This is a genomic window from Brachyspira intermedia PWS/A (assembly GCF_000223215.1).
Classification (GTDB): domain Bacteria; phylum Spirochaetota; class Brachyspiria; order Brachyspirales; family Brachyspiraceae; genus Brachyspira; species Brachyspira intermedia.
This window is the reverse complement of record NC_017243.1, coordinates 403,700-865,072: the sequence shown is the minus strand read 5'-3', so window position 1 is coordinate 865,072 and position 461,373 is coordinate 403,700. Positions and strand designations below refer to the sequence as shown.

Sequence of the window (461,373 nt, the reverse complement as noted above, 5' to 3'; positions counted from 1 at the left end):
CAGAATATTTTTTTATGCTTTCAAAAATTTTAGATAGAATATCCAATTTACTAAAAAAAGATATATCAAAACATGAAAAAGAATATAATAGTGTAATGTGTGCTATAAATTATTTCAATGATAATTATTCTTTAAGCAATGAAAAAAGTAATTATGAATGGATATATACTATATCAAAATTGAAAAATATATTACACAATATGTTTGAAAATAAAAAAGATGAATTTGAAATAACAAGATTATTCAATTTAAAATTCATAAGATTGAAAAAAGAATTTAATATAAATAAATGCCATTTCAGATTCTCGCTAAAAATGGGAATCATAATGTGTATATCATTTACCATAAGATATTTTTTACCTGATGAAATAGCAATAAGAGGTTACTGGCTTCCTATTCTTTCTTATATAATGCTGTATCCATTCTATGAAGAACAAAAACATAATTTAAAAATAAATGTTTTAGGTAATTTTATAGGAGTATTTATATTTTCGGTTTTCTTTAGGTATATACCTTATGATATGATTATTCCTGCCATAGGAGTATGCTTTTTATTATCACTTTCATCTGTTAATGACTTTTTGAAAAAAATATATGGTACAATTTCTGCATTAATATCTTCATTTCCATATATGCCTAAATTAATGTCAGCTTCATCAAGAGTTGGATTTATAATAATGGCGCTTTCTATTGTTTGGGTATTTGACCATTTTATAATAAGAACTGAAAGCCATAAGGGTATGGTTGATAAGATAAGCGAACTTATAGAAATAGATACTATAATAATAAATCAAATGAGAAAAGCTATAAATAATGAAAATACATCTCAATATCTGTATGAAATACTATTAAAAGCATATATGATAAAAAACAACATCATAGTACATGAAAAAAATCAAACAAGATATAAAGGTACTCCTATAACAGACTCTTTAATAGAAAGCAATAGAAAATTTATAGTTGAAGCAGAACAATTAATACATCTTATGAAAAAATATAATAGACCGGAAGATAAACAAAATATATTAATCTTCATAGAAAATATATCAAACACATTAGAAAACACTGCTAAATTATTCAAAAATGAAATTAATGATTATAACAGCGAAGAAAAAAAGAGAAATATTATAAAAACAGATTCATATATATTTTACAGATTGGAAAACTGTTTTGACAGCATAAATTCTATAAATAATTCAATAAAAAATAATATAGATAATATATTATGACAATTATACAAATTTATATTCATTAGAAAAATTAAAAGCAACAGAAACAAATATATCATTCATTTTTATATTATTATCATTTTGCATAGCTTCATATATTATATGATAAGAATTACTGATATGAACTAATTCATTAAAAGTTTCTTTTTTAAAAATCTTATTTGAAAAACCATCTATCAGAGAATCTTCTATATATTTGTAGCTTGTAAATTGTGTTTTCAATATATTATAATGATTATTTCCTACATTGACATCTACCCTATCATTAAAAACAGCATCTTTAAAAGCATATTCAGCACATATTTCAGGAATAAAATTCATAATTTCTTCTCTTATACTATCATCAGATATTACATTCTTTATATTCTTAATAAAGTAATCATAATTAAAACCGCATTTCTCAAATTCAAGTACATACTCCATAACAAAATACTCAATTTCTTCTTTTGTATAAGGATATTTAATATATGTAGTATCAGACTGCAGTATAAAGAAAAATTGCTTTATAGAAAAAAACTCTCCGTTATTATCCCATTTAATAATTTCATTTTGAACGCAGTTTTCTAATGTTTTATTCTGAATATTATTTATAGTACATTCCACTATAATATCATCATTAGGCATTTTTGCAGCATAAGTCTTTATAAAACTTACTCTATTATTAGCAAGTAGAAAAGGAACTTCTTTATATATAGCATTCCATAAAAAACTAGAATATCCATTTTTTTCATCGAATTCAATATAATCATTATAAAAATCTTCTTTATTATCTATGCTATTTTCTATATTTCCAAGACCTAATATAGGACTTTCACATACAGTGAAAACTTTTTTATTTCCTAATATTGAAGTCTCTATTTCATGATGATGCATGCCTGAAAGAAAATCTAATATACCTTGCAAAGCACAATATACAAAATTATCAGATGAAAGTTCTATAGCCTTATATTCATCTGAAGCTATACTCGATGAAGATTCAAAAAAAACATTATCAAAAAGAGGAGCTTTAACATAGAAATATACTGTGCATAATATACTTTTTTTCTTTTCAAGCTGAATTATTTTAGGCTCTATAGTAATATCATAACTTAAAAATTTAATACACTCATTTTCTATTTCATTTTCATGATTTATAGTAGTATGAAGTCTCTTTAATAGTATATCTTTATAATTATTCATTTAGCACCATTTCTAATATTTCATTAATAGACAATGGGCTAAAATTATGAATATCACATGCAACATTAAATGCTAAATGATGATACTTTTTATCTTTATGCCAGTGTCCATGTATAAGCATAGTATTATTATAATAGCCTTCCCATTCCAATATAGGATAATGAAATAAAACTATTTTTTTTATTATATTACCATAGTCTTTTATATCCAAAACATAATAATCTTTAACAAATTTAAATAGTTTCCTATCAAATTTATCATTATCTAAAAATTTATCATTATTTCCTTTTATAAGGTATTTATTTCCATTCAATGATTTTAATAATTCAGTAGTTTTTAAATATCCTTTATCATTAGAAAAATCACCAACTATATATACATCATCTTCTTTATTTATTTTGTTATTCCAATTATTTACTAAACAATCATGCATAGATTCATAATCATTAAATAACTTCTTCCTATTTGCCGGCATATAAAAAAAATGTGTATCGGAAATAAAATATATCATATATTAATTATCAGCAACACCTAATGAAAAGTATTTAATACCTCTTTCTTTCATTCTGTTCTTATCATATTGATTTCTGCCGTCAAATATAACAGGCTCTTTTAATAATTCCTTTATTTTATCAAAACTAGGTCTTCTAAACTCATTCCATTCTGTAACTAAAATCAAAGCATCAGCATTTTTCAAAGCATCATAAGAGTTTTCAGCATAATATATTTTATCACCAAATATATACTTGGCATTATCAAAAGCTTTAGGATCATATGCCCTAATTTTAGCACCAGCCTCCAAAAGCATATTTATAATAGTGATGGCAGGAGCTTCTCTCATATCATTAGTTCTAGGCTTGAACGCTAATCCCCATAATGCGAAAGTTTTATCCTTGATATCATTATTATAATATTTTAATATCTTTTCAACAAAAATTTTTCTTTGATTAACATTAACTTGATGAGTAGCTTTAAGTAAATCAGAATCTATACCATAATCAGATGCAGTTTTTATCAAAGCCTGTACATCTTTTGGAAAACAGCTTCCTCCATATCCTAAACCATGGAATAAAAATTGATTTCCTATTCTCCTATCACTAGACATACCGATTCTTACTAAATCAGCATTAGCACCTACTTTTTCACATATATTAGCAATTTCATTAGCAAAAGATATTTTAGTAGCAAGAAAAGCATTAGCTGCATATTTAGTCATTTCGGCAGAACGTACATCCATTATAATTATAGGATTTCCTGTTCTAGTAAAAGGATTATAAATATCTCTCATTATATCTATAGCTTTTTCAGAGTTAGAACCTATAACTACTCTGTCAGGCTTTAAAAAATCATCAACAGCAGCACCTTGTTTTAAAAACTCAGGATTAGAAACAACATCAAATTCACCGCTATAATGTTTTTTTATTTCATCTTCTACTAATTTATGAGTTCCAACAGGTACAGTTGATTTGTCTACTATAACTTTATATCCATTCATAGATTTTCCAATATCATTAGCTACAGAAAGTACAAAACTTAAATCGCAGCTTCCATCATCACCTGAAGGAGTTCCTACAGCAATAAAACATGCAATAGACTCTTTTACAGCATAAGACAAATCATCTGTAAATTCCAATCTTCCTTCAGAAACATTGGCAACTATAAGTTCTTCCAAACCAGGTTCATATAATGGTGTAATACCATTTTTAAGTTTTTTTAATTTTCCTTCATCATTATCAACACATATTACATAGTTACCCATCTCAGCTAAACAAGCACCTGTAATAAGTCCTACATAACCTGTACCTATTATACATATTTTCATTTTTGCACCCCTTTAAAATAAAAAAGTAGACATTTAACTATTTTTATCATATAATAAAATAGTATATTTTCAAGCAAAATATTATTTGCTATAGATATTTTTAGGTTTTTACGATAATATATAATAAGATTTTCAATTTTATGGGGCGTGTAAATGGATGATTATATAAAAAGTCTGCTTAAAGATTTCTTTGAAGAAGCATTTGAAATGCTAGATAGACTTGAACAAAATATTCTTATTTTGGATAATGAAAGAAACAATGTTGATGCAATACAGGAAATATTTAGGGCCGTTCATACTTTAAAAGGAAGTGCCGGTGCTGTAGAACTCGTTGAAACACAAAAATACGCCCACAGATTTGAAGACTTATTAGATTTAATAAGAAATAATAAAATAGAAGTAGATGATGCTACTATAGATGTACTTTTAAAAGGTATAGATATATTAAAAGACCTTATTAATACTGCAAGCGAAGAAAGCGAATATTCAGGAGATATAGAAGCGGAAATAAAAAAATTAGAAGATTTCAAAAACATGAAATTAGGACAAGGTCCTGCCCCTTCTTCTGGAGATGCTCCTGCTGCAGCTCCATCTGGAAATGCTCCTGCTGCCCCTGAAGCTGAAAAAAAGATAAATAAATATGAACTTCTTCCAAATGACAGCGATTTATTAGGAATAATAAGGGATAATGTAGAAGAAAATGTTAAAACAAAATTGGTTCATGTAAGTTTTGATCCTGAAAGCCCTATGAGAACTGTAGGTGGGGTTCAAGTATTCGTTGCATTAAAAGATGTAGGCGAAATAATGGGAAGTATACCTCCTCTTGAAGCCTTGGAAGGTGATGAATTCTATGAACATGTAACTTATATACTAGCCGCTATTAAAGAAGATCAAACAATAATAGATGCTATTACCTTACCTGATGTTACTAAAGAAATATCAATAGAAGAAATAATACTTGAAGAATATGAAAAATTCCTTCAAGAGAAAAAACAAAAAGAAGAAGCTCAAAAAGCAAAAGAATCTTCTGCTTCTTCAAATGCTGCTAAAAAACCTGATGCTGCTAAAGGCGGTAAAGATCATAAAGTAGAAAGACAAAGTTCATTCTTAAGGGTAGAAAGTGATAGAATTGATGCTATGATGAACCAAGTTGGAGAGCTTGTAACAAATAAAAGTTCTTATGTACAGTATGATGATGATCTTACTTCATATCAAAAAATTATAGGTACTGGCATCAATGAAGTAAAAAGATATTATAGAGATAGTATTGTTCAGATACTTAGAAAATTTGAAGAGCATTTACAGAAAAAAGAAGCTAAAGAAATCAGAAACACATATATTGACGGATTCAATAATAAATTAAACGAATTTGTAAAAATGGAAGAAGAGTTTAAAAATACTTTGGACAGATTCAGAAACTCTTATCAGCTTCTTACAAGGGTAACAAATGAACTTCAGGAAACTGTAATGAAAATTAGGATGCTTCCTATAGCTCAAACTTTTAACAGATTCCCTCGCCTTATAAGAGATTTATCAAGAGATTTAGGTAAAGAAGTAAAATTAGAAATGTACGGAGAGGAAACTGAATTAGATAAATCCGTTATTGAAGTTTTAGTTGACCCATTAGTTCACATCATAAGAAATGCTATGGACCATGGTATAGAACTTCCTGAAGATAGGGAAAAAGCTGGAAAGCCTAGAACAGGTACTGTTGTTTTGAGTGCTTCGCATGAGGGTAACTTGATCATCATAAAAATATCAGATGATGGTAAAGGAATGATACCTCAAAAAATATTTGAAAGTGCCGTTAAAAAAGGACTTGTATCTGCTGATGCTAAACTTTCAGAAAGACAAATGCTTGAATATATATTTGCTCCTGGTTTCTCTACTGCTGCTAAAATTACCAATGTATCCGGAAGGGGTGTTGGTATGGATGTTGTTAAGAAAAGTTTGGAGAAAATAAATGGTACTGTAGGTATAGAAACAGAATGGGGAAAAGGTTCTACTTTCTTCCTAAGAATTCCTCTTACTGTTGCTATTATTCAGGCTCTTATAGTTGATGCTGAAAAAGAATATTATGCAGTTCCTATTAACAGTATATTAGAAACTGTAAAAATAGATGTTAAAGATATTCAAGAATTGGAAGGAATAGAAGTTATCAAAGTTAGAGATGATGTTATCAATGTACTAAGTATTAAAGAATTATTCAGACTTCCTTCAAGATACAATAATATAAAATCTTACTATGCTGTTATACTTTCTTCTGAAGGTAAAAAAGTAGCATTACTTGTTAATAACTTAATAGGTGAACAAGATATAGTTATTAAAACTCTTAAAGATAATATTACAAAATCAGAAGGTTTAGCAGGGGCCACTGTTTTGGGTGATGGTACTGTAAGCTTCATTTTGGATATACAAACAATAGTAAGTCTTGGTACTAAGAGAATCATTGAAAGAGGAAAAGTCAATAATAATAAAGGCAATAAAAACGATTTAAGAAGCTTTATTGAAAAATTAAAAAATAATGAAATACCTGAAATACAGCAATAAATTTGCTTAAAATATAATAGACTTATTAAAAAACTAATTAACATAATCAACTATTAGTTTTTAATAAGTCTATTTTTTATAAATGATATTTATTTAATAATATTATATATATCATCTATTTTTACTATATTATCTTTATTTTCTATATCATAAACATCTGTAGCAACTAATAATGTACGAAGATAAGGTATTTTTACAATATCAGTATCTCTATCGCCTATCATAAAAGAATTAAATAAATCTATATTATATTTTTTTGAAGCAAGCAAATGCATTCCGCATTCAGGTTTTCTTAACATAGAAACTATATTATAAGGCTCTACATGCCCTTTAATATGATAAGGACAATAATAAAAATCATCTATAATTGCACCTTTATTTTTATATTCATCGTATATGTATTTATGAACATTATTCACATCTTCATTAGTATAATAATTGTATGATACGCCTGCCTGATTTGTTGTTACTATTGTAATATATCCTTTATCATTTGCATGTTTAACTATATCAATAAAATCTGAATTTATTTTTACTCTATCAGTAGTTCCTATATATCCAACATCTTCAATTAAAACACCGTCCCTATCTAAAAATAAAGCCTTATTAATTTTTTTAGTATCATCTGCAAAATATGAAGGTATACCATACAATATATTTTTATCAAATGCTTCATTTATCAATTTATTTATATACTCTTTATTGTCATATATTTCTGATTTATTATACAATTTTCCATTATGAACTAATAAATTATCATTAAATAAATATCCAGATAAAATATTTGTTATATCATTTTTTATTACTTTATAACTTTTATCTATAGTATATAATTTAGAATTCTCTGATGATGTATTATCCATATTAAAATCTAATGCCATTAATACAGAATCTTTCTCCAATTTTTTATAAAACTCATAAAAATAATTTTCTATATTATTATACATATTTCAAATCCCAATATTTTTGATATGATTTATAATTATTCAAGTTTAATATAAAAAAAGAGTTTTTTCAATAAAAAGCATTCTATTATTTACATTGATTTTTTTGGTTTATGATATATATTATTAGTCAAATTACGGAGTTTATGAAATGAATAATAATTTAACTAATCCAAATAATACAAAAAATAAGAATTATTTAAAAACATTACTATATTTATTAATAGCAACAATATCAACTATTCCTACATGTATTTATATAATTACATTAACGAATATAGATGAAAACTATATACTTCCAATATTTTTAAATATGCATTTCTTTATTAGTTTTTATCTATTTTGTTTTACTATAATTTTTCATTTAAATAATTTAAATAAAAACTTATTTTAATTACATTTTTATCATTTCTATTTATATCTTTGATTGCAAGTTTTTCTAATATATTTTTTAACTATGTTTATATGCCTCCTCTCGATACTCCAGACTTTCAAATATTAGCAAATAGAATTATATTTTTAATATTATATTTTTCGTAATAATGATGCTTTCATACAATTCATTTAATGTAATGGATACTGATTCTATATCTGACTTTTTTACTTCATTCGGAGATACTTTTATGTGGTTCTTAATACTTAATACAGGAAGCAGTACCATTTTAGGTATATTATTTTATGGACTTTTCATAGTTGGATTTTCTATAGCGGCATTATTTTCATCATCAACAGATATTGGATTTACAATAGCAAAAATTATTATATGTCTTATAATATTTTTGTATGGATTCGTACCGTTTATAGCATACAAAATATATAATAGTACCAAATCTATAATATCAATGTATATTTCAAGATTCCTTTTAGTGATTAACCTATTTACTATATTTATAATGATGTTTCTTATGATTCCTTATGAATCAAGACCATATGATAATAGATTCGTATATATATTATATAATATAATTCTATCATTAACTATAATCAATTTAATGTTTACAAGAATGGAGAAGAAATCAAATATATTCATAAAAGCAATGTATCTGATAGTTCCAATATTTGCATTACTTTTCGACATATTAACTATCACAGCAACTATATATAGAATAGTAAATTACGGACTCACTCCTAATAAATTAACATTAATCATTTTGAATATTATATTTTTAATACATTTAATATTGATTTCTATAAATACTATTAAATCTTTTATAAGTTCATTTCAAAACAGAGAGGATAATAATACATTAAATATAGTCATAGATAATAATCCTATAATGTTTGTATATGTATATTTAGTATTTTCTGTATTTGTATGCTTTGTTATGCCAATAATGTATATAAATTAAATTAATAAATAATTTCCGAATATATTTTTAGCATTAATTTTATTATAGGAATCGCCTCCTCTCCAATTCATTAGCTTTTCTGATAATTCAGTATCTCTGTACTCTCTTTCTTCTTTGGCTTCTAAAATATCTAAATATGCAAGTATTTCCAAAAAAATAATCCTTTCAGCTTTTGATGATTTTAATATATCTTTTAATACTGCCTGCATTTTATTTGCGGAATCATTTTTTATATTATAAGAATCTATTCTTTCTAATATAGCATTAAAAATATTTATATCTTCTTTTGTAGGATTGAACTCAAAATCAATTTTACTAAACTCTCTTAAATCAAAATAAATATACGATAAATGTTCAAGTCTCACTCCGCCCCATTTATATTTCTCAAAATTATAAACATTCTGATATTCTAAATGAAAATCATCTATCATAATATTGTATTTATTATAAAATTCTTTTTCTATATTTTCAGTGTTTGAAAAATCATAAGACATCATTTTTTTAGATAAATAATAACTAGATATGAAACTTCTTAAATGAACTGCCCTAGATGATAAACTGCATAAAAAGGCTTTGACTGTATTATTAAAATCAATTTCTTTTATTAGAATATATATATTTTTTATAAGATCATTATATTTAATAATTTCTTTTGAAAAGTCAAACATCAAGCCTTTTTCTTTTGCATATAAAAAATCTTCTTCATTTATATGCATTTTATTATCATCTATCCAGCCGTTTTTCCAGAAATAATTGAATAATATTTTTTTGCTTTTTTATCAACTTCAATAGAATGCATAACTTTATTTGTATTTACCTCATATAAAGCTAGTTAAAAGTATTATCTCTATCTTGTATATTACTAAGAAGTTTTTGTATTATAAAAACTAAAGTTTCTTTTTCTTCATCAGACATATTTGAAAACATAACTTCATTATTTTTTCTTATATCTTCAAATACAATTTCTTTCAATTTTTTACTTTTTTGAGTAAGATAAATTTCCTTATACCTCTTATCTTCCAAGCTTACTTTTCTTTTTATAAAACCCTTTTTTCAAGACGATATAAAGTACCCGCTATTGTAGGATTACTTAAGCCCAAAAAATTTTCTATATCCCTTTGATTTATGACTTTTTCTTCATTACGATAAAGAAACATCAGTATATCCATCTGTGAAGATGTTAGTTTATGTTTATCCAAAAATCTATTAAATCTATTATCTAAAGTTGTATGCAGTTCTTTAATTAATTTTCCTATAAAAATGTCTTCCATAATAAATTGTTCCCCAGTAATCAAATTTCCACATATACTACATGATATACATTTTTTGGCATAAATCAATATTTATTTTTCTAAATAAGAATATGAAAATTTATACTGAGCAAAAGGTATATAAAATACATCTTTCAAATTCGGACTTTTTAATACAGCAGGTTCAAAATATGCTATAGGTATTATAACCGCCTCATCTTCTATCAATATTTTTTCAGCTTTATGCAATTCTCTCATTCTAATATTCTGATCTATAGTTCTTGAAGCTGTAATTATTGCATCATCAAATGCTTTATTCGTAAATAAAGAATGGTTTTTATATGAATAGCTTACAAACATACCCAAGAAAGTAGTAGGATCATTATAACTTCCTGTCCAGCTTGCTGCAGCCATAGTATAATTTCTTTCTGTTCTGAATGCATGTATAAATGGAGCAAATTCCATTTGAGTAAGTTTAACATCTATTCCAAGATTAACTTTCCACATATTCTGAACAGCTTCAAACATAGGTATATCATTACTAAAAGTAAGGAAAAATTCTAATACAGGAAAACCTTCCCCATTAGGATAACCTGCTTCAGCCATTAATCTCTGAGCTTCTTCTACATTCTTTTTATAATCTTCTTTATTGGTGCTTATATATTCTCCAGCATTATCTCTGAAATATCCCTCAACATCTGTAACTCCCCAAGGAACTAATGATCCTGCAGGCTTACCAGACTTTAAAACATTTTCAACTATATAGTTTCTATCTATTGCAAGAGATAATGCCTTTCTTACTCTTTTATCTTTTAAAGTTTCATTAGTTGTATTCAAAGCATAATACTGAGTACCTATTCTTGTTGCAGTATCAATATAGCCTTCCTCTCTCAAAGTATCTATATCTTGATAAGGGAATTGATCTGAAAAATGTAAAGAACCCTCTTTCACTCCTGCCACTGCAGAATTAGGATTATCCATAAGAACAAATTTAATTTTTTCAGCAACTATAGTGTCAGCTCCCCAATAATTAGTATTTTTTATAACTGTAATACTTTGATCAGGTTTTCTTTCATATAAAGCAAAAGCTCCATTACCTATACAAGTTTTAGGGTTTCTAGTCCAATTATCAGGATCTTTTTCTACCATATCCTTTCTTACTGGTGAAAATACCGGCAAGTTAACAAGCTCCAAAAAATAAGCTGTAGGATATTCCAATTTCACTTCTAAAGTATAATCATCTATAGCTTTTATACCAAATTCATCAACAGGCATATATCCGCCATTAACATTAGAAAAATTAAGTATAGGTTCAAATAAATAACTAGGTTCGCTTGCAGTATCAGGATCAACTACCCTTTTCCAAGAATATTCAAAATCATGGGCAGTTAAAGGCTTTCCATCAGACCATTTTCCATTAGTTCTTAAATGAAATATATATGTAAGTCCGTCTTCAGATATATCCCAACTCTCTGCTGCTCCAGGCTGAATGGCAATATCTTTATACTTAGTAGTTAAACATTCAAATAAATGTGTTACATAAGTAGATCCTTGCAATGTTATATTCAAAGCAGGATCTATAGTTTTAGGTTCAGCACCTAAATTTACATATACTGTATTATCTTCGATATTAGATTTGTTTGAACATGAAAATATAAAAACAGAAATAATAAAAACTAAATAAAAATACTTTTTCATTGTACCTAACCTTAGTATGTTATTTATTGGAATTATATTTCATAATAAAGTATTGTCAAGAAAAAATTAATAATATAAATTATTTTAGACTATAATATTTATATAAAATAGAGTTTTTTAGAAAAAATATATAGTTTGCATTAATATAGTGCTTTTCAATATATCTGTAAACTCTTAATTTGTCATCACCTGCAATCATTTCTGCATTATTAGGCAAATTATTTAATATATCATCATAATATTTTGCTTTACCTGTAGTTTTTAGTTTTACATTCTCAACTTCATAATATATAAAAATATGTCAACTTTACATTATCATCTATGTTCCAATATAAATTTGGAAAATAAGCCATCTACATACTATCAAAATAATCTTCTTCATAAGGCACTATTATAAATGGTTTTCCTTCAGCATATTTTTATATCGCAGTTAATATATTTATAAATTTATTCTCTGTATATGGAGATTAAAATAACTTATTTTTATATATAATTTATGTCAAAAATATATAAATTATAAATATTATGTTATTAAACCAGATGGCAAGCACAGTAATGACCTGTTTCAACCTCTCTAAACTCCGGAACTTTCTCTGCACAAATAGCTTCTGCTTTAGGACATCTAGTTCTAAATTTACATCCTGAAGGAGGATTTATTGGAGAAGGTATTTCACCTGAAAGTATTATACGCTGTTTAGTTTTTGCAATTGACGGCTCTGATATAGGTATTGCAGAAATCAAAGACTGAGTATAAGGATGAAGCGATTTTGTATATAATGATTCGCTGTCAGTAAGCTCAACAATATTACCCAAATACATAACACCTATTCTTTTTGATATTTGACGAACTACAGCCAAATCATGCGCAATGAAAAGATAAGTAAGTCCCATATCCTGCTGCATATCATAAAGCATATTTATAATTTGAGCCTGAATAGAAACGTCTAATGCCGATACCGGCTCATCGCATACTATAAACTCTGGATTAACTGCCAAAGCTCTGGCTATACCTATACGCTGTCTTTGTCCGCCTGAAAATTCATGAGGATATCTCTGTGCCTGTTCAGCATTAAGTCCTACAAGTTTAAGAAGATTTATTATTTTTTCTCTTCTCTCATCTTTTGTAGAATAAAGTTTATGAACATCTAATGCCTCGCCTATTATATCTTCTACTGTCATACGCGGATTAAGTGAAGCATAAGGGTCTTGGAAAATTATCTGCATTTTCTTAGCATAATTTCTATAATTTTCTTTATTAACTTCTTCACCATTAAAGAATATTTTTCCGCTGGTAGGTTTATATAAATGAAGCAAAGTTCTTCCTAATGTAGTTTTACCGCTTCCAGATTCTCCAACAAGCCCGAAAGTTTCTCCTTTATTTATGGTAAAAGTTACTCCGTCAACAGCTTTTACAGTCTGTATATTTCTTCCGAAGAATCCGCCTTTTATCTTAAAATGTTGTTTCAAATCTTGTATTTCTATTAAAGGTGCCATAAAAACTCTCTTTATACAACGCTATTTTTTTATTTCTTCTTATTAATTAAGTAAAGTATTAAAATTAATTAGGCATTTGATGAAGCCAGCAAGCTGAAAAATGCCCTTTCTCAAATTCTGTTATAGGCGGCTTATTATCAATACATACCTTCATACATTCTTCGCATCTTGTACTAAAAGGACATCCTGCCTTCATATTAAGCAAGTCTATTGGTGTTCCTTCTATAGGAATGAGTCTGTCCTGTTTTATATCAATACGAGGAAGTGATTTCAAAAGCCCTAAAGTATAAGGATGTTTAGGACGTTCAAATATATCGAATACTGTTCCTCTCTCAACAATACCTCCGCCGTACATAACTATAATATCATCAGCCATATCGGCTACTATACCAAAGTCATGCGTAATAAGTATAACAGCCATATTTATTTTTTTCTGTATATCTTTTATAAGCTCAAGTATCTGTGCCTGTATAGTAACATCTAATGCAGTTGTAGGCTCATCAGCTATAAGTATTTTAGGATCTCCTGCAAGTGCCATAGCTATCATTATACGCTGACGCATACCGCCTGAAAGCTCATGAGGATACTGTTTTATTCTTCTTCTAGGCTCATTAATACCTACTAAAGTTAAAAGCTCAACTATTCTCTCTATAGCATCGGTTTTGCTTATTTTTTGATGCGTAGTCAATGCTTCCATTAACTGATTGCCTATTGTGTATACAGGATTAAGACAAGTCATAGGGTCTTGGAATATCATTGATATTGAATCGCCTCTGATTTTCTTTTTTTCATGCTCTGAAAGTTTAATTAAATCAGTGCCTTCAAAAAGTATTTCTCCATTCATAATCTTTCCGGGTTCTTCAATAAGTCCCATAATAGAGTATGCAGATACACTTTTACCGCTTCCGGATTCTCCTACTATACCCAATACTTTTGATTTATCTAATTTATATGAAATATTATTAACTGCTTTAACTTCTCCAAGAGGCGTAAAGAAAGATACGCTTAAATTTTTTACTTCTAACAAATGACCATTTTCCATTTACATACCCCTTTATCTATTCTTCATTCTTGGGTCTAATGCATCCCTTAAACCATCACCCACCAAATTAAAGCAAAGTATTATAATACTTATCAAAGCAGCAGGAAAAAGCAGCTGATAAGGATAAGAATAAACTCCGCTTACAGCATTTGAAGTCAAAGAACCAAGCGAAACCATAGGAGCACTAACTCCCAATCCCAAGAAACTCAAAAATGCCTCAACGAATATAGCATTAGGTATTTGAACCATTGCTGATACTATTATTGCCCCCATGGCATTAGGTATTAAATGTTTAAAAATTATTCTGCTATGAGGAGTACCCAAAGCTCTAGCTGCAGTTACAAATTCCTGTCCTTTTAATGCTAAAATCTGTCCTCTTGTCATTCTTGCCATATTAGTCCAATAAAGTAAAGATATAACTATAAATATACTGAAAAGTCCGGGCCCTAAAAGTCCTATACCTCTCAATGACTCATTCTGTAAAAATAACTTATCCATAGGAGCTTTAAGAACAACTGATAATAATACAACTACCAAAAGTGTAGGTACTGCACTTATTATATCAACGATACGCATCATAATACTGTCAGTAAGTCCTCCGAAATATCCTGATATAGAACCATAAACTATACCTATTATTACAACTAAAGTAGCAGATACAATACCAATTAAAAGCGATATTCTAGCACCTATCATACATCTTACAAGCAAATCTCTACCCAAAGTATCTGTTCCGAATGGATGTTCTAATGTAGGAAGACTGTTTTCAACTCCTCTATTTATTTGAGCATATCCATACTCAGAAATCATAGGTATTATAATAGAAAGAATGGCTATAATAGCTATAACTATAATAGAAACTAAAGCAACTCTATTTTTTTTGAATCTTCTATATGCATCCTGCCAATAGGTGACACTTTCTCTTTTTACTTCAGCTGAAGCTTTTTCTTCATCCGTTGCTTTTACAAATAATGATTTATCTAAACTATTTTCCATTAGTTAATTTCCGCCTTTATAAAAAATTATAAAAATTATTCCTGTATTTTTATTCTAGGGTCTATTATACCATAGGATAAGTCAACCAAGAAATTCATAGCTATCAAAAAAGCTCCGTAGAATATTGTAACTCCTAATATTGTAGGATAATCTCTTTGAGTGATGCTTTCAACGAAATATCTTCCAAGTCCCGGTATATTGAATATTTTCTCTACAACGAATGAACCTGTAAGAATACCTGCAGCAAGAGGTCCTATATATGTAACTATTGGTATTATAGCATTTCTTAAAGCATGCTTAAATATGATTATGCTTCTTGATATACCTTTTGCTCTGGCTGTTTTTATATAATCTTGGTGTATAACATCAAGCATTGAACTTCTCATAAGTCTTGCCATAAAACTTAAAGAACTAAAAGATAAGGCAAATCCCGGCATTATATATTGAGCAAAAGAATCGAATCCATAAGCAGGAAGCAGTTTTAATTTTACAGAAAATATAATAATAGAAACAGTAGCAACAACGAAACTAGGTACTGCTATACCTAAAGTAGCCGCCACCATAACAGCCCTATCTACAAACTTACCATGCCTTAATGCCGCAACTATTCCAAATAAAACTCCTATAGTAGTAGAAATAAACATACTGAATATTCCAAGTCTGAAAGATACAGGGAATGCCCTTACTATTGTACCGGAAACTGATTGTCCTATTTTAGTAAGAGAAGTACCCAAATCTCCTCTAATAGCATTATTTAAATAATTACCATACTGAACTATTAATGGCTTATCAAGTCCGTATTTTCTATTTAAGTTTTCCAATGCTACTTTACTAAGCGGTTTTTCACCTACAAAAGGCCCGCCCGGTACTGTATGCATTAAAAAGAATGTTATTGTTACTATAACAAAAAGGGTTAAAAGTGAGACTAATAATCTTTTAACAACATAAGAAAACATACACAATACCTTTAATTAATTTTTTGACAAATTTTTATTGACATTATATTATCTAATAAAAATTAACTTTTGTCAAACTTTAAATAAACCAAATTTAATATCAAAATTATAAACTAAACTATTTATAATGAAAAATTACATATTAATAGTAAGAGCATATACAGAAATAATAAAAAGAAATCTGTATATGCTTCATTATTAATATATACTGAAATTTTTTAACTTTGTCATTTTTTTAGTCAACTTTTTCCCGCCACATACGCTCTGCGGACTTCGTCAAAGTTGCTGCCGTAGGCACGCTTCGCGAAAATGCAAGGTATAAAATTAGTACTAAATCATACTAAAATTGTCTTATTGTAAAATAATTTATTACATTTAAGTTCAAATATAGCCTTTCGTGAAGTGTATCCGAACTTGTCGAGGATATAGCTTCTCGCCTGCCGACACCACAGGTGGACTTCGTCGGCACGCACAGCTGGGGCAAAGCCCCATATATTAAAAAGAAACTATAGTTTTATTTTTGACAAAATATAGTTGTTTAAGTATATTATAATAATTCACCAAATTTTCTAATATATACTTTCTTTAATAATGTAACTAATAGTATATAAGCAAATATACAAGGAACTAAAAATATAAAATAAGTTTTAGGCAATGATACAAAACCTAAATGATGTCCTAAATTTGTAAAAGGCACTATAGACAAAATTATAATGCTTGAAAAAGTTAATAAAAATACTTGTTTTGATGGTCTGCTTTCTATAAAAGGAATTTTAGCAGTTCTTATCATATATATAACCAAAACTTGTGTGCATATAGATTCTATAAACCAGCCTGATTGGAACATAGAAGTATACATTGTTTTTATATTAGCTAAATCGGCACCATTATAATAATTGCCTAATTTATTATATAATATTCCATTAGAAACGAATAATGGACAGAAAATAAAATACATTATTAAATAAGTACTCCAATCAAATATGGAACTTACAGGTCCCATCCAGCACATAAAGTTTCCTATACTTGAAGCGTCCCATTTTCTTGGAAGTTTTAAAAATTCTTTATCAACATTATCCCAAGGTATTGAAGTGCAGCTTAAATCATATATTAAATTTAGTATGATCAAATGCACACTTTGCATTGGTATGAATGGCAATAGTATAGAAGCCATTAATACAGAAAACATATTTCCAAAATTTGATGAAGCAGTTATTTTTATATACTTTATCATATTGGCATAAGTTTTTCTTCCTTCTATTATGCCTTTTTCTAATACAGTTAAATCTTTTTCTAATAGTATTATATCAGCAGCTTCTTTAGCTATATCAAAAGCGCTGTCAACTGAAATAGATATATCAGCCATTTTCATAGCAAGCACATCATTAATACCATCACCCATAAATCCAACAGTATTATCATCATCTTTTAATACAGATACTATTCTTGATTTTTGATGAGGATAAAGTTTAGCAAATATATTAGCTTTTTTTGCTTTTATTTTTAATTCATCATCATTTAATTTATCAATTTCATTTCCAAGCAAAATGCCGTTTATATTTATTCCTAATTTATTGCATACATTAATAGTTGTTTTTTCATTATCTCCAGTAAGTATTTTTACATCAACACCATATTCATTTAATTTTTTTATAGCCTCGTAAGATGATTCTTTTGGAGGATCCAAGAATGCTAAATATCCAACTAACACCATTTCATTTTCTAATTTTTTAATTTCTTCTAAATCTTGTAATTGATTTTCATCATTTATTTTTATGTCTTTTACAGCTAATGCTATAACTCTCATTCCTCTATCATTTAAAGAGTTAATTTTTTTATTTAATTCTTCTCTTTGTAATTCTGTTATTTTTGATACTTTTTCATCATCATAAACATAAGAGCAAATTGAAATCATTTCTTCAAAAGCTCCTTTAGTTATCATTTTTATATTATTATTTTCTTTTAATAATATGCTTAATCTTCTTCTTATAAAATCAAAAGGAATTTCATTTATTTTAATATAATTTTCTAATTCTTTATTATTAAAATTTTTTTCATTATGTTCTACATATTCAATAATGGCATTATCCAAAACATTTCTATAACCATTTTGAAAATAGCTATTTAAATAAGCCAAATCCAAAACATTTTTATTTTCATTTCCATTGATATCAAAATAATGTTTCAATGAAATTTTATCCATAGTTAAAGTGCCTGTTTTATCAGTGCATAATATATTCATAGCACCGAAACTTTGTATAGAGTTAAGATTCTTTATTATAGTTTTTTGTTTTGACATAGATACTGCCCCTTTTGCTAAGCATGCACTTACAATCATAGGGAGCATTTCTGGTGTCAAACCTACTGCAATTGATATAGCAAATAATAATGCTTCTATCCAATTTCCTTTTGTGAATCCATTAATAAAAAATACAACAGGAGTCATTATAGACATAAATCTTATCAATAGCCAAGATACAGAATTTATTCCTTTAGTGAAGCTTGTATCTATTTCATTAATATTTGAAAGTTCATTTGCTATATCTCCTAAAAATGCATCTTTTCCAATATTGATTACTATGCCTTTAGCATCTCCGCTTATTACATTAGAACCCATAAATACAATATTTGAATAATCTGTTACTGATTCTAATTCCTCATTACATACAGAATTATTTTTTTCTAAAGGCTCGCTTTCTCCTGTTAATACTGATTGAGAAACTGTCAAGTTATTTGATTCTATTATTCTTATATCAGCAGGTATTATATTACCGGCATTAATAAAAACTATATCGCCTACTGTTAGATTTTCACTGTTTATTTCTTTTTTGATATTTTCTCTCAAAACTATGCTTGAAGATTTTATCATATTAAGAAGTTTTTCTGATGCATTATCTGATTTATATTCCTGAATGAATCTTATTAATCCTGATACAGTTATCATTGTAGAAATGATTATTACTGTCAAAAAAGAAATTTCTTCATTCTTGAAAAAAGGTATTAATATATCTGTAAAAATGGAAATAATAGCTAATGCAAATAATATTAAAGTGAATGGATTTATGAAACCTTCGGCTATTCTTTTCAAAATAGTTTTTTTATTTTTATGGGGTATTTTATTTAATCCGTATTCTTTTAATCTTTTATCTGCTTCTTTTTCTGATATGCCTTCTAATGATGAATTAAATACTTCTAGTACTTTATCAGTATTATTTAATGCTGATAAAATTAATTTGTTTTTATTTTCTAGTATTTTTTTCATAATATCAACTCCAATAAATAATATTTTCAAAACGATTTTTTATTATTTTTTATTATTGTTATGCTCGTCTACGCCTATAATAAGCTAGTGAGTAAACTCACTAGCTGGCTACGACTCGCTTTTATATTTCAATTCTAATATCTAAAAATTATTATTTTTTATAATAAATTTATTCTAATACTGTTATTTACAAAAGCTAAAATAACAAATATAAAAAACCAAAAACGGTTTTATAATTTTTAGTGTATGGATTTAATTATAGAAAATGTATTAATTGAAGTTACATATCAGGTAGACGATTCTTTTGAAGCTGAGTAGTGAGCGAGAATAGAAGTTTTTGTTTAGCATAGCACCGCCTCCTTATAATGATATAGATTTTTAATTTTTGCGAATATAGCATAATATAAAAAAATTGTCAACACAAAAAATATAATTAGTTTAATTTTTTTATTTTTAATCTCATCCATCACACGCAGAATAAAATTAAAAATATTAATTTATTTATAATTCAAATTTTATTTATATTATAAATTTAGTTTACCGTGCGTTAAATATATTTTAAAGTTAATTTAAACTTGGGTGGGCGTTAAAAATTCTAATTAAGCTATAAAGTTAATTGAGTTAACATTCAAAATGAAATTTCAAATTTTAAAGGGCGGGCATGTAATTAATGTCTTTATTTATTTTTATAAACTTTTCCCAAGCACACCTGCCATAGGCACGCTTCGCGAGGCGGACAGCGTCAAAGAACCTTATATCCTCGATAAACTCGGATACGCTTCGCGAAAGTGCAAGGATAGAATTAGTACTAAATCATACTAAAATCGTATCACATGTAAGATAATTTATTAAATTAAATCCCAAATGTAACCTTTTTGCTTCTCGCCTGCCGACACCACAGGTGGACTTCGTCGGTACGCATAGCGAGGCGGGCTTCGCCTGTGGCAATACCATACCTAAAGGTACTCCTTTCAGTCGCAGTACTTCCTTCGGTCGCAAAAGAAGTGGGGGTGTGGGGGCTAGTCCCCACAAATAATAAAAATAATAAAATAATTTTTGACAAAATATAGTCGTTTGGTTATATTACAACCTTATTTCAAACCATATTCTTCTTTAGTACGTTTTACGTTTTCTCTGGCACATTCACTGCTTGGATCTAATTTTAAAGCCTTCTTATAATCTTTTAATGCCTCTTCATAAAGACCTAAATTTTCCTTAGTAAGGCCTCTGTTATTATAAGCATCTGCATAATCAGGTTTTAATTTTATAGCCTTATCAAAATCTTCTATAGCTTCTTCATAAAGACCTAAATTATCTTTGGCATTTCCCCTATTATTATAGGCAAAAGCATAATTAGGATCTAATTTTATAGCTTTATCATAATCTTTAATAGCTTCTTCATAAAGCTCTAAATTATATTTTGTATTACCTCTGTTATTATAAGCATCTGTATTATCAGGTTTTAATTTTATAGCCTTATTAAAATCTTCTATAGCTTCTTCATAAAGTCCTAAATTATCTTTGGCATTTCCCCTACTATTATATGCAAGAGCATAATTAGGATTTAATTTTATAGCTTTATCATAATCTTTAATAGCTTCTTCATAAAGTCCTAAATTATCTTTGGCAATTCCCCTATTATTATATGCAAGAGCATAATTAGGATTTAATTTTATAGCTTTGCTAAAATCTTTTATAGCTTCTTTAGAAAATCCCAACTCATCTTCTAATAATCCTTTATTATTATAAGCATCAAATAAATTAGGATCTATTGATAAAGCTTTATCAAAATCTTTTATAGCTTCTTCTAAAAGTCCTAAATCACTTTTAAGAAGTCCTCTGTTATAATAAGCATATGTATAATCAGCTCTTAACTCTATAGCCTTATCATATTCTTCTATAGCTTCTTTTAAAAGTCCAAGTTTAGTTTTGGCAATAGCTTTGTTATAATAAGCATCTGCCATATTAGGGTTTAACTTTATAGCCTCATCATAATATTTTATAGCTTCTGCATATTCTCCATTAGCACTTTTATAAATACCTTTAGAATTATAATCATGATAATCAGTAAGATTGTTTAAACGATCAATATCAACTTCTTTCTTATTGTCAACTATATTTGTAAAACTGACTATAAAATTTTGTTTATCTGACATTATTTTATTTAATTCTTCATTAAAAGCTTTTGCTCTGTCATTAAAATCATCAAAATCAGAATAGTTTTCTGCATCAATATTATTTAAAAAATCATTAAATTCTTCTACACATTTATTTAATTCTTTTTGCAAATTCTCTAATTTATTTTTAGATTCTTTTAAATGTTGACTGAATAGAAAATTAGTCATTGTTGCCATTTTTAACTCCTATAACTATTTATTATTAATATACAAGTTACAATTTCGTATATGAGACAATTATACCATAGTATATACCTAAACAACTATACTTTGTCAAAAATAAATTTATATTTTTGTTTTATATCTGGGGCTTTGCCCCCGCTGTGCGTGCCTACGGCAACCCCACTTCTTTTGTTGCCACATACGCAGTACGCCTTCGGCGAGAAGCAAAAAGGCTATATTTGAACTTAAATGTAATAAATTATTTTACATATAAGACAATTTTAGTATGATTTAGTACTAATTTTATACTTGCACTTTCGCGAAGCGTGCCTGTGGCAGCAACTTTTTGCGGCGGGAAAAAGTTGAATAAAAAAAATGACAAAGTTAAAAATTTTCAGTATATACCTAAACAACTATATTTTGTCAATTTTCACCTTTTTATCAAATAAAAGATTATCTAATATTTAAGAAATATGTTTTTACATGTAATATAGATTTATTGATTTTGTATAATAATAAGTTATCAGCCGCACGTATAAAGGACATTCATTAAGAATAAACGATACCGTGCGGGTTGCCACTACGGCTAGTAGTTGACAAAATTAAAACAAAAAATAAAACAGCTGCTAATATTATAATTTATAAAGTAATATTATTATCTTTACAAAATTCAGCTGCTAAATCTATATTGGTAAATTCATCTTTTATAATATCTTTAAATACCATAAGATAAAATTCATCTTCTAAAGCTAACTTATAAGATTTTTCTAAATCATTCAATGCTGACTTTTCTAAATCCGTATAATTTTTTGATGAAGCAATTTTTGATATAATTTTATTAAAAAATGATTTCTTATCATTTGTTTTATTTTCTGAATTGGTTTCCTTTGATAAAAGAAATTTCTCTTTAGCTCTTAAAATATATAAAAACCAATCATCATCTTTTAATTCAATAGCTTTATCATAATTTTCAATACTTTCTCTATATTTATTTAAATAATCATAACAAGAAGCCCTCTCACTGTAAAAATCAGAATTATTCGCATTATATTCTATGGCTTTATCAAAATCCTTTATAGCCTCATCATAATTCTTTAAATATTTTTTTGAACAGCCTCTATAATAATAAGCATTATAATGTTTGGAATTCACATTTATAATAATATCAAAATCTCTTATAGCCTCCTCATACTTCGATGCTCTGTATTTAGTGTATCCTCTTTCATAATAAACATCAAAATTACCGGGATACATTCTTATAACTTTATCATATATTTCTAAAGTTTCTTCATATTTATCCATATTAGATAAACAAAAAGCAATATTATAATAGGCATTAACTTTATTAGGATTTATTTCCAACACTTTATTATAATACTCTATAGCTTTATCATATATAGCCTGTCTTGAATATATAAGTCCTATGTTAATATAAATCTCTGCTTCATCATAGCCTAATTCTAATGCTTTATTAAAATCTTCCAAAGAATTTTTATAATCTTCTAAACTCATTTCAGCAAGTGCAATATTATAATAAGCCAAACTATAATCAGGATTTATTTCTAATGCTTTTTTATAATAGTCAATGGCTTCTTTATAGTTTCCTAAATTATGTTTAATAAGTCCTAAATTAATATAGGCAGATGCATACTGAGGATTTATCTCCAATGCCTTATTATAATATTGAATTGAGTTTTCATAATCATGCATTTCATAATATGCCAAACCAATATTATAATAAGCACTAGCCATAGAAGTATTTAACTCTATAGCCTTATTAAAATTTTTAATAGCTTCTTCATAATCTTTTTTATAATAATATACCAAGCCAATACTATTATATATTTCAGCATTATTAGTATCTATATCCAAAGCCTTATTTAAATATGATAAAGCTTCATCATATAATTCTAATTCTACTTTTATCAAAGCTATTTCATTATAAATAACAACATCAGTATTATCTATTTCAAGTATTTTATTTAAACAAGATAAAGCTCCTTCATAATCTCTTAAAGCTCTTTTTACTAAAAACATTTTAAAATAAGTATCTGCACTATTAGGATAAATTTGAAGTGCTTTTTCTAAATATTCCAGAGCCTCATTATTTAAATCTAATTTATGCAAAGCAAAAGCAATATCATAATATGCATCAATAAAATTAGGATTTATTTCTAATGCTTTTTTTAAATATTCTAAAGATTCCTCCATATATCCTGCATCAATTTTTATATTTCCTATTCTGTCATAAACATAAAGGTCATCAGGATACATTTCTAAAATTTTATTTAAATATTCATTGGCTTCATCATATAATTCTAAATCTAATTTTATAGAATAAATTTTTAAATATGTTTCAAGATTACCAGGATCTATTTCTAAAGCCTTATTTAAATATGATAAAGCCTCATCATCAAATTCACCAGAATGTTTTATTAAAGCAATATTATGATAAGCATTAATGAGATTAGGATTTATCTCTATAGCCTTCTCATAATATTTTAAAGCTTCAGTAATTTCATCTAAATGATATTTACACAAACCAATATAGTTATATGCCATACTTGCTGTAGAATTTTTATCTAATTCTATAACTTTATTAAAATCATTTATAGCTTCTTCAAATTGAGATAAATAAAACTTGCATAATCCTCTATTATTATAAGAATTAATATTATCAGGAAAATCAGCTATTACTTCATCATAGATATTTATAGCTTCTTTATAGTTTTTCATGTAAAGATAACATAATCCTACATTAACGCGGGAATCAATATCATTATTATTTATTTGCAAAACTCTATTAAAATCTTCTATAGCTTCTCCATAAAAAGATAAATATAATTTTGCTAAGCCTCTATCATAATATACAGTTTCGCCGTCATCACCCAATTCGATAGCTCTCTCAAAATCTTTTATAGCTTCTTCATATAAACCCAAATTTAATTTTGATAATCCTTTATTATGATAAAGATCATAAGAATCACCATTATAAAATATGACCTTATCAATATATTCAATAGATTTTTCATACTCTCTATTTTCAAATGCTTCTTTAGCTTTATCCAGCAATTCTTTAATATTGTCATTCATAATACAATTTCCTATAAAACTAATTTTATTTCAAGCCATGTTCTTTTTTAAGATTTTCAATATTACTCATTGCATATTTATTATTAGGATCTAATTCTAAAGCCTTCTTATAATCTTTCAAAGCTTCTTTATATAGTCCCGCATTTTTCTTAACCCAGCCTCTATCATTATATAAATAAGCTGTATTTGGTTCTAATTCTATAGCTTTATCATAATCCTTTATAGCTTCTTTATACTGTCCTAATTCATCTTTAGCACTTCCTCTATTACCGTAAGCATTTGTATAATTAGGAGTCAATTCTATAGCCTTAGTATAATCTTTGATAGCTTCTTTATATAAACCTAAAGTATATTTAGTAAGTCCTCTATTATTATAAGTATTGCTGTCATTTGGGTTTAACTCTATAGATTTATCATAATCTTTGATAGCTTCTTTATAAAGTCCCAAATCATTTTTAGAAAGTCCTCTGTTATTATATGCTTCACTGTAAGTTGGTCTTAATTCTATAGCCTTATCATAATATTTAATTGATTCTTTTAAAAGATCCAAATCATATTTAGCACTTCCTATATTATAATAGGCTTCTGGATTATCCGCACATAAATCTATAGATTCTTCATAATCTTTTATAGCTTCTTCATACATTCCTAAATCGCTTTTAGCAAGTCCTCTATTATTATATGCATCACTATAATTAGGATTTAAATATATAGCTTTATCATAATCTTTTATAGATTCCTTATATAAACCTAGCTCTCTTTTTGCATTTGCCCTGTTATAATAAGCATCTACATAATTATGATCCAATTTTATAATTTTGTCATAATCTTTTATAGCTTCTTCATATAATTCTAAATCATATTTAACATTTCCTCTATTCATATAGGAATTTATATCGTTAGGTTTCCATTTTATAGCATTATTATAATCTTCAATAGCTTCTTTAAATAAACCTAACTCTTTTTTTGAATTTCCTCTATTATAATAAGCATCTGCAAAATTAGGATTAATCTTTAAAGCTTTGTTATAATCTTCAATAGCTTCTTTATAAAGTCCCAAATCATTTTTAGAATTGCCTCTGTTGCTATAAGCACAATAATTATTAGGCTCTAATTCTAAAATTTTATTAAAATCTTTCATAGCCTCATCAAAAAGCTGTAAATAATTTTTGGAAGCTCCTCTATTATTATATGCATCTATATTTTTATTGTCTAACTCTATAACCTTATTATAATCTTCAATAGCTTCCTTGTGTAAGCCAGCATGATTTTTAGCGACTCCTCTATTATAATAAGCATCTTTATAATTTTTACTTAATTCTATAGCTTTGTCATAATCTTTTATAGCTTTCTTAAAAAATCCTAAATTATTTCTAGCAAGTCCTCTGTTATAATAAGCTAATGCATAATAATCAATCAAGTCTATAGCTTCACTGTATTTATCTATAGCATATTGATATGATCCCATATTGTTTAAAGCAACTCCATTAGTGTTACAATCGAAATATTCATCTAAAGTATGTAAATCATTAATATCAATTTCATCATTTTCATCATTAAACATAGTTTTATCATAATGAAAATACTCAATAAACCTGTTATAAGTATAAAGTTCATCAGGCTCTTTTATATAAAATGTTTCAAGTATTCTGTTTAATTCATCATTAAATTTTTCTGCCTTTCTGTTAAAATCATCAAAATCAGAATAATTGAATGGATCAATGCTATTTAAAAAATTATTTGCCTCACATATAACTTTTTCTGCTTCTTTTTTAAAATCATCTTTTAAATCTGGAATTTCTCTTTCTTCAAAAGCTTCTAATGATATTTTGCATTTTTCTATATGTTTACTAAGAAGATAATTAGATATTTTTGACATTTTTAATTCCTATCATAGTTTATTAATTTTACATAAATTATTATAATACAAAAATAATTTAACACCATATAAAATTATTATTATTAATAATCTGCTTGTTTTATTTTTAATATTTAGTATTATTATTGCGTTGAATTATTATCAGTTTAATTATTATCGGAGGAATTTTATGACTTATAAAGAAATTATAGAAGTTGCCAAAGACTGTATGGGATTTTGTAAGGCATGTCCAATATGTAATGGTAAAGTATGTAAAAATAGTATGCCCGGACCTGGAGCTAAAGGAATAGGAGATGTTGCCATTAGAAATTATGATAAATGGAGAGAAATAAGACTCAATATGGACACAATATGTTCTAATGAAGATGTTGACACTTCTTTTGAACTATTCGGAAAAAAATTTAAATACCCTATATTTGCCGGCCCTGTAGGTGCAGTTCAGCTTCATTACGGCAATAAATATACAGAAGAAGAATACAATGATATATTAGTAAAATCTTGTGCAGAGGCAGGAATTGCAGCTTTCACTGGTGACGGTACTAATCCTAATGTAATGATTGCAGCAACTACTATGATAAAAAAACAAAACGGCATAGGAGTGCCGACAGTTAAGCCTTGGAATATAGATGTTATAAAAGAAAAAATGAAATTAGTTGCAGATTCAAATGCTTTTGCTGTTGCTATGGATGTTGATGCGGCAGGACTTCCTTTCTTAAAAAATCTTACTCCAAAAGCAGGAAGCAAAACTGTAGATGAATTAAAACAAATAAAAGAAATTGCTCAAAGACCATTCATAATAAAAGGAATAATGACTGTAAAAGGGGCTAAAAAAGCTGTTGAAGCTGGAGCCGATGCAATAATAGTATCAAATCATGGCGGACGCGTACTTGATCAATGTCCTTCTACTGCTGAAGTTTTGCCTGAAATCGCTGATGCTGTTAAAGGCAAAATCAAAATATTAGTAGACGGCGGTATTAGAAATGGTACTGATATATTAAAGGCTATTGCTTTAGGTGCTGACGGTGTTGTTATTGCAAGAACATTTGTAATAGCTGCTTACGGTGGAGGAGAAGAAGGAGTTAAATCTTATGCAGCTCAATTAGGTGCAGAACTTGAAGATGCTATGACTATGTGTGGTGTTCACAGCTTAAAAGAAATAACTAGAGATGTAGTAAGACTTTAATTTTCTTTACTATAACTTTTTATAATTAAAAAACTCAATATACAAGATTGACTTTCTTTATATTGAGTTTATTTATTTTGTATAATACCAAACATATATAAAACACTGCAATATATGTTTGATATTATACAGTTTTTAATAATTAGTAATCTATATTATTAAATTATAACTTTTTTGTTACTGTAGTAAAATTACCGCCTAAAAAAGTTTTCCAAGCTTCATCTTTATCATTTTCAGCATTAGGTACTATTAAAGTTGTAAGTTTAGTACTACCTAAAAATACGTCCCCTTTATGATTTATATTATTAGGGTTTGTACCTAAATAAGTGAGAGTAGTCAATTGCTGAGAAAGTGCAAATGCCTGCATTCCTATTGATTTTACAGAGTCTGGTATTATTATTTCTTTCAAGTTATCAACACCCATAAATGCTCGTTCCCCTATTTCTTGTAAACCATTTCCTAATGTTACTATTTCTATACTTGGAGAATACATAAATGCACTTTCTTTTATTGTAATTACAGAATCAGGAAGTGTTATTTCTCTTGTATTATATAGTCCAAAAAAAGAGCTCTTTTCTATAGTCTTTATTTTATTTTCTGGAAATGCAAAACTTATAACTATATTTTTATATTTATCATCAAAGCTAGAAAACATAAAAGCTTTTATAGAGCCATCTTGAAAATTAATATTTTTTAAATCCAGCTCTATATTCATAGTAATATTAAGTTTTGATGCTGCTTCTAAAGTTAAAATATATAAAGATTTATTACCGCTTTGTTGATCACCATAATCTTTAGGAGTTCCAGTAAATATTACTCTATATGAACCTTTTTCCTGAAAATAAGCCTTTAAATTTTGTTCTAATTGCTTGCTTATTTCAATATCATTCTGACTTATATCTATACCGTATTTTTTTATTAATAATTCTTCTTCGGTTGGATCTGTAACTCCTGAATTATCACCGTTATTACTGCTATCAGGCGATGTAGTATTATTTGAACATGAAACAAATACCAACACTAATACAAATACTAATAAAATTTTTTAATCATAAATATTTACTCCATAAAATACTAAATCTATTTATAATAGTAGATAATAAATCAAAAAAAGTAAAGTTATTTGTAATATTTTTTAATTTTATCGCAAAATAATATGGCAAATATAATAAATACATATAAAAATATCATTGTTTTCTTATATCAGTGAATGAACCGCCTAAAAAAGTTTCCCATTTAGGATCTTTATCATTTTCAGCATTAGGAATTATTAAAGTACTAAGACTAAAGCAGCCTTCAAATACATTACCTGTATAATTTATAATATTAGGAGAATCACCATAATAAATAACTCTTTTTAATGCTGTAAATGAATATGCAAACGCTTGATTTCCTATTGTTTTTACTGAAGCAGGTATTATCAATTCTTCAATTTCCAAATTCATAAAAGCATCTGAACCTATTGTTTCTAATGAAGAAGATAATTGTAATTTTTGTATTGTATCATTAGCAAATGCTTGATCTCCTATTGTTTTTACTGAATCTGGTATTATTACTTCTGATAAAAATGGAACTTGTAAAAATGCCATATTATCTATTACTTCCAAACCATTTTTTAAATTTAATTTTACTAAATTATCACAATTTCGAAATGCTTCTACTCCAATTTTTGTTACCGAAGCAGGTATTGTTATTTCTTTTAGATTAGATAAAAAAGAAAAAGCCTTGTCTCCTATAGTTTTAATTTTATTTTCTGGAAATATAAAATTAAAAGTTATATTACCATTATCTGTTGGACCTGAAAACATATCCCCACTTATAGTGTCGCCTTGAAAATTAATATACCTTATATCTATATCTATGTTATCAATATTCTGAAAACCACTTGCTACTTTTGCTATTAAACTAGAAAGAGATTCCTTATAACTTCTAGGAGTACCTGTTAATATTACTCTATATGAATTCTTTTCAGCAAAATAAGCTCTTAGATTTTCTTCTATTTTTTGGCTTATTACTGCATCTTCCTGACTTATGTCTATACCGTATTTTTTTATTAATTCTTGCTCTTCATTATCTATAGGAGGTGTAACTCCTGAATTATCACCGTTATTACTGCTATCAGGCGATGTAGTATTATTTGAACATGAAACAAATACCAAAACTGATACCAATACTAATAAAATTTTTTTAATCATCACTCTTTCCATACTTAAACATTCCATCCTTAAATATAAATATTGCTTTAAACATAAGAAAAATTTTTAAAAAGTAAAATATTAAAAATTATTTAGCTTACTATATACTTTTTGATAAAAATCACTGTTTTTTTACAGTGGTAAATTTATGTCCCAAAAAAGTTTTCCAGCCCTCATCTTTCTCATTTTCAGCATTAGGTACTATTAAAGTTGTAAGACTAACACAATCTTCAAATACATCTCCATTATTGCTTATGGTATTAGGCTTAGTTCCTAAATAAGTAACAGTAGTTAGAGACTCTCCAAATGGTTTTCTGCCTAAAGAAGTAACAGATGCTGGTATTACTATTTCTTTTACTTTTGAATAGGAAAAAGCTAATTCCCCTATATATTCAAGTTTGCTGTTTTCACTAATTGTTATTTTCTCAAGAGAACTATCTTTCTGAAAAGCAGCAGCTTTAATACCAATAACAGAATCTGGTATTGCTATCTCTTTAAAATGTTTACTAAAAAGTGAAAAAGCATTACCCTCTATAACTCTTATACTGTTTTCTGGAAATTTAAAAGTTATTGTACAATCTGCAAAACTAGGAAATCCTTTAAACATTGAAGATTTTACTTTTCTCTCATTGAAATAAATCTTACTAATATCTATTTCTATATTTTTATAATAAATACCTAAATCATTCGCAGCATCTAATACAAACTTTGCAAGAGAACTTTGCTGAGAATATTCAGCTTTTGGTGTTCCTGTAAATATTATTTTATATTCACGGCCTTCTTTCTTGCATTCTTCTAATCTAGTTTTTATTTGCTCTTTTATTAGATTATCTTCTTGAGAAATATCTATACCATATTTAATCGCTTCTGCATCTAAAATAGGATAAGGAGGCATTAAAGGAGGTTCTATTTCAGTCCAAGGTATATCTGTACCGCCGCCATCTCCACCACTTCCACCATCACCGCCTTCTTCTGTACCGTTGCCAGAATTATTGCCATTATTACTTGGTGATATAACTGATGCCGAACATGATACTAATATCAATGCTGATATAAATATTAATAAAAATTTTTTAATCATCTCTATTTCAATCCTTAAATATAAGTATTATTTTAAACATAAGAAAAAAATAAAAAAAGTAAATAATGCGATAAAACATATCATAACTTTTACTGTTTTCTTACATCTGTAAAATTATGTCCTAAAAATGTATCCCAAGCAGAATCATTTATATTTTCAGCATTAGGTACTATTAAAGTTGTAAGTTTTGTGCTTGTAAAAATATCTTTTCCGAAATTTATACTATTTGGAGAAGTTCCTAAATAAATAACTTTACTCAAATTAGGACTGCTTCCAAATGCATGATCCTGTATTGTTTTTACAGAAGCAGGTATAGTTAATTCAGTTAATGCTGTAGAATATAAGAAAGCATCTTCTTCTATTGTCTGAACATTATTTCCTAATGTCAATTTCTCTAATACATAATTCAATTGAAAAGATCTGTCTCCTATAGTAATCACAGAATCTGGTATTGTTAATTCTTTCAAATTATTATGAAGTCCATGAAAAGCAAAAGTTTTTATAGTTTTTATTTTATTTTCAGGAAATACAAAATTTAATATTGTTATTTTATTGTCAGGATTACCTGTAAACATAGATGCTGGTATAGCTTCATTTTGAAAATTAACATCGCTTATATCTACTATAATATTTTCAGCTGAAATTTTACTAGCTTCATTAAGTACCATACCTGATATAGAAGTTGCTTGAGAATAACGCGATTTTGGAATTCCTATGAATACCAGTTTATAATACCCATTATCTTTATAAGATTGTTCTAAATGTTCTTTTATTTGTGCTATTATAGCAGAATCTTCCTGTCCTACATCTATACCGTATTTTTTTATTTCTTCACTAATACTTGGAGAAATAATTGATGCTGAACATGATACAAGTAAAAATAATGGTATAAAAAATAATAAAATTTTTTATGCATATATCTGCCTTAAATTAATAATCTCTTTCTATTACTTCGCTTATAGCATCATTAGTATAAGGCAAATCAAAAAAATCAACAACTTCAGAAGTTATATTATCATATACTATTATGTTAACTCCATTTGTAGTCTTCCTTAAATTACTTCTGCTTATCAATATTCTGTTTCCGCTGTCAATTACTAAATCATTATATTTATTAAGCTCTTTATGATAAAGATAATTAGTTGCCCCCATTGAAGAAAATACTAATTTATTTTTATCTATAACATAAGAAACATTATTAGTATACATTTCATTTGTTATATTAAAATTAGAATATAATCCTTTTACAATATTATCATTTGTAGAATATTCTCCAAGCATATTAATCACTATAGTATAATCATTAAGATTAGTTATTTTTGTCATATAATCATTAATATTTTCTATATCTCTTAATCCCATATCATAAACTTTATTATATTCATATAAAGCATTTTTCTCCCAAGTGTCATAATTTGTATCGCCTCTTCTATCCGGCAAAACAAAATTATCTTTTAAATATTTACCTAAAAAAGAAGTATATTTCTGAACGCCTTTATAATTTAAATGTCCTGCATCATTATAGTCTGTCCAAAAATCCAAATCATAATCATCATAATAATGATTGAAATTCATAAAAGGAACATCATATTCTTTTGCTATCTCCCCTACTCTATTAAAATGTCTTGCCTCATCATCAGTCATAGGAAAAGGCGAAGCTATTACAACAATAGGTATATTATTTGTTTTTGCTAATTCTAATATTTTTCTATAATAAGTTTCCTGCTCTTCAAGTAAAGGCAAAGTATCTTTAATATTTTCTATATCAGGTCTTTGTACTGGGAATGTTTTATTATGAAAAGAATAGCCCTTAAAATATTTATAATGATTATAATTATTGGCATAAGGGATAAAATCTTCATCTTTTAAATCTTTGTATCTGTTATGATATCTGTACATAGGATTTATAAACTCATCAAATCTCTCTGCCGCTGTTACTTTTAAAGATTCAACTCTATTCTTTGACCATTTTAATGCATAAGTGGCTGCTACAATTTGATAATCCACAACATTAGTTCTGCTTGCTGCAACAATATAAGACTCTAAAGCAATTAATTTAGGCTTCTGATATTTTAATACTTCTACTAAATAATGATAAGTACTCCAAATAGGCTGGCTTCCTGAAGTAAAATTATAAGCAGCAATTCCGTATTCATTATAGAGTATAGCAGGATTAACATTATAATGAACATGACTGCTTCCCATAAACATAACATCTATACTGTTAGTTCTCTGTTCATAAAAACTGTCGCCCTGATATATACCATTATCATTTTTGAATCTTAAAACTCTGCTTGAGAACCAGAGCAATGTAATAAATATAGCTATAAAGCAAATAATTTTTATTGTGTTTCTTATCATATTCTAAAAGCCTATTATTTTTATATAAAATTATGTAAACTAAAAATTTAACTTTTTTCTTAACTCTTTTTAATTAAAATACTCATTTTTTAATATAGAGTAAATTGCAGCATCAGCAAGTCCTGTATTATCTTTATAAATGCTTCTTAATACTCCTTCTTTTTTCAATCCACATTTAAGCATTACTTTTCCGGAATTAGGATTATTAATATTATGTTTGGCTTCTATTCTATTAACTTCTACCTCTTCAAAAAAGAATTTTATTAATATTGATAAAGCCTCCGATGTAATGCCTTTATGCCAATATTTTTTCGATATGCAGTAACCAATACTAATCATATCTATACTATCATTCATATCAACGACGGCTATGCTTCCTGTTAAAAAATTATTTTCTTTTAATACAATAGCCCACTGATAAAAATCTTTATAACAATATTGATTAGTCCATTCAGTCAAAATGAGCTTTGTTTTATCAATACTGTCATGAGTCTGCCATATTAAATACTTTGTAACTTCATCATCACTAGCCCAATTATTATACATGTCTTTTGCATCTTCTGTTTTAAATCTTCTTAATAATAATCTTTCGCTTTCTAATTGTATTGTTCCTTTATGCTTCATAATTTTCTTCACAAAAAATATTTATTTATAAAATAATCAACCATATTATACATTATAATAATTATAAAAAACTACATTCAAATAAAAACATATCACATTGATCATTAACTGCAATTTCCTTTTCAAAAGAAGAAAAAGTTTTAACTTGAGTAAATCCAACTTCTTTTAAATACTGCTCCATTTCACCATATTTATAAAGGTGCGTCTGAAAATCCATAAACTCACTTTGAATCAATTCAGTATTATTATACATTTCATAAATTGATGGCGAAAACTGAGTTTGAGTTTTTTCTTCATAATAATTTTTTGATTTAAGTACTATTTCAAAATTTTCTTTTGTTTTGACAGATACAGCAATATTATAATCATTATCATCTATACATCTATTTTTTATTGTATCAACTGCAAAAACAAATTTACCTGTTTTTAAAAGCCATTTTTTTATTCTTATTAGAATTTGTTTGCAAATATCAATATTTGTAAACAATGATACTGAACCTGAACTAATAAATATATAATCAAATTTTTCTTTCGGATCATATTTCATAATATCAGTATGAATTGTTTTTGCATCAGGAAATTTTAATTTTAGTTTTTTAAGCATTTCATTAGACATATCTATTCCTGTTATGTCAAACCCTCTTTCTATAAATGGAATTAGAAATCTTCCGCTTCCGCATAAAGGTTCTAAAATCTTTTTACCTTTTTCAGCATAAGATAGATAAAAGTTTAATTCATCTTCAGGTGCTTTTTCATGCAGTATCTCATACATTTCAGTACAAAGACTGCCATAATAATTTTTTCTAACTTCACTCATTTTTATAACTCCTAAAATTGGAAATATATAAATTGTTTAGGGTCAAAACCTGCACCGTATTTTCCATATATTATAATGAAGAATAATAAGAAAAATATTACAGCCCATCTGAAATACAAACATTGATTTTTTAAAAATTCATATATAGTTTCTTTCTTTATATATTTTATCAAATCAACTAAAAAAAGCACTATCAAAGATATTATAAGTATATTCATTTCAAAATTGTCCAATCCTAATTTGTACAATGAACCGTCAAATAAACGCCATAAATCTATTTTAGTGAACATTCTCTGTATATAGTAAAAAGCGTCATGTATAGTTTCTGCTCTGAAAAATATCCAAGCTAAATCTACTATTATAAATGTAATAATCACTTCAAGAAATTTAAAACTAAAACTTTGTACTTTTACACCCAATTTATTTAAAACATTATTTCTGAATTTTGATGTAATATCTTCTATTAAATAGCATATCCCATGAATAGCACCCCAAGCTATAAAAGTAAAATTAGCTCCATGCCAAAGTCCACTTACTAAAAATGTTACTAATATATTAAAACTTCTTCTTATTTTTGAGCATCTATTTCCGCCCAAAGGTATATAAAGATAATCTCTAAACCAAGTTGATAAAGATATATGCCATCTGCCCCAAAACTCCTTTATGCTTCTTGCAAAATATGGAGTATTAAAGTTCTCCATTAAATCTATACCCATAACTTTGGCAGTTCCTATTGCTATAAGAGAATAGCTTGCAAAATCACAGTATATCTGCACAGCAAAAAGAATAGCTGACAATGCTAATTCTGTAGTATTATAAATATAATATCTATTAAATACAGTATCTACCAATATAGAAGCTCTATCCGCTATTACCATTTTCTGAAAATAACCGAAAAGCATTAAAATAAGCCCTTCTGTTATTCTATGATAATCGAATCTTTTTATCTTATCCATGTTCTGTATTTGACCTAGCAAATGTTTTGAACGTTCTATTGGGCCTGCAACTAACTGAGGAAAGAATGATACAAACAAGGCATATTTAATAATATTTTTTTCTGACTTTATTTCACCTCTGTAAACATCTATAGTATAACTTAATGCCTGAAATGTATAAAATGATATTCCTACAGGCAAAATAATATCAAAAGGCTTCTCTATTAATTGTATATTTAATGCTGATAAAAGCATATTTATATTTAATAGAAGAAAATCAAAATATTTAAAGAATACAAGTATAGCAATATTGATTATAAAACTAAATGCCACTACTATTCTTTTATATTTTAATTTTTCTATTAATATACCGCTTAAAAAAGTTACAATAGTAGAAGTACCCATTAACAATGCATACTTAGGATTCCAAAACATATAAAATATATAACTTGCTATAAAAAGACAAATATATCTTAATTTTTTTGGAAATATCCAATATAAAATCAATGTTATAGGAAAAAATATTAAAAAATCTCTGGAATTAAATAGCATTTAACATAACTCATAATAAAATATACATTTATAACTTATAAAACTACTAATTGTAATATGAATTATATAAAAAAGCTAGTATAAAAATGTGATATAATATAAAAATATTATGTTAATCAAAAATTCAGCTTAAAAAAATTATATATATTTTCTTTTGCAGTATTCTCTAAATCATCATCATTACCATTGATAATTACATCCACTTCATCCCCTACTTTCAATTTTAACTGTATAAGCCCTATAATCTTTTTCAAGTCTTTCAAATTTTCACCTTTTTTTACTGACACTTCACAATTACTGTCTTTAGCTATTTTTGCAAGTTCGCTTAAAGGTCTGGCATGTATATTACTTATATTATTAATAGTATATTTAAACTCTGTCATAAAAACCTCGTTTTATTCTGAATTACTTTTAATAAGGAAAATTAGATTCTCAAAAGTTTTATTCTCTATTAACTTTTTCACACTATTTTCATTGAGAAGAAAATTAATAGTGTATTCATAAAAATTTTTCAAATCATCATTGTTATTCGATACAGAAATTAAAAATACTACCTGAACATTATTCTTCTGCCATAATATAGGCTTATCTAATACCGCAACATAAACAAATGTATCTTTTGTAACAACCTCTATAGGGTGAGGTATTGCTACTAAATTACCAATATCAGTTTCTGCTAATTGTTCCCTTTTCATAACCAATTCATAAAAATTATCAGGTATACTTTTATATTTTTTTATCTCTTCACATATATTTTTTATTATTTCTTCTTTAGTATCTCCTTTTATATCAGTTGTAAACATTTCTTCTTTATAATAGTCTAAAATAATATTTCTATTTAAAGATTCAAATGTATTTTTAACATTAATAATATCATCGCTTTTTAAAAAATTACTTATATAAACTATTGGAACAGGAAGTTTCAAATTAATAGGAACAGTAGAAAAAACATAATCCACTTTAGAAAAATCAAACTCCTTTAATCCTATTAAATCCGCCGCATAGATATTTTCTATATAATCATTAAATTCTTTTCTGTATTTTGTAACAAGTAAATTTGAAGTTGTTTTACCACTTCCGCATACTATTAATATATTCATTTTATTTATGCTTTCTACCGTTTCTTCTAATCCTATTTGAAACAATAATGCTAAATATCCTATTTCATCTTCTGATATATCTTTATTATAATAATCTTTCAATATTGCAGCACTTTCTGAAGCTAATAAAAATGAAAGACTATAATTATTTTTTATATCATTAAGCATAGGATTTTTTTGAAATATATTATACCTTATCCTTATATCCAAAGGTATCATATGCTGATTTAAAAGAAGTATCAAATTGAAATTATTCCTTAAATCTATTTTTAAATTCTTATAAACCATATCAAGCATTTTATCAATTATATCTGAAAATTTATCCTGTATCACAGAATTATAATTTTCATTAATAGAAAATAAATTCTTCGAAGCTATATGTATGGCTATAAATAGAATTTCAGTATCATTAAACTCTATATCAATTTCATTTTGTATCTGATTTATTAATTCTTCTGATAATCTTATTTCTTCAGCTATATCTTTAACAATATCATTTTCACAATCACATATAAATTTATTATTCTTTATTCTATTTATTGAAACATTGATGTACTGAATAAAATTTTCTAAATTAATTTCTGAAAATTTTATTTCATATTTATTAAGGAAATTTATAATTATTCCTATTAATTTTTCATTCATATTATTTTCATATAAGAAATCATTTAAATAATTGCATATTATAAAATTTCTTATATCAAATTCATTACCTATCAATTTAATTCCGTAATTAGGTCTTCTTTCAAGTTTAAGATTATGATATTTTAAATTATACTCCATAATCTTTAATATATTTGTTAAAGTAGTTTTAGATATATCCAAAGAATCGCATATATCATCAGATTTTATATATTCGCTATCTAATTCTATTAAATATTTGAAAATTATCTTAATTCTATAATCCATATCATTATTAATATTTGATATTAAATCTATAGATTTAAAATTATCATAGTTATCGCATATCAATTTATATCCATATCTTGGTTTAGATTCTATCTTTATATTAAGTTTCTGCAATTCATAATTAATTTCTTTAACTTTTGTTCTAATTGTTTTTTCGCTGACATTTAATTGTTTTGATAAGGCTTCAGCAGTTATATATGAATCGGCCGACAACGATGATAATATTTCTTTTATATACTTAACATTCATAAATATAACTTTTATTTGTCATTTTTGTTTTTATTATATACTTTTTAATAAAAAGAAAAAGCTAATAAATTACCATATTAATACTGCAATTTTATTGTTTGAGTTATTTTTTAAAAACATTATCTTTAACATAAAAATAGAAAAGGAGTAAAAAATGAAAAAGATTTTACTTTTATGTTCTGCTGGAATGTCTACCAGTATGATAGTCAAAAAGATGCAGGATAAAGCTAAAGCCGACAATATTGATGCTGAAATAGAAGCTGCAAGCGTTTCAAGATTTGAAGAATTAGCAGACAGTTATGATATATTTTTATTAGGTCCTCAAGTTAAATACCTAAAAGATGAATTGGTTAAAAAAGCTAATGCTAAAGGAAAACCTTTAGATGTTATAGATTTTAAAGATTATGGAAAAATGGATGGAGCTAAAATATTAGACTTTGCTTTAAACTTGACATTATAATTTTCAAATACACAATTACATATTAAGAATATATTATGAATGATAGAATTATTAATTATATAGAAAATAAAATAACTCCAATTGCAGCTAAATTATCCAATAACAGATATCTTAAATCTATAAAAGATTCATTTGATTATGTTACACCATTTTTAATAGTAGGATCTTTCATACTTTTAATATTTAACTTACCTCTTAAAAATGAAAATAGCTTTATATATATGTCTTGGTATGATAATTTCAGTACTACATTTTCAGGGCATTTCATTCAAATATTCAATGTAAGTATGGGATTATTATCATTGTTTGTAGCTTATGGTATTGGATATTCTTTGGCGGGATCTTACAGTTTAAGCAGTGTTACAGGAGGTTTCTTATCTTTATTTGCTTTTTTACTTATATCAGTTAAAGCTAATACATTATCTGTTGCTGGAGATTTTACTAATATATTTTTAGCAGAAGCAGGAAGCAATATAAATGTACTAGATGCAAGATTTTTAGATGCTAAGGGAATATTCTCGGCAATAATAGGTGGAATAATATCAATAGAAATTTATAGATTCTTAGTAAGTAAAAAAATAACTATAAAACTTCCTGATTCTGTACCTCCTGCAATAGCAAAATCATTTGAAATAATAATACCTATAGCTGTTGTGGGAATATTATTCCAAATCATAAATATAATAATACAGAAAAATATGACTATGTTAACTTCTAATTTGATAGATAATATAATGTCTCCTTTATTATCAAAATCAGATAGTTTAGTGTTGGTAATAATACTTCTTTTAATTATACATATATTATGGTTTGTAGGTATACATGGTGCTAATGTGATCAATGCTATAATCAGTATAGTAACATTATCAAATTTAGCTTTGAACCAGGCGGCTTTACAGGCAGGAGAGGCTTTACCTAAAATAGTAGCAGGTGAATTCTTTAATGTTTATGTATATATAGGAGGAGCAGGTGCTACATTAGGTTTGGCAATATCTATGGCATTAAGTAAAAATGAACATTTGAAATCTATAGGAAAAATTTCCATAATACCAGGATTATTCAATATAAATGAACCTATTATGTTTGGCACACCTATTATTATGAATCCTATACTTTTTATCCCTTTTATATGTGTGCCAATAATCAATGCTATAATAGCTTATACGGTTTTAAAAGTGGGTATTGTAGGAAAAATTATAGCTCTTATTCCATGGACAACACCAGGACCATTAGGTGCTTTGATAGCTTCAAATTTCAATATTCCTGCTATGATTTTAAGTTTATGTTTAGTATTCTTATCATACTTAATATACACTCCTTTTATAAATGCTTATGCTAAAACTTTACAAGATAATAAATAATAAAAAAATAATATAAAAGATACAACAGGAGAAATATTATAGATGAAAGAGTTAGGAATATCTATTTACCCTTTTCACTCAAAAATGGAAGATAATAAATCTTATATAGATTTAGCTTCTAAATATGGATTTACTAGATGTTTTATGTGCCTACTTTCAGTAGACAGATCTAAAGATGAAATAATAAATGAATTTTCAGATATTATAAATTATGCCAAAGAAAAGGGTATAAAAACTACTTTAGATATATCTCCGGCTGTATTCAAACATTTAGATATAGATTATAAAAATCTTGACTTTTTTCATAAATTGGGAGCTTGGGCTGTAAGATTAGATTTAGGCTTTACAGGTAATGAAGAAAGTTTAATGACATACAATGAATACGATTTAAAAATAGAATTAAATATGAGCAATGATACAAATTATCTTGACAACATAATGAAATATTATCCTAATACAGATAATTTGATAGGCTGTTATAATTTCTATCCTCATGCATATACAGGACTAGACAGAACACTTTTTAAAAGCAGTATGAAACGTTTTAAAAAATATTCTATAAGTTCATCGGCATTTGTTAATGCAAAAGAAGCTACTTTTGGACCTTGGCCTGTAAGTGATGGTATTTGCACATTAGAAGAACATAGAAATATGCCTATAGATGTGCAGGCTATGGAATTATTTGCTCTTGGTGTTGATTGTGTATTCATTGCTAACTGTTATGCAGATGAAAATACTTTAAAAACATTATATAATATGGATAAAAGATTAATAACTTTTAAAGCAGAATTAGTTAACTCGATTCCCAAAGAAGAAAAAAGTATAGTATTGGATATGCTTCATCAAAACAGATTAGATGCTTCTGCTGATGTTATAAGATCTTCAGATACAAGGGCAAAATATAAGGGACATAATTTCAAACTATTTAATGCTGTTTCAGATATAAAAAGAGGCGATATATTAATAGACTCATCAGAATATGGAAGTTATACTGGAGAAATGCAGATAGCTTTGAAAGATTTAAAAAATACCGGAAGAACTAATATAGTAGGCAGAATTAAAGATGAATATTTATTTCTGCTAGACTATATAAGTCCGGCTAAAAGATTTATTATAAGAGAATAATTTTACGGAGTTTATTACTTATGACACAAGATTATGAAACATTTATGGAAGAAAATGTATTTCCTATTATAGCATTAGCTGGAGAAAGTAAGAGTTTAGCTTATGAGGCTTTAAGACTTGCTAAAGAAAATAAATTTGAAGAATCTGATAAAAAAATGCAGGAAGCTGATAAATTATTACTAGAGTCTCATCAATACCAAACTGATTTAATATCAAAAGAAGCTAATGGTGAAAGTTTTGTAATAAACTTACTTTTTATACATGCTCAGGATCATTTAATGACTGCAATAAGTGAAAAAAACTTAATAAAAGAACTTATTGACATATTAAAAATTAACCATAAATAAATTTTTATTCTCAAACTAATTAAAAATGGGTATTATTTATTTAATACCCATTTGCTTATTTCTATCATTATATTTTCTACAATTAAAAAACATTTAAATTTACATATTAATATAATTACAATAATATCATTTTTTTTAAAATTGCATAATTGAGTTCTTGATATAAAAATAAAAATATTATATCATTTCTCACAATCGGGGAGCTTGAAAAGGCTGAGAGGAAGTTTACATAATTTCATAAATTATTAAAACTTCGACCCTTATAACCTGTTTGGGTAATGCCAGCGTAGGGAATTATCTCTTTTATTATTTTCTTTATACATTTAATAAAATGAGACCTTTTCTAAAGTTGGTCTTGTTTTATTAAATTATATTATCTACAATAAACAAGACTAAAATAAAATTCAATAAAACAAGACAAACGGCGTTATAAAAATCTCGCTTTTATATTTTAATTTAAGGAGCTTTTTATGACTTCAAAACAAAAATTTATTATTCTATTAATTTTATTTGTATTTTTTATATCATGTAAAAAACAAATAAAAAATATCAAAGATGAAATCACTGTGAATTTGGGCTATGAACTTAATACTATAGACCCCGCTTTGAATGATGAAACATACGGATATATTTATATTAATCATGCATTCGAGGGACTACTCAATAAAGATTTAAATGGAAACATTGTAGGAGGTGTTGCAGATAAATGGGAAATAAGCGATGACAGTCTTACATACACATTTCATTTAAGAGATAATGCAAAATGGAGCGATGGAAAAAAAGTTACAGCTGATGATTTTGTATATTCTTATAGAAGAGCCGTTGATCCAAAAACGGCATCACCTTTAAGCTATTTAATGGAATATATAAAAAATGCAAAAGATATAATAAGAGGCAAACAGCCAATAGAAAATCTCGGAGTAAATGCTATAGATGAAAATACTCTCACAATAGAACTTGAAGCACCTACCCTATACTTTACTGATATATTAGCTTCCGGAGGAGTTTATATGCCAGTAAGAAAGGATATAATAGAAAAATACGGTGATGATTGGACTTGGAATCCTGAAACTTATATTGGAAATGGTGCATACAAAATGGTAGAAAGGAAGCCTGATGAATTGCTTGCTTTTGAAATAAATACTAATTATTGGAATTATACTAATCAAGTAGCTAAAAGAATTAATTTTGTTTTAATAGCTGATGAATATATATCACTTAATGCTGTAAGAACTGGAGATGTTGATTTCTCAATAAATGCACCTCCTATTGGAGAGATAGAAAATTTGATAAAAGAAAACTTAATGGCTGTAAGCGATATTATAGGAGTTTATTATTTGGATTTAAACAATAAAGATAAAGCATTATCAGATAAAAGAGTAAGAAAAGCATTATCTCTTGCAATAGACAGAAACTATATAGTATCAAATATAGGATATGGTAAATTAATACCTGCAGAGGCATTTGTTCCTCCTGTGGTAAAAGGACTTGAAAAATCCTTTAGAGATGAAAGCAGTAACTATATAATAGCTAATAATTATAGTAATAATGTAGAAGAAGCAAAAAAATTATTAGTCGAAGCAGGATATCCTAATGGTGAAAATTTTCCTATGCTTGAAGTAAAAGTTTCATCTGGTTTTTATACTACAGTTTTGGAAGCTATTCAACAGATGTGGAAAAACACTCTCAATATAGATGTAATAGTGAGAACAGAGGAATCAAAAATTACTTTGCCTTTCAGAGAATCCGGAAATTATCAAATGGCTAGAACAAGCTGGACAGGTGATTATAATGACCCACTTACAATGCTTCAAATTATGACTAGCTACAGCGATATAAATTACGGAGAATTTTCAAATGCCAGATATGATTCTTTAATAGAGTTTGCTACTACTGCCACAAATGCACAAAAAAGAATGGAAGCTTTGAAAGAAGCTGAATCAATACTATTTGATGAAGTTCCTATTATACCATTTATATATAGAACAGATTTTTTAATAGTTAATCCTAAATTAAAAAATTATGTTGATGAGCCTTTGGGAAGATATAAATTTAATTATGCTTATTTAGAAGAATGATATTTAAAAAATAATATTTAAATGATAAAATAGTAACATTTAATAATAATGATAGGAGAAATAAAATGAAATTTTCAGAAATGGTGTGGAAAAGAAATCAAGATCTATACAATAAAATAATAAATACAAATTTTAATAAAGAACTTATGGATGGAAGTTTAGACAAGAAAAAATTTGCATACTATATAGAACAAGATAGTTTATATTTGAAATATTATTCTAAAGCTTTAGCTATAATTTCTTCAAAAATACACAATGTTGATTATGCATTAGTTTTTTTGAAATCATCTATAAACTCTTATATAGTAGAAGAAGAAATTGTACATAAATATTTCAGAGATACTTTCAAATTTGAAAATACAAATAAAATCACAACTGCTAATTTAGGATATACAAGTTTTCTTATTAATACTGCTCATACTGAAGCCTTTGAAACTGCTGCATCATCTATACTTCCTTGTTTTTGGATATATAACGAATTGGGTAAATACATAAAAGCAAATGCAGAAGTTGAAAATAATCCATATAAAAAATGGATTGATACTTATGCAGACGAAGAGTTCTCTAAAGCAACCGAATATATGATTAAAATCCTTGATAATTTATATGATAATGCCTCTGATGTTGTAAAAGAAAAAATGATAGCTGTTTTTGATATAGCTTTTATATGGGAATATAGATTTTGGAATGATGCTTATAATTTAGATGATTTCCATAATGTATAAAATTTATTTCTATAAGTTTAAATAAATTAATTGCAATTTACTTCTCTGTATGCTATAATATTTATTATACATACAGGGGGTATTTATAAAATGAATAATACTTTAACTTTAATAATAGGTCTTATATTAACATTTATAATATTAAGTGCCGTGAGAAAAATAATATTCAATATAAGAAGCAAAGGTAAATTTAAAAACATAAATGTAAATGATGCTGTTTCAATCTATAAGAATAATAAAAATATAGGTTTAATAGATGTAAGAAGTTATATGGAAGTTCAGCAAAGCGGATACATAAAAAACAGTGTCAATATTCCTTTAGATGATTCTAAATTCAATGAGAAAATGTCAAAATTAGATAAAAACAAAGAGTATATAGTTTATTGTGCAAGCGGAAGCCGTTCTGGTACAGCTTGTATGCGTATGTATAAATTGGGATTTACAAATATTAATAATCTTACTCATGCAGGATATTTTCAGCTTTCATCGTATTTAAAATAAGTAAAAAACATCTTTTTACCTTTATTAAAAATTTTAATATATAAAAAAGTGAAGCTAATGAAAATTAGCTTCACTTTTATTTTATTATCAATTATAAAAATAATTAATGTTTAAAATGTCTTATACCAGTAAATACCATAGCAATACCATGTTCATTACAAGCATCTATTGATTCCTGATCTCTCATAGAACCACCAGGCTGAATTATAGCTTTAATATTGTATTTAGCACAAGCATCAACAACATCTCTGAATGGGAAGAAAGCATCAGATGCCATAACTACCCCATCGCCTGCTCTCTCTAAAGCATCTTCGCAAGCCCAAATTCTGTTGGTCTGTCCGCTTCCTATACCTTTAGCCATAAAGTCTTTTATTACTACTATAGCATTTGATTTAGCATATTTTACAACCTTCATTCCGAATATTAAATTCTTCATTTCTTCTTCAGTAGGTTTTTTCTCTGTTACAACTTTATAATCTTCTATTAAAGTATTGTCTTCATCTTGTACAAGTAATCCGCCGTCAACTTTAACAAGATTAATTTTATCATTAGTATTAGTTTTATATTTTATAACTCTTAAATTCTTTTTGCTTTTTAATACTTCTAAAGCTTCAGGAGTAAAGTCTTTAGCAATAACAATTTCCAAGAATATTTTTATGAGTTCTTTTGCAGTTGCCTCATCTACTGTGCTATTGAAAGCTACTATTCCGCCGAATATAGAAGTAGGATCGCATTCATAAGTTCTATTATAAGCTTCTAATACACTGCTTCCTAAAGCAGCACCGCAAGGAGTAGAATGTTTTATAGCAGAACAAGCATATTCTTTTTTAGCTTCATCAAATTCTAATACTATTTTCAAAGCTATATCCATATCTCTGATATTATTAAATGAAAGCTCTTTTCCATTTAATTGTTCAAAATCTTTCATAGATCCTTTATCTGTAGTAGAAATATAATAGCTTGCTCCCTGATGAGGATTTTCTCCGTATCTTAATTCTTCCTGTAATGCATAAGACATATTCAAATAATTAAGTTTTTTGCCTTCCTTACTTTCTAATGAATTAAACATAAATTCAGAAACAGCAGCATCATAAGCAGAAGTTAAATTGAATACTTTAGAAGCTAAATATTTTTTTGTTTCAAAGCTAACTTCGCCTTTTTCCATTTCGCTTTTTACTAAATCATAATCTTTAACATCGCTTATAACCACAACATCTTTGAAAGACTTAGCAGCAGAACGAAGCATAGTAGGACCGCCTATATCAATAAACTCAATCTTTTCTTCAAATTTCAAATTATCATCTTGTACTTTTTCAAAGAAAGGATAAAGATTAACTATTACCATATCTATAGGAGTTATTCCTCTCTCTTTAATAGTTTCCATATGAACAGGATTATCTCTTATAGCTAGAATTGCACCATGTATTTTTGGATCTAAAGTTTTTACTCTTCCATCAAGCATTTCTTTAGCCCCTGTAACTTCAGCAACCTCTATCACAGGTATATTATTTTCTTTTAAATATTTATAAGTTCCGCCTGTAGAAACTATTTCCACATTCTTTGAAGTTAAAAACTTGGCAAAGTCTAATATTCCATCTTTATAGAATACAGATATTAATGCTCTTTTAATCATTATAAAGCTCCCATTAATAAAAATAATGAATTAATTATAATATAAAACTTGTTATTGTAAAGAGTAATTATTATTTATGATTGTTTTTTGTTAATTTTATGATAAAATGTAATAAAAATTAATAAAATAAAGGTTAAAATACAATGTTTACTTATGTAAAACTTAAAAATTATAAATCATTGGTTGATTTTGAGGTAGATTTAACATCATCAAAAAATAATCCCAAAAAAATGATTATAATTTATGGAGAAAATGGAGCTGGTAAAAGTAATTTCATAGACTCTTTCTTTACTTTATTTGACACTTTAAATACTAAAATATATAAAACAGCCGTAGATGAATTTATGTCAGAAACTTCTGATGATAAAAAGGAATTAGAATTCTTTTTTAATAAGGTATTAAAAGATAATTTTAAAAATTTAGACACTATAATAGAAAAAAGTAAAACAATAGGTTCTAAAGATAATATGGTTTTAGAATTTGGTTTTAAATTAAATGGTAAAAATGGAGTATATTATATTGAAACTGATAATGAGAGTATTGTAAAAGAAAAATTAGAATATGTTTTAGATAAAAATAAAACAAAATATTTTGAATTATCAAATAAAGATAATTACATAAATACATCATTATTTAAATCTGATAAATATTTAAATGAAATAAAAGATTTAGTAGATAAATTTTGGGGCAAGCATTCTTTTTTATCTATTCTTTTATTTGAACAGGAAGATAAATCAAAAAAATACATATCAAAAAATATAAATAATAACATATTTGAAGTAATTAAATATTTTTCATCTATGTCTATACATATAAAAAATGGAAGTAATATAGAAAAAGGAAAAATAAGTATAGATAAAAAATTTATTTCTATTATGGATAATAGTTCTATAAAAATAAATGAAAAAGAAAAACTTAATCATACAGAAAAAATATTAAATAACTTTTTTACATCCATATATAGTGATATAAAAAAAGTATATTATAGAACAGAAGAAAAAGATGATAAACTTCATTATAATTTATTTATAAAAAAACAAATATATGGAAAAATCATAGATATAGACTTTAAATTAGAATCAACAGGTACACAAAAATTGCTCAGATTATTTCCATTAATAATATCATCTATGAAAAAAAATAATGTAGTAGCAATAGATGAATTAGACAGCGGTATACATGATATTTTAACAGCATCAATACTAAAATCATTATTTGTTGATATTAAAGGACAATTTATATTAACAACTCATAATACAACTATTTTAGAGTCAGATATAAAAAAAGAATGTATATATATATTCAATATAGACAGTGAAGGAAAAAAAATACTAGTTCCTATAACAGATTATGAAAAGGAACATCCAAATATAAACTTTAGAAAAAGATATATGAAAGGAATATATTATGGTATTCCAATTGTTTCTAATATAAATTTTAAAGATATATTGGAGGAATAACTATATGTCATACATAGGAAATTATCTTAAAGCTATAGTTATTGTTCATGGAAAATCAGAATTACAAATGTGTAATTTTATAAAAAATAAATTAAGATTAAATAATATTGACATAATATCCAAAAATAATGGAAAACATTCTATACAAATATCTAGTGTAATGAAAAGATTAAACGGTAAAGATATTAATACATTGGATAATTTTAAGAATACATATAATGACTATTTAGAAATAAAAAATCATAAAACAATAATAGACAAAGATTTTAAAATTTTTATAATAATGGATACAGATGACTGTAATAATGATGAAGAAAAAGATAACTTTATAAATAAAAATATGTTTAAAAATTATTGGGCTTATGATTATATACTACCAATATATAATATTACAAATTTAGAAGATGTATTGATTAAGGCTGAAATTATTGATAAAAATGCTATAAAAAACAAAAAAGATAAAAAAAATTATATAAAAATATTTCCAATTACTAAACAAGATATAGAAAGTGATATTAAGCAAATAGAAGAATTTTATAAAAAACTTTTAAAAGTAAAAAATATTTCAAATATGCATAAATTTATTAAATTTTGTTTAGATAACAGACATATTCATAAAAAAACTAATAATAAGTAACCTTTTCTTCATAAGCATTAACACTAATCCCAGCCACCCCAAATCTTTTCTGCATAAGCAATTTGTATATAGTTATCATAATTGTAATTTTATGTTAACTATGTTATAATGAACTTTCATATTATATAATTCAGAAAAATATAATATTTCATTAAAAATAAGGGTTAGTTATGAAACATTTCTTTTCTTTTTGTTTTATCTTTATAGTATTTATATCAAATATATATGCTGATGTAAAAGTAGATTTCAGATTATTTACAAGTTCTTATGCATATAATGGAGAAAATACTTTATGGCCGGATACAAGGACTACATTGACATACTTTGAAAATTTTACCGAAGGAGCTTTTGATATAAAATTCAATGATCTTATCACTTTGAGAGTAGGAGCTTCAGTATTTTTTCCATTCACATTTGAATTTCCTCAAGGTATAAGAGTATTCCCTGTAGTTACAACACAATTATCAAATGAATATATTTCTCTTAGAATAGGTACTATGACAGGCGGACATAATTTACCTTCACCTATAAGAGATCCTTTAATGGATATGACTCCAGTTGTAAGATCTACACCAGATAATACATTAATAGCAAAAGGTCCAGAAGAATATAAATATAATGAACCTTTCACACATGGTTATTATGAATATGGAGCTTCTTTTGAATGGTTTAAAGGCGGAAAAGGAGAAGTATATATGAACTGGCAAATACAACATAATGCTAAACATAGAGAAAGATTTGATGTTGGTATTACTTATGCCATGGATTTTGCCCATGATATAGCAACCCCATATGCTGCTATACACTATTGGCATAATGGTGGACATGAATATGCTTTTGTTCCTGGAAGTCCTGCAATTACAGAAAACTATGTCGGAGCTATAGGTATTAATAGTTATTATTTATCTATACTTTATATGGCTTCTTATAACTTAGCTGATAGAGATAATGAGCCTGGAGTATTCGGTCATGGACTTTTCTTAAGAGGTACAATACCTGTTATGACTTGGTTTGAAATAGAGCCTATCATATTTGTTTCAGGCTGGTATATAGACAAAAAGCATAAGTTTATAAGCGTTGAAGGAGACCCTTTCTATAGAGTGCCTTTCTATTTCGGACTTAATTTAAAGAAAGACTTCGTATTTGATAATGGTATAGTATTAGGGCTTTCTTTAGTTAATGGATTATTCTTAAATGAAAAAAATGAAATAGGAATAAGATACGATCAAAGTTTGCAGTTTGACTTTACATACTTAGTTCCAGTAAAACAGTAATTAATTATTTTTTATTATTAATAGCGATAAAATAGATTATACTCTATATTATCGCTATTATTTTATCATTTTTAATTTTTAATGTTTAATAGTATTAAAAGATATAAACTTATATAATAATAAATTGCTTTTATTAAAAAATATAGTAATATTTATCTTTATAGGAGTTTTTAAAATATGAAAGATAAAAAAGAAGTTAATCCAAATACTAATCATAAAATAGTAAATCATGATGAGGCTAATTTCTCACATGTATATTTTTACAAACTTTTATTTGAAGAAAAACCAGAGCTGCCTAATATAGAATTAATTAAACAGAAAATAAGAAAATATTATAATGATATAGAAATTATATCATCAGATAATGGCATTTACAGCATAGCTATAAATGATTTAAAAGTAAAATATAAAGATGAAAAGGAAGTACCAGCACAAATTTTGATGCCTAGTGCTATGGAATTCGATTATACTTCAATAAGCGATTATTATTATAGTCAAATGTGGGATATAAAAGAAGCTAAAGAAGTTATAAAAAACTGTAATTATGAAATAATGCTTAGTGATTTTCTAGCAGCTGGACTTGATTATAAAGATAGAACAACTCTGCTTAATAATTGGCTTTATACAGCATTACAGCTTTTTGATAATTGTATAGCAGTATATAATGAACAAAGCGGTAAACTCCTTTTACCAGAGCAAATACTAAATAATACTTACCCTAAAGATTTCAGATTCATGCTTTCAGGAGTAAATATAAGACTTTTCAATGTTCAGGATTCTAATGATATTATAGTAGACACTTTAGGAATGTATGCCATAGGATTACCTGATATACAATACCATTTCCATGGTTTAAATGCTAATGATGTTATATCTCATGCTTTGAATATAGCAGCCTATATATTTGATAAAGGCGATATTATAAAAAGCGGCGATACTATACAGAGCATATTTGAAAATGTACAATGGAAATGTCAGTATGAAAAATCTCTTCTAAAACCTCACAGAGAAATTTTGGATATTAATATGCTTGAATACGCATCAGGAAAAAGACAAAATTAATAAAAATACTTAAAAAACTGAATACTTATTGCTCTAAATAAGAACAAATTTACAATACTTAAATTATATAAAATACCCGATAATAGTATTATACAACAAATCCATCAAAAATATGTATATAAAAACATACATAAATATGATATTTTTGTTGAATTCAAATATATTTTTCCTATACTATAATAAGTGTAATTTTAATTTTATTGTATCAATGGAGGTATATAATGAGTGAAGATGTTTCTCTATTAACACAGGAGGAGATTGCTGATGAAATTAAATCACTAGTTGAAGAGTGGAAAGATTCAGAAGGAAATCTTATTATGATTTGTCATGGAATTCAAAAACATTACGGTTATGTTCCTAGAAATGTTGCAAAATACGTATCAGAAGAGATAAATATACCGCTTGCTAGAATTTATGAAATTCTTACATTTTATAATTATTTCACATTAGAACCGCCTGCTGAAAATAATATAGGTGTTTGTATGGGTACTGCTTGCTATTTAAAAGGTGGCGGACAGTTAGTAGAAGAAATAAAAAGAAAATTAAATTTAAAAGGCGATCAAAAATATTCAGCTGATAGAAAATACAAGTTGGAAGAAGTAAGATGTATAGGCTGCTGCGGATTAGCACCTGTAATAACTTTTAATGATGAAGTTTCAGGAAGAGTAGTAGTTGATGATATATCAAAATTTATCAAAGATGAAGAAGCTAAATAAAGACTAATGGAGTATAAAAATGGCAGAAAAATTAGATAGGAAAAAACTAGAAGAATATAGAATTAATAAAGAAAGGGAGATAGGTTTAAGGAAGGGCAGAGAATCATCTACAGCTCATAAATTTCATATACTTGTATGCGGAGGAACAGCTTGTGAATCAGGTAAAAGTGATGAGATTGTAAGATTATTAAGAGAATATGCAGAAAAAAATGGTATTTCTGATGATGTATTAGTAGTAAAGACAGGTTGTTTTGGTTTCTGTAGTCAGGGTCCTGTTGTTAAGATTATGCCCGGAAGAGTTTTTTATACTCATGTTGGACCTGAACATGCCCAGGATATCATAGAAAAACATATAATGAAAGGCGAATTATTATTAAAAATACTATATAAAGAACAAAGAGAACATAGAGATTTCTCTAAAGAAATTAACTTCTATCAAAAGCAAAGAAGAATAGTATTAAAAAACTGCGGAATTATAGATCCTGAAAATATAGACGAATATATAGGAAATGACGGTTATAAAGCTTTATCTAAAGTATTATTTGAAATGACTCCTGATGATGTTATAAAGGAAATGCAGACTTCAGAACTTAGAGGTCGAGGAGGTGCCGGTTTCCCTACTTGGAAGAAATGGAGCTTCACAAAATCAGTAAAAGATGATCAAAAATACATAGTATGTAATGCTGATGAAGGAGATCCTGGAGCTTATATGGACAGAAGTATACTTGAAGGAGATCCTCATTCTGTAATAGAAGCTATGACTATAGCAGGATATACTGTAGGAGCAAATAAAGGATATCTATATATAAGAGCCGAATACGGACTTGCTGTTAATAGGGTTAAAATAGCTTTGAAACAGGCCTATGAATGCGGACTATTAGGAAAGAACATATTAGGGAGTGATTTCTCATTTGATTTAGATATAAGACTTGGTGCTGGTGCTTTTGTATGCGGTGAGGAAACTGCCCTTCTAGCTTCAATAGAAGGAAACAGAGGAACTCCAAGGCCTAGACCTCCTTTCCCTGCAATAAAAGGTTTATTTGAACATCCTACAGTTATTAATAATGTAGAAACATTTGCAAATGTAACTGCTATCATAAATAATGGAGGCGATTGGTTTGCTTCTATAGGTACAGAAAATTCAAAAGGTACTAAAGTATTCGCTTTGACAGGTAATGTAAATGTATCAGGACTTGTGGAAGTACCTATGGGAACAACAATAAGAGAAATAGTATTTGATATTGGAGGCGGAATACCTAATGATAAATTTGCAAAAGGCGTTCAGACAGGCGGACCTTCAGGAGGTATATTACCGGAATCTCTATTTGGTACTCATATAGATTTTGATAATTTGGTTGAATTAGGTTCTATGATGGGTTCTGGCGGTATGATTGTTATTGATGAAGACAGCAATATGGTTGATTTTGCTAAATTCTATCTTGGATTCTGTGTTGATGAAAGTTGTGGTAAATGCGTGCCTTGCAGAGTCGGCGGAATGCAAATGCTCAAAATATTAGAAAAATTTACTAAGAGAAGAGCTAAAGAAGATGATATACAAAAATTAAAAGATATTGCTCTAACTATGAAAAATGCTTCATTATGTGCTTTAGGTTCTACAGCTGCTAACCCTGTAATGTCTACATTAAAGCATTTTGAGGAAGAGTACAAAGCTGGAATATTTACTCCTCCTGTTCCAAAGAAAAATTAAAAGGAGTATAGATAATGGTTAAAATAAAAATAAATGGTAAACAAATTGAAGTTGAAGAGGGTCTTACAATTTTAAAAGCCACTAAAAAATTAGGAATAAAAATTCCATCTTTATGCTATCACCCTGATATACCGCCTACTTCAGCATGCGGAATATGTGTAGTAAAGTTGGCTAATCAAGGAAATAAATATGTAAGATCATGTTCTATGATTGTTGAAGAAGGAATGGATATTATCACTCATGATTCTGAGATTAACACAGTAAGAAAAGGAGTTTTGGAATTAGTATTATCCGCACATCCAAATGATTGTTTGAACTGTATAAGAAACGGAGAATGCGAACTTCAAACAGCTGCTGCTGATTTCGGTGTTAGAAACTCAAAATATGACAATATAAAACAAAATCACCCTAGAGATGAATCTGCCGGAAGTATAGTTCTTAATCCTGAAAAATGTATAAAATGCGGAAGATGCGTTGTTGTTTGTCAGGAAATGCAGAAAGTACATGCTTTAGGTTTTGTTAATAGAGGATTCGATACTTATTTTGCCCCAGGTGCTGTTTCATTAAAGGATTCTCCTTGTGTAGACTGCGGACAATGTGCTGCTCACTGCCCAGTTGCAGCTATATATGAAAAAGACCAAACTAGAGAAGTTGAAGATGCTATAGATGATTCTGATACTTATGTTGCTGTTCAAATGGCACCTGCTGTAAGGGTTGCTTTAGGAGAATATTTTGGACTTAAGCCAGGAGATAATATTACAGGTAAGATTTATGCTGCTATGCGTTTGATGGGATTCAATGCTATATTTGATACAAATTTCGGTGCAGATTTAACTATTATGGAAGAGGCAAATGAATTTGTTAAAAGATTTACTGAAAGCAATGGAACTGCTGTTATGACTACATCATGCTGTCCTGCTTGGGTAAAATATGCAGAAGAATATTATCCTGATTTACTTGATAATATATCAACTTCTAAATCTCCTCATATGATGTTAGCTCCTATGGCTAAAACTTATTATTCTGACAAAGCTCATGTTGATCCTTTTAATATATTCAATGTATCTATAATGCCTTGTACTGCTAAGAAAAACGAAATTAGAAAAAATGAAACTATGTATTCAAGCGGATATAAAGATGTTGATGTTGTACTTACTACAAGAGAGTTTGCTAGAATGATTAAGCACTATGGTATAGATGTTGCAGGAATAGAACCTGAAGAAGCAGACAGTATATTAGGAGAATATTCCGGAGCTGGTACTATATTTGGTGCTACTGGCGGTGTTATGGAAGCTGCTTTAAGAACTGCTTATAATATAATAGCTGGATCTAATATGAGTAATCTTGATTTTGAAGATGTAAGAGGATTAGATGGAGTAAAAAGAGCAACAATAAAAATATTAGATAAAGAAGTAAGAGTGGCAGTTGTGAACGGACTTCATAATGTTGATCCTGTAATGCAGGAGATAAGAGCTGCTAAAGAAAAAGGAGAAAATCCTCCTTATCACTTTGTAGAAGTTATGGCTTGTCCTGGTGGATGTGTAGGAGGAGGTGGTCAGCCTTATGGTCCTACTAATGAAGTGAGAATTGAAAGAGCAGGCGGTTTATATAATGAAGATAAAAACACTGTAAAACATAGATGCTCTCATGAAAATGAAAATATTAAAAAGCTTTATGATGAATTCTTGGGAAAACCTCTTGGAGAAAGAGCACATCATTTCTTGCATACTAGCTATAAAGCTGATGAAAAATATAATAAATAATTATTAAATATTTAAAAATATTAAGCACTATGATTATTAATTTTAATCATAGTGCTGTTTTTATTTAAAGAAAAAGTTTCATTAACGGCTATTTTATAGTATCAAATTTCATTTCTCTGAATCTTTTATATTCTTCTTCTATTTCAGATTTTCTTGACATAAAATTATCCCTTGTATGTATTATCTCCTGCAAATGTACTGCTCTTGCTTCATTTATATTTCTATCTCTTATAAGTCCATTTTCTGCAAGAACGAATTTATATTTTCCATTTTCATCTTTAACTAAATCTCCGCCTGCACCGCAAACAGCACATTCAAAATTAAACTTCACTCCGTCCCAATGTTCTTCACCCGGATATATTAAAGAGGAATGACATCTAGGGCATAATCCCAAATTAGGATCTCCAAGCCATTTTCTCTCTTCAACAGGTGTATTTATTGCTTCAACTATATTGTTGCCCATTTGATAAGCTCTGTCCAAATAATCTTTATGTATAAGAACATTTCCAGGTCTTCCAACACTTTCAGCTAAATACATATCAACAACAGTCATAGATTGAGTAAACATTGTAGCAGCAAGTCCTTCCAAACTCATAGTCTGCCAATCATGTTTAGAACCGCCTACTCCTATAAGTCCGGCTACAGTGTGTGGATCTTCTTTAACCTGCCCTATTTGTATTCTAAATGATAATTCATAAGCTAAAAATCTCTGAGCAAATGATAAATATAAAGAAGAAGGAAGTAAATCATAAGTAGGACATCCAACTATTATTCCCTGACATTGATTCATTACATTTACTATCTTATCCATGTCATCTTTTTCTTTGTAAATGCATCCCTTATACTCTCCGCCTTCTTTAAATATCTTTCCCATAGCTATAGTACAAGATTCACATCCGGAACAAGGCTTTATATTATAATCAAATAGATTGATAAGTATAGCCTCTCCTCCTGCATCTTTTACTGCTGTTAAAGCTTGCTTCACTAAAATTTCGCTGTTTCCATTATGTCTTCCAGCAACTATTCCCATAACTTTCATAGAATATAATTCCCCTTTTATTGAAATATAATTACTGGATAGGCTGCCAGTCTTCGTATTTATTAATATATATTATCGAAGTTTATCGGAAATCTAATATCAGCGAACTGATACAAGCCCTACCTTATTTTTAATATATAGCATACAATATATTTTAATTATTGTCAATATCAATTTAACATATAAAAAAGACTGACACTTAAAATAAGCATCAGTCTTTAATATTTCAATTATTGATTATTAATCATTAACCTTTATAAGGAACTTTAACTATAGCTTTTTTAACATGATTTTTACCTGATTTTGGAGGAAGTCCTACTCTATGAGCATCATAAGGAAGAAGTATTAAAATTTCTCCTTGTGATAAAGTTAAGCGAACAGTTCCTTCTCCTTCCCAATCATGATAATCACTTGCTTCATCATAACTTTTAGGTTTCAATGTAGAAGTATTTGCTATTATAAAATCTTCAGATCCTTCAAATATTATCTGAACATCAACATATTTTAAATGTGATTCCCAAGGCGGATTATCTTTATTATCATATTCTGTAACATTGATAAAAGCACCTTCGCAAATTTCTTTGTCTAGTAAATGCTTACCATTAGGAAGTTTTTTTAATTCATCATAATGATCCCTTATATAATTTTTTGCTTTCCAAATAGAATCATGAAAATCCTGATTGAATTCGCTTTTTATTGGTTTTAATATCATAATAACTCCTCCGTTTTTTAATATATAATTAAGTGCTATTATGCACTCGAGAACAAATGTAAAAATTAAAGTATTTAATAATTACTGATTACATATATTGTATAAAGTATGTATAATTTTTGCAATATCAATACTTATTATTTTTTAAAAATATTTGCAAACTATAATCTTTATTGTTATAATCTATATAATAAGTAGCTATTTTTATACAAAACAAACAATTAATATGAAAAATGAACGTGTTTTAATGCTTTTTAAATTTATTTCTATGGTATTTCTCATACTATTTTTACTACTCAATATAGCATGCATATCATATTATGAAAATAAATTTACTTTTATACTTTTATTTGTACTATTTATATTATTCTTTATACCAGGCATTATTTTATATAAGAACCTAATAAACCTATATATTATTAAAGATTATAAACAGGTAGAAGAAAAAACATCTGACGGAAAAATATATAGATTCTCAAAGATTAACAGCACTATAATAAATGATTATCAAATAGCAATAAAAGATTTGAAAGAAAAAAACAGTTATATATTGGGCAGATATGATGTTTTAGATGATATAAAAAAGCAATATAAAAAAGATATGAAAAAGGCAAGAAAACTTCAGGAAAATATGATGCCCAAAAAAATGCCTAATAATGATAGAGTAAATTCAGCATCATTATATAAACCTCTTGAAACTATAGGTGGAGATTTTTTTGATTATATATATCTTGATGATGACAGAATACTTTTTATAATTTCGGATATTAGCGGACATGGAGTTGAGGCTGCTATTATAACAGCTATGTTTAAAACTGTTTTTAGGAACTTTGCAGCATCATTCAAATCCCCAGCTTCTTTTATATATGATATTAATAATTATATAATTAAAATATTGCCTATAAACTATTATCTTACTATGACAGTGGCAGAAATAGATTTAAAAAATAAAGTAGTAAAATATTCTAATGCCTCACATACCCCTATGCTTGTATTAGAAAATTCTCAAATAAAAGAATACAATAAAGGCGGTACTATAATAGGGCTTTTCCCTCAGGCATATTATGAAGAAGAAAGTATAAATATAAAAAAAGATGATATATTGATATTTTATACTGACGGAGTAACAGAAGCATCAAGATCAAAAAATAAATATGATTTTTATGGTATAGAGAGATTTAAAAAGGTTTTATTTAATAATAGGAATAATAAAGCTGAAAATATTATAAGTAATATAGAAAAAGATTTTTATGATTATCTTTCATATATGTCGCCTGATGATGATTTTACTATTGCAGCATTTAAGATAAAATAAAAAATTTAAATATTATTTTACTTCTTTGTATAAAATAACATCTTTATCGCCTGAAGTTAATTCTCCCAATTTAGGAACTATTGCTTTGAAATGTTCTGAATTATTATGACTTTCTATAGCTTTTTCATCTTTCCATTCTTCTATAAAAGTAAGATATTTTCCGTCTACACTTTCATATAAATTATAAGAAATACAACCTTTTTCTTTTCTGCTTTTTTCAATAAGTTCTTTAGCTGTTTCAATGAATTTTGATTTATTTTCGCTGCTTACAGGATTTCTAGCTACTATTTTAATCATATTTTTATTACCTTTACTTTTATCAGAATTTTCTTTACCTATTTTTTTATTGTATTTATTTTGAGCTATTACAGGAGATTCAAATAAAGATATTTTAACAGCATCTATTATATCATTTGCTATTACAGTATCTAAATCTTCTCTTTCTTTCTTACTGAAATTGGAAAGCACATAATCATTGACTTTTTTACCGGCACTAGGTCTTCCTATACCTATTCTAATTCTTGTAAAATCATCGCTTTGTAAATGAGAAATAAGGCTTTTTATACCATTATGTCCGCCTGAACTTCCGCCTTTTTTGATTTTAAAAGTACCAAAAGGTATATCCATATCATCATATATAACTATTATATCTTCTGGTTTTATATTAAAGAATTTTGATATAAAAATTGCAGATTCGCCGGAAAGATTCATGAAAGTCTGAGGCTTGAGAAGTATATATTCTATATCCTTCTCTTTTGCTCTTGCATATAATGATTTCTTTTTATTATTATCAAAATTGATATTAAAATTTTCGGCTATTTTATCAATGAGTATAAAACCTACATTATGTCTATTGTTTTTATACTCATCTCCGGGATTTCCTAGTCCAATAATTAATTTAGTTATCATGGATATTTCTTTTTAGCAGCCTGAGGAGATTCAAATAAAGCAATACAAGCAGCATCTACAACATCATCAGATATATCTCTGATTTTTTTTCTTTCATCTTTTGAAAAAGGAGCTAAAAGAAAATCAGCTTTCTCTTCATCTTCAGGACATGCTCCTATACCAACACCTATTTTAGTAAAATTATAGCTTTTTAAAGAATCTTTTATGCTTTTTATACCATTATGATCTATTTCAACATCATCAACTTCGGCTTCAGAATCATCATTTTTTGAAGGGATAACTCTAAATTCACCTATAGGTATATCCATATCATCATATATAACTATAATGTTTTCAACAGTGATTTTCATAAAACTTGCCATATAAAGAGCAGCTTCACCAGAAAGATTCATAAAAGTCTGCGGCTTAAGAAGTAAATACTCTAATTTACCAGACTTACCTTTTCCAAAAACTGTCTTTTTCTTTTTAATGTCAAGTTCTACATTAAGTTTCTTAGCAACTCTGTCTAAAATCATATATCCGACATTATGTCTATGATTTTTATATTGTTCTCCTGGGTTGCCTAGTCCCATTACTAATTTCATCATATAGTAGTAATCCTAGAACTATATTTTATGCTTCTGCTGCACCTTTGTTAGCGTCATCATCTTGAGTAGTAACAACAGTAACAATAGCTTTAGATGCATCACCAACAGGATCAACACCTTCTGGGAATTTTATATCGCTAATATGCAAACTATCACCTACTTTTAATTCGCTAACATCAACAACTAATTCTCTAGGTATAGAACCTGGGAAAGCTTTGATATTCAAACCGTATTCAACCTGCTCTAAAGTACCTCCGCCTAAGCGAACACCTTCAGGAGTACCTTCAATGTGAATAGGAACATAAGTTTTGATTTTTTTATTTCTATCTATTTCGTAAAAATCTATATGTCTTATACTTCTTTTGATACCGTCTATTTGATAATCTTTAACCAATACTTCTCTTGTTTTATCATTTTGTATATCTAAAGTGATTATATCATGCTGACCTGCTAAAGAAAAAACTTTAACAAATTCTTTCAACTCTACAGCAATAGAGTATTGATTTTCTCTACCATAAAGAGTAGCTAAAGCGTAACCTTCATTTCTTAATTTACGACCAACACTTTTAAATTTAGTATCTCTTTGCAAAGCTTTAATAGTATAATTCTCACTCATTTTTCTTTCCTTTAATTTTACTTATCAAATAGAACACTTATAGAAAGCTCCATATGTATATGTCTGATAGCATCAGCAATAACAGGAGCAACTGAAAGAACCTCTATTTTACTGCCTAATCTATCTTTCATCACTTTTAAGCTATCTGTTATATAAAGCTTTTCTATATCACTGGCATTAATTCTCTCATAAACATCGCCAGAACATACTGCATGAGTTATGAACACATATATTCTTCTCATACCAGCTTTTTTCAAAGCCTGCATACTTTTTATAAGAGTACCGCCTGTATCTATTATATCGTCTATAATAATAGCATCTTTGCCATTAACATCGCCTATAATATTCATTACTTCACATTCATTAGCTCTGTCTCTTCTTTTATCTATTATAGCTATATCAAGATTTAATTGTTTAGCTATCGCTCTAGCTCTGCCAACTCCTCCTATATCAGGAGAAACAATAATAGAGTTAGACATATCAAGATCTTTTCTGATTTTATCCAAGAAAACATTTTTTGAAAGCATATGATCCACAGGAATATCAAAAAAACCTTGTATCTGAGCTGCATGCAAATCTAAAGCTAAAACTCTATGAGCTCCAGCTTCTGATAAAAGATTAGCAACTAATTTAGCTGTTATAGGCACTCTAGGTTCATTCTTTCTATCTTGTCTAGAATAACCATAATATGGAATAACTGCTGTAATTCTTTTAGCACTAGCTCTTTTCAAAGCATCTATAATGCAGTAAAGCTCCATCCAACTTTCACTGCTGGAAGGACGTCCTGTAGGCTGTATTACATAAGTATCTTTGTTTCTAACAGTTTCCTCTACCTGAACAAAAGTCTCTCCATCAGCAAACTTACGTATTTCCATATTACCCAATTTGAGTCCAAGATTTTTAACAACATCTTCTGACAATTGGGGATTTGCTGTACCACTTAATATTAATATTTCGTCTGTTATTCCCATTTAAGTACCATATAAGAGAAAAGTTGGGGTGGAAGGATTCGAACCCTCGAATAATTGGACCAAAACCAATTGTCTTACCGCTTGACGACACCCCAGTATCAATAAATGAACTTTAAGTTCTATGAGTTTCATATTCTACTATATAAATAAATTTTGTCAATACCCTAAAATGATTTTTTAAATTTATTTTGTATTATAAATAAAAAAAATTAATTTAATAGTTTAAAATTATTGATAAAAATAAAAAAGGTATATCATTATTAATACAATATCAGTTTAATTTTAAAGGCTGAATATGGATATTGATTTAGATAAATATACATCGATAGATTTAAATTTTATAAAAGACAATATAGATATCATTAAATTTAATTCTCCGGAAATTATATGCACAAGCAATGATAACTTATATTTGTCAATACCTAACTATAAAATAGATATTCTTTTTGATAAAAATTCTATAAACAGTGACATTTTTGATAATTTCTATATAGCAAAGAATTCAAAATCAATTGTAGATTTAGTTATTGAAAAAAATGATAATGATCAGTATAAACAAATTGATAGTATAAATCAGTTTCTTAAAGTATATAAAGACTGTATGCCTGATTCTGAAAATACAAAAGTATTTGAATATAAAATACTTGAAATAATTCTAGAAGAAACACCTAAAGAAAGATTTATATCTATAAAAAACTATATTGATATATTAAATCAATATTATAATAAACAATTATATGCCGAAGCTATTCAGTATATATTAGATATAATAACTCAATTAGCTTTTATAGAAAGAATCAATTTAATTCATTTGGTAAATGCATCGAAAGATCAAATGAATCAAATGTATTTTGATAATTTAGAATATTACGATACTCAAATAGTAGCAAATGATTTAATATTATCAATTACTAAATTAGTAGAAAAAATATATCCTAATATAAGTTTATTTTACGGATTCGATAATTTTGGATGTAGAAATGTCATAGGACATGGAAACAGAGTTTTTATAATATTCATAGAATTTATGCTTTATTATAATGAACAGATAGATAATCATTTAAATTTAAAAACTATTATTAATTTCAATAAAAAATATAAATTTTTTTATGAAAAAGTTTTTGAAAAATATAAATTAAATAAAACCAATATAAAATTTAATGACATATTTAAAAACGGACTGAAAAAAATATCAATAGAAAATATAGCCTCTTTTGCTGCAGGAGCATTTTGGCATGATGTTGTTAAAATAAAAGAATTAGACTATCTTAATATTAATAAATCAAAAGAGTATGCTAAAAGATCAACATCTCATGCTATTAAAGGATATCAATTTTTAAAACTTTTCAGAAACTATAATGATAATATATCATTAATTGTAGGAATGCACCATGAATATTATGGTTATGGAAATGGTGTAATAGAAATAATAAACAAACAATTTAATGAAAATAGATCATTAAATCCTTCATCTCTTATATCAGATAGCTCTGACGATGTTCAAACACTTCAAAGTTTAGCATTTTTTCCTGCTAAAGTATTAGAAATAATAGATTTATTTGATACTACTGTAATGCCGCAAAAAAGCTATAATAGAAAAGATATGAATACAGAAGATGCTATAAAACTGATATATGATAATTATATAGTTAAAGAAACTCAATTAGATCCAATACTATTTGAATTATTTGTAGACTTTTTAATAGATATAAAAAAGGAAAATATACAAAATCCATTAAGAGATTAATTAATATTCTCCTTCATCATTTCCTATATAATATTTAAATACATCATAAGGTGAATAAATACCTAAATCTGTTACAACTGCACTAACCAAATGAGGAGGCGTATAATCAAATGCAGGATAAAAACCTTTTACGCCTTCCTTAGATGTTTTTACCCCCATAGCTTCAGTAACAAGTTTTTCATCCCTGAATTCAAAATGAACATCTTCAAGACCATGATAACCTTTATCTGGTGCTCCCGTTACAAAATATGGTATTCCTAAATATTTTGCCACTATTGCTATTTGAAAAGTACCTATTTTGTTAACTACAGCCCCATTTAAGCATATTAAATCTGCAGCAGAGGTGAATACATCTATTTTCTTCTCCTGCATAGTATATGCCACCATATTATCAGTAATAACTGTAACATCTGCTCCCTGATCATAAGCAACTGTTGCTGTAAGCCTTGCTCCTTGAAAATAAGGTCTAGTTTCAGCACATACCACTTTTATATCTTTATTCTTTTTTTGAAATTCCTGTATCATAAATCCTACTATAGACTCACCAAAACATTGAGTAAGTATAGTTCCTTTATCAGGATACATAGATACTAGATTTTCTGCTATTTTTTTTATTTTTGAATATCTTTTAGTGGAAAGCTCTATACCTCTATTGAACATAGCTTCTATAGGGTCTTTATTAGATTTTATAGCCTCTGTACCAGCCTCCAAACAGGATTTAGTTATTAACATCATTCTTCCGCTTGTAGTAGGTCTTGAATTTGCCAATGTATTACATGCATGGGTTAAATAATCTATTCTATCATTTCCTTCCAAATGCCTTGATTCATATCCGGCTAATGCCATACCCATAGCAACTGCCAAATAAGGTCCGGCACTTTGAGTCACCATATCTGCTATAGCTTTTGAAACTTCTTTATGAGTTTTGCATTCTACAAAATTCACTTTATTAGGGTAAACTCTCCTATCCAATATTTTAACACATCCGTCATCATACCAAGCTATATTTTCAAATTGAAGCATAAAAGCCAATTCTTTATCTACCCTATTAATCATAAAAAACTCCAAAATATTTATTTTTTATCTTGACAGCAATGAACTAAATCATAAGTCTATATTATCAATTATATTATCTACAAATTTCATAAACTTTTCTTCTTCAGAAAGTCTGTCTCTATATGATAAACATTCAATACCTATATTCAAAAGTGTGAATTCTATATTTCTTCTTATATCCGGATCGGTAACAGATTCTATCTCTTTTACTCTAGCACAGCCTGTAGTTCTTCTTAACAATTCAAGTCCGCATATACCAAAGCCTGTTTTTAATACTTCAAGCAAATAATATTCTATAAAATAATCATTTTGTGCTGATATATCATTACTTTCATGCAGAAACTTAGTAATAAATTTATTTTTAAAAAGCCTTAAAATATCATCAATAACCTTGAAAAGGAATGAAGTATAATTTCTGTCTTTAGTAACATACAAATGATACACATAAGAAAATATAAAATTTGCCATAATAGTGCCTAAATCATAGCCTATAGGGCCGTAAAAGGCAAATTCACAGTCCATAACCTTTATATAATCATCATCAACAAATATAGAACCTGTATGTAAATCACCATGTATTAAAGCCTGAGGATTATTCATAAATTCATACTTTAATTTTGCAGCCTCTAATTGAATCTGTTTATTATTATAAAGGTTATCCTCAACAAATTTATTTAATGATTCTGAAAATACATTCTCTTTAAGTACATTAAAAAATGGTTCTCTAAATACAAGCTCTTCGCTTATCTTACAAAGCTCTTTATTTGTGTATTTAATAACATTTTCTTTCTTAGTAAACGGATCCATAAAAAAATCTGCTGTAGACAATGTAGTTTCAACTAAAAAGTCTGTTATTTGTTCCTGCAAATGATGATATATTTGTCCCTTCATAAGAGCATCTCTTAGTATAAGAAAAGACTTTAAATCTTCCATTACAAATAAATTCATAACTTTATCTATATAAATGATTTTCGGTGCTAAATCTGGTAGTATACTTCCATAAAATGATAAAATCTCTGCCTCCCTTGCATTTCTGTTAATATCAAGTATTCTTCCTGATGAATTACTTCGAGTATGGACTCCTGCCTGTTTCAGTATTATTGAATCCTTACCATTACTTATTCTATATACATAATTAATATTGCCATCGCCTATCTCTTTGCAAGTGATATTATCATTTTGAGAAAAATATTTTAATTTATTTTTTACATAAAGTAGCACATCTTTCTCTTCCATTAAAAAATATTCATTAAAATTTGTCATAATCAAAACCCATAATAAATTTCAATTTTTTAATAATATAGCATAAAAAGTATAAATATCAATACATTATACCTATAATATTTTTATTATATAATATAACAATATCACATAATATTATACATATAAATACTACTATTCATATAGCCATAAAAGAATATTAAAACTATATTTTATAAACATAAATGCTAATATTATATAATATAAATATTTTTTGTAAAATTTATATACATTTAATACTTTTTATTATCATAATTTATTCTAATTAGTGAAAACATTATATAAAAAACATACAAAAGATATTAAAATTCCTAAGATACATATAATATAACTTGACTAAGTATTTTTTTTGTACTATAATAAACAGCAATTTTAAATTGAATTTTTTAATAAGGGGTTAAATTATTATGAAAGTGATTGTAATAGGCTGTAACCATGCTGGTACATGGGCAGTAAAAACTTTGAAAGCTACAGATCCTAATTGTCAGGTAGTTACTTATGATAGAAACGATAATATATCTTTCCTAGCTTGCGGTATCGCACTTTGGGTTGGAGGAGTAGTTAAAGATCCTAAAGGTTTATTTTATGCTAGTCCTGAAAGCTTAAAAAGCGAAGGCGTAGAAGTTCATATGGGACATGATGTTACTAAAATAGACTGGGCTAACAAAAAATTATATGTAAAAGAACTAAAAACAGGAAAAGAGTTTGAAGACACTTATGACAAACTTATTCTTGCTACTGGTTCTTGGCCTGTAACTCCTCCTATAGAAGGATTAAAACAGGAAGGAACTACTTATGGCCTTAAAAAAGGTATTTTCTTCTCTAAACTTTATCAGCAAGGTCAAGAAATTATCGAAGAATTAAAAAAACCTGAAGTAAAAAAAGTTATGGTAGTTGGTGCTGGTTATATAGGTGTTGAACTTATAGAAGCATTCAAAAATCATGGTAAAGAAGTTATATTGATGGAAGCTTTGCCTAGAGTTATGGGTAATTACTTCGATAAAGAAATCACTGATGAAGCTGAAAAAAGAATCAAAGAAGCTGGTATAGAAATGCATTTAGGTGAAACTGTTAAGAAATTTGAAGGTGATGACAGAGTTAAAAAAGTTGTTACTGACAAAGGTTCTTATGAAGTAGATATGGTAGTTATGTCTGTTGGTTTCAAACCTAATAGCGACCTTTATAAAGACTATTTAGAAACTCTTCCTAATGGTGCTATTGTAGTAGATACTACTATGAAAACTAGCAAAGATCCTGATGTTTATGCTATAGGTGACTGTGCTAGCGTATATTCAAGAGCTTCTGAAAAGCAAGAATATATTGCTTTAGCTACTAATGCTGTAAGAATGGGTATTGTTGCTGCTAACAATGCTTTAGGCAAACATGTTGAATACTGCGGAACTCAAGGTTCTAATGCTATATGCGTATTTGGATATAATATGGCTTCTACTGGTTGGTCTGAAGAGACTGCTAAGAAAAAAGGATTAAAAGCAAAATCTAATTTCTTCAAAGATTCTGAAAGACCAGAATTTATGCCTACTCATGAAGAAGTATTAGTAAAAATAGTTTATGAAGAAGATACTGGACGTTTATTAGGTGCTCAAATTGCTTCTAAAAACAACCATGCTGAAGCTATACATGCATTCTCTATTGCTATACAAAGAGGTATGACTGTTCAGGAATTTGCTTTATCAGACTTCTTCTTCCTACCTCATTATAATAAACCATTATCTTGGATGACTATGGTTGCTTATACTGCTAAATAATCATAAAAAATATAATTAGTATTAATAATACATTCCCTCTAATAAATAATTTTATTAGAGGTTTTTTTATAAATATTTTCACTCATATATATAAATTTATAAATTTTAAAAACGAAAATTATAGCGTAAAGAAAACATATTGGATTTTTTTATGAAAAATAAGATTATATATGATATCACTATAATGATAATTAGTATTTTAGCAAATATTATAATGGGGCATTTGGTAATAATATTAAAAATACCATTTTTATTTATGGATTCTGCTGGTACTATATTAACCGCTGTTACACTTGGACCTATATATAGTGCTGTTGTAGGTATTGCTACAAATTTTATCATATCTATGACAGTAGACTATGTTAATTTACATTTTGCAATAGTAAATGTAGTTATAGGATTAACTGCTGGAGTAATAGCAAGGAAATATGATTTTTCAAAAATAAAAGTTTCAATCATATCAGGTATAATAATAGGATTAATTTCTACTATTGTATCATTACCCATAGTGATAATTGCAGCTAAGGGAGTTACTAATAAACCAATAGATAATTTTATCCAGCTTATTCAAAATAGCGGAAAAAGTTTTATTATATCTGTAACTATAACTACAATATCAAGTGCTATAATAGATAAGTTATTGTCTTCAATATTGGTAACCTTAGCTATTAAACATATACTTTTTTTAAAAAGGGAAAACAATCACCATTATAAATAAAAAATACTAATTGAATTAACAAAATAAATTATTATAATTAAAATAAATATATTGAAAAATAAAGTTTATCATTGTATATTTAGGAATGAGTCAATTATATTTTCGGTTAAAATTATGAATAATGATTTAAAATATAATATATTAATAGTATTTATATCAATAGTAATAAATTTTGCTTTAACATTCATAGTATTATTGTTAAAAATACCATTTTTATTTTTAGATTCAGTGGGTACTATTTTGTCGGCTGTTATTCTAGGCCCTATTTATGGCGCTATTGTTGGAATATTAACAAATCTTATAATATCAATATTTCTAAGCTATTCGCATTTAAATTTTGCAATAGTAAATGCATTAATAGGTATAATAATTGGCATTGCAGCTAAAAAATTTCAATTTGGTATTATAACAGCTATTATATCAGGAATTATAATTGGAATATTATCACCTTTGATAGGAACTCCAATATCTATAATTTTATCTGATGGATTTACAGGTACAACAATAGACAGTTTTATAAGACTATTAAATGAAAATGGTTTTGGGTTCTTCCAGGCATCTTTCTTAATGAGATTATTAACAAATATAATTGATAAAGTATTATCATGCCTTGTTGTATATGCGGCAGTAAGAAATATTATTCTATTTCAAAAAAATGAGTCTACAAATGAATCAAATAATGATGAAATTAACTAATATAATAAAGGTAAATAAATATGATTTTTGATGCTCACTCAGATATATGGACAGATGTAACTGTAAAAATTTCTAAAGGCGAAAATAATATCATAAAAAAATATCATTATGATAATTTAATAAAAGGAAAAATAGGAGGTTCAATATTTGTTATATGGACTGAGCCTAAAAATTACAATAGAGCATTAGAAAGAGTAAGAGAAATACAAGATGCAATAAAAAAAGAATTAGAATACATTGATGATGTAATATTAATAGCAAAAAGCTATGATGATATAATAAAAGCACAAAAAGAAAATAAATTATATATTTTTATAGGTTTTGAAGGGCTTATATCTATCGATGATAATATTAATTTATTAGATGAATATTATGAATTTGGAGCAAGGCATGCAAGCCTTACTTGGAATGAAGAAAATAAACTTGCAACAGGAGCAAGAGGAGATTCAAACAGAGGATTAACTTCATTAGGAAAAAAAGCGGTAAAAAAGATGCAGGAAAAAGGAATGATAGTTGATGTATCTCATCTTAATGATAAATCATTCTTTGATATTATGGATATTACCTCTGCCCCTATTATAGCTTCTCATTCTAATGCCAGAGCATTATGCAATAGTATGAGAAATCTTACAGATGAACAATTAAAAGCTATAAGAGATGTAAATGGGGTTATTGGATATAATTCATACAAAGATTTTACAGATGAAGACACAGATAAACAAACTTTAAACAGAGCCGTAGATCATATAAAATACATAGCCGATAAAATAGGTATAGATCATATAGGACTTGGATTTGATTATAATGAATATTTTGAAGATGAGGAAGTTCCTCCTGCTGTAAAAGGCTTAGAAAATGCCTCCAAATCTTATGATATTATAATAAAATTAAAAGAAGCCGGTTTCAATGATGAAGAAATAGAAAAGATTGAATATAAAAATTTCCATAGAATAATAAAAGAAATTATTAAATAATGGATTTCTAAATATTATAAAGCTAATTATAACAATTATGAGCCTCTAAGAAGTTTACTTGGAAGAGCCTTAGAGAGAACAATTTTTATTAGCAACAATAAAAAATAACAATAATAAAAAAATTAATCATCTATTTTTATAAATAAAGATAAATATAATTTCATTTCTTTTTCAGTTTCTTTCACAAGATTAAAATTACTATTTGATAAAGCCCATTCATAAAAAAATCCCCTAAAAAACACTATAAACCTTTTAGTTATAGACTCTGCACTGTCATCATATATAACTAAATTTGATTTTTTTAATGAATCAACCAAAGATAAAATATGATTATAAAAAAAAGCATCTTTTGATAATAAAGCATTATTCCTATTCATAATACTATAATTAAATATTTCAAGTATTAAATCCCCGCCTAATTCCGCAACCAATTTAGAAAATTCTTTAAAAGCATATAATATATCTTTATAAGAATTAGTCTTATCCCTTGATAATATTTTCTCTTTATATACTTCAGCATTAGTATTGAAAATATAAAATATTATTTCCTGCTTATTAGTGAAATAATGATAAAAATTTCCTATAGATATATCAGCATTAGTGCAAATATCTTTAATTTGAAGCTCATTTAATGAATGTTCTTTCAATAAATTCATAGTAGTTTCTACTATTTTTTTCTTTGTTTGCTCTGCTTGTTCTTTTCTTGTTACTTTTTCTATCTTTTTCATAAAAGAATTATAACAAATAACTTGACAAATTGCAATTATATTATAGAATCAATTCATTGAATTTATTCATAGAATCAATTCTACAAACACAAAGAGGTAAGCAATGAATAAAATATTAACTTCAATACTTTGTATTTTTTTAATATCCTGTTCTTCTAATAATTTCAATTCCAAAAGAAAAGATGCAACAGAACACACAAAAAAAGAAAATGAAAAATTAAAAAACTACTTGCCATTTAATGACAATACTGATTTTGAAAATGCTAAAAGAGGCTTTATAGAGACTTCAGATGATAATATATCCTTCCCCTTCATATCGAATCAGCCTGCCCCAGATACTGTTAATCCTTCCCTATGGAGGCAGGCTCAATTAAATAATATATCAGGATTATTTGAAGTAACAGAAGGCATATACCAGATAAGAGCTTTTGATATTGCCAACATCACTTTTATAAAAGGAGATACAGGCTGGATAGTAATGGATCCATTAACTGTAAAAGAATCTGCAGAAAAGGCATTAAAACTTTTCAGAAAGAATTTAGGTGATGATCCTATAACAGGCATAATATTTACTCATTCGCATATAGATCATTTCGGAGGAATAAAGGCTGTAATTACAGATGAAAATAAAAATATACCAATAATCGCACCTAAAGGATTCTTTGAAGAGGCAATATCTGAAAATCTTCTAGCTGGAAATGTGATGGGAAGAAGAGCATTATATATGTATGGAAATTTACTTGAAGAAGATGAAAAAGGAAATGTAGACATAGGATTCGGCAAAAAAGTCGCAGGAGGAGAAGCAAGCATAGTAAAGCCTACAAAAATTATTTCAAAAGATTATGAATCATATTCCATTGACGGAATTGAATTTGAATTTTTAATGGCACAAAATACTGAAGCACCTTCCGAATTCATTGTTTATATACCAAAATACAAAGCAGCTTCAGGAGGAGACGTGATGAACCATTCATTACATAATTTATCAACATTGAGAGGTGCTAAAACAAGAGATGCAATTTTATGGTCTGATGTTATATCAAAATCAAAGGAATTTTTATCAGGCAGAACTGAAGTATTATTCGGATCTCATACTTGGCCTATATGGGGAGATGAAAATATTCAAGTATTTTTAACAAAGCAGTCTGATATATACAAATATATTCATGATCAAACTTTAAGACTTGCTAATATGGGATATACTCCATTAGAGATAGCAGAAAAAATACAAATACCAGACAGTTTATCTAAAGAATTTTATAATAGAAATTATTATGGTACTGTCAATCATAATGTAAAAGCTGTTTATGATTTTTATTTCGGTGCTTGGTGGGATGGAAATCCTGCTAATTTATATAAACTTCCTCCTGAAGAGTCAGCAAAAAGATATGTTGAGTTTATGGGAGGAGAGAAGAATATCATCAAAATGGCTAAAAAATATTATGATAAAGGCGAATACAGATGGGTTGTTGAAGTACTAAATCATGTTGTTTTTGCCAATCCTAATAATATAGAAGCAAGAAGACTCAGTGCCGATGCTATGGAACAATTAGGATATCAAAGCGAATCTGCGGTTTGGAGAGCTTATTTGCTTACTGGTGCTTATGAACTTAGAAATGGTATAGATGAAAACAGACAAATTCAAAAAACAGATTCTAAAGATATTATAAATAGTCTGCCTATATATAAAGTTTTAGATTATTTATCTGTTTCATTAAATCCGGATAAGGCAAAAGATATAAGCATATATTTAAATCTATCAGATGAAAATAAATATTTAATAAAAATAGAAAATTCTGTATTGAAATATAAAAATTATAATAATGAAGAAACTGATATACAAATCAATGCAGACATAAATAATTTCAAAAAAGCATTATTTACAAAAAATATTGATAATTTAGATATAAATGATAAGAACAAATTTAATGATTTTCTATCATCATTTGATATGCCGGAATTTTGGTTTGGCGTGGTAACTCCATAATCAAATTTTTATAATATAAAAAATTTCAAATAAAATAAATAAAAGGAGATAATGAATGAATAAAATATTAACTTCAATACTTTGTATTTTTTTAGTATCCTGTTCTTCTAATAATTTCAATTCCGAAAGAAAAGATGCAACAGAATATACCAAAAAAGAAAATGAAAAATTAAAAAACTATTTGCCATTTGATGACAATACTGATTTTGAAAATGCAAGCAAAGGATTCATAGAAACTTCTGACGGTAATGTATCTTTTCCTTTCATATCAAATCAGTCTGCCCCAGATACAGTAAATCCATCACTATGGAGGCAGGCTCAATTAAATAATATATCAGGTTTATTTGAAGTAACTCCGGATATATATCAGGTAAGAGGTTTTGATTTAGCTAATATAACTTTTGTAAGAGGCGATACAGGCTGGATTATAATAGACGTACTGACAACAAAAGAATCAGCATCTAAAGCTATAGAATTATTCAGAAAGCATAAAGGAAATGACCCAATAACAGGAGTAATATTTACACATTCCCATGTTGATCATTTCGGAGGAATAAGAGGAGTCATTGAAAACAGTAATATACCTATTGTGGCACCTGAAGGATTTTTTGAAGAAGCTGTATCAGAAAATCTTTTGGCAGGCAATGCTATGAGCAGACGTTCTTCCTATATGTACGGAGGACTTTTACCAAAAGACGAAAAAGGTACTGTTGATGCTGGACTTGGTAAATTAGTTGCAACTGGAACTCCCGGTATTATAAAACCAAATAAAATAATATCTAAAGATTATGAATCATTCACAATTGACGGAGTAGAGTTTCAATTTTTAATGGCACAAAACACTGAAGCTCCTGCAGAGTTTATGATTTATATACCAAAATACAGAGCTGCATCAAGTGCTGAAGTAATGAATCATACACTTCATAATTTATCAACATTAAGAGGAGCAAAAACAAGAGATTCTATTGTATGGGCCAAGGCTATAGAAAAATCAAAAGAATTCTTAAAAAACAGAACTGATGTATTATTCGGTTCTCATCACTGGCCTATATGGGAACAAAGCAATATAGATGATTTTCTAAATAAGCATGGAGATTTATATAAATATATTCATGATCAAACTTTAAGATATGCTAATATGGGATACACTCCTATAGAGATAGCAGAAAAAATACAGATACCGGATAATTTAGCAAAAGAATTTTATAATAGAGGTTACTATGGTTCTGTAAATCATGATGTAAAAGCTGTTTATGATTTTTATTTCGGTGCTTGGTGGGATGGAAATCCTGCTAATTTATATAAACTTCCTCCTGAAGAATCAGCAAAAAGATATGTTGAGTTTATGGGCGGCGAAAACAATATTATAAAAATGGCTAAAAAATCTTATGATGAAGGCGATTACAGATGGGTTGTTGAAGTACTCAATAATGTAATATTTGCTAATCCTAATAATGAAAATGCAAGAAAACTCAGTGCTGATGCTATGGAACAATTAGGATATCAAAGCGAATCTGCTGTTTGGAGAGCTTATTTACTTACTGGTGCTTATGAACTTAGAAATGAAATAGATCAAAATATGAAGGCTCCTCAAACTACATCATTGGATATGATAAATGCATTATCTGCTGAAAACATGTTTGAATATATATCAGTTGCTTTAAATCCTGATAAAGTAAAAGATAAAAATATATCAGTACTTTTTAATATTACAGATGATAATAAATATCTTGTAAAAATTGAAAACTCTATACTTAAATATAAAAAATATAATAATGAAAATACTGACTATGCGATAGATATTAATATGTCAGATTTCAAAAAGGCATTATTTACTAAAAAGGCTGATGATTTAAATATTAACAATAAAGATGCATTTAATGAGTTTTTATCCTACTTTGACACTTTCAATTATTGGTTTAACATAGTTACACCTTAATCACATCTTTTTTTCAAATGAATGCGGCGGGTATATAAAATACCTGCCGTAATTATTATAAAAAAATTAATATATGATGAAAATTTTTAAGTTTATCAATCGATGCACTTTATATAGAATTATCAACTTTTTTGCCGCGACTTCGTCAAAGTTGCTGCCGCAGGCACGCTTCGCGAAAACGCAACTGCTATAACTTTATATCAAAAACATTCCTATTAAATATAGGATATACCCTAAAAATGCAGTCTTTCGCGAAGCGTATCCGAGCCTGTCGAGGATATAGCTTCTCGCCGTAGGCGGGCTTCGCCTGGGTCACAACCGAGTAGGTGCCTTGCCTACGGCACGCAGAGCGTAGGCAAAAGAAGTGAGGTGCTGCACGCTGTGTACTTCGTAAGGGCAAAGCCCTGCATATATTTAAAATTTAAAAAAATTATTTTTGACAAAATATGGTTGTTTAGGTATATCTAAACAATTATATTTTTTACTTCTTAATTATTATTTTATAATCATAACAAATAAAAAATTAATACATAAACATAGCGTCGCCGTAAGAAAAAAATCTGTAATTATTTTCTACCGCTGTTTTATAGGCGTTCATTATATTGTCATAACCTGCAAAAGCACTTACCATAGCAAGCAATGTAGAATGAGGTGTGTGAAAATTTGTAATTAAAGCATCAACGCATTTAAACTTATAAGGTGGATAAATAAATATATCAGTAGAGCCTTCCATTCTTTTAAAATCATAATTATCGTATTCGCTTTCTAAAACTCTTGCAACAGTAGTTCCGCATGATACAACTCTCCTGCCCTCTTTTTTAGCATTGATTATTATATCATAGCTTTCTTTTGGTATTATAAATTTCTCTTCATGCATAACATGATTGCGTAAATCATCTTCTTTTAAAGGATTAAAAGTTGAAAAGCCTACATGCAATGTAACATAACAAACAGTAATTCCCATAGACTTTATTTTCTCTAAAAGCTCTTTAGTAAAATGAAGTCCTGATGTAGGAGAAGCAATACTTCCTTCATTTTTGGCATATACATTCTGATAAAATTCTTTGTCTTTATCATTGTATTCTTCTTCGCCTTTTTTCTTTCTGCTTTGAATAATATATGGAGGAAGCGGAACTTTTCCTATACTATCTAAAATATCACTTGTTAATGGTTTTGAAAATTTTATTATTTTAGTTGATATATTGTCTTTTTCTATTAATGCCTCAATATCTCCTACATTTTCTAAATGAGAATAATTCAAATATAATATATCTTTTTCTTTTATATTCTTACCTTTTATTAAACATTCCCAAGTACTTTCATCATCATTGAATTTATTAAGAAGCAATATTTCAACATTACCGCCAGTATTTTTTTTAGCGTATATTCTAGCTGGTATTACCTTACTATCATTGAGAACTAAAACATCATCTTTATTAAGATAATTAATTATATCAGAAAAAATTTTATGCTCCAGCTTTCCTGTATCTTTATTTAAAATCATCAATTTACAATGATCTCTCTCGTAATTTGGAGTAGTAGCTATTAAATTTTCCGGTAAATAAAAATTATATGTTTCTTTATTCAAATAATCTATCATAACTTTTTATCACTTTTTTAAAATTTAGAATGTTACTATTATCTTTCTCTGTCTTAAAAATTTTGTAAGACTTTTTTTAGTTGAAGAACTAGATTTTACTATGGCATATTCATCATTAATCTTTGTTATAATAATACCTTTTCTTTTAGCCTCATAAATAATTTCTTCTAATTTATTGGCATCTTTTATTATAACAAGAGTAACATTATCATATACATAAGAAATAATTCCCCTCTCATACCATCTCTTTATGCTAGTTTCTATATGCTTTGGAATCTCCACATTATTATCTAATAATATATTTTTTAATACTACCAAAAATTTATCAAAACAATATTCTGACTCTTCATCGCTTATAATTGTTTTTCCCTTTAATACGCTTTCTTCAGTCATAGTATAAGTATAAACTGTTTCCTGCTTATCAAGTTCAAAATATAAATTGCACATATAAATAAAATTATTAGAAAACAAATAATGATTTATCAATGTGAGTTCAAAATTTCCATTAATGAATGACTTTCTGAAATTATTTTCTTCTGTATAAGGGTTTATATTTCTGATTGCAAGTACAGCATTCTCATAAAAAGAAACTTCAGCAATTCCTAAAATAAACATAGAATAAATGATATTATTATACGTTTCAGCTGTTATAGAAAGATTATATTTTTCTTTCAATTTCATAAATAACACTGATTTTGATATGCTTTCATTTTCTATAATAGAAAAAATATGCTTATAATAATCTGAATAATTTTTATAAACAATCTTTGTTATAGAATCCATTCTCTCTTCTATAGAAGATGAAAGATATTTTTTTATATTATCATATTCTAATGATATAAAATTTTTATTATCTAACTTAATTAAATCTAATTTTAAACATATATTTATTATAGTAGAAGATTCTAAATTATTAGTTAAAAAATTTATATTAATATCATCAGTAGATAATTTCTGAACATCGCATTCATATATAAAAGTTTCAATATCATTCAATATATTAAAATGATTATAAATAAAAACTGAACTCTCAATATTTTCTTTTAAACTCTTCTCTAAATTCTCTACAACATTTTTATTATTTACAGCCACATAAACTTTAAGATCATTTTGATGAAAATAAACAGAAAGAATATTAGATTTGCATAAAGTGAATAATTCATCATCATCTATTTTTGCTTTATTATATTCTACAATATTACCATTTTCATATATATGAATAATTTTGTGAAGATATTTTTTATAAGCATTAGCAGTATATGATGCATCTACATAATAAGGAATTTTAATATCATCTTTTAATATTATACTTTCTATTATTGATTTTACATTCGGCAAAAAATACAAAGTATCATCATGAGAATTTAATCTTCTTCTTTTTATTTTTAAATATAAAAGCCCTGATTTTTTTATTTCATTTATATAATCAAAAAATGCCGGTACTTGCTTCTGACTATACTTAAGTGAATATGCTATATCTATAGAGTTTAATTCTTTGCTTTCATTTTTAAGCACATAAAGAACAATGTCTTTTGCTTCTTTGGATAAAGCATAAAATTTAAAAGAAACTAATGAAACATTTGAAGACTTAATATCTAAATCTTCTATATTTTTAGCTTTCCAAATTTTGAATAATTCTTTTAAAGTATCTTTAGAAATTTGATCATACATATTTTTATCTTTACTTTTATTTAATTATAAAATATTTGAAGAAGCCTTGTTCCACATCATCAGGTCTTTTTGATTGTATCCAAGCAATCATAGGCTGACCTTTTATATGTCTGTAAGGAACCAATCCCCACATTCTGCTGTCGCAGCTTTGATCTCTGTTATCGCCCATTACAAAGAAATAATCTTCAGGCACATTGTATATATATTCATCCGGTCTGTCTTTAGTATTAGGAACATATATATTCATCCAATACCATAATTTAATATCATCGCTTACCACTTTATCATTAATATACACTTCAAAAGAACTAAGATCATTATAATAGTCAGATCTGTCAACTAACTTTTTAAATATTATAACATCGCCTTTTTTAGGTACATATATAGGGCCGTAAATATCTATAATAGGTACAAATTCTCTATCATCTCCATAAAAGAAATATCCCCATTTATCTTCTATTTCATTTCCGTTTATAATTATTTTTTTATTTCTAATTTCAACAGTTTCACCGGCAGTAGCTATAACACGCTTTACAAATTCTTTTCTAGGGTCTAAATCCACGGTTTTAAGCCCTAAAAATAAAGGAACTGGCGCCATATGTGTTCCGCCTGTGAGTTTCTCTCCCAAAAAATCAGCAAAAAGGAATCTAGGATCCCAAGTAAAAGGAGTAAGAGAAAATATCATAACAGGCAGTTTAAGCATCTGCACTAAAGGTGAAGGCTCATAATAAGGCATAGCAGATTCGCATCCGAAAGAAGCAGAAGGAGGTGCTCTGAATACTACCAAATCTCCTCTTTGAGGTGATTTTATCTTTGGAAGTCTGTATCCCAAAAGCCCATCTGTAAATGGAAGTTTTACTCCATAAACGAATCTATTTGCAAAAAGTCTATCACCCGGCATTATTATAGGTATCATAGAGCCTGTAGGAATTTGATAGTTCTGTATTAAAAATGTATTTATAAGAAGCACTATTACTATAGCGTATAATATCTCTTTTAATGTATGTTTAAAATTACGGCATTCGCCTATTATTGTTTCAGTAATATTTTTTATAGGATTCTCCATTAATTTAACCCCTTACAATAATAAATATTGATGTAAAAGTATATAATAAAACTATTAAAATAGCAATTATTAATTATTGAATTAATAATAAATATTTTTATTTACAAAAAATAAATAGGTTATATAATATGCAAATAAAATCTTATGGAGATAATATTGAAGAAAATATTTACACTATTTTCACTAATTATATTAACTATATCATTATCATCATGTGCTGCCAAAGTACATTTAATAAATGATACTTTCTATGGGCAAAAAGTTTATCAAACAGATTATATTTCTATGAGTTATTGGTCGGAAACTATTAAATTCAGACTAAAAAGTGCAAATGACCCTAATAATATAATATTGGAAGCACAGTATATTGCTGACAGTTCATTTAATATATCAGATGCTAATAAAATTGTATTAAAATTTTCGGATAATACTTATTTGATTCTTCATTATACATCTTTTATGCCAAAAACAGAAAGTGAAATAATATACGGAACTTCTATATATTTTATGGATACAGCTTATGTAGATAGAAGCTACAGTATAAATGCTGAAAACACCATAAAAGAAATGAAAGTTTTAACGGATATAAGAGTGGAAACTGCTGACGGATTCAAAAATTTAAAAGTAAAAAAAGATGCCGCAAATGATTTGATAAGGCTTTATAATGAAATGCAAGAGGCTATATCAAAAAATAAATAACTATATTATAGTGAATATTCAATATAATTATTTTTATAAAAACATCAAAAAATATATAAATCATATTGACAAATATAAAAATAGCTATATATTACATCTCGTTTTTATTCATTAGACCGAATTTATACTTTAATTTTATTAATATAACAGAGATTATACTATGAATACCAATTCAATGAAATTTAATGGCGGTAAAAAACTCTTTTTGGAAATTTTGATTTTTACAAATTATGCATATCCATTGCAGTTCCTGTAATGCTTCAGCAGCTTATAATGGGTATGGTATCATTAATAGATAACTTTATGGTTGCAGAACTTGGCGATATAAAAATGGCTGCTGTAAATGTATCTAATCAATTAAACTTTATATATTTGGTAATACTTAATACTTGTTATGGTGCCGGCGGAATATATATGGCTCAGAATAATGGGGCTGATAATAAGGAAGGTATGCAGCAGGCTTTCAGATTTAAAGTAATACTTCCTCTTATTATTTCCATTTCTTATATGATATTAATGCTTGTTAATCCTGAAATATTTATGAGATTAATGACTAGAGGAAATGCCTCTCAGGAAGAAATACTATTATCAAGCACAAAATATATGAGTATAATAGCATTTACATTTATACCCATATCAATATCCGGTGCTATAGGTACTTCATACAGAGAAATAGGAAAACCTCATATTCCTCTTATAATATCTGTTATAGCTACATTCTGTAATACTATAGGAAATTATATACTTATATATGGAAATTTTGGAGCTCCAAGACTTGAAGAAAAAGGTGCTGCCATTGCCACATTAATAGCTAGAATAATAGAAATGATTTTATTTATAGTGTATATAAAACTTCATAAAGAAAAATTTTATGTAAGAACTAGAGAAATACTAAAAGTAAAATTAAATGTATTTTATTCAATGCTAAAAAAATCAAGTTTAATATTTTTGAGTGAAATAAGCTGGGGACTAAGCGAAATGTTTATGACGGCTTTATATAATAGCAGAGGCGGAGCTGAAACAGTTGCTGGTATGGCTTCAGGATTTACTATAGCTAATATATTCTATTTGGTTTTTCAGGGGATATTTGTATCTACTATGGTAGTTGTTGGAGGAACTCTTGGACGCGGAGAATTGGAAGATGCCAAAAATAAGGCAAGATGGATATTAAACGGCTCTGTTATAGCAGGTTTAGTAGTTGGTTTAGTGCAAATGTCATCTACACTATTAATACCTTTTATATTCTCAAAACTTACTATAGATGCCCAAGCAATAACAAGAAATTTGGTAATACTTATAGCCTGTTATATGCCTGTATGGACATATATTAATGCTCAATTTGCAGTTTCAAGGGCTGGCGGAGATACTGTATTCGGATTTGCTGTTGATGTGCCTGTATCATTACTAATGTTCGCACCATTAGCTTTGATACTAGCTAAATTTACTACAGTTGGACCTGTAGCTATGTTTGGTATAGCCAAATTAACAGATTTTGCTAAAATTACTGTTGGTGTTATAATGCTTAAAAAAGAAAGATGGGTGAGAAAACTTACAGAATAACATCATTTATGTTTAATATGTAAGCTTTCAATAAAAATATATATTATTTCTAAATAATATGAATAATTATTCAAATTTAAAAATTATTATAAGTAAGTAAATACTTAATAAACTAATTCCGATTATATAAACGGTATTTTATTTTTTGTTAATTTTATTTTTCTGCTTTTAATATATTAAAATTAACTTATAATATAGTATTATATATAATTTGATTTATTACAGAGGATTTATGGATTACAATTTTTCTCTTATAACATTAGAATTAGGAATTCCTGTTATAGCAACTATCATATCAATAGTTGGTATAATATTATATGCTTATATATATTTTCAATTATATGAAGAAACTCAGGCTATTATATTGCTTATAGGTTTTCTATCATTTTTATTTTCAGGATTAGAAGCAGCAAATATAATAACTTCTTTGTACAGTCCTAATAATAGTTTGGCACTTAATATGTACAAATTTGAACAATTAGCCTTCTCTTTAACTATTATACCATGGATGATGTATATACGGGGTAAATTAACTTTAAGTGAACGTTTTCATTTTGTATTAGATAAATTATATATAGCTGTTGTATTTATATTAATACTTTTATTTGCTATAGCTTTATTATATCCTCAGCTTTTCATATCAACAACTATGCCTATAAGCACTTTAAATGAAACTATGAAAAATAGTATAAAAAGCCGAGGTGAATTGGGCGCTGTATATATACTTAGAGATTTTGTATTCACTGTATACAGTCTTGTAATTATATGTTCTTTTATATATGAGATGACTGTAAATAAAAAAGTAAAAGAAAATGTACTTATATTAATATTAATGTGTTTAATATCTTTAGCATTCTTTGATGACTTTAATGGAATATCAATATATACAAAATATTCTAGTAATTTCTTATTTTTTAATAATTCCACATTCACTAGAATAACTTTAGTATATGCTATATTCAATATTATAATGATATATTCATCAGTAAGCAGATTTATTTCAGCAGTATATAAGAAAACAACACAATCTTATGATTTAGAAAGTATTAAAGCTCAAGATTCTATAATTATTAATACTGCGATAAATACAGCTGAGAAATTATCAGAATTAAAAGTGAATTTTTCTGAAGCAGTTAATAATTTAGTAAGCAAAGTAGAAAACACATACTCTACTATCAATAATTTAAAAAATGATATAAACAGAGTTATAGAATATACTAATGAATTTATTACAATAGAAAATTTCCAAATAAATGACGGAAAAATTAATATAACAAAAATAAATGAATTAATAGAAACATATCCTAATTTGCAGGCTTCTGTAGAATTACAGAAAAAAACACTTGAAGAATCTAATGTAAAATTACATGATTCAGTGGAAAAAATATATGCTTTACAATCTCAAAGTAGACATATAGTAACTATGTTTGAAGATTTGCAAAAGAATTTAGAAATAGAAAAAAGTAATTTTATTAAAGAATTCAGCAAATCAGAAACTTTCGGACAATTAAATTTCCAGATAAATAGAATTATATCGTTTATGACAAATATGTCAGATAAAACTAAAACTCTTGCAATCAATTCCAGTATACAAGCTTCAAAGGCAGGAGAATGGTATAATAACTTCTCTGTAGTATCAAAAGAAGTTAGTGAATTAGTAAGTGAAACATCTCAGGCTACAAATAGAATGCAGGATTTATTGTTTCAAATAGAAGACATATTTAAAAAATTTACTTATTCCAGCAACAATATTAATAACAATATGTCTCAGCTATCCGGAGAAGTTTCTATGCATTATGATAGAATCAATAAATTTAATATTAATATGGAAAGACAAAATGATTATAATATGAATATCATAAAAAATACTGATAAAATGCATAATTCTATATCAAATATGACTAATATCATCATCAATGAAGAAAATGATTTTTTAAATATTAAAACTAGAATAGAAGAAATTAATGATTATGTAATTGATATATCAGAAAAAGCATCTATTGAAAACTCTGAGGTAAAAAACCTTATGAGAGATATGAATAAGCTTTTAGCGACATCTGATGATTTGGAATCTATAACAAATAAACTTAATGAAGAAATGAAAAAATTCTTAGAATATACAAATGATTTAGAAACTAAAGTAGATGAATATTCTAAAGTTATGTAAAAGGAATAGCTATGAATATATTTTCAAATTTAATATATGGATACAATATAACAGTGATTCAGCTGTTAGCACCTATCATTGGTATTTCACTAATGTCAGTTTTTATTATGATATATTTACTATTATCTATAAAAACAAAAAAAGGTATATATATAACTATTTCAGTTACTTTATCATTTATACTTATATATAATATTATATCTCTTATTATAATATTTTTATGTACTTATGGTGCAAATAAAATTAATCCTAATTTATCAATAGCTTTATATTTAACCAATAATATAATAATACTAATCGCTGTGGCTTTAATGCCTATTAACTCTAAAAGTTTTATATCAAGAAATAAAAATCTTATAAATTTAAATAACACTATATTTATAATTGTAGTTATACTATCTTTAGCATTAATAATAGTTAGTATAATATATCCTAATAAATTTTTTACAGCTACAATTAACTACTATGAATCAGAAAGCAATTCATATTATATAAAATCTGTTGGATTATTTTATTTAATTAAAAACTATATCATATTATTAGTATTTACAATTATGTTTATATCAACTTTGGCAGATATGATAATAAATTATGATTATAAATCTAATATTATTATGACTATATCAGTAGTTATAGCATTAGTGTTAATAGTAAGATATTTATATTTAGAAAAGACTATAGAGAATGTTGGTTTTGATAGAATAGGATTTGCCATAGTAATATCATCATCATTTAGATCTATATCCATATTCTCATCTTTTGCTAAAAACGCTTTGGAATCAATAAAGAAAGAAAGTGTATTAAATAATAAATTACATCTAAATCTTAGAACATTGAATAATATAGATAGAATATCTGAACAATTAAATATCATAGATAGGAATTTGATGGATACATCTATGTTCGTTTTCGAAATAGATAAAGAAGCAAAAGATGCTTATAATATAATAAGTTCAAAAATAGACTCTATTTTAGATGCTAATGACAGATTAATGGATGCTAAAAATAGTAAAAAGAATATTATTAAAGACGGATTAAAATACACAAATACTATATTTACATTCTTTGACAAATATAAATCACAAATGCAGGAGCATTTTAGAGTATTGAATCAAACTATTTCTAATATGAAAGAATCTGATTTCTCTAATGAGCAGATAATGTCATTGAAAAATGATTTAAGACTTATAAAAGAAAGTTTTAAAGAAACTTCAAGTAAATTTTTGAATGCCATAGTAGAATCTGCAAATCAATTCAAAGATGTAAATAGTATCACAGAATCTATATATAATACAATAGAATATATTAAAGCTATTACTAATAAAACTAATCTTTTATCAATTAATGCTGGAATTCAAGCATCTAAAGCTGGATTTTATGGTAAAAGCTTCTCTGTAGTAGCTAAAGAAATAGGTGCTTTATCATTTGAAATATCTAAAGGTACAGATTCAATAGAAAAAATGCTTACAGATATATTTGCCGGATTAGTTATGATAGAAAATTCTTCATTTTATATCAAAGATAGATGTAAAATAATAGCAAAAGAAATTAATAGAATATCAGATACTATAGATAAATTTATTGAAGAAATGGAAAATAATATAAATACTGATTCTAAAAAATTAAGTCATTTCAAATCTCTAGAACAGTATAATGATGTAATGTCAAATATATTAGTAAATCAGAATTTAATAGTTTTGTCTATAAAAGAAAATATATCTGCTATGCTTGAGGTTCAAAATAATCTAAACTCTAAAATAGAATATCAGAACCAAGATGTATATAAAATATTTAATAATTTTAATAATGTTATAAAATCTAAAGATGAGCTTAATGAAATAACTAAGAAAATAGGAAATTATTCTTCATTCTCTCATACTGATATAGAGGCATTATCAAATATTATTAACACACATAGAAAGAAAAGCAGCTTTACATTTGCTCCTATAATAGCTTTATTGAAGAAATCATCAAATGTTTAGTAATATTGATATACTATTAATTGCAATATTAATTTTTGCTTTAATATACGGATTATATAGGGGACTAATATCAATAATTATTCCTGTTATAGCAATAATTATAACATTTATAATAGCGCCATTAATATATAATCATATGTCTAAATATTTTGATCATTCTATTATATTAAAAATAATATCATTGATAGCTACCTACTCTATCACAAGGATAATACTTTCAAAAGTAGAAAAAAGTATAAAAGATATTTTAAAAATAATATATCTCTCTTGGGTAGATAGAATAATTGGGGCAGCTGCATTATTATTTATATCTAGTGCTGTTATTTATTTTATAGTTGGTATAATCATCACTTTATCACCTGAAAATACTCAATTATTCTCACAATCAATTGTATTAAATTATGTATTTGCCATATTCCATAATGTATTTTCAGCATTTGGAAAAGATAATTACATGGTGTATTTTATATATAATTTCATTGCATAATAAAAAATATTTATCATATTTTATTAAATCTTATTCAAATACACAAAATACATTAATTGACAATAAATTTTTTTTAATATATCATATAGTAATCATTACAAATTTTATTTAAGGAAGTAAATATATGAAAACAGTAGATGCTAGAGGCATACCTTGCCCAAAACCATTAATTTTAACAAAAACTGCAATAACAAATGCCGCATTAAATGAAGAAATAGAAGTATTAATCGATGATGATGTGGCATTTCACAATATTACAGACTTTTTAAATAATAATGGTATAACATATAAAAATGAAGGTATGAATTTTAAAATTACTAAAAATAAAGATTTATCTTCTAATGATACTAGTAAAGAAAAATCTTCCGGTCCTGTTATAGCTGTTGTAGATAAAAAAGTTATGGGACAGGGAAATGATGAATTAGGCGAATTATTATTAAAAGCATTTTTAGGAGCATTAAAAGATGCTAATCCAAAACCTGAAGCATTATATTGCTATAATGGAGGGGTTTATTTGGGTGTTGAAGAGCCTTACAAAACTTTATTACAAGAATTAAGAGATGCTGGAATAAAAATATTTTTCTGCGGTACTTGTGTTAAATTCTATGAATTGAATGATATAAAAGTAGAAGAACAAACTAATATGCTTGGTATTATAGAGGCTATGGGCAATGCTTCTGCTGTTATAAGAGCATAACTAATTTATTTATAATCATGAAAAATTATTATTTTGATAACTCTACAACAAGTTTTCCAAAGCCTAAAGAAGTTGCAGAAGAAATGCATAATTTCTTAATTAATGTAGGCGGCACTTATGGAAGGGTTAATACTAAAAGAGGAAAAGAAACTACTCAAAAAATAGAAGAATGCCGAGAATTGCTAGCTGAATTTTTTTTGGGGGTAAAAAATACCTCAAATATAGTATTTACTCCAGGTGCTACAAGATCAATAAATGATATACTTATAGGACTTGATTTGAATAACTGTAAAGTATTAATATCTTCTTTGGAGCATAATGCCGTAGTAAGACCTATACATAAATTAAGTATAAATAAAAATGTAGAGTATAAAATAATACCCTCTTTAGATGGAGGCATAATAGATATAAATGCTCTTTATGAAATAATAAAAAAAGAAAAGATATCATTAGTTATTATTAATATGGAAAGCAATATAAGCGGAGTGATACAGCCTATAAAAGAAATCAAAGAAACTATAGGAGATATACCTCTGCTTGTAGATGCCACTCAATCTGTAGGCATACATGATATAAAAGCTGATGAATGGAATATAGATTTTATAGCATTTACAGGACATAAAGGACTTCTTGGTCCTACAGGAACAGGCGGATTCTATGTTAAAAATCCTGAAAAGTTAAATCCGGCATATTTCGGAGGCGGTTTTGGTGATGGTTATGAAACACCTTACAGTATACCGGAAATATACGAATCAGGTACTCCGAATACTGTTGGAATAATAGGACTTTTAGCAGCTTTAAAAAACAGACCTAATTGGAATATAAATATAGATGATATTATAAACACAATAAAAAAAATAGAGAATATGAATAAATATAAAGTTATATGGTCTAAAAATAAAGATACGCAAGGATTTTTATTTTCTATAGCGGATATTAATAACAATATAAATATGGCTAATTTTGCTCATATGTTATATGAAGATTATAATATAGAATGCCGATATGGTTTTCATTGTTCATTTTTAGCCCATAACTTTTATAAAAATGATAACGGTGCTTTACGATTTTCTTTTTCACCTTATACAACGAAAGAAGATTTAGAATATTTAATAAATGTATTAGGAAAGTAATTATGGTAAAAAGTTTTTGTTATTTACAGACTCCAAGAGATTTGATTAAGGCTGAAAAAATTTTATTAGATGCAGGAATAGAAGTTGTTGTTCGCCCTGCCCCTGAACCTGTATTTGGAGTATGCAATATGGCTATAGATATAGAAGATAAAGATAAATTATATATTATATCATTACTTGAAGCTGCCGGTTTGGTAGTAACTATTAAAGATATGGAATAATTTTAAATCATAATTAAATTATTGGGTTATTCCTGTAATCCCGCCCCTTAGGTTTTCTACTGCTTATGTAATTTTTAAATTATATTTCTTTTAAATTTTAATCTGTTATTTTTGCTGCCCACCCAAAATTTAAAAGAAATTATAGCATTCATCACCGCACGTTAAGCAATTTTATATATATAAACAAAACAATAATTTTCAATTTCATTAAATATAAAAATCCATTTACCGTGCGTTGAATAAGATAAAAAATATAATAAAATTTGGATGGTAATGCTTTTATAAATTAAACAAAGAAATAATGAAAACATTTATATGTATATATACTGAAATGATTTCATTTTGCCGAGTACTACACATTATATAATTATTATCAACTTTTTTGCCGCACACGCTCTGCGGACTTCGTCAAAGTAGCTATATCCTCGACAAGCTCGGATACGCTTTGCGAAAACGTAATTGTTAGAACTTTATATCAAAAACATATGTATTAAATGTATGGTATAACCTAAATTTAGACTAAAAATGCATTTTTGGTTCTTTTATACCAATACTTACAGTACTTCCTTCGGTCGTAAAAGAACTGGGGTATGGGGCAAAGCCCCAGATATAAAAACAAAAATATAAATTTATTTTTGACAAAATATAGTTGTTTAGGTATAAATAAAAAACATAAAGGCTTGGATTTAAAATATATTTACTATTAATAATAAAAAATAAGAGCTTACTTTTTATTAAGTAAGCCCTTATTTATGGAAAACTTTTAATAATAGATAGTGTCTTTATTTAGCCATAATTGTACCAACATACATTTTGTCGGTTCTAATACCAGGTTTAATTTCACCATTGATAGAATATATTTTGTTTCCTATCAATATTAAACCTTCACCGCAAGGAGCATCGAAAGGAACTTCCCCTATTGTCTTCCAAGTATTAGATTCACAATTATAAATTAATATATTGCTGTTCCAATTAAATTCATAAGGATCAGCACCGAAATATTTAGCTCTGAAATCAGCTAATGCTGCATCTTTAAGATTTCCTAAATTATAAACAGCATCATCATAAACAGCCTTATTGAATCCGCCTATAACAAGCATTTCTGTTTCATTAAGTTTAACAGATACAGCACCAAGTAAAGATATTCCTTCATTATTCAAAGCTACATCAGCAATTTTTTCCCAAGTATTTTTTTCAAAATCATATTTATATCCGTCTGTATAAGCAGTAGCATCACCGCCGCTAAATACATATATATTACCGTTTAATAACTGAGCAACTGCCTGAGTTCTGCTTGCCTCACCAGGTACAGGAGCTAATTCTTTAGCTTCTTTAGTAGTTAAATCATACTCATAAACTTTATTGCTTCCTTTACCTGCTTGTTTACCAGTGATAACATATAATTTATTATCTTTATAAACAGCTACACCATTTTGTAATGTGAAAGGTAAATCTCCGATTTTTTCAACATTCAATTTATTATCTTTTAAAGTAATGAATAATATATCATCATCAGCTTCAGGATTAGAAGAACCGCCGATATAGTATATTCCATTTGTAACAGTTACAGAAGCACCATATCCCAACTCATTTTCCCAATTAATATGCTCAACAACTTCTAATACTCCATTTTTATCTTCAAGCATATAAATATCAGAATAAGTTTTTTTAGCTCCGCCATTAAGTACAGATTCATTAGGGAAATTAGCACCGCCGCCGACAACTATATATTTACCACCCAAAGAACCATATAAAACCCCAGCAGTACCAATGTTTTTTTCCATTCCTGTTTGAGCAGGCAAATGTCCGCCCATTTCCCAAACTATTTTTTTATCAACTTTTGAATCCAATACATTAGTATTTGATGAAGAAGCTGCAGTATTACTTGAACAGCTTAAAGCAAATATAGTAAATATAAATAAAAATATTAAACCAATTTTTTTCATTTCTATTTCCTTATAATAACTCTACTTTTATTACTTTTTATTTTTAATAGTAGTAGAATAAGTTAAACCTTTTATTTTCTCTTCAGATGGTTTTCCAAAAGCAAAAGAAGCTAATAATGAACCAATTACACCAACACCTATGATTATGAATGAAATCATAAACTCAAAGATTTTTGGTTTAGCATAGCCAGGTATAAATTTAGTAAGCATACCAGCAGGATCGCTAACATAGAATGCTACTATGACAGAAAGTATAAATCCAACCCATACAGCTTTACTTTCAACTTTATCAAAGAATATACCTACCAAGAATACAGCTGCTATAGGACCACCTAAAAGACCTGTTATAGCTTGGAAGTATAGGAACATATCACCTTGACCATTAAATATAAAGTAAATAGCAAGTAATGTACTGAATATACCAACTATCCAGCTTGATAATCTAGCAAATTTTAATTTTGAAGCATCTTCCATACCAGGTTTAAGGTATTCTAATATGTCAGCAGTCATACAAGTAGAAACAGAGTTCAAACTAGATGATACTGTAGATTGAGCAGCAGCGAATATAGCAGCAATTACAAGTCCTGATATACCAACTGGTAAAGCGTTTACAACGAAGTAAGGAAGTATAGCGTTACCATTAACATTTTCTGGTAATGTAGTTTTGAAATGGAAATAAATATATAAAGCAGAACCCATACCTATGAATATTATTACACTAGTACAAAGTAAAGGAACGTTCATAAACAAACTTTTTTTAGATTCGTTTTCATCTTTGTTTGTAGCATATCTTTGAACTATATCTTGGCTACCAACATAAGAGTAAATAGAGTTAACAAATCCACCAACTATCATAACCCAAATACTTGATTTAGCTAAGTCTAATGAGAAGAAATCAGGGCTAATGATTTTTCCATCATCAGCTAAAAGCTTGAATCCTTGACCTATTCCTTCAGGAGCAGATGAGAAACCTACTATGATTACTAAGAAAGCACCTAAAAGAAGTACAACTGTTTGTATAGCATCAGACCATAATACTGCCTCTATACCTCCCATAGATGTATAAGCAACACAGAATATTGATACTATAACTGTTATTAAAACAGGGTTAAGATCAGGAAGTACCTGCTGTATTGCCAATGTAGGAAGATAAATAACTATTGCCATTCTTACAACGTGAAAAAGTATGAATGTCAAACTACCAACAAGTCTAAAAGAATTATCAAATCTTCTTCCTAAATATTCATAAGCAGTAGTAACATTAACTCTTCTAAAAAATGGTACAAAAGTATAAGCAGCCCATAATACCATTAAAATAATACCTAAAGGAGCCATACCAAGCAACCAGCTGTTATTATAAACAGAAGCAGGTATAGCTATAAATGAAATAGATGATAAAGCTGTAGCGTAAATACTCATAGCTGTTACCAGAGCAGGAACCCTTCCTCCAGCTTTGAAATAATCATCTGTAGATTTTGTTCTTCTAGCAAAGAACATACCAATTAAAAACATTACGACGAAATATAGTCCGATGACTATCCAGTCAAACCAATGCCAAGCCATATTTAGTTCTCCTATAAATAATATTGTTCACGTGAACAATTATAGTATAGTCAAATAAATTTGTGTTGTCAATAAAATATTAAAATAAATTAAATTTTATAATAAAAAATTAGAATTATACAAAAAAAGCACTAAAAATCATTTATTTATTACTTAAAGTTGCAAAAATCAACATAATTATATAAAAAAATCATAATTAAATAATAAAAATATTGATTTTTTGTTAAAAAATGTTAGTATTAGCTAACAATAATATTAATATTTTAAATTAACATATGATGAATGACTATATAGATATTTTAATAAAATCAGAAGTATTTAGTAATATAAGCAGAGATGAAATCATTAATATTTTAGAAGATTTAAAAATACAAAAAAAATCTTTTAAAAAATCAAATATAATAATAGATACAGGCGATATAGTAGAGAATATATATATTATATTGAAAGGAAAAGTGGAAATTTCAAAGGAATATGATGACACTAGAAAAAACATTGTAAATATATTGAATCAGGGAGATATATTTGCAGAAGCATTCGCTTTTTCTACAAATAAAGTTTCATCTATACAAGCTTTAGCATTAGAAAATACAGAATTAATTAAAATAAATATACAAAATATATTTAATGCAAATGATAATAATACTAAAAATATATTTCTTCATAATTTATTAAGAGTGATATCTGATAAAAATAAATTCCTAGCTTTTAAAAATGATATTCTAAGTCAAAAAAGTTTAAGAAGCAAAATAATAATATACATTAAATATATGGAAAATATTCAAAAATCTAAAAATATAATTATACCATTCAATAGAGATAAATTAGCAGAGTTTATATCTGCAGACAGAAGTGCATTATCAAGAGAATTAAACAGATTATCAAAAGAAAATATTATAGAATTAGATGGCAACAGAATAAGCATTATAAATATAAAAAATTAATTTATTTTAAAATTATTTATTCATAAAATCTAAATGCTTTTTTCTTTTTCTCACTTCATCGGCTATTTGTTTAATAGTTATTTTAGACATAGACTTTTCAAAATCAAGTCTTACATTATTAAACTCTTCACCCAAAACATCAAACATAGCACAGCCTACAGGACATATATGATTAGGCTCATGAAAATTGAAAAGCCCCCTCTCCTCCTCTGTAAATACAGCTTCATATATAGAAAGAAGAGTTATATCTTTTTCATCTTTTATAAGTCTGCTGCCTTTTTTATTGGTTTCAACTATTCCTGCCTCCTGAAGTTTTAATAAAATCTTCCTTATTATAGAAGGATTAGTTCTTACACTTTTTGCTAGCAAATGAGATGTAGTGCCTTCATTTTCAAAAAATGCTATACACAAAACTATATGTGCAGCAACTGATAATTTAGTATTAATTTTCATAGTATTATAAATATAATCAAAAAATAATAATAGTCAATAAATATATTAGAATAAAAAATAATTGTAATCATTTTGGTAACAATCTTTTTACACTTTTTCATTGATATAATTATAAAAATATTATAAAGTCTTAATAAAAATTTTTACTAATAAGGAGAATTTACAAATGAGTAAATTTTTGAGTGCTATAATTCTATCAGCTTTTTTATTTGCTGTATCATGTTCAAATAATGCAGACAAAGCGACAACAACTGAGAATACAGTAAAAGCAGAACCAACTAAAAAAGAAGCAGCAGCTATTAATGTTGAAGGACTAGCTGCACCTGAAAGTATTAAATTCAGAAACGGAAAATTATATATAGCTAACTTGGGAGATCCTAATGCCCCAGCAGACGGATTTATAATTGTAGCTAATGAAGACGGTTCTAATCCTCAGAAACTTTTTGAAGGACAATTAGACAGCCCTAAAGGTTTTTCTTTCTTAACTGATGATATTATCATTATTCCTGATCAAGTTAATGACAGCTCTATGACAGGAAATTTAGTATTGGCTAATATTAAAGAAAATAAAATAATAACAAAACTTCCTATAGAAGGTTCTAAATTCTTAAATGATACTGTAGTAATAGATCCTGCAACTGTAGCATTAACTGATACAGGAGCTTCAACAGTTCATTTTATTAAAGTAGATAACAATTCAGCTTTATCTATAACTTCATCTGTAACAGGAGTAGTTGGAGCTAATGGTATCTTCTTAGATAACGGAGTTTTATATATAGCTGGAAGTACATTCGGAGGCGATGCTAACGGAGGAGATATTTATACTTTAAAAACAGACGGCACAGGTTTAATTAAATGGACAGCTTCAAGATTAGGTGCCGGTGCTTTAGACGGTATTGCTATAGCTAACGGTAAATTATATGTCTCTGATTGGGGTGAAAATGGTGCTAATAATAATGCATGCATATATGTATTTGATTTAAATACTAAAGAACAATTAGAAAAAATTGAAGGTTCTTTAAGTGGTGTTGCTGATATAGATTTAGTTAATAATGTTATTTATATACCTGAACTTTCAACTAGTTTAATAAAAAAAGTACAATTATAAAACAAATCACTTCTTATATACATCTCCTATATAAAATTTATTAAAATATAGGAGATGTTTTTTTATAAAATTCATAAACAATTATATAATTATTGTATATTTTTTATAACATTTATTATACATAATATTTATAAAACAACATAAAAATATACCATACATTATCATTATTTTTTTACTAAGTTTAATATTTTTTTGTTATCTTTTAAATATGAATTTTATAATAAGGAGATATTACTATGAAAAAAATTATAATTTTCTTATTTTTATTCATTCTTTTATTTTCATTATTCTGCTATGCTCAAAGAGAAAACAACAATACAGAAACCTATAAAAACGACAAATTATATAAATACCCTAGTGACATAGATTATCAACCAAAATTACTCGGTTTTTTCTTTCCTTCTGAACCATATTCCAATTCAAATAATATATTTGGTACAAATAGATATAAAGGAGTATCATATACTAATTTAAATAAATCATTACCAAATGATCCTGAAACTGTTAAATTATGGAAAGAATGGGGCATTATGAAATAGAAAATATAATTTATATTATCAACTTTATTTTATTATTTTTTTATTCCTATTTTTATTCTAATTAACATCAATTTTTTATAAATTAGAAATGGTTGTCAGGATTGCAATGTAAAAATTGCAATCCTGTTTTTTAAAATAAATTAAATTTATACAATTATTAGTTTATAATCATAAAAAATAACAAAAATTCATATAATAATTTATTATTTTTTTGACAAATATATTATATTTTTGTTTATTATAAATAGGAAGATTTTTATCAAAATATTTTGATATTGATTTTTTTATTTAATATTTATAGAATATAATTAAAACTTTTATCATAATAGGAGGAATCACAATGAAAAAGTTTATAATTTTCTTATTTTTATTTGTTTTATTATTCTCATTGTTCTGTTATGCTCAAAACGATGTTGCTCAAAAAGAATCGACAAATAGGGATTGGTTTGATTCGTTCTTAAAAAAATATAGAGATCGTTTTAAAGATAAAAAAAATACTGGAAATTTTAATACAGCCAATGAAAATGAATATTTATTTTCTTTTTTAGAAAATAACAGTCAATTGTTTAAATCTGAAAAAGAGGCAGATATATTATTTAATAATATGGATAAAAACCCTCAATTGTTTACAGTTTTTGACAATAACCCTGAACTATTTAATATTATTAATCAAAATCCTGAATTATTTATTAATATCTTATTAGATGAGCAAAAATTAGAACTATTCATCAATGCACCTTCACAAAGTGAATTCTTGTTCAATTCAGGCTATAGTAAAGAATCTTTATTTAATTCTGCTTATAATCCTAAATTCATAAATACTGATGTTTCTCAGAAAGAAGAAAATTACACTGTTCAATTATGGAAAGAATGGGGCATAATGAAATAAAAAATATTAATTAATGAATAATAAAATATAGAAGGGTTATTGTCACTGACAGTAGCCCTTTTTTATAGCCTTAATTATCAAAACTTTTAATCATAATCATTATTATAAAAAATCATTAAGTATATTTATACTTTTCCGAGAAATTAACATAATATTTTATAATACACTAGGAGATTCACAAATGAGTGCTGATATCAAAATGTTTACTGTTAATTACTTACCAAGCAATTATAATTATGAAATGTTAGGTTTAGTTAAAGGAAATGTATCTTTAGCTAAGCATGTAGGAAAAGATTTGCTTGCAGGTCTTAAAAATATTGTAGGCGGTGAAGTTGAAAGTTACACTGAAATGCTTAATGAAGCTAGAGAAATAGCTACAAAAAGAATGTTGGAAGAAGCTCAGAAATTAAATGCTAATGCTATAATAGGAATTAATTTTTCTTCATCTTCTGTACTTCCTGGAACTGTAGAAGTTGTTGCTTATGGTACTGCTATTGTATTGAAATAATTTATGAGGAGTAAAAATGGATAACGATATAAAATTATTTACAGCTGATTATTTACCAAGCAATTATAATTATGAATTATTAGGTTTAGTTAAAGGAAATATAGCTCAGGCTAAACATATAGGAAAAGATTTGCTTGCAGGTCTTAAAAATATTGTAGGCGGTGAAGTTGAAGGCTACACTGAAATGATTAATGAAGCTAGAGAAATAGCAACTAAAAGAATGATAGAAGAAGCTAAAAAATTAGGAGCCAATGCTATAATAGGAATACATTATTCTTCTTCATCTGTAATGGAAGGTACTACAGAAGTTATTGCCTATGGTACTGCTGTAATAATAAAATAATAAAAATAAGGAGGTTTATGAGTGAGAAGAGAAACTTATGAATTGCAGAATTCTGATATGCCTAATGAATCTTGGCGTATATTTAGAATAATGGGAGAATTTGTAGAAGGATTTGAAACTATGTCCTACTACAAAAATGCCGTTTCTATGTTTGGAAGTGCAAGAACTTCAGAAGATCATCCACACTATAAATTAGCTTATGAAACTGCTAAATTATTAGGTGAAAATAAATATGATATAATAACTGGAGGCGGTCCTGGTATAATGGAAGCTGGAAATAGAGGTGCTTTTGATGCTAATGCTGGTTCTATAGGTTTATGTATAGAACTTCCTTTTGAACAGAAAACTAATCCTTATGTTAAAGAAGAATTGAAATTTAGATACTTCTTTGCTAGAAAAGTGATGTTCTTAAAATATGCAAAAGCTGTAATAATATTTCCCGGTGGATTCGGTACTATGGATGAGATGTTTGAAACTCTCACTTTAATACAGACAAAGGTTCTTGAAAGAATGCCTCTAATAGTTATGAATTCTAGTTATTACACTGACTTAATAGAATGGATAAAAAAAGATATGATTAAAGAAAATTATATAGATGTTGAGGATTTAAACTTAATAAAATATGCTGAAACTCCTCAGGCTGCTTTAGATATAATTAATTCTTTTCATCAAAATAAACAAAAATGAAATATATAAGATATATAATAGTAATTTTATTAATCAACATAAATATAGTATTTGCTCAATTACCGGAGCTTTTTGATTTAAATGGTTATAAAGATTTAAAATTTGGAATGAGCATTGAAGAAGCTGATAATAAAATTACTAATTATAATCTAAATGTATATGCTGATTTTTTTGAATCATTTGAATTAAAAAATAATACTGTTCTTAATATATATAAAAATGATACTCAAAAATTGGCATATTATTTATATTTCTACAATAATGAGCTTTATAGAATAGAGATATGCAATCATATAGGTGATATATACAATAATCCTTCATTCTACAATCCTGTAACTATGGCCGACATTAACAATATAAAAGAAGAGCTTACTTTTCAATATGGTCAGATAACAAAAACGGATGTAAAGCATTACTCATTTTATAAAAAGCCTTTTGAAGAGTATATAATTTGGTGGTCATCAGAGCTTGCAAGCGTATCATTATATATAAAACCTGATTTGGATACTTTAGAAAATGTTATGAAGCATTATTCATATAGAATTTCTTTCTATGATGAAATTAAAATAAAAGAAATATATTCATCAAAATAATAAATAAAACTTTTTTCTAACGCCCCACCCTTTTTCTTTATTGCTTTAATATAAAATTTTAACTTCCTATTCCTTTATAGCCTATCAAGAAAATATAGCAGCCCACCCTAGTTTTTATTAAAATAAAAATTATCTCAACGCACGCTAAGCAAAATAAAAAATAAAGATAAAATTATGATACAAATTTAATTATATTCATAGCAAAGCTCACCGTGCGTTAAATAGATTTTTAACCCTAATCCCAACTTGGGTGGGTGCTGAAATTTCTAATAAAAAACAGAAAATATAATTTGAATTATAAATTGTAAATTAAGCTTAAAAATATAAAGGGCGGGGTATGTGAATAAAATTTTATGATTATAAGTTTTAATAATTTATAATATATAGTATAATCTAAATAAAAATTGTCATAATCATTTGGAGTGTATACCGATGAAAAAAAGAGAAAAACTAGGAAGCAGATTCGGATTTATACTAGTATCTGCAGGCTGTGCAGTTGGTATGGGTAATGTTTGGAGATTTCCATATATAACAGGACAATACGGCGGCGGTGCTTTTGTAATATTATATATCATATCAATAATTATATTAGGTGTAGCTCCTATGGTAATGGAATTCGCTGTTGGAAGAGCAGGCGGTCATGATATAGCAACATCTTTTCAAAAACTTGAAAAGAAAGGACATAATTGGCATAAAATAGGATATGTTCAAATACTTGGTAATGTTCTTCTTATGCTGTTTTATACAACTATATGCGGATGGTGTTTATCATACTTTTACTTTATGCTTTCAGGAAGATTTGAAGGACTTAATGCAAATGAAGTTGGTAATTTTTTTAACGGAGTTTTAGGAAGTGCTTCTACATTAACATTATGGATGGGAATAAGTTTATTGATAGGTATAATAATATGTTCTTTCGGACTTGAGAAAGGCGTAGAGAGAGCAAGTAAATTCATGATGATATCATTGTTTGCACTTTTAATGCTTCTTATAATCAGAGCATTAACTTTAAAAGGTGCTATAGAAGGATTGAAATTCTATTTAGTGCCAGATTTAAATAAATTATTTGGAAACGGACTTACAGGATTCATAGGAATATTTTATGCTGCTATCGGACAGGCATTTTTCTCTTTGAGTGTTGGTCAGGGAGGAATGGCAATATTTGGAAGCTATATAGATAAAAAACAATCACTTACAGGAGAAGCATTAATAATTATAGCATTGGATACTATGGTAGCTTTATTTGCCGGACTTGTAGTGTTCCCAGCATGCTTTGCTTTCGGTGTAAATCCCGGTGAAGGTGCCGGACTTGCTTTTGTAACATTACCTAATATATTTAATTCTATGCCTCTTGGAAGATTATGGGGAGCATTATTCTTCTTATTCCTAGCAATGGCAGCCCTTACTACTATAATAGGTGTATTAGAAAATATATATTCATTTATTATGGATAAATTCAAAATTACAAGACAAAAAACTTCTATTATATTATTTGTAATGTTATTCATACTTAGCCTGCCAACAACTTTAGGCTTTAATATATTATCTAATATAAATCCGCTAGGAGAAGGTACCGTTATAATGGATTTACTAGATTTTATAGTATCAAATAATATACTTCCTTTAGGTGCTTTGGTAACTCTATTCTTCTGTACAAGAGATTTCGGATGGGGATTCGATAACTTTTTAAAAGAAGCTAATACAGGAGAAGGCATCAAGTTCCCTCGTCAATTAAGATTCTATATTAGTTATATACTTCCTTTTATAGTATTAGCAATATTTTTATATGAATATATAAACAGATTTTTCTTGAAATGATTTTTTAGAATTAAAAATTTAATATGCATATAGTTTATTAATAATGAAGGAAATATTGATAACTATATGCATTTTTAATATATACTGAAACAAATATATTTTATCAAAAATAAAATTATATTTTTGTTTTTTATAATAAAATTAGTTTTAAAACAAGTCTATTATTGAAAATTATTAAAAATATATTCGCTATTTAAATATTAAAAACTATTTAGAAAAGTTTGTGAGTATTGTAGTGGCAAGCAGTAAATATATAGCAGTACCGCTGATATCGCATATAGAAGTAACAAGAGGCACACTGCTTGTCGTAGGGTCTTTTTTAAACTTAACAAATAAAAACGGCAGACATAAACCTATTAAACTACCTATAACAACAACCAATATCATAGAAAGCGATACAACCAATGCTATGATTAAGCCTCCCCTAAAAATGGCAATCAAAGATACAGCCACACTCATAGTAAGCCCTAAAGTAGTAGAAACTAATATCTCTTTTCCAAGCATAAAAAGCCAGTCACTTTTTTTAACATCGCCCACAGATAAACTTCTTATTATGAGAGTTGATGACTGAGCACCAGCATTTCCCGCACTATCTATAAGTAATGGTAAGAAAAATATCAAAGAAACATACTTGCTTATAGTCTCTTCAAACATACCTATTACATATCCTGATACAATATTAACAAATACCAAAACAAAAAGCCAAAATATCCTTCTCTTATAAAGTACGATAGGATTAGCCTGTTTTATATTGCTGTCGAAATCATCATCAATACTAATAGCACCCAATTTATGAAAGTCCTCTGTATCCTCTTCTTCAGCTATATCGAATATATCATCTATAGTAACAATACCTATCAAAGCATTTTTTGAATCAACTACAGGTATATAAAGCAAGTCATATTTTCTTCCTACCCTAACAGCTTCTTCTTGATCCGAATATACTGACAAATATATTATATCAGTATGCATAAGGTCTTCTATTTTATCATCTTGACTTGCAAATAATAAATCTTTTAACAAAATATAACCAATTAAAGTATCATCTTTTTGAACTACATATATAACTTCAAAAGTTTCCGAATCTTTACCGTATTTTCTAATATACTCTAAAGTTTGCTTAACAGTATAATCAGGAAGCACATCAACATATTCAGGAGTCATTATACGTCCTATACTGTCTTCAGGATATCCTAATAACTGCCTTGTAATATTTAAATCTTTCTCACCCATCAAAGAAAAAATTTTCTTTGTGATGTCGGAAGGAAGTTCTTCAAAAAGCGATGTTCTGTCATCAGGACTCATTTCATGAATAAGTTCTTTTAATTCATTCTCATTCATAGAAATTATAATTTTTTCCTGTTCTTCCGGCTCTAATTCGGAAAATACATAAGCAGACATCTCTCTTGATAAAAGTCTGAATACTATGCTTCTATTTTTATCGCTGTCTAATATTCGTATAACATCAACTATTTCAGCTGCATGCATGCTAGCAAGTAAATATTTGAGTTTATCCCATCTTTGATTTTCTATTATATTAATAATTTCAGTATATTCTTTATTTTCTACCATACTTCTGTCATATTTTTTTTATATTTATGTATATCAATTCTTTTATTATTATTATATAATATAGACATTATATATTAATAATAAAAAAAACCAATAATATAATTTTTAATATTATCAATATAAAGGAGTTATTTTAATATGGCTGATATAAAAAAAATCGGGGTATTAACAAGCGGAGGAGACGCTTCTGGAATGAACCCTGCTATAAGAAGTGTTGTCAGAACTGCAATAGCCAATGGTTTAGAAGTAATGGGTATAAAAGAAGGATATCAAGGTCTTATGTATAATGATGTATATCAGATGAATGCTGGAAGCGTAGGAGGCATCATTAATCATGGAGGTACAATACTATTTTCAGCAAGATCTCCTGAATTTCAAACAGAAGAAGGTATGAAAAAAGCTGCTGATAATATGAAATATCATGGAATGGATGCTTTAATCGTTATAGGCGGAGACGGAACTTATAAGGGAGCTTTAGATTTCTATAATCATCATCCTGAATATCCTATAGTTGCAATACCTGGTACTATAGATAATGATATATTCGGTACAGATTATACTATAGGTTACGACACTGCTGTTAATGTGGCAATGGATGCCATAGATAAATTAAGAGATACAGCTACAAGCCATGGAAGATGTTTCGTTGTAGAAGTTATGGGAAGACATGCTGGTTATATAGCTTTAGAAGTAGGTATAGCTTCAGGAGCTGAGGATATATTAATACCTGAAACTACAACTGATATGGATAAAATAGTAGAAGAATTACAAATCGCTAAAAAAAGAGGTAAAAAATCTTCTATTATAGTAGTAGCTGAAGGCGATGAGTCAGGCGGAGCTATGGAAGTTGCTAAACAAATAGAAGGTAAAACAGGATTCGATACTCGTGTCACTATATTAGGACACATGCAAAGAGGTGGATCTCCTACTTCAAGAGAACGTTTAATGGCTGCTAGATTCGGTTATATTGCTGTTAAAGCTTTATTAGAAGGAAAGAAAAATGTTGCTGTAGGAATTTGGAAAGGAGAATACACTTACACTCCTTTAACTGATGCTGTAAAAAAAGTACCTAAAGTAGATCCTATAGACTTAGCATTATGCAGAACACTTGCTATATAATTAATTAAAAATAAAGGCTATAATTTATTATGATAGAAAACAAATCCATTTTAGGAATAAGAATAGATAATTTCAAAGTTAGTCTTGAAGAAATACTAGACTACCTTAAATATGGAAAAAACATACTCATAATATCTTTGGATGTGCATAAATTACTGAAAATAAGATATAATAAAAAATTAAAAGAAATAATAAAAAATTCATCTTTGGTAATTGCGGCACATCCATCTATAGCCAAAGCTTATAAATTTATTCATAAAGAAGAACTAAATTATATTAATGAATTTCTTTTATTTTCAAGAGTTCTTGATTATATAGAACAAAAAAAGATGTCTATGTTTTTGTTTGGAGATGAAGAAAAATATTTCTTTACTATATCTGAAAAAATTAAAAAGATTTATCCCGGTATTTATATGCTTGGTAATTATCAAAATACCAAAGATAAAGCAGAATTGGATAAAGCATTTATAGGATTCAAAAAGATAGAGCCTGATGTATTTTTAATGCATATGGAGTTTAAAAAATCTTTATATTGGTTTAATAATAATAAACAAAATCTAGACATGAAATTCTTTATTCCATTCAAAAAACCATTAGATAGTTTTGCAGGAAAAATAAAAGCTCCTAGCATGGAAATATTAAATAAAAATAAACATGAATCATTCTATACTAAAAAGAATATATTCAGAATATTTCTATATATTGATTATTTAAGATTTTGGATATTAGTTTTATTTGAAAAACTTACAACTAAAAAAGATAAACAAACTATCCCTTCAAATAGTTAATAAAAAATACGGATATAAATGTATTATACAGATATCAATTCTAAAACAATAGATAAATGGATAGAGTAAGGCTGGGAATGGGGAAAACCTATCACTCATGAAACTTTCTTAGATGCAAAAAATGGCAAATGGAATATGCTTCTTACTCCTACAAAATATGTACCTAAAGAATGGTATCCTGATTTAAGAGATAAAAAGTTTTAGGGCTTGCTTCTGGAGGAGGACAGCAAATGCCTATTTTTGCAGCACTTGGTTCAATATGTACTTTGATGGATTATTCTCAAAAACAAATAGACAGCGATTTACTAGTATCAAAAAGAGAAAATTACAATATAAATCTAGTAAAAGCTGATATGTCAAAAACATTTCCATTTGATAATGAAAGTTTTGATATAATTTTTCACCCAGTATCAAATTGTTATATAGAAGATGTTATGCATGTGTGGAGAGAATCTTTCAGAGTTTTAAAAAGAGGTGGAATAATTATGTCAGGTCTAGATAATGGAATAAATTTTATATTCGATGAAACTTCAGAAAATGGAAAAGAAATAAAATATAAGCTTCCTTTTAATCCTTTGAAAGATAACAAACTATTAGAAAATGCTGTAAAAAATAATGACGGAGTACAATTTTCACATACAATAGAAGAACAAGTAAGAGGACAATTGAAAGCAGGATTCAAACTTATTGATATATATGAAGATACAAACGGATACGGCATACTTCATGAATATAATATACCTACATTTTGGGCTACTCTATCAATGAAATAGATTAAAATTATTTATTTTTGTTGTTCATCATCGCTTATAATCACAAAATAAATTTATATAAACTCTTTAAAGTTATAGTGATCTTTTATTACTTCAACAATTATAAAAATGATAAACTTGATTATTAATATTTATATTTAATTAAAAATAATATTTTTAATTAATAGCAAGTAAAGTTTCCTGTAAAGCCTGCATATATTCTCTTGCTCTTGAAACATTAGGATTAGCAGGATATTCTGATATAAAAGTATCTAAAACTTTATAAGAATCAGAATATCTTCCTACTTTGAAATAAGATAAACCTATATAAAGCAAAGCCTCAGCATCTAGTGTATAAACATTATTAAGTCTTACTCTGTTATAATAATCCAATGCCTTATTATAATTTTTTTCATTATAATATGATTGTGCTATTCTAAATAAAGCATCTTCAGCATATTCAGTTCTAGGAAATAATTCTGCTATTTTTGTATAATACATTCTTGATTTTATATAATTACCTTCCACAAATGTTTTATGTGCCATAGCAGGAACCTGTATCAAATAAGTTCTTACAACTTCATCATAATATATGCTTGTTTTATTATATTTAAGAAAATCCTCATAAGTTTCAAATGCTCTGTCATATTCATTCATATTGAAATAAACTCTTGCTCTTCCAAGCACAGCCAATTCTCCATCATTTCTTAGAAAATAGCTTAATGCTTCACCGTATTTCTTTTGAAGGAATAATTGATATCCATATTGTACATTTATTTTTGAAGCTAAATTTGAATCTGATACTTTTAAATATTCTTGCAGTTTTGATATTATATAAGGATCAGCCTGATTTTCTAATCTTGATATATCTGCATAAGCTAAAATGGCATTTACAGAATATTGAGCAAAATCCGGATTATTAATTATACTTGTAAGTCTTTCTTTTGCTAGAGAATATTTTTTTAATCTTTTTAAAGAATCTGCAACCATAAAATATGCTTCAGCTATATTATTTACAGGTCTGGATTTGCTATCTATTGATAAATATTCATTTAAATTATTAATAGCTTCCTGATAATTTTCTATCTCATAGCTTCTTTTACCCTTTTGGAAATACCTTTCAGGAGATGATAAAGCCGATATTTTTGTAATGAACACACCGCCCAATATTGCTACTATAGTTATAACAGATGCCAAAACTGCTGCATAAGTTTTCATAAATCAATACTCCAATTATAAATCACTTAAAACTTGATTTATCCAAAAATTAACTTCCTGACTGTTATAAGATTTTATACGATTAAAAACATCTAATGAATTTTTCTTTCTGCCTAAATACTTATAACTCTTTCCAAGAAGAAGATTAATATCATAATATAAATTTCTATTTATATTTTTTCTCGATATAGGCTCTAATATAGAAGCTGCCTGAGAATAATTTTTTAGTTTAAACTGTGCCAATGCTCTGTCATATTGAGTTTTATATCTGCTATACTCATTTTGTTGAGTTTTAGAAACATTATTAACACTTCCTTTGCTTGATGATGATGACGATGGAACAGAACTAGTAACATTGTTTGTTACTGTAATATTATTTGTTAATGTTACAGTATTAGTAAGAGTAACAGTGTTTGTTAATAAAATATTATTTGTAAATATAACATTATTAGTAACTGTTATAGTGTTAGTAATAATGTTGTTATTTATATTTGTATTATATTTCAAATTATTATTCAATGTATTATTTTCTGCTATTCCATTAAAAGACAAAGATGATGTATCAATATTCTCTTTAGCATTATAAAAAACAGAGTCATTTACATATGAAACTACAGCATAATAGTATGTAGAAGTAATTATAGGACTGTCTGATATAATATATGATTTCGAATCATTAGTCGCTTTTACATAATCAACCACTGTAGAATTAGAAAAAGATGACTTGCCTATTATAGGGCTTTTACTTCTATAAACATAATATACTAAATTATTATCAGTAATTCCTTCCCAAGTTATCAATACTATATTATTATTAGTTTCTGAAGTAGAAATTTTTATATTAGACACTAGCCTTTCAGCATTAGGCAGATTATTTATTAAATCTTCATCATAATATGCAGGTGTTTGCGTATATAAAACATTTATTGATATATAAAAGAATATTATGCTTATAAATGCAAATAATAAATAAATACCATTTTTTTTATTTCTTTTTCTGTTCATATAATAGTCCTTAAATGCTTTTTCAATTTTCGGAAATGAAATATATAAAATTTAATTGGAGAAAATTAATGACAATGAATGATAATTGATGATAAATAAGAGATTTAAAAATAAAAAAGCCGAAAAATCAATTTTCCGGCTCATAAAAATTTATAATAATATAATATTTTTTTATTATATCTTAAATTATATTTTCTCCATAGCTATAGCAACCAAGAAGCCCACACACATAGAAATAACTGTAGAAGCTAACATAGGAAGACTCATAGTTGTCATATTAGGCCATAAACTTAAAAATGATACTATTATAATACCAAGTACAAAACCAAACAAAGTAGATTTATATTTTTGAAGTAATATAGTTACAAGTTTTGATATTCCGAATATTCCTATAACAACGCCTAAACCTAAAAATATCAAAGGAATTAGAAGGCTGAAATTAAAAGTATCTACAAATGAAGATATAAAATAAGATATATTCTCATATTCTCCCAATATAAGTAAAAGCAAAGAACCGGATATGCCAGGTATTACCATAGCAACAGCAGCAGCTATACCGCATAAAAATAATTTAATACCGTAAATAAGTGAAAAATTTCCAGCATAAGTAGTTGCCCCTACAGGCTTATTTATATCAAAGTATACAAATATCGCCATAATAAAAGCACCTATAAAAAATGCTATAAAAACTTTGAAATTAAATTCTTCTACTGTTTTAGTAATAAATGGAAAAGAACCTAATATTAAACCTACAAAAAATATTCTAGTTGGTATAGGATAATAAGTAAATGTATAGTTTATAAGTTTTAAAAATAATACTATAGAAATAGCAGCCCCCAATGCCACAGGAATTAAAACTTTTAAACTTTCTTTAATTTCATCCCATTTTAATTTTATTAATGCATTAGGTAAAATAGATATAGAATAAGTTAATTTTTCATATATACCCAATACAAAAGCTATAGTACCTCCGGATACACCTGGTATAGCATTTGCAATACCTATAGCCATTCCTTTGATAAAATATGATATATAGTTTCTCATGATTTCCTCTTTAAGATTTTTATATTGATAAAAAAGATAAGTTAAATATTTGAATAATAAATTAAAGAAAAGTTATAAAAAAATAACCATGAATATTATACATACTCATGGCTATTATTAATAAAAAATTAGCTTATAACAGCAATTATTTCAACTTCTACTAAAGCATCTTTAGGTAAAGCTTTTATAGCAACAGTGCTTCTTGCAGGCGGATTTTCTGGGAAATAATTTGCATACACTTCATTAAAAGCTGCAAAATTAGCCATATCTGTTAAGAAACAAGTAGTTTTAATAATATTAGCCATAGTTAAATTTTCTGACTCTAAAAGTCCTTTAATGTTTTCCATAACTCTTTCAGTTTGTTTTTTTATATCATTTTCAGCCATTTCTCCGCTTACTGGATCCAAAGGTATTTGACCTGATGCAAAAATGAAATTTCCGCTTTTTACTGCTTGTGAATAAGGTCCTATTGCTTGAGGTGCTTTGTGAGTTTTAATGATTTTTTTATCCATGTATCGATTCTCCTTTTATATATATTTTTTAATTTTTTTCCATTTTATTTATTATGTTAATTATAATTATTTTTTGACAAAATATCAAGTAATTTATATACTATTTTTTTTATTTGTATTATATATATTAATATTTGACAATAATAAAAATTATATTATTATGTATAATAATACTTATAAAAATAATAAGGCTACAAATATGCAAATAAATGCTGAAACTATATTAACTGGACTATTCGCATCTCCTTCAAAACATAGCATATCACCTATTATGCATAATGAAGCATTTAATAAACTTAATCTTAATTATATATATTTAGCTTTTGAAGTTGATAAAAGTAATTTAAAAGAAGCTGTAAATTCTATAAAAACTCTCAATATGAGGGGGGGTAATCTTTCAATGCCTAATAAAAAAGAGGTAATAAAATATTTAGACAAAATATCTGAAGCAGCAGAACTTTCTCAAAGTGTAAATACAATAGTAAATGATAATGGAATACTCACAGGATACAGCACAGACGGAGAAGGTTTTATAAAATCATTAGAAGAAGAACAAGTATTTATAAAAGATAAAAATATCACTATATTAGGTACTGGAGGAGCTTCTATAGCAATAATATCTCAGGCTGCATTGTATGGAGTTAAAGAAATATATGTATTTAAAAGAGATACTAATTGGAATGAACAGAAAAAAATTATAGATAATATTGCTTCAAAAACTAATTGCAATATAACTCTATATTCTTTAGAAAATAAAGATATATTAAAATCAAAAATAGATAATAGTTATATATTGATAAATGCAACAAGTGTAGGTATGAAGGAAGATGTTTCTATTATAGAAGATACTTCATTTTTTAGAAATGATCTTGTAGTAAGCGACTGTATATATCATCCTGCAAAAACTAAATTATTAAAAATTGCAGAAAAAGAAGGATGCAAAATAATAAATGGAATGGGAATGTTATTATATCAGGGTGCTTTAGCTTTTGAACTTTGGACTAATAAAAAAATGCCTGTAGAATATGTAAAAAATATTATATTTAAATAGTATTATATAATCAATCTAATAGAGTGAGGGTGCAGAAATGGAAAATATAGTAAAAATAAAAAATATAAAATTGGGCGATGGTATTCCAAAAATATGCATATCTGTAGTTGAGAAAAATGAAAAAGATATTATTAAATATATAAAAGAAATAAGTAAACTTCCTGTTGATATTATAGAATGGAGAGCCGATTTTTTTATAGACGATATAGCAAAATATAATGATAACTTTGATGATATAATATCATTTTCAAAAGAGATAAAAAAATTAAGCAGTAAACCAATACTATTTACTTTAAGAAGCAGTAAAGAAGGCGGAAACATTAAATATAATACGTATGAAAGTATTATAAACTTATATGATAATATTATAAAAAACAAATGCTTTGAGGCAATAGATTTAGAATTATTAACATTAAAAGAAAATGATATAAAAAAATTAATTAAATCAGCATCTTCAAACAATATAAAAACTATAATATCAAATCATGACTTCAATAAAACTCCTTCAAAAAAAGAAATAATATCAAGAATCAATAAAATGATAAAATTAAAATGCGATATAGCAAAAGTTGCTTATATGCCTAAAAATAAAAAAGACGTTATTACTCTATTAGATGCTTCAAATGATATAAAAAATTTCCCTGTAATAGCCATATCTATGGGTAATATTGGAATTATAAGCAGAATATTCGGCTCTGTACTCACTTTTGCATCTGCAAAACGCTCATCTGCTCCGGGACAATTAGAGTCTATGAAATTAAAATATATATTAGATACAATTTACGAAAAAATTTAATTTTATTTTTTTAATGACAAAATCTGTCATAGTTATCTCCTATTATTATAGTATAAAATAAAAGGAGAATAACAAATGGAAAATATAGATAAAAAAATAGAAGATCAACTGAATAATATTTATGATTTTTTTAAAAACAATAATATAAATAAATATAGTAACTATAGCAGAAAAAAACTATTAAATATTAAGAAATTAGATTTAAGCTCTTCAAAATTAACTTATATTCCAAAAGAAATATATATATTAACAAATCTTGAAATTTTGGATATATGCAATAATAAAATAGAAGAAATACCAGATAGTATATGCTCCTTAGTAAATTTAAAATATATTGATGCCAGCTTCAATAAATTAAAAAAATTACCTAAAAAAATATCATTGCTTCAAAATCTTGAAGAGATAGATATATCAAATAATATGTTTAAAACTTTTCCTAAAGAAATATATGAATTGAAAGAATTAAAAAGCATTAATATTTCAGGGTACTATTTAAATGAAATACCAAAAGAAATTTTTAGTCTAACAAATTTAGAAAAATTGGACTTATCTAATAATAAAATAGCAAATATACCTAATGAAATTTCTAAATTACAAAATTTAGAAAAACTTTATTTAAATAATAACAATATAAATAAAATACCTAAAATAATAGAAAAACTTTCTAAATTAAAAATACTATCTTTAAAAAATAATAATTTAGAGGATATTAATGAATATATAGGAAAGTTAAAGAATCTTGAAGAATTTTATTTCAGCAGTAAATATACTATAAAAGCAGCTGATAATTTTTATTATTTAGAAAACTTAAAAAATTATATATAGAAGGAGATTTTTCATATATAAAAAATGAAATACATAGATTAAAAAATATTGAATATTTATATTTAGCAAATAATTATTAATAACAGAATATAAAAAAAGTGCATACTATTATAATAATTAATAATATGCACTTGTACAATATGAATTTTATGACTACTTTAACATTATGTCTTTAGCAAACCATTTTTCAGATATTTTAGTAGCTGTACCATCAGCTCTCATCTCATCTAATATTTTATCAACCTCCGCCAAAAGTTTAGCGTCTGATTTTCTAAATCCTATACCATATAATTCTTCTGTCAAAGGACTGTTATCTACAACAACAAAAGGTGCTTTTTTCTCAGAGATATAATACTGAGCAGCAACTTCATCTATAACAACAGCATCTATTCTTTTAGCCTGTAAATCTAAGAATGCATTAACATTAACATCATATCTTCTAATCTCTTTAGCATTCTTACTTGAAGGATCAGCAGTTAACGCTTCATCATTACTTCCAACCTGAACGCCTAATACTTTTCCTGATAAATCATCTTTAGAATTGATAGTGTTGTCATCAATGGCTTTTACTATTACCAATTTGTTATTAAGATAAGGTTTTGAAAAATTAATTTGTTGTTTTCTAGCTTCATTGATAGTAACACCATTCCAAAGTACATCTACATCACCTTTATTAAGGCTTAATATTGAACTAGACCATTCTATTGGTTTTATTTCTAATGCTACACCAAGTCTGTTTGCTACTTCTTTTGCCAAATCAATATCAAAACCTACCACTTCACCGTTTTCATCTCTAAATCCCATTGGTGCAAAAGTATCATCTAACCCCAATACTAATTTTCCTGCATCTTTTACTTTTTGCAATGAATTATCTTCTACTGCAGCAGTATTATTTTCTGCAGTATTATCAGCAGCAGCTTTATCACCGCCTCCGCAGCTTACAATAAATGCAAAAATAATAAATAATAAAATACTTGATATACGTTTCATAATTTTTCTCCTAAATTTTATGATTTTTATAATATGATAAATTAATTATTAGAATTTTTTTTATTAATGTACGAAGGTGGTATGAAGTTGGAATGAAAAAGAATTATTAAAGAAACAATTCAAAAAAAGACTATTCATAATAGGAACTCCCTAACACACTTTTATTACTATATACTATAATACTATTTACAAAAATGTCAATATAAAAACTTAAATATATTTACAATTTATTCAACTTTCTTTGATAAAATAATCATTTATGGAAAATTTTATTTAAAAAATCTTTAATTCTTTCATTGCTTTGATTATTAAAGAAATTATCAGAAGTATCCATAGCAATAATTTTACCAGCATCCATAAAAGCAATATTTGTAGATAATTCATGTACGAAACTTATTTCATGGCTTACAACAATCATAGTCATTTTTTCTTTAGCAAGCTCTTTTAATACAGTGAGAACTTCTCCTATAAGTTCAGGATCCAATGCAGAAGTAGGCTCATCGCAAAGAAGTATTTCAGGCTTCATAGCCAAAGCTCTTGCAATGGCAACTCTCTGTTTCTGTCCGCCGGATAATTCATTCGGATAGCTGTCTTTTTTATGTTTAAGCCCTACACTGTCAAGAAGTTTCAATGCTTCTTCTATGGCCTCATCTTTATTTTGTTTCTTTACTATAACAGGTGCTTCTATAATATTTTCTAAGGCTGTTTTATGAGGAAATAAATTAAAATGCTGAAATATCATACCTATTTTTTCTTTTCTTTTCATAAAATCGGCATGGCTTATATCAAGTGCCTTCTCACCTTCCCTCTTACAAAATAGAACTTCATTATCTATATAAACCTCACCATAATCAGGATGCTCTATCTGTATAATATTTCTTAAAAGAGAACTTTTTCCAGCTCCTGAAGGTCCTATAATAGAAAGTATATCACCTTTATTAACTGTAAATGATACTCCATTTATGGCGGGAGTTCCTTTATAATGTTTTTTTATATTTACAACTTTTAAATTAGTTTCTTTAGTTTCTGATGACATACTTTTTCTCCAATTGTCTGAATACAAACACAAGTATAGAAGTAAATAATAAATATATAATAGCTGCTATTAAAAAAGGCAGTAATTTATAATCTCTAGTAAGTATCTGTCTTGCATGAAGCATTAAATCGCCTATTCCCAAAACTATAACCAAAGCAGTATCTTTTATCAAGTTAATAGCTTCATTAGAAAGAGGAGGTAAAACTCTTCTTACAGCCTGAGGAAGAATTATTCTTGTCATAATCTGTCTGTAACTCAAATTAAGTGCGAAACCTGCCTCATACTGACCTTTTTCTATACTTTCAATACCAGCTCTGAATATTTCCATAAGATATGCTGAATAGTTAAGAATAAATGTTACCGCTGCAGATGTAAATGCAGGAAATGCTATCATATTATTGGTCATAAGCGGAAGTCCGTAATAGAAAAATATAAGCTGAAGTATTAAAGGAGTACCTCTAAATATCCAAGCATATATATCAAAAATATATCTCACAAATTTCGGAGAGCTAAACTGTAATGCTGCAAAAAGCATAGATAATGGAAGGGAAAATATTGCCGTTACAAAGTAAAGACATAAAGTTGTGTATGTTCCCTTAAGCAAATATAAAGTAGTAGATATTATATAATCCATAAAATACAACCAATAATAATTTTTTAGTTTCAAGATAGCATTATAATGTTATTTGTAAAAATATCAATAATAAAAGATAATTGATACAAAAATACTTACATATTTATTCTTTTAATATTGATTATTATTATGTATAATTAATACAAACAACAAATATATTAGGAGTTTCTTAATGTCAAGTAAAATTTGTATTATAACTGGAGCATCAAACGGTATAGGAAAAGAAATTGCATTATTATTTGCAAAAAACAACTGCGATATAGCATTTATTGATAAAGACAATGAAAACGGTTTAAAACTACAGAAACAGATAAAAGATATGGGCAGAGAATGCCTATTCATAAATGACAACATAGACAATGAAAAATCTATAAAATCATTCACAAACAAAATAATAGAAAAATTCGGCAATGTGGATTATTTAATAAATAATGCATGCTATTCAAATAAAGGACTTTTAAGTAATTGCAGTTATGATGATTTTTTAGAGATTTTCAAAATAGGTGCTGCCGCTCCTTATGAGATTACAAAAAATCTTATGAATAATTTCAATGAAAAAGCCGGCATAATAAATATAGCTTCAACAAGAGCTTTTATGTCGCAAAAAGACAGTGAAAGCTATAGTGCTGCAAAAGGTGCTATTATAGCTTTAACTCATGCGATGGCTATAAGTTTATCTCATAAAGTGAGAGTTAATTCTATTAGCCCGGGTTGGATTAATACCATTGATGATGCCTCATTCAGCAAAGAAGACATACTTCAGCATCCTAGTGCAAAGGTTGGAAACACTTCCGATATAGCTAGTACCGCTTGGTTTCTTTGTAATAATGATTTTATTAACGGAGAAAATATTACAGTAGACGGCGGTATGACAAAACTTATGATATATCATAATGATGAAGGCTGGAAATTAGATATTTAATTATATTCAAAAATTCATTTAAACGCACGGTTAGTAAAATTTTATATCTAATTAGAATCTTATTAATAATTAATCTAATTATATATAATTTAATTATTCGTGCGGTATACATATCAACAAATTTAAAAAAATCTTGGGTGGGCAGCTGAAATTACAGAAATAAATTCTAAAAAATATAATATAAAAATAACAGATAAATTTAAAAAGTCTAGAGGGTGGGATTCAAAATAGGCAAAAAATCTATTTACATACCCCGCCCTTTATTCTTTGCTGCTTATTTTTTAATTATAATTTTAATTAATTTTAAAACTTTATTTGAAAAAGCATACCCGCCCAAGCGATACTAAATTTAGAAATTTATTTTAGATAATCAGATAATATAAGATAAGCCCCATATTCAAATCTTTCATCAGCATTTTTGAATTTTATTTTAATATCAATTTCATCTGTGGTATTAGAACCATAATAAAGATTTGAAGTTTCTATTGATACTACAGCATTATTATAGTAATCATATAAAAAATAAAAACTTATAAATCCGCTATCTTCTACTTTATCCATACCCAATTTCAATGCAGTATTTTTAATGCTTCTTGCTGTTGCTTTTTTAGGTACTCTAGAAATTAAATCTCCTTTTGTTTCTAAAGATAATTGATTGAAAGGCTGAACTATATCATAATCCGAAAGCTGACTTTTCCATTTTTCTATCAGTTCTCTACTAGTTTCCATAGGACTTAATAAAGTTATTAAAGCATTATCTTCTATATTCATTTCCTCATCATCAGCATTATTGAATGAGCCGTCATCCATATATCTGAAAGTACTTAATAAATTATTATCTTTATCATATACTCCCCAAATAAGTTTAACAGCAAAAGCCCTCATAAAAGGATTGTCAAAAAATATCTCTTTCCATTCATTTAAAGTCCATTTTCTTCCGTCCATTAATACCAACTGCAAACGTTCAGTCTGAGTTTTAAGCATCTTATTTATATCGCTTTTTAATTTTGTTAATTCTTTTTTTGGAGTTTGCGGAAAATCTTTCGGTAATGTTTTATATTCTTTATTTTTCATTTCATCGAATATTGATATAGTAAAATCAGGCTTCAATGTTATTTTAAATTTTTTATTATCGCTTTCTATTATTCTCAGTCCGTTTTTATCAAAATCAAAATCCGGTATGATCTTATCAGCAAAAGCCTCTTTACTAATACCTAATTTTTTAGTAATATCTTCTATAATAAATGAGCAGGTATTTTTTACACTAGCCTGCTTAAATTTCCTTGAAGCCTCATATACTAATGAAAAACCTTTTTTTGTTCCGCTTAAAGCAATAGCCTCCAACATAGAACATGCCAATTTAAATCTTCCTCTTGCAATAGATACCGCTCTTTTGTACAAATTATCAAGCTGTATATTATTTGCAAATATACAGTAAGGATAAAGTATTGATTTAGTTTTATTATTTTCATCCCATAATTTATATACATTCTCAAGAGTCTCGCTTAAACTTTCACTATCTAAAGAATTGCCTATCATATCAGCATTTCTTAATCTGTAAGCCTCTTTTATATCTAAATATTCACCTAAAATATATCTTATCACTTTGCTTGAAACTACGGCACTTTTATCTTTTATAAGAACATTAGATATTATAGAATCATCTATAAATGAAGTTGTTTTATCAAATTTTTTATTATAATTTTTTTCTACTATGTTGTTAATTTCTTCTAATGAAAGCACTATCATAAACCTCTAAAATATTTTTATACAAAATAAATTATTTAGAAAATAAAATCAATAATCAAATTTCAATCTCTTATCTTCTTTGAATTTCTTTCTTGATGGGTTTCCTTCAGATATGTATATTTTTTTATTTTTTATTGAATATATAGAAGACCAAACGGTATCAAAATTAAGTTTCCTATCATATTGACATAAAAAACCATATTCCCCTGAAATAAGTTTTTTGGCAAAGTCTAAATCATAATCATAATTTTTAAATGCATTATTCATAGTAATATATCTTTCTTGTGAATAAATATCATCTTCAATATCAGTATTATATTCTTTCATAGACTTACTTACAAAATGATTCGATATAAATACATAATCATTTTTTATTATTTCTATATTTTTGCAATTACATTCTATCAATGCAATATCTCCGTTTCTATCTGCTAATACTATATTCTGTGCCGATGAAATAGGAATATTTTTTAAAAACTCTAAAGCCTCATCAACAGCAGAGCATTTTTCTAAAATATATCTTATTATCATTCCTGCATTGAAACCATAATCTATTATTGTAGGATATACAAAAGTTAATGCCGCTGTAAGTCCTTTTTCATTTATACCGTCTTCAATTTCTATAAATGCTGTAGTATTACCTATAAATGAATATGAATCATTTAATTTATAATATACACTGTCGCAATAGTTTTTTATATCTTTTAAAAAATCACTGTTTTTGGCAAGTATTATATCTTCATCTGTTTTGAAGGCAAAAGATGAACATTTATTATCAAAAGTAAATGAGTATATTGTAAATAAAAATTCACATATATCTTTATAATCTATTTTTATATTATTATTCGTATTTAATCCGTCAGCTAATCCTTTTATCTCTTCTATTATTTCAGGAAAAAATTTATTGTATATAGGCATGCATTTATTAGCAAAATATTTTCTTTCATCTGAGATTTTAATTTTTTCTAATGGATTAATATTATTTTTAGAAAGCAATTTACCATATTTAAGTCCTGCCTCATAATGACTGCCTTTAAATCTTGAATGATACATTGTATGCTCCTTATAATATTTATACAATAATACAAAGGCTATCATAATAAAAATTTTAAGTAAATATGAATAAAAAATTCTTATCTCTATACAAAAAATATTATTTCATTATGCTACTGATAAACTCACTATAACTGAAGTTATAATATGCTCGTTTATCGCATTAAGCCTATCAACTTAATCAATTTCTTATAGCTGAAGACACACAGAGTGCATAGTAGGGTATCAAGACTTATAGATTATTAAAAGTTAATGGTATATATCCCGCTTTCCTATATCACTAATAAAAAAATCTAGCTGAAAGGTGCTGCCAACTAAAGTTATCAGCCACTCAATTTTTTATAGCCAAAGGCAAAACAGCCTTTGAGTAGGGTATCGAGACATTAAATAATATCTCAAAACAATCCATTGAATCCCGCTTTCCTACATTTAGGAGGGTATCGAGACTGCCATTTTTTAGCGATTATATTCTTTTCACATTAATATATATTTTACATATTAACATCAAAGAATTTGTGTATAATATATAATATATTTCTAATTTTTTTGCAAGTATTTTCTTATTTTTTATCATTAAATAATATTATAATTTATAAACTAATTTATTATACTACTTAAATACATATTATATACTTATATTTCACACCTAAAAAATTGATTTTTTTAAAAAAAATAAAATTTTATACATATACTACACCATTTTTCGCTTTTTTTAAAAAAAAATTTAATACAAAATTATTATATATAACTATTTTTACTTCAATAAAAAAGAGGAAGCCTTTTTAAGCTCCCTCTATTTTGTAGTATTTTTCAATAAATAATTAGTATCTTTCCATAAATAATCTTTAGGAAATTGTATTTAATAAATATTGATTAATCATCAAATTTCTGTCCCATTAACTGTCCGTTAGAAGATATGAATAATTCCATAAAGTTATTTAATTTTACTTTATAATTACCCCACTCTTTTTCTACATCTATTACAGCAGCCTGAGGATAAGTATTTCTTATAGTGTTTGCTATATTAGCAGGTAAAGCAGAGAAAGGTACAGCATTATATTCACCGTCTATGCTATGCCAATCACCATTAGGCAAAAAGTCTATTTGAGTACCATTTGATAATTTTACTTCAAATTTTCCTCCGTCTCTCTCTACCATCCATATTTGTACATTAGGATAAACTTGCTGTATGAAACTTCTAGCTTTTTGAGGAAGTGAAGAAGCTGGAACCACCCAATCAGCAAAAGCACTTGAAGTAGAAATTATAGTTAAAGTTATTAATAAAGCGAATAATTTTTTAGTCATAGTAAATCTCCTTTAATTTATAAATATTTAATTGCTGTCAGCAACCATGTAAATTATATTTACAATTATAAGTATAGCCTAAAACAGATATTTGTCAATATAATTTACATTAAATTTACAAAAAATTTACCTAAAATATAGATTTTAATATATATTACAATACAAATACAACATATATATTTTCTACAACCTCAATAAGGTAAAGAAAATTTACTTTCATAGATAATCAAATATAATATAAACTATTAAAAAACATTATTTAAATAAAATATTTGAATTTTTCATTGTATAGTATATATTCTATTCATTACAAAAATTAATTTATAGGTGTTTATTATGTCAAATATTACAAATAATACGGAAGAAAAAAAGAACAAATCGAATTATTATCATGTGCTTTGGAAGGAGGCTGTTCCGCTAAAATTCCGCCTGATTTACTTGAAAAAACTCTTGCACCTTTAATGCAAATAAAAACTGATTCTAATTTACTTTCAGATGTAGATATAGGAGATGATGCAGGAGTTTATAAGATTTCAGATGATAATGCCTTAATATTTACAGTGGATTATTTCCCTCCTGTTATAGCAGACCCTTACGGATTCGGTCAAATAGCAGCATGCAACTCTATAAGCGATATTTATGCTATGGGAGGAGAACCTAAATTAGCATTGAATATCACTATGTTTCCAAAAGATGATTCTTTAAATATATTGGCTAATATGCTTAAAGGCGGACAGGATAAAGCAACAGAAGCCGGAGTATTGGTTGTAGGAGGACATACCATAACAGATGTATCAGTAAAATACGGAATGGCTGTTATAGGTTTTGCTAATCCTAATAAAATAACTACAAATTCAGCTGCTAAAGAAGGCGACATTATAATATTTACAAAACCTCTTGGAACAGGTGCTTGTTTGGCTGCTATGAGACAGGGACTTATAAAAGAATCTCATATAGAAGATGTTTTTGAATCTATGAAAACATTAAATAAAAAAGCATGTGCTGTTATGAATAAATATAATGTTAAATGTGCCACTGATATTACAGGATTCGGACTCATAGGGCATGCTTATAAAATGGCTAAAGCAAGCAATGTAACTATAGAGCTTCAATCATCAGCATTGCCTATGTTTAATAAAACTTATGAAGTACTTGATATGGGTTGTATACCGGGAGCTGCTTTTACTAATATGCGTTATGTAGGAGATAATATTAAAGTAGATGATAATGTTGACTATAATTTAAAAATGCTTTCTTTCGACCCTCAAACTTCCGGCGGTTTATTTATATGTGCTGATAAAAGTAATGCAGAAAATATACTAGCTGATTTATGGCGTGAAGGTATAGACTGTGCTTGTATCATAGGAAAAGTAAAAAACAAAGAAAAAGAATATATACATTTAACGAAGTAAATTACAAAATATTTAAAGTTGTATATAAACAATTATATTTTGTCAATTTTATTTTTTATATTGTTATTATTTTCGGGGACTAGCCCCCGCACCCCCAGTTCTTTTATTGGTATAAAAGAACCAAAAGAACTGCATTTATAGTCTAAATTTAGGTTATATCCCATATTTAATAAGTATATATTTAATATAAAGTTCTAGTAATTGCGTTTTCGCGAAGCGTATCCGAGTTTATCGAGGATATAAGGTTCTTTTATACTAATACCGAAAGGTACCTACTCAGTAAAAGAACTGGGGGCTGGGGCAAAGCAACCACAAACAATAAAATTAAAAATCTAAAGAACTACATTTTATAAATTTTTCTATTTTGTAAATATAAATTATAATTTTTCATAAATAAAATATTATATAATGTTGGTTAAATATGTTTTATCTGTATTAATTTTTGTATAGTAATAAGTAATCAGCCGCACATATAGAGGACTTTTGATAAGAGTAAGCAATACCGTGCGGAAAGCCTCTATGGCGAATAGTTGACAAACTTAAAAATTTTCAGTATATACCTAAACAATTATATTTTGTCAAAAATAAATTTATATTTTTGTTTTTATATCTGGGGCTTTGCCCCAGACCCCACTTCTTTTGCGACCGTAGGGAGTGCCTGCGACTGAAAGGAGTACCTGACGAAGTCCACTGTAAGTGTAGGTATGGTATTGCCACAAAGAAGCAAAAAGGCTATATTTATAACTTAAATGTAATAAATTATTTTACATGTAAGACAATTTTAGTATTATTTAGTACTAATTTTATACTTGCACTTTCGCGAAGCGTATCCGAGCTTGTCGAGGATATAAGCAACTTTTTGCGGCGGGAAAAAGTTGAATAAAAAAATTGACAAACTTAAAAATTTTCAGTATATACTAAAAAATTTAAGTTTGTTAACTGATTCACTTATATAAATGTTATCTACTTTTTTGTCGCACACCCCGCAGGCGGGCTTCGCCAAAGTAGCTGCCACAGGCACGCTTCGCGATGTGTACATCGTAGTACTAGTCCAAACTAATAATAAAAATAGGGCTTAACTTTATATAAAGTCAAGCCCTTTAAAAATTATTTATATAAATATTTTATCTATTATTTTTTGCTTGTTTTCTTAGCAGGTGCTTTTTTAGCAGCTGGTTTCTTAGCAGCTGTTACTTTAGAAGCTGTTTTTTTTGCTGCAGGTTTTTTAGCAGATGCAGTTTTAGAAGCGGCTTTTTTTGCAGCTGGCTTCTTAGCAGCAGATTTTTTAGCCGGCTTAGAACTTATTATTCCCTGAGCAGCAGCAAGTCTTGCTATAGGTACTCTATAAGGTGAACAGCTTACATAGTTAAGTCCTATACTGTAGCAGAACATAACTGTAGCAGGATCTCCTCCATGCTCACCGCAGATACCAACTGTTAGATTTTTATTAGCAGCTCTACCTTTAGTAACACCAATTCTCAAAAGCTCTCCTATACCTTCCTGATCCAATGATTGGAAAGGATCTTTCTCGTATATCTCTTTATTTACATAGTCTTTCAAGAATTTACCGGCATCATCTCTTGAGAAACCACCTCCCATTTGAGTTAAGTCATTAGTACCGAATGAGAAGAATTCAGCTTCTGTAGCGATCTTATCAGCAACTAAAGCAGCTCTAGGAACTTCTATCATAGTACCAACTTTATACTTAACTGAAGAACCTTCTTTTGCAAATACTTCCTCAGCTATTTTAATGATTCTATCTTTTATCATTTTAAGCTCTTTTAAAGTACCAACAAGAGGGATCATTATTTCAGGATGAACATCTACACCGTTTTTCTTAACTTTAACAGCAGCCTCTAATATAGCTCTAGCCTGCATATCATAGATTTCAGGATAAGTAATACCAAGACGGCAGCCTCTATGTCCAAGCATTGGGTTAAATTCATGTAAACTATCTCTAATAGCTCTAAGTTTCTCGAAAGAAACATTCATTTCATTAGAAAGTTCTTGTAATTGAGAATCTTCATGAGGAATGAATTCATGCAAAGGTGGGTCAAGAAGTCTTACTGTTACAGGATATCCATTCATAGCAGTAAATATTCCGATAAAGTCTTCTCTTTGCATAGGAAGAATGCTGTCTAAAGCTTCATCATAAAGTTTTCTTGGCTCTTTATATAAAGGCTCAAGCTCTTCTATAGTTTTCTTATCGCCTATTTTTTCAGCAGCTTCCAATTTTTCTTTTAACTGCTTAACTTCTTCAGCAACAAGTATAAGCTGTCTTACACTCTTAATTCTATCAGCATTGAAGAACATATGCTCAGTTCTGCAAAGTCCGATACCTTCAGCACCAAATTTTCTAGCAATTTGTGCATCATTAGGAGTATCAGCATTAGTATGAACTTCAAATTTCTTTTCTTTTCTCTTATCATCAGCCCATTGCATAAGTTTTTTGAAGTCTTCAGACATTTCAGCTTCTTTAGTAGCAACTTGTCCTAACATAACTTCACCAGTAGAACCGTCTATAGAAATATAATCGCCTTCATTAACTACATCATCGCCTACTTTCATGCATTTATTAGCATAGTCTATTTCTAAAGCACTACATCCAGCAACACAGCATTTACCCATACCGCGTGCAACAACAGCAGCATGTGAAGTAGAACCGCCTCTTGCTGTCAATATACCTTCAGCAGCGTTCATACCTTTAATATCTTCAGGGCTAGTTTCTATACGAACAAGTATAGTCTGTTCTCCTGCCTCTTTCATAGCTTCAGCTCTGTCAGCAGCAAATACTACTTTACCAACAGCAGCACCAGGAGAAGCATTTAATCCTTTAGCAAGAACTTTAGCTCCTTTTTTAGCAGTAGGATCGAACATTGGGTGAAGTAATTGATCCAAATCAGAAGGATTTACTCTCATTAAAGCTTCTTCTTTAGAAATTATTTTAGCTTCAGCAAGTTCAACAGCTATTCTTACAGCAGCAGCAGCAGTTCTTTTACCATTACGAGTTTGAAGCATATAAAGCTTACCTTCCTGTATAGTAAACTCCATATCCTGCATATCACTGTAATATTTTTCTAATTGATTTTTATAACTTACTAATTGTTTATAAACAGAAGGCATAACCTCTTCAAGAGAAGGATATTTTGCTTTTCTTTCTTCTTCGCTAATATTGTTGTTTTTAGCCCATTCTAAACTGCCCTCTAATGTAATTTCTTGAGGAGTTCTGATACCAGCAACAACGTCTTCACCTTGAGCATTGATTAAGAACTCACCATAGAATTTATTTTCACCAGTAGAAGGGTTACGAGAGAAACATACACCTGTAGCAGAAGTATTTCCCATATTACCAAATACCATGGCTTGAACGTTTACAGCAGTACCTAAAAGACCTCTTATGTCATTTAATTTTCTGTATGCTTCAGCTCTAGGGTTATTCCAGCTTCTAAATACAGCATTGATAGCATGCCATAACTGTACTTTAGGATCTTCAGGGAATTCTTCTCCTTTCTCCTCTTTATACATAGCTTTATATTTTTCTACTACTATTTTTAATTCTTCAACATCTAAATCAGTGTCTTTAACCTCTTTTTCAGGTTTTCCAACTTTAGGTGCTATAGCTTTTTTTCTTTCATCTAATATTTCTTCAAATTTATCATGATCAACGCCCATAGCAACATCGCCGAACATCTGTATAAATCTTCTATAAGCATCCCAAGCAAATCTAGGATTATTAGTTTTTGCTACAAGACCTTCTACTACTTTTTCATTAATACCTAGGTTAAGAATAGTATCCATCATACCAGGCATAGATATAGCAGCTCCGGAACGAACTGAAACAAGTAAAGGTTTATTAACATCACCGAATTTCATATTCATAGCCTTTTCAAGCTTTTTGATGTTTTCATCAACCATTTTTTCTAAACCCTTAGGGTATGACTTATTTTTTGAATAATAATCACAAACTTCTGTAGTAATTGTAAAACCAGCAGGCACAGGTACTTTACTTTCTGTCATTTGTGCAAGTCCTAAACCTTTACCACCTAAAAGAGCTTTAGTTTCTTTAGCGCCTTCAGATTTACCGTTACCGAAGAAGTAAACCATCTTTTTTGATGCCATAATAAACTCTCCTCTAAAATAAAATATTTATATAAACTTTAAGTCATTACTTATTATATAGTATAATGTTATTTTTCTTATTGTCAATTTTATTGTAAAAATTTCATTAATTTTTTTTATCTTTACTTAATTTTTGAAATAAATTAAGCATTACATTATTAATCAATTTTTATTTTTGCCTTTTTATCTAATAACAAAAAAATATTTAAATTTTTTTTATATATTGTATAATTATTTGATGTAAAAAAGGAAAATTAAAATATGTTAAAAAAAATAAATATATTCTTTATTCTATTGCTAGTAGCTTTGAATGCTTATGGAGCAATAGTAATATCAACTTACAAAAAGCCTAGAGAAATAAAATATAAATATAAAATGACAGAAAGAGGAAAAGTATTAATAGTTCCTAAAAATATATTATTTCAGTTTAACAGTGGAGAATTAGATTTAAATAAATATTTAAAAACTGTTAAATATGTTGGAGATGTAAGCACAAGTACTAATATTATGATGATTATTATAGAAGGTCATATAAGTACTAATGAATATAAAAAAACTACTAATGGATATGATAGAAAGGATATATTATTCCTCTACAATAGAAAAAATATTGATGAATTATCATATAAAAGGTCTTATAATGTGTATTTGGCTGTAACAAATGGTATTGTAAGTAAATTAACCAATTACGGACTTCAGGATTTACTAAGTGAATATAAAAAAATTGAAGAAAACAGAAGAGTGGAATTTATTTTAATAGAAAATACTAATGATATGAATGTATATACTAATTATATAAATAATTTGATAATGTCAAAATAATGATATTTTTTATAAAATATTCTTTGATATAAATATATTATAGGTGTGAATTATGCATGATAATAATAGAGAAAAACTCTCAAGCAGATTAGGTTTTTTATTGGTTTCGGCAGGATGTGCTATAGGATTAGGTAATGTATGGAGATTTCCTTATATTACAGGAAAGTATGGAGGAGCACTTTTTGTACTTCTTTATTTAATTTCTCTTGTAATATTGGGACTTCCTATACTTGTAATGGAATTTTCTGTTGGAAGAGCAGGTAAAAGAGATTTAGCTGGTTCTTACAGAGCTTTACAAAAGCCGGGATATAAATGGCATATAATAGGATATATACAGATATTCGGTTGTGTGCTTCTTATGATGTTTTATACTACTGTAGCGGGCTGGTGTTTATCATACTGTTATTTTATGGCAGCAGGAAAACTTCAAGGACTCAATCCGCAGCAGGTAGGTGAATTCTTTGGCTCTGTTCTTGCTTCTCCTTCTACTTTAATACTTTGGATGACTGTAACTGTTATAATAGCAACATTTGTATGTATGATGGGGCTTGAAAATGGAGTTGAAAAAGTTACTAAAGTTATGATGACTCTTCTTTTATTGGTTCTTTTGGTGCTTATAATAAGAGCTGTTACTCTTCCTAATGCTAAAGAAGGACTTAAATTCTACTTACTTCCTGATACAAACAAAATGTTCAGCGGAGGGCTTAAAGGATTTTTCTCTGTTGCTTATGCTGCTATAGGTCAGTCATTCTTTACTTTGAGTTTAGGAATTGGAGCTATGACCATATTCGGAAGCTATATTGATAAAAACTACTCCCTTACAGGTGAATCTATAATGGTTATGGGACTTGATACTTTAATAGCATTTCTTTCAGGTCTTGTAATATTTCCTACAACATTCTCTTTTGGAATAAATCCTGGAGAAGGTGCCGGATTAGTATTCTTAACTTTACCGAATATATTTAATTCTATGGTACTAGGAAGATTATGGGGAGCATTATTCTTCTTATTCTTATCAATGGCTGCTTTAACTACTATTATAGCGGTATTTGAAAATTTAATTGCATTTACTATGTCTGAAACTAAAATGCCTCGTAAAAAAACTACTATAATAGTATCAATTACTATATTTATATTGAGCCTTCCTACAGCTTTAGGATTTAATTTACTTTCATTTATAAAACCTCTTGGAGAAGGAAGCACTATAGCTGACGGACTTGATTTTCTTGTAAGCAACAATTTCCTTCCTATAGGCGGTATAATAATACTGATATTCTGTACAAGAGAATTTGGTTGGGGCTGGGGTAATTTTATAAAAGAAGCTGATACAGGAAAAGGAATAAAATTCCCTCAATGGGCTAGATTCTATGTTTCATATATTCTACCTTTCATAGTATTAGCTATATTTGTAATTGACTATATAAACAGATTCTTTATTTAAAATATTTATAATATTGATAATAAAAAAGCTCATCTATATAAAATATACAGATGAGCTTTTTGTTTTATACTAGAAAATAATTTATTCTCTAGATACATTCAATATTTTTGTTTTAAGTTCATTTTCTATATTTCTAAGTTCTAGCTCTGCAGCCCTTCTCTTTTCTCTGCCTTCAGTCTGTATTTTCATAACTTCATCTAAAGTAGATATTAACTGCTGATTTGTATGTTTTAAAGTTTCAATATCAACTATTCCTCTTTCTGATTCCCTAGCTGTTTCTATAGTAGAAGTTTTAAGCATGTCGGCATTCTTTCTTAACAACTCATTTGTAGTATCAGTAACAGCTCTTTGTGCTTTTGCTGCCTCATTAGAATGATGAAGTCCTATAGCAAGAACCATTTGATTCTTCCAAAGAGGTATTGTATTTGTTATAGTTGATTGAATTTTTTCTGTCATTATAACATTATTATTCTGAACCAAACGTATTTGAGGTATTGTCTGTATAGAAATTGTCTTTGTAAGCTCTAAATCATGTATTCTTTTTTCAAATCTATTAGCTAAATCTTTAAAATCTCTAGCCAATTGTGCATCTTCAGCAGTATTACTTGCAATAGCCTTTGATTCTAAAGCAGGTATTTCATTAGCCATTAAATGATTAAGTTTCTGTTTTCCTGCCTCTATATAAATTTCAAGTTCTTTCAAATATTCTAGATTATAATTATACATTTGGTCTAAAATACTTATGTCTTTTAGAAGATTTCTTTGATGTGCTTCTAGATTTTTTACAATACTATCAATATTAGCTTCTACACTAGTATATTTAGCTTTTAATTTAGTAATATTATTAGCGGCTTTCTTGAAGAATCCGAATAAACCTTTTCCTTTAGTTTCATTTTCTATATCAAAACCTTTAAGTTCTGTTATAACATCAGTAATAGCCTCTCCTACTTCGCCTAAATCTTTATTCATAACATTACTTAAAGTATTTTCAGAAAACTGTATCATTTTATTTTGAGCTGCTGATCCATAAGACATTATAGATACTGAATCCTGTAAATTAATACTATTTGATAATTGATTTATTTTTGCAATATCTTCAGGTGTAAATTGTCCATTTGAAACGCTATTCATATCATTGAATACTTGCTGTGCTGAATTCTGAGGCTGATAATTCTGTGTATTTACAAAGTTTTGCCCTTGCATATTAACAGGCATTGCATTCTGCTGTACCGGCTGAACATTTACAAAATTCTGTCCCTGCATATTGTTAGGCATCACATTTGGCTGTACTGGCTGAACATTTATAATATTCTGACCTTGTATATTGTTAGGCATCACATTTTGCTGTACCGGCTGAGCATTTACAATATTCTGTCCTTGCATATTGTTAGGCATTACATTTTGCTGTACCGGCTGAGCATTTACAATATTCTGTCCCTGAATATTGTTAGGCATTGCATTCTGTTGCATAGGCTGTGCATTTACAATATTTTGATCTTGAATATTATTAGGCTGTTGATTATTTTCTAAGTTATTATTTTCCATAGAACCTCTCCAATTATTTATTTGTTAATTAATAACCATCTTTATCAAGCATGTTTTTTAATACATCTATATCGCTGTTTATATCCATTAATTTATTCTGATTCATTTCTACAAGCATTTTTTTCAATGCTTCATTTAATTTTATTATAACATCTTCTATTTCCTGTGCTGTTTTTTGCATATTTTCATTTTTTACAGGAAAATTACAAAAATCTATATAAGAATTAAGCATTTTTATAGCTGTAGGAAGATGATATTCATTTATTTTTTCTAGTTTTTTCTCTCCCTCTTTATTAGCTTTAGAATATGAGACCATTTCTTTTAATATACCTATCATTTCTTTTAATGCAGGAGTAAGTTCAGGATCATCTATTTTTTGAGAGAAATCTGTAATTTTATATATATTTCTTTCTGTTTCTAAAATTGTTAAACTGTCTTTATTTGAATAACTATCATTTTTATAATTATTTTGATTATAATTATTTACATCATCTTCTCTTGGAAAATTTCTCTGTATATTTTGTCTTAATTTCTGAAAAATAAAATCATCTTCATCTCTTGCCATATATATCCTTTTAAATAATTAAATTAATAAAACTATAAATTAAATATAAAGTAAAAACCATTACTTGGTATATATTATAATCAATAAAAATAATATTTGCAAGATATTGATTCTTTTAAAATTATTTTACTATGAGGTAATGCAGATACTCACATGTTTTTGAAGCGGAATTATATCTTTTGCTGTCGGCTTTAAATCTGCTGTATTCTTTGACAAATAATCCGTATTTTCCTTTTTTTGACATTATTTTCTTTATATCTTCTAATGACAATAAACCTTCATTATTATAACTTAAAAATATATATTTAGCATTAGCTTTATTTATAAGCTCCTCAAATACATTATAAACATAATTTTTATTACAATATAATGATTTTATTCTATCATTTCTAAGTCCTGTTTTTCCTTTTATTACAGGATTATCATATTTAGCTATAGTTTCAAGTATATGATAATTATCTGAATATTGTCTTCTATTATATGGAGGGTCTAAATATAATATATCGGTTTCAATATCTTCTATTAATTTATTAGCATCTTCATTATATACTTTATGCTCTATATCACTTATAACAAATTCGCAAGGACAATAATTGAAAGTTTTTGAAGCTGTTTTTTTATATCTTTCAAAAATGCACCATAAACTGAAGCTGTATTTGCACATCTATCAATATTTTCAAGCAAGCTGGCAAGAAGAAAATAATATTCATTTTCATTAATCTTCTTATTATTAAGCCATTCTTCTATTTTCATTCTTATATCATCGCATTTCATGGCGTTTTCATCTGAAAAGTATATTCTCTTATGTTCTTTATCTTTAGTACCTCCTAAAGAATAATTATTATAAATAAAACCTTTTTGATAATCTATATTATTCAAATACTCGCATACAATTATATATTTTTCTTTGATATCAGTTTCTTTTAATTCTTCTATTTCTTCATTTAAATCGTAAAATGACAAATATTTACTATTTTCTATATAATGCTTATTTAAAACATAACTATAATACTGAATATCATTAGCTATAATCGAGAAATTTTTAGATTTAAAATATCTTCCTACAATACCTGTACCTGCAAACAAATCACAGAATGTATGACAATTATCATCTATTACAGACATTATAGATTCGTATAAAAAATCTAATAAAGACAGTTTACTTCCTATATAATTCATTAATATAATAATATCATACTTTTTAAAACTTTAAACATAGAAAAATACTTGGGTGGGCATTCTTTTTCAAGAATAAACTAAAAAAATAAAAAAGTTTCAATATTTAATAAAGATAGAAAACATAAATGGCTGGTATGTAACTACCCTACTCTAATTTTTGATAATTAATATATAAATTTTAGTACTCTAACAATTTTAATTTTCTTATATTTACTATATAATAATAAAAAATAACTTTAAGGAGAGAATATTATATGAGTGAAGATATTCTATTTACAAGAAGAAGCATAAGAAAATATATTAAAGGTAAACAAGTTGAAGATGAAAAGATAGAATATATGCTTAAAGCTGCTATGTATGCTCCATCTGCAAATAATAGAAGAAATTGGGAGTTTATAGTAGTAAAAAACAGAGAAACATTAGATAAAATCATGAACTCTCACCCTTATGCTAAAATGTTAGATACTGCTACATTAGCTATAGTTGTATGCGGAGATTTATCCGATGAATCAGGTCAGCTTTACTGGCAGCAAAACTGTTCTGCAGCTTTACAAAATTTAATGCTTGCAGCAAAAGCTAAAGATTTAGGAAGCGTTTGGATTGGTGTTGCTCCTCGTGAAGAGAGAATGAATGAAATAATAAAAATATTTAATTTACCTGATCATATTAAGCCTTTAGGAATAGTTGTTATTGGTTATCCTGACGGAGAGCCTGCTATGCCAGACAGATTTGAGCCTAATAAAATACATTATGAAAAGTATTGATAATTAAATGAAATATTAGACATATTTCAAAACTACTTGACAAAATTATTGTAACTTTTTAAATATAATAATATGCTATATATACTGAAAATTTTAAGTTTGTCATTTTTTAGTCAACTTTTTCCCGCCGCAAAAAGTTGCAAAAAGTGCAAATGTAAAATTAGTACGAAATAATACTAAAATTGTTTTGTATGTAAGATAGATTATTAATTTAAGCTAAAATATAGCCTTTTTGCTTCTTTGTGGCAACAAAAGAAGTGGGGTGCGGGGCAAAGCCCCAATTATAAAAATAAATAAAGTAAAACTATTGCAAATCTTTATTAAATTAGTTTTGAAACAAGTCTATTATATAAAATTATAAATATATGGTAAAAAATAAAAACAAAATTTATTATTAGGAGATTATTTATGAAAAAAATTTTTATTATATTATTTATGATTTTTGCTGTATCATTCATAAATGAAAACTATGCTCAAAATGGTACTAAAAAAGTTAATATAAGTTTCGATTATACTAAAAGACCGGGTTATTCAAGCAATCAAATAGCTGTTTGGGCTGAAGATAATAACGGCAACTATATAGCTACAATATATATTACAGATTTTACAGGAAGAAGAGAAGGCTGGACATATAGAAAGCAATCTTTAAATAATTGGCAGAAAAAAGCTAATGCTCAAAGTATAGATAAAAAAATAATTGATGCCGTATCAAAATCTACTCCAAAACAAGGCAAAGTTAATATAGTTTGGGACTGCAAAGATAATCAAGGAAACATAGTAAAAGACGGTACTTACAGAATAGTTGTTGAAGCTACTATATATCAAGATAATAATGTACTTTATACTTCTGTTATAAATATAGGAAATCAGGCTAATTCTCAAAAAGCATCAGCTAAATACTCAAAACCTGAAGCTCAAAAAATAGACATAATAAAAAATGTAAATGTAAGTTTCATGCCTTAAATGTAATTTACTCTATTATATTGACATATACATTTCTATAGTATAATATAAAACCTTTCTAATATTTATGAGGGTAAAATATGTTAAAAAATAAAAATATTTTCAGAATAATTATATCTTTTATTTTCTTAATAATAACATCTTTATTTCTATATTCTCAGGAATATGACACCAATTACTATAAAAATCTTTTTGATAAAATGTTTACAAATGAAGATGAATTAAAAGAAATGGCAAAAGACCCTAAAGAATATATAGAAAACTTGTTTAAAGAGGCAGCAGAAAAAGTATTAAAAGAAAAAATAGAATTTTATAAAAAATATAATGTTATAGAAATAGATAGTTTAGAATATGAATATCAAAATGCTGCAGAAGGTTATGGGGATTTAGAAGCTGTTAAGAAGTTTATACAGAAATATGACATAAACGGAGTATATGATGGCTATACTTTGCTTTATACTTATTCAAAATATAATGGCAAACTTGATATAGTAGAGTTCTTACTAGAAAATAATGCTGATGTTTATCAAAAATCTATTAATGGTAAAACAGCCCTTTACAGTGCTGTAGACGATTATGCTTATGATGTTGTTGAAATTATCTTGAAACATTATAAAAACGATGATGATATAAATGATGAGTTTTTATTAGCTGTTAATAAAGAAAATGAGTTTATCTTAAAAAGTCTATTAAAAAAGAAATTTTTATTCTTTGGAAATAAATTCAAAATGGATTTAGACAAAGGTCTTGAAATAGCACTTGATAAAGGCAACGAAGATATAGCTGCTATATTGGTTTTAAATGGAGCTAAAACTGATAATTTTTTATATTATTTTAAATTGGTATTTGGTAAATATTTAATTCTTACAGCTATTCTTATAGCTATTATTATTATTTTTATTAAAGCATATAAAAGAAGATATATTCCTGATATTTATCAAAAGACAATAACGTTTATAACTTTTAAAGATAAAGTAAATAATATGTATATTTACTCTTATGTTTATTATGGCGGACTAGTATCTGCAATGCAGGGTTTTTTTGGAAATATATTTATAAATAATGATAAGATAAAAGGGTATTATAATATACTCAGTAATTTTATGGATAATTATATTTCTATTTATTGTTTTGATGATAATAAACAAAATGACAAAGAATATTTTAGCTGGTATGATATTATTATAGAAAGAAATGAAAAAGCCATTATAAAATTTGATTGTTCTCTCTATGATTTTATAAATAGTGATAAAAAGGAAATTAACTATATTGTGGAAATATCTGATTCTAAAATTATAAATGGAGTTTTTGAAGTTAATAGCAATCCTGATATTAAGGTAGAATATTTTAAATTAATATTTAAAAAGATGGCAAAATCTAATCATTTGATAAATATTCTTCGCTATTTATTTGATCTCTATCATTTCAATATAAAAAACAATGATAAAATTAATTCATATATAAATGGAGATAATAAACTACATTCTCAGAAACAAAATGAATTGAAAATAGATGTAGAAAAGATTTTAAAAAAACATGATAAGGTTTTATTTAATGATATTAAAACTAAATACTATGATAAACTTAAAGATTTTTATAATGCTGATAATATAGTGTATTTTGATGATAAAACAATATGCGTATATAAGAGATTTGCTAAGATAGAATCTAATAATAATCTTATAATAAATAATATATCGCTCATAATTGATTTAGATAATGAAAAATTAATAAGTCCTTATTTGAAAGATTTTGTTAATAATGCTGATGAGATATTAAAAAGATATAATGTTCCTAAAAACTTTTATAATGATACAGACAATTTAATTTTTCTTATAACAGAAGCCGGTATCATATTAATGAAAGATAAGGGGCATAAAAAAATATTTATCCCTTTAGATGATATAAAATATAATATTAATAAAGATCATTATTTGTCTTATTTATTTGATTAATTTTTATATATACTGAAAATTTTTAAGTTTGTCAACTACTAGCCGTAGTGGCAACCCGCACGGTATCGCTTATTCTTAATGAATGTCCTTTATACGTGCGGCTGATTACTTATTATTATACAAAATCAATAAATCTATATTATATGTAAAACATATTTCTTAATATTAGATAATCTTTTATTTTATAAAAAGTTATAATTTACATTTATAAAAAGGTGAAAATTGACAAAGTATAGTTGTTTGGGTATATATTATTTTTTAGTATGATTTAATACATATATTTTTTAATGAAGATAAATAAAAAATATTTTAATATAAAAATAAATTTTCATTGACATAATTAAAAATCTTTTTTATAATACCCTACTATAGGAGGTTATATGATATGAAAGGTAGAATTTTAAAATTTTCATTCTTTTTATTAATTTCAACTTTTTTATTTGTTAATACTGCATGTTCTAAAAAAACAGAAAAAAACACAAATATCCCTGAAGACCTATACGGTCAATATTTTATGTCAGCTGATGAAACATATATGAAATCGTTTCTTATAATTGTAGGTTATGATGGTATAGAAATTAACTATCCTAATGATGAATCTACAATAGAAGTTGTGAAAAAGTGCGTGGATATTGTAATGGAAAGCGATAGAGCTATAAAAGGTGATATAGGAAATAGTAAATTATCAAAAGTAGCTAATAATCATTATAAAACTATATCTAAAAATGATGCTCACTTAGAATTTAAATTTACTAGTGAAGGACTTGAAATGTCTGTTTATAATGGAACACAGCAAGTTAACTCAATTAGTCTTAGTAAATTAGGAAAATAATATCTTAAGTGAATAAAATTATAATTAGATACGATAAGAGCTTGTAAAAAAATCGTATTTTAAAATTTTATTCACTTTATTAGTTTTTTAATAATGGATTTATATTTAATCTTAAAAAGCTAGTATAACAAAAATAAGTGAGCCGAAGCCACCAAGTAGGTTATTATATGTCGAACCGAGTAGGCACACTTCATGTGGGCGAACATAACAACAAAAAATAATTTTTAAAGCAATAAACAAGCAGCTCTTAACTTTAGTTGCCAGCTAATATTGAGCGAGTTTATTGCTAGCAACTAAAACAAGTGAGCTGAAGCCTTTGACTTAATTTATTAAGTCAAACCTTTAGGCGAACTGAGTAGGCACACTTCATGTGGGCGAACATAACAAGAAAAAATAATTTTTAAAGCGATAAACGAGCAGCTGGCAACTTTAGTTGCCAGCTAATATTGAGCGAGTTTATTGCTAGCAACAATAGGAGTTTATTATGATAGATAATATATTTGATTTTCTATTGAATCAAAATGAAAATACGAAGTTTATTATAGGTTTAGTTTTTATTATTATTTTTTATATTATTTTTATGTATATAAAGAGGCGTTCCAAGAAATGGTATTCTCAAAATAAAATAATAGTAGATGGAAAAGATTTCTTTATGCTTAAAGATAAAATAAATAATATATATATTAATTGCTATAGATATAAAGATAATGCTTATGCCAAATGGTTTAACGATCACCATTCTAAAATGGAGGATATACTAACATTAAGCAACAATTGGGCAGAAGATGAACGAAAAAGACAATTTGACGGTTTTGCAAATGAATATTTTGACCGTTTCCCAAGTCAAATATTTATAAATAACGGCTATGAATTAATTATTCGTGAAGCTAGTAAATTATACATAGATGAAATGGTAGTTTACCATGATTATGACAAAAAATATTTTAAGGATTTATATTACAGACAATACAAAATAGAAACCCCTTTTCAATATTATGAATTTAATCCAAATGATAAACCTAAATTTGAGGGTTGGTATTCAAAAGAAGATGTAAGAGATAAACTTACAACTATAACATTCAGAAAAGAATTAGATTATGAAAGAACATCTAAAATTGAATATACAATGGATATTGAAAATAAAAGAATAGAAGGAGTTTTTGAAGTTATTAGAAAGCCTGAAATAGAAGTAAAACAATTTTATATTCCAATTGAACAGATGAGTTTTCCTGATCAACTGTCTTACAAATATGATGGTTTGGGAGTTGATGAAACAAAGAAAATGCTTACTAATTATTTATTTAATTTCAATTATCCTTTTATTAGAGGAAAAGAAAAAATAAATATGGCTATCAGCGGAGCTTATAATTTTGATGAAAGATTCAAACAAGAAAAAGGAAAAGAACTTGAAGAGAAATTGAACCATAAAAATGCTCTTTTTGATATATTCTGTCCTTTAGATGATATTGGTCTTATATATTATAGGAAATTTAAAGACTTTAGATGCCTTGATATATCATACTATGATGATGAAGTAATATGCGTATACAAAAGAACTATAGAAGCAGATGCAGGAAATAAAGAAGCTATAGTAAAGAATAATTCTCTTATATTTGAATTGGATAGTGAAAGAAGTATAAGTTCTTATTTAAGAGATTTAGTTGTTGATAGTAAAGAGTTATTATCTAATTATGAACTTACTGATAATTTTTATAATAATATGAGGAAATTAATATTTCTTTTAACAGATACAGGAATTATAGTAATGCCTGAATATCCTGATCTAGATATTAATGACTCTGCAGATGAATATGAAGAAATTGCAGAAAGAATATTTATACCTACAGAGCATTTAAAAAATTATCTAAATAAAAGTCATTATTTATTTAATTTTTTTAGTAGGAGATAATTAATTTTTATATACTGAAACAATTATTTTTGTAAATTTCTATATTTTTATAGATATATCATTAACTTTTTTGTCGCACACGCTCTGCGGGCTTCGCCAAAGTTGCTGCCGACACCGCATGTGGACTTCGTCGGCACGCTTCGCGAAAACGCAAGTACTTTAACTCTATATGTATAGAATATATCTTAAATGTAGTATAACACATTGTCGCAGTCACACATAGCAGTAAGTATACTCACTAGCTTATACATGGCGAACCAAGTAGGCACACTTCGTGTGGGCGAACATAGCAATAATAAATTATAATTTTTAAATATTAGAAAGCTAAATATAAAAATTTTAAGCATCTAGTAAATTCCAAAAGACGGCTAGATACTATTAGCCAATAATTTTTATTAACAACAATAGGAGCTATTTATGATATCATTTGGTATATTGGAACCATTAAGAATTTTTATTATTAGTGACTATTTCTGGCCTATTATTTTTGGAGTACCTGCAATTTTGCTAGCTGTAATTTTTATACTTGAGAAGAGAGCAAAAAAATGGTATGCTGAAAATAAAATATTGGTATATGAAAAAAGTTTTTTTATGCTGAAAGATAGAATAAATAATATATATATTAATTGCTATAAATATAAAGATAATGATTATGATGAATGGTACAGAAAACATCGCGGTAAAATAAAGTATTTAATTAAAGTAAAATTTGATAATTTCGCACATGAATATTTTGCTTCTTTTACAGGGCAAATGTTTATAAACAGCGAAAATAAATTAATGATTCGTGAAACTAATGAATTAAATAATAATGAAATTAATGTTTACCGTGATTATGATATGGATTATTTTGAAAGACTAAAGGAAAAGCAATTTAAATCATATCTTCCTTATGAAACGTCATGGAAAGAATCAATTAAATTTAATAAATGGAGTTCGAAAAAAGAAATTAGAGAAATTTTATTAAAGATAAAATTCAAAAGCGAATTCGATTATGAAAGAACATCAGAAATTGAATATACTATGGATATAAAAGGAGGAAAAGTAGAAGGAGTTTTTGAAGTTATTAGAAAACCTGAAATGGAAATAAGAGAGTTTTATATCCCAGTAGAACAAACTACTTTTACTAATGATAAATATTCAGCTTACCTTGGTATGGATGAAGTAAGAAAAATGCTTACTAATTATCTATTTAATTTCAATTATCCTTTTATTAGAGGCAAAGAAAAAATAAATTCAGCTATCAGCAAAGCTTATTATTTTGATGAAAATTTTAAAGAAGAAAAAGGAAGAGAACTTGAAAAAGAATTTAATAATAAAGAAGTTATTATAGAAAAATTCCATCATTATGACCAAAACAAAGCCTATTATGCTGATAAAATTGGTATTATATATTATAAGAAACTTAAAGACTTTAGATGCTTTGATATATTATACTATGATGATGAATTAATATGTATATATAAAAGAACTGTAGAAGCAGACGAAAGAAGAGATGAAGCTGCAGTAAAGAATCATTCTTTTATATTTGAATTGAGCGGAGAAAAAAGTATAAACTCTTATTTAAGAGATTTAGTTGTTGATAGTAAAGAATTATTATCTAAATATGTAGTTCCTGATTATTTTTATGACAATATAGATGATTTAATATTTCTTTTAACAGATACAGGAATTATAGTAATGCCTGAATATACAAACCTAATTCTTAGCGATGAGGATTATGATTTAGAAAATACAAATGAAAAAATTGCAAGTAGAATATTTATTTCATCAAATGATTTAAAAAATTATTTAAATAGAAGTCATTCTTTATTTAATTTTTTTGATAGGCAATAATTGTTTTTATAATTAATTTTTATATAATATGGAGGGTATACTGTAAAGCATAAAATTTGAATATATAGCTAAACAACTATATTTGGTCAAAAATTGTTTTATTATTTGTGGGGACTAGCCCTGCGAAGCCCACAGAGCGTATGCGGCGGGAAAAAGAACAACATAAAAATTGACAAAGTTAAAAATTTTTAGTATATACTTATTTGTATAAGAATAAATATAAAAATTATGATTTACGAATCTTAAGAACACTTTATTAAGTGTATTATAATTTTTATTAGCAATAATAAGGAGAACGTTAAAACAATGAAAAATTTAATAGGTAAATCATTTATAGATAAAGATATAATAATTTTGTTAGCAGTAGTGATTTTAGTAGCCGCTGTCATAATAATTATTAATATACCTAAAAATAAGGCTAAGAAAAACCCGGTAAGATTTTATAAAAATAATTTTTTCATGCTTAAAGATAAAGTTAACAATATATATGTTTATGTTTATGAACACAAGAAAAATGATAATTATAATGATTTATACTTGCCTAAAGATAATGTGTTTCCATATTTAGGAAGGGTATATATAAATAATGATAATGGGTTTATTATAAATGATGTTTACTTTTCATCCGAAAGAATAGGAGTTGATAATTATTATGATAAAGATAATCCAATTTTAATTAATAAACACTCATCAGATGGTAATAAATCTTATGGATATGATCCTGAAACTTTTGCTGAAATAAAATTCAAGACAAAATTAGATGATACATCAAAATCAAAAATTGAGTATGTTATTGAGTTTAAACCTTATGACAGTATTGTTGACTATGTTGGTGATAATATGAAAAAAACTTTAAGAGAGCCTGTAAAAATAGAAGGAACTTTTGAAATCATAAGAGAAGATGAAGCAGAAATAATAAGACTACATAATACAGATATATTGGGGTTGTATAATGATAAAAGTATTTTATTCAGTTCTGAGAGAATATTTTCTCTCAATGTATTTAATTTTGATTATCTTTTTATAAATGGAAAAGAAAAAATAAATTCTTCTATTAATGGAGTTAGAGAGTTTTCAGATGAGTTTTTGAAAAATAAAATAAATGAAAATAAAGATATAGTTGCATCTTATGTAAAAGAGTCTAAAAACAGACATTGGAAATCATTAATGGATGAAAGTATATTAAATTATATTGATAATTATGCTGATTATTATAATGAACTTAAAGAGTTTAAAAGTTTTAATATATTATACTATGATGATAAAACAATATCTTTATATAAAAGAGTTTCAAAGCTAGAAGATTTGCAGATTGCTGAAGTAAATAATATGTTTATGACATTTGAGTTAAGCAGTCAAAAATTAATAAGTCCTTATCTTAAAGACTTAGTCAATGATACTGAAGCATTATTAAAGAAATATAATGCCACTAGTGATTTTTATTCTAATATAGATAATTTAATTTTTGGTGTAACTGATTCATTTATTATAATAATGAAAGAAAAAGGATACGGAAAAATATTTATTGATAATAATAATATAAAAGACTATATAAATAAGGAGCATTATTTGGCTTATTTGTTTAATTGATTTTTGTATTTAAAAATTTTTAGTTTCTTAATTTTTACTATTTGTATTAATTGACCATTAAATTATAATTTTTGGAGTTAAATAAAAACTATGAAAGAATTATTATATAGTATTTTCTATAACGAATATTTTGTTTTGATTATTTCTATTATTATTGTAGTTATTATTTTTAAATTATTAATGAAAAATAAATACCGTCCTTATTTTGAAATAAAGGATACAACTTTTATAATACTTAAAGATAAGATTAATAATATATACATTTACTGCAATAAATTTGAAAATATTGATGAGGGTATACATTATTTGTATAGAGGAAAAATTTTTATAAATAATTCAGATTTATTTGGTATTTATGAAATTAGAGGAAACAGCAGTAAAATAGAAGTTTTTGATTATTATACTGAAGATGAATTTATAAGATCTAAGATAAAAAATATTGCAGAGATAAATTTAAATAATTCTAGTATTTCAAAAGCTGAATATGCTATGGAGATTAATTCCAAAAAAATAGAAGGAGTTTTTGAATTAATAAATGAGCCTAAAATAAATATAAAAAAATTTAATATATACAAATTTGGATATTTAAAAAAATATGGAGAATTAAGCGTAATTCTTAGTTATTTATTCAATTTTTATTATGCATTTATAGACAATAAAGAAAAAATAAATTTTGATATTAATGGCGAATCTAGTTTTTCAAAAGATTTTCAGTATAAAAAAGAAAATGAACTTTCAGATGAAATTAATTCATTTTTGAAAAAATTTCCTGTTTATGAATTAAGAAAATATTTTATTAAAATTAAAGATTTATATGCTTTTAATATATTATACTTTGATGAAAAAACTATTTGTATATACAAAAAACTCATAAAAATAGAAGATAGTAAAGAAATTACAATAAATAATGTTTTTCTTATTTATGATTTGAATAGTCAAAAATTAGTTACCTCATATTTAAAAGATTTAGTAAATGATGCTGAAAAATTACTAAAAGAATGTAATGCTCCTAGTGATTTTTATTCAAATATAGATAATTTAATTTTTGGAGTAACAGATTCATTTATTATAATAATGAAGGAAAAAGGATACGAAAAGATATTTATTGATAATAAGAATATAAAAGAGTATGTAAATAATGATCATTATCTGGCTTATTTATTTAATTGATTTTTAGTTTATAATAAATCAATTATGAGTAAGAGATTAAAAACTATAATAAATATATTCGCTATTATTTTAATTGTTATATCTGTTAATATTATAGCATCTTCTTTTTTAATGATGATATTTTATAATAGAAAAAATTTATTTTATATAACGAATATAATTGCCTTACTTATAATAATAAACTCTATTATGCTGATTTTTAAAAAGAATTACAAAGTATTTATTATAGTATTTATATCTATATTATCATTTAGTTTTATATTTACATTTGCTAATTATATTAAATATGCAAATAATGTAAAAATTATAAAAAAAGATAAAGAAGTGCCTAACTCTTTAGACAGAGCATTGGCCAAAGATAGATTTTTTAAAGCTGCTGAAAAAGGAAATATTGAAAAAATAAAGGAACTAATGGATTATGTTGATATTAATACTAAAGATGCTTATGGGATTAATGCCTTAATGCATGCTTTAATTTTTAATAATTTGGAATCTGTAGAATTCTTATTAAAAAATGGTGCTGATGTAAATTCAATGGATTATCAATATCAAACGCCTTTAATGTATGCAGTACAGAAAAATAATGCAGAAATTGTAAAGCTTTTAATTTCTAAGGGTGCTGACATTAACTTTAAAGATGCTAGAAATATAACTGCTTTAGATATAGCAAAATCAAAAGGTTATGATGATATAGCTGAAATTTTAGAGAATGCCAAAAAATATATAAAAAAGTGATATTATAAAAAATGTTTATTATATAAATTTTTATTTAAGATTTTTATATAGATTTTATTTTTATAAATTAGAATATCGCAGAAGTATTTATTAAATAGAAAATAAAAAACGAAAATATCTCAGCCAATTATTCATTATCAGCTGAGATATAATATTTTCAAAAGTTCAATTTATTATTCAGTTACAACAGAGATAGTTTTCTTTCCGAATTTATTAGTATGGAACTTCACATAACCAGAAGCAGTAGCAAATATAGTATGATCGCGACCTATATCAACATTTCTTCCAGCATGGAATTGAGTACCGCGTTGTCTAACTATAATATTGCCAGATATAACTTTCTGACCGCCGTAAACTTTAACACCTAAACGTTTAGATTGACTATCGCGTCCGTTTTTAGAACTTCCGCCACCTTTCTTATGTGCCATTTTTATACTCCTCTTTATATTTTATAAAATCAGGATACTCTTTAATTAAAGATTTTATACCTATCAAATATCCATTACTAACTATTTTGTACTCTACTTTTTTATAATTCTCAAGTTTATCACAATTAACAAGCTCTAAACTCAAAAATCCATCATTTATTTTATACTTTAGAAATCTATTTCCTACTATAGATAACAAAGCCTTATACATAGCCTGTGTCAATGCACTCAAAGCTATACAAACTTCATAACCTTCACCGGATTTTTTAATTCCTGCATGTCCTTCAACTGTTATGCTTTGTATAATCGATTCTATATTGTATACTACATTAACAAATGAAGACATTAAACAGCTATATCTTCAATAGTTATTTTATGGTATTTATGTCTATGTCCTGTTTTTCTTCTATAGTCTTTTCTTCTTTTATGTTTACCGATAACTACTTTATCGCCTTTCATCATTTCTACTATTTTAGAACTTACTTTAACGCCATCAACATAAGGTGTACCTACTAAAACACTTTCATCATCTTTTTTAAGAAGAAGAGTTTTAATTTCAGGTGCTTCTTTAGCATCATCGCCTAGATATTCTACTAAAATATCCTGACCTTTTTCCACCTTGTATTGCTTACCTTTTACTTCTACGATTGCATACATTATTGCTTATCTCCAATTTATATATATTTTTATTTTATACAATACTATGAGTACATTATAATACTACATTATATTAATTTTGTCAAGCATAAAAATAAAAAACTATCATTAAGTAAAAATAAATTACTGCTTTAAATAAATAGATTTTTTATAAAAATATTGTAATATATAGCCTAATGAGTAAAAAAATTTTAGAAAAGATTAAAGAACTGCATAGTCAAAACAAACATCAAAAAATAATAGAACTTATATATTCTATAGATGAAGAAGAAAGGGATTATGAAATAATTTTATTCTTCGCTAGAGCTTTAAATAATGTGCAGAATTATGATGAAGCATTAGATAATCTTATGTATATAAGAGAAGAAGGATTATTTGATCCTTTATGGTATTACAGAACAGGATATGCTTATTATCATAAAAATGAGAAAAATACTGCTAAACAATATTTCAGTAAGGCTATAGAGTTATTTGAAAATCATGATAAAAAAAATATAGAAAATTTTGAAGAAATATCAAACAATATAAAAAATTTATATTCATTATGCTTTGAAAATGAAGACAAAGAACTTAGTTTTGTTCAAAGAGTAAAATTATTCTGGAAATGGTTTGAAGATAATGAAAAAGAAATTGATGATATAATCAAATATAAAAATAAAGATATAATTCATTTTCTATCTAGTGCTGCTAAAATAATATCTGATAATTTAGCTTTTAATATAGGAAGGAATTATAATTTTACTTTCAATATAGATGGTAAAAATTATTTGTTTTATCTTACCCCAAGAATAATATCTGATATGCCTGAAAAATTAAAAGAAAAATGGACTTTTATGCCTTATATTCCTAGTTCTAATGGTGTAAACTTTACTATTGAAATACATAATAAAAGAATAGAAGCTCAAGATGTATTTGTAAAAATAGAATTTGATGATGAAAATGACAAATTTGATTTAGTATTTTATAATAAAGATTTAAATGATTTAGATAAAGAAGAAGCTTATAATATATTCTTCTTAATTATGGAAAATTCTATAGGAGAAGGATTATCAAGAGTATATATAAGATATGCTGATATAAGCAATAGAAAATTAAATAATATGCTACCTCTTATAGAATTAGAAAAGTATATAAAAAAGACATTAACATTCCATAGAAAAAAAATCATAACTAATCCTATAAATCAATATCTTGCCTACACTTCTGAACCTAAACAATCCAATACATTAAGATATGACATAATAGCAGGAACTACATCATATTATGAAACAATTAATGATTATTATAATGAAAACACAGATGATATAATAGAAATATCAAAATGCGGAGCAAGAGCAATATTTTTGTATTATACTTATGATTATAAAAATGATGATGATGAATCAAGAAAAGAAATACTCAATGAAAGATATGAAATACAGGAAAGATTGGAAAAAGAAGTTCTTGCAAGCGAAGATAAAGAAGCTGATATAGGAATTGTACTTGGTGGAGCTATGGGAGTATATAATATTTATATAGATTTAATAGTTTATGATGAAAATGAATTCATAAAAAGGGCAAAAATATTACTTGCTGAATATGAAAGAGATTTCTATATATCTAAATTAAGAAAAAATTCAGATATAAAAAACATATTTGATCTATAAATATATTATTGAGATGCTGAAGTAGTCATCATTCTTTCATCAAATTTCTTCTTTATTCTATCGAATTTTTCTCTTGTTCTAGTTACCGCTGAATTCATTTTACTTATAGCTTTTTGATTAGCTGTATATAATGCTAATGATTTTCTGGCATATTGAATTAATTCATTTCTTTTATCAGGATATAAATTTATTAGTTTTATTATAGTATTATAATATCCCTCATTTGCCGCTATCATTCTATAATGCTTCATTTCCATATCATTGATTTTACTCTCGCCTTCTTCCGCATTAACTAATGAAACAAAATTATCATTATTGTTATTTACATCTGATATACCTTCCATAGCAGTCATTAAGTTTTCTATTGTACTTATATAATCTTCTCTTGAGGCTTCCTCTCCCTTATTTAAAAATACTATAGGATCACTATCAGAACTTTGATTTATAATCTTTGATTGATCATTTATTGTATTTATATAAGCCTTTTTTGGATTTAATACTTCTTTATCCTTATCAGTAACTACATCAACAACACCATCATCAAGAACAACTATAGTAGAACCATCTTCTGCAAAAGCTACTTCAAAACTTGTGCCCCTTACCACAGAAGTAGTAGTTGATGTATGTACTTCAACCATAGCACCGGCATTCTTATTTATATTAACTTTAATGTAACCTTCTAATAATGATAGAGAAACTTTACCGCTTTCTTTTGAAATAGGCTCATTAACAAGAATTATAGTATTTTGAGGAACTACAATAGAACCTATTTTATCACCTCTTCTGCTTAAAGTAAGGTCAACCTGACTGTCAACTGATGTTCTTAATCTATATTCTTTATGTACTTCACTTCCTCTAAAAGCCCTAAGTGATTTATTTATATCAGGCTTTTCTATGAAAGCTACGCCAGATATTCCTGTAACTTTAAAAGAGATATCCTGTGATAATAAAATATTGCTGAAAGACAAAGCAAATAATATTGCTGATAAAAATATTCTATTAAGCATAAATATACTCCTTAGTTTTAATACATAAAACCACTAAGTAATATAAGTGTATAATTTAGTATTAAAAAAGTCAATAGCAATAAAATTCAAATTTACATATTTATATTAATATTCGGTAATGTAGGATAAGCAAATAACATATTTAAATTAAAATCTTGAACATTTAAATCTACTTCATTTTTTGTATCAAAACACACACTTATTATATATGAATCATCAAGAATAAAAGAAGCAAAGAATATATCATCTGCATTTCTCACTTCTCTCTCAATAAGATCAACTTCTATAGAATTTTTTATATCAAAAATAGTTTTGCCAAGCATTTTTATATACGCTTCTTTAATAGTCCATATAGTAAAAAAATCTATTTCTAGTTTATGAGTATTTTTAAGGTATTCAATCTCGCTTTTATAAAAATATTCTTCAGCAATAGAAAAATAATCTCTTTCCCTTATCTTTTCAGCATCTATTCCAACATTATATTCATCGCTCATAGTAGCAGCAAATAATTCTGAAGTATGAGTACCATTAAAATATAAACTATTTTCATTTTTGAAATAAGGCTTTTTATTTTCTTCTCTCTCTATAATTAAGTTATTTTTATTATAATGATTTTCAGACATAGAGAGTATTAAATTCTCTAAATTTTTTCTTGCCTCTGCCCTATTCTCATTATCATTGAAACTATACTCTAAATAAGTCATAAATAAACCTTTTTAACAACTTTAGTCAATAAACTTCCCTATTAAGGTATGGCTTTTTATCTCTGTAACTTCAGCATTGAAAATATCGCCCATATTAAGTTCTTTTTCTTTTTTTACTAGAATTATTCTGTTTTCCTTGCTTCTGCATAAATAATGCATATTATCTTTAGCTATATCATCTACCATTACAGAAGTTTTTTTGCCTACCTGCTTTGATAATAATTTTTGTGCCAATTCTCTTTGATAATTTACAAGATTAGTAAGTCTTCTTGCTCCTGCCACTTTATCATACTGTATATTTTTTTTATAAGCAATAGAGCCTTCTCTTTCTGAATATTTATACAGGTAAGCTTCTTCAAAACCTATACTTTCAAGCAAATTTAATGTTTCTTGATACTCATCTTCTGTTTCATCAGCATAACCCACTATTATATCAGTAGAAATAGGAAAATCATCAGCATAATCTCTCAAATACGATACTTTTTTTACATATTCATCTTTTGTGTATTTTCTATTCATCAAATTTAATATTCTATCCGAACCGCTTTGAAAAGGTAAATGTATATGTTTGCATAAACTATTCAAATTCCATATAGCATCAGCTAAATCTTTATCAAAATCTTTAGGGTGAGAAGTTAAAAACCTTATCCAAACCTTATCTTTAGCCTTTTCGTCAATAACTTTGTCTAATTTGTATAATAATTCTGTAAAATTAATCTCATTATCAATATCAAGCCCATAAGAATTAACATTCTGCCCTAAAAGAGTTATCTCTTTAGCTCCGTCATCTATTAATCTTTTAAGTTCTTCTATTATTTCGCCTGATTTTCTACTTACCATTTTTCCTCTTGTATGAGGCACTATACAGTAAGTGCACCAATTATTACATCCATGCGATATTGGTATGAATGCTTTATGAGGCTTATCTTCATCTACATAAGATTTATTAAATATGTAATTATCATTAAATTTTCTTACAAAAACTTCCTCATCCTTCAAATAATCTATGATATTAACTTCATTATATACATCAAATATTTTATCAACGCCAAGTTTCTCAAGATGTTCTTTGGAAGTTTGAGCCATACATCCCATAATTATTATTTTTGTATCTTTTTTATTCTTTTTTCTATTTGCATTGAATAATTTAACTCTTGAAAATACTCTTTCCTCAGCATGAGCCCTTACACTGCATGTATTTATTATAATATTATCAGCATTTTCATGATTTTCTGTTTGTATAAAACCTTCCTGCATAAGCGAATTTATTAAACTATTAGAATCCGCCTTATTCATTTGGCATCCGTAATTTTCTAGGTAAAAATTCTTCATGTTCTATTCTTTATTATTATTTTTTTATGAATTTGGATTTTATGTCTTCAACTATTATTTCCGGCACTAATCCGTCTATAGGTCCATTAAATTTAAGTATTTCCTTTATTAAAGAAGAACTTACATAAGCATAATGTTCTGATGTATGTAAAAATATAGTATCCATCTCTGGATATAATAATTTATTCATTCTAGACATTCTTAATTCATAGTATAAATCTTCACTGTCTCTGATACCTCTGGCCAATACTTTTATATCATTCTGCTTCATATACTCTGTTACAAGCCCGGATATAGTTACAATTTCTATAGTATCATTATCCCCTATTACTTTTTTAATCATATTCTTTCTTTCTTCTATACTAAAAGTAGGAGATTTATCCAAATTAACAGCTACAGATATATAAACCTTATTGAAAATATCAGCAAGTCTGTAAAGAACATCGAGATGTCCTAATGTAAAAGGGTCAAAAGTACCCGGAAATATTACTTTTCCATTTTTCATAATGATAAAGTATATACAAAATTGATATAATATCAATATAAAAAATAACATTTATTTTAATACTTCAACAATTTATACATAAATACAGTGTTTTTATGTTTTATTACAAAAAATATAAAAAAAATAAATATTTTTTCTATTATATGTTATAATTTAAAGAATAAATATTTATTAGGAGTTAATTATGGCTCATGTTAATAAAACTGAAATAAGAGTGATATATGCTGATACTGATCAAATGGGAGTTGTTTATCATTCAAACTATTTAAGATATTTTGAGATAGGAAGGACAGAGCTTTTAAGAGAGTTAGGCATTTCCTATAAAGATATGGAAGAAAAATATGATATAATGCTTCCTGTAAAAGAAGCTTTCGTAGATTATAAAATTTCTATAAGATATGATGATGTTATAGTAGTTTATACTAGTGTTGAAAAGTTAAAAAATGTATCATTAAAACTAAAATATGAAATAAGAAGCAAAGAAGATGAAAAAATATTATACTCTACAGGTTATACACTTCACCCTTTTGTAAATAAAAAAGGTCAAATAGTAAAACCTGATGAATATCTGTACAATATAATGGCTAAAGGTAAATAATATATGAGCTGGCTGAATGTTATATTAACTGTTTTATCATCTGCTAATATGGTTGGGGATTTAGTAAAAACAACAACTATGGAAAGCAGAACAAAAAAACTATATAGTAAATTAGATGAAAAAGAAAAAGAAATAATAGAAAAAGTGGAATCTAAAACAAAAAAAGAATTTCAATATATATATTCAGAGATAAATTCTTTAAAAATAGTAGTAAGATTTTTGTTTTTCATTTCTTTAATATTATTAATTTTATTTATTATTTCATTGATATTTATCATTTTTGTTTTAAAATATAAAAATGTAATTTAATTTTGAGGGTTTTATATGGCTACTACTACTGCTGTAAAAAAAAATAAAAAAGCTTTAACTTGCTCTGTAATTACAAGAAGCGGTCCTATATTAAGATCTATAAGAATAGATCATGTAGAGATACCTTCTCATGATGGTTATGTTTCAATACATCTAGATCATTGCCCATATATAGTAAGAATAGGTTATGGTGAACTCAAAATATATAATGAAGATAATAAACTTATAAATATGTATGTGGAAGATGGTATAGCTGAAGTTACTAATAATGTTATAGGTATATTGGTAGAAACAGCTTTATATCCAAAAGATATAGATGCTGCTATGTTAAAAGATGAAATAAATAAATTATCTACTCAAATGGTTATTAATGCTGAAGAAGCAAGAAGAAATCATGAAAAAATAGCCAAACTTAATAAACAAATAGAAATTTCTTCTAAATAATATGCTATTGTAATTTTAGTATTATCCGATAATTTAGTTGACATATTTTTATAGCTTAATTATAATTAATATGTTAACTAAAAATTTATATTAGATGATTGAAATATGCCTAAAATAGAAGATTTAGAAAGACTAGGAAGTATTGCTTTTTTGATAGGAAATAAAGCATTACCAAAAGAAATATCACAAAACGACTATGATCGTTTTAAATCAGTTTTTACAGATGAACATATGGCTAGTTCTATGCCAGCGGAAGATAATGGTTTACCTTCTATTGATGATTTAGATAGTTTAGATGGTTTAGATTTTCAAGATAATTCAGACAATAATACATCTGATGATATTGATAATTTACAACTTCCTGAAGATTTTGACAATCCATTATCTGATGATCCAGATGATTTAGGACTACCTGAAGATTTAGATAATGATAAATTATCTGATGATATAGATGATTTAGGACTACCTGAAGATTTGGGTAATGATAAAGTATCTGATGATGTAGATGATTTAGGACTACCTGAAGATTTAGATAATGATAAAGTATCTGATGATGTAGATAATTTAGAGCTTCCTGAAGACTTAGATAATGATAAAGTATCTGCTGATATAGATAATTTAGAGCTTCCTGAAGACTTAGATAATGACAAAGTATCTGCTGATATAGATAATTTAGAGCTTCCTGAAGACTTAGATAATGACAAAGTATCTGCTGATATAGATAATTTAGAGCTTCCTGAAAACTTAGATAATGACAAAGTATCTGCTGATATAGATAATTTAGAGTTTCCTGAAGACTTAGATAATGATAAAGTATCTGCTGATATAGATAATTTAGAGCTTCCTGAAGACTTAGATAATGACAAAGTATCTGCTGATATAGATAATTTAGACTTACCTGAAGACTTAGATAATGACAAAGTATCTGCTGATATAGATAATTTAGAGCTTCCTGAAGACTTAGATAATGACAAAGTATCTGCTGATATAGATGATTTAGGACTTCCTGAAGACTTAGATAATGACAAAGTATCTGCTGATATAGATGATTTAGGACTTCCTGAAGACTTAGATAATGACAAAGTATCTGCTGATATAGATGATTTAGGACTTCCTGAAGATTTAGATAATGATTTAGTATCCAATGATTTAGATGATTTAGGTTTACCTGAAGATCATGATTTAGGACTTCCTGAAGATTTGGATGATGATAAAGTATCTGCTAATATAGATGATTTAGAACTTCCTGAAGATAAAGAATTAGAAGATAAAATAGCAATGGATATCAATAATGATAATTCAAATAAAAATGATATTCATTCAGAAAAATTACCAGTATTAGATGATTTACCTTTACCTGATACTTTACCTAATATAGATGAAGGCAGAGAATATGAATACAATGAAGATTTACCTAATATAGAATCTAATGATGATCAAAAATCTAATATAAATGATTTAGAACTTGATGATATATCTGATAGTTTAGATGATATATTAGAAGATGAAGATTCAAATTTAGATGATATTTTATCTGATGATGAATTAGATGAAGAAGATAAAAATGAAGTTAAAGAAGAGGCCAAAGCTGAAGAACCTCAAGATGATATAGATTTAGATGATTTATCTTTAGACAGTATTATGGATGAAGATAAAGAGGAAGAACCTAAAGACGAGGTTGATGAGGTTAAAGAAGAGACTAAAACTGAAGAACCTCAAGATGATATAGATTTAGATGATTTATCTTTAGACAGCATTATGGATGAAGATAAAGAGGGAGAACCTAAAGATGAGGTTAATGAGGTTAAAGAAGAGGCTAAAGCTGAAGAGCCTCAAGATGATATAGATTTAGATGATTTATCTTTAGACAGCATTATGGATGAAGATAAAAAGGAAGAACCTAAAGACGAGGTTAATGAGGTTAAAGAAGAGACTAAAACTGAAGAACCTCATGATAATATGGATTTAGACGATTTATCTTTGGACAGCATCCTGGATGAAGATAAAGAGGAAGAACCTAAAGACGAGGTTGCTGAGGTTAAAGAAGAGACTAAAGCTGAAGAACCTCATGATGATATAAATTTAGATGATTTATCTTTAGATGATGCTATAGAAGAATATGAACAATCACCTAAAGATGATTTAGACTTAGATGATGTTATAGAAGATATAGATGATAAAAATGAAAATAAAAATATATCTAATAATATAGTTGAAGGAAGTACTACTCTTCCATCTCCTGATACCGCTAATAATTTACCTGCTTCTAAATATGAAGATGTTGATAAAGATGTAGATCATGATAAAGTAATTAATGCTATAAAATATCTTCCTCCGCTTACACAGTATCATGTTTTAGATGCAATACTTAATGAAAAATTAGACAGAATTTCTATGGAGGCTTTACTTAATGCCTTAGAGAGAGGTGAGTCTAATGAAAACATTACAGAATTACTAAATAAAGAATTAGGTTTGAGTATTAAAGAAGAAGGCAGTAAAAATGTATTAGAACTTATACCTATACCTAATTCATTAAAAGATTATGCTAAGATAATAAGAGTTGCAGCTGTATTTTTAATATTATTTGTAGCTGTAGTAATTTTATCTTTCCAATTTATTTATAAACCTGTAATGGCAAATAAATACTATAATCAAGGTTTAGTAAGCATATCAAAAGGAGCTTATGATGATGCTGAAAGAAACTTTTCTGAAGGTGAAAGATTAAAACCAAAGCAGATAAAATGGTATAATAAATACGCAAGAGCTTATATTGATAGAGAAACTTTCAGTTATGCTCTTAAAAAGATACAAGGTGCTTTGGATATTAAACCTAGAGATTTTGAAACTAGAATAACTTTCGGATACTACTATAGAAAGAAAGGTGAAAAAGAATTATCTGTAGAAGATTATACATTAGGCGAAGAATTATATAATGATATGTTAGTTTATACTGACAAGAAAAAAGAAAAAGAAACTATATATGATGAACGCGGTCTTCTTATGATAAGTAGAGCTAGAACTTTGGTAGAACCTAATTATTATGATATCGCTTATAATAATTATAGGGATATGATCAATTTCTTTGGAGATGGAGTTGTACCTAGAAAGAGAGCTATGCTTATAAAAATTTATCAGGATAATTATGAGCAAGTTAAAGCCCTTCAAAATCATATAAACTTATTGAAAAAAGATTATATAGATGATGAGGTTTATCCTAAATTAGCTAAATATTTACTTGATAAAGATGATTTTTATGGTTCAAGAATATTATTTGAAAATCTTCTAACTGCATATCCTAATAATTTAGAATCTATAGTAGGTTATGCTGATTATGAGGCAAGATTAAAACATTATGATAGAGCTATGGAAATACTTAATACAGCTGCATTACCTTTATATGAATCTAATCCTTTCTATAGAGGAAAAGAATTCGTATATAATATGTTAGGACAGATATATTATAATTTAGGTGAATATGGAAATGCGGTTAAAAACTTTACTGAAGCTTTAGCTATAAATTCAGTATATCCTGATGCTAATTATAATTTAGCTAATGTTTATTTCTATAGAGAAAAAGATTATGAAAAAGCTAAACAGCATTATCAAACTGCTTATGATAATTTAGCACCTAATCTTAGAAGCGATAAACTTCTATATAATTTATCTTGGATATATTATTCAGATGGAGAATATGACAGAGCATTTGAAGGATTTAATGCATTATTCCAAAAGAATCCTAGCAATAGTGTTGTTTCTTATGCTTTAGGTAATTCGCTTTTACATTTGGATAAAGCTAATTTAGCTAATGGTTTCTATAGAAATGCTTTAAGTCAGGTATTATCTAAGAGAGACAGATTAGGAAGATTAGAAATGCGTACAGAAAGTGATTTTATACTAGTAAGTTATTTAGCAAGCCTTTATAATAATATAGGTGTTTCTTATGCTTATAACTCTACTATTACAAATACTATTGTTAATGAGCAGCAAGCATTTAAATATTTTGTATTGGCAAGCGAATATTTTGATCAAATAAGAACTTCAAATATAGATTTGGAGAGAATGGAAAAAAGAACTATACTTGTTGATAATCAAAATATAGGGGCTGCTACTTATAATATAATGTCTGTACAAGGAAAAAGAAATTTGAAGCAGGCTACTGTTATAGATGATTACATACCTAAAGATATGTATTATGTTAGATAAATAAATATCAATAAAAAAGCAGAGAGTTAAATCTCTGCTTTTTATTTTTAAATACAAATTAAATATTTGCTATAAATTTCTCAAATGAACTTTTCCGTTTATATCTATAGTTTTATTTCCTTTTTTATACATTATAAATAAATAATTAAATCCTCTCAAATAAAAATTATTTTCAGCTGCTGCCATATGATAATTACCTTTATTAAGAGTCTTATTATGACGTACAACAGATACAATATCTATAGGCATAAAATATTTACTCATAATTTCAAAAAGTTTAAAACCAATAGGCATAAAAGGAAATCCCTTTTCATAAGAATCAGAAACATATAAAGCCATATATCTATCTTTTTTCATTATTCTAAATATTTCATTAATAACTTTTTCCATAGCCTCATAATATTCATTTTCTCTTGCTGTTAATTTTCCAATACAATTTTTCTCATCAGAATAATTTATATGAGTACTGTAAGGCGGATCTATAAATACAAAATCTACTTTTTCATCTTCTATTGGTATTTTTCTAGCATCAGCTTTGAAAACATCTTTTCTCTGTAATGCTTTTGGATTTATATCATACCCTAAAGCTCGTCTTCCCAATTCTCTTGCCACATCAATAGTAGTACCGCTTCCAGCCATAGGATCAACTACTAAATCTTTTTCTTTTGTATATCTATTTAGAAGATTCCAAATTATATATGAAGGTGTTGCTCCTATATAATGTTTATGCTTTTCTTCTTCGCTTTTTAAATACTGCTGGGAAGGATAATCCCATAAAGTTGTTGTTTGCAATTCTAATTTTTTTTCATATTTTTATTCGCTTTATAAAATTTTTATAAATAATATACTATAACTATTTATTAGCAAGTATTGAACAAAAAAATTACTTGTTAAAAATAAATACTTTGATATTATATAATAGTAAATATTATTGGGTTATTATAAATGAGAAAAAGAATAAAAGCTATAATATGTTCTGCTCTTTCTCTGATATTTGGGGGAATAGGAATACAAAAATTTTATTTAGGTCAGACTAAAAGAGGTATATTGTATGTTCTATTTTTCTGGACTGGTATACCCTATTTGCTTTGTGTTGTAGATTTAATAAGATTTATATTTATGACAGAAAAAGAGTTTAACCTCATATATAATAAAGACTATATTGAAAATATAAATTATAAAAATGATTATGAAAATTATAAAAGTAAATTTGATGATGCTATAGATGCTGAATATAGTTATGTTGATGAGAATAGTGATGATAACAAAAATGAAGAAAAAAATTATAATAATCAAGAAAATACAGAAGAAAATATTATTAATAAAGCATTAGAATATCATAAACTAATTAATGATACTATAATTTCTATAAAAGATTATAATTTTTCAGCCAAAGTTAAACAGTTGAATCAGTTATTTAAAAGCATTATTGATAAATCAAGCGGATATAAAAGAAATGAAATAGCTATAAAAAATCTAGATAAAATGTTGGAATATAATATACCTACAACATTAAAACTTATTAATTCATATATAGATTTATCATCATCAAATACTTCAGATTTAAATAATGTCAAAAAAGATATAATAGAATCTGTAGAATCAGTAACAATATATTTAAATAAGGTATTAGAAAATATACAAAAAGACGATATTATAGATATAACAAGCGATATAAATGTGCTTAAAGCAGGATTAAAAAAAGACGGATATGTTTAAAAAAAGGAGATATTACAGTGGATAGCGATGGAGTATACAAAAGGGTAAATATAAATAAAGTTATTAAAAATATTCAGAAAAATAATAATGATATAACAGAAAGCAAAGCTCAGGAAATAGCATATATTATGATAAAAGAACTTAATAAAAAAGTTTCTGCTATGGTTAATGACTTTGAAAATGGAGAAGGAGATTTCATGGCATGCTATTTTGATGCCATAGATAAACAATAATAATTCTTTATTATTGCTGTAGATAAACTCGCTTAAATATAGATGACAATTGAAATTATCAACTGCTAGTTTATAGCTTTAAAAAGTTTTAATATAACTATAGATAATTTTTATTACTAATATCAACAATAATAAAAAAATCTCGTTTTTAAATCTATATAAGCTAAAGCTGATATACACTCTATTTTTATTTCTAAACAGCTAACAATTTATAACTTAAAAAATTTAATAATATTAATTTATATAGAATTTGTATTAGTAATATTATAAAGAGTAAATAATTTTATCAAATACATTATAAATGGTTTTTATTTTATAAAAGTATATTTTTTTATATTGACTTTTTATTTTACAATGATAAAAATTAATTAATAAATAATATAGGAGGATATTATGTCATTATCAGATGATATCAAATCAGGATTTTATTCAAGCATTGGTATGATGCTAAAAGGAAAAGAAAAGCTAGAGGAAGCAGCACGCGAATTCATAAAAGATAAGAATGTTAGTGCTGAAGAGGGAGAAAAGTTTGTAAAAGAAATGGTTAATAAAGCCAATGAAACTAAAGAAGATGTTTCCCAATTTATAGACGAAAGAGTAAAAAAAGTTGTTGATAAAATGGGATATGTAAAAAAAGAAGAATATGATGCTATGAGAAAAGAATTAGATGAATTAAAACAATCTATCAAAAAAGATGAACAATAATACATGTTCATTAGTATAAAAGGAGTTTTTTTATTTATAAAGAATAATTAAACTCCTTATTTTATAAAAAATGATGAGTTATATAAAAGTGCGGGTGATTAAATAATATGAACAACATAAAATCTATAAACAGAGCAAGAGAAATTATATCTATAATAATAGCTTATGGATTCAGAGATATTATAGCTATAACTCCAATATTAAAAATAATAAAAAATCCAATTGATAAAATTAATATCAAATATAATGGAGTTGATTTAAGAAAATATAGCAGAGCCGAAAGAATAAAAATGGCTTGTGAAGAATTAGGTACAACATTTATCAAATTGGGACAAATACTTTCAAACAGAAATGATATACTTCCAAAAGATATTACAGAAGAATTGAGCAAACTTCAAAATCATGTAAAACCTTTTGATGAAAATATAGCAAAAAGTATTATTGAAACAGAATTAGGAGCTAAAATAGAAGATATTTTTGAATCCTTTGAATTAACTCCTAAAGCAAGTGCCTCTATTTCTCAAGTTCATACAGGCGTATTAAAAAACGGTGAAAAAGTAGCTATAAAGGTAAAAAGACCTAATATAGAAGAAAATATACTTACAGATATAGAAATTATAGTATGGCTTTCAAATATCATAGAAAAATACAATGAAGAATTTGCATTGATGCAGCCTCAAAAATTAATAGCAGCATTTAAATCCCAGCTTATACAGGAATTAGATTTCAATTTTGAAAAAAATAACACTTTAAAATTTGCAAAATTCTTTAAAAATAATAAAAATATAAAAATAGCAAAAGTATATGATGAGTACAGCACAAAAAATATATTAACTATGGAATATATAGAAGGAATAAAAATTTCTGATATAGCAGAAGATGATACTAGATACGATAGAAAAAAACTAGTTTCCATAGGTATAGATGCTGTATTAGAGCAGATATTTATGCTTGGTTTCTTCCATGCTGATCCGCATCCTGGTAATTTAATGGCTTTGGAAAATAATGTACTATGTTTCTTAGATTTCGGTATGATAGGATTTATTCCGCCTAACTCTAAAGATGCTTTTTCTTCTTTAATTATGAGTATAAGTTCTGCTGATTATTTGGAATTATCTAAATCTATACTAGATTTATGCTATCATGGAGAAATAAGCAATATAGATGAATTCAATATGGCTATATTTATATTAGTAAGTAAATACGTTGATATGCCTTTAGATAATATAAATATAGAAGATGTGTTTAATGAACTTATAGGTATAATAAGAGAATTCCGTTTAACTTTACCTAGCAATATTATGCTTTTAATAAAATCTTTGATAGTTCTTGAGGGAGTTGCTAGAAATCTAGATAAAGAAGTAAAATTGATAGAGCATATTAAGCCTTTTGCATTAAGATATGTTAAAGAGCAGATGAAGCCTGATAATTTATTTAGACAATTCAAGAAGTTATTCTATGATTATAGTTATATCATAAAAGAATTTCCATCTGACTTAGAACATTTAGTATCAGTTATAAAGCAAGGAAGTGTAAAAATTCAGTTGGAACATAAAAAGCTTGAATCATTAGCTTCTACTTTAGACGGTTTAGCAGATAGATTAAGTTACTCTATAGTTTTAGCTTCTTTAATATTGGCAAGTGCTTTAATTATCACAAGCAAAATGCCTCCCCTATTTCATGGAACATCTGTTATAGGAATGATAGGATTTGCATTATCAGCTATAATGGGATTCATTATGATTATAAGCAGATTTATAAAGAAGTATGTCAAGAAAAACAATTAAATATTAATTATAGAAATAAGCAATAAAAAAGCCCCTTTAATAGGGGCTTAAAAATGCTCCGAGAACAGGGCTCGAACCTGCGACCCGGTGATTAACAGTCACCTGCTCTACCGACTGAGCTATCTCGGATTCTTATTTAATGTTTAGGTATTATAGCACAAAGCAAAAAAATGTCAATACCTAAAACCTATTTTTTATTTATAAGCACTAAAATATTCTAAAATTTCTTTATATTTTTTTGAATTATCACCTGATAAAACAATATATTTATTTAGATATTCATATACATTTTTACCATACTCTTGTTCTTTTTGAGTATCATTTTTCTTTACTGCATCATCAAATTTTTTCTTATAAATAGTAGCTAATTGATAGTTAGAATTAGGATCTGCTCTCAAATTTAATGCTTTTTTATACAATTCAATAATTTTATCTTCTTTAAAATCTTTAGTTAAATATATAGCACCATACATATATACATCCCCCAATTTTGGATATGAAGGATGCTGCTTCAAAGCCGCCATTCCTTTAGAATCTAATACATTTATATATGCTTTTAATTTTGTATATGCATTCATACTTCCATCAAATTCGGATAATGTAGTTGAATATCCTGCTATCCTATCCAATTCCTGATCTTTACTAGGAGTTATAGGTACACTGAAATCCTGCTGAGAAAATGCAATAACATTACATATAAATAATAAACATATAATTATTTTATTCATCAATTTTTCTCCGTTTTTATAAGCTATATGGTATTTATTTATTATCGTAATAATTAAAATCTACTGTAAAGTAAAAAAGTAAAAAAGTAAATTTAATTGTTGACAATAAAAGTATTTGTTCTATAATATTTCTGAAAAATATAAATTTATGGAGATATTTTATGGCTACTAAAAAAACAGAAAAAGCAGTTGAAAAAACAACTGCTAAAAAATCAGCAACCACCAAAAAAGCTGCTGAAGAAAAAGAAGAAAGTACACCAAAAAAAGCTGCTGTAAAATCAGCTGCCGCTAAAAAAACTACTACTGCTTCCGCTAAGAAGACTACTGCCAAAAAAGCACAGCCAAAGAAAAAATCTGAAAAAGAAATAGAAGAAGAGATAGAAGAAATAAAAGAAGAAGCAAAAAAAGATGAATATATACCTGATGAAGTTGATATAGTAAGAGAATTACCTGACAGATATAAAGAAACAAAATTAGTACTTATGATGCGTGATCCTGAATGGTGCTTTTTCTATTGGGATATATCAGATGAAGATATAAATTATCATTCTTTGAAAGGAAAAAGAATATCTGTAAGAATATTCCATGTATTTGGATATGATATTACTAATGGAGAAATTCATAAAGAAATAGAAGTTAATTATATTTATGGTGATAGATATGTTAATTTAGCTATGCCTCATGCTTACTTTATAGGTGAGTTAGGATACTATGATGAAAATAATAGATTTATAGTATTAGCTAGAAGTAATATGATCTATGCTCCTAGAGATTCTATGAGCAATGTTTATGATGAAGAATGGATGGTTAATGAAGAGATTATCAAACTTTTAAAATCTCCTAAAGCTTTAAGAGAAAGTTTATCATCTGCTACAATATTTGAACTTATAGATTTAAGAAGAAATCATTTAGCAGCTTCATCATCTTCACTTTTTATGAAAAAAAATTAAAATAATAATATAGCGGTATTAATTAATAAGTATACAATATTAATTTTTCTGTTTTTGTGTTTTTGGACTCTATAAATTAAATATTGATTAATGCCGCTAAAAATAATATATAAAGCGGAGAATCTATTAATATAGAAAATAAATGTCTGCTTGTTATTATTTTCTTTTTCATCACAACAAACGAAATTATACTGCTGTATATAATAGGCACGCAATATTTCAATTTATTAATCTCTAATGGAAACTTCCCAATTATAATACCTACTAACATAAACAAAGCCAAAATAATTGGTATTATACCTGTTATAAATGCCAATTTATTAGAATCTATATAAGTAGTTAAAGTTACAGCTCCTGCAATTTTATCACTTTGAGAGAATTTTATTTCAATTAATGCCTGTCTTATAAACATAAATAAAAATACTATGCAAGTAGAAAAGAAATATAAAAACGGCTTTTCTTTCAATACATCTCTATGCATAATAAATATTGAACCATTTAATAATACAGTAACAGCAACAGATATTACTATAGCTTTAAATGGTATAAGTTTTTTAAATAATCTAAAGAAAAATGAACTTTCAAACCTTGATTTATTTTCAAAGCTAATATTATACCCCATTCCAAGCAAACTTGAAAGTATTGATAGCATTAATATACCTACATTAATTTTATACGCAAAATAAAACATAAGTATAGCACTCATAAGTATTAAAAATCTAAAAAATATTTTATACTCTTGATAAAACAAATACCTTCTTTTATCGCTTATCCTTATGGTATAATTACTGTAACCATTTTCTAAACTCATGTATAAATAGTATAAAGATATTATAATACCTATTTGATATTGAAAAGGCTGTGATAATATATCATATATAGCATATGACATCAAAAAAGCACCTACAGAAAAGAATATATAACCATAATTTAGGAAGTCAAATATTCTAGACATAAATCTTACAAAATTACTAGCATATTTATCTTTTATAGTTTGCGCTATATCCTCTATAAGCCAATCAGGAGTAGATGCCCCAGCCATTATACCAACATTTTTATAGTTTGATAAATCTATATTATCCAAATCTTCTTTATATTCAACATAAAAAGCAGGCTTGATAGCAGCTGCTATATTATACAAATTTCTTGTATTTGAACTTTCAGAACCGCCTATTACAAGCACAACATCATTTCTTTTTGCTATTTCTAATACCTCATTTTGTCTTTGTTCTGTAGCGGCACATATAGTATTTTTAATAATTATTTCTGTATCTTTATATTTATCTTGTATTTGATTTACATACTTATCAAAAGTAGATTTCTGCAAAGTAGTTTGAGCTACTATTAGAGCTTTCTTAGAATCATTAGGAAGTTTATTTAAATCTTCGTCTTTATATACTACATAAACATCATCAGCATATCCACATACGCCAACAATTTCAGGGTGAACAGGATTCCCTATTACAATAACTCTATATCCTAGAGAACTATATTTTTTTACTAGTCCTTGAATTTTAGCAACATATTTACAGGTAAGATTTACTATTTTTTTGGCATGACTGGAAAGAGCTTCTCTTCTTTTAGGAGATATTCCATGAGCCCTTACAATAACAGTTTTTCCATCCAAGATAGACATATCCTCATCATCTTCATAAGTTTTAACACCTACATTTTCCAACATATCAAGAGTTTGAGGATTATGTATCAAATGTCCATCTATATATATTTCACTATTTTTTTTAGAAGCCTGAGAAAAAGTATTTTCTACAGCATACTTCACACCATCGCAAAAACCAGCAAATTTACCTATATCTACATTCATTGTATTTAGAATTTTAAAGAAGTAATAATATTATTTAGCTTTAGATATTTTATTACCTTTAATACATTTAGTGCAAACTAATGCTTTTTTTACAGAACCATTTACTTCTATTTTTACATTTTGTAAATTAGCATTAAAAGAACGCTTAGTTTTTATATTAGAATGGCTTACACTGTGGCCATTTTGTTTGCCTTTACCGCATATTTCACATACTCTTGCCATTTTTTTCCTCCAAGAAAAAATAATATAATTTAGTTTAGAATTATGATTGATTAATTATATATTAAAAAAGCATTTTAGTCAATGATATGATATAAAATATTAAATTTTTTAAAGCTATAAACTAGCAGCTAATAACTTTAGTTGTCACTATTTATTCAAAATTCACAAATAAAAAAATCATATAAAAATCAAATTTATAAAACAATTCATACTTTTTATAAAAAATATACTAATTTTATAGCATATTACTATTTTTTTTATGAAATTAGTTTACAAAAAAACTATTAATGATGTATAATATAAGTAATGCACACGGATGCAAAAGTTAATATAAGGTTAAATTAAAATTATTTAATATATTTTTGATAAATAGAAACAAGATAAAATTTTAATAAAAAATAAATTATAGGAGATAAAAAATATGAGAAACCTAGATAAGTACAAAGGAATTATTCCTGCATTTTATGCTTGTTATGATGAAAAAGGAGAAATAAGCCCTGAAAGAGTTAAAAAGTTTACACAGCATTTAATAGACAAAGGTGTAAACGGCTTATATGTAGGCGGATCTTCAGGAGAATGTATTTACCATAGTAAAGAAGAAAGAAAATTAGTATTAGAAAATGTTATGGAAGTAGCAAAAGGCAAAATTACTATTATAGCACATGTAGGATGCAACAATACTGCTGATAGTGCTGAATTAGCTGCTCATGCTGAAAAATTGGGAGTAGATGCTATAGCTTCTATACCTCCAATATATTTCCACCTTCCTGATTATGCTATAGCAGATTATTGGAATGATATAAGTGCTGCTGCTCCTAATACAGATTTTATTATTTATAATATACCTCAGCTTGCTGGTGTTGCTTTAAATGTTAATCTTTATAAAAAAATGAGAGAAAATCCAAGAGTTATAGGGGTAAAAAACTCATCTATGCCTGTACAAGATATTCAAATGTTTAAAGATGTTGGCGGTGATGACAGCATTATATTTAACGGACCAGATGAACAATTTGTAGCTGGAAGATTAATAGGTGCTGATGCTGGAATAGGAGGTACTTATGCTGTAATGCCTGAATTATTCTTAGCTGCTAACGATGCCGTTAATAAATGCCAGTTTGATAAAGCAAGAGATATACAATACAAAATAGACAGAATCATATATGCTATGTGCGAATGTCATGGTAATTTATATGCTGTAATGAAAGCAATTCTTAAATTAAAAGGTCTAGAATTGGGCGGAGTAAGAAAACCATTAAGCAATATAATAGATGATGATAAAGCAAAAATAGAAAAATGTGCAAAAATGATAGATGATGCTATAAACAGTATAAAATAATATCTATATTATAAAATTATTATAATATACAACCAGTCATTTATTCATATTAAAGTAAATGACTGGTTATTTTATTTTACAAAATAAAATTTAAATCACAAAATAAAAACGATAATATTTATTTAAATTCAGTATATAATCCAATAATAAAAAACTTAAAAATAAAAAATAATATTAGCATTGATTATATTTAAAATTATAGTATAATCTTTGCTAAAGAAAATAAAAGCAAAAATACCTAAAATATAAAATAGGAGAGATATATATGCCACCAAGATCGAAATTAGGCGAAATACCTAGACAAGAAATGCCTGCTAGAAGCCCTGAGGAAAGAAGAAAAGACTTTAAAGAAGTACCTCTAGGATATACTGAAGAGCAAGCATATCAAGAATCTTTAAGATGTTTAGATTGTAAAGTTCCACATTGTATGGAAGGTTGTCCTGCTAAGGTAAAAATTCCTGAATTTATAGGACTTATAGCAGAGAAAAAATTTTTAGAAGCAGCTAAAAAAATTAAAGAAACTAATGCTTTGCCTGCTGCATGCGGAAGAGTATGCCCTCAGGAAGAGCAATGTGAACAAAGATGTGTAGTAGGTAAAAAATTCGAACCTGTTGCTATTGGTAAATTAGAAATGTTTGTTGCTGACTATGAAAGAAAACATGCTCAGCATGAGGATCTAAAAGTAGAAAAAAATGGTAAAAAGGTATGTATAATTGGTGCTGGACCTGCAGGTTTAGCTTGTGCTGGAGACTTAATAAAATTAGGATATGATGTTACTGTATTAGAAGCATTACACACAATAGGTGGTGTATTGATGTACGGTATTCCAGAATTCCGCCTTCCTAAAGAATTGGTAGCACATGAAGTAGAAAACCTTAAAAAAGATGGTGTAAACTTCAGAATTAATGAAGTTGCTGGTATATCATTAGATTTCAATGAATTAAGAAAAGAATACGATGCTATATTTTTAGGAACAGGTGCCGGACTTCCTGCATTTTTGAATGTGCCTGGTGAACATTTATGCGGTGTTTACTCTGCTAATGAATATTTAACAAGAGTTAACTTAATGGGAGCTTATAAATTCCCTGAAGTAGATACTCCTATTATAAAACATAAAAGAGTAGCTGTATTAGGCGGTGGTAACGTTGCTATGGATGCTTGCAGAACTGCTGTTAGATTAGGTGCTGAAAAAGTATACATCATATACAGAAGAACTGAAAAAGAACTTCCAGCAAGATTAGAAGAAATTCACCATGCTATGGAAGAAGGTGTTGATTTTAGATTCTTAAGAGCTCCTTTAGAAATATTAGGCGATGAAAATGACAATGTTATAGGTGTTAGAACTCAAGTTATGGAGCTTGGAGAGGCTGATGCTGATGGAAGAAGAAAACCTGTTGCTGTTGAAGGACAAACAGAAGACATAGAAGTTGATGCTGTTATAGTAGCAATAGGTACTACTCCTAACCCACTTATAGCTAGAAAAGTTCCTGAATTAGAAACTACTAAAAAGGGTACTTATGTTATAAATGAGGAGACAGGTGCTACTTCTATGGAAGGAGTATTTGCTGGAGGAGATGCTGCTAGAGGTGCTGCTACTGTTATTTTAGCTATTGGAGATGGTAAAAGAGCAGCTGCAGGAATAGATAAATACTTATCTAATAAATAATAATTAGGATAATAAATATAACAAATATTTTTAAAAAAAGAGACTTTATATTTAAAAAGTCTCTTTTTTTACAAAAATAAATAATCTTATACATAAATAAAGTAAAAAACTATAAAAGCCCTTGACTTTTATACCGTTAATAATAACATAGTTAACATAATTTCATTTTTTTTATATAAAATGTAATTATATTTTTTTCTTATTTTAATAATTATGGTTTTACTTAATTGAAAGCCATAAAATATATTTATAAATACTGGAGGATTAATCTGATTATGAAACTGAAGTTGCAAATAGGTTTTATCACCTTAATAGCTTTTATGCTTATTTCATGCGGCGGCTTGCCTACAAAGGAGTATGAAAGGGTAACCGCTCTAAGAGATACTGTAGTAAACAAATATCCAGAGATACAAACATTTGCTCAGGAAGATTTTGATATAGCAGAAAAAGGCTATGCTGAAGCTGATATCATAATGAAAGAGGAAAACAAAGACGAAGCTGAAAAAGCTAAAGAATTATTATTAGCTGCTGAAACTAATTATAATTTGGTTTTAGACAAAGGTTTGCCACCATATTCTGAAATACTCAAAAAACAGACTGATGAAAGTGCAACTAATGCTATTGATATTAAAGCTGGTGTAATGTACGCTGATGAATTTGCTAAAGCTGATACTGTATATCAGGAAGCTAATGCAATGTATACAGCTGAAACTAAAGACTACAGAGTGATGGTAGATAAACTTTATCAAGCCAAAGTAGCTTATACAGATTTATATAATAAAACCAAAGAACAATTTGATAAAAGTGATGAGGCTTTGAAATTAGTTAAAGAACGTCTAGCTCAATTAGAAAAGATGATGCAGGAAATAGAAGCCTTTGAACAGGAACAGAACTAATATTTTTAAGGAGTAAATGATGAAAATAAAAAAAATAATGGCTACTATAGCTTTATTATCTTTCACATGGTCTATTTTACCGGCACAGACTTATGAAGATGCTGCTAGAATAACTCAAGAAGCTGATGATCTTCAGAATCAAGGTCAATATCAGCAGTCTTATGATAAGTCTCAAGAGGCTTCTTTAAGTATAGATAAAGCCCAAATGGCATTATTCTATAGACTTATGAATGCTAGAATAAATAAAACTAAAAATGATGCTAATAATGCAATAACTGAAATAAATCAAATGGGAGCTGCTACTGATAATCAATTCAAAACTCAGTATGAAGAAGCTGTTAAATATTTTGAAGAAGGTAATGCTAATATAGGAAGCATACCTGGTCCTGATACAGTAGCACAAACTGATGAAGAGTTCAATACCGCTTCTAATACTTTCAATACTGTTTTAGAATACTATAATAATGCATTATCTTCTGCTAATTCAGTTAAAGAAGGTTATTTAGGAAGAGAAAGAGACACTGCTTCTAAAGCAATAGCTGATGCTAGAGGTAAATACAATGCTGCTTTAGGTAAAAGTATAAAAGCAGGTGACAATAATGATAAAACAGTTTCAGGTGCTTTAACTAAAGCAGATGAAGCTTTAAAAGCTGATAATTTTGCAAGCGTTCAACAGAATGTTGCTGCTGCTCTTGCTGGTATAACTAAAGCTGAAGCAGATGCAAAAGCTGCTGCTGAAAGAGCTGCCGCTGCTGCTAAAGCAAAAGCTGAAGCAGAGGCTAAAGCTAAGGCTGCTGCTGAAGCAAAAGCTAAGGCTGCTGCAGAGGCTAAAGCAAAAGCTGAGGCAGAGGCAAAAGCTAAGGCTGCTGCTGAAGCTAAGAAAAAAGCTGAAGAAGAAGCTAGAAAAAAAGCAGAACAAGAAGCACTTGCTAAAGAAAAAGCTGATGCTATCGCTAAAGCTAAACAAGATATTGCTAATGCACAGCAAAAATATGATGGCCTAGTTAATGACAACACTATAACAAGAGGTGATGAAGCTGATCAGAATATATCTACTCTTTTAGCTGATGCTAATAATGTAGTAGAAACAGATCCTGCTGCTGCTAGTCAAAAAGCATTGGAAGCTTCTAAGGCTATGGACGATTTAGTTACAGAACGTGATAATACTATAGCAAGAGAAGAAAATCAAAGACAATTAGATGATCTTAAAGCTAGATATCAACAATTAGTTGATGAAGGTTATATAATACCAGATAGTGAAGAGGATCAAAATCTTTCTCAAATATTAAAAGATGCTGAAGATGCTTTAGCTAATAATGATAATACTTTAGCTAGAGAAAAACTAGAAGAAGCTAATAGAACTATGAATGCTATATATGAAATGGGACCTAAGAGACCTGTAGATGGTGATTTAGTTGATACAGATAACAATAATAATGAAACTGGTCAAATAATAGATGCTACTACTGGTCAAACTGTTAATACTGAAGGTAAAGTTACTGTTCTTCCTATGTATTACACTGTAGTACAAAGAACTCCTTTAACTGATGCTTTATGGAGAATAGCTGGTTATTCATTCATATATAATGACCCTATACAATGGTATAGATTATATCAAGCTAATAGAAACGTATTAAGAGATCCTAATAACCCAGACTTAATATTACCAGGACAGGTATTAACTATACCTAGTATGAATGGTGAAGAGAGAGCCGGTACTTATGATCCTAATATGGAATATATAACTTATGATGAAGCTATGATATTAAGAAACCAACAGCAGAATAATGCTGGTACTACTCAAACAAATAACTAAAAATAACAGTTATTAAAAATAATAGCTATGTATGGATACAATATTCATACATAGCTTTTTTATTGCTCTTTATAAATCCATAATTATACTTTTTCAAAACTAACAAATATTTAAACTGCTTTGATTATATATATTTATAATTCTCTATTTACCCTACTATGCACTAAAGCTAATAAACTTTAAGTATACATATATTAATTGTGTATTAAAGATTTACACAATACATAAAACATCATTTTAACTAAAATTATTTTGATAATTATATAACTAATTAAAAAAACATTTGTATTATTTATATAAAGTTCCATATAGAAATACCGTATATAAAATGTATTTTCATAATAAAAAATTAAAAATACATCTTTTAAAAGGTTGTAAGTAAAGAAATAAAAAATATAATCCATTATCATATGAGAATATATATTTGTTTTATTATCTCTATAACTTTTATAATATCATGCCAAACTAATCAGGTATACAATATAAAAAATGATGATGATAAATCTCATTTTGTAAAAATAAATAGAATAGAATATCTAAAACCTAATATAAAATACAATATAAATGGCACACTATACAGTACAGACAAACAATCAAGAATATATAAAGTCATAAGAAAAGATAATCTCATACTTTCAAATGCTAAAAGAAATAATTATGCTCAAAGAAAAGTTGTGGAACTCTACGGCATAAAAAATCATGATCAAGGCGGACATATAATAGGAAGGCAATTCGGAGGCTCTCCTAATATAGATAATATTATACCAATAAATAAAAAATTAAATATAGGCGAAATGAAAAATACTGAAATGGAATGGAGAGAAAGCATTATAAAAGGCTATGAAATAAATGATATTATTATAGATATAAGCTATATATACACTAATACTAGACCATATATAATTACTATAGATTATAATATAGAAAAAGATTTCACAAATTATAGAATAAAGAAAGTATTCACAAATGACTAATTTTCATTATATAAAAACTAAAAAATAAAAAGACGCCCCAAAATCATAAAAATAATTTTGGAAGCATCACAAATATTTATAGGAGTATGTTAACTAACTTTTAGATAATTCCTTATTTTCAGTCTTAGTAGACTTCTCATAAGAAAATATCAAAGAGCCATCATTAGCATCAACGTTAATAGTATCACCATCTTCAATATTACCAAACAATATTTCGGTACTCACATAATCTTCTATCTCTTTCTGTATAGCCCTTCTTAAACTTCTAGCACCATACTTCTTATCAAATCCCTTATCAATAATATAATTCTTAGCTTCTTCGCTTAAATTGATAACGATATTTCTCTCTTTAATAGCCTCATTAAGCTCTTTAAGCATTATATTGATTATATCTTTTAAATCCTCTTTGCTAAGAGTATGGAACACTATAATATCATCAATTCTATTTAAAAATTCAGGATTGAAATTCTGTTTTAATTCTTCCAAAGCGAAATTTTTAATATCATTAGCATCTTTTTCGCTTCCAACAGCATTAAATCCTAAAGAACTTCCTTTAATAATATCTCTTGCACCCAAATTACTTGTTATAATTATAATAGTATTTGAGAAATCAACTTTTCTTCCAAAATTATCAGTAAGCTGACCTTCTTCAAGCACCTGTAAAAGTATATTAGTAACATCAGGGTGAGCCTTTTCTATCTCATCGAAAAGTATAAGAGAATAAGGCTTTCTTCTTACCTTTTCAGTAAGTCCACCTCCCTCTTCATAACCAACATATCCTGGAGGAGCTCCTATAAGTCTGCTTACCGCAAACTTTTCCATAAACTCACTCATATCTATTCTGATAAGAGCATCGCTATCTCCAAACATAAACTCTGAAAGCACTTTAGCTAAAGCTGTTTTACCAACACCAGTAGGGCCTAAGAATATAAAACTACCAAGTGGTCTTTTTGATGTTTTAAGTCCTGCTCTGCTTCTTCTAATAGCCTTAGATATAGAAGATATAGCCTCTTTCTGTCCTACAACTTTCTGATGTAGTTCTTCTTCCATACCTATTAATCTTTTGCTTTCTGAATTTAATAATCTTTTTATAGGTATATTAGTTATTTCAGATATAACATGTCTTATATCATCTTCTTCAATGAATGTCTCTATCTTTTCTCTTTCTTCACGCCATTTTTCTTCTTTCTTAGCAAGCTCTTCCTGTATAGAACTAATTTCATCCCTTATTTTAGCAGCATCTTCAAAATTCTGATTATCAACAGCATTTTTCTTTTGCTGATTAAGTTCTTCTATTTTCTTATCTAAATCTTTAAACTCTTGAGGTCTTGTCATATTAAGAAGTCTTGCTCTTGAACCTGCCTCATCTATTAAATCTATAGCTTTATCAGGTAAATGTCTTTCAAAAATGTATCTTTTACTTAGTACAGCGGCAGCATTTACAGCTTCATCTGTATATTTTACTTTATGATGTTCTTCGTATTTACCTTTTATACCATTCAATATTTCTATAGTATCTTCTATGCTAGGCTCTTCCACATTGATAGGCTGAAATCTTCTAACCAAAGCACCGTCTTTTTCTATGTATTTTTTATATTCATTTATAGTAGTAGCACCAATACATTGAATCTCGCCTCTTGAAAGTGCCGGCTTTAACATATTAGCAGCATCTAAAGCACCTTCAGCACCACCTGCTCCTATTAATGTATGAAGCTCATCTATGAATATAATAATATTACTAGCTTTTTTTATTTCTAAAACTATATTTTTTATTCTCTCTTCAAATTCACCTCTGTATTTTGTACCAGCAACAACAGAAGATAAATCCAAAGTTAATACGCGTTTTTTAAGAAGTATATCAGGCACATCAGCCGCTACTATCTTTTCAGCAAGTCCTTCAACTATAGCTGTTTTACCTACCCCAGGCTCTCCAAGAAGTATAGGATTATTTTTCTTTCTTCTTGATAGAATCTGAACTACCCTCATAACTTCATTTTCTCTGCCTATAACTCTGTCTAAAGCCTTATCTCTAGCCATTTTAGTTAAATCTCTGGCAAATTGATCTAAAGTAGGAGTTTTAACTTTTTTAACATTATCTTCTTGAGTAGTCTGTTCCATAGAAGAAATATTGCTTCCTGCAACACCAAGCATTTTTAATATTTCTTGTCTTAATATAGTAAGCTCAAGCCCCATACTTGTTAGTACATTATAAGCTGTACCGCTTTCTTCTCTTAAAAGTCCAAGAAGTAAATGTTCAGTACCTATATAATTATGGCTTAAAGCTCTAGCCTCTTCAGCAGATCTGCTTATAAGTTTCTGTACTCTAGGAGCAGTAGGTAAAGTTCCAAATACTTTTGTAGTTGAAGATTTTACCATAGCTGATTCTAATTCTAATTTAAGTCTGTCCAAATCAATTTTCAATCTCAATAAAACACGTGTAGCCAAAGCTTCTGATTCATGAAGAAGCCCCAAAAGTATATGTTCAGGAGTAACCATATCATGATTTAATCTTTTAGCCTCTTCCTGGGCATATAATTCTATTACCTTTTTTGCCTTACTTGTTAAATGAAATTGAAACATATTACAGTCCTGTATATATATAATTTTTCATATATAAAAAAATATATTTTTTAATAATTATTATCGGATATAATAGAAATACTATTTATTATAAATAAAATAAAATTATACATTAACATATAGGAATGTTAATGTATAATTTAGAATTTCTATTATAGGTTTTAAATTTTAAATAAAACTACTATTAGCTACATTAACAACATTTATGTTAGTTTTACTAGATGATGCAGTATTGGTATTATGAGAATCCTCTTTATTAGGATTTCCATAAAACAAAGATAAAGCTAATACCAAAACTATTGCTGTAGATAGAGCTATAGAAAGTCTAGCAGAAGTCATAAAAGCATACAATGGGCTAATTTCATTTTCTTTTATACTTTCCATTTTAGCCCTTTGCAACATGTACTGCCATTCTCTATCAGGCAAGCTTGGCAAATCAAAATGATGTCGTTTCTTTTCGATTTTGCTTTTAAATTGCATCATGTCATGTAGTTTCATAAAAGAGTCCTTTCTTTTTCTAGAAGCGATTTCATTTTCTTGAGAGCATAGGAATAATTACTCTTAGCTGAATCGCTTGATATATTCAAAATATCTGATATTTCTTTATATGAGTAATTCTCATAATATCTCAATATAAAGACATCTCTCTGTTTTCCCTTTAATTTAGTAGAAGCATTGTAAATTTTTTCCTGAAGGTATATTCTTTCATATTCTTTTTCTGTATTATACCTTTTATCATCAACTATTTCTAGTTTTTCTAGATAAGGTGATTCTCTCCTATAAGCTTTAGAATACATGTTTATAGCTGTATTGCTTATTATACGATATAACCAACCTTTAAAATAATTGCGTTCTTCATATCTGTCTATAGCTTTATATACACGTATCAATACATCTTGTGTTAAATCCATAGCATCTTCATAATTATGCATAAAACGATATGATAAATTAAATATATAGTTTTTATATCTTGTTAATAATATATCTAATGCTTCACTATCACCTTTTTTATGTGCTTCTATTAATTCATAATCTTTTAATAATTCTTTTTCTTTAGTTACTATCATCTCTACAAACTCCAATATATTACCTGTTCTTAAATAATTTATATATACATTATTTATAACAAATAAACAAACATAAAGTAAAATCAAGCCATAAAGGATTCTTTAGAAAAATTCTTATTAGAATTATCTGTTTTTTTATCTTCATTACCTGAATTTACAAACTCTTTCTCACTGAATGCATTCTCTATATCATATTTAGTAAGAGTTAAGGTATTGCCTTTTACTCCGTCTAAATTGAAAAGTATATTAACCATTGCTGTTTCTACTATACTTTTTAAAGATCTTGCCCCCATATTCATGCTAGAAGCCTTATCAACTATAAAGTTAATTGCTTCTGCAGTTACTACCAACTTCTTACCTATACTTTTGAAAAATTCAGTATATTTTATAATAGGAGATTCTGAAGTTTTTGTCAAGATATCTTTCAAATTTTCTTTAGTGAGATCATTCAATGTTACTATTATAGGTATTCTTCCTATAAACTCAGGTATCATACCATATTTTTCTATATCTTTAACATCAACCTGACTTAATATCCTATTTTTCTGCAGTTTATTTATAACAGCATTAGAACCAAAACCTAAACTGCTTTCACCCTTCAAACGCATTTTAATGATATCATCAAGACCTACAAAAGCACCTCCGAATATAAACAATATATTTTTAGTATTCATTAGTATTCCGTCGCTTGAATGCATCATTCTTCTGTCGCCAAACTCAGGTACTCTTATATCTTCACCATTCATCATAGAAAGAAGAGCTTCCTGTACTGCTTTATCTGAAGGATTGCCTGTGGTTGATTGATGAGCATCTGCCTTTGCTATCTTATCAACCTCATCTAAAAATACTATACCATGCTGGGCTTTCTCCAAATCACCATTAGCTTTTCTATAAAGATTATAAAGAACTACCTCTACATCATCACCAACATAACCTGTTTCTGTAAGTGTGGTAACATCTGCACGAGCAAAAGGAAGTCCCAATATATCTGCCAATGTTTTTACTAAATAAGTTTTTCCAACTCCTGTAGGCCCTATCATAAGAATATTTGATCTGAATGGTATATCTTTATTGCCATTTATTCTCAAACAATGCAAATAAGCATGCACGGCTAATGCTTTTTTTGCCTCGTCTTGACCTATAACTGTTTTATCTAATTGAGCTACTATTTCTTTAGGAGTTAAAATATCTGATTCGGAAGATTTACGTTTACCTCCTATCTTATTTTCTAATGAAATTTTCTTTATAGCCTCTCCGCTGCTTATTATACTTTCTATCACATTATAATTATCTTTTTCCAAAAATGCGAATATCACTTTAGAACTTATAAATGTTATCAATGTATTTGTGATTTCAAGTATACCGCTGCTTGGATAAGGTTCATGCGATAAATTAAATATACCGCTTGATATCAATTTACTATTATTATCAAAATAATGGTACTTATTTATATATATATCATTATTCAATGTAATAAGCTCTAATATTCTTCTAACAGATATTGCTGACATAGAATCACCGTAAATAGTATAAACTAATACGGAATATAAAATAAATCTCTCATCTAAATCTAAATTTTTATCTGAAATAAATCTTTCTATATTAAAATTATACTTTTTAAAAGTGGATATTTTCCTTACATCTGTTTTAAGAGAATTTATAAGTATTTCAACTTCATTGCTGTTATTGGCTATTTTCTCATTATTAGACATCATTTCATCATCATAACCCAAAGCTCTATCAATATTGCTTGAAAGTCTTCTAGTCATGTCATTTCTGTCTGATATTAAATTCAATGTATAAACTATCTTTGTAACTATTTCAAAATATGCCCTAAAAGCATCTTCTCTGTTAGCATAAGATGATTTTTTTTCTTCTTTTTCTATACTGCTAGGTTCATTTTCCTGCTTTTTTTTCTTCATAGCAAAAGCTCTCCTAATTAAATAACATTACCTATTAAATCATATTTTGTATTATGAGTAACAGTAACTTGCACTATATCGCCAATATTTATATTATTATTAGTATTTTCATTATAAACTTCAACATATCCATCAACTTCAGGAGCATCGTATATGCTTCTGCCTATAAATTTATTCTCATCTTCTTTTTTCTCTATCAATACATCTATAGTTCTTCCTATAAATCTCTCTAATCTTTTTTCGGACACCTCTATAGCTGCTCTCATAAGTTTTTCTCTAAGCATTAATTTTCTGTTTCTGCTCAATTTAGGTTTATCTATAAGTAACGCCTTAGTATTCTCCTCTTCTGAATAAGTGAATACCCCTACCCTATCAAGCTTGGCATTTCTTACAAACTTTATTAACTTTTTAAACGATTCAGGTGTTTCTCCGGGAAATCCTACTATCAAAGAAGTTCTTATAACAGCATCATTATTATAACTTCTTATTTTGTCTATCATTTCTCTATAAAATTTATAGCTTCTTGTGCCTCTGTTCATATCTTTTAATATATCTTTATCAACATGCTGCAAAGGTATATCAAAATAAGGAACAACTTTATCTGTATTAAAGAATGATTCTATTATCTCATCATTTAAGACAACAGGATTCTGATATAATACTCTTATCCATTGAATGCCTTCAACCTTTGAAAGAGCTTTAAGCAAATCTGGTAATGCTAATTTATTGTATATATCATATCCGTAGAAAGTCGTTTCCTGAGCTATTAAATTAATTTCTTTAGCTCCGTTTTTAGCATAATTTTCAGCCTCTTTTACAATATCTTCTATCTTTCTGCTTCTATGATCTCCCCTTATTCCAGGTATAGCACAAAAACTGCAGTTTGCATGACATCCATCGCTTATTCTTATATAAACGCTATACTTGGTACCAGTATTTACTCTATCGCCATACTCTTTATATTCAGTATTTTCTTTTGCATCATGAAAACCATCTTCTTCTACGGCTTTTAATATATTTTCTAAATCATATATGCCTATAGCAGAATCAACTTCCTTGAACATCTCAAGAAAATTTTCTTTATATCTCTCGCTCATACAGCCTGATACTATTAATCTTTTACATTTTCCGTATTTTTTGTACATAGAATGATCGAATATAGCATCAATAGATTCTTTCTTTGAATCCTCTATAAAAGCACAAGTATTTATAACTATAATATCTGCATCTTCCGGATTATTGGTAATATTAAAGCCTTTTTTCTGTAATATGGCTAATATATGCTCTCCATCAACCGTATTCTTCTCGCATCCTAAACTATGTAAATATATATTTTGCAAATTAAATTTCCTTTTTAATATTAAATTATGATACTATGCTGCAAAAATATTAAAATACTAAATAAATAATTACTTAGTATCTGACATAATAAGATTATATCTAGTAGAATCATTCAAATTCTTAACCCATTTTATAGTCTTATTAACAGTTTCTCCTGCAGCACCTACATTAATGATTTTTCCATTAACTTTTACTACAACCTCTCCCGCATTACCTATAGTAAGCATAACAACATCTTTAGCTTCTAAATATAATGTTTTACCGCTTAAAAGGTTAGTAGTAGCTGGTCTGTTTGAATCTATAAAATATCTTATATATACAAAATGCTTAGCAGTTATCTCTATTCTTATATCTACTTTTTCAGTATCTTGTTCTATATAAGTTTCTCCATTTATCACAAGTAAATTTGTAGATACAGTGTTATTATAATTTGTGGTATTCATAGCAGCAGACTCTATATCATTGGTATAACCTGTATTAACCATCTGATTTTCTTCAAGTTTTTCCATTTCTACAGTAGCTGAATTATCATAAACTTCTATAACACTTATCTTAAAATCATTTATTCCATTTCCATTTAAATCCAATATTATAGGACTGCTCTTAGAGAAAGATAAATCCTGTCCGTTAATATTAATATGAAGCACATTACCTATACTATTAAATTTAATTGTAGCTGATATTCCAAGAGGCTTAAAATATATAATATCTCCTGATTTAACGCTTTGCTTAGCCTTACTGTCAACTATATTTTTTGATATCTCAACTTCATTTCTGTTTTGTCTTTTATTATTTGAAGGGAATATAAATCCTGTTATATTCTTCCAATTAAACACTATAACAGCTATAACAACTATGATAGCAAGTATAATAATAACTGTAGGTATTATAGATTTATTTTTATTTCTTAATTTATATAAATCTCTCCTTGCCATAAATAATAAATCTGCTTCAGCACGATTATTAGTATTAGTATTTTTATTTTTCTTATTTGTTTCTTTTATAGTTTTTTCTTCATGCTTTTCGGTATTTATAACATCTTTAAGAGATTCTTTTGTATTAGTATCTTTTACTGGTTCTTTATTAACTTCTTGTTCTTTATTATCTTTACCATCATTAATATCTTTATTGTCTTTAACTTCTTTTACAGGCTCTTTATTTTTTTTAATATTTTTAATAGCTTTACCGCTTTTCAATAAATCCTGTTCAGACTTGATGCCGTTTTTCTGCAAATTATATCTTTCAAGCACCATATCAGCATCTAATGACAATTTATCACTTAAGTTCTTTATAAAGCCTTTTACATATATTTCACCAGGAAGAACATCAAATTCTTCATTTTCCAAAGCCTTTATAAACCTAGCAACTATATGAGTAGTAGCCTCAAGTTCTTCTATAGTAAGCCCTTTCTTTTCTCTAGCATTTTTTAATATTTGACCTATAGTTTCCATATAAATCCTTAAAATTAATTGTTAGGTACTAAACCATCTTTAAGTACCTGCATATTTTCTGATATTTCCGGTTCAAAATCCTTATTATTGTCCTCATATTTAGGATTATATCTAATAGATGTAAATAAATACTCTACAGGAACATTAGTAGTTGTTATTCCTAATATTCTTATGATCATACCTGTATTATCAACCCATAAATGTATCTTTGTGAAGCCAGTTCTGTCTACACTAGCCTGTTTTGAAGTCAAAAGCATATGATAAGCCCTTCTGTTATCATTTGCTGCATAAGAACTGTTATATTTAGCTATTCCTAGTTCAGAATCCTTAAAACTATTTAAAGATACCAATTCTCTTTCATTATAAAAATCTATATTAAATTTAGTTGTAAGCCTCATAATTCCTTCCGGAGTATATATAGCACCTGAATCACCATAATTTAATTTCTGCTCTGCTACAACATTATTTTTTGGAAATATTATCCATAAAGTTTCACCATTACAGTATATAGACTGTCCATTTCCTCCACTTGAATATTCCATTCTAAACAAATTAGGATTTTTAGTTATAACATTACCATAAGAAATTCTTTCACCATTTCTCTCTACAAAATTAGCTGAAAAACCTTTTATAGTTGAAAATCTATTAGATATCATACTAACAACTTTTTCAGGAGTCATTATCTGTGAATAGGCTTGAATGCTTAGCAATATAATAAACAATACAATTTTTTTCATAAATTAATTTTCTTTCCTTAAAACGTTAAACTTTATCTTATTTTTTTACTAATATTATATGATATAATAAAAATCTATAAAAAACAAGCATTTTATTTTTTTATTTAAAACAAATAAATTCATACTCGTTTTCACTAAAAAATGCTTATAAAATTCGATTTTTTTATAAAATATATACTTTTTAAGATTTATAGGAACTATATATTACTTCACATTAATGACTTATTGAAAATAAAAAGTATATTTTAAATACACTGAAAATTATTAAATACATTCACATTATAAAATTATATATAGAACTATAAAAGGAGATAGTATGAAAATAAACAATACAATATACAATATGAAAAAATCAAGAAGTATATATAGCAACAGAAGTGCTGTAATACAAAATGATGAAGAGATAGTGCTTTTGCTTGGAAATGAAATGAGAAAAGAAAATACTGTAGATGTTGATACTACTGTATATTTATCTCTACCGAGTTTTCTAAGGTTATACGATACACTTAAAGAAAAGGTTGATAAATTTAGAGAAGGAGGAAATCTTATATAAATCAATAAAAAAAGGAGTAATTTATGGAAAAAATATTATAAAAAACAGTATAAAAGAATACTATATAAATAATGATAAAAATATAATACTAATAATAGAAAAAGATATTAATGCAAGCATATATAATGAACTTTATAATATATTGAACAGGCTTTTGGAAAATCATGCTAAAAATATCATTATACATTTCAGAATCAACATTAAATATATAATATCAAATGCCATATATTTAATGCTTGAAGTTCAAAAGGTATTAGAATTCAGAGGAGGAAATCTAATATTGACAGGTTTAAATGAATATTCAAAATGGTCTTTAAAATCATTAGAAGCACATAAAAAAGTAAAAATACATGATGATATACAGAATGCTATAAAAGAAATAAAAGCATCATAAAATCATAATATAATAAAAAATAAGCAGGGATTTTTAATATCCTTGCTTACTTATAAATTAATATATTAAAGAAATTACTTTCTATTTGTTAATATAGCATTTACAAAATCAACATAGCTTATATTCTGCAAATTATAAACATGTAAAAATCCATTAGTAGCCATTATACTTGAAGCTATACTAGATCTGTTTCCGCTTCTGCAGTACACTATATATTCTTTATTTTTATCTAAAAGATCTATTTTACTTTTGAAATCAGTATTAAGAACATCAATATTAATAGAATTAGGAGCACTTCCTCCCATATATTCCTCTGGTGTTCTAACATCTAATAAAACTAAATTAGTTGATTTACTCATTAAATCCAATGCTTTTTTCAAATTGATATTATCATATGGTTTTTTGGAGCAGGAAAATACAAATAATAATGATACTGAAATAATAAAATATAATAAAATTTTTTTCATATTCATAGTTCCTTTAAATTATCCGAATATTATGTTAATAAATATAATATTATATTTAAACATTTTGTCAAACTATTTTATTGATAAAGTAATTATTTTTTATTTTTTTAATTATTATACTGTTTATATAATATAGTATAATTTGTTTTGCGGATAATGTAATGATAAAAAAAATCTATTGTTTATTAGTTTTAATTATGTTATTATTATCTTGCGCTGATAAAAAAGAAGCAGATAATAAAAATTCTATAAAAGTTATGGAAGATGATGAATATATAAAAAATGTTATAAAGGATTCTTCCAAATAATTGGAAAAACACCATGTTTATAAATCAAAATATTAAAGCATACCTATGCACATTTTTCAGTATATTGATGTGGGGTATCACTTTTATTTCAACAAAAATATTATTAAGAGACTTCTCACCTATAGAGATACTTTTCAGCAGATTCTTATTAGGATTTGCTTTATTATTTATAATATATCCTAAAAATAATAAAATATATTCAAAGAAAGAAGAAATGTTATTTGCTGTTACAGGATTAAGCGGAATAACACTTTATTATCTATTTGAAAATATAGCATTGAATTATTCATTAGCATCAAATGTTGGTATTTTAGTTGCTATAGGGCCATTATTTACAGGAATATTCGCTTCAATATTTTTAAAAGAAAAACTAAAACTTAATTTTTTTGTAGGATTCATATTTGCAATAATTGGAATAGCTGTAATAACATTTAATGGAAAGTTTATTTTAAAGATAAATCCTATAGGAGATATATTCGCTATATTGGCTGCTGTTATGTGGGGAATATATTCTGTATTAGTAAAAAAAATTGCAGATTTTGGGCATAATTCAGTTTTAATAACTAAAAAAACTTTTATGTATGGAATAATATTTATGATACCCGTTATGTTATTTATGGGATTTAATGTAAATATAAATGATTATTTAAAGCCTATAAATTTAATTAATTTTTTATTTTTATCTTTTATAGCATGTACTTTATGCTTTATAACTTGGGCTTATGCAACAAAAATATTAGGAGCTGTGAAAACTAACACATATATATACTTCATACCAATAATAACTTTAATAACTTCAAAAATAGTTTTAGATGAAAATATTACTCTATTTGCTATTATAGGAATAATTTTTATATTGCTTGGTGTGATAATATCGCAGGCAAATATTTCGTTTAAAAAGATGAATAAAATAAATACAAGAAAGATAATGAATAATCAATGATATTTATTTTTTATTAGTAGATTTTTTTTCTTTACTCTTTTCTTTATTATCTTTATATTCATTTTTGAAATAATCGCAGTACTGAGATACTGTGCATTTTGAGCATAATGGAGAAATAGGCTTGCATAAATTCTGTCCATAAACAACTAAAGTATCATTATAAACTCTCCAGTATTCTTTAGGCAATTTATCTCTTAATGCAAACTCTGTTTCTTCAGGAGTTTTTGTATGAACATAACCGAATCTATTAGATATTCTATGAACATGAGTATCAACACATATACCGTCTTTATCAAAGGCTTCGGTTACTACCAAATTAGCAACTTTTCTTCCAACACCTTTAAGCTTTAAAAGCTCATCTATTTCATCAGGTACTTGTCCATTAAAATCATCTATTATCATTTGAGAAACTTCTAATATATTTTTAGCCTTCACCTTATAAAAGCCAACAGGATATATTAACTTTGCTATTTCTTCTTCACTAAGTTTAAGCATATCTTTAGGGTTTCCTGCTTTTTCAAATAATCTCATAGAAGCATCTCTAGTTGTAGGATCTTTCGTTCTAAGTGAAAGCATTGTTGATATTAAAATTTTATAAGCATCTCTGTTTGTTATTATTTTTATTTCAGTTACAACAGGCATAGGCATTTCTTTTGTAACCTTTGTAAGCTCTTTCATTATTGGGTGAATATCATTATCATTCATAAAATATATCCTCACAACTCAATATCATATAATTATTTATTAAACAAATACCAAAATTTAGAATCCTTTTTAATAAAAGGCTTAAGCTCTAAATATGTAAATTCAATTTCTATAACACCATGAGCATAATCAGCAATTTTATATAAAGGCCAATAAAATGATATACCTGCTGGAGTTACATCATAAATTTCACTAAGCTCAATAGAATAAAAATCAAAAAAATCTTTTTCTGTAAAATTCCTAAGTAATTTACTTCTCATCAAATTAATTAATTCTCTATCATTTTTATTTTCTATTAGCTCTGATAAACTCAACCCTATCCTTTCACCTGTTGAAATTAAATATATAGCAGGCACAACATTATATATACCATGCGTTCCGCCTGTATAAGAATAATTATATATTGTAAATGATATTATATTCTCATCTAAATAAGCAACATTTATTTCTTTAATAAGATGAAAATCCTCATTATTTTGCGATGACTTTGTCCAAACATTATATTCATCAATAATGGCATTATTTAATATATATGCAATTCTATTTGTATTTAATGATTTTATTCCATCAACATCTAAAGAAATTCTATCTAAATTATTAAGATTTTTTTCATTTCTTATTATGACAGCATCTTTAGTTGATTCAAATTTTTTTCCATTATCCAACTCAAGCTTTAACCATGAATTTACTATATCCATAGTATGTACAGGATAAGATTCATCTCTATAAAATGAAAAATCATATTTATTTTCTCCATCTTTGGATACCCATTCTCCTGAAAAAAATAAATCATTAGAAACTATTCCATTAAAATATCCTGTTATACGGTTATTAACTTTTTCTTCAATATATAATTTATTCCCGTTAATATGCCCTCTTATATCTATGAATTGATTTATATTGTTATAATGATATCTTCCAAATACATTTGTTCCATCCATTATATTAAAATACATAGTTATTTTCGAATCGCCGATATTTCCATTACACATATAAAAATGTACAAGCGACACTTGGGGCTGCTGAGAAAATAAAATATTTGAATAAAAAACAAATAGTAATATATAAAAAAAATTAAATATCTTCAAATCATTATGCTCTTTTAAATTATTTAATAATATATAATTATATATTTTTTAAAAAAATAAAACAAGGGCAATACTAATAAAGCATTGCCCCTAAAATACAATATAATAATTAAATTTACTTAGCTACATAATTAACTATTCTAGCAAATTTATCAGCAACTAATGAAGCACCACCAACTAAAGCACCATCTATATTAGGCATATTAAGTAAATCATCAGCATTTTTTTCATTAACACTTCCGCCGTAAAGTATAATCATACCTTCAGCAACAGATTCATTATAAAGAGATTTTAAAGTTTCTCTAATAGTTTTATGTACATCATCAGCATCTTGAGGAGTAGCAGTTTTTCCTGTACCAATAGCCCAAACAGGTTCATAAGCTATAACAACTTTTTTAGCTTCAGCTTCACTCAAACCTTTGAATGCTTCTTTAGTTTGATTACTTACTATGTCAGAAGTTATTCCTTTTTCTCTTTCTTCTAAATGTTCTCCTACACATAAAACAGGAATAAGATTTTTATCTAAAGCTCTTTTTACCTTTTTATTAATAAGTTCATCTTTCTCACCGAATATATCACGGCATTCAGAGTGTCCTATAATAACATACTCACATCCTACAGCTAAAAGCATATCAGCAGAAATCTGTCCTGTAAAAGCACCTTTTTCCTCAAAGTATAAATTCTGAGCACCTAATTTGATATTAGTTCCTTTAATAGCATTATGAACATCACTTAAACAAGTAAATGTAGGAGCTATCATAATATCTCTGTCTTTAACATCTTTAACTAAACCTTTCAAACTATTAACTAATTCTAAGGCCTCTTTATTGGAATTATTCATTTTCCAATTACCTGCTATAAGTTTTTTTCTAGCCATTTTATTTCTCCTAAATTTATATTAATTATCTTTTAATAATTTGCTAACATCTTTAAAACAAGGAACTTTGCAATGTTCTATATGACCGAATATTACCATTTCAGTATTTACAATATTTGCACCAAGTTTTCTCATTTGTTCCAAAGCTATTTCTTTATTTTCTTTTGTTCTAGAAGTACAAGCATCAGCAACTACATACACATTATAACCATTTTCAAGCAAATGCACAACACTATAATATACGCATACATGAGTTTCTATACCAAAAATAACTATATTCTTTTTATTGATTTTATTAAACTCTTCTACAAAATCTTCTGCTCCAAATATGCTGAAATATTCTTTAGCAAATAGTTTGCAATTTTTAGGAAACTTTATTCTTTCATCAGTATGACCAAGACCTTTAGGATATTGCTCTGTAACTAGAACAGGTATATTGTGCATATCAGCAACTCTAAAAAGCATATTAGTATTTTTGATAACAGATTCTGCATCATAAACAGCAGTTGTTAATTTACCCTGCTCATCTATACATATATATAAAGTATCATCTTTATTGATTAGAGGTTGTTTCATTACTCTCATAAATAACTCCTTAAATATAATTTATACAAATTATATTGTAAAATAGAAAAAAATACAATAAAAAAGGGGAAACTATTAAAGTTTCCCCTTAATCTATTAATTAGTCTTTTATTTCCAAACTAATTTAATTATTGAGCTTGTTCTTGAGCAGCACCAGTGTCAGCAGCACCTGTATCAGTAGTAGTACCCTGATCAGCAGCAGCACCGTCACCTATACGTCTTTGTTCAAGATCTCTTAATTCAGCTTGCTCACGTATTCTAGCAGCTTCGATAGCTTGTTTTCTATCGTTTTCTGTTTTTAATAACTGCCAAGTAGCTTCATCATCGATATCTTCTTCGAAATCAACAACTACTACATCGTACTCAATTGTTACGTCTTTAACGTAAGTGATGAAATCTCCACCTTTAGTATCTTTAGTTCTATAGAAACCTAAAGAATCTAATTTAACAGAAGGGATCATTCTAGGATAAAGAGGTTCTCTTACTAATACTCTATCGCGAACATTAGGTAAGTATTCTCTATTTTCCCATCTTACTTGTCTCCAACCATTGAAGTAAACAGTACCCATTGGATAAGATTTTAAAGCGCCAAATTCATTTTGTAAGTTTACAAAGTAGCTAACTAAATAGTTGCGGCCATAAACCCAAGAACTAATAGATTTAATTTCGCCAACGTTATGTATAACACCTTTACCTTCTGTATATTTAGTGCCATCAGCACCGCCATACATTTCAAGTTCAAATACTGGTTTTACTAAAGCATAACTGTTCCAAGCTGCTAATGGGAAATGTACTCTTATACCAAGAACTTTTCCTGCTTCCCAAGCACCATTGTTACCTTTACTGTCTACGTTAGTAACATAAGAATTTCTGCGATTCTCTGTTAATCTAGCAGATTCATTCAACCATACTACCCAGTTATCATTATAAAGATTTTCTGCAACTGGAACTACTTCATTTGTATCACCTTCTCCAGCTTGTAAGTTATCAGCATTACCTGTTAAAGCAAAATCAATCAAAGTTGAGTTTGTTAAACCGTAAGCAGATGCAGCGATAAAAATGGAAGTTAATACTACGAATAACTTTTTCATAATTTATTGCACTCCTTGTACTAATTAATAAGCATAATAATACAACTTTTATACACTAAATTTCTTAATTTGTCAAGCAAATTTAATCAAAAAAATAATTCATTATTTGACATTATCTGTTATTAATGTAGAATCTAGTAAAAAAATGTAATTATGTAAATTAAAAAAGAGGTTTATACTATGGCTGACAAGAAATCACAAACTAAAACTATAAAACCGCCTATATTATTTTCTAAAACTCAGGAAATTATTAATAAAATAAAAAACAATTAGATGCCCCTTTACTTGCATATTGGAATTCTAACGGAGGAAGTGTATGTCAAAATGATGTAATTGTGCTTTCTGATATTCTTAAACATATAGGAAAATGCGATAAAATATACTTTTTTATAAAGAGTTCAGGAGGAAGCGGACAGGCCTCTTTAAGAATAGTGCATCTGCTTAGACAGTCTTGCAAAAAAGTTATAGCATTACTTCCATTAGAAGCGGCAAGTGCTGCTACTATGTTATGTTTAGGAGCTGATGAAATACAAATGGGACCTTTAGCTTTTATAACAGCCGTAGATACATCACTTCAGCATGAATTATCTCCTGTAAATAAAGATAATAGCCTTGTATATGTTAGTCAGGACGAATTAGCAAGAGTTATAAAGCTATGGAAAGAGCAGTCAAATAACAATGACAATAACCCTTATGAACATATATACAAATATATACACCCATTAGTTTTAGGGGCTGTTGACAGAGCTTCAAGCCTATCAATAAAGCTATGTAAAGATATTTTATCTTATCATATGAAAGATCAAAAACTAATAGATGAAATATCAAATTCTCTTAATTCAGCTTATCCTTCACATAACTACCCTATCACTATAAGAGAGGCTAAAAAATTAGGGCTTAATGTAAAAGAAATGGATGATAAATTAAATGAATCTTTAATGTCATTAAATGAATATTATTCAGAAATGGGACAGAAATCATGTACCGATTATGATGAAATAAACTACCATGATAATGAAATATTAAATATACATGAGGGAAGCGGAATACAAATATATTATCAAGAGGATAAAGATTGGCATTATAGGGTTGAAGAAAGAAGATGGATACCTATGAATGACAATAGCTCTTGGATAAAAAATACTTTAATAAATGGCAAACAGAATAGAAGTAAATTTCATATTAGATGATACAATATTAAATCATCGACTCAAATTTCTTTATTACTTCTTGAGGTTTTATTATTTCACGGCATTCAAAAGTTTCTAATTTACATTTTTTGCCTCCACATATACATGCGGGATTATCAGGCTTTTTTTCTATTATCTTGCTTTTAATCCCTATAGGAGAATTTTGATATGCTGGTGTAGCAAAATATAATGCCAAAGTAGGTATTCCAACTATAGAAGCTACATGCATAGCTCCGGAATCATTACCTATAAAACCATCACATAAGCTCAATATGGCAGCTATCATATCTAAAGACATATAAGGTATTATAGGATCTTTTAAAAGCATTGCTGATATTTTATCGGATATCTCTTTTTCATTAGGTGTAGTAATAAATAAAGTTAAAGCATCATACTTATTTGACAAATAATTAGCAACTTCTGCAAAATATTCTTCTCTCCAAATTTTTCCAATACTATTAGTCGCACCTATTCCATAAGCAAATATTTTTTTATTTTTAGGATTTACAGTTTTTAAATAATCCTTTGCTTTATTTAATATATCTTCTTTTATTTTTAACTTAATACGAGGTCTTTTTTTATTGATTCCAATAGACTTAAGTAAATTAACATAATAATCAGAAGTATGTATCCATCTTACCTCTTTTCTATCAACAGCTTTTGTAAGCATAAAATCTCTATAATCAGCTTTATAACCTATACGAGTTTTTATTCCATGTCCAAATACTCTAAAAGCACTTTCAAATGAATTAGGCAAAATCAAAACAGCATCAAAATTATATTTTCTTAATTTTGGAAAATTTTTCAATTCTAAATAATCATCAATTAAATCAGTAGCAGCAAAAATACCCAACATAGATTTTTTTGCCATTACAGTAATCTTTATGTCTTTATATCTTTGTTTTATCAAATGAATCGCCGGCATAGACATAATGATATCTCCAAGCCAATTAGGAGAATGTATAAGTAAATTTTTAATATCTTTCATAAACACCTAATACAATTATAAAAATATAATTAAAAATCATCTAAATCAATAAAGTCGTCCATAAACTTCTCATAGCCTGATATTATACTTTTATAAATAGTTCCTTCAATTATAAAATTACTAGACTTTCTAATATTTTGAAAATATTCATAAAGCATAGAAAAGTCATTTTTAAATATATTTTTCCAAACATCTTTTGCAGATTCAATAACTTCAATATGGTTACAATTTATTATCATATACTTTAATTTATTAGTATTGTTATATTGTGTTGAAATAACCATATCTATATGTTTATCATTAACAAAGGATAATTGATCTTGGCAATACATAGAATTTATAGGACTTTCATCAGTAGGTATTAATTTTTCATTTTCATCTATATAGTTATTAGAATAATAATTTATACCTTTAAATATTAAATTAATATAGAAAGGCTCTAATTTTACATCCATAGATTTTATATCTATTAAAGTATCTGCCAAATTAGTTAAAGCTATGTCATTTAATTTCATAGATACATCATTTTCAGTTATTCTCATATCTTCTATTATAGAGCTATGCATCTGATTAAGACCTATATAATCTATACTCTTTCCAAGTCTCATAGCATTAGCAAATAGGAAATTTTTATAAACATTATCAGATACATGACATCTTTCAAATGTCTCATCATCTAAAATGATGGCATCTTTATCTGAACGTCCTTGATACTGACTATAAAATATAGTTTCATATACACTAGGCGATAACATAGAAGCTATCTCATATAATCTGACATTACTATAATCCATAAATAAACTATATAATATTCCTATATTTTATTTTTTATATCATAATCAATTACAAATAAATCATATTTAGTCAATATTTTAGAATTATTCTGATAAAATTTCCTATCGACACAAGTATATTTTATCGGAATATTTTTCTCTTTAGATAAATTATACGCTATAATTTCACCTTTTTCTATATCATCAAGAGAAGTATCATTCATTAAATGAGTATTATTTATTATACCAGTAACTTTTAAACCAAGAACTGCCTCTATATCAATTAAATGCCCTAATGCTAATTCAAAAGTAGAGTTTTCTTTTCTGTTAGCATTAAATACAAAAAAAACATCTGTTTCGTCAATATCAACATTATTACGAAAAGATGCAAATGATAAACTTCCAGCAGAATTTCCTCCCATATCAATTATACCTATAATCTCTTTTCTTTCAAAGATAGAATATACTTCAGCTGAAACTGCTGGTATATCCGCACCTGACTGAGGAAGGTAGCTTCCTATGACTTTTATGTTTTTTTCTTCTAAATACGAGGAATGCTCTCTGGATCTGAAATAAGGGTTTACAACATCTAAATCTGCAATATAAATATCTTTAGATGTGTAGTTTCTAATATACATACTATAGTTAATAGAAAAAGTAGTTTTCCCGACTCCATAATGACCGCACACTATTGTAACTCTATTATATTTATCCATAATTATTCCCTAAAACCCTTTCATATCTAAAATATAATATATTTCATAATTTTTTCAAATTTTTTTAATTAAATAAATAAAGCTAAATCATATAATTTGCAAGCATAATATTAAAAAGCAGCAAAATAAATTTACTATTTTGAAATAAAATATAACCGATACTATATAACAAGATTGTATTTACAAGGTTTTTTAAAAATAAAATAAAAAAATTTGGGATAAAAAATGAAAAAATATATATTTATTTTGATATTTTTATTTGGATGTACTTTATTCTCTCAATATGCTACAAATGATATTTATATTCCGCCAAATAATAACAATAATAATACGCAAACAGAAGAAAATAATCAAAATAATAATGAATATATAACTAATGATGCTATAATGGGAAGACAGCCTGCAGTAATAGATACTCCTATAACAGGATTTAAAAATATTACTTTAGGTGCTACAAGACAAGATACAATAAATGCAATATTAAGCGATAATACTATGACTTTACCTAAACAGTATATGACTGGTACTGTTGATTTGAATGCTGAAGAAAGTGCTACATTTTTAGCATTAGAAGAAAATAAATTTTATAAAAGCGGATATTTTATATTTAAAAATGATGCTCTATATTCTATCACTATAAATTTTCAGCCTAATCAAGTTGATTTCCTTGAACTATTATCTGCTTTAAATGCCAAATATACTAAAGGTGCATTTTTGAATGCTAATACAGTAGCTTGGCAAAATGGTGATATAAGAATAATATTAGAAAGACCAAGCGTTGTAAAATATATAGATATGAACAATGTTACAACAACTTCAGATACTAGAATAAAAGAGAAAGAAGCTGCTCCTCCGCAAAATACAAGAAAATCTATATTGGAAGGACTTTAATAAATGTTTAAATATATTTTATTAATATCATTTGCTCTATTAGTATCATGCAGTAATAATAACGATGATAAAGAAACTATTAAAAGAGTAGAAATAATTCTTAGCGATGAAGATTTTAAAGAAAATGTTGAAGTAAAAAAATACGATGAAGATAAATTAAAAAATCTAGCATTATCATCTTTAAAAGAATTTTATTCTTTGCCTTATAATCAGGACAGTGTAAGAATAGCTTATGAGAAATTCTATTCTACAAATTATAAAGAAGTTTTAAGAAAAAGTAGAAATATAAGAAATGCTGATGAGTATGTACAAAGTGATCCTTCATTAGATTTTGAATTTGAAACTACAATAGAAAAAGTTTATGATATAAAATTGGAAGGACAAAAGGCTTATATAGATGCCGATTCTTCTGTTTATGACAGAGTAGAAGATACTACTTCAAAGGCAAGACAAACATTTGTAATGTCTTATGAAAATAATAAATGGGTTATTTTATAATTTATTATATTAATTAATACCATAATAATTATCATAAAAAATAATCATTAATCATACTTTTATTTTTACCGAGAATATTAACATAATATTATTATTTAGGAGTTTACCTTGAAAGAGCCAATCTTAGCAGGATTAGATGTAGGAAGTGCATCAATAAAAACTGTCATTGCCCGTGTTAATAATGACAAATTAGATGTTATAGGTATAGGCGAAAGTGAAAGTGAAGGCATCAAAAAAGGAGTTATCATCAATATAGATGCCGCTGCTAATGCTATAGAAAAATCTATCAATGAAGCAGAACATATGGCCGGATTACAAGCTCCTGATATAATTGCAACAATAGGCGGAGATCATATAAAAGGCTTAAACAGTAAAGGAGTAATAGGTGTTAATACAAAAGACAAAGAAGTTACTCCGGCTGAAATAGAAAGAGTTTTAGAAAGTGCAAAAAATATATTGATACCTGCCGACAGAGAAATCATTGAAGCTATAGAACAAGAATATTCTTTGGACGGACAAGATGAAATAAAAAATCCTGTGGGTATGTCAGGAACTAGACTTGAAACTAAAGTGCATATCATAACAGGTCTTAAACATGTAAGCGAGCATTTAAGAAAAACTTTAAATAAAATGCGTTTCTCTGGAAAAGACTTTATAGTTAATATAAGAGGAAGTTCTGAAGCTTGTCTTACTGATGATGAAAAAGAACTTGGTGTAGTAGTATTCGATATAGGACACTCTACTACTTCTCTTATGGTATATTTGGAAGGATCAGTTTGGCATACTGCTGTTATACCTGTAGGAAGTCAGCATATAACTAATGATATAGCCGAAGGTTTAAGAATAACAATACCTTCTGCTGAAAAATTAAAAAGAGATCATGGTTTTGCATTTATAGATATGGTAGGAGAAAAAGAAATCATTGAAGTGCCTACTGCAAGCGGACAAATGCGTACTATACCTAAAAGAGTATTAACTGAAATAATACAGCCTAGAGTAGAAGAAATTTTCAGCTTATGCGGAAAAGAATTAAATAGAATGAAATATATTGATTCGCTCTCTGCAGGAATGGTATTTACAGGAGGAGGTGCATTACTTCCTGGTTTGGTAGAACTTGCTAAAGCTTATCAAACAGCTGTAAAAGGTGCTGCTCCTATTAGTGCTAGAATAGGTGTGCCTGATAAAATTGAAGGCATAAGAGATATAGCAAATAACCCTGCATATTCTGCTGTTATTGGAATACTTATGATGAGTTTAGATGAGGCTACTCAAGTTAATATACCTCATAAAAAAACTTCTGAAAAAGGAAGATTTAAATTCAATTTCAAAAATCCTTTCTCCGAGTTTTTTAAATAATACAATATTGATTTTTATATCTTTATATGTAATAATGAGTCATTATACGAGGCTTTAAAATATGAATCAAGAACCTGATAATGACGATATACTTGCTATAACAATGCAGCTTATACTAGCAAGAATAATTATGATTAGCAATCTTGTAGCTTCTATAAGCTTAATTGTGATTAATGAAGGTATAAAAAGATATTATTTCATTGCTACATTAGTTTTCGCTTTATTTTTAGTGATATATTTTCTTAAGTCTATAAAAATAAAAATGTCTTTAATATATAGCATTATTCTAGCTGTAATAATATTTGCAGCTAATTATTTTTTATAAAAATATTATATTAAATAAATATTAATAAGGATTACTTTATATGGGTTGTTTGGGTGTATTCTTTGCTTTAAGCGATAGAGATTTAAATAAATTATTAAAAACTTCAAGGTTTGAAAGACCTGATTTTATTTCTGAAGATTTGGAAGAAATTTATTTTGAAAAGCATACAAAATATATTTATGAGCTTGATAAATCTTGGGACGCTATGCATAGATGTCTTTCTAATGATGGGCTTTTAGTATTTGGTGATGATAATTATCCTTTTGGCTCTATCATAATGGGGGGAGATGTTTTATACGGAAACGGAGATGATGAGGAAGATTATATTATCACATTAAAAAAACCTAATGTAGTTAAAGATATAGCTTCCAAAATAGAATCTATAACAAAAGAAAAGTTCAAAGAAAAGTATTTTAAAATTGATGAAAAAGATTATGAATATCCTTTAAGCGATGAAGATTTTGAATATACTTGGGATTATTTTTACAGAAGCATAGAATTTTGGAAAAATGCCGCTGATTCAAACAGAGCCGTTATATTCACAGTAGATCAATAATAAAGCAATGATAAAGCATTTCATTTTTATAATATTCATTTATTGTTTAAATGCCTATTCTATTATGCCGGACGATATTTATAAATTAAGCGATTTAAAATACAATGGTTATAATATACAAAGAGAAAAATCTCATATAATAGGATTTCATAAAGATGAATACAATTATGATTTGTTTTTAGAAGATGATAATTTCGATACTAATAATTTATTTATACAAACATTTGATAGAGATGCAGATACGGAATTAAAAATCAATACAAAACAAAATCAAAAATATAATATAAAAATATTAGAAATAAATATAATTAAGTTAGGGCGTATATTAAACACATACAAAATTAATGTATACCCTGCCCTATTTAATTTAGAAATTACAGACGGATACAATAATTATAAATCTATAAAAGAAAATAAATTATTCACAATTAAAATAAATAAAAATATTTTTGATGAGATAAATGAAAGAAATATAAATTCATTTTTAAAAATGGATTTTTATTTAAATGGCAGTAAAAAAATAAAAAATTTTAAAGAAATAAATAACGATACAAAAACTTTTGATATAGAACTTTTCAGCAGATATCCATACTATTTTAATGTTTATAATATCAAAGTAATTTATGATTAATATTATATGCTAATATATACCTAAACAAATATATTTTGTCAAAATAATTTTTTAATTTAAAATATTTGCAGGGCTTTGCCCCGCACCCCAGTTCTTTTGTTGGCACAGACGAAGCCCGCCTACGGCGAGAACCAAAAAGACTGCATTTTGGCTTTAATTTTATGAATTACCTTACATTTAATATAATTTTAGTATGATTTAGTACTAATTTTATACTTGCACTTTTTGCAACTTTTTGCGGCGGGAAAAAGAACAACAAAAAATTAACAAACTTAAAAATTTTTAGTATATACTCATCTATATTATCTATTATCAGGATCGAATCTCTGTAAAAGCCTTATAAGGAAATAAGCTGCTAAAAACATTATAGGACATAAAGCCCATTCTATGCCTTTTGGAAGTCCTGGAAAAACCTGTATAATAGATCCTAATACAAAACCGGATATTATCAAATAAGATGATTTCACATAATGCTCCATCCAATATTCCAAAATTTTTGTAGTAAGTACAACTCCTAAAATAGAGCCTATAGCTAAAGGTGCTAAATATGGAATATATAAATCATGTACGGCATCAATGGTTTCCTGATAAATACCTAAAAGCAAAAACATGTATGACACACTTATACCCGGAAGTATCATAGCTATTGCCACAATCAAGCCTGCCACTATAAGTATAAAATACATAAACATTTCGCTTCTATCACCTGTGCTGCTAAAAAATCCTTCAGGTATTATGGATATTAAATATACTATTCCTGCTCCCAAAAGAATATATATAATGCTTAAAAAATCGAATTTATAGGCTTTGGTTTTATTATAAACTGTATTAAATCCGCCAAGTGCCGCTCCCATAAAAAAGAAAGAAGAAACAGTATAATATTTTTCTATTAAATTAGACAGTGGCTTTGAAATTATTACCATACCTAAAATAGAGCCTACACAGAAAAATATCAAAAATAAAAAGTTAAGTTTGTTTTTTATAAAATAATTTTCATTTTTTGAGAAAGTTAAAACACCGCTTAAAGAAGCAATTAATTTATCATATATGCCGAGTATCATAGCCATAGTGCCGCCGCTGAAGCCCGGTACAAGCATTGAGGCTCCTATGATAAAACCTTTTATTATTGTGTAAATATAATTGCCTAAAATTTTCATAATTTTAAATAAACCTCTTATAACAAACTTAAAAATCATCAATTATTAAAAAAATGATAATATATTATATGAGAATTTTAAGCAAGTATTTTTTACAATTATTTTACCATTTTTTTACAAATATATAATTTTATAAAACTAAATATAGCTAGAAACATTTTCTTATATCTATATTTTTATACCCATTATATTTTAATATGCCTTCATCTTGTGTTAATAAAATTAAATTATTTATTTTTGCGGTAGCTAATATAATTGCATCCGGAAGTTTTATAGAAATTTCTTTTTTTATTAAAATAGTTTCATTTTTAATATAGTTATCTAAATTTATAATATTAATACTGTTAAGAAAATCTTTTATTATATTTTCTTCTTTCGATGTTATTTTTGGATAACATAGTAATTCTATTTCTGATATTATTGATATAAATATATTATATTCATTATCAAGTAGAAATTTACCATTTAAAAAATATATAATCGCATTTGTATCTAGTAATATATTATTTCCATTCATTTCTTATTTCTTTTTGAAATTCTAATGGATCTTTCTCTAAGATTTTTAAACTTCCGCTAAATTTATTTAAATCATTTTTAGAAGAGTTTTTTTGTTTATTAAGTAATAAATCATAAAAATCTATTATCTGTTTTTTTGATTCTTTATCCAATACAGATAAATCCAAAATTTCCATCAGAATTTCCTCTTAAAATGAATTACTCCTCACCTATACTCATAGGCATAATGATATAATAATAATCTTCTCTTTCTATTTCTTTTACCATAGTAGGGCTAGAGTCTTTATTAACCATAAAAGTAACTATTTCAGAATCGATTTGTTTTATAACATCTTGAATATAAGTATAATTATAAGCAACTGAATGTTCTTCGCCTGAATATTTTATGTCAATTTCTTCTAAAGATTCTCCCATCTCTTGGTTTATACCTTTTACTTTTAGAGATTCTTCTGAAACTGTTAATATCATTCTCTTTGAACGAACATCATTAATCATAGGAACGATACGTCTTATAGCATCAAGAAGATCATTTTTATTTACTCTGAAACTATAAGCAAACTCTTTTGGTATAACCTGTCTGAAATTAGGATATTTTCCTTCTATAAGGCTTGATACAAAATCATATTTACCAACTTGGAAATAAACCTGCTGTCCATCTACTCCCATTTTTACTTGTTCTACTTCATCATAATTTGCAGTTACAAGTATCTCATTTAAAACCTTAGGCTCTATGATTATAGAGAAAGAACCATTTTCTACACCTTCAAATTCTCTTTCAATTACAGCCATTCTTCTTCCGTCAGTAGCTACAGCAAGAAATTTAGAATCAGTTTTCTCAAAGCATATACCTCTTAAAGCAGGTTTGAAAGGCTCTTTAGCTATTGATGATATAGTTTTATTAATCATAGTAACTAATTCTTTTGTAGGAAGCATAATATAGCTGATATCTCCATTGCTTTCAGGATAAGCAGGGAAATCATCTGTTTTCATACCTATGATTAAGTGTTTAGTTTTTCCGTTTTCAGATTCTATGTTTATTTTTTCATTCTCTTCAACATTTATAGTAATAAGTCCGTCAGGCATCTCTTTTAATATAGAACTGATTTTCTTAGCATATACAGCCACAGCTCCTTCACCATCACAGTCATCAAGTATTATTCTGCTTCTAGCCCAAACAGAACCGTCAGTAGCAGTTAATGTAAGCATATTGCCTGCAAGATGAAAAAGCACATTGCTTTCTATATTATAAATTACTTTGCCTTCAACAACATTTTCAGTAACACCAATAGATTTTACTATATCTTTTTTTAAACATCTAAATCTCATTGCTTCCTCTTTATTATTATTAATTATTTTTATTTTACTAATTTCTAAAAACTACAATATTAATAACTAATTCTAACATTAAAAAATATTTTTTACAACATATTTTAATTATTATAAATTTGATAAATATTCATATATATCCTCATACCCCTCATATTGTGCTATATCTATAGGAGTAAGTGAATAATCATCTTTTATATAATCTTTAGCACCAAGCTCTATCAAAGCAACAACAGCATCATATTTATTATAATATACCGCCCAATGTAATGCCGTTCTTCCATTATTATCTATTTCATTTAATTGATTGCCGTATTTAGCTATATCTTTTATTATTTCAGTATCTCCGTTAAATACCGCATACATTAAAAGAGTTTTACTTTCGCTATCTCTGATTTTATAATCTATATTTTTTCTATTATCTCTTATAAGCCTTTTTATATCATTAATATTTAATTGATTATTCTCATTAAGTAATGCCTTCATCACTATTGTAAGCCCTTGAGAATCAACTTCATTTATATTTGATACTGAATTAATTTTTTTATTATAATAATTGTATATAAATACAGTAAACAAAACAAATATGGCAAATAAAATAATAAACAAATTATTTTTAGTATTTTCTTTAGTTGAAATTTTTTTTATATTTTTACTATTTCTATTATTTTTATTAGACTTTTTCATAAATTTGCCTTGATTATTATTAATAAACAGTAATTTACATATACTTGTAATAAATAAAATGTATTATTATATATAATAATAATAATAAATTTACTTGAAAAAATTAATATTTATCCTATACTTAATATAGTAGTATTCTAAATAGTAATAATTTTAAGGAGACATAAAATGGAACTATTAGCACATATTCTAGCAACTGAAAACAATGAAGAATTCATTAAGAAACTTCTAACAGAACTCTTCACAAAAGATGAACAAGATATGATACAGCAAAGATTGAGGATAGTCACCCTATTAAGAAAGAAGATGCCTCAATACGAAATAGCCAAACATTTAAATGCTAGCCTTTGTTCAATAACAAGAGGAGCAAAGGAATTAAAAAAAGAAGATAGTGCTTTAGCAATAATAGTCGATAAATATCTTATAAACGATAAAAATTTTCAAGAATCATTAAGTAAATCAAAGTAACAATAAACTAATCTCATCAACATAATCAAAATAGAACTTTTTTATAGATAAATAATTATTAGATATATTAAAATATTTATTATTATTATTTATAATGTGATAATATTTGTCATAAAATTTTTCATTAAAGTAATTATTATATTCATTAATATTTATTCCTTTTACTGTTCTTAGTGAAAGGAATATAAATTCTTTTTTCTAGTATCTATATCTAAATATTCATTTTCTTTTATAGGAAGATTATTATTATCAATAAAATCAAAATAATCTCTAAGCATTTTAACATTACTGTATCTATTATCATTATAACACCCTACAGCCGATACACCTATACCTATATAATCTTTCAAAAGCCAATAATTACTATTATGAATAGAATTATAATTTGGCATTGAATAATTTGAAACTTCATACCTTTTAAATCCAAGTCCTTCCAATGTATCAGATGCTTTTTTATAATAGATGACAGATTCTTCTTCATTAGGCAGTAAATCTTCCCATTTTCTTTGAAGCGAATTGGTTAATTCTAAATAATAAAGTGAAAAATGCTTGGTTTTAGGAAGCAAATCTAATGAAAATAATATATCATCTATTATTTGATTTTCACTATTTAAAGGAAGCCCGCATATGAAATCAAGAGATATATTTTCTAAAGATGATTTATTTATCAGTTTAAGTGTATTTATAATATCTTTTTTATAGGTATGCCTATTTATAATGGCTAAACTCTTTTCATTGAATGTCTGTATACCTAAAGAAAGCCTTATATTTGGTATATTCTCTAAAAAATTAATATATTCAGCATTTATATCATTTATATTTGATTCAATAGTAATTTCTTTTATCAAATTTGTATTTTTTAAATCTTTATTATGAACAATATTTAATATATTATCCAATAAATATTTTAATAAATCGGTGCCCAATACAGAAGGAGTACCACCTCCAAAATATATTGTTTCTATTTCTGATTTATAGTCTGATATTCTTAATTTTAATTCTGATATTAAGCTTTCTATATATTTTTTATATATTTCTATATCATTCTTATTTACAATAGAATAAAAATTACAATAACTGCATTTATATGTACAAAAAGGGATATGTATATAAAGCCCGGACATTTTATTATTTTAAGAAATCTTTTAATGAACTGTATTTCTGAGAATGCATTTTTCTTAATGCTTTTTTCTCTATCTGCCTTATACGCTCTTTAGTGAAAGAAAACATCTCCCCTACTTCTTTAAGGGTTTTTCTTTCCTGATCTATTCCATATCTTGCATTGATAATCTGCTTTTCTATATCTGATAAACTCTCAATGGCAGTCTTTAATTCTTCCATAAGCTCTTTATTTATAGCAGTTTCTTCAACATTTTTTGAAGTTTTATCCTCTATAGTATCAATGAGTCTGTCTTTCATACCGTCATAATTATATTCTCCCTCAAGAGAAACATGTTCTGTACTCATAGACATAATATGAAGTATATCATTAGGGTCTTTATTTAAAATAGCTGCAAGCTCATTAACATCTGGAGTATATCCGCTTTTATAATAGTATTGATGCACGGCTCTTTCCAAATCTACTAAATCCATAGCTTTATTCAAAGGAAGCCTTATAAGTCTTGATTTTTCATTTATAGCCCTTAAAATACTCTGTCTTATCCAATATACAGCATAGGATATAAAATGATAGCCTTTATCCGGATCAAATCTATCAGCTGCTATTATAAGTCCTAAATTTCCCTCACTTATTAAATCTTCAAGTAAAAGTCCGCTGTTTTTATATTGTTTTGCTATTGTAATAACAAATCTCAAATTGCTTCTAATCAGTTTGGATCTTGCCTCTGCATCTCCTTCTTTTAATCTTTTTGTGAGTTCTATTTCTTCTTCTCTAGTTAAAAGCTTTTCTTTTTTAGCATCTGCAAAATATAATGATATGTTATTCTGTTCTTCCGTATTAGTTCTTAACCTGCTTTCTGACATATTCTCATACTCTTAAATTAGTTATTAATTATATAATTTTTAATCATTAAATCAAATTCATAAATATCTATTTGCAAGATCATGTACAACGGAATGATTGAAAGAATGTGAAGACTTATTAGCTACAACTTTGCCTCTTATAGGTCTTCCTAATATATATAAATCCCCAATTATGTCCAAAATTTTATGTCTTACAAACTCATTATCAAAATGAAGTTTAGTATTTATTACTTTTCCGTCACAAAGGAGTATATGACTTCCTATCATACCGCTTCCAGCCATTCCCATTTTTTGTGCATAATCAATATTATCTATAGTGTTAAATGATCTAGCTCTTCCAACTTCTTCTGTAAACTGATCAAAATTATCAAATTTATATGTATATTCCTGTACGCCTATACTGCCTGCAAAATCTATACGAAGACTAACTTCAAGACCATCATAAGGTGAAAGTATTATATAAGTTTCATTATCATTAACAGTACCATAAGTCAAAGTCTGATCTATAACTATAGGCTCTATATAATCATCTTGCTCTACAAAACCAGCCTCTTTCAAAGCATCGCAGAATACTAAAGCAGAACCGTCTACATTGGGTACTTCACCATCACATTTTACTATTAAATTAGTAATACCCATCATATGAAGTGCTGCTAAAAAATGTTCTGTAGTCTTTATATATCTGTTTCCGGAGATTAATGCTGTAGAATTAACTGCTCCTGATTTATCTTTAGAAAGTATATTATTATGGGATAATTTTATATGAGTATTTGTATTAATATCAATAAAAACTATACCTGTATTAACTTCTGCTGGAACTAATGTTAAAGCTGTTTTTCTTCCTTCCATTAGAGCAAAACCGCTTACAACGATACTTTTAGCTATAGTTCTCTGTTTAACCTTATATCCTACATTATTATGATGATGATTTGACTCATTTTCTTCATTATCTAGAGATTCTGTTTTATTTGTAGATTCTTTGAATACATCTTCGCAGCTTGAAAGAAGTTTTGATATACTTATTGGCTTTTCTAAAAAGTCATAAGCTCCCATCTTAGTAGCTCTTACTGCTGTTTCAACACCAGCATGGCCACTCATCATTATAACAATAGTATTAGGGTATTTTTCTTTTATATTGGCAAGTATGTCAAGTCCGTCTACATCAGGTAGCCATACATCTAAAAATACTAAATTTACATTCTTACTATTAAGTATATCTTCTGCTTCTTTATAATTCTTAGCTATATCTACTCCATAGCCTTCATCTTCTAAAATATTCTGACAGGTAGTCAGTATGTCTTCTTCATCGTCTATTATTAATATATTTTGTTTAGTTGTTATTGTTTGCATATTAAAGTCTTCCAATTTATAAATATAGTAAATTAATGATATAAAATCAATATCTTATTATAATATTATCGTAAAATAATGATTATTTTCTTTAAATATTCTGATTCTTTATTAATATAACCTTACAAATAAACAATTAGTTAACAAAATTGAAAATTAATAGGCAAAAAATATTGTTTTTTTATACTATAAATGTACAATATAGGACATTAATAATTATTATTTTAAGGAATATTAAAGTGAAAGATTTGCTTATTGAAATATTAGTAGAAGAAATACCTGCAGATTTTGCATATCCTGCTAGTGTAAGTTTTAAAAAAATAATAGAAAATACATTAAAAAACAACGGTATCAATTTTAGTTCTGTTAATTCATACACTACCCCAAGAAGATTAGCAATTTTAGCAGAAGATATAGAAGAAAAATCAAAAGATGAGGTTATAGAGTTTAGAGGTCCTTTATTTGAAAGTGCTTTTAAAGATGGAGCTCCTACAAAAGCTGGAGAAGGTTTTTTGAAATCTCATAATATAGATGCTAATTCAATAAAAAATATAGATGAAAATGAATCATTTGATAAGCCATATATAAAAGATGTAAATGGAAAAAAATATATATTCGTCAAAAAAGAAAAAAAAGGTATAGAAACTAAAAAACTATTTGAAGAAAAACTAGAAAGCATTATTTCAAGTATAGATTTTAAAAAGAAAATGAGATGGGGAAACAAAGATTTTGCTTTTGTACGCCCTATAAGAAATGTACTTGCCTTATTCGGAAATGAAATTATTAAAACTTCAGTTGCAGGAATAGAAACTAATAATAAAGTAACAGGACATAGACTTCTTTCACCTGAATTTAAAGAAATTAATAATCCTAAAGACTATGAAAAAATTTTATTAGAAAAACATGTTATAGTTTCAAGAGAAAAAAGATTAGAAAATATTATAAATCAATTAGAAAATATTGAAAAAGAACATGGATATGAAGCCGTTTCAAAGAAAAAAGTATCTGAAATAGTTGTGGATTTGGTAGAAGAGCCTTATTTACTCACTGCTGAATTCGATTCTAAATTCTTAGAAGTTCCTAAAGAAGTTTTAACTAGTGAAATGATTGAACATCAAAAGTATTTCCCATTATGCAAAAAAGACGGTACTTTAACTAATTTGTTTGTAATAACAGCAAATCAGCCTAAAACTCCTCAAATAATAGCAGGAAATATAAGAGTATTAACAGCAAGACTTTCAGACGGAAAATTCTTGTATCAGGAAGATATTAGAAAAGGCATGGATGAGATGAATGAAAGACTCGAAATGCTAATGTTTAGAAAAGAGCTTGGAAGCGTTGCTGATAAAGTAAAAAGACTTGAGAAAAACTCAGAACTTTTAATAAAACTTTTAGGCTATGAAAAAGATAAAGAAAATATACTTAAAGCTATTAAATACATGAAATCAGATTTAGTAAGTAATATGGTATACAATTTCCCAGAGCTTCAAGGTATAATGGGAGGATATTTTGCTAAATCTATGAATCTTAATGATGATGTTGCTTTAGCTATCAATGAACAATATAGACCTTTATTTGCTGCTGATGAAATACCTTCTAATGATACAGGTAAGGCTATAGCTATACTTGATAAAATGGATAATATAGCAGCCGGTTTCTATGTAGGAGATATACCAACAGGTTCTCAAGACCCTAATGCTTTAAGAAGACAGGCTTTAGGTATTATTAATATACTTATAAAATCTAAAAAGCATGTTAATCTTAAAAAGTTAATAGAAGATTCTATCAATTCTATGCCTAAAGATGCCAGAAATAATAAGAGCGAAGATTTAGTAAAAGATATATTTGAATTCTTTAAATCTCGTTTTGAAAATGATATTGACTTTGCTAAAGATTCTGTTGCCGGCGTGCTTTCTACTGGTATAGATGATATGTATGATGCTTACTTAAAAATAGAAGCTATTGATGCGTTTAGAAAGAAAAATGAAGAATTATTCTCTAATCTTTTAACAGTATTTAAAAGAATTAAGAATATGATTAAATCAGCTAAAGATGTTAATTTAGATGAATCATTATTAAAAGAAGATGCAGAAAAATATCTATACAATACATATAAAGAAAAATTAAATGAAGTTAATAAACTTATGGAAAATAGAGAATATGAAAAAACATTTGCTTTATTGGCTAGTCTTTATGAACCATTAGATAAATTCTTCAAAGATATTATGGTAAATGTAGATGATGAAAAAATTAAAAATAACCGTATAGCTTTACTTTCTTCAGTTGATAAAATTTTCAAGAATATGCTTGATTTCTCTAGTTTGGTAAAATAATACATTAATAATATTTAATTGTATATAAAGCACTTTCATTTTTATATGAGGGTGCTTTTTTATTATAAAAACTTTTTAAACAATAATATAATATGTAAAAAATGTCTTACAAATAAAATATAACTATATTATATACTATGCTATTTATATAATAATTTTATAAAACTACTAATTATATAATTGTAAAATTTCTTATAACTTTATATTATATAATCAATACAAAAAAGGAGAGAAAATGAAAAAAATTATACCTATAGTATTATTTATATCTGTTTTAATATTTTCATGTTCTAAAACAGATACAACATCAAATCAGAAAGGAACAGCTGAAGCAGGCACTATGGACTTAGATTTTCAGGCTGTATTCGGTGAAAAAGCTAATGATGATAATAATTTAATGCAAAACTCATATTTAAAAGTTTCAGGAACTTACGGCAATATCGATGCTAAAGTAGATGCTACTACAGGAGCTTCAACACCAAAAGGAGCAACAAAATCTTGGGACTCATACAGATATGAGAATAATCAATATGCCAATAATAAAATAGAAAGAGGATTAGGATTCTTTGTACTTTACGGAGTTTCACCTGCTAAAACTTATAATTTTGACGGTATGACAGGAACAGGAACATCTCAAAAAGTATTGAATGGAACTAACGGCCCTATCATCACAGGAACAGGCGTTACTAAAGATGAAACAGGAGTAATAACTATAAGATATGCTCATGCAGGAGGACCTACTGTTTATCCTTGGGTTTATGAATTAAAATCTGATACTAACGGAATATTTAAAATAGGTTACGGTTCAGATAATAACAAAGTAAGTACTTCTCAAATTTCCAATGATATAAATTTTGCTGATATTCAAATGGTTACTGATAAAGCTAAAGACGGCATACCTTATTGGCAGGGTGATTTGCAGGGTACTTTTGAAAATGATACTTTAACTTTGAAAGGTACTTTAAAAGAAGTTAAATAAAAATTAAATATGTATTTATAAGAGGCTTTATTATAAGCCTCTTTTTTATAAAATATAATTTAAAATTATTGCGGTATTGAATTAAAAAATTATATAGTCTAAAATGATAATATATAATTTTTAAAAAATATATAAAATATTTTTTTATAGTTAATTTTTATTTTATTATACTATGTAGTTTGGAAAAAATTGATATAAAATTTTTACAAATTATAAAGATTGGAGAAAAATCTATGATTCGATTATTACCTATTCTTCTTTTAGCCGTATTTTTTATAGGATGCGGTCAGCCAAATTACGCTAATTCAGAAAATTCCATAAAAGCAAAAAATGTTATAATTTTAATTGCTGACGGACAAAGCACTGATGTAATTACATATTCAAGATGGATTAATGGTGGAGAGTCATTAGCCATAGATGAAATGTTAAGCGGAGCAGTGAGAACTCATAATGCTGATTCTCCTATAGCTGATTCTGCCCCTGCCGGTACAGCTATAGCTACTGGGTATAAATCATCTTATAAGCAGTTTATAGGTCTTCTTCCAGATGAGGCTATACTTCCTAATTCATCAATACCTACAGAAGCCAGAAGTCCTATAGCAAATGTATTAGAGGCAGCACAGCTTCTTGATAAAGCTACAGGAGTAGTTGCTACTGCAGAAATTATGCATGCAACTCCGGCAGCATTTTCTGCTCATGATATCACTAGAAAAGACTATGATGATTTAAGCGAACAGCAAATATTTCAGGATATAGATGTTATGCTTGGAGGCGGATATAAGTTTTTTACTAAAGAAGGCAGAAAAGACGGAAAGGATTTGATATCTGAAATTACTAATTTAGGTTATTCTATAATCAGAACTTCTGATGAATTAAATTCTTTCACAGGCGATAGGGTTGTAGGACTTTTTGCAGATGCAGATTTGGCATATGATATAGACAGAAATGAAACATCTCAGCCTTCATTGGCTCAAATGACTTCAAAGGCTATAGAGATACTTTCTAAAAATAAAAATGGATTCTTTTTGATGGTAGAAGCTTCCAAAGTGGATTGGGCTGCTCATGCCAATGATCCGGTGGGATTAGTATATGATACTTTAGCTTATGATGCTGCTGTAAAAGTTGCATTGGATTTTGCTAAAAAAGATAATAATACTATGGTTATAGCTGTAACAGATCATGGAAACAGTGGTTTTTCTATGGGAAATTATGACACATCTTCAAATTATCAACAAATACAATTAGAAAGCCTTATAGATCCTATAAAAAAAGCTTCACGTTCTGCTGAATATATAGCTAGAAAAATAGAAGCTGGTGAAGATATAAGAGAAACTATGTCTAAATATTATTCTATTAATGATATGACAGCAGCAGAAGTAAATTCTCTTACAGGCAAAACAGGTGATGATTTACATTATGCTATAGGACCAATATTAGCAAAAAGAGCATATTTAGGATTCACTTCTCATGGACATACCGGAGAAGATGTTCCTTTATATACTTATTTACCTAACAATAAAAGAATTATAGGTCTTATAGATAATACTGATATAGCTAAAAATATTGCTAAAGCCATGGGAATAAGTTTAGATGAAGCTTCCAAAAAATTATTTATGAGTGAAGATGAAATAAAAAAAGCAGGTGCTGAGCTAACATCTGACGGTCAAATTCTTACTATACGTATGAAAGATAAAACTGCTCAAATGATGAAAAACAGAAATATAATTACTGTAGACGGAGAGAAAAAAACTTTACAGGGAGTTGTAGTTTATAATGAGTCTAAATGGTATTTCCCTGCTGATGTATTAGATATATTGAATAAATAATTATATTTTTCATATTTATAAGCGGGACTGTTTTTACAGTTTCGCTTTTTTATTTTTAACAATTTTTATTAAAAGGTATTCTACTATATGACTAAACAACTATATTTTGTCAAATATTAGCCATATGGGCTTTCCGCACGGTACCGCAAATTATTATGTATAGTCAACTATACGTGCGGCTGATTACTTATTAATATACAAAAGTTAATAATTTATATTACATATAAAACAAAGTTAGTATTATTTAATACTAATTTTATCCTTGCACTTTAGCGAAGCGTGCCGACGAAGTCCACCTCGCGAAGCGTGCCTTTGGCAGGTGTCGGCAGCAACTTTGACGCTGTCCGCCCCGCTGTGCGTGCCTACGGCAGGTGTGCGGCGGGAAAAAGTTGAATAAAAAAATTACAAACTTAAAAATTTTCAGTATATACCTAAACAACTATATTTTGTAAAAAATTATTTTTTTATTTTAAATGCACAATAATATATCTATAATAATTAATTATATATTTAAATGCTTCCATGCCTCATAAAAATGATGAACAGGGCCATGACCTTTACCTACACTGTCAACTTTGGCAGCCTGTAAGGCATTAAATAAATACTCTTTTCCTAATTTTGAAGCCTCAAGAGGAGTTTTACCATGTGCTATATAACTGCATATTGCTGCTGAAAGTGTGCATCCTGTACCATGCGTATTTTTAGTATCTATTCTTAAAGCATCTAAAAACTCTTTGCTTTCTTTATTAATAAATAAATCTCTTGACAATTCACCTTCTAAATGTCCGCCTTTAAGCATAACATTTTTTGCCCCCATATTGAGTATATCATTAGCGGCATCTATCATATCATCATCGGTTTTTATTTTTTTTGAAGTTAAATCCTCAGCTTCAGGTATATTCGGAGTTACAACAGTAGAAATAGGAAGTATATATTTTTTTAAACTGTCAACTGCCTCTTCAAGAAGAAGTCTGTCTCCGCTCTTTGCCACCATTACAGGATCAACTATTATAGGTATGTTCTTAGCATTATTACTCAAAAAATCTGCAACTAATTTTATTATATCGCTATTAAAAAGCATTCCTATCTTTATAGCATCAGGTATAATATCATCAAATATGCATTCTAATTGTTCTTTTATAGCTTTTAATTCTATTTCATAACAGCTTCTTACACCTTGAGTATTCTGCACAGGTAATGCAGTAAGTACGCACATTCCATAACATCCCAAAGCAGAAAAAGTTTTCAAATCTGCCTGTATGCCGGCACCTCCGGAACCATCAAATCCAGCTATTGTTAAAGCCTTTACCATTATCAAAAACTCCTATAATTTATTATGAATTAAGATTATTTTAATTTTTCTATATATTTATCATATATAAATTTACATATCAATTTTGAATTAAATACAGACAAATCAGCGAACTCTCCTATATATTCATTTCCTATTTTTTCTAATATATTAATAGAAAAACTTATTTTATAAGAACTTATGGACATAGAAGCATTTTTTATAACATGTCCAACTTCCAAACTAGCTTCTTCAGGAGGCATAATAAATTTTAAGCCTACAGGCGACATTTCTATTATCATACCATGAAGAATTTGCCTTACACCATCATGTCTAAATACCAATTTAAAATTATCTAAATTGTTTATTACTATATGTTTTAGTTTTTTAGGTTTTACCCCAGCCTTATCTATTAAAACATTGAATCTATTCAAAAAATCTTTTTCATTGAATGGCTTTAATAAAAATCCTGAAACTCCAATCCTCATCATCTTAGTAAAAAACTCTCTAGTAGGATCAGCAACATGAACTATAACATGAACTCCATGATACCTATCATCTAAATAAATTTTTTCAAGTATACTCTCCATTTCCGTATCATTTTCCTCAACCTCTATAATAGCAATAGAAAAAGGAAGTTTACCGAACATACTTAAAATATTATTTTTATCTTTCACAGCCACAACTTCATATCCTGCCGTAATAAGAATACTGATAAAACTGTCCCTTATTTGTAAAGATGAATCATAAACTAATACTCTCATAATATATACCTGAAAATTAATTATATTGTTTTTACATTATATAATAGAAAAAATTAAAATCAATAATATATATAAACTTAATCATAAACTCTAATAAGTAAATAATTTTTATAATATACTTCATAATATATTACATTTGGTATATTATACATTTAATAAAAAGATATTATTATATTTCATTAACAAAAATATACTAAAAAGTTGTTTTTTTTATTTATTATATATAATAAAGAGATGAAAACATCTGGATATAATTTATTTCCGCCCCTTTTAGGGCATATAAAAAATTGGTATAGCCATATTGATAGGATTAAAAATATGGGATTTGAATGGGTGTATATTAATCCTATAACATATCCCGGATTCAGCGGAAGTCTATACGCTACAAAATATTATTATAAATATAACCCTGCTTTTTTCACTAGCTGTGAACAAGAAATTGCTGAAAAAGAGATTAAAGATTTCCTTGCCTATTGTAATAATAAAAATATAAAAGTAATGATAGATTTGGTTATTAATCATTCATCAAAAGACTGTAATTTGACTAATGAACATTTTGAATGGTATAAAACCAAAGACGGGGCTTTGCAATCTCCTGGAGCTTGGGATAATGGAAAATGGATTGAATGGGGCGATTTAGCTATGTTCAACAATAAAAGAGATCCCAATGAAAAAGATGATGAAGAAAACGCTGATAATAAAGATAATAGTGAAGAAGAAAATAATCATGAGATAAATAATAATGAAATATTAAATCCTATATGGTATTACTGGAATGATTTAATAAAACATAATCTTGATTTAGGATTCAGCGGATTCAGATGCGATGCTGCATATAAAGTTCCTAAAGAATTATGGAAATATTTAATAGATAATGCTAAAAAAATAAATAATGAAGTTATATTCTTTGCTGAAAGTTTAGGCTGCTCTATGGAAGATACTAAAAAACTTATAAAGGCAGGTTTTGATTATGTAGCAAGCAGTGCTAAATGGTGGGATTATGAAGGAGAATGGTTTATAGAACAGTATGATCTTGCAAGAGAAAAATGCAAACAAATAGCATTCCCAAGTAATCATGATACTAGAAGACTTATTGAAGAATATGACGGAAATATTTGGAGAGTAAAACAGACTTTCTTGTTTACAGCAATAGTATGCGATATGTGGATGATAACTTTAGGTGATGAGTTCGGATTCTTAAAAAGATGCAATGTTGTGGGTGGAAATGAAAAAGATTATGAAAATATAAACTATGATTTGAGTGAATATATAAAAGATATCACTAATTATATAAATAATAATCCTATACTTGCTAATTGCGGTAAAATAGTTTCTATTGATATAGAAGAAAAAAAGAAACTAGAAAAATTAAAAAAAGAAACCGATACTCATTACGAATATCATGAACATCATGAATATTATCAAGAGCAAGAAAGAAATTATAAAGAAAAAAAAGAAAAAGATCCTTTTAGAAAGTTTTATAAATATAGTTTGGATGAAAATGATAAGCTCTTAATTATAGTTAATATAACTTCTAAAACTAGACAATTAGATACAAAAGAATACGGAATAAAAGAAGATATATCATTTGAAAACAAAATAGAAAATATTACAGAAACTATTGATATATTACCGTATCAATTAAAAATATTCGCTTTATAAGGAAAAATGTATTGGGTATAAAATTATAGGAAGTTTATTTTATGGAAGAGAGAAAATCTATAGACAGTTTTTTTTCAGATTTATCTATGGGGTTGCTTTTTGCTGAAAACACCAATGAAATAGATAGAGTTGTAGATTTATTCTTGGAAAAAACTTGTCAGTACTACGGTTTTGATTGCGGAGAAGTGTATTTTCCTAAAGGGGATTATCTTATACTTAGAGGTGTATATGGAATAGACAGATACTATGTATGTAAAGTTGATTTTCCAATATCTGCCAATCATTGTAAAGATGTATTATATGATCAAAAAGTTTATGTAGGTGAAAATATCAATCATACAAATATGGAAGTTTTTTCAAATTATTCATCTATGTTTGTACTTCCGATATTTTTCTATGCAAATCCTATTGGAGTTGTTCTTTTTAGAAATAGAGAAAATAAAATAGAATTCTATAACTCTATAATTGATGAAATAAAAAATGTTATAGGACACTTTGCTGTATATGCAAATAATGTACTTCAAAGCGTCATATTTGATGATAATGCATACAGAGAATCAATAATAGACATCATAGTAGAAAATACTAATTCATATATAGAACCTGAATTAGCTGAAAAAGTATTTACTCCATTCTTTACAACAAAGAGTCATGGGGTTGGTATAGGACTTGCTATTTCTAAGAGAATAGTAGAAGCACATGGCGGAAGTATGGTTATAAAAAGTGTTAATAGTCCGTCTAAAATAACAACTTTTTTTGTTTCCATACCTGTTAATTTAAATAATTAAAAATCATTTTCCGATAATAATTTAGTGGAGATGAAAATATGGCTAAAATAAGTGAAGCTGCAAAAGCTGATTGCACTAGGATGCAAAATAAATATAAAAATTTACTTGCAGGAATAGAATCAAAACTAGTAAAAGTAGAAAAAGATTTGCTTACTTTGGAAGATAGTTTTGAAATAGCTGCTAAAAAAATAGAAGCGGCTGTACTATACATTCAGGCATCTTCTTACATTGCAACTACTTGTTATATAGCCATAGAATTTATAGATGTCCGTTCTGATAATCAGCTTAATGATGGAAGAAGATACATTAACAAAGCAATTATGCTTTTAGAAGAAGTATTCGGAAATCATACAGATGATTCTCTCTCTTTAAACGAAGAAATACATGAATATTTTAAAGGTAAATTATCAGATGAGTGGAAATATAAATTTATCTGCTCGTTTGGATATGTTATAGACTATTTCAAATATTGTTACGGTGAGAATTCTAAATGGCTTCAAAATTTTGTAGAAATAGAAGCTAGATTTGCTACTATAGGCAAAAATATGATAGACTTCAAAACTTATATTAAAGAATTAAGCCCTGAATTGGAAGGATATAAATTCAGAGTAAAAATGATGGAGTTAGTAAAAAAACTATTAGCTTCTGCCGCTGAACAATACAGAACTAAATATGAACTTCAAGATAAAAGATTAGATGATATGAAAATGGCTTTAAATATCATCGCATCTCTAAGAAGAATACATGTATATTTAAATGAAAATGAAGAATCCGAAGAGAAAAAGAAAATGTATGATCTTTGGAAAAAGAAATTAGATGCTGATATCAAAAAAATGAAATAATATACATACCTTTACAATTTTTTACTTTTTAGTATAATAATAATACTTATGAAAATAAAAATTACTTTGATACTATCTCTTATATTTGTTGTTATTATATTAAAAATAGTAACATTTTCTAAAAACTTTGTAGAAAATTATTATTCTAGATTAATATACAAAAATATTGCTGGTACTATAAACCGCATATCTTCAAATTTTAATTTTTCATTGGGTGAAATACTGCTTTTTTTATTTATAATAGCAGTAATAATTTTTATTGTAATAGCTTTTAAAAAATCTTTTTTCAATGCGGATATAAAATCATTAGCAGATAAAACAAAAACAGCATTAAATTTTTTATATATACTAGCCTGCTCTATGATCGTTATATATATAATATTTCTTTTAGTATGGGGATTAAATTATCATAGAGTACCTTTAATAGAAAATTATCCGCCAAGAGAAATAAATAATGATGATATATATTTATTGGCTGATACTCTTATAAAAAATATAAATAGTATAAAAGATGAAATGAAGTATAAAGAAGTTAATACCAATTATCAGGCTTTAAATAGAATGATAGAATCTGAATATAATAAAGTATTTGAGGATTTTGAGTTTTTAAATATGCATTATTCAAAAACAAAGCCAATAATGATATCAAAATTGTTTTTACATCTTCAAATAACAGGAATATATTCTCCTTTTACTTCTGAGGCAAATGTAAATATACTCATTCCAAGCATATCAATACCTTTTACAATAGGACATGAAATGGCTCATCAAATAGGCATAGCTTATGAAGATGAGGCTAATTTTATATCATATGTAGCCTGCTCTAAACATACAGATCCATTTGTAAGATATTCAGGTAATTTTGAGGCACTTTTATATGTTTTGGGTGAATTAAAAAGAGATGAAAATTATGCTCATTTGATGGCAAATTTAAATAGCGATACCAAAGAAGAAATAAAAAAATATTATGAGTTTTGGCAGCAGTATATGGGAAATCTTTCCAAAGTAAGCCAAAAAGTTAATGATACATATCTTAAAGCAAATAGCCAAGATGACGGAATAAAAAGTTATTCAAGGGTTGTTAAACTATTAGTATTATACCATAATATTAACCCTCAATAAAATTTAAAGTTTTACGATAATAAAACTGCATATATAATTTATAACTAACAAATAGGATATTTTACATGCGTTTAGATGAACCGCCTTATTTTTATCAATGCAAAAAATGCAAAAGAAGATTCACTGTAAGAAGAAAAAAACATACTATAAATTTACTTATAATAAAACTTAATAAACAGAAATGTCCATATTGCAAAAGCTCAAGAACAAGAAATATTGATGATATTGTAAAAGCAATATAATATAAACAATATCAAAATTTATTAATTTTTTATATTTTTAATCTTAATATTCATATTACAAATAATAATTGCCTATTGAATTATTATAATATTTGATATATAAATCAATTATAGGCGGTATTATTTTATGAATGAAGAACTAAATAATAAAGAATTAAATAATAATGAAACACTAATCAATGATGATGACTCTTTCCCTGAAATTGAAATATATGTCAATAAAAAAAAATTATCCATACTCATATTCGTATCTTTAATTTTTATTTTAATGGGTATATTTATATTTATCAATAGAAAAGAGTTTAAAGAAGAAATTATAAGTATTTTTATATTAATATTTTTTAGTATATGTATTTTAACTTTTATCATGCAATGGTTAAAATCTAGAAAACCTATAATCACATTAGATGAAAACGGCATAGCTTATTATGTTTTATTAAAAAATCAAAATATATTTATTAAATGGACAGATATTAGAGAAATACTTTTTTCAAAAACATTTATATATATTTATTTGAAAGAAGAAAATAGTTTATTAGAAAATAAAAAAAATAATGATGAACCTATTGTCATATATATATCAGAAATAAATATGAAAAGAAATACTTTAATATATCTCATAACACATTACTTTGAAAATAAAAAATAAAAAATTATAAAGGAGATATTTAATTATGAATAATGAAAATAATAAATTACATTCAGATAATAAATTTTCTATTAAAATTTATATAAATAATATAAGATTCTTCGCGGTAATGATGATAGGATTAATTATCGCCATACTTTTGATAGATGTACTATTTACACAAAATCCTGATGAGGATATGAAAGCTGCTATTATATTTGTAGTATCTTTTTTTATGTTTGGAGTTATTATACTTTCTATCATTCTAATAAGAAGCGTAATCTTTAAAAAAGCAAGTTTTATATTAGATGATAAGGGAATATATTATAATAATTTACTTGTGAAAAGTTATATTTATGTTCTTTGGAAAGAGATAAAAGACTTGGATATAATAGGAAGCTACTTATTTATATATTTGAAAGATCCTCAAACTTATTATTTCAGGAAATTCAAAGGAAGAATAGTATCAGAAGATCCATTATACATATATTTGGGTGATTTAGATATAAGCAATAAATTTATAAACAGCATGTTTAAATTCTTTGATGATAATTATAGAAATATAGAAGATGATGATAATAATCAAGAAGATGATTATAAAAAATATTATAGGGATTATTATTGATATATACCTAAACAACTATATTTTGTCAAAAATAAATTTATATTTTTGTTTTTATATCTGGGGCTTTGCCCACCGCGAAGCGTACCCGTAGGGTAACACCCCACTTCTTTTGCGACCGAAGGAAGTACTGTTAAGTATTGACACATACGAAGCCCGCCTACGGCGAAAGGCTATATTTGAACTTAAATGTAATAAATTATTTTACATGTAAGACGATTTTAGTATTATTTAGTACTAATTTTATACTTGCACTTTCGCGAAGCGTATCCAAGTTTATTGAGGATATAAGGTTCTTTGACGAAGTCCGCAGAGCGTATGCGGCGGGAAAAAGAACAATAAAAAATTGACAAAGTTAAAAATTTTTAGTATATAAAAAATGTGCATTGAAAATATAAAAGAAATAATCAATGCACCTTTTAAAAACTTCTGATTAAATTATTTAAAATTTCTGTTTATATCAAGCTCTCTTAAAGTTCTAATCATCTGCATTTCCATTTCTATTCTAAAATTATCATTAACAGCACTATTTATAGCGTTATTATTAGGATTTCTCTGATGCATTTGAGATTTAATAGTAGAATTATTTACTCTCATCTGATTTTCAAGCATTCTGTATCTAGGAGAATATCTGCCGTCTATATCTCTTAATTTCTGTCTGTCCCAATAGCTCATATAACCGCTTCCGAACTTGTAAAATCTTCCATTCCTGTAATAGGTTTTAGTATATCCCGGATTTGAGAATCTTGGTGTTGATAAATCATTTTTATAAGGATAAACAGGTATAGCATTCTTTGCTGTTGACGGGATAAAAGGTTTTACATTCCCAACCCTAGGAGTCGGAGAATAACGATATTGTGAAAAAGCTAAGCTTGCGGCAACTAAAAATATTAAAAATATTTTCATATATACCCTCCTAATTATTTTATATGATTATTATATAACTATTATACAATAAAGCAATATCAAAAAATAAGCCCCGCATAATAAATATCATGCGGGGTATAAAGTTGAGCGATTAAAAAATTATTTATTTTGGTATACTTTGTCTATTTCTAAAAAGCACTGACTTCTCAATTTTTGTAAGTCTGCTGAAGCTTTACTTCTAGCATCTATTGCAGCATTAACTGCATTTTGATCTGGAGTTTCTTTTCTCATTTCAGCATCTAATTTTTGTGTTTGATTATATATTTCCATTCTTAGGCTATCCATTTGAGGGAAATATTTATCTTGTATGCTTCTTACTTGATCAATTTGCTCTTGAGTAAGTGCAGCACCATAATATCCGTAACCTCTTCCATAACCATTACCGTATCCATAGCCTCTGCCATATCCGCATCCGCCTCTTCCGTAACCTCTGCCATATCCGCATCCTCTGCCATCACCATATCCATAACCTCTACCGTATCCTCTTCCATAACCATCACCGTATCCATATCCTCTTCCGTAACCTCTGCCATATTGAGCGAATAATGATACTGAACCTAAAACCATAATTGCTATTGAAATTAATATTACTGCTTTTTTACTTATTTTGTTTTTCATAATGTTTTCTCCTTTTAATTTATATATTTTTTTAAATTATTATGCTAATTAATTGTAGTAGTAATAACATCCGTTATTATTGCCCCTGTTGTAATAATTGTTATTATAACCGCAAGAGTTTCCTCTATTTCTTCCATTTCCATAACCTCTGCCGTCACCGTATCCCCTGCCGTACTGACCAAATAAAGACACTGAAGCAAAAATCATTATTAATGCTGAAATAAAAATTATAATACCTTTTCTCATATATTTTCTCCTGTTTTTTTATTTTTTATCATTTTGTTTTCTTATGCCTTATTAGACGATGATAAAAATAAAAAGTTCCCGAAAAAATATAAATTTATTAAAAAAATTGAATTTTTTTATATACTAAGGGTATGTATATGTAATTTACTTGATTTTTTTATATAATTTCTTTATTAATCCTATTTTTCCAAAGCATATATAGTAGAATAATGCCAATATTAGCACAACAGGAACGGCAACAGCTGTAAAACCTACCAAAAAGAATAATATACCTGAGAAAAATTCTTTCAAGAATGAAATTAAATTCAAATATTTATTATATATATTTGTATTACTTTTTATTGCTTCAGGATTTGATATATTTAAAGTTACTCTTGAATAATCAACTGATGACTGAAGATTCTTTAAATTTCCTTTCATGCTTTCTATTTCATAAGTTAAATTATTGATTCTATCTTCTACTTTTAATATTTCATCAATATTTTTAGCTTCTCTTAAATAGTTTCTTAATTTTTCTAAAAGTACTTCCCTATTTTTTATCCTATTTTCTGTATCATAATAAGTTTCTGTAACGTCCTGAGTATTTATATTTTTATTTTCAACTTTTTCATTTTGTTCTATGAAATCTATAAATCCATAAAGATTTTCTTTAGGTATTCTTATATTAAGATAATATCTATTTTTAGAAGATTCAACATTATCAAAATATCCATTATATTCTTTTAATTTCTCTTCTATGGATTTATAGCTTTTTTCTACATCTTTTGAATTTACTCTTATATCGACTGAAACTATTAATTTTCTTTCTACGGCTGCACCATTTGAATCTGCATAGTCTGATACGGTACTTTCTTCTTCCATTCTAGCTTGAGGAGCAGGAGGCGGAGCAGATACCCCTGAAGTTGTAGCTAAGAAATTAACATTTTGTTCGGAAGATCCGCCTTTACCGCAAGATAAAAATAATAAAAATGTAAAGATTATAAATATAAATTTTTTCATATAATTACCCCCAAAAAAATAATTTAATATAATAATGATATTATAACAAATTATTTTTTCAAGCCGTATTTCATATATTTATTGATCGTTATTTATATCTTTTAAATTATTTTTATCACAGTATACTATATTAGCATTAGGATTCAATTCCAAAACTTTATTATAATCTTTTATAGCCTCTTCATAAAGCCCTATATTATACTTGGCATTAGCCATATTATGATAAGCAAGTTCATTATCAGGCTTTAATTCAATAGCTTTATTATAATCTTCTATAGCATCATAATATAAACCCAAATTATATTTAGCATTCCCCCTGTCATTATAAGCCCATACATAGTTGGGATTAAATTCTATAAACTTATTATAATCTCTTATAGCCTCTTCAAATAAACCTAATTGAAATTTAGATAATGCCCTTAAATAATACATTTTCTCATCATTAGAATTTAATTTAATGGCTTTGTCATAATCATCTATAGCATTTTCATAAAGCTTTAATTCTTGATTGGCAAGCCCTCTTATGTAATATATTTCGCTATCAGAACAGTTTCTAAAATCATTAAGAAAATTATTTATTATATCTACAACATCTTTATAAAGTGAAAGATTAAATTTCTGTTTAGCTAAATTCTTTATATCAATTAAATTATCATTCATTAAATATAAACCATTATGAAATATTGAAGAATTTTATACTTTCTTCTAAAAACTTAGCTTTATCAAATAATCTCTTAGATAATTCGCTTGATTCCTCAGCCAAAGCAGCATTTTGAGTAGTGGCACTTTCTATACTATTTATAGCAATACTTATTTGAGAAACTCCTGCCTCTTGTTCTAATGATGTAGAAGTTATACTCTGCATTAAATCAGAAGTACCGGATACTTTATCCTGCAATTGAATAAATATTTCTTGAGATTCTCTTGCGGTATTTGTAGCAGTATCTATTTTTTCAGCAGTATTATCAACAAGGGCAGTAATATCTTTAACAGATGTCTGAGTGGTTTGTGCCAAATTCCTAACCTCGCTTGCTACAACCGCAAAACCTTTACCTTGAGTACCAGCACGAGCAGCCTCTACCGAAGCATTAAGAGCAAGTATATTAGTTTGGAATGCTATATCTTCAATAATCTTTGTAATATCTTTAATCTTATCACTAGCCTGATGTACTTCTTCTATATTAGAAACAGTTTGTGCTATTATATTAGCAGCTCCTTCAATATGTGTCATAGATTCTGACATCATATTTTTACCGGATACAGAATTATCAGCAGATGCTTTAATAGTAGAAACTATTTCCTCCAAACTTGAAGCTGTTTCTTCCAAACTAGAGGCTTGAGAGTCAGTTCTGCTTGAAAGTTCAACACTGCTTTCCATCATTCTCTGAGAAGCTAAAACTATTTCATTTGATGCATCATTAACATTGCTTACAACCTCAGCCAATTTCTGACTCATAATATTAAATGCTTTCTCTAATTCTCCAAATTCATCTTTTCTATAATTAGCAGATGATTTAAGCTCTATATTTCCCTCAGATATTTTATTTGCCTTTTTCATCAAAACACTTAAAGGACTCATAGTTTTTGTAATGTATGAAACTGAAAATAAATTAACAAATATTATAGATAATATACAAACTATTATAGCTATTCTAACCATACTTATATTTTCAGCATATATAACATTATCATCTGTTGCCATAGATAATATCCAAGGCATAGTATTCATTCTTGTATAAATTGCTGTTCTCTTTTCTCCATTTGTATCAGATATATATTTCAATATACCACTATCTTTATTATCTTTTATTACATTATCATAACTTTGATTAGCTGATGTATTTATTTGCTTTCTAGTGTCAAGAGAAATATTTCTTTGATAATCAATTGCAAATAATCTTCCTGTTTCCGGAAGCTGCAATTCGCCTAATTTTTCTCCCAAAGCATCCCAATTGAGAATCATATACACAGCACCAATTAATACATTATTAGTTTTAACTCCTGCAATGATTGCTAAAGTCATATTATCACTTATAGTAGATTTTATTACTTTTGTATCATAGGCAACATCATAATTATTTTTTACAAAATTATCCCAAATACCAGGTCTTAAATCTTTTATATTTCTTCCCAAATTAATACTTTTTGTATTTTGTAAAGTAACACCGTTTCCATCGGTTACGCCTATATCTAAAGAATATTTATTTATAGCTTCAAATTGCTTAAATGTATCTATTAATGCCACAGCTTCTTCAGGAGTTTGAGTTCCAGACAAATAATTAATAATAGAAGGTGTAATAGAATATGTTCTTATTAAGGTATTGTTTTCTTCAAACCAGGTATCCAACATAGATTTATAACCTTCTATAGTATTATTATATCCAGCATATGTGGACTTTGTTATACCTAAATAAGATTTATATGATAATATTATTATTGTTATTACCAAAAGTATTGTTGTTATAATGCTTATAGTTAATGGCATCTTAAATCTTATAGAACTAGTCTTTTTCATAGTTTAGCCCCTCTAAAATTTAATTTTTATAAGAATAATTTAACACTTATTAGAAAATTTACTAACTAAATTTATCGTTTTTTGTATAAAAAATTCAATTAATAAAAAATTTATTTTATTTTTAATTAGTACTTATATTTTATAATCATTTAATTAATAAATTTATTTAATCAGGCATTTACAATTAATAAATATTATTATAGCCTTATGAAAAATATGAAGAAAAAATTAAAAACATTATTAAGTTTTACCCCTCTATTTATAGTCATAATTATTATATTATGGTACAAATCACCTATTAACGGAATAAAATGTTATCCTGAAAGTGTATCAAAAATAGATATAACTTATAATGGAAATGCAATAATAGTAACAAATACTAATGATATAAATTTTATAATAAAAAGCCTGAATAGTATATCGTTAAATAAATCAATATTAAAAATTAATAAATCAAAAATAGGATATATAATAGATATATATTCAACTAATAAAAATATGATTAATAATTTAACTATATATTCATCTGAAGCTGCTTCTATAGGAAATTTTTATTATACCGATAAAAATGTAATGCTGCCTTATGAATATATAAAAAATTTGTACACTAATGTAAATTAGATTACAAGTATATGTAAAAAAAATATAACACTTTTTTTTAAAATTAGGTATAATTAATAAGTATAGTTTAAATAAAATAATTTTTTGAATCTGGAGAACATAAGTCATGAAAAAACTTCAAAGCTTAAGAGTGAAGATGCCTCTTATAATTATTTCTATGGTTACTTTCTTTATTGTAGCATTAATCGTAATAACGGAAATAAAAGCATCATATGCAATAAAAAATGCTACATATACTGGATATAATAATACTGTTATGGGCTTTGCATCACTTATAGATACATGGTTTGATGATCAATTGGCTATAGCAAGCATATATGGAACTTCTGAAGAATTAATAAGATATTTACAGTTAAGAACTGAAGATTTGCAAATTTTAGCTTTAAATAATTTAAAAAAATTCAGATCATTAAATGAATATGCTATCAATATAGGTTTATCAGATTCTAATGGAACAGTATTAATAGATTCAGATAATCCGGATCTAGTGAATCAAAATATTTTTAATATACATCCAGATTTAAAAAACAAAATAAATAATAATACAAAAGGAGTATTTGGAGAAAATATTACTCATTCTCTTACAACTGGAGGATGGTCTTTAATACTATTAGAAAAAGTAAAAGATAATAATGATCAGATTATTGGATACTTATATGTAATACTTGATTGGTCTACTTTAAATAAAAATCATATAGAACCTCTTGTAATAGGTAAAACAGGAAGTATGTTTGCTATTGATAAAAATTTAATAATAAAAATACATAGTAAAACAGAAAATATAAATCAACCTGCTCCTACTCAATTTAAAGATGCTTTCAACTTGGGAAAAGGAATATTAAGTTATGATTTCAATGGTGAAAGCAGAGTTTCATCAGTTATGACATTAAAATCACAGCCTTGGGTATTGGGTATATCTGTAACAGAAGCAGAAATATATGAAGCTAATAGAATGCTTATGCTTATGATGATAATAATATCTGTTATAGCTATAATTATAATAGCTGTATTTATATCAATGTTTATAATGTCTATAACAAAACCATTACATCTATTAGTAGGTGTTGCTAAAGAAATAGCAGACGGAGATTTAAGAACTACAAAACAAAAAATTAAAAGAAAAGATGAACTTGGAGAATTATCAGATGCATTTGTCGCTATGAGAAAAAAATTAGTAGATACTATTATCACTGTTGAAGAATCAGCAAATAATATTACAATGGCCGCAAAAGAATTATCTGAACAAAATACAGATTTAGCTCATAGAACAGAAAGTCAGGCAGCAAGCATAGAAGAAACATCTGCATCTATGACAGAAATATCTTCTACAATAAGAGATTCTGCTGAACATTCTATTAATGGAAGTAAAATGATATTAGATTCTAAATCTTCTGTAGAAAATGCAGGAAATATAATATCTGAAACAACTTCCAATATAGAAGAAGTTCATGATGCAAGCAGTAAAATTAAAGACATAACAAAAATAATTGAAGATATAGCATTCCAAACTAATATACTTGCTCTTAATGCTTCAGTAGAAGCTGCACGTGCCGGAGAACAAGGTAAAGGTTTTGCTGTTGTTGCTGCTGAAGTAAGAAACTTAGCTCAAACTACACAAACTTCAGTAAAAAGCATTACAGATTTGATTGAAAATGTTTATGAAAAAATAGATAAAGCTACAGGAACAGCAAGAGAATCTCAGGAAATATTTATAGAGATACAAAATAAAATAGATGATGCTTCTAAAATTATGCAAGGAATAAGCAACAGTGCAGTTGAACAGCAAAATGGTATAGATCAGGTAAAAATAGCAATAGCAGAAATGGATTCTACAACTCAGAAAAATGCTGCATTAGTAGAAGAAGCTACTGCATCTGCTGAATTATTATTTGCTCAGTCTAAAGAATTAATGGATGCTATACATTTATTCAAACTTCCTGATGGAACTAAATAAATAAATGATAGATTATAAAAATACCTCATACTTTTATTTAGGGTATGGGGTATTTTTATTTTAAACATATTAAAATAAAAATATTATCCAAATAAAATATATATTGAAATAAAAAATCACAATATATGTATAACATGTATAATACTATATAATAAAATCCTAAACATTACAATATCTTTACTTGTTTTAACATATTTTTACATAAAATTATAATATAGTTTATTATTCAATATTATTTGTATAGTTATATAACTATACAAATAAAAATTATGAGGTTAATATTTTATGAACAAACTCAAAAGCTTGAAGGTGAAAATACCCCTAACAATCATTTCTGTAGTAGTAGTATTTATAGTGGCATTAATTGTAATAACTGATATAAAAGCTTCAGAAAGTCTTAAAAAAACAGCATTAGACGGATATAATAATATTGTTTTCGGATATGCTTCTCTAATAGATACATGGTTTGATGAACAAATAATTATAGCAGAAACTTACGGATCAAATAAAGAATTGATGGATTATCTAAAAAATAGCAGTGAAGTAGAAAAAGAAGCAGCTTATAATAGACTAAAAAAAATACAGTCAATAAATAAATATGCTATTAATATAGGATTAACTGATATTGATGGTAATATAACATTAGATTCAACTGATGAAAATTATATAGGTAAAAGTATTTTTGATTTCAATGCTGATTTAAAAGATAAATTAAATTCTGAGAAAAATACTATCTTCTCAGAAGAAATAACAAAATCTTCTATAACAGATAATTGGTCTTTAACTTTAATTGAAAAAGTGTTTGATGATAATAATCAATTAATAGGACATCTTTATATTATTTTCGACTGGGCAAAATTCAATATACAGCATGTAGAGCCTTTAGTTGTTGGAAAAACTGGCAATATGTTTATGATAGATAATAATTTAATTTGTAAGATACATAGTAAAACTCAATATATAAATATTTCAGCACCTTCCGAATTAAAAGGCGGATTCGATTTAGGAAAAGGCGTTTTCCATTATGTTTGGGAAAATGAAAAAAGAGTATCATCTGTAATTACATTAAAAACTTTACCTTGGGTACTTGGAATATCAGTAACTGAAAAAGAAATTTATGAACAAAATCAAATACTTCTAATTATAATAATATCAATATCATCAGCAGCTATATTGATATTATCAGCATTCATATTCCTATTCATAAAATCTATAACAAAACCATTAGACATATTAGTAAATTCAGCAAAAGAAATAGCAAGCGGAGATTTGAGAAACACAAAAGAAAGCATAAATCGTGAAGATGAGTTAGGAGAATTATCCAATGCATTTACATATATGAGAAATAAACTAGTTGATACTATAAAAGAAGTAGAAGTTTCAGCAAACAATATCAGTACAGTTGCTAAAGGTTTATCCGAACAAAATAATAATTTATCAAATAGAACAGAAAGCCAAGCAGCAAGTATAGAAGAAACTTCAGCATCTATGAATGAAATAACAGCTACTATAAAAGATTCTGCGGATAATTCTATAAATGGAAATAAAATGATATTGGATGCAAAATATTCTATAGAAAATGCAGGAAATATAATATTAGAAACTACTTCCAATATAGAAGAAGTAAATGAAGCAAGCGATAAAATAAAAGATATTACAAAAATCATTGAAGATATAGCATTTCAAACTAATATACTCGCCCTTAATGCTTCCGTAGAGGCTGCACGTGCAGGAGAACAGGGAAAAGGTTTCTCTGTAGTTGCAAGCGAGGTAAGAAATCTGGCTCAAACTACACAAACTTCAGTAAAAAGCATAACAGAGTTAATTGAAAACGTATCTGATAAAATAGATAAAGCAACAGGAACAGCAAGAGAATCTCAAAAAATATTTGTAGATGTGCAAAATAAAATCAATAAAGCTTCAAAAATTATGAAAGATATAAGTCAAAATGCAGTAGAACAGCAGAATGGTGTAGATCAAGTAAAAATAGCCATTTCTCAAATGGATTCTGACACACAGAAGAATGCTTCTTTAGTAGAAGATGCAGCATCTTCAGCTAAAACATTGTTTAATCAATCAGAAAAGCTTATGGAAACTGTACATTTATTCAAGCTTCCTGTAAAATAATGCTTAATATTTGAAAACTATATATTTATACATTTGATATTTATTGATTTTCGTATAAAATAGCATTAAATATTTTTATATAAGGTATAATATGTCATTTACATTTAATGTATTAAAAAACAGTAGTCAAACTGCAGCAAGACTTGGAAAAATAAATATTAATGGAATAGAAATAGATACACCTGTTTTTATGCCTGTGGGTACAAAAGCAACAGTAAAAGCTTTAACACCACTTATGATAGAAGAAACTGAAAGTAAAATAATACTAGCAAATACATATCATTTAGTATTAAAACCTGGACTTGAAGTATTAAAAAAATTCGGCGGAGTTAAAAAATTTATGGGCTGGAAAGGAGCTATGCTTACAGATTCCGGCGGTTTTCAGGTATTTTCTTTGGCAAAATTAAGAAAAATCAATGATGACGGAGTGGAATTCAGTTCTCATATAGATGGTTCTAAATACTTTTTTACCCCTAGAAGTGTAATGGAAGCTGAGCATATTATAGGGGCAGACTTTATAATGTGTCTTGATGAATGTTCTAAACATGATGCTTCTTATGAATATGTAAAAGAAGCAATGTTTAGAACACATAAATGGGCTAAAGAATGCAAAGAATATCATGACAGTACTCCAAACAGTGAATATCAGTATTTAGGGGGCATCATACAGGGCGGAATGTTCGATGATTTAAGAAAAGAAAGTGCTGAAACTCTAGTGAATATGGATTTTCCTTTCTATTCTATAGGAGGACTTTCTGTAGGTGAAACTCCTGAACAAATGCATGAAGTACTTTCTAAAGTTATGCTATACACTAACAAGCAAAAACCACGTTATTTAATGGGTGTCAGCGAGCCTAGAGATATACTTAATGGTGTTATGGAAGGTATAGATATGTTTGACTGCGTTATGCCTACTAGAAATGCTAGAAATGGAGAGGCATTTACTATGAATGGAGTTGTGAGGATAAGAAATTCCAAATATAGAATGGATGATGAAGTGCTTGAAGAGGGCTGTGATTGTTATACTTGTAAGAATTTCTCTAAAGCATATCTTAATCATTTGGATAAAACACATGAAATACTATTTTCTATACTTATGACTATACATAATGTAAGATTTATGCAAAGATTTATGAAAGATTTAAGAAATTCTATTGAAAATGATGTATTTTCCGATTATAGAAAGGATATGATGAATAAATTTTATTAAAAATTTATTAGTTTACATATTTTACAAAAAGTTGTATTATATAACACAAAATAATTAAGCGAGTTTATTTATGGCAGGTAAATATGATAAGCAATTAGCTAAATATAATGATATTTTATCTAAAAAACCAAATGATCCTCATGCTTTAGCTATATTGGCTAGAATAGCAATTAAAGAAAATAGAATTTCAGATGCAGAAAACTATTATACTGCTATTTTACTTAAAATGCATAATCATCCCGAATCATTATATATGATGGGATTTATCAATATGAAAAGAAATAAACATACTACAGCTATTAATTATTTTAAAAAACTTTTAGAAAATGGTAAAGAAAATGTTTTTATATATGAATATTTATCTTCAATGGATAAAGACAATAGAAGAGAATATTTAGAAAAAGCATTGGAATTATCAAAAAATATGAAAATAAAGTCTAAAGATTATAAAAGATGTTCATATATTGCTTTTCAATCTTATGCTTGGAAGGAATATGATATATCTTTTGAATATGCAAATTTAGCTTATAATGCAAAGCCTACAAATGATATAATTAACCTATTAGGCTGTATATATCATCATAATGAAGATTATGATAAGGCTCTTTCTCTTTTTCATGAAGTAAATGCTAATTATGAAAGTAAAAATCCTTATGTATTATGCAATATATCTTCATGCTATAATAAAAAAAATAGTAATAAAATGGCTATAAGATATTTAGAAAAGGCATTGGAAGTAAATAATAATGATAAGGTAATATACTATACTATAGGTTCTATATATGCTTCAACAGGAAATAAAAAATTAGCAATTGAAAATTTTGAACATGCTTTAAAAATTAATGAGAATTATGAAGAAGCTAGAAAGGCTTTGGAGGCTATTAAAGAATAATATTTTTATATAAAAAAATAAATAAAAAACTTTCAATATTAGTCAAATTAGTATATTATAAGTAACTAAAATATAGTAAATGAATGGGGTATTGCAACTGTGAATTTTTTCGATTATATAAAATACAATTTATTTAACATAAGAACTCCTGAACTAGTAGAAAAAATGCGTATGGAGGAGTATTCTGATAGAATATCCAAACAAAAATATAATTTTGTAGATTTAAAAACTAAATCATTGACAGTTACATGTGCAAAGTTTATATTTGAGATGTATAAAGTAGTAGGTCCTCTACTCAATCCATTAAAAGAAGAATTTATAGTAAAAGATGGAAAACAATTTTCATATTATTTGATAGAAGTATCTTTCAGTGATGAAATGAAAGAATTATATGCTACTTTAAACAGAGATTATATGATGTCTCAAATACAAAGCGGTAAAAACCCTAATGCTGTATTTAATGAAGTAAAAAATAATTTTGTAAAATTTAAAAAATTTATAAGCGGAGAAAGCGGAAAAGAAATAAATTTAACTTTTAATTTACTTAAAGATTTCGCCCAATTATCTAATTTTGATTTCTTCCTATTTTTGAGAGCTTTTTGCCCTTCATTTGTAGAAGCAGCTTATAATTCTAATCCTCAATTTAAACCTAGCTCAAATATGCAGATAGTTGATGATTTAGTAAAATTGGATTATGCTGTAAATTCTATAGTAATAAGGAAAGAATTATTATCTGCTTTAAAGGTTTTTCAGCAATATTTAGGAATGCCTGCTATACCTGAAAAAAATATTAAATCATTCTTAGCAAGAGTTAAATATCTTCAAACTCCTGATGTAATGCATGATATTATAGTTTATTTACTTAAAGATTTTACATATAAATGCAGTATAAACCCTTCTAATGTTAATATATTTGTAAATTACATAACTGATTTCACAAATAATTTGAAAAAGGATATGGACAGTATTGTTGCTGAAATCAAAAGCAGTAAAATTGCTGGAATGAGAAATAAGATATTTAATGGCATAGAAATATTGAAAATGTCTAATGTAAATGAAGAGAAAAATGAACAGCTTGAAAAATTTGATTGCCCTATATTTACATGCGTAGAGCCACTTCAGTATATAAAAACATTTATTATAGAAATGTTCGATATAAATTACAAAGATCCGCTTAATGATATGTTTTTGGGTGCTGAATTTGTAAGCAAAGATAGAAATTCTCTAGGATTAGATGCTTTCTATATTTTAAATGATTCAAGAGAAATGATACAAAAGTTTGATACTATGCTAAGTCCTGAATCTGAAAACTTCAAGCGTCTTAAAACTTGGATAATATCAAAAAATAAAGCAAATGCCAATAAAGATTTAATAGAAACTATGGTAAATAAAATTGATACTGAAGGAAATAAAATAGTTCTAAGCGTTTATAATTCAGTAATAGATTTAACTACTATAGTAAAAAATATTGTTGAAGACTGCAGAAATAATACCAAAGTAGAAATTACTAATGCCAATAAAGTGCAGTATTTACCTAAATTCAATCTTGATATAGCTAAAAAAATGCTTGATGATTTTGATAACTTTATTGCTCTTATGAAAAACTTCGTAAGATAAAATATTTTTTAATTGGAAAATTTAATAATGAATAAAAATACTAAAACCATCATACAGGTAGTTATAGGAATTATTATAAGTGTTATTTGTTTATATTTTGCTTTCAGAGGAATAGATATAAAAGAATCTATAGAGATAGTAAAAAATATAAATATTCCATATTTTATTATTTCTCTTGTATTGAGTGTGGTTATTATAGCATTAAGAGGTTTGAGATGGGAATGTTTTATTCCTTTAAAAAAGCCTATAAAAAAAAGAACTGTGGTAATGGCGACCTATATAGGATATATGGGAAACAATATACTTCCTGCTAAACTTGGAGAGGTAGCAAGAGCTTATATATTAGGAATGAAAGAAAATGTAAGCAAATCTGCATTAATTGCCTCTGTAGTTACAGAAAGACTTTTCGATGTTATAACAGGAGGTATTATATTAACTATATCTGTAGTATTTATACCTAATTTACCTGAAAAAGTTACTTATGCTGCTATTGCTTTATTTGTTTTATCAATAGTTGGATTTTTGGTATTAATATTTTTAGTGTGGCAGAGAGAATTTGCACATAAAGTTTTTCATAAAATTTTTGGAATACTCCCTAAAAATATCGGAGATAAACTAATCGAGTTTTCATGCAATTTTATAGATGGAATAGGATTTAAAAATGATCCTAAGCATATATTTTTAATATTCTTCTATACAGCTTTATATCTTATAGGACAAATACTTACAATAAGCTTTTTAATGACAGCATTTAATATTAAAGCTAGTCCTATAATAGCATTATTTATGTTTGCTGTAGGAGGATTTGGTTTTGCTGTACCTTCTGCCCCATCAGGAATAGGACCTTTTGAATGGGCAATTGTATTTGGACTTTCTCTTATAGGAATAGAAAAAACTGTAGCATTTCCTTATGCTCTTGTATACCATATGATGGGAATCGTACCTATAGTAATAATAGGATTCATATTCTTATTTATGTTAGGCGTAGATTTAAAGACAGCTACTAAATGTGATAATAATCAAACAGAATCTAAAGAACAAAATAATGCATAAATATCATAAACTTGATATTATAACCATATGACGTTCTTTATCTCTTGATTCAAGTTTCTTTATTTCTATATTATATTTATTTTTTTGTATATTGGCTTCTTTTAATTCTTCTTCTATTTTTTCTTTCTTGCCTTTATACAAAACTAATTTTGATTTTTTTGTTTTTAATTTATTAAATATTTTTAAAAGTGTTGCTATATCTGAAAAAGCTCTTGATGTAATAGTATCATACTTTTCTTTTATCTCATAAGCATTTATACATTTTACTTCTATGTTATTTAATTCTAATTTATCTTTAGCTAATCTTAAAAACTCAGCCTTTTTATTTTTAGATTCGCATAAAGTAAATTTCTTATCATTAAACACAATAGCAAGCGGTATAGAAGGAAGTCCTGAACCTGAACCTATATCTATTATATTATCATAATCAGCAAATATATCTAAAGCAAGAAGACAATCAGCAATATGATCATTAAAGAAATCTTCTATAGTTTTTGCTCCTGTAATATTAACATTTTTATTATAATCTATTACTAGAGAAGCATACTCTATAAGTTTTTGTTTTTGATTTTCATTAATTTTTATACTACTTCTGATATTGTCTAATAGTAAATCAAAATCCATAATTACCAGCCTAATTTTTTAGCATCTTGTTTAGCTTTATCTCCAGCTGATACATTTGTAACATTATAACGAAGTTCTCTCTTATCAACTTTACTTTTCATTATAAACTCTTTAGGATAAGGTATATTATTAACAGTTGTATAAGAACCTAATTCCACATTGACAACATTATCCATAAAAGCAGTAGAAAAACTTCTTACTCTGTAGGTAGATGCTGAGAAAACTATAGTATCTACCCTATCATTATAGCCTATTTCTAATGTATGCCAATTCTTTCCTAAAGTTATATTACTGCTTACTATTTTTTTAGACAAATCTATAAATTTATAATCAAGTATATCCGCATAAACTTTAGGGAAACGCATAATAGGAGCTTCCAATGCGAATTCATCGAAATTTCTTTTTAAAGGGGCTTCTGCTTCAGGCAAATCTAATGTAAGACTATTATTATTAACCTTAGCATCAAATATAAGACTTCCTAAAAGTCCATCAACAACATTCATATATTTATTATTACTATTTTTATAATAATTAACTAGCATAGGCATTTGATCTAAATCATCACCGCTGTAAAAAGCTCCACCTGATGAATATATGCTTGTAAAAGGAGATTTTGAAAACCTAGTAAAAGCCTCTTTCATCACTTCCTTTTCATTTTGACCAAATACTAAACTAGAAATTAATAAAAATATAATAAATATTATAATATTCTTTTTCATCATTATTTATAAACCTCTTAAAAATAGATATAGAATATAAAACCTATTTATTCTTTCTCTGTTAAACTTTCTATTCTGTCTTTTATTCTATTTTCATCATAATCGAATTCTTTTTTATATGAAGATATTGATTTTCTATAATATTTAAGAGCATTTTTATAATCATTCTTAGCATAATAAGTATCAGCTATATGAGCATATATCTCAGCTTTAGAATCATCATCTACATATAAAGCAGCTTTTAATAAGTTTTTCAAAGCATTATCATAATCACCTTTCTTATAATAAGCAAAACCTAAAGTGTCTATATAATGAGGAGAATTAGGCTCTAACTGAACAGCACTTTGAGAAAGTTTTATAGCTTTATCCAAATCACTGCCTAATGAAACCAATGCCCAAGATAAACTGTTCATATTTTCTGCAGAACTTGTATCCTGAGAATATTTATAATTAGCATATAGTAATGCCGAATTTGTATTATCTAATGCTAATGATGTTACATAAGGAATATTTATTCTATAATCATTAGTATTTGATTTATTATTGCTGAAATATTCAAAGTCTTCATCTAAATATTTATTGGCATTAACTTCATCATTATTCATTAATGCTGCATAAGCTTTTAAATAGCTGTAAGAATATTTTTCTTTTTCATATTTTTCAATAGCACTTATAGCAAGTTCGCTTTCTCCTATATCGCTTGCTGTCAATACTAAAGATACTAATTCATTTTCTTTTATATTTTTATTATCCAAAGATAAATATTTATTTAACATCTCTTTTGATGATTGAAAATTATTTTGATTTTTAAACTCTAAAGCAGCCTGTAAATATAAATTATTAAATTTTCCGCTATTATCATAGCTAACTAAATTATCTATATGCTTAGGTAAAGCATCTATATTTTTTATCATTAAATAAAATGATATTATATCCATTTCAGAATTCATTTTATTTTCTTTACTGCCTACTTCATAAATCATTTTATAATATGCCTGTATAATATCTAAATCTATTTCCCTTCTGTCTAAATCAGTTTCGATAATATTAAGGGCATTACTATATCCTGAACTTTCTGCTTCTGAAATAATAGATAATATCTTAGGAGTATTAGGATTTGCTGGGTCTATTTCTTCAAATAAACCGTCATCATATTTATCAGACATAAAACTTAAATATGCACTCAAAAATAATCCATCTTCTATATCCATACTATTAGAATAAGCTTCATTATATTTTTCTAAAGCCTGATAACTCTTTACTATACCATAGGAAGCAGTATATTTATCGGCTGGTGATAATTGAACATTTTGAAGTTTATTGAATCTGCCTATAGCACTGGAAAATCTGCTTAAATAAAACTCACTCATACCATAATAAAAATTATAATAACTTAAATAATTGTTATTATTACTTGGTTTTTTAGTTTCATCTACTTTAGAAAAATAATATACAGCTTTCTCAAGTTCTCTTTTTTGATAATAAGTATAACCTAATAATATTAGAACATCATTATTAGAATTATCTATTTCATAAGCATATTCTAAATAATATCTAGCCTTATCAACATTATTCATAATAAATATATTTCTTTCAGCAGCTTTAAATAATATATCAATATCTTCAGGAGAATCAAAAACTAAATTATCATAAATTCTAGAGCTCTCATAATATTCTCCTAAAGCCTCATGAGTTTCAGCTAATGTTATATATATCTCTTTATTTTGTACATATTTAACAATTTCCTGAAGTATTACTTTAGCACTTTCCAAATCTTTAACAGTTTGTTCTGTTAAAGTTTTACTTGCCAAAGCACGCTCTTTGTAATATAAAGCCAAACTATATGCAGCTTTTGCCTCTTCTTCACTTTTTATATATTGAGAATCTTTAAATACATTTTCATCTTCTTTATTTGACTGCGAAAATAAATTAAATGCACTAAATATTAAAATTGCTAATACAATACAAATTTTTCTGATAAACATACTAAATACTGCTCCGTAATTTAAAGTTTACATAATTTTAATATATATCAATACAAAACACAAGACTTTAATTTTAAATATAATACTTTATTTATTCATTATTATTTGCAGGGATTTCGGATTCACTTTGTACTGATTCTGTTGTAAATACTTTTTCTAATAGATCTTCCAATCTCTTATTAGTATAATAATCAGCTTTCGCTTTTGCAACTATCTCTAAAGTATTTTTTCTAGGAATTTTTACAGTCTCACCCATAAATATATTATAATTGCTCTTCATAAGTTTTATACTTTCATACCCCATAAGAACAGCCACCAAACAAAAACGCCTATAACCAGATGCTTTTTTATCTATTGCCATAATATATTCTATAGAATTCCTAAACTCAGCCATAGCTGATTCTACCATCTTAACTAATATTTCCATAGATTTATCCATATAAGCACCATCTTCAAAATATGGAGCAGGATTCTCATTTTCAAATAAACTTATAGGCCAAAAAACTCTTTTCTCTTCATAATCTAATTTAGCATCTTTAATAATATTAACTTTCTGCAAAAATCTTCCCAAACTTTTAGCTTTCTCTCTATCCAATTCCATATTATCCAATATTTTTGAAAGCTCAGTAAGATAAAGTCCTACAGTACCGGCAACATAATAACAATAATCATCTAAATCTTCAAATGTTGATATGGTATGATCCTGATAATAAACCATACCATAACCCATTTCCCTTAAATATGAAATAGATATATTTTTTATCTCCTGTTTAAAAGTAAAAAAAGATTTTAACACAATATCTATATTTTCTATTAATACTCTATCATTTTCATTTATGGAATGTGCTATAACTACATTTTTAAAATTTTCTAAATTATCAATATTTTCTGTTTTTAATATATTTATAAAAGCAGTTATTAATGTTTCTTTATCTTCCGCACTATGAGTAGAATCTTCTATTGTATCTATTATTCTAGCAAGCAAATACTGAACTTCAACTTTATTTTTTTATTCTTATCTAATAATGGTATAGTCAAAGCAAAGCTTCTTGAAACTAAATCTAGTAAATATTTCGTATTAATTTTTGTTGCCATATATTTTTCCTAAGTTTTATTTTATTTTTTTTAGTAAAGATACACAATGAACTGCTATGCCTTCTCCTCTGCCTATAGAATCCATTTTTTCATTAGTTTTAGCTTTTATCGAAACATTTTCTATATCAGTTTTAAGAATTTTGGATAGATTTTCTCTCATAGTGTCTATATATTTTCTTAATTTTGGTTTTTCTAATATAATTGTAATATCAGTATTAGATATTTCATAATTTTTTTCTTTCATAATCGAAACTGTTTTTTCCAATAATACAATAGAAGAAATATCTTTATATTGTTCATCATTATCAGGAAAATGACTTCCTATATCTCCAAGTGCCAATGCGCCTAATATAGAATCTATCAAAGCATGAATAACAGCATCTGCATCTGAATGACCTTTTAACCCCAATTCATAAGGAATTTCTATTCCTGCCAATATCAATTTACGATTCTCAGAAAATATATGTGAATCGTATCCGTAGCCTATTCTCATTTAATAATATCCTTATATTATACTGTTTAAATTATACTAAAATAGATTAATTTGTCAAATTATTTTATATAGTGTAATTACAATGCATATTCATTAATTATATAAATTTCAAACAAATAATTAAGTATGATTTGTATAATAAAATAGATACTATATTTATATATAAAATAAAAAGAACTAAAATTTACATATATTAGTTGAATGAACATAAAAAATTTATATAATACTATACATAGAAAAATATAAAATATATGGAGAAAGAAAATGAAAAAAATAGGTCTCTTACCAAGAATTATTATAGGTATAATTCTGGGTATATTAGTTGGTATGTTTCTTCCTGCTCCTGTGGTGAGAATTTTTGTAACTATAAGTAGCATATTCAGTTTATTCTTAAATTTCATTATACCTCTTATGATAGTGGCTTTTATTGGTTATGGTATTGCAAATCTCACAGAAGGTGCAACTAAATTAATAGGGATTACAGTTGCTATATCTTATGGTTCTACTTTATTAGCTGGAAGTATAGCATTTTTAGTAGCTTCTAATCTTTTCCCTACTCTTTTAGGTGCTGCCGCTTTAAGCAGTGTAAAAATTGAATCTGGCTTAGACAGCTATTTTACTATACCTCTTAAACCATTATTTGATGTTACATCTGCTGTAGTATTTGCTTTTATATTAGGTATTGGTATAACAATGCTAAGACCTAAAAAACAAGGTGAAGAATTATTTTCTATAGTAAGAGACTCCGAAGAAGTTATACAAGCAATTTTAAAAAATATAATAATCCCTATACTTCCTTTACATATTTTAGGTACATTTGCTAATTTAGCTTATGCCGGAAGTATACAGCATATACTTATAATATTTGGTAAAGTATTTGCTGTTGTTATTACTCTTCATATACTTTATATTACCGCTTTATTTATAATATCTGGATTAATAGCAAAGAAATCTCCTTTAATGCTTATTAAAAATCAGATTCCCCCATACTTTACTGCTGTAGGTACTCAAAGCAGTGCTGCAACTATACCTGTTAGTTTAATAGCTGCTGAAAAAAATGGAGTATCTGAACAGATTAGAAAATTTGTAATACCTCTTTGTGCTACTATACACTTAGCTGGTTCTATGATTACATTAACTTGCTGTTCTACTGCTGTTATATTAATTTTAGGACAAAATCCTACTTACAGTTCTATACTTCCTTTCATACTTATGTTGGGAATAGCTATGGTGGCAGCTCCTGGTGCTCCTGGCGGTGCTGTTATGAGTGCTTTGCCTTTCTTCTATATGATTGGAATAACTGGAGAAGAATTACAAGGTTTGATGATAGCATTATATTTGACTCAAGACTCATTTGGTACTGCTGCTAATGTATCTGGTGATAATGCTATAGCTGTATTTGTTGATTGGTTCTATCAAACTAGAATAAAAAAAGATGCCGCTTGATTTTATTAAATTAAAATGAGAATATAAAAAAGGATAGTTCTTTAAAAGGGCTATCCTTTTTTATTATAGTTTTTATTACATATGCCCACCCTTTTTCCTTATTAAATTTATATGCAGTTTAACTGATCATTTCTTATAAACTAAATCAGAAAATATAGAACCCACCCGAGTTTAAATTAAATTTTCAATCTCTTTAACGCACGGTAAACAAAACTTATTATATAGTTTAAGTGCTATTATTAATTCATTTATATTTATAGTATTATTCTGCGTGCGGTTGAGATATTATAAATCTTAATAAAATTTTGGGTGGGTGCTGTAATTACAGATGAAAACAAAAAAATAAATATAATACAAAAATATCAGATGAGTTTAAAAAGCCTAAAGGGTGGGATTTAAAATAAAGCTAAAAACCTAATTTAAAAAATATAAGTATTTTAATTTTATTTACATAAATGAAAGTTTATTAAATTTTCAATACACATAGCATAACAAAGTAAAATTGATTTATGAAAAATAAAATTTAATTATAAATTAGATAATTTTTTTATTAACATTTATAATAAATAATTGTTATAATATTTAGTATGAAAAAGATAATTCTCACAGCACTTTTAATAATATTATCATCTTGCAGAAATTCTATAACATTAGTAGAAAAAATTTCAGATACACCAACTGAAACTATACCAGACTTGGAATATGCTCTAAAAATAGATGAAGCTAATCCTCAAAACATGGAAGAAGCATTAAAAAGATATGCCGCTGATCATAATGGGCAATACAAATTAATTTTTACAGGCACATCAACAAAAAATATGATATTTGGACTTCAATAACTCAAATGCTTGAAAAAATTTCTTTAAAAAATATAAAAATAGAAATATCTCTTGATAATGTAATTTTCCCAAACAATAAAATCCCAGATAATTTGTTTGGGGCAAATGCTGTAAATAAGTCAATAGTAAAAATAACATTTCCTGACACTATAACAGAAATAGGAGAATATAGCATTTATTGTCCTGAATTAACTGAAATAACACTTCCAAGTAATTTGATAACAATAGGTAACCGAGGACTTATAGGATGTTATAATCTAAAATCATTAAAACTTCCTAACTCATTAAAAACAATAGGAGAAGCAGCATTAAACCAATGTGGCTTTTCAAGTATTGAAATTCCTGATTCTGTAACTTCTATAGGTAAAAGTGCTTTTGGCGATTGCGAAAATTTAGTAAATATAAAATTACCAAATAATTTAGAGACAATACCTGATAGTATGTTTGAAAGCTGCGGATCTATTAATACAATAACTATACCAGCTTCTGTAAAAACTATAGAAAAATATGCATTTTATTCCTGTAAAAATTTTGAAAATATAAGATTTCTAAATGATGATCCAAAATCAATGACAGTAGGACAAAGTGTATTTTCATACTCTCCATTAAAAAATGTCTATATACCTAAAAGCAGCACAGCATCAGATGTAGAATGGAGAAATACTTTAGGTATTGGAGTATCTGTAAATATCATAAGGGAATAATATAAAATTTTTGGGTTTATATTAAGTATTATATTTCTTAATACAAACCCAAAATCATAAAATTCATTATATTAAATTTTGAAATATATTTATTTTATTAATCCTATATCTTTTCTATAGTATTTATCTTTGAAATCTATTTTTTCAATGTCGGCATAAGTAAGTTTTCTTGCTTCTTCTAAACTGTCAGCAATATTAACAACATTGAGTACTCTTCCGCCATCTGTGATTATATTATTATTTTCATCTAATTTAGCACCGGCAATGAAGCATTGTCCGTTTATTTTATCTATGCCTTCTATTTTATATCCTTTATTATAAGAAGCAGGATAACCGCCGGAAGCCATTACAACACAGCATGCATATTTCTTTTTCCATTTGATATTTAAAGTTGCTAATTCTCTTTTCATAGCTGATTCTATTATAGATAAATAATCAGTTTCTAATAGCTGAAGCACTGCCTGAGTTTCAGGGTCTCCCATTCTAACATTATACTCAAGTAAATATACACCTTTTTTAGTGATCATAAGTCCAAAAAATATAATACCAGCAAAAGACATTTTCTCAGCTTTTATTCCTTTTAGTGTAGGCTCTAATATATCTTTAATAAATAATTCTTCAGCTTCTTTTGTATAATAAGGATTTGGAGAAATAACTCCCATTCCGCCCGTATTATTTCCAGTATCATTATCACCAACTTTTTTATGATCCTTAGCAGATATAAAAGGTATTATAACATTGCTGTCAGTTACAGAAAGTATAGAAGCTTCAACTCCTTCCAAAAACTCTTCAATTACAACTTCATTTCCAGCATCTTTAAAAATCTTTTTTACCATTATATCTTCTAATGCATTTTTAGCTTCTTCTTTATCCTGACATATTAAAACGCCTTTTCCCAAAGCAAGACCGCTAGCCTTTATAACTATAGGATAGCTGCATCTATTCAAATATTCATCAGCTTTATTATAATCAGTGAATAATTCATATTCAGCAGTTTTTACTCCGTACTTCTTCATAAAATCTTTAGCATAAGCCTTAGAACCTTCAAGTATAGCGGCCTGTTTATTTGGTCCGAATATTTTAAGTCCGTTCTCTTCAAACTTATCTACTATTCCATACACAAGCATTTCTTCGCTTCCTACAATGGTTAAATCAATGCTTTCTTTTTTAGCAAAATTTAAAATCTCATCTATAGTAGAAATTTTAACATTTTCACAATTTTTTTCTCTTGCTGTGCCTGCATTTCCCGGAGCACAATAAACTTTTGAGACTTTTTCATTCTTAAGTAAATTATTACAAATAGCATGCTCTCTGGCACCTGAACCTATAACTAATATTTTCATATTTCTTTCCTTTTTAATTTATATAAAATTAGTATCTATAATTTTTATTATAATTTTTCTATTTCCTCTATACTTAAACCTGTATTATCACTGATAAACTTAATATCTAAACCAGATTTTTTAAGACTTTTAGCTATACTTAAAGCTTTATTTTTTTCACCCTTTTCTATACCCTTTTCCATTCCTTGTTCTATACCTTCTTTTATACCTTCTTCTCTCTCTTTTTTTAGCATTATAGTTTGCCCATATAAAAAAGCATCTCTAGCATTATAAACTTCCATCTCTTCTTCACTTGATATAAATCTCTCATATTTATCTATCACTTTTGACATTATGCTATTTACCTCCTTTAATTTATCTTTTACTTTATCCAAATCTTTAACTGTAAAAAATTCTATCCAAGATAATATTTTATTTTTCTTAATATCATCTATATCTGAAATATTTAATATTTTTATAAACCTTGGCACTTCTATTATATGCATTTGCATCATATCCAATGATACATAATGATTTTCAGTATCTATTAATTTAAAACATCTATGTGCCTTACCTTCATCATAAAAGTCCATATTAAAGTTAACAAAATTAATACTTATTACCTGACTAATAATATCATAAGATTCATTTTCATTAAGTTCACTCACTATATTTTTTGATATATAATAAAATATTCTTTTAACAAAATCTATATTGCCTGATAATTGTATTTCTATAATGATTTTTCTATTGTCTTTAGTAATTGCTTTAACATCAAGAACTGACTCTTTTAAATTAATGTTTTCGGGTAAATTATGAGGATTAATTATTTCTAAATTATGTACTTCTTGAAAGCCTGAATCTCTAAGTACGCAATTAACTATATTTTCAAGTATATCTTCATTTCCAAGAGAACCCAAAAGATAGCGTACAAAATAATCATTCATTCTGTTAATATTTCTCATGCGAAAATTATAACAAAAAGGCTAATAAAAGTAAATATTTCTAAACTTAATAAACTATAAGTTATATAAAACTATATTATTTTTATTCTTTACATTTTCACTTCTTATTATATACTATCTATATTGATACATAATAATAAATAAAATCATCAAAAACAGGACTGAATTATGAATCTTAAAGAATATATGAATATAAGACTAGAAGAAATCAATAAAACTATTGACAATGTATTTGATAAAAGCAGCATAGAATTAGAAAATAGTTTCATAGAAATGCTTAAATATCCATTGGATGCGGGCGGAAAGAGATTAAGACCTATACTTACATGTTTAGCATGCGAACTTTTTAACGGCGATTATAAAAAATCTATAATACCTGCAGTAGCATTAGAACTTATACATACATATTCTTTAGTTCATGATGATTTGCCTGCTATGGATAATGATGATTTAAGAAGAGGAAAACCTACAACACATATAAAATACGGTGAAGCTAATGCAATACTTGTAGGAGACGGACTTTTAACTCATGCATTTCAATTACTTTCAAAGACAGATGTTAAAGACAGCACTTTAAGAAAACTTTTATTTGAATTGAGTTATGCTGCAGGAATAAATGGAATGGTTATGGGGCAATTTATAGACTTATATTATGAAGAAAAAGAAATCAATTTTGATATGCTTAAAATACTTCATGCTAAAAAAACAGGTGCTATGATAAGAGGTGCTATAAGACTAGGAGCAATTGCCTCAGAAAATGATAATGATATAGAAAATATAACAAAATACGGTGAAGCTATAGGACTTGCTTTCCAAATTCAGGACGATATACTTGATGTTATTTCAGACAATGAAACTTTAGGAAAAACTGTTGGTAAAGATGAAAAAGAAGGAAAACTCACTTATGTAAAACAGTTCGGACTAGAAGGTGCAAAAGAAGAAGCCAAAAAAGTAATTGAAAAATCTATTGAATATTTAAAGCCTTATAAAGATAGTGAAGCTAAAAATATATTAATAGAATTAGCAAATTACATAATAGAAAGAAAATCATAACTATATAAATAAACATCATTACAAATGGTTAAACTCTTTTTATAACTCTCCGATAACAAAAATAAAAAATAAATATAATAAGAAGAAATTTGTAATATATTATGAATGAAATTAAAAAAATCAATTTAGAAGCAATAAATAAAAATATCAGAGCATATCCTTATGATTTCATTAATATGCTTAATAATGCTAAAGAATCAGATATAATTTTACAGGTAATAGAAACAAAATCACAGAAACCTTCTGCCAAAGCAACAAAAAATGGCAAGCAAATACTTCTTCATAGTGCTTATGACCCTATAAAAGAGGCTAACACTTTGATAAAAGAAATAGAAAATGACGAGGATTTAGATTTAGTATTTGTATTTGGAATTGGCGGAGGATATTTGATTAATGCTGTTAAAAAATTAAATGTTTCTGTCGCTGTGATTGAACCTGATATAAATTTTTTTAATACATTAATAAATAATTTCAAATTAGACAAAATACTTGAAGATGATAAAATCACCTTTTTTATAGGCGGAAATGATGATGAGGATATAGAGAAATTTATATCATTAACAACAACAAAAAAAGTAAAATTTTTTATTACAAGGTCTTATGCTACCCTATTTGCTGAAGAAGCCTTGCATTATCAAAGTAAAGTACTTTCTGTAGTAGATAAAAAAATCATTAATATAAACACTATTTCAAGATTTGATAAACTTTGGGCTTATAATATAGCTTCTAATGCAGTTGAAATTGCCACTCATTATGGAGTCAATAGATTTTTTAATAAATACAAAGATATTCCTGCAGTTATAGTATCAGCAGGTCCTTCTCTTGAAAAAAATATTACAAAATTAAAAGAGATGAAAAACAAAGCAATAATAATAGCTGTTGATACTGCAATGAAACCTTTATCATCCCATAGCATATCTCCACATTTTGTAATTACAATAGACCCTCAAAAGAAAAATTCTAAATATTTCAGGAATATTCATTTTAAAGATACTGTATTAATATCTGAATCTTCTGTTGATCATGAGGCTGTAGAATCATTCAATGGATCAATATTTTTTATAGATTCAATATTCCCGCTTGCAAAATATTTTATGAAGCCTTTAGGGGATAGAGGCGATATTACTATGGGAGGAAGCGTTTCCACTGCCGCTTATGATTTTGCTGTAAAAATAGGAGCTAATCCTATAATAATGGTTGGTTTGGATCTCTCTTTCCCTAATCATCAAACTCATATAAAAGGAAGCTATCATGAAGAAAATTTCTTCACCGAAATAGGAAAGCTAGATTCTTATGACAGCAGAATATATAAAGTACTTGTTTCCGGGAATTTAAGAGAAGAGAAAAATATCTATGGTGAGAGCGTATTTACTGATTCAAGATTCGATATGTACAGAAATTGGTATGAAGCTCAATGTGCCAATAATAGTAAAATAAAATTCTACAATGCCACTGAAGGCGGTGTAATAATAAAAGCAATGGAGAATATTACTCTTCAGGAACTAATAGATAAATTTGATGATATAAACATACAAATAGATAAAAATGACAAAAATACATCAGACAAAACAAAAATACTAGAGAATTTAAAAAACGGATTAATAAAAATAGATAAAGAAATTACATCATTAAAGCCTTATGTTGAAGATGCTATTAATTTATGCTATACGATAAATGATGAGTTATCAAGGCATAGAAAAGTAGATAAGCTCATTTCTAAACTAGATGAATCCGATGCTAAAATACTCACTATAAGCAAAGTTAATGAATTTTTAGGTATTACAATGCAAAAGACTATCAAGACTATAACAGAAGGTTTTGATTTTAAAGATGAAACTATGCATAAATCTATAATAAGTTCTTTCAAATTATATGAAGCTATGAAAGACAGCATTGATTTTAATCATTATATAATAGAGCGTGCATTAATAAAGATAAACAAAGAATTATAACTTTTTATACGCACGGTTAGATAAATTTCAAATATAATAAAAATTAGAATTCAAAATAAAATAATATTTTTAAACTTTGCTCACCGTGCGGTATATAATGCTATAAATTTAAAAAAATCTAGGGCGGGGCTATAATTTCTACAGTAACAAAAAACAAATTTAAATTTCTATTTCAAAATAAATTAATAAAAAATAATGGGCGGGAATGTAAATAAATTTTCTCATCTTATTATTTACTGATTAATAAACATCACTATATATATTTTTAATTTATATTATGATATAATAATCATATATAATTTTTCTCATGTTATTTTCTTTTTTGCCGATAAAGAATAATAATAGTATTTTTTAAGGTAATTAGATATGAAATATAGAATATTATTACTTTTATTTATAATGAGCTTTTCTAATATATTCGCTCAAAATGACAACTTTTTAGATACAATTACTTTGGATAAGATAAAAAGAATTTATCCTAATGATAATGTAGTTTCTCCTTCAAGCTACACTATAAGCATGAATTTTGATTTAAACAGATACAGATTAAACGAACCTATAACTATGGAAATAAAAATACATGCTAAGAAGGGAACTATAAGTTTTACAAATTCAGTTAATCCATTTAATAATTACAGCTTTACAGTTTATGATAATTACAATAATCCTGTAGTATCATCAGATAATTATACTATTTGGAAATATAAAAGTGAAAGAAACTTAGATAATTCTCAAGATAGAATAGTCACTCTTAATGAAGGAGAAACTTTCTCATATTATATAGATTTGAATAATTGGTTCCATTTCGATAAAATAGGAAGATATAGAATAGAATGCAGTTTCAACCCTATGCCTGAGATAAGTGATAATTTCTCTATGCATGCCGACACTGCTTATTTCTTATTGGAAGCTGCAAGAGTATATCAGACACAAACAAATACTGCACCTGTTTATATAACTAATAATAACAATCTTTCTCAGCAACAAGGTGTTTTATATGATTATGCTCCATCAAGCATTATATCTAATACTTTAAGTGCTATGAAAAATAGAGATTGGACTAATTATTACACTTATATGCATATGCCTTCTATAATAAGTATAAGCCAAAGATACTATGAAACTTATAGAAATAATTACAGCAATGCATATTTAGAGGATTTTACAGATACTGGAATTCGTCAAAAAGCAAGAGAATTAAGTTTTGAAAATTATTTAAGAACTCAATTCTCAGATAATATAAGTGCCAATATGTTAAGAACTAATTTTGGAAATAATTTCTTAAATAATTTGGAAATGGCTTATAAATCAAGCAATATAAGAGAGCTTGCTATAAGATTTGATATTCTCTATAGAACTTCTTTACCTGAAGACAGAAAACTTCTATTTGAAGAGTTTAAAAAATATTTAACTTCTGCTTATGACAGACAGGTAAGAAATGCATTTATAGCAGAACTTCAAAGGGATATAATTGCTACTAAAGATGCTAAACTTAAAGAACATTATACTTCTGTACTTGATATGATTAGAAAAGAGTATGATCCTGCTGTAACTTACACACTTTTAAATTATACAATAGATAAAACTACTGTTACTCAGGAATATGGCTTACAAAAAGCTGAAGTAGAAGCTACTCTTTATCATAGATACTTTAATGCAGATACAGGAGATATTTATGATCCTGTTGTAAAAAGAACTTTCGTTTTGAGAAGAATGGGAGACTATTGGTATATAGTTAACTACTATGATACTGTTGTGAACAATTAAAAAATATAAATTATTATAAAGAATAGAAAAAAGTGAGAAAATTATAATTATTTATATTTTCTCACTTTTTTTATAAATAAAATCTTATATTATATAATATATTATTGGAGCACTGATATGTCAAAAAATAAAAAAATATCCCTAATGATAAAATTTATTTTACCATTTGCTATATTTTTAACTATTATGTATTTCATAATATTATTTGTTTATAAGAATATTTATATTAATTCTTTTTTTAATACTAAAACTTTTAAAGCAGTAAGCATACATGACTTAATAGAATCAAAATTAAATAATGTAAATGAGGTAATAGATATTTTAGATTCTTACCTCAAAATAAATGATTTACCTTATGAATATTTCGGAGATGCTATAACAAATATAGCAAAACTTAGCGATGATTATATGAATATATATTTTGGAAATACTATACCATATCCTACAGGCGGTATCTTCATAAACTCTTTAGAACCTTTCCCTCCTGATTATGATCAGACTTCTAGAGGATGGTATAAGTCTGCAGTTGGCAATAACAAAAATATTTATATAACCGATCCTTATGTTGATTTTGTTACAAAAAAAATATGTATCACTTTTGCTAAAGCAGTATACACAAATAATAATCAGTTAAAGGGTGTAGTTGCTATAGACTTTGCCAAAATGGATGATATAGTTCAGAACACAATTTATGAAGAAAATGTAAATCTAGTTACTAAAAATGGTATGTTTATTAATAATACTGATGAAAATAAAATATTAAGTGAAAATAATAAAATATTTAATGATATTAATTTCCCAAATATTCAGCAATATATAATTGATGGTAAAAATTATACAAACATATATAAAAATAATTGGTATATGGTACAAAAATTGGAAACCGTTCCTTGGAGTATAGTATTAAGCGGAAATTTATCTCAAGTACAAAATCAAATAAAAGCACTTATGTTTATATTATTATTTGTTCTTATAATAATAATTTTGTTAGAAAGTGTTTTAGTTGTTGTAATAGTTAACCCTATAACTGCTTCTTTAGATCAGGCTATAGCAAATATAAAACTTATGAATGATGGTTATTTCAATAGTAATTTCAATGAAAAAATGCTTTCTAAAAAAGATCAGACAGCTGAATTATACAAAAATATCAAAAGCATGCAGGACAATATAGGAAAAATTGTTTATAATTTGAAAGAAAATATAAATAATATAAATTCTTCTATTGATACCATACAATATGGAAGCAAAAATTTATCAGACAGAACAACATCTCAGGCAGCATCATTGGAAGAATTATCTGCCTCAACAGAAAGTTTATCTAACTCTTTGAGAAACACCTCTGTTAATACGGAACATGCTAAGAATATGAGTTTAGAAGTAGCTAATTCTACATTAACAGGTGTAGAGGCTGTTAATGTTATATCTAATAATATGGCTGAAATATCAGAATCTAGTAAACAAATATCAGATATAACAAAACTCATTCAGTCAATAGCTTTTCAAACTAATATATTAGCACTTAATGCCTCAGTAGAAGCTGCAAGAGCTGGAGAACAAGGAAGAGGGTTTGCTGTAGTAGCAAGCGAGGTTCGTTCTCTGGCACAAACAGTTAATGAAGCGGCTAATAATATTACAAAAATAGTGAATGATACTGTTGCTAAAATAGAACATGGTAATGAGTCAGTAGCATATTCTACAGATGTTCTTCAAAAAATTTCATCTTCTGCTAAAGAAGTGGTTAATATATTAACAGAGATAAGCACAACTGCTCTTAATGAACAAAATAGTATAATGCAGATTAATCAAACTATAATATCTTTAAATAGCATCACTCAAGAAAATTCATCAATAGCTGAAGAAAGTGCTAGTTCAAGCAATGAGGTAAAAAATATGACTGAAGATATAGTTAATGATATAAATTACTTCAAATTTAGTTAGAGGTAGGAAATATTTTTAATTAAATTATTATTATTGTTATGCTCGTGACGAAGTCCACCTTTGGTGCCCTACAATAATCTAGCGAGTAAACTCACTAGCTGGCTACGACTCGCTTTTATATTTTAATTCTAATATTTAAAAATTATTATTTTACAGTATTGCAAAAAGAAAGATTTTATAATATAATATATACTTACTTATATTTTACTTTTAATGGGAGAAGCAAAAATGAAAAAAGATATACATCCTCAATATTTTGAAACAGATGTAAACTGTGCTTGCGGTGCTAACTTTAAAATTCACTCAGTACAAAAAAGTTTACACGTAGATATTTGTCATAACTGCCACCCTTTCTTTACAGGAAAACAAAAAATTCTTGATACTGCTGGAAGAGTTGATAAATTTAAAAAACGTTATGGCTTAAAAAAATAATATATGAAAGTAAATTGTATAAAAAATAATTAGTTTAAGTTATTTTCTTAACTTAGGCTAATTATTTTTTTATTAAGAACATATTATCTTTATTAATCAAATAAAAAATAATCTCAATCTAAATAATAATTAAATATTAGGATTCATCATGAAATTTATAATAGAAGATAGAGTATTCGAAACTCTAAACGATATGTGTGTTGCTGTGATAATTGCAAAAAGAATTAATAATCAAAATAAAATAAATGATATATCAATAATGCTTAAAGAAAGTATTTCAAATGCTGAAAAAGAATTTGAAAATATAAAGATAAAAGAAAGCGAATATATAAAATGTTATAGAGATGCTTTTCAAAAACTAAATATCAATCCTAATAAATTCATGTGTTCTATAGAAGCATTACTCACAAGAATATCAAAAAATAAAGGAATGCCGGAAATAAATTCTGTAGTAGATTTAGTTAATGCTGTTTCTATTAAATATAAACTTCCTATGGGTGCTCATGATTTAGATTCTATGAACAATGAAGATTTTTATATTAGATATTCTGTAGATGATGATACATTCCTTCCATTTGGAGAAACTGAAACAGAAAAAGTTGATAATAATGAATTAGTTTATGCTGTTGCTCATGATATAAGAACTAGAAGATGGATATGGAGACAAAGCGAATATGGAAAAATCACTGAAAACTCTTCAAATATAATATTTCCTATAGATGCTTTTATTGGTATTAATGATGATAAAGCTATCAAAGCTAGAGATGAACTTGCTGAATTATTAGCAAAATTTTTTAACTGCGATATAAAAACAGGTATTATAGATTCTAAAAATAATTATATGGAATTTTAACTTTATTCTAATCCCCACCCTTTTAAATTTATTGTTTTAATTAAAAATATAAATTTAAATTGGCTTTATTGCGTACATTGAAAAAGCACACCCGCCCAAGCGTTAATTAGATTTATAATTTTTATTAACGCACGGTAAACTAAATTTATAATATAATAAAAATCTGAATTAAAAACAAATCTATATTTTTTATCTTATTCTGCGTGCGGTAAGAATATTACGAATTTAAAAAACTTTTGGGTGGGTAGCTAAAATATCAGTTAAAGTTAATTAAGAAAAATAGTATAAAAATTACAGAATAAGTATTATAAGGCTAAAGGGCGGGCAAATATAATTATATTATAATTAAATAGTAATACCACTCATTGAATAAAATACCATGTATTTTTATCAACTTTGGCGAAGCGTGCCTACGGCAGGCGTGAGGCGGGAAAAAGAACAATAAAAAATTGACAAAATATAGTTGTTTAGGTATATACTAAAAATTTTTTAAGTTTGTCAACCGCGAGCTGCGGCACCTTCCCGCACGGTATCACTTATTCTTAACAAATGTCCTCTATACGTGCGGCTGATTACTCATTATTGCACAAAATTAATAATTTATATTACATGTAAAACAAAGTTAGTATTATTTAGTCTTATTTGATTATTTGCACTTTCGCGAAGCGTATCCGAGCCTGTCGAGGATATAAGGTTCTTTGTGCCAATACTTACAGTACTTCCTTCGGTCGCAAAAGAACTGGGGGTGTTACGAAGTACGCAGAGCGGTCGTCAAAGCCCTGCAAATATTTTAAATTTAAAAAATTTATTTTTGACAAAATGTAGTTGTTTAGGTATATAAAACATTTATCATAAAAATAAATCATACTATAATTTTTTATATAAACTTTCATTATATTACTAATTTTATTCAAAATGCAGTAGTTTATTTTTATAAATAATTAATCTTCACGTATTTTCATATTGAATCTGTTTCTGAAGCTAGAATAAACGGAAGGTATTATTATAAGAGTGAACATCGTAGAGAATATAAGCCCTCCGCAAACTGCTATAGCTAAAGGTCTGTACATTTCGCTTCCGCTTCCTATTTCAAAAATCATAGGTAATAATCCTAATATTGTAGTCAATGATGTCATAAGTACAGGTCTTAATCTTCTTTTGCATGACTCTAATGCTGCATTATCCCAGCTTATATTTCTTTCTATTACAACCCTATTCATATAATCTATTAATACTATACCATTATTAACAACTATTCCTACAAGCATTATAATACCTATTCCGCTATAAACATTTAAAGTATTTCCTGAAAAGTACAAGAATATTAAAGCCCCGAATAATGCAAAAGGAACAGCCAAAGATATAACAAAAGGCGTAATATAAGATTCAAATTGCCCAGCTATTATGGCATATACAAATACTAAAGCCATTATTAAAGATACTATTAATTGGACAAATGCTTCTTGCATATCCTCATAATCTCCTGAAAAATTAACAGAAAATCCGCTTGGTATGTATATTTTATTAAGCTCTTTTCTAATATCTGTAATGATTTCATTTATAGGTCTTCCATAAGCACTAGCATTGATCTCTATTATTCTTTTATCATTCTTTCTATTAATTTCTATAGGTCCTGTAGATTTATGTATGCTTACAAGTGATGATATTGGAACTATACCATTTGAAGTGGGTATCATCATCTTTTGAATGCTTGAAATATCATCTCTGTTTCTATCCTCCAAACGAACTATTATATCAGTATCAACATATATAGAATTATTTAAAGTCATCTTGCTTGCTGTTGTACCGCTGAAAGAAGTTCTTATGATATTTGCAATGGTATTAATATTGATTCCCATTTTAGATACCAAATCTCTGTCTACATCAAAAATAAGTTCATGATTAGAATCATCTTCTTTTATCAAAACATTTCTAACACCTTCAACATTATTAACTGCAGCTATAACATTGCTTGCCACATCATATCCCCTGTCAAGATCATCTCCTACAAGCTCTATAATGATTGCACTGTAATTTTTAGGTTTTCCCATAGCTGTATTTTCAGAGTTAAGTTCTATTCTTCCGGGATATCCATTAACTTTATTTCTTATACTTTCTATATAATGAGTAATATCAAGTTTTCTTCCATTTTCTCTATCTATTAATTTTACTCTAACCTCTCCATGATGTTCATTTCTTCCTGTTCGCACTCTCGTTTCATAGTATGCCATATTATTGCTAACAGCACTTTCTATATCATGCTCCATTTTATTTATAAACATGTCAGTAAACTCTACCCTAGCCCCAACAGGAAGTCTTAACCTTGATATAATAGTACCTTCATCTGATACAGGATATCCTTCTTTACCTATATTCATTAATAATAAAAATAATGATATAGTCAATATAACAGATATTAAAGCAAATGATTTCTTTTTATTTTTTATTACTATCGCTAAAGTGCTTACATAAAATTTTTCTACATTATTATGAAGATTTTTATTAAAGAAATTTTCTGATTTTCTTAATAATAAATTCAATTTACTATCCGGATTTAATTTATTTAATCTTGAAGCTAAAAGCGGTACTATAGTCAAAGCCACAAAAAGAGAAGTTAATAATGATATAGAAACTGTAATACATAAATCACTAAACATCTGTCCCATTTGTCCTTTAACAAACAAAAACGGAAGAAATACGCATACGCTTGTTAAAGTTGAAGCTGTTATTGCTATAGATACTTCATTTGTTCCTATTATAGAAGATTTTATATTGTTTATTTTAATAGTTCTTTTATCATTTTTATTAATATTATATTTAGAATAATAATTGCTATAATAAAAAATATTTTCTAACACTACTATAGAATTATCAACCATCATTCCTACACCAAGCACAAGCCCTGAAAGAGATATTACATTAATAGTGATATTGAAAAAATACATCAATATAAAAGTAGTTATTACAGATACAGGTATTGATATGCTTATTATAAATACGCTTCTTATATCCCATAAATATATCATAAGAACCAAAACAGCAAATAAAGCTCCCTGCCAAACTGTATTCAAAACATTATGAATAGAATTCTTTATTGTATCCGAACTATTGAAAAGTATTTGATAATAAACACCTGAAGGTAAATTAATAGTACTGAGCCTTTTCTCTACATCTCTTGCTATCTGTATAATATTTCCGCCTGATTCTTTTGTTACAGCAATAGTTAAAGCTTTCTGTCCGTTTATGCGAACGATTTCTGAATCATCTTCATAATCCTCATGTACATATGCTATATCTCTTACCTTCACAGGATAAACTTGATTTTTAAGCATTATAACTACATCTTCAATATCATTAACTTCTTTAAACTCTCCTGTTGTTCTTATATTATATTTATATACGCCTTCATAAGTTTCACCGCCTGCAACATTCTGATTTTCTAAAGATAATGTATGTACTATATCATTAATATTTATAGAATATGCATTAAGTCTATTTAAATCTATATCTACACAAATTATCTTTTTTAATCCGCCTCTTATTTCTGTTTGTGCTACTCCTTCAACTTGTTCCAATCTTGTAAGTATTTGACTATCAACTAAATCATAGAGAGAAGCTAAATTATCCGTACCAAAAAAAGCTATATTCATTATAGGTTCTGAATCGGTTGAAAATTTAGATATATTTGGGTTATCTGCATCATCAGGCAAAGAAGATCTAACCATATCAATAGCTTCTCTTATATCATCAGCAGCAGTCTGTAAATCCGTTCCCCAATTAAATTCTATTTCAACATTAGATTCTGATTCTTTGGATTTTGATTTAATAGTTTTTACATTATTAACAGATGACACAGCACTTTCAATTATTCTTGTAACAGATTTCTCTACTTCCTCAGCTCCTGCGTTATCATAAGTTGTTTTTATGCTTATAATAGGAACTTCCATATTGGGAAGATAATTTATACTGAGTCTTGATATACTGATAAATCCAATTATGAACATGGATACCAATGTAACAAATACTGTTGTAGGTCTATTTACTATGAAAGTAATAAAGTTTTTCATTTTTTCGTAAATTTAAATCATAAAAATATTACGCAAATATGATATTAAATTCTAAAAAATATTCAATAGTTTTTATTATAAATTTTTATTCCTTTTAAACTACTAATAAATAATATTTGAAATTTATATTATTCATATAATTGCATAACAAAATATATATTTTTATTTTAATAAAAACTATTATAAAAATATATATACTAAAAATTTTTAAGTTTGTCATTTTTTAGTCAACTTTTTCCCGCCGCAAAAAGTTGCTGCTGCAGGCACACTTCGTGAGCCGTACTGCGATGAGGCACCACCGAGTAGCTGCCTTGCCTACGGCACGTAGAGCGTAGGCAAAAGAAGTGGGGGCTTACCCTACGGGTACGCTTCGCGGCACGTATGTGTGCTTAGCAGGGCAAAGCCCTGTAGATCTTTAAAATTTAAAAAAAATTATTTCTGACAAAATATAGTTGTTTAGGTATAATATAAAATTGACTATTCTTTTTTATTGTTTTTATCCTTATTATAAAGCATTTTTACTAGGAAAACTAATGCCACAATTATTAATATTTTTATTATAATACTAAGTATGCCATGAATACCAAAATGAGGCCCAAACAACATTGGAAAGTCAAAATAATTCCTAGCATGAGGATGATATGGAGGCGTATGAAACATTCTGTCAAATGCTGGAGAGCATGAACTCAATAAAAAAAGTGATAATATAGATGAAATTATAAAAGTGATTTTTTTAACATATTAGTTACCCATTATTTTATTTGCTTTATTAGACGAAAAAATTATAATAAAAGTTCCCTATAAATATTTATTTTTCATCAAAAAGTTGTATTATTATAATTAATCTAAATGGAAATAATTATGGAAATATTAGATTTAGAAAGAGCCGAATACGAGTTAAACAAAGCATACAAATCAAACCCTACTCCTTGGGCTGAACATTCAAGATATGTCGCTAAAGCTGCGAGGATAATAGCCTCTGAATACAATAAAAAATCAACTAATAAAAAATTAGATGAAGACAATTCCTACATATTCGGGCTTTTGCATGATATAGGAAGATACACTGGTATAAGTGTAGAAAGGCATTTAATAGACGGGTACAAATACTGCATTAATTACGGCTGGGAGAAAATGGCTCAAATATGCATAACTCATGCTTTCATGATACAAGATGTAAATACTGCAATAGGAAAATTTGATATGCCTGAAGAAGATTTCAACTTCATAAAAAATTTCGTTGCCAATGCTGTATATGATGATTATGATTTACTTATTCAATTATGCGATTGTCTTGCTTTACCTTCTGGATTTTGTTTGCTTGAAAAAAGGTTCGTTGATGCTGCTTTAAGATATGGAACATTTCCGCAAAGTGCCTTGAGGTGGAAAAGGGTATTTGAAATAAAATCGTATTTTGAAAGTACTATAGGAACTTCAATTTACAATTTACTTCCGAACATAAAAGACAATATTTTCTAAACACTTGCCGTGTGGCATCCCGCACGGTAACGCTCACACTTACATACAGTCAACTATACGCGACCGAAGGAAGTACCCGAAGGGTATGCGACTGATTACCCACTATTCGCCTAGCTTACGCACTCCCTACGGTCGGGGGCTTTCCGCATGGTAACGCTCACCATTACAGCAAGTACAATATATGTGTGGTTTATTATCCAACATCAAACAAAAATAAGAATTTGTAAAAAGATAATCTGCATGTTAAAATTAATAATAAAAAAATAAGGACTAAAAAATGCCTGTTATATCAAGATTTTATGGTATCATTATCAAAATGTATTTTCAGCAAAAAGAGCATAATCCTCCGCATTTTCATGCTATATATGGTGAGTATGTTGGGGTTATTGATATCAATGAATTAAAAATGATAGAAGGTGATTTACCTAATAAAGCATGTTCTCTTGTATTGGAATGGGCTAAAAATAATCAAGACGAACTTTTAAATATATGGAATACGCAAAACTTTAAACAATTAGAGCCTTTGGAGTAATTATGACTTTCCATAAAATTAAAAATGTTAAAGCTTTAGATAACCTCATTTTAGAAATAATATTTGAAAATGAAGAAATAAAATATTATGATATAAAAAAATTAATTTCTGAACATAAAGAATTTGAAATTTTGAATGACAAGACTTTATTTAATCTTGTAAAAGTAGATGTTGGCGGATACGGCATTTCTTGGAACGATGATTTGGATATATCATGTAATACTTTATACTACTCACCTAGCTAACGCACTACTCGCCGTAGGGGCTTCCCGCACGGTACTGCAAACCATTAAGGATAGACCTCTATACGTGCGGCTTATTATCCAATATTAAACAAAAAGAAATTAACTAAAAAGCCAACCCAAAAATATAAAAACTAACCCACAAACAGAAACTAACCCAGAAATAATTTTTTTGAAAATTTACCATATACCCCCACTGACCGAGCGTAGCGAGGAAATACCCGGACGAAGTCCACCGGAGGTGAGGGTACGCCCTTATAGTTAAACAAACATTTTTAACAAAATAAGCCTACAAACAGTAACTTTTTTAGAAAAAACACGAAAAAACTACGAGCTGTAGCACCTTCCCGCACGGTAACGCTCACACTTACAGAAAGTACAATATACGTGCGGCTGATTACCCAACATAAAATAAAAAAATAATTAAAAATATAATCACAACATAAATATTTTTTATTAAATATCAAATTTTATATACTAAACTTAATTATAATATTTACATCTATTTTTTAGCATAATATATACCTATTATTTTTTCTACTTCCTCCAAAGTTTTTTATTAATTCTATTTATATTACAGTATGAAGTAATCAAATCTATATATATTTTTTTACATATTTAGAAATATTTTTATCACTCAAAATTTTTCTTATTTCACTAGTATCTACATTCTGTTTATAATTTAATTTTATATCTTTTTCTATTAAAAAAATTATTGGTAAAGGCATTTCTTCTTTTAATTCATTTATACAATATATTAAATTTTCAGAACATAAATACTGAGAAGATATTTTTATGGTAAATATTGATATTAGATAATAAATTTGATAAACTATAAAATCTACAATATTTTTTATATTATTAATATTATCTATATCTTCTTCTAACATTTTTGTCTCAATCCAATTTACAAATTCTTTTTCCTCTTTTTGTAAGATACCAAATAAATTATTAGAAATTTTTAAAGATAATATAACTGAATTAGTAAAATATCTATATATATTATCCCTAAGTAAAGAAGCATGTCTACTTCTTATTATGCATCCCATTAACTCTATTGATTTAATTGATTTTTTTATTTCCAGAAAATTATCGTCATAAGTATCAGCTTCTTCATACATATCAGTGTTTAGATTATAATCTTCTTCAAATTTATCCATTCTTTTAAAATGATCTTCTCTGTTTTTTTCAATATCAATATTACTTAATACTATATTTGATATTTTTTCAGAATATTTATCTAAATGATTTACATCTTCATTTTTTAATGTCATTATTTTTTCATTTTTTAAATATGATAATATAGATGAATTTAAATATTCTAATATATCTGAATTTTTTGTATTATATATCAAAAACATAATAATATATGAATTTTCTAATATATGTAAATTATCTATCATTTTTTTATATCTTCCATATTATCATTTAAATTTTCTGAAAAATATTTTCCTAAAAAGAAATAATATATATATGGATAAGCAAAATGATATTCTCTAATATCTGAATAGACAAAAATTTTAGCATTATGTAGTTTTGACAATATTTTATCTATAGATATATTTTCATTTATATTATATCTAGTTTTATAATCATTTTCTAAAAAATCTAAAATCATTTCTTCTTTTAGTTTTTTATCTTTTATATTTTTACTAGTAATTCTTTTAAAAAATAAATAAGATATTTCTGAAAGAATATTTAAATACATATCAAATTGATTTAATTCAATATTAGCATTTAGTAAACATTGCGATATTAGAAAATAATAACAATAATATTCTGAAGTAATATTTACAGATAAACCTTTAGTATTATTATATAAAGAATATAAAATTGTATAGAAAAAAAATGGATATCTTGGCATTGTATACTTTAAGAAGATATTATTAATCAATGAAGAATAATATATCCTTTTTTGATTAAAATCTTCTTTTGTAAAATCAACAATTTCTAACCAATTATTTATCAGTTTATCTTCTAGAGCATAACCTAAAGGTAATATTTCATAACTAGTATCAAAAATAGAATTTTTTATTATTTGTAAATTGTACAATTTATCTGTTGTTATTATTAAATATATGTTTTTTTCTTTATTAAAAAACTCCAAAATTTTATTACGTTTATCTGAATTTTTTATTTGATGAAAATTATCTATAAATACAATCGTAGTTTCATTATCTGGAATACGATTGTAACATTTTTTTTTCATTCTTTCTATATGAGATTTAATAGGAAGTTGTATATCACCATTACCATCAATAAATATTGTTGTAAAACTATTTGATAAATTCATTATTAAATATTTTATACAAGAACTCTTCCCTGATAAACTATCACCACTTATCAGAATATTTTTAGGATTTTTTTCCATCATATCCATTAATACTTCTATACTAATTTTTTTATTAGAATATTCATCTTTTAATTCTATAGGAATATATAAATCAGATAATCTTATTTTTTTTCATATGATAAAACAGATAATTCCGTATTTTCTAAAAACTCATTAAAATCCTCTCTAAAAATACTAACATCACTATCACACAAAATATTGTCTAAATATTGAGTTATATTAATTTGAGTATTTTTATCCCCAGCAATTTGATCGCCTCCGACATTACTCTTAGATTGATTTATTTTATCTGACATAATTATTTAACCTCTTTTTTATTCCCACCAATTTGATCGCCTCCAACATTACTCCCAGATTGATCTATTTTTTTATTAATGTTAACCCCAACAAATCCAAAACCAATTATTGTTATAATATATCCTATAATATCACCTAATGTAACATCAAAAATTATATTCATGATAAACTCCTATTAATATATTCAATTAAAAAAATAATAATTAATTATAACACTTATTTATAAAAATTACACAATTTACAGTTCATATTACTAACTTTCTATAATATTTCTTTCTTCCTCCGATATATTATAAATAGAATAAACGGTTTTATCAATAAAAGAATTAATATATAAATAATTTACTGATTAAGTCTAAGTAAATCTATTCGTTCTACATTCATAGGCGATTGATTATAAATATAATTGCATTCTTTACATAAAGGTACTATATATGTCGTATCATGAGAATAATTAGGATAAACATGAGCTCCAACCTCAGCATCGTTATTACAAGCTAAATTAGAGCACTTTTGAAATTTTATTTCTTTTTTATCTTCCCAATATTCTTTCCAAGTATTATAACCACTTGGTGGATTTTCATTTGAAGTTCCTATTTTATTATATACTGTAATCATCATAACTCCTTTGTAATTTATATAAATTATAATAATGTAATAATTTTATTTAAACCTCTTATAGTTCCATTTAATCTCCTTCTATAATCCTTCTTTCTTCATCATTTAAATTATAAATAGAAAATATCAAATTATCAAGTTGTTTTTCACAAGCGGAAATCTGCCTATTTATCATATTTAAAGAGTTAGGATTTTTTTCTGATATAAGCTTTTTATTTAGAATTATCATAGAGTCAACTAATTCTATAATTTTATCGTATTTTTCTTTTTCTTCTTTTTTATTTAAATCTATTTTATATATAGGTAATTCATTAATATGATATGCTTGTATCTCTGGGAATATATCTTCTTTTTTAGTAGTAAAATATTTTTTAAAGAAAAAGTTTAACAATTTAGAATTAAGTAAACCCAATATATATTTTAAATTATAATCTTTGGAAATTAAAGAATATAAATTTTTAATAAAATAATAATTTTCATTATCATAAGTAGCTATTAATTGATTTGCAACTCTCCTAATTAAAATCTTTTCTACTTCTGAAAATAACTTTAATCTTGATACTTCTTTGTGATTTTCTAAACAATATGTATTCTCATATACTATCTGATATTTTGAAACTTCTTCACCTAGTAAAGTTGGTATGCCTGATTTATTTTCTCTAATATCTTTTTTACCAATTTCCATACCTCTTTTTAAACTGCATATTTCTGAAACTTTCACACTTATTGATAACATTTTATTAATAATATTTATTTCTTCTTCTGAAACTATTGTATTAAAAATTATATTTGGAAAATTATAAAACATATTTTTATCCATAGTTTTTACAAATGTAACATCTTTATTTGGATAATAGTCATATATTTTTATATCTTCTTTTTTATCATCTTTTGAAACTAGAAAAACTATACACTCGGTACTAACATTTTTAAAAGCCTTTCCAACTTCTACTAATTGTTTAATATTATATTTTAAAAATAATTTTCTTACTTCTTCACTATCTATATTAAATTTTAAAAATCTAGGAACAATGAAACTAACTACCCCATTTGATTTTGATAAATAAGATATAGATTTCTCTATAAAAAGACTGTATAAATCAATTTGACCTTTATATACAGAATATCTATCTTTAAAATAATCTAACTGTATTTTATCTAATAAATGTATTCTTACATAAGGCGGATTGCCTATCACCACATCGAAACCGCCCCCTTTAAAAATATTTTTAAACTCGTCCTCCCAATCAAAACAATTTATTTTATATTGCGTCTCCTCGTCAAAATAAAGCACCGACTGACTCTCGTAAAAATCATTGCCTATTAAACTATTACCGCATTTGATATTGTCCTCCAATGACGGTAAAGCTCGCTCATTAAATAAATCCTGATTGTTCTGTATTGACGCCGGACTCTCTCCCTCCAAACATTTCATAAGTAATGATAATTTCGTTACCTCTACCGCATTGCTGTCTATGTCCACTCCAAATATATTGTTGCGTAATATCTGCTTCTTTATCCAAATTGTTAAATCCCCATTCTCTTTTATTACATCTTCTTTTGAACCCTTAAACTTCGCCCTGTCCTTTATCTTGTTGTAATATTCAATATGATAATTAAGTAAATATTTATACGCCCCAAGTAAAAAACTTCCGCTGCCGCAAGCCGGATCCAATATTTTTATATTCGCTATCTCCTCAGGCTTCTTCCCCTTTATAGCCTCCCCAACCGTATTCGCTACTATATAATCAACTATATACTCAGGTGTATAATAAACCCCTCCTGCCTTACGCACCTCTGGTTTTAATTCTATCTTCGCACTATGGTTCTTCCCTATAGTGATAGTCTTACCCAAAAACTGCTCATAAGCATTCCCTATTATCTCAACCGGTATCACTGAAAACTGATAAGGATTCCTAGGTGTATAAAGCTCCTCTATTATCTCCTTTATTGTTTTATCATCTATATTTAAATTTTTTACTATATCATCTTCATTAAATAATCCGGAATTATATTTCTCATTGGCCTTATCAAAAATATAATTCAAATTACAATAATAACTATTTTCAGCATTAAAACCATAATTCTTAAAATCATCTTCATTTTTATTTTTAGGATTAGCCAAAGCAAGAAGCCCATAATTTTCAACATTCCTATCCTCAGCCACCCTCAAAAATATAATCCTGTCAATAATCTGCTGAACCGCATAATTTATATCCTTCTCGCTCATCTCCTTATTAAGCTTACTTATCACAACAGCCAATTTCGTCCTAAGCTCATCTAAAGTATTAAGAAAATGAACATCAACTGTTTCGCTTCCCTTTCTATTGCATAAGTTCTCCGAATAAGCATCTAAAGAACCATTAGCAACATTATCCCTTTCAAATAAATCGTATATATAATCAAAAACTTCCTCTTTCAAATAATCTTCATAAGTGAAATATTTTATTCTAGCTGCCTCAGTCCTGTCATTTTCTTTTGGACGCACAGTACAATCATAAATGGCAAGCTCCTCAAAATCCGTTAAAATACTCACACCAAGTTTTGCACTCCAAGCATAAGACCTTAACTGAAATGCAGGCTTACTGTCATTTTTTATATCAACTTTAGTATCTTTAGCCTCAACAAAGAATACCCTTTTACCCTTAAAATAAAACCCATAATCAGGAAATTTAGTCTTACCTTTCACCTTCACTATATCTTCATGTATAACTTCCCTCTTACCTTTTTCATTGCCGACATCCCAATCTAAAGCCTCAAAAAATTTATCAATATAATACCTTCTAGTCTCAGTTTCATTTTTACTTTTTGTACCATTTTTGAAATTATCTACTAAATGCCCTATAATATCATAAGATTTTTGTTTAGCTGAATTATATTTAGCCATAAACACCTCTTTTTCACAATACTTTTTATATAGTATACAAAATTTTACTTAAATATTCAATAATAATACAAATAAAAAAGGCAGCCATTATTCATAGCCGCCCTTTTATTTTTTTAATAATATTTAACAAATTAATAATAAAAATATTTGAACTAAAAAATGCAGTCTTTTTGGTTCTTTGGGTCACCAAAAGAACTGGGGTTTGGGGCAAAGCCCCAATTAAAATATAATTTTTTTTAATATTCAAATATAATTATCTCACTGCCTCAGCACATCTAGTACATAACTCTTTATGCTCGCTGTCTGTTCCTACACTGTCATAATGTCCCCAACAGCGTACGCATTTTTCATGACTAGCTTTCTCTGTCTTAACGAAAGAAACGCCGCCCTCTATAAATGTATCGTCCTTGCTGTCAGAAAGTGTTACTTTACTTACAATGAATATTTCGTTTAAATATTTTTCATATTTAGTAAGTAATTCTTTAGTTGCTGGTTCTTTAGTGCATATTGTTACATAAGCCTCTAAAGATTTACCTATTGTGCTATTATCTCTAGCTCTTTCAAGTGATAATAATACATCATCGCGTACTTTAAGAATTGAAGCCCATTCTTTTTCTAACTCTAAATCAATTAAATTGTCATCAGCTTTAGGATATAACTCTAAATGTACAGAAGAAGCATTTTCTCCTTTGTAGTATCCCCAAACCTCATCAGTTGTGAAAGGAAGTACCGGAGCTATTATTTTTACTAATACATCTAATATTTCAACAAGTACAGTCTGAGCACTTCTTCTTGAAACAGAATCTTTTCTATCACAGTATAATCTGTCTTTGATAATGTCAAAGTAAGTAGCAGAAAGCTCAACAACACAGTAATTTATAAGTCTTTGATAGAATAAATGGAACTCATAACCATCGCAAGCCTTCTCAGCAACTTTTATAAAACTATGAAGTCTTGATAAAGCATATCTGTCTACAGGAAGTAAATCTTTAACTTCAATTTTATCTTTAGTGAAATCAAAATCAGAAATGTTTCCTAACAAATATCTGAAAGTGTTTCTTATTTTTCTGTAATTGTCAGCAATAGCCTTCATCATGTTATCACCAACACGTGCATTGTGAGTGAAGTCTTCACTTATACACCAAAGTCTTAATATATCAGCACCGTATTTGTCAATAACTTCTAAAGGTGAAACAACATTGCCTGCACTCTTATGCATAGCTCTGCCTTGTTCGTCTAAAGTCCAACCATGAGTTACAAGCTCTTTGTATGGAGGTATTCCTCTTATAGCCATAGAAGGCCAAATTGCAGCTTGGAACCAACCTCTGTATTGGTCGCCTCCCTCTAAATATATATCAACAGGGAAAACCCCGTCTAAATCTTTATTAGTTTTCTGTGCAGCAAAAGATGATACACCAGAATCGAACCAAACGTCCAAAATATCTTGCTCTTTATCAAAATCACAGCTTCCGCATTCGCATTTAGTGCCTTCAGGAAGTAAATCTTTAGCCTCTAATTCAAACCAAACATCCATTCCTTTAGTTTTTACTATTTCAGCAAAATGTCTTGTAGACTCAGCAGTTAATAAAGTTTTTCCGCAGTTCTTACAATAGAATGCAGGTATAGGAACTCCCCAAGAACGCTGTCTTGATAAACACCAGTCAGGACGATTTTCAAGCATTTTCTGCATTCTATCATGTCCCCAAGTTGGATACCATTTAATATTATCTAAAGCTTTAACTGTTCTTTTATCTATATTATCATGTGTCATATTCATAAACCACTGAGAAGTAGCTCTGAATATCAATGGATTTTTACATCTCCAGCAAATAGGATAACTGTGAGTAACTTTTTCTTTATGATATAATGAACCGTTATTTTCAAGTATCTCTACTACTTTAGGATTTGCATCTCTTACTTTCATTCCCTGCATTTCTGGGAAATCGCTTGTATATCTTCCAGCTTTATCTACAGGACAATATATTTCAAGTCCGTAATTCATACCAGTTTGATAGTCTTCCATACCATGACCAGGTGCAGTGTGAACTATACCAGTACCAGCAGTAGCTTCAACATAATCAGCAAATACAACAGCAGATTTTCTGTCTTTTATGAATGGATGAGCTATTTCAAGTTTTTCAATCTCTTCCATAGATACAGGAATCATATCTCTGCCTTCTGCTTTCATATCTTTTTTAGATAGAACAGTATCAACCAAAGAAGTTGTCATTATTGCATATCTTCCGTCTATTTCAACAGCAACATATTCTAAATCTCTATTGAAAGCACAAGCCATGTTTGAAGGCAATGTCCAAGGAGTAGTAGTCCATATCATAACATCAACATTACCGTCTAATTTATCATTAATTTTATTTAATACTGGGAATCTTACATAAACGCTTGTAGAAGTATGATTATCATCGTATTCTATTTCAGCAGCAGCCAATGCAGTTTCACAATCCATACACCAGTGAATAGTTCTTAAACCTTTATATATGTAACCTTTCTCTACTAACTGTGCAAATACTTCAACTATTTCAGATTCATATTCAGGCGACATAGTAAGATAAGGATTTTCCCAATCTCCCATTACTCCAAGTCTTTTAAACTCCTTTCTTTGAATATCAATATATTTCTGAGCATAAGCACGGCATTTTTTTCTCATTATAAATTTAGAAGTTTCTTTATATTTATCTCCTAAACTCTCCTGCACCTTTAATTCTATAGGCATACCATGACAATCCCAACCAGGAACATAAGGAGAATCAAAACCTTTAGCAGATTTATATCTTACAATAATATCTTTAATAATTTTATTCAATGATGTTCCAATATGAATGTCTCCATTCGCATAAGGCGGTCCATCATGTAAAATACATTTAGGAGCACCTTTTCTTAATTCTCTAAGTTGTTGATAAAGTTTTTCATCTTCCCATTTTTTTATTATTTTGGGTTCTTTTTCCTTTAAACCTGCTTTCATAGGAAAAGCGGTTTTAGGCAAATTGATAGTAGAACTATAATCCATCTTATTTTTTGCTCCATTGATTAAATTTTTCTTTAATAAAATTTTTACTACTTTATAAAGATATTCAATTCTATACTATAAGTAGGAATTTTACAAGTTTTTATTTTATATAAAAATATATATTATTTAAATAAAAAATACATTTAATTTATACTAAAAATTTTAAATTTATCAAAATTAGTTTTTATATTGTTATTATTTTCTGAGACTAGTACCAGCCCCCAGTTCTTTTGTTGACACAAAGAACCAGACAAAGTCCGCCTACGGCGAAAGACTGCATTTTTGACATAAAATGATAGTGTTATATTACATTTAACATATATTCTTAAATTATTAAGCTGTAGTATATGCGTTTTTTTCAACTTTGACGAAGTCCGCAGAGCGTGTGCGGCAAAAAAGTTGATAATAATTATATAATATGTAGTAGTCGGCAAAATGAAATCGTTTTAGTATATACTGAAAATTTTTAAGTTTGTCAATTTTTTATTGTTCTTTTTCCCGCCGCAAAAAGAACCATACGGAGTACGCCTCGCTCTGCGTGCCTCCGGCAGGCGAAAGTGCAAATGTAAAATTAGTACTAAAGCATACAAACTTTGTTTTACATGTAATATAAATTATTAATTTAAGATAAAATATAGCCCTTTTGCTTCTTTGTGGCACGCCACAGGCACTCCCTACGGTCGCAAAAGAAGTGGGGGCTGGGGCAAAGCCCCAGATATAAAAACAAAAATATAAATTTATTTTTGACAAAATATATTTGTTTAGGTATATTTTATTCTTTTACATATATTATTTCTTAATTAAACATATCAGTAAGTCTAAAATCCCATATCATAAATATTAATAAAGTATATATAAATCTTTTTGACACTTCTTTGTTTTCATTATTTGTAAATTCAATATTTATTTTGATTTTATCCTTATAATCAGCATAATCAGTTTCACCGTTAATTTTTGCTTTTATTGTAAAAGTATCTCCATCATCAAGAGTTAAAGTATATTCTTTAATTGTTCTATATTCTGTATATAAAGGAAACATACCATATCTCATTCCAAAGGCTTTGAAAGTACCGTAAGCAATTTCTATATTTTGAAGCTTATCTATTTCATTTTCTAAATTATTTTTATCAATATTTATTATGCTTAATTGATTTATAGTCTGAGACAGTTCATAATCTTGTAATTGTTGTCTCCACTTTGTAATTGTTTCTTCTTCCATTTCGATAGGGCTTGCTAAACTAATAAAACTATTATTATCAATTTTCACTTCTTCATCATTACAATTTGTATAGCTTCCATCTCCTGCATATCTAAATGTTGTTATAAAATTATTACTATTGTTGTATAAACTCCATATAAGAGATAAGTCAAATTTATTCATTATTGGGTTATCAATAAATATTTCTTTGAAAAAATCATAATTATATTTATCTCCTGCAATGAGTAATTGATTTAATATATACGAGAATTTTTTTATCATATTAGAAACTTGTTCTCTTATATGTTTTATTTCTTCTTTTTTGTTTTCATCTAAATTTCTTGGAATAGATTTTAATATTTTACTTTCTTTTATATCGAATATACTTACAGAATAATCATTGTTTAGTATTAATTTATAATTTTCATCAAGAATCTTTTCGCTATTTTTGTCAAAGCCAATATTTGAATTATATTTCAATTCTAAATTATAAAAAGGATTTTTTTTATATTTTGCAATTTCTATCAAAATATCTAAAGCATTGTTTTTTGTTGCCATTTTTTTAGCATTATTATATATATTAAATAATATTTTAATGGTGTATTCATTTTCTTTATTTAAAGATAATATATTAAAAAATAATTTTGATTCGCCGTCTTTTTTGTATATTTCTTCTAATGCTTCATAGCCACCATATAATCCATAAATTAATTGTGCTGTTTCCTTATCTGTTTCTTTATAAATATTATAAGCAAAGCTCAAAAAACTTTCTTTATCAAGCAGCTCTATAATAGAATCAATTTCAACAATACGATAAATATACTTCTTTAATTCTAAATATTTCAAATATATGTATTTTATTACCTTTATATTAACTTCTCTTGATTTATCTTTTATTAATACACTAGCTTCTTTTATAAAATCAACTTTCTTTTCATCTTTTTTATTTAAATTATTTTCAATATAATCTTCTGCTTCTTCTATACTTTTAAAAATTTTTAAATCTGATAAATCTTTTAATTCATTATAATAAGTATTTTCTAATTTTCTTTTGAAAGATATTATTTTCTTATTTTTACTTTCGGAAGCTATTTTATGAGCTTCTTTCAAATTGTCTTTTATAATATCATTACCGTAATAATAATCACCTAATACATGTAAATATAAAGTCCATTTCAAATTTTTAAAATTTTGAAAGTTATTACAGAATTGAAAAATATTTTCCATAGAATTAACTTGACTAATATCCCAATTTTCTAAAGAACTGTACTTATTAAAATTATAAGTACCGCCAAACATGTAACTCATATTTTTTACTTTATTAACATTCCATTTATCAAGAGGCTGATTAAACTTTGAAGCCAAATAAAACATATATGATGTATCTTTAACATTTGATATATCCCAATCATTTAAAGGCTGATTGAACTCAAAAGATTGTGCAAACATACAATACATATTTTCAACATTAGATACATTCCAACTATTAAGCGGCTGATTAAATTTACTGCATCCCTCAAACATACAAGTCATATCTTTAACACTCTCAACATTCCAAGATGAAATATCCTGATTAAATTCCATAGCATCATTAAACATATAATTCATAATTTTTACTTTATGAACATTCCAATTATTAAGAGGCTGATTGAATTTAATTGCATACCTAAACATATAGCCCATATCTTCAACATTAGATACATTCCAGTTATTTATATTATGATTAAATTTACGGGCAAAAGAAAACATTGAGTTCATACTTACAACATTTGAAGTATCCCAAATTTCTATACCTGAAAAATCTTCTCTTTCGCTTCCTGAAAATAATCCGCTCATATCTTTAATAAGGCTCGTGTCTATATCGCCTAAATAAATACTTTCATCTTGTACTATTTCATATAATTCTTTTAAAATTTCTGGTTTGTATTTATGCATATATTTATCCGTAATTTTTATCTTAACAGTATAATATATTTATTTAAGAATTTCTATTAACTAAATATATACTAAAAATTTTTAAGTTTGTCAATTTTTTTATTGTTCTTTTTCCCGCAGCACGCCACAGGCGGACAGCGTCAAAGAACCATACGGAGTACGCCTGCGGCGAAAGTGCAAGTAGAAAATTAGTACTAAATCATACTAAAATCGTTTTACATGTAAGATAGGTTATTAACTTAAGCTAAATATAGTCTTTTTGCTTCTCGCCGTAGGCGGGCTTCGCCTGGGACACCAAAAGAAGTGGGGTGCGGGGCAAAGCCCTGCAGATATTTAAAATTAAAAAAATTATTTCTGACAAAGTATATTTGTTTAGGTATATATTGATTTTTTAGCTATTTTAACGCACGGTTAGTAAAATTTATATATAATTAAAATTCTGATTTATAATTAATATATATTATAAATTTTCCTATGCGTACGGTGGTTAATACAATAAATTTAAAAAAATCTTGGGTGGGTGTTATAATCACAATATAAAACAAAAAAGAAAAGTAATACAAAAATGACAAATGAAATTAAAAAATATAAAGGGTGGGCAAATGTAATTAAATTTTTTACTTTAATTACATACCCCGCTCTTTAATATTTATAGTCTATTTTTGAAATTCTAATTTAAATTTGTTTTTTAATTAAACTAGAAAATATAGCACCCGCCAAAGTTTTTATTAGATATCGAATTTTCTTAACATACGGTTAGTTTATTATTTTTTATAGTATAAATTAGTAATAAAAATTTATTTGTATTTTAACTTACTTACCGTGCGTAAATATTTGAAAGTCTTCTTATCGACATAACAATTTTACATTTAATTATATATTGCAATACATAATTAAGTTATAACAAAAATTAAATTAGCAAATAAATATAAAAATGTTTATATTATAAAAAAATTAAAATAAGTATTAATTATACTTTTAATAATTGATTTTTTGGGTAAAACATAAAAAAATGAATTTACTACTATTTTAATTTTAAATATAATATATTATTATTTTTAATAAAAATATTAAGGAGCTTTATTATGATTAAAAAAATTCTAACAATCTTTTTAACCCTATTTCTAGTAGGTATATTATCAGTAAGCTGTTCAAATGCTGACAAAACAGGATCAGGAGAAACTACAAAAGGCATAGAGCAGTATAATGGAAATAATTATGTATCAACATCTACTGTATCTGCTAACCAATATTTATGGGTATTAGTAAAAGATGGTAAAATTGATATGGTTACTGATACTGATAATAACACTGCCCCTACATATGGAACAGATATTGATTTTTCAGTAACAGGTTCTACTAGTACAGATTATGTTTTTAGTTCAGCAGATGGAACAATAGCAGGTAGTTTAAGATTTGCTCCCGATGGTTCTATTTTAGTTGTTAGATTTACAAAAAATCCTGATGCATCTGAATCAATTTTAAATACTGATATAACTTGTAATAAAAAATAATCAATTATATTTTTTTGTAATTAAAGGCTTTGCTTGATTTTTTAGATAAAGACTTTTATTTATAGATGCATATAAAAAATAAAAGCGTATAAAAGATTTATATATTCTTATATACGCTTTTTTATTAACTATCTATTTTTTATTAAAATTCTATTCAGTTTTTGCAGAATCAGGCTTAGGCTGTATTATAGCAGAAAGAACTAAGAATACTACTAAACTTGCAACTATACCAGGTATTATAGGGTCAACTCCAAATAAATTAATATTTTTATTGTATTGGAAGAATATTGTAACAACACTTCCAGCTATTAACGAACCCATACTTGCAACTGCAGAAAGTTTTTTGTTTGTGTAGTTACCAAATAAATATGGTATAAATACACCTGCAGCACGCAAGCTGAATGAGAACATCAATATTGTTATTAAGTTTGAAGCCTTGAAAGCTATAAACATAGATATAAGCCCAACAGCAACCATACATGCTCTGCCAAGAAAAAGTAATTGTTTGTCAGTAGCATCTTTATTAATGTATTTTTTGTATATATCATTTGTAGCTATTACTGATACAGCAAGCATATCAGAGTCAGCTGATGACATAGTAGCAGATATTAATGCCGAGAATAATAAACCCACTATTACGGGAGGCATTGTATGCATAGCAAGTACAGGTAAAATATATCTAGTACCTTCAGAAGTAAGAAGCTCAGAAGTAAGAAGTCCGTCTTTAACAACACTTGAAGCAATCAAACCTAAAAATGCAGGGAATAAAGAATATAATATACATACCAATCCGCCGACTAAAGAACCTATCATTAAAGATTTAGAGTCCCTAGCAGAAAAGAATCTTTGACTAATTTCAGGACCTACAGAATATGAAGCAATATACATTATAGTTAATGATATTATAGTAGGCCAGCCCATACCTGCAGTAAAAGATTTTTGTGCAGGTGTTAAATTTGCAAGTACATGATCAAAACCGCCTGCATAATTCAAAGCAAAAGGTATAGCAACTAAACTTCCTATAAATACTAATGAACCTTGAATCAAATCTGTAAAAGCAACTCCCCAAAGTCCGCCCATAGAAGAATAAGCAGTAACTACTATTGTAACAATTACTACAGATAATTTATAATTCCAGCCAGTCATAACTGTTAATATACTTGCTGAAGCTATTATCTGAGCTGCTGTTATACCTATCATAGGAAGCCCCATTATAATAGAAGTAACTAATGCATTTGCTTTACCATATCTTTTATAAAAATATTCTGATACAGTAGTAACCATTGCATTTCTGAATCTTTGAGCTAAAAATGCTAAAACAAGATAAGCAATAGAAGCTGTTATTACATACCAAACAGCAGAAAGTCCCCATTTACCGAAAGCCTGTTCTGCTAGACCTAATGATGTACCTCCACCAATATTTGTAGCAGCCAAAGTTCCTGCCAAAAGTACAGGTCCCAAATTCCTTCCAGCTAATGCAAAATCATTGCTGTTGCTGATTTTTTTACTGGAATATACTCCTATAAGAAGCATAGCTACCAAGTATAGAACTACTATAATTATTACTATAGTTCCGCCCATAATGAAAACTCCTTAAATATTTTATTTTTTTAATGAAAATTTTAATGAATAATTATAATATTTTTATTTTTAATATAAAGATATTATATGTAAAAAATACCGAAAACATATTATATATTATTTACAAACAAAACACTTTCGTAAATAAAAACAAAAATTATTGTTGTATTAATAAAAATATTTACAGAGTAATATTTGAATTCTTTTGCCATTTGTTGGATTTTAAATAATACATACTAAAGAAAGTATTGATTATATAGCATATACCCATAGAAAGCCATATACCAACAAGTCCAAAATTAGGAGATAAAGCATAAGCTAAAATCGTTCTCAAAATTAAAGTAGTAGATGTTGTAAAAGCCATTATAACTATAGTTTTTCCTGCTCCGTTTATAATACCATTACATACAAACATCACAGAATAAAAAATAAATATTGGCATTATAGTATAAATATAGCTTCTTGCATATTCAAAAACTTGAGTATCTTTTGTAAACATTCTTATAAGTAAATAAGGATTAGTTATTGAAAATATACTCATAATAGAAGAAATTATAATTCCTATAACGATTCCGCTTTTTAGAATTTCTTTTACTCTCTCTAATTTTTTAGCTCCAATATTCTGTGCCGACATTGTCATAACAGCATTTCCCAAAGCTCCCATAGGCATTATAAAAAGTGATTCTACTCTATTAACTATTGCAACTGTTGCACTTGCTGCCTCTCCGAAACTGCTTATAAGTCTTGTAATTACTAACCATCCGAAAGCTACTATAAACTGATTGAATGAAATAGGTATTCCTAATTTAAGTATTTTTTTAGTCATATTCAAATCGAATGTAAATACAAAAGGATTTATTTTTATAAAGCTGTTTTTTATTCTAAGATATGTTGTACTTATAAATACAGAAGTAAATTGAGAAATTACTGTAGCAATAGCTGCACCTTGAAGTCCCATTGCAGGTATTATCCAAAAACCTTTTATAAGTATAGGATCCAATATTATATTAATTATAGATGATACAATCAAAAATATTAATGGTCTTACAGTATCGCCTACTGCTCTTAATATAGAAGAAATAAAAAAGTAAGTATAAGCAAAAGGCATACCCAAAATAGATATTCTTAAATATATTAATGCCATATCCATAGCATTTTCAGGAGTTTTCATCATTACTAATATATTTCTTGAGAATATAAGCATTAAAGCCCCAACAGTAACTAATATTATAACTCCCAAAGTGGTAGATACTTTTATAACATGGCTTACAGTGTCATAATCTTTAGCTCCATAATACTGCGAAACTATAACTCCATTAGCCATATTAATACCGAAAGCAAAAGAACCCATTATAAGCATTATTGGAAAACTTACTGCAACTGCCGAAAGTCCAAGAGGCCCTATAATATTACCTATCCAAATACTATCTACTATATTATATACAACATTAAGCATATTCGACAATAGTATTGGTATAAGCAATTTTAATAATGTGGGAACAACTTTTGCTTCTGTAAGATCTGTCCCTATATGATTAGCCATTTATATTTTTAACACCTATTATTTAATTAAACTTATCATCATATTATAAACCAAATAATAATTAATTGAATAGTAAAAACAAAATTATTTTTTATATTGAAAGTCATTTTTTATTAAACGCATGGTAAACAGATTGTTTATTTAATTTAAATTATATTATTACATCAACTAGTATAAAAAATGCATTCAGCGTGCGGTGTAAACATTAGAAATTTAAATAACGCTTGGGTGGGTTTTATAATATCATAATTGGCTTTAAAGAAATATAATATATAAATACAAAATTTAATTTATAAATATAAAGGGCGGGCAAATGTAATTAAATTTTAAAACTTTTATTACATACCCCACCCTTTAATATTTATAGTTTATTTTTGAAATTTTAATTTAAATTTATTTTTTAATTAAATTAGAAAATAAAGCGCCCACCCAAGTTTAGATTAGATTTAAAAATTTATTCAACGCACGATTAATTTTATTTTCTTTAATAATTAAAAATAAAACAAAACTTAATTTTTTTTTAGTTTTAATCACCGTGCGAATCATAAAGCAGGCGAATGCTTTCCCTTGTTAGGACCATTAGGATGCTTTAGACAATAACCATTTACTAACGACTGTAAAGATTTATTTTTAGCACCGCAGTACTTGCAAAAATATTCTGACTTTTCACCGCCTTCGTAAAGTTTATGCTTACCCTTGTTTGGACCGTTCGGGTGCTTTAGACAATAACCACTAGTTAGTGAAGCTATTGAAGAATATTTAGCACCGCAATATTCACAGTAAAAATTTTGAGCCATAAAAAGCCTCCTTTAATTTTGTTATATTTTAATTATATATTACCTTCCAAAGAAGATATACCTGCTTTAATCAACATTTCTGAAAATGTTTTACCATTTATTAATAATATGTTATTATCAATAGCTAAATTTTTAGCCTCATCTGAAAAATCATCACAGCTGGATATTACCCAACCTATATGTGAATATCCATCTTCATTTGATGATTTATACTCTAAAAAATTTTTAATTTGTTCTATAGCCCATTGATCTGTATAATCTGTATGAAATTTTGCTTGAACATGTATTATTGTTCTTATTAAATCAAAAGATGCCTGTATATCACAATCTCCATTTGGATTATCTATTTTGGAAGGTCTTTCTATATTATCAGCACCACATTGTTTAAAATATAAACCTATTAATCTTTCAAATTTATCTGGATTCAATCTATTCCTTACTAAATCAAAAATATTTTTAGAACAAGTGTTTAAAATGTCATAAGTTAAATTAATAGGTCTATTATTATTTATATTTTCTAATAATTCATTTATAGTTTCTGCAATATCATTACAAGAAATATTAGTACCTCTATAATGCATTTTTCTTGTAAGTTCGGCATTTGCATATTCAGCTCTTTTTATATTTGTATATACAGGTTTTACTTTCCAAAAAAAATCCAATTTTTGATAATCTTCAGTATTTATAAATGGTTTAAGTACTGATTTTAATTCTTTATCATTTTTACCAATAAAATTATCACCTATTATTTCATATATAGAAAATAAACCTCCAAATTGAGGTACTATAATATAATCACCTTTTTTAAAACCATGTATAAATCTCCATAAATGATGTATCCATTTTGGACATTCACCCCATATATTTTCTACATAAGATTTAAACTCGCCATAATAATCTCCATTTTCAACTATTTTATATAATTCTTCACTAAATAACATTTCATATCCTGTTGAAAGATAACCTTTTTCCAATATAGGATATGAACATTCATAACCATGTGATATTCTGTGTAAAAAATAATTTCTTTCCATAAGAATCTCCTTTAATTTTGATTATGATTTAATTATAAAATATGGCTGCGACAAAATTTGTCATAATTTTTGATTTTTTATTTTTTTTTGCAAAAATAAAGGCTTTACTCAAAAAACTTAGAGTAAAGCCTTTTTAATAAAAATATCATTATTATTTTTTAATATTACAAACAAAATGTTTATTTAATGTTTCTCCAGTTGGATCATCACCATTTTTTGTAATGTTTAAAGTTACATAAGAAGCATCATCAGAAAATGTTAAGGTACCTACAATTGAATCAGGATTTTGTTTACTGTCTGGAATAGAAAAATTATAATCTGTACCTGAACCTGTTACAGAAAAATAATTTCCTGTATCAAATATTGGTGAAGTGTTATTATCTTCATTTGGTTTAATTGCAACTTTACTATCTTTTACTGATATCCATACATAACCTAGTTGATTATTTATTTGTATTTTTGATGATACATAAGTATTACCATTATACTGTTCTATGCCTTTTGTTGTTGTGGCGGAACCATCACTAGATCCTGTTTTATCCTTATTAGAGCAGCTTATTGATAACATACTTACAAAAAATAGGCTCAAAAAGATTGTTAAAAATTTTTTACCCATAGTAAAACTCCTGAATTTTTTATTTAAATATTTTTTTATATTTAAAAATATAGAATAGTTTTGAAATATATTTTGATTTTATTATACTATATGATGATTAAAATTAAAATATACCTAAACAACTATATTTTGTCAAAAATTATTTTTTTAAATTTTAAATATCTGTAGGGCTTTGCCCCGCACCCCAGTTCTTTTGTTGGCACATACGAAGTACACCTGCGGCGAGAACCAAAAAGACTGCATTTTTAGTCTAAATTTAGGTTATATTCTATATTTAATAAGTATTTTTCAAATATAAAGTTCTAGCAATTGCGTTTTCGCGAAGCGTGCCTGAGGCAGCTACTTTTTTATGCGGCAAAAAGTAGATAATATCTATATAAAGTGCATCAGTTGACAAACTTAAAAATTTTCAGTATATATTAGAGTACAAAATTCCAATATATAAATTATAAAATTATTTTTTAACATAAAAAATAAAAGGCTTCACCTGAAAACTTCAAGCAAAGCCATTTAATTAAATATATGATTGATTATTATTGTTTTATATTACAAACTATATCTTGACCTACAATACTAGGCATCACTGTATTTTTTGTAAATCTCATTGTTACAGAAGAACCATCTGGAGCAAATTTTAAAGTACCTTGAACTTGATCTGGCGTTCCTTGAGGATCAGGAGTAGAAAAAGTATAATCAGTGCCATAACCTGTTACAGTAAAATAACTATCTAAACTGAATCCAGGGGCATAAGTATTGTTATCATTAATATTCATAGCAAATTTGCTATCTTTCACAGATGCCCATAGATATCTTGCACCTAATTCAGGAACATTAAAACTTTTTTCTGACGCATAAGTCTTACCGTTGAATTGTTCTATGCTTTGTGGAGTTTTAGTATATGTAACATTTTGTCCATTAATATTGACAGTTGCATTATTTACATCTTTAAATGTTATTGTAATCTCACTACCATAAATTTTTACTTTATAACTAGGATCAGTAGACTCTAATACTTCACCTTTATTTCCACGAGTGCTATTGTATTCGTATATATTACCATTTATATCTATTTCTACAGCATCGGGGTTATCTGATGACGACCATATACCAGCATATTTTGTGTTTATAGTTTTTGGTGTAGTTGTATCTCCTGCACCTGTTTTGTCAGCATTGGAACAGCTTACTGATAAAATGCCTACTAAAAATAGGCTTAAAAAGATTGTTAATAATTTTTTGTTCATAGTTAGAACTCCTTTTTTAAATTTTTATTCTAAACATTTTCATGTTTATTTGCTTATTCAATTTTGTTATAACTTAATTATGCACTATCAATGAGACAAAATTTGTCATAATTTTTTAAGTTTTTATGTATTTAATATTTTTACACCAAAAAACTAACTATTATTTTAAATGCGTTTTTAAATTTAAATACGAATTTAAATTTATTTTTAAATTTATTATACTATATATTATTTTAAATTAAAATCAATATAAATTTATATTTTATTAATATATAATTATCAACATTTTAAAGAAATTATAATATTAGTATTATTTTTTATAAACAGTAATATTAGAACAATAAAAGTTTTAATGATTTTTAATATTAGTCTATAATAAGACTATATTTCTCCTTACAATAGAAAGGTTTTGAAGCGTTTAAAAAAATAATTATGTTTCAGTACTATTATTAGAGTTTTTATTCTCACCCATATAATAGGCTTTCAAGCGTTTGCAGTTATTAGTACGATACAGGACTTTTATTTTCTCTTCAATAACAAGGATTTGAAGCGTTTACAAAATTAACCTATAAAAGAAAAATAAATAAGTTAGAGATAATACCATAAAACAATTATATAATAATATTCAAACTGAATATAAAAATAATATGTGCTTTTGCAACTTTGACGAAGTCCACCTTCGCTCTGCGTGACTTCAGCAATGTGTGAACTAAAATTATGGTATTACATTATATTTTATAGATATTTTGAAAATTTTAAGCTATAGTATGTGCGTTTTTTGCTACTTTTTTGTGCGACAAAAAAGTAGATAACATTTATATAAAATGAATCAGTTAACAAAGTTAAAAATTTTCAGAATATTATAGGAATTTATTCTTACATTCAATAATAATATTTGAAGCGTTTTGAAAATTATAATGCAAATAAAAAAGGCATACATAAATTAATATGCATGCCTTAATTTCCTTAATTATATTAATTTTAATCTCTGCTTCTTGTTTTGGCTAAAAGTTTTAATATCTCTAAATAAAGCCATACCAAAGTAACAAGAAGTCCGAAAGCAGCGTACCATTCAAAGTATTTAGGCATATTATACTGCTCACCTTTCTCCATAAAATCAAAATCCAAAAGCAAATTAAATGAAGCAATAAGAACAACTACAATACTTATTCCAATGCTTAAAGGACTTGAACCATATAAGAAAGGAATTCTAGCACCAAAGAATGACATTATAAAATTAGCTAAATATACAAGACCTATACATAATGTAGATACAGTTATTACACTTCTTAATTTTTCAGTTACTCTTATTATTCTAAATCTATATAATACTAACATTATAAATAAATCTAAAAATGTAAGAAATACTGCTTGTACAACAATACCGTCATAAGCAGCATTAAAAACATAAGAAACAGCACCTATAGCAACACCTTCAAGTATAGCATAAAGTATAGAAAACACTTTAGCCAATTCTTTTTTGAAAGTCATTATTAAAGCTAAAACAAAAGCAGCTATAGATGATCCTAAAGCAGCAGGATAAAGAAGACCAGGATTTGCAGCTAAAACAAAAAACACACTTACCATAGCTGAAAGTATTAGTACTAATGTAAGTATTATTGATTTGTTAATTGCTCCATTAACAGTCATTGTGTTTTCATTTTCATAACTTGAAGCATAATTAAATGCCTTATCTGATAAAACAGGATTTGCCATAATTTTAAACCTCCAAAATTGTTTTTATTTAATTTACTATTATATATTAAGTTAATAAAAATACTAGTCTAAAGTATAACTAATTAATTTAAATAAAGTAATATTATTATTTTGATAAGTTGTTATATAATCATAAAATTAAATTGGTTTATTTTCTTCATCTTCTGCTATTTTCTTAACAATAAACACCCCAATTAAAGTTAAAACAAGTAATATAAGCTTATGGACAATTGCAGTTATTAACTGGGTAATTATAAATGCTATTAAAAAAGAAACTGCATATTTAGAAAAAGTATTTGAAAGAAAAGAAGCATTTTCTAATTTAAAATGATAAATAATAAAAGTTAGAGGTAGAGCAATTATAATAGTAAATATAGAAACTGATATTGTAGAAGCCGACCTGATTTTTCTATTTACTTTTTTATTTTCTTTTTCCATTTTTCAAAAATCCAAAAAATTGTTTAATTTAGTTGTTTTTATTATAATAATTTAAATAAAATACCTATATAAAGTATATATAACTAATTATTTTAAATAAAGTAATATTTGTAGTTATATAATGAAATATAATACTAAATTATTGGTTAGTTAAAAAATACAGAAATCTTTTAAAAATATATATTTAGAAAAAATATTTTCTAATCTATCACAATAATTCTTTATTTAATTGTAATCAGAATGATTTGGTATAATAGAATCAATGCCGCAATAAGGACAAATAGCAGTTAAATCATTTTCATCTTCAATCAAATCAGTTATAAATTTAGGACTAAAAATACTTAAACAATAAAAACAACCTCAAATATTTTCTTTCATTAATAATTTCTTATGATTAGAAGAAAATTTGTGTATTTTTAATAGTTCTTCAATCGTCATTTTTAATAAACAAATTCTTAATCTTTCATTTTTTATTTATAACTTTTATTAAAACAACACATACTAGTATAGCAATAATAAAAGGCACAGCAAAAATAAAAGAAACAGTAGGAGAAGCAGAAGCACCATCAAATTTAACAGCATAATACATATAACCATAATTGAAAGCAACTACAGTAACCATCATATAAGAAAATAAATATGCTATAATTTTAATAGTTTTTATAATTCTTTCTTTATTATTCATTTATAAATCTCTAAATATTAAAAGTTTAAATATAAAAAATCCCAACAGAAATCAATCTATTGGGATAAATATATAATATATACCCGGCAACGTTCTACTCTCCCGTAAAGCTACCCTTACAGTACCATCGACGATGAAAGGCTTAACTGCCGTGTTCGGAATGGGAACGGGTGTATCACTTTCTCTGTGGTCACCGAAATAATATTAGCAAATTAAAAGAACAATTTTTAATCTCTTTGCCAGATATATAAGAGCGTAGATGTCTCATTCTACTCTTTATTATAATTTCCTTATTTAAGAAGAAAACGATAATATGGTCAAGTCATTGGTCTGATTAGTGCTGCTCAGCTGAACAGGTATTTCTTCCCTGCTTACACTTGCAGTCTATCAACGTCGTAGTCTCCAACGAAACTCATAGGGAAAGTTAATCTTGAAGGAGGCTTCCCACTTAGATGCTTTCAGCGGTTATCCCGTCCGCACATAGCTACTCTGCGATGCTCTTGGCAGAACAACAGATACACCAGCGGTGCGTTCATTCCGGTCCTCTCGTACTAAGAATGACTCTTCTCAACTTTCCAACGCCCACAACGGATAGGGACCAAACTGTCTCACGACGTTCTGAACCCAGCTCGCGTACCGCTTTAATTGGCGAACAGCCAAACCCTTGGGACCTGCTCCAGCCCCAGGATGCGATGAGCCGACATCGAGGTGCCAAACCTCCCCGTCGATATGAACTCTTGGGGGAGATAAGCCTGTTATCCCCGGAGTACCTTTTGTCCGTTTAGCGATGGCCCTTCCACTCGGGACCACCGGATCACTAAGACCTACTTTCGTACCTGCTCGAGATGTCTCTCTCGCAGTCAAGCCACCTTATGCCTTTATACTCTACTACCGATTTCTATTCGGTTTGAGGTGACCTTTGCACGCCTCCGTTACTCTTTAGGAGGCGACCGCCCCAGTCAAACTACCCGCCTGACAATGTCCGGCTGCCGGATAACGGCTAACCGTTAGAATCCCATTTTGCGAAGGATGGTATTTCAACGATGGCTCCATGAAAGCTGGCGCTCCCACTTCAAAGCCTCCCATCTATCCTACACATCACAAAACAAAACTCAATGTCAAGTTATAGTAAAGGTTCACGGGGTCTTTCCGTCCTGTTGCGGGTAATCAGCATCTTCACTGATAATTCAATTTCACCGAGTTCTTCCCCGAGACAGTGCCCGGATCGTTACACCATTCGTGCAGGTCGGAACTTACCCGACAAGGAATTTCGCTACCTTAGGACCGTCATAGTTACGGCCGCCGTTTACTGGGGCTTCAATTCGAAGCTTCGCTTACGCTAACCTCTCCTTTTAACCTTCCAGCACTGGGCAGGTGTCAATCCCTATACATCCATTTACATGTTTGCAGAGATCTGTGTTTTTGTTAAACAGTCGGCCAGGCCTTTTCACTGCGACTCTCCTCTCAATATTGCTACCAAGATTCAAGCGTCTCTTTTTCCGAAGTTACAAGACTAATTTGCAGAGTTCCTTAGGGAAGATTATCTCGAGCGCCTTAGAATACTCATCTCACCCACCTGTGTCGGTTTGCGGTACGATTATGACATGCCTAACCTTAGAAATTATTTCTCGACAGCCTAGCTCACGCAACTTCCTGAACCCGAAAGCCCAGTCACTATCCAGCCTCAACCTTAAAGCAACAAGCATTTTACTCATCACAAGTCTAAACTGTTTGACGTTATCTACCAATCTAACGCGTACGCAAACAATCTGTGTCATTCCATCGAAACATATCATAGTACAGGAATATTTACCTGTTTCCCATCGACTACGCTTTTCAGCCTCATCTTAGGGGTCGACTAACCCTAGGCAGATTAGCTTTACCTAGGAAACCTTGGGTTTGCGGCGAACGGGTTTCTCACCCGTTTTCTCGTTACTCATGCCTGCATCCTCACTTCTTATACCTCCAGCCCACCTCACGGTAAACCTTCAACGGCTTAAAGAACGCTCTCCTACCAATTATAGATTAACTCTATAATTCCCTAGCTTCGGTACTATGTTTGAGCCCCGTTACATTTTCGGCGCAAGGACACTCGACCAGTGAGCTGTTACGCACTCTTTAAAGGAATGGCTGCTTCTAAGCCAACCTCCTGGCTGTTTAAGTATTCTCACATCCTTTCCCACTTAACATAGATTTTGGGACCTTAGCTGAGGATCTGGGCTGTTTCCCTTTTGACAATGACGCTTATCCGCCGCTGTCTAACTGCCATGTTCTTAACTTACGGTATTCGGAGTTTAGTTGGGTTTGGTACTCGGTTAGGAGCCCTAGTCCATTTAGTGCTCTACCCCCGCAAGTAAACACATAACGCTGCCCCTAAAGACATTTCGGAGAGAACCAGCTATCTCCAAGTTTGATTAGCCTTTCACTCCTACCCACAAGTCATCCAAAGCCTTTTCACGGCCACTGGTTCGCACCTCCATTCGATGTTACTCGAGTTTCGCGCTGCTCATAGGTAGATCACTTGGCTTCGGGTCGTATAGCACGCAACTAATTTCGCCCTATTAAGGCTCGCTTTCACTACGACTACAAGGCTATTACCTCTTAATCTTGCTACGTACTATAAGTCGCAGGCTCATTCTACAAAAGGCACGCCATCAGGCCATCTACTATTGCTAGCAGGGTACCCTCTGACTACTTGTAAGCTTAAGGTTTCAGGTTCTATTTAATAACCCTCAACGGGAGACTTTTCACCTTTCCCTCACGGTACTCTACACTATTGGTCACTGGTTAGTATTTTGCCTTGGATAGTGGTCTACCCAGATTCAAACAGGGTTTCACGTGCCCCGCCCTACTCAGGAACGATAAAACCTTGTCTATATGATTTCGTGTACGGGACTATCACCCACTATGGTCTGCTTTTCCAAAACAGTTCTACTATCATATAAAGCAAAGTCGATGCATGTAAGTACATCACTTACCGCCCTACAACACCATAATAACAACGTCTTACAACTTGACATTATTAAGGTTTAGGCTCTTCCCCTTTCGCTCGCCACTACTTAGGGAATCTCAATTTTGATTACTCTTCCTCCAGGTACTTAGATGTTTCAGTTCCCTGGGTGTCGCCTCATACACCTATGGATTCAGTGTATGATATAGAAGGTTTACTTCTATAGGTTTTCCCATTCGGTGATCTACGGATCATAGAATATTTGCTTCTCCCCGTAGCTTATCGCAGCTTGTCACGACCTTCATCGCCTTCCAGTGCCTAGGCATCCACCTTAAGCCCTTACTTACTTGACCATATTATCCTTTTCTTCTTTTATATAGAAGCCAAAGCTAATATATCAAATTGAATGAGACTTTTAGCTAATTAAAGCTGTTTCTTATCTAATTCTTTAGTAACGCTCCGCTTAATTGTTTCTACTCTAAGACACACAATCTAATTGTGTTTTCTTTATCTAGTGAAGATTTTTATAATCGCTGATTTCCGTTTTTAATGTTGGAAAAAACTTTCTAAAAATCTACGCTCTCATATATCTGTCAAAGATCTTAAGTTTTTCATTTTCAGTTGGTGTTTCGTTTCTTTCGTTTTGTTTTTTGTTTCTCATCAACTGTTTTATTATTATAGCATACAGTCAGAAAAACGCAATACTTGAAAAGCCTTATTTCGACTAAAAAACGCAAATATTTTTAAAATAATCACTTATATCATACATTTAATACAAAAAATAACTTAGAAAAATTGAAAAGCTATAAAAAGCCTTTTTTGAGGGGCAATTTTTTTCAAAATTTCAGGAATTTCGCTGAAATTTTGGGTGAATTTTGGAAATTTTTTATTAAAAAATGAATTTACAAGAGAAATTAGGAATTTTTTTATTAAAAATTCAAATAACTAGCATATTTTAGAAAAATAATATATAATTTTTTTTAAAATTACTAATAAACATTTGAAAAGAGAGTTATTAATTATGAGTGTAAACATTGAAGAAAATGGAAATTTAAAATTAAATGCTGGAAATATTGTTTTTTATGAGGGAGAAAACGTAAAAAACATATCAATAGTTACAAAAGGAGAAATAGATGTTTATATTTCTTCTAAAGAAATTTTAGGTATAGAAGATGAAAATGAAGTTATGAGATATAGCTGCAGATTATTTTCAATTCCTAAAAATATTATGCTTGGTATTGGAAGTTATAAATCTAATTCTAAATACATGTTTTCTTTTAAAGCAAAAGAAAATACTGAAATATATGCTGTGAAAACACCAAATCAAGAGTATGTAAAAAGTTTTTTTAAAGTTAATAAACCATATCTTACAAGTATGTATCATTCTATAGCATATATGATACTTAAATCCTATGAAGAATATATAAAAATAAAAAAAATAAACTCTGATATAAAAATATTATCTTCAAATCTTGCTGTTATATATTTCAATTTGCAGCAAAACAAATCAAAAAATATAAAATCAGAAATTTTTAAAGGATATAAAGAAATTTATGATGATTCTATAAACTCTGGTTTTAATTTCCCTGCATCTTTTGATGTAGATTTCATAAGAGCAGATCACTCTGAAATATATATGCATAATAAAAATCAATTAATAGAAAATACAGAAAAATTGGAATTTGAAATTGACTATGTAAGAAGATTTTTAACTATGCCTAAAGAAATTAAAAATCAGTTCTTCACTTATGATGAGAATATGAGTTTAGATGCTTCTCATATGTTATACGAAAATTTAAAAAAGATATCATCACTATTAAAAAATGAAATAGTTGAAGCTATAGAAAACATATTATTTTTATCTTCAAATGAAGATGAATCTTTATTTGGCGAGTATGCTAAAACTGCTCTTGATTTAGACAAACAAGGTAAAGATAATGAAGTATGGGTTAAATATATAAAATTCATGTCTAATATAATAAAAGATGTGTACAATAAAATTAAAACTGAATATGATTATGATCTTCACATAGATTCTGATGAAATAGATTCGATATTAAGAAGAGTATCTGCAAACTCAATTACTTCATCTGATGACAATATTATTGCTGGAATAGATGATATTGATAATATAAAAGTTAAATTGGGATTTGAAGAATTACCTGAAGAAGTAAAAAATCCTACTAAAAAATTAATAGAAATGTCTGGAATTGATGAAACTAAAGCTAAAAATTTCATGAAATCTTTACAGGCATTTAGAAAATTAAGAGATAAATTCAGCACTGATGATGATGTAAGAAAAATAAGAAGAGGCGTTTCAAGTGTATTCTTTGAAATATATAAAGAAATTGCGAAAAGAGCCATAATAAACGGAGATAATAATAAACTTGTAAAAATGTTTTTAAACTTCGGATATATGGACGATCAGCTTCTTACTCCTAATCAAATAATGGATCTTTATGAAATAAAAGATAAAAGCAAAACCAAAAGAATCAATGTGTTTTATATAGACGAATGGCTTCAAAAAATTTATGATAAAGAAGAGCCGCCTTCTGTTAATGGATTCGGTCAGGATTATAGAGAAGCTTTGAGAGAATTAAAAAAACGCGGTACTATCAATGATAAAGAATTAGAGGAGCATTGGGAAAGCTCATCAAAAAGACTTGAATATGAAGTTGACAACATGATTGAAACTACTCATAGATTATGTTACGGACAAGTTAGTGTATATTTCCCTATACTTCACAAAGATATGATAACTAAAGACTTTGAAAGAGCGCTAATAAGAAGAGATTTCATGGAAAAATCTATAAAAGAGATAACTGATATAGATTTTTCAGCATTCTACAGAGAGGTTTTATATAAAAATAAAGAGTTAAACATAGAAAAAGAATTGGTTATGCAGGAAGTATTGCCTAATATAATACTTATGCCTACATTTGGTTCAAGAGCTATAATGTGGGAAGAACTTTCAACAAGACAAAAAAATAGTACAGGAAGATTCTTATTCCCTATATTTACTTCTGAAGAAATAGATACTTTACTCATACCTACTATAGGTGCATTCAGATGGGAATTATGTAAAACTATGCTTGGACCTGCTTGGAATGATATTACTCAAATGTCAATTACTTCTGAGTACAGCGATTATGTTCAATTCTACAGAAAAAATAGAAACCTTTCAGATGAAGCTAAAGAAAAATTGAAAGTTCAAATTAAAAAATGCAGAAACAATTTGAGAGAAGTCTTTGTAACAGATTATAACTTATGGATAAGATATGAAAGCAAAGGTATTATGAGACTTAACAGAGTTGCAAGAGGAATATTATATAGACAAGTACCATTTTCTAAAAGCATAAGAGTTGAACTTGAAAAACAGCCTATGTATACAGAAATAGCTAACAGATTCAAAAACATAAGAAATAAAAAAGCTACTGAATTAGAAAACAGATATTTCAAATTCACAAAATCAGGAAATCCTCTTCCACCTGAATTACAGCATCATATAGATTTCTACAAAAATATGTAAAAATTCAGACTGTAAAAAATATTACTAAAAAATAAAGGGCTTGAATAAATTATTTTTTCAAAGCCCTTTTTTATTAAAATAATCAAGTAATTAAAAATATTAATATTATCTATTATAAAATGTTATAGCTTATTGCTAAAAATATAATTTAATATTTTAAACTGTCATAATAATTTTTATATCATTACAATTTTTTATTAATTATAAAATATATACAAAAAATAATAAGCATTTAATAATTATACTACGATGATTTGTATTAAATTTATAAAAACAAATAGCTTAAAAACTTAAAATTGACAACAAACAATTAGACAAAAATAAATACAATGAAAAACAAAATACGATCATTACTTACAAAAACAAACAAATGATATTATTATTCATTTTCATCACTTATAAATAATTTAAATTATATATTTTTATGATTTAATTTTTTATATATTCTATAAGTCATTTATACAAAATATAATACTAAAATACAAAACTTTATTATACCGTATAGCAGTATCAATATTTTAGATTTTATATGATTAAATTTAGAAATTTAACGAGAACAACTCTTATAAAAACAAAAATTACAAAAAAATGATGTACAAAAAGCATAAAAAGACAAAGTAAAATATAAAATTATTATTATTAATATTCCATAAATATGATTAGTTATTATAATTACCAGACAATTTATTATTTAATTTTCTAAAATCAAAAGAAGTTATAAATCAATATTTTTTATTATCATTGTATTAAAAAATATTTTATATTAAAACCCATTTTTTAAAAGTCAATAAAACTAATTATAAAATAAGTGTCATATTATATTAAATAATTATAAAATTTTTATTAATATTTTATATACAAATTTTATTTGAAAATATTTAACTGACATATAAATTTCATAGTATTTAACAACCAATATACAATTATGCAGTTATATATATAAACAAGTAATATAAATTATATCAAAAAATATAAAATATTTTCAAGCAAATTATTTTTTTTTCGATATTTATAGAAGCATAATGCTATATTTTACAACTATACTTGCAATAAAATTCATATATTGTTAAAATAAACGTAAGTAATTAGTATGTAAAGAGTGTTATAATGAGACTTGACTATATAAGACCATTTACAGATGCGTCAAACGAAATATTGCAAAATTATATTAAAGACGGTATCAAAATCGGCGATATAACTTTAAAAGGTGATTTTGTAAATGCTTCGGGTATTATAGCTATAGTAGCATTATCAAAAGATATAGTAGGTCATTTCATAATAGATATGGAATTGGAAACTGCCAAAAAAATCGTTTCTATTATGAATGATAGAGAAATAAAAGATATTGATAAGTTATCATTATCTACTATACAGGAGCTTGTTAATTTAATAGCAGGTCTTTCTGTAACAAAATTAGAAACAGACGGCTATGATGTTGATATATCTCCGCCTGTTATTATGAAAAGCAAAAATTTGGAAGTTTCGATAAGCGATTCGGAATTTCTGCATATAAAACTAGATACCTCTATTGGCGATTTTAATATATTAGTTGCCGTAGAATCAGAAAAGGAGTAAAGAAATATGTCTGACATTAATACAAAAGAAGCTGATGGTATAAATGAATTTGGAAAACCATACAAAGTTCTAATCGTAGATGACTCTGCATTTGTTGTTAAACAATTACAGCAAATCTTTGTATCAGAACAATACAATGTAGTCGGCACAGCAGAAAACGGAGAAGAAGGCGTACTTATGTATAAAGAATACAAGCCAGACTTAGTAACTATGGATATTACAATGCCTAAAATGGATGGTATTACTGCATTGACTAAAATAATAGAATACGATAAAAATGCTAAAGTTGTTATGGTTAGTGCTTTAGGTAAAGAAGATATGGTAAAAAAAGCACTTCTAGCTGGTGCTAAAAACTACATTACTAAACCTTTAGACAGAAAAAAAGTTCTTGAACGTATAAAAATGGTTCTTGCAAAAAAACAATAATAATTTATTGCCTACTTACTTGGAATAATTTATTTTGAACGAGATAAAATTAACCGAACAACAATTTAATCTGTTTAAAGATTTTGTATATAGAGAAAGCGGTATATGTTTTAATGTTATCAATAAAATTATTTTAGAGTCAAGAATAGCTTCTTCTATGAAAGAAAGAAATTTAGAAGTAGTAGAAGATTATTATAAACTTGTTTCTTCAGACAAAGAAGAACTAAAAAAATTTTTAGATAACATTACTACAAATCTTACTAAATTTTTCAGGAATGAGCCAAACTTTAAACTATTAAAAAATTATGTTCTGCCAAAAATAATGAAATATAAAAAACCCGGCGAACAAATAAGAATTTGGAGTGCAGGCTGTTCTACTGGAGAAGAGCCCTACTCTATAGCAATAACTTGTTTGGAAACACCCGGGATAAAAGATAGAGATATAAAAATATTTGCTAGTGATTTATCTCTCAATTCTTTGGTAGCTGCCAAAGAAGGAAGGTATGAGGAACATAAGGTAGAAAATGTTCCAAAAGAATATTTAAAAAAATATTTTGATAAATTAGCTTCCGGAGAGTACTCTATAAAAAATGATATAAAAAAATTAATAACTTTTGATTATCATAATTTGAGACATAGAGGAAGTCAGTCAAATATGGACGTTATTTTTTGTAGGAATGTTCTTATATATTTTGATAATGAATCTGTTAAACTTACAGTTAATAGATTTTACGATATACTAAATGAACATGGATTTTTATTTATAGGACATAGTGAATCATTATTCGGACTAGATACAAAATTTAAATTTAACAATATAGATAATTCCATAGTATATACTAAAAATTAGGAGTTTTATTAATGTTTTCAAAAAGAAATGATAATACAGAATCTAATTCTATTATAGGTGAAGGTTCCTTCTTTAAAGGAGAATTTACATTAAACGGTACTTTAAGAATAGACGGACGTTATGAAGGTGAAAAATTAGAAGTAGATAATGTTTTTGTAGGTGCCACAGGAAAAGTAAAATCAAATATAAAAACTGTTTCCGCTGTTATAGAAGGAATAATTATTGGAAATATAGAGGCTAAAAACAGAGTAATGCTTATGCCTACAAGCAGAGTACTTGGAGAGATAAGAACTCCTGAATTAATAATACAAAATGGTGTTATATTAGAGGGTTTATGTATAGTATCTCAAGATCCTCTTACTAATCCAAAAGAAACCATTTTAGAATTATATAATAATGGTAATATGGATAATTAAAATTAATTTACGGATTACATTAAATAATAATGCCTTACCTATATAATGTTGAAAAAAAGATTAGCATACATATTATAGTAATAACTTTAATTGCTGCAGTAACTCTAATTGGAGTTGCATATTTATTTACTTCAAACTATATAGAAAAAAAAAGATTAAAATCTATATATGACTATATGATATCAGAAGATTATAATAATGCTTCATTTTTATTTAATGATCTATACAGTAAAAGACCTTTAAATAAAAATATATTAATAACAGGCATAGATTTATACTATGATATACTTATAAGATCCGATAAAAAAGAAATAATTGTAAATGCAAGTGAAAATATCATAAGATATGCTAATCAATTATTATTATCTTTCAAATTCATAAAAAATAAAAATATCATACATCAAAGATTAGCTTATAGTTATCAAAGATTAGGTTCAGCATATTATATTGATTCATACAATTCATATATACAAGCAATAAATGAAGGCGATAACAGAACTTCAACTACTATAGAATTATCTAAAATTTGTTATGAAATAGGATTATTCAAAGATGCTGTAAAATATTTAGAAGATGCCATTGACAGAGAATTAAAAGAGAACAGCGATAAATTTATAAATATGGAATTATATTATGAGCTTGCCAATGCCTATGAGGGGGATAAAGATTATACAAAAGCTATACAAATATTATCCTCTATGGAAAGCTTTAACAATAATACTATGCTTGAATCAAGAACCTATTTTAAATTAGGGAATTTATATTACAGACAAGGATTATATAAAGAAAGTGAATTTTTTTACAAAAAGGCATTAGAGATAGATGAAAAAAATCCTGATTTATATTATAGTATAGGGACATTATATTTAGATACTAAAAGAAGAAATGAAGCTATAAAAATGTTTAGAGAAGCTATAAAAATAGATAATTCGTATAAGCCCGCTAGGGATACTTTAAGGAGATTGTAATAAATGTTTAACTGGTTATATAATATGTTCTCAAGCGATATGGGAATAGATTTAGGAACTGCTAATACTCTTGTATATGTAAAGGGAGAAGGTATTGTTTTGGCTGAGCCATCAGTTGTGGCTATAGAAAAAAGCACAGGAAATGTTATAGCAGTTGGAAATGAAGCTAAGCAAATGTTAGGTAAAGTACCTAATTCTATAGCAGCAATAAGACCTATGAGAGATGGAGTTATTGCTGACTTTGAAACTGTTGAAAAGATGATAAGATACTTTATTAATAAAGTACATAATAAAAGAACTTTAGTAAAACCTAGAATAGCTATAGGTATACCTACTGGAATTACAGAGGTAGAAAGAAGAGCCGTAAGAGAAAGCTGCGAACAGGCAGGAGCTAGAACTATATTCTTAATTGAACAGGCAAGAGCTGCAGCTATTGGTGCTGATATGCCTATTAATGAACCTCATGGTAATATGATTATAGAGATAGGCGGAGGTACTACAGAGGTAGCTGTTCTTTCACTTGGAAGTATGGTAAGAAGTGCTTCTATACGTGTAGGCGGTGATGAACTTGACGATGCTATTATCAAATATATGCAAAGAACTCATAACCTATATATCGGTGAAAAAACTGCTGAAGAAATTAAAATCAATATCGGTCATGCTTATAAAGGCGATATATCAAAAACTATGGACATAAGAGGAAGGGACTCTGTATCAGGACTTCCTAAAACTCTTACAATAAACAGTGCTGAAATTAAAGATGCCATAGCTGATATATTAATAGAAATTTTGGAAGCTGTAAAATCTGTACTCAATCAAACACCTCCGGAAATTTCTGCTGATATAGTAGAACGCGGTATTGTTATGAGTGGCGGTACTTCAATGCTTCCTGGTTTTACTGATTTGATATCTATGGAAACAGGAGTTCCTGTAATTCTTGCTGAAAGTCCTCTTACTTGCGTTGCTATAGGATGCGGAAAGTTTATAGAAGAGACTAGAAATTTGAAAAATTACAGAAGATACTCTTAATCGGAAAAATAATAAAAATTTTATTAATATAGCCGATATTCATACACGTGAAGCTTTTTATAAAACATAAATTATTAACATTATATATTCTGCTTAATCTTGTAGCAGGAATGCTAATGGTGCTAAATAGAAGTAATTTTGTATTTAATTTACAGTCTATTTATGCACTTGGAGTATACCCTATTCAAAGTGCAACAAAAAGTGTATCAAGAGCTTTTGTATACCTTTACACTAGCATAACAGATATATTTACACTTCAAAGTCAGGTGCAGGTATTAAGAGATAGAATAGCTGAATTAAGCGGTGCCGCATTAGAATATGAGCAATTAAGTGCTGAAAATGAAAGACTTAGAGCATTATTAAATGAAGCTCCTACCGATGAATACCCTTTAGAATATGCTGAAATAGTTTCTAAGGACCCTCAAAACTTCTACACTACCATTGTTATAAATAAAGGAAGTGCACATGGTATAGTAGTTGGAATGCCTGTTATATCTTATCAAAACGGATATAAAGGATTAGTGGGAAAAGTAGTTGAAGTAAGAAGATACAACAGCAGAATATTATCTCTAGTTGACCAAAGATCTCAAATATCTGTAATGCTTGAAAGCTCAAGAACTACAGGAATAATGGTTGGACAAAGCCCTAAATCTACACAAACACATTTGCAGTATATAGATTTACAAATGGACGTTGAAGAAGGCGAAAGAGTTGTTACAAGCGGTATGGGAGGAGTATTTCCTAAAGGTATATTGGTAGGTACTATATTCAAAGTTGAAAAGAAAAACTATGGACTTTTCCATGATTTATATGTAGAGCCTGCTGTAAACTTCTCCACTTTAGAGAATGTTTATGTAATAAAAAAGATACCGGATCAGGAAATCATTATGCTTGCTAATGAAGAAGATGATAACGGAGAGGCAAAATGAAAAGAATAGTAACAGTAATCATTACAACTCTTATTTTACTTCTTATACAATCATCTCCTGCTTATGATTTAATAAGAGTAGCATTAGGTGCTAAACCTGATTTGCTTTTAATTTTTTTAACATTCATAGCATTTAGATACGGTTCATTTGATGGAATAATATATGGCTTTATCATAGGACTTTTACAGGATATTGTATCAAGCGGAACATTTGGTTCTTATGCTATAATATTTCTTAATATTGGTTTCTTTGTGGGTTTTTTCAATACAAGAATATTTATAAAGCAAATTGCTGCTGGAATATTTGTAACTTTAGTAGGCTATTTAATAAAAATCGTAGCATTATTTTTGGTAACTTCTATATATTCAGATCTTTCAAATGTTGCCGTATTGATAAGATCAGAATTGCTTGTTGGGCTTCCTCTTACAGTTATACTATCTTCACCAGCATTCATATTATTTGAAAAAGTTGCTCCTTTAATTTACGATAAACAAAAAATACATGTAGATGACAGCACTAAGGAATATACTGAATAAAATATGGCAAACTCTGAAATTGAAATAAAAGCATATATAAAAGATTTTGATTCTGTTTTAAATTTTCTTAAAAATAATGCTAAATTCAAAAAAAAGTATTTCAAAAAAGATATTTACTATGCTAGAGAAGAGAGCATTAAAAAAGGAAGTATAAAGACAAGTGATTGTATAAGACTCAGAATAGAACATGGAGGATATACTTTCTGCACAAAAGAAAGAACTTTAATTGATGGTGTAGAAGTCAATGAAGAAATAGAAATTAAAGTCAGCAAGAAAAAAGCAAGATTTATAATTAACTTTTTATCAAAGCTGCAGAAATATAAAGAATATGTAAAAAAAGAAAAAAAAGGTTATGCTTTTATATATAAAAATGCTTTAGTTGAAATTTCAAAAATAAAAAATTTAGACAACTTTATAGAAATAGAATTTTTAAACTCAAAAGAAACTGTTGAAAATCAAATACTTCAATTAAAATCTATATTAAATGAAATAGGAATAGATGAAAACTCTATAGAAACAGAACCTTATATAAATCTCCTTTCAAGAAAAAATTAATTTTATAATTTTTAATTCTATTGAAAAAATGAAGTTTTTATATATAATGTTCACTTATTTTTCAATAAATGGATTTTTTATGAAAAAACATTGTATATTATTTTATTTGTTCTATTAAGTTTATCACTTTATTCTCAAAATACAGAAAATGAAAATTCTCTAGAAAATAAGATGAATAATTATAAAGAAAAAGTAAAAGTAAAGTGGAGATATAATCCTCTTAGAATATATGAAACTGATAGATATTTTTCTCCATGGCTTGACCCTGATAATTATAACAGCAGTTTTTGGTTTGGTGATATTTTAAATGCAAATCATTTATACCAAAATAAAAATTTTAATTTAGATAATGTAGTTATGTACTTTAGTCCTAAATTGGCCGTAGACTTAGCTCCTATAGCATTTAATATAGATGAAGATAAGCATAGATTCAGAATAGGTGTAGCTTATTACTTGAAACTATTTTTCAGCAGTTATAAAAAAGGACAAGACCAGCTATATGGAACAACATTTTTATATGGTAATTATATGCAAGTGGAAGCGTATTTTGAATACATATTTAATAATAAATTAAAAGTAAGATTCGCTCCTTTAAGACATATATGTATTCATATGGGAGGCGATATACTTGGGGATGAAACATTATACGATAAAAATAAAGAAGAATTCAGAGATGTTGGCTTTGAACAGATGCATTTATCAGCAAATTACAGATGGGGTTGGTTTTCATTCTATGGCGGAACATCATTTGCAATAGCAGGTTTTGATATATCTAATTTGGTTAATTTATTTAATATTTATGCTGGAGCTGATGTAAGAATACCTATATGGGGAGAAATAAGTTTAATAACAGGCATTCATATAGGAGCATATTTTGATAGAATAAATTTAATAAATAGAACTAGCGGACATGGACAAGGCTATCCTATTACTGACAAATATACAGAATGGACTCCTTCTATATCCACAGGTATAGGTTTTGAAATATACAGATTTGTAATAGGTGTAAAATATGAATATGCGCGCTCAAAACAATTATACGCATATAGAAAAATGGAAAGCAGAATAGGTCTTGAAGCTAGTTTATTTTTCTAAAAGTTTGATATTATTACATAGAAAATAGTACTTGATATTAGTTTACTTTTAATAAAAACAATATAAAATATATAATATTATGAAACATATTTTTATTATACTATTGTTAATAATTGCTATTTCACAAGTATCGTATGCTTATGAATTAAGATTACATTTTTCAAAAAGCTATATATATGATGATACGCTCTATGTAGATGTAAGAACATATTATGAAAATGAGATTTATCAAAATATAAAAAAATATATAGATAATGGAATAATATTATTTATAAATTATAGAATCGATTTAATAAAAAAGAATTTATTTATTAATGATAATGTAAGAGAAATATATATATATAGAAAATTGTATTATGACTTTTTTACTAAAGAATACGTTGTTTTGAACTCAGAAACTATGAGAGAAACAAGAAATACAGATTTAGAAATCTTAATTAAAAATATTTATCAAATAAATAGAATAGAAGTTATCAATGTAAATAAACTAAACAAAAACAATAAATATATATTCAAAACAAGATTATCTATGCAGTTTCAAAATGCCTACCCTTATCTATCAGTATTTTTCAATATAATAACACCTATACAATATAGAATAAAATGGTTAAAATCTGATGAATTCAGTATTAAAGAGTTATATTATAATAACATGTAACTATTATTTATAATTAAAAATCCGATTTATAAATATAAAAATTGTTAGAATCAATAAATATTTGATGTAATTTTTTTTTACAAAAATATAGTAAAACAACTTTTATTAATTATATACAAATATTATTAGGAGATAGCATGCGTTTTTATATTAGTATTTTAATTATCTCATTATTATTTACTATGCCTGCATTCAGTCAGGAAAATACAAGACTTGAAATAGTAAAATGGGCTAATTTCTATATGAATAAAAAATATAAATATAACCAAAGCGACACAATAACAAATCCTTTTTCAAAAGAAAAGAAGAAAGTAAATTTTGACTGTTCTGGATTTGTTAATGCTGTGTATTGGACTGCTATTGAAAAGCCTACTATAAAACTTCAAGGATCAACAGAAAATATACATTTTATTTTATCTAAAGCAAATAAAATTTATAAAAAAGGTATGCCCAATATAGGTGATATAATATTTTTTGATGGAACTACATCTCCAAATAAAAAACTTACACATTCTGGAATAGTTATAAATATAGATGAAGATGAAACTATAACCTATATCCATTCATCTACAAGCAAAGGTCCTATTTTAGGATATATGAATTTAAAATATCCAGATTTAGCAAGAAAAGATGGAAAGCCAATAAATAGCTATCTTAGAAGAGGTGATGTACCTTATTCATTGGCTTCACATTGTTTTAACAGTTATGGTACTGTTTTAGAAAAACCAAATTAATATAAATAATAATATTGTAAATTGCCTTGACTTTTTACTAATATTTTATAAAATAATTTACTATGTATAAGAGTGTATTATGCGTTTTTATATTATTATACTATCATTATTGATGATGTTATTTTATTCAGTATCATTTACACAAACTTACGGATATGATAAGGAATATCAAAAGCAGTTAGAAAAAAGTGGAGTTGAAATAAATGATACGCAAAAGCAAAAAGTTAGAAATGATATAAGTAAATGGGCTAACTTTTATTTGGATAAACATTATCAATATAATGAAAAAGCTACATTAACACACCCTACTTCTAAAGAGAAGAAAACATTCAGATTTGATTGTTCAGGATATGTAGCTGCTGTTTATTGGACTTCTAATATAGCGGTATTTGAAAAACAAGCAATTTTAGATTCTGGCGGAGTAAAAACTATATATTCTACTTTGTCAAAATATAAAAAAATTTATAAAGGTGTTTTGCCGAATGTAGGCGATATAATTATGTTTGACAAAACTACTTCTAATGATAAAAAGCTTACTCATGCCGGTATAGTAATAGGAGTTGATAAAAAAGATGAAACTGTAACATATATTCATGCCTCTACAAGCAAAGGACTTATTATTGGATATATGAATTTAAAATACCCTGATTTAGCTAGAAAAGATGGGAAAATAATAAACAGTGCTCTTAAGAGAGGCGGAGGAGTTTCTTCTCTAGCATCTCATTGCTTTAATAGCTATGGTACTATCTTAGATATACCTGAAAAATAATAATTTGTAAATATTTGATATTTTATTAATATTTATTTATATATAAAAGTTAAAAATAAGTTTGGAGAATACATGAGTAGTAAAAAAAATAATAGAAGACAATCTATGCCGCAATCCGGAGGCGGAGGAAATCAAATCATAATCATACTTCTTCTTACAATGGTTGTAGTAATGGCTATAATGTACTTTCAAAAAACACCACAGGTGAAAGCTCAAGAATGGGATTACTCAACTGTAGTACAGAAAGTTAAAGAAGGAGTTGTTAAAGAAGTTACTATAGTAGATCAGAATATTAGAAATGGTAAAGCTATAGAAACAGTTAATGGTAAAATAACAGAGATAAACTTTTACTCATTTATACCATTTACTGCAAGCGGATTCGTTAACTTACTTATAGATAATAATGTTAAAGTTAGAGGAGAAGCTGAAAAACCTAGTTATTTAAGTCTTATACTTGTAAACTTACTTCCTATACTGTTAATAGGATTTCTGCTTTGGTTCTTTATGTTCAGGCAGGTACAGGGTTCTAATAACAGAGCTATGAGTTTCGGAAAAAGCAGAGCTAGACTTTTAACTAAAGAAGATGTAAAAGTAACTTTCAAAGATGTTGAAGGCTGTAAAGAGGCTAAAGAGGAATTGCAGGAAGTTGTACAATTCTTAAAAGACGCAAGCAAATTTACAAAACTTGGTGCTAAAATACCAAAAGGTGTATTATTAGTAGGCCCTCCTGGTACTGGTAAAACTTTACTTGCTAAGGCAGTTGCTGGCGAAGCTAATGTGCCTTTCTTCAGTATGTCTGGTTCTGAATTTGTTGAAATGTTTGTAGGTGTTGGTGCTTCAAGAGTAAGAGATTTATTTGAACAGGGAAAAAGATCTGCTCCTTGTATCATATTCATAGATGAGCTTGATGCTGTTGGTAGAACTAGAGGTGCTGGATACGGCGGCGGACATGATGAAAGAGAACAAACATTAAACCAAATGCTTGTTGAAATGGACGGTTTTAATACTGATACTAGAATCATAATATTTGCTGCTACTAACAGACCTGATGTACTTGACCCTGCTCTACTTCGTCCAGGAAGATTTGACAGACAAGTTGTTGTTGATTTACCTGACGTTAAAGGAAGAGAGGGAATATTTAAAGTGCATGTTGCTAAAATACAGCATGATCCTTCTATAGATTTATATCATTTAGCTAGAGCTACTCCTGGTTTTTCAGGTGCTGATATTGCTAATATGGTTAATGAAGCTGCTTTAATTGCTGCTAGAAATGATAAACAAAGAGTAGAACTTTCTGACTTTGAAGAAGCTCGTGATAAGGTTATGATGGGACCTGAAAGAAGAAGCATATTGATAAGCGAAAAAGAAAAATTAAACACTGCTTATCATGAGGCAGGACATACTTTAATGGCTGTACTTCTTCAAAATACTGATGCTTTACATAAAGTTACTATAGTTCCTAGAGGAAGAAGTTTAGGTGCTACTTGGACTTTGCCTTCTGACGGAAGATATACCCTTCAAAGAAAAAAAGCTGTTGATGAGATGTCTTTGCTTCTTGGAGGACGTGTTGCTGAAGAATTCAAGTTTGGAGAAGATTCTGTAACTACAGGCGCTTCAAATGATATAGAAAGAGTTACTGAACTTGCTAGAAGAATGGTATGTGAATGGGGTATGAGCAGACTTGGTCCTATATCATTCGGACAAAAGGAACAGCCTATTTTCTTAGGAAAAGAGATTGCTAGACATAAAGATTATAGTGAAGAAACTGCTCAGAAAATAGATGAAGAAGTTCACAAATTCGTAATGAGAGCTTATGAAAGAACTAAAAAATTAATAGCTGAAAATGCTGATAAGTTTGAGGCTTTATCAAGAGAATTATTTGAAAAAGAATCTCTTGACATAGAAGATATTGAAAGAATATGCGAAGTAAAATTAGATAGAATTAAAGATAAGCTAGTTTATGCTGGTAAAGACCCAAAAAGAGGTACTGATGAGCTTGAAGACCCTTCAGCATATCAGGAAGGTGAAGTAAAAAGCGTAAAGGAAGAAGTTTTTAATACACCTATAAAACCTCTTAAAAAATCTGATAAAGCTGAAAGCGATAAAGAAGAAGTTAAATCTATAAAGAAATCAAGTGTGAAAAAAGTTTCTTCTTCTACTAGAAAGAAAAAAACAGAAGAATAAAAAATATTTTTCTGATAATATCATAAATGCCGTTAGTATATTTATTATGCTGCGGCATTTTTATTTATTAACTTATTTTCTAATAAAATCAATAAACCTAATAAAAATTTGGGTGAGGTTGCTTTTTCAAATTCAAACAAAAAAAATAAGAAAAAATTGTATACCAAATTAAACAGGAAATTTTAAAGGTCTGGTATAAAAAGTTATTATATTAATCATCTTCTAAACATTGCGGATTAGTAATTTCAAATCCCTCATCAATATTTTTCTCTCCCCATTCACACATAGCTTCTAATATTTTATATAATGATTTACCTTTCTTGGTTATTGAATATTCTACCTTTGGAGGAACTTCTGCATATATTTTTCTGCTTATGAGTCCATCTTCTTCCAATTCTCTAAGCTGATTAGTTAATGTTCTTTGAGATATAGGCTTCATATAACGCATCATATCATTAAATCTTTTTGTTTTATTTTCTATAAGATAATTAAGTATTATTGGTTTATATTTACCGCCTATCATATAAAGTGTAACCCCTATCTCTGATGATACTTTAATTTTTTTCATAAATACTATTTCCTTTAATAAAAATTAATAATGCAGTGAAATACATGATACTTAATAACAGATATTTCCGTTCTTGTTTTACTATATCTATACTGTATTATAAATCATAAATTATTTTTATAAAGGAGTTTTTTACAATGAAAAAATTAGTTGTAATTACAGGAGCAAGCTCAGGTATAGGAATGGAAACTGCTAAAAAATTTTCTGAAAATGGATACCCTACTCTATTAATATCAAGAAGAAAAGAAATAATGGAAAAATTAAATTTAAAAAATTCTATAAGTGTTTCTGCCGATGTTACAAATTTAGAAGAAATAAAAAATGCAGTAAAAATAGCTGAAGAAAAATATGGTAAAACAGATCTGCTTATAAATTGTGCAGGAGTTATGCTTTTAGGAAATATTGATAAACAAAGTTATGAAGAATGGAAAAACATGATTGATGTAAATGTTAATGGAATACTTACAACTACAAATGTTATACTTCCAGATATGATAAAAAGAAATGAAGGAACTATTATTAATATAAGTTCAATAGCTGGAAGAAAAACTTTCACAAATCATGGAATATATTGCGGAAGTAAATTTGCTGTACATGCTATTACAGAAAGTATAAGAGAAGAAGTTGCTGATAAAAATGTAAGGATAATAGTTATAGCTCCTGGAGTAGTAGAAACTAATCTTTTAAGCCATACTACAGATGAAAATATAAAATCTGATTATATTGAATGGAAAAAAAGTATAGGAAATGGACTTAATGCTTCTGATGTGGTTAATTGTATAGAGTTTGCCTATAATATGCCTCAGGATATATGTGTAAGAGAAATTGTAATAGCAAAAACTAAACAAGTAGATTGATTTATATATTCTTAAAAAGCATTTTAAATTTTTTATTAATTTATTTAAGCCTACCAACACAAGATACATTTTTTATAAAAAAACAATAAACTAGAAGTACATATTTAATCAGCACTTCTAGTTTATTTTTTATAAAAACAATATTTTAATATTAATAAGAATTAATTTTTCATTATATCATTATGGCATTTAAAACCATGAGAAGTTTCAGCATTTCTAACAGCATTATTAATAGCCTTACCCATTACAATAGCAGCAATTGTACCTACTGCATCCAGATTAGCATTAACATCACCCACACTCATAGCATAAATACTGTCGCCGTCTAATGTTGTATGAACAGGTTTTATAGCCCTTGCAAATCCATTATGTGCCATTGAAGCTATCTTTCCCATTTGAGATTTTGTAAATTTAGCATTTGTTATAATAGCACCTATTGTTGTATTTTCTTTTGCATTTGAGGCATTAGAAGTAAAAGATAAATTATTATTCTGTGTAATTTTTATTAATTCTTCTTCTGAACTTCTAAATCCATTTTTATTTTCATTAAGAACACCAGCAATCATTTTACCGCTGTCATAATCATACACATCACCGAAAGCATTAACAGAAACTACTGCCCCAATCTTTACATCATCAACTTGTACAGCATAGAAACCAAGTCCAGACTTCATAGCATAATCAGCACCTAGTATCTTTCCAACAGTAGCACCTGTTCCAGCTCCATAATTACCCATTTTAGGATTATTATTTTGAGCATTAACACAAGCCTCATAGCCCATATTAATATCAGGACGCACTTTATAATCGCCAATTCTCAAGTCGAATATACAAGACTGACATACTAAAGGCACTTTTGTAATACCAACATCAAAGCCAATATTTCTCTCCTCTAAATATTTCATAACTCCGCCTGAAGCATCAAGTCCGAATGCACTTCCTCCGCTAAGAAGTACAGCATGAACTATATCAGTAGAAGCCTGTGCCTTTGTAAGTTCGCTCTCTCTTGAAGCCGGTCCACCTCCCCTAACATCTAAGCCTATAACCGCACCTCTTTCGCATATTATAACTGTACAGCCTGTTGCTGCTTCCTTGTTTTCAGCATTGCCTATTTTTATGTTTTCTATATCTGTGATTTTTATCTCTTTCATAAAATTATCCTAATTTATTTGTTTATTTATATTTATAAAACAAAATAAAAAGAAATGCAAACTATTTTTTATAATATACATATTAGAAAATAAGGTGCGGGTGGGGGGCTTATATAAGTTAATAAAAAAATTTAAATGCTTTTTTTATAAAATACTTATAAGATTAATAAAGCCAAATTAATATATACTGAAAATTTTTAACTTTATCAATTGTTTATTATTCTTTTTCCCGCCGCAAAAAGAACCAAAAAGTGCAAGTATAAAATTATTACTAAATAATACTAATTTTATTTTACAGGTAATATAAATTATTAAATTTAAGTTAAAATATAGACTTTTCCTACAAAATATAGCTGTCTACTTAGTAAATATAAATAACAAAAAATAATAAAATTTAATTATTCTTTTTCACCACTACAATAGGGCTTTCCTTTATTCTCATAATCTCTCTAATATCTATATTATTTTCTAAAAGCTCCCTAATAGCTTTCATATAAGGGTGAATATGATAAAAATATTTTTTATATCCTTCACATAAATAATTTTTTCCTTCTTCACCATCATAAAATTTATCGAATCTGTTTTTAGGACATTCACCTCTGCAGGCAAATAAAGCATCACATCTTAAACAGTTTTTAGGCAAATTGGATTTTTTAAGTCCGAAAGTTTTCTGTTTATCTGAATCAATTATACTTCTAGGATTATCATTTATTATATTTCCTATTTTGTAATCAGGATAAACATAATGATCACAGCTGTAAATGTCACCATTATGTTCAACTACAGTACAGCCGCTGCATTCTTTTCCAAATAAACATATAGTACTATCTAATCCAAGCCAAGAAGTTAAAGCCCATTCAAAGTTCATAACAAATATTTCTCCAACATCTTTTTTAACCCATTCATCAAAAATAGATATTAAAAAATCTCCGTAACTCTCAGGCTCTACAGAATAATCAGTAACTTTTTCATTTGAATTGCTGTTAGGTATAGAATGAGTTAGAGAAAGTTTTTTAGCTTCTTCATCTGGAAGTCTTTCTACTATAGGAGAAAATTGTATATATTTAATTTTATTTTCTTTGAAGAAGTTATATATTTCCAACGGATATTTAGAAGAGTATCTGCTAACAGAAGCTAGAACATTGAAATCTATATTATAATCCTGAAGCAATTTCAAAGAATTAAAAACTCTGTCAAAAGTACCATTACCAAAAATATCTTTTCTGTATTTGTTATGAATATCTTTATTACCGTCTAAACTTAAACCAACAAGGAAATTATTTTCTTTTAAGAATTTACACCAATCATCATCTATTAAAAGCCCATTAGTTTGTAATGAATTAGTAATATTTTTATTACCAGCATATTTTTTTTGGAGCTTTACAACATCTTTATAAAAATCCAAAGAAGCAAGAGTAGGTTCCCCGCCCTGCCAAACAAAACTTATTTCCGGTATATCCTGAGTTTCTATATATTTTTTTATATAATTTTCTAAAACATCATAAGACATTTTATATTTTTCAGTATTTTGAAATAATGACTTTTTCTCTAAATAAAAACAATATTCACATTTTATATTACATATAGGTCCGAAAGGCTTAGCCATTAAATGATAACCTTTATTCATATAATTCTCCTTTATAATATAAATAAAAAAATAAAATCCGCACACGATTTAAAAAGCATGCGGTTTTAGGAAAAATAAAAAATAAAAAAATTTTAAGATATCAAATTTAAGTATGTATTTAAGAGGGAATAATTATCCCCCCTTAAAAAAATTAGAGTATTAATTATTTAAGTAAATCATCTCCTAAATTTATATGAACTTCTTCTACATTTCCATTGAATGCATAATTATCTTTATAATACAAACTCACTTTAGAACCTACATCTTCCCCAATACTAAAATAGTCATAAGAAATCATTATAGGCAAAGTATTTATATCTGAAGTAGCAACAACATTTCCATCTATAATCATGTCAATGACTCCGCTGTTTACATCATCTTTTTTATAGTCCATAACTATATTATGATTTCCTGATTCAAGTTTTGTAGGAGATATAACTTTTTGTCTTTCTCCTAAATGATTGTATTCATATACTAAATTACCATCATCATTTACGTATAATACATAACCGCCGTCTAAACCGCCGTTTGCATATATAACACCAGAAGCTTTATTAGGAACTTCTACATCAACATTTATTTTATGAGAAACTGATCCTGTATGTGCTGCTGATAATGAGAAGAAATATCCGTCTTCTTTTTTGTATATATAGTTTGTTGCTCTTAATTTTGATGAAGGAGGTCTGTACCAAACTGAACCTACACCAGCATATCCTATACCTTTAGGAACAAAACTAAAGAATCTATATAATCTCATATATTCTTCTGCATCTTTTGAAACTGCTTTTCCTGTCTGCATAGAAGTAAGTACATCTTTTGCTAATTGTCCGTAACGCTCTATTAATATTTTACTGTCTACCCTATGAGCAAAATCAATTAATAAATTTTGTGCTCCGTTAAAATCTCTCTTAACAGTTTCTTCATACTTTGAAGCCATCTCTTTTACTTTATCAGGCATAGAAGAAGCTAGATTTTTCATCTGAGTAGGATCATTATTTATATCATAAAGCTCCCATTCCTGAGTTTTTGGATTAGTTACAATAATATATCCGCTTCCGTCTGCATAAGTTCTGTCAAGCATCATCATTAAAGCTATTTCTTTTCTAGGATTAGTCATAGGATTAGAACTTTCAAAACTTTCTTTAAAAGATATACCCTGCATCTTTTCCTGCTTCACTCCGTTAACTTCTGTCAAAGGTTCAAAACCTAATACATCAAGCATAGTAGGTGAAATATCAAATACAGCTATCATCTCTTTTGATATTCTGCCTTTATCAGCTATACCATTAGACCAAGAAGCTATGCAGAAAGTTTTAACTCCGCCGTAATGTGCTTTAGTTTTGAAATATCTTAATGGAGTATTTGAAACATTAGCCCAACCGCTGTTATACTCTGTTCCATATACAGCACTTCCGAATTCATCTATCAAATCGTATTGAGTATCTATATCATGAACATATAAGTTTTCATTAGCATGAGCCATTAAACTTCCGGTTCTTCCTCCATTATAATTAGCTCCATTATCTGAAACTACTATAAATATAGTATTATCATATACGCCTCTTTTTTTCATTTCTGAAATTAAGCGTCCTATTTGTTCATCAGTATGTTCTAAGAATCCAGCATAAGTTTCCATGTGTCTAATAGCAACTGCTTTTTCTTTTTCTGTTAAGCTATCCCAAGCAGGTACATCTTCATTTCTTTCTGATAATATTGCATCAGCAGGCATTATACCTAATTCTTTTTGTCTTGCAAATATTTTTTCTCTCTCAACGTCCCAGCCATGATCAAATTTACCTTTATATTTATCTATATATTTTTTAGCAACATTGAAAGGTCCATGCATAGCACCAAATGCCACATAAGCGAAAAAAGGCTCATTCTTAGATTCATCAATATATTCTAAAGTTTTATCAACTATATCTTGGCTTAAATGATAATTAGGATCTGATGTATCTGCTATTATATAATTATCATTTTCTATCATACCGCCCGGCTGATTCTGATTAGCCTGACTAGCTACAAAGTTGTAATTTTTATCAAAACCTTTTCCTGATGGCCAATGATATTTATCTCCGTCCGGTGTAAACTCATCATAAGGACCTAAATGCCATTTACCTATAGCATAAGTATTATATCCATTAGCCTGTAATGTATGAGTGAAAGGTGCATGTTCTTTTTTTATTCTTCCTGTGATATTTGGAGCTAATTCTCCAAAATCAACATCGCTTACAACTCCCATTCCCACTTTATTAGCTTCGCATCCTGTGAGAAGTGATGCTCTGCTTGGCGAACTTAATGGAGAAGTAAAATAATTAACATACCTTATACCATTATTAGCTAAAGCATCAATATTCGGTGTAGATATACTTGAACCATAACAGCCCAAATCTCCGAATCCCATATCATCTAATACTATATAAACAATATTAGGTTTCTCTGATTGAGTTTCAGTTGAACATGATACTGCAGATGCAGCCACCATTAAAGATGTACCGAAACAAAATCCTTTTTTAAATTTATTTGTCATATATCAATACTCCTTTATAAATATTAAAAAATATTTCTTATTTTAATAAATCATCTCCAAGCACTATATTAACTTCATCTACCTTGCCATTAAATACATAGTCATCTTTATAATCTAAACTTACTTTAGATCCTACATCTTCACCTATACTGAAATAATCATAAGAAATCATTATAGGAAGCATTTTCACAGGAGAGCTTGCAACCGCATTTCCGTCTATGATCATATCAATGATTCCGCTATTTACTTTATCTTTCTTATAATCCATAACTATATTATATTTACCTTCTTTCATTACTTCAGGTGATATAACTTTCTGTCTTTCTCCTAAATAATTATATTCATATACAAGGTTTCCATTATCATTTATATAAAGTGCATATCCTCCGTCTAAACCTCCGTTAGCATATATAACACCTTTGGCATTATTAGGCACTTCTATATCAACATTGATTTTATGAGAAACAGGACCTGTTCTTGCTGCTGATAATGAGAAGAAATATCCATCTTCTTTTTTGTATGTATAGTTTGTTGCTCTGAATTTAGATGTTGAAGGATAATACCAAACAGAGCCTACTCCAGTATATCCTGCACCTTCTGGAACATAACTAAAGAATTTATAAAGTCTTAAATATTCTTCTGCATCTTTTGATACAGCCTTACCAGTTTTTAGAGAAGTAAGCACATCTGAAGCTAATTGTCCATAGCGTTTTGTTAATGTTTCAGGATTTGTTTTATGTACTATATCCATAAGTAAATTTTCTGAGTCATGGAATTCTCTTCTTACTGTTTCATACTTCAAAGCCATTTCTTTTACCTTATCAGGCATAGAAGAAGCTAAATTATTTATCTGAGTAGGATCATTATTTATATCATATAATTCCCATTCCTGAGTTTTAGGATTAGTTACTATAATGTATCCGCTTCCGTCTGCATAAGTTCTATCAAGCATCATAAGCAAAGCTATTTCTTTTCTAGGATTACTCATAGGATTAGAACTTTCAAAACTTTCTTTGAATGACATACCCTGCATTTTTTCCTGCTTCACTCCGTTAACTTCTGTTAAAGGTTCTGCTCCTATAATATCAAGCATAGTAGGAGTTATATCAAATACAGCTATCATATCTTTTGATATTCTGCCTTTATCAGCTATGCCATTAGCCCAAGAAGCTATACAGAAAGTTTTAACTCCGCCGTAATGTGTTTTTGTTTTGAAATATCTTAATGGAGTATTTGAAACATTAGCCCAGCCTTTATTATATTCTGTTCCATATAAAGCACTTCCAAATTCATCTAATAAACTATATTGTGTATCTAAATCATGAACATATAAATTTTCATTAGCATGATTCATTATACTTCCATTTCTTCCGCCATTATAATTAGCTCCATTATCTGAAACTACTATAAATATTGTATTATCATATACTCCCCTCTTTTTCATTTCTGAAATTAGACGTCCTATTTGTTCATCAGTATGCTCTAAAAATCCAGCATAAGTTTCCATATGTCTTGCCGCAACTGCTTTTTCTTTATCTGTTAAGCTATCCCAAGCAGGCACTTCATCATTTCTTTCTGATAATACTGCATCAGCAGGCATTATTCCCAACTCTTTTTGTCTTTCAAATATCTTTTCTCTTTCAACGTCCCAGCCATGATCAAATTTACCTTTATATTTATCTATATATTTTTTAGCAACATTGAAAGGTCCATGCATAGCTCCGAATGCCACATAAGCAAAGAAAGGTTCATTTTTAGATTCATCAATATATTTTAATGTTCTATCAACTATATCTTTACTTAAATGATAATCAGGATCTGAAGTATCAGGAACTATAAACTCATCGCCTTCTATAATACCGCCCGGCTGAAATTGATTAGCCTGTCCTGCTATAAAATTATAATTCTTATCGAATCCCTTTCCTGAAGGCCAATGATATTTATCTCCGTCTGGTGTAAACTCATCATAAGGTCCTAAATGCCATTTACCTATAGCATAAGTATTATATCCGTTTGCTTTTAAAGTATGGGTAATAGGAGCATGTTCCGGCTTTATTCTTCCTGCCATATTAGGTGCTAAATCTCCGAAATCAACCTGACTTACCGCTCCCATTCCAACCTTATTAGCTTCACAGCCTGTAAGAAGTGACGCTCTACTTGGAGAACTTAATGGAGAAGTAAAATAGTTAACATACCTTATACCATTTTGAGCCAAAGCATCAATATTTGGTGTAGATATACTTGATCCGTAGCAGCCTAAATCTCCGAATCCCATATCATCTAATACTATATAAACTATATTAGGCTTCTCCGATTGATTCTTATTTTCAGTTGAACAGGATACTGCACTTGCCGCCATGAGTACAGATGAACCTATACAAAAACCTTTTTTAAAATTATTATTGTTTTTTCTCATATACTATTTTATTCTCCTTACAATTCCGTATTTTTTATATATACTGAAAATTTTTAAGTTTGTCATTTTTTAGTCAACTTTTTCCCGCCGCAAAAAGTTGCTGCCGCAGGCACGCTTCGCGAAAGTGCAAATGTAAAATTAGTACTAAATCATACTAAAAATATTTTACATGTAATATAATTTATTAAATTAAAACCCAATATAGCCTTTCGCAAAGCGTATCCGAGTTTATCAAGGATATAGCTTCTCGCCGTAGGCGGGCTTTGCCTGGGTCATACCTAAGGTACTTCCTTCGGTCTCAAAAGAAGTGGGGTGTTACGAAGTACGCATAGCGGTGGGGCTAGTCCCCACAAATACCTAAATTTAAAATGTTTTTTGGCAAACTAAAATCATTTCAATATAAATATAAAATGTCCTTTAAATCATTATATTTATCACATAGCTATTTTGTTATAATCATTATGTCCTTCAACTGTTACTTTCTCTAAATCTCCGCTGTATTCAAAATGTCCTCTGCCTTCATATCTCTCGCTTACATTGCCTTGTAAATCTCTTCCTGCTGACATTCCATCTGTTGTATTTGCTGTCATAGGATATACTTTAGGTAATGCAAGTTTTCCTACTTCTTTATCATTTACTAATAATGCCGCTTCTCCTGAATCCTTACCTGTTTTAGTGTATTTAACTTTTATAATTAACTCCCCTAAAGGCAAAGGCTCATTTACTTCTATATGATATTTTACGTCATCATATATATATTCATAATTTAATTTATTATTGATGATATATAATGAATATCCGCCGTAATGATTACCGAATGCCAATAATACGCCTTCCTCTGCAGATGATTTTCTATTTACATAAGCTGTTATATCATAAGAACGGTTCAATGCTGTAGGTATAGCCGATATATTAACATTTATACTTGATGTATTTGGGTATAATGTTAAAGAGTTTTTCTTTTCTATATTCGCACTTAATTGCTTAGCTATTAGTTCAACATGCACTCTGTCATCAAGAGGATTTACTCCGTATTTTTCTGCCTCTTTATCCCATAAGTTTTTCATATCTTTTAATTTGCTTTCATTTTCTTTTGATATATCTTCAAGCTGAGAGAAATCAGTATTCAAATCATAAAGAGCAAAATTATCATTATCAAAACTATCACCCTTCTTATGAGAAACTGACAAGAAGTATCCATTATCATATAAGCCTCTATTTCCATAAAGTTCAAAATACTGAGTGGTTCTTTTAGTATCAGCATTTGCATCATTGAAAGTAGGAACTAAACTATATCCATGCAAAGGCATTTGTTCTATACCATCAACTGTTTTAGGTTCTTTTATACCTGTAATATCTAATACAGTTTTCGCTATATCTGTAACAAAACTAAATTGTGTTCTTATGCTTCCATTCTGTGATTTATCAATACCTTTAGGATAATGTATTATTAAAGGTACTCTTATTCCTCCTAAATAATTTGCACTTTCTTTATAATATCTAAATGGAGTAGCAGAAACCTGTGCCCAGCCTTGAGGATAATTAGGGGCTAATTTAGAAAATTCATTTATTCTTTTAACATCTTTTTCTATATCTGACATAATACCATTTTTTATATTAACAGTATTTAAAGTTCCTGTAGCTTTTCCAGATGGTGAAGGTCCATTATCAGCTATTAAAAATATTAAAGTATTATCAAGCTCTCCCATATCTTCCAATGCTTTTATTAATCTTCCTATTTGAGCATCAGTATGTTCTATGAAAGCTGCATAATGTTTTTCGTATTCTATAAATAATCTCTTTGTATCTTCATCAAGTTCATTCCAAGGCTTAACATTCTCATTTAATGGAGAGAGTTCCGCATCCATTGGTACTATGCCTAATTCTTTTTGTTTCTTTAATCTCTCCTCTCTTATTTTATCCCAGCCAACATTATAAACATTCTCATACTTCTTCACATATTCTTCCGGTACCTGATGAGGTGAATGTGCTGCTCCTGTTGCATAGTAAAGCATGAAAGGTTTTTCTTTTGATATTGATTTATGGCTTTTAATATAATAAATAGCTCTGTCTGTAATATCTTCTGTCAAATGATAATTATCATCATACACAGTATCAACATGAGTATTTCCGTCAACAAGTTCAGGATTGAATTGATCAGTTTCTCCATCCATAAATCCGTAGAACTTATCGAATCCTCTTCCTAAAGGCCAATTATTATAAGGCCCTATGCTGCTGGTTTCCCATAAAGGAGCCACATGCCATTTACCTACTGCATAAGTATTATAATTATTATCTTTAAGCAGTCTTGGTGTTAAAGCTGCTGTATTTGTTATTTGTGCTGTAGAATGAGGAGCATCTAAAGTATAATTAGCAAGTCTTCCCATACCTACAGAATGTGAATTTCTTCCGCTTAAAAGTGCTGCTCTTGTAGGCGAACTTAAAGGAGTAACACAAAAGTTATTATAGCGAAGTCCATTTTCTGCTAGCCTATCTATATTAGGTGTGCTTATCTCTGAACCGTAACAACCTAAGTCCGAAAAGCCCATATCATCTATAACTATATAAACAATATTGGGCTTTTCTATATCGTTACTAGCTAAAACCATACTATTATCAGACGCTCTATTATCATTATTACAGCTTACACTTATCATTGATGAGCTTAATGCACCTGCAAATAATAATGACTTAGAAAAAATATTATCTTTATTCATAAATATTAATAAACCTCCAAAACTAATATCATATACAATAGAACAAATGTTCTGAACAATATTTCTTATATTATACAATATAGCTGTATTTTGTCAATTGTTCTGAAATAAATTTCTAAAATTTAAGTATAAATTTATTAATATTTATTAAATTGATTAAATGAATAATAATTTATAAAATAAAATTATTTAAGATATACTAAAAATTTTAGAGTTTGTCAATTTTTTTGTTGTTCTTTTTCCCGCCGCACGCCACAGGCGGGCTTCGCCAAGAACCAAAAAAATGCAAGTGTAAAAAATTAGTACTAAATAATACTAAAATCGTCTTATATGTAAGATAATTTGTTAAATTAAATACCAAATGTAGCCTTTTTGCTTCTCGCCGTAGGCGGGCTTCGCCTGTGGCAACAAAAGAAGTGGGGGTGTGGGGCAAAGCCACCACAAACAATAAAATTGAAAAAACTAAAATTTACAAAATATAGTTGTTTAAATATGTTATAAATTAAAATTTGATATTATAGAGTCTGCTGTAGATTCATCGGTAATTAAAATATTAAAATACTTATTCATAGCTGCAAATTTAATAGTATCTATTTTTTTTACTCCTGAAACTATACAAACTATATCTTTAATTTTTTTTAATTCTGAAAGCATTATCGAGTTTACATAATATTTATCAGGATAATTAAAAGTTTCTCCATTATTCATGAAAAAACTTCCTAATATTATTCCCTCTATCTCATCAACATTTAATTTATCTACTTTTGGTATATCTGATATATATGATTGATAAGATTCTCTCCTGCTGCTTAAACCTACTATAGCAACATCTAAGTCAGACCAAAATTTTTTAAACTCCTCTAATTTTTCAAGATCATTATTGTTAAGAGATTTTTTTTCTATCAATGCAGGATAATTATTGAAATAGGCTTTTGAATTGAATTTTTCAGCAAATCTATCAACTATAGTCGTTATTTGCAAATAAGGATTATTATTGTTTCCTAAATTTCCTATAAGAGGATAAAATACTTTTTGTTTATCTGAATCATTATATTTTAATTCTATAGAAATATTGTATAAGGTTTCATTCCAGCCTATACCTATTTTTTTACTCTTTTCTATTAAGGGTAATAAATACTCTGATGACTTTACATATAAAAGTTTATTATCATTTGAATTTTCAACTATCAAAACATCTTTAAGTCCTAAATATTTTTTTATCTTTTCTGATTTATTTTCATCTTGAAGATTATTAGGCATTGATATTTCTATTTTTACTATTTCTAATTCCCTAGCCCTTTTTAAAAGTCTTGATATTTGAGGTCTTGATATATTTAAAATCTTTGCTATATCACTTTGAGAATAATCTTCTAAATAATAATATTTTGCTATTGTATATAAAAGGCTTAGATCATCAAAAATATTCATTTATTTTATCCAAATTAATTTTTAAATTTATTATACAGAAAAAAATTAATTTGTCAAAATTATAGATTTTTAATTATATCCGTCGCTTCTTCCAAAAGATATACCTAAAATTAAGCCAATAGAAAGATCAGAGAAATTATATTGATTATATATATTGCCGCCTAAATTATTATTAACAACATCAGTTTTATACTGCATACCAAAATTATACATAATATAACCTCCTACAGTAACAGCAAAATTAGGAACTAAATATAAAAATCCTTCTACTGTAAGTTTTATATAAGGCATTATAGGAGCTTTAAATAGGTTTCTCATATCATTAACATTCCAATTATCCAAATTAGGTGAAGCTATAACCCCTCCGTATTTACTTGAAGATTCCATAGCATATAAAGGAGCTATTATTCCTGTACCAAACCCTATAGACATTTTACTGAAATTTAATTTAACAGTAGCTCCAACCATCATAGAATAAAATCCAAGTATCTCTGTATATTTTCTATTATTTTCTTTATAATCAGACATCAAAGCATTAATACTAAAACCAATATCTCCAAATAAACTCACACCTTTAATAATACTTGTATAATCATCTTCAAATAATTTAAAATAATTTCCTATTTGGAAAAATACAGCTCCTTCAAAACCTAAAGAACCTTTAACGCTGTCATAAATAGTATTTTTATAATTATCATTTACTTTTATAGAATTAAACGGAAAAGCAATTCCATAATGTCCTTGAAAATTTATCTCTAAACTAGCAAATGCACTATATGTAATAGTTATAATTAAAATGTTTACAAATAAAAAATATTTCACAAACTTCATAATAAATCCAAAAAACTTTATATTAAAAATAACAAAACAAAAATAATATCGTAAATACCTAAAATTAATAATATTAAGTATGATTAGTATCATAGACAAATACTAAATTACCATTGTTTTATATTTATTGTATAGTAAAAGTAATTATAGTTAAATAAAAAAGCTGCCTAACTAAAATAAAGTCAGACAGCTTATATTTATAATATACAAAATTAGCTATGTGAAATCTTAAAAAACTCAATACTTCTTTCTAAAAACTCTGCTTTTTCAACTAAACTCTTTGAAATTTCATTTGAGTTTTCAGCTAAAGCAGCATTCTGAGTTGTAGCAGATTCCATATTATTTACTTCCACACTTATTTGATTAGTTCCTGATTCTTGTTCCAAAGCATTTGATGTAATAGTTTCCATTAATTTAGAAGTATCAGATACTTTATTCTGTAAGTCCACAAATATTTCTTGAGATTGTTTTGCTGTTCGAGTGGCTGTATCAATTTTTTGTGAAGTATTATCAACCAATTCAGTTATATCTTTAACAGAAGCCTGAGTAGTTTGAGCAAGGTTTCTAACCTCAGAAGCAACAACCGCAAATCCCTTTCCTTGATCTCCTGCACGTGCTGCCTCTACTGAAGCATTAAGAGCTAATATATTAGTTTGAAAAGCAATGTCTTCAATAATCTTTGTAATATCTTTTATCTTCTCACTGGCTTGATAAACATCTTCTATATTAGAAGCAGTTTGTGCAATTATATTTGCTGCATCTTCTATATACTGCATAGATTCCGACATCATATTTTTTCCAAGCAAAGATTTTTCAGCAGAAGTTTTTATATTAGAAACCATCTCTTCAATACTTGCTGCTGTTTCCTCCAAACTAGATGATTGTGAATCAGTTCTTACAGATAATTCATTACTACTTTCCATCATACTTTGTGCTGCTGTCATTATTTCTCTTGAAGCATCATTAACACTAGAAACAACCTCAGCTAATTTGTTACTCATAACATCAAATACTTTTTCTAATTGTCCGAATTCATCTTTTCCATAATTATCTTTAATATGAGTAGTTATATTTCCTTCTGATATGCTGGTAGCATGATCCATTAAAACTTTAAGAGGATGTGTAACTTTTTTAATATAAAGAAAAGCAAATATATTTATGAAAACAATAGATAAAATACATATAATAATAGATATCATTATAGAATCGTTATTAGCCTTATAAATAACTTTATCGTCCATAGCCATAATCAAATACCAATCCAAATTCATAAGTCTGCTGTAAACTGCTGTTCTAGGATCATTGCTTACGGAAGATATATAATTCATAACTCCAGAAGGCATTCCTCCTTTTATTATTGAAGTATATGCCTCATTAGCTTCTGTATTAATCTCATTTTTAGTATCTAATACAACTATATTATTATCATCAATAGCAAATATTCTAGTTCTTTCAGGCAATTTTAATTCCTGAAGTTTAGCAGCTAAATCCTCCCAATCCATAATCATATATACATTTCCAACATATTCCCCATTATATTTCACTCCGCAAATAACTGCTAATGACCATTTTTTATCAGCACTTGATTTTTGTATACTGTCATCAAAAGATGCTTCATTATTATTTCTTTTTAATATATTTAAAATATTAGGTCTTACTGTTGTTATATTTTCACCTATTTTCACATTATTAACATTATCTAAAATTATTCCATTCGTATCTGTTATACCTATATCAAGTACATATTCATTGATTGCTTCAAATTCAGTAAGAGTAGATCTTATATCGATAGTTCTGTCCATTAAATAATTTCTCACTATAGGAGATACAGCATAAGTTTTTATTAAATTTCTGCTGTCATCAAGCCAAACATCTAGCATATCTTTATAACCATTTACTGTATTATCAAAACCGGATAATGTTGAATCTTTAACTATTGCATGTGATCTGTATGATAATATTGCTACTATCAAGACTAAAAAAAATGTACTTAAAATGCTTATGGCTATAGGCATTTGTACCCTTATAGAATGTATTTTTTTCATATATTTTCCTTTTATAAAATTATTTTATTTTCTATAAATATGTAATATTGATAATAAAAATTTTTAACAAAGGTTATAAAATAAAAATATAGTATCTATTATTATAATAGTTTCATCATTAAAACAAAAAATTGATATATTTAAACTTTGAATAGAAGATGATTATAAATTAAAATATGATAAAGTCAATAAATAATCTAAAATATTTTTTTACTTTTACACATTTTTCTAAAAATTTTTTTACAAAAAAGAAGTTAAAGTAAAAAAAGCTGTCTAACCTTTTACTGAAGTCAGACAGCTTATAATTTATATTAAATAAAATTGATTACTTAATAATTTGATCAGCGATACCTAATATTGCTTGAATTTTTGGTGAGAAAGCAACTATAGCACCAGCGAATACAACACTTATCAAGCTCATTAATTTGATAAGAATGTTGATAGAAGGTCCAGAAGTATCTTTGAATGGGTCACCAACTGTATCACCTATAACTGCAGCAGCATGGTTAGGGTTAGTAATTTTTTCTCCTGTTTTTGGATCAATTATTTTTTTACCACCTAAATTACCAGCTTCGATGTATTTTTTAGCATTGTCCCAAGCACCGCCAGCATTAGACATCATAACAGCCATAGCAAATCCAGCAGTTAATCCTCCAACTAACATACCTATAACAGCAGGTACTCCGAATAAGAAACCAACTACAACAGGTACGATTATAGCAAGTACAGAAGGAACAATCATTTCTTTCTGAGCTGATTTAGTACAGATTTGAACTGCTTTTTCATAATCAGCTTTTACGCCTTTATCGCCAGCTAATAAACCTTTAATCTCTCTGAACTGTCTTCTAACTTCTTCTACAACACCTGCAGCAGCACGTCCAACAGCTTTCATAGTTAAAGCACAGAAGAAGAATACTAACATAGCACCAATAAATATACCTATTAATACTTTAGGGTTCATTAAGTGAATATTGAAAGCATTCATAAACTCATTCATACCTAAACTATAAACAACTTTGTCATACAATTCTTTAGCACTGTTAGCAGTATATTGAACAGTACCTATATCTATAGAAGTAAGATTACCAGTATTGATCATTCTTCCTAAAGAAGTTTTAATTTCCTCAATATAAGCAGCAATTAAAGCCATAGCAGTTAAAGCAGCAGAACAAATAGCGAAACCTTTACCAGTAGCAGCAGTAGTGTTACCTAAAGAGTCTAAAGCATCTGTTCTTTCTCTAACACTTTCAGGAAGTCCTGACATTTCAGCGTTACCGCCGGCATTGTCAGCTATAGGACCATAAGCATCTGTAGCTAATGTAATACCTAAAGTAGATAACATACCAACAGAAGCTAAAGCAATACCATATAAACCTTGAGAGAATGAAGAAGCTTCAGCACCGAAACCGCCTGCGAATCCGAATGCTAATATTATAGATATAACTACTGTAACAACAGGTATTAAAGTAGATTGCATACCTACAGCAAGTCCGCCGATTATAACTGTAGCAGGACCTGTTTTAGATTGTTCAGCTACCCATTGAGTAGGTCTGTATTCAGCAGCAGTATAGTATTCAGTAAAGAAACCAACTACGTTACCAGCTATAAGTCCAACAATTATAGAAACGAATAATCCCAAATTGTTTGGAAGTAAAGCTTTTACAAGTAAGAAAGCAACGATAATGATTATAGCACTACTTACATAAACACCAACTCTTAAAGACTTTAATAATTCTCCCATAGTAGCACCTTCTTTAGTTTTAACGAAGAATACACCTATAATAGAAGAAAGAGTACCAATAGCAGCAAGTATCATAGGAAGAGATACAGCAAATATTGGACTAACATCAGGATTAATATATCCGAAAGCAGCAGAACCTAAACTCATAGCAGCAAGTATAGAACCTGCATAAGATTCATAAAGGTCAGCACCCATACCAGCAACGTCACCTACGTTATCACCTACGTTGTCAGCTATAACAGCAGGGTTTCTTGGGTCGTCTTCAGGTATTCCTGCTTCAACTTTACCTACTAAGTCAGCACCTACGTCAGCAGCTTTAGTAAATATACCGCCTCCAACACGAGCAAATAAAGCTTGGAAAGAAGCACCTACACCAAAGCTAAGCATTGTAGTAGTTACAAAGTGCATTTTAGCAGCAGTATATTCAGCAGTACCTTTAGTTATACCTGTAGCAGCTAAGTTTAAAAAGTCTGTGCCAAATAAACTATTATCAAGCCATACATTTAATACTATAAACCATAATGAAATGTCAAATAAAGCAAGACCTACAACAGTAAGTCCCATAACAGCACCAGAACGGAAAGCGATAGTTAAACCTTCATTTAAAGATTTACTAGCAGCATTAGCAGTTCTAGCTGATGCATAAGTAGCAGTTTTCATACCTAAGAAACCAGACAAAGTTGAGAAAAAACCGCCTGTTAAAAAACCTATAGGAATGAAAGGGTTCTGAACTTTTAATGCATAAGAAAGAATAGCAAAAATAATGAAAGCTCCAGCAAAGAAGAAAGCTATAACTTTATACTGTTGTTTAAGATAAGCTATAGCACCGGAACGAACATGTGAAGCTATTTCCTTCATAGTGTCATTACCTTCATCTTGTTTACGCATCCATTTATAGAAATAGAAGGCAAACGCTAATGTTAAGATTGCCGCTGATATTGTAAAAAAGCGGGCGTTTTCAGCTAATATTTCATAATTCATACACATACCCTATTTTTGAATTTTGTTAGATTTTGTACAGTTATTGATTATAACCCAAATTAGAGAAATTGTCAATTCATTTTTCACAGTATTTTTTATACATACCGCACCTATATTATAATTTTTTAAAAAATAAAAACACTATTATTTAATACATTATAATTAAAAAATTACATTGTATTATTGAAAAAAAATAAACTATTATTATAATGTTAGTATTGTCTAAGAAATAAAATATTATAATCGGAGTATCACATGAAAATACTATTTATACGCCATGGTCAAACTCAATTAAATGCTGAAGGAAGATGGCTTGGTTCTACCGATGCTCCATTGTCTGAATCTGGTAAAGAAGTATTAATTAATAAAAAAAATATAGTAGAAAAATATAAACCTGTTCAAAAATTATATTGCAGCCCTATGAAAAGGTGTTTAGAAACAGCTGATATATATTTTAATGATATGAACAAAGAGGTTATAGATAATTTAAAAGAAAGATGCTTTGGAGATTTTGAAGGTAAGAATCATGATGAATTAAAAAATAATCCATATTATAAAGAATTCTTTAGAACTAATTGGAAAAGCAATGTACCAAATGGTGAAACTGCTGAACATTTCTTTGGAAGAACAGAAAATGCATACCTCTATATTATAGAAAATATGAAAAAAAATAATTTAGATTATACTGCTGTAGTTACTCATGGCGGCGTTATTATGTCAATATTCAGCAGATATGATAAGCAAAAACTGAATTTCTATGATTATCTATTACAAAACGGATGCGGATATTATGCAGAAATAGATGATAAAAATAATATAAATATTATAGAAAAGTTATAATTTTACGATGATTATTAGTAATAACTTTTATTGGAATAAATAACATGAAAATATTATTAATACTTCCTATATCTTTTCTTTTAAATATATTTATAAAGAATATTAAATTTGATCCTTTTGTCTTTGTATCAAGACTACATTTCATAGCTGAAGATTTATTCAGAAAAAAAGTAAAAAATGATAATAAAATATTAGCCTATATATTAGGCATATTATCTTCTTTAATACTTATAGCTATAGGTTTTTTAGTTCCTTTCTTTCTTTTAATGTTTTTGTATAAAGTACATTTTATATTAGGATTAATAATAGAACTTGCTTTATGTTATATAACATTGGGCATTAGAAAGCCTTTAGAAATAAGTTCTTATATATACCATAGCATGATAACAAATGATATAAAAAAAGCTAAATCTCTTTTGAAAGAAAATGCTGAAGTCGATACTGATGATATTGAAGATGAACAAATAATCAAAAATACAATAGAATATACTATAATAAGCATAGCTGAAGATTATATATATCCGGCTATATTTTTATTATTAGGAGGAGCTCCTCTTTGTATAGCTTATAAAGTTATATATGTACTTTCTGAAAGTTCTTCTGATACAATATATTTAGATGAAAATAAAAGCGATGATGTATTTGGAATACTCAATATCAAATTATGCTATATATTAAATATAATACCTTCATTCTTTACTGCTTTGATTTGTATTATTACATCTATATTCTTCAAATATGAATATAAAAATGCATTTGCTGTTTTGAAAAAAGACGGTAAAAATAATAAAGCAAGATTAGAATCAGGCATTGCCGGTGCTATGAATATAGAACTTGGCGGAGAATATATAAAAGACGGTGAAATATATGACAGACCATTAATAGGGGAATATTTGGAAGATTTAAATCCTAATCATATAGAAAAAGCTAATAAATTAATATTAACTTCTGCTATATTTGCTTTAGCAGCATTGATAATAATTAAACTTATTTCTATGCTCATATCTTCAATAATTTTCTAAACAATATAATAAATAAAAATATAAATATGGCTTTAAATAATATAATATTTATTATTATTTAAAGCCTATATTTTTTAAGTTATATACTGAAAATTTTTAAGTTTGTCAATTTTTTTGTTGTTCTTTTTCCCGCAGCAAAAAGAACCAAAAAGTGCAAGGATAGAATTAATACTAAACCATACTAAAATTGTTTTACATGTAATATAAACTATTAATTTAAGCACACCTAAAGGCGGACTTCGTCAAATATAGCCTTTCGCCGCAGGCGTACTACGTATGTGGCAACAAAAGAAGTTGGGGTGTTACTAAGTACGCAGAACGGAGGGGCTAGTCCCCACAAACAATAAAATTAAAAAAACTAAAATTGACAAAATGTAGTTGTTTAGGTATATATTAAAAGAATATAATTATAGGCTTTAAATAATATAATATTTATTATTATTTAAAGCCTATATTTTTTATACTAACTATTCATTTTGATAAACTGCTTTACTTACTAAATTATCATTCTTTAAATTCGTATTATAAAATATAAATAAAAATACAATAGCTAATATTAACTGTGATGCAGGTACCGCAAACCATACACCATTAAGTTTCAAAAATAAAGGAAGTATCAATATACATAAAGGACTTACAAATAAAGGGTCTATATATGTTAAAAGTGTAGAATATCTGCTTTCTCCTGATGAATAAAAATATGCAGTTCCAAGCCTTACTATAGGCTGAAGTATAAAACCTGAAGATATTATAGGAAGCCCTAAACTTATTATGGCATTAGTTTCTATAGATGCACCAAATAATATTCCAAGTTTATTTCTAAAAACCAATACTATTATTATAAGAAAAGCTCCAAGTATAATATCGAATAATATGCCTTTTTTAAATACTTTTCTCATAAGATCATTTCTGCATGCACCTTTAAAATAACTTATCATAGGCTGACAGCCCTCTGCCACTCCCTCAAATAAATGCAAAATAGAACCGTATATATAATTCATTACAGAGTATGCAGTAGTTCCTAAATATCCGCCATACTTGATGCATTGAAGATTATTAAATATCACTATAAGAGAAGGAGCCATAACCAAACCAAATGGAGATAAACCTATTTGCAAAGCTCTCTTTGTCATAGATAAATCAAAATCTGATAATTTTATTTTTGTTCTGTTTTTCTTTCTTATGAAAAGATAATAAACAGCTATCAAAGCAACTAATCCTTGAGCTATTATTGTAGCTAAAGCAGCACCGAACATTTCTAATCTAAAAACCATTAAAAATAAATAATCAAGAATAATATTTGTTATAAGTCCAACTCCCATAAAACTCATGGCATGAATAGTTTTTCCTGAATTTCTTATTATAGGCATAGAACCGAATGATATTATTTGAAAACTGCCTCCTAAAATTATAGTAGTAATATATGAATCAGCCTGTTTAAATACCTCATCTCTTGCACCAAGCAAATATATAAGACTGTTTTTTAATAAAAGAAGAACAACTGTTAATATTATACTAGCTAATATAAGAGAAATAAAAGTATTTACTTTAGCCTTATTAAATCCTTCTATATTACCCTCTCCAAGATATGTTGACATTATAACAGAGCCTCCCATACCAAGCATAATAGCTACAGCCATAAGCAAAGTACCTATAGGATAAACTAAATTAATTGCAGTAAGCCCAATATCTCCCATAGAATTACCAACGAAAAAACCGTCTACAACTATATAAAATCCTCCAAGCATAGTTGATACTATAGCAGGTAAAACATATTTGAAAAAAGACTTATCCATTTTTTGAATATTCATCATAATAAACTCCTTTTAAATATAGTCTTATTTCGTACTATTAGTAATGAAGTATTATATGCATGTTTATTTGTTTGTCAATAGAAAAAGTACGATTTTTTACTTTTTATTTATATTGAAATATTTAACTTTTAATATATATTTAAAATTATTAATATAAGGAGGAAAGAATTATGACTAAATATAATATAAAATTTTATTTTTTAATATCAATATTATATATAGTGTCTTCCTCATTTATATTTTTTGATGATGAAAGAAATATTCAGTTTGTACCATATACCTCTCTTCCTAATAATATTCAGGAATTCGTAAATACATACTTTAACGAATATGAAGTATATAGTGCTGCCGTATCCACTCATTATATGGTTATTTTTAAAGGCGGTTCATCAATAAACTTTAACAGAAAAGGCGAATGGACTTCTATAATAGGAAATAGAAAAATAATACAGATAAGTACAGCAGAAAAATTTATTGACAGTAAAATTATGAATATCATAAAAAACAAATATACAAGCATAAACAATATATACAAAAGAAGCAAAGGCTATGAGTTTAAAGTAGATGATGCATATTATATTTATATAGACCATAACGGAAATATTTTAAAAACAAAAAAGCCTAAAAATAATACTATAATTTTTTATAAAAATATTAGATTCTTAAAAAATAAATTTATGTTTTATTTTTATATTTGGGGTTTTGCCACCGCTGTGCGTGCCTACGGCAACCCAACTTCTTTTGCGACCGGAGGAAGTTCTGTAAGTATTGCCACAAAGAAGCAGTCACAGCCCACCTCACGAAGTGTGCATACGGCAGGCGAATGTCTATATTTTATCTTAAATTAATAATTTATATACATGTAAAACAAAGTCAGTATGATTTAGTAGTAATTTTACATTTGCACTTTTTGGTTCTTTTTGCGGCGGGAAAAAGAACAATATAAAAATTGACAAACTTAAAAATTTTCAGTATATATAAGCACAATTGATAAATAATAAGTATTTATAAAAAGTTAAAATTATTTGGCTTCAAATACATTTTTGATACTCTATTTTAAGCAATTCTATCTACTAATTATAGATTGACATACTACAAATAATATTATATTGTTTAACCCAAAAATTATTACTTAAATTATTAAAGGAGCTTATATGAAAACAAAAGAAGAATTAGTGGAATTTCTAAACAAAAAAATTAACAATAATCAAAATCTTGCAGACGTTCACAATTATATTTTCTTAAAGGCTTATTTAGAAGATATGATAGAAAAAGAAAAGAACGAAGAAAATAAATAAATTAATTTCTATTAGAAAAACAAGGATAATTATGGATATTCTTTCATCAAATAACCTGCCTCAAAAAGCAAGAAACTTTATAGAAACATATTTCTCTAATTACTATTTATTTAAAGTAACATTTAATTCATCATATAGTGCAGTATTTAAAGGCGGAAGTTCAATTAATTTTAATACAAAAGGAGAATGGACTTCAATAATAGGAAACGGAAATGAAATACCATTTAATATAGTAGAAAAACTTGCTGAAGATAATCTTATAGAAAAAGAGATAATAAAAACTATAAAAGATAAATATACAAGCTTCAATATATATAGAATAATTAAAAGAAAAAATAAATATGAAATAGAAATTAATAATAATATAATCATAATAGACATTGAAGGCAATATATTAAAAATAAAAAATGTATGAAATATATATTGAAATTTGTATTTTTAAGGTTATTATATTGAGATGAAAAACATATTGATAATTTTTTTATATTAAATTCATTTTTATTTGCACAATATTACTCTTATACAAATATTCCATCTTTTCAAAAAAAGGAATATTTTGTTCATAAGGGAGTATCCGGAAAGAAAAATAATGCTGTAATAATATATACAGAAACTTCTATAGATAATAACGGATATTGGAATGTCAAAGAAACTTCTATAAAAGGCTATGTAACAAATAAGTTAAAAGACCCATTCTTACTAGAAGAAAGTATGATGACTAATATCAGAAAGTCAGAAATGTATTCTAAAATAGATTTGGTAAATATGAGAACCGTATATAATAAAACAATAGATTATTATGATTTCGGTACTATGGAGCATACATTCGATATAAGAGGCAAAGTAAAATACACAAATGCTCAAGGTTCTTTAGCTATATTCTCTATGTACGGTGCTTATCAAATAGCCAGAACTTTTCCTCTTGAGGCAACAAATGAAATGAATATCATTATGCCTATGACTTCTAAGGATAATAAAATAAGAGTATCTATACTAAATAATGGAATAAAAAAGATAAAATACAAAATGAAGAAAAAGAATGCTATGAAATGGAAATTAAAATAGAAGGAATACCATTCTCAATATTTCTTCCTAAAATAGCAGCTTATATAGAAAAAGATGATAAAACAAGAAAAATAATCAAATACAATACTATGTCAGGAATGCTTGATACTATGGACATTTTCCTTACAGATACAGAAAAAAATAATTTACTAAAAACAGGAGAAATAATAATGAGCGAATTACAAATATATTGCATAAACAATAATATGTACGGTATGAATTCTTATGTAGTAATAGCTGATGATGAAGCTATGATTATAGATGCAGCACAATTAAATAATTATAATGTTTATAAAAAAGTATTAGAAGGAAAAAAGCTAGTAAGAGTAATATACACTCATGGGCATTTCGATCATATATCTGGTGCTGATGATATAAGAAAAGAGTTTCCTGATGTTCCTCATTGCGTTCATAGTATGGATTATGATTTCTTTCAGGACGGAAGTTTGAATGTAAGTTCATATTTAGGCAGCGTAATAAAATGCCAAAGCCCAGAAATACAATTCAATGATGGAGATACTTTCAAATTAAAAGATATAGAGTTCAAAGTTATACATACACCAGGACATACAAGAGGCGGAGTATGCTTTTATACTAAAGGACATTTATTCTGCGGTGATACAATATTCGCTTATGGAATAGGAAGAACAGATTTTCCTACAGGTGATTTTGCTACTTTAGAAAATAGTATTTCTCAAAAAGTATTTGCTTTAGATGATGATACTTTATTATATCCGGGACATGATGCTTTCGGTGTAAAATTATCTCAAAGAAAAAAAATGGGTGTGTTTTAATACATCAATAGAAAATGATAATAAGTGCAAGCAGAAGAACCGATATACCTTCTTTACATACTAAATGGTTTTTAAATAGATTAAAAGAAGAATATGTTATTACTCAAAATCCTATAAGTAAAAATAATTTCTACAAAATACCATTAAATAAAAATATAGTTGATATAATAGTATTTTGGTCGAAGAATCCTAATATTGATTTTCTAAAAGAGGTTAAAGATTTAAGATACGAGTTTTATCTGCATTTTACTATCACACCTTATGACAAAAATATAGAAAAAAATATACCTGATAAAAAATTATTAATAAAAAACTTTCAAACTATAAGCAAATTATTCGGTAAAGAAAAAATTATATGGAGATATGACCCTATTATTTTAAATGATGATTTTGATGCTAATTATCATATAAATAATTTCAAAAACTTTGCTGATAATTTAAATGGTTATACAGATGAATGCATATTCAGTTTTGTGCAAATATATTCAAAGATAAAAAACAATATCAAGAATATAAATGATAATGATAAACTTATATTAATAAAAAATATAAAAGAAATATCTGAAAAAAATAATATAAAATTAAAATCCTGCTCTCAAGATTTTGATAATATAACAAATATAAGAATAGAAAAATCAGCCTGCATAGATAAAGAAAGAATACAAAAAATATTGGGCTATTCTATAAAAGAAAAAAAGGATAAATCTCAAAGAAAATTATGCAATTGTATAGAAAGTATTGATATAGGAATGTATAATACATGCACTAACGGATGCATTTACTGTTATGCTAATTCAAAAAATATATTAAAAGATTATGATGCAAACAATGAAATATTATCAGATAAAAATTTAATTGATAATGAAAATGCATCTGTAACAGAAAGAAAAATAATAATTAATGAAAAGAATGCTGTATTTAAACTTTAGGATATTTTTATGTTAAAAGAAACTTATAACTTTTTACTTTCAAATATATATGATATAAAAAATAAAACTTTAGCCGTAGCATATTCAGGAGGAATAGATTCTCAAGTTCTTTTAAATATTGCATACAGATTAAAAGATGAGTTATCATTTAATTTAATAATAATACATGTTAATTATAATCTCAGAGGCGAAGATTCTACAAATGATGAATTATTCGCACGCGATATGGCTAAGAAATATAATATAGAAATATATGTCAAAGAAATAAAACCTAACAGCTATAATGGAAAAAATATTCAGCTTGAAGCTAGAAATGACAGATATAATTTCTTTGAAGAACTTCATAATAAAAAAATATATGATTATTTATTAATAGCACATAATAAAGATGATTTAGCTGAAACTATAATTTACAGAATGATTAAAGGCTCTGGAACTAATGTTTATAAAAGTTTAAGAGATAAAAAAAGTTATATTTTAAGACCTATTTTAAATTTCTATAGAAAAGACATTGAAGAGTACGCTAAAAATAATAATCTTGAACATAGAGAAGATGTTTCAAATAAAAAAAATTATTATTCTAGAAACAAGATAAGAAATTTGATAATACCAATGCTTGAAGAAATAAATACAAATGCTAAAAACAATATAATAAGATTTGCAAAAAGAAGCTATGAAGAAACATATATATTAAGAAAAAAAGTTAATAAATTATACAAAAAAAATATATCTGAAAAAAATACAAAACTTAATATAGAAAAAATAAAAAATACAAATGAACTTTTTATAAAAAAAATCGTAATCAAATTTTTAGCAAAGAATAATATAGAGATAACAGAGAAAAGAGTTTCAGAAATATTAAAACTGATAAAATCGGATAAGCCGAATATAAGATTAAGACTAGATAATTTTTATTTAATAAAAGAATATAACTTTATAAAAACTATAGAAAAACAAAATGAAAAAAAACTTGATGATATAAAAACAAATAATTTTATAAAAATTGAAAAAGACGGAGTATATAACTTTTTAAATAAAAAAATAGAAGTAAAAACCGTTTTAAACAAAGATATTAATTATAAGGATAATATTTATATAAAAGCAGATTATCCATTAATAATAAGAAATAAAAAAGAATCGGACTTTATAAATGCTTATCCTAATGGAAATAAAAAATATTTAAGAAAAATTTTCATAGATTTAAAAATACCTTTGTATGAAAGGGAATTAATACCAATAATAACTTCTGTAAATGATGATATACTAGCATTATATTTAGAGCCTTACGGATTAAATAGAATATCAAAAAATGCTGCTGTAAATAAAGATGATGAATATATATTAGAAATACATTTTTATAATGATAAAAACTAATTAAATTAAAAGGAATAATAAATGGCATTTTCAGATAATGAAAGAATGATATTTGGAAAAGGCGTTGGCTGTGTAGTAATAAAGGACGGTAAAGTTCTTCTAGGACGTCATAATTACGGAAGAGGAAAAGGACTTCTTATAATACCAGGAGGATTTATCAATGAAGGAGAACTGCCTGCTGAAGCTGCTGAGCGTGAAGTATTAGAAGAAACAAATGTGAAAGTAAAGACAAAAGAAATAGTATCAATGCGTTTTACTGAAAATGATTGGTATTTGATGTTCAGAGCAGAATATATTTCAGGAGAGGCAAAAGTTAATGACAGTGAAAACAGCGAAGTTATTTGGCTTGATGTAGAAGAAGCTTTAAATAAAAAAGATGTGCCTCCCCTATCAAAAGAAGCAATAAAATCATGTTTAAAATTTATTAACTCAGAAAATAAATATGCTATGAGTATAAAAGAAGATTATGATGCATCAAGAGAATTAGGTTCTTATGCCTATTATGATTAAATTTATACCTAAACAATTACATTTTGTCAATTTTAATATTTTTGTAAATGTATTATCAACTTTTTTGACGCACAAAAAAGTTGCAAAAAACGCAAGTGCTACAACCTTATATTACTACAATATGTATTAAATGTGTAGTAATACCTAAAATATGGGTTAAAAATGCAGTTTTTTTGGTTCTTTTATACCAATAAAAGAACTGGGGGTGTGGGGGCTAGTCCCCACAAACAATAAAATTAAAAATCTAAATTTTGACAAACTTAAAAATTTTTAGTATATACTATTAAAAAAGCATAAGTACCTATGCTTTATAAAAATATCATATAGTAATACTATGCTATATGAGCATTAAGCCAAGCAATTATCTCTTTAGCTACATCATCTCTTTGAACATCATTAAGTATTTCATGTCTTCCATTTTCATAAAGACTTATAGTAACATCTTTAAATCCTAATGACTCATACATTTCATGAACCCATTTAACTCCCTTTCCCATATCTCCTACAGGGTCTTTCGCTCCTGATATTAAAAGTATAGGGAAATTTTTATCCATAGAAGAATAATTATCCTTATTTGAAATTTTATCAATAAGTTCAAATAATTGAATGTAAGTTTCTATACTTGCAGGCTTATTTGCAAAGTATTCATCTTCCTGAGCTTTCTTAATTTCTTCCTTATCTGAAGTAAGCCATGCTAAATCTGAATTATCTTTAGGGAAGAATTTTTTACCGTATCCGCCAACTGATAATTTGTCAAGTAAATAAGCTCTTTTTCTTCCGCCGAATAATGACTTCTGAATATTAGCTATAGTTTTTCCTAGATTTTCTATTCCCTTAGGTTTTCCCCTAGTACCCATTATTATAGCACCATTTAAATCTTTATGATATTTAATCAAAAAACCTCTAGTAAGAAAAGAACCCATACTATGACCCATCATAAAATAAGGAAGATTAGGATAATCGGCTTTAGTATTTACCATTAAATGCTTCATATCTTCTATAATAAGTTCATGTCCGTTTTTATCGGCCATATGCCCTATTTGATCCTTACTTACAGTGCTTCTTCCAAATCCTCTATGATCGTCGGCACAAACTAAAAATCCTTCTTTATTAAGTTTTTCAGCAATCTCTTTATATCTTCCAGCATGCTCTCCAAGTCCATGAACTATTTGCACTATTGCTTTAGGCTTAGAATCAGGTTTAAAAATATATGTATACATTCTATGACCATCATCTGATATTAAAACTCTATTAAGCATTTCCATAAAAAGACTCCGATAATAAAAAATTACTTTTTTGACTATTATTCAATTTGACATAATTAATGCAGCTGTTATTTGTAAATAGTAGGATAAATTATATAGTATTTTTTTCTTAATGCAATTAATATTTTAGTATAATAAATTATTTTTATTTTAATACAAATGATTCCGAATAATACCCCAATAGGATATACTTGCAAAAAAATTACTTATATTTTAATATTTCGTATATATTTAAGGAGGAACATATGAGAATAATAAATGTGAGTTCAAATAAACTGCATTCTCTACTTTTTATACTATTACCTGTTGTTTTAGTTGTAGGATTTTTAATATTTTCTAGCGTTACAATAGTATCTACTGGAGAAGTTGGAATAAGAAGCAGATTAGGTAAAGCTATATCTCAGGAAGAACCCGGACTTCATTTTAGAATACCTTTTATAGACACAATAAAAACTATGGAAGTAAGAGAACAAACAGTAGAAAAAACTTATGCTGTATCATCAAAGGATATGCAGACAATATCTATGACTTTAAATGTTCAGTATTCTATAACAGGAGATGCTTTAGATTTATTTAGAAAATTCGGAACAGATTATAAAAACAAATTAGTTAATCCTAGAATATCAGAGAGTTTGAATGCTGTTTCTGCAAGATACACTATAGAAGAATTCATAACAAAAAGAAATGAAATGGCTGGAGAGCTTTTAAAAGAGGTTATGAGTGATTTTCAGGATTACGGCATCACAGTTGCAGCATGCTCTATCATAGAACATGATTTTTCTGATGAATTTGATCAAGCAATAGAAAGAAAATTGATAGCTTCACAAAATGCATTAACTGCTCAAAATGATTTAGAAAAAGTAAAATATGAAGCTGAAGCTGAAATTACAAAGGCTAAAGGTATAGCAGAAGCCAATAGAATAATGCAGGAATCTTTAACACCTCTTCTTATTCAAAGAATGTATATAGAAAAATGGGATGGTAAAATGCCTCAGGTTGCTGGTTCTGGTGTAAGCCCTATGATACAAATAAAATAATGAAATAATAAATGAAACTTTACAAGCATATTATAAATAATATATTATCTTTAATATTTCCTAATCACTGTATAATATGCGGAGAGTTAATGCAAAGTAATAATATGAATTATGTTTGTATTGACTGCATAAATAAAAATTTGGATTATATACATAAAGATGAATATATAAGGTGTCCTAAATGCGGTAAAGTTTTAGAAAGTGAAAAATCAATATGCATTTGCAAAGATGAAGAACTTTATTTTGATGAATGCAAATCTATGCTTTATTATAATAATCATACAATAGATTTGATTCACAAAATGAAGTTCTCTCATAGATATTTGATATGTAAAGACTTCGCTGCTATGCTTAGTTATTATTATAAAGACTACATAAAAAATTATGATGCCGTTACTTTTGTGCCTCTTGGTAAAAATAGATTTTTGGAAAGAGGATACAATCAAAGTGAAATAATAGCAGAAACAATATCTAAAATTCTAAATATAAAATTAATAGATGATATAATATTCAGGCAAAAAGAAACCAAAGCATTAAGTTCTTTAAACAGTAAAACAGAAAGACTAAACATGATAAAAAATGCTTTTGTGATAAATACCGACTACAGCGATCATAATAAAATAGATCTTCTTATAATAGATGATGTACTTACCACGGGAAGCACTTTAAATGAAATTTCTAAAGAGATTAAGAAACTAGAATGCATTAACAAAATAGGTTTGCTTACAGTAGCCCGTGCTTAGTTTTTCATCTCTTTTTCAACTTTCTCTTTCAATTCTAAATCATTCATTTTATCGCATGCTTTAAAGAAAGATTCATATAAACTCTTTGAATATGTATTATGTTCATTAGTAAATGCTATCTTTATAAAATCCCATAATAAATTTATATTATCATTAATTTCTTTGTTAATTAGAATTTTTAATGCACTATCTGCTATTGATATACCGGCATGAACTTTATAAAAAGCATTATTATTAATAGACTTTATATCATCAATATTTAATAAAATAATATTCAAAGCCTCATCATAATTTGAAAGTCTTATTAAATTCTCTGCATAATTGCTTAAATATGAAACTAAATAAAATAAATACTTCTTTGATAATGCCTGATTTTGTTTGTTTTTATCATAATCACTTTTAACAATCTCATAAAGTTTTTTATTAGCCTCTAATTCACCATCTCTGTTTCCTATTTCTATTTCAAAATCTCTAAGTCTTTCTAAATTAATTCTGTCCCATTTTTCAATACTTGATTTCCATACATCTATTAATTCATAATATAAATCTTTAAATCCCAATTCCAAAGCATAATGCATACAATACTGAATAGTTAATTTTTCTATATCACTTTCAAATCTCACATTGCTGTCATAACCAATGGCACAATCAGTATTTATCTTTTTTGCTTTTTCAAATAAATCTTTATTATCTTTATTGTATTTGCTTAAAAGAAATGTTAAAGATTCTAATGCTATTCCTATTCCTTTATATTTTGAATGTTCTCTGTCTTTTAATTCTTCATTAAATAAATGAATGATTATATTTTTCAAAGCTTCTTTATTTAAAGCTTGTAGATTTTTATAATATATGATAGAAAATGAAAGTCTTGCCCTTAATAAATAATTTTTATCAACATCATCTTCCATTTCGCATGAATATTTACTTATTAAATTATTATATTTATCTTTATCATCAAAAAAACTTCCTATAATATTATCAAAATCGTTTTGATACATTTCTAAAGCTTTTAATAATTTTTCTTGAAATATCTGCATAATTAAACTCCTAACTAACTTGAAAAACTATATCAGTAAATTATAAATTTGTCAAAGTGGTTTTTATTATAGAATATAAAAATTATATATTTAAATTAAGAATATTATTAATGAATATCCCTACCCCATTTTCTTCATTGCTTTTGGTAATGTATAAGGACTTTGATTTTACAGTATCTTCAGCATTTTCAACAGCAACAGAAATACCGGCAAATTCAAGCATTTCCAAATCATTATTATTATCACCGAAAGCTATTATATTATCAGAATTGATATTGTATTTATCAGCTAAATATTTTAAAGCCTTAGCCTTTGAAGTATTAGGACTATGAACTTCTAAATAAACATCTCTTGAAAATGTATGATATATACTGCTTCCAAAAGTGCAATTTAATTCTTCGGCTATATTTTTTAATATATCATTTTCACCTATAAACATAAATTTGCTGAAAGAAAAATCTTCTATATCACCAAAACCTATAATATAATTGTCTATTTTTGCTATTGATGTATAGAAATTAGTCCATTTTTTATCAAAGAAACCAATATTCCATCTATCACCTAAAAATCCCTGATGATATACATTATATTTTTCAGCAATATTTATAAGTTTAATACTTATTTCAGGATTTAAATTTTCTTGATATATAATATTTGAATTCTTATCCGTTATCATAGCACCATTGAATGATATAAGCTCGGTATCAATATTTAAATCATATAAAAATTTATAAGCCGATGCTGTAGGTCTTCCTGTAGATAATATAGTTTTTATTCCTTTTTCAGAGGCTCTTTTTATCACTTTTTTATTATACTCGCTTATTTGATGATTATTATTTAATAAAGTGCCGTCTAAATCTGTGGCTATAAGCTCAATATTATTCAAAATTATCTCCAAATAATTATAAAATTTCTTCTTAATTTAAGTTTTATTTTATCCTGTTTAGTTTATCATCATATCAAAAATAATATAATGAAGTTATATGTTTATCAATATTCAATGATTTTAATTTTTTAAAAATTATCTTTATTATTATGTCAAAAACATTTATTAATTTACTTAAAATAATATTTTAAAATTTGCTTTTTTCTTTTAATTTTTCTTTATAAGCATCGTAATCATCAATAATTAAAAAATATGTGTCTTTGTTTTTCATATACTGAATTTGAGGTATAGCTATCAATATTAATACTATAATAGCAACACCAGCATAACCTAAATATTTCATAATTATTGTAAATCCAGGCCATAATACAGCCCAATCCAACATACCTACATAACCGCCATAAGTAGCAAGTCCTATCCAATAAGCTATGAAAGCAGATCCAAATACCTGACATATTCCAGAAATAAATGTAAAAATCATAGCAGCTTTAATGCCGCCTTTATTATTAGCAAATATTGCTATAGTAGCATTATCAAAAAATACAGGTATAAATCCGGCTATTATTAGTATAGGGCTTTTCATAAGTATCAATATAATAATTGCCAGAAATTGTCCAGCTGCCCCAAATAATAAGCCAATAGTAATAGCATTTGGAGGTCCAAAACCAAAAGCGGCTGTACAGTCAATACCCGGAACAGCCCCATGAAGAAATCTTGTGGATATACCTTTGAAAGATTGTGTTAATTCTGCCACAAATGTTGTAACACCTAATTGCAATATAGATAAATATACTGCGAAATTCAAAGCTGTTGTTAATGTATAGAAAAAGAAACTTTGACCTTCTTTCATGAATTCATTATCTATTAAGTAATCTTTTCCTAAAATTAATAATATTATTCCAAAGAATACTAACATCAATATAGAAGTAGATACCATATTGTCATTGAAAATTGATAAAAATCCTGGAAATTTAATATCTTCTAATTTCTTACTTTCACCTTTTCCTTTTAATTTTTCGGCTATAATAGAAAATATTTTTAAAGCAAACATTTGTTGATGAGCAATGCAAAAACCGCCGCCATTTGTTAAATCTTGAGTAATTTCTACAGTTAAATTAGAACCTACAGCCCAATATAAACCAAGAATTATACTCATGATTATAAGCATAGGAATATCACCTAATTCAGGAAAACAAAAAATATTATCCAAAAAGCTGCCGCTGCTTGCTGTATCTGAACATTTCCTGTAGTAAATAAAGAACGTATTTTTGTAACTTTTCTAAAGGCAACTAAAATAACATTAAACATAAATGCTATAAGAATAAGCATCATTACCTGAGAAAAAGATTTTCCCATATGCTCCATTGCAGTTTGAACAGCATTTTGTCCATAATACGGATCTATAACTGTTGCTTGCAAATCAAATCTATCTTTAAGCCCTACAAGTATAGGTCTAAAATTATTGACAAGTCCTCCAGAGCCCACTAAAAGTATAAGATATCCAACAGTAGCTTTTAAAAATCCTGCTAAACATTCATACCAAGTTTTTTTTAATAGTATATAACCTATTAATACTATAAAACCAATAAAATATGCCGGCTGTGTAAGAATATTTTGTACAAAGTATGTCCATATCTTCAATAAAACTTCCATATTATCTCCTTAACTAATTTTAATATAACACAGAATATAATTGAATATTTTTATAATATTCTAAACAATCGCCAAAACTTATATGATACTAAGATAAATACTTATATTCAGTATAAACATTAAATATATATAATAATTTTATATATAATAGAAAAAGAAAAAAACATATATATAGATGATATAATGCTGATTTAATGTATTTTATAACAACAGCTTCAACATTACATTATATCTATAGATAATTATAATAAGAATATAGTTTTTATTTTATAATAAAGATAAAATTTCTTCTTCATTTAAATCTTCTTTTATCATTTTTTTACTTTATCATCATTACCTAAAAAATCGGCTAATTCAGATATAGCCTCTTGATGACTATCAGAATTTTCAGCAGCTAAAACAAAGAATAAATATACCTTTTCATCCGTTTTATAAAAATCAACACCATTTTTTACTTTTAAAAAGCTCATTCCCATTTTTAATACACCATTTTCAGGTCTTGAATGAGGCATTGCAGCTCCGTCAGTAAGAACTATATAAGGACCGTATTTATATACATCATCTATTATAGCCTGTACATATATATCTTCTATATTATTTTTATCAATCAAAGATTTTGCTGCTATTTTTATAGCTTCTTCCCAATTTGAAACATTTTCTACTATTTTTATATTATCTTTTAAAAACTCTTTTAACATAAAAACTCCAAAATTCATTTATTATAATATAATAACAATTTTTGGATTTGTAAAAAATAATATTATTTAAAAAAAACATTTTATATATGAATATATAATGTTTTTAAAAATTTATATTATAAAATTATGTATAAGTAACTATATAATATATTACTGTAAAATAATATCGTATATTTCTAAATCTGTTAATTCATCATACATTATTCTTTTGATTTTTTCACTTTCATTCAATAAATCAGCTATTTCTTCCATTAATTCCTGATGATTATCATTATTTTCAGCAGCTAAAGTAAATAATAAGAATATTTTATTTTTTTCATCAAAATCTACACCATTTTTAATTTTCAAAAGAGTAATTCCGTTTTTTATAACCCCGTCTTCAGGTCTGGCATGGGACATAGCCATTCCATCTCCAAGAACAATATAAGGTCCGCTTTCTTTAATATTTTTTATAATATTATCAACATATCTAGGTTCTATACATTTATTTTCAATAAGAAGTTCAGCTCCTTTTTTTATAGCCTCTTCCCAATTATCAACACTATCAACTATATCTATTTTGTTTCTTATAAGCTCTTTTAACATTAGAAACCTCCACATAATAAACTTTTATTTGGTAGATTATTATACTTTTATTTTTATTATTTGTCAATTATTATTGTTTATGTACATAAAAGTTTCAAAATAATAAAGTTATGACGCATTTTAATATCTAAAAGCAGAAATTACGATAATAAGATATTAAAATATAACAATTTTTTTATAAATAGGTTATATTATATAATGAAAAGTATATTTACAAATAGGATTTTATTTAATTGAGACAAAAAAACAGATATTCTAGATTTAGAATGTATGTGGCTACAACCTTATTAGCTTTTATGATACCTGCTCTATTTAGTGTCTCTTTAGTAGTATCTAATAAACAAAAATATTTAGATAATGTTATAGAATACATAAATAAAGTAAGCCCTATAAATATATACATATCAGATATAAGTATATCCTATAAATTAGAATTAGTATTAGACAATGTAAAATTATATTCTAAAAATAATCCAAAAGCTTTTTTTGAAATGGATAGAGCTAGTTTAGGATTCAATATATTTAGAATCTTTATAAAAAAAGATCCTTTATATCTTTTAAGTGATGTAAATATTAATAATGCTGATTTTTATCCTAATTTATTAGATACTTCCATATTTAAAAGTAATGATACTAATAAAAATTCATATACAGATTCAAGAGATATCATAAATAATATTACATCTATATTTCAAGAAAAGAATATAAATATAAAAAACTTTTCTGCTAAAATAGTAGATAACAATAACACTACAGAAGTATCTATTACAGATTTAAATGGTAATTTCAGAGATTACGGATATTTTCTTTCATATGACTTAAATTTACCTGATAACACAATAGTGAATTTTAATATGGAAAGCTCAACTAACTTATCAAATATTAAATCAGAAATATCAGGTAGAGATGATAGAAATGATTTATTTAAATATGATTTATTCATTACTAATACATTTTATGATATATTTATTGGCCTACAAAATAAGAGTAAATATGATTTCATAAATTTTACATATAATTATAATAAAGAAGATATAGTATTTTCTGTTACAAATATTAAACTTACAAAAGATACTGTACATAAATTTATGAGTATAGCTTTAGATACACCTATTGTTAGTAAATTTGTAAAATTAGATAATAAAACTATAAGTACTGTAAGTAATTATATAAATACATTTAGAGATGCTGAAATTAATTCTTCCGGATATTATTCTTTTAGAGAAAGAAAAAAATCACATATAGATTTTGATTTAAATGTAAGAGATAAATTATTTAATGTAGCAGTAGATGCAAAACTTACTAATAATAAAATAATACTGTCAAATGCCTATGCTAGTGTTTTAGAAGGAAATATTATAGCAAGCGGAATAGTTGATTTAGATAATCCTATATCAAGTACAGTCTCTTTAAATGTAAATAATGTAAAGGCTGGAGCAAATTATTTATCAACAAAAGTATATTTAAAGCCGGTTGTTAATGCAGATAATGATGAAATAAAATCAAGATTTACTATAGCATCATTAAGCTATGCTAATTCTATGCCTAATCCTATGACATTTGAATTTTTATATAAGAAACCTGAAAAAGAAATATCCATAAGATTAATACCAAATGAATATTATCAGCCTTTATATGCCAGCTATTCTTTAGACAATACTAATCCTGTAATAGCTTCTGCAAAAGGGGTAATACCTCAAGAGATATTTGTAGTATTATTAGGACAGAATATAATAGATAACTTATCTTCTCTAAATGTAGAATACACTATGAGTAATGCCATGTATACTGGAGGAAAAGGAAATGTACATGTACTGCAGGCCTCATCTAGAAAAATATATACAGAAGAATACTTGATAAGAATAGGAGCATCTGTTTATAAAAACATTATAGATATTAATGATATTTATTATAGACTTTCTGAAGACGGCGGAATAAATGCTAATGCTAAAATAGAATATGATAAGAATTTTAATGTTAAAATAAATGGAAATGTTAATACTCCAGCTGGTAATTACGGACTAAACGGTTTCAGTACAACATCTACTAATGGAAGTAAAATAATATATGCTTCAACTGATAATTCAGAAATAATAGCAAGCGGAATAATAGCTACAAACGGCATATTAGATTTGAATATTAAAACACCTAAAACTTTAAGTATAAAAGATATAGATATAAATGTAGATGTGGACATAAACAATTATATGCAAAAGCCTTTATATTTATATGGTAATGTAAAGGCCAATAAAAATCTTGCTCCAATATTTGCTTTGAATACTCAATTTGAATTATCAAATCAAAGCATAATGTTTACAAATATTATTTTAACTTACGGAGAAAATAGAATAACAGGAGACGGAATATTAAGTTCTACAGATGGTATAACAAAGTTTGCTGCCTTATTAAAAGATTTAGAAAATAACGGAATATTTGCATTAGATACATCTATAAATAAAAATAATATATACGGTAAAATAACAGTTAATCAATTACCTTTTGATGTAAGCGGTCAGGCTTATGGAGTATTAACAGCAAATGCCACTATAATAGGATTGATGAATAATCCTGTAATTTATCTTGAAAAATTTGATATAAAAGATTTTCAAATACCTGGAATGCAATTTGATATATCTTTAAATGGATATTATAGAGCAAATGAACTTGAAATAAAAGATGTGCTGATAACCAAAACCGGAGATTTCGGAATGCTTACAGCAAAACCATTTGCAAAAAAACAGCAAATAAAAATTCCTTATGCCTATTTTTCAAAAGAACTTCAAAACATGACAGTAGAAGTTAATAACATGATATTTATGAGTTCATTCTCAGGAAATATAAATTATAATATGAGAAAATTACCAGACGGAAGAGAAGAATATCGATTACAAACAGGTCCTATTACTGTAAATAAAAGAAAACTGCCTGAGTTTGGAACCACAGTCATTAGAGATAAAAACGATATATTACTTACAAATACTAAAAATCATGGTATAAAAGGTGCTATAGTAGGAGAAGAAGGTAACACAAGAACTGATTTAGTTTATATGTATAATAATGATGACATGTTAAATATAAATGGTGTTATAAAAAATACTAAAAGAGATCAAGTAGATTTATTAGTTACATCAGATATAATAAATGTTGAAGTTTTTGAAATATTCAATGTTTTATTCACAGAAATAGCTTCATCTCCTACAAACTTTACAGTAGACGGCAAACCTTATACATTATATGCTCATATACATGGTGATGCTGATAATGTAGCAATAGATGGAAGATTTTTAGGACATGGAAAAAAAGTAAAAATAGCATACTTCAATGATATATTTGATGATACAATAGTAGACTTCAACTTTGACGGACATATGTTTAATGTTAATAACTTAACATTTACTTCCAGAAATAAGAAAAATTTAACTGTAACAGGAGAGGCAGAACTATTCAAAAACAACATAAATTATATGGCATTTGATTTATTATCATCAGATGAACAGCTTGGACTTTTAGACGGTAATTTAAATTTAGGTATAGCAAAAGTAAAAGGTCCTGTTCACGTTGATCTTACAGTAAATGGAAATATGGAAGCACCTAGAATAGGCGGAATACTTACTCTTATGAAAAGTGATGTTCAATTGTCTACTCTTCCTTCTGGAAGTACATATAGAGAAAGGGTTTATGGAATACTCAGTAAAATATATTGGGATTTCACTATAGAAGCTTGGCGTCAGGTTAGAGTTGCACATAATTTAGTAGGAGATGTATATTTAGAAGAAGGTTCTAAAATGAGAGTTTATAATACTCTTTTAGATGGAATAGAACTTGCCGGAACTATAAATGTAGAGCGAGGAAGTATATACTATTTGCAAAATGTATATCAGTTGGAAAGAGGCTCTGTAACTTTCCCTCCTGCTAATAGTTTGGATCCTATAATAGATGCCACTGCCTACACATATAAAAAATATTATCCTTCAACAGGAAATACATCTTCTCAATCATATGAAAATGAATTATCAGGAGAAAGTGTAACTTTATATATGGAAATGAACGCAAGACTTTCTCAGTTATTATCATCTGAGGACAGTGCATTAAGGCCGGTAAAATTCTATACTATACCTGCTTTAGGACAATATCAAGTTAATCAGCTTGCTGGAATACCTCAAGGAACTTTTGGTAGCAGGGAAGACCAAATGTTTGCAGATAGTACAGCAAATAGAAGCAGTATAAACAGTGATCAGTTGCAGCAGCTTACAATGAATTACAGCGACTTACTATTAAGAAGTACAGTATTAAGACCTGTAGAAAGATGGTTTAGACAATTTTTAGGTATAGATTATATAAACTTAAGCCCTACAGTAGTTAACAATTTAATATTCGTAACCAATAGCAGCAGTATAAATCCTACATCCGTATGGGATAATACTAGTGTTGGTATAGGTAAATATGTTTCTAAATATTTATATTTAAAATACGATGTTACATATAGAGTAAACGATACAACAAGACCTAGTTTAAATGGAAGAAACGTAGACCCTTACTATTTTGACCATCAATTTGGTTTTGAAGTATCTCTATTAAAAAATTATAAACTTGCAAATTTTGTGTTTGAGTATAAAATAAATCCTTTCGATATAAGAGGAAAAGGACAAGATTTTAATATTGTTACTCGGTGGAGATTTTAGTGATATTTATTAAGAAAAATTGTATTATTTTATTTTCATTTCTTTTGCTTACTGCAGCTTTGCTGATATCGGCAGAAAGCGACTTTGAAAATTTACGAACAGCTAGAAATATAGCTGTATATGAAGGTCTTACAATAAACCGTATAGATGTTACAGGTGAAGTGAGACTTACAAAAGATCAAATAATAAATAATTTCCCTATAAAAGCTGGAAGTAAATTTCAAAGAACTCAAATAAATGAAGCTATAAAAAAATTATTTGATACTCAATTATTTGACAGAGTTGCAATAGATGCTAACAGAGAAGATGATGGAGTAGTTTTAAATATTGTAGTAGCTGAAAGATTCATAATAAAAGACATAGAGTATATAGGAAATAAAAGATTAAGCAGAACTGCCCTTAATGATGCTGTAAAGCCTATAATGAAAGCAGGAGATCCTTATATTCCTCAGAAATTAAATGATGCTGTTAATGCTATTATAACAAATTATCAAGATAAGGGATATTTAAAAGCTTATGTTGAGCCTAAAGTTATAGAAAATAAAGACACTTCTGATGTTTTAATACAAATGAATATAGTAGAAGGTAACGAAGTAAAAGTTGCTCATATAAGGTTCCATGGAAATACCCATTTTACTGATAACGAACTTAAAAGACAAATGTCCACAAAAGAAAATGGATTTATGACTCTTGGAAAATTTAATGAATTTACATTCGATGGTGATAAAGATAAAATTGTTAAGTATTATGCTGACAGAGGTTATTACAGAGCTAAAGTTGATAATGTAAAGTTCACGTATCAATGGAGAAATCCGGAAATAAAGAATGAACAAGATTTGATAATAGATGTATACCTTACAGAAGGAGATAAATATTATTTTGGGGATATAGGATTTAAAGGAAATTTCATCATACCTTCTGATAATATACAAAAAGATATAAAAGCTAAAAAAGGTGCATTATATAATTACTCGTATCATATGGCAGATTATCAAGGTATACAAAATAAATACTCTGAAAGAGGTTATATATTCAGACAAGTTATACCCGTAATTAATGTTAATGAAGAAAATAAAATAGTAAATATAATGTACGATATAGTTGAAAATGATAAAGTACATATAGAAAATATCACTATATCAGGAAACACAAAAACTAAAGATTTTGTTATAGAAAGATATGTTGATATAAAACCGGGAGAAGTATTTAATACAACAAAAATACAGAGAGTACAAGAAAGATTATATAATACTCAGTATTTTGATAATATTAATTTAGGAGTAAAACCTGGTTCTGCTGAAGGACTTATGGAATTAAATTTAAATGTATCTGAAGGAAAAACTGCTATGGTATCAGGAGGAGGCGGTTTCTCCACTGGTTCAGGATTTAAAGTATTTGCTTCTATTAGAGAAAATAACTTCTTAGGAAGGGGATTGACATTAGGATTAAGCGGAGAATTTGGAGAGCAGCAGAAACGTATAGCTGTGAATTTTGCTGAACCTTATTTACTTAATTTACCTATATATTTAGGTGTTGATTTATCATACTTCAATGAAGGTGTAAACACTGGATATGAAATAGGAACAGATCAGTTTGGAATACCTAAATATTCATATTATACTAGACATGGTTTTGAAGGTATAGTAAGACTTGGTTATTATTTTGCTGACTATTATTCAACATTCATCACATTTGATACTATAGTACAGCAGTATCAGCAATGGCATGACCAAGGAGCATCTGCGGCAGGTCCTAATTATGTTCTTAGTGATGTAAAAAAATATTTAACTCATAGAGTTAATAAAAAGGATGGTTCTTTTGAAAGATGGGAAAGTGATTGGTTTACAACTTTCATTGTTTCATATTCTTTGCTTAGAGACAGCAGAAATGATTATTTGAACCCTACTAAAGGAAGTTTCTTAAGAGGTATGGTAGATTTCTATTTTGGACATACACAGCTTACTAGATTGAGTGCTACAGGATTCTTGGCTGTACCTGCTACAGAATGGCTTTCATTTGCATTCTATGGAGAATTAGGACAAATAATTGCTACTCCAGGACTTCCTTTACAAAATGATGCTGATGTACTCTATTACCTCAATCCATTTGAAGATGTAAGAGGATGGGATACTTCTAAATATACTATATTCAAGAAAAATAGAGGATTATCAACTTATGATATGGCAGGAAATCCTGATGCTGATGGTAATCCAACTACAGACTCATGGAGTTATGGTAGAGCTAAAGTAAGATTCTTTGCTGAACTTCGTGTTCCTATTATACCTAAAACTCTTGGCTTTGTTACTTTCTTTGATGCAGGACAATTATGGATGCCTGGAAGTACTGGATGGAATCAGGATGGAGATGCTCATTCATATCCTTCTCAGTTTATGGATATTAAAGATATGTTTGATCCTTCTCAATATATTTATTCTGTAGGGTTCGGATTCAGACTTACAATACCTATATTCAATATAAGATTTTATGTTGCTAAGAGATTCGTTTATAACAAAGAAGATGTTGGATTTGGTAAAGGTTTTCAGGATTTTGAAGGAGATACTTTCACTCCTCTAGGTGCTTGGCTTGGAAGAGGATGGGGAATTGCATTTACTATGAACCACCCATTCTATTAAAAATATATAAAAACAATTTTTATTAAAATTCTAAGGAGATAAAAATGAAAAAGTATTATATTATGAGTTTATTATTTATAGCAGTACTTGCTATATCCATCGTTAGTCCAAGAGTTTTTACTCAATCTTACAGACTTACAAAGGTTGGATATATTGATCTAGAAAGAGTAATTAAAGAACTCACTAGTGATGAGGAATTTGTTGAAAAATTAAAATTGAAATTAGAAGAGTATAAAGAAAGAGATGCTATGCAAACAAATATGGAAGATACATCTATAGCCCAAAACAGAGATTATTCTTTGAGAGGAGAAGTTAAAAGACAGGTTGCAAGCTCTCTTATGGCTATAGTAAAAAAAGAAGGATATACTTTAATATTAGAAAGAACAGAACATGCTATTCTTTATGCTGATAGAAACTTTGATATAACAGAAGCTGTTATAGCAAATGTTAAAGCTTCACTTCAAAAACAATAATTTAAAAATAATTTTTTATAATAACTAAAATGTATTAACATGCTTTAATACATTTTAGTTTTTTATATATAAAATAAATGGAGAAATTTATTATGAAAATAAAAGATATATCTAATTTTATACAAGCAAAAAAATAATAGGAGATGAAAATAAAGAAATATCTACACTCTCCCCTATCAATGAAATTATAGAAAACTCCATAGTATGCATAGATAATAACAAATACCTTGAAGCTGCATTAAACAGCAATGCAAATGCATTAATATTAAGAGAAGATACCGCTAATGAAATAAAAGATTTTAAAAATAAAGCTGCATTGATACATAATAATCCTAAAGAAGCATTTATTAAATTACTTTACTTTTTATTTGAAGATAAAAAATATCCGCTTGGCACTATAGAATCTACAGCTGTAATAAAAGAAAATGTAAATATATCTGATAATACCTATATAGGTGATAATGTTCATATAGGAAAAAATACAATTATTGGAAAAGGCTCTGTTATAGAAGCTAATGTATTTTTGGGAGATAATGTAGTTATTGGAGAAAACTGCACTATATATGCAAATGTTACTATTCATGATAGATGTGTAGTAAAAGACAGAGTTATAATTGGATCTTCTACTGTTATAGGAAATGACGGATTCGGATTCTTTGAAGTTAATGGAAAGCAGATGAAAATACCTCAAAGAGGTAATGTTGTAATAGAAAATGATGTTGAGCTTGGAGCTAATGTTTGTATAGACAGAGCCACATTAGGTTCTACAGTAATAAGAGAAGGCGTAAAAATAGACAATTTAGTACAGATAGCACATAACTGCGATATAGGAGAGCATTCTATTATAGTTTCTCAGGTAGGAATAGCAGGAAGTTCTAAAATAGGAAATCATTGTATATTAGGCGGACAAGCGGCATTAGCTGATCATGTTACAGTAGGTGATAGAGTAATATTCGGAGGAAGATCTGCTGTAATGTCAAATGTCAAAATACCTTCTCATTCCATTATGCTTGGAGCTCCGGCACAAAATATAGAAAGAGAAAAATTAAGAATGATTGCTGAACAAAAATTACCAGAATTAATTAATTTGGTTGAAGAACGTTTTGAAGTGAAAATAAAAAGAGTTAAATAAATTGATTTTTAAATAAAATTGTAAAAATAATATAAAAATATCAAATATTCTTTTTACAAAATATAAAACTATTGTATATTAAATATTAATTAATTTTTTATATAAATAGGATTATTCTATGCAAAATAAAAAATCTATTGGACTTCAGTTTAAAATATTTATACTTCTTACAGTATCTATATTGATAATGTTTGTAGCTGTTATTGCTTATATGGTAACGCATAACATTTCTACTTCTAAAAGAAAAGGCTATGCATCTACAGAATATATGATTACAACATATGCCAAAGATATAGAATTAGAAATGCTCACATATATATCAACATTAAGAACATTGTCATCATCATTAAGAAACGATATAGAAAATGGAACGGTTACAAGAGAATCGCATGCAATAATCTTAGGAGATACACTTAAAAATAATAAAAATTTATTTTCAATATATGAAATGTGGGAAAAAAATGCTTTTGATGGCAGAGATAATGAGTTTATAGACACAGATTATGGTTCTGAAGTTGATGGAAGATATGGTCCTTCATATTTCTATGATGATAATGTAGTTACTTATGATAAAGTTTATCAAGATGAATTTGATGAAAATCCTGATTATTATACTACACCTAAAAATACAAAACAATTATATATAAGTGATGTAGAAAAAGATGATACTTATGCAGATGCAGGAACTGTATTGACTGTTAGTGTAGTTGAGCCTATATTAGATAATTCAGGTAAATTTTTAGGTATGATAGGTGTCGATTTTTCAGCTGATAATTTAGTTTCAATAGTTTCTGATATATCTACAAATAATGGTATGGTTGGATATTTAATTAATCAAAATGGTACTATACTTGCTGCAACTAATACTCAAAACATCGGAAAACAAATATCTGATATATATAAAGATCATTCAAAAGAAATAACTGATAATATAAATAATAATAATAAATATTCTTTCGTAAACAAAATAGATGATCAAAAAACATTTAATATTTTAATACCATTAGATTCATTAAAAGATAATAATAATTCATTGGCCTTACTTGTAAATATACCTGAAATTGTTATAGTAAAAGAAAACATAAAAAATGCTGTTGTAACTTGCATATTAGCTGTTATTATTATTATAGTATTTTTGATTATTATAAATATTTTGATAAAGAAAAGTATAATAGATCCTATATTGAAAGTTATGCATATATCTGAAAAACTAAGCAGTGGCAATTTAACTCCTGATGAGAATAACTCTTTAAGCAAAAGAAAAGATGAAATAGGAATGATATTTAATTCTATTCAAAATACTCAAAATAAATTATCAAATATAATAAAAGAAATATTGGACACTACTAATACTATGGAAAATGCAAGTAAGAATGTAAGTGCCGGTACAATAGATTTATCAAATAGAACTGAAAAACAAAGAGATGATTTAAAACTTATAAATGAAACTATGACTAATACATTAAAAGTTATAGATAAAACTACTAATGATATAGCACTGACTAATGATAAGATACAAGTGCTTACAAATTCAAGCGAACATTGTTATAATCTATCAAAAGAATCTATGGTTATTATGGAAGATATTACAAAAGCTACATCTGAAATATCAAATATAACAAAGATGATAGATGATATAGCTATGCAGACAAATATACTTGCTCTTAATGCCTCAGTAGAAGCAGCACGTGCCGGAGAACAAGGAAAAGGATTTGCTGTTGTAGCTTCTGAAGTAAGAAATCTAGCACAAACTTCTCAGGAATCTGTAAAAAATATTACGAATATAGTTAATACAAGCATAGAAAAGATACAAGATGGAAATAAAAAAATAAAAGAAACTATGGATGCTTTGGAAGACATCACTAATAAAGCTAGAGAAAGTAGTCATATAGTAAGTCAAATGGTTGAATCTTCTACTCAGCAAGATGCTTCTGCAAGAGAAGTTCAAAGTGCCGTTAATAGTGTTGATATCAGTGCCGAACAAAATAGCAATTTGGTAAAAACTAATGCTGATATAGTTATTGATATGGAAAAAGAAACTGAAAAACTTGCTGATTTAATGAAATTTTTCAGTTTAAACTAAAAAATATTTTTATGATAGCTGAAAATATATAAATTGACAAACCATAATTATTTGGTATATACTGAAAATTTTTAAGTTTGTCAACTGATGCCTTTATGTAATTTTATCTACTTTTTTGTCGCACACGCTCTGCGGACTTCGTCAAAGTCTTTATCCTTCGGATACGCTACACGAAAAACGCAAATGCTAGAACTTTATATTTTAAAAATATTTATTAAATGTAAAATATAATCTAAATTTAGCATACACCAAAGGTGGGCTTCGTATGGACACCACTGAGTAGGGACTTGCCTACGGCAAAAGAAGTAGGGTCTTACCTCACCGTATTGGACTTTGTTCGGGTACGCTTCAGGCACGTCTGTGTAATTCGTAATGGCAAAGCCCCAGATATCAAAACAAATATATAAATTTATTTTTGATAAAATATAGTTGTTTAGGTATATACTAAAAATTTTAGAGTTTATAACTCCGCCTAACACCTGACCCTATTTATATTTTTTGCGATTATATTATAATAAAGCAAATACTTTTTTGGAGAATAAAAATGAAATTCGCTTATTTAATAATGGATAAAATTTTTGACAGTAAAAAAGATAAAGCATCTATACATAATGGCGTTTCACAAATCATAGGAGTTTCAAATATAGAAGAAGCATGTAAAATAGCTAAAGAATTACAATCAGAAGGTATTGACTGTATAGAGTTATGCGGAGGGTTCAGAGAAGAAGGAGCTAGAAAAATAATAGAAGCTACAGAAAATAAGATCGCAGTTGGATTTGTAGTGCATTTGGAAGAACAAAATAATATTTATCAAAAATTGTTCGGAAATGAGAATTAAATAATTATATTAAGAATTAGATTTGTATAGGAATCCAGCTACTATAGTTACAATACCAATAAGCATAGTAAAAGGTGCTAAAAATCCCATAAAACCTTCAGGGTGCTGTCCTACCATTGCTATAAAGAGGAAACTAATAGCAAAAATAGCAAGACCTATTACTAGAATAATAATATTTTGTTTAGAAAGTTTATCGTGATTATTTACCATATTCAATATACAAAAAAGTTTATAGGTATTACACTACAAACTCTATTCACTCCGTTTCATAAATTGATTGTTATTTGCTCGGGGCCGGAATCGAACCGGCACGGTCACAAGGACCAGCAGATTTTAAATCTGCTATGTCTACCAATTCCATCACCCGAGCTGGTAGTTGCTTAAGATATTAACATATTAGTGAAAAAAAATCAAGTTATATTTTATATTTTTTTTAATTTTGCAAACTATTAAAATTAAAACATATTACTTTAATATAGTAAATAATTAGAAAAAATATTGACATAAGTATAAATTATTGATAATATGATATAATATCAAAAAAATTTTAAAAAATCAAGAGGTAATTAAAGAATGTTCACAGCTACATTATATGCACAAGGAGCAGCTCAAGCTCAGGCAGGAGGAAGCCCATTAGTATCTATAGGTATGATGGTTGTAATCTTTGCTATATTCTATTTTTTATTAATAAGACCACAAAAACAACAGCAAAAAAAATTAGCTCAAAGCATAGCTGAATTAAAGAAAGGCGATAAAGTAATAGTAGCAGGCGGAATAATAGCTGAATATGTTTCTGACAAAGAAAACGGAAGAGTTGCAATAGTTAAAGTTGGTGAAAATACTAAAATGGAAATAGTTAAATCTTCTATATCAGCTGTAGTTACAGAAGAAATGTTAAACCCTCCTAAAAAAGAGGAAAAGAAAAAGAGGATAAAAAAGCCATAGAAGATAAAAATCAAATAAAAGAAGATTTAGAAAAAGCTCAGGCAGAAGATAAAAAAGAATAATTAAGAGAATAAATAAAAAATATAATAATAGGACAGTATAATATGAGTCATAATTTAAGACTAGCATTCATCATTATAGGACTTGGTGTAATGGCTTGGTTTATTACTCCTACAGTAAGATGGTATTTTTTCACATCTGATGAAAAGAAAGAAGAAAGTAATATGTCTTTAGATGAAATGATAGCTAAAGGATATACTAAAGAACAAATAGATAATGTTCAATCCCTTAAACGTTTAAGAAGCGAATCTGTAAATATGGGTTTGGACTTACAAGGCGGTATAAGAATAGTTCTTCAGGCTGATTTTGAAGAGTATGCAAACAGACTTGACAGAACAGTATCATCTCTTACAGCTGAAGAGAAAAATGATGCTATGGAAAGACTTATATCAAGACTTAGAGGAAGAATAGACCAATTCGGAGTAAGTGAAGTAGGTATAAGAAAGCAAGGTGAGGACAGAGTAGTTGTTGAACTTCCCGGAGCAAGAGACCCAGACAGAATCAAAAGTGTTGTATTAAGTCAGGGAGCTTTAACTTTCAATTTGGTTGATGAACAAGCTACAGCTACTTTAACTACTAATGATATGCTTATGGGAGTATTCACTAATACAGCTAAAGTTCCAGAATATGGAAAACAGCTTTATTTCTACAGTGAAAAAGATGATTTCGGAAGAAGAGTAAGAGGTGCTCCTGTTATAGTTAATAAAGAACCTTCATTAGAGGGAAGTGCTTTAATAAATGCTCAAGTAGGCGGCGGTCAATTTGGTGAGGTTACTGTAGAATTTGAACTTAATGCTGAAGGATCAACTCAATTTGCTGAAGTTACTGCACAAAATAAAAACAGAATGCTTGCTATAGTATTAGATGACAAAGTTATAAGTGCTCCTAATATTAATGATGAGATAAGAGGCGGAAGAGGCGTAATAACAGGAAGATTCACTTTGGAAGAAGCTCAGGACTTAGCTAGAATATTAAAAGAAGGTGCTTTGCCTCTTAATGTTAGTATTGTAGAAGAGGAAGTTGTTGGACAGTCTATAGGTGCTGACTCAGTTAAAGCTGGAGCTACTGCCTTACTTATGGCTGCTGTTTTAGTTGCTATATTTATGATAGCTGTATATAGAGTATCTGGAGTTTTATCAACTATTGCAATGCTTGTGAACGTAGTACTAATTATAGCTGTATTATCACCTTTAAGATTTACTTTAACATTGCCTGGTATAGCCGGACTTATTCTTACTATAGGTATGGCTGTTGATGCCAATGTTATTATATTTGAGCGTATAAAAGATGAATTGAAAATCAAATCTAGTGTTGCTGATGCCATTATTTCTGGTTATGATAGAGCATTTGCCACAATATTTGACTCTAACATCACTACTATAATTGTAGCTTTAATACTTTGGATATTTGGAAGCGGCCCTGTACAAGGTTTTGCTATTACTTTGTTCTTTGGTATTTTAATAAACCTATTCACAGCTGTATTTATTACAAGATATATCTATGAAGAATTAATACGTACCAAAGTGGTAAAGAAAGCAGGATTCTTCTTTATTTAATATAACTGCTTAAAAATAAATAGGATTTTGTAAATGAGTGAAGAAATAAAAAAAGAAAATAATGATTTGACAAAAAATAAGATACCGTTTGTTAAAATTATGCCTATAGCTGCTGTAGTATCATCTATATTGTTTATAGCTTCTATAGCATTATTTATAAACAAACTTACTACAAACAGCTTTAATATGGGTATTGACTTTGCAGGCGGTGTTGAATTAAAAGTACAGATAGATAATCCTGAAGTAATTAATATTGCTGAAATAAGAGCTTTATATAATAATTTCGGAACAGAGACTGTTAATATACAGGAACTTGAAGGTGCTGACAATGTAAATGCTTTCCTTTTAAGATTCAGAGGTTCTAATGAAGAATCCGACAGAGCTATGCAGGTTCTTTATGATAAATATACTCAGGAAAAAGTTAGGTTAATAGGAAGCAACATCATAAGCGGTGTAGTATCTGCTGACAACTTAAAATTGGCATTCATTTTGATAATCGTATCTTGGATTATCATAATGATATACATTACTATAAGATTTAATTACAGATATGCTTTTCCTGCAATAATTACTCTTATACATAATGTTGTTATAGTATTCGGTATACTTCTTTTCTTAAATAAAGAGTTTTCTGTATTAGTTCTTTCATCAATGCTTACTTTGATAGGCTATACAATCAACGACATCATAGTAGTATTCGACAGAATAAGAGAGAATGCTGATTCAAAGAAACCTTTCAAAGAGATTGTCAATATAAGTTTGAATAATGTTGTAGGAAGAACAATAATCACTAGTATTTCTACCCTACTTGCTGCACTTGCCATTATGATATGGGGCGGATTCATACTTTATGATTTTGCATTTACATTCTTCTGCGGTGTTGTTATAGGTACTTATGCTAGTAACTTCATAGCAAGCGGGCTTTTAATACTATTTATGAAAACTAAAAAAGACTAAAATAAAATTACAAATAAACAATAAAAAGAGTATGCATTTATAATGTATACTCTTTTTATTTGCAATATAAAAGTTTTATAACAATATAAAAATAATTTTTTATAAACTTAAAAATTTTTAGTATATACCTAAACAATTATATTTTGTCAATTTTGACTTATTTATGAATGTAATTTTGATTTATTAATAGTATAAAATACTATTCCTTTTTAGAAAGTAGGTTTTATATGTAAAATAAATTGTTTGTTTTTTGTATAATAATAAGTAATCAGCTGCACGTATAGTTGGCATTCGATAAGAATAAGCGATACCGTGCGGGTTGGTGGTGCGGCTCGCACTTTTGACAATATATTGATTTTAGTATATTATTTTTTTACTATAAAATTAATAACGGAATAAAAATTATGAATGATATTCAAATACCAAATATTAGTATAAGTAATTTTAAATGCTTCAAAGAATTTTCTATTGATAGTTTTAAAAGATTTAATTTAATATTCGGCAAAAACAGCGTAGGAAAAAGCAATCTTTTGGAGGCATTATTTTTATATTCTAATATGTATAGGAGTGATACAGTTTTATCTTCTTCATTTTTGCAAAGAGATATACCTTTGAATAATAATTTAGAATTGATTTTTCACAACTTTAATTATACTAATCCTATAAATATAAAAACTTCAAATAAAGAATTAAATATATATTCTATAAAATCATTAACAGAAAATGCATTAGATGGTATTTATTATCAAATACAAAATAATAATGGAGAAACTATAAAACTTCCATTACTTATAAATAATAATAGACAGCTTGATAATAGTTTTGCTCCTATTAATCATAGTTATACCATTGACAATGATGTAAATGTACGTTCAGTGATTTTAGGATCTTCATTATTTAACTTTTATTTTTTTAATGATTACACATCTTATGAAGCAAGAGTAAAAAATAATACTGTATCCTTGTTTGATAAACTACAAAATTTCAAAATGGATAAAATAATTATAGATAGTCTAAAAGTTATAATACCAAATATAGAGTCAATAAGAATATCATCTGACAAAATTTGTGAGGCCGACATAGGACTTGACAGATATTTACCTATAAATGCATTAGGCTCAGGAGTATATAAAATATTTAATTACATAGTCAGCATACCATTTATTACTAATGGAGTGTTGCTTATAGATGAAATTGATAATGGTTTTCATTACAGTGCTTTACATAATTTATGGTTATCTATATTTAAAGTGTGCCAAAAAAATAATGTTCAGCTTTTTGCTACTACTCATTCCTATGAATGCATAAAAGCTTTCAATGATGTTTATAATGAAGTAAAAAATGAATACAATTCAAATGATGATATTCAAGGCGTAAGAATAGAAGCAGATAAAAAAGAAATGTATAAGTATCAAGCTGTAATATACAACAATGAAGAATTAAATAATGCTATGGATAATTGGGAGGTAAGATAGAATAATGGAACATAAAATAAATCCAATGGCTAAAAAAGTTCTTCTAGTTGAAGGAAATGATGAAAGAGATTTATGCTCCCTTTTAATTAGTAAGAAATTAGGATTACAATTTATAGTTGGAAAATATGATAAATCTTTTATAGAAGATAATAACACTATTCATATAATACCAATCAATGAAGTTGATAATAAAAAGAATATTAATTCATTTATAAAAACTTCCAACTATAATAATATAGAAAAACTTGCAATTGTTGTTGATGCTGAAAATAATGCCAAAAAAAGATTTAATATTTTTGATGATATTATAAAATGCGAATATGATCAAAATCAAAATATTTATTATTATGATGACAAAGGATTATTTCTAACAACAAAAACTGATGATAAAACTTCAGGCTGTTTAGAAGATTTAATTGAAAAAATAATTTTAGAAAATGATAAAGATTTATATAACAACTGCATTGATAGTTTATTCAAATGCGCTAATAATTATATAGATCAAGGAAATAATGAAGCTCATATATTAAAAGCTAAAATACTTGCATTTATATCTGTAAGATGCAAAAAGAGAAATACAATAGGCGGATTATTCCAAGAATGCGGTAATTACTTAGAGTCGAATATATTAGATGAATTAATTATTTTTTTACAAACAATATTTAAATAAAAAATGATATAGGGTTTATAATGACTGAAAAAATTAATAACTTAAAACAATACATCAATGAAAATTTCTTACTTACTCTAACAAATAAAGGTATATACAACCGTTCAGTAAAAGACATTGATAATATTATAAATAATAGCCCTGAAAAAATACAAATTGAAGAAGCAGAAGATAAAATAAAAGTTACTATAGATACAGGCGAAAAAATAGAAGTAATTCTTAATGATGAAGATATAAAATCAAGTAAATGTTCCTGCCCTTCAAAAGATATTTGTAAGCATATTATAATGTCGCTTTTATATATAGAACATCTAAATACAGAAAATAAAGAAAATGAAAGCAATAATAATACAATAGAAAATGATACAAAAACAGAAGAAATAAAAGAAGAAAATAATATATTTGATGAAGTAAAAAATATTAGTTATGATGAAATAAAAAAATCAAGCACCAAAAGAAATTTTGAATATGCTCTAGACAGATTTAATGATGATATTGAAGCAGATATAGAAGAAAAAGCAATGCTTGAAATAAATATACCTGAAGAAAATGTCATTATCTATTTTCCAAAAAAAGACAGTATAAAAAAGGCTGTATGTTCATGTAAAGATTCTTCTCTTTGTGCTCATAAAATAATAGCAATACTTAAATACAAACAGATGTACAATTCACTTGAAGAAATTAAAGAAGAAGATAAAGAAATAGATGAAAACATTTTAAAATTCTCAAAAGACTACATAGAAAATATTTTTGAAAAAGGACTTTATTCATGCAGTGAAAAAGATTTCGATATTGCAGAACAATTAAGTATAAAACTTCAAGTTAAAAATATGCCTGAATTGGCAAAGATGTTTAGAAGTATTGCTGAAAGTATTGATTCTATGATAAATAAGCATGCATCATTTAATAAATTATTTGCTTTCGCTATACTTTCAAGACTTTATAATACAATAAAAAATATAGAAAAAGCCAAACAAAATAATGATAACAGAACTGTAAAACTTCTAACAGGAGAGATGAGAAGCAAATACATAAATAGAAAAAGTGCTGAATTATTAGGTTTAGGTGCTTACCCTTGGATTTCTTCTACAGGATATTTGGGAGCAAGTGCTTATTTATATAATTTAAATACTAAAAAATTATCATTCTTCTCTTATGTTATACCTACATTCTATGATAATGCTAAAACCTCTTATGATGATGTAAGAAGCAATTATAGAAAAAAAATTCACTTTGAAAATAATATTTCAATAGAAGAAATTTCAAAATATAAACTTAAATTTATAAATTATAAAGTTAATGATGAAGAGAGAATATCATCAAGTAAATTCACTTCAGTTATTTTAAATGATAGAATGAATTATACATTATTAAAAGAAATAAAAGATTCTAAAAACAATGAAGAACTATTTGCAGAAAACTATGATGATATAAAAAATATAGATTTCAAATATGATTATTTCAATAAAAATGATAGATCAAAAATAATAATAGCAGAATTTCAAATAATAGAAAATCAAGAATTCGATAAAATAGAACAAACACTTTATTTTGATATTGTAAATCACTATAAAGAAGATGATGAAGAAAGATTAACTTTAAATGTAAAATATACATCTATTCATTCAAATGGAATTAAATACATAATGAATTATAAAAATTCCAGTGTTGATAAAGACAGATTTATTGTATTAGAAAAAACTAAATATTATATAAGACCTATAAGTATAATAAATGCTAATGCTGTTATAAATATATTCTTTGATAATTAATCAAAATTCAACAGCAAGAAGTTTTTATTCTTCCTGCCGTCAAATATAAATTTATGATCACTTATGTACGAATTGTCTAATTTTTTTAGCAGCCTCTTTCAATAAAGGTATATCCTGAGTCAAAGCTATTCTAAAGTAATTCTCGCTTCCAAAAGCAATACCAGGAACTACTGCAACACCTGTTTCATCTAATAATCTCATAGCAAAATCAAGTGAAGGCTCTTTTGAAAATTTCTCATATCCTACAAATAAGTAAAATGCTCCTCTAGGCTCTATAACATCGAACCCTAAATCTGTTAATTCTTTAGCTAAGAAGAAAGCTCTCTCTTTATAAATATCTCTGAAACTTTCTATTATAGGATATTTTTCTAAAGCATATTCAGCAATAGCACAAGAAAGAGTTACCATACTTCCAACATTGTTAAAGCTAGCATTAACTAAACATTTTCTAACATATTCAGGAGTTATACTATAACCTATTCTCCAGCCTGTCATAGAATGAGATTTAGAAAAACCATTAAGCACTATAACTTTATCTTTTATAGAAGGATAAGAAGCAAATGAAGTAAAAGGATAGAATGATATAGCAGAATATATTTCATCAGCTATTATAAATATATCTTTTTTCTCGAAATATTTAACAAGCTCATCCATCTCCTCTTTTTTAAGCATATATCCAGATGGGTTTCCTGGATTACTGAAAAGTATAGCCTTAGTCTTATTTGTTATTACTTTTTCTATAGCTTCAGGCTTAATTACAAGATGATCAGGTCTTGTATCTACAAACACGCATTTACCATAAGAAAGATTTACTGCCTGTTCATAAGGAGAGAAAAAAGGAGTAGGTATTATAACTTCATCATCTATATTTAAAATAGTTCTAAATACAGAAGAAATACCTTCCATAGAACCAATATGCATAGTTACATTGTCAGCTTTAATATCAGAATTATAATATTTATTATAATGATTAGCCACTAATGTTCTTATATGCTCGCTTCCGCCTGATTGAGTATAGCCTAAAGTATGAGTTTTAGCGTATTCACATCCGTATTCAATTAATTCTTTAGGAGGCAGCAAATCAGGTTCACCTATTGTAAGCATTATAGCATTTTCTTTTTTCTGTGCTTTTTCGGTAAGTTCTCTTATAAGCGAGTATGGTACTTGAACTATGTTTTTATTGAGTTCCATAACGATTCTCCATAGATGTTTTTTTTAATTAATATATTCAGATACAATATTACATACAATAATATTATATATAATAATGCATATATTTTACCAAAAATATTTAATTTGTCAATTTGTATTATGGAAAAGTAGAATATTTTTTATAAAAAATATTTGATGAAATTATAAAGATTATAAAAAGCCTCTGTATTAATTATAATACAGAGGCTTAAAAAATTAATTAAAATTATTTTCTTAAATCATCTACTAATTTAGTTTTATCAGCAGTTTTTTCATCTTTAGTTTTTACTACTTTAGCAGGATTTCCAGCAACCACCTGATTTTCTTCAACATCTTCTATAACAACAGCACCCGCACCAATTACTGCATTCTTTCCAATATGAACACCCTCAATAATAACTGCATTAGCACCTATTACAACATTATCCTCTACAATTACAGGTTTAGCAGAAGGAGGCTCAATAACGCCAGCAAGTACAGCACCTGCACCAACATGGCAATTCTTTCCTACAATAGCACGTCCGCCTAAAACAGCCCCCATATCTATCATAGTACCCTCTCCTATTTCAGCACCAATATTTATAACAGCTCCCATCATAATAACAGCATTATTGCCTATTGTTACTTTATCTCTGATTATAGCACCCGGCTCAATTCTGGCATTAACATTAAAATAATCTAAAGTAGGAACACCAGAATTTCTTCTATCATTTTCTAAATAATAATCTTCTATGGAGTCTTTATATTCTTCTAATATATCTTTTATATCCTCATAATCTCCAACTACAAAATGAAAATTTCCTGAAGAAAATACTTTAGCATTAGTTTTTATTTCAGATAAATTTCCTTTTATATAGATTTTAACAGGTGTTTTCTTTTTAGAATTTTTAATGTATGCAATAATATCTTCTGATTTTTCTAACATATCCATTTCAGTATTCTCCTATAATAAATTGTTTACAGCATTATCGACTTATTATTCAAAATATTTATTATTGTAAAACCTCTTTCATTCTATAAAGACCAGGTTTCTTACCTATAAGGAATTTAGCAGCTTTAATAGCACCATTAGCAAAAATTCTTCTAGAAGTAGAAGAGTGTTTGATTTCTATAATCTCATCATCTCCATAAAAAATAACGCTATGCTCTCCTACAACAGAACCTCCTCTTATAGAATGCATACCTATTTCTTTTTTATCTCTTACATGAAGACCATTTCTTCCGCTAACTAAAAACATTTCATTATCTAAAGCATCATTAATAATATTGAATAAACTCTTAGCTGTTCCGCTTGGAGAGTCAACTTTCCTATTATGATGTGTTTCAATGATTTCAATATCAAAATTTCTAAGTTGAGGAGCTATTTTAGCAACTACTTCATTCATTAGATTTATTCCTATACAAGTATTAGATGATAATACTATAGGTACATGTGTAGAAGCTTCAACTATCTTAGCAAGCATAGTTTCATCATAACCTGTAGTACATATAACCATAGGTATATTATTTTTTAAACTGTAATCTATCATAGCAGGAAGTCTTGAAAAATGAGAGAAATCTATAATAATATCTCCCTTTTCATTTGTAAAATCATCAGCAAAACCTGATATTTCTAATTCTCCTTCTTTTTCTATAACTTCTTTTAAAATTGAGCTCATAACTCCTGTTCCATGTATTAATACTTTCATATTTTTCTCCTTTAATTTTTATTTATTTTTTAAATCCATATTTATTTATAATATTTTTCACATGCTCTCTATTTTTATCACTTAAAGGGCCTAATGGAGAACGGCATTCACCAACATTAAATCCCATAATATTCATAGCCTCTTTTATAGGAGCAGGATTAGTTTCTATAAACATAGCTCTTACAAAATCTATATATTTAATTTGAGTTTTAATAGCTTCATTAACATTTCCATTAAGAAAATTCATAACCATATCATGATTTTCTTTAGGAATGATATTGCTTGTAACAGATATAACACCCTTAGCACCCAAAGCCATCATAGGAGTTACCATATCATCATTTCCAGAATATAAATCCAATTTAGGTGCAATATTAACTATATCTGCAACATAACTAATATCTCCGCTTGCCTCCTTAATTCCCTGAATATTAGGAATCTCAGACAATGTTTTAATAACATTAAGAGATAATTTTACCCCAGTTCTTGAAGGAACACTATACATAATTACAGGACATTTAACACTATTTGCTATTTTTGTATAATAATCAATAAGGCCGCTTTCATTACCTTTATTATAATAAGGAGTAACAGCCATTACCATATCAGCACCATATTCATAAGACTTTTTACTGAACTCTACTGCAGATGCTGTGTTATTAGTTCCTGTACCGGCTATAACTATAGTTCTTTTTTTTGTACGCTCTATACAAAATTTAATAACCTGCATTCTTTCTTCAGGTGTAAGAGTAGCACTTTCTGCTGTAGTACCCGCTGCAATTATAGCATCTGTTTTATTTGCTATTTGAAATTCAATTAACTCTTCTAATTTCTCGTAATTAACTTGATTATCTTCCGTAAATGGTGTTATTAAAGCTACACCGGCTCCTTCAAATAATGACATATTCATCTCCTTTAATTATATATTGTATTTCTTTTTTTTCTATAGTTTTAAGCAAAATAATAATGTTACTTTATAAACTTATCCTTGTTTTTATATGTATTATAAACATTCAATACCTGCATTTTAACCCCTATATTAATGGCATTTTCATCTATATCAAATAAACCATTATGAATAGGAGCATTTATTTTCTCATTGGAAACTCCCAAACTAAAGAAAGCCCCTTTTACCCTTTGAACATAATAACTGAAATCTTCAGCTGTCATATTAGCTTTTTCAAGCAAACAATTTTCTTTACCTAAAAAAGATTCAGCAGAATTTTTCACTATATTAACAGCATCATCATGATTAATCAAAGCAGGATAAGAAGGAATATTAACAAACTTCGCATCAGCATTAAAACTTTTTGCTGTATTGTTAATTATATTTTCTATCATATTTAATCTTTTATTTCTAGTATCATCATCGCATAGCATTCTGATAATACCTTCCATATTAACATTATCCGCTACTACATTATTAGCACTGCCGCCATTTATAGTACCTATATGAAGCCTCATACTTCCGTCTGTAAATGCTGAAGTGAAGCTATGAAGCTGAGTTATAATATGAGCAGCAATTACTATAGCATCTGTACCATTATATGATTTAGCTCCATGTGCAGATTTTCCATATATATGAATTTCAAACATATTAGAGCTAGCATACATTGCTCCGTAAGTAACGCTTACTTGTCCCACATTTATTTCAGGACGAACATGAAGCCCATAAATAACATTAACATTATCTAAAGCATGTTCTTTTATCATAGGCAAAGCCCCACCTGTAGTTTCCTCGGCCGGCTGATATATAAGCCTAATATTACAAGGAGGCTTTATTTCTGAAAAATATTTTGCTATGCCTGTAAGCACTGTAGTATGAACATCATGCCCGCAAGAATGACATTTACCCTTATTTTGTGATGAATAAGAGCAATTTTTTTTATCCTCCATAGGCAAAGCGTCCATATCGGCCCTAAAAGCTATAGTAAAATTTTTATCCTCGCCTTCTATATCCGCTATTATTCCTGTTTCAGCAACTTTATTCTTGTATTTTATATTTAATGAATCAAGTATAGAAGAAATTTTTTCTGATGTTCTAAACTCCTGAAATCCAAGTTCAGGATGAGCATGCAAATCTCTTCTTAAATCTATTAAAAAGTCCTTCATAGCTGAAAGAACATTTTCTGATATTATATTGTCCTGCATTATTTAAACACCTCAACAAAAAAAACAATTATACCGTATAGATATAAAATATTATTATGCATGTTATTTTTATTAATTTTAGAATTATTAAAAAGATTACTTCTTAGATTTTGAAAGGGTACGTTTTGAAGATTTATAGAATTTAGAAAATTGAAAGCATGTATTTGAATGATTATATGAACGTCCTGAAATACAGGTGAATGAAGTGTACATTCTAAACTCCTTAAATTTTTATTTATAGTAATATTATTATATGTAATAATATATTAAAAGTCAAGAAAAACTAAATTATTTTTTAATAAAAAAGATTTTAATTATTAGAATATAAAAATTATGGAATTAATTGAAATATATTATTTATTTTTCTCAGTATCTGCTGCAACTGTATTATATACTGAATCAACAATATCAGTAACTCTCACGCCAAAACATTCATCTATAACTACGACTTCACCCTTAGCTATTAATTTACCATTAACAAGCAAATCTACAGGCTCACCAGCTAGTTTCTGAAGCTCTATGATAGAACCTTCACCAAGACTTAATATCTCTTTAATACTTAAACGTGCTCTTCCCAATTCTACTGTTACATTTATAGTAACATCCATCAATAGGCCGATGTTATTAGTAGGTATACCATTAGAATTTTTATTATCTACATTACTCATTATTTTACTTCTATTATTTATTGTATTACACGATCGATTATATTATATATATTTATTCAATAATTTCAATTATATTTATAAAAAAATAATAAAAAAGCGGGAAATTACTCCCGCTTTCATTATATTGGTAATTATTTTAACTTATTATCTAGGTTTATTAGTAAGTCTGTCCATAGGGTTGATAATATCAGTAACACGAACACCAAAGTTTTCATCTATTACTACAACCTCACCTTTTGCTATTAACTTACCATTAACAAGCAAATCAACAGGCTCACCGGCTAACTTTTGAAGCTCTATAATAGAACCTTCACCAAGTCCTAATATATCTCTAATAGTCATAGTAGCTCTTCCAAGCTCTACAGTCATGTTCATAGTTACATCCATGAGCAGACCGATATTTCCTGTTCCTTGTACATCAGAAGCAGGCATTAGAGAGTTGAACTCAGCATGCTGTACTCCTAATTGAGGACCTGAATCAAAGGCTTGATTATCTACAAGTCCTGCCATAGAATTATTAGCAGAAGTTCCGGCATTTGCAGTATTTCCTCCAGCAGCAGGTGCAGCAGTATTATTAGATGCAGAACCTATAAGGCTTTGTAATAATGGAAGCTCTAAAGCAAATACATAAGGAGCATTTTCCACTTCACCTTCAATAGAAAGTGAACCGCTTACTATAGCCAATGGACCTGGTATATTAATACTGAAAGCATCTTCCAATATAGAAGTTTCTATAGGAGAGTTAGTAAAACTTCCTCCGAACCTTGAAGATAAAGCACTGTCAGAAACTCCAACCATTTGTGAGAAAGCTTCTTTCAATACTTGTGATACCATATCATTCAAAGCTGCTTCTTTTTGTCCCATCATAAGAGAAGCAACTATTAAAGCCTCATTTTCTCCCATGAAGTAATAAACATTTCCATTGATAGAACCAGTATATCCTACTTTAGCCTCTACCATTTTGCCGGAAAGCATTTGATGTAAATTATTTACATCTCCGACTGTAGTTGTAATATTAGTGATAGATACGGTTTTTGTAGAAATAGATGATAATGAGAAAGCCTGATTCTCAGCTATCATTTTTGCAGCTTCATTAAATAGCTGTTTATCTACATTTCCGCCTCCATTGCTTGATGCTTTAGGAGCAGTGTCTCCTCCAAAAGCTTCATCGGCACCTTTTAACAAAGCTTCTATTTCGTCTTGAGATAATGCACCGTCACTCATCATAACCTTAATCCTCCTCTTTTAATAAATCGTCTTCGGTTATATCAGCCTCTCCATCCATAACACCTGTAAGCTGTACAGCCATTCTGCTGCCTGATATACCAGGACGACATAAGAATTTCTTTCTGTTTCCTATCTTAAATATGACAGGATCTGTAATCTTAGTATCTGTAAACTTAACAACATCACCTTTCTGAAGATTGAGAATGTCTGATAGCGGTAATTGCATAGATCCAAGTTCCGCCGAAGTTTCAACAAATATATTTTGTAATTTTTCTTTTATTATCTTTAAATTCTCGCTAGTGCTGCCTCTTCTAATAGATGCATACCAATATTGAGCTGAAAACTTAGATAGTATAGGCTCAATAGTAATATATGGTATACAAAAGTTCATCATACCTTCAACATCAGCTACTTTAGTTTCCAAAGTAATTAATACTACCATATCGTTAGGACTAACCATTTGAGCAAACTGAGGGTTAGTTTCTATAGAACCTAAACGCGGTCTTAAGTCTATTACCTGCGACCAAGCCTCTCTCAAGTTACCTAGTATTCTTACTATAATACCTTCCATAACTGATAACTCAATATCTGTAAGCTCTCTGTTTAAGTTCTTAGGACTTTCACCAGGTCCGCCGAACAATCTATCAATTATAGTAAATGTGATAGATGGGTCAATCTCTAATATGGAACTTCCTTTCAAAGGGTCCATACTTACAATAGCCAAAGTAGAAGGATTGCTAACACTTCTTATAAACTCTTCATAAGTAAGCTGATCTACACTTGCTACGTGAATACCTACTAAAGTTCTTAACTGTGCAGATAATGAAGTTGTGGTAACACGAGCAAAGTTTTCATGCATCATCTGAAGCGTTCTAATTTGGTCTTTTGAAAACTTATCGGGACGTTTAAAGTCGTATATCTTTATCTTTCTATGCTCTACTTCTACACGTTTAGTATCAATATTATCTAAACTTTCACCTGATGATATAGCACTTAATAACGCATCTATTTCGCTTTGTGACAATACTTCTGTCATACGAATATCCTTCTCTTATAAATTTTTTCAATAGCATTCTTTAGCATTAGCTTAACAAGAAGTTATCAAATAATATACCATCTATTTGACCATTTCTAAGCATACTATTAATTTCCCGCTTAATATCAGCTTTTAATTGCTCTCTGCCCTCATTAGTCCTCAACTGATCATAAGTATAAGAACTGAGTATAGTAGTGATTCTATCTCTTATCATATAGAATCTTTCTGGAAGTTCTACTGCAAGCTGTTTAGTATTAGTAGTATAAGTTAATATAATACTTACTTTTACATATCTTGCTACATCCATATCTGCAGTATTTACGTTAAACTCAGGGTCTATACGATAGATTGATGGTGGTGGCTGTTTTACCATATCATCAACAACGCCGCCCTGTACGCCTGCAGCTTTTCCTACACTTTTAGATACAAAAAATGCTATAAGCCCGGATATTAAAGCCACAACTAAAATGGCAGCAATTCCCATAAGTATTTTTACAATCATAGGGCTTAAACCAAATTTTTTCTTTGGCGCAGCTTCGGCTTGTTCTTCCTCTTCGCCTTCTTCCAAATCTAAATTTTCTTCGTCTGCCATATAATTTCCTCACTTAAATTAATATGTTATTTTACAATTATATAACAGTAAAATAAAATTAGCAACTCTTATGTTAACTTTAACTTTTTTTACTGTCCTTATATATAATATCGGTAAAGTAAAAAAACACTTAACATATTTTTTATGCAAAAGTAAAAAAATATTATGTTGATTTTTTTTACTATAATCGTTATAATTTTCATAATTGCTTAATTAAAATTTAAACAAAGCGATTAACTTAAAATATCAAAGGAGTATTAAATGAGAGTTTTACTAAAAGCTGAAGAATATGAAAAAGTTCTCCCTAGACTTGCTGCGGAAATCATTGAAAAAGAAGATATGGACAAATTAGCTATTGTTGGTATAAGAAGAAGAGGTGATTATTTAGGTATAAGATTAAAAAAACTTTTAGAAGAAAAAATCAAAAAAGAAGTACCAATTGGAGCAATAGATATTAACCTTTACAGAGATGATTTGTCTACTCTCTCTGAGTTTCCAGAAATTAAAGAAACTGACATACCTTTTGATATAACTGGAAAAACTATATTGCTTGTCGATGATGTTCTTTACACAGGAAGAACTATTAGAGCCGCTCTTAATGCACTATTTGATTATGGAAGACCAAAAAAAGTGGCTTTACTTGTTTTAGTTGATAGATTCGGAAGAGAATTACCAGTATCAGCTAATTATGTAGGTATTGCTCTTAATGTACCTCAGGACCAGTATGTATCTGTAAGAGTGAAAGAATTAGAGGGCGAGGATTTAGTTTTATTAAAAGATAAAAATTAAAAATATATTATTAATTAATAAAAAAGGGACTTATTTCAAGTCCCTTTTTTATTTGAAAAAATTAATTTCAGTCGCCAAATTTTCTAAATAAAGATGAATACATATCGTAAAATTCTGTCTTAGAGAAATCATTTAAATCTTCAGGAGACATTTTTTCCACAATATTTTTGAAATAGCCGAATAGTTTCTTGAACTTATTAATTTCATTTTCTGATAATAATATATCATGTTTAGAGCTGTACTCATTAGATTGTCCGCTAGATTCTTCGGATTCAAATAGCTTAATAGCATAATCTAAATCAGACTGAGTAATTTCTCCGTCAAAATCTTCTTCATCGTCTTCAGTATGTTTTTCATCTTCCATTAGTATAGGTTCATTGTCATCGCCTAAACTAAACTCTTCCTCAACTGCTACGTTGTCATCTAGATTTTCTTTTTCAATAGTTTCTAATTCTTTTTCTTCAGACATATTAGTCTCCTTATTTAAAAGCTCTTCCATAGAATCAAAATTTTCTAAAGATTTTGCTTTAGTATTATCTTCTTGAGTATTATTCTCATTTATTTTATCACTTATTCTTATAAGCTCTACACCGTCTTCATCATTGCCTTTAATAATATTTTCAAGCATATTGACATCAGAATCTCTTATCTCATCTAATTGAACATTATTTATATAAACAAGATCTTCTAATTCTTCATCGCTAACTTCTTCTTGTAATTCATTATTTTCATCATTCAATGCTTCTTCATGAGTTTCGGAATTAGATAAATAGTTTTGATATAATTCTTTTTCTTCGTCTGTTAAATCTTCTGATGAAGTATCTACTTTATCTAAATAGCCTTCGATCATAGATTTATCTTCGTCTGTCAAATCTTCTTCATTATTAATGATTTCTTCTTCTGCTTCTTCAATAGCTTCGGATAATTCTTCTTTTATCTCTTCCTCTGCTTCAGGTGATGGCTCTTTTTGCTCTTCTATTACTTCTGTAGTTTCTTCAGGTTCTGAAATTATTTCTTCTTTATTTTCTATTTCTTCACCTTCTTGAGGTTCTGATGTATTAGATAAATAATTTTGATATAATTCTTTTTCTTCGTCTGTTAAATCTTCTGATGAAGTATCTACTTTATCCAAATAGCCTTCGATCATAGATTTATCTTCGTCTGTCAAATCTTCTTCATTATTAATGATTTCTTCTTCTGCTTCTTCAACAACTTCGGATAACTCTTCTTTTATTTCTTCCTCTGCTTCAGGTGATGGCTCTTTTTGCTCTTCTATTACTTCTGTAGTTTCTTCAGATTCTGAATTTGTTTCTTCTTTATTTTCTATTTCTTCACCTTCTTGAGGTTCTGCATTAGATAAATACTTTTGATATAATTCTTTTTCTTCGTCTGTTAAATCTTCTGATGAAGTATCTACTTTATCCAAATAGCCTTCGATCATAGATTTATCTTCGTCTGTCAAATCTTCTTCATTATTAATGATTTCTTCTTCTGCTTCTTCAATAGCTTCGGATAATTCTTCTTTTATTTCTTCCCCTGCTTCAGATATTTGCTCTTCTATTACTTCGGAATGTTCTTCAACTGATATATTTTCTTCTGGTTCTGATATTTCTTTCTCTGTTTCTTCAATAACTTCGGATAATTCTTCTTTTATTTCTTCCTCTGCTTCAGGAGCTTGTTCTTCTTTTGATTCTTCTATTACTTCTATAGTTTCTTCAGGTTCTGAAATTATTTCTTCTTTATTTTCTACTTCTTCACTTTCAACTTCTTGAGGCTCTGCATTAGATAAATAATTTTGATATAATTCTTTTTCTTCGTCTGTTAAATCTTCTGATGAAGTATCTACTTTATCTAAATAGCCCTCAATCATAGATTTATCTTCGTCTGTCAAATCTTCTTCATTATTAATGATTTCTTCTTCTGCTTCTTCAACAACTTCAGATAATTCTTCTTTTATTTCTTCCTCTGCTTCAGATGTTTGCTCTTCTATTACTTCGGAAGGTTCTTCAACTGATATATTTTCTTCTGGTTCTGATATTTCTTTCTCTGTTTCTTCAATAACTTCGGATAATTCTTCTTTTATTTCTTCCTCTGCTTCAGGAGCTTGTTCTTCTTTTGATTCTTCTATTACTTCTATAGTTTCTTCAGGTTCTGAAATTATTTCTTCTTTATTTTCTACTTCTTCACTTTCAACTTCTTGAGGCTCTACATTAGATAAATAATTTTGATATAATTCTTTTTCTTCGTCTGTTAAATCTTCTGATGAAGTATCTACTTTATCCAAATAGCCTTCGATCATAGATTTATCTTCGTCTGTCAAATCTTCTTCATTATTAATGATTTCTTCTTCTGCTTCTTCAATAGCTTCGGATAATTCTTCTTTTATTTCTTCCTCTGCTTCAGATGTTTGCTCTTCTATTACTTCGGAACGTTCTTCAACTGATATATTTTCTTCTGGTTCTGATATTTCTTTCTCTGTTTCTTCAATAGATTCTGATAATTCTTCTTTTATTTCTTCCTCTGCTTCATGCATTGGCTCTTCTTTTTGTTCTTCTATTACTTCATCAACAGCTTCTGATGTATTTTCTTCTGATGTTTCTTTAGGTTCTCCTGAAATTATTTCTTCTTTATTTTCTCCACTAATATTAGATAAATAGCTTTTATATAATTCTTTTTCTTCATCTGTTAAATCTTCTGATAAGACATCTACTTTATCTAGGTAGTTTTCTATCATAGATTTATCTTCGTCTGTCAAATCTTCTTCATTATTGATGATTTCTTCTTCTAATATTTCTTCAATTTTTTCTGATAACTCTTCTTTTTTATCCTCTTCTTTTGGTTCATTTTCTGGTGCTGATGTTTCTTCAACTTTTATTTCTGTTGCTGCTATTAATTCATCATAATCTTCTTGAAGTTCTGATTCAGACTCTGCTTCTTTATTTTCTATTTCTTGAGATTCATTAGATTCTTTTTTACTTTCTGATTCTTTTACTTCAGCAGTATTAGCCAAATAGCTTTTATATAATTCTTTTTCTTCATCTGTTAAATCTTCTGATAATACATCCACTTTATCTAGGTAGTTTTCTATCATAGATTTATCTTCGTCTGTTAAATCTTCTTCATTATTGATGATTTCTTCGTCTGATTCTACAGCTGTTTCTATTTCAGTGGATAACTCTTCTTTTGGTTCTGAAACTTCTTCTTGTTTATGACTTTCTACATATTCTTCATTCATCTTCTTAAATTTAGATATGTAGTCGTCATCTGAAGTATTTTGATTATCATTTGATGCCTGACTTCTAAGATATTCATCATGCATCTTAGAGATATAATCATTAGTTAATTCTGGCTTTTCTTCTTCTTTTGAATCTTCTACTACTTCAGTAGCTTCTTCTTTTATTTCTTCTTCTAATGGTTCAGATATTGATTCTTCTGTTAATGATTCATCTACAACTTCAGTAGCTTCTTCTTTTATTTCTTCTTCTAATGGTTCAGATATTGATTCTTCTGTTAATGATTCCTCTACTGTTTCAATAGCTTCTTCTTTTATCTCTTCTTCTAATGGTTCAGATATTGATTCTTCTGTTAATGATTCATCTACAACTTCAGTAGCTTCTTCTTTTATCTCTTCTTCTAATGGTTCAGATATTGATTCTTCTGTTAATGATTCATCTACAACTTCAGTAGCTTCTTCTTTTATCTCTTCTTCTAATGGTTCAGATATTGATTCTTCTATTACTGATTCATCTACAGATTCAGTAGCTTCTTCTTTTATTTCTTCTTCTAATGGTTCAGATATCGATTCTTCTGTTAATGATTCATCTACAGATTCAGTAGCTTCTTCTTTTATCTCTTCTTCTAATGGTTCAGATATTGATTCTTCTATTACTGATTCATCTACAGATTCAGTAGCTTCTTCTTTTATCTCTTCTTCTAATGGTTCAGATATTGATTCTTCTGTTAATGATTCCTCTACTGTTTCAATAGCTTCTTCTTTTATCTCTTCTTCTAATGGTTCAGATATTGATTCTTCTATTACTGATTCATCTACAGATTCAGTAGCTTCTTCTTTTATTTCTTCTTCTAATGGTTCAGATATTGATTCTTCTGTTAATGATTCATCTACAACTTCAGTAGCTCCTTCTTTTACCTCTTCTAATGGTTCAGATATTGATTCTTCTATTACTGATTCATCTACAGATTCAGTAGCTTCTTCTTTTATCTCTTCTTCTAATGGTTCAGATATTGATTCTTCTATTACTGATTCATCTACAGATTCAGTAGCTTCTTCTTTTATCTCTTCTTCTAATGGTTCAGATATTGATTCTTCTGTTAATGATTCATCTACAGCTTCAGTAGCTCCTTCTTTTACCTCTTCTAATTCTTTATCAGATATCTCTGACATAGTATAATTATTTTCTCTGTAATCATCTATGATATCTTCTTCGTTTTCATTAACATAACCATCATCTATTTCTTCCAACTCTTCATCAGATATCTCTGACATAGTATAATTATTTTCTCTATAATCATCTATGATATCTTCTTCGTTTTCATTAACATAACCATCATCTATCTCTTCTAATTCTTCATCAGATATTTCTGACATAGTATAGTTATTTTCTCTATAATCATCTATGATATCTTCTTCGTTTTCATTAACATAACCATCATCTATTTCTTCTAATTCTTCATCAGATATTTCTGACATAGTATAGTTATTTTCTCTATAATCATCTATGATATCTTCTTCTTCACTTTTTGATACTTCTGCCTCATTGATTTCAACATCTTTAGTGATTAAATCAAGTTCGTTTCCAGACAATTGTATAACATCATCATCATTATCTATTGCAGTTATATAATTTGATTCATCTATATAATCAACATTATCTATATCAGGAACTACAACATTTCTATCATTGTATTGTATATTGATATCATCTTCTTTTAAATTATCTTCTTTTATTAAATCTACTTCTTTTGGTTCTTCATCATCTATTTCAGGTAATTCTAAATCTTCATTTATTGCTAATGAATCATCATTATCAATAACTAAAGAATTATCATCATCTAAGTCAGGTACTTCTATTTCCTCATCTTCTTCAGTATTTACAATAATATTATCATCATTATTAATCTGCTGATTATTAAAGAAAGAACTCAAATCAAATTCTTCGACTAGGTCAATAGATTCTAATTCTTCTTCTGTAAGAGCATCTTTTTCAGACACTTCTTTCATAAGAATATCTTGCTCTTCAGAATATATATGCTGAACAACATAATTCTGCTCATCAGAAAATTCAGCATCTTCAACATCTATATTATCTTTAGCATAAGAAGTTCTTTTTACTTTTGTACCGTCTTCCAATTCTATTAATGTATACTTATCTAATGATAATTCATCACTAGAATTGTCTTTTAGAATGTCAGAATCTTTTTCACTAATTTCTTCTGGATTTTCAGGATTCTCTGAAACAGATAAATCCTCATTATTATTTTCTGATGTTTCTTCAGATACTTCATTAGATGGAGATTCTTCTTCATCGTCTAAAATATTATCAATATCAAGAAGCTCTTCATCACTATATTCTTTCATTTCCAAATCTGATTTATCTTCTGAAGATTCGGTTTCTTCCACTATATTATCATTGATATTTTCTTCTGGATTCTCTGAAACAGATAAACCCTCATTATTATTTTCTGATGTTTCTTCAGATATTTCATTAGATGGAGATTCTTCCTCATCGTCTAAAATATTATCAATATCAAGAAGCTCTTCATCACTATATTCTTTCATTTCCAAATCTGATTTATCTTCTGAAGATTCGGTTTCTTCCGCTATATTATCATTGATATTTTCTTCTAAATTTTCAAGCTCTTCTAAAGCTGATAAGCCTTCATCAAGTACTTCTTCATCTTCTTTAGTTAAACTTTCTTCTGATATATCATTAAGAAGCTCTTCATCACTATATTCTTTTTTTTCTAAATCTAGATTTTCTTCTGAGGATTCAGTTTCTTCCGCTATATTATCATTGATATTTTCTTCTGGATTCTCTGAAACAGATAAATCCTCATTATTATTTTCTGATGTTTCTTCAGATATTTCATTAGATGGAGATTCTTCCTCATCGTATAAAATATTATCAATATCAAGAAGCTCTTCATCACTATATTCTTTCATTTCCAAATCTGATTTATCTTCTGAAGATTCTGTTTCTTCCGCTATATTATCATTGATATTTTCTTCTAAATTTTCAAGCTCTTCTAAAGCTGATAAGCCTTCATCAAGTACTTCTTCATCTTCTTTAGTTAAACTTTCTTCTGATATATCATTAAGAAGCTCTTCATCACTATATTCTTTTTTTCTAAATCTAGATTTTCTTCTGAGGATTCAGTTTCTTCCGCTATATTATCATTAATATTTTCTTCTAAATTTTCAAGCTCTTCTAAAGCTGATAAGCCTTCATCAAGTACTTCTTCATCTTCTTTAGTTAAACTTTCTTCTGATATATCATTAAGAAGCTCTTCATCACTATATTCTTTTTTTCTAAATCTAGATTTTCTTCTGAGGATTCGGTTTCCTCCGCTATATTATCATTGATATTTTCTTCTAAATTTTCAAGCTCTTCTAAAGCTGATAAGCCTTCATCAAGTACTTCTTCATCTTCTTTAGTTAAACTTTCTTCTGATATATCATTAAGAAGCTCTTCATCACTATATTCTTTTTTTCTAAATCTAGATTTTCTTCTGAGGATTCGGTTTCTTCCGCTATATTATCATCGATATTTTCTTCTAAATTTTCAAGCTCTTCTAAAGAAGATAAATCTTTATCATTATTTTCTGATATTTCTTCGACTATTTCATTAGATGGAGATTCTTCATCGTCTAAGATATTATTAATATCAAGAAGTTCTTCATCGGTATATTCCCTCATATTTAAACCTGATTCTTCTTCGGAAGCATCATCGTCTAAATATTCTTCCTCTATATCATTAATATTTTCTTCTAAATTTTCAAGCTCTTCTAAAGAAGATAAATCTTTATCATTATTTTCTGATATTTCTTCGACTATTTCATTAGATGGAGATTCTTCATCGTCTAAGATATTATTAATATCAAGAAGTTCTTCATCAGTATATTCCCTCATATTTAAACCTGATTCTTCTTCGGAAGCATCATCGTCTAAATATTCTTCATCATTATTTTCTTCTACGTTTTGAATATTTTCTAATGCTATTAAATCTTCTATATTAATATCTTTAGATGAATTATTATCAACATTTTCATTTGCATCGCTTGGCAAATCTTTTAAAGTATCTTCTAAATTATCTAGATCTGATTCACCTAAACGTATAGTTTCATCTTTAATATCTTCATTTAATAAATTATCAGTACCGATTAGATCTTCTATATTAATATCTTCTATTGATTTATTATTACCTTTTATATCATCTGATAATTCTTTTAAATTAGTTTCTAAGCTATCTAAATCTGATTCATCTGAATCAAGATTATCATCTTCAGAATTACTTTCTTCATTTGACATTATTTCTGTGGAAGTTAGATCTTCTGAATCACTATTATATTCTAAAGCATCATCTTTTTTAAAGCTTTCGTCTAAATTAAAATCTTCTACAGTTTCAATATTGCTTAATTCATAGCCCTCTAAAGATTCCTCTTCAGATTCTTTATGTATATTATTTTCTTCTTTAGAATATATATTATTTATTATTTCAGCTTGTTCTTCTGTTAATTCTGATGTATTTTCTGATTCTTTTTCAACTTTAATTTCTTCTTTCTTATCATTATCACTAGTATTTGGAAATAGTTTAGACATATCCATTTCAGAATCAACTATTTCTCCTGCCACTTCTATATCATTTTCTGATAAACTTAAAGTTTCCTGAAGATTTTTATAATTCTTATTTTCTTCTTCTGAATAAGCATTATTATTTACTTCTGTTCCTTCTTTACCTTCTAAATAATCATTAATTGAAGAATTTTCTTTTTCCTCATATTCTTTAGTAGTTATTATACCATTTATTTTAGGAGTTTCTTTATCAGAATTGCCTACAGCTATTACAGGGAATTCATTTTCATTAATATCTATAGTTCTTTCTAGGAATTTATTTATTTCATACTCATCAAGGGGGATGTCTTTATTTTTTTCAAAAACACTAGCGAACTCTTTTTCCACTATCAATTCTCTTCATAATTTTTTCTTATAGTTGAATATCTTTTTTGTATATTAATCGTAGTATCATTAGTTATCGGCATATTATAATCAAATCCTATAGGTAAAAAACCCAATTCAGTCATACCTCCGCAAATTTCTAAAACTTCAGACACTGAAATGCCATATTTACAAAAATATACTCCCTGATTAACAACAGCTCCTTTTACTGTAATACTAATTAATTTATTATTTGCATTTTTATTTTTATAAAAAAATTTATAAAACACCAAATACAAATATCAATAATGTAAAAGATAAACAAAGTATTCTATCTCTCATAATATTATCGGTTACTATCTTACGTAACTATATAAATTTATTTAATGATATCATTCTTTTTATTTGTAGTCAAGATTTCTGTTAATTAATATATAATAATTATATTTTTTACTTGAATATTTACTTAATAGTAGTATACTATTAAGAATATTATATTTATTTCCGATTATTATTAAAAATAAATTATATGGTGTTATTATATGTTTGATTTAGATGTAGTAAATGCTTTTAGCAAAGGTACAGTAATTATATTAAAAAGTTATTTCAATTCAAAAGTTGGAAAAGGTGATGTAAGAATATACAGAAATGCCAATCATGTTGGAGGCGTTATAGTATTTGTAGGTATTACTGGAGATTTAAGCGGAAGACTTATGTTTAATATGAGCAAAGCAACTGCTTTTAAATTGGCTTCAGCTCTTAATATGGAATCTATAACTTCAATAGATGATATATTTATTGCTACTATCAAAGAATTTGTTAATATGGTTGCTGGAAGCGCTATAAATGATTTATCAACAAAACATATAGATTTGGATATGACTCCTCCTGCAATACTTATGAGTGAGCAAATGTCTATGCTTGAAAAGGAAAATGATAAAATATTATCTATAAATTATAAAACAGAATTAGGTGAAATATTTATGAACTTAATTTTGTTTAATCAAACTAATTGATAATGCCCAAAATAATACAATATCCGTTAATATTATTTATTATAGCTTTAATAGCAAAAATAATTATTGATAATATTTGTATAATAATAAAATCAAATAAGTTTTTAAATAAATACTTTAAAGATAAAGATAAATTGTATTCTTTAGAAGAAGTTTCCTCAGCTTTTAGATTGGAAAAAGAGCATTTTTCACAGCTTTTATCTACATTAGAAAAATATCATTATTTTTCTTTCTTTAATAAAAAAGGTGTTACAATGGTAAAAGATTACTATTCAAGATATGAATTAAAATATTTAGTGCGTCTTTTATCCAAAAAACAAAAGCTAAAATACTGATTATTATTACATTATCTCTTTTATAAATAAGTCATTAGATGTAGATAAATCAACAACTTCTAATCCATCACTAACAGTACCATCAAGATGTTTAACAATAGAAAGTACAGGTCTCAAAGGCAAATTAGGATTTTGTTCTATAACTCTTGCTATAGAGCCATTTGAAAGTTTCACTCTTGTATTATTAGGATAGAATCCAACAGCCTTCTGAAATGCTTTTACAACATCACTGTCAAAATCTTTTTTAGCTAAAGATATTATAATTTTTACAGCTTTATCAGGAGTGCATGGCACACCATGTTCGCCTTTAGTTATTAAATTATTAAAAGTATTACAAATAGAAACTATTTTACTGTACAAACTTATATCTTTATTATCTTTTTGAAAAGGATATCCGCTTCCATCGTATTTTTCATGATGTTCTAATACAATATCCGCTATATTATCATCTAAGTTATCCCTTTTTACTAATTTATATCCTTGGGTAGGATGTTTTTTCAATATAGCTTCTTCTTCCTTGGTAAGATTAACTTTTGAAAGCAAACTTTCCTGTATAAGAACTTTCCCTATATCATGTACTAAAGCCCCAAGCATAATGTTAGCCATATCTACTTTAGTAAGATTCAATTCACCAGCAGTAATAGCAGCCAATGTTGCAACATCAACTGCATGTTTATACATAGTTTCATCTTTTCTTTTTAACATAGAAAGATAAGAGTGGGCATCTTTATTTTCTACAATAGAAGAAAGCATATTATTCACTTCCTTTTTCATAGAATCAAAGTCTATTCCTCCACCCTTTTTAGCTGTTTCATATAATGACTTAGTTTTTTCTATAGTAGATTCCTGTCTTTTAGCAACTTCCTGACTATCTATTTTAAGTATTTTCTTTCCATTCTCTTCCATTACGCCTCTTAATACAGGTTTTTTACCGTCTCCGGAAGTATTAACAGTATTTTCTTTTTTTAAATCCAAAAGCTCCATTACACTAACTGTAGTAATAGAATTTCTTTTTAAAGTTTCTATAATATCTTTTGTAATAACAGTTCCAATATCTACAATTCTTTTATCATCGCTATTATATATATTACTGGCTACTTTCATTCCCTCTTTTACTTCATTTAATGGTATAATAATCTTTGGCATTTAGTTCCTCACTATAAATAAATCATTATATTAAAGAATATAATATCATATAGTTGTATATTATCAAGTAAAATTATGTTAATTTATATATATAAAATGTTGGAGCAATTATAAATTTATGTATTTTTTCCAAATCTTATTGATGTTACATTATATTTATTAAGCCTTAATATGAATCTAGCCAATATTACAGCAAAGAATAATGCAGCTACTATGAAATAATTAGCTATAGATAGTGTACTCTCATTCTGTATACTATTAAGTCTTTCTGATTTAGAATTTATACTTTCATCTATTGCATTAGCTTCGGATATATTTCCGCTTTCCATAAGAGAGCCTTTTCTAATCCTCAAATTATCTATTTCTTGTATTATAGTATCAGCCTCTCTGTCTTTTTTTATATTCTTATAAAGATTATATCCCCAAGTACCTATACCTATAAGTGATAAAATAGAAGTTATTATAATCAGCACCAATATAGCAAATCTTCTTTTTTTTATACTTAAATTCGATATATTCAAAGATTTTGACTTTATCTCCTCAATATGATCTGCTAATTCTTTCGATTCAGGATATGTTAATTTAGCTTCTTCTATACATGATAAAAGATTAAGCATAGATTTATATCTTTCTGATCTTTGAAAACCTAAATAATATTTATCTATCTCTTTTATTTTATCCTCTACAGTATGTTTAACTATTTTAGGTTTCAAAAAATATGATTTTTTTTTCTTTTTCTTTTTATTTTCCTCTTCTGAAGTTTCATTTATTTCTTCATTATCATTATCTACAAGATTAATATTATTTTCATTATTACTATCAACAAATCCTTTATCTAATTTTCTAATTCCTCCTAATGTGCTTTCTTGACTTACTGTATTTCCATTCTTGTCTTTTATCTGAACTCTTATTCCGAATGTATTTCTAAACATAGCTTCGGCACTTTCTACACTGGTATCCTTGTTAATAACTATAAAAGCTTTTTGATTTTTTCTAGGGTCAGATATTTCAAATAATTTAATATTATCAGATTTATGAGCTCCTTTATATATTCCTAAAGATACTCCAAATTCTCTGTCAAAAGCATCGAGCAATTTCGATATAGACATATCTAATGTAATCTTCATAATAAACAACCTTCATAATATAGTTATTTTACCATATTTTACAATAAATAAAACATATAACTATAAAAAAAGAAAAAATCTATAATATAATACTTGATTTTTATTCAGTATAATTTATAATCTAAGCATCAAAATACTTAAATTTATATGTTTTTATATAGCATAAGCCGAGATGGCGAAATTGGTAGACGCAGCAGACTCAAAATCTGCCTGAGGCAACTCAGTGAGGGTTCGAGTCCCTCTCTCGGCACATTAAATTACTATAAATGAGTGTGCCTATGAATTACTCAGCTATAATTATAGATGATGATAATAATAGATTGAACAAACTAAAAGCTACTTTGGAAAGTTCTTCTATAAAAGTATTAATAGCTGAAAATTTATATGAACTTATAAGTAAAATATATAAATATAGTGTAAAAATTCTAGTATTTAATCCCAATCTTGTATGGATCAATGTGATAGAGTTCATTACGGAACTAAAAAACTTCCTAATTATGATGAATTTACAATATTTTTTTTATACGAAGATATAGATATAGACTTGGAAAAAGAGGCACAAAAGCATAATATAATATGTATGAAATACCCTCTACATATAAATAAATTAATAAAAATTATAGAATCTTTATGATTCAACCATAAACTTTATAAAGAAAGTAGTACCTTCATCTGGTATCGATTCTACATCTATAGTTCCATTATGTTCTGATATTATTTTCTCTACAGTAGAAAGACCTATACCTGTACCCTTTTCTTTAGATGTAAAATATGGCTCAAATATTTTATGTAAATTATTATTTTCAATGCCAATACCTGTATCTGTAATACTGATAATAAAAAATTCGTTCAAATCTATAATTTCATGGTATGATGATATATATATAACAGATCTTGAAGACTTTTCCATAGCTTCTATAGCATTTTTTATCAAATTTCTAAAAGCCATTATTAATTTTTCCCTGTCCATATTGATAAAATAATCATGCTTACTCAATACTACACTAAATTTAATAGTATTTATATTCTTAAAAGATTCTAAAACTTCTATTAAAGCACCATTAATAGACTGTTTTTCATCAGAAAGTTTAATAGCAAATGAAAATTCAGAAAAGGATCTCACCAAATTAGAAATTACATTAGCATTTTTTATTATGATATTAGAAGAATTTTTAGCTCTTGCAACATCTTTTTCTGTCATATTTACAGATATTTTCCTATCTATAAGTTCAGCATTCATTATTATAGGCATAAGAGGGTTTTTTATTTCATGAGCTACTTTAATGGCTGCTTCCCTCCAGGTTTCAAGTCTTGCTCTTGTATTTTCTCTATCTCTATGGTATTTTAATGCCCTAGCCATTACATTGAATCTATGTATCAAATTTCTCATATCATGTACACCACCAAGCTTCATATCTATATTAAAATCAGCATTAGTTATAGAGTTTGTAGCATTAAGTATTAAACTTATAGGTCTTGTTATAAGTCTTGATAAAGCTATTCCTAATATTATTGAAAAAAATGCAGATATACCTAAAATAAATATATATAATAGGCTAAGTATCATAGAAAACTCATTAGTAAACATATTTACAGAGTTATATATCCTAAAACTTTCCAAAGCATTGTTTCTTACTTCTATATAATTCTTTGGCATAGTTTCAGACCATATAACATAATTATTGCTATATGATAATGGTATAATAGCATTAACATAAAATGAACCGTTATATTCACTATTGATAAATAATGTATTAGTATTAGTTAATTTATAGTTAATATCAAGAGGTATATAATTTGCAGAATTAAAAAAAATTATATTATTTACATTATAAGAATTTGATAAAAACACTATATTACTAAAATATTCTGAAGTCTTTATCATCTGGCTTATATCCTCATACTCTGAATAACCTATTCCTAAATTCTCAAATAAATTATTAAAATAATTGATGCCTATTTTATCTATAACTTCAGACATAAATGCTTGTTTTTCAGTTATTTCTTTATTTGAAATGTCTATTACATATTCTACAGAACTGTTTATATTTTGATCCAAAAATAAATTTAAGTTTGTCTTAATTATATATGTTGATATTTTACTTATAACTATGCTTGGAAGAACAGTCATAAGCCCCATAATCAATACTATTACCAATTTTAGATGAGAACCTTCTTTTTTCATTATAGCATCAACTATAAATTTAATTATAACTATAACACCTATTATAATGCTTGTAAGAGGAAAAAACATTACAGAAAATGTATAAAATTGATTTGTAATGTTAGGTTCATATATAAAACTGCTTATCCATAAAGTGGCTATAAAATTTACTAAAGTAAAAAAACATATAAGACTTGGAAATAATATTCCATATCTGTTTTTTATTTTTAATAGTATTTTCTTAATAAAATTCATAATATAATTATTGTTTAAGCATATCTTTTAATATAGTTTTCATATCGTCTATTTTTTTTAATTGCATAGCATTAATACCAATCTCTAAAGCAGTATTAACATTATTTATATTATCATCTATAAATAAGCATTCATCAGCTTTTAGGCTAAATTTATTCAAAAAATATTCATAAATATCCCTATTGGGTTTAATCATTTTTATATGAGCAGAAACCACTCCTCCAATACAAGTATTATCAAAAAAATCAGTTTCTTTTCTTAATTCTTCAAATGTTTCTGAAGGCATATTAGATAGATAGTATATATCATATCCTTTATTTTTATATTCTTTAAGTAAAGAAATATTGTTATGATTCTTATTAAGACATAAAGTTAATGAACTGTCAAACAAATCATCTATAATTTTTTTATATTTAGGATTCATTTCTATAAATAGTTTTCTTGCATCATTAAAGGCTAAATCACCTTTATCCATAAGATGCCAATTTTTATTTGCAAATGAATTTTGCATAAACTTATCTTTATCTTCATCATCTATATATTTATTCATAAAATCATTTACACTAAACTCATATAATACATTTCCAATATCTGAAACAATATTTTTTATCATAAAAATAACCTTTATATCTAAAAAATAAAAATTTATTAATATTATATTTTCTATAAAATGTTTGTCAAGTATATACAAAATTAATCAAGATAGAAATAAATTTATTAATATTATGTTAATTTTATTATTATAGTCTTGACAAATAATTAAAAAGCATTTATATTGTAGGCAACTCTGCTGTTCTCGTTGAACGATAGTACATTCTTGCGCCAGTATAAATTAATGCATTAGGGATCTGGAGCGAAGCATTAATGATAGGCTCGCCGTTATCGCGATACGGTTTTGAGAAATCAAGGTCATGTTTCTGGGGAACCCACCTGACGAAAAAAGTCAGGCGCATTTATGTCGTATACGGCTCAGCGGAGCTTTTTAATATTTAATATATACCTTCCAAATTAATCCCAATAACCAAGAAAACATTTCAAGTAAAATTCGCTTTAGCCGATAACTAATATAGTTTTTTATATCTTTATTATAAGATAACTATATCTAAAGGCTGAATACTATGAATGAAAATAAAAAACAAAAAATAATGAAAACAGTTTTAAGTTTAATGATATCTTTTCTTATCATTTTTATAGTGGCAATGTTTGCACGTGCTGCAAGTAATACTGTATTGCCTGAAAATAACGGCATAGCAGTGTTTATAAATGATTATCTAGATATGATGATGCAGAGAGTAGATAAAATAGCTGTAAAAATGAAAATTAAAAGAAACAGTGTATCTGAATATCAAGTTAATTTGATAACTCAGTCAATATCTGATTATGTAGGATATAGTATGTATCAAACATCAGATTCACTAAAAGATTTTAATCCTAATAATACACCTTCAAAAGCACAAATAGATAAATATAAAAACAATTATTACAAAATGACTGTTGAAAACCCATATTTGAGAGGAATGACTGTTTTCAATATGGAAGGTAAAATGCTTCTCAACTTATATTTATCAAGAAATAAATCTTGGCCTTTAGAACTTCAGGATAATTTATTAAATGAGATAAAAACAAAAGGTTCATTAGTTTTAAATGCTACAAATGAAAATGCCTTTTATATAATGGAGTATATAAAAAATCCTTATGGTGAAATAATAGTTACTACTAGAAATGATTATGCTTATGTATCTGATATAGCTATGTATTATCAAGTGGCTGATAAAAGACTTTATGTAAGTGATGCTAGAAATTCTGTTTACAATGTAAGAGAAGCTGTTGGAGATAACAATATAGAAAAAGTATCCTCTGTTATAAACAGATATGCTTACTATAAAAAACAGCCTAGCTTTATGGTTAATGATTCTCTTTCTGTTTCTATGATAGGAAAAGAATATCCTAACTACTTCGAACTTATAGTATTAGCTATAACAGCATTATTAATATTAGTTTGTCAATTATTCATAAAAGCTGTAGTATATTTCTTCAAGTATCTTATGCAGATAAAAAGCAATAAAGATTATGTTGAAAGCATAAAAGGAAATGATGAGCTTATAAACAATAATATAGTTAATACTCAATTACCTAAATCAAATACTATTGAAGAAATGCCTCCTATTGTTCAAAAGGTACAATATAAAATACCTGACGAATATTTAAAAGAAAATAATGAAGATAAAAAAGAGGATAAATTCAATATAGGAAAAGATATATTGAATATAGTATCTAATATAAAAGAAGAAATAAATGCATGCAAAAATAAATTTGCTGTTGATAAAAAAGATTTAGAAGAAAAGATAGAAAATTTAGAAAATAAAACAGAAGAAATAAAAACTGAAATAGATATTGAAAGTGCATTTGCTAATATCAAAAAAGATTTACAGGAAGAATATGACAGAGCTATGGAAGAAACTTTCTTGGACGATAGCCTTTATGATATGAATAATGAAGAAGAAACTTATGATGATATTAAAATATCAGAAAATGATGATATGATTATAAATGACTATGAAGTAGAAATGCAAGAAGAAAATCATGATATTGCTGTTATAAATGATTATGAAATAGAAATAAAAGAAGAAAGCGATGAAGAAATCAGTAACAATGAAGAGTTTATGTCTATATCTGATGAAGAGTTAAATAATACATCTTCTAATGTGATAACAGAAACTTTATCATTAGATGAAAATATATTAAAAAATAATGTATTAAATAATTCTGAAAAAGAAGAAAATGATTACCAAAAAATTGATAATGAATTTAATAAGCAAATAATAAAAAATGATTTATTATCAAGCTATAAAGAAAAAGAAGAAGAAAAAAATAAAGAATATGTAAGAAATTTATTTAATAGCAAAAAAACTGAAAATCATATAAAAAATGATTCTCATGATATTAGTATGGATATATTAAATTCATATAATAAAGCTATCGATAATATAAAAAATAAAAACGAAAATGAAAAATATGAGGATTCTAAAGATGATGCAAAAACATCTGATTTAGATAATGCATCTAATTCAAGAACAGATGATGTTTTTGCTGCTTTCGATAAAATGTTATCCTCTATAATAAGCAAAGCAGAGGAAGATGCTAAAAGAAGCATAACAAAAAAATAATAGTTATTTAGAGGTGTTAATATGTCTGACAAAAATAAGATATCTATCTTTGTGTATGTATCTATACTTATAAATTTAATAGTTCTTGCACTATTTATTACATTTGTATTTGGTCTGAAAAAAGATGCTTTTGATGTTGATACAAAGAAACTTGATAGAAATGCTTTAATATGTCAGAATAGTATAGTCAATTTAGTTAAAGATTATGATGAAAGACTTAATAAAATAGTTGATAGTTATCCTTTTATTAATCTTTTACAGCAGGTTATATTAAATGGAATAGACACTGCCGAGAGAGACAGAATAATATCAATATTCAGAAGCGGAAACTATCCATTTGATACTGTAGCGTTATATTTGGCTGATGGAAAATCAGTATTTTCTTCACCCGTTAAAACTAAGCCTGTAGATTTAGAAAGCTATAAAAACTCTAAGGCAATTGCATTTTTTGATAAAGATTATGACGGTGTATACTTTGTTAAGCCTATAAAAAATGACAGAGGAATAGAAGTAGGATACATAGTAGCAAGTGTATTTAAAAAAATATTTGAAAATACTCCATACAATTTAAATTTTGTAGTACTTTCTAATGGTGTTGTTTATTATAACCCTTCTATAGATATTAATAGCATATCAATAGATAGTTTAACTCAATATATGAACAAGGATATAGGAAGTACTGGAAATATTGAAGCTGATAATAACACATTTGCATTTTATTCAGGTAAAGTTAAAGATATAGATAATTTCAGCATAGGTATATTAGAGCTTAATGTACCTATAGTTCAAAAATACTTAAAATATATAATACTAGGACTTCTATCATTATCTTTTATTTTCTTACTTACAACAGCTTTAGTGGAAAGATTCAAACCGGCTGCTAATAATAATATAGTAAATGATGAACCTGAAGACGATGACATATACGATGAGAGCGAACCTCCTGAAAATAATTATGCTAATTCAAATATCGTAAATGATGAAGAATTTAATATTGATGATTATGATAATGATATAGAAGGTTTGGATGATGAAAGTATAAAATATCTAAATAAAGTAGATAAAATCACCAAAAATAGTAAAATTGATTTGCCTAATTTAGATGAAGTTGAAGATATAAAAGTCGAAGATCATGATAATAATTTGAATAACATAATAGATTATGAAGATGATGAAATAAAATTAGATGACGTTTTAGAAGATGGTGGAGAAAAACTTAAAGATGATGACGAGGAAGATGAAGATATAAAATTAGAAGATTTATCATCTTTAGATAAAGTATTAGAAAATGAAGATGATGATGAAAGTATTAAATTAGAAAATATAGAAAATTTGGACGATGTACTTGATGAACAAAATAATGAATTAGAAGATATACCTAGTTTAGATGATGTACTAAATGAAGATAATGAAAATAAAGATGATACTACTGAAGAAAATAATGATGAACTAGATGATATACCTAGCTTAGATGAAGTACTTGACGAAGATAATGAAAATAAAGGTGATACTACTGAAGAAAATAATGATGAAATAGATGATATACCTAGCTTAGACGAAGTGCTTGACGAAGATAATGAAAATAAAGGTGATACTACTGAAGAAAATAATGATGAACTAGATGATATACCTAGCTTAGATAAAGTGCTTGATGAAGATAATGAAAATAAAGATGATACTACTGAAGAAAATAATGATGAACTAGATGATATACCTAGTTTAGATGATGTACTAGATGAAATTAATAAAAATAAATATGATAACTCTAAAGATACTAATGATGAACTAGATGATATACCTAGTTTAGATGATGTACTTGATCAAGATAATGAAAATAAAGATGATAGTACTGAAGAAAATAATGATGAAAATATTCCAGAAATGAAAGAATATTCTGATGAGGAACTTTTAGATTCTAGTAATATATTAGATGATGATGAAGATAACAATATAGATGATACTATTGAAGATTTGGACGATATACCTAATTTAAATGATGAAATAAAAGAACCTGAAGAAGATAATGAAGATGACAAAAATATGCTTGAAATGGAAGAGTATTCTGATGAAGAACTTTTAGATAATAGTATATTAGATGATGATGAAGACAATAATATAGATGATACTATTGAAGATTTGGATGATATACCTAATTTAGATGATGAAATTAAAGAGTCTGAAGAAACTGATAATAATGAAGAAGATAATAATGAAAATGTTCCTGAGATGAAAGAGTATTCTGATGAAGAGCTTTTAGATTCTAGTAATATATTAGATGATGATGAAGACAATAATATAGACGATACTATTGGAGATTTGGACGATATACCTAATTTAGATGATGAAATTAAAGAGTCTGAAGAAACTGATAATAATGAAGAAGATAATAATGAAAATATTCCAGAAATGAAAGAGTATTCTGATGAGGAACTTTTGGATTCTAGTAATATATTAGATGATGATGAAGACAATAATATAGACGATACTATTGGAGATTTGGACGATATACCTAATTTAGATGATGAAATTAAAGAGTCTGAAGAAATTGATAATAACGAAGAAGATAATAATGAAAATGTTCCTGAGATGAAAGAGTATTCTGATGAAGAGCTTTTAGATTCTAGTAATATATTAGATGATGATAATGAAGAAGATTTAAATGATATACCAGATTCAGATGATGAAATTAAAGAGTCTAAAGAAGATGATAATGAAGAATTGGAAGAAACTGTTGATAATGATAATAACTCATCTGACAATGATATTATAAAAGGGATTGATGATATTATAGATGATAATGATGATAACAATGAGGGGGATATTTTGATAAGTCATGGTTCTATTTTAGAAGATGAAATAGTAAAAAAAGAAGAAGAATATTTTTCTTCAAGCGATGCCTTTAATTTTTCGCTTAACAGAGATTTTTTACTAGGTGATTATGATGATGAAGAAAATGACAGTAATAATAATGAAAGCTCTAATATATCACCTAATTTCAGCGAAGAATATGATGACGGAGAAGTAATCAAACCTGCAAGTGAAAAAGATACTTTCGATACAGAAGATTTAATAGATAGGGATTTATATGATCCTGAAGAAGTACCTAAAGTTCCAGATGATTTTTACAGAGAGGCAGAAGAAAAAGTTAAAGAAAACATGACTTCTAATTGGAAAAAAGTTTTAAAAGCTCTTAGAGGTAAAAAATTTGTTAATAAAAATATGAATGAAATGCTAGAATGGGTAAAAGAGCAGTCAGGACTAGATATTATACATGCTGCTATGCTAAGCAGACAAGATAATGGAAGTTATGATATAGTAGAATCTCAAAATATATCTGATAGTACAAAAGATAAATTGAATATAAGCGAGAATGAAGCTTTATTCAAAAAGATTCTATCTCATAAAAAGACATTATATGTATCTGATCCTTTCGCTTCAGACTCTATAAAAAGTAAATTTGATCCTGAAGATAGAAAAGATATTTCTCATATGATATTTGTACCGATAGAAAATGATGAAGGAGGATTAAAATCATTTTTTATAGGTTTATCATCTAACTAGTAAAATAAAAGAGGTTATAGAAAACAGATGGAATATATTATAGTAGTATCAGCATTTATAGTTATAGGAATAATTGTCAGTTTGATATTCAGTAAAATACTTAAAATAAAAGTATTCGGCGGTTGGGTTATGATGTTTCTTATAGCAACAGTTGGTGCTTTGCTTGGATCATACTATTTACCTAGATTAAGCAATATACAATATATAAAAATAAATTTATCATCTGCTGTATTGGGATCTTTTATATTGGTGATTCTTTTATATATATTTACTCCTAGATCTTTAAAATAAAGGATATAAAAAATACATGTTTATAAAAGAAGTAAAAGAAATAGTAAAACCTAGTATAAAAGATGATGATGCAATAGAAAACATCAGAAAGGCTGCTGAAATAGCACAGCATTCTATTGATTTGGCATTTAAACTTTGCATGTCAGGAGTAAGAGCTTCTAAAGTAGATAAAGAAGTAGAAAAATATATAAAATCACAAAATGCCTACCCTGCTAATTTTGAAGTTCCAGATTATGGATTTGCTACAAGTATATCAAGCGGAAATGAAATAGCACATGGAAGACCTACAAACAATAAGATACTTGTTCATGGTGAACCTGTATGCGTTGATGTTGGAGTGAAATATAATGGATACTATGCTGACTGTGCTAGAACTATAGTTATAGAAGGCGGTATGGGATCTGTTAATCATAGAGCTTATAAACTTATAGAGGCTTGCAAAAAAGCTTTGGAATATGGTATTTACAAATTAGGACCTAATGTACTTTTAAGCGAATATGGAAGAACCGTTGAAAATAAAGTTCATGAATATGGATTTAGTGTAATAAAGTCGCTTACAGGACATGGCGTAGGCTACGAATATCATGAAGCCCCTTATATATTCAACTTTTATCATCCTAATAATGATGTTATATTAGAACCTAATATGGTATTAGCATTAGAGCTTATGATAACAAATGGCACAGACAAATACGAAAAAGAAAAAGATGGTTGGACTTTATCAACTCCCGATTATTCTTTAGCAGTTCATTTTGAGCATACTGTTTTAATCACTCAAACAGGCATTGAAATTCTAGGTATCAAAAAATAATTATATTCTTTTAATAAAATCTTATTTTAATTTATTTAATAATTCAAATATAGAAAGTTTATCAAAAATAATATATACGTAAATAAATATACTTATCAAAAAATAAAGTTATATTTTGTTTTTATATATACGAAGTACACAGCGTGCAGCACCTCACTTCTTTTATTGGTATAAAATAACCTATATCCTCAATAGGCTCGGATACGCTTCGCGAAGAACTGCATTTATGGTCTAAATTTAGGTTATATCCTATATTTAATAAGTATATATTTAATATAAAGTCATAGTAATTGCGTTTTTTGATACTTTTTTGTGCGGCAAAAAAGTAGATAATTTTATATAAAGTGCATCAATTGACAAACTTAAAAATTTTTAGTTTATTCTTTTAATAAAATCTTATTTTAATTTATCATTTAATAATTCAAATATAGAAAGTTTATCAAAAATAATATATACTAGTGCAAATTAAACTTTAGGAATATATAAAATGGGAAGTGTATTTGGAAATAATATTAAATTAACTTTATTCGGAGAATCTCATGGAGAAGCTATAGGCTGTGTTATAGATGGTTTTCCTTATGGTATTAATATAGATAATCAATTTATAGACAATGAAATGGACAGAAGAAGAGCTAAAAATGCAAAGCTAGCAACTGCAAGAAATGAAGCTGATAAAGTAGAAATATTATCAGGAATACTTGATGATAAAAGCACAGGTATGCCTATAGCAGCTATCATAAAAAATGAAAATAAAAGAAGTGGCGATTATTCTAATTTAAAAACTCTTCCTAGACCTTCACATAGTGATTATACTGCAATGCTAAGATATGACGGATTTAATGATATAAGAGGAGGTGGACATTTCTCAGGAAGACTTACAGCTCCTTTAGTATTTGCCGGTGCTTTAGCAAAATTAGCATTGAAAGAAAAATTTGATATTAATATAGCAGCTCATATAAAACAAATATACAATATAAAAGATAAATATCCAAATAATGTTTTCCCAACTTATGAAGAGTTTACTGATAATTATAATAAGGAATTGAGTGTATTTGATAATGAAGCAATGGATAAAATGATAAAGACTATAGAAGAAGCTAAAATGAATATGGATTCAGTAGGAGGTATTATAACTGCTGCTGTATTTAATATGCCTGCTGGATTTGGAGATCCTTTTTATTCATCTATAGAAAGCAGAATATCACAGTCTGTATTTGCTGTACCTGCTGTAAAGGGAATAGATTTCGGACTTGGTTTTGAATTCGTCAATTATAAAGCAAGCGAATGTAATGATGCTTACACTATAAAAGATGATAATAATATAAAGAGAGTTGAAACAAAAACTAATAATAATGGCGGAATACTTGGTGGTATATCAAACGGTATGCCTATAGTTGTTAATGTAGTTATAAAGCCTACCCCATCAATATCAAAAGAACAATTAACTTTAAATATAGAAACTAAAGAAGAAGAAACTCTTATTATTAAAGGGCGTCATGATCCATGTATAGCTGTGAGGGCTGTACCAGTTATAGAAGCTGCTATTGCTGTTTCAATACTTGATTTATGCCTAGATATGAAAGGAAAATTGATTTAATACTACAATATTAGTATGTTTGTACAGTGTTAAAAATTTGTAATTAATCAAAAATTGTATATACTATATAAAATAAAAACATTATAGGATATTAAGTGAAGAAAATATTTACAGATATACCTCATCCGATAAAAGAAATAGCAAGAATATTATATGTTGAAGGCTTTCAGTGTTTTTTAGTAGGCGGTGCAGTTAGAGATTCTATAATGGGCATCACTCCGCATGAATATGATATCACTACAGATGCAAGACCAGAAGATGTACAAAGAATATTTAAATATACTATCCCAACAGGCATTAAACATGGTACTGTACTTGTAATTATAGAAGATATGCATGTGGAAATAACAACTTTTAGAAGCGATGGAAATTATAGTGACGGAAGACATCCTGATCATGTAGAATATGCTTCTAATATAGAAGAAGATTTACCTAGAAGAGATTTAACAATAAATGCTATGGCATATAACATTTTAGATGGAAGTCTAATAGATATGTTTGACGGCATGAAAGATATAAAAAGAAAAATAGTAAAATCTGTAGGCAATCCTTATGAAAGATTTAGCGAAGATGGACTTAGAATAATGCGTGCCATAAGATTCGCTACTAAATTAGATTTTGATATAGAAAAAGAAACATTTGATGCTATAACTCACTCCACAGGAATGCTTGCTTCAATTGCTGCAGAAAGAATAAGAGAAGAGTTTAATGGCATACTGCTATCCAAAAATCCTTTCAGAGGTTTAGAATTACTTAGAAAAACTGGTGTATTATCTTTAATATTGCCTGAACTTATGCAAGGTTTTGGAGTAAATCAAAATAAATTCCATAAGTATGATGTTTATTATCATATTCTGCATACAATACAATCAGTTGAGCCTTTAGAAACTGAAGAATTAACATTATTGGTAAGACTTGCAGCATTATTTCATGATATAGCTAAACCTATGGTTCAAAAAAAGGTATCAAAACAAGATGATCCTGTTTATTATAATCATGAGGTTGTAGGCGCTAGTATTGCCAAAAAAATAATGAAAAGATTAAAATATTCAAATTCTGAAATAGATTTTGTCACATTACTGGTAAGACAGCATATGTTCTATTATCAAGATGAATGGACTGACGGTGCGGTTAGAAGATTTATGCGTGCTATTGGTGTTGAAAATATAAGACCTCTTTTAAGATTAAGAGAAGCTGACAGACTCGGAAGCGGAAACAGAAAAGATAAAGAAAGCAAGGCTATACCTAAACTATTAGCTAGAATTGATAAAATAATTGAAGAAGAAAATGCTATTACAGTTAAAGATCTAAAAATAGACGGAAATGACTTAATCAATGAATTTAATTTAAATCCGGGACCTTTAATAGGTAAAATATTAAATTATTTACTGGATTTAATATTGGATGAACCAGAATTGAATAATAGGGAATTCCTTATGGAAAAAACAAAAAACTTTTTAGAGAGTAATAATATAAAAGACGGGGTTTAAAAATGTATTTGCTTTCAGACATAGGAAACACTAGAGTTAAGCTAGGAATTTTTGAAGAAAAAAATTGCAAACCTTTATATTACAAAGCCATAGAACATAGTAATGCTTTAGATCTAGTAAATGCCTTAAATGAAATAAAAAATAATCATGCAGATATAAAAAAGGTATTTTACAGCAGTGTTTCACTGAAAGTAAATGATTTATTTGAAGGCAGCATAGAAGATTGTTTTAATATGAAGCCTTATAGAGTTACTCATAATGATATTGAATTAAAAGATAATTTCTATGAACCTAAAGATTCTGTTGGCATAGATAGAATATTATCCACTTATGCTTCCATATGTCTTGAAAAAATCAGTAACAGTAATGAAGATAAATATGCTTCAATAGTTATAGATATGGGTACTGCTACTACAATGAGCATTATGATCTCAGATTTTACATTTTTAGGCGGTATGATAATAGCTGGTACAAAAACAAGTTATCAAGCATTATCAAATGTTACTTCTTTGCCTTATTATGAAATAGGCCCTATACAATCAATACCTAATCCTATAAACAATAATGTAAAAGATGCTATTATGTCAGGTGCTATATATAATACAATAGGTACTGTTAATTATGCTGTATCAGAAACTAAAAAGTATATAAAATCCAAATATAATATTAAATGCAAGATATTTTTAACAGGCGGAATCTCTAATTTAAAATTATTAAAGTGCAAAGTTTATCCGTTTCTAGTTTTGCAAGGTATTTATTTTAATATGATAGATAAAAAACAATAAATCATATAATCATTTATATTTTTTAATAGAAATTTACATAATATTTGTTTTTTATAAAAAAAATTCACTAAAAAACTATGCTCTTAGTATAATAAAATATATCATTTAGTACATATATAATTTGACAAATGAGAAAAAACTGATATACTTTAAACTATATATAAGAAAAGAATAGAGGAGTTGCCAATGACTACAGGTAAAGTTACTATACAAAATGATACAGGACTTCATGCCAGACCTGGTAATGAGTTCGTAACATTTATTAAATCATTAACAGGCTGTAAGATAGAAATAGAAAATGAAGCTGGTAAAAGAGTTAATGCTTCATCTCTTTTAAAAGTTTTATCTTTAGGTGTAAAAAAAGGATCTGTACTTACAGTTTATTGCGATGGTGATAATGAAGCAGAAAATCTAAAAAAAGTAGAAGAATTTATAGCTAATTTAAAAGACTAAATTAAAAATTTTATTTATGGAATTATAATATGGAAAAAAGAATTACTGGTATTGGGGTTTCTCCCGGTATAGCTATAGGTAAAGTTTATCTCTTTTTAAAAAAAGACTTAGTAATTTCTAAATGCCCATGTAAAGAAGTAAATTCTGAGCAGGCTAGACTATTAGAGGCTAGAAATAAAACAAAAGAACAGCTAATAAAAATAAGAGAAACTACTGCCAAAAAAGTTTCTGAAGAAAAAGCTGCTATATTTGATGCTCATATTACTTTGCTTGAAGACGAGGACTTGCTTGAAGAAGTTAATAATATTATAGCTGATGATAAAGTTTGTGCAGAATATGCTTTATCACAGGGTATAGAAGTTTATACTAAAATGTTAAGCGAAGTCGAAGATGAATACTTAAGAGAGAGAGCTGGAGATTTACTTGATATTTCTGACAGATGGATAAGAAATATTCAAGGTGAGGATATAGTTGATGTTTCTAATCTTCCTAAAGATTCTATAGTAATTGCAAGAGATTTAACTCCTTCCGACACTGCTAATTTGGATTTGGATAATACCCTTGCATTTGTTACAGAAATAGGGGGAAGAACTTCACATACATCTATTATGGCTAGATCTTTAGAGCTTCCTGCTGTTGTAGGTGTAGGTGAAAATTTAAAAGATTTAGAAAATAATCAAATTATAATAGTTAATGGAAATACAGGTTCCGTTATCGTAAATCCTACTAAAGAATCTATAGATGAATGCTTGAAGCTTAAAGATGAATTCGATAAGAAAAGAGCTTTATTAAAAGAGTATGCTCATAAAGATGCTATATCTAAAGATGGTACAAAAATTAGAGTATATGCTAATATAGGTTCTCCTGCCGATTTAGGCGGTGTTTTGAAAAATGGTGCTGATGGTATAGGACTTTATAGAACAGAATTCCTATTTATGGAAAATACAGACTTCCCTACAGAAGATGAGCAATTTAGAGCCTATAAGGAAGTTGCTGTTGCTATGAGTGGACATACTGTTACCATAAGAACTATGGATATAGGTGGAGATAAATATTTGCCTTATTTAGAAATGCCTAAAGAAGAAAATCCTGCACTTGGATGGAGAGCTTTAAGAATATGTTTGGACAAAACTTCTATTATTAGAACTCAATTCAGAGCTTTACTTAGAGCTTCAGCTTTTGGTAAGATTAAAGTTATGCTTCCTATGATAGTATCTATAGAAGAGCTTCGTAAGGCTAAAGCTATATTTAATGAATGTAAATTAGAACTTATGAGAGAAAATGTTCCTTTTAATGAGGCTTTAGAATTAGGAATGATGATAGAAACACCTTCTGTTGTATTCAGAGCTGAGGCTTTTGCAAGAGAATCTGATTTCTTTTCAATAGGTACTAATGACTTAACTCAGTATACTTTAGCTTCAGACAGAGGAAACGAAAAAATAGCAGCTATTTGTGATCCTTATAACCCTTCTGTACTTATAGCTATAAAAATGGCTATAGAAGGTGCACATGCAAGTGGAATTATTATTTCTATGTGCGGAGAGTTAGCAGGAGATTTACTTGCTGTACCATTACTTTTCGGACTCGGTCTTGATGTATTCTCTATGTCAGCAATATCAATACCTGAAGTTAAAAAGATGATAATCTCTTTAGAAAAGTCTGAATGTCAGATGTTAGCAAAAAGAGTACTTTCACTTGATACTGCTGAAGAAGTTAAAGCTGAATTATTAAGATTCATAGAAATACATGAAAAAGGCGGTACTATAAGTTATTAACTTAGTGAAAATATAATTAATAAAAAAAGGAGTCAGTAAAATGGCTCCTTTTTATTTTTAAACTTATTTAAGAATAAAACCTTGCATATATTCCGCAAGGAAGAACAATATCTGATTTTTCTATAGGAATACCTATTTCACCGCTTTCAAAAGTTCCATTATGTTTTATAGAAGTTGATAAAATATTTTTTAATGATATATGAGAAAAACTTGCCGTATAACAATTTATCAAAAAAAGAATAGGCTCATCTGACAAAAGTTTAACACATTCTTCTACTAATCTTTTTAAACTAGTTTCTATTTGCCAAAGTTCTCCATTAGGACCTCTTCCATATACAGGAGGATCCATTATTATAACATCATACTTTCTTTCGCGTCTTATTTCTCTCAATACAAATTTGATAACATCTTCTATAATGAATCTTACTTTTTTATTTTGCAAATTGTTTATTTCTATATTTTTCTGTGCATGCCCTACTATTTTTTTTGAAGCATCAACATGTACAACTTCATTACAATCAGCATAAGCACAAGCAACAGTTGCACCGCCTGTGTATGCAAATAGATTTAATGCTTTTATTTCTTTATTTATATGAGTAGAAGATTTTTTTTCTTTTATTTTATCAATAATGAACTGCCAGTTAACAGCCTGTTCTGGAAAAATTCCTATATGTTTGAAATTAGTAAATTCTATTTTGAATGATAAATCTTGATACTTGATGATAAAATTATCTTTAGGCTTATTTATATACTGCCAATAACCTCCGCCCTTATCCGAACGATGATATATAGCATCTAATTTATCCCATTTCTTTAACTGTTTAGACCAAATAACTTGAGAATCCGGACGGGATACTAAAAATCCGCCTATATTCTCAAGTTTTTCGCCTTCACCGCAATCTATAATTTTATAGTCTTTCCATTTATCAGCTAAGAGCATTTTATTTTTTACACTTTATCTTTGATTATAATAAGTAACATCATTTCTTACTACAACGATATCAACCCTTCTATTTAAAGCCCTTCCATCAGGTAAATCATTAGATGCAACCGGTCTTGTATCGGCATATCCAGCAATTGAATATTTATTTCTATCCAATTTACCAGCCTGATCATTTTCAAATATTTTTTCTAAAATAACCATAGCTCTTGCAGAAGAAAGTCCCCAGTTATTACCAAATTTCTGTTCTGTAATACTTCCAGGAATGATAGAACCTGAATCTGTATGACCTTCTATTCTTACATCATTCGGCAAACCGCTAAGCACAGAAGCTAATTTGATAAAAGTTTCAACATTATTTTGATTATCAACCAAATTAGTAGAAGCAGATTCAAAATACTGATCCGCACCAAGGCTTATAATAAAACCTCTTTCATCTTCTTCGATTCTTACCTTTCTGCTTTTTATTTCTGATTCTAAAACAGAAGTTGCCTTATCAATACTTCTTCCAACAGAATATCCTCTATCAGTAGAAGGCAAATTATCAACGGTAGCTCCTCCGTAAATAAGTCTGCTTTGTGATAAAGTGGTACCACCAGGCATAACACCAAATGATCCTTGGAATGCTGTAGCGATAAGCTGTATAGAAGAATCGTTAACAGAACTAGACATTGTTGCAAGAAGCATTACGAAGAATGTCAATACTAATGTTACGAAGTCTCCATAAGTTTGAAGCCATAAAGGGGCTGAAGGACCCGGTACTTGAGCCTTATCACCTGCTTTTTTAGCTTTTTTACCAAATTTAATAGTAGCCATTATTTACCTCTGAATTATTATCTGTCTCCAACTTGTTCATTAACCTTCTGACGCTGAGAAGGAGGCAAGAAAGATATAAGCTTATCTTTTACTATTCTAGGGTTATCACCAGCTTGTATAGACAATATACCTTCTAGCATAATACTTTGAACTGTAGCCTCAGATGAGTGTCTTGCAGCAAGTCTACCTGCTATAGGTAAAGCAAAACCGTTAGCTATAACAGAACCATAGTATGTAGTAATAAGTGCTACCGCCATACCTGAACCGATTGCTTCAACACCACCACCACCACCTAAGCTTCTAAGCATGATTACAAGTCCTATCAATGTACCAATCATACCCCAAGCAGGATATAAAGAAGCAGCATCTTCAAATACTTTTCTTACTGTATCGTGCCTTGCTTCTACGTTATCTATCTCTGTATTCAAAATATTTTTTACAAGTTCTGGGTCTGTTCCGTCAACTACAAGCTGCATTCCTTTTTTAAGTAAAGGATCTGAAATCTCTTGTATATCGTCTTCAAGTACAAGCAAACCTTCTCTTCTTGCTTTTTCTGAAAAACTTAAAAGTGTTATGATTATCTGTGCTTCATCATAATTAGGTTTATGAAGAAGTACTTTAATAGCTTTAGGAACACCCAATATAGTGCCCATATCATTGGCAACTAAAAGAGAAGTTGTTCCTCCTAGTCCTGTAACGATAGCAGATGCGATATCTATCATGTGTCCTACATTACCGCCTCCACCAATGATACCAAACAAATTGATACCTATTACCAAAAATACACCTAATGGTACAATTATATCCATATTTTACTCTCTACCTAAAATTTTATTTTTTATTTATTTTCATTCTTCATTACCATAGAACGATGGCTTTTTTACAGTTTTTTCATCAACTATTCTAGTTCTGTATTCTATTATTCTATTAAGCACCGTTTCAAAACTATCTTTAGTTACTACCTTCCTTCCAGATAACATTGTTATTACCAAATCAGGAGTCTCCTCCATGAATTCTATTTGATGAGGATTAACATATAATATACTTCCATCAAATCTTGTTATATGTATCATATATCAGAAACTCCTAACTCTATTATACTATAAAATTATAAAAAGTCTATTTATTATCTCTTAAGAGCTATAACTTCCTGAAGCATTTGGTCTGCTGTAGTTATAGTTCTAGCATTAGATTGGAATCCTCTTTGAGTTACTATCATATCTGTAAACTGCTCACTCAAATCAACGTTAGACATCTCTAAAGTTCCTGCTTTAATAGAACCTCTGCCCTCTGCTGAAGCAACACCTATATTAGCAGCTCCTGAGTTATTGCTTTGTACAAATAAAGTATCTCCTGCTTTCTCTAAACCACCTGCATTATTGAATTTAGCTAAAGCAACTTGACCTAAAGTTTTTCTATTTCCATTAGTAAATACACCAGTAATCTGACCGCTGTCATCAAAGCTGAAACCTTCTAGCATACCCATAGTATAACCGTCTTGTTCTATGGCTTTAGTTGTTGATGGTGATTCAAATTGTGTAATACCATTAAATAAACCAACTTCACCTAAAGTAAGGTTAATAGTTTGATTTACTTCACCTTCTGTTCCTTGATAAGTGAAAGATACATTAGGCATTAATACACCTTCTGTTTGTGTGTTAGTTCCGTCACTTACTGAAATCAAAGAACCAGCATCATTGAATACTAATTGGAAAGTATTGTTTCCGCCGCCTTCTACTGGATCTCCTGCTGATACACTTACACTTCCTTCTGTAGCATCTGGTATATCTATTACCATATCCCATCTGTTAACATCTGTTCTAGTGAAAGTTGCTCTTAATTGACGAGGTATTCCTGTAGAATCATATATAGTTAAATCTGACTGATGTGTTTCTCCGCTCTTTTGTAAGTTACAGAAATATTTTGTATTAGCTGTAGCTCTTGCTGGGTCTTTTGAACCTACTGGTATAATTATATCTTCTACACCAGCAGCAGTATTTAAATCCATTTCACCAGTTTCTGGATTAAGTACAGCATTCCAACCTTGTACTTTATAACCGTTAGAAGGATTTACTAAATATCCATCTTTATCTAAAGAAAAAGCACCATTTCTTGTATAATAAGAATTATTGCCTCTTTTTTCAATAAAGAAACCTTCTCCCTGAATAGCTAAATCAGTGTTTACACCTGTAACTTGTAAAGCACCTTGAGTATGTATAGTGTCGATAGTTGCAACCATCATACCTAAGCCTACCTGCTGAGGATTGATACCGCCTCTATCCTCTTGCGGCTTAGCTGCTCCGCTTAAAGATTGGCTTATCATATCCTTGAAAGTAACTCTTCCTCTTTTAAATCCGTAAGTATTAACGTTAGCTATGTTATTTCCAACCACATCCATTCGAGTTTGATGATTTTGCAAACCAGACACGCCGGCAAATAATGAACGCATCATAAGGCGTATTCCTCCAAAAATTTTAATATTTCTTATAAATATTTTCGGTATAATTAAAATTTGTTTAATACTTTTTTATCCATTATTTCTATATACTTATTATTTATATATTTATAATTGAAATAAACATAAAAATATGTTAGAATTACTTTACAAGTGATTATATATATTTTCTTAATTGATGTTAAAATATGTAATCGTCTCTATTAATAGTGTTATATAAATTATCAATTTATAATAGGGGGTTATGATGGAACATTATACTTTAGAAAAAATTGAAGAAATACTCAATGATAATGAGTTCTATAGTGATGATTCCGAAAGTGATGAAAAAGAATTCATATACAACAAAGAATATTCCAATATTATAAATGTATTAAAAGAATATTTAAAAAACGATGATAAAAATATAAAAAAATTATTCCTCTTAGCAAAAGCGTACTATCTAAATTTTGATTCAAAAAGTAGCATAGAAATATTAAAAAAAATAATCGAATTAGACCCACAAAATGACAGAGCATTATATTGGATTGCATGTGTATATTATTCTTGTAATGTTATTAATGATGCTTTAAAAAATATAAAAAATGCAATAGAAATAAATAATAAAGATTCAGAATATTGGTATTTGATTGGAGAGATATACGACAATATAGGAAATTATACTGATGCATCAATAGCATACAAAAAAGCTTATGAGATAAATTATACAGAAGAAGTTAATAATAATAAACAATATTATGCTTTTACTTTAGGAAGAGAATATTTAAAAGCTAATAATTTTGATGAGGCTGTTAAATATATTAAAAAATCTTTGGAAAATTTTAATAATGATAATGAAATTATACATTATTTGGCATTATCTTATGATAAAAATAAACAATATAATGAAGCTATAGATACATATCAAAAACTCTTAAAAATAGATTATCATAGTGAATTAGAAGACTTTTCTTCTTCTGCGATAGATTCTCTTGCAAAAATATACATAAAAATTGGAAAGAATGAAGAAGCTATAAATATATATAAAAAATACATAGAAATTAATCCTTCCTTATGGAGCATAATAACAAAATTTTATGATAAAGATGCTGGAATAGAACAATACAGAGAAATAATAAATGCATATAATGATGTAATGAAAGAAAATCCTACAAATAATCAATATTATTATTATTTATCTGAATTATATAAAGATATTAAAGAGTATAATAAGGCAATAGAACTATACAACTATGCTATAGAAATTAATCCTAATGATTATAATTATTATATTTCAATGGCGGCATTATATGAAGACATTAAAGAATATAATAAAGCTGTAGAGATATTAAAAAAAGTTATAGAAAAAGATTCAAATAATATTGAAGCGTATATTGAATTAGGAGATTTATATGAGAAATTAAATAAAATAGATGATAGAAATGAAATATATAAAAAAGCTATAGAAATATATAAAAATGATAATGATGCTTATACTTTTGAAAATATTGGAAATCTATACGAAAAACTAGGAAACATAGAAGAAAGAAATAGAGCGTACAAAAAAGCTATAGAAATATATAATGAAACATCAGATATATATCATTTGGAAAAGCAAGCTGACTTATATATAAAACTTAATGATAAAAATAATGCCATTAATTCTTATAAAAAATTATTGGAAATAGACCCTTATAATAATAAAGCTTTAGAAAAAATAGAAGAATTAAAACAATAATTATTTATTATCACTAATAAAAATGATTAATCAACTCTAACGCATGCAGAATAATTTTTATAATATATTGTTTACTAAAAAACGTAATTTAAATAAATATGATGCTATGATCACTGTGCGTTAATAATTATTCTTTTGCAACTATTTTTAAATAATTTAAAAATGCCTCATCTTCACATATAGTTTTACCTTTATCATCAGATAATTTAGCTACAGGCTTACCATTAACACTTTGAAGTTTCATCACTATATTTAAAGGTTTTGCTACAGGCTCAAAATCATTAGTAATATAAGTGCCTATACCAAATGCCACATTAGTTTCATCTTTAAATTCTTTATATATATTATATGCCTTATCAAAATTGAGACTATCACTAAAAAGCAATGTCTTAGTTTTAGGATTTACTCTAAGATTCTTATAATGATCTATAACTTTACGTCCCCAAACAAAAGGATCTCCTGAATCATGCCTTATTCCATCATAAAGTTTTGCAAAATATAAATCGAAATCTTTTAAAAATTTATCGGTTCCTAATGTATCGGATAAAGCTATTCCTAAATCACCTCTATATTCATTAACCCAAGACTGAAGCATAAACTTCTGACTCTCTGCAAGCCTTACTTTATCCAATGCCTGTCCTACTTGATAATATTCATGAGCATTGGTACCAACAGCAAGCAAATCATAAGTTTTAGCAAAATATACATTGCTCGTTCCTACTAAACATACAGGAGGAAGTTTTTCTTTTAATATAGAAACAACTTTCCTCTGCCAATCAAAAGAAAATCTCCTTCTAGTTCCAAACTCTGAAAATCTAAATCCATTATCCGAATTATGTATAGGAAGTAATTTTTCATCTATTTTTTTTATTAGATTAATTTCAGCCTGTTCATAGGCTTTTTTACCATTATCATCTCTACAAACAGTATAAGCATAATAAATCTCACTAATCATAGCAAGAATAGGTATTTCCCAAAGAATAGTTTGATACCAAGGTCCTTCTATTTCTACTGTTAATTTATTATCATCAAATAATGCCCTTATATGTTCTCCTAAAGGTCTATATAATTTAAGGAATTCTATATAATCTTTTTTTATGAATCTTAAAGAAGCTAAATATTCTAATTCATCTTTTCTAAAAGTTAAATCGCAAAAATATTTTATCTGTTTTAAAAGCTCCTTATGCATATCTTCAGTCCATTCTAAAATATTCCTGCTTCTAAAAACATAACGAACCCAAACATCAGAAAACTGTCTTAAAGCACATTGCTGCATAGTAAATTTATATAAATCAGTATCTAATAAACTATTTATAATAGGTTTCATTTTATATCCTTACTGTTTTTTATTTATTTTATCAAAAGTTTTAGATATTTTATAAAGCCTGTAAATTCCCGAGACAAAACCTACAAATATACCTATTATTGTAAATAAAGGCTTACTATTAAAATGTTTATCAGCATAATGTCCTACGAAAGTCAAACCTAATACCATACTTCCAAACTCAACACCAAGTGCTGCATATTTTATTCCATTTTGTAATTTTTTATTTTCAGTTATATTCATTCATATTCCACTGTTGTAAATATTAATGGATTAACATATTTAGTAGCTATTCTCAATTCATAGTCAAAAATACCAGTTTTAGCATTACCCAATATCTCGCCCTTCTTTACATCCATTTTTTCAGATACCAAAGAAGTAGCAAGTCCGCTGTATTTAGTAATAATACCAAATCTATGATAAATAGTAATAGTAAATCCTGTATCCTTATCATAAGATACATCATTAACAGTACCTGATGCTGTAGCTCTAATCAAAGTTCCTGCAATAGTTTCAAAACCTATTCCTTTTGATATAATAGAGCCTTCCTGATATGGTCTGGATATAACTGCATATCTTGAATCTATAGGAAGTATTGAAGGTATAGGTTCTAAAGCATTATTTTTTGAAGTTATATTAGCTTTCAATTCATCTAAATACATCTTCAATTTCTCTAATTCTTCTGCTCTTGAATTTACAAGTAAAATATTGTCTACATAATTTGTTGAAAGGTTTATACTATTGGTATCAACTTTCATAAGAGAAGCAATATTCGACATATCATTTCTGTAATAATCATTAGTAACCACAGAACTAAATATGTTTTCAAGAGAGTTTATCTCTGATAATTTATCCTTATAACTTCCGCTTAATACTTCAGTTTTACTTGCCAAAACAGTATTCTTTGTAAGGAAAGAAAAAGTTGTAAGAAGTGATAAAGAAATTATTAATACTATTATTATTATAGAATATACTGGAAGCGATAAGGTTTTAGTTTTCTTTTTAGAATGCGGTATAAACATAAAGTAAATTCTATGGGTAAGAAATTTACCTATTTTACCAAAAAATAAATGCAAAAAATTTTCTTTTTTATTTAAATATTTACTATTATTATTTTTCTTTTTTTTAGGTTTTATATACATAATTCTACTACTGCCTATTTTAGAGTCATTTTAACAAAATATTGATTTTTAATCAATAATAATAACAGTTAAATAGTTTATTTTGTAGTATATACATCAACTAAAGCCAAATACATTTGATTAGCCAATTCTTTTACAGCCCTATTACTTTCAAACTTCCATTCATGTATAAAACCAGATTCTATAAGTACAGAAGGAACATCTTTTTTTATTTCTTCTTTATTATAAGCATTTTCAAAAGCGTCGCCTATAACTATTAATCCTCTTAATGATATAGCATTATTGATAAGCTCTTCTTTATCATAGAATTTCCAAACATTATTAGGAAGAACTCTGTCATGTCCTATTATAGGAGAAATTTTATATTTTTCCTGCATTCTTTCTGATAATTTATAAGCAACCTGCATAGAAGCTGGAAATTCTTTATTGTATGGACTAACTATAACATGAAAACCTGAAGTTTTATTTCTTCTACTTATATAAGGCATATAATCAAAATGTATGCTTAAAAGTAAATCAAAATTATTATCTATAGCATAGTGCCTAATAGCATATAATTCTAAAGTCTGATATCTAGTTAAATTTCCAGTTCTCTCCTCGCCTTTTACTTTAGTATTATATATACCTAAAAGCTCCTCATAGTTATTAGTCATATATTCTTTTATAGGTCTGCTGTAATATGCACCTTCTCTGCTTAAAAAATACTCGAATCTATTATCCTCTGAAAGTATCTTTGCTAATTCTCTTGCCACTCTCAAATTCATATAATATTCATAGCCCAAATAACCTAAAGCACCTTTAGTAGCGGCATTATGTCCCGGGTCTATTAGTATTCTTACTTTTCTATTTTCTATTATATCATTAAATTTCTTACTAGGATTTTCAATATTATTAGATTCATTCTCTCTTACTATAGTTTCAGAAACTTTTGTATTTGCTGTAACTATAAGAGATGAAAAAGATACTATTATCAAAACAATAATAACTGTAGAAAATATAATAAAACGGTTTTTGTTATTCATAGTAGTATTATCGTAAATAATTTTATTAAATTAATGAGGGTATAAATAAAAATAGGGCTTTTATTAAGCCCTATTTTTGTATTTAAGTATTATTATTATTGACAAGAAGCCTTTCCAGTACGTACGTTAATTCCGCCTGCATCGGATATCATCTTGATAATATTTTGATTTCTTGATTCACATGCATAAGTATAAGCAGATTTGTTTAATTGTTTGCTTACTATATTTACATCAACTTTTTTATCTAATAAGAATTTTACAGCCTCTTCCCTTCCGTTTCCAGCAGCAACCATAAGCATAGTTTCTCCATCTCTTTTATCCTGCTCATTAAGATCTAATTTGCCATTGTATAAAGGATATAAATACTCTATAACATCTATATTGCCTCCAAGTATGGCAGACTTAAAAGCACTTGTAACGTCAGCGGTATCTCCTGCATAAAGATTAGCACCTTTAGATACTAAATACTGAACAACATCCAAATATCCTATAAAAGCAGCCCAGCCTAAAGCAGTTTGTTTTAAACTATATGTATCCTGAACTTCTATGTCTTGTCCTGCTTCTACCATTTTCTTTATTTCATCAAGATTTCCTTCTTTAACAGCATCAAACCATTTGGCATTTGGACCTTGAGAAGCTCTAGTATAGAATATTCTGTGAGAAAGTCTTCTAGGATTTGCAAGATTTGTTAATTGCTCTGGAGTGAGTCTTTTAAATCTTGAAGTTTGAGAATAAAGAGGAATAGATAAAATTAAAATAAATAAAATACTAATTAACTTTTTCATATAATTAATCTCTCCGATTTAATTTTTTGCTTTAAAAAACAAAAAATTACTATATTTAGTAAAATAATTTTTACCAATTTTTAATGAAAAGTAAATTAGTATTTATTATTAGTAAAAAATAATTGCATTATATAAATTATTATAGTATTATGATAACTAATAATATATTTAAGGAAAATGCTATGTTTAGAAAAATACTACTTATCTCAATAACGTTTATTATGATATTTGCAATATCATGCTCATCATCTAAAAACAGAAACCCTAAAGAATTATTCATTAATGCAGGAGAAGAACCAAAAACAATAGACCCTACTCTATCTGGAAATGACTTCGTATATCCAAGACATGTATTTGAAACTTTAATAACAAAAGATAAAGAAGGTAATTTACAGGCTGGGGCTTGTGAAAGCTGGAATATTTCTGATGATGGGCTTGTATATACTTTTAATTTAAGAACAAATGCAAAATGGTCAGATGGTAAAAATGTAGTTGCTAATGATTTTGTATATGCTTTACAAAGAGCAGCAAATCCTTTAAGCGGTGCTGAATATACTTCTTTTGTAGAATATATTAAAAATGCAGTTAAAATACTATCAAGCGAACTTCCAGTGGAACAGCTCGGAGTAAAAGCTATAGATGATTATACTTTAGAAATAACTTTAGAAGCTCCTACAGGTTATTTTTTGGATATATTAACTTATCCTATATTTGCCCCTGTGAGAAAAGATATAATAGAACAGTACGGCGATCAATGGTCATTAAGTCCTGAAAGCTATATAGGTAATGGGGCATTTGTTATGACTGAAAGAAACCCTGATGAAAAAATAGTTGTTGTAAAAAATACTAACTATTGGAATAAAGATAATATAGTACCTGAAAAAATCACTTTCGTTATGATGAAAGATGCTACTTTAGCATTGGCAGGAATCAAAGACGGTTCATTAGACTTTTCTGTTTATATTATAGAACAGGATTTAGAAAAATTAAAATCTGAAGGCATAGTTAATATTGCTCCGTATTTTTCTACTGTAGCATTTGGTATTAATGCCACTAATGAAGTATTAAAAGATACAAGAATAAGAAAGGCTTTATCTTTAGCTATAGACAGAAATTATATAGTAGAAAATGTTGTTCCTACATCTAAATCTCCTACAAGTGCTTGGGTGCCTGTAGGTGCTTATGATGTAAAAGGAGATTTCAGAGAAAATGGCGGAGAATATATAGACTTATCAAAAGAGGCTTATTCTAATAATGTTGAAATGGCTAAACAATTAATGGCTGAAGCTGGATATACTAATGGCGATGGCTTCCCTGTACTTGAGTATAAAACTACTGCAGATTTAGTATATATACAAGTAGCAGAGGCAATTCAGCAGATGTGGAAAGAAAACTTAGGAGTTGATTTACAGATATCTTCTATGGAATGGGCAGCTTATCAGCAAATGAGAAGCGAAAAAAATTATCAGCTTATAAGAACCTTATGGATTGGTGATTACAGTGATCCTATGACTTTCTTAGAAAATTATTTAAGCTACAGAAGTCAAAATACTGCAGGATATAGCAATAAACAATTTGATAATTATATAGAAGCTGCAAGAAATACTGCTAATCAAGAAATAAGAATGAAAGCTATGCATGAAGCTGAAAAAATATTGATAGCAGAAGATAATTTGTTAATACCTATATACAACCCTTCAAATCCTACTTTAGTAAGTAAAAGATTAAAAGATTATGTATTAACACCATTGCAAGAATATCAGTTCCATTATGCTTATTTAGAATAATAAATATAAAAATTATGAGTACCTGTCATTTATGATAATGGCAGGTATTTTTTATACACAATTTTTATTAGCAATAATAAAAATCAGTTCAATTATGCTCATTTAGAATAATAAATAAAAGTGAGTATAAAACTTTTATAGCATAATAAAAAGGCCATCCACTTAAAAGCAGACAGCCTTATTTATTATTAATGATTAAAATTAGTCAAGCCAAGTTTGATTTGGAGTATATAATTCTATATTTATACCTTCTGAAGGATTGAATCCGCTTAAACTATCTTGATCAAATATATAACCATCTATATTTGACACTCTAATATTAGCAGCTGCTGTTTTACCATCACCTTTTTTCTTAGCAAAACCTAATGAAGCAGAATTAAAACTAAGACCTACTTTTCTAAGTTCATCTCCCATAGTAACAGCATTTATGTTCTGATTAATATAAGATATGCTTCCAGCTCCTGTTGCATCTTCAAAGACCTTAAAGCTATTAGGAAGCTCAAAAGTTCCGCCGGCTATATTTAAAACTGCATCGCTATTTATATTAATATCTACTGGAGTAGTTGAACTCACGAATGTTTTACCGCCAGATAATCCTTGTACCAATACTTTTATAATAGCATCTTTAGTTACAAGCATATATCCTTTCTGTAATCTAATATATAAGTCTATACTCTCTGAAATAACTGTACCATTATTATTATATTCTACAGATAAAATAACCTTATAAACTTGAGATGTATCTTTTGGTATATCAATATCTTGTAATATATATGCTATCTCAGAATCAATCAATTTAAGAGAAGGAGAAGTAAGATTGTCTTCAAAAATCTTTAAATTCTTGTTAAGTATATTCCAATTATCTGTTATATCATCAGCTTTATTTAATTTTGATATAGTTATAGAACTGATAGATGCTCCATTTGGAAGTTTTATTTTATATTGAATTTCATTAGGAGTTGTTTTTCCATCTCCAAAATCAACATTTAAAGGAGAAATTGAATCAGCACCTTCACCATCTATAGATATATTTGCAAGCCATTTAGATTTTGGTTTTACTGTTATTTTAAATTTATAAGAAGTATCCTGAGATAAATATCCTTTTAATTCATCTGATACTGGATATCCTTGAGCAAAATTAACATAAACCATTATAACTCCGCTTTTATCTGATGTAGGATATTCAGTCCATTTTAAATAATCTATACTGCTTGCTGTTATATTTCCTTTAGGAAGTGCATTTAATGCTTCTTTAATACTATTTAACGCTGTATCTGCTTTTACATCCGCTGATGCGGTAAGAGTTAAAGAAGCTAAAGCTACAGATTTATCAAATCCGTTTACATTGATATTATTAAGCCAATTATTAAAATCTTCTAATGTTATATAACTATTACCTTTTTGTATATTAAGAATTAATTTTAAATTTGCTTTATCTTTATAACCGGCTGATTTGGCAGTTAAAGTTATTTCAAATGATGCACTAGATTGTAAAGCATTATGTATCTCTGAAACCTTTTTACCGGCTAAAACTATAAGCCCCAATTTATTTTCTTCTCTATAAGATACTGTAATATCAGTTTTGTTAATTTGTATTGAACTATCTTTAGGAGTTATTGAAGTAATTTCAAAAGAAAGATTGTCTGCATCTGTTGTTAGTGTAAAATTAGCACTTTTATCATTACCTGTATTGTCAGATGTTATATTAGCTTCGCTTGTAATATTTACATTTAATTCTCTTTCAGTAAAGCCTGCATTTCCTGTGAATTTTACTGTCAATTTTAAATTTCCAACTAATATTTTATTAGCTGAAACTTCTTCTAAATGAAATATAAAACTATTTTCTGCACTTTCATCAATAGATATTGAAGTTATTTTCAAAACACCAGTTACCGATTTTGATATTTCTTTTTCTATAATTTCTTTAAAATTAATTAAATCAATAGTATCTGTTTTATTATCAATACTTAATTGTGAAACATATTGAGATTGATTTTCAGAAACTGTTAAACCTCCAAAATCAGCAGTTAATATATTTCCGCTATTGGCTGTTATATTTATAGTACCTAATTTATTTAATACTTCTTTTACTTCATCTGCAGTTATTTTTGGAGTTGCTTCCCATTTTGAATTAGCTGCAATTTTTAATATAAATCCTTCTCTAAAATCTGCATCAGTTACAGGATTACCTGTATTTTTATCGTTAAAAGTTATTGTCAATTCTAAAGACTCGCTATTAGCTTTACTAATATCTCCGTTTCCGTCTGAAGCTTTAGAGTTTTTGGAATCAATATTAACATCGTATTTAAAATCAGAAAAAACTTCTTTTATTTTTATATCTAAATATTTTTTCAAACCTTCTAAAGTACCAGCTTTACTATTAAATGTAGGCTGTAGAGTTAATTTATTTTGTGATTGACTAATAGAAGCAAAATTCCATTCCTGACTGCCTGCCTTTACTATGCCTATGGTTTTTAATTTTTCTACAAATTCATTTGGTGTTGGTTCAGGTGTTATTGAGCCGCCTCCTGATGGATTAGTAGGACTTTTACTGCAGCTTATAACAAATAATATTGATAACACTGCAATAATGATAGCATAAAGAAATTTTTTCATTATATACTCCAGAGTTTTTATTTTTTATCATATTAAGCTTTATTCCTTAATAAATAAGGACTTATATTAATTATAATAATTTTATGAATAATTACATACAATAATTTTTAAATAAAATTATTTTTTAAACAAAAAGTATAAAACCAAGTAAACAATATTCTATGTAGTAATATTAAAAATATAAAAACGGCTGCCCGCCAATAAGCAGACAGCCTCATTATGAAAAATATGATTGAGATTAATCAAGCCAAGTTTGCGAAGTAGTTAATTCTATAGTAATATTAGCTGAAGGATCAAACTGTCCATATGTTGTATCAGTAAATTCATATCCTTGTTCTCCTGATAATCCGTTAATAACTGCAGTAGCGGTAGTGTCATATCCTGATTTTTTTAGCAAAAGTTAATGATGCCATTGAACAGTTAATACCTATTTTTTGAAGCTCTGCTTTAATTCTATCTATATTTACATTATTGTTTAAATAATTGACACTTCCTTGTCCTGTTGTATTAATATCAGTTAGAACGACACTATTATTATTATTATCATAGGCATAATCTGGATTCATATTCATAGTTACATTATCATTAATATTCATACTGACAGATGATAGTCCATCATATTGTTTTCCTGATAATCCCTGTACTAATGCTTTTGATATAGCGTAATAGGTTAAACTGAATGATTTTTTACTAATTCAACATACAAATATATTTTTTCAGTTCTTTCCATATAATGCTCGCCATAAGATATAGTAATTTCAACTTTATATTTTTGAGTATCATTTAGCTGTATATCTGAATTATCTACTATAGGCTGTTTTACATTTTGAGGTATTATATTTAGTTCAGGATTAATTTTTGTATCAATGGATGATTGATTGTCAAATATAAGATGCTGAGCTGTACCAGTATATCCTAATTTCCAATCATCATTTATTCCTTCAATAGCCTCTAAATAAGAATACAATATATTGTCTATTTTCATGTTTTCAGGAAGTTTTATTGTATATGCAATAGGATCTGTGGCAGTAACGCCGTCTCCTACATTTACTCTAATAGGATTTGAAGCACTTGAACCTGCTCCTGTTATAGATATATCAGGTATCCAGCTTGATTGAGGCTTAACTGTTATTGCAAATTCAGTAGAACCGTACTGATCTGTAATAAGTTGTTTTAATTCATCACCGAATACATAATTATCTGACTGTGAAACTCTTACCTTTATAATACCGTCTTTATTTTCTGTAGGATAAGATTGAGTTCTATCCCATTCTAAAGAATTTATACTATAATCATCAATTACAATTTTATCTTTAGAAAGTTTTTTCAAAGCCTCTCTGATACTATTTAAAGCTGTATCGGGAGTAGTACCTGACGATGCTGTTAGAGTAATAGCTGCAGAACCTACTTGTTTAGTAAATCCGCTTACTTCAATAGTATTAAGCCAAGCATTAAAATCTTCTACTGTTACAGAAGGCAAATCATCTCCTTTTTTAATTTTAAGAGTCATTTTTACATCTGTTTTATCATTGTATCCTGTAGCACTAGCTGTGAAAGTTATTTCAAATTCAGCAGTTTCTCCAGATTTTAGAGTTTTATGGGCATTTAATATATCATTACCTTGTAAAGTTATAGATGCTACTCCATCTTCTTTTCTATAAGAAGCATAAAGATTATTAATTGTTATTCCTGTTGAAGTTTTTTCAACTATTGATGTAGATTGAAAAGATATATTTTCAGCATCTGTAGATACATTAAACTCAGACTCTTTATATTGTCCGCTGTTGTCTGTAACTATTTCTGGAGTGCTTGTAATAGTTACATTCAAATCTCTTTTAGCAAAACTTAAATTTCCATTAAATTTTACTTTAAGAACAACATTTCCATTTATTACTTTATTAGCAGATACTTCATTAAAACTAATATAGAAACTATTTTCACTGCTAATAGATACATAAGATATTTCTAAATACTCTGTTTTTGATTTTGATATTTGTCCATTTATAACATCTATAAAGTTAAGCAAATCAATAGTATCAGTTTTTCCATTAGCATCTATAGTTAAATCAGCAGTATAGCTATTATATTGATCTTTAGTTACATTTAAACCTGCAAAATCCATAGCAAAAGTATTTCCGCCTTTACCATTTACATTTATAGTGCCTAATTGATTGATAGATTTTTTATAATCTTCTGCTGTTACCTCAGGTGTAATAGCCCAATTTGCATTAGCTTCTATTTTTAATATAAATCCGTCTTTGAAATCTGCATCTGTTATAGGGTTGTCAGTTTTTTTATCGTAAAAAGTTATTTTTGCTTCTAAAGGATTACTATTTGCTTTAGAATTAGGTTGAGATCCGTCTGAAGCAGTACTGTCAGAAGTGTTAAACTCTATTCTATATTTAAAAGTCTCTTCAATTTCATCCATTTTTCTGCTTAGATATCTATCAAGTCCTTTTAAATATCCAGATTTAGCATTATTCATAGGTTTTATAGTTAAAACATTTCCTGATTGACTAATAGTTCTAAAGTCCCATTCCTGCTCACCTGCTTTTACCATACCTATAGATTTTAATTTATCTACAAATTCATTTGGTGTAGGATTTGCTCCTCCACCTCCGCCATTTGATGGATTTGTAGGGCTGTTTCCGCAGCTTACAGCAAATAAAGTTATTAATGTTGCTATAAAAATTTTGTTAATAAACTTTTTCATAGTTTTACTCCTAAATATATTTTTATAAAAGTCAAAAGGTATGACTTTGTTATCATAACTATTTTTTTGAATAAAAGATAATTTAATAGAAATAAAGAAGAAAATGATGATATTATATTATTCTTGATTCTTGATTCTTGATTCTTGATTCTTGATTCTTGATTCTTGATTCTTGATTCTTGATTCTTGATTCTTGATTCTTGATTCTTGATTCTTGATTCTTGATTCATATATTTTCCATTAAAACAATTTATTAATGATTATACATATTTATTTATATATGTCAATATTTATCAATATGAAATATTTGATATAATATGATTTTATTAATCAAATTCTATATTTATAATGAAAATTAATCTTTTTTATTTTCTGTGTCTTCTTTTTTAGTTTTTCTATTCTTATTTTAGTAACAATATTTCCGCTTTTACCAACAACAGTAAATGAATAACCATTATATTCTATATCCTCATTTCTTTTAGGAAGTCTTCCCAAATATGAAAATAAAAATCCTCCAACAGTATCTGCTTCATCATCTGGTATAGGAGGAAGTATATCGTATTTATTAAAATCATCTATTCTAGTTCTTGCATCAACCAAATATGTTCCGTCATCATTGCTCTTTACTTCTTCATCTTCTTCATCGTATTCATCTCTTATGTCGCCTATAATCTGTTCAAGTACATCTTCCATAGAAACAATACCAGAAAATCCGCCGTACTCATCAACAACCATAGCTATATGAATTTGCTTCTCTCTGAAATTTTTTAATAATTCCATTAATGAAATTGATATTGGAACAAATAAAGGTTTATGAAGAATCTTTTTAAGAGAGAAATTCTTTTCTTCAGCATCAATCAAATCTTTAACATACAAAACACCCACTATATCATCTATACCATCTTTATATACTGGAATTCTAGAATTTCTATCTCTATTAAAAGCTTTTATAACTTTATCATAAGAAGATTCTATAGGTATCATCACAACATCAACCCTAGGAACCATTATTTCTCTTACACTTTTTGATTTTAATTCTATAGTATTTATTATAATTTCTCTTTCAGCTTCTGTTAATGTAGATAAATTTACATAATTATTTTTTTCCGTATCACTATCTTTTTTTCACTATTTTAGCTATTAATTTTTTTAATGGCATTTTTATATATATCCTTAAATTATGATTTATTTTCTTTTATAGTTTTTATTACTTTTTTATATAATTCTCTCATTTTATTATGATTTTCCATTAATGACTTTCTAGTATAATTATGATGTATTCCTTTTAAATGAAGTATTGAATGAATAATCAATTTTAATATAGTCTTTCTTATCTTTTCTTCACTATATCTAGTTACTACCCATTCATAAGAAATAACTATATCCCCGCCTTCATTAATATCGCCCATAGGAAATGTAAGCACATCGGTGGCTTTATCTTTGTTTCTAAACTCTTTATTAAGATTTTTTATATATTCATCATCACAAAAAAGTAAATTAACCTCTCCGTCAATATCAGCAGTTTTTGCAGAGTAATATAAAAAATATTTATAATACTTTATATTTATATCATAATTAGTTTCATTAAAAACATTTACTTTCATAATTATTATTTTTTTATAGATTCTTTACTCTCTTTTTTTCTTTTACTTCTTTATTTTCTTTAGTATCTTTGCTGTATTTTAATTCTTTTGCATCCTTTTCACCCTTATGCTTCAAAGGTATTTTCTTAGCTATTTTTTCTTTTATATTTTCTTTAATCTTTTCTACTTTTTTAGATTTTTTCTCTTCTTTAATATCTTTTACATCTTTAGCTATTTGTTTTTTAGAATCTTTTTCTTCTTTCTTATCTTTTGAGTCTTCTTTCTTTTCCTCTTTTTTATTTGTTTCCTCTTCATTATTATTATCATTATTCAATTCAGGATATTTAATTCTTTCATGCAATGATGCTATTATTTGCTGGAATGACAGTTTTTTAATTATCTCTATATCTTTCAAAGTAAGTCCGCTGTCATTTAACTCACCATTAGACATTTTATCATCTACAATATGTTCTATAAGCATTTCCAAATCTTCTCTTCTAGGAGAATCTAAAGATCTGCTTGCTGCCTCTATAGAATCTAATATCATTAATATAGCAGTAATTTTTGACTGAGGTCTAGGACCTGGATATGTAAATAAATTAATATCAACATCCGGATTCTCTTTTAAAGCTTCAACATAAAAATACTTTATTAAGCTAGTTCCATGATGTTCTTTAATTGCTGCAATAACCTCTTTAGGAAGTCTGTATTTTTTAGCTATTTCAACCCCCAAACGAACATGTGCTTTTACTATCGAAGCGGAAAGAGTAGGCTTTAATTTATTATGTCTGTTTTCTGTTTTATTGGTATTTTCTATGTAATAGAGAGGATTCTCCATTTTACCTATATCATGATAATATGCTGATACGCAGGCAAGCCTTGCATCTTCACCTATCTCTTCAGCTATAGTTTCCACTAAATTAGCCATACTTATAGAATGGTGATAAGTACCTGGAGCATTCATCTGAAGCTTTCTAAGAAGAGGATTATTCAAATCTGATAATTCCTGAAGTCTGAATATAGTTGCTGTTTCAAGTACATATTCAATAACAGGCAAAAAGATCATAACAAGTATGGACTGAGTAAATCCACTTACAAATGCAAATATAAAAGTTAAATAATTTATTTTTATGTTATCGTTTAATAATATGCTTACTAAACACATCAAACTTAAATATGCTCCTATAAATAAACCAATAAAAATAATAGAATATCTATTATGTATTCTCTTTGATAATATAGATGCAAGTACAGATATAACAAACAATGCAGATATTTCAAATATTCCAGCCTGTGCCACATTTGCAGCAAGTAAAGTTATACATAATGTTATCATAGAAGATATTCCTCTTTTAGCTCCAAGCAAAGAGTTTATTATACTAAACATAGGAATGAATGTATATACATAAAAAGGAATATTAATATCTAATAAACTATAAGAAATATGATTATAAAAAATATAAGTGATTCCAATTATTACAGCATACTCTATAGCAAACAATAAGAAATTTTTGAAAGTTATATAAAAAGGTATCTTATATCTTAATATAATAAATCCAATAAATGAAAAAAGAAGCAGAATAAATAAAGCCTGACCTATGAATATAGATACATTATATCCTCCAAAATTATTTCCGAATAAATTTCTAATTAATTCAGCTTTTTCCTCAGTTACTCTTTCACCTACACTTAAAATAGGAAAGCCTTTTTTTATTACATTATAAACAGGATCTACATTATGTCTTAGAGCATTTATTTTATCTTTAGTTCTTGAAGAATTATATATTAAATTATCCCTTAAAAATGCATTGGCAATGGATGATATTGAATTTATATGATTGATATTGAGATTTCTATATTTAGTACCTATCATTGAAGGAAGTTCCGCTCTTAAATCTTCCAAAAAGAAAACTCTGTTTTTAGGAAGTAATTTTTCTTCAACTATATAATTATCATAGCTATATACGAATATACCATTATCCAATATTAAACTTAATGTATCAGAACTTAAATTTCCTCTTGATATGATGCCTACACCTAATAATTCTTTAACTGTTTCTATTACTTTAGCTTCATAACCTATATTAAGATCATTAACTACAGCATTTGAAAATACAGATTTATTTATAGGCTCATCATAGGTAAGTAAAAATTGATTATACATATCATCAATAGAAATATTATTATCATGAGATATTCTCATAAAAGAAAACATATTGCTTATTTTCGATAAAGCTTCATACTCTATATTTTTGGGCATATCAAATACAGGAGATGTAGCTGCTTCTGTATAATATATAACTTTTTCAGTTTCTTCTTTATTTTCATATTTTACATTCTGCTTTACTATGAAAGGCTCTGTAACTATATCACCTATATTAGGGATATTAACTTTTTGCATATAAGTTGGAAAAACCAAAAATAGAGTAAAAAAGTATAATAATATAGCTATACTTAATTGGAAAAATCTTTCTATATTTGGAGTTTTATTCAAAACAGATTTTACTATTTTTTTATTTGTATTCATAAATTAGTACCTTTTAATTATTTATATTAATAATCAGCATTATCATAAGCCTCTAATATTTTAGAAACTAAATGATGCCTTATAACATCTTTCTTTTCAAAATGATGAAAACTAATACCATTTATATTGCTTAATATTCTCAAAGCATGTTCTAGTCCTGACTGAGCATTTTTAGGTAAATCGCTTTGAGAAATATCTCCTGTAACAACTACTTTAGATTTCTCTCCTATTCTGCTTAAAAACATTTTCATCTGAGATATTGTTGTATTCTGTGCCTCATCAAGTATTATAAAAGACCTGCTTAAAGTTCTTCCGCGCATATAGGCAAGAGGAGCTACTTCTATTTTACCTTCTTCTGTGAATCTTGATATCATATCAGCAGATATAATGCTGTATAAAGCATCATAAACAGGACGCATATAAGGAGATATTTTTTCTTTAAAATCCCCAGGCAAATAACCTAAACTCTCACCAGCCTCTACAACTGGTCTTGTTATAATTATACGCTCTATTTTTCCTTCAGAAAGCAAATTGATGGCATAAGCTACAGAAAGAAAAGTCTTACCTGTACCGGCAGCACCTGTAGAAAATATTATATCGCTTTTTTGCATCTTATATAAATATTCTCCCTGAGATACAGTTTTCATTTCTATATTTCTGCCCAAATAAGGCAATTTTATTTTCATAGATATGAATTTATTTTCTTTATCATTATAGATGTTGTCAGCTATATTAATTACTTTTTGTTCGGTTATTTCCGCAGATGAATTGTATAAATCTTTTAAAGTATATAGAACTTTTATGGTGTCTTCTATTCTTACTAAATCACCTTTTATAGTTAATTCATTTCCTTTCGGATATATGGAAACATTAAATTTATTTTCTAATATTTCAAGATGTTTATCTTCTACTCCGCATACAGACATAAAAGAAGCATTATCTTTGAATTTTACTTTATTATCTAAAAGCTTGTTATTAATTATAATAAGTCCTTTTGAAAAAATTTAAAATCTTTTACTTTAATAATATACTAAAATCATATCTATTGTCAATATCAACTATAAAAAATATGATATTTTTTATAATATTTAATTACAGTATACAAATATATCGAAACGCATTAATTAAAATAATTAATAATAATCATAGTATTCTTTAATTATTATTTCACATATATAAATTAAACACATCATATTATATACATAAAAATATTATTTTATTCATATTATTTTATTTATATAATCACTAAAAAATAAAATAATTCTAAATATGAAGTATATTATTCTTGTAAAGAAAAATAAAAAAATTATAAAAATATATAGACTATTTTTTTATTTATAGTAGTATATAATAGTTTAAGAGTATAGTTTAATAAAGGGTATGAAGTTATATTTTGAATTATGAGAATTTTACTTGCAATAACAAGCTCAATATCTGCATACAAAACACCATTCCTTGTTAGCCATTTAAAAAAACAAGGACATAATGTTATTTGTGCAGTTACAAAAAATGCACAAAACATGGTGGGTGTTAAAGCATTAGAAACTATGAGCGGAAATAAAGTGATAACAGATTTATGGCAGGAAGATGATATCCTTAGACATATTCATATTAATGAAGAAACAGATATACTACTAATCGCACCTGCTGATGTTAATATTATAGGAAAAATAGCAAATGGTATATGTGATGATGCTATAAGTACAATAGCATGTGCATATACAAAAAAGAAATATTTTGCCCCTGCTATGAATCCTCATATGTGGGCTAATAAAGCAAATCAAAAAAATGTTAAATATTTAATAGAAGAATTAAATTATGAACTAATACCGCCTGAAAGTGGAAACATGGCATGCAATGATGAAGGTGTTGGAAGGCTTGCTGATCTTGATACTATAATAAAAATAGTAACTTCAAATAATGAATCATTGAAATATAATAACATCAGATTCACTATTACATCAGGAGCTACAATAGAATGGATAGACCCTATAAGATATATCACTAATAATTCAAGTGGAAAGATGGGAGCTTCTATATATGAAGAAATATCTTCAAATGGCGGAATATCTACATATATAGAGGGTAAAGTTAATGATTCTTTATCTGTAAAAAATAATGATAAAAAAATAAAAATAAATACCACTAAAGAATTGCAGGATAATGTATTAAATGAACTTGATAATACAGATATACTTCTTATGGCGGCTGCCCCTTTAGATTTCAGACCTGCACAAGTTTTTGATAAAAAGGTAAAAAAACATAATATAAATACTATAGAATTAATTGAAAATGATGATATACTTGCATCTTCAAAAAATAAAAAGAAAAATGGAACATTAATAGTATCTTTTGCTGCGGAAACTGCTGAAAATGATGAGGAACTAAAAAATTATGCTGTAGATAAGATGAAAAGAAAAGACGCTGATATGATAGTTGCAAACAAAATACAAGATGCTATAGGAAAAGATACTAATAAAATTACAATATTTTTTAAAGACGGAAGATTTAAAACTTTTCCTCTTTTAAGTAAAAAAGAATGTGCTAAAGAAATAGTTTCTGAAGCTGTTTCAGAATGGAAGAAAAAAAATAATATTACGGGATTTTAAATAATGAGCTACCTTTATGAAATAAAAGAAATTAGTAAGATATATGGTCATGGCGGAGGTGCTACACAGGCATTAAAATCGGTTAACCTTACAATAGAAGAAGGAAAACTTACTGCCATATTAGGACCTAGTGGTTCAGGAAAAAGTACTTTACTTAATATATTAGGTGCTTTGGATAAACCTACAAGCGGACAGGTATTATTTTTGGGTGAGGATATTTCTCATTATAGTAATAAAAGATTAGCTAAATTTAGAAGAGAAAATATAGGATTCGTGTTTCAAAGCTATAACTTACTACCTAACCTAACAGCTATAGAAAATGTTGAATTTTCTACTGAAATAACAGGACTTTCAAGAAGTAATGCAGAAGAAGCTTTAAAATTATTAGGTCTTGAAAACAGAGTGAAACATTATCCTACAGAATTATCCGGAGGAGAACAGCAAAGAGTAAGTATAGCACGTGCTATAGCTAAAAAGCCTAAAGTGGTATTATGCGATGAACCTACTGGAGCATTAGATAATAAAACAGGTGTTATGGCTCTAAAAATACTTAGAGATCTAAACAGAAATTTAGGAACAAGCATCATACTTATTACTCATAGTAAAGAAATAGCTAAAATGGCTGATACTGTTGTAAAAATTTTAAGCGGTGAAGTATTAGATAAATATGATGTGGCAAATCCTTTAAATCCTGAAGATATAGAGTGGTAAAATAATAATGATAAATATAAAAACTAAACTATTATTTAGAAAAATAAATAAGCAGCTTGCTATATTTATGTCTGCTGTATTCATAGTAACATTGGCTGTACTTTTCTTTGTTGCTGTAAAAACAGTATATAGAGATTTTAAACTATCTGCAGAAAATTATTTTGAAGAAAATACATTAGATGATTTAGTATTATTCGGTATGTTTGATACTAATGATATAGAAACTCTTGAAGAAATGAAAGGCATTGATAAAGTTGTTGCCAAGCATAGATTTCAAGGAAAAATAGACAATATTGATGCTATAATTTACGGTACTGATAATTCTGAAGATAGAATAAATAAGCCTTATGTATATGAAGGAAAATCTGAATTAAAAACTAATGAAATAGCAATCAATAAAAATTTTGCAGAGGCTAACTCTTTAAAATTAGGAGATACTGTAGAATTAGTATTTAATGAAAAAACTAATTCATTTGTTATAGCTGCTTTAGTATCTTATCCTAATTATGTATTTTTATTTAAAGATGGGGCAAGTACTGCCTCAGAAGCTAAAGATTTTGCGGTTATAGAAGTTCATGAGGATCATTTTAATTATATACCTTATAATTCAATATATATAAAATATACTGAAGATGCTAATAAACAAAATGTTGAAAATCTAATAAGAATAAAATTAAAACAAAAAATATTCTTATTCACAGACAGAGAACAATCTGTTAATTATGTTAACTATGAGCAAACATTACTTCAAATAGACTCTTTTTCATATATATGTCCTTCTATACTTCTTCTTATGGCAATACTTTTACTCTATATTATACAAAGAAGAAATGTTGCTGTAGAAAGAAAACAAATAGGTATAATGAAAGCTATTGGACTTACAGATTTTTCTATAATGTTTATGTATATAAAATATTCGTTCTTAGTATCATTTTTCGGTATACTTTTAGCTTTTATTGCAAGCAATTTCCTTTTGCCTCCTATATTCAATGCATTAGGAAATATATTTGATATGCCTAATTTTAATCATAATACTTATATAGATTTATGGATAATATCAGCAGTAATTATATTATTCGTATGTATATTCTCTAATCTTTTGGCCGCTATATCAATATTGAAATTAAATCCTGCTCAGTCTATGAGAGGAGAGCCTCCTAAAGGATCAGGTAAAAGTCTTGTAGAGAAATTACCGATTTGGAATAAATTTTCTTTCAATACAAGATATGCTATAAAAAATGCCTCAAGAAGCAAAACAAGATATTTAGCTTCTCTTTGGGGAATGTTCGCTGCTATAAGTATGACTATATTTGCTCAAGGGTTTAATAATTCTTTTGATTATTTCTTATACAACTTATATGAAAAATTTGCTTTATACGATGTTGTGGCAAATATAAATCCTACAAAATGGGAGGATAATTCTGATATATTAACTAATGACGGAATTAAATATTATGATAAAGCAGCTATTTATCAAGCAAGATTATATCCTGCATTTGATGATAATGCCGAAAGTTTATATATACCTGCTTTGATATATAAAGACAGTTTTTCTTCTATGGATATACCTAATAATAATGATAAAGAAGATTCTGTTATGATTCCTAAATATTTAGCTGAAAAATTAAATATTAAAGAAAATGATTATATAGGAATAGAGTTATATACTTTAGGAAACAGTATTTCAAGAAGAGTTAAAGTAAGTACATTTGTTGATCAGCAAGGTATGTTCTATGTTTATATAGATAAAAAATTTGCTGAAGAAACATTTGAGATAAAAGATCTTTATAACAGCATATTTATAACAACTAAAGATGATTTCACTAAAGAGAATATGAAAGATATATTAGATAAAACCAAAGAGGTTTCATATTACAGCTTTAGAAATGATGAGTATGAGGCTTATAAAAATCAGATAGCTACTATATATCTTTTGGTGCAAATACTTATATTCATAGCATTCTTACTAGGAGCTACTTCTCTTTATGGTGTAGGAGTTATAACGCTTGCAACTAGAAGATATGAATTCACGCTTCTAAAAGTTATGGGATATACTACAAAAGAAATTATGATAGCATCATTAAAAGAAACTATTACACAAATAATAGTTGCCATACCATTAGGAATAGCAGCAGGATACGGAATATTATATTTGGTAAAAAAACCTTTCTCAAGCAAATTATTTTCATTTGTTCCGCATGTATATCAGTCAAGCTATATACTTGCTATAGCATTGCTTATAACTGTAATATTACTTGTATCTATAATGAGTGCTTATTATATAAATAGATTGGATATGGTAGAAGGATTAAAAGACAGAGAAGAATAATTAAGTTAATAATAAAAAAATATACAATTTTTTTATTCAAACGCTTGACTTTTTTTTCAGTTATTGTATAATGATAATCACTTCGCTGGTGTAGCTCAATTGGTAGAGCAGCTGATTTGTAATCAGCCGGTTGCGGGTTCGAGTCCCATCACCAGCTCATTTTTTTTTTAACGCATTTATTTTTCAATATTTCCAAATACCAAAAAGTTTTAATAATTAAACAATTCTATTTCGATAATATATTGCAAACTAATAGTTAGGATATGATTGTATGTTAAAATTAAAAGATCTTATAAATAAAAAAGGATATTTCATAATAGCTGAAGCCGGATGTAATCATGAAGGCGATTTAAGTACTGCAATAAAACTTATTCAAGAGGCTGCTAAATCCGGTGCTGATGCTGTAAAATTTCAAAGCTTCACACAAAAAACTTTATTCGCTGCCAAAGAATATACTAAAATTCTGAAATTAAAAGATGATGCTTTAGATGGTGTTGATAATATCATATTAAAAAAAGAATGGTATGAACCTCTAATAAAAGAAGCTAAAAAAAATAAAATCATATTTATAACAACTCCTTTTTCTGTAGATTCTGTAAATGATATTGTAAGTTATGATATACCTATAATAAAAATAGCTTCATGCGATATAGATAATATACCTTTACTTGAAGCTGTTGCTAAAACTCAAAAACCAGTAATACTTTCAACAGGATTAGCTTTAAATAAAGATATTAAAGAAGCCTTAAAAATATTAAAGAAAAATGAAGTAGCATTATTACATTGCTCTGTAGAATACCCTACTCCTTTGCAAAATGCCAGACTAAATAGAATATCTGTAATGAAAAATCTATTTAAAAATAATATAATAGGATATTCAGATCATACCATAGGTATTGAAGCTCCGATTATTGCTGTTTCTTTGGGTGCTAAAATAATAGAAAAACACTTTACTGTTACACCTGAAAAAGAAACTGGAGATCATATCATTAGCTTAGAGACAAATGCTATGTCTGAAATGATAAAATCTATAGATAAAACATTAACTATGCTTGGAGGAGATGCTGCAAGCAAAAAAGAGCATGTATTAAGTAAGCAGGAAAAAAAGGAACTTGTATATGCCAAAAGAGGTATTTATTTAAGTCATGCTATGCTTAGAGGAGAAGTTATTACAGAAAAAGATTTAATAGCTTTAAGACCTTGCGTTGGAATACCTGCTAAATATTACAATAAAGTTTTAGGTATGAAATTAAAGGTTGATAAAAAATCAAATACTGCTTTGAGTTTTAAAGATTTAAAAAAATAACTTGAAATAAAAAATATTTTATGATAAAGTATAGAGCAAATAAGGAATGAGGTCTCCTTAAATTATTTAATTTATTAAATAATTAAACCGCTTTATTTATTTTTTATATATAAAAGCTGATGACTTCTGCAAATTTCTATGATTTTTTATGATTATTAAAGAACAAATAAAATCTTTAATAATTTATATATGAATTTGCAGATTCAGTTTTTATATTTTTTTTCAACTAATATCTAACAATTCATATACTCATAAAAAATCAAATACTAATAAAAAAGGATTATATATTTATGCTTCTCAGTTTAGCTTTGATATTTTTATGCGGAATGATACTTGGAAAAATATTCTCACTTTTAAAACTTCCTTCTCTTTTGGGTCTTATAATCACAGGTATAATATTAGGTCCATACTGCTTTAATTTGCTAGATGATTCAATACTTTCAATATCAGCAGATTTAAGAGAATTAGCATTAATAATAATATTAACAAGAGCAGGACTTAATCTTGATATAGAAGATTTAAAAAAGGTAGGACGTCCTGCAATACTTATGTGCTTTGTGCCTGCAACATTTGAAATAATAGGAATGATTTTAATAGCTCCTAAACTTTTTGATATTAGCCTATTAGACGCTGCTTTAATGGGTTCGGTTGTTGCTGCTGTATCTCCGGCTGTACTTGTTCCTAAAATGCTTAAACTTATAGATGAAAAATATGGTACTAATAAAAGCATACCTCAATTATTAATGGCTGGTGCTTCCGTTGATGATATATTTGTAATAGTATTATTTACATCTTTTACTTCTCTTGTAAAAGGAGGAAATATATCTTATCTTGATTTTGTAAAAATACCTACTTCAATTATATTTGGGCTTTTGTTGGGAGTGATTATTGGTTTCATATTATCCAAATTCTTTAGTAGATTTCATATAAGAGACAGTGCCAAAGTAGTTATAATATTAAGTATATCATTTATACTTGTAAGCATAGAAAATTCAATATCAAATCTATTTGGAGGCATTATAGGAATATCAGGACTTTTAGCCGTTATGAGTATAGGAGCATATCTTAAAAAATCAAAAGAAGAATTATCAAAAAGACTTTCATTAAAATATTCTAAACTTTGGGTAGCTGCTGAAATTATGCTTTTCGTACTTGTAGGAGCTGCTGTAAATATCAATTATGCTATGAAATCCGGAGCATTAGGAATTATATTAATATTTGCTGTCTTAATATTCAGAATGTTAGGAGTACTTGCTTCATTAATAAAAACTAAATTAAATAAAAAAGAAAGAATATTTAGTATGATAGCATATTGTCCTAAAGCAACAGTTCAGGCAGCAATAGGTTCAATTCCTTTATCATTGGGTTTTGCTTCAGGAGAGATTATACTTGTTATAGCAGTTCTTGCCATACTGATAACAGCACCATTAGGAGCTTTTGCCATAGATGCTACTTATAAAAAATTATTAAAGCATGAATAAATTAATAATAATATAAAAATAATTAAGGGTTTGTATTTTAATAAAAAATCAAACCCTTAACATATATTATAAAAAATCACTTACCTGTAACATTTATAGTGTCATAATCAGCAAAATCATTTCTACTTTCAATATCTTTTTTCTCATAATCTTTTAGAGGTATTTTATTTCTATAAAAACTTGACTTAATATTATATATATGTATAATTATAGAATTATGAAAAAATATAAAGAGTTCAGTTCAGTTCAGTTCAGTTCAGTTCAGTTCAGTTCAGTTCAGTTCAGTTCAGTTCAGTTCAGTTCAGTTCAGTTCAGTTCAGTTCAGTTCAGTTTAGGATATGAACAATCAAATTTAATAATAATTCCTGTATTATTATCTCCATCAACTTTTTGTCATTTAGCATATATTTTTAATAGAATAATATATCCATTTAATCAAATAGATTCAAGCTAATTTCAAACACATCTTTTACAAATAAAAAATTAAATTATAAAATAGGATAATGAATAAGTATGAAAGAAACTATTTTAGATGTGTTTTTAAGAAAATATAGAATTAATATGGTAAAATCTACAATAATAAAATATAATGACTGCAAATTACTTGATATTGGATGCGGTTGGGAAGCAAGATTTTTACAATCTATAGAAAACTATATTTCTTATGGTGTAGGGGTAGATTTTAAACCTCCTGAATTAAAAACAGACAAATTAGAAACTATAAAACTAACTTTAGAAAATAAACTGCCTTTTGAAGATTCAAGTTTTGATGTTGTAACAATGCTTGCTGTATTGGAACACTTAACCTATGCTGACGAAATATTAAAAGAAATAAACAGAGTATTAAAAAAAGATGGAAGATTAATAATAACTGTCCCTTCAAAAATTGCTAAGCCTATATTAGAATTTATGGCTTATAATTTAAAAATAATAGATAGGCTAGAAATAGAAGATCATAAAAAATACTATAATAAAAAAGATATATTAGAATCTGCTGAACTTTCAAATTTCACAGTTGAGAAACATAAATATTTCCAATTGGGATGTAATAATTTTGCTATTTTGAAAAAACAATAGAAATATTAATAAGGTTTTATTTATGAATAATACTAAATAAAACCTTATCAATATAGTAAAGAATACAATATAAAAAATCACTTACCTGTAACATTTATAGTGTCATAATCAGCAAAATCATTTCTACTTTCAATATCTTTTTTCTCATAATCTTTTAGAGGTATTTTATTTCTTATAGCAGCATAAACAGTAGGTACTATTATAAGAGTAAATGCTGTTGACACTAAAAGTCCGCCTAGTATAGCAATAGATAAAGGCTGATACATTTCGTTTCCGCTTCCTCCTGATAATGCCATAGGCAAAAGTCCTAATATAGTTGTAAGCGTTGTCATAAGTACTGGTCTTAATCTTCTAGGACCTGACTCCAATGCTGATTCATCTCCATTGATATTTTTTTCATGCATAAGCTGATTCATATAATCTATAAGTACAATACCATTATTTACTACAATACCAATAAGCACTATAAAACCTATTCCGCTATATACGCTTAAAGTTTGTCTTCCTATAAATAATGCCAATAATGAACCTGCAAAACCAAATGGTATTGCTAATGCTATAACGAAAGGAGCTATAAAAGATTCAAACTGACTAGCCATTATAGCATAAACCAAAATCAATGCTAATATAAAGGCCTGTATAAGCTGTAAAAATGCTTCTTTCATATCCTCAAAATCACCGGCATAATTAATAGTAAATCCTGAAGGTAGGAATACTTTTGTTGAAATATTCTCTTGAACATCCTGCATTATTTCATTTAATGCTCTATTATAAGCTGATGCTCTTATAGTTGTAATTCTTGTGCTGTCTTTTCTTTCTATCTCTGTAGGGCCGTAGCTTTTTTCTATAGTTGCTACTGATGATATAGGTACTATTCCTGCTGTTGTAGGTATCATAAGTCTTGATATATCATCTATTTTTAATCTGTCAGGCTCTCCTAATTGAACATTAACATCTATATCTGTAACATCTGAATTAGCCGGAGTCATAGTTGTAGCTGTTGTTCCTGCAAAACTTGTTTTAATAATGTTTGCTATAGTGTTTACATTAATACCCATTTTGGCTGCTATTTCTCTATTTACATATATTTTAAGTTCAGGATTTGAATCATCTCTTGTAAGTCTTGGTTCTCTTATTCCTTCTATATCTGATATTGCTTTTATTATATTATTTGCTATTTCTGTAGACTTATCCAAATCATCTCCTACAAGTTCTATTTCTATTTCCTGTCCTCCTGTTCCTCCATTTCTTCCGCCGCCGCCTATAGCTGAAGTTGTTACAGCAGATATATTGATCTGTGCTGGATATGATACTAATCTATTTCTTGTGATTTCTATATACTCATCAACTGATAATTTTCTTCCTTCGCTTTTATCTCTAAGCTGCACTCTTATTTCAGCAGAATTTTCTTCAGAACCTGATTTTACTCTAGACTGCATTCTGTCAAAATCCTCTCCTATAGCTTCTTGTATATCGCCTTCCATTCTTGTAACGAAAGCCTGTGTCTGTTCTGATTTAGTACCTACAGGCATTTTTACTTCTATTTTAAACTGTCCTTCATCTGAAGTAGGAAATCCTTCTTTACCTATAAAAATTAAACCTAATATTATTATTATAAGTACTACTGATAATGAAGAGATAAATACTTTCTTTTTATTTTTTATAGAATATTTTAGTAAATTAGAATATAAGTTATTAATTTTGCTATGGAATTTATCATTAACAAAATTTTCTATAGGTATTAAAAATTTAGTTTTCTTATTTGTTACAAGTCTAGCACCAAGCATAGGAACTATTGTAAGAGCAACGAATAAAGAACCTATCATTGAAACTGTAACTGTAATACATAAATCTCTAAATAATTGTCCTGTTTGTCCTTCAACGAAAAGGAAAGGCAAAAATACTGCTATAGTTGTAAGCGTAGAAGCAGATATTGCTAGAGCCACAGTAGAAGTACCATTTATAGCTGATGAATATTTACCATATCCATTATTTCGATAATAGAATATATTTTCCAGCACTACAATGGAGTTATCAACCATCATACCAATACCTAAAACAAGTCCTGATAATGATATAATATTCAAAGTTATTCCCATAAAATACATCAATGTAAATGTAATGATAATAGATATAGGAATAGAAATTGCTATTATAGAAACTGTTTTCACATTCCATAGATAAAGCATTAATATAATAACGGCAAATAATCCTCCCTGCCAAGCTGTATCTAACACTCCATTTATAGCCTGATTTACATTGTCAGCACTATTAAATAATATTTCATATTCTACGCCTTCAGGAAGATTAAGATTAGCTAATTGTCTTTTTACTGCCTTTGATACATTAACAGAATTTCCTCCTGATTCTTTATTAACCGATACTGATATTGCAGGCATTCCATTGATTTTTACTATCTCAGAGTCATCACTGTATCCTTGATAAACTCTTCCTATATCCTTTAATTTGATAGGAGTATCATTTGTTTTTAACGCTACAACAGTGTTTTCAATATCTTCCGGAGTTGTGAACTCTCCCATAGTTCTTAAAGTATATTTATAAACTCCTTCATAAGTATCACCGCCGGATAGATTCTGATTTTCTGATGATAAAAGAGAAACTATACTATTAATATCTATTCCATAGGCATGAAGTCTATTCAAAACTAAATCAACTTTCATCTCACTTTTAAGTCCGCCTCTTATTTCCGCCCTTGCTACTCCTGAAGCCTGTTCTATTTTATTTAATATCTGATTATCTATTAATGTATATAATGCTCCTAAATTATCTGTACCAAAAAAAGCTATTTCCATAATTGGAGTCATATCTGTAGAAAATTTCAATACAGTAGGACTATCAGCATCATCTGGTAAAGAATTCTTTATACCATCTATAGCTTCTCTTACATCTGCTGTAGCAACTGCTAAATCAGTACCCCAGTTAAATTCTATAAATACACTTGATTTACCTTCTTCTGAAGTTGAAGTGATTGTATTGATATCGCTTACAGTGGCAACTGCATTTTCAACTATTCTTGTAACTGATTTTTCTACTTCTTCAGGACCCGCATTCTCATACTCTGTACTTACTGTTATATAGGGAAGCTCCATATCCGGTAAAAAATCAACTGCTAATTTACTTAAACTTACAACCCCTAATATCAACACTGCTATCATACACATAAAAACCGCTACGGGTCTTTTTACTACTAATTCTATAAAATTTCTCATTCGCTTCACCCTGCCTTTTATATAGCATACTATATATATTTAAACTCTTATTAAATTCTTTATTTTAGACGAATAATTAAAAAAAAGTTGCAATATAAACTATTTTTTATAAATATAATCATTTTATTTTTCAATTTTTTCTAATTCATTACATAACTTTATAAAGTCTTCATAAACTTTTATAGACTGCAAATATCTTAAATCTATCATATATCCTGAATCAATATGTTTAAAAAATTCAGCATCCCAAAGTTCTGTTTCTATAAAGCCTTTTTTATAATCATATTTATAAGGTTCAAACTTAAACATATAAGTTCTAAAATATTTAACTTTAGCAAAACATAATTTATATATTCTAAATAATATTCCTATAGTATCATTTCTATTCAAAAATTTATCAGTAAATATTAATGTCTTATGTGAGTTTTCTTTCTCCTGATACCAAGAATCTCCTTCTTTTATAAGATCATATTTTTTTATTATATTTTCTTTGTCGGCACTATAAAGAGAAGTAAAATCATAATCGTATACCACCTCTTTATAAATAAAATCTATACAATCGCATGCTATATAAAAATAACTGTTCATATCATCTGCTTTAATTTTTATCATGATAGAATATTTACCGTTAATAACATTTTTATATTTTTTAATTACTTCTTCAATTTCATCATTACTGCATAAATGAAATATATCATATTCATTTGGACATGCATTAAAATACTTTGAGCATTGCACAAAAGAAGCATTTTTAAAAATAATTTCTATAATATGACTGCAGCTTAAATCATTACCCCCTACTATATTCAAGTTATCTCCATAATTAGAAATCATAAAATCAAGCCACATATTATTTTTTATTGAGTTATTAATATTTTCTATCTTCTCTTTTGCAATCAATATATTAATTTCATCTATATAACTTTTAAACTCTTTTTCCATATATTTAAAATTGGCAAAAGCGACTTTATCATTATGCATAAGCACTTTTATACATATAGCATCATTATCCAATATATAAAATAAATATTTTTTTTCATCATTAAACAATAAAAAGCCTTCATCTGATTTTTCTATTTTTCCATTTATTTTAGATTTTATATATTTCATAAGTGAAAACATAGCATTTTCATCATTACTTTTATTATCATAGAGAAGTTTTATTGTTTTTAATTTCTCATCTAAAAAAATTATCTTATACATTACTATATCCAAATTATATGAAAATATATTCGTTTTATTATAATATAAATACTTTATTTTTTAAAGCGTAAAATATCAAATCATTTTTAGGAACTTTTTAATAATTCATTCGTCTAAATGATAAATAATCAAATTAAGAGGTTTTTATATGAAAAAAATAATGATTATTGCGATATTAATTTTTAATATATATAGTTTATATGCCGAAGAACATTTTATAATAAATGATGATTCTATTAAAGTATTAACTGATGCCGGAGTGGATATAGATTTAGAAAAAAAATACACTATAAATTCAATCACAAAGAAATACTTAAAAGATGCTAGAAAGATTTTATTTGAAATAAATAAAATAGATATGAAAATAAATGACGAATTTAAAAAAGAAAATGTGGATTTAGACAGTGTTAAACAGTTAATATTTGAGAAAAAAGAAAAAGAAGCTGATTTTGATTATACTATAATGTCATGCGACTTGGATATTTTGTCATTATTTTCAGATAATGAGATAAAAAGGATAAAATATTATATTATTTTTAAAAAATAGCGGGAACTTTTTACATAATGTTTACGTCTAATAATACAAAGATAATATAATATTAAAAGTTATGGAGTGATAAGGAGAGTTTATGAATAAAATATTTTATACTGTATCTTTAATATTATTATTATCTTTATCAATTTTTGCACAACCGGGTCCTAAAGGTCCCGGTCCTCATGGGCCTGGATATGGAAGAAACAGAAGAGGAGGCGAATTTGATAAAAGATTAGGACATGATCCTTTACAATTCTTTAGAAAAATTGGTATAACTCTAACTGATGAACAGGCTGAAAGAATGTATGATATAGCAATCAAATTTATTACAGAAGAAGAACCTATCAGATTAGAAATAGAAAGAATAGAAAACAGTATAAGATTGGAATTAATGAAAGACAATACTGATAGAAATGCTATTAAAAAACTGATAAAACAGAAAAAAGAGCAAGAGGCTTTAAGAGATTATCTAAGGATAGTAAGAGATTTGGATATTATAGGCGTTCTTACTCCAGAGCAAAAAGCTCAGTTAAACAGTTGTATGATGAGATAGGTAATTTTTATAAGGATAAATATGAGCAGTGCTATGGCTTATGAAGATAATATAGATGCATTCAAAACGGGTAATGAGGAAGCTTACAAAGAGCTTATAGAAATGTATAAAAAACCATTATTCAATTTGGTTTATTCTATCATTTCTAATAAAGATGAAGCTGAAGAGATTGTGCAAGACGTTTTTGTAAGTTTTTACATAAAACGTGAAAGTTTTGAGGGAAGAAGTAAAATATACACTTGGCTTTATAGGGTTTCTTTTAACAGGGCTGTTGATCATATAAGAAAAAAAGAAAGAGAAAAAAAATACCGCTTAAAAGAATACAGAAATTCTGAAGTACAGGAATCCGGAAATGATGACAGCATACATAGAATTATATTAGCCGAGGCTTTGGAAAAATTGGAAGATGATTTCAGAATTCCGCTTATGATGGCTGAATATGAAAATTATTCTTACAATGAAATATCCGAAAAATTGGATCTGCCGGTTAATACTGTCAGAACTAGGATATTTAGAGCTAGAAAAAAACTTCTATCTATTATGAAAAAAATGGGGGTGAGCTTATGAAAAATAATCATGAATATTATGAAATGCTTATCAGCAGACATAAGGACAATGATTTAGATGCTAATGAAATCTTTGAAATGGAAAAACATTTAGCTTCTTGTAAATCTTGTCAGAAATTCAGAGATGAAATCAATTCTATGTCATCTATACTTTTAGGTATGTCAAATATAAAAGTAAATAAGAAGCCTGCAAGCATTTTCAATAAAAAGAGAGTTATAGCATCTATAAGTTCAATAGCTGCTGCTTTACTTATATTCGGTGCAGTAAGTACAATATACAACAGTAATAATATTCCGGGAAGTTCAAATGATTCTGCTAAATTAATGGTTGCTGATTTAAATGATTCTATAATAAGAACTAGCATAGATGATTATAATACTGAAGAGGATTATGCTCCTTTATCAAGCTATTTTAGTTATGGGGATCTTGACCCTGAAGCAGCGGAAGCATCATCAGATGAAAGCTATAATAATGCTGAGATATCTATAATGTCTGCATATATTTATTATATGGGTAAATAACGCATGCTAAATAGACAAAAAATAATTATAATTCATAGTAATACTATATAATTAAAAATAACTAAGCATGCGTTTAATAAAGCTATAGATCTAATTCCAGCTTGGGTGGGCATTGCTTTTTCTTAGAAAAATAAAAAACAATATTCATTACATTTATAATATAAGCAATAAATATAAAGGGTGGGGAATTAGAATAAAGTCCCAATCTTTAATCACATTTTAGAAAGTTTTTTAACAGTAGCAGGAAGTAATTTATGTTCTTCTACTAATACACGTTTTTGTAAAACATCAGCAGTATCATCTTCTTTTACTTCAACTTTAGTCTGCATTATGATATCTCCGCCGTCTATAGTGTCGGTAACATAATGAACAGTGCATCCTGATTCTTTTTCTTTGTTTGCAATTACAGCCTCATGTACATGAATGCCATACATTCCCTTTCCGCCGTATTTAGGAAGAAGAGATGGGTGAATATTAATAATTTTTCCTTCCCATTTTTTTATAAAGGCACTGTCTACTATTGATAAAAATCCTGCCAATACGACCAAATCTATATTAGAAATCTCTTCATCTATCTTTTTAAATAAATCTTTTTTATATACTTTTCTATCTAATAATACAGCTTTTATTCCTGCATTTTCAGCAATATTCAGTCCGCCGCAATCTCTATCTGCAATAACTATATCTATTTTATAATAATCATTATCCTGTGAATCTATCAAAGATTTTAAATTACTTCCACCACCGGAAATTAAAACGGCTACTCTAAGCATATATCACTCTTATCCTCATTATCATTTTTAGCAATATACCCTATTTCATAAGCGGATTCATTTTGCTCTTTCAAATCATTTATAATATTATCTTTATCCTCTTTAGAAGCTATTATCACAAATCCAATACCCATATTGAAAGTATTATACATCTCTTCTTCTTTTATATTTCCTAAATACTGAATATAATTAAATATATTAGGAGTAATAAAACTGTCTTTTTTAATTACAGCCTTGTATCCCTTAGCAACAGAACGAGGCACATTTTCTATTAAACCGCCGCCTGTAATATGAGCCATACCTTTAATATTATATTTTTCTAATAAAGGAAGTACTTTTTTTACATATATTTTAGTAGGTGTTAAAAGAGTTTCACCTATTTTTTCACCTTCATATACAGCATTATAATCTCTTACAAGTTTTCTTATAAGTGAATATCCATTACTATGAAAACCAGAAGAAGCTATACCTATAATAGCATCTCCTTCGCTTACTTTAGAGCCGTCAATAATCTTATCTTTCTCTACAACACCAACACAAAAACCGGCGATATCATAATCTCCATCTTTATAAAAACCAGGCATTTCAGCAGTTTCTCCGCCAATTAAAGCAGCACCAGCCTCATAACATCCATCAGCAATGCCTTTAACTATTAAAGCAGCTGTTTCTCCGTTTAATCTTCCGCATGCAAGATAATCTAAAAAGAAAATAGGCTTAGCACCATGACAAAGCACATCATTAACACACATAGCAACAGCATCTATTCCAACAGTATCATACTTCTTCATAGAAAATGCTATCTCTAACTTTGTACCTACTCCGTCAGTTCCAGATACAAGTACCGGATTATTATACTTACCAAGTTCATACAAAGCACCGAAACTTCCTATATTATTAAGTACATTTGTATGCATAGTTTTAGCCACAACTTCTTTCATCAGAGATACAGCTTTATAACCTTCTTCTCTGCTGACTCCGCTGTCTTTATAAGAAATGCCCATAAATAATTCCCTTATTTGATAATTTAAAAAATAGAAAAAATGTTTATTAAGTATACCAATATTTTATATATTTACAAGAATTTTTTTTATTAATATAAATAATTAATAACAAGATAAAAAATAGGTACATATTCAAATCTATACCTATTAAAAAATTCATATTAATATATTTTTAGAATGTTACACCTATAGCAAATCTAGGAAGCCATATAAATCTTAATCCATGAGTAAAAGAATATCCCAAATCAAGTAAAGATATATCAATAAAAGGACGAACAGGCCAATTTGCTCCCATTTTTGTAAACATATCTATCTTAAATCCCATCTCACCTGATATATAAAAATTTACTATGGCACTTAACTCTTCTTTATTTGCTGAATAATCTTTTCCATTAACAGCAAATATATTCATACCTATTTTTGGAAGTAGGAAAAAACCATTATCTCTATTACTCTTATTAAAATAAAATCTTACTCCTATAGATGCCGGTATAACTATAACATCAGCATTATATGCTTTTTGATAACTAGAAGTACCATTAATAGTAATAGTACCATTATAATAGGAACTAAAACTATATATTCCAATATAAGCATCTATTGCCTGTTTTGGTAAATATGCATAATTATATGTAAATCCTATACCAAATCCGCCTTTAAATAATTCCTCATTTGATCCATTTTGAGACTTAAATAATGAATTTCCTACAAGAGGCAAAGTAACTGTAGAATATAGTGTGGTACCAAAGTCTATACCTACAGCATGTCTGGCATTCTCATAGCTTGCTGCATATATAAAAGAATTAAATAATAATATAAATATTATAATTTTTTTCATAGTCTAAATATCCGTTAAAACCTTATACTAAAACCTATTCTTGGAAATAAACCTATTCTAAAATTAAGAAGTATCTTAGCCCAATCAGGCAAAGTAGAAAAATTACTTAACTCCCCTAAAAATCCTCCTACAGCAAAAGCCATTAAATTTCCATATAAAGCATTAGCCATATTATCAGCCCAAGGTCTTACATAATATCCTATCTCCAATAATCCTATATCAATAGTAGGCTTAACTCTCCATTCTCTTGTAGGAAATAATTCTATATTCCAGCCAATTTCATAAGAAATATAAACAGCCGCATCCGACACTGTCTGGCTTGTTTTCACTCCAGTAACACCATTTTCAGTTTGAATATCATAAAAAAATGCATCTATAGCCAAACGGAAATGATTATAAAACTGTCTTTTCTTACCATAAAATTTCACCCCAAATGTAACAGGCATAATTATAACAGAAGTATTAAATTTACTATCACCTACAATAAAACTGCCTATATCAGAACCACTTCCACCAACACTTTGCAATAATTCAAGTACTTTGTCTTTACTTACATAAAAAGAATATTCACTTCCATACAATCCAATACCAGCACTCAAAGATATTTGATTATGCACAAATAATGAATATTCAATAGAAGGTATATACCATCCAAAAGAATTGAGACGCACATATTGTAAATATTTTCCAGCATTCCCTAAATCTGCACCAAACATACCTATTGTATAAAGTCCATGTTTAAAAACAGTATCTAAAATCATAGGTGTAAATACAGCAATACCAGGATTGAGATTAAAGCTTATCATCTGTCTTCCCTTTATCCAGCTATAATCTTCCCCTGTAACTTCTGTAGATAAAGGAAGTCCTTTAGAAAATCCTGTATGCATTGAAAAAATAAAAACAAAAAATATTATTAAAAACTTATTCATAATTACACTTTAAAAATTATTTTATACTTTCAGCTTTAGCAAAATCATCACTAACTTTTATTAATTTATCTGCTAATGCAGCAAGTTCACTTTCAGATAAATTAACATCTTTAAGTAATTCATCAGTTTTAGTTGTATCTATTTTACCATCATTGTTTGAAGCCTGCTTTAATATATTACTCAGAACTTTAGAATATTCAGGATTATCAGAAGTCATAAGTTCAACAAGTTCTTTTCCTTCTGCACTAAGAGAAACTACATAAACTTGACTTCCTGCTGGTAACACCCATAAATTATTTCCTTTTTCACTTACAAAATCAGCTGATATAGATAAATAATAATCAACATATTTATATATTCCATTATTACCATTCTTACTTCCTGTTATAGTTAATATATTACCTTCTAATTTTATTCCTTGAAAATTACCATATCGAATTTTATCTAGAACTAGATTTGAATCCGGGTTAGTTACAATAACACCTGTATTTTTTGTACATGAAATTAGCAATATAATTAAAAATGAAAAAAGTATTGTATGTAATTTCATATTTAATCCTTATATTTATAATTATACAACTATAAAAATAATATAATAGGCATACATCAAACATGTATACCTATTATTAAAAATCAAAAATTATAAATCCTGAGTTATTTCTTCAATTTTGAATATCTCAAGAACATCGCCTTTCTTAATATCATTAAAGTTTTCTATAGAAGCACCGCATTCATAACCGCTAGCCACTTCTTTTACATCATCTTTAATTCTTCTTAAACTAGAAATCTTGCTTGTATAAATGAGAACATTATCTCTCATAACCCTTTTATTAAAAATCAAAAATTATAAATCCTGAGCTATTTCTTCAATTTTGAATATCTCAAGAACATCGCCTTTCTTAATATCATTAAAGTTTTCTATAGAAGCACCGCATTCATAACCGCTAGCTACTTCTTTTACATCATCTTTAATTCTTCTTAAACTAGAAATCTTGCTTGTATAAATGAGAACATTATCTCTCATAACCCTTACACCAGCATTTCTTTCTATTTTTCCATTAGTTACATAACAACCGGCAATAGTACCAACTTTAGGAACATGGAATACATCTCTAACCTCAACAGTACCAATATCAACTTCTTTTTTGAGTCTTTCAAGAGAACCTTTCATAGCATTTTGAATAGCCTCTATTGCCTCATAAATAATATCATATCTTTCTATAGGTATTCCAAGTTTTTCAGCTAATTCTCTAGCCTTTCCGGAAGGACGAACTCTATAAGCTATAATAATTGCATTAGATGCATGGGCTAAGTTTACATCACTTTCAGTAACCGCACCTGAAGCACTATATATTGAAACGAATCTTATTTTATCACTTTGTATTTTATTTAAAGCATCTCTCAAAGCCTCAGCACTACCCTGAACATCAGCTTTAATTATTACTTTAAACTCTTTCATAGATTCAGAAGCTATTTTCTCATAAAGGTTTTCTAATGTAACTTTAACATTAGCTTTTAAAGCTTCCTGCTGTTTTAATTGAACTCTCTTATCAGCTATAGCCTTAGCCTCTTTTTCATCAAGCATAACATTGAATGATTCTCCAGCTTCAGGAGTCTTTTCAAAACCTAAAACTTCAACAGGAGTGGAAGGTAAAGCTTTTGTAACTCTCTGTCCTAAATCATTAACCATAGCACGTACTTTACCAACAGAAAGCCCGCATACAAAATAATCACCTATTTTCAAAGTACCATTTTGTACAAGTACAGTACCTACAGGACCTCTGCCCGGATCAAGTGAAGCCTCTAATACTATACCTATTGCTTCTCTATTAGGATTAGCTTTTAATTCAAGCATTTCAGCCTGTAATATAATAGCTTCTAATAAATCATTAATACCCTGCTTAGTTAAAGCACTTACACCTATATATTGAGTATCTCCTCCCCATTCTTCAGGAGTAAGTCCATACTCTGATAATGCTGCTTTTACCTTATCCATACTTGCATTAGGCAAATCCATTTTATTAACAGCAACTATAATAGGAACATTAGCTTCTTTAGCATGGTTCAAAGCTTCAACTGTTTGAGGCATTACACCGTCATCTGAAGCAACAACAAGTATTACTATATCAGTACTCTTAGCACCTCTAGCTCTCATCATAGTAAATGCAGCGTGTCCAGGAGTATCAATAAAAGCTATTTCTCCGCTAGGTATTTTTACCTTATAAGCACCAATATTTTGAGTGATTCCTCCGCTTTCTTTTGATGTGATATTACTATGTCTTATAGCATCAAGCAAAGAAGTTTTACCATGGTCAACGTGACCCATTATTGTAACTACTGGAGGACGAGGCTTCAAATCTTCTTCTCTGTCTTCTTTTACTTCAATAGTTGCCTCTTCCTGTAAAGATATAACATTAACTTTACATCCGAAATCATCGGCAATAATTGTAGCTGTATCAGAGTCTATTATATCATTAACTCTTGCCATAGTACCCATACCCATAAGTTTGGATATTATGTCAGAAGCTCTTAAATTCATCTTTTTAGCTAAATCACCAACCGTAATAGTTTCCATTATGCTGATTTCTTTTTCAACACTTGCAAGTCTTTGTTCCTGCTGACGTTTTTTAGCCTGAAGTTTATTAAATATTTTATTTTCCTGTCTTTGAGCTGCCTCTGCTTTAGAATCTTTTTGAGATGATTTCTTATCGTATTCTTTATCTTTTTTCTCGTAATCTCTTTTCTTATTATCTTTTTTATTGTCTTTCTTGAAAGAAGATACATCTTCAACAGGAGCTTCCATAGGAGAAGAATCTTTATATGATTTATTTTCTTTAAAATCTCTATTTTCTCTATTATGAGAATAATTTTTATTTTTAGATTCTTTATTGTTATCTCTAGTATCTCTATTTTCTTTTGCTATATTATTTTTTTCAGGAGTATTATTGTTGTTGTTGTTATTATCCTGTTTTTGAGCATCAGGCTTATCTGATTTATTATGTATTATTATTTTCTTTTTTACTATAATTTTTTTACTTTCTTAACAGCTGCTGCAGCTTGATTATCATCATTATTGTTATTAGATGCATTATTTTTTTGATAATAACTTTTGGCTTATTATCAGCTGCAGAGCTTTCCTGATTTAAATTTTTTTCATTATTCTCATTTTTTTGAGACATTCTTTTCCTTTCCCATTAATATTAAATTTTAATTATTTGTTCTTGGTAATAAATTGTTATCAACACCTTGCTGAGGTAAAGCTGTAGCATTACTATCCCCTATTTGAGGAGGAAGTATGCTTGCCTCACCTAATACAGCTGTATTTCTTTCTATTACTGCTTTATCTTTTAAATCCTGTATATCTCTTTCTACTAATTGCTGGGCATAAGCATTTTTGTATAATTGAGCAATATAAGGAGCTGTTTCTGTATTATATGCTGTGATTCCATACATTTGAGTCAATTGCTGTTTAGCTTGTTCAAAGAATGCCTGAGCCTGTTCTGGTGTAGGATCTGGTATATTTTTAGAAGCATCTGCCATGAGTTTTGTTACATAATATTGAAATTTTATATTTCTTATTGAAAGATTAATAAAATCTTTAGCTTCTTCTGTTTCAAAGAATTTTTCTTGTTCTGCTTTATTTAATAATAAAATAGAATTTATCAACTGATCTGCATATATTTGTTTAGTAGTAGCATCATTAGCATACATAGCTATTTGTTCAGCTGTAGCACCTTGAAGTACCAAAGAAGCTTGTAAGTCTTTAGTAAAATTAGTTTGATTAATAGCGAAATCATCTACTTTTAATACCCATTCACCTTCTCCGCCTTTCAAATAAGCTAGAGAATCTGATGAAGTTTTTGATCCGCTTGTACTTCCTCCTTGTGTTTGTGAGCAAGCTATTATAGAAAATGAAGATATTATCAATATTAATTTTTTCAGGTTTTTCAAACTCATAAATACTCCTTAAAATAAAAAAACAATTTAATAATAGTATAGTGTATCATATATAAATATTTCTGCAAGTATAAAACATATAAAATTTACATATACAAACTTGACAAAAATAATTAATTCCTAAATAAATATTATTTTTTTCCTGAATACATATTAATCACTAAATTAGGAAGTTCTTTTTCTAATATTCCATACCAAATAGATTTTCTTCTTTTTAATGTTTTACTGCTCATAGCAATATTCATCAATTTATTATATGTTTCATTAGCCTTCTGAACATTCTGAAATATCGGTATATGATTAGCAGGGAAAATCTCTGATATATTAGCTTCTATATCTTTCTTAATAACAACATCATATATAGGCAAAACCTTTTCGTATCCTGCACAAATGCTTTCTGCATATTCTAAAACCATTTTATCAAAATCCGGAATAGTTTTTAGCAACTTAATAATCAAAGCAAAAGTATCTATAGCCTCTTTATAATTTTCTTTAACTACATAAGCTCCGTTTGCCTTATCACATAAATCGCATATAGTCGAATTTGTATAGCTTGATATATATTCATTCACATGTTCATCTATTTGGAAAGGAGGCATTGATTTAGCAACTTTTGATATTAAATCTAAAATTGCTGTAAACATTCTCTGCTTCCATAAATTACCTTTAACACTTTTAACAAGCTCTTCCATCTCTGTAAAGAAATGCTCTTTATATTTTTCATCCGGATTGAATATCGCTTCTACTATAGGTATTTCAGTACCTTTAAATGATATCATACCATTATCATAAAAAGATATTATATCCTTTTCAAATATTTCACTTTTAACTTTACTGTTTTCTTTCAAAAAGTTAAACTGTAAATTTTTAGTTACTATCACTTTATTTTCTTTAGGTGCTAAAGTATTTGCTCTTGCCTGCATTCTCGCAGCATTATTAATTAAAAATCCTGATAAATCCCCATCTTCTGTAATAATCAAAGAACTATTAGTATTACCTCCAGATATTCCGGCACTGATTTTAAACTCAGGCAAACCGCTCGTATCTACACTTGGGTATTCATTCAATAATCTTTTCTTACTTAATACACCTATTATAGCAATGGTAGCACTCAAAGCATCTGTTGCCGTAGGGCATACCATAATTATTTCATCGCCCTGTTTTCTATGTGATATAACATTATAAAATCTAGTTACTTCACTTACTTTATTTTGCATTAAATCATCTAAGGCATGCATTTTAGAAAGATTGTTCTTATTTTCTTCGCAGAACTTTGTATAACCATGTATATCAAGCATTGCTATATAAATATCAGCTATTGAAAGACTTAATTTTAAATCACCAGCAAAATTATATTTTTGATTCTCTGTAACAAATTGCGACCATAATTTTGGATAAAGTTCTTTATCTAAATTATTAAAAAACCCCCAATTAATTTTTCGTATGAGATCGAATAAACCTTTTAATATTTTCTTATGGTCATGTACTTTTTCAAAATTAACATTTTTAGCATAAGTGAAAATTTCTGAAAATGTTTTTATTTCGCCTGATACTATTTTTTCACTTAAATGAGTATATAATTCATATTTGGAAGTGGATTGGTTAAATTCTTCTATTTTGTTCACTTTCTTCCCTTACCTTAATTTGATCTAAATAGCCATGTTATTACTTTAACTTATAAACAAAAAAAATCAATAGATATTATAAAACATATTGAAAAAATATAATCTATACTAGAATAAAATAAAAATAAATTTATGAAATTTAGTGTAAAATTATGACTCAAAAAAAATAAATGATGACTTTAATATAATTATAGCTTTATATCGTCCGGAAATACCTGCTAATACAGGAAATATTGGAAGATTATGTGTAGGACTTAATATACCTTTACATATTGTTTCAAAGCCTTCTTTTATAATTAGCTCTAAAGAAGTTAAACGTGCCGGACTTGATTATTGGGAGCATTTGCAATTAGTAAAACATGAAAATGAAAACACTTTTTTAGAATACTGCAATAACAACAATAAAAGAATAGTGCCTATTACAAAATTTGGAAAGCATAGATACGATGAATTTCAATATCATAATAATGATATACTTTTATTCGGAAGAGAATCAACTGGGCTTAGAGAATCATTATGGGAAAACGATTTAGAAAATTCTGTATACATACCTATGAGTGATAATATACGTTCTATAAATGTATCGAATACTGCAGCTATAGTTGCTTATGAAGCATACAGACATATTGTTTTGATTAATAATTAACTTATTTATTCTAAAATTATTAACTAATAAATAACGCACGGTTAGCGAAACTTTATATATAAGTATTATTCTATTTATTAATTAATCAATATATAAAAATTCACTCTGCGTGCGGTGATAATATTTTTTAAATTCTAAATAAATTCTGGGTGGGTGTTATAAGTGCAGAATTAAATTATAAAAAATAAAAAAATTATTAACTCTAAAATAAGCAATAAGCATATAGGGAGGGATTACAAAATAAAACAAAAAACAAATTATTTTTTTGATTTATTTACATACCCCGCCCTATATATTTTTTAATCTATTTTAAAATTATAATTTTTATTAGCCTTATTACTAAACTATAAAATACAGCTCCCACCCAAGCTTTATTTAAATTTATTATGCAGTTAAGGCATTGTTTCCTTTAGAATCTATAGCTACAATCAAAGGCATATCTTCAACATAAAGCTCTCTTATGGCCTCAGTACCTAAATCTTCAAAAGCTATAATTTTAGCAGACTTAACACAATTAGACATATAGGCAGCAGCCCCTCCAATAGCAGCAAAATAAACTCCGCCATATTTTATTATGGCATCTATCACTTCTTTACTTCTTTTACCCTTCCCTATCATAGATAAAAGTCCAAGCTCTAAAAGTTTAGGTGAATAAGCATCCATTCTATAACTAGTAGTAGGTCCAATACTTCCCATAACTTCATTAGGTTTTGCAGGAGAAGGCCCCGCATAAAAAATTGTTTGATTTTCTATATCGAAAGGAAGTTTTTCATTGTTGTTTAACATATCGATTAATCTTTTATGAGCAGCATCTCTTGCAGTATAAATAGTACCTGTTAAAGCCACCATATCTCCGGCATTTAAAACAGATAATTTTTCTTTTGTTAAAGGCGTATTTAATTTTTTTATTTCCATTTTCTATCGCTCCTAATTTTTATTGCTACTATAATGACACTGTTTTTATAGAACAATTTCTCTATGCCTTGTTACATGACATCCGGTACAAACACATACAGGAAGAGAAGTTATATGTGCAGCATACATGTTTATATGAACTGCTAAAGCAGTTGTATTTCCTCCGAATCCTGAAGGCCCTATATTCATTTTATTAATATTCTCAAGTAATTCTTCTTCTAACTTTTGTAAACGAATATCTTCATTTTTTGTGCCTACTTCTCTAAGTAAAGCCCTTTTTGCAATATCAGCACATTTCTCCATACTTCCTCCCAAACCTATCCCTATAATCATAGGAGGGCAAGCATTAGAAGCGGCTGTTCTTATTGTTTCATATACAAACTCTTTTACACCCTCTATTCCAGCTGAAGGAGGAAGCATCTTTATTTTACTCATATTCTCACTGCCGAAACCTTTAGGTGCCACTATGATTTTTACTTTATCCCCATCTACAATATTATAATGTATTACAGCCGGAGTGTTATCATTAGTATTTTTTCTATCTATAGGATCATTTAATACTGACTTTCTTAGATAACCTTTAGTATATCCTAAAGCAACACCTTTATTAATAGCGTCTGTTAAATTACCGCCGGTAAAATGCACGTCCATTCCTATATCCATATATATAATAGCCATACCCGTATCCTGACATATAGGCTTTAATTCTTTAGAAGCTATATCAGCATTTTCTATCAAAACATTAAGAATATTTTTTGCAATTTTATTTTCTTCTTTTTTTTCGCTTTCAATCAGAGCTTTTTTAATATCATCATTTAAATAAATATTAGCATCTATACATAATTGAGCTACATTTTCTGTTATAAGATTAACATCTATCTCACGCATAAAAATCCTTTCATAAATAAAAAAATTAAATTAGACAAAAAATAAAAGCCCACTAATATTTCTATTAATGGGCTTTATATCTACATTTGTAATAAGTCGCTTAAATCAAATTATCCAATAATTCTCATTATAGATTGATTTTTCATATTAGCGTTAGCTAACATAGCAGCACCTGTTTGTTGTAAGATTTGCTCACGAGTATAAGCAACCATAGCAGAAGCCATATCAGCATCACGTATAACACTTTCAGAAGCGATAGTGTTTTCAGTAGCGATCATTAAGCTTTTTACCATAGATTCCATTCTATTTTGAACAGCACCTAATTCAGCTCTTTGAGCTACAACCATTTGAATACCTTCATCTATTCTTCCTAAAGCTTGGTTAGCAGTTTCAACAGAAGAAATAGAAATAGGAGTGTCTCCACCAACTTGTAAGTTAGCAGCAGTCATAGAACCTATATTAACAGATACTCTTTGATCCATGTTAGCACCGATGTGGAAAGTCATAGGAGTTTGACCATCAGCAGCAAAACGTCCTGTTAACATGTTCATTTTGTTGAATTCAGCTTGAGAAGCGATTCTGTCAACTTCAGCTACTAATTGATTAACTTCTACTTGTATTAAAGCTCTGTCGCTGTCAGAGTATATACCGTTAGCAGATTGAATAGCTAATTCTCTCATTCTTTGCATAATGTTAGTAGTTTCATTTAAATAACCTTCAGTTGTTTGAATGAAAGATATACCGTTTTGAGCGTTTCTAGTAGCTTGTTGTAAACCACGGTATTGTGAACGCATTTTTTCAGATACTGCTAATCCAGAAGCATCATCTCCAGCAGTGTTAATTCTCATACCGCTAGAAAGCTGAGCTATTGTTTTAGTCATTGAATTTCCTGTTAAATTCAATTGTCTGTTTGCATTTAATGCAGAAATATTATTGTTGATAATCATAACTACCCTCCATGAATAGTGCTTAAAATATTTTGTAATTTTATTTTCTAAAGCTATCTATATTATGCATTTTATATCTGTTTAGTCATCCCCTACAAAACAGTAACATAATATTAACTTCACGTACACCATATTATAATATCTTTTAAAAAAAAGTAAAGACTAATTTTTTATAAAAAAATCCGATAGGGCTTTTAACTGTATTCTTATACATTAAAACATACTATTTTATTGACTTTTTACTATTATTAAATTAAAATCAACAAACACAATACAAATAAATATATATGGTTATAAAAATATGAAATATATTACAACCCTTTTTATAGTAATGACAATAATGTTATATTCATGCAGTAACGCCAAAGCAAATACAGCTCAAAAAGAAAACAATCAAAAAATTAATGAAAATTTTTATTTCAACGCTGATAATGCCTATAGTTATATAAAAAAACAAACAGATTTAGGCCCTCGCAATTATGGATCTGAAGCTCATAAAAAAGTAAGAGAGTTTTTTAAACAGGAAATTTCTAATCTTGGATATGAAGTTTATAGTCATAATTTTGAAGCTCCTTACATAAAAGGAAGAAAAGGCGAAAATATATATGCATTTCTAAAAGGCAAAACTGATGATTATGTAATTATTACTAGTCATTTTGACAGCCGTTCTGTTGCTGAAAAAGACCCTGTACTATTTAATAGAGATAAGCCTATAAGCGGTGCTAATGATGGAGCAAGCAGCAGTGGTGTTTTACTTGAACTTATGAAGGCTTTAAAAAATTATAATGATTTGCCTTATAGTGTATGCTTTGTACTATTCGATTTGGAAGATGACGGAAATCTATTCGATGTAGAAGGTGATTCTTTAATAGAAACAGATTGGATACAGGGAAGCATTGCTTTTGTTAATGAAATTATATTAAGAGATAAAATATTAGATAAACAAAAAATAAAATTCGGTATACTTCTTGATATGGTTGGAAGCAAAAATGCTAAATTCAGATATGAAAGTTTTGCCCATACATATTATTCTACAATATATGATAAAGTGTGGAATTATGCTAATAATTTAGGATACAAAGAATATTTTATTGACGGACATTATGGCACTATAATAGATGATCATACTCCTTTTTTAAATGAGAGAATACCTTTCATTGATGTTATAGATATGGGATATCCATTTCATCATACATCACAGGATACTATAGATAAATTAGATAAAAAGACTTTAGAAGCAGTAGGAAAAACCCTAGAATACACAATTAAAAATGCTGATAAAGTTTATTAATTTTTCAGTCATAAACGAGCAGCTGATAACTTTAGTTGTCAGCTATTATAAAGCGAGTTTATGACTAGCAATAATAGATAAAGTTTATTAATTTTTCAGTCATAAACGAGCAGCTGATAACTTTAGTTGTCAGCTATTATAAAGCGAGTTTATGACTAGCAATAATAGATAAAGTTTATTGATTTTCTGTCATAAACGAGCAGCTGATAACTTACTTAAAAATAAAATTATCAGCTATTATAAAATAATTATATAACATACAAAATTTAATTTTACATTAAAACTATTAACATAGTTATAAAAAAATGTTATAATTATTGTAATTAATTCATATATTTATAAATGAAAAATACTAAAAAATAGGAGGTTTTTAATGTTTGGATATTTTGAATATTATTTCGGATATATATGGATACTAATTCCAGGTATAATTCTTGGTTTCTGGGCTCAAATGAAAGTAAAATCCACCTATGCTAAATACAGCAGAATGGAAAATAAAAGAGGAATTACAGGTGCTCAAACAGCAAAATATATTCTAGAAGGATATGGAATAGATATTCCTGTTGAAAGAATAGGCGGTACATTAACTGATCATTATGACCCTTCTTCAAGAGTATTAAGACTTTCTCATGGTGTATATGATGGTACAGATGTTGCTGCTTTGGGAGTTGCTGCTCATGAGGTAGGACATGCTATACAGCATAACAGAGGATATGCTCCTCTTTCTATAAGAAATGGCTTTTATCCTTTATGTGCTATAGGTGATCAATTCGGACCTTTCTTGGTATTATTAGGTATTATGATAGGAGGTGCAGGAAGTTTCTCATACTATATAATGATGGCTGGTATTATACTTTTTGCATTTGCTGTATTCTTCTCCTTAGTTACTTTACCTGTTGAATTTGATGCTTCAAACAGAGCTATAAAGATATTGGATAAAGGCGGATTCTTAGACAGTGAAGAACTTGACGGAGCTAAAAAAGTTTTATCTGCTGCCGCTTTAACTTATGTTGCTGCCGCTGTTACTGCTATACTTACATTATTAAGACTTTTAATGTTGGCACAAAGAAGAAGAGATTAAATTAAAAAATATAAATAAAATGAAAGAGGTATTTATTATTAAAAAATAAATACCTCTTATTTTTTATTTTGTCATATAAAATTTTCTTTAGAATTAAAATTCAGGCAAATACCAAGTTATTCCTGTAGTAGAAGCAAAACTAACAGGTGTACCAGTAGAATATGAATCACTGTTATTAACATCCATTTCAAAATACCATTCCAAATCTTTTACCGGCGTTATATAAAGCTCTGCATAAGCACCCCAAGATAAATAATGATTAACTTTAAAATCATAATTAACTTTTTCATATTGCATTTTTCCTAAATATCTAGCCTTATAACCTAAAGAAGGCTCAACATAAAGTGATACTATATCACTATTAGCTGTTACTCCCAATACTGCCTGCACAGTTACATCATAAGGATTCTTATCCCATTTAGCATTGATATTTGCTTGCGGGGAAACAGTAGTATTTGAATAACCTCCTATTTCTTCATACATACCATCTAATGCTCTTACCATAGTACTAAATCCATGCAAAGCTGTATTATATGCTACTTTAATAAAAGGATTAATAGTTACATTTCCAACAGCAGTATTCAAAAAATAGAATCTCGTTTCAAAACCAAATGATCTTGCTAAAACTTCTTGCGTATTAAACTTATATCCTAATTGCCCATATTTTACATATAATCTTATTTCATTAAAAGCATCTATACCTGTATAATATCTTATTTGCGTATCAGTACTTATACCTAAATAATTATCTCTATAGCTCCCAAGTTGATCAATACTTCCATTATGTACTAATATTTGCACAGGAATAACTATCCTCAAATTATCATTTAAAGCATTAATCATAAGTACAGGAGTATGAGAACCAAAGTTATCGCTAGTAGGCAAAAATGATGCGGTAGTATAATTATAACCTAAACCTATACTAAAAGCCTCAGAAGTATATCCTATACCGCCGGAAATAGTTGCTCCCAAATAAGTACCAACCTTATTATTCAACAAAATATATCCTAATTGAGTTAATGAACTTTGAGTTCTAAAACCGAAAGTACCTTTAATAGTACTATTACCTAAAACAAATCCTAATTGATCCATTCTAGCTCTAAACTGATTGCCATCTGTAAGAAAATCAATCCAATCGTCCTGATCTCCATACATACCAAATATTGAAGAATATGACATACTCAGTGATGCCATCATCATTATAAAAATCTTTTTCATTTTGCACACCTAAATTATATTGATATTATATATTATACAAAATTAAACAAATGTAAATACATATACATTATTTAATATTCATATAATATAAAACTAATAATATAAAAAGGCATAGACTTAAAACAAGCCTATGCCTTATATTTTTAATTCAAATTATAATTTACATCTTTCTTAAAGCTATTCCTAAAAAGAAAGCAAATCCTCCCCAAATAGCTAATAAGCTGAATCCCATAAATATAGCAGAATCTAATCCCATAATTAATTCCTCCTTTTATTTATTTTCATTGATGAGGTATATTAGGCTGTCTGTCTTTAAACTTAGCCAATAATATTCCAGCTATAAATGCTATAACAGGCATTGACCAACCTAAAGCAAATAATGCCCAAGTAGGATAACCGCCGTAAGGAGTTTTGAAATCATTTATTAATTTTAATGATAACATTACAGCTAAGAATACCGGAGTTAAGAATTTCAAACAGAAATCCCACCAATTACCTACTCTAAATTCACTAACTGTATTGATAGTTTCTTTGAATGATCCAAGTTTATATACCCAAGCAACTAATATAATCTCTATTAAACCGCTTACTACAATATTATAATTGTTTATAAAAGCATCAACTATATCAAGTATAGAAAGTCCGCTTCCTGTAGCATATACCATAGATATAGCACCTTGTATTATAATAATAACAATACTTACTTTTTTTCTATTGAAATGGAACTTATCTATAAATGAAGATATAACAACTTCAGCGAGAGAAATAGCAGATGTTAATCCAGCAAATGAAAGCACCAAGAAGAATACTACTCCAAATAATCCATTTAAACCAGGTAAAGAGTTAATAGCTTCAGGGAATACCATAAATGCTAAACCTATACCGCCGCTTCCAGCTACTTCAGAAACAGGCTTTCCTTGAGTATGTGCCATATAACCAATTATACTAAATACTGTTATACCAGCAAACAAACTGAAACTAGTATCAGCAAAACCTGTCATAAATGCATTATTTGCTATATCTGAATCATCAGGCAAATAACTAGAATAAGTAATCATTATACCGAATGCTACAGACATACTGTAGAATACCTGACCATAAGCATCTATCCAAATTTTAGGATTAGTAAGTTTAGAAAAATCAGGTTTGAACATATAATCAAGACCTGCTAAAGCTCCAGGTAAAGTTACACCTCTAATAAGAATAATTACTACCAATATAGCTAATAAAGGCATGAATATTTTATTTGCTTTTTCTATACCATCTTTAACACCGCCAATAACAGAAACTAATATAATAATCCAAACAATAACTAATGGTATAGCAACTCCAATATTAAAATTGCTGAGTGAAAAACCATCTTGAAGTTTTAAATATTCTTTTGTGAAGAAACCTGCTGTATCAGTTCCCCATTTTAAACCTTGAATAGAAAAGAGTCCGTAAGATAATGACCAAGCAATAATGACTGAATAATAAATAACTATTGCAAAACATGTAAATACTTGTAACCAACCTAACCATTCCCAAGAAGGGTTCAATGCTTTCAAAGCACCAGGTGCACTTTTATGAGTCTTATGACCTATAGAAAATTCTAGTATCATTATAGGTATGCCTGCAGTAAGCATAGCCAAAAGGAAAACTATCATAAAAGCACCGCCACCATTAGATGCAACCATATATGGGAAACGCCATATATTACCTAAACCAACAGCAGAACCTATAGCAGCAAGTATGAATCCTGCTCTAGTCCCCCATTGTCCTCTGTGATGATGATGACTCATCTTTCCTCTCCTTATTTTTATTTTTTCATTATCAATTTTTTATAATATATGTAAAATCATAAAATATCAATACTTTTTATAGAAATTTTTGATTTATTTTTTCACATAAAATTTATATTAAAATTATTAAATTATTTTTTACATAATATTATATCATTAATAATATAACATTTATATATACTTAAAATTGTAATGAATATCACAATATCTTATAATACTTAAAATTAAACAACTATTTTTCTAATAATGCTGCTATAATATAAAATTTTATTCTGTCAGTATGGTTTTTAATAGGATCAAGCCCTAATATTTCTTTAATTTTTTTCATTCTATGCAAAATAGTATTTCTATGAAGAGATAATTTTTCACAAGTTTTATTAATATTTAGATCATATTTACATATAGTTATTATAGTTTCTTTGAAAGTTGAATTTTTATTAATAATATTTAATGTATTTTTAAGAATCATAGAAGAACTGAAATAACCTTCATTTAAAACAATATATTCCAATATATAATCTTCTATAAAATAAATATCATTATTCGTATATTCAATATAATTAAAAAGAAAATTAGCCTGTTCAAAACTATTAGGTATATTATCTAAACTATTAACTATACATCCGCACATAACGGAAAATTGTATTTTTATTTCTTTTCTTAGATATTTAAAAAATAATGACACTGTTTTATTTTTATCATTATCATTCAAACTTTTTATGATGATAAACTGACCGTTTCCAATATGAGAGATTATATCCTGATTACTGAAATATTTTATTAATTTTATTTTATTCAATATACATTCAGATATTTTTTTTATATCATAATCATTATTTTTTTCTATTTTAATTAAGCATACCATTCTATTTATATTAAATGAATAACCATTATTTTCAGCCCATATATTAATAGATGATAAATATTTGTGATTTTCTTTGGATATGATTTTATATATATAATTATTTAATGTTGTTTGTTTCAATGTTTTTTTATCAATATCAATCTCTCTTTCGATTAATATTTCGGTAGTCATTTTTATCATATTTGCTATTAATTTTATTTCTTTAGGATCTCCTGTAACTCCAACAACACCTATAAGTTCATTATTAAATATAAGAGGCATATTAATACCCGGTCTGCTGCTTTCTTTTTCATTATCTATAAAATTGAAATAATTCATATTTTCAGAATTTTTTAATACTTCCAAAGCTCCCAAATTTATTTTTCCTATTCTGCCCTTATCACCGCTTGCAATAATCTCCCCATATTCATTCATAATATTAATATTAACTTCATAATCTATAACTTTCATTATCTTATCTAATAATCTTTGAGCCATTTCATTATCAATATACATAAGCACCTTGAAAATAATTAATTTTTTTATATAAAATATATTATCTTTATAATATATAAAAAACAAGAAAATATTTAAACTTTAAAATACATATATGCCTAGCAGGATTAAATACTAGGCATATAATATGGTATTGGAACAAATTTATTATAAAAATAATTACGATTGATATCACTAAAAAATAAAGTATTATATTAATGATATAATACTATATAAAATACTTATATCATTTAATTATATTTGTTTTAGTATCTTAATTATATCAAATTACATATATATTTCTTTGTATTATAAATACAATTTTTGAAATATTTATTGTATATATTAAACAATGAGCAAATGTTAAAAAATACATAGAAAGATATAAAAGGAATATAATATGAAAAAAATCATAATAATACCAGACTCTTTCAAAGGCAGTGCAAGCAGTTTAGAAGTTTGCAATTACATAGAGAAAGGAGTATTAAAAGTTATTAAAGATGCTGATATAATAAAGATTCCTGTTGCTGACGGAGGAGAAGGAACTGTTGAATCTATACTTTATGCAGCAGGAGGAAATATTAAAAAAATAAATGTAAAAAACCCTGAAGGCAAAATAATAGAAGCTAAATATGGAATCATTAATAAAGACAAAGCAGTTATAGAAATGGCTGAAGCATCAGGACTTACTTTAGTTGATGATAAAACAAGAAATCCTTTAAAATATTCTACTTATGGAACAGGGGAATTTATAAAAGACGCTCTCAATAATAATATAAAAGAAATTTTAATAGGAATAGGCGGAAGTGCAACTAATGACTGCGGTATAGGCATGGCTAATGCTTTAGGATATAAATTTCTTGATAAAGATAATAATGAACTTGAAGCCATTGCTGAAAACATGATAAAAGTTGCCGATATAGACGATAGTAATGTTGATAAAAGAATATTTGATATAAAAATAACTGCCGCATGCGATGTAAAAAATCCGCTTTATGGAAAGAATGGTGCTACTGCTGTATATGGAAAACAAAAAGGTGTTACAGAAGAAAGTTTTGATATACTTGATGATGGACTTAAAAATATAGCAAAAATCATAAAAGAAAAATTTGGTAAAGAAATAGACTATATGGAAGGAGCCGGTGCTGCTGGAGGATTAGGAGGCGGACTTGTTGCTTTTTGTAATGCTAAGCTAAAAAGAGGAATAGACGCTGTGCTTGATATAATAGATTTTGAATCAAAAATAAAAGATGCTTCTCTTATAATAACTGGAGAGGGAGCTATTGACGGACAAACAAAAGAAGGAAAAGTGCCTGTAGGTGTTGCAAAAAGAGCCGGAAATATACCTGTAATTGCTATAGTTGGACAAATAAAAGAAGGTGCTGAAATCGTATATGATTTAGGTATTAAGTCCATAATGCCTCTATGCACAAAAGCTATGACTATTGAAGAATCTATTTCTAATACCGCTCTTTTGGTAGAAAATGCTTCTGAAAGAGCATTAAGATTTATAAATATAGATTTAAAATAAAAAATATAATTTAAATATACTGAAAATTTTTAACTTTGTCAACTGATGCACTTTATATAGAATTATCAACTTTTTTGCCGCACAAAAAAGTTGCAAAAAACGCAATTACTAGAACTTTATATTAAATATATACTTATTAAATATATGACATAACCTAAATTTATACAATAAATGCAGGCTTTTTGGTTCTTTGTGCCAACAAAAGAACTGGGGGTGTGGGGGCAAAGCCACCACAAACAATAAAATTAAAAATATAAATTTTGAAAAAGTTAAAAATTTTCAGTATAAATTAATTTTTTAATTATTTATGATTGATGTAAGTTATCTGAAATTCCATAAATATTAAAAAATCTTAATTCTATATTTTCTATATCATCATCTATTTCTTTCAATGAAAATTTTAAATTTAGTCCCATTAAATATGTATTATCTAAAGCGATATATCTTTCATTCTTATTATCACCTTTGGACATATAATCGTATATTTTCATGTTAACATCTATATGTATATCACAGATTATATATCCTTCCTCAAATACTTCTGTAGTAATGAGCATGTAATTGTTTAAATAATCATATTCACTATAGGCATTATCAGAATATTTTTTCAATATTGATAAATCTAAATAATTTTCCACGCCTTCTTTTATTTTCTTCTCAATATTAGAATCTTTATAAATTTTATCTCTTACATCTTCTTTTGTAATTCTATGTTTATAATCGTTAAAACTGTTAAGACTCTCTGAATCAATCATTATTATTTCTCCTGAACATTTATTAAAAATACTTTTATCAATTAAAATATATTATTGCAATTATATATTAAAAATGATATATATATCAAATATTAAGAATTATAATTTTTATAAATGGAGAATAATAAAATGAGAGTTTCTGAAATAGAAAGAAATACTAATGAAACAAAGATAAAAATAAAATTAAATATAGATGGAACAGGAAAATACAAAAACAATACTAAAGTAGGATTTTTGGATCATATGCTTGATTTGTTTGCACGCCATGGAAGATTCGATTTAGAAACTATATGCGATGGTGATATTCATATTGATTATCATCATTCTGTGGAGGATGTTGGTATTGTATTGGGAAAATGTTTTGCTGAAGCTTTAGGAGATTTAAAAGGTATTAAAAGATATGGTAATTTTAGTATGCCTATGTGCGAGGCTCTTACTATGACTGCGGTTGATATATGCGGAAGAAGTCATTTAGTTTTTAACAGTGATTTGAAGCATGAAAAAGTAGGAGATTTCGATACTGAACTTGTTAAAGAGTTTTTTACAGCATTTACTAATTCTATGAATATTACTTTGCATATAAATACTTTATATGGAGAGAATACTCATCATATAATAGAATCCATTTTTAAAGGTGTTGCCAGAGCTTTAGCACAGGCTTGTGAAATAGATGAAAAATATAAAAATGAAGTATTATCTACAAAGGGAATGCTTGAAAATAATAAAAATTAAAAAATTGATTTTTTGTTCTTTTTATAAAAGGCATATAATTAATATTTTTTAATTTATTCAGCCCGCCCGCCCACCCCTATACTTTGACTTTTATGTTTTATTTTAGTATAATAACTTCAATAAATTAATAGGATTTTTTTATGACAGCTATAATAGATTATGAAGTAGGAAATTTATTCTCTCTTATGTCATCATTAAAGTATGTAGGAATAGATGCTAAACTTACAGATGATGAAAAAACTATAAAAGAAGCCGATGCTTTGATACTGCCGGGAGTAGGAGCTTTCAGAGATGCATTGGCAAAACTTGAAAGAAGAAAAGACGGAACATTAAAAAATACTATTATAGAAGAAGCTAAAAAAGGAAAATTAATTTTGGGTATATGCTTGGGTATGCAAATGCTTTTTGATAAGAGCTATGAATATGGTGAGTATAACGGACTTGGACTTATAAAAGGAAATATATGCCCTATAGAAAAAGATTTAAAAAATAAAGATTTGAAAGTGCCTCATATGGGCTGGAATAATCTCAATATAAAAAAAGAAGATAAACTATTTAAATATATTAATAATATGGAATATGTTTATTTTGTACATTCATACTATGGCAAGGATTGCGATGAAAGCATAATAGCTGACAGTGAATATGATGTTCAAATACCAGCCATAGTAAAAAATGAAAATGTATACGGGATACAGTTTCACCCTGAAAAAAGCGGAAATACAGGACTTAATATATTGAGAGGCTTCAAAGATTTAGTACAAAAAAGTTAAATTAAAATAAAGCTACTCTTGCCCTTTTAATCTCTGTTCTGTATCTTTTTATCTCCCATTCAGTTCTGCTTTTATCCCATTTAAGTATATTGGCCATTTCCTCTGCTATATGCTCTGATATTAAAGTACCGCAGTCATTCTCTGTTAATATGAATCTTAATCTTCTCATCATAATATCATCTAAATGCATAGCATGCTCTACTTCTACAAAATATTTTATGAGTCCTCTATTGATTCTATAATCAAGCCCAACTTCCACTAAAAGAGATGAATCATTTTTGCAAAGCTCATTCAATTTTAGAATCAAATTAACAGAACCGAAATAATCTATAAGGAATTTAACTAAATCTTCATTCAAAACTAATTCTGCATTTTTATCGAATTTATTATTAACAACTTTCTGATTACTGAACCATTTATAAGGCTTGCCATACATTTTTACTAATGTTTTCATAGTAACAGCAGAAGAAGTTGTAAAGTTTCCTCCTTCAACTAAAAATAGTCTGTATTGAGGATGAGAATGTATTTTAACCTGTGAAGGATTAAGAGGCATCATTCCAGATTGTGTAGTTATTATATGATTTTTATTAACAATAGAACTGAAATAAGTATTATATATATCAAGCAAATATTCAGCTTCATCGCTTGTAGTATATATACAATCTAAATCATGAGTATTTTTTTTGATTGTAGGACCTATGATAGTATTGTTCTTCCAACGCATTAAAAATACATTAGGTCTTGATTTTATCTTAGGTAGAATAACTGATTTATTTATATGAATCAAATCGCTATCTATGATTAAATGACTGCCCTTAACATAAACAAGTCTGTCTTCAAAATTTCCATTAGGAAGAAGAGAACTTATACTATGTCCCCAAGCTCCTGCAGCTATTAATATAGTTTTAGCACTTGCTGTATATACTCTTCCTGAGATATGATCAGTAAAAACTACATTCTCTATTTCTTTCTGATTATATTCAAAAGCCTTAACTTCACAGTAATTTAATATATCTGCCCCGAACTCTTCAGCCTTCAAAAGAAGCTCTATAACATATCTAGAATCATCTAGTAAACCTTCATAATATTCTACAGATGCTATAACATCATTATTTATCAAATCAGGCAAGGCATCTAATGTTTCATTTCTGCTATGTGATTTATGCTTTTTACCCTTACCAAAAAGAGAAAACATATCATATAACATCATTTTTATTTCTTCTCTTAAAAGACCTGTACTGCTATGCTCATATATAGGATTGATAATGCCAAAATGTTCAGACGAAGCCTTATACATAAGGTTATTTCTTTCTCTTACCCTATGAATTGTATACATTAGATTTTTACTATTCATATCATTAAATCCGCCTGAAAGCATTTTAGAAGTTCTGGAAGAAGAACCGAAAGCAAAATCATGCTTATCAAGCAAAAGTACGGAAAGTCCTACTCTGGAAGCCTTTAATGCTATAGTAGCACCCATAACTCCGCCGCCTATAATGATGATATCATATTTTTTATTACTATTGTGGAGTATCTCAGCTCTTGTTTTTGGCATAAATAACTCTCCTTTATTGTTTATAAATAAACTCGCTATACATTAGCTGACAACTTCCTTCGTCAGTTATCAGCTGCTCGTTTATAGTTTTTTATTGCTTATAAATAAACTCGCTTTGTATTAGCAATAATAAAAAAAATAATATATAAGCTCCATATATTCTAGTATATACAAAATCATTATAAATACAAATATTTTAACAATTCTCTCAAACTCATACGATTTTTACTAACTTTTAAAAAAGACTGCATCTCTTTAACCTTGCCATGATTATCTATATAATGCCCCTCAAACTCACCAAGATATGATATAGGAAAACTTAAATAAGCATTATAAGCCAAAACAGAAAAATTCGGACTAAATACTATATAATTACCCTTATTTTTCTTGGCAAAATCAATCATATTATCACTATCATCTAATGAGTCGCCTACTATAATAAATTTTTTAAATTTCTCATTATATATGTAATTATCGTCAAATATAGAATGCTTTATATCCTGCTTTAAATCTCTTATAGAAAAATCATTAATATTTGTATAATTATCTCTAATATTTTTTGAATTAGTGGCCATTCTATTTTTTTTGAATATTAGATTTTGTATTCCCAAAGAATCAATAAATTCATTGAAAGCCTTAATATCTTCAATAGGATACATGCTGGAGTTTAAAGCCAAAGTAGATTCTGCCTCAATATCATTAATAAATTTATGATACAATTCTTTAGCCTCATCAAATTCATACTGCATACCGCTATAAAAAGGCTTTTCTAAGGTATTATTTGAATAATAATCAAGTTTTCTTCCATAATCACATATTCCGTATTTTTTACCATTTGGAGATGATATATCTTTTATACTATAATCAATATAACTATATTTGGCATCGCATAGATGATTGCATCCTATACAAAAACTTTCTATGCTTCTTACTGTACTTATATCATCATTGATTTTATTATCTATATCTCTTTGAACTTCAAATACATGAGTAGGACATAAATCTGTTATCATAGAATTATATCCGTCTATAACTTTATAATCTTCGCATATACCGCAATTAATACATCTTTCAAAATTTGCATTTATAAAGTTAGGAAGATTCATTTTTTCTAGTATGTTTTTTAATTCTATCAAGTTAATATCATTTTCATCAAATGCATTTGGAGATGCTTCTATTGAAATATTATAAATATCTAAATACTTTTTTAATCTGCATATATAATCAGCCTTACAGCTTTCGCATATAGGCTCATGCATATAAAGCATAGCCTTTAATAAAGAAGTTCTATATCTTATAATATCATCATCATGCTCATTTAAAACACTCATTCCATTTTCTACTATTTCATTACAGGCGTATTTATAAGAATAATCATTTTCATTTTTTTTCTTTACTTTTACCAAACATAATTTGCATCTTAGAATATTGTTTTTCTCTTCAAAAGTATTTGTACTATTTATTTTATATGAGCATAAATGAGGTATATCTATATTGATGTATGACAGTGCCTGAAGTATAGTATATCCTTTCTGAGATGATACCGTCTTTCCATCAACATTAAATTTTACTATCATTAAATAAAACCTCTAATATAAAAAAGATTTTTAACTTTTTAAAAAACTATATAATGTTATCTTATTTTCTATCAAATATACAAACTCATCTCTAAACATTTCCATAGCAGATAATATACAGTTAGCAAGACTTCTTATATATAAACATGAAGCCCCTATTTTAATCATTTCAACAGCTTCTTTCAAATTAGAATAATCATCAAAATTTGAATTTCCTAAAAGCATTCTATTGATATAATATTCGCATAAATCGAATCCATAATGACAAGGAGAACATTTTCCACATGATATGCTTTTACCAAACTGAATTATTTTTACTACAACCCTTATTATACATCTATCCTCTTGTATGAAACATATACCTCCATTTCCCATCTTCATATTAAGACTGTCAAAACATTCATAATCTAAAGTCATTTTCTGGAAAGTTTCAAAATCAATAGGAGGGTTCAAAAAACCATTAGTAAATACACATTTTATAGTATATTCTTTTACCGTTCCGCCGGCAGCTTTAACAATATTTCTTAATGGGGTATACATTTCAAATTCATATAGATTAGGATTAATAATATCTCCTGTAATAGAAAGTATATTACTTCCTTTATACTCTCCATTTCCATAATCTTTGAAAGTAAATCCTCCGATATGAGCCAAATATGCAATCTGTGATATAGTTTCCAAATCGAATATGTATTTTTTATTTTCTAAAAAAGAAGGTGTGATTCTGATATTATATTTATTATAGTAACCATATTCATCATATATATTTATTTCTATATCAGCTACAAAATTAGCATCTTCCGCTTCAACTATGGCTTTTAATAAAATATCTCTTTCTTCTAAATAATAATCTTTTAATATTATATCTATTCTTTTAATATTTAAAATTTTGGCTATAAAGACAGAACCGTCTAATATAAGATGCGGATTATTTTTTAATAGAAATTTATCTTTGAAAACCAAATAATCAAATGAAGCGGCATTGACTAAAATATAATCCTCTTTAATATTTCCGTCAGTTAATAATTGATATATAGAAGTTTGAGTAATATCTCTTTTAAACAAAGGATATTCTTTTAAATCTTCAAAAAAAGAATTACCTATTTTTTGAACTGCTAAATATTCTCCGAAATGATCTCTATATGACTGAATATTTTCTATATTATTTTCACTATGCAGTACAAATTTCTTCATCTTTTTCTTACATGTATAGCTTCTATATACTTAATAATACTTTTAAAAGACGATTTTGTACATTCCATACCATTAATAAGGACAGGTACGGCATTATGGCAATTATGCATACACTCCATCTCTTTAAGGAGCATACCATCAGATGACGGTACTCCTATTTCTAAATCATAATGGGAACGAATAGCTTCTAAAAGACCATAAGCCCCTTTCATAGAGCAATGAAGTCCTACGCATACCTCTATGACAGTTTTTACATTGCTTGCCATATTATTTTCCCATTAAAAATATAAATTCCAAGAGATGAAAAACATTAATATGTATAATGTTATATTATATTACTTTTTCTTATGCCTATTTTTGCGTAAACGTTTTTTACGTTTATGCGTAGCCATCTTTTGACGAAGTCTTTTTCTTCCTGAAGGCATATACACTCCCATTTTTATCTAATTTGAAAATTTATTATAACATTTTACACAAATAATTTCAAGTTTAAACTAAAAACTAATTTCATTTTTTTACATTTATTTAAAAGATAATATTTAAATATAGAATAATTAAAAATACTAATAAAAAATATTGTTATAGATAAAAAATAATCATAGCATTTTATAAAAACACTATGATTATTCTTATAACTATTAAAAAATTAATTAATATTTACCAATTAAAATTTATCTATATCAACAAGTTTTTCTACTGTTTTAGCAAGCAAATACACTCCTACTCCTGTAGCACCTTTAGATATATATTTTACATTTACATCGCTCATATCAGTACCTGCTATATCCAAATGAGCCCATCTTGCCCCTTCTGTAAAGTATGATAAGAATTGTGCTGCTGTTATAACTCCAGCATATCTTCCGCCTGAATTTTTTATATCAGCAATATCAGATCTTATATCTTCTTTATATTCATCAAACATAGGAAGTTCCCATACTCTCTCATAAGTATCATTGCCTGCCTCTTTTAAAGCAGCAGATAAAGCTTCATCATTAGAAAGAAGTCCTGAAGCATGTCTTCCTAAAGCTATTGAACAAGCTCCTGTTAAAGTAGCAATATCTATTACAAAATCAGGATTGTATTTTTTTATTCCATAAGCCAAAGCATCAGCAAGTATTAATCTTCCTTCAGCATCTGTATTAACTACCTCTACAGTAACACCATTATACATTTTTAATATATCACCCGGATTTATAGCTGCACTTCCTGTTTTATTATCAGTTAAAGGACATATTACAGTAACATTTGCTTCCAAATTCATATCAGATATTAAGAATAAAGCTCCGCAAACAGCAGCAGCTCCAGCCATATCGTCTTTCATACCAAGCATACTTGTACTAGGCTTTAAAACCATTCCGCCTGTATCAAAAGTAATACCTTTTCCTACCAATAAAATATGTTTTTTAGCCTTAGCTTTCTTATATTGAGCAATAAAAACTCTAGGAGGATTCTTACTTCCAGCATTAACTCCTAATATTCCATTCATACCAAGAGTTTTTAATTCTTTTTCAGTAAGAACCGTAGTAGTTATTTTTCTGCTTTCAGCCTGTTTTTTAGCTCTGTCAACAAATGTCAATGAATTTATAACATTGCTAGGCTCATTAACCATATCTCTTGCCCAAAATATGCTGCTTGCTATCTGATTGGCCTTAGATATAGCATTTTCAGTATCTTTTTTATGTTCAGAAACTAAAAGTATATTCTTAATGTTAGATTGTTCTTTTAATCTTTTATTGCCTAAATAATTATCAAAACTATAAGAAGAAAGCAATATACCTAAACAAAACTGAATATATGATTCTTCGGAAGCTATTTCAGCGAATAATTCAGCCATATCCACTTCTATATCATCTATATGTAAATCTTTCATTATTTTTACTAATGAAGCACCGGCATTCTTCCAAGTCTCATACATATAATTTTTTACTTCTTTATATGTAATATAAATAACTCTTGTATTGCTTGCAAATGCGAATGCAAATGGAGTAGAAGTATTATAATATTTATCTTTTACCAAACTATTAAATAACTTTATGTATTCTTCATTAAATGAGCATACTTTAAGCTGCTCTTTCTCTACTTTTACAAATACTGCTACAGTATGTTTTTTAATGAAATTGATTGTATGTTTTAATTTCATTTTTTGTTCCTTTATGATTTAAAAATAACTTCGATTAATAATTATATATAATGTTTATTTTATGTCAATTATAATATAAAAAATATTATAAAAGATGTTGCAATATACTATTAAAGGTATATAATCCATATAAACTTACATATTATTTTATTAGGAGGTTGAAAATATATGATAAGAAAAATATTTAATGTAGCAATTTCTATTTCTCTACTATTATTTGCAGTATCATGCGGAACTGGTGTAAGCAGAAGCCAACCAGAAGGCTGGATTAATGATGACACATTCAGAGTAATGGGAATGGGATCCCCATCAGATGATATAGACGATAAATTCAGAAGAGAAGTAGTAGCAAAACAAGCAGCTGAATTAGATGCCAAAAATAAAATCGCTGCAAAAATTGTAGGTTCTTATATAGAATCTTTAAGTTCTACTGAAAAAGGTATGATAGATGAATATGTTATACAGGAAAGAGTGGCAGGAAGAATAAGAGGTACTTCTGTTATAGAAAGCAAATGGGACTCTAAACAAAATTGCACTATAGTAATGGAACTATATTCAAAAAACCTTAAAAAACAGATGGATAATTTAGTAACTCAATATCTTAATGAGGTTGGTATGCAATATACTGCTCAAGATGTTGCAGGAATGGTAAGAACTTATAAATAATCATTAAAATTATGAAATTAAAAGGACTCCTATTAAGGAGTCCTTATTTTTTTGTAAAATAAAAATTAATAATAATCGATAATTATAAAAGTAATTAAAATTTGCTATATTTTTTATTATATTTAAAATATACTAATAAAATTATTTTTATTATGGTATTGCAATATAGTATTCAAAATATATAATACTACAACAAACTAGAAAGGATTAAATATGAATAAATTTATAAAATTATTTATTATGACATCAATGGTTTCACTATTCGTTATTTCATGCGGAAGTGGAGTAAGCAGAGAAAGACCAGAAGGCTGGATTAATGATGACACATTCAGAGTAATGGGAATGGGTTCACCAGCAGAAGATATAGATATAGATGATAAATTCAGAAGGGAATTAACATCAAAACAAGCAGCAGAATTAGATGCTAAAAATAAAATTGTAGCAAGAATAGTAGGTTCTTATATAGAATCTTTAAGCTCTACTGAAAAAGGCATGATAGATGAATATGTTATACAGGAAAGAGTGGCAGGAAGAATAAGAGGAGCTTCTGTTGTAGAAACTAAATGGGATTCTAAGCAGAATTGTACTGTGGTTATGGAGCTTTATTCTAAAGGATTAAAAAAACAGGTAGATGCATTAATTACAAAATATCTTAATGAAGTTGGTATGCAATACACAGCTCAAGATGTTGCAGGAATGGTAGAAACTTATTAATAATGATTTTTATATCTAATTTATTATATATAATCTATCAATAATTGGTAATAGAGAATAATAGTAAAAAATATTAAAAAGCTAATCATAAAAATTATTTTCCTCTAGCAAGTTTACTTGACTGACTAGCCTTTAAGAAAATAATTTTTATTAGCAATAATTAAAAAATATAGGTGAAAAAATATTAAAAAGCTAATCATAAAAATTATTTTCCTCTAGCAAGTTTACTTGACAGAACCTCTAAGAAAATAATTTTTATTAGCAATAATTAAAAATATAGGTGAAAAATATTAAAAAGCTAATTATAAAAATTATTTTCTTCTGGCAAGTTTACTTGACAAAACCTCTAAGAAAATAATTTTTATTAGCAATAATTAAAAAATATAGGTGAAAAATATTAAAAAGCTAATTATAAAAATTATTTTCTTTCTGGCAAGTTTACTTGACAGAACCTCTAAGAAAATAATTTTTATTAGCAATAATAAGGAATAATTATGTATGTAGAAAATATTAAAGGAAGAACTGCATTTGTATCAGGAGCAAGTGCCGGTATTGGAGAAGCTGTAGCTAAAATGCTTGCTTCTAATGGAGTTAATCTTATCTTAGCTGCAAGAAGAATAGAGAAACTTGAAACTTTAAAAAATGAATTAGAAAAAAATCATAATGTAAAAGTAACAGTTATAAAATTAGATTTTTCAAAACCTGAAGATATAGTAAAGGCTATAGATTCTCTTAGTGATGAAGATAAAAAAATAGATATACTCATAAATAATGCTGGTTTAGCTTTGGGTAAAGATTTTTATTATAATAATCCTATAGAAGATTCTCTACAAATGATTAGAGTTAATTGTGAAGGATTAATAGTATTAACAAGACTTTTACTTCCATATATATTAAAAAGCAAATATGGACATATAGTAAATCTATCATCCACAGCTGCTGATGAAGCTTATAGTGGAGGTGCAATATATTGTGCTACTAAATCTTTTGTAGAAATGTTTGGAGACAGTTTGAGAATAGAATTAATAGACAAACCTGTAAAAATAACAAATATAAAACCAGGCGCAGTTAATACAGAATTTTCTACAGTAAGATTTAAAGGCGATAAAGAGAAAGCTGACAATGTATACAAAGGATTTAATCCTTTATATGCTGAAGATATAGCCGATAATATAGAGTATGCATTAACTAGAAAAAGTCATGTACAAATATCAAGTATGACTATAATGGCGGAGAATCAAGGTAGTGCTACTATAATACATAAAAACAATTAATTTATTTAGGGAGTTTCATTTATGGGAGATATAGATAACACTAGAGATAGATTAAAGCTAGATGAACTTAATAAAGATGCTAGAAAAGATCTATTTAATAAATTCGTAGATGCCGGCGGTGAAGTAGTACCAGATAAGAAAAAGGATAATAATGTTCTTGTAGGATCATCAAAAAAAGGACAAAATGCAGTAGTAGGTGGAAATGGCGGTAGAGGTTCTAAAGGTTCTAGTTCTGCCAATACCAAAAATGACAGCAAAAATAATAAATCTTCTTCTGCTGTAAGTGTTCAAAATAAAAAAAATACCGGATTATTTTTCAATATCAAATTATGGTTCAATGCTTTAAGTTCTGGTGTAATCACATTGATGGGCGGAAATGTTAATCCTAAATTCTTAAACTTTATAGATAAAAATGTTATAGCTGCCCTATTAGAAATGGACACTTTAATTTTTAATGCTTTAAATCCAAGTGAAGCCTCTGATATAGATGCAAAAGCAAAACATCAAAAAGTAATTTCTCAATTTGCTAAAACTTTAGATGATTTAGAGTTATTAGAAAGAATAAAAGATCAATATAATGAAGGCGTTTATAAAGATTTTTTAAGACCATATAAAGAATTAAACAGCACCGTTATGGCTGAAAGCTATGTAAAAGAAATCAAAGCTATGTTCAGACCGCTTTATGTACTTCATGCTTATTCTTCAAGAATAAAATTAGCAGGTGAAAAAGCTATGTTTGCATATGCTATGGTTGATAATATAAGCAAAGGAATTGTAAACTCTAGAATATCTGCTTTTAAAAGAGCTGTAGATTTGATATATGGAAAATATTACCCTAAACTATTCACTCTTTTACAGTATGCATCAAAAGAACCATTAGAAACTATAAATGATTTTAACCGCTATTTAAATATCACTGATGAAGATATATTAGGATATTATACAAAAATAAGAAAAGAAAAAGAAAAATTACAAGAAACTAAAATACAGCAGGCAAAAGAAAATATAGGAAAGCAAAAAGACAATGAAGAAGAAAAATTGAGTAAAGTAGAATCTATAGGTGTAAAACTTATAGATAAATGCGTATCATTCAAAAAATCTGACAACAATATAGAATATGAAGCAGATCCTTTTTTCATTGTTCCTATAAAAGACAAAATATATAGAATTAAAGTATTAATAGACTTTTTAGACAGAGAGTATTCTGCGGTATTCGTTTCTAATAAAGTAAGATATAATTTAGTTTATGATAATCAGGTAAGAACAGACTATAAAAATGATTTTAATAATATATTCTTATCTTTATCAGATACTAATTCGAGATTAAATGAATACAGTGAGCTTTGTAAAACAATAAATAAAGTAGAAGAAGATAAAACTATGCGTTTTGAACAGAGAGTTTCTATGCTTTCAGATAAAAACGGTCAGCGTTCATATTTAGCTAAAAACTTAAGAAACACCTATGTATCAATAATAACACCTTTTAAAAGAAAATTAGATAAATTATTATTGGATAAAGAAGAGAGAGAAAGAATAATAGAAAACCCTAATGACATATTAACTTTCTCAGCAGAAATAGGAAAAGGTAAAAAAAGAATACAGGGATATAATGTGATGAAAGCGTTAACAGAAGCTTATTATTTTATATCCGGACTTAATTATTTAATCACACAAGGTGAGTTATCAGGTGCAGGAATTCTTATAGAAGGCGATGACAACGAAGAGCAAGATATAAGCATCGCTCAAAAACAGGAAACTATCGAAAATACAGAAGCATCTAATAATACTTTAGAAAATGTTAATGCTGAAAATAATACTGGTACAGAAAATGAGAACACTGAAAACAATGTAGAAAATGATGAAAATCAAATATCTGAAACTGAAGAATCAAATGCTGAAAATTCAGATAATAACATAACTGATCCAAATGAAATTGTATTGGGAGATGACGGATTTAATGAATCATTAGAAGATGAAGATTTGTTCACAGAGTCTGAATCAGAAGATGAAAATTTAAAACAGTAAGTATAGAGAGGTTATTTTGGCTTATAAATCACCAAAGGTTATAATGCTTGAATATATTCCGCTTCGTATATTGATGGAAATCATGGCATTTATGCCTTATATATTTGTTATATTATTTGCTAAACTTATAGGTACTTTAATGTACTATCTTGTACCAAGTGCAAGAAAAGTAGCGCTTATTAATTTAAAACAGGCATTTCCTGAAAAAAGTTTTCATGAAAGAAAAGTAATAGCTAAAAGATCTATGAAATCTATGATGATGACTTTTGCCGAATTTATTAAATCATCAAGAATGTCAGATGAGCAAATATTAAAGAGGATAAAAATAGAAGGCCAGGACAAATTTGATGAAGCTATGAATAAGAAAAAAAGAGGAATCATAGCTATTACAGGTCATATAGGAAATTGGGAATATATAGCTTTTTATTTTGCTATAAAAAAATATCATCCCGGTGTAATATTCAGACCTCTTGATAATCCAAAATTAGATACTTATATGCGTTCTTGGAGAGAAAAAAGAGGTATGAAATGTATACCAAAAAAAGGAGATTTAAGAGAGATATTTCATGTTTTAAATAATAATGGTCCTGTTGCCTTTTTATGCGATCAAAATTATCTAGATGGTGTTTTTGTTGACTTTTTCGGATATCCGGCTGCAACTGCAGTTGGTCCTGTTGCCATTGCTATGAAAACAGGTTCTCCAATGGCTATACTTTATAGTTTGCCTGATAGATACGGTCATCATAAAATCATTATACATGATATAATGTACATAGAAGAAAAAGAAACTAAAGAAGAAACTATAAAACATAATGTTCAAAGATATACAAAAAAATTAGAAGAAATAATATCAAAATATCCTGAAAATTGGCTTTGGGTTCATCCTAGGTGGAATACAAGACCTAAGGGCCAGCCTGAAATTTTTACAAACATAATAATTATAAATAGTTTTTTACTTTGTTTTTTTTGATAGGTTTATATTATATATTAAATGTACTAAAACGATAATAATTGTCAGAATAACATTATATAAATAATATAAATTTCTTAATTTTACAGGATAATGAGGTAATAATCTTCATATAGTTTTTTCAATTTTATTTTTTATTATAATTTTTATTTAAAAATTAATATTTTTTACTATAATAAAGTTGTGGCAAATTATTAAAATTTTAGTCCGAAAAATACATTAAACTGGAGGTTATGAGTATATGGAGCAAAAAAAACGTTCATTTATGTTCTTTTTAAACCTTGGGCTTACATTTACTTTGGTTGGTATAATCATTTCATTTTTCATATTTTCTTATGAAAAAAATTATAAAAAAGACGAGTTCTTGGTTCATGCACAAGCTGCACCTGAAAAAACAGCTTTTACAGGTTCATTAGATGGAGCTTTGGCTGTTGAAAATGCTATAAGAGATGTAGTTGATAAAAATATGCCTGCTGTGGTTAATATATCTACAGAAATAGAAGCAGGACAAACTGAAGAAGACAGATATGCAGATGAATTCTTTAGATTCTTCTTTGGCGATCAAATGCCTAGACAAAAAAGAAGTCAGAAATCTTTAGGAAGCGGTTTTATCATTAATGAAGAAGGATATGTACTTTCTAATTACCATGTTGTGAAAGGTGCTACTAAAATTATGATTACACTTTATGGAGAAGATGGAGAACTTCCTGCACAATTAATAGGATATGATGAAGCTTATGATTTAGCATTATTAAAAATAGAAGCAAATAATAGAACTTTTCCTTATGTTGCTTTAGGTGATAGTGATGCTATAGAGCCTGGAGAATTCGCTATTGCTATAGGAAACCCTTATGGACTTAATAATACAGTTACTTTCGGTATTGTAAGTGCTAAAGGAAGAAGCGATGTTGGTGCTAATAAATATCAAAGATATATACAAACTGATGTTGCTATAAACCCTGGTAACTCTGGAGGACCTTTATTCAATATTCATGGTCAGGTTATAGGAATAAATACATTAATATATTCCACTTCAGGCGGAAGCATAGGTATAGGATTTGCTACACCTATTAATCTTGCTACTTCAGTAATGACTGACTTAAAAGAAAATGGAAGAGTTACAAGAGGATATTTAGGTATATATTTACAAGATATTGATGAAAATCTTTCAAGAGGTTTGAATGTTAAGCAAAATAGCGGTGTTTATGTAAGTGAAGTTATACCTGATTCACCTGCTGCAAAAGGCGGTTTACAGGACGGAGATATTATAATAGAGTATGACGGCGAAAAAATGACTAAATCAGGTGATTTATTCAATAAAGTAGCTACTACTAAAGTGGGAAAAGAGGTTAATGTTAAATATTTAA

Annotated in this window: 400 protein-coding genes, 5 tRNA genes, 2 rRNA genes, 4 pseudogenes and 1 riboswitch (2 of these 412 only partly in view); of the genes and pseudogenes, 201 read left to right on the top strand and 210 right to left on the bottom strand. The window is 27.4% G+C overall.

The window, feature by feature from the left end:
• Nucleotides 1–1,229 carry the 3' portion of an FUSC family protein gene (locus tag BINT_RS03820; RefSeq protein WP_014487239.1) on the top strand. 772 nt of this gene lie to the left of the window's left edge, so 1,229 of the gene's 2,001 nt are visible here — the last part of the coding sequence; its start codon lies beyond the left edge, outside the window; its stop codon occupies nt 1,227–1,229.
• A 3-nt stretch (nt 1,230–1,232) separates the two neighbouring features.
• Here the strand turns inward: BINT_RS03820 and BINT_RS03815 are convergent, their stop codons facing one another.
• From BINT_RS03815 to BINT_RS03805, 3 genes are read right to left on the bottom strand one after another with little or no spacing between them, the layout of a single operon-like run.
• The gene (locus BINT_RS03815) at nt 1,233–2,408 is read right to left on the bottom strand and encodes a DUF6348 family protein (RefSeq protein ID WP_014487238.1); all 1,176 of its coding nucleotides are present in this window, start codon (nt 2,406–2,408) and stop codon (nt 1,233–1,235) included.
• Entirely contained in the window at nt 2,401–2,919 is a 519-nt protein-coding gene (locus BINT_RS03810; RefSeq protein WP_041177227.1) for a metallophosphoesterase, read from the bottom strand. Before BINT_RS03810 ends, BINT_RS03815 begins: the two co-directional genes overlap by 8 nt.
• A 3-nt stretch (nt 2,920–2,922) precedes the next feature.
• Complete coding sequence (locus BINT_RS03805) at nt 2,923–4,230, bottom strand: UDP-glucose dehydrogenase family protein (RefSeq protein WP_014487236.1); 1,308 nt, start codon at nt 4,228–4,230, stop codon at nt 2,923–2,925.
• Nucleotides 4,231–4,383: 153 nt separating this feature from the next.
• On the opposite strand from BINT_RS03805, the gene BINT_RS03800 reads away from it, so the two are divergent.
• Nucleotides 4,384–6,780 carry a chemotaxis protein CheA gene (locus tag BINT_RS03800; RefSeq protein WP_014487235.1) on the top strand — a complete coding sequence of 799 codons (2,397 nt, stop codon included), beginning with the start codon at nt 4,384–4,386 and terminating at the stop codon, nt 6,778–6,780.
• An 89-nt stretch (nt 6,781–6,869) separates the two neighbouring features.
• Here BINT_RS03800 and BINT_RS03795 read toward each other — a convergent pair whose 3' ends face one another.
• On the bottom strand, nt 6,870–7,727 hold the full coding sequence (locus BINT_RS03795; protein WP_014487234.1) for a D-glycero-alpha-D-manno-heptose-1,7-bisphosphate 7-phosphatase: 858 nt from the start codon (nt 7,725–7,727) through the stop codon (nt 6,870–6,872).
• A gap of 148 nt (nt 7,728–7,875) precedes the next feature.
• Here BINT_RS03795 and BINT_RS15060 point away from each other — a divergent pair, with 148 nt between their 5' ends.
• Entirely contained in the window at nt 7,876–8,118 is a 243-nt protein-coding gene (locus BINT_RS15060) for a hypothetical protein (RefSeq protein ID WP_234944356.1), read from the top strand.
• A gap of 151 nt (nt 8,119–8,269) precedes the next feature.
• Nucleotides 8,270–9,073 carry a hypothetical protein gene (locus BINT_RS03790; RefSeq protein ID WP_234944355.1) on the top strand — a complete coding sequence of 268 codons (804 nt, stop codon included), beginning with the start codon at nt 8,270–8,272 and terminating at the stop codon, nt 9,071–9,073.
• Here the strand turns inward: BINT_RS03790 and BINT_RS03785 are convergent.
• From BINT_RS03785 to BINT_RS03735, 12 genes are all read right to left on the bottom strand, one after another.
• Entirely contained in the window at nt 9,070–9,789 is a 720-nt protein-coding gene (locus BINT_RS03785; protein ID WP_014487232.1) for a hypothetical protein, read from the bottom strand. The two genes, BINT_RS03790 and BINT_RS03785, sit on opposite strands and share 4 nt — an antisense overlap.
• Nucleotides 9,790–9,901: 112 nt before the next feature.
• The gene (locus BINT_RS15055) at nt 9,902–10,045 is read right to left on the bottom strand and encodes a hypothetical protein (RefSeq protein WP_014487231.1); all 144 of its coding nucleotides are present in this window, start codon (nt 10,043–10,045) and stop codon (nt 9,902–9,904) included.
• 65 nt (nt 10,046–10,110) lie between these two features.
• Nucleotides 10,111–10,344, bottom strand: a complete 234-nt coding sequence (locus BINT_RS15050; protein ID WP_234944354.1) for a MarR family winged helix-turn-helix transcriptional regulator — start codon at nt 10,342–10,344, stop codon at nt 10,111–10,113.
• 72 nt (nt 10,345–10,416) lie between these two features.
• Nucleotides 10,417–12,021, bottom strand: coding sequence for a peptide ABC transporter substrate-binding protein (locus BINT_RS03775; protein ID WP_014487230.1), 1,605 nt, complete (start codon nt 12,019–12,021; stop codon nt 10,417–10,419).
• Nucleotides 12,022–12,552: 531 nt separating this feature from the next.
• Entirely contained in the window at nt 12,553–13,515 is a 963-nt protein-coding gene (locus BINT_RS03770) for an ABC transporter ATP-binding protein (protein WP_014487228.1), read from the bottom strand.
• Between the two features lie 64 nt (nt 13,516–13,579).
• Entirely contained in the window at nt 13,580–14,557 is a 978-nt protein-coding gene (locus BINT_RS03765) for an ABC transporter ATP-binding protein (protein WP_014487227.1), read from the bottom strand.
• Between the two features lie 12 nt (nt 14,558–14,569).
• Nucleotides 14,570–15,553 carry an ABC transporter permease gene (locus BINT_RS03760; RefSeq protein WP_014487226.1) on the bottom strand — a complete coding sequence of 328 codons (984 nt, stop codon included), beginning with the start codon at nt 15,551–15,553 and terminating at the stop codon, nt 14,570–14,572.
• A gap of 35 nt (nt 15,554–15,588) precedes the next feature.
• Entirely contained in the window at nt 15,589–16,509 is a 921-nt protein-coding gene (locus BINT_RS03755) for an ABC transporter permease (RefSeq protein ID WP_041177226.1), read from the bottom strand.
• A gap of 547 nt (nt 16,510–17,056) precedes the next feature.
• The gene (gene mgtA / locus BINT_RS03750; RefSeq protein WP_041177225.1) at nt 17,057–19,771 is read right to left on the bottom strand and encodes a magnesium-translocating P-type ATPase; all 2,715 of its coding nucleotides are present in this window, start codon (nt 19,769–19,771) and stop codon (nt 17,057–17,059) included.
• A gap of 1,091 nt (nt 19,772–20,862) precedes the next feature.
• Complete coding sequence (locus BINT_RS03745) at nt 20,863–22,125, bottom strand: tetratricopeptide repeat protein (RefSeq protein WP_014487223.1); 1,263 nt, start codon at nt 22,123–22,125, stop codon at nt 20,863–20,865.
• 624 nt (nt 22,126–22,749) lie between these two features.
• The gene (locus tag BINT_RS03740) at nt 22,750–25,203 is read right to left on the bottom strand and encodes a tetratricopeptide repeat protein (RefSeq protein ID WP_014487222.1); all 2,454 of its coding nucleotides are present in this window, start codon (nt 25,201–25,203) and stop codon (nt 22,750–22,752) included.
• A 25-nt stretch (nt 25,204–25,228) separates the two neighbouring features.
• Nucleotides 25,229–27,082 carry a tetratricopeptide repeat protein gene (locus tag BINT_RS03735; RefSeq protein ID WP_014487221.1) on the bottom strand — a complete coding sequence of 618 codons (1,854 nt, stop codon included), beginning with the start codon at nt 27,080–27,082 and terminating at the stop codon, nt 25,229–25,231.
• Between the two features lie 169 nt (nt 27,083–27,251).
• Between BINT_RS03735 and BINT_RS03730 the strand changes: the two genes are divergently transcribed.
• Nucleotides 27,252–28,265: an alpha-hydroxy-acid oxidizing protein gene (locus BINT_RS03730; RefSeq protein WP_014487220.1), complete on the top strand. Its 1,014-nt coding sequence runs from the start codon at nt 27,252–27,254 to the stop codon at nt 28,263–28,265.
• 163 nt (nt 28,266–28,428) lie between these two features.
• Here the strand turns inward: BINT_RS03730 and BINT_RS03725 are convergent, their stop codons facing one another.
• The 10 genes from BINT_RS03725 to BINT_RS03680 all read right to left on the bottom strand — a co-directional run bounded on the left by BINT_RS03725 (nt 28,429) and on the right by BINT_RS03680 (nt 39,088).
• A complete protein-coding gene (locus BINT_RS03725; RefSeq protein WP_014487219.1) occupies nt 28,429–29,286 on the bottom strand; it encodes a leucine-rich repeat domain-containing protein in 858 nt (285 codons plus the stop codon).
• A 166-nt stretch (nt 29,287–29,452) separates the two neighbouring features.
• Nucleotides 29,453–30,460, bottom strand: a complete 1,008-nt coding sequence (locus BINT_RS03720) for a leucine-rich repeat domain-containing protein (protein WP_041177571.1) — start codon at nt 30,458–30,460, stop codon at nt 29,453–29,455.
• A gap of 121 nt (nt 30,461–30,581) precedes the next feature.
• Nucleotides 30,582–31,541 carry a leucine-rich repeat domain-containing protein gene (locus BINT_RS03715; RefSeq protein WP_014487217.1) on the bottom strand — a complete coding sequence of 320 codons (960 nt, stop codon included), beginning with the start codon at nt 31,539–31,541 and terminating at the stop codon, nt 30,582–30,584.
• Between the two features lie 89 nt (nt 31,542–31,630).
• Nucleotides 31,631–32,209, bottom strand: coding sequence for a leucine-rich repeat domain-containing protein (locus tag BINT_RS03710; RefSeq protein ID WP_014487216.1), 579 nt, complete (start codon nt 32,207–32,209; stop codon nt 31,631–31,633).
• Between the two features lie 262 nt (nt 32,210–32,471).
• The gene (locus tag BINT_RS03705; protein WP_014487215.1) at nt 32,472–33,902 is read right to left on the bottom strand and encodes an SGNH/GDSL hydrolase family protein; all 1,431 of its coding nucleotides are present in this window, start codon (nt 33,900–33,902) and stop codon (nt 32,472–32,474) included.
• 69 nt (nt 33,903–33,971) lie between these two features.
• Complete coding sequence (locus tag BINT_RS03700; RefSeq protein WP_014487214.1) at nt 33,972–34,526, bottom strand: GNAT family N-acetyltransferase; 555 nt, start codon at nt 34,524–34,526, stop codon at nt 33,972–33,974.
• A 61-nt stretch (nt 34,527–34,587) separates the two neighbouring features.
• Nucleotides 34,588–35,343, bottom strand: a complete 756-nt coding sequence (locus BINT_RS03695; RefSeq protein WP_014487213.1) for a class I SAM-dependent methyltransferase — start codon at nt 35,341–35,343, stop codon at nt 34,588–34,590.
• Nucleotides 35,344–35,354: 11 nt separating this feature from the next.
• Nucleotides 35,355–36,830 carry an MBOAT family O-acyltransferase gene (locus BINT_RS03690; RefSeq protein ID WP_041177222.1) on the bottom strand — a complete coding sequence of 492 codons (1,476 nt, stop codon included), beginning with the start codon at nt 36,828–36,830 and terminating at the stop codon, nt 35,355–35,357.
• 116 nt (nt 36,831–36,946) lie between these two features.
• Nucleotides 36,947–37,213 carry an HPr family phosphocarrier protein gene (locus tag BINT_RS03685; RefSeq protein WP_014487211.1) on the bottom strand — a complete coding sequence of 89 codons (267 nt, stop codon included), beginning with the start codon at nt 37,211–37,213 and terminating at the stop codon, nt 36,947–36,949.
• Between the two features lie 12 nt (nt 37,214–37,225).
• A complete protein-coding gene (locus BINT_RS03680) occupies nt 37,226–39,088 on the bottom strand; it encodes a BglG family transcription antiterminator (protein ID WP_014487210.1) in 1,863 nt (620 codons plus the stop codon).
• A 154-nt stretch (nt 39,089–39,242) separates the two neighbouring features.
• Here BINT_RS03680 and BINT_RS03675 point away from each other — a divergent pair, with 154 nt between their 5' ends.
• From BINT_RS03675 to BINT_RS03645, 7 genes are all read left to right on the top strand, one after another.
• Complete coding sequence (locus BINT_RS03675; RefSeq protein WP_014487209.1) at nt 39,243–39,548, top strand: PTS sugar transporter subunit IIB; 306 nt, start codon at nt 39,243–39,245, stop codon at nt 39,546–39,548.
• Nucleotides 39,549–39,583: 35 nt separating this feature from the next.
• Nucleotides 39,584–40,909 carry a PTS sugar transporter subunit IIC gene (locus tag BINT_RS03670; RefSeq protein WP_014487208.1) on the top strand — a complete coding sequence of 442 codons (1,326 nt, stop codon included), beginning with the start codon at nt 39,584–39,586 and terminating at the stop codon, nt 40,907–40,909.
• 42 nt (nt 40,910–40,951) lie between these two features.
• Nucleotides 40,952–42,034, top strand: coding sequence for a DUF871 domain-containing protein (locus BINT_RS03665; protein WP_014487207.1), 1,083 nt, complete (start codon nt 40,952–40,954; stop codon nt 42,032–42,034).
• 20 nt (nt 42,035–42,054) lie between these two features.
• A complete protein-coding gene (locus BINT_RS03660) occupies nt 42,055–42,381 on the top strand; it encodes a PTS lactose/cellobiose transporter subunit IIA (protein WP_014487206.1) in 327 nt (108 codons plus the stop codon).
• A 186-nt stretch (nt 42,382–42,567) separates the two neighbouring features.
• Nucleotides 42,568–42,691, top strand: a riboswitch (TPP riboswitch).
• Nucleotides 42,692–42,851: 160 nt separating this feature from the next.
• Nucleotides 42,852–44,459 carry a peptide ABC transporter substrate-binding protein gene (locus BINT_RS03655; protein WP_014487205.1) on the top strand — a complete coding sequence of 536 codons (1,608 nt, stop codon included), beginning with the start codon at nt 42,852–42,854 and terminating at the stop codon, nt 44,457–44,459.
• 65 nt (nt 44,460–44,524) lie between these two features.
• On the top strand, nt 44,525–45,184 hold the full coding sequence (locus BINT_RS03650) for a TenA family protein (protein ID WP_014487204.1): 660 nt from the start codon (nt 44,525–44,527) through the stop codon (nt 45,182–45,184).
• 90 nt (nt 45,185–45,274) lie between these two features.
• A complete protein-coding gene (locus BINT_RS03645; protein ID WP_014487203.1) occupies nt 45,275–45,685 on the top strand; it encodes a rhodanese-like domain-containing protein in 411 nt (136 codons plus the stop codon).
• 103 nt (nt 45,686–45,788) lie between these two features.
• Here the strand turns inward: BINT_RS03645 and purH are convergent, their stop codons facing one another.
• Nucleotides 45,789–47,318, bottom strand: coding sequence for a bifunctional phosphoribosylaminoimidazolecarboxamide formyltransferase/IMP cyclohydrolase (gene purH, locus BINT_RS03640; protein ID WP_014487202.1), 1,530 nt, complete (start codon nt 47,316–47,318; stop codon nt 45,789–45,791).
• Nucleotides 47,319–47,461: 143 nt separating this feature from the next.
• Here purH and BINT_RS03635 point away from each other — a divergent pair, with 143 nt between their 5' ends.
• The 7 genes from BINT_RS03635 to BINT_RS03605 all read left to right on the top strand — a co-directional run bounded on the left by BINT_RS03635 (nt 47,462) and on the right by BINT_RS03605 (nt 55,938).
• Nucleotides 47,462–48,778: an AAA family ATPase gene (locus BINT_RS03635; RefSeq protein WP_014487201.1), complete on the top strand. Its 1,317-nt coding sequence runs from the start codon at nt 47,462–47,464 to the stop codon at nt 48,776–48,778.
• A gap of 4 nt (nt 48,779–48,782) precedes the next feature.
• Entirely contained in the window at nt 48,783–49,415 is a 633-nt protein-coding gene (locus BINT_RS03630) for a hypothetical protein (RefSeq protein ID WP_014487200.1), read from the top strand.
• A 170-nt stretch (nt 49,416–49,585) separates the two neighbouring features.
• Nucleotides 49,586–50,689: a hypothetical protein gene (locus BINT_RS03625; protein WP_014487199.1), complete on the top strand. Its 1,104-nt coding sequence runs from the start codon at nt 49,586–49,588 to the stop codon at nt 50,687–50,689.
• A gap of 177 nt (nt 50,690–50,866) precedes the next feature.
• The gene (locus BINT_RS03620; protein ID WP_014487198.1) at nt 50,867–51,751 is read left to right on the top strand and encodes a DUF4261 domain-containing protein; all 885 of its coding nucleotides are present in this window, start codon (nt 50,867–50,869) and stop codon (nt 51,749–51,751) included.
• A gap of 221 nt (nt 51,752–51,972) precedes the next feature.
• Entirely contained in the window at nt 51,973–52,467 is a 495-nt protein-coding gene (locus BINT_RS03615) for an NADH-quinone oxidoreductase subunit NuoE family protein (protein WP_014487197.1), read from the top strand.
• 19 nt (nt 52,468–52,486) lie between these two features.
• Nucleotides 52,487–54,175, top strand: coding sequence for a NuoF family protein (locus BINT_RS03610; protein ID WP_014487196.1), 1,689 nt, complete (start codon nt 52,487–52,489; stop codon nt 54,173–54,175).
• A gap of 14 nt (nt 54,176–54,189) precedes the next feature.
• The gene (locus tag BINT_RS03605) at nt 54,190–55,938 is read left to right on the top strand and encodes an NADH-dependent [FeFe] hydrogenase, group A6 (RefSeq protein ID WP_014487195.1); all 1,749 of its coding nucleotides are present in this window, start codon (nt 54,190–54,192) and stop codon (nt 55,936–55,938) included.
• An 88-nt stretch (nt 55,939–56,026) separates the two neighbouring features.
• Here the strand turns inward: BINT_RS03605 and BINT_RS03600 are convergent, their stop codons facing one another.
• Together BINT_RS03600 and BINT_RS03595 are read right to left on the bottom strand one after the other, a co-directional pair.
• Entirely contained in the window at nt 56,027–56,977 is a 951-nt protein-coding gene (locus BINT_RS03600) for a flavodoxin family protein (RefSeq protein ID WP_014487194.1), read from the bottom strand.
• Between the two features lie 247 nt (nt 56,978–57,224).
• Nucleotides 57,225–57,689 carry a YhcH/YjgK/YiaL family protein gene (locus tag BINT_RS03595; protein ID WP_014487193.1) on the bottom strand — a complete coding sequence of 155 codons (465 nt, stop codon included), beginning with the start codon at nt 57,687–57,689 and terminating at the stop codon, nt 57,225–57,227.
• A 226-nt stretch (nt 57,690–57,915) separates the two neighbouring features.
• Between BINT_RS03595 and BINT_RS03590 the strand changes: the two genes are divergently transcribed.
• Entirely contained in the window at nt 57,916–59,004 is a 1,089-nt protein-coding gene (locus BINT_RS03590) for a PP2C family protein-serine/threonine phosphatase (protein ID WP_014487192.1), read from the top strand.
• 12 nt (nt 59,005–59,016) lie between these two features.
• Here the strand turns inward: BINT_RS03590 and pth (BINT_RS03585) are convergent, their stop codons facing one another.
• The 5 genes from pth (BINT_RS03585) to BINT_RS03565 all read right to left on the bottom strand — a co-directional run bounded on the left by pth (BINT_RS03585) (nt 59,017) and on the right by BINT_RS03565 (nt 62,182).
• Nucleotides 59,017–59,913, bottom strand: coding sequence for an aminoacyl-tRNA hydrolase (pth, locus tag BINT_RS03585; RefSeq protein WP_014487191.1), 897 nt, complete (start codon nt 59,911–59,913; stop codon nt 59,017–59,019).
• A complete protein-coding gene (pth, locus tag BINT_RS03580; protein WP_014487190.1) occupies nt 59,910–60,500 on the bottom strand; it encodes an aminoacyl-tRNA hydrolase in 591 nt (196 codons plus the stop codon). The genes pth (BINT_RS03585) and pth (BINT_RS03580) overlap by 4 nt, the downstream gene beginning before the upstream one ends.
• Nucleotides 60,501–60,525: 25 nt before the next feature.
• Nucleotides 60,526–61,116 (bottom strand): 50S ribosomal protein L25, encoded by a 591-nt coding sequence (locus BINT_RS03575; protein WP_014487189.1) that lies wholly within the window; start codon nt 61,114–61,116, stop codon nt 60,526–60,528.
• 17 nt (nt 61,117–61,133) lie between these two features.
• Nucleotides 61,134–62,087 carry a ribose-phosphate diphosphokinase gene (locus tag BINT_RS03570; RefSeq protein ID WP_014487188.1) on the bottom strand — a complete coding sequence of 318 codons (954 nt, stop codon included), beginning with the start codon at nt 62,085–62,087 and terminating at the stop codon, nt 61,134–61,136.
• 23 nt (nt 62,088–62,110) lie between these two features.
• Nucleotides 62,111–62,182: transfer RNA gene (locus BINT_RS03565), tRNA-Gln, on the bottom strand.
• 200 nt (nt 62,183–62,382) lie between these two features.
• Here BINT_RS03565 and BINT_RS03560 point away from each other — a divergent pair.
• Nucleotides 62,383–63,834: an HD-GYP domain-containing protein gene (locus BINT_RS03560; RefSeq protein ID WP_014487187.1), complete on the top strand. Its 1,452-nt coding sequence runs from the start codon at nt 62,383–62,385 to the stop codon at nt 63,832–63,834.
• Here the strand turns inward: BINT_RS03560 and BINT_RS03555 are convergent, their stop codons facing one another.
• Together BINT_RS03555 and mtnK are read right to left on the bottom strand one after the other, a co-directional pair.
• The gene (locus BINT_RS03555; protein WP_014487186.1) at nt 63,835–64,890 is read right to left on the bottom strand and encodes an S-methyl-5-thioribose-1-phosphate isomerase; all 1,056 of its coding nucleotides are present in this window, start codon (nt 64,888–64,890) and stop codon (nt 63,835–63,837) included.
• A 48-nt stretch (nt 64,891–64,938) separates the two neighbouring features.
• Nucleotides 64,939–66,153 (bottom strand): S-methyl-5-thioribose kinase, encoded by a 1,215-nt coding sequence (mtnK, locus tag BINT_RS03550; RefSeq protein WP_014487185.1) that lies wholly within the window; start codon nt 66,151–66,153, stop codon nt 64,939–64,941.
• 404 nt (nt 66,154–66,557) lie between these two features.
• On the opposite strand from mtnK, the gene BINT_RS03545 reads away from it, so the two are divergent.
• From BINT_RS03545 to BINT_RS03530, 4 genes are all read left to right on the top strand, one after another.
• Entirely contained in the window at nt 66,558–67,916 is a 1,359-nt protein-coding gene (locus BINT_RS03545) for an FAD-dependent oxidoreductase (protein ID WP_014487184.1), read from the top strand.
• Between the two features lie 151 nt (nt 67,917–68,067).
• A complete protein-coding gene (locus tag BINT_RS03540) occupies nt 68,068–68,634 on the top strand; it encodes a hypothetical protein (protein WP_014487183.1) in 567 nt (188 codons plus the stop codon).
• Between the two features lie 114 nt (nt 68,635–68,748).
• A complete protein-coding gene (locus tag BINT_RS03535) occupies nt 68,749–69,330 on the top strand; it encodes a hypothetical protein (protein WP_014487182.1) in 582 nt (193 codons plus the stop codon).
• Nucleotides 69,331–69,350: 20 nt separating this feature from the next.
• Nucleotides 69,351–70,304 carry a dipeptidase gene (locus BINT_RS03530; RefSeq protein WP_014487181.1) on the top strand — a complete coding sequence of 318 codons (954 nt, stop codon included), beginning with the start codon at nt 69,351–69,353 and terminating at the stop codon, nt 70,302–70,304.
• Nucleotides 70,305–70,426: 122 nt separating this feature from the next.
• On the opposite strand, the gene BINT_RS03525 is transcribed toward BINT_RS03530, so the two are convergent.
• A complete protein-coding gene (locus tag BINT_RS03525) occupies nt 70,427–71,032 on the bottom strand; it encodes a TetR/AcrR family transcriptional regulator (protein WP_014487180.1) in 606 nt (201 codons plus the stop codon).
• A 103-nt stretch (nt 71,033–71,135) separates the two neighbouring features.
• Between BINT_RS03525 and BINT_RS03520 the strand changes: the two genes are divergently transcribed.
• Together BINT_RS03520 and BINT_RS03515 are read left to right on the top strand one after the other, a co-directional pair.
• Nucleotides 71,136–73,019 carry an alkyl/aryl-sulfatase gene (locus tag BINT_RS03520; protein ID WP_014487179.1) on the top strand — a complete coding sequence of 628 codons (1,884 nt, stop codon included), beginning with the start codon at nt 71,136–71,138 and terminating at the stop codon, nt 73,017–73,019.
• A 55-nt stretch (nt 73,020–73,074) separates the two neighbouring features.
• Nucleotides 73,075–74,958: an alkyl/aryl-sulfatase gene (locus BINT_RS03515; protein ID WP_014487178.1), complete on the top strand. Its 1,884-nt coding sequence runs from the start codon at nt 73,075–73,077 to the stop codon at nt 74,956–74,958.
• 523 nt (nt 74,959–75,481) lie between these two features.
• On the opposite strand, the gene queA is transcribed toward BINT_RS03515, so the two are convergent.
• The 3 genes from queA to lepB are packed head-to-tail and all read right to left on the bottom strand — an operon-like array spanning nt 75,482 to nt 79,295.
• The gene (gene queA / locus BINT_RS03510) at nt 75,482–76,558 is read right to left on the bottom strand and encodes a tRNA preQ1(34) S-adenosylmethionine ribosyltransferase-isomerase QueA (protein WP_014487177.1); all 1,077 of its coding nucleotides are present in this window, start codon (nt 76,556–76,558) and stop codon (nt 75,482–75,484) included.
• Between the two features lie 24 nt (nt 76,559–76,582).
• Complete coding sequence (locus BINT_RS03505; protein ID WP_014487176.1) at nt 76,583–78,229, bottom strand: hypothetical protein; 1,647 nt, start codon at nt 78,227–78,229, stop codon at nt 76,583–76,585.
• A gap of 16 nt (nt 78,230–78,245) precedes the next feature.
• Entirely contained in the window at nt 78,246–79,295 is a 1,050-nt protein-coding gene (lepB, locus tag BINT_RS03500; protein ID WP_014487175.1) for a signal peptidase I, read from the bottom strand.
• Between the two features lie 156 nt (nt 79,296–79,451).
• Here lepB and BINT_RS03495 point away from each other — a divergent pair, with 156 nt between their 5' ends.
• The 8 genes from BINT_RS03495 to BINT_RS03460 all read left to right on the top strand — a co-directional run bounded on the left by BINT_RS03495 (nt 79,452) and on the right by BINT_RS03460 (nt 88,241).
• A complete protein-coding gene (locus BINT_RS03495) occupies nt 79,452–79,994 on the top strand; it encodes a hypothetical protein (protein ID WP_234944353.1) in 543 nt (180 codons plus the stop codon).
• Nucleotides 79,995–80,249: 255 nt separating this feature from the next.
• Nucleotides 80,250–81,554, top strand: a complete 1,305-nt coding sequence (locus tag BINT_RS03490) for an MATE family efflux transporter (RefSeq protein WP_014487173.1) — start codon at nt 80,250–80,252, stop codon at nt 81,552–81,554.
• A gap of 232 nt (nt 81,555–81,786) precedes the next feature.
• Nucleotides 81,787–83,721 carry a methyl-accepting chemotaxis protein gene (locus tag BINT_RS03485; protein ID WP_014487172.1) on the top strand — a complete coding sequence of 645 codons (1,935 nt, stop codon included), beginning with the start codon at nt 81,787–81,789 and terminating at the stop codon, nt 83,719–83,721.
• An 11-nt stretch (nt 83,722–83,732) separates the two neighbouring features.
• Nucleotides 83,733–85,703 (top strand): methyl-accepting chemotaxis protein, encoded by a 1,971-nt coding sequence (locus tag BINT_RS03480; RefSeq protein WP_041177221.1) that lies wholly within the window; start codon nt 83,733–83,735, stop codon nt 85,701–85,703.
• Entirely contained in the window at nt 85,696–86,190 is a 495-nt protein-coding gene (locus tag BINT_RS03475) for a CvpA family protein (protein ID WP_014487170.1), read from the top strand. Before BINT_RS03480 ends, BINT_RS03475 begins: the two co-directional genes overlap by 8 nt.
• Before the next feature lie 124 nt (nt 86,191–86,314).
• Nucleotides 86,315–86,887, top strand: a complete 573-nt coding sequence (gene yedF / locus BINT_RS03470; RefSeq protein ID WP_014487169.1) for a sulfurtransferase-like selenium metabolism protein YedF — start codon at nt 86,315–86,317, stop codon at nt 86,885–86,887.
• A gap of 17 nt (nt 86,888–86,904) precedes the next feature.
• The gene (locus BINT_RS03465) at nt 86,905–88,020 is read left to right on the top strand and encodes an aminotransferase class V-fold PLP-dependent enzyme (protein ID WP_014487168.1); all 1,116 of its coding nucleotides are present in this window, start codon (nt 86,905–86,907) and stop codon (nt 88,018–88,020) included.
• Nucleotides 88,021–88,022: 2 nt separating this feature from the next.
• On the top strand, nt 88,023–88,241 hold the full coding sequence (locus tag BINT_RS03460) for a putative Se/S carrier-like protein (RefSeq protein ID WP_008728110.1): 219 nt from the start codon (nt 88,023–88,025) through the stop codon (nt 88,239–88,241).
• 782 nt (nt 88,242–89,023) lie between these two features.
• Here BINT_RS03460 and BINT_RS03455 read toward each other — a convergent pair.
• Entirely contained in the window at nt 89,024–90,187 is a 1,164-nt protein-coding gene (locus tag BINT_RS03455) for a cyclically-permuted mutarotase family protein (protein ID WP_014487167.1), read from the bottom strand.
• Nucleotides 90,188–90,217: 30 nt separating this feature from the next.
• Nucleotides 90,218–91,750 carry a sodium:solute symporter gene (locus BINT_RS03450; protein WP_041177220.1) on the bottom strand — a complete coding sequence of 511 codons (1,533 nt, stop codon included), beginning with the start codon at nt 91,748–91,750 and terminating at the stop codon, nt 90,218–90,220.
• Between the two features lie 275 nt (nt 91,751–92,025).
• Between BINT_RS03450 and BINT_RS03445 the strand changes: the two genes are divergently transcribed.
• The gene (locus tag BINT_RS03445) at nt 92,026–92,694 is read left to right on the top strand and encodes a Crp/Fnr family transcriptional regulator (protein ID WP_234944352.1); all 669 of its coding nucleotides are present in this window, start codon (nt 92,026–92,028) and stop codon (nt 92,692–92,694) included.
• A gap of 12 nt (nt 92,695–92,706) precedes the next feature.
• Here BINT_RS03445 and BINT_RS03440 read toward each other — a convergent pair whose 3' ends face one another.
• The gene (locus BINT_RS03440; protein ID WP_014487164.1) at nt 92,707–93,147 is read right to left on the bottom strand and encodes an RrF2 family transcriptional regulator; all 441 of its coding nucleotides are present in this window, start codon (nt 93,145–93,147) and stop codon (nt 92,707–92,709) included.
• A 166-nt stretch (nt 93,148–93,313) separates the two neighbouring features.
• Between BINT_RS03440 and BINT_RS03435 the strand changes: the two genes are divergently transcribed.
• From BINT_RS03435 to BINT_RS03400, 8 genes are all read left to right on the top strand, one after another.
• Nucleotides 93,314–94,255, top strand: coding sequence for an SMP-30/gluconolactonase/LRE family protein (locus BINT_RS03435; RefSeq protein ID WP_014487163.1), 942 nt, complete (start codon nt 93,314–93,316; stop codon nt 94,253–94,255).
• Nucleotides 94,256–94,491: 236 nt separating this feature from the next.
• Nucleotides 94,492–94,794: a hypothetical protein gene (locus BINT_RS03430; protein WP_014487162.1), complete on the top strand. Its 303-nt coding sequence runs from the start codon at nt 94,492–94,494 to the stop codon at nt 94,792–94,794.
• A 340-nt stretch (nt 94,795–95,134) separates the two neighbouring features.
• Entirely contained in the window at nt 95,135–95,683 is a 549-nt protein-coding gene (locus BINT_RS03425) for a hypothetical protein (RefSeq protein ID WP_014487161.1), read from the top strand.
• A gap of 181 nt (nt 95,684–95,864) precedes the next feature.
• Nucleotides 95,865–96,191 (top strand): YbjQ family protein, encoded by a 327-nt coding sequence (locus BINT_RS03420; protein WP_014487160.1) that lies wholly within the window; start codon nt 95,865–95,867, stop codon nt 96,189–96,191.
• Between the two features lie 16 nt (nt 96,192–96,207).
• On the top strand, nt 96,208–96,534 hold the full coding sequence (locus BINT_RS03415) for a YbjQ family protein (RefSeq protein WP_014487159.1): 327 nt from the start codon (nt 96,208–96,210) through the stop codon (nt 96,532–96,534).
• 21 nt (nt 96,535–96,555) lie between these two features.
• The gene (locus BINT_RS03410; protein WP_014487158.1) at nt 96,556–97,221 is read left to right on the top strand and encodes an LOG family protein; all 666 of its coding nucleotides are present in this window, start codon (nt 96,556–96,558) and stop codon (nt 97,219–97,221) included.
• A complete protein-coding gene (locus tag BINT_RS03405; RefSeq protein ID WP_014487157.1) occupies nt 97,218–97,814 on the top strand; it encodes a hypothetical protein in 597 nt (198 codons plus the stop codon). Before BINT_RS03410 ends, BINT_RS03405 begins: the two co-directional genes overlap by 4 nt.
• A 432-nt stretch (nt 97,815–98,246) precedes the next feature.
• Nucleotides 98,247–99,632 (top strand): sodium-dependent transporter, encoded by a 1,386-nt coding sequence (locus tag BINT_RS03400; protein ID WP_014487156.1) that lies wholly within the window; start codon nt 98,247–98,249, stop codon nt 99,630–99,632.
• Between the two features lie 207 nt (nt 99,633–99,839).
• Here BINT_RS03400 and mgtE read toward each other — a convergent pair whose 3' ends face one another.
• Nucleotides 99,840–101,204, bottom strand: coding sequence for a magnesium transporter (mgtE, locus tag BINT_RS03395; RefSeq protein ID WP_014487155.1), 1,365 nt, complete (start codon nt 101,202–101,204; stop codon nt 99,840–99,842).
• Nucleotides 101,205–101,342: 138 nt separating this feature from the next.
• On the opposite strand from mgtE, the gene pfkA reads away from it, so the two are divergent.
• The 3 genes from pfkA to BINT_RS03380 all read left to right on the top strand — a co-directional run bounded on the left by pfkA (nt 101,343) and on the right by BINT_RS03380 (nt 103,884).
• Nucleotides 101,343–102,323: a 6-phosphofructokinase gene (pfkA, locus tag BINT_RS03390; RefSeq protein WP_014487154.1), complete on the top strand. Its 981-nt coding sequence runs from the start codon at nt 101,343–101,345 to the stop codon at nt 102,321–102,323.
• Between the two features lie 29 nt (nt 102,324–102,352).
• Complete coding sequence (locus BINT_RS03385) at nt 102,353–103,111, top strand: WecB/TagA/CpsF family glycosyltransferase (RefSeq protein WP_014487153.1); 759 nt, start codon at nt 102,353–102,355, stop codon at nt 103,109–103,111.
• A 230-nt stretch (nt 103,112–103,341) separates the two neighbouring features.
• Complete coding sequence (locus BINT_RS03380) at nt 103,342–103,884, top strand: class I SAM-dependent methyltransferase (protein WP_014487152.1); 543 nt, start codon at nt 103,342–103,344, stop codon at nt 103,882–103,884.
• Nucleotides 103,885–104,040: 156 nt separating this feature from the next.
• Here the strand turns inward: BINT_RS03380 and BINT_RS03375 are convergent, their stop codons facing one another.
• The 4 genes from BINT_RS03375 to BINT_RS03360 form a co-directional block, all read right to left on the bottom strand.
• A complete protein-coding gene (locus BINT_RS03375; protein ID WP_014487151.1) occupies nt 104,041–105,081 on the bottom strand; it encodes a tetratricopeptide repeat protein in 1,041 nt (346 codons plus the stop codon).
• 15 nt (nt 105,082–105,096) lie between these two features.
• Nucleotides 105,097–106,086 carry a hypothetical protein gene (locus BINT_RS03370; RefSeq protein ID WP_014487150.1) on the bottom strand — a complete coding sequence of 330 codons (990 nt, stop codon included), beginning with the start codon at nt 106,084–106,086 and terminating at the stop codon, nt 105,097–105,099.
• A 186-nt stretch (nt 106,087–106,272) separates the two neighbouring features.
• Nucleotides 106,273–107,130, bottom strand: coding sequence for a DUF368 domain-containing protein (locus BINT_RS03365; protein ID WP_014487149.1), 858 nt, complete (start codon nt 107,128–107,130; stop codon nt 106,273–106,275).
• A gap of 128 nt (nt 107,131–107,258) precedes the next feature.
• Nucleotides 107,259–107,642: a RidA family protein gene (locus tag BINT_RS03360; protein ID WP_014487148.1), complete on the bottom strand. Its 384-nt coding sequence runs from the start codon at nt 107,640–107,642 to the stop codon at nt 107,259–107,261.
• Nucleotides 107,643–107,841: 199 nt separating this feature from the next.
• On the opposite strand from BINT_RS03360, the gene aroE reads away from it, so the two are divergent.
• From aroE to BINT_RS03345, 3 genes are all read left to right on the top strand, one after another.
• The gene (gene aroE, locus BINT_RS03355; RefSeq protein WP_041177567.1) at nt 107,842–108,693 is read left to right on the top strand and encodes a shikimate dehydrogenase; all 852 of its coding nucleotides are present in this window, start codon (nt 107,842–107,844) and stop codon (nt 108,691–108,693) included.
• Nucleotides 108,694–108,730: 37 nt separating this feature from the next.
• Entirely contained in the window at nt 108,731–109,489 is a 759-nt protein-coding gene (gene aroD / locus BINT_RS03350) for a type I 3-dehydroquinate dehydratase (protein ID WP_014487146.1), read from the top strand.
• A 75-nt stretch (nt 109,490–109,564) separates the two neighbouring features.
• Nucleotides 109,565–110,314 carry a leucine-rich repeat domain-containing protein gene (locus BINT_RS03345; protein ID WP_014487145.1) on the top strand — a complete coding sequence of 250 codons (750 nt, stop codon included), beginning with the start codon at nt 109,565–109,567 and terminating at the stop codon, nt 110,312–110,314.
• Between the two features lie 153 nt (nt 110,315–110,467).
• Here the strand turns inward: BINT_RS03345 and BINT_RS03340 are convergent, their stop codons facing one another.
• The 3 genes from BINT_RS03340 to BINT_RS03330 form a co-directional block, all read right to left on the bottom strand.
• The gene (locus BINT_RS03340; protein ID WP_014487144.1) at nt 110,468–111,304 is read right to left on the bottom strand and encodes an amino acid ABC transporter substrate-binding protein; all 837 of its coding nucleotides are present in this window, start codon (nt 111,302–111,304) and stop codon (nt 110,468–110,470) included.
• Between the two features lie 253 nt (nt 111,305–111,557).
• A complete protein-coding gene (locus BINT_RS03335; RefSeq protein WP_012670707.1) occupies nt 111,558–112,340 on the bottom strand; it encodes an amino acid ABC transporter ATP-binding protein in 783 nt (260 codons plus the stop codon).
• Nucleotides 112,324–112,974, bottom strand: coding sequence for an amino acid ABC transporter permease (locus tag BINT_RS03330; RefSeq protein ID WP_041177219.1), 651 nt, complete (start codon nt 112,972–112,974; stop codon nt 112,324–112,326). The genes BINT_RS03335 and BINT_RS03330 overlap by 17 nt, the downstream gene beginning before the upstream one ends.
• Nucleotides 112,975–113,146: 172 nt before the next feature.
• On the opposite strand from BINT_RS03330, the gene BINT_RS03325 reads away from it, so the two are divergent.
• A complete protein-coding gene (locus tag BINT_RS03325; RefSeq protein WP_014487142.1) occupies nt 113,147–113,896 on the top strand; it encodes an SDR family oxidoreductase in 750 nt (249 codons plus the stop codon).
• A gap of 357 nt (nt 113,897–114,253) precedes the next feature.
• On the opposite strand, the gene BINT_RS03320 is transcribed toward BINT_RS03325, so the two are convergent.
• The 3 genes from BINT_RS03320 to BINT_RS03310 all read right to left on the bottom strand — a co-directional run bounded on the left by BINT_RS03320 (nt 114,254) and on the right by BINT_RS03310 (nt 118,003).
• Nucleotides 114,254–115,645, bottom strand: coding sequence for a DUF4132 domain-containing protein (locus BINT_RS03320; RefSeq protein WP_014487141.1), 1,392 nt, complete (start codon nt 115,643–115,645; stop codon nt 114,254–114,256).
• A 48-nt stretch (nt 115,646–115,693) separates the two neighbouring features.
• On the bottom strand, nt 115,694–116,698 hold the full coding sequence (locus BINT_RS03315; RefSeq protein ID WP_014487140.1) for a C45 family autoproteolytic acyltransferase/hydolase: 1,005 nt from the start codon (nt 116,696–116,698) through the stop codon (nt 115,694–115,696).
• An 873-nt stretch (nt 116,699–117,571) separates the two neighbouring features.
• Nucleotides 117,572–118,003, bottom strand: coding sequence for a PepSY-like domain-containing protein (locus BINT_RS03310; protein WP_014487139.1), 432 nt, complete (start codon nt 118,001–118,003; stop codon nt 117,572–117,574).
• Nucleotides 118,004–118,401: 398 nt separating this feature from the next.
• On the opposite strand from BINT_RS03310, the gene selD reads away from it, so the two are divergent.
• Nucleotides 118,402–119,415, top strand: coding sequence for a selenide, water dikinase SelD (gene selD, locus BINT_RS03305; protein ID WP_014487138.1), 1,014 nt, complete (start codon nt 118,402–118,404; stop codon nt 119,413–119,415).
• Nucleotides 119,416–120,546: 1,131 nt separating this feature from the next.
• On the opposite strand, the gene ppdK is transcribed toward selD, so the two are convergent.
• Nucleotides 120,547–123,534 carry a pyruvate, phosphate dikinase gene (gene ppdK / locus BINT_RS03300; protein WP_014487137.1) on the bottom strand — a complete coding sequence of 996 codons (2,988 nt, stop codon included), beginning with the start codon at nt 123,532–123,534 and terminating at the stop codon, nt 120,547–120,549.
• Between the two features lie 261 nt (nt 123,535–123,795).
• Between ppdK and BINT_RS03295 the strand changes: the two genes are divergently transcribed.
• Together BINT_RS03295 and BINT_RS03290 are read left to right on the top strand one after the other, a co-directional pair.
• Nucleotides 123,796–124,356 carry an OmpA family protein gene (locus BINT_RS03295; protein ID WP_014487136.1) on the top strand — a complete coding sequence of 187 codons (561 nt, stop codon included), beginning with the start codon at nt 123,796–123,798 and terminating at the stop codon, nt 124,354–124,356.
• A 52-nt stretch (nt 124,357–124,408) separates the two neighbouring features.
• Nucleotides 124,409–125,797: a sodium-dependent transporter gene (locus tag BINT_RS03290; RefSeq protein ID WP_014487135.1), complete on the top strand. Its 1,389-nt coding sequence runs from the start codon at nt 124,409–124,411 to the stop codon at nt 125,795–125,797.
• A gap of 81 nt (nt 125,798–125,878) precedes the next feature.
• On the opposite strand, the gene BINT_RS03285 is transcribed toward BINT_RS03290, so the two are convergent.
• From BINT_RS03285 to BINT_RS15040, 4 genes are all read right to left on the bottom strand, one after another.
• The gene (locus BINT_RS03285; RefSeq protein ID WP_014487134.1) at nt 125,879–127,342 is read right to left on the bottom strand and encodes a toxic anion resistance protein; all 1,464 of its coding nucleotides are present in this window, start codon (nt 127,340–127,342) and stop codon (nt 125,879–125,881) included.
• Between the two features lie 28 nt (nt 127,343–127,370).
• Nucleotides 127,371–127,907, bottom strand: a complete 537-nt coding sequence (locus BINT_RS03280) for a 5-bromo-4-chloroindolyl phosphate hydrolysis family protein (RefSeq protein WP_014487133.1) — start codon at nt 127,905–127,907, stop codon at nt 127,371–127,373.
• Nucleotides 127,908–128,028: 121 nt separating this feature from the next.
• A complete protein-coding gene (locus BINT_RS15045) occupies nt 128,029–128,571 on the bottom strand; it encodes a DNA adenine methylase (RefSeq protein ID WP_014487132.1) in 543 nt (180 codons plus the stop codon).
• Nucleotides 128,475–129,086: a DNA adenine methylase gene (locus tag BINT_RS15040; protein ID WP_234944351.1), complete on the bottom strand. Its 612-nt coding sequence runs from the start codon at nt 129,084–129,086 to the stop codon at nt 128,475–128,477. Before BINT_RS15040 ends, BINT_RS15045 begins: the two co-directional genes overlap by 97 nt.
• 254 nt (nt 129,087–129,340) lie before the next feature.
• Here BINT_RS15040 and BINT_RS03270 point away from each other — a divergent pair, with 254 nt between their 5' ends.
• The 9 genes from BINT_RS03270 to BINT_RS14395 all read left to right on the top strand — a co-directional run bounded on the left by BINT_RS03270 (nt 129,341) and on the right by BINT_RS14395 (nt 140,840).
• Nucleotides 129,341–129,850, top strand: coding sequence for a nitroreductase family protein (locus BINT_RS03270; protein WP_014487131.1), 510 nt, complete (start codon nt 129,341–129,343; stop codon nt 129,848–129,850).
• Nucleotides 129,851–130,258: 408 nt separating this feature from the next.
• The gene (locus BINT_RS03265) at nt 130,259–130,813 is read left to right on the top strand and encodes a DUF2271 domain-containing protein (protein ID WP_014487130.1); all 555 of its coding nucleotides are present in this window, start codon (nt 130,259–130,261) and stop codon (nt 130,811–130,813) included.
• A gap of 80 nt (nt 130,814–130,893) precedes the next feature.
• Entirely contained in the window at nt 130,894–132,768 is a 1,875-nt protein-coding gene (locus BINT_RS03260) for an ankyrin repeat domain-containing protein (RefSeq protein WP_014487129.1), read from the top strand.
• Between the two features lie 385 nt (nt 132,769–133,153).
• Nucleotides 133,154–133,600, top strand: a complete 447-nt coding sequence (locus tag BINT_RS03255; protein ID WP_041177217.1) for a hypothetical protein — start codon at nt 133,154–133,156, stop codon at nt 133,598–133,600.
• Between the two features lie 487 nt (nt 133,601–134,087).
• On the top strand, nt 134,088–135,509 hold the full coding sequence (locus tag BINT_RS03250) for a hypothetical protein (protein WP_041177565.1): 1,422 nt from the start codon (nt 134,088–134,090) through the stop codon (nt 135,507–135,509).
• Nucleotides 135,510–135,926: 417 nt separating this feature from the next.
• Entirely contained in the window at nt 135,927–137,345 is a 1,419-nt protein-coding gene (locus BINT_RS03245) for a hypothetical protein (protein WP_014487126.1), read from the top strand.
• 306 nt (nt 137,346–137,651) lie between these two features.
• Complete coding sequence (locus BINT_RS03240; RefSeq protein ID WP_014487125.1) at nt 137,652–138,935, top strand: hypothetical protein; 1,284 nt, start codon at nt 137,652–137,654, stop codon at nt 138,933–138,935.
• 90 nt (nt 138,936–139,025) lie between these two features.
• On the top strand, nt 139,026–140,105 hold the full coding sequence (locus BINT_RS03235) for a hypothetical protein (protein WP_041177216.1): 1,080 nt from the start codon (nt 139,026–139,028) through the stop codon (nt 140,103–140,105).
• A gap of 24 nt (nt 140,106–140,129) precedes the next feature.
• A complete protein-coding gene (locus BINT_RS14395) occupies nt 140,130–140,840 on the top strand; it encodes an ankyrin repeat domain-containing protein (RefSeq protein ID WP_014487123.1) in 711 nt (236 codons plus the stop codon).
• A gap of 173 nt (nt 140,841–141,013) precedes the next feature.
• Here the strand turns inward: BINT_RS14395 and rpmA are convergent, their stop codons facing one another.
• The 3 genes from rpmA to rplU are packed head-to-tail and all read right to left on the bottom strand — an operon-like array spanning nt 141,014 to nt 141,925.
• Nucleotides 141,014–141,268: a 50S ribosomal protein L27 gene (gene rpmA, locus BINT_RS03225; protein ID WP_012670728.1), complete on the bottom strand. Its 255-nt coding sequence runs from the start codon at nt 141,266–141,268 to the stop codon at nt 141,014–141,016.
• Nucleotides 141,258–141,614, bottom strand: a complete 357-nt coding sequence (locus BINT_RS03220; protein ID WP_014487122.1) for a ribosomal-processing cysteine protease Prp — start codon at nt 141,612–141,614, stop codon at nt 141,258–141,260. Before BINT_RS03220 ends, rpmA begins: the two co-directional genes overlap by 11 nt.
• A complete protein-coding gene (gene rplU, locus BINT_RS03215; protein ID WP_008722750.1) occupies nt 141,614–141,925 on the bottom strand; it encodes a 50S ribosomal protein L21 in 312 nt (103 codons plus the stop codon). The genes BINT_RS03220 and rplU overlap by 1 nt, the downstream gene beginning before the upstream one ends.
• A gap of 176 nt (nt 141,926–142,101) precedes the next feature.
• Between rplU and BINT_RS03210 the strand changes: the two genes are divergently transcribed.
• Nucleotides 142,102–143,571, top strand: coding sequence for a hypothetical protein (locus BINT_RS03210; RefSeq protein ID WP_014487121.1), 1,470 nt, complete (start codon nt 142,102–142,104; stop codon nt 143,569–143,571).
• Between the two features lie 5 nt (nt 143,572–143,576).
• Here the strand turns inward: BINT_RS03210 and BINT_RS03205 are convergent, their stop codons facing one another.
• The 4 genes from BINT_RS03205 to coaD form a co-directional block, all read right to left on the bottom strand.
• Nucleotides 143,577–144,578, bottom strand: coding sequence for a FecR family protein (locus BINT_RS03205; RefSeq protein WP_014487120.1), 1,002 nt, complete (start codon nt 144,576–144,578; stop codon nt 143,577–143,579).
• 92 nt (nt 144,579–144,670) lie between these two features.
• Nucleotides 144,671–145,282 (bottom strand): 4'-phosphopantetheinyl transferase family protein, encoded by a 612-nt coding sequence (locus BINT_RS03200; RefSeq protein WP_014487119.1) that lies wholly within the window; start codon nt 145,280–145,282, stop codon nt 144,671–144,673.
• Nucleotides 145,283–145,303: 21 nt separating this feature from the next.
• On the bottom strand, nt 145,304–146,614 hold the full coding sequence (gene miaB / locus BINT_RS03195) for a tRNA (N6-isopentenyl adenosine(37)-C2)-methylthiotransferase MiaB (protein WP_041177215.1): 1,311 nt from the start codon (nt 146,612–146,614) through the stop codon (nt 145,304–145,306).
• Between the two features lie 16 nt (nt 146,615–146,630).
• Nucleotides 146,631–147,119 (bottom strand): pantetheine-phosphate adenylyltransferase, encoded by a 489-nt coding sequence (gene coaD / locus BINT_RS03190; protein ID WP_014487117.1) that lies wholly within the window; start codon nt 147,117–147,119, stop codon nt 146,631–146,633.
• A gap of 184 nt (nt 147,120–147,303) precedes the next feature.
• Here coaD and BINT_RS03185 point away from each other — a divergent pair, with 184 nt between their 5' ends.
• The 4 genes from BINT_RS03185 (at nt 147,304) to flcA (ending at nt 152,673) form a co-directional block, all read left to right on the top strand.
• Nucleotides 147,304–147,717 carry an acyl-CoA thioesterase gene (locus BINT_RS03185; protein ID WP_014487116.1) on the top strand — a complete coding sequence of 138 codons (414 nt, stop codon included), beginning with the start codon at nt 147,304–147,306 and terminating at the stop codon, nt 147,715–147,717.
• A gap of 3 nt (nt 147,718–147,720) precedes the next feature.
• Nucleotides 147,721–148,026 (top strand): hypothetical protein, encoded by a 306-nt coding sequence (locus tag BINT_RS03180; protein ID WP_014487115.1) that lies wholly within the window; start codon nt 147,721–147,723, stop codon nt 148,024–148,026.
• A gap of 15 nt (nt 148,027–148,041) precedes the next feature.
• A complete protein-coding gene (locus BINT_RS03175; protein WP_014487114.1) occupies nt 148,042–148,470 on the top strand; it encodes a F0F1 ATP synthase subunit epsilon in 429 nt (142 codons plus the stop codon).
• Nucleotides 148,471–148,575: 105 nt separating this feature from the next.
• Complete coding sequence (gene flcA, locus BINT_RS03170) at nt 148,576–152,673, top strand: periplasmic flagellar collar protein FlcA (RefSeq protein ID WP_014487113.1); 4,098 nt, start codon at nt 148,576–148,578, stop codon at nt 152,671–152,673.
• A gap of 69 nt (nt 152,674–152,742) precedes the next feature.
• Here flcA and BINT_RS03165 read toward each other — a convergent pair whose 3' ends face one another.
• Nucleotides 152,743–153,465: a DNA methyltransferase gene (locus BINT_RS03165; RefSeq protein WP_014487112.1), complete on the bottom strand. Its 723-nt coding sequence runs from the start codon at nt 153,463–153,465 to the stop codon at nt 152,743–152,745.
• Between the two features lie 153 nt (nt 153,466–153,618).
• On the opposite strand from BINT_RS03165, the gene BINT_RS03160 reads away from it, so the two are divergent.
• From BINT_RS03160 to BINT_RS03145, 4 genes are all read left to right on the top strand, one after another.
• Nucleotides 153,619–154,392 carry a TM2 domain-containing protein gene (locus BINT_RS03160; RefSeq protein ID WP_014487111.1) on the top strand — a complete coding sequence of 258 codons (774 nt, stop codon included), beginning with the start codon at nt 153,619–153,621 and terminating at the stop codon, nt 154,390–154,392.
• Nucleotides 154,393–154,409: 17 nt separating this feature from the next.
• On the top strand, nt 154,410–154,625 hold the full coding sequence (locus BINT_RS03155) for a hypothetical protein (RefSeq protein WP_014487110.1): 216 nt from the start codon (nt 154,410–154,412) through the stop codon (nt 154,623–154,625).
• A gap of 393 nt (nt 154,626–155,018) precedes the next feature.
• Nucleotides 155,019–155,330 carry a phasin family protein gene (locus tag BINT_RS03150; RefSeq protein WP_012670743.1) on the top strand — a complete coding sequence of 104 codons (312 nt, stop codon included), beginning with the start codon at nt 155,019–155,021 and terminating at the stop codon, nt 155,328–155,330.
• A 107-nt stretch (nt 155,331–155,437) separates the two neighbouring features.
• Entirely contained in the window at nt 155,438–157,117 is a 1,680-nt protein-coding gene (locus tag BINT_RS03145; RefSeq protein WP_014487109.1) for an ABC1 kinase family protein, read from the top strand.
• 56 nt (nt 157,118–157,173) lie between these two features.
• Here BINT_RS03145 and BINT_RS03140 read toward each other — a convergent pair.
• Nucleotides 157,174–157,246, bottom strand: a tRNA-Asn gene (locus tag BINT_RS03140).
• A gap of 65 nt (nt 157,247–157,311) precedes the next feature.
• Nucleotides 157,312–157,845: a hypothetical protein gene (locus BINT_RS03135; protein ID WP_014487108.1), complete on the bottom strand. Its 534-nt coding sequence runs from the start codon at nt 157,843–157,845 to the stop codon at nt 157,312–157,314.
• A gap of 161 nt (nt 157,846–158,006) precedes the next feature.
• On the opposite strand from BINT_RS03135, the gene BINT_RS03130 reads away from it, so the two are divergent.
• Complete coding sequence (locus BINT_RS03130) at nt 158,007–158,795, top strand: DUF4912 domain-containing protein (RefSeq protein WP_014487107.1); 789 nt, start codon at nt 158,007–158,009, stop codon at nt 158,793–158,795.
• A gap of 76 nt (nt 158,796–158,871) precedes the next feature.
• Here the strand turns inward: BINT_RS03130 and ispH are convergent, their stop codons facing one another.
• Nucleotides 158,872–160,617 carry a 4-hydroxy-3-methylbut-2-enyl diphosphate reductase gene (ispH, locus tag BINT_RS03125; protein ID WP_014487106.1) on the bottom strand — a complete coding sequence of 582 codons (1,746 nt, stop codon included), beginning with the start codon at nt 160,615–160,617 and terminating at the stop codon, nt 158,872–158,874.
• Between the two features lie 30 nt (nt 160,618–160,647).
• Nucleotides 160,648–160,839: a 50S ribosomal protein L28 gene (rpmB, locus tag BINT_RS03120; protein WP_008727936.1), complete on the bottom strand. Its 192-nt coding sequence runs from the start codon at nt 160,837–160,839 to the stop codon at nt 160,648–160,650.
• A gap of 421 nt (nt 160,840–161,260) precedes the next feature.
• Between rpmB and BINT_RS03115 the strand changes: the two genes are divergently transcribed.
• The 5 genes from BINT_RS03115 (at nt 161,261) to BINT_RS03095 (ending at nt 167,527) form a co-directional block, all read left to right on the top strand.
• Nucleotides 161,261–162,175 carry a dihydrodipicolinate synthase family protein gene (locus BINT_RS03115; protein ID WP_014487105.1) on the top strand — a complete coding sequence of 305 codons (915 nt, stop codon included), beginning with the start codon at nt 161,261–161,263 and terminating at the stop codon, nt 162,173–162,175.
• Between the two features lie 265 nt (nt 162,176–162,440).
• Entirely contained in the window at nt 162,441–163,841 is a 1,401-nt protein-coding gene (gene gltA, locus BINT_RS03110) for an NADPH-dependent glutamate synthase (protein WP_041177214.1), read from the top strand.
• 275 nt (nt 163,842–164,116) lie between these two features.
• A complete protein-coding gene (locus tag BINT_RS03105; protein ID WP_041177213.1) occupies nt 164,117–164,737 on the top strand; it encodes a hypothetical protein in 621 nt (206 codons plus the stop codon).
• A 16-nt stretch (nt 164,738–164,753) separates the two neighbouring features.
• The gene (locus tag BINT_RS03100) at nt 164,754–166,553 is read left to right on the top strand and encodes a LysM peptidoglycan-binding domain-containing protein (RefSeq protein ID WP_014487102.1); all 1,800 of its coding nucleotides are present in this window, start codon (nt 164,754–164,756) and stop codon (nt 166,551–166,553) included.
• Nucleotides 166,554–166,963: 410 nt separating this feature from the next.
• On the top strand, nt 166,964–167,527 hold the full coding sequence (locus BINT_RS03095; protein WP_014487101.1) for a DNA/RNA non-specific endonuclease: 564 nt from the start codon (nt 166,964–166,966) through the stop codon (nt 167,525–167,527).
• A gap of 93 nt (nt 167,528–167,620) precedes the next feature.
• Here BINT_RS03095 and BINT_RS03090 read toward each other — a convergent pair whose 3' ends face one another.
• The 7 genes from BINT_RS03090 to BINT_RS03060 all read right to left on the bottom strand — a co-directional run bounded on the left by BINT_RS03090 (nt 167,621) and on the right by BINT_RS03060 (nt 176,625).
• A complete protein-coding gene (locus BINT_RS03090) occupies nt 167,621–170,107 on the bottom strand; it encodes an ATP-dependent Clp protease ATP-binding subunit (protein ID WP_014487100.1) in 2,487 nt (828 codons plus the stop codon).
• Nucleotides 170,108–170,275: 168 nt separating this feature from the next.
• Entirely contained in the window at nt 170,276–170,605 is a 330-nt protein-coding gene (locus tag BINT_RS03085) for a hypothetical protein (protein ID WP_041177212.1), read from the bottom strand.
• The gene (locus BINT_RS03080; RefSeq protein WP_008722679.1) at nt 170,602–171,174 is read right to left on the bottom strand and encodes an RNA polymerase sigma factor; all 573 of its coding nucleotides are present in this window, start codon (nt 171,172–171,174) and stop codon (nt 170,602–170,604) included. The genes BINT_RS03085 and BINT_RS03080 overlap by 4 nt, the downstream gene beginning before the upstream one ends.
• Nucleotides 171,175–171,257: 83 nt before the next feature.
• Nucleotides 171,258–173,096 carry an ATP-dependent Clp protease ATP-binding subunit ClpX gene (gene clpX, locus BINT_RS03075; protein ID WP_014487097.1) on the bottom strand — a complete coding sequence of 613 codons (1,839 nt, stop codon included), beginning with the start codon at nt 173,094–173,096 and terminating at the stop codon, nt 171,258–171,260.
• A 17-nt stretch (nt 173,097–173,113) separates the two neighbouring features.
• A complete protein-coding gene (gene rimO / locus BINT_RS03070; protein ID WP_014487096.1) occupies nt 173,114–174,436 on the bottom strand; it encodes a 30S ribosomal protein S12 methylthiotransferase RimO in 1,323 nt (440 codons plus the stop codon).
• A gap of 69 nt (nt 174,437–174,505) precedes the next feature.
• Nucleotides 174,506–175,888 carry a helix-turn-helix domain-containing protein gene (locus tag BINT_RS03065; RefSeq protein ID WP_014487095.1) on the bottom strand — a complete coding sequence of 461 codons (1,383 nt, stop codon included), beginning with the start codon at nt 175,886–175,888 and terminating at the stop codon, nt 174,506–174,508.
• Between the two features lie 14 nt (nt 175,889–175,902).
• Nucleotides 175,903–176,625 carry a LolA family protein gene (locus BINT_RS03060; RefSeq protein WP_041177211.1) on the bottom strand — a complete coding sequence of 241 codons (723 nt, stop codon included), beginning with the start codon at nt 176,623–176,625 and terminating at the stop codon, nt 175,903–175,905.
• Between the two features lie 316 nt (nt 176,626–176,941).
• On the opposite strand from BINT_RS03060, the gene BINT_RS03055 reads away from it, so the two are divergent.
• Together BINT_RS03055 and BINT_RS03050 are read left to right on the top strand one after the other, a co-directional pair.
• Nucleotides 176,942–177,178 carry a DUF3467 domain-containing protein gene (locus tag BINT_RS03055; RefSeq protein ID WP_014487093.1) on the top strand — a complete coding sequence of 79 codons (237 nt, stop codon included), beginning with the start codon at nt 176,942–176,944 and terminating at the stop codon, nt 177,176–177,178.
• 19 nt (nt 177,179–177,197) lie between these two features.
• On the top strand, nt 177,198–177,572 hold the full coding sequence (locus BINT_RS03050) for an STAS domain-containing protein (protein WP_041177563.1): 375 nt from the start codon (nt 177,198–177,200) through the stop codon (nt 177,570–177,572).
• Nucleotides 177,573–177,646: 74 nt separating this feature from the next.
• Here the strand turns inward: BINT_RS03050 and BINT_RS03045 are convergent, their stop codons facing one another.
• Nucleotides 177,647–178,039: a rhodanese-like domain-containing protein gene (locus BINT_RS03045; RefSeq protein WP_041177210.1), complete on the bottom strand. Its 393-nt coding sequence runs from the start codon at nt 178,037–178,039 to the stop codon at nt 177,647–177,649.
• 161 nt (nt 178,040–178,200) lie between these two features.
• On the opposite strand from BINT_RS03045, the gene BINT_RS14850 reads away from it, so the two are divergent.
• Both BINT_RS14850 and BINT_RS03040 read left to right on the top strand, forming a co-directional pair.
• On the top strand, nt 178,201–178,347 hold the full coding sequence (locus BINT_RS14850) for a hypothetical protein (RefSeq protein WP_014487089.1): 147 nt from the start codon (nt 178,201–178,203) through the stop codon (nt 178,345–178,347).
• A gap of 13 nt (nt 178,348–178,360) precedes the next feature.
• Nucleotides 178,361–179,290: a DMT family transporter gene (locus BINT_RS03040; RefSeq protein WP_041177209.1), complete on the top strand. Its 930-nt coding sequence runs from the start codon at nt 178,361–178,363 to the stop codon at nt 179,288–179,290.
• A 3-nt stretch (nt 179,291–179,293) separates the two neighbouring features.
• Here BINT_RS03040 and BINT_RS03035 read toward each other — a convergent pair whose 3' ends face one another.
• From BINT_RS03035 to BINT_RS03015, 5 genes are all read right to left on the bottom strand, one after another.
• Complete coding sequence (locus BINT_RS03035) at nt 179,294–179,995, bottom strand: endonuclease III domain-containing protein (protein WP_014487087.1); 702 nt, start codon at nt 179,993–179,995, stop codon at nt 179,294–179,296.
• Between the two features lie 32 nt (nt 179,996–180,027).
• On the bottom strand, nt 180,028–180,951 hold the full coding sequence (locus tag BINT_RS03030; protein ID WP_014487086.1) for a PdaC/SigV domain-containing protein: 924 nt from the start codon (nt 180,949–180,951) through the stop codon (nt 180,028–180,030).
• Between the two features lie 247 nt (nt 180,952–181,198).
• Nucleotides 181,199–181,960 (bottom strand): triose-phosphate isomerase, encoded by a 762-nt coding sequence (gene tpiA / locus BINT_RS03025; RefSeq protein WP_014487085.1) that lies wholly within the window; start codon nt 181,958–181,960, stop codon nt 181,199–181,201.
• A 21-nt stretch (nt 181,961–181,981) separates the two neighbouring features.
• Nucleotides 181,982–182,545 carry an isochorismatase family protein gene (locus BINT_RS03020; RefSeq protein ID WP_014487084.1) on the bottom strand — a complete coding sequence of 188 codons (564 nt, stop codon included), beginning with the start codon at nt 182,543–182,545 and terminating at the stop codon, nt 181,982–181,984.
• A 128-nt stretch (nt 182,546–182,673) separates the two neighbouring features.
• Nucleotides 182,674–183,636, bottom strand: coding sequence for a flagellar filament outer layer protein FlaA (locus BINT_RS03015; protein WP_014487083.1), 963 nt, complete (start codon nt 183,634–183,636; stop codon nt 182,674–182,676).
• Nucleotides 183,637–183,971: 335 nt separating this feature from the next.
• Between BINT_RS03015 and BINT_RS03010 the strand changes: the two genes are divergently transcribed.
• Nucleotides 183,972–184,826, top strand: coding sequence for an SDH family Clp fold serine proteinase (locus BINT_RS03010; RefSeq protein WP_014487082.1), 855 nt, complete (start codon nt 183,972–183,974; stop codon nt 184,824–184,826).
• A gap of 7 nt (nt 184,827–184,833) precedes the next feature.
• On the opposite strand, the gene BINT_RS03005 is transcribed toward BINT_RS03010, so the two are convergent.
• From BINT_RS03005 to BINT_RS02995, 3 genes are read right to left on the bottom strand one after another with little or no spacing between them, the layout of a single operon-like run.
• On the bottom strand, nt 184,834–185,814 hold the full coding sequence (locus BINT_RS03005) for a glycosyltransferase family 9 protein (RefSeq protein WP_014487081.1): 981 nt from the start codon (nt 185,812–185,814) through the stop codon (nt 184,834–184,836).
• A 29-nt stretch (nt 185,815–185,843) separates the two neighbouring features.
• A complete protein-coding gene (locus BINT_RS03000; RefSeq protein ID WP_014487080.1) occupies nt 185,844–186,608 on the bottom strand; it encodes a hypothetical protein in 765 nt (254 codons plus the stop codon).
• 20 nt (nt 186,609–186,628) lie between these two features.
• Nucleotides 186,629–187,303 carry a hypothetical protein gene (locus BINT_RS02995; protein WP_041177207.1) on the bottom strand — a complete coding sequence of 225 codons (675 nt, stop codon included), beginning with the start codon at nt 187,301–187,303 and terminating at the stop codon, nt 186,629–186,631.
• A 225-nt stretch (nt 187,304–187,528) separates the two neighbouring features.
• Between BINT_RS02995 and BINT_RS02990 the strand changes: the two genes are divergently transcribed.
• From BINT_RS02990 to BINT_RS02965, 6 genes are all read left to right on the top strand, one after another.
• The gene (locus BINT_RS02990) at nt 187,529–188,194 is read left to right on the top strand and encodes a hypothetical protein (protein ID WP_014487078.1); all 666 of its coding nucleotides are present in this window, start codon (nt 187,529–187,531) and stop codon (nt 188,192–188,194) included.
• 3 nt (nt 188,195–188,197) lie between these two features.
• Nucleotides 188,198–188,692 carry a hypothetical protein gene (locus tag BINT_RS02985; RefSeq protein ID WP_014487077.1) on the top strand — a complete coding sequence of 165 codons (495 nt, stop codon included), beginning with the start codon at nt 188,198–188,200 and terminating at the stop codon, nt 188,690–188,692.
• 108 nt (nt 188,693–188,800) lie between these two features.
• Nucleotides 188,801–190,048, top strand: a complete 1,248-nt coding sequence (gene ftsA / locus BINT_RS02980) for a cell division protein FtsA (protein WP_014487076.1) — start codon at nt 188,801–188,803, stop codon at nt 190,046–190,048.
• Nucleotides 190,049–190,109: 61 nt separating this feature from the next.
• Nucleotides 190,110–190,373 carry a hypothetical protein gene (locus BINT_RS02975; protein WP_014487075.1) on the top strand — a complete coding sequence of 88 codons (264 nt, stop codon included), beginning with the start codon at nt 190,110–190,112 and terminating at the stop codon, nt 190,371–190,373.
• 40 nt (nt 190,374–190,413) lie between these two features.
• On the top strand, nt 190,414–190,929 hold the full coding sequence (locus tag BINT_RS02970) for a YfbM family protein (RefSeq protein WP_014487074.1): 516 nt from the start codon (nt 190,414–190,416) through the stop codon (nt 190,927–190,929).
• Nucleotides 190,930–190,936: 7 nt separating this feature from the next.
• Nucleotides 190,937–191,560 carry a hypothetical protein gene (locus BINT_RS02965; RefSeq protein WP_014487073.1) on the top strand — a complete coding sequence of 208 codons (624 nt, stop codon included), beginning with the start codon at nt 190,937–190,939 and terminating at the stop codon, nt 191,558–191,560.
• A 302-nt stretch (nt 191,561–191,862) separates the two neighbouring features.
• On the opposite strand, the gene BINT_RS02960 is transcribed toward BINT_RS02965, so the two are convergent.
• From BINT_RS02960 to BINT_RS02940, 5 genes are all read right to left on the bottom strand, one after another.
• Nucleotides 191,863–192,717: a DUF368 domain-containing protein gene (locus BINT_RS02960; RefSeq protein WP_014487072.1), complete on the bottom strand. Its 855-nt coding sequence runs from the start codon at nt 192,715–192,717 to the stop codon at nt 191,863–191,865.
• Between the two features lie 148 nt (nt 192,718–192,865).
• Entirely contained in the window at nt 192,866–193,234 is a 369-nt protein-coding gene (locus BINT_RS02955; protein WP_014487071.1) for a PIN domain-containing protein, read from the bottom strand.
• Entirely contained in the window at nt 193,221–193,409 is a 189-nt protein-coding gene (locus BINT_RS02950; RefSeq protein ID WP_014487070.1) for a hypothetical protein, read from the bottom strand. The genes BINT_RS02955 and BINT_RS02950 overlap by 14 nt, the downstream gene beginning before the upstream one ends.
• A gap of 22 nt (nt 193,410–193,431) precedes the next feature.
• Nucleotides 193,432–194,559: a DNA polymerase III subunit beta gene (gene dnaN / locus BINT_RS02945; RefSeq protein WP_014487069.1), complete on the bottom strand. Its 1,128-nt coding sequence runs from the start codon at nt 194,557–194,559 to the stop codon at nt 193,432–193,434.
• Between the two features lie 111 nt (nt 194,560–194,670).
• Nucleotides 194,671–195,246, bottom strand: coding sequence for an ankyrin repeat domain-containing protein (locus BINT_RS02940; RefSeq protein WP_014487068.1), 576 nt, complete (start codon nt 195,244–195,246; stop codon nt 194,671–194,673).
• A 168-nt stretch (nt 195,247–195,414) separates the two neighbouring features.
• Between BINT_RS02940 and BINT_RS02935 the strand changes: the two genes are divergently transcribed.
• Nucleotides 195,415–195,714, top strand: a complete 300-nt coding sequence (locus BINT_RS02935; protein ID WP_041177206.1) for a Trp family transcriptional regulator — start codon at nt 195,415–195,417, stop codon at nt 195,712–195,714.
• A gap of 170 nt (nt 195,715–195,884) precedes the next feature.
• Here BINT_RS02935 and hemW read toward each other — a convergent pair whose 3' ends face one another.
• The 3 genes from hemW to lpxC are packed head-to-tail and all read right to left on the bottom strand — an operon-like array spanning nt 195,885 to nt 199,047.
• Nucleotides 195,885–196,838: a radical SAM family heme chaperone HemW gene (gene hemW / locus BINT_RS02930; RefSeq protein WP_014487066.1), complete on the bottom strand. Its 954-nt coding sequence runs from the start codon at nt 196,836–196,838 to the stop codon at nt 195,885–195,887.
• 4 nt (nt 196,839–196,842) lie between these two features.
• On the bottom strand, nt 196,843–197,697 hold the full coding sequence (locus BINT_RS02925; protein WP_014487065.1) for a sigma-70 family RNA polymerase sigma factor: 855 nt from the start codon (nt 197,695–197,697) through the stop codon (nt 196,843–196,845).
• A 57-nt stretch (nt 197,698–197,754) separates the two neighbouring features.
• Nucleotides 197,755–199,047 carry a UDP-3-O-acyl-N-acetylglucosamine deacetylase gene (lpxC, locus tag BINT_RS02920; protein WP_014487064.1) on the bottom strand — a complete coding sequence of 431 codons (1,293 nt, stop codon included), beginning with the start codon at nt 199,045–199,047 and terminating at the stop codon, nt 197,755–197,757.
• A gap of 239 nt (nt 199,048–199,286) precedes the next feature.
• Here lpxC and glyS point away from each other — a divergent pair, with 239 nt between their 5' ends.
• The 3 genes from glyS (at nt 199,287) to BINT_RS02905 (ending at nt 204,185) form a co-directional block, all read left to right on the top strand.
• Nucleotides 199,287–201,380 carry a glycine--tRNA ligase subunit beta gene (gene glyS, locus BINT_RS02915; protein ID WP_014487063.1) on the top strand — a complete coding sequence of 698 codons (2,094 nt, stop codon included), beginning with the start codon at nt 199,287–199,289 and terminating at the stop codon, nt 201,378–201,380.
• A 235-nt stretch (nt 201,381–201,615) separates the two neighbouring features.
• Nucleotides 201,616–202,359 (top strand): hypothetical protein, encoded by a 744-nt coding sequence (locus BINT_RS02910; RefSeq protein WP_014487062.1) that lies wholly within the window; start codon nt 201,616–201,618, stop codon nt 202,357–202,359.
• Nucleotides 202,360–202,592: 233 nt separating this feature from the next.
• Nucleotides 202,593–204,185 (top strand): alkaline phosphatase, encoded by a 1,593-nt coding sequence (locus tag BINT_RS02905; RefSeq protein ID WP_041177205.1) that lies wholly within the window; start codon nt 202,593–202,595, stop codon nt 204,183–204,185.
• Between the two features lie 502 nt (nt 204,186–204,687).
• Here the strand turns inward: BINT_RS02905 and thiD are convergent.
• Complete coding sequence (thiD, locus tag BINT_RS02900) at nt 204,688–205,497, bottom strand: bifunctional hydroxymethylpyrimidine kinase/phosphomethylpyrimidine kinase (RefSeq protein ID WP_014487060.1); 810 nt, start codon at nt 205,495–205,497, stop codon at nt 204,688–204,690.
• Nucleotides 205,498–205,532: 35 nt separating this feature from the next.
• The gene (locus tag BINT_RS02895; protein ID WP_014487059.1) at nt 205,533–206,240 is read right to left on the bottom strand and encodes a PleD family two-component system response regulator; all 708 of its coding nucleotides are present in this window, start codon (nt 206,238–206,240) and stop codon (nt 205,533–205,535) included.
• 234 nt (nt 206,241–206,474) lie between these two features.
• On the opposite strand from BINT_RS02895, the gene BINT_RS02890 reads away from it, so the two are divergent.
• The 7 genes from BINT_RS02890 to BINT_RS02865 all read left to right on the top strand — a co-directional run bounded on the left by BINT_RS02890 (nt 206,475) and on the right by BINT_RS02865 (nt 212,149).
• The gene (locus BINT_RS02890) at nt 206,475–207,902 is read left to right on the top strand and encodes an alpha-amylase family glycosyl hydrolase (RefSeq protein WP_014487058.1); all 1,428 of its coding nucleotides are present in this window, start codon (nt 206,475–206,477) and stop codon (nt 207,900–207,902) included.
• A 41-nt stretch (nt 207,903–207,943) separates the two neighbouring features.
• A complete protein-coding gene (locus BINT_RS02885) occupies nt 207,944–208,690 on the top strand; it encodes an ATP-binding protein (protein ID WP_014487057.1) in 747 nt (248 codons plus the stop codon).
• A 38-nt stretch (nt 208,691–208,728) separates the two neighbouring features.
• Nucleotides 208,729–209,532, top strand: a complete 804-nt coding sequence (locus BINT_RS02880) for a hypothetical protein (protein ID WP_014487056.1) — start codon at nt 208,729–208,731, stop codon at nt 209,530–209,532.
• A 48-nt stretch (nt 209,533–209,580) separates the two neighbouring features.
• Entirely contained in the window at nt 209,581–210,654 is a 1,074-nt protein-coding gene (locus BINT_RS02875) for a DUF3810 domain-containing protein (protein WP_014487055.1), read from the top strand.
• A gap of 65 nt (nt 210,655–210,719) precedes the next feature.
• Nucleotides 210,720–210,896 carry an FmdB family zinc ribbon protein gene (locus tag BINT_RS14845; protein WP_014487054.1) on the top strand — a complete coding sequence of 59 codons (177 nt, stop codon included), beginning with the start codon at nt 210,720–210,722 and terminating at the stop codon, nt 210,894–210,896.
• Nucleotides 210,897–211,023: 127 nt separating this feature from the next.
• Nucleotides 211,024–211,545 (top strand): STM3941 family protein, encoded by a 522-nt coding sequence (locus BINT_RS02870; protein ID WP_014487053.1) that lies wholly within the window; start codon nt 211,024–211,026, stop codon nt 211,543–211,545.
• A gap of 25 nt (nt 211,546–211,570) precedes the next feature.
• Entirely contained in the window at nt 211,571–212,149 is a 579-nt protein-coding gene (locus BINT_RS02865; RefSeq protein WP_014487052.1) for a hypothetical protein, read from the top strand.
• Nucleotides 212,150–212,584: 435 nt separating this feature from the next.
• On the opposite strand, the gene BINT_RS02860 is transcribed toward BINT_RS02865, so the two are convergent.
• The 6 genes from BINT_RS02860 to BINT_RS02835 all read right to left on the bottom strand — a co-directional run bounded on the left by BINT_RS02860 (nt 212,585) and on the right by BINT_RS02835 (nt 217,451).
• On the bottom strand, nt 212,585–213,052 hold the full coding sequence (locus BINT_RS02860) for a hypothetical protein (RefSeq protein WP_014487051.1): 468 nt from the start codon (nt 213,050–213,052) through the stop codon (nt 212,585–212,587).
• Between the two features lie 120 nt (nt 213,053–213,172).
• Nucleotides 213,173–213,691 carry a periplasmic heavy metal sensor gene (locus BINT_RS02855; protein WP_014487050.1) on the bottom strand — a complete coding sequence of 173 codons (519 nt, stop codon included), beginning with the start codon at nt 213,689–213,691 and terminating at the stop codon, nt 213,173–213,175.
• Nucleotides 213,692–213,739: 48 nt separating this feature from the next.
• The gene (locus BINT_RS02850; protein ID WP_014487049.1) at nt 213,740–213,937 is read right to left on the bottom strand and encodes a hypothetical protein; all 198 of its coding nucleotides are present in this window, start codon (nt 213,935–213,937) and stop codon (nt 213,740–213,742) included.
• A 144-nt stretch (nt 213,938–214,081) separates the two neighbouring features.
• Complete coding sequence (locus BINT_RS02845) at nt 214,082–214,936, bottom strand: DUF4349 domain-containing protein (RefSeq protein ID WP_014487048.1); 855 nt, start codon at nt 214,934–214,936, stop codon at nt 214,082–214,084.
• A gap of 78 nt (nt 214,937–215,014) precedes the next feature.
• The gene (locus BINT_RS02840; protein WP_014487047.1) at nt 215,015–215,596 is read right to left on the bottom strand and encodes a tetratricopeptide repeat protein; all 582 of its coding nucleotides are present in this window, start codon (nt 215,594–215,596) and stop codon (nt 215,015–215,017) included.
• A 13-nt stretch (nt 215,597–215,609) separates the two neighbouring features.
• The gene (locus BINT_RS02835) at nt 215,610–217,451 is read right to left on the bottom strand and encodes a methyl-accepting chemotaxis protein (RefSeq protein ID WP_041177204.1); all 1,842 of its coding nucleotides are present in this window, start codon (nt 217,449–217,451) and stop codon (nt 215,610–215,612) included.
• A 216-nt stretch (nt 217,452–217,667) separates the two neighbouring features.
• On the opposite strand from BINT_RS02835, the gene BINT_RS02830 reads away from it, so the two are divergent.
• The 7 genes from BINT_RS02830 (at nt 217,668) to BINT_RS02800 (ending at nt 226,925) form a co-directional block, all read left to right on the top strand.
• Nucleotides 217,668–218,072 carry a hypothetical protein gene (locus tag BINT_RS02830; protein ID WP_041177560.1) on the top strand — a complete coding sequence of 135 codons (405 nt, stop codon included), beginning with the start codon at nt 217,668–217,670 and terminating at the stop codon, nt 218,070–218,072.
• A 106-nt stretch (nt 218,073–218,178) separates the two neighbouring features.
• A complete protein-coding gene (locus tag BINT_RS02825) occupies nt 218,179–220,026 on the top strand; it encodes a methyl-accepting chemotaxis protein (RefSeq protein WP_041177203.1) in 1,848 nt (615 codons plus the stop codon).
• Between the two features lie 285 nt (nt 220,027–220,311).
• Nucleotides 220,312–222,153 (top strand): methyl-accepting chemotaxis protein, encoded by a 1,842-nt coding sequence (locus BINT_RS02820; protein WP_041177202.1) that lies wholly within the window; start codon nt 220,312–220,314, stop codon nt 222,151–222,153.
• A 91-nt stretch (nt 222,154–222,244) separates the two neighbouring features.
• Nucleotides 222,245–223,363, top strand: a complete 1,119-nt coding sequence (gene tgt, locus BINT_RS02815; protein ID WP_014487042.1) for a tRNA guanosine(34) transglycosylase Tgt — start codon at nt 222,245–222,247, stop codon at nt 223,361–223,363.
• Nucleotides 223,364–223,433: 70 nt separating this feature from the next.
• Entirely contained in the window at nt 223,434–224,255 is an 822-nt protein-coding gene (locus BINT_RS02810) for a tetratricopeptide repeat protein (protein WP_014487041.1), read from the top strand.
• A gap of 99 nt (nt 224,256–224,354) precedes the next feature.
• Nucleotides 224,355–225,872 carry a DUF5312 family protein gene (locus BINT_RS02805; RefSeq protein WP_014487040.1) on the top strand — a complete coding sequence of 506 codons (1,518 nt, stop codon included), beginning with the start codon at nt 224,355–224,357 and terminating at the stop codon, nt 225,870–225,872.
• A 27-nt stretch (nt 225,873–225,899) separates the two neighbouring features.
• On the top strand, nt 225,900–226,925 hold the full coding sequence (locus BINT_RS02800; protein ID WP_014487039.1) for a lysylphosphatidylglycerol synthase transmembrane domain-containing protein: 1,026 nt from the start codon (nt 225,900–225,902) through the stop codon (nt 226,923–226,925).
• Between the two features lie 3 nt (nt 226,926–226,928).
• On the opposite strand, the gene rsmG is transcribed toward BINT_RS02800, so the two are convergent.
• From rsmG to ispF, 5 genes are all read right to left on the bottom strand, one after another.
• Nucleotides 226,929–227,549, bottom strand: a complete 621-nt coding sequence (gene rsmG / locus BINT_RS02795; RefSeq protein ID WP_014487038.1) for a 16S rRNA (guanine(527)-N(7))-methyltransferase RsmG — start codon at nt 227,547–227,549, stop codon at nt 226,929–226,931.
• Nucleotides 227,550–227,551: 2 nt separating this feature from the next.
• Nucleotides 227,552–228,271, bottom strand: a complete 720-nt coding sequence (locus BINT_RS02790; protein WP_014487037.1) for a hypothetical protein — start codon at nt 228,269–228,271, stop codon at nt 227,552–227,554.
• 44 nt (nt 228,272–228,315) lie between these two features.
• Nucleotides 228,316–230,253: a tetratricopeptide repeat protein gene (locus BINT_RS02785; protein WP_014487036.1), complete on the bottom strand. Its 1,938-nt coding sequence runs from the start codon at nt 230,251–230,253 to the stop codon at nt 228,316–228,318.
• A 91-nt stretch (nt 230,254–230,344) separates the two neighbouring features.
• Nucleotides 230,345–231,238 carry a squalene/phytoene synthase family protein gene (locus BINT_RS02780; protein ID WP_014487035.1) on the bottom strand — a complete coding sequence of 298 codons (894 nt, stop codon included), beginning with the start codon at nt 231,236–231,238 and terminating at the stop codon, nt 230,345–230,347.
• Between the two features lie 126 nt (nt 231,239–231,364).
• Nucleotides 231,365–231,841: a 2-C-methyl-D-erythritol 2,4-cyclodiphosphate synthase gene (gene ispF / locus BINT_RS02775; RefSeq protein ID WP_014487034.1), complete on the bottom strand. Its 477-nt coding sequence runs from the start codon at nt 231,839–231,841 to the stop codon at nt 231,365–231,367.
• A gap of 264 nt (nt 231,842–232,105) precedes the next feature.
• Between ispF and BINT_RS02770 the strand changes: the two genes are divergently transcribed.
• From BINT_RS02770 to BINT_RS02765, 3 genes are all read left to right on the top strand, one after another.
• Nucleotides 232,106–233,287, top strand: a complete 1,182-nt coding sequence (locus BINT_RS02770) for a cation:dicarboxylate symporter family transporter (protein WP_014487033.1) — start codon at nt 232,106–232,108, stop codon at nt 233,285–233,287.
• 587 nt (nt 233,288–233,874) lie between these two features.
• Nucleotides 233,875–234,126, top strand: a complete 252-nt coding sequence (locus BINT_RS15035) for a hypothetical protein (RefSeq protein WP_014487032.1) — start codon at nt 233,875–233,877, stop codon at nt 234,124–234,126.
• A 5-nt stretch (nt 234,127–234,131) separates the two neighbouring features.
• On the top strand, nt 234,132–234,830 hold the full coding sequence (locus BINT_RS02765) for a leucine-rich repeat domain-containing protein (protein WP_014487031.1): 699 nt from the start codon (nt 234,132–234,134) through the stop codon (nt 234,828–234,830).
• An 89-nt stretch (nt 234,831–234,919) separates the two neighbouring features.
• Here the strand turns inward: BINT_RS02765 and purD are convergent, their stop codons facing one another.
• A complete protein-coding gene (purD, locus tag BINT_RS02760; RefSeq protein WP_014487030.1) occupies nt 234,920–236,173 on the bottom strand; it encodes a phosphoribosylamine--glycine ligase in 1,254 nt (417 codons plus the stop codon).
• Nucleotides 236,174–236,220: 47 nt separating this feature from the next.
• Nucleotides 236,221–237,117 carry an Rpn family recombination-promoting nuclease/putative transposase gene (locus BINT_RS02755; RefSeq protein WP_014487029.1) on the bottom strand — a complete coding sequence of 299 codons (897 nt, stop codon included), beginning with the start codon at nt 237,115–237,117 and terminating at the stop codon, nt 236,221–236,223.
• A gap of 168 nt (nt 237,118–237,285) precedes the next feature.
• Here BINT_RS02755 and BINT_RS02750 point away from each other — a divergent pair, with 168 nt between their 5' ends.
• The 6 genes from BINT_RS02750 to BINT_RS02725 all read left to right on the top strand — a co-directional run bounded on the left by BINT_RS02750 (nt 237,286) and on the right by BINT_RS02725 (nt 245,112).
• On the top strand, nt 237,286–238,170 hold the full coding sequence (locus tag BINT_RS02750) for a polyprenyl synthetase family protein (protein ID WP_014487028.1): 885 nt from the start codon (nt 237,286–237,288) through the stop codon (nt 238,168–238,170).
• Nucleotides 238,171–238,271: 101 nt separating this feature from the next.
• Nucleotides 238,272–240,122 carry a motility associated factor glycosyltransferase family protein gene (locus tag BINT_RS02745; protein WP_014487027.1) on the top strand — a complete coding sequence of 617 codons (1,851 nt, stop codon included), beginning with the start codon at nt 238,272–238,274 and terminating at the stop codon, nt 240,120–240,122.
• 366 nt (nt 240,123–240,488) lie between these two features.
• On the top strand, nt 240,489–241,889 hold the full coding sequence (locus BINT_RS02740) for a hypothetical protein (RefSeq protein ID WP_014487026.1): 1,401 nt from the start codon (nt 240,489–240,491) through the stop codon (nt 241,887–241,889).
• A 117-nt stretch (nt 241,890–242,006) separates the two neighbouring features.
• A complete protein-coding gene (locus BINT_RS02735) occupies nt 242,007–243,827 on the top strand; it encodes a methyl-accepting chemotaxis protein (RefSeq protein ID WP_014487025.1) in 1,821 nt (606 codons plus the stop codon).
• Between the two features lie 228 nt (nt 243,828–244,055).
• Complete coding sequence (gene rpmE / locus BINT_RS02730) at nt 244,056–244,259, top strand: 50S ribosomal protein L31 (protein ID WP_020004042.1); 204 nt, start codon at nt 244,056–244,058, stop codon at nt 244,257–244,259.
• A gap of 148 nt (nt 244,260–244,407) precedes the next feature.
• Nucleotides 244,408–245,112 (top strand): B3/B4 domain-containing protein, encoded by a 705-nt coding sequence (locus BINT_RS02725; RefSeq protein WP_014487024.1) that lies wholly within the window; start codon nt 244,408–244,410, stop codon nt 245,110–245,112.
• A gap of 941 nt (nt 245,113–246,053) precedes the next feature.
• Here BINT_RS02725 and BINT_RS02720 read toward each other — a convergent pair.
• Together BINT_RS02720 and BINT_RS02715 are read right to left on the bottom strand one after the other, a co-directional pair.
• Entirely contained in the window at nt 246,054–249,179 is a 3,126-nt protein-coding gene (locus BINT_RS02720) for an efflux RND transporter permease subunit (protein ID WP_014487023.1), read from the bottom strand.
• A 477-nt stretch (nt 249,180–249,656) separates the two neighbouring features.
• Entirely contained in the window at nt 249,657–249,869 is a 213-nt protein-coding gene (locus BINT_RS02715; RefSeq protein ID WP_234944348.1) for a hypothetical protein, read from the bottom strand.
• 171 nt (nt 249,870–250,040) lie between these two features.
• Between BINT_RS02715 and BINT_RS02710 the strand changes: the two genes are divergently transcribed.
• From BINT_RS02710 to BINT_RS02700, 3 genes are all read left to right on the top strand, one after another.
• On the top strand, nt 250,041–250,658 hold the full coding sequence (locus BINT_RS02710) for an HD domain-containing protein (RefSeq protein ID WP_014487021.1): 618 nt from the start codon (nt 250,041–250,043) through the stop codon (nt 250,656–250,658).
• A 277-nt stretch (nt 250,659–250,935) separates the two neighbouring features.
• Nucleotides 250,936–251,190: a DUF4160 domain-containing protein gene (locus BINT_RS02705; protein WP_008722843.1), complete on the top strand. Its 255-nt coding sequence runs from the start codon at nt 250,936–250,938 to the stop codon at nt 251,188–251,190.
• Nucleotides 251,191–251,192: 2 nt separating this feature from the next.
• The gene (locus BINT_RS02700) at nt 251,193–251,435 is read left to right on the top strand and encodes a DUF2442 domain-containing protein (RefSeq protein WP_014487020.1); all 243 of its coding nucleotides are present in this window, start codon (nt 251,193–251,195) and stop codon (nt 251,433–251,435) included.
• A 593-nt stretch (nt 251,436–252,028) separates the two neighbouring features.
• On the opposite strand, the gene BINT_RS02695 is transcribed toward BINT_RS02700, so the two are convergent.
• The 8 genes from BINT_RS02695 to BINT_RS02665 form a co-directional block, all read right to left on the bottom strand.
• Nucleotides 252,029–252,835 carry a hypothetical protein gene (locus BINT_RS02695; protein WP_041177199.1) on the bottom strand — a complete coding sequence of 269 codons (807 nt, stop codon included), beginning with the start codon at nt 252,833–252,835 and terminating at the stop codon, nt 252,029–252,031.
• On the bottom strand, nt 252,832–253,824 hold the full coding sequence (locus tag BINT_RS02690) for an STAND family AAA ATPase (RefSeq protein ID WP_268741614.1): 993 nt from the start codon (nt 253,822–253,824) through the stop codon (nt 252,832–252,834). The genes BINT_RS02695 and BINT_RS02690 overlap by 4 nt, the downstream gene beginning before the upstream one ends.
• A gap of 62 nt (nt 253,825–253,886) precedes the next feature.
• Nucleotides 253,887–254,081: a hypothetical protein gene (locus tag BINT_RS02685; RefSeq protein WP_014487019.1), complete on the bottom strand. Its 195-nt coding sequence runs from the start codon at nt 254,079–254,081 to the stop codon at nt 253,887–253,889.
• Between the two features lie 2 nt (nt 254,082–254,083).
• Complete coding sequence (locus BINT_RS14785; protein ID WP_014487018.1) at nt 254,084–254,245, bottom strand: hypothetical protein; 162 nt, start codon at nt 254,243–254,245, stop codon at nt 254,084–254,086.
• A gap of 179 nt (nt 254,246–254,424) precedes the next feature.
• Nucleotides 254,425–254,700, bottom strand: coding sequence for a hypothetical protein (locus tag BINT_RS02680; protein WP_041177197.1), 276 nt, complete (start codon nt 254,698–254,700; stop codon nt 254,425–254,427).
• Between the two features lie 70 nt (nt 254,701–254,770).
• A complete protein-coding gene (locus BINT_RS02675) occupies nt 254,771–257,587 on the bottom strand; it encodes an Eco57I restriction-modification methylase domain-containing protein (protein ID WP_014487017.1) in 2,817 nt (938 codons plus the stop codon).
• Between the two features lie 253 nt (nt 257,588–257,840).
• Nucleotides 257,841–260,612 (bottom strand): isoleucine--tRNA ligase, encoded by a 2,772-nt coding sequence (gene ileS, locus BINT_RS02670; protein WP_014487016.1) that lies wholly within the window; start codon nt 260,610–260,612, stop codon nt 257,841–257,843.
• Nucleotides 260,613–261,408: 796 nt separating this feature from the next.
• On the bottom strand, nt 261,409–263,745 hold the full coding sequence (locus BINT_RS02665; protein WP_014487015.1) for a BspA family leucine-rich repeat surface protein: 2,337 nt from the start codon (nt 263,743–263,745) through the stop codon (nt 261,409–261,411).
• A 1,085-nt stretch (nt 263,746–264,830) separates the two neighbouring features.
• Between BINT_RS02665 and BINT_RS02660 the strand changes: the two genes are divergently transcribed.
• A complete protein-coding gene (locus BINT_RS02660) occupies nt 264,831–265,259 on the top strand; it encodes a hypothetical protein (RefSeq protein WP_014487014.1) in 429 nt (142 codons plus the stop codon).
• A gap of 150 nt (nt 265,260–265,409) precedes the next feature.
• Here BINT_RS02660 and BINT_RS02655 read toward each other — a convergent pair whose 3' ends face one another.
• The 11 genes from BINT_RS02655 to BINT_RS02605 all read right to left on the bottom strand — a co-directional run bounded on the left by BINT_RS02655 (nt 265,410) and on the right by BINT_RS02605 (nt 278,213).
• Complete coding sequence (locus BINT_RS02655; RefSeq protein ID WP_014487013.1) at nt 265,410–266,840, bottom strand: sodium:solute symporter family protein; 1,431 nt, start codon at nt 266,838–266,840, stop codon at nt 265,410–265,412.
• 181 nt (nt 266,841–267,021) lie between these two features.
• Nucleotides 267,022–268,383: an MATE family efflux transporter gene (locus BINT_RS02650; RefSeq protein WP_014487012.1), complete on the bottom strand. Its 1,362-nt coding sequence runs from the start codon at nt 268,381–268,383 to the stop codon at nt 267,022–267,024.
• 542 nt (nt 268,384–268,925) lie between these two features.
• On the bottom strand, nt 268,926–269,180 hold the full coding sequence (locus BINT_RS02645) for a hypothetical protein (RefSeq protein ID WP_041177196.1): 255 nt from the start codon (nt 269,178–269,180) through the stop codon (nt 268,926–268,928).
• Between the two features lie 32 nt (nt 269,181–269,212).
• Nucleotides 269,213–270,214: a restriction endonuclease gene (locus tag BINT_RS02640; RefSeq protein ID WP_014487011.1), complete on the bottom strand. Its 1,002-nt coding sequence runs from the start codon at nt 270,212–270,214 to the stop codon at nt 269,213–269,215.
• Nucleotides 270,215–270,365: 151 nt separating this feature from the next.
• Entirely contained in the window at nt 270,366–270,830 is a 465-nt protein-coding gene (locus BINT_RS02635; RefSeq protein ID WP_041177195.1) for a hypothetical protein, read from the bottom strand.
• A 533-nt stretch (nt 270,831–271,363) separates the two neighbouring features.
• Nucleotides 271,364–272,071 (bottom strand): hypothetical protein, encoded by a 708-nt coding sequence (locus tag BINT_RS02630; RefSeq protein WP_014487009.1) that lies wholly within the window; start codon nt 272,069–272,071, stop codon nt 271,364–271,366.
• A 981-nt stretch (nt 272,072–273,052) separates the two neighbouring features.
• On the bottom strand, nt 273,053–273,787 hold the full coding sequence (locus BINT_RS02625; protein WP_014487008.1) for a Bax inhibitor-1/YccA family protein: 735 nt from the start codon (nt 273,785–273,787) through the stop codon (nt 273,053–273,055).
• A gap of 138 nt (nt 273,788–273,925) precedes the next feature.
• Complete coding sequence (locus tag BINT_RS02620) at nt 273,926–274,225, bottom strand: hypothetical protein (protein ID WP_041177194.1); 300 nt, start codon at nt 274,223–274,225, stop codon at nt 273,926–273,928.
• A 463-nt stretch (nt 274,226–274,688) separates the two neighbouring features.
• Nucleotides 274,689–274,910 carry a hypothetical protein gene (locus tag BINT_RS02615; RefSeq protein ID WP_014487007.1) on the bottom strand — a complete coding sequence of 74 codons (222 nt, stop codon included), beginning with the start codon at nt 274,908–274,910 and terminating at the stop codon, nt 274,689–274,691.
• Between the two features lie 81 nt (nt 274,911–274,991).
• Nucleotides 274,992–275,108 (bottom strand): 5S ribosomal RNA (gene rrf / locus BINT_RS02610).
• A gap of 115 nt (nt 275,109–275,223) precedes the next feature.
• A 23S ribosomal RNA gene (locus BINT_RS02605) occupies nt 275,224–278,213 on the bottom strand.
• Nucleotides 278,214–278,881: 668 nt separating this feature from the next.
• Here BINT_RS02605 and BINT_RS02600 point away from each other — a divergent pair.
• The 15 genes from BINT_RS02600 to ftsH all read left to right on the top strand — a co-directional run bounded on the left by BINT_RS02600 (nt 278,882) and on the right by ftsH (nt 294,113).
• Nucleotides 278,882–281,389: a hypothetical protein gene (locus BINT_RS02600; protein ID WP_014487006.1), complete on the top strand. Its 2,508-nt coding sequence runs from the start codon at nt 278,882–278,884 to the stop codon at nt 281,387–281,389.
• A gap of 1,107 nt (nt 281,390–282,496) precedes the next feature.
• Nucleotides 282,497–282,964 carry a chemotaxis protein CheX gene (locus tag BINT_RS02595; RefSeq protein WP_014487005.1) on the top strand — a complete coding sequence of 156 codons (468 nt, stop codon included), beginning with the start codon at nt 282,497–282,499 and terminating at the stop codon, nt 282,962–282,964.
• Between the two features lie 6 nt (nt 282,965–282,970).
• Complete coding sequence (locus tag BINT_RS02590; protein ID WP_014487004.1) at nt 282,971–283,390, top strand: response regulator; 420 nt, start codon at nt 282,971–282,973, stop codon at nt 283,388–283,390.
• Nucleotides 283,391–283,424: 34 nt separating this feature from the next.
• Nucleotides 283,425–284,240 carry a CheR family methyltransferase gene (locus BINT_RS02585; RefSeq protein WP_014487003.1) on the top strand — a complete coding sequence of 272 codons (816 nt, stop codon included), beginning with the start codon at nt 283,425–283,427 and terminating at the stop codon, nt 284,238–284,240.
• 11 nt (nt 284,241–284,251) lie between these two features.
• On the top strand, nt 284,252–284,656 hold the full coding sequence (locus BINT_RS02580) for a bactofilin family protein (protein WP_014487002.1): 405 nt from the start codon (nt 284,252–284,254) through the stop codon (nt 284,654–284,656).
• A gap of 29 nt (nt 284,657–284,685) precedes the next feature.
• Nucleotides 284,686–285,624, top strand: coding sequence for a tetratricopeptide repeat protein (locus BINT_RS02575; protein ID WP_014487001.1), 939 nt, complete (start codon nt 284,686–284,688; stop codon nt 285,622–285,624).
• Between the two features lie 3 nt (nt 285,625–285,627).
• Entirely contained in the window at nt 285,628–286,653 is a 1,026-nt protein-coding gene (locus BINT_RS02570; protein WP_041177193.1) for a rod shape-determining protein, read from the top strand.
• Between the two features lie 59 nt (nt 286,654–286,712).
• Nucleotides 286,713–287,582 carry a rod shape-determining protein MreC gene (gene mreC, locus BINT_RS02565; protein ID WP_083818259.1) on the top strand — a complete coding sequence of 290 codons (870 nt, stop codon included), beginning with the start codon at nt 286,713–286,715 and terminating at the stop codon, nt 287,580–287,582.
• Nucleotides 287,579–288,118 carry a rod shape-determining protein MreD gene (mreD, locus tag BINT_RS02560; protein WP_014486998.1) on the top strand — a complete coding sequence of 180 codons (540 nt, stop codon included), beginning with the start codon at nt 287,579–287,581 and terminating at the stop codon, nt 288,116–288,118. The genes mreC and mreD overlap by 4 nt, the downstream gene beginning before the upstream one ends.
• A 3-nt stretch (nt 288,119–288,121) precedes the next feature.
• Nucleotides 288,122–288,673, top strand: coding sequence for a class IV adenylate cyclase (gene cyaB / locus BINT_RS02555; protein ID WP_014486997.1), 552 nt, complete (start codon nt 288,122–288,124; stop codon nt 288,671–288,673).
• Nucleotides 288,674–288,844: 171 nt separating this feature from the next.
• Nucleotides 288,845–289,768, top strand: coding sequence for a hypothetical protein (locus BINT_RS02550; RefSeq protein ID WP_014486996.1), 924 nt, complete (start codon nt 288,845–288,847; stop codon nt 289,766–289,768).
• 79 nt (nt 289,769–289,847) lie between these two features.
• Nucleotides 289,848–290,426 (top strand): DUF4390 domain-containing protein, encoded by a 579-nt coding sequence (locus tag BINT_RS02545; protein ID WP_014486995.1) that lies wholly within the window; start codon nt 289,848–289,850, stop codon nt 290,424–290,426.
• Between the two features lie 137 nt (nt 290,427–290,563).
• On the top strand, nt 290,564–291,160 hold the full coding sequence (locus tag BINT_RS02540; RefSeq protein ID WP_041177190.1) for an NlpC/P60 family protein: 597 nt from the start codon (nt 290,564–290,566) through the stop codon (nt 291,158–291,160).
• A gap of 79 nt (nt 291,161–291,239) precedes the next feature.
• On the top strand, nt 291,240–291,929 hold the full coding sequence (locus BINT_RS02535) for an NlpC/P60 family protein (RefSeq protein WP_041177189.1): 690 nt from the start codon (nt 291,240–291,242) through the stop codon (nt 291,927–291,929).
• 72 nt (nt 291,930–292,001) lie between these two features.
• Nucleotides 292,002–294,113 (top strand): ATP-dependent zinc metalloprotease FtsH, encoded by a 2,112-nt coding sequence (gene ftsH / locus BINT_RS02530; RefSeq protein ID WP_014486992.1) that lies wholly within the window; start codon nt 292,002–292,004, stop codon nt 294,111–294,113.
• Between the two features lie 211 nt (nt 294,114–294,324).
• Here ftsH and BINT_RS02525 read toward each other — a convergent pair whose 3' ends face one another.
• Nucleotides 294,325–294,681: a winged helix-turn-helix transcriptional regulator gene (locus tag BINT_RS02525; protein ID WP_014486991.1), complete on the bottom strand. Its 357-nt coding sequence runs from the start codon at nt 294,679–294,681 to the stop codon at nt 294,325–294,327.
• 137 nt (nt 294,682–294,818) lie between these two features.
• Between BINT_RS02525 and BINT_RS02520 the strand changes: the two genes are divergently transcribed.
• On the top strand, nt 294,819–295,538 hold the full coding sequence (locus BINT_RS02520; protein ID WP_014486990.1) for an SDR family oxidoreductase: 720 nt from the start codon (nt 294,819–294,821) through the stop codon (nt 295,536–295,538).
• Between the two features lie 161 nt (nt 295,539–295,699).
• On the opposite strand, the gene BINT_RS02515 is transcribed toward BINT_RS02520, so the two are convergent.
• From BINT_RS02515 to BINT_RS02475, 9 genes are all read right to left on the bottom strand, one after another.
• Nucleotides 295,700–296,689 carry a P1 family peptidase gene (locus BINT_RS02515; protein WP_014486989.1) on the bottom strand — a complete coding sequence of 330 codons (990 nt, stop codon included), beginning with the start codon at nt 296,687–296,689 and terminating at the stop codon, nt 295,700–295,702.
• Nucleotides 296,690–297,083: 394 nt separating this feature from the next.
• On the bottom strand, nt 297,084–298,316 hold the full coding sequence (locus BINT_RS02510; RefSeq protein ID WP_014486988.1) for an anaerobic sulfatase maturase: 1,233 nt from the start codon (nt 298,314–298,316) through the stop codon (nt 297,084–297,086).
• Between the two features lie 163 nt (nt 298,317–298,479).
• Nucleotides 298,480–300,846: an arylsulfatase gene (locus BINT_RS02505; protein WP_014486987.1), complete on the bottom strand. Its 2,367-nt coding sequence runs from the start codon at nt 300,844–300,846 to the stop codon at nt 298,480–298,482.
• 37 nt (nt 300,847–300,883) lie between these two features.
• Nucleotides 300,884–303,262, bottom strand: coding sequence for a sulfatase-like hydrolase/transferase (locus tag BINT_RS02500; protein ID WP_014486986.1), 2,379 nt, complete (start codon nt 303,260–303,262; stop codon nt 300,884–300,886).
• A gap of 434 nt (nt 303,263–303,696) precedes the next feature.
• Entirely contained in the window at nt 303,697–305,979 is a 2,283-nt protein-coding gene (locus tag BINT_RS02495) for an arylsulfatase (protein WP_041177188.1), read from the bottom strand.
• 495 nt (nt 305,980–306,474) lie between these two features.
• The gene (locus BINT_RS02490; protein WP_014486984.1) at nt 306,475–307,407 is read right to left on the bottom strand and encodes a sugar-binding transcriptional regulator; all 933 of its coding nucleotides are present in this window, start codon (nt 307,405–307,407) and stop codon (nt 306,475–306,477) included.
• A 69-nt stretch (nt 307,408–307,476) separates the two neighbouring features.
• On the bottom strand, nt 307,477–308,238 hold the full coding sequence (locus tag BINT_RS02485; RefSeq protein WP_041177187.1) for a hypothetical protein: 762 nt from the start codon (nt 308,236–308,238) through the stop codon (nt 307,477–307,479).
• Nucleotides 308,239–308,450: 212 nt separating this feature from the next.
• Nucleotides 308,451–310,283, bottom strand: a complete 1,833-nt coding sequence (locus BINT_RS02480) for a methyl-accepting chemotaxis protein (protein ID WP_014486982.1) — start codon at nt 310,281–310,283, stop codon at nt 308,451–308,453.
• A gap of 325 nt (nt 310,284–310,608) precedes the next feature.
• Entirely contained in the window at nt 310,609–313,005 is a 2,397-nt protein-coding gene (locus BINT_RS02475) for a sodium-translocating pyrophosphatase (RefSeq protein WP_041177186.1), read from the bottom strand.
• Nucleotides 313,006–313,260: 255 nt separating this feature from the next.
• Here BINT_RS02475 and BINT_RS02470 point away from each other — a divergent pair, with 255 nt between their 5' ends.
• Both BINT_RS02470 and BINT_RS02465 read left to right on the top strand, forming a co-directional pair.
• Nucleotides 313,261–313,845: a histidine phosphatase family protein gene (locus BINT_RS02470; RefSeq protein ID WP_014486980.1), complete on the top strand. Its 585-nt coding sequence runs from the start codon at nt 313,261–313,263 to the stop codon at nt 313,843–313,845.
• Nucleotides 313,846–313,889: 44 nt separating this feature from the next.
• Nucleotides 313,890–314,867 carry a cobalamin biosynthesis protein CobD/CbiB gene (locus BINT_RS02465; protein ID WP_014486979.1) on the top strand — a complete coding sequence of 326 codons (978 nt, stop codon included), beginning with the start codon at nt 313,890–313,892 and terminating at the stop codon, nt 314,865–314,867.
• Nucleotides 314,868–315,334: 467 nt separating this feature from the next.
• On the opposite strand, the gene BINT_RS02460 is transcribed toward BINT_RS02465, so the two are convergent.
• The gene (locus tag BINT_RS02460) at nt 315,335–316,681 is read right to left on the bottom strand and encodes an MATE family efflux transporter (protein WP_014486978.1); all 1,347 of its coding nucleotides are present in this window, start codon (nt 316,679–316,681) and stop codon (nt 315,335–315,337) included.
• A gap of 170 nt (nt 316,682–316,851) precedes the next feature.
• Here BINT_RS02460 and BINT_RS02455 point away from each other — a divergent pair, with 170 nt between their 5' ends.
• The 8 genes from BINT_RS02455 (at nt 316,852) to BINT_RS02425 (ending at nt 322,651) form a co-directional block, all read left to right on the top strand.
• The gene (locus tag BINT_RS02455; RefSeq protein WP_014486977.1) at nt 316,852–317,529 is read left to right on the top strand and encodes a PepSY-like domain-containing protein; all 678 of its coding nucleotides are present in this window, start codon (nt 316,852–316,854) and stop codon (nt 317,527–317,529) included.
• 306 nt (nt 317,530–317,835) lie between these two features.
• Entirely contained in the window at nt 317,836–317,979 is a 144-nt protein-coding gene (locus tag BINT_RS14840; protein ID WP_014486976.1) for a hypothetical protein, read from the top strand.
• A 31-nt stretch (nt 317,980–318,010) separates the two neighbouring features.
• A complete protein-coding gene (locus BINT_RS02450; RefSeq protein WP_014486975.1) occupies nt 318,011–318,394 on the top strand; it encodes a PepSY-like domain-containing protein in 384 nt (127 codons plus the stop codon).
• A 296-nt stretch (nt 318,395–318,690) separates the two neighbouring features.
• A complete protein-coding gene (locus BINT_RS15030; protein ID WP_234944346.1) occupies nt 318,691–319,044 on the top strand; it encodes a hypothetical protein in 354 nt (117 codons plus the stop codon).
• A 170-nt stretch (nt 319,045–319,214) separates the two neighbouring features.
• Entirely contained in the window at nt 319,215–319,838 is a 624-nt protein-coding gene (locus BINT_RS02440; protein ID WP_041177558.1) for an MBL fold metallo-hydrolase, read from the top strand.
• Nucleotides 319,839–319,852: 14 nt separating this feature from the next.
• Nucleotides 319,853–320,767 (top strand): DUF1848 domain-containing protein, encoded by a 915-nt coding sequence (locus BINT_RS02435; RefSeq protein ID WP_014486972.1) that lies wholly within the window; start codon nt 319,853–319,855, stop codon nt 320,765–320,767.
• A gap of 9 nt (nt 320,768–320,776) precedes the next feature.
• Nucleotides 320,777–322,141 (top strand): tRNA lysidine(34) synthetase TilS, encoded by a 1,365-nt coding sequence (gene tilS / locus BINT_RS02430; RefSeq protein WP_014486971.1) that lies wholly within the window; start codon nt 320,777–320,779, stop codon nt 322,139–322,141.
• A 21-nt stretch (nt 322,142–322,162) separates the two neighbouring features.
• Nucleotides 322,163–322,651 carry an NUDIX domain-containing protein gene (locus BINT_RS02425; RefSeq protein ID WP_014486970.1) on the top strand — a complete coding sequence of 163 codons (489 nt, stop codon included), beginning with the start codon at nt 322,163–322,165 and terminating at the stop codon, nt 322,649–322,651.
• A 332-nt stretch (nt 322,652–322,983) separates the two neighbouring features.
• On the opposite strand, the gene BINT_RS02420 is transcribed toward BINT_RS02425, so the two are convergent.
• On the bottom strand, nt 322,984–323,916 hold the full coding sequence (locus BINT_RS02420) for an alpha/beta fold hydrolase (RefSeq protein ID WP_014486969.1): 933 nt from the start codon (nt 323,914–323,916) through the stop codon (nt 322,984–322,986).
• A gap of 245 nt (nt 323,917–324,161) precedes the next feature.
• On the opposite strand from BINT_RS02420, the gene BINT_RS02415 reads away from it, so the two are divergent.
• Together BINT_RS02415 and BINT_RS02410 are read left to right on the top strand one after the other, a co-directional pair.
• On the top strand, nt 324,162–324,953 hold the full coding sequence (locus tag BINT_RS02415; RefSeq protein ID WP_014486968.1) for a prohibitin family protein: 792 nt from the start codon (nt 324,162–324,164) through the stop codon (nt 324,951–324,953).
• Between the two features lie 11 nt (nt 324,954–324,964).
• Nucleotides 324,965–325,696 carry a ComF family protein gene (locus BINT_RS02410; protein ID WP_014486967.1) on the top strand — a complete coding sequence of 244 codons (732 nt, stop codon included), beginning with the start codon at nt 324,965–324,967 and terminating at the stop codon, nt 325,694–325,696.
• Here the strand turns inward: BINT_RS02410 and BINT_RS02405 are convergent.
• The 6 genes from BINT_RS02405 to BINT_RS02385 all read right to left on the bottom strand — a co-directional run bounded on the left by BINT_RS02405 (nt 325,693) and on the right by BINT_RS02385 (nt 330,555).
• Complete coding sequence (locus BINT_RS02405; protein WP_014486966.1) at nt 325,693–326,733, bottom strand: hypothetical protein; 1,041 nt, start codon at nt 326,731–326,733, stop codon at nt 325,693–325,695. The genes BINT_RS02410 and BINT_RS02405 overlap by 4 nt on opposite strands.
• Nucleotides 326,734–326,815: 82 nt before the next feature.
• Nucleotides 326,816–327,619 carry a Cof-type HAD-IIB family hydrolase gene (locus BINT_RS02400; RefSeq protein WP_014486965.1) on the bottom strand — a complete coding sequence of 268 codons (804 nt, stop codon included), beginning with the start codon at nt 327,617–327,619 and terminating at the stop codon, nt 326,816–326,818.
• Nucleotides 327,620–327,806: 187 nt separating this feature from the next.
• Nucleotides 327,807–328,829, bottom strand: a complete 1,023-nt coding sequence (locus BINT_RS02395) for a PTS transporter subunit IIC (protein WP_014486964.1) — start codon at nt 328,827–328,829, stop codon at nt 327,807–327,809.
• Complete coding sequence (locus BINT_RS14925; protein ID WP_014486963.1) at nt 328,799–329,272, bottom strand: PTS transporter subunit IIC; 474 nt, start codon at nt 329,270–329,272, stop codon at nt 328,799–328,801. The genes BINT_RS02395 and BINT_RS14925 overlap by 31 nt, the downstream gene beginning before the upstream one ends.
• 311 nt (nt 329,273–329,583) lie before the next feature.
• On the bottom strand, nt 329,584–329,970 hold the full coding sequence (locus tag BINT_RS02390) for a PTS sugar transporter subunit IIA (protein ID WP_014486962.1): 387 nt from the start codon (nt 329,968–329,970) through the stop codon (nt 329,584–329,586).
• A gap of 150 nt (nt 329,971–330,120) precedes the next feature.
• The gene (locus BINT_RS02385) at nt 330,121–330,555 is read right to left on the bottom strand and encodes a PTS sugar transporter subunit IIA (RefSeq protein WP_014486961.1); all 435 of its coding nucleotides are present in this window, start codon (nt 330,553–330,555) and stop codon (nt 330,121–330,123) included.
• Between the two features lie 296 nt (nt 330,556–330,851).
• Between BINT_RS02385 and BINT_RS02380 the strand changes: the two genes are divergently transcribed.
• The 6 genes from BINT_RS02380 (at nt 330,852) to BINT_RS02355 (ending at nt 342,396) form a co-directional block, all read left to right on the top strand.
• Complete coding sequence (locus BINT_RS02380; RefSeq protein ID WP_014486960.1) at nt 330,852–335,237, top strand: translocation/assembly module TamB domain-containing protein; 4,386 nt, start codon at nt 330,852–330,854, stop codon at nt 335,235–335,237.
• Nucleotides 335,237–337,870, top strand: coding sequence for an outer membrane protein assembly factor BamA (gene bamA, locus BINT_RS02375; protein ID WP_041177185.1), 2,634 nt, complete (start codon nt 335,237–335,239; stop codon nt 337,868–337,870). The genes BINT_RS02380 and bamA overlap by 1 nt, the downstream gene beginning before the upstream one ends.
• 44 nt (nt 337,871–337,914) lie before the next feature.
• Nucleotides 337,915–338,343 carry an OmpH family outer membrane protein gene (locus tag BINT_RS02370; RefSeq protein ID WP_014486958.1) on the top strand — a complete coding sequence of 143 codons (429 nt, stop codon included), beginning with the start codon at nt 337,915–337,917 and terminating at the stop codon, nt 338,341–338,343.
• Nucleotides 338,344–338,476: 133 nt separating this feature from the next.
• Nucleotides 338,477–339,475, top strand: coding sequence for a UDP-3-O-(3-hydroxymyristoyl)glucosamine N-acyltransferase (gene lpxD, locus BINT_RS02365; protein WP_321162746.1), 999 nt, complete (start codon nt 338,477–338,479; stop codon nt 339,473–339,475).
• Nucleotides 339,476–339,593: 118 nt separating this feature from the next.
• Nucleotides 339,594–341,558, top strand: a complete 1,965-nt coding sequence (locus BINT_RS02360) for a methyl-accepting chemotaxis protein (protein WP_014486956.1) — start codon at nt 339,594–339,596, stop codon at nt 341,556–341,558.
• A 544-nt stretch (nt 341,559–342,102) separates the two neighbouring features.
• Nucleotides 342,103–342,396 carry a DUF6506 family protein gene (locus tag BINT_RS02355; RefSeq protein ID WP_041177184.1) on the top strand — a complete coding sequence of 98 codons (294 nt, stop codon included), beginning with the start codon at nt 342,103–342,105 and terminating at the stop codon, nt 342,394–342,396.
• A 9-nt stretch (nt 342,397–342,405) separates the two neighbouring features.
• On the opposite strand, the gene BINT_RS02350 is transcribed toward BINT_RS02355, so the two are convergent.
• On the bottom strand, nt 342,406–342,606 hold the full coding sequence (locus BINT_RS02350) for a hypothetical protein (protein WP_014486954.1): 201 nt from the start codon (nt 342,604–342,606) through the stop codon (nt 342,406–342,408).
• 75 nt (nt 342,607–342,681) lie between these two features.
• Nucleotides 342,682–342,766 (bottom strand) — tRNA-Leu (locus tag BINT_RS02345).
• A gap of 203 nt (nt 342,767–342,969) precedes the next feature.
• Here BINT_RS02345 and yajC point away from each other — a divergent pair.
• The 6 genes and pseudogenes from yajC (at nt 342,970) to BINT_RS02315 (ending at nt 349,831) form a co-directional block, all read left to right on the top strand.
• Nucleotides 342,970–343,403 (top strand): annotated as a pseudogene (gene yajC / locus BINT_RS02340) (preprotein translocase subunit YajC).
• A gap of 42 nt (nt 343,404–343,445) precedes the next feature.
• Complete coding sequence (gene secD, locus BINT_RS02335) at nt 343,446–344,957, top strand: protein translocase subunit SecD (protein WP_014486952.1); 1,512 nt, start codon at nt 343,446–343,448, stop codon at nt 344,955–344,957.
• Nucleotides 344,958–344,990: 33 nt separating this feature from the next.
• Nucleotides 344,991–345,914 carry a protein translocase subunit SecF gene (gene secF / locus BINT_RS02330; protein WP_014486951.1) on the top strand — a complete coding sequence of 308 codons (924 nt, stop codon included), beginning with the start codon at nt 344,991–344,993 and terminating at the stop codon, nt 345,912–345,914.
• 404 nt (nt 345,915–346,318) lie between these two features.
• Nucleotides 346,319–347,389, top strand: coding sequence for an AAA family ATPase (locus tag BINT_RS02325; RefSeq protein WP_014486950.1), 1,071 nt, complete (start codon nt 346,319–346,321; stop codon nt 347,387–347,389).
• 4 nt (nt 347,390–347,393) lie between these two features.
• Nucleotides 347,394–348,059 (top strand): DUF3226 domain-containing protein, encoded by a 666-nt coding sequence (locus BINT_RS02320; protein WP_014486949.1) that lies wholly within the window; start codon nt 347,394–347,396, stop codon nt 348,057–348,059.
• Nucleotides 348,060–348,079: 20 nt separating this feature from the next.
• Nucleotides 348,080–349,831: an SWIM zinc finger family protein gene (locus BINT_RS02315; protein ID WP_014486948.1), complete on the top strand. Its 1,752-nt coding sequence runs from the start codon at nt 348,080–348,082 to the stop codon at nt 349,829–349,831.
• A gap of 57 nt (nt 349,832–349,888) precedes the next feature.
• On the opposite strand, the gene BINT_RS02310 is transcribed toward BINT_RS02315, so the two are convergent.
• From BINT_RS02310 to BINT_RS02270, 9 genes are all read right to left on the bottom strand, one after another.
• The gene (locus BINT_RS02310; protein WP_014486947.1) at nt 349,889–351,022 is read right to left on the bottom strand and encodes a pyridoxal phosphate-dependent aminotransferase; all 1,134 of its coding nucleotides are present in this window, start codon (nt 351,020–351,022) and stop codon (nt 349,889–349,891) included.
• Between the two features lie 226 nt (nt 351,023–351,248).
• A complete protein-coding gene (gene dapD, locus BINT_RS02305; RefSeq protein WP_014486946.1) occupies nt 351,249–351,953 on the bottom strand; it encodes a 2,3,4,5-tetrahydropyridine-2,6-dicarboxylate N-acetyltransferase in 705 nt (234 codons plus the stop codon).
• A gap of 61 nt (nt 351,954–352,014) precedes the next feature.
• Nucleotides 352,015–352,710, bottom strand: a complete 696-nt coding sequence (gene dapB, locus BINT_RS02300) for a 4-hydroxy-tetrahydrodipicolinate reductase (RefSeq protein ID WP_014486945.1) — start codon at nt 352,708–352,710, stop codon at nt 352,015–352,017.
• A 22-nt stretch (nt 352,711–352,732) separates the two neighbouring features.
• Nucleotides 352,733–353,614: a 4-hydroxy-tetrahydrodipicolinate synthase gene (gene dapA / locus BINT_RS02295; RefSeq protein ID WP_041177183.1), complete on the bottom strand. Its 882-nt coding sequence runs from the start codon at nt 353,612–353,614 to the stop codon at nt 352,733–352,735.
• Between the two features lie 65 nt (nt 353,615–353,679).
• On the bottom strand, nt 353,680–354,861 hold the full coding sequence (locus tag BINT_RS02290; protein WP_014486943.1) for a M20 metallopeptidase family protein: 1,182 nt from the start codon (nt 354,859–354,861) through the stop codon (nt 353,680–353,682).
• A 353-nt stretch (nt 354,862–355,214) separates the two neighbouring features.
• Entirely contained in the window at nt 355,215–355,529 is a 315-nt protein-coding gene (gene fliN / locus BINT_RS02285) for a flagellar motor switch protein FliN (RefSeq protein WP_041177182.1), read from the bottom strand.
• A 144-nt stretch (nt 355,530–355,673) separates the two neighbouring features.
• Nucleotides 355,674–356,756, bottom strand: coding sequence for a flagellar motor switch protein FliN (fliN, locus tag BINT_RS02280; protein ID WP_014486941.1), 1,083 nt, complete (start codon nt 356,754–356,756; stop codon nt 355,674–355,676).
• Nucleotides 356,757–356,760: 4 nt separating this feature from the next.
• Complete coding sequence (gene fliM / locus BINT_RS02275; RefSeq protein WP_008722421.1) at nt 356,761–357,792, bottom strand: flagellar motor switch protein FliM; 1,032 nt, start codon at nt 357,790–357,792, stop codon at nt 356,761–356,763.
• A gap of 46 nt (nt 357,793–357,838) precedes the next feature.
• Nucleotides 357,839–358,384 (bottom strand): flagellar basal body-associated FliL family protein, encoded by a 546-nt coding sequence (locus tag BINT_RS02270; protein ID WP_012670913.1) that lies wholly within the window; start codon nt 358,382–358,384, stop codon nt 357,839–357,841.
• A gap of 261 nt (nt 358,385–358,645) precedes the next feature.
• Here BINT_RS02270 and pyrR point away from each other — a divergent pair, with 261 nt between their 5' ends.
• Nucleotides 358,646–359,173 (top strand): bifunctional pyr operon transcriptional regulator/uracil phosphoribosyltransferase PyrR, encoded by a 528-nt coding sequence (gene pyrR / locus BINT_RS02265; RefSeq protein ID WP_014486940.1) that lies wholly within the window; start codon nt 358,646–358,648, stop codon nt 359,171–359,173.
• A gap of 67 nt (nt 359,174–359,240) precedes the next feature.
• Here pyrR and BINT_RS02260 read toward each other — a convergent pair whose 3' ends face one another.
• Nucleotides 359,241–365,357 carry a midas domain-containing protein gene (locus BINT_RS02260; RefSeq protein ID WP_041177181.1) on the bottom strand — a complete coding sequence of 2,039 codons (6,117 nt, stop codon included), beginning with the start codon at nt 365,355–365,357 and terminating at the stop codon, nt 359,241–359,243.
• Nucleotides 365,358–365,409: 52 nt separating this feature from the next.
• On the opposite strand from BINT_RS02260, the gene BINT_RS14645 reads away from it, so the two are divergent.
• Nucleotides 365,410–365,595 (top strand): hypothetical protein, encoded by a 186-nt coding sequence (locus BINT_RS14645; protein WP_014486939.1) that lies wholly within the window; start codon nt 365,410–365,412, stop codon nt 365,593–365,595.
• Nucleotides 365,596–365,849: 254 nt separating this feature from the next.
• Here BINT_RS14645 and BINT_RS02255 read toward each other — a convergent pair whose 3' ends face one another.
• Nucleotides 365,850–367,373 (bottom strand): midas domain-containing protein, encoded by a 1,524-nt coding sequence (locus BINT_RS02255; RefSeq protein ID WP_041177180.1) that lies wholly within the window; start codon nt 367,371–367,373, stop codon nt 365,850–365,852.
• A 2-nt stretch (nt 367,374–367,375) separates the two neighbouring features.
• A complete protein-coding gene (locus tag BINT_RS02250) occupies nt 367,376–367,639 on the bottom strand; it encodes a hypothetical protein (protein ID WP_014486938.1) in 264 nt (87 codons plus the stop codon).
• Nucleotides 367,640–367,891: 252 nt separating this feature from the next.
• On the opposite strand from BINT_RS02250, the gene BINT_RS02245 reads away from it, so the two are divergent.
• Both BINT_RS02245 and BINT_RS02240 read left to right on the top strand, forming a co-directional pair.
• The gene (locus tag BINT_RS02245) at nt 367,892–368,365 is read left to right on the top strand and encodes a chemotaxis protein CheX (protein WP_012670917.1); all 474 of its coding nucleotides are present in this window, start codon (nt 367,892–367,894) and stop codon (nt 368,363–368,365) included.
• A 2-nt stretch (nt 368,366–368,367) separates the two neighbouring features.
• Nucleotides 368,368–368,700 carry a hypothetical protein gene (locus BINT_RS02240; RefSeq protein WP_014486937.1) on the top strand — a complete coding sequence of 111 codons (333 nt, stop codon included), beginning with the start codon at nt 368,368–368,370 and terminating at the stop codon, nt 368,698–368,700.
• A 6-nt stretch (nt 368,701–368,706) separates the two neighbouring features.
• Here BINT_RS02240 and BINT_RS02235 read toward each other — a convergent pair whose 3' ends face one another.
• A complete protein-coding gene (locus tag BINT_RS02235) occupies nt 368,707–369,846 on the bottom strand; it encodes an HD-GYP domain-containing protein (protein ID WP_014486936.1) in 1,140 nt (379 codons plus the stop codon).
• A 116-nt stretch (nt 369,847–369,962) separates the two neighbouring features.
• The gene (locus tag BINT_RS02230; protein WP_014486935.1) at nt 369,963–370,973 is read right to left on the bottom strand and encodes a hypothetical protein; all 1,011 of its coding nucleotides are present in this window, start codon (nt 370,971–370,973) and stop codon (nt 369,963–369,965) included.
• A 166-nt stretch (nt 370,974–371,139) separates the two neighbouring features.
• On the opposite strand from BINT_RS02230, the gene BINT_RS02225 reads away from it, so the two are divergent.
• Both BINT_RS02225 and BINT_RS02220 read left to right on the top strand, forming a co-directional pair.
• Nucleotides 371,140–371,223, top strand: a tRNA-Leu gene (locus BINT_RS02225).
• A 28-nt stretch (nt 371,224–371,251) separates the two neighbouring features.
• A complete protein-coding gene (locus tag BINT_RS02220; RefSeq protein WP_234944345.1) occupies nt 371,252–371,509 on the top strand; it encodes a response regulator in 258 nt (85 codons plus the stop codon).
• Nucleotides 371,510–371,601: 92 nt separating this feature from the next.
• Here the strand turns inward: BINT_RS02220 and BINT_RS02215 are convergent, their stop codons facing one another.
• Both BINT_RS02215 and BINT_RS02210 read right to left on the bottom strand, forming a co-directional pair.
• Nucleotides 371,602–373,392 (bottom strand): sensor histidine kinase, encoded by a 1,791-nt coding sequence (locus BINT_RS02215; protein ID WP_014486933.1) that lies wholly within the window; start codon nt 373,390–373,392, stop codon nt 371,602–371,604.
• 7 nt (nt 373,393–373,399) lie between these two features.
• Nucleotides 373,400–374,005: an HAD-IA family hydrolase gene (locus tag BINT_RS02210; RefSeq protein WP_014486932.1), complete on the bottom strand. Its 606-nt coding sequence runs from the start codon at nt 374,003–374,005 to the stop codon at nt 373,400–373,402.
• Between the two features lie 505 nt (nt 374,006–374,510).
• Here BINT_RS02210 and BINT_RS02205 point away from each other — a divergent pair.
• The 9 genes from BINT_RS02205 to ptsP all read left to right on the top strand — a co-directional run bounded on the left by BINT_RS02205 (nt 374,511) and on the right by ptsP (nt 387,322).
• Nucleotides 374,511–376,559: a hypothetical protein gene (locus tag BINT_RS02205; RefSeq protein WP_014486931.1), complete on the top strand. Its 2,049-nt coding sequence runs from the start codon at nt 374,511–374,513 to the stop codon at nt 376,557–376,559.
• Nucleotides 376,560–376,580: 21 nt separating this feature from the next.
• Complete coding sequence (locus tag BINT_RS02200) at nt 376,581–380,120, top strand: midas domain-containing protein (protein ID WP_041177179.1); 3,540 nt, start codon at nt 376,581–376,583, stop codon at nt 380,118–380,120.
• 27 nt (nt 380,121–380,147) lie between these two features.
• Nucleotides 380,148–380,411, top strand: coding sequence for a hypothetical protein (locus tag BINT_RS02195; RefSeq protein ID WP_014486929.1), 264 nt, complete (start codon nt 380,148–380,150; stop codon nt 380,409–380,411).
• A 16-nt stretch (nt 380,412–380,427) separates the two neighbouring features.
• Nucleotides 380,428–381,222, top strand: coding sequence for a type I methionyl aminopeptidase (map, locus tag BINT_RS02190; protein WP_014486928.1), 795 nt, complete (start codon nt 380,428–380,430; stop codon nt 381,220–381,222).
• A 487-nt stretch (nt 381,223–381,709) separates the two neighbouring features.
• Nucleotides 381,710–382,819 (top strand): chorismate synthase, encoded by a 1,110-nt coding sequence (gene aroC, locus BINT_RS02185; protein ID WP_014486927.1) that lies wholly within the window; start codon nt 381,710–381,712, stop codon nt 382,817–382,819.
• 95 nt (nt 382,820–382,914) lie between these two features.
• A complete protein-coding gene (locus BINT_RS02180) occupies nt 382,915–384,309 on the top strand; it encodes a CCA tRNA nucleotidyltransferase (protein ID WP_014486926.1) in 1,395 nt (464 codons plus the stop codon).
• A 2-nt stretch (nt 384,310–384,311) separates the two neighbouring features.
• Nucleotides 384,312–385,094: a type III pantothenate kinase gene (locus tag BINT_RS02175; protein WP_014486925.1), complete on the top strand. Its 783-nt coding sequence runs from the start codon at nt 384,312–384,314 to the stop codon at nt 385,092–385,094.
• 186 nt (nt 385,095–385,280) lie between these two features.
• On the top strand, nt 385,281–385,547 hold the full coding sequence (locus tag BINT_RS02170) for an HPr family phosphocarrier protein (RefSeq protein WP_014486924.1): 267 nt from the start codon (nt 385,281–385,283) through the stop codon (nt 385,545–385,547).
• 29 nt (nt 385,548–385,576) lie between these two features.
• Complete coding sequence (ptsP, locus tag BINT_RS02165) at nt 385,577–387,322, top strand: phosphoenolpyruvate--protein phosphotransferase (RefSeq protein WP_014486923.1); 1,746 nt, start codon at nt 385,577–385,579, stop codon at nt 387,320–387,322.
• 67 nt (nt 387,323–387,389) lie between these two features.
• Here ptsP and BINT_RS02160 read toward each other — a convergent pair whose 3' ends face one another.
• Genes BINT_RS02160 through flgE form a run of 5 tightly spaced genes read right to left on the bottom strand, consistent with a single transcriptional unit; the run spans nt 387,390 to nt 391,530 of the window.
• Nucleotides 387,390–388,262: a class I SAM-dependent methyltransferase gene (locus BINT_RS02160; protein WP_014486922.1), complete on the bottom strand. Its 873-nt coding sequence runs from the start codon at nt 388,260–388,262 to the stop codon at nt 387,390–387,392.
• 15 nt (nt 388,263–388,277) lie between these two features.
• Nucleotides 388,278–389,078: a flagellar motor protein MotB gene (locus tag BINT_RS02155; RefSeq protein WP_014486921.1), complete on the bottom strand. Its 801-nt coding sequence runs from the start codon at nt 389,076–389,078 to the stop codon at nt 388,278–388,280.
• A 17-nt stretch (nt 389,079–389,095) separates the two neighbouring features.
• Nucleotides 389,096–389,887, bottom strand: coding sequence for a motility protein A (locus BINT_RS02150; RefSeq protein WP_014486920.1), 792 nt, complete (start codon nt 389,885–389,887; stop codon nt 389,096–389,098).
• A gap of 39 nt (nt 389,888–389,926) precedes the next feature.
• A complete protein-coding gene (locus BINT_RS02145; protein ID WP_014486919.1) occupies nt 389,927–390,151 on the bottom strand; it encodes a flagellar FlbD family protein in 225 nt (74 codons plus the stop codon).
• A gap of 53 nt (nt 390,152–390,204) precedes the next feature.
• Nucleotides 390,205–391,530 (bottom strand): flagellar hook protein FlgE, encoded by a 1,326-nt coding sequence (flgE, locus tag BINT_RS02140; protein ID WP_014486918.1) that lies wholly within the window; start codon nt 391,528–391,530, stop codon nt 390,205–390,207.
• A 250-nt stretch (nt 391,531–391,780) separates the two neighbouring features.
• Here flgE and BINT_RS02135 point away from each other — a divergent pair, with 250 nt between their 5' ends.
• Complete coding sequence (locus tag BINT_RS02135) at nt 391,781–393,250, top strand: tetratricopeptide repeat protein (protein ID WP_234944344.1); 1,470 nt, start codon at nt 391,781–391,783, stop codon at nt 393,248–393,250.
• A 127-nt stretch (nt 393,251–393,377) separates the two neighbouring features.
• Here the strand turns inward: BINT_RS02135 and pncB are convergent, their stop codons facing one another.
• The 5 genes from pncB to BINT_RS02110 all read right to left on the bottom strand — a co-directional run bounded on the left by pncB (nt 393,378) and on the right by BINT_RS02110 (nt 397,523).
• Entirely contained in the window at nt 393,378–394,577 is a 1,200-nt protein-coding gene (gene pncB / locus BINT_RS02130) for a nicotinate phosphoribosyltransferase (RefSeq protein ID WP_014486916.1), read from the bottom strand.
• Nucleotides 394,578–394,586: 9 nt separating this feature from the next.
• Entirely contained in the window at nt 394,587–394,817 is a 231-nt protein-coding gene (locus tag BINT_RS02125; RefSeq protein WP_014486915.1) for an AtpZ/AtpI family protein, read from the bottom strand.
• Entirely contained in the window at nt 394,814–395,716 is a 903-nt protein-coding gene (locus BINT_RS02120) for a M23 family metallopeptidase (RefSeq protein WP_014486914.1), read from the bottom strand. Before BINT_RS02120 ends, BINT_RS02125 begins: the two co-directional genes overlap by 4 nt.
• A gap of 77 nt (nt 395,717–395,793) precedes the next feature.
• The gene (locus BINT_RS02115; RefSeq protein WP_014486913.1) at nt 395,794–396,738 is read right to left on the bottom strand and encodes an N-acetylmuramoyl-L-alanine amidase family protein; all 945 of its coding nucleotides are present in this window, start codon (nt 396,736–396,738) and stop codon (nt 395,794–395,796) included.
• Nucleotides 396,739–396,833: 95 nt separating this feature from the next.
• The gene (locus BINT_RS02110; RefSeq protein WP_014486912.1) at nt 396,834–397,523 is read right to left on the bottom strand and encodes an ankyrin repeat domain-containing protein; all 690 of its coding nucleotides are present in this window, start codon (nt 397,521–397,523) and stop codon (nt 396,834–396,836) included.
• 182 nt (nt 397,524–397,705) lie between these two features.
• Between BINT_RS02110 and BINT_RS02105 the strand changes: the two genes are divergently transcribed.
• On the top strand, nt 397,706–399,310 hold the full coding sequence (locus BINT_RS02105; RefSeq protein WP_041177178.1) for a peptide ABC transporter substrate-binding protein: 1,605 nt from the start codon (nt 397,706–397,708) through the stop codon (nt 399,308–399,310).
• 201 nt (nt 399,311–399,511) lie between these two features.
• On the opposite strand, the gene BINT_RS02100 is transcribed toward BINT_RS02105, so the two are convergent.
• The 9 genes and pseudogenes from BINT_RS02100 to BINT_RS02065 form a co-directional block, all read right to left on the bottom strand.
• Nucleotides 399,512–401,926, bottom strand: coding sequence for a hypothetical protein (locus tag BINT_RS02100; RefSeq protein WP_014486910.1), 2,415 nt, complete (start codon nt 401,924–401,926; stop codon nt 399,512–399,514).
• A 238-nt stretch (nt 401,927–402,164) separates the two neighbouring features.
• Entirely contained in the window at nt 402,165–402,323 is a 159-nt protein-coding gene (locus tag BINT_RS14775; protein ID WP_014486909.1) for a hypothetical protein, read from the bottom strand.
• Nucleotides 402,301–402,522, bottom strand: a complete 222-nt coding sequence (locus BINT_RS02095) for a hypothetical protein (RefSeq protein WP_014486908.1) — start codon at nt 402,520–402,522, stop codon at nt 402,301–402,303. The genes BINT_RS14775 and BINT_RS02095 overlap by 23 nt, the downstream gene beginning before the upstream one ends.
• A gap of 74 nt (nt 402,523–402,596) precedes the next feature.
• Nucleotides 402,597–404,639 carry a hypothetical protein gene (locus BINT_RS02090; protein ID WP_014486907.1) on the bottom strand — a complete coding sequence of 681 codons (2,043 nt, stop codon included), beginning with the start codon at nt 404,637–404,639 and terminating at the stop codon, nt 402,597–402,599.
• The gene (locus BINT_RS14640) at nt 404,636–404,869 is read right to left on the bottom strand and encodes a hypothetical protein (RefSeq protein ID WP_041177177.1); all 234 of its coding nucleotides are present in this window, start codon (nt 404,867–404,869) and stop codon (nt 404,636–404,638) included. Before BINT_RS14640 ends, BINT_RS02090 begins: the two co-directional genes overlap by 4 nt.
• A 100-nt stretch (nt 404,870–404,969) precedes the next feature.
• Nucleotides 404,970–405,798 (bottom strand): annotated as a pseudogene (tlyC, locus tag BINT_RS02080) (hemolysin C).
• 19 nt (nt 405,799–405,817) lie between these two features.
• Entirely contained in the window at nt 405,818–406,243 is a 426-nt protein-coding gene (gene ybeY / locus BINT_RS02075) for an rRNA maturation RNase YbeY (RefSeq protein WP_014486905.1), read from the bottom strand.
• A 13-nt stretch (nt 406,244–406,256) separates the two neighbouring features.
• Nucleotides 406,257–408,749 (bottom strand): HD family phosphohydrolase, encoded by a 2,493-nt coding sequence (locus BINT_RS02070; RefSeq protein WP_014486904.1) that lies wholly within the window; start codon nt 408,747–408,749, stop codon nt 406,257–406,259.
• Between the two features lie 26 nt (nt 408,750–408,775).
• Nucleotides 408,776–409,675, bottom strand: coding sequence for a PhoH family protein (locus tag BINT_RS02065; protein WP_014486903.1), 900 nt, complete (start codon nt 409,673–409,675; stop codon nt 408,776–408,778).
• Nucleotides 409,676–410,149: 474 nt separating this feature from the next.
• Between BINT_RS02065 and coaBC the strand changes: the two genes are divergently transcribed.
• The 8 genes from coaBC to BINT_RS02025 all read left to right on the top strand — a co-directional run bounded on the left by coaBC (nt 410,150) and on the right by BINT_RS02025 (nt 418,262).
• Nucleotides 410,150–411,358 (top strand): bifunctional phosphopantothenoylcysteine decarboxylase/phosphopantothenate--cysteine ligase CoaBC, encoded by a 1,209-nt coding sequence (coaBC, locus tag BINT_RS02060; protein WP_014486902.1) that lies wholly within the window; start codon nt 410,150–410,152, stop codon nt 411,356–411,358.
• Between the two features lie 3 nt (nt 411,359–411,361).
• Nucleotides 411,362–412,069 carry an ABC transporter ATP-binding protein gene (locus BINT_RS02055; protein ID WP_012670949.1) on the top strand — a complete coding sequence of 236 codons (708 nt, stop codon included), beginning with the start codon at nt 411,362–411,364 and terminating at the stop codon, nt 412,067–412,069.
• 7 nt (nt 412,070–412,076) lie between these two features.
• On the top strand, nt 412,077–414,398 hold the full coding sequence (locus BINT_RS02050) for an ABC transporter permease (RefSeq protein WP_014486901.1): 2,322 nt from the start codon (nt 412,077–412,079) through the stop codon (nt 414,396–414,398).
• An 84-nt stretch (nt 414,399–414,482) separates the two neighbouring features.
• Nucleotides 414,483–414,555 (top strand) — tRNA-Thr (locus BINT_RS02045).
• A 114-nt stretch (nt 414,556–414,669) separates the two neighbouring features.
• Entirely contained in the window at nt 414,670–415,704 is a 1,035-nt protein-coding gene (locus BINT_RS02040) for an N-acetylneuraminate synthase family protein (RefSeq protein ID WP_014486900.1), read from the top strand.
• 290 nt (nt 415,705–415,994) lie between these two features.
• A complete protein-coding gene (locus BINT_RS02035) occupies nt 415,995–417,185 on the top strand; it encodes a cation:proton antiporter (RefSeq protein WP_014486899.1) in 1,191 nt (396 codons plus the stop codon).
• A 217-nt stretch (nt 417,186–417,402) separates the two neighbouring features.
• Nucleotides 417,403–417,639 (top strand): hypothetical protein, encoded by a 237-nt coding sequence (locus tag BINT_RS02030; RefSeq protein WP_148258773.1) that lies wholly within the window; start codon nt 417,403–417,405, stop codon nt 417,637–417,639.
• A 59-nt stretch (nt 417,640–417,698) separates the two neighbouring features.
• Complete coding sequence (locus BINT_RS02025) at nt 417,699–418,262, top strand: class I SAM-dependent methyltransferase (RefSeq protein ID WP_014486898.1); 564 nt, start codon at nt 417,699–417,701, stop codon at nt 418,260–418,262.
• 77 nt (nt 418,263–418,339) lie between these two features.
• On the opposite strand, the gene BINT_RS02020 is transcribed toward BINT_RS02025, so the two are convergent.
• Complete coding sequence (locus BINT_RS02020) at nt 418,340–421,492, bottom strand: efflux RND transporter permease subunit (RefSeq protein WP_041177174.1); 3,153 nt, start codon at nt 421,490–421,492, stop codon at nt 418,340–418,342.
• 123 nt (nt 421,493–421,615) lie between these two features.
• A complete protein-coding gene (locus tag BINT_RS02015) occupies nt 421,616–422,695 on the bottom strand; it encodes a hypothetical protein (protein ID WP_014486896.1) in 1,080 nt (359 codons plus the stop codon).
• Nucleotides 422,696–422,843: 148 nt separating this feature from the next.
• Between BINT_RS02015 and BINT_RS02010 the strand changes: the two genes are divergently transcribed.
• The 4 genes from BINT_RS02010 to BINT_RS01995 all read left to right on the top strand — a co-directional run bounded on the left by BINT_RS02010 (nt 422,844) and on the right by BINT_RS01995 (nt 424,871).
• Nucleotides 422,844–423,242, top strand: coding sequence for a hypothetical protein (locus BINT_RS02010; RefSeq protein ID WP_014486895.1), 399 nt, complete (start codon nt 422,844–422,846; stop codon nt 423,240–423,242).
• Nucleotides 423,243–423,324: 82 nt separating this feature from the next.
• Nucleotides 423,325–423,783, top strand: coding sequence for a Spy/CpxP family protein refolding chaperone (locus BINT_RS02005; RefSeq protein WP_014486894.1), 459 nt, complete (start codon nt 423,325–423,327; stop codon nt 423,781–423,783).
• Between the two features lie 21 nt (nt 423,784–423,804).
• On the top strand, nt 423,805–424,350 hold the full coding sequence (locus BINT_RS02000) for an RNA polymerase sigma factor (protein ID WP_014486893.1): 546 nt from the start codon (nt 423,805–423,807) through the stop codon (nt 424,348–424,350).
• The gene (locus tag BINT_RS01995; protein ID WP_014486892.1) at nt 424,347–424,871 is read left to right on the top strand and encodes a zf-HC2 domain-containing protein; all 525 of its coding nucleotides are present in this window, start codon (nt 424,347–424,349) and stop codon (nt 424,869–424,871) included. The genes BINT_RS02000 and BINT_RS01995 overlap by 4 nt, the downstream gene beginning before the upstream one ends.
• Nucleotides 424,872–425,083: 212 nt before the next feature.
• Here the strand turns inward: BINT_RS01995 and purN are convergent, their stop codons facing one another.
• The 9 genes and pseudogenes from purN to BINT_RS01950 form a co-directional block, all read right to left on the bottom strand.
• Nucleotides 425,084–425,644 carry a phosphoribosylglycinamide formyltransferase gene (gene purN, locus BINT_RS01990; protein ID WP_014486891.1) on the bottom strand — a complete coding sequence of 187 codons (561 nt, stop codon included), beginning with the start codon at nt 425,642–425,644 and terminating at the stop codon, nt 425,084–425,086.
• Complete coding sequence (gene purM, locus BINT_RS01985) at nt 425,632–426,645, bottom strand: phosphoribosylformylglycinamidine cyclo-ligase (RefSeq protein ID WP_014486890.1); 1,014 nt, start codon at nt 426,643–426,645, stop codon at nt 425,632–425,634. The genes purN and purM overlap by 13 nt, the downstream gene beginning before the upstream one ends.
• Nucleotides 426,646–426,817: 172 nt before the next feature.
• Entirely contained in the window at nt 426,818–427,483 is a 666-nt protein-coding gene (locus BINT_RS01980; protein ID WP_014486889.1) for a hypothetical protein, read from the bottom strand.
• A gap of 14 nt (nt 427,484–427,497) precedes the next feature.
• Nucleotides 427,498–428,412: a hypothetical protein gene (locus tag BINT_RS01975; RefSeq protein ID WP_014486888.1), complete on the bottom strand. Its 915-nt coding sequence runs from the start codon at nt 428,410–428,412 to the stop codon at nt 427,498–427,500.
• Nucleotides 428,413–428,428: 16 nt separating this feature from the next.
• Complete coding sequence (locus tag BINT_RS01970) at nt 428,429–428,962, bottom strand: hypothetical protein (RefSeq protein WP_014486887.1); 534 nt, start codon at nt 428,960–428,962, stop codon at nt 428,429–428,431.
• 90 nt (nt 428,963–429,052) lie between these two features.
• On the bottom strand, nt 429,053–429,253 hold the full coding sequence (locus BINT_RS01965; RefSeq protein WP_041177173.1) for a hypothetical protein: 201 nt from the start codon (nt 429,251–429,253) through the stop codon (nt 429,053–429,055).
• Between the two features lie 3 nt (nt 429,254–429,256).
• Nucleotides 429,257–431,591, bottom strand: a pseudogene (gene infB / locus BINT_RS01960) (translation initiation factor IF-2).
• Between the two features lie 28 nt (nt 431,592–431,619).
• Nucleotides 431,620–432,369 carry a hypothetical protein gene (locus BINT_RS01955; RefSeq protein ID WP_014486884.1) on the bottom strand — a complete coding sequence of 250 codons (750 nt, stop codon included), beginning with the start codon at nt 432,367–432,369 and terminating at the stop codon, nt 431,620–431,622.
• A 131-nt stretch (nt 432,370–432,500) separates the two neighbouring features.
• The gene (locus tag BINT_RS01950) at nt 432,501–433,994 is read right to left on the bottom strand and encodes a hypothetical protein (RefSeq protein ID WP_014486883.1); all 1,494 of its coding nucleotides are present in this window, start codon (nt 433,992–433,994) and stop codon (nt 432,501–432,503) included.
• 166 nt (nt 433,995–434,160) lie between these two features.
• Here BINT_RS01950 and BINT_RS01945 point away from each other — a divergent pair, with 166 nt between their 5' ends.
• A complete protein-coding gene (locus BINT_RS01945) occupies nt 434,161–434,640 on the top strand; it encodes a tRNA (cytidine(34)-2'-O)-methyltransferase (protein WP_041177172.1) in 480 nt (159 codons plus the stop codon).
• Nucleotides 434,641–435,024: 384 nt separating this feature from the next.
• Here BINT_RS01945 and BINT_RS01940 read toward each other — a convergent pair whose 3' ends face one another.
• From BINT_RS01940 to BINT_RS01930, 3 genes are all read right to left on the bottom strand, one after another.
• Nucleotides 435,025–435,555, bottom strand: a complete 531-nt coding sequence (locus BINT_RS01940) for a Fe-S-containing hydro-lyase (protein WP_014486881.1) — start codon at nt 435,553–435,555, stop codon at nt 435,025–435,027.
• A gap of 45 nt (nt 435,556–435,600) precedes the next feature.
• A complete protein-coding gene (locus BINT_RS01935; RefSeq protein ID WP_014486880.1) occupies nt 435,601–436,443 on the bottom strand; it encodes a fumarate hydratase in 843 nt (280 codons plus the stop codon).
• A 110-nt stretch (nt 436,444–436,553) separates the two neighbouring features.
• Nucleotides 436,554–437,390 carry a flagellin N-terminal helical domain-containing protein gene (locus BINT_RS01930; protein WP_014486879.1) on the bottom strand — a complete coding sequence of 279 codons (837 nt, stop codon included), beginning with the start codon at nt 437,388–437,390 and terminating at the stop codon, nt 436,554–436,556.
• A 301-nt stretch (nt 437,391–437,691) separates the two neighbouring features.
• On the opposite strand from BINT_RS01930, the gene BINT_RS01925 reads away from it, so the two are divergent.
• The gene (locus BINT_RS01925; protein ID WP_041177171.1) at nt 437,692–438,681 is read left to right on the top strand and encodes a M28 family peptidase; all 990 of its coding nucleotides are present in this window, start codon (nt 437,692–437,694) and stop codon (nt 438,679–438,681) included.
• Nucleotides 438,682–439,054: 373 nt separating this feature from the next.
• Nucleotides 439,055–439,762, top strand: a complete 708-nt coding sequence (locus BINT_RS01920; protein ID WP_014486877.1) for a zinc metallopeptidase — start codon at nt 439,055–439,057, stop codon at nt 439,760–439,762.
• Nucleotides 439,763–439,855: 93 nt separating this feature from the next.
• Here the strand turns inward: BINT_RS01920 and BINT_RS01915 are convergent, their stop codons facing one another.
• From BINT_RS01915 to BINT_RS01905, 4 genes are all read right to left on the bottom strand, one after another.
• Nucleotides 439,856–440,980, bottom strand: a complete 1,125-nt coding sequence (locus BINT_RS01915; protein ID WP_083818241.1) for a variable surface family protein — start codon at nt 440,978–440,980, stop codon at nt 439,856–439,858.
• 160 nt (nt 440,981–441,140) lie between these two features.
• Complete coding sequence (locus tag BINT_RS14635) at nt 441,141–441,236, bottom strand: MetS family NSS transporter small subunit (RefSeq protein ID WP_020064978.1); 96 nt, start codon at nt 441,234–441,236, stop codon at nt 441,141–441,143.
• Between the two features lie 25 nt (nt 441,237–441,261).
• Nucleotides 441,262–442,761: a sodium-dependent transporter gene (locus BINT_RS01910; RefSeq protein ID WP_014486875.1), complete on the bottom strand. Its 1,500-nt coding sequence runs from the start codon at nt 442,759–442,761 to the stop codon at nt 441,262–441,264.
• A 232-nt stretch (nt 442,762–442,993) separates the two neighbouring features.
• On the bottom strand, nt 442,994–444,121 hold the full coding sequence (locus BINT_RS01905) for a CdaR family transcriptional regulator (protein WP_014486874.1): 1,128 nt from the start codon (nt 444,119–444,121) through the stop codon (nt 442,994–442,996).
• A 379-nt stretch (nt 444,122–444,500) separates the two neighbouring features.
• Between BINT_RS01905 and BINT_RS01900 the strand changes: the two genes are divergently transcribed.
• Nucleotides 444,501–445,631, top strand: a complete 1,131-nt coding sequence (locus BINT_RS01900) for a glycerate kinase family protein (protein WP_014486873.1) — start codon at nt 444,501–444,503, stop codon at nt 445,629–445,631.
• A 305-nt stretch (nt 445,632–445,936) separates the two neighbouring features.
• Here the strand turns inward: BINT_RS01900 and BINT_RS01895 are convergent, their stop codons facing one another.
• Nucleotides 445,937–446,386, bottom strand: a complete 450-nt coding sequence (locus tag BINT_RS01895; protein WP_014486872.1) for a hypothetical protein — start codon at nt 446,384–446,386, stop codon at nt 445,937–445,939.
• Between the two features lie 129 nt (nt 446,387–446,515).
• Here BINT_RS01895 and hisB point away from each other — a divergent pair, with 129 nt between their 5' ends.
• Entirely contained in the window at nt 446,516–447,118 is a 603-nt protein-coding gene (gene hisB / locus BINT_RS01890) for an imidazoleglycerol-phosphate dehydratase HisB (RefSeq protein ID WP_041177170.1), read from the top strand.
• Between the two features lie 140 nt (nt 447,119–447,258).
• Nucleotides 447,259–447,891: an imidazole glycerol phosphate synthase subunit HisH gene (hisH, locus tag BINT_RS01885; RefSeq protein ID WP_014486870.1), complete on the top strand. Its 633-nt coding sequence runs from the start codon at nt 447,259–447,261 to the stop codon at nt 447,889–447,891.
• A 1-nt stretch (nt 447,892) separates the two neighbouring features.
• On the opposite strand, the gene BINT_RS01880 is transcribed toward hisH, so the two are convergent.
• From BINT_RS01880 to BINT_RS01860, 5 genes are all read right to left on the bottom strand, one after another.
• Entirely contained in the window at nt 447,893–449,446 is a 1,554-nt protein-coding gene (locus BINT_RS01880; RefSeq protein WP_014486869.1) for an FAD-dependent oxidoreductase, read from the bottom strand.
• Between the two features lie 179 nt (nt 449,447–449,625).
• Nucleotides 449,626–451,023 carry a 2Fe-2S iron-sulfur cluster-binding protein gene (locus tag BINT_RS01875; protein ID WP_014486868.1) on the bottom strand — a complete coding sequence of 466 codons (1,398 nt, stop codon included), beginning with the start codon at nt 451,021–451,023 and terminating at the stop codon, nt 449,626–449,628.
• A 30-nt stretch (nt 451,024–451,053) separates the two neighbouring features.
• Entirely contained in the window at nt 451,054–452,217 is a 1,164-nt protein-coding gene (locus tag BINT_RS01870) for an NADH-ubiquinone oxidoreductase-F iron-sulfur binding region domain-containing protein (protein WP_014486867.1), read from the bottom strand.
• Nucleotides 452,214–452,483, bottom strand: a complete 270-nt coding sequence (locus BINT_RS01865; RefSeq protein ID WP_014486866.1) for an NAD(P)H-dependent oxidoreductase subunit E — start codon at nt 452,481–452,483, stop codon at nt 452,214–452,216. The genes BINT_RS01870 and BINT_RS01865 overlap by 4 nt, the downstream gene beginning before the upstream one ends.
• A 398-nt stretch (nt 452,484–452,881) precedes the next feature.
• Nucleotides 452,882–454,357, bottom strand: a complete 1,476-nt coding sequence (locus BINT_RS01860) for a leucyl aminopeptidase family protein (protein WP_014486865.1) — start codon at nt 454,355–454,357, stop codon at nt 452,882–452,884.
• Nucleotides 454,358–454,525: 168 nt separating this feature from the next.
• On the opposite strand from BINT_RS01860, the gene BINT_RS01855 reads away from it, so the two are divergent.
• The 6 genes and pseudogenes from BINT_RS01855 to BINT_RS01830 form a co-directional block, all read left to right on the top strand.
• Nucleotides 454,526–455,023, top strand: coding sequence for a hypothetical protein (locus tag BINT_RS01855; protein WP_014486864.1), 498 nt, complete (start codon nt 454,526–454,528; stop codon nt 455,021–455,023).
• A 213-nt stretch (nt 455,024–455,236) separates the two neighbouring features.
• On the top strand, nt 455,237–455,737 hold the full coding sequence (locus BINT_RS01850) for a hypothetical protein (protein ID WP_014486863.1): 501 nt from the start codon (nt 455,237–455,239) through the stop codon (nt 455,735–455,737).
• 494 nt (nt 455,738–456,231) lie between these two features.
• On the top strand, nt 456,232–457,011 hold the full coding sequence (locus tag BINT_RS01845; RefSeq protein ID WP_014486862.1) for an SDR family NAD(P)-dependent oxidoreductase: 780 nt from the start codon (nt 456,232–456,234) through the stop codon (nt 457,009–457,011).
• A 21-nt stretch (nt 457,012–457,032) separates the two neighbouring features.
• Nucleotides 457,033–459,036 (top strand): hypothetical protein, encoded by a 2,004-nt coding sequence (locus BINT_RS01840; RefSeq protein WP_014486861.1) that lies wholly within the window; start codon nt 457,033–457,035, stop codon nt 459,034–459,036.
• A gap of 16 nt (nt 459,037–459,052) precedes the next feature.
• Nucleotides 459,053–459,984 (top strand): annotated as a pseudogene (locus BINT_RS01835) (lysophospholipid acyltransferase family protein).
• Nucleotides 459,985–460,247: 263 nt separating this feature from the next.
• Nucleotides 460,248–461,373: the 5' portion of a DegQ family serine endoprotease gene (locus BINT_RS01830; protein ID WP_041177169.1), read on the top strand. The gene runs 386 nt beyond the window's last position; only the first 1,126 of its 1,512 coding nucleotides appear in the window; its start codon is at nt 460,248–460,250; its stop codon lies off the right edge, out of view.

Bases quoted from the DNA above. Each gene is read 5' to 3' on its own strand.
- BINT_RS03815 (WP_014487238.1), bottom strand. From the start codon at position 2,408: ATGAATAATTATAAAGATATACTATTAAAGAGACTTCATACTACTATA.
- BINT_RS03810 (WP_041177227.1), bottom strand. From the start codon at position 2,919: ATGATATATTTTATTTCCGATACACATTTTTTTTATATGCCGGCAAAT.
- BINT_RS03805 (WP_014487236.1), bottom strand. From the start codon at position 4,230: ATGAAAATATGTATAATAGGTACAGGTTATGTAGGACTTATTACAGGT.
- BINT_RS03800 (WP_014487235.1), top strand. From the start codon at position 4,384: ATGGATGATTATATAAAAAGTCTGCTTAAAGATTTCTTTGAAGAAGCA.
- BINT_RS03795 (WP_014487234.1), bottom strand. From the start codon at position 7,727: ATGTATAATAATATAGAAAATTATTTTTATGAGTTTTATAAAAAATTG.
- BINT_RS15060 (WP_234944356.1), top strand. From the start codon at position 7,876: ATGAATAATAATTTAACTAATCCAAATAATACAAAAAATAAGAATTAT.
- BINT_RS03790 (WP_234944355.1), top strand. From the start codon at position 8,270: ATGCTTTCATACAATTCATTTAATGTAATGGATACTGATTCTATATCT.
- BINT_RS03785 (WP_014487232.1), bottom strand. From the start codon at position 9,789: ATGCATATAAATGAAGAAGATTTTTTATATGCAAAAGAAAAAGGCTTG.
- BINT_RS15050 (WP_234944354.1), bottom strand. From the start codon at position 10,344: ATGGAAGACATTTTTATAGGAAAATTAATTAAAGAACTGCATACAACT.
- BINT_RS03775 (WP_014487230.1), bottom strand. From the start codon at position 12,021: ATGAAAAAGTATTTTTATTTAGTTTTTATTATTTCTGTTTTTATATTT.
- BINT_RS03770 (WP_014487228.1), bottom strand. From the start codon at position 13,515: ATGGCACCTTTAATAGAAATACAAGATTTGAAACAACATTTTAAGATA.
- BINT_RS03765 (WP_014487227.1), bottom strand. From the start codon at position 14,557: ATGGAAAATGGTCATTTGTTAGAAGTAAAAAATTTAAGCGTATCTTTC.
- BINT_RS03760 (WP_014487226.1), bottom strand. From the start codon at position 15,553: ATGGAAAATAGTTTAGATAAATCATTATTTGTAAAAGCAACGGATGAA.
- BINT_RS03755 (WP_041177226.1), bottom strand. From the start codon at position 16,509: ATGTTTTCTTATGTTGTTAAAAGATTATTAGTCTCACTTTTAACCCTT.
- mgtA (WP_041177225.1), bottom strand. From the start codon at position 19,771: ATGAAAAAAATACTAGAAAATAAAAACAAATTAATTTTATCAGCATTA.
- BINT_RS03745 (WP_014487223.1), bottom strand. From the start codon at position 22,125: ATGGCAACAATGACTAATTTTCTATTCAGTCAACATTTAAAAGAATCT.
- BINT_RS03740 (WP_014487222.1), bottom strand. From the start codon at position 25,203: ATGAATGACAATATTAAAGAATTGCTGGATAAAGCTAAAGAAGCATTT.
- BINT_RS03735 (WP_014487221.1), bottom strand. From the start codon at position 27,082: ATGTCAAAAATATCTAATTATCTTCTTAGTAAACATATAGAAAAATGC.
- BINT_RS03730 (WP_014487220.1), top strand. From the start codon at position 27,252: ATGACTTATAAAGAAATTATAGAAGTTGCCAAAGACTGTATGGGATTT.
- BINT_RS03720 (WP_041177571.1), bottom strand. From the start codon at position 30,460: ATGATTAAAAAAATTTTATTAGTATTGGTATCAGTTTTGGTATTTGTT.
- BINT_RS03715 (WP_014487217.1), bottom strand. From the start codon at position 31,541: ATGATTAAAAAATTTTTATTAATATTTATATCAGCATTGATATTAGTA.
- BINT_RS03710 (WP_014487216.1), bottom strand. From the start codon at position 32,209: ATGGTACTTAATGAAGCTAGTAAAATTTCAGCTGAAAATATTATAGTA.
- BINT_RS03705 (WP_014487215.1), bottom strand. From the start codon at position 33,902: ATGATAAGAAACACAATAAAAATTATTTGCTTTATAGCTATATTTATT.
- BINT_RS03700 (WP_014487214.1), bottom strand. From the start codon at position 34,526: ATGAAGCATAAAGGAACAATACAATTAGAAAGCGAAAGATTATTATTA.
- BINT_RS03695 (WP_014487213.1), bottom strand. From the start codon at position 35,343: ATGAGTGAAGTTAGAAAAAATTATTATGGCAGTCTTTGTACTGAAATG.
- BINT_RS03690 (WP_041177222.1), bottom strand. From the start codon at position 36,830: ATGCTATTTAATTCCAGAGATTTTTTAATATTTTTTCCTATAACATTG.
- BINT_RS03685 (WP_014487211.1), bottom strand. From the start codon at position 37,213: ATGACAGAGTTTAAATATACTATTAATAATATAAGTAATATACATGCC.
- BINT_RS03680 (WP_014487210.1), bottom strand. From the start codon at position 39,088: ATGAATGTTAAGTATATAAAAGAAATATTATCATCGTTGTCGGCCGAT.
- BINT_RS03675 (WP_014487209.1), top strand. From the start codon at position 39,243: ATGAAAAAGATTTTACTTTTATGTTCTGCTGGAATGTCTACCAGTATG.
- BINT_RS03670 (WP_014487208.1), top strand. From the start codon at position 39,584: ATGAATGATAGAATTATTAATTATATAGAAAATAAAATAACTCCAATT.
- BINT_RS03665 (WP_014487207.1), top strand. From the start codon at position 40,952: ATGAAAGAGTTAGGAATATCTATTTACCCTTTTCACTCAAAAATGGAA.
- BINT_RS03660 (WP_014487206.1), top strand. From the start codon at position 42,055: ATGACACAAGATTATGAAACATTTATGGAAGAAAATGTATTTCCTATT.
- BINT_RS03655 (WP_014487205.1), top strand. From the start codon at position 42,852: ATGACTTCAAAACAAAAATTTATTATTCTATTAATTTTATTTGTATTT.
- BINT_RS03650 (WP_014487204.1), top strand. From the start codon at position 44,525: ATGAAATTTTCAGAAATGGTGTGGAAAAGAAATCAAGATCTATACAAT.
- BINT_RS03645 (WP_014487203.1), top strand. From the start codon at position 45,275: ATGAATAATACTTTAACTTTAATAATAGGTCTTATATTAACATTTATA.
- purH (WP_014487202.1), bottom strand. From the start codon at position 47,318: ATGATTAAAAGAGCATTAATATCTGTATTCTATAAAGATGGAATATTA.
- BINT_RS03635 (WP_014487201.1), top strand. From the start codon at position 47,462: ATGTTTACTTATGTAAAACTTAAAAATTATAAATCATTGGTTGATTTT.
- BINT_RS03630 (WP_014487200.1), top strand. From the start codon at position 48,783: ATGTCATACATAGGAAATTATCTTAAAGCTATAGTTATTGTTCATGGA.
- BINT_RS03625 (WP_014487199.1), top strand. From the start codon at position 49,586: ATGAAACATTTCTTTTCTTTTTGTTTTATCTTTATAGTATTTATATCA.
- BINT_RS03620 (WP_014487198.1), top strand. From the start codon at position 50,867: ATGAAAGATAAAAAAGAAGTTAATCCAAATACTAATCATAAAATAGTA.
- BINT_RS03615 (WP_014487197.1), top strand. From the start codon at position 51,973: ATGAGTGAAGATGTTTCTCTATTAACACAGGAGGAGATTGCTGATGAA.
- BINT_RS03610 (WP_014487196.1), top strand. From the start codon at position 52,487: ATGGCAGAAAAATTAGATAGGAAAAAACTAGAAGAATATAGAATTAAT.
- BINT_RS03605 (WP_014487195.1), top strand. From the start codon at position 54,190: ATGGTTAAAATAAAAATAAATGGTAAACAAATTGAAGTTGAAGAGGGT.
- BINT_RS03600 (WP_014487194.1), bottom strand. From the start codon at position 56,977: ATGAAAGTTATGGGAATAGTTGCTGGAAGACATAATGGAAACAGCGAA.
- BINT_RS03595 (WP_014487193.1), bottom strand. From the start codon at position 57,689: ATGATATTAAAACCAATAAAAAGCGAATTCAATCAGGATTTTCATGAT.
- BINT_RS03590 (WP_014487192.1), top strand. From the start codon at position 57,916: ATGAAAAATGAACGTGTTTTAATGCTTTTTAAATTTATTTCTATGGTA.
- pth (WP_014487191.1), bottom strand. From the start codon at position 59,913: ATGATAACTAAATTAATTATTGGACTAGGAAATCCCGGAGATGAGTAT.
- pth (WP_014487190.1), bottom strand. From the start codon at position 60,500: ATGATGAAATTAGTAATGGGACTAGGCAACCCAGGAGAACAATATAAA.
- BINT_RS03575 (WP_014487189.1), bottom strand. From the start codon at position 61,116: ATGAGTGAGAATTATACTATTAAAGCTTTGCAAAGAGATACTAAATTT.
- BINT_RS03570 (WP_014487188.1), bottom strand. From the start codon at position 62,087: ATGGGAATAACAGACGAAATATTAATATTAAGTGGTACAGCAAATCCC.
- BINT_RS03560 (WP_014487187.1), top strand. From the start codon at position 62,383: ATGGATATTGATTTAGATAAATATACATCGATAGATTTAAATTTTATA.
- BINT_RS03555 (WP_014487186.1), bottom strand. From the start codon at position 64,890: ATGATTAATAGGGTAGATAAAGAATTGGCTTTTATGCTTCAATTTGAA.
- mtnK (WP_014487185.1), bottom strand. From the start codon at position 66,153: ATGACAAATTTTAATGAATATTTTTTAATGGAAGAGAAAGATGTGCTA.
- BINT_RS03545 (WP_014487184.1), top strand. From the start codon at position 66,558: ATGAAAGTGATTGTAATAGGCTGTAACCATGCTGGTACATGGGCAGTA.
- BINT_RS03540 (WP_014487183.1), top strand. From the start codon at position 68,068: ATGAAAAATAAGATTATATATGATATCACTATAATGATAATTAGTATT.
- BINT_RS03535 (WP_014487182.1), top strand. From the start codon at position 68,749: ATGAATAATGATTTAAAATATAATATATTAATAGTATTTATATCAATA.
- BINT_RS03530 (WP_014487181.1), top strand. From the start codon at position 69,351: ATGATTTTTGATGCTCACTCAGATATATGGACAGATGTAACTGTAAAA.
- BINT_RS03525 (WP_014487180.1), bottom strand. From the start codon at position 71,032: ATGAAAAAGATAGAAAAAGTAACAAGAAAAGAACAAGCAGAGCAAACA.
- BINT_RS03520 (WP_014487179.1), top strand. From the start codon at position 71,136: ATGAATAAAATATTAACTTCAATACTTTGTATTTTTTTAATATCCTGT.
- BINT_RS03515 (WP_014487178.1), top strand. From the start codon at position 73,075: ATGAATAAAATATTAACTTCAATACTTTGTATTTTTTTAGTATCCTGT.
- queA (WP_014487177.1), bottom strand. From the start codon at position 76,558: ATGATAGATTATTTGAATAAAGAAACATATAATTTTTATTTACCGGAA.
- BINT_RS03505 (WP_014487176.1), bottom strand. From the start codon at position 78,229: ATGTATGATCAAATTTCTAAAGATACTTTAAAAGAATTATTCAAAATT.
- lepB (WP_014487175.1), bottom strand. From the start codon at position 79,295: ATGGAGAATCCTATAAAAAATATTACTGAAACAATAATAGGCGAATGC.
- BINT_RS03490 (WP_014487173.1), top strand. From the start codon at position 80,250: ATGCTTCAGCAGCTTATAATGGGTATGGTATCATTAATAGATAACTTT.
- BINT_RS03485 (WP_014487172.1), top strand. From the start codon at position 81,787: ATGGATTACAATTTTTCTCTTATAACATTAGAATTAGGAATTCCTGTT.
- BINT_RS03480 (WP_041177221.1), top strand. From the start codon at position 83,733: ATGAATATATTTTCAAATTTAATATATGGATACAATATAACAGTGATT.
- BINT_RS03475 (WP_014487170.1), top strand. From the start codon at position 85,696: ATGTTTAGTAATATTGATATACTATTAATTGCAATATTAATTTTTGCT.
- yedF (WP_014487169.1), top strand. From the start codon at position 86,315: ATGAAAACAGTAGATGCTAGAGGCATACCTTGCCCAAAACCATTAATT.
- BINT_RS03465 (WP_014487168.1), top strand. From the start codon at position 86,905: ATGAAAAATTATTATTTTGATAACTCTACAACAAGTTTTCCAAAGCCT.
- BINT_RS03460 (WP_008728110.1), top strand. From the start codon at position 88,023: ATGGTAAAAAGTTTTTGTTATTTACAGACTCCAAGAGATTTGATTAAG.
- BINT_RS03455 (WP_014487167.1), bottom strand. From the start codon at position 90,187: ATGAAAAAAATTGGTTTAATATTTTTATTTATATTTACTATATTTGCT.
- BINT_RS03450 (WP_041177220.1), bottom strand. From the start codon at position 91,750: ATGGCTTGGCATTGGTTTGACTGGATAGTCATCGGACTATATTTCGTC.
- BINT_RS03445 (WP_234944352.1), top strand. From the start codon at position 92,026: ATGATGAATGACTATATAGATATTTTAATAAAATCAGAAGTATTTAGT.
- BINT_RS03440 (WP_014487164.1), bottom strand. From the start codon at position 93,147: ATGAAAATTAATACTAAATTATCAGTTGCTGCACATATAGTTTTGTGT.
- BINT_RS03435 (WP_014487163.1), top strand. From the start codon at position 93,314: ATGAGTAAATTTTTGAGTGCTATAATTCTATCAGCTTTTTTATTTGCT.
- BINT_RS03430 (WP_014487162.1), top strand. From the start codon at position 94,492: ATGAAAAAAATTATAATTTTCTTATTTTTATTCATTCTTTTATTTTCA.
- BINT_RS03425 (WP_014487161.1), top strand. From the start codon at position 95,135: ATGAAAAAGTTTATAATTTTCTTATTTTTATTTGTTTTATTATTCTCA.
- BINT_RS03420 (WP_014487160.1), top strand. From the start codon at position 95,865: ATGAGTGCTGATATCAAAATGTTTACTGTTAATTACTTACCAAGCAAT.
- BINT_RS03415 (WP_014487159.1), top strand. From the start codon at position 96,208: ATGGATAACGATATAAAATTATTTACAGCTGATTATTTACCAAGCAAT.
- BINT_RS03405 (WP_014487157.1), top strand. From the start codon at position 97,218: ATGAAATATATAAGATATATAATAGTAATTTTATTAATCAACATAAAT.
- BINT_RS03400 (WP_014487156.1), top strand. From the start codon at position 98,247: ATGAAAAAAAGAGAAAAACTAGGAAGCAGATTCGGATTTATACTAGTA.
- mgtE (WP_014487155.1), bottom strand. From the start codon at position 101,204: ATGGTAGAAAATAAAGAATATACTGAAATTATTAATATAATAGAAAAT.
- pfkA (WP_014487154.1), top strand. From the start codon at position 101,343: ATGGCTGATATAAAAAAAATCGGGGTATTAACAAGCGGAGGAGACGCT.
- BINT_RS03385 (WP_014487153.1), top strand. From the start codon at position 102,353: ATGATAGAAAACAAATCCATTTTAGGAATAAGAATAGATAATTTCAAA.
- BINT_RS03380 (WP_014487152.1), top strand. From the start codon at position 103,342: ATGCCTATTTTTGCAGCACTTGGTTCAATATGTACTTTGATGGATTAT.
- BINT_RS03375 (WP_014487151.1), bottom strand. From the start codon at position 105,081: ATGAAAACTTATGCAGCAGTTTTGGCATCTGTTATAACTATAGTAGCA.
- BINT_RS03370 (WP_014487150.1), bottom strand. From the start codon at position 106,086: ATGAACAGAAAAAGAAATAAAAAAAATGGTATTTATTTATTATTTGCA.
- BINT_RS03365 (WP_014487149.1), bottom strand. From the start codon at position 107,130: ATGAGAAACTATATATCATATTTTATCAAAGGAATGGCTATAGGTATT.
- BINT_RS03360 (WP_014487148.1), bottom strand. From the start codon at position 107,642: ATGGATAAAAAAATCATTAAAACTCACAAAGCACCTCAAGCAATAGGA.
- aroE (WP_041177567.1), top strand. From the start codon at position 107,842: ATGCAAATAAATGCTGAAACTATATTAACTGGACTATTCGCATCTCCT.
- aroD (WP_014487146.1), top strand. From the start codon at position 108,731: ATGGAAAATATAGTAAAAATAAAAAATATAAAATTGGGCGATGGTATT.
- BINT_RS03345 (WP_014487145.1), top strand. From the start codon at position 109,565: ATGGAAAATATAGATAAAAAAATAGAAGATCAACTGAATAATATTTAT.
- BINT_RS03340 (WP_014487144.1), bottom strand. From the start codon at position 111,304: ATGAAACGTATATCAAGTATTTTATTATTTATTATTTTTGCATTTATT.
- BINT_RS03335 (WP_012670707.1), bottom strand. From the start codon at position 112,340: ATGTCATCAGAAACTAAAGAAACTAATTTAAAAGTTGTAAATATAAAA.
- BINT_RS03330 (WP_041177219.1), bottom strand. From the start codon at position 112,974: ATGGATTATATAATATCTACTACTTTATATTTGCTTAAGGGAACATAC.
- BINT_RS03325 (WP_014487142.1), top strand. From the start codon at position 113,147: ATGTCAAGTAAAATTTGTATTATAACTGGAGCATCAAACGGTATAGGA.
- BINT_RS03320 (WP_014487141.1), bottom strand. From the start codon at position 115,645: ATGATAGTGCTTTCATTAGAAGAAATTAACAACATAGTAGAAAAAAAT.
- BINT_RS03315 (WP_014487140.1), bottom strand. From the start codon at position 116,698: ATGTATCATTCAAGATTTAAAGGCAGTCATTATGAGGCAGGACTTAAA.
- BINT_RS03310 (WP_014487139.1), bottom strand. From the start codon at position 118,003: ATGACTAAAAAATTATTCGCTTTATTAATAACTTTAACTATAATTTCT.
- ppdK (WP_014487137.1), bottom strand. From the start codon at position 123,534: ATGGCATCAAAAAAGATGGTTTACTTCTTCGGTAACGGTAAATCTGAA.
- BINT_RS03295 (WP_014487136.1), top strand. From the start codon at position 123,796: ATGTTAAAAAAAATAAATATATTCTTTATTCTATTGCTAGTAGCTTTG.
- BINT_RS03290 (WP_014487135.1), top strand. From the start codon at position 124,409: ATGCATGATAATAATAGAGAAAAACTCTCAAGCAGATTAGGTTTTTTA.
- BINT_RS03285 (WP_014487134.1), bottom strand. From the start codon at position 127,342: ATGGAAAATAATAACTTAGAAAATAATCAACAGCCTAATAATATTCAA.
- BINT_RS03280 (WP_014487133.1), bottom strand. From the start codon at position 127,907: ATGGCAAGAGATGAAGATGATTTTATTTTTCAGAAATTAAGACAAAAT.
- BINT_RS15045 (WP_014487132.1), bottom strand. From the start codon at position 128,571: ATGTGCAAATACAGCTTCAGTTTATGGTGCATTTTTGAAAGATATAAA.
- BINT_RS15040 (WP_234944351.1), bottom strand. From the start codon at position 129,086: ATGAATTATATAGGAAGTAAACTGTCTTTATTAGATTTTTTATACGAA.
- BINT_RS03270 (WP_014487131.1), top strand. From the start codon at position 129,341: ATGAGTGAAGATATTCTATTTACAAGAAGAAGCATAAGAAAATATATT.
- BINT_RS03265 (WP_014487130.1), top strand. From the start codon at position 130,259: ATGAAAAAAATTTTTATTATATTATTTATGATTTTTGCTGTATCATTC.
- BINT_RS03260 (WP_014487129.1), top strand. From the start codon at position 130,894: ATGTTAAAAAATAAAAATATTTTCAGAATAATTATATCTTTTATTTTC.
- BINT_RS03255 (WP_041177217.1), top strand. From the start codon at position 133,154: ATGAAAGGTAGAATTTTAAAATTTTCATTCTTTTTATTAATTTCAACT.
- BINT_RS03245 (WP_014487126.1), top strand. From the start codon at position 135,927: ATGATATCATTTGGTATATTGGAACCATTAAGAATTTTTATTATTAGT.
- BINT_RS03240 (WP_014487125.1), top strand. From the start codon at position 137,652: ATGAAAAATTTAATAGGTAAATCATTTATAGATAAAGATATAATAATT.
- BINT_RS03235 (WP_041177216.1), top strand. From the start codon at position 139,026: ATGAAAGAATTATTATATAGTATTTTCTATAACGAATATTTTGTTTTG.
- BINT_RS14395 (WP_014487123.1), top strand. From the start codon at position 140,130: ATGAGTAAGAGATTAAAAACTATAATAAATATATTCGCTATTATTTTA.
- rpmA (WP_012670728.1), bottom strand. From the start codon at position 141,268: ATGGCACATAAGAAAGGTGGCGGAAGTTCTAAAAACGGACGCGATAGT.
- BINT_RS03220 (WP_014487122.1), bottom strand. From the start codon at position 141,614: ATGTCTTCATTTGTTAATGTAGTATACAATATAGAATCGATTATACAA.
- rplU (WP_008722750.1), bottom strand. From the start codon at position 141,925: ATGTATGCAATCGTAGAAGTAAAAGGTAAGCAATACAAGGTGGAAAAA.
- BINT_RS03210 (WP_014487121.1), top strand. From the start codon at position 142,102: ATGAGTAAAAAAATTTTAGAAAAGATTAAAGAACTGCATAGTCAAAAC.
- BINT_RS03205 (WP_014487120.1), bottom strand. From the start codon at position 144,578: ATGCTTAATAGAATATTTTTATCAGCAATATTATTTGCTTTGTCTTTC.
- BINT_RS03200 (WP_014487119.1), bottom strand. From the start codon at position 145,282: ATGACTTATTTAGAGTATAGTTTCAATGATAATGAGAATAGGGCAGAG.
- miaB (WP_041177215.1), bottom strand. From the start codon at position 146,614: ATGAAGAATTTTTACCTAGAAAATTACGGATGCCAAATGAATAAGGCG.
- coaD (WP_014487117.1), bottom strand. From the start codon at position 147,119: ATGAAAAATGGAAAAGTAATATTTCCGGGTACTTTTGACCCTTTTACA.
- BINT_RS03185 (WP_014487116.1), top strand. From the start codon at position 147,304: ATGGCTCATGTTAATAAAACTGAAATAAGAGTGATATATGCTGATACT.
- BINT_RS03180 (WP_014487115.1), top strand. From the start codon at position 147,721: ATGAGCTGGCTGAATGTTATATTAACTGTTTTATCATCTGCTAATATG.
- BINT_RS03175 (WP_014487114.1), top strand. From the start codon at position 148,042: ATGGCTACTACTACTGCTGTAAAAAAAAATAAAAAAGCTTTAACTTGC.
- flcA (WP_014487113.1), top strand. From the start codon at position 148,576: ATGCCTAAAATAGAAGATTTAGAAAGACTAGGAAGTATTGCTTTTTTG.
- BINT_RS03160 (WP_014487111.1), top strand. From the start codon at position 153,619: ATGAGAAAAAGAATAAAAGCTATAATATGTTCTGCTCTTTCTCTGATA.
- BINT_RS03150 (WP_012670743.1), top strand. From the start codon at position 155,019: ATGTCATTATCAGATGATATCAAATCAGGATTTTATTCAAGCATTGGT.
- BINT_RS03145 (WP_014487109.1), top strand. From the start codon at position 155,438: ATGAACAACATAAAATCTATAAACAGAGCAAGAGAAATTATATCTATA.
- BINT_RS03135 (WP_014487108.1), bottom strand. From the start codon at position 157,845: ATGAATAAAATAATTATATGTTTATTATTTATATGTAATGTTATTGCA.
- BINT_RS03130 (WP_014487107.1), top strand. From the start codon at position 158,007: ATGGCTACTAAAAAAACAGAAAAAGCAGTTGAAAAAACAACTGCTAAA.
- ispH (WP_014487106.1), bottom strand. From the start codon at position 160,617: ATGAATGTAGATATAGGTAAATTTGCTGGTTTTTGCGATGGTGTGAAG.
- rpmB (WP_008727936.1), bottom strand. From the start codon at position 160,839: ATGGCAAGAGTATGTGAAATATGCGGTAAAGGCAAACAAAATGGCCAC.
- BINT_RS03115 (WP_014487105.1), top strand. From the start codon at position 161,261: ATGAGAAACCTAGATAAGTACAAAGGAATTATTCCTGCATTTTATGCT.
- gltA (WP_041177214.1), top strand. From the start codon at position 162,441: ATGCCACCAAGATCGAAATTAGGCGAAATACCTAGACAAGAAATGCCT.
- BINT_RS03105 (WP_041177213.1), top strand. From the start codon at position 164,117: ATGAAACTGAAGTTGCAAATAGGTTTTATCACCTTAATAGCTTTTATG.
- BINT_RS03100 (WP_014487102.1), top strand. From the start codon at position 164,754: ATGATGAAAATAAAAAAAATAATGGCTACTATAGCTTTATTATCTTTC.
- BINT_RS03095 (WP_014487101.1), top strand. From the start codon at position 166,964: ATGAGAATATATATTTGTTTTATTATCTCTATAACTTTTATAATATCA.
- BINT_RS03090 (WP_014487100.1), bottom strand. From the start codon at position 170,107: ATGTTTCAATTTCATTTAACAAGTAAGGCAAAAAAGGTAATAGAATTA.
- BINT_RS03085 (WP_041177212.1), bottom strand. From the start codon at position 170,605: ATGAAACTACATGACATGATGCAATTTAAAAGCAAAATCGAAAAGAAA.
- BINT_RS03080 (WP_008722679.1), bottom strand. From the start codon at position 171,174: ATGATAGTAACTAAAGAAAAAGAATTATTAAAAGATTATGAATTAATA.
- clpX (WP_014487097.1), bottom strand. From the start codon at position 173,096: ATGAAGAAAAAAAAGCAGGAAAATGAACCTAGCAGTATAGAAAAAGAA.
- BINT_RS03065 (WP_014487095.1), bottom strand. From the start codon at position 175,888: ATGGAAACTATAGGTCAAATATTAAAAAATGCTAGAGAAAAGAAAGGG.
- BINT_RS03060 (WP_041177211.1), bottom strand. From the start codon at position 176,625: ATGAAAAAAATTGTATTGTTTATTATATTGCTAAGCATTCAAGCCTAT.
- BINT_RS03055 (WP_014487093.1), top strand. From the start codon at position 176,942: ATGAAAATAAACAATACAATATACAATATGAAAAAATCAAGAAGTATA.
- BINT_RS03045 (WP_041177210.1), bottom strand. From the start codon at position 178,039: ATGAAAAAAATTTTATTATATTTTATTATTTCAGTATCATTATTATTT.
- BINT_RS14850 (WP_014487089.1), top strand. From the start codon at position 178,201: ATGATAAAAAAAATCTATTGTTTATTAGTTTTAATTATGTTATTATTA.
- BINT_RS03040 (WP_041177209.1), top strand. From the start codon at position 178,361: ATGTTTATAAATCAAAATATTAAAGCATACCTATGCACATTTTTCAGT.
- BINT_RS03035 (WP_014487087.1), bottom strand. From the start codon at position 179,995: ATGAATGATAATGATATTCACCCAATAATGAAAGAGCTTACAAAGGTT.
- BINT_RS03030 (WP_014487086.1), bottom strand. From the start codon at position 180,951: ATGTATTTTAATATAATGGATGGAACAAATGTATTTGGAAGATATCAT.
- tpiA (WP_014487085.1), bottom strand. From the start codon at position 181,960: ATGGCTAGAAAAAAACTTATAGCAGGTAATTGGAAAATGAATAATTCC.
- BINT_RS03020 (WP_014487084.1), bottom strand. From the start codon at position 182,545: ATGAGAGTAATGAAACAACCTCTAATCAATAAAGATGATACTTTATAT.
- BINT_RS03015 (WP_014487083.1), bottom strand. From the start codon at position 183,636: ATGAAAAAGTTATTCGTAGTATTAACTTCCATTTTTATCGCTGCATCT.
- BINT_RS03005 (WP_014487081.1), bottom strand. From the start codon at position 185,814: ATGAAAGATATTAAAAATTTACTTATACATTCTCCTAATTGGCTTGGA.
- BINT_RS03000 (WP_014487080.1), bottom strand. From the start codon at position 186,608: ATGGATTATAGTAATGTCAGATTATATGAGATAGCTTCTATGTTATCG.
- BINT_RS02995 (WP_041177207.1), bottom strand. From the start codon at position 187,303: ATGGATAAATATAATAGAGTTACAATAGTGTGCGGTCATTATGGAGTC.
- BINT_RS02990 (WP_014487078.1), top strand. From the start codon at position 187,529: ATGAAAAAATATATATTTATTTTGATATTTTTATTTGGATGTACTTTA.
- BINT_RS02985 (WP_014487077.1), top strand. From the start codon at position 188,198: ATGTTTAAATATATTTTATTAATATCATTTGCTCTATTAGTATCATGC.
- BINT_RS02975 (WP_014487075.1), top strand. From the start codon at position 190,110: ATGAATCAAGAACCTGATAATGACGATATACTTGCTATAACAATGCAG.
- BINT_RS02970 (WP_014487074.1), top strand. From the start codon at position 190,414: ATGGGTTGTTTGGGTGTATTCTTTGCTTTAAGCGATAGAGATTTAAAT.
- BINT_RS02965 (WP_014487073.1), top strand. From the start codon at position 190,937: ATGATAAAGCATTTCATTTTTATAATATTCATTTATTGTTTAAATGCC.
- BINT_RS02960 (WP_014487072.1), bottom strand. From the start codon at position 192,717: ATGAAAATTTTAGGCAATTATATTTACACAATAATAAAAGGTTTTATC.
- BINT_RS02955 (WP_014487071.1), bottom strand. From the start codon at position 193,234: ATGAATGGAAATAATATATTACTAGATACAAATGCGATTATATATTTT.
- BINT_RS02950 (WP_014487070.1), bottom strand. From the start codon at position 193,409: ATGGAAATTTTGGATTTATCTGTATTGGATAAAGAATCAAAAAAACAG.
- dnaN (WP_014487069.1), bottom strand. From the start codon at position 194,559: ATGAGATTTAGATGTTTAAAAAAAGATATAGTAAAATCTATTGGTGTT.
- BINT_RS02940 (WP_014487068.1), bottom strand. From the start codon at position 195,246: ATGAAAAAGTCTAATAAAAATAATAGAAATAGTAAAAATATAAAAAAA.
- BINT_RS02935 (WP_041177206.1), top strand. From the start codon at position 195,415: ATGGAACTATTAGCACATATTCTAGCAACTGAAAACAATGAAGAATTC.
- hemW (WP_014487066.1), bottom strand. From the start codon at position 196,838: ATGTCCGGGCTTTATATACATATCCCTTTTTGTACATATAAATGCAGT.
- BINT_RS02925 (WP_014487065.1), bottom strand. From the start codon at position 197,697: ATGTCAGAAAGCAGGTTAAGAACTAATACGGAAGAACAGAATAACATA.
- lpxC (WP_014487064.1), bottom strand. From the start codon at position 199,047: ATGCAAACAATAACAACTAAACAAAATATATTAATAATAGACGATGAA.
- BINT_RS02910 (WP_014487062.1), top strand. From the start codon at position 201,616: ATGAAAAAAATTATACCTATAGTATTATTTATATCTGTTTTAATATTT.
- BINT_RS02905 (WP_041177205.1), top strand. From the start codon at position 202,593: ATGATTCGATTATTACCTATTCTTCTTTTAGCCGTATTTTTTATAGGA.
- thiD (WP_014487060.1), bottom strand. From the start codon at position 205,497: ATGGTAAAGGCTTTAACAATAGCTGGATTTGATGGTTCCGGAGGTGCC.
- BINT_RS02895 (WP_014487059.1), bottom strand. From the start codon at position 206,240: ATGAGAGTATTAGTTTATGATTCATCTTTACAAATAAGGGACAGTTTT.
- BINT_RS02890 (WP_014487058.1), top strand. From the start codon at position 206,475: ATGAAAACATCTGGATATAATTTATTTCCGCCCCTTTTAGGGCATATA.
- BINT_RS02885 (WP_014487057.1), top strand. From the start codon at position 207,944: ATGGAAGAGAGAAAATCTATAGACAGTTTTTTTTCAGATTTATCTATG.
- BINT_RS02880 (WP_014487056.1), top strand. From the start codon at position 208,729: ATGGCTAAAATAAGTGAAGCTGCAAAAGCTGATTGCACTAGGATGCAA.
- BINT_RS02875 (WP_014487055.1), top strand. From the start codon at position 209,581: ATGAAAATAAAAATTACTTTGATACTATCTCTTATATTTGTTGTTATT.
- BINT_RS14845 (WP_014487054.1), top strand. From the start codon at position 210,720: ATGCGTTTAGATGAACCGCCTTATTTTTATCAATGCAAAAAATGCAAA.
- BINT_RS02870 (WP_014487053.1), top strand. From the start codon at position 211,024: ATGAATGAAGAACTAAATAATAAAGAATTAAATAATAATGAAACACTA.
- BINT_RS02865 (WP_014487052.1), top strand. From the start codon at position 211,571: ATGAATAATGAAAATAATAAATTACATTCAGATAATAAATTTTCTATT.
- BINT_RS02860 (WP_014487051.1), bottom strand. From the start codon at position 213,052: ATGAAAATATTTTTAATATTTTTAGTTGCCGCAAGCTTAGCTTTTTCA.
- BINT_RS02855 (WP_014487050.1), bottom strand. From the start codon at position 213,691: ATGAAAAACAAAATAAGTAAAAAAGCAGTAATATTAATTTCAATAGCA.
- BINT_RS02850 (WP_014487049.1), bottom strand. From the start codon at position 213,937: ATGAGAAAAGGTATTATAATTTTTATTTCAGCATTAATAATGATTTTT.
- BINT_RS02845 (WP_014487048.1), bottom strand. From the start codon at position 214,936: ATGAAAAAATTTATATTTATAATCTTTACATTTTTATTATTTTTATCT.
- BINT_RS02840 (WP_014487047.1), bottom strand. From the start codon at position 215,596: ATGAATGATAATTTAATTGATATAAAGAATTTAGCTAAACAGAAATTT.
- BINT_RS02835 (WP_041177204.1), bottom strand. From the start codon at position 217,451: ATGAAAAAGACTAGTTCTATAAGATTTAAGATGCCATTAACTATAAGC.
- BINT_RS02830 (WP_041177560.1), top strand. From the start codon at position 217,668: ATGAAGAAAAAATTAAAAACATTATTAAGTTTTACCCCTCTATTTATA.
- BINT_RS02825 (WP_041177203.1), top strand. From the start codon at position 218,179: ATGAAAAAACTTCAAAGCTTAAGAGTGAAGATGCCTCTTATAATTATT.
- BINT_RS02820 (WP_041177202.1), top strand. From the start codon at position 220,312: ATGAACAAACTCAAAAGCTTGAAGGTGAAAATACCCCTAACAATCATT.
- tgt (WP_014487042.1), top strand. From the start codon at position 222,245: ATGTCATTTACATTTAATGTATTAAAAAACAGTAGTCAAACTGCAGCA.
- BINT_RS02810 (WP_014487041.1), top strand. From the start codon at position 223,434: ATGGCAGGTAAATATGATAAGCAATTAGCTAAATATAATGATATTTTA.
- BINT_RS02800 (WP_014487039.1), top strand. From the start codon at position 225,900: ATGAATAAAAATACTAAAACCATCATACAGGTAGTTATAGGAATTATT.
- rsmG (WP_014487038.1), bottom strand. From the start codon at position 227,549: ATGGATTTTGATTTACTATTAGACAATATCAGAAGTAGTATAAAAATT.
- BINT_RS02790 (WP_014487037.1), bottom strand. From the start codon at position 228,271: ATGATGAAAAAGAATATTATAATATTTATTATATTTTTATTAATTTCT.
- BINT_RS02785 (WP_014487036.1), bottom strand. From the start codon at position 230,253: ATGTTTATCAGAAAAATTTGTATTGTATTAGCAATTTTAATATTTAGT.
- ispF (WP_014487034.1), bottom strand. From the start codon at position 231,841: ATGAGAATAGGCTACGGATACGATTCACATATATTTTCTGAGAATCGT.
- BINT_RS02770 (WP_014487033.1), top strand. From the start codon at position 232,106: ATGAAAAAAATAGGTCTCTTACCAAGAATTATTATAGGTATAATTCTG.
- BINT_RS15035 (WP_014487032.1), top strand. From the start codon at position 233,875: ATGAAAAAGATAATTCTCACAGCACTTTTAATAATATTATCATCTTGC.
- BINT_RS02765 (WP_014487031.1), top strand. From the start codon at position 234,132: ATGCTTGAAAAAATTTCTTTAAAAAATATAAAAATAGAAATATCTCTT.
- purD (WP_014487030.1), bottom strand. From the start codon at position 236,173: ATGAAAATATTAGTTATAGGTTCAGGTGCCAGAGAGCATGCTATTTGT.
- BINT_RS02755 (WP_014487029.1), bottom strand. From the start codon at position 237,117: ATGAGAAATATTAACAGAATGAATGATTATTTTGTACGCTATCTTTTG.
- BINT_RS02750 (WP_014487028.1), top strand. From the start codon at position 237,286: ATGAATCTTAAAGAATATATGAATATAAGACTAGAAGAAATCAATAAA.
- BINT_RS02745 (WP_014487027.1), top strand. From the start codon at position 238,272: ATGAATGAAATTAAAAAAATCAATTTAGAAGCAATAAATAAAAATATC.
- BINT_RS02740 (WP_014487026.1), top strand. From the start codon at position 240,489: ATGAAATATAGAATATTATTACTTTTATTTATAATGAGCTTTTCTAAT.
- BINT_RS02735 (WP_014487025.1), top strand. From the start codon at position 242,007: ATGTCAAAAAATAAAAAAATATCCCTAATGATAAAATTTATTTTACCA.
- rpmE (WP_020004042.1), top strand. From the start codon at position 244,056: ATGAAAAAAGATATACATCCTCAATATTTTGAAACAGATGTAAACTGT.
- BINT_RS02725 (WP_014487024.1), top strand. From the start codon at position 244,408: ATGAAATTTATAATAGAAGATAGAGTATTCGAAACTCTAAACGATATG.
- BINT_RS02720 (WP_014487023.1), bottom strand. From the start codon at position 249,179: ATGAAAAACTTTATTACTTTCATAGTAAATAGACCTACAACAGTATTT.
- BINT_RS02710 (WP_014487021.1), top strand. From the start codon at position 250,041: ATGGAAATATTAGATTTAGAAAGAGCCGAATACGAGTTAAACAAAGCA.
- BINT_RS02705 (WP_008722843.1), top strand. From the start codon at position 250,936: ATGCCTGTTATATCAAGATTTTATGGTATCATTATCAAAATGTATTTT.
- BINT_RS02700 (WP_014487020.1), top strand. From the start codon at position 251,193: ATGACTTTCCATAAAATTAAAAATGTTAAAGCTTTAGATAACCTCATT.
- BINT_RS02695 (WP_041177199.1), bottom strand. From the start codon at position 252,835: ATGATAGATAATTTACATATATTAGAAAATTCATATATTATTATGTTT.
- BINT_RS02685 (WP_014487019.1), bottom strand. From the start codon at position 254,081: ATGTCAGATAAAATAAATCAATCTAAGAGTAATGTCGGAGGCGATCAA.
- BINT_RS14785 (WP_014487018.1), bottom strand. From the start codon at position 254,245: ATGAATATAATTTTTGATGTTACATTAGGTGATATTATAGGATATATT.
- BINT_RS02680 (WP_041177197.1), bottom strand. From the start codon at position 254,700: ATGATTACAGTATATAATAAAATAGGAACTTCAAATGAAAATCCACCA.
- BINT_RS02675 (WP_014487017.1), bottom strand. From the start codon at position 257,587: ATGGCTAAATATAATTCAGCTAAACAAAAATCTTATGATATTATAGGG.
- ileS (WP_014487016.1), bottom strand. From the start codon at position 260,612: ATGGATTATAGTTCTACTATCAATTTGCCTAAAACCGCTTTTCCTATG.
- BINT_RS02665 (WP_014487015.1), bottom strand. From the start codon at position 263,745: ATGCATAAATACAAACCAGAAATTTTAAAAGAATTATATGAAATAGTA.
- BINT_RS02660 (WP_014487014.1), top strand. From the start codon at position 264,831: ATGATTAAAAAAATTCTAACAATCTTTTTAACCCTATTTCTAGTAGGT.
- BINT_RS02655 (WP_014487013.1), bottom strand. From the start codon at position 266,840: ATGGGCGGAACTATAGTAATAATTATAGTAGTTCTATACTTGGTAGCT.
- BINT_RS02650 (WP_014487012.1), bottom strand. From the start codon at position 268,383: ATGGCTAATCATATAGGGACAGATCTTACAGAAGCAAAAGTTGTTCCC.
- BINT_RS02645 (WP_041177196.1), bottom strand. From the start codon at position 269,180: ATGGCTCAAAATTTTTACTGTGAATATTGCGGTGCTAAATATTCTTCA.
- BINT_RS02640 (WP_014487011.1), bottom strand. From the start codon at position 270,214: ATGGAAAGAAATTATTTTTTACACAGAATATCACATGGTTATGAATGT.
- BINT_RS02635 (WP_041177195.1), bottom strand. From the start codon at position 270,830: ATGGGTAAAAAATTTTTAACAATCTTTTTGAGCCTATTTTTTGTAAGT.
- BINT_RS02630 (WP_014487009.1), bottom strand. From the start codon at position 272,071: ATGAACAAAAAATTATTAACAATCTTTTTAAGCCTATTTTTAGTAGGC.
- BINT_RS02625 (WP_014487008.1), bottom strand. From the start codon at position 273,787: ATGGCAAATCCTGTTTTATCAGATAAGGCATTTAATTATGCTTCAAGT.
- BINT_RS02620 (WP_041177194.1), bottom strand. From the start codon at position 274,225: ATGGAAAAAGAAAATAAAAAAGTAAATAGAAAAATCAGGTCGGCTTCT.
- BINT_RS02615 (WP_014487007.1), bottom strand. From the start codon at position 274,910: ATGAATAATAAAGAAAGAATTATAAAAACTATTAAAATTATAGCATAT.
- BINT_RS02600 (WP_014487006.1), top strand. From the start codon at position 278,882: ATGAGTGTAAACATTGAAGAAAATGGAAATTTAAAATTAAATGCTGGA.
- BINT_RS02595 (WP_014487005.1), top strand. From the start codon at position 282,497: ATGAGACTTGACTATATAAGACCATTTACAGATGCGTCAAACGAAATA.
- BINT_RS02590 (WP_014487004.1), top strand. From the start codon at position 282,971: ATGTCTGACATTAATACAAAAGAAGCTGATGGTATAAATGAATTTGGA.
- BINT_RS02580 (WP_014487002.1), top strand. From the start codon at position 284,252: ATGTTTTCAAAAAGAAATGATAATACAGAATCTAATTCTATTATAGGT.
- BINT_RS02575 (WP_014487001.1), top strand. From the start codon at position 284,686: ATGCCTTACCTATATAATGTTGAAAAAAAGATTAGCATACATATTATA.
- BINT_RS02570 (WP_041177193.1), top strand. From the start codon at position 285,628: ATGTTTAACTGGTTATATAATATGTTCTCAAGCGATATGGGAATAGAT.
- mreD (WP_014486998.1), top strand. From the start codon at position 287,579: ATGAAAAGAATAGTAACAGTAATCATTACAACTCTTATTTTACTTCTT.
- cyaB (WP_014486997.1), top strand. From the start codon at position 288,122: ATGGCAAACTCTGAAATTGAAATAAAAGCATATATAAAAGATTTTGAT.
- BINT_RS02550 (WP_014486996.1), top strand. From the start codon at position 288,845: ATGAATAATTATAAAGAAAAAGTAAAAGTAAAGTGGAGATATAATCCT.
- BINT_RS02545 (WP_014486995.1), top strand. From the start codon at position 289,848: ATGAAACATATTTTTATTATACTATTGTTAATAATTGCTATTTCACAA.
- BINT_RS02540 (WP_041177190.1), top strand. From the start codon at position 290,564: ATGCGTTTTTATATTAGTATTTTAATTATCTCATTATTATTTACTATG.
- BINT_RS02535 (WP_041177189.1), top strand. From the start codon at position 291,240: ATGCGTTTTTATATTATTATACTATCATTATTGATGATGTTATTTTAT.
- ftsH (WP_014486992.1), top strand. From the start codon at position 292,002: ATGAGTAGTAAAAAAAATAATAGAAGACAATCTATGCCGCAATCCGGA.
- BINT_RS02525 (WP_014486991.1), bottom strand. From the start codon at position 294,681: ATGAAAAAAATTAAAGTATCATCAGAGATAGGGGTTACACTTTATATG.
- BINT_RS02520 (WP_014486990.1), top strand. From the start codon at position 294,819: ATGAAAAAATTAGTTGTAATTACAGGAGCAAGCTCAGGTATAGGAATG.
- BINT_RS02515 (WP_014486989.1), bottom strand. From the start codon at position 296,689: ATGAAAGAGATAAAAATCACAGATATAGAAAACATAAAAATAGGCAAT.
- BINT_RS02510 (WP_014486988.1), bottom strand. From the start codon at position 298,316: ATGAATAAAGGTTATCATTTAATGGCTAAGCCTTTCGGACCTATATGT.
- BINT_RS02505 (WP_014486987.1), bottom strand. From the start codon at position 300,846: ATGACAAATAAATTTAAAAAAGGATTTTGTTTCGGTACATCTTTAATG.
- BINT_RS02500 (WP_014486986.1), bottom strand. From the start codon at position 303,262: ATGAGAAAAAACAATAATAATTTTAAAAAAGGTTTTTGTATAGGTTCA.
- BINT_RS02495 (WP_041177188.1), bottom strand. From the start codon at position 305,979: ATGAATAAAGATAATATTTTTTCTAAGTCATTATTATTTGCAGGTGCA.
- BINT_RS02490 (WP_014486984.1), bottom strand. From the start codon at position 307,407: ATGAATATTTTTGATGATCTAAGCCTTTTATATACAATAGCAAAATAT.
- BINT_RS02485 (WP_041177187.1), bottom strand. From the start codon at position 308,238: ATGAAGTTTGTGAAATATTTTTTATTTGTAAACATTTTAATTATAACT.
- BINT_RS02480 (WP_014486982.1), bottom strand. From the start codon at position 310,283: ATGAAAAAAATACATTCTATAAGGGTACAAATGCCTATAGCCATAAGC.
- BINT_RS02475 (WP_041177186.1), bottom strand. From the start codon at position 313,005: ATGAATTATGAAATATTAGCTGAAAACGCCCGCTTTTTTACAATATCA.
- BINT_RS02470 (WP_014486980.1), top strand. From the start codon at position 313,261: ATGAAAATACTATTTATACGCCATGGTCAAACTCAATTAAATGCTGAA.
- BINT_RS02465 (WP_014486979.1), top strand. From the start codon at position 313,890: ATGAAAATATTATTAATACTTCCTATATCTTTTCTTTTAAATATATTT.
- BINT_RS02460 (WP_014486978.1), bottom strand. From the start codon at position 316,681: ATGATGAATATTCAAAAAATGGATAAGTCTTTTTTCAAATATGTTTTA.
- BINT_RS02455 (WP_014486977.1), top strand. From the start codon at position 316,852: ATGACTAAATATAATATAAAATTTTATTTTTTAATATCAATATTATAT.
- BINT_RS14840 (WP_014486976.1), top strand. From the start codon at position 317,836: ATGAAAACAAAAGAAGAATTAGTGGAATTTCTAAACAAAAAAATTAAC.
- BINT_RS02450 (WP_014486975.1), top strand. From the start codon at position 318,011: ATGGATATTCTTTCATCAAATAACCTGCCTCAAAAAGCAAGAAACTTT.
- BINT_RS15030 (WP_234944346.1), top strand. From the start codon at position 318,691: ATGATGACTAATATCAGAAAGTCAGAAATGTATTCTAAAATAGATTTG.
- BINT_RS02440 (WP_041177558.1), top strand. From the start codon at position 319,215: ATGAGCGAATTACAAATATATTGCATAAACAATAATATGTACGGTATG.
- BINT_RS02435 (WP_014486972.1), top strand. From the start codon at position 319,853: ATGATAATAAGTGCAAGCAGAAGAACCGATATACCTTCTTTACATACT.
- tilS (WP_014486971.1), top strand. From the start codon at position 320,777: ATGTTAAAAGAAACTTATAACTTTTTACTTTCAAATATATATGATATA.
- BINT_RS02425 (WP_014486970.1), top strand. From the start codon at position 322,163: ATGGCATTTTCAGATAATGAAAGAATGATATTTGGAAAAGGCGTTGGC.
- BINT_RS02420 (WP_014486969.1), bottom strand. From the start codon at position 323,916: ATGGAAATGCTTAATAGAGTTTTAATATCAGATGATGGTCATAGAATG.
- BINT_RS02415 (WP_014486968.1), top strand. From the start codon at position 324,162: ATGAGAATAATAAATGTGAGTTCAAATAAACTGCATTCTCTACTTTTT.
- BINT_RS02410 (WP_014486967.1), top strand. From the start codon at position 324,965: ATGAAACTTTACAAGCATATTATAAATAATATATTATCTTTAATATTT.
- BINT_RS02405 (WP_014486966.1), bottom strand. From the start codon at position 326,733: ATGCAGATATTTCAAGAAAAATTATTAAAAGCTTTAGAAATGTATCAA.
- BINT_RS14925 (WP_014486963.1), bottom strand. From the start codon at position 329,272: ATGGAAGTTTTATTGAAGATATGGACATACTTTGTACAAAATATTCTT.
- BINT_RS02390 (WP_014486962.1), bottom strand. From the start codon at position 329,970: ATGTTAAAAGAGTTTTTAAAAGATAATATAAAAATAGTAGAAAATGTT.
- BINT_RS02385 (WP_014486961.1), bottom strand. From the start codon at position 330,555: ATGTTAAAAGAGCTTATAAGAAACAAAATAGATATAGTTGATAGTGTT.
- BINT_RS02380 (WP_014486960.1), top strand. From the start codon at position 330,852: ATGATACCTGCTCTATTTAGTGTCTCTTTAGTAGTATCTAATAAACAA.
- BINT_RS02370 (WP_014486958.1), top strand. From the start codon at position 337,915: ATGAAAAAGTATTATATTATGAGTTTATTATTTATAGCAGTACTTGCT.
- BINT_RS02360 (WP_014486956.1), top strand. From the start codon at position 339,594: ATGCAAAATAAAAAATCTATTGGACTTCAGTTTAAAATATTTATACTT.
- BINT_RS02355 (WP_041177184.1), top strand. From the start codon at position 342,103: ATGAAATTCGCTTATTTAATAATGGATAAAATTTTTGACAGTAAAAAA.
- BINT_RS02350 (WP_014486954.1), bottom strand. From the start codon at position 342,606: ATGGTAAATAATCACGATAAACTTTCTAAACAAAATATTATTATTCTA.
- secD (WP_014486952.1), top strand. From the start codon at position 343,446: ATGAGTCATAATTTAAGACTAGCATTCATCATTATAGGACTTGGTGTA.
- secF (WP_014486951.1), top strand. From the start codon at position 344,991: ATGAGTGAAGAAATAAAAAAAGAAAATAATGATTTGACAAAAAATAAG.
- BINT_RS02325 (WP_014486950.1), top strand. From the start codon at position 346,319: ATGAATGATATTCAAATACCAAATATTAGTATAAGTAATTTTAAATGC.
- BINT_RS02320 (WP_014486949.1), top strand. From the start codon at position 347,394: ATGGAACATAAAATAAATCCAATGGCTAAAAAAGTTCTTCTAGTTGAA.
- BINT_RS02315 (WP_014486948.1), top strand. From the start codon at position 348,080: ATGACTGAAAAAATTAATAACTTAAAACAATACATCAATGAAAATTTC.
- BINT_RS02310 (WP_014486947.1), bottom strand. From the start codon at position 351,022: ATGGAACTCAATAAAAACATAGTTCAAGTACCATACTCGCTTATAAGA.
- dapD (WP_014486946.1), bottom strand. From the start codon at position 351,953: ATGGATATGTTAGAAAAATCAGAAGATATTATTGCATACATTAAAAAT.
- dapB (WP_014486945.1), bottom strand. From the start codon at position 352,710: ATGAAAGTATTAATACATGGAACAGGAGTTATGAGCTCAATTTTAAAA.
- dapA (WP_041177183.1), bottom strand. From the start codon at position 353,614: ATGTCATTATTTGAAGGAGCCGGTGTAGCTTTAATAACACCATTTACG.
- BINT_RS02290 (WP_014486943.1), bottom strand. From the start codon at position 354,861: ATGCAGGACAATATAATATCAGAAAATGTTCTTTCAGCTATGAAGGAC.
- fliN (WP_041177182.1), bottom strand. From the start codon at position 355,529: ATGAGTAATGTAGATAATAAAAATTCTAATGGTATACCTACTAATAAC.
- fliN (WP_014486941.1), bottom strand. From the start codon at position 356,756: ATGATGAGTGACGGTGCATTATCTCAAGACGAAATAGAAGCTTTGTTA.
- fliM (WP_008722421.1), bottom strand. From the start codon at position 357,792: ATGACAGAAGTATTGTCACAAAGCGAAATAGATGCGTTATTAAGTGCT.
- BINT_RS02270 (WP_012670913.1), bottom strand. From the start codon at position 358,384: ATGGCAGACGAAGAAAATTTAGATTTGGAAGAAGGCGAAGAGGAAGAA.
- pyrR (WP_014486940.1), top strand. From the start codon at position 358,646: ATGAGAGTTTTACTAAAAGCTGAAGAATATGAAAAAGTTCTCCCTAGA.
- BINT_RS02260 (WP_041177181.1), bottom strand. From the start codon at position 365,357: ATGAAAGAATATAGTGATGAAGAGCTTCTTGATATTGATAATATTTTA.
- BINT_RS02245 (WP_012670917.1), top strand. From the start codon at position 367,892: ATGTTTGATTTAGATGTAGTAAATGCTTTTAGCAAAGGTACAGTAATT.
- BINT_RS02240 (WP_014486937.1), top strand. From the start codon at position 368,368: ATGCCCAAAATAATACAATATCCGTTAATATTATTTATTATAGCTTTA.
- BINT_RS02235 (WP_014486936.1), bottom strand. From the start codon at position 369,846: ATGCCAAAGATTATTATACCATTAAATGAAGTAAAAGAGGGAATGAAA.
- BINT_RS02230 (WP_014486935.1), bottom strand. From the start codon at position 370,973: ATGAAGATTACATTAGATATGTCTATATCGAAATTGCTCGATGCTTTT.
- BINT_RS02220 (WP_234944345.1), top strand. From the start codon at position 371,252: ATGAATTACTCAGCTATAATTATAGATGATGATAATAATAGATTGAAC.
- BINT_RS02215 (WP_014486933.1), bottom strand. From the start codon at position 373,392: ATGAATTTTATTAAGAAAATACTATTAAAAATAAAAAACAGATATGGA.
- BINT_RS02210 (WP_014486932.1), bottom strand. From the start codon at position 374,005: ATGATAAAAAATATTGTTTCAGATATTGGAAATGTATTATATGAGTTT.
- BINT_RS02205 (WP_014486931.1), top strand. From the start codon at position 374,511: ATGAATGAAAATAAAAAACAAAAAATAATGAAAACAGTTTTAAGTTTA.
- BINT_RS02200 (WP_041177179.1), top strand. From the start codon at position 376,581: ATGTCTGACAAAAATAAGATATCTATCTTTGTGTATGTATCTATACTT.
- BINT_RS02195 (WP_014486929.1), top strand. From the start codon at position 380,148: ATGGAATATATTATAGTAGTATCAGCATTTATAGTTATAGGAATAATT.
- map (WP_014486928.1), top strand. From the start codon at position 380,428: ATGTTTATAAAAGAAGTAAAAGAAATAGTAAAACCTAGTATAAAAGAT.
- aroC (WP_014486927.1), top strand. From the start codon at position 381,710: ATGGGAAGTGTATTTGGAAATAATATTAAATTAACTTTATTCGGAGAA.
- BINT_RS02175 (WP_014486925.1), top strand. From the start codon at position 384,312: ATGTATTTGCTTTCAGACATAGGAAACACTAGAGTTAAGCTAGGAATT.
- BINT_RS02170 (WP_014486924.1), top strand. From the start codon at position 385,281: ATGACTACAGGTAAAGTTACTATACAAAATGATACAGGACTTCATGCC.
- ptsP (WP_014486923.1), top strand. From the start codon at position 385,577: ATGGAAAAAAGAATTACTGGTATTGGGGTTTCTCCCGGTATAGCTATA.
- BINT_RS02160 (WP_014486922.1), bottom strand. From the start codon at position 388,262: ATGCTCTTAGCTGATAAATGGAAAGACTATAAAATTATAGATTGCGGT.
- BINT_RS02155 (WP_014486921.1), bottom strand. From the start codon at position 389,078: ATGGCTACTATTAAATTTGGTAAAAAAGCTAAAAAAGCAGGTGATAAG.
- BINT_RS02150 (WP_014486920.1), bottom strand. From the start codon at position 389,887: ATGGATATAATTGTACCATTAGGTGTATTTTTGGTAATAGGTATCAAT.
- BINT_RS02145 (WP_014486919.1), bottom strand. From the start codon at position 390,151: ATGATACATATAACAAGATTTGATGGAAGTATATTATATGTTAATCCT.
- flgE (WP_014486918.1), bottom strand. From the start codon at position 391,530: ATGATGCGTTCATTATTTGCCGGCGTGTCTGGTTTGCAAAATCATCAA.
- BINT_RS02135 (WP_234944344.1), top strand. From the start codon at position 391,781: ATGGAACATTATACTTTAGAAAAAATTGAAGAAATACTCAATGATAAT.
- pncB (WP_014486916.1), bottom strand. From the start codon at position 394,577: ATGAAACCTATTATAAATAGTTTATTAGATACTGATTTATATAAATTT.
- BINT_RS02125 (WP_014486915.1), bottom strand. From the start codon at position 394,817: ATGAATATAACTGAAAATAAAAAATTACAAAATGGAATAAAATATGCA.
- BINT_RS02120 (WP_014486914.1), bottom strand. From the start codon at position 395,716: ATGTATATAAAACCTAAAAAAAAGAAAAATAATAATAGTAAATATTTA.
- BINT_RS02115 (WP_014486913.1), bottom strand. From the start codon at position 396,738: ATGAATAACAAAAACCGTTTTATTATATTTTCTACAGTTATTATTGTT.
- BINT_RS02110 (WP_014486912.1), bottom strand. From the start codon at position 397,523: ATGAAAAAGTTAATTAGTATTTTATTTATTTTAATTTTATCTATTCCT.
- BINT_RS02105 (WP_041177178.1), top strand. From the start codon at position 397,706: ATGTTTAGAAAAATACTACTTATCTCAATAACGTTTATTATGATATTT.
- BINT_RS02100 (WP_014486910.1), bottom strand. From the start codon at position 401,926: ATGAAAAAATTTCTTTATGCTATCATTATTGCAGTGTTATCAATATTA.
- BINT_RS02095 (WP_014486908.1), bottom strand. From the start codon at position 402,522: ATGAATATTAATGATAATGTAACTATGAATATGAATCCAGATTATGCC.
- BINT_RS02090 (WP_014486907.1), bottom strand. From the start codon at position 404,639: ATGAAAAAGTTTATTAACAAAATTTTTATAGCAACATTAATAACTTTA.
- BINT_RS14640 (WP_041177177.1), bottom strand. From the start codon at position 404,869: ATGAATCAAGAATCAAGAATCAAGAATCAAGAATCAAGAATCAAGAAT.
- ybeY (WP_014486905.1), bottom strand. From the start codon at position 406,243: ATGAAAGTAAATGTTTTTAATGAAACTAATTATGATATAAATATAAAG.
- BINT_RS02070 (WP_014486904.1), bottom strand. From the start codon at position 408,749: ATGAATACAAATAAAAAAATAGTAAAATCTGTTTTGAATAAAACTCCA.
- BINT_RS02065 (WP_014486903.1), bottom strand. From the start codon at position 409,675: ATGTCTGTATGCGGAGTAGAAGATAAACATCTTGAAATATTAGAAAAT.
- coaBC (WP_014486902.1), top strand. From the start codon at position 410,150: ATGAGAATTTTACTTGCAATAACAAGCTCAATATCTGCATACAAAACA.
- BINT_RS02055 (WP_012670949.1), top strand. From the start codon at position 411,362: ATGAGCTACCTTTATGAAATAAAAGAAATTAGTAAGATATATGGTCAT.
- BINT_RS02050 (WP_014486901.1), top strand. From the start codon at position 412,077: ATGATAAATATAAAAACTAAACTATTATTTAGAAAAATAAATAAGCAG.
- BINT_RS02040 (WP_014486900.1), top strand. From the start codon at position 414,670: ATGTTAAAATTAAAAGATCTTATAAATAAAAAAGGATATTTCATAATA.
- BINT_RS02035 (WP_014486899.1), top strand. From the start codon at position 415,995: ATGCTTCTCAGTTTAGCTTTGATATTTTTATGCGGAATGATACTTGGA.
- BINT_RS02030 (WP_148258773.1), top strand. From the start codon at position 417,403: ATGAAAAAATATAAAGAGTTCAGTTCAGTTCAGTTCAGTTCAGTTCAG.
- BINT_RS02025 (WP_014486898.1), top strand. From the start codon at position 417,699: ATGAAAGAAACTATTTTAGATGTGTTTTTAAGAAAATATAGAATTAAT.
- BINT_RS02020 (WP_041177174.1), bottom strand. From the start codon at position 421,492: ATGAGAAATTTTATAGAATTAGTAGTAAAAAGACCCGTAGCGGTTTTT.
- BINT_RS02015 (WP_014486896.1), bottom strand. From the start codon at position 422,695: ATGTATAAGATAATTTTTTTAGATGAGAAATTAAAAACAATAAAACTT.
- BINT_RS02010 (WP_014486895.1), top strand. From the start codon at position 422,844: ATGAAAAAAATAATGATTATTGCGATATTAATTTTTAATATATATAGT.
- BINT_RS02005 (WP_014486894.1), top strand. From the start codon at position 423,325: ATGAATAAAATATTTTATACTGTATCTTTAATATTATTATTATCTTTA.
- BINT_RS02000 (WP_014486893.1), top strand. From the start codon at position 423,805: ATGAGCAGTGCTATGGCTTATGAAGATAATATAGATGCATTCAAAACG.
- BINT_RS01995 (WP_014486892.1), top strand. From the start codon at position 424,347: ATGAAAAATAATCATGAATATTATGAAATGCTTATCAGCAGACATAAG.
- purN (WP_014486891.1), bottom strand. From the start codon at position 425,644: ATGCTTAGAGTAGCCGTTTTAATTTCCGGTGGTGGAAGTAATTTAAAA.
- purM (WP_014486890.1), bottom strand. From the start codon at position 426,645: ATGGGCATTTCTTATAAAGACAGCGGAGTCAGCAGAGAAGAAGGTTAT.
- BINT_RS01980 (WP_014486889.1), bottom strand. From the start codon at position 427,483: ATGAAAAAAATTATAATATTTATATTATTATTTAATTCTTTTATATAT.
- BINT_RS01975 (WP_014486888.1), bottom strand. From the start codon at position 428,412: ATGAATAAGTTTTTAATAATATTTTTTGTTTTTATTTTTTCAATGCAT.
- BINT_RS01970 (WP_014486887.1), bottom strand. From the start codon at position 428,962: ATGAAATTACATACAATACTTTTTTCATTTTTAATTATATTGCTAATT.
- BINT_RS01955 (WP_014486884.1), bottom strand. From the start codon at position 432,369: ATGAGTTTGAAAAACCTGAAAAAATTAATATTGATAATATCTTCATTT.
- BINT_RS01940 (WP_014486881.1), bottom strand. From the start codon at position 435,555: ATGGAAATAAAAAAATTAAATACGCCTTTAACAAAAGAAAAATTATCT.
- BINT_RS01935 (WP_014486880.1), bottom strand. From the start codon at position 436,443: ATGCGTGAGATAGATGTTAATCTTATAACAGAAAATGTAGCTCAATTA.
- BINT_RS01930 (WP_014486879.1), bottom strand. From the start codon at position 437,390: ATGATTATCAACAATAATATTTCTGCATTAAATGCAAACAGACAATTG.
- BINT_RS01925 (WP_041177171.1), top strand. From the start codon at position 437,692: ATGAAATATATTACAACCCTTTTTATAGTAATGACAATAATGTTATAT.
- BINT_RS01920 (WP_014486877.1), top strand. From the start codon at position 439,055: ATGTTTGGATATTTTGAATATTATTTCGGATATATATGGATACTAATT.
- BINT_RS01915 (WP_083818241.1), bottom strand. From the start codon at position 440,980: ATGAAAAAGATTTTTATAATGATGATGGCATCACTGAGTATGTCATAT.
- BINT_RS14635 (WP_020064978.1), bottom strand. From the start codon at position 441,236: ATGGGATTAGATTCTGCTATATTTATGGGATTCAGCTTATTAGCTATT.
- BINT_RS01910 (WP_014486875.1), bottom strand. From the start codon at position 442,761: ATGAGTCATCATCATCACAGAGGACAATGGGGGACTAGAGCAGGATTC.
- BINT_RS01905 (WP_014486874.1), bottom strand. From the start codon at position 444,121: ATGTATATTGATAATGAAATGGCTCAAAGATTATTAGATAAGATAATG.
- BINT_RS01900 (WP_014486873.1), top strand. From the start codon at position 444,501: ATGAAAAAAATCATAATAATACCAGACTCTTTCAAAGGCAGTGCAAGC.
- BINT_RS01895 (WP_014486872.1), bottom strand. From the start codon at position 446,386: ATGATTGATTCAGAGAGTCTTAACAGTTTTAACGATTATAAACATAGA.
- hisB (WP_041177170.1), top strand. From the start codon at position 446,516: ATGAGAGTTTCTGAAATAGAAAGAAATACTAATGAAACAAAGATAAAA.
- hisH (WP_014486870.1), top strand. From the start codon at position 447,259: ATGACAGCTATAATAGATTATGAAGTAGGAAATTTATTCTCTCTTATG.
- BINT_RS01880 (WP_014486869.1), bottom strand. From the start codon at position 449,446: ATGCCAAAAACAAGAGCTGAGATACTCCACAATAGTAATAAAAAATAT.
- BINT_RS01875 (WP_014486868.1), bottom strand. From the start codon at position 451,023: ATGATAGTAAAATTTAATGTTGATGGAAAGACGGTATCATCTCAGAAA.
- BINT_RS01870 (WP_014486867.1), bottom strand. From the start codon at position 452,217: ATGAAGAAATTTGTACTGCATAGTGAAAATAATATAGAAAATATTCAG.
- BINT_RS01865 (WP_014486866.1), bottom strand. From the start codon at position 452,483: ATGGCAAGCAATGTAAAAACTGTCATAGAGGTATGCGTAGGACTTCAT.
- BINT_RS01860 (WP_014486865.1), bottom strand. From the start codon at position 454,357: ATGAAATTAAAACATACAATCAATTTCATTAAAAAACATACTGTAGCA.
- BINT_RS01855 (WP_014486864.1), top strand. From the start codon at position 454,526: ATGATAAGAAAAATATTTAATGTAGCAATTTCTATTTCTCTACTATTA.
- BINT_RS01850 (WP_014486863.1), top strand. From the start codon at position 455,237: ATGAATAAATTTATAAAATTATTTATTATGACATCAATGGTTTCACTA.
- BINT_RS01845 (WP_014486862.1), top strand. From the start codon at position 456,232: ATGTATGTAGAAAATATTAAAGGAAGAACTGCATTTGTATCAGGAGCA.
- BINT_RS01840 (WP_014486861.1), top strand. From the start codon at position 457,033: ATGGGAGATATAGATAACACTAGAGATAGATTAAAGCTAGATGAACTT.